At 62.3% G+C, this 453,742-nt stretch carries 434 protein-coding genes, 6 tRNA genes and 5 pseudogenes (2 of these 445 running past the window's edge); 206 read left to right on the top strand and 239 right to left on the bottom strand.

All coding sequences use genetic code 11. The annotated features are described in order from the left end of the window. Positions 1–1,262: the 5' portion of an ATP-binding SpoIIE family protein phosphatase gene (locus B9N93_RS16625; RefSeq protein ID WP_176225298.1), read on the bottom strand. 460 nt of this gene lie to the left of the window's left edge; 1,262 of the gene's 1,722 nt are visible here — the first part of the coding sequence; it begins with the start codon at positions 1,260–1,262; the stop codon falls past the left edge of the window. 106 nt (positions 1,263–1,368) lie between these two features. Here B9N93_RS16625 and B9N93_RS16630 point away from each other — a divergent pair, with 106 nt between their 5' ends. The 6 genes from B9N93_RS16630 (at position 1,369) to B9N93_RS16655 (ending at position 7,091) form a co-directional block, all read left to right on the top strand. Next, a complete protein-coding gene (locus tag B9N93_RS16630) occupies positions 1,369–1,752 on the top strand; it encodes a DUF423 domain-containing protein (protein WP_085216309.1) in 384 nt (127 codons plus the stop codon). A 669-nt stretch (positions 1,753–2,421) separates the two neighbouring features. Next, complete coding sequence (gene casA, locus B9N93_RS16635; RefSeq protein WP_085215371.1) at positions 2,422–4,038, top strand: type I-E CRISPR-associated protein Cse1/CasA; 1,617 nt, start codon at positions 2,422–2,424, stop codon at positions 4,036–4,038. Then, complete coding sequence (gene casB / locus B9N93_RS16640) at positions 3,965–4,477, top strand: type I-E CRISPR-associated protein Cse2/CasB (protein ID WP_085215372.1); 513 nt, start codon at positions 3,965–3,967, stop codon at positions 4,475–4,477. The genes casA and casB overlap by 74 nt, the downstream gene beginning before the upstream one ends. Positions 4,478–4,482: 5 nt before the next feature. Further along, complete coding sequence (gene cas7e, locus B9N93_RS16645; RefSeq protein ID WP_085215373.1) at positions 4,483–5,631, top strand: type I-E CRISPR-associated protein Cas7/Cse4/CasC; 1,149 nt, start codon at positions 4,483–4,485, stop codon at positions 5,629–5,631. Between the two features lie 3 nt (positions 5,632–5,634). Then, on the top strand, positions 5,635–6,363 hold the full coding sequence (gene cas5e, locus B9N93_RS16650; protein ID WP_085215374.1) for a type I-E CRISPR-associated protein Cas5/CasD: 729 nt from the start codon (positions 5,635–5,637) through the stop codon (positions 6,361–6,363). Then, positions 6,360–7,091 (top strand): type I-E CRISPR-associated protein Cas6/Cse3/CasE, encoded by a 732-nt coding sequence (locus B9N93_RS16655; protein ID WP_085215375.1) that lies wholly within the window; start codon positions 6,360–6,362, stop codon positions 7,089–7,091. The genes cas5e and B9N93_RS16655 overlap by 4 nt, the downstream gene beginning before the upstream one ends. 263 nt (positions 7,092–7,354) lie before the next feature. On the opposite strand, the gene B9N93_RS16660 is transcribed toward B9N93_RS16655, so the two are convergent. The 6 genes from B9N93_RS16660 to B9N93_RS16685 all read right to left on the bottom strand — a co-directional run bounded on the left by B9N93_RS16660 (position 7,355) and on the right by B9N93_RS16685 (position 14,265). Further along, a complete protein-coding gene (locus tag B9N93_RS16660; RefSeq protein WP_085216310.1) occupies positions 7,355–7,654 on the bottom strand; it encodes a DUF2288 family protein in 300 nt (99 codons plus the stop codon). Between the two features lie 40 nt (positions 7,655–7,694). Beyond that, on the bottom strand, positions 7,695–9,254 hold the full coding sequence (locus tag B9N93_RS16665) for a cation:proton antiporter family protein (RefSeq protein ID WP_085215376.1): 1,560 nt from the start codon (positions 9,252–9,254) through the stop codon (positions 7,695–7,697). Between the two features lie 181 nt (positions 9,255–9,435). Then, positions 9,436–11,637, bottom strand: coding sequence for a methyl-accepting chemotaxis protein (locus B9N93_RS16670; protein ID WP_125469028.1), 2,202 nt, complete (start codon positions 11,635–11,637; stop codon positions 9,436–9,438). A 144-nt stretch (positions 11,638–11,781) separates the two neighbouring features. Next, a complete protein-coding gene (locus B9N93_RS16675; protein ID WP_085215378.1) occupies positions 11,782–13,071 on the bottom strand; it encodes a cysteine desulfurase-like protein in 1,290 nt (429 codons plus the stop codon). 15 nt (positions 13,072–13,086) lie between these two features. Then, positions 13,087–13,512: a universal stress protein gene (locus tag B9N93_RS16680; RefSeq protein ID WP_085215379.1), complete on the bottom strand. Its 426-nt coding sequence runs from the start codon at positions 13,510–13,512 to the stop codon at positions 13,087–13,089. A gap of 12 nt (positions 13,513–13,524) precedes the next feature. Continuing rightward, the gene (locus tag B9N93_RS16685; RefSeq protein ID WP_254899415.1) at positions 13,525–14,265 is read right to left on the bottom strand and encodes a TerC family protein; all 741 of its coding nucleotides are present in this window, start codon (positions 14,263–14,265) and stop codon (positions 13,525–13,527) included. 192 nt (positions 14,266–14,457) lie between these two features. Here B9N93_RS16685 and B9N93_RS16690 point away from each other — a divergent pair, with 192 nt between their 5' ends. Beyond that, complete coding sequence (locus tag B9N93_RS16690) at positions 14,458–14,835, top strand: YajD family HNH nuclease (RefSeq protein WP_085215380.1); 378 nt, start codon at positions 14,458–14,460, stop codon at positions 14,833–14,835. 375 nt (positions 14,836–15,210) lie between these two features. On the opposite strand, the gene B9N93_RS16695 is transcribed toward B9N93_RS16690, so the two are convergent. Together B9N93_RS16695 and B9N93_RS16700 are read right to left on the bottom strand one after the other, a co-directional pair. Beyond that, on the bottom strand, positions 15,211–16,965 hold the full coding sequence (locus B9N93_RS16695; RefSeq protein ID WP_085215381.1) for a patatin-like phospholipase family protein: 1,755 nt from the start codon (positions 16,963–16,965) through the stop codon (positions 15,211–15,213). A gap of 81 nt (positions 16,966–17,046) precedes the next feature. Next, complete coding sequence (locus B9N93_RS16700) at positions 17,047–17,787, bottom strand: hypothetical protein (RefSeq protein WP_125469029.1); 741 nt, start codon at positions 17,785–17,787, stop codon at positions 17,047–17,049. A 228-nt stretch (positions 17,788–18,015) separates the two neighbouring features. Here B9N93_RS16700 and B9N93_RS16705 point away from each other — a divergent pair, with 228 nt between their 5' ends. After that, positions 18,016–18,558, top strand: coding sequence for a beclin/Apg6 coiled-coil domain-containing protein (locus B9N93_RS16705; protein ID WP_085215383.1), 543 nt, complete (start codon positions 18,016–18,018; stop codon positions 18,556–18,558). A 394-nt stretch (positions 18,559–18,952) separates the two neighbouring features. Here B9N93_RS16705 and B9N93_RS16710 read toward each other — a convergent pair whose 3' ends face one another. The 4 genes from B9N93_RS16710 to asnB form a co-directional block, all read right to left on the bottom strand. After that, the gene (locus B9N93_RS16710) at positions 18,953–19,273 is read right to left on the bottom strand and encodes an H-NS histone family protein (RefSeq protein ID WP_085215384.1); all 321 of its coding nucleotides are present in this window, start codon (positions 19,271–19,273) and stop codon (positions 18,953–18,955) included. Between the two features lie 620 nt (positions 19,274–19,893). Then, positions 19,894–20,778, bottom strand: coding sequence for a CPBP family intramembrane glutamic endopeptidase (locus tag B9N93_RS16715; protein ID WP_085215385.1), 885 nt, complete (start codon positions 20,776–20,778; stop codon positions 19,894–19,896). 30 nt (positions 20,779–20,808) lie between these two features. Continuing rightward, positions 20,809–21,939 (bottom strand): glycosyltransferase, encoded by a 1,131-nt coding sequence (locus B9N93_RS16720; RefSeq protein WP_085215386.1) that lies wholly within the window; start codon positions 21,937–21,939, stop codon positions 20,809–20,811. Positions 21,940–21,958: 19 nt separating this feature from the next. Beyond that, on the bottom strand, positions 21,959–23,776 hold the full coding sequence (gene asnB / locus B9N93_RS16725) for an asparagine synthase (glutamine-hydrolyzing) (RefSeq protein WP_085215387.1): 1,818 nt from the start codon (positions 23,774–23,776) through the stop codon (positions 21,959–21,961). Between the two features lie 191 nt (positions 23,777–23,967). On the opposite strand from asnB, the gene B9N93_RS16730 reads away from it, so the two are divergent. Next, positions 23,968–25,062 carry a YkgJ family cysteine cluster protein gene (locus B9N93_RS16730; RefSeq protein WP_085216312.1) on the top strand — a complete coding sequence of 365 codons (1,095 nt, stop codon included), beginning with the start codon at positions 23,968–23,970 and terminating at the stop codon, positions 25,060–25,062. A gap of 24 nt (positions 25,063–25,086) precedes the next feature. On the opposite strand, the gene B9N93_RS16735 is transcribed toward B9N93_RS16730, so the two are convergent. Both B9N93_RS16735 and B9N93_RS16740 read right to left on the bottom strand, forming a co-directional pair. Further along, complete coding sequence (locus tag B9N93_RS16735; RefSeq protein WP_125469030.1) at positions 25,087–25,455, bottom strand: hypothetical protein; 369 nt, start codon at positions 25,453–25,455, stop codon at positions 25,087–25,089. Between the two features lie 526 nt (positions 25,456–25,981). Then, complete coding sequence (locus B9N93_RS16740; protein WP_085215389.1) at positions 25,982–29,452, bottom strand: hypothetical protein; 3,471 nt, start codon at positions 29,450–29,452, stop codon at positions 25,982–25,984. Between the two features lie 746 nt (positions 29,453–30,198). Between B9N93_RS16740 and B9N93_RS16745 the strand changes: the two genes are divergently transcribed. After that, the gene (locus B9N93_RS16745) at positions 30,199–30,441 is read left to right on the top strand and encodes a hypothetical protein (RefSeq protein ID WP_125469031.1); all 243 of its coding nucleotides are present in this window, start codon (positions 30,199–30,201) and stop codon (positions 30,439–30,441) included. Between the two features lie 211 nt (positions 30,442–30,652). On the opposite strand, the gene B9N93_RS16750 is transcribed toward B9N93_RS16745, so the two are convergent. Together B9N93_RS16750 and B9N93_RS16755 are read right to left on the bottom strand one after the other, a co-directional pair. Beyond that, complete coding sequence (locus B9N93_RS16750; RefSeq protein ID WP_085215391.1) at positions 30,653–33,232, bottom strand: caspase family protein; 2,580 nt, start codon at positions 33,230–33,232, stop codon at positions 30,653–30,655. A gap of 39 nt (positions 33,233–33,271) precedes the next feature. Continuing rightward, on the bottom strand, positions 33,272–34,159 hold the full coding sequence (locus B9N93_RS16755) for an alpha/beta fold hydrolase (RefSeq protein WP_125469032.1): 888 nt from the start codon (positions 34,157–34,159) through the stop codon (positions 33,272–33,274). 88 nt (positions 34,160–34,247) lie between these two features. Between B9N93_RS16755 and B9N93_RS16760 the strand changes: the two genes are divergently transcribed. The 6 genes from B9N93_RS16760 to B9N93_RS16785 all read left to right on the top strand — a co-directional run bounded on the left by B9N93_RS16760 (position 34,248) and on the right by B9N93_RS16785 (position 40,006). Beyond that, positions 34,248–35,108, top strand: coding sequence for a type VI secretion system-associated FHA domain protein (locus B9N93_RS16760; RefSeq protein WP_085215392.1), 861 nt, complete (start codon positions 34,248–34,250; stop codon positions 35,106–35,108). A 175-nt stretch (positions 35,109–35,283) separates the two neighbouring features. Continuing rightward, on the top strand, positions 35,284–36,096 hold the full coding sequence (locus tag B9N93_RS16765; RefSeq protein WP_085215393.1) for a PP2C family protein-serine/threonine phosphatase: 813 nt from the start codon (positions 35,284–35,286) through the stop codon (positions 36,094–36,096). Between the two features lie 42 nt (positions 36,097–36,138). Further along, a complete protein-coding gene (locus tag B9N93_RS16770) occupies positions 36,139–36,612 on the top strand; it encodes a nuclear transport factor 2 family protein (protein ID WP_085215394.1) in 474 nt (157 codons plus the stop codon). A gap of 133 nt (positions 36,613–36,745) precedes the next feature. Then, positions 36,746–37,063, top strand: coding sequence for a hypothetical protein (locus B9N93_RS16775; protein WP_085215395.1), 318 nt, complete (start codon positions 36,746–36,748; stop codon positions 37,061–37,063). A gap of 23 nt (positions 37,064–37,086) precedes the next feature. Beyond that, positions 37,087–37,527, top strand: a complete 441-nt coding sequence (locus B9N93_RS16780) for a hypothetical protein (RefSeq protein ID WP_085215396.1) — start codon at positions 37,087–37,089, stop codon at positions 37,525–37,527. Between the two features lie 112 nt (positions 37,528–37,639). Further along, the gene (locus B9N93_RS16785) at positions 37,640–40,006 is read left to right on the top strand and encodes a hybrid sensor histidine kinase/response regulator (RefSeq protein ID WP_085215397.1); all 2,367 of its coding nucleotides are present in this window, start codon (positions 37,640–37,642) and stop codon (positions 40,004–40,006) included. A gap of 28 nt (positions 40,007–40,034) precedes the next feature. On the opposite strand, the gene B9N93_RS16790 is transcribed toward B9N93_RS16785, so the two are convergent. Next, on the bottom strand, positions 40,035–40,343 hold the full coding sequence (locus B9N93_RS16790; RefSeq protein ID WP_085215398.1) for a hypothetical protein: 309 nt from the start codon (positions 40,341–40,343) through the stop codon (positions 40,035–40,037). 148 nt (positions 40,344–40,491) lie between these two features. Here B9N93_RS16790 and B9N93_RS16795 point away from each other — a divergent pair, with 148 nt between their 5' ends. Next, positions 40,492–42,429: a C13 family peptidase gene (locus B9N93_RS16795; RefSeq protein WP_085215399.1), complete on the top strand. Its 1,938-nt coding sequence runs from the start codon at positions 40,492–40,494 to the stop codon at positions 42,427–42,429. A gap of 14 nt (positions 42,430–42,443) precedes the next feature. Here B9N93_RS16795 and B9N93_RS16800 read toward each other — a convergent pair whose 3' ends face one another. After that, a complete protein-coding gene (locus tag B9N93_RS16800; protein ID WP_085215400.1) occupies positions 42,444–43,310 on the bottom strand; it encodes a GGDEF domain-containing protein in 867 nt (288 codons plus the stop codon). A 434-nt stretch (positions 43,311–43,744) separates the two neighbouring features. Here B9N93_RS16800 and B9N93_RS16805 point away from each other — a divergent pair, with 434 nt between their 5' ends. From B9N93_RS16805 to B9N93_RS24880, 16 genes are all read left to right on the top strand, one after another. Beyond that, the gene (locus B9N93_RS16805; RefSeq protein WP_139826515.1) at positions 43,745–45,718 is read left to right on the top strand and encodes a hypothetical protein; all 1,974 of its coding nucleotides are present in this window, start codon (positions 43,745–43,747) and stop codon (positions 45,716–45,718) included. A gap of 310 nt (positions 45,719–46,028) precedes the next feature. After that, positions 46,029–47,627, top strand: a complete 1,599-nt coding sequence (gene nifL / locus B9N93_RS16810) for a nitrogen fixation negative regulator NifL (protein WP_085215402.1) — start codon at positions 46,029–46,031, stop codon at positions 47,625–47,627. 10 nt (positions 47,628–47,637) lie between these two features. After that, positions 47,638–49,188: a nif-specific transcriptional activator NifA gene (gene nifA / locus B9N93_RS16815; protein WP_085215403.1), complete on the top strand. Its 1,551-nt coding sequence runs from the start codon at positions 47,638–47,640 to the stop codon at positions 49,186–49,188. Positions 49,189–49,508: 320 nt separating this feature from the next. Continuing rightward, positions 49,509–50,777, top strand: coding sequence for a tyrosine-type recombinase/integrase (locus tag B9N93_RS16820; RefSeq protein ID WP_085215404.1), 1,269 nt, complete (start codon positions 49,509–49,511; stop codon positions 50,775–50,777). A 95-nt stretch (positions 50,778–50,872) separates the two neighbouring features. After that, entirely contained in the window at positions 50,873–51,061 is a 189-nt protein-coding gene (locus tag B9N93_RS16825) for a hypothetical protein (protein ID WP_085215405.1), read from the top strand. Further along, a complete protein-coding gene (locus B9N93_RS16830) occupies positions 51,039–51,305 on the top strand; it encodes a type II toxin-antitoxin system RelE family toxin (protein ID WP_125469034.1) in 267 nt (88 codons plus the stop codon). Before B9N93_RS16825 ends, B9N93_RS16830 begins: the two co-directional genes overlap by 23 nt. Before the next feature lie 257 nt (positions 51,306–51,562). Then, positions 51,563–51,769 (top strand): hypothetical protein, encoded by a 207-nt coding sequence (locus B9N93_RS16835; protein ID WP_085215406.1) that lies wholly within the window; start codon positions 51,563–51,565, stop codon positions 51,767–51,769. Continuing rightward, positions 51,748–52,149: a type II toxin-antitoxin system VapC family toxin gene (locus B9N93_RS16840; protein WP_217807314.1), complete on the top strand. Its 402-nt coding sequence runs from the start codon at positions 51,748–51,750 to the stop codon at positions 52,147–52,149. The genes B9N93_RS16835 and B9N93_RS16840 overlap by 22 nt, the downstream gene beginning before the upstream one ends. 232 nt (positions 52,150–52,381) lie before the next feature. Continuing rightward, positions 52,382–53,686 carry a hypothetical protein gene (locus B9N93_RS24875; RefSeq protein ID WP_125469035.1) on the top strand — a complete coding sequence of 435 codons (1,305 nt, stop codon included), beginning with the start codon at positions 52,382–52,384 and terminating at the stop codon, positions 53,684–53,686. 105 nt (positions 53,687–53,791) lie between these two features. Further along, entirely contained in the window at positions 53,792–54,604 is an 813-nt protein-coding gene (locus tag B9N93_RS16845; protein WP_085215407.1) for a hypothetical protein, read from the top strand. 87 nt (positions 54,605–54,691) lie between these two features. Then, positions 54,692–54,940 carry a helix-turn-helix transcriptional regulator gene (locus tag B9N93_RS16850; RefSeq protein WP_085215408.1) on the top strand — a complete coding sequence of 83 codons (249 nt, stop codon included), beginning with the start codon at positions 54,692–54,694 and terminating at the stop codon, positions 54,938–54,940. A 377-nt stretch (positions 54,941–55,317) separates the two neighbouring features. After that, the gene (locus B9N93_RS16855) at positions 55,318–55,626 is read left to right on the top strand and encodes a hypothetical protein (protein WP_085215409.1); all 309 of its coding nucleotides are present in this window, start codon (positions 55,318–55,320) and stop codon (positions 55,624–55,626) included. Continuing rightward, positions 55,619–55,840 carry a hypothetical protein gene (locus tag B9N93_RS25615; protein WP_176225299.1) on the top strand — a complete coding sequence of 74 codons (222 nt, stop codon included), beginning with the start codon at positions 55,619–55,621 and terminating at the stop codon, positions 55,838–55,840. Before B9N93_RS16855 ends, B9N93_RS25615 begins: the two co-directional genes overlap by 8 nt. Continuing rightward, on the top strand, positions 55,837–58,854 hold the full coding sequence (locus B9N93_RS16860) for a DUF927 domain-containing protein (protein ID WP_176225300.1): 3,018 nt from the start codon (positions 55,837–55,839) through the stop codon (positions 58,852–58,854). The genes B9N93_RS25615 and B9N93_RS16860 overlap by 4 nt, the downstream gene beginning before the upstream one ends. A 419-nt stretch (positions 58,855–59,273) precedes the next feature. Further along, on the top strand, positions 59,274–59,948 hold the full coding sequence (locus tag B9N93_RS16865; protein ID WP_085215411.1) for a hypothetical protein: 675 nt from the start codon (positions 59,274–59,276) through the stop codon (positions 59,946–59,948). Between the two features lie 66 nt (positions 59,949–60,014). Further along, the gene (locus B9N93_RS24880; protein ID WP_125469037.1) at positions 60,015–60,320 is read left to right on the top strand and encodes a hypothetical protein; all 306 of its coding nucleotides are present in this window, start codon (positions 60,015–60,017) and stop codon (positions 60,318–60,320) included. Positions 60,321–60,837: 517 nt separating this feature from the next. Here B9N93_RS24880 and B9N93_RS16875 read toward each other — a convergent pair. Beyond that, positions 60,838–61,095 carry an ogr/Delta-like zinc finger family protein gene (locus tag B9N93_RS16875; RefSeq protein ID WP_085215413.1) on the bottom strand — a complete coding sequence of 86 codons (258 nt, stop codon included), beginning with the start codon at positions 61,093–61,095 and terminating at the stop codon, positions 60,838–60,840. Between the two features lie 349 nt (positions 61,096–61,444). After that, positions 61,445–62,419 carry a cation diffusion facilitator family transporter gene (locus B9N93_RS16880; protein ID WP_085215414.1) on the bottom strand — a complete coding sequence of 325 codons (975 nt, stop codon included), beginning with the start codon at positions 62,417–62,419 and terminating at the stop codon, positions 61,445–61,447. 202 nt (positions 62,420–62,621) lie between these two features. Here B9N93_RS16880 and B9N93_RS16885 point away from each other — a divergent pair, with 202 nt between their 5' ends. Next, entirely contained in the window at positions 62,622–63,443 is an 822-nt protein-coding gene (locus tag B9N93_RS16885; RefSeq protein WP_085215415.1) for a hypothetical protein, read from the top strand. 82 nt (positions 63,444–63,525) lie between these two features. Here the strand turns inward: B9N93_RS16885 and B9N93_RS16890 are convergent, their stop codons facing one another. After that, positions 63,526–64,083, bottom strand: coding sequence for a hypothetical protein (locus tag B9N93_RS16890; protein ID WP_085215416.1), 558 nt, complete (start codon positions 64,081–64,083; stop codon positions 63,526–63,528). Next, the gene (locus B9N93_RS16895; protein WP_085215417.1) at positions 64,083–64,622 is read right to left on the bottom strand and encodes an FMN-binding protein; all 540 of its coding nucleotides are present in this window, start codon (positions 64,620–64,622) and stop codon (positions 64,083–64,085) included. Before B9N93_RS16895 ends, B9N93_RS16890 begins: the two co-directional genes overlap by 1 nt. A gap of 354 nt (positions 64,623–64,976) precedes the next feature. On the opposite strand from B9N93_RS16895, the gene B9N93_RS16900 reads away from it, so the two are divergent. After that, a complete protein-coding gene (locus B9N93_RS16900) occupies positions 64,977–65,255 on the top strand; it encodes a hypothetical protein (RefSeq protein WP_085215418.1) in 279 nt (92 codons plus the stop codon). A gap of 41 nt (positions 65,256–65,296) precedes the next feature. Here the strand turns inward: B9N93_RS16900 and B9N93_RS16905 are convergent, their stop codons facing one another. From B9N93_RS16905 to B9N93_RS16915, 3 genes are all read right to left on the bottom strand, one after another. After that, a complete protein-coding gene (locus B9N93_RS16905; RefSeq protein WP_085215419.1) occupies positions 65,297–67,060 on the bottom strand; it encodes an ABC transporter ATP-binding protein/permease in 1,764 nt (587 codons plus the stop codon). Positions 67,061–67,100: 40 nt separating this feature from the next. Further along, positions 67,101–68,729, bottom strand: a complete 1,629-nt coding sequence (locus tag B9N93_RS16910) for an AAA family ATPase (protein ID WP_085215420.1) — start codon at positions 68,727–68,729, stop codon at positions 67,101–67,103. Positions 68,730–69,120: 391 nt separating this feature from the next. Continuing rightward, positions 69,121–70,014, bottom strand: coding sequence for a 1-phosphofructokinase family hexose kinase (locus B9N93_RS16915; protein WP_085215421.1), 894 nt, complete (start codon positions 70,012–70,014; stop codon positions 69,121–69,123). A 279-nt stretch (positions 70,015–70,293) separates the two neighbouring features. Here B9N93_RS16915 and B9N93_RS16920 point away from each other — a divergent pair. From B9N93_RS16920 to B9N93_RS16940, 5 genes are all read left to right on the top strand, one after another. Then, a tRNA-Pro gene (locus B9N93_RS16920) sits at positions 70,294–70,370 on the top strand. 325 nt (positions 70,371–70,695) lie between these two features. After that, positions 70,696–73,161 carry an EcoAI/FtnUII family type I restriction enzme subunit R gene (gene hsdR, locus B9N93_RS16925; RefSeq protein ID WP_085215422.1) on the top strand — a complete coding sequence of 822 codons (2,466 nt, stop codon included), beginning with the start codon at positions 70,696–70,698 and terminating at the stop codon, positions 73,159–73,161. A 95-nt stretch (positions 73,162–73,256) separates the two neighbouring features. Further along, positions 73,257–73,655, top strand: coding sequence for a GxxExxY protein (locus B9N93_RS16930; RefSeq protein WP_085215423.1), 399 nt, complete (start codon positions 73,257–73,259; stop codon positions 73,653–73,655). Between the two features lie 111 nt (positions 73,656–73,766). Next, entirely contained in the window at positions 73,767–75,221 is a 1,455-nt protein-coding gene (locus B9N93_RS16935) for a type I restriction-modification system subunit M (RefSeq protein WP_085215424.1), read from the top strand. Continuing rightward, positions 75,218–76,975 (top strand): restriction endonuclease subunit S, encoded by a 1,758-nt coding sequence (locus B9N93_RS16940; protein ID WP_085215425.1) that lies wholly within the window; start codon positions 75,218–75,220, stop codon positions 76,973–76,975. Before B9N93_RS16935 ends, B9N93_RS16940 begins: the two co-directional genes overlap by 4 nt. Before the next feature lie 351 nt (positions 76,976–77,326). On the opposite strand, the gene B9N93_RS16945 is transcribed toward B9N93_RS16940, so the two are convergent. After that, a complete protein-coding gene (locus B9N93_RS16945) occupies positions 77,327–77,815 on the bottom strand; it encodes a hypothetical protein (protein ID WP_085215426.1) in 489 nt (162 codons plus the stop codon). 391 nt (positions 77,816–78,206) lie between these two features. On the opposite strand from B9N93_RS16945, the gene B9N93_RS16950 reads away from it, so the two are divergent. Further along, entirely contained in the window at positions 78,207–79,433 is a 1,227-nt protein-coding gene (locus B9N93_RS16950; RefSeq protein WP_176225301.1) for a tyrosine-type recombinase/integrase, read from the top strand. 196 nt (positions 79,434–79,629) lie between these two features. Here the strand turns inward: B9N93_RS16950 and B9N93_RS16955 are convergent, their stop codons facing one another. Then, positions 79,630–80,646 carry an IS4 family transposase gene (locus B9N93_RS16955; RefSeq protein ID WP_085213053.1) on the bottom strand — a complete coding sequence of 339 codons (1,017 nt, stop codon included), beginning with the start codon at positions 80,644–80,646 and terminating at the stop codon, positions 79,630–79,632. Positions 80,647–80,675: 29 nt separating this feature from the next. Between B9N93_RS16955 and B9N93_RS24885 the strand changes: the two genes are divergently transcribed. From B9N93_RS24885 to B9N93_RS17050, 19 genes are all read left to right on the top strand, one after another. Continuing rightward, positions 80,676–81,857: a hypothetical protein gene (locus B9N93_RS24885; RefSeq protein ID WP_125469038.1), complete on the top strand. Its 1,182-nt coding sequence runs from the start codon at positions 80,676–80,678 to the stop codon at positions 81,855–81,857. A gap of 169 nt (positions 81,858–82,026) precedes the next feature. Next, positions 82,027–82,353 carry a hypothetical protein gene (locus tag B9N93_RS16965; protein ID WP_085215429.1) on the top strand — a complete coding sequence of 109 codons (327 nt, stop codon included), beginning with the start codon at positions 82,027–82,029 and terminating at the stop codon, positions 82,351–82,353. Positions 82,354–82,369: 16 nt separating this feature from the next. Then, a complete protein-coding gene (locus B9N93_RS16970; protein ID WP_085215430.1) occupies positions 82,370–82,735 on the top strand; it encodes a hypothetical protein in 366 nt (121 codons plus the stop codon). 1,030 nt (positions 82,736–83,765) lie between these two features. After that, positions 83,766–84,089, top strand: a complete 324-nt coding sequence (locus B9N93_RS16980; protein ID WP_085215432.1) for a hypothetical protein — start codon at positions 83,766–83,768, stop codon at positions 84,087–84,089. Beyond that, positions 84,082–84,750, top strand: coding sequence for a KilA-N domain-containing protein (locus B9N93_RS16985; protein WP_085215433.1), 669 nt, complete (start codon positions 84,082–84,084; stop codon positions 84,748–84,750). Before B9N93_RS16980 ends, B9N93_RS16985 begins: the two co-directional genes overlap by 8 nt. A gap of 337 nt (positions 84,751–85,087) precedes the next feature. Beyond that, a complete protein-coding gene (locus B9N93_RS16990) occupies positions 85,088–85,378 on the top strand; it encodes a hypothetical protein (RefSeq protein WP_085215434.1) in 291 nt (96 codons plus the stop codon). Beyond that, the gene (locus tag B9N93_RS24890) at positions 85,371–85,622 is read left to right on the top strand and encodes a hypothetical protein (RefSeq protein WP_125469039.1); all 252 of its coding nucleotides are present in this window, start codon (positions 85,371–85,373) and stop codon (positions 85,620–85,622) included. Before B9N93_RS16990 ends, B9N93_RS24890 begins: the two co-directional genes overlap by 8 nt. Then, the gene (locus B9N93_RS16995; RefSeq protein WP_085215435.1) at positions 85,619–88,516 is read left to right on the top strand and encodes a DUF927 domain-containing protein; all 2,898 of its coding nucleotides are present in this window, start codon (positions 85,619–85,621) and stop codon (positions 88,514–88,516) included. The genes B9N93_RS24890 and B9N93_RS16995 overlap by 4 nt, the downstream gene beginning before the upstream one ends. A gap of 118 nt (positions 88,517–88,634) precedes the next feature. Next, the gene (locus tag B9N93_RS17000; RefSeq protein ID WP_085215436.1) at positions 88,635–89,222 is read left to right on the top strand and encodes a hypothetical protein; all 588 of its coding nucleotides are present in this window, start codon (positions 88,635–88,637) and stop codon (positions 89,220–89,222) included. 257 nt (positions 89,223–89,479) lie between these two features. Beyond that, the gene (locus B9N93_RS17005) at positions 89,480–89,746 is read left to right on the top strand and encodes a hypothetical protein (protein ID WP_085215437.1); all 267 of its coding nucleotides are present in this window, start codon (positions 89,480–89,482) and stop codon (positions 89,744–89,746) included. A gap of 1,138 nt (positions 89,747–90,884) precedes the next feature. Beyond that, a complete protein-coding gene (locus tag B9N93_RS17010) occupies positions 90,885–91,454 on the top strand; it encodes a recombinase family protein (protein ID WP_085215438.1) in 570 nt (189 codons plus the stop codon). A 254-nt stretch (positions 91,455–91,708) separates the two neighbouring features. Beyond that, the gene (locus tag B9N93_RS17015) at positions 91,709–93,274 is read left to right on the top strand and encodes a type I restriction-modification system subunit M (RefSeq protein WP_085215439.1); all 1,566 of its coding nucleotides are present in this window, start codon (positions 91,709–91,711) and stop codon (positions 93,272–93,274) included. 21 nt (positions 93,275–93,295) lie between these two features. Next, entirely contained in the window at positions 93,296–93,568 is a 273-nt protein-coding gene (locus B9N93_RS17020) for a hypothetical protein (RefSeq protein WP_085215440.1), read from the top strand. Then, positions 93,555–93,890: a type II toxin-antitoxin system PemK/MazF family toxin gene (locus B9N93_RS17025; RefSeq protein ID WP_085215441.1), complete on the top strand. Its 336-nt coding sequence runs from the start codon at positions 93,555–93,557 to the stop codon at positions 93,888–93,890. The genes B9N93_RS17020 and B9N93_RS17025 overlap by 14 nt, the downstream gene beginning before the upstream one ends. A gap of 58 nt (positions 93,891–93,948) precedes the next feature. Beyond that, entirely contained in the window at positions 93,949–95,235 is a 1,287-nt protein-coding gene (locus tag B9N93_RS17030; RefSeq protein ID WP_085215442.1) for a restriction endonuclease subunit S, read from the top strand. Next, positions 95,232–95,714 carry a type II toxin-antitoxin system VapC family toxin gene (locus B9N93_RS17035; RefSeq protein ID WP_085215443.1) on the top strand — a complete coding sequence of 161 codons (483 nt, stop codon included), beginning with the start codon at positions 95,232–95,234 and terminating at the stop codon, positions 95,712–95,714. The genes B9N93_RS17030 and B9N93_RS17035 overlap by 4 nt, the downstream gene beginning before the upstream one ends. Beyond that, positions 95,704–95,889, top strand: coding sequence for a hypothetical protein (locus B9N93_RS17040; RefSeq protein WP_085215444.1), 186 nt, complete (start codon positions 95,704–95,706; stop codon positions 95,887–95,889). Before B9N93_RS17035 ends, B9N93_RS17040 begins: the two co-directional genes overlap by 11 nt. Before the next feature lie 50 nt (positions 95,890–95,939). Continuing rightward, positions 95,940–97,094, top strand: a complete 1,155-nt coding sequence (locus B9N93_RS17045; protein ID WP_085215445.1) for a hypothetical protein — start codon at positions 95,940–95,942, stop codon at positions 97,092–97,094. Positions 97,095–97,306: 212 nt separating this feature from the next. After that, complete coding sequence (locus tag B9N93_RS17050; protein ID WP_176225303.1) at positions 97,307–100,393, top strand: type I restriction endonuclease subunit R; 3,087 nt, start codon at positions 97,307–97,309, stop codon at positions 100,391–100,393. Between the two features lie 217 nt (positions 100,394–100,610). On the opposite strand, the gene rho is transcribed toward B9N93_RS17050, so the two are convergent. The 4 genes from rho to B9N93_RS17070 all read right to left on the bottom strand — a co-directional run bounded on the left by rho (position 100,611) and on the right by B9N93_RS17070 (position 104,662). Continuing rightward, complete coding sequence (gene rho, locus B9N93_RS17055) at positions 100,611–101,867, bottom strand: transcription termination factor Rho (protein ID WP_085215446.1); 1,257 nt, start codon at positions 101,865–101,867, stop codon at positions 100,611–100,613. A gap of 193 nt (positions 101,868–102,060) precedes the next feature. After that, complete coding sequence (trxA, locus tag B9N93_RS17060; protein WP_085215447.1) at positions 102,061–102,387, bottom strand: thioredoxin TrxA; 327 nt, start codon at positions 102,385–102,387, stop codon at positions 102,061–102,063. Between the two features lie 156 nt (positions 102,388–102,543). Then, positions 102,544–103,755 carry an HD-GYP domain-containing protein gene (locus B9N93_RS17065; RefSeq protein ID WP_176225304.1) on the bottom strand — a complete coding sequence of 404 codons (1,212 nt, stop codon included), beginning with the start codon at positions 103,753–103,755 and terminating at the stop codon, positions 102,544–102,546. Between the two features lie 298 nt (positions 103,756–104,053). Then, positions 104,054–104,662 carry a DUF2062 domain-containing protein gene (locus tag B9N93_RS17070; protein WP_085215449.1) on the bottom strand — a complete coding sequence of 203 codons (609 nt, stop codon included), beginning with the start codon at positions 104,660–104,662 and terminating at the stop codon, positions 104,054–104,056. 64 nt (positions 104,663–104,726) lie between these two features. Here B9N93_RS17070 and B9N93_RS17075 point away from each other — a divergent pair, with 64 nt between their 5' ends. Together B9N93_RS17075 and B9N93_RS17080 are read left to right on the top strand one after the other, a co-directional pair. Then, a complete protein-coding gene (locus tag B9N93_RS17075; protein WP_085215450.1) occupies positions 104,727–107,048 on the top strand; it encodes a DNA internalization-related competence protein ComEC/Rec2 in 2,322 nt (773 codons plus the stop codon). A gap of 176 nt (positions 107,049–107,224) precedes the next feature. Beyond that, positions 107,225–108,067: a hypothetical protein gene (locus B9N93_RS17080; protein ID WP_125469040.1), complete on the top strand. Its 843-nt coding sequence runs from the start codon at positions 107,225–107,227 to the stop codon at positions 108,065–108,067. Positions 108,068–108,160: 93 nt separating this feature from the next. On the opposite strand, the gene cysN is transcribed toward B9N93_RS17080, so the two are convergent. Then, positions 108,161–109,807, bottom strand: a complete 1,647-nt coding sequence (cysN, locus tag B9N93_RS17085; RefSeq protein ID WP_085215452.1) for a sulfate adenylyltransferase subunit CysN — start codon at positions 109,805–109,807, stop codon at positions 108,161–108,163. Beyond that, complete coding sequence (gene cysD / locus B9N93_RS17090) at positions 109,807–110,715, bottom strand: sulfate adenylyltransferase subunit CysD (protein WP_085215453.1); 909 nt, start codon at positions 110,713–110,715, stop codon at positions 109,807–109,809. The genes cysN and cysD overlap by 1 nt, the downstream gene beginning before the upstream one ends. Positions 110,716–111,077: 362 nt before the next feature. On the opposite strand from cysD, the gene B9N93_RS26425 reads away from it, so the two are divergent. Beyond that, complete coding sequence (locus B9N93_RS26425) at positions 111,078–111,206, top strand: hypothetical protein (protein ID WP_254899416.1); 129 nt, start codon at positions 111,078–111,080, stop codon at positions 111,204–111,206. A gap of 20 nt (positions 111,207–111,226) precedes the next feature. Here the strand turns inward: B9N93_RS26425 and B9N93_RS26430 are convergent, their stop codons facing one another. Both B9N93_RS26430 and B9N93_RS17100 read right to left on the bottom strand, forming a co-directional pair. Then, positions 111,227–111,415: a hypothetical protein gene (locus B9N93_RS26430; RefSeq protein ID WP_254899417.1), complete on the bottom strand. Its 189-nt coding sequence runs from the start codon at positions 111,413–111,415 to the stop codon at positions 111,227–111,229. Positions 111,416–111,436: 21 nt separating this feature from the next. After that, a pseudogene (locus B9N93_RS17100) lies at positions 111,437–111,832 on the bottom strand (IS66 family transposase); the annotation flags it as partial. Between the two features lie 84 nt (positions 111,833–111,916). Here B9N93_RS17100 and B9N93_RS17105 point away from each other — a divergent pair. Beyond that, complete coding sequence (locus B9N93_RS17105) at positions 111,917–112,843, top strand: transposase (protein WP_217807315.1); 927 nt, start codon at positions 111,917–111,919, stop codon at positions 112,841–112,843. A gap of 14 nt (positions 112,844–112,857) precedes the next feature. On the opposite strand, the pseudogene tnpC reads toward B9N93_RS17105, so the two are convergent. Continuing rightward, a pseudogene (gene tnpC, locus B9N93_RS17110) lies at positions 112,858–113,722 on the bottom strand (IS66 family transposase); the annotation flags it as partial. 16 nt (positions 113,723–113,738) lie between these two features. Then, positions 113,739–114,023 (bottom strand): annotated as a pseudogene (gene tnpA, locus B9N93_RS27000) (IS66 family insertion sequence element accessory protein TnpA); the annotation flags it as partial. Positions 114,024–114,066: 43 nt separating this feature from the next. On the opposite strand from tnpA, the gene B9N93_RS25620 reads away from it, so the two are divergent. From B9N93_RS25620 to B9N93_RS17130, 3 genes and pseudogenes are all read left to right on the top strand, one after another. Then, positions 114,067–114,447, top strand: coding sequence for a hypothetical protein (locus B9N93_RS25620; protein ID WP_176225305.1), 381 nt, complete (start codon positions 114,067–114,069; stop codon positions 114,445–114,447). A gap of 770 nt (positions 114,448–115,217) precedes the next feature. Beyond that, positions 115,218–115,544: pseudogene (locus tag B9N93_RS24900) on the top strand (transposase); the annotation flags it as partial. Positions 115,545–115,604: 60 nt separating this feature from the next. Next, positions 115,605–116,000 carry a transposase gene (locus B9N93_RS17130; RefSeq protein WP_085215457.1) on the top strand — a complete coding sequence of 132 codons (396 nt, stop codon included), beginning with the start codon at positions 115,605–115,607 and terminating at the stop codon, positions 115,998–116,000. 171 nt (positions 116,001–116,171) lie between these two features. On the opposite strand, the gene B9N93_RS17135 is transcribed toward B9N93_RS17130, so the two are convergent. Both B9N93_RS17135 and B9N93_RS17140 read right to left on the bottom strand, forming a co-directional pair. After that, a tRNA-Arg gene (locus tag B9N93_RS17135) sits at positions 116,172–116,248 on the bottom strand. A 222-nt stretch (positions 116,249–116,470) separates the two neighbouring features. Next, positions 116,471–116,932 (bottom strand): hypothetical protein, encoded by a 462-nt coding sequence (locus B9N93_RS17140; protein WP_085215458.1) that lies wholly within the window; start codon positions 116,930–116,932, stop codon positions 116,471–116,473. 316 nt (positions 116,933–117,248) lie between these two features. On the opposite strand from B9N93_RS17140, the gene B9N93_RS17145 reads away from it, so the two are divergent. The 6 genes from B9N93_RS17145 (at position 117,249) to B9N93_RS17170 (ending at position 121,683) form a co-directional block, all read left to right on the top strand. After that, positions 117,249–118,358: a multicopper oxidase domain-containing protein gene (locus B9N93_RS17145; RefSeq protein ID WP_085215459.1), complete on the top strand. Its 1,110-nt coding sequence runs from the start codon at positions 117,249–117,251 to the stop codon at positions 118,356–118,358. Between the two features lie 79 nt (positions 118,359–118,437). Then, positions 118,438–118,908, top strand: coding sequence for a ferritin family protein (locus B9N93_RS17150; RefSeq protein WP_085215460.1), 471 nt, complete (start codon positions 118,438–118,440; stop codon positions 118,906–118,908). A gap of 37 nt (positions 118,909–118,945) precedes the next feature. Next, positions 118,946–119,257, top strand: coding sequence for a hypothetical protein (locus B9N93_RS17155; protein ID WP_085215461.1), 312 nt, complete (start codon positions 118,946–118,948; stop codon positions 119,255–119,257). A 184-nt stretch (positions 119,258–119,441) separates the two neighbouring features. After that, positions 119,442–120,029, top strand: a complete 588-nt coding sequence (locus B9N93_RS17160) for a Uma2 family endonuclease (protein WP_085215462.1) — start codon at positions 119,442–119,444, stop codon at positions 120,027–120,029. A gap of 4 nt (positions 120,030–120,033) precedes the next feature. Next, complete coding sequence (locus B9N93_RS17165) at positions 120,034–120,555, top strand: HMA2 domain-containing protein (RefSeq protein WP_085215463.1); 522 nt, start codon at positions 120,034–120,036, stop codon at positions 120,553–120,555. A gap of 594 nt (positions 120,556–121,149) precedes the next feature. Continuing rightward, positions 121,150–121,683 carry a J domain-containing protein gene (locus B9N93_RS17170; protein ID WP_085216318.1) on the top strand — a complete coding sequence of 178 codons (534 nt, stop codon included), beginning with the start codon at positions 121,150–121,152 and terminating at the stop codon, positions 121,681–121,683. 105 nt (positions 121,684–121,788) lie between these two features. On the opposite strand, the gene B9N93_RS17175 is transcribed toward B9N93_RS17170, so the two are convergent. Together B9N93_RS17175 and B9N93_RS17180 are read right to left on the bottom strand one after the other, a co-directional pair. Beyond that, entirely contained in the window at positions 121,789–122,028 is a 240-nt protein-coding gene (locus B9N93_RS17175; protein WP_085216319.1) for a GlsB/YeaQ/YmgE family stress response membrane protein, read from the bottom strand. A gap of 211 nt (positions 122,029–122,239) precedes the next feature. Next, positions 122,240–122,332, bottom strand: a tRNA-Ser gene (locus B9N93_RS17180). Positions 122,333–122,517: 185 nt separating this feature from the next. Between B9N93_RS17180 and B9N93_RS17185 the strand changes: the two genes are divergently transcribed. Then, positions 122,518–123,270, top strand: coding sequence for a transglycosylase SLT domain-containing protein (locus B9N93_RS17185; protein ID WP_217807316.1), 753 nt, complete (start codon positions 122,518–122,520; stop codon positions 123,268–123,270). A gap of 2 nt (positions 123,271–123,272) precedes the next feature. Here the strand turns inward: B9N93_RS17185 and tadA are convergent, their stop codons facing one another. From tadA to rimP, 14 genes are all read right to left on the bottom strand, one after another. Next, positions 123,273–123,755, bottom strand: a complete 483-nt coding sequence (gene tadA, locus B9N93_RS17190; protein WP_085215465.1) for a tRNA adenosine(34) deaminase TadA — start codon at positions 123,753–123,755, stop codon at positions 123,273–123,275. After that, positions 123,755–125,329, bottom strand: a complete 1,575-nt coding sequence (gene guaA / locus B9N93_RS17195) for a glutamine-hydrolyzing GMP synthase (RefSeq protein ID WP_085215466.1) — start codon at positions 125,327–125,329, stop codon at positions 123,755–123,757. The genes tadA and guaA overlap by 1 nt, the downstream gene beginning before the upstream one ends. Positions 125,330–125,359: 30 nt before the next feature. After that, the gene (locus B9N93_RS24905; protein ID WP_125469041.1) at positions 125,360–125,920 is read right to left on the bottom strand and encodes a hypothetical protein; all 561 of its coding nucleotides are present in this window, start codon (positions 125,918–125,920) and stop codon (positions 125,360–125,362) included. A gap of 32 nt (positions 125,921–125,952) precedes the next feature. Further along, entirely contained in the window at positions 125,953–126,426 is a 474-nt protein-coding gene (locus tag B9N93_RS17200) for a Uma2 family endonuclease (RefSeq protein WP_085215467.1), read from the bottom strand. Between the two features lie 29 nt (positions 126,427–126,455). Further along, positions 126,456–127,919, bottom strand: coding sequence for an IMP dehydrogenase (guaB, locus tag B9N93_RS17205; RefSeq protein ID WP_085215468.1), 1,464 nt, complete (start codon positions 127,917–127,919; stop codon positions 126,456–126,458). 115 nt (positions 127,920–128,034) lie between these two features. Next, a complete protein-coding gene (locus B9N93_RS17210; RefSeq protein WP_085215469.1) occupies positions 128,035–128,625 on the bottom strand; it encodes a DUF3011 domain-containing protein in 591 nt (196 codons plus the stop codon). Between the two features lie 138 nt (positions 128,626–128,763). Further along, a complete protein-coding gene (locus B9N93_RS17215) occupies positions 128,764–129,723 on the bottom strand; it encodes a hypothetical protein (RefSeq protein WP_085215470.1) in 960 nt (319 codons plus the stop codon). A gap of 242 nt (positions 129,724–129,965) precedes the next feature. Beyond that, positions 129,966–132,044: a polyribonucleotide nucleotidyltransferase gene (pnp, locus tag B9N93_RS17220; protein ID WP_085215471.1), complete on the bottom strand. Its 2,079-nt coding sequence runs from the start codon at positions 132,042–132,044 to the stop codon at positions 129,966–129,968. Between the two features lie 25 nt (positions 132,045–132,069). Continuing rightward, positions 132,070–132,339 carry a 30S ribosomal protein S15 gene (gene rpsO, locus B9N93_RS17225; RefSeq protein WP_085215472.1) on the bottom strand — a complete coding sequence of 90 codons (270 nt, stop codon included), beginning with the start codon at positions 132,337–132,339 and terminating at the stop codon, positions 132,070–132,072. 136 nt (positions 132,340–132,475) lie between these two features. Further along, positions 132,476–133,411, bottom strand: coding sequence for a tRNA pseudouridine(55) synthase TruB (gene truB, locus B9N93_RS17230; protein WP_085215473.1), 936 nt, complete (start codon positions 133,409–133,411; stop codon positions 132,476–132,478). After that, complete coding sequence (rbfA, locus tag B9N93_RS17235; protein WP_085215474.1) at positions 133,408–133,803, bottom strand: 30S ribosome-binding factor RbfA; 396 nt, start codon at positions 133,801–133,803, stop codon at positions 133,408–133,410. Before rbfA ends, truB begins: the two co-directional genes overlap by 4 nt. A gap of 6 nt (positions 133,804–133,809) precedes the next feature. Next, the gene (gene infB, locus B9N93_RS17240) at positions 133,810–136,677 is read right to left on the bottom strand and encodes a translation initiation factor IF-2 (protein WP_085215475.1); all 2,868 of its coding nucleotides are present in this window, start codon (positions 136,675–136,677) and stop codon (positions 133,810–133,812) included. Positions 136,678–136,702: 25 nt separating this feature from the next. Beyond that, complete coding sequence (gene nusA / locus B9N93_RS17245) at positions 136,703–138,193, bottom strand: transcription termination factor NusA (RefSeq protein WP_085216320.1); 1,491 nt, start codon at positions 138,191–138,193, stop codon at positions 136,703–136,705. 23 nt (positions 138,194–138,216) lie between these two features. Continuing rightward, the gene (rimP, locus tag B9N93_RS17250) at positions 138,217–138,663 is read right to left on the bottom strand and encodes a ribosome maturation factor RimP (protein ID WP_085215476.1); all 447 of its coding nucleotides are present in this window, start codon (positions 138,661–138,663) and stop codon (positions 138,217–138,219) included. Positions 138,664–139,121: 458 nt separating this feature from the next. On the opposite strand from rimP, the gene B9N93_RS17255 reads away from it, so the two are divergent. The 4 genes from B9N93_RS17255 (at position 139,122) to xseA (ending at position 143,475) form a co-directional block, all read left to right on the top strand. Further along, positions 139,122–141,134, top strand: a complete 2,013-nt coding sequence (locus B9N93_RS17255) for a serpin family protein (RefSeq protein WP_085215477.1) — start codon at positions 139,122–139,124, stop codon at positions 141,132–141,134. Positions 141,135–141,319: 185 nt separating this feature from the next. Continuing rightward, the gene (locus tag B9N93_RS17260; RefSeq protein WP_085215478.1) at positions 141,320–141,691 is read left to right on the top strand and encodes a rhodanese-like domain-containing protein; all 372 of its coding nucleotides are present in this window, start codon (positions 141,320–141,322) and stop codon (positions 141,689–141,691) included. A gap of 5 nt (positions 141,692–141,696) precedes the next feature. Next, a complete protein-coding gene (locus B9N93_RS17265; RefSeq protein WP_085215479.1) occupies positions 141,697–142,119 on the top strand; it encodes an RNA-binding S4 domain-containing protein in 423 nt (140 codons plus the stop codon). Positions 142,120–142,122: 3 nt separating this feature from the next. Next, positions 142,123–143,475, top strand: coding sequence for an exodeoxyribonuclease VII large subunit (gene xseA, locus B9N93_RS17270; RefSeq protein WP_085215480.1), 1,353 nt, complete (start codon positions 142,123–142,125; stop codon positions 143,473–143,475). 25 nt (positions 143,476–143,500) lie between these two features. On the opposite strand, the gene B9N93_RS17275 is transcribed toward xseA, so the two are convergent. Next, positions 143,501–145,060, bottom strand: a complete 1,560-nt coding sequence (locus B9N93_RS17275; RefSeq protein WP_085215481.1) for a galactose oxidase early set domain-containing protein — start codon at positions 145,058–145,060, stop codon at positions 143,501–143,503. 73 nt (positions 145,061–145,133) lie between these two features. After that, positions 145,134–146,066, bottom strand: a complete 933-nt coding sequence (locus tag B9N93_RS17280) for a transposase family protein (protein ID WP_085212632.1) — start codon at positions 146,064–146,066, stop codon at positions 145,134–145,136. A 503-nt stretch (positions 146,067–146,569) separates the two neighbouring features. Here B9N93_RS17280 and B9N93_RS17285 point away from each other — a divergent pair. The 3 genes from B9N93_RS17285 (at position 146,570) to B9N93_RS17295 (ending at position 148,580) form a co-directional block, all read left to right on the top strand. After that, positions 146,570–146,977 carry a ketosteroid isomerase-related protein gene (locus B9N93_RS17285; protein ID WP_085215482.1) on the top strand — a complete coding sequence of 136 codons (408 nt, stop codon included), beginning with the start codon at positions 146,570–146,572 and terminating at the stop codon, positions 146,975–146,977. A gap of 119 nt (positions 146,978–147,096) precedes the next feature. Then, positions 147,097–147,708 carry a GNAT family N-acetyltransferase gene (locus B9N93_RS17290; protein WP_085215483.1) on the top strand — a complete coding sequence of 204 codons (612 nt, stop codon included), beginning with the start codon at positions 147,097–147,099 and terminating at the stop codon, positions 147,706–147,708. Further along, entirely contained in the window at positions 147,708–148,580 is an 873-nt protein-coding gene (locus B9N93_RS17295) for a carbon-nitrogen hydrolase family protein (protein WP_085215484.1), read from the top strand. Before B9N93_RS17290 ends, B9N93_RS17295 begins: the two co-directional genes overlap by 1 nt. A gap of 120 nt (positions 148,581–148,700) precedes the next feature. On the opposite strand, the gene B9N93_RS17300 is transcribed toward B9N93_RS17295, so the two are convergent. From B9N93_RS17300 to B9N93_RS17310, 3 genes are all read right to left on the bottom strand, one after another. Then, the gene (locus B9N93_RS17300) at positions 148,701–149,225 is read right to left on the bottom strand and encodes a PepSY domain-containing protein (RefSeq protein ID WP_085215485.1); all 525 of its coding nucleotides are present in this window, start codon (positions 149,223–149,225) and stop codon (positions 148,701–148,703) included. A gap of 138 nt (positions 149,226–149,363) precedes the next feature. Continuing rightward, on the bottom strand, positions 149,364–150,011 hold the full coding sequence (locus B9N93_RS17305; protein ID WP_085215486.1) for a response regulator: 648 nt from the start codon (positions 150,009–150,011) through the stop codon (positions 149,364–149,366). Further along, positions 150,008–151,351: an ATP-binding protein gene (locus B9N93_RS17310; RefSeq protein WP_254899418.1), complete on the bottom strand. Its 1,344-nt coding sequence runs from the start codon at positions 151,349–151,351 to the stop codon at positions 150,008–150,010. The genes B9N93_RS17305 and B9N93_RS17310 overlap by 4 nt, the downstream gene beginning before the upstream one ends. 428 nt (positions 151,352–151,779) lie before the next feature. Between B9N93_RS17310 and B9N93_RS17315 the strand changes: the two genes are divergently transcribed. From B9N93_RS17315 to B9N93_RS17390, 16 genes are all read left to right on the top strand, one after another. Beyond that, positions 151,780–153,588, top strand: coding sequence for a methanol/ethanol family PQQ-dependent dehydrogenase (locus tag B9N93_RS17315; RefSeq protein ID WP_085215488.1), 1,809 nt, complete (start codon positions 151,780–151,782; stop codon positions 153,586–153,588). A gap of 53 nt (positions 153,589–153,641) precedes the next feature. Then, a complete protein-coding gene (moxJ, locus tag B9N93_RS17320; RefSeq protein ID WP_085215489.1) occupies positions 153,642–154,499 on the top strand; it encodes a methanol oxidation system protein MoxJ in 858 nt (285 codons plus the stop codon). An 88-nt stretch (positions 154,500–154,587) separates the two neighbouring features. Next, positions 154,588–155,061: a cytochrome c(L), periplasmic gene (gene moxG / locus B9N93_RS17325; RefSeq protein WP_085215490.1), complete on the top strand. Its 474-nt coding sequence runs from the start codon at positions 154,588–154,590 to the stop codon at positions 155,059–155,061. 34 nt (positions 155,062–155,095) lie between these two features. Then, complete coding sequence (locus B9N93_RS17330) at positions 155,096–155,374, top strand: methanol dehydrogenase [cytochrome c] subunit (RefSeq protein ID WP_085215491.1); 279 nt, start codon at positions 155,096–155,098, stop codon at positions 155,372–155,374. Between the two features lie 85 nt (positions 155,375–155,459). Then, positions 155,460–156,482 carry an AAA family ATPase gene (locus B9N93_RS17335; protein WP_085215492.1) on the top strand — a complete coding sequence of 341 codons (1,023 nt, stop codon included), beginning with the start codon at positions 155,460–155,462 and terminating at the stop codon, positions 156,480–156,482. Further along, the gene (locus B9N93_RS17340) at positions 156,479–157,324 is read left to right on the top strand and encodes a DUF58 domain-containing protein (protein ID WP_085215493.1); all 846 of its coding nucleotides are present in this window, start codon (positions 156,479–156,481) and stop codon (positions 157,322–157,324) included. The genes B9N93_RS17335 and B9N93_RS17340 overlap by 4 nt, the downstream gene beginning before the upstream one ends. Further along, positions 157,321–158,229 (top strand): hypothetical protein, encoded by a 909-nt coding sequence (locus B9N93_RS17345; RefSeq protein WP_085215494.1) that lies wholly within the window; start codon positions 157,321–157,323, stop codon positions 158,227–158,229. Before B9N93_RS17340 ends, B9N93_RS17345 begins: the two co-directional genes overlap by 4 nt. After that, the gene (locus tag B9N93_RS17350) at positions 158,226–159,215 is read left to right on the top strand and encodes a vWA domain-containing protein (RefSeq protein WP_085215495.1); all 990 of its coding nucleotides are present in this window, start codon (positions 158,226–158,228) and stop codon (positions 159,213–159,215) included. The genes B9N93_RS17345 and B9N93_RS17350 overlap by 4 nt, the downstream gene beginning before the upstream one ends. Further along, entirely contained in the window at positions 159,200–159,763 is a 564-nt protein-coding gene (locus B9N93_RS17355; protein WP_085215496.1) for a hypothetical protein, read from the top strand. Before B9N93_RS17350 ends, B9N93_RS17355 begins: the two co-directional genes overlap by 16 nt. 1 nt (position 159,764) lies before the next feature. Further along, positions 159,765–160,751, top strand: a complete 987-nt coding sequence (locus tag B9N93_RS17360; protein ID WP_085215497.1) for a vWA domain-containing protein — start codon at positions 159,765–159,767, stop codon at positions 160,749–160,751. A gap of 30 nt (positions 160,752–160,781) precedes the next feature. Next, on the top strand, positions 160,782–161,315 hold the full coding sequence (locus tag B9N93_RS17365; protein WP_085215498.1) for an SRPBCC family protein: 534 nt from the start codon (positions 160,782–160,784) through the stop codon (positions 161,313–161,315). 150 nt (positions 161,316–161,465) lie between these two features. After that, positions 161,466–161,540: a pyrroloquinoline quinone precursor peptide PqqA gene (pqqA, locus tag B9N93_RS17370; protein ID WP_085216321.1), complete on the top strand. Its 75-nt coding sequence runs from the start codon at positions 161,466–161,468 to the stop codon at positions 161,538–161,540. Positions 161,541–161,619: 79 nt separating this feature from the next. Next, positions 161,620–162,471: a hypothetical protein gene (locus tag B9N93_RS17375; RefSeq protein WP_125469042.1), complete on the top strand. Its 852-nt coding sequence runs from the start codon at positions 161,620–161,622 to the stop codon at positions 162,469–162,471. Between the two features lie 283 nt (positions 162,472–162,754). Then, positions 162,755–164,998, top strand: a complete 2,244-nt coding sequence (locus tag B9N93_RS17380; protein WP_176225306.1) for a TonB-dependent receptor — start codon at positions 162,755–162,757, stop codon at positions 164,996–164,998. 182 nt (positions 164,999–165,180) lie between these two features. Continuing rightward, positions 165,181–166,140, top strand: a complete 960-nt coding sequence (locus B9N93_RS17385) for a diacylglycerol/lipid kinase family protein (protein ID WP_176225307.1) — start codon at positions 165,181–165,183, stop codon at positions 166,138–166,140. Beyond that, complete coding sequence (locus tag B9N93_RS17390; RefSeq protein WP_176225308.1) at positions 166,137–166,712, top strand: protein-tyrosine phosphatase family protein; 576 nt, start codon at positions 166,137–166,139, stop codon at positions 166,710–166,712. The genes B9N93_RS17385 and B9N93_RS17390 overlap by 4 nt, the downstream gene beginning before the upstream one ends. 51 nt (positions 166,713–166,763) lie before the next feature. Here the strand turns inward: B9N93_RS17390 and ilvD are convergent, their stop codons facing one another. The 6 genes from ilvD to B9N93_RS17420 all read right to left on the bottom strand — a co-directional run bounded on the left by ilvD (position 166,764) and on the right by B9N93_RS17420 (position 176,931). After that, positions 166,764–168,467, bottom strand: a complete 1,704-nt coding sequence (gene ilvD, locus B9N93_RS17395) for a dihydroxy-acid dehydratase (RefSeq protein ID WP_085215503.1) — start codon at positions 168,465–168,467, stop codon at positions 166,764–166,766. Between the two features lie 44 nt (positions 168,468–168,511). Continuing rightward, positions 168,512–169,195, bottom strand: coding sequence for a TIGR04211 family SH3 domain-containing protein (locus B9N93_RS17400; protein ID WP_085215504.1), 684 nt, complete (start codon positions 169,193–169,195; stop codon positions 168,512–168,514). 101 nt (positions 169,196–169,296) lie between these two features. Beyond that, positions 169,297–172,056, bottom strand: a complete 2,760-nt coding sequence (gene prsT / locus B9N93_RS17405; RefSeq protein ID WP_085215505.1) for an XrtA/PEP-CTERM system TPR-repeat protein PrsT — start codon at positions 172,054–172,056, stop codon at positions 169,297–169,299. 13 nt (positions 172,057–172,069) lie between these two features. Next, on the bottom strand, positions 172,070–173,422 hold the full coding sequence (gene prsR / locus B9N93_RS17410) for a PEP-CTERM-box response regulator transcription factor (protein WP_085215506.1): 1,353 nt from the start codon (positions 173,420–173,422) through the stop codon (positions 172,070–172,072). Beyond that, on the bottom strand, positions 173,419–175,521 hold the full coding sequence (prsK, locus tag B9N93_RS17415; protein WP_085215507.1) for an XrtA/PEP-CTERM system histidine kinase PrsK: 2,103 nt from the start codon (positions 175,519–175,521) through the stop codon (positions 173,419–173,421). Before prsK ends, prsR begins: the two co-directional genes overlap by 4 nt. A 15-nt stretch (positions 175,522–175,536) precedes the next feature. Beyond that, on the bottom strand, positions 175,537–176,931 hold the full coding sequence (locus B9N93_RS17420) for a TIGR03013 family XrtA/PEP-CTERM system glycosyltransferase (protein ID WP_085215508.1): 1,395 nt from the start codon (positions 176,929–176,931) through the stop codon (positions 175,537–175,539). Between the two features lie 357 nt (positions 176,932–177,288). Between B9N93_RS17420 and tviB the strand changes: the two genes are divergently transcribed. The 9 genes from tviB (at position 177,289) to trxC (ending at position 185,633) form a co-directional block, all read left to right on the top strand. Further along, positions 177,289–178,569: a Vi polysaccharide biosynthesis UDP-N-acetylglucosamine C-6 dehydrogenase TviB gene (gene tviB, locus B9N93_RS17425; RefSeq protein ID WP_085215509.1), complete on the top strand. Its 1,281-nt coding sequence runs from the start codon at positions 177,289–177,291 to the stop codon at positions 178,567–178,569. A gap of 16 nt (positions 178,570–178,585) precedes the next feature. Next, positions 178,586–179,596: an NAD-dependent epimerase gene (locus tag B9N93_RS17430; RefSeq protein WP_085215510.1), complete on the top strand. Its 1,011-nt coding sequence runs from the start codon at positions 178,586–178,588 to the stop codon at positions 179,594–179,596. A 69-nt stretch (positions 179,597–179,665) separates the two neighbouring features. After that, positions 179,666–180,202 (top strand): molybdopterin-guanine dinucleotide biosynthesis protein B, encoded by a 537-nt coding sequence (gene mobB / locus B9N93_RS17435; RefSeq protein WP_085215511.1) that lies wholly within the window; start codon positions 179,666–179,668, stop codon positions 180,200–180,202. Then, positions 180,183–181,427: a molybdopterin molybdotransferase MoeA gene (gene moeA / locus B9N93_RS17440; protein ID WP_176225309.1), complete on the top strand. Its 1,245-nt coding sequence runs from the start codon at positions 180,183–180,185 to the stop codon at positions 181,425–181,427. Before mobB ends, moeA begins: the two co-directional genes overlap by 20 nt. A 47-nt stretch (positions 181,428–181,474) precedes the next feature. Then, positions 181,475–182,476, top strand: a complete 1,002-nt coding sequence (galE, locus tag B9N93_RS17445) for a UDP-glucose 4-epimerase GalE (protein ID WP_085215512.1) — start codon at positions 181,475–181,477, stop codon at positions 182,474–182,476. A gap of 142 nt (positions 182,477–182,618) precedes the next feature. Further along, entirely contained in the window at positions 182,619–183,761 is a 1,143-nt protein-coding gene (locus tag B9N93_RS17450) for a cytochrome-c peroxidase (RefSeq protein WP_085215513.1), read from the top strand. A 162-nt stretch (positions 183,762–183,923) separates the two neighbouring features. Next, positions 183,924–184,886: a DnaJ C-terminal domain-containing protein gene (locus B9N93_RS17455; RefSeq protein ID WP_085215514.1), complete on the top strand. Its 963-nt coding sequence runs from the start codon at positions 183,924–183,926 to the stop codon at positions 184,884–184,886. Further along, complete coding sequence (locus tag B9N93_RS17460) at positions 184,879–185,187, top strand: chaperone modulator CbpM (RefSeq protein ID WP_085215515.1); 309 nt, start codon at positions 184,879–184,881, stop codon at positions 185,185–185,187. Before B9N93_RS17455 ends, B9N93_RS17460 begins: the two co-directional genes overlap by 8 nt. An 11-nt stretch (positions 185,188–185,198) precedes the next feature. Next, a complete protein-coding gene (trxC, locus tag B9N93_RS17465; RefSeq protein ID WP_085215516.1) occupies positions 185,199–185,633 on the top strand; it encodes a thioredoxin TrxC in 435 nt (144 codons plus the stop codon). A 32-nt stretch (positions 185,634–185,665) separates the two neighbouring features. On the opposite strand, the gene B9N93_RS17470 is transcribed toward trxC, so the two are convergent. The 8 genes from B9N93_RS17470 to B9N93_RS17505 form a co-directional block, all read right to left on the bottom strand. Next, on the bottom strand, positions 185,666–186,055 hold the full coding sequence (locus B9N93_RS17470; RefSeq protein WP_085216323.1) for a cupin domain-containing protein: 390 nt from the start codon (positions 186,053–186,055) through the stop codon (positions 185,666–185,668). A 238-nt stretch (positions 186,056–186,293) separates the two neighbouring features. After that, on the bottom strand, positions 186,294–186,944 hold the full coding sequence (locus B9N93_RS17475; protein WP_085215517.1) for a LysE family translocator: 651 nt from the start codon (positions 186,942–186,944) through the stop codon (positions 186,294–186,296). 105 nt (positions 186,945–187,049) lie between these two features. After that, positions 187,050–187,778, bottom strand: a complete 729-nt coding sequence (locus tag B9N93_RS17480) for a DUF6946 family protein (RefSeq protein ID WP_085215518.1) — start codon at positions 187,776–187,778, stop codon at positions 187,050–187,052. A gap of 67 nt (positions 187,779–187,845) precedes the next feature. Continuing rightward, positions 187,846–189,039, bottom strand: coding sequence for a nucleotidyltransferase domain-containing protein (locus B9N93_RS17485; RefSeq protein WP_085215519.1), 1,194 nt, complete (start codon positions 189,037–189,039; stop codon positions 187,846–187,848). Then, positions 189,036–191,231 carry a PqqD family peptide modification chaperone gene (locus B9N93_RS17490; protein WP_085215520.1) on the bottom strand — a complete coding sequence of 732 codons (2,196 nt, stop codon included), beginning with the start codon at positions 191,229–191,231 and terminating at the stop codon, positions 189,036–189,038. Before B9N93_RS17490 ends, B9N93_RS17485 begins: the two co-directional genes overlap by 4 nt. Positions 191,232–191,237: 6 nt before the next feature. Further along, positions 191,238–191,876, bottom strand: a complete 639-nt coding sequence (locus B9N93_RS17495) for a hypothetical protein (protein ID WP_085215521.1) — start codon at positions 191,874–191,876, stop codon at positions 191,238–191,240. 184 nt (positions 191,877–192,060) lie between these two features. After that, the gene (locus B9N93_RS17500; RefSeq protein ID WP_125469043.1) at positions 192,061–192,474 is read right to left on the bottom strand and encodes a tail fiber domain-containing protein; all 414 of its coding nucleotides are present in this window, start codon (positions 192,472–192,474) and stop codon (positions 192,061–192,063) included. A 321-nt stretch (positions 192,475–192,795) separates the two neighbouring features. Further along, positions 192,796–193,212, bottom strand: a complete 417-nt coding sequence (locus B9N93_RS17505; RefSeq protein WP_125469044.1) for a tail fiber domain-containing protein — start codon at positions 193,210–193,212, stop codon at positions 192,796–192,798. A 569-nt stretch (positions 193,213–193,781) separates the two neighbouring features. Between B9N93_RS17505 and cydP the strand changes: the two genes are divergently transcribed. The 11 genes from cydP to B9N93_RS17555 all read left to right on the top strand — a co-directional run bounded on the left by cydP (position 193,782) and on the right by B9N93_RS17555 (position 205,798). Continuing rightward, on the top strand, positions 193,782–193,988 hold the full coding sequence (gene cydP / locus B9N93_RS24910) for a cytochrome oxidase putative small subunit CydP (protein ID WP_125469045.1): 207 nt from the start codon (positions 193,782–193,784) through the stop codon (positions 193,986–193,988). After that, positions 193,975–195,558 (top strand): cytochrome ubiquinol oxidase subunit I, encoded by a 1,584-nt coding sequence (locus B9N93_RS17510; protein WP_085215524.1) that lies wholly within the window; start codon positions 193,975–193,977, stop codon positions 195,556–195,558. The genes cydP and B9N93_RS17510 overlap by 14 nt, the downstream gene beginning before the upstream one ends. A gap of 10 nt (positions 195,559–195,568) precedes the next feature. Next, positions 195,569–196,705 carry a cytochrome d ubiquinol oxidase subunit II gene (gene cydB / locus B9N93_RS17515; RefSeq protein WP_085215525.1) on the top strand — a complete coding sequence of 379 codons (1,137 nt, stop codon included), beginning with the start codon at positions 195,569–195,571 and terminating at the stop codon, positions 196,703–196,705. A gap of 12 nt (positions 196,706–196,717) precedes the next feature. Continuing rightward, positions 196,718–196,861, top strand: coding sequence for a cytochrome bd-I oxidase subunit CydX (cydX, locus tag B9N93_RS17520; protein ID WP_085215526.1), 144 nt, complete (start codon positions 196,718–196,720; stop codon positions 196,859–196,861). A gap of 176 nt (positions 196,862–197,037) precedes the next feature. After that, positions 197,038–198,315 (top strand): NAD(P)/FAD-dependent oxidoreductase, encoded by a 1,278-nt coding sequence (locus B9N93_RS17525; protein ID WP_085215527.1) that lies wholly within the window; start codon positions 197,038–197,040, stop codon positions 198,313–198,315. Positions 198,316–198,432: 117 nt separating this feature from the next. Continuing rightward, positions 198,433–199,821: a TolC family protein gene (locus B9N93_RS17530; protein WP_254899419.1), complete on the top strand. Its 1,389-nt coding sequence runs from the start codon at positions 198,433–198,435 to the stop codon at positions 199,819–199,821. A gap of 166 nt (positions 199,822–199,987) precedes the next feature. Next, complete coding sequence (locus B9N93_RS17535) at positions 199,988–200,323, top strand: CZB domain-containing protein (protein WP_085215529.1); 336 nt, start codon at positions 199,988–199,990, stop codon at positions 200,321–200,323. Positions 200,324–200,410: 87 nt separating this feature from the next. Next, on the top strand, positions 200,411–200,785 hold the full coding sequence (locus tag B9N93_RS17540; RefSeq protein WP_085215530.1) for a roadblock/LC7 domain-containing protein: 375 nt from the start codon (positions 200,411–200,413) through the stop codon (positions 200,783–200,785). A 181-nt stretch (positions 200,786–200,966) separates the two neighbouring features. Next, positions 200,967–201,425, top strand: a complete 459-nt coding sequence (locus B9N93_RS17545) for a phosphate-starvation-inducible protein PsiE (protein ID WP_085215531.1) — start codon at positions 200,967–200,969, stop codon at positions 201,423–201,425. Positions 201,426–201,464: 39 nt separating this feature from the next. Then, positions 201,465–202,556, top strand: coding sequence for an efflux RND transporter periplasmic adaptor subunit (locus tag B9N93_RS17550; protein ID WP_085215532.1), 1,092 nt, complete (start codon positions 201,465–201,467; stop codon positions 202,554–202,556). Beyond that, entirely contained in the window at positions 202,553–205,798 is a 3,246-nt protein-coding gene (locus tag B9N93_RS17555) for an efflux RND transporter permease subunit (RefSeq protein WP_085215533.1), read from the top strand. Before B9N93_RS17550 ends, B9N93_RS17555 begins: the two co-directional genes overlap by 4 nt. A 60-nt stretch (positions 205,799–205,858) precedes the next feature. On the opposite strand, the gene B9N93_RS17560 is transcribed toward B9N93_RS17555, so the two are convergent. Then, complete coding sequence (locus B9N93_RS17560) at positions 205,859–206,941, bottom strand: glycosyltransferase family 4 protein (protein ID WP_085215534.1); 1,083 nt, start codon at positions 206,939–206,941, stop codon at positions 205,859–205,861. A gap of 463 nt (positions 206,942–207,404) precedes the next feature. Next, positions 207,405–207,689, bottom strand: coding sequence for a hypothetical protein (locus tag B9N93_RS17565; RefSeq protein ID WP_085215535.1), 285 nt, complete (start codon positions 207,687–207,689; stop codon positions 207,405–207,407). Between the two features lie 211 nt (positions 207,690–207,900). Here B9N93_RS17565 and B9N93_RS17570 point away from each other — a divergent pair, with 211 nt between their 5' ends. Next, positions 207,901–209,493: an OpgD/OpgG family glucan biosynthesis protein gene (locus B9N93_RS17570; RefSeq protein ID WP_085215536.1), complete on the top strand. Its 1,593-nt coding sequence runs from the start codon at positions 207,901–207,903 to the stop codon at positions 209,491–209,493. Positions 209,494–209,541: 48 nt separating this feature from the next. On the opposite strand, the gene B9N93_RS26735 is transcribed toward B9N93_RS17570, so the two are convergent. Together B9N93_RS26735 and B9N93_RS17580 are read right to left on the bottom strand one after the other, a co-directional pair. Beyond that, entirely contained in the window at positions 209,542–211,944 is a 2,403-nt protein-coding gene (locus B9N93_RS26735; protein WP_085215537.1) for a beta-galactosidase, read from the bottom strand. Then, positions 211,941–213,605 (bottom strand): alpha-amylase family glycosyl hydrolase, encoded by a 1,665-nt coding sequence (locus B9N93_RS17580; RefSeq protein WP_085215538.1) that lies wholly within the window; start codon positions 213,603–213,605, stop codon positions 211,941–211,943. Before B9N93_RS17580 ends, B9N93_RS26735 begins: the two co-directional genes overlap by 4 nt. A gap of 459 nt (positions 213,606–214,064) precedes the next feature. Here B9N93_RS17580 and B9N93_RS17585 point away from each other — a divergent pair, with 459 nt between their 5' ends. Next, complete coding sequence (locus tag B9N93_RS17585; protein WP_125469046.1) at positions 214,065–214,865, top strand: hypothetical protein; 801 nt, start codon at positions 214,065–214,067, stop codon at positions 214,863–214,865. A gap of 32 nt (positions 214,866–214,897) precedes the next feature. On the opposite strand, the gene B9N93_RS17590 is transcribed toward B9N93_RS17585, so the two are convergent. The 5 genes from B9N93_RS17590 to B9N93_RS17610 form a co-directional block, all read right to left on the bottom strand. Continuing rightward, on the bottom strand, positions 214,898–215,770 hold the full coding sequence (locus B9N93_RS17590) for an FAD:protein FMN transferase (RefSeq protein WP_085216324.1): 873 nt from the start codon (positions 215,768–215,770) through the stop codon (positions 214,898–214,900). A gap of 173 nt (positions 215,771–215,943) precedes the next feature. Further along, on the bottom strand, positions 215,944–218,631 hold the full coding sequence (locus B9N93_RS17595; protein ID WP_254899421.1) for a DUF3570 domain-containing protein: 2,688 nt from the start codon (positions 218,629–218,631) through the stop codon (positions 215,944–215,946). Next, a complete protein-coding gene (locus B9N93_RS17600; RefSeq protein ID WP_085215541.1) occupies positions 218,618–218,845 on the bottom strand; it encodes a DUF4266 domain-containing protein in 228 nt (75 codons plus the stop codon). The genes B9N93_RS17595 and B9N93_RS17600 overlap by 14 nt, the downstream gene beginning before the upstream one ends. A 47-nt stretch (positions 218,846–218,892) precedes the next feature. Further along, complete coding sequence (locus B9N93_RS17605) at positions 218,893–219,366, bottom strand: hypothetical protein (RefSeq protein WP_085215542.1); 474 nt, start codon at positions 219,364–219,366, stop codon at positions 218,893–218,895. Positions 219,367–219,421: 55 nt separating this feature from the next. After that, on the bottom strand, positions 219,422–220,234 hold the full coding sequence (locus B9N93_RS17610; protein WP_176225310.1) for a HEAT repeat domain-containing protein: 813 nt from the start codon (positions 220,232–220,234) through the stop codon (positions 219,422–219,424). Positions 220,235–220,647: 413 nt separating this feature from the next. Between B9N93_RS17610 and B9N93_RS17615 the strand changes: the two genes are divergently transcribed. From B9N93_RS17615 to B9N93_RS17625, 3 genes are read left to right on the top strand one after another with little or no spacing between them, the layout of a single operon-like run. After that, entirely contained in the window at positions 220,648–221,208 is a 561-nt protein-coding gene (locus B9N93_RS17615) for an EF-hand domain-containing protein (protein ID WP_085215544.1), read from the top strand. A gap of 59 nt (positions 221,209–221,267) precedes the next feature. Beyond that, on the top strand, positions 221,268–222,773 hold the full coding sequence (locus tag B9N93_RS17620) for an ATP-binding protein (RefSeq protein WP_085215545.1): 1,506 nt from the start codon (positions 221,268–221,270) through the stop codon (positions 222,771–222,773). Between the two features lie 15 nt (positions 222,774–222,788). Next, on the top strand, positions 222,789–223,469 hold the full coding sequence (locus B9N93_RS17625; protein WP_085215546.1) for a response regulator: 681 nt from the start codon (positions 222,789–222,791) through the stop codon (positions 223,467–223,469). A 91-nt stretch (positions 223,470–223,560) separates the two neighbouring features. Here the strand turns inward: B9N93_RS17625 and B9N93_RS17630 are convergent, their stop codons facing one another. The 9 genes from B9N93_RS17630 to B9N93_RS17670 all read right to left on the bottom strand — a co-directional run bounded on the left by B9N93_RS17630 (position 223,561) and on the right by B9N93_RS17670 (position 233,750). After that, positions 223,561–224,808, bottom strand: coding sequence for an HD-GYP domain-containing protein (locus tag B9N93_RS17630; RefSeq protein ID WP_176225311.1), 1,248 nt, complete (start codon positions 224,806–224,808; stop codon positions 223,561–223,563). 407 nt (positions 224,809–225,215) lie between these two features. Continuing rightward, a complete protein-coding gene (gene pyk / locus B9N93_RS17635) occupies positions 225,216–226,637 on the bottom strand; it encodes a pyruvate kinase (RefSeq protein ID WP_085215548.1) in 1,422 nt (473 codons plus the stop codon). A 177-nt stretch (positions 226,638–226,814) separates the two neighbouring features. Further along, positions 226,815–228,152 (bottom strand): TolC family protein, encoded by a 1,338-nt coding sequence (locus B9N93_RS17640; protein ID WP_085215549.1) that lies wholly within the window; start codon positions 228,150–228,152, stop codon positions 226,815–226,817. 3 nt (positions 228,153–228,155) lie between these two features. Further along, the gene (locus B9N93_RS17645; protein WP_085215550.1) at positions 228,156–229,484 is read right to left on the bottom strand and encodes an HlyD family type I secretion periplasmic adaptor subunit; all 1,329 of its coding nucleotides are present in this window, start codon (positions 229,482–229,484) and stop codon (positions 228,156–228,158) included. A 21-nt stretch (positions 229,485–229,505) separates the two neighbouring features. Continuing rightward, complete coding sequence (locus tag B9N93_RS17650; RefSeq protein WP_085215551.1) at positions 229,506–231,278, bottom strand: type I secretion system permease/ATPase; 1,773 nt, start codon at positions 231,276–231,278, stop codon at positions 229,506–229,508. A 142-nt stretch (positions 231,279–231,420) separates the two neighbouring features. After that, positions 231,421–232,425: an NAD(P)H-dependent glycerol-3-phosphate dehydrogenase gene (locus tag B9N93_RS17655; RefSeq protein WP_217807367.1), complete on the bottom strand. Its 1,005-nt coding sequence runs from the start codon at positions 232,423–232,425 to the stop codon at positions 231,421–231,423. Positions 232,426–232,443: 18 nt separating this feature from the next. Then, complete coding sequence (gene secB, locus B9N93_RS17660; protein ID WP_085215553.1) at positions 232,444–232,914, bottom strand: protein-export chaperone SecB; 471 nt, start codon at positions 232,912–232,914, stop codon at positions 232,444–232,446. A 47-nt stretch (positions 232,915–232,961) separates the two neighbouring features. Continuing rightward, positions 232,962–233,411, bottom strand: coding sequence for a rhodanese-like domain-containing protein (locus B9N93_RS17665; RefSeq protein WP_085215554.1), 450 nt, complete (start codon positions 233,409–233,411; stop codon positions 232,962–232,964). A 27-nt stretch (positions 233,412–233,438) separates the two neighbouring features. Beyond that, positions 233,439–233,750, bottom strand: a complete 312-nt coding sequence (locus B9N93_RS17670) for an ArsR/SmtB family transcription factor (protein ID WP_085215555.1) — start codon at positions 233,748–233,750, stop codon at positions 233,439–233,441. Between the two features lie 258 nt (positions 233,751–234,008). Here B9N93_RS17670 and B9N93_RS17675 point away from each other — a divergent pair, with 258 nt between their 5' ends. Together B9N93_RS17675 and B9N93_RS17680 are read left to right on the top strand one after the other, a co-directional pair. Beyond that, a complete protein-coding gene (locus B9N93_RS17675) occupies positions 234,009–235,136 on the top strand; it encodes a murein hydrolase activator EnvC family protein (protein WP_085215556.1) in 1,128 nt (375 codons plus the stop codon). Positions 235,137–235,180: 44 nt separating this feature from the next. After that, positions 235,181–236,524, top strand: a complete 1,344-nt coding sequence (locus tag B9N93_RS17680) for a S41 family peptidase (protein WP_085215557.1) — start codon at positions 235,181–235,183, stop codon at positions 236,522–236,524. Positions 236,525–236,558: 34 nt separating this feature from the next. Here B9N93_RS17680 and B9N93_RS17685 read toward each other — a convergent pair whose 3' ends face one another. From B9N93_RS17685 to B9N93_RS17720, 8 genes are all read right to left on the bottom strand, one after another. Further along, positions 236,559–238,361, bottom strand: coding sequence for a hypothetical protein (locus tag B9N93_RS17685; protein ID WP_125469048.1), 1,803 nt, complete (start codon positions 238,359–238,361; stop codon positions 236,559–236,561). A gap of 40 nt (positions 238,362–238,401) precedes the next feature. Continuing rightward, positions 238,402–238,821 carry a putative lipoprotein gene (locus B9N93_RS17690; protein ID WP_085215559.1) on the bottom strand — a complete coding sequence of 140 codons (420 nt, stop codon included), beginning with the start codon at positions 238,819–238,821 and terminating at the stop codon, positions 238,402–238,404. A 41-nt stretch (positions 238,822–238,862) separates the two neighbouring features. Continuing rightward, positions 238,863–239,417 (bottom strand): lipid-binding SYLF domain-containing protein, encoded by a 555-nt coding sequence (locus B9N93_RS17695; protein ID WP_085215560.1) that lies wholly within the window; start codon positions 239,415–239,417, stop codon positions 238,863–238,865. A gap of 150 nt (positions 239,418–239,567) precedes the next feature. Next, positions 239,568–240,047 carry a DUF934 domain-containing protein gene (locus tag B9N93_RS17700; protein WP_085215561.1) on the bottom strand — a complete coding sequence of 160 codons (480 nt, stop codon included), beginning with the start codon at positions 240,045–240,047 and terminating at the stop codon, positions 239,568–239,570. Then, a complete protein-coding gene (locus B9N93_RS17705; protein ID WP_085215562.1) occupies positions 240,034–241,686 on the bottom strand; it encodes a nitrite/sulfite reductase in 1,653 nt (550 codons plus the stop codon). Before B9N93_RS17705 ends, B9N93_RS17700 begins: the two co-directional genes overlap by 14 nt. A gap of 124 nt (positions 241,687–241,810) precedes the next feature. Further along, positions 241,811–242,224, bottom strand: a complete 414-nt coding sequence (locus B9N93_RS17710) for a type II toxin-antitoxin system VapC family toxin (RefSeq protein ID WP_085215563.1) — start codon at positions 242,222–242,224, stop codon at positions 241,811–241,813. Further along, positions 242,221–242,466, bottom strand: coding sequence for a hypothetical protein (locus B9N93_RS17715; RefSeq protein ID WP_085215564.1), 246 nt, complete (start codon positions 242,464–242,466; stop codon positions 242,221–242,223). The genes B9N93_RS17710 and B9N93_RS17715 overlap by 4 nt, the downstream gene beginning before the upstream one ends. A 95-nt stretch (positions 242,467–242,561) precedes the next feature. Further along, the gene (locus B9N93_RS17720) at positions 242,562–244,676 is read right to left on the bottom strand and encodes a tetratricopeptide repeat protein (protein ID WP_176225312.1); all 2,115 of its coding nucleotides are present in this window, start codon (positions 244,674–244,676) and stop codon (positions 242,562–242,564) included. 484 nt (positions 244,677–245,160) lie between these two features. Between B9N93_RS17720 and nhaD the strand changes: the two genes are divergently transcribed. Then, complete coding sequence (gene nhaD, locus B9N93_RS17725) at positions 245,161–246,525, top strand: sodium:proton antiporter NhaD (RefSeq protein ID WP_254899422.1); 1,365 nt, start codon at positions 245,161–245,163, stop codon at positions 246,523–246,525. A 59-nt stretch (positions 246,526–246,584) separates the two neighbouring features. On the opposite strand, the gene B9N93_RS17730 is transcribed toward nhaD, so the two are convergent. Further along, entirely contained in the window at positions 246,585–247,880 is a 1,296-nt protein-coding gene (locus B9N93_RS17730) for an MFS transporter (protein WP_085215567.1), read from the bottom strand. Positions 247,881–248,089: 209 nt separating this feature from the next. On the opposite strand from B9N93_RS17730, the gene B9N93_RS17735 reads away from it, so the two are divergent. Then, positions 248,090–249,493: a nicotinate phosphoribosyltransferase gene (locus tag B9N93_RS17735; protein WP_085215568.1), complete on the top strand. Its 1,404-nt coding sequence runs from the start codon at positions 248,090–248,092 to the stop codon at positions 249,491–249,493. 40 nt (positions 249,494–249,533) lie between these two features. On the opposite strand, the gene B9N93_RS17740 is transcribed toward B9N93_RS17735, so the two are convergent. After that, positions 249,534–250,976 (bottom strand): L,D-transpeptidase, encoded by a 1,443-nt coding sequence (locus B9N93_RS17740; protein WP_217807317.1) that lies wholly within the window; start codon positions 250,974–250,976, stop codon positions 249,534–249,536. A gap of 339 nt (positions 250,977–251,315) precedes the next feature. Between B9N93_RS17740 and rpsT the strand changes: the two genes are divergently transcribed. Further along, positions 251,316–251,597, top strand: coding sequence for a 30S ribosomal protein S20 (rpsT, locus tag B9N93_RS17745; protein WP_085215569.1), 282 nt, complete (start codon positions 251,316–251,318; stop codon positions 251,595–251,597). Positions 251,598–251,650: 53 nt separating this feature from the next. Here rpsT and proB read toward each other — a convergent pair whose 3' ends face one another. The 14 genes from proB to B9N93_RS17810 form a co-directional block, all read right to left on the bottom strand. Then, a complete protein-coding gene (gene proB / locus B9N93_RS17750) occupies positions 251,651–252,775 on the bottom strand; it encodes a glutamate 5-kinase (protein WP_085215570.1) in 1,125 nt (374 codons plus the stop codon). After that, the gene (cgtA, locus tag B9N93_RS17755; protein ID WP_085215571.1) at positions 252,759–253,823 is read right to left on the bottom strand and encodes an Obg family GTPase CgtA; all 1,065 of its coding nucleotides are present in this window, start codon (positions 253,821–253,823) and stop codon (positions 252,759–252,761) included. Before cgtA ends, proB begins: the two co-directional genes overlap by 17 nt. Before the next feature lie 78 nt (positions 253,824–253,901). Further along, positions 253,902–254,174, bottom strand: a complete 273-nt coding sequence (gene rpmA, locus B9N93_RS17760) for a 50S ribosomal protein L27 (RefSeq protein WP_085215572.1) — start codon at positions 254,172–254,174, stop codon at positions 253,902–253,904. 20 nt (positions 254,175–254,194) lie between these two features. After that, positions 254,195–254,506 carry a 50S ribosomal protein L21 gene (gene rplU / locus B9N93_RS17765; protein ID WP_085215573.1) on the bottom strand — a complete coding sequence of 104 codons (312 nt, stop codon included), beginning with the start codon at positions 254,504–254,506 and terminating at the stop codon, positions 254,195–254,197. A 188-nt stretch (positions 254,507–254,694) separates the two neighbouring features. Next, a complete protein-coding gene (locus B9N93_RS17770; RefSeq protein ID WP_085215574.1) occupies positions 254,695–255,510 on the bottom strand; it encodes a formylmethanofuran dehydrogenase subunit C in 816 nt (271 codons plus the stop codon). Continuing rightward, positions 255,507–256,403: a formylmethanofuran--tetrahydromethanopterin N-formyltransferase gene (fhcD, locus tag B9N93_RS17775; RefSeq protein ID WP_085215575.1), complete on the bottom strand. Its 897-nt coding sequence runs from the start codon at positions 256,401–256,403 to the stop codon at positions 255,507–255,509. Before fhcD ends, B9N93_RS17770 begins: the two co-directional genes overlap by 4 nt. A 45-nt stretch (positions 256,404–256,448) precedes the next feature. Continuing rightward, complete coding sequence (locus B9N93_RS17780; protein ID WP_085215576.1) at positions 256,449–258,113, bottom strand: formylmethanofuran dehydrogenase subunit A; 1,665 nt, start codon at positions 258,111–258,113, stop codon at positions 256,449–256,451. A 164-nt stretch (positions 258,114–258,277) separates the two neighbouring features. Further along, complete coding sequence (locus B9N93_RS17785; RefSeq protein ID WP_085215577.1) at positions 258,278–259,348, bottom strand: catalase family protein; 1,071 nt, start codon at positions 259,346–259,348, stop codon at positions 258,278–258,280. A gap of 82 nt (positions 259,349–259,430) precedes the next feature. Continuing rightward, positions 259,431–261,272 carry a di-heme-cytochrome C peroxidase gene (locus B9N93_RS17790; RefSeq protein WP_125469049.1) on the bottom strand — a complete coding sequence of 614 codons (1,842 nt, stop codon included), beginning with the start codon at positions 261,270–261,272 and terminating at the stop codon, positions 259,431–259,433. Between the two features lie 579 nt (positions 261,273–261,851). Beyond that, complete coding sequence (locus B9N93_RS17795) at positions 261,852–263,048, bottom strand: RtcB family protein (RefSeq protein WP_085215579.1); 1,197 nt, start codon at positions 263,046–263,048, stop codon at positions 261,852–261,854. A 2-nt stretch (positions 263,049–263,050) separates the two neighbouring features. Continuing rightward, positions 263,051–263,473 carry a ribosome-binding factor A gene (locus B9N93_RS17800; RefSeq protein WP_085215580.1) on the bottom strand — a complete coding sequence of 141 codons (423 nt, stop codon included), beginning with the start codon at positions 263,471–263,473 and terminating at the stop codon, positions 263,051–263,053. A gap of 118 nt (positions 263,474–263,591) precedes the next feature. Next, on the bottom strand, positions 263,592–263,735 hold the full coding sequence (locus B9N93_RS25625; protein WP_176225313.1) for a hypothetical protein: 144 nt from the start codon (positions 263,733–263,735) through the stop codon (positions 263,592–263,594). Positions 263,736–263,916: 181 nt separating this feature from the next. After that, positions 263,917–264,867 carry a DMT family transporter gene (locus B9N93_RS17805; protein ID WP_254899423.1) on the bottom strand — a complete coding sequence of 317 codons (951 nt, stop codon included), beginning with the start codon at positions 264,865–264,867 and terminating at the stop codon, positions 263,917–263,919. 87 nt (positions 264,868–264,954) lie between these two features. Continuing rightward, positions 264,955–265,611 (bottom strand): MlaD family protein, encoded by a 657-nt coding sequence (locus B9N93_RS17810; protein WP_085215581.1) that lies wholly within the window; start codon positions 265,609–265,611, stop codon positions 264,955–264,957. A gap of 207 nt (positions 265,612–265,818) precedes the next feature. On the opposite strand from B9N93_RS17810, the gene B9N93_RS25630 reads away from it, so the two are divergent. From B9N93_RS25630 to B9N93_RS17830, 5 genes are read left to right on the top strand one after another with little or no spacing between them, the layout of a single operon-like run. Further along, positions 265,819–265,968, top strand: coding sequence for a hypothetical protein (locus B9N93_RS25630; protein WP_176225314.1), 150 nt, complete (start codon positions 265,819–265,821; stop codon positions 265,966–265,968). A gap of 9 nt (positions 265,969–265,977) precedes the next feature. Beyond that, positions 265,978–266,499, top strand: a complete 522-nt coding sequence (locus B9N93_RS17815; RefSeq protein ID WP_085215582.1) for a cupredoxin domain-containing protein — start codon at positions 265,978–265,980, stop codon at positions 266,497–266,499. Between the two features lie 4 nt (positions 266,500–266,503). Further along, positions 266,504–268,126 carry a b(o/a)3-type cytochrome-c oxidase subunit 1 gene (locus B9N93_RS17820; protein ID WP_085215583.1) on the top strand — a complete coding sequence of 541 codons (1,623 nt, stop codon included), beginning with the start codon at positions 266,504–266,506 and terminating at the stop codon, positions 268,124–268,126. 2 nt (positions 268,127–268,128) lie between these two features. Then, positions 268,129–268,773 carry a c-type cytochrome gene (locus B9N93_RS17825; protein WP_085215584.1) on the top strand — a complete coding sequence of 215 codons (645 nt, stop codon included), beginning with the start codon at positions 268,129–268,131 and terminating at the stop codon, positions 268,771–268,773. Positions 268,774–268,825: 52 nt separating this feature from the next. After that, entirely contained in the window at positions 268,826–269,347 is a 522-nt protein-coding gene (locus B9N93_RS17830; RefSeq protein WP_085215585.1) for a tetratricopeptide repeat protein, read from the top strand. 6 nt (positions 269,348–269,353) lie between these two features. Here B9N93_RS17830 and B9N93_RS17835 read toward each other — a convergent pair whose 3' ends face one another. Then, complete coding sequence (locus B9N93_RS17835) at positions 269,354–269,758, bottom strand: hypothetical protein (protein WP_125469050.1); 405 nt, start codon at positions 269,756–269,758, stop codon at positions 269,354–269,356. Between the two features lie 141 nt (positions 269,759–269,899). Between B9N93_RS17835 and B9N93_RS17840 the strand changes: the two genes are divergently transcribed. Then, a complete protein-coding gene (locus B9N93_RS17840) occupies positions 269,900–270,541 on the top strand; it encodes an MBL fold metallo-hydrolase (protein ID WP_085215587.1) in 642 nt (213 codons plus the stop codon). A 12-nt stretch (positions 270,542–270,553) separates the two neighbouring features. Here the strand turns inward: B9N93_RS17840 and B9N93_RS17845 are convergent, their stop codons facing one another. From B9N93_RS17845 to cutA, 8 genes are all read right to left on the bottom strand, one after another. Next, positions 270,554–271,327 carry a zinc-ribbon and DUF3426 domain-containing protein gene (locus B9N93_RS17845; protein ID WP_085215588.1) on the bottom strand — a complete coding sequence of 258 codons (774 nt, stop codon included), beginning with the start codon at positions 271,325–271,327 and terminating at the stop codon, positions 270,554–270,556. Next, positions 271,327–272,205 (bottom strand): 50S ribosomal protein L11 methyltransferase, encoded by an 879-nt coding sequence (gene prmA / locus B9N93_RS17850; RefSeq protein ID WP_085215589.1) that lies wholly within the window; start codon positions 272,203–272,205, stop codon positions 271,327–271,329. Before prmA ends, B9N93_RS17845 begins: the two co-directional genes overlap by 1 nt. Beyond that, a complete protein-coding gene (accC, locus tag B9N93_RS17855) occupies positions 272,205–273,551 on the bottom strand; it encodes an acetyl-CoA carboxylase biotin carboxylase subunit (protein ID WP_085215590.1) in 1,347 nt (448 codons plus the stop codon). The genes prmA and accC overlap by 1 nt, the downstream gene beginning before the upstream one ends. Before the next feature lie 27 nt (positions 273,552–273,578). Further along, positions 273,579–274,049 (bottom strand): acetyl-CoA carboxylase biotin carboxyl carrier protein, encoded by a 471-nt coding sequence (gene accB / locus B9N93_RS17860; protein ID WP_085215591.1) that lies wholly within the window; start codon positions 274,047–274,049, stop codon positions 273,579–273,581. A gap of 4 nt (positions 274,050–274,053) precedes the next feature. Beyond that, complete coding sequence (gene aroQ / locus B9N93_RS17865) at positions 274,054–274,500, bottom strand: type II 3-dehydroquinate dehydratase (protein ID WP_085215592.1); 447 nt, start codon at positions 274,498–274,500, stop codon at positions 274,054–274,056. 141 nt (positions 274,501–274,641) lie between these two features. Continuing rightward, positions 274,642–275,154: a TlpA family protein disulfide reductase gene (locus tag B9N93_RS17870; protein WP_085215593.1), complete on the bottom strand. Its 513-nt coding sequence runs from the start codon at positions 275,152–275,154 to the stop codon at positions 274,642–274,644. Next, positions 275,154–277,505: a protein-disulfide reductase DsbD gene (gene dsbD, locus B9N93_RS17875; protein ID WP_254899424.1), complete on the bottom strand. Its 2,352-nt coding sequence runs from the start codon at positions 277,503–277,505 to the stop codon at positions 275,154–275,156. The genes B9N93_RS17870 and dsbD overlap by 1 nt, the downstream gene beginning before the upstream one ends. Further along, positions 277,484–277,813: a divalent-cation tolerance protein CutA gene (gene cutA, locus B9N93_RS17880; RefSeq protein ID WP_085215595.1), complete on the bottom strand. Its 330-nt coding sequence runs from the start codon at positions 277,811–277,813 to the stop codon at positions 277,484–277,486. Before cutA ends, dsbD begins: the two co-directional genes overlap by 22 nt. Positions 277,814–277,860: 47 nt before the next feature. On the opposite strand from cutA, the gene B9N93_RS17885 reads away from it, so the two are divergent. The 3 genes from B9N93_RS17885 (at position 277,861) to B9N93_RS17895 (ending at position 280,451) form a co-directional block, all read left to right on the top strand. Next, positions 277,861–278,295 (top strand): FxsA family protein, encoded by a 435-nt coding sequence (locus B9N93_RS17885; protein WP_085216327.1) that lies wholly within the window; start codon positions 277,861–277,863, stop codon positions 278,293–278,295. Between the two features lie 70 nt (positions 278,296–278,365). Further along, on the top strand, positions 278,366–279,820 hold the full coding sequence (locus B9N93_RS17890) for an urease accessory protein UreH domain-containing protein (RefSeq protein WP_176225315.1): 1,455 nt from the start codon (positions 278,366–278,368) through the stop codon (positions 279,818–279,820). Next, positions 279,756–280,451, top strand: a complete 696-nt coding sequence (locus B9N93_RS17895; protein WP_085215597.1) for a class I SAM-dependent methyltransferase — start codon at positions 279,756–279,758, stop codon at positions 280,449–280,451. The genes B9N93_RS17890 and B9N93_RS17895 overlap by 65 nt, the downstream gene beginning before the upstream one ends. A gap of 9 nt (positions 280,452–280,460) precedes the next feature. Here B9N93_RS17895 and prsT (B9N93_RS17900) read toward each other — a convergent pair whose 3' ends face one another. The 5 genes from prsT (B9N93_RS17900) to B9N93_RS17920 form a co-directional block, all read right to left on the bottom strand. After that, positions 280,461–283,235, bottom strand: coding sequence for an XrtA/PEP-CTERM system TPR-repeat protein PrsT (prsT, locus tag B9N93_RS17900; protein WP_085215598.1), 2,775 nt, complete (start codon positions 283,233–283,235; stop codon positions 280,461–280,463). A gap of 62 nt (positions 283,236–283,297) precedes the next feature. Beyond that, the gene (locus B9N93_RS17905; protein ID WP_085215599.1) at positions 283,298–284,197 is read right to left on the bottom strand and encodes a DUF72 domain-containing protein; all 900 of its coding nucleotides are present in this window, start codon (positions 284,195–284,197) and stop codon (positions 283,298–283,300) included. A gap of 96 nt (positions 284,198–284,293) precedes the next feature. After that, complete coding sequence (gene zwf, locus B9N93_RS17910; protein ID WP_085215600.1) at positions 284,294–285,823, bottom strand: glucose-6-phosphate dehydrogenase; 1,530 nt, start codon at positions 285,821–285,823, stop codon at positions 284,294–284,296. Then, complete coding sequence (gnd, locus tag B9N93_RS17915; RefSeq protein WP_085215601.1) at positions 285,823–286,830, bottom strand: phosphogluconate dehydrogenase (NAD(+)-dependent, decarboxylating); 1,008 nt, start codon at positions 286,828–286,830, stop codon at positions 285,823–285,825. Before gnd ends, zwf begins: the two co-directional genes overlap by 1 nt. Positions 286,831–287,238: 408 nt before the next feature. Next, a complete protein-coding gene (locus tag B9N93_RS17920; RefSeq protein ID WP_085215602.1) occupies positions 287,239–287,937 on the bottom strand; it encodes a potassium channel family protein in 699 nt (232 codons plus the stop codon). A 185-nt stretch (positions 287,938–288,122) separates the two neighbouring features. Between B9N93_RS17920 and B9N93_RS17925 the strand changes: the two genes are divergently transcribed. The 7 genes from B9N93_RS17925 to B9N93_RS17955 all read left to right on the top strand — a co-directional run bounded on the left by B9N93_RS17925 (position 288,123) and on the right by B9N93_RS17955 (position 299,211). Next, positions 288,123–289,331, top strand: coding sequence for an efflux RND transporter periplasmic adaptor subunit (locus B9N93_RS17925; protein ID WP_085215603.1), 1,209 nt, complete (start codon positions 288,123–288,125; stop codon positions 289,329–289,331). A gap of 6 nt (positions 289,332–289,337) precedes the next feature. Further along, a complete protein-coding gene (locus tag B9N93_RS17930) occupies positions 289,338–292,487 on the top strand; it encodes an efflux RND transporter permease subunit (protein WP_085215604.1) in 3,150 nt (1,049 codons plus the stop codon). Continuing rightward, positions 292,480–293,922 (top strand): efflux transporter outer membrane subunit, encoded by a 1,443-nt coding sequence (locus B9N93_RS17935; RefSeq protein ID WP_085215605.1) that lies wholly within the window; start codon positions 292,480–292,482, stop codon positions 293,920–293,922. Before B9N93_RS17930 ends, B9N93_RS17935 begins: the two co-directional genes overlap by 8 nt. Positions 293,923–294,038: 116 nt before the next feature. After that, the gene (locus B9N93_RS17940; protein WP_085215606.1) at positions 294,039–295,124 is read left to right on the top strand and encodes an AI-2E family transporter; all 1,086 of its coding nucleotides are present in this window, start codon (positions 294,039–294,041) and stop codon (positions 295,122–295,124) included. Between the two features lie 109 nt (positions 295,125–295,233). Beyond that, positions 295,234–295,473, top strand: a complete 240-nt coding sequence (locus tag B9N93_RS17945) for a hypothetical protein (RefSeq protein ID WP_085215607.1) — start codon at positions 295,234–295,236, stop codon at positions 295,471–295,473. A 103-nt stretch (positions 295,474–295,576) separates the two neighbouring features. Beyond that, entirely contained in the window at positions 295,577–297,448 is a 1,872-nt protein-coding gene (locus B9N93_RS17950) for a VWA domain-containing protein (RefSeq protein ID WP_085215608.1), read from the top strand. Beyond that, a complete protein-coding gene (locus B9N93_RS17955; protein WP_176225316.1) occupies positions 297,442–299,211 on the top strand; it encodes a BatD family protein in 1,770 nt (589 codons plus the stop codon). Before B9N93_RS17950 ends, B9N93_RS17955 begins: the two co-directional genes overlap by 7 nt. Positions 299,212–299,457: 246 nt before the next feature. Here the strand turns inward: B9N93_RS17955 and rplQ are convergent, their stop codons facing one another. From rplQ to B9N93_RS18125, 34 genes are all read right to left on the bottom strand, one after another. Further along, a complete protein-coding gene (rplQ, locus tag B9N93_RS17960; RefSeq protein ID WP_085215610.1) occupies positions 299,458–299,823 on the bottom strand; it encodes a 50S ribosomal protein L17 in 366 nt (121 codons plus the stop codon). Between the two features lie 12 nt (positions 299,824–299,835). Continuing rightward, positions 299,836–300,831 (bottom strand): DNA-directed RNA polymerase subunit alpha, encoded by a 996-nt coding sequence (locus B9N93_RS17965; protein WP_085215611.1) that lies wholly within the window; start codon positions 300,829–300,831, stop codon positions 299,836–299,838. A 15-nt stretch (positions 300,832–300,846) separates the two neighbouring features. Beyond that, positions 300,847–301,467 carry a 30S ribosomal protein S4 gene (gene rpsD / locus B9N93_RS17970; protein WP_085215612.1) on the bottom strand — a complete coding sequence of 207 codons (621 nt, stop codon included), beginning with the start codon at positions 301,465–301,467 and terminating at the stop codon, positions 300,847–300,849. Between the two features lie 26 nt (positions 301,468–301,493). Then, positions 301,494–301,880 carry a 30S ribosomal protein S11 gene (rpsK, locus tag B9N93_RS17975; protein ID WP_085215613.1) on the bottom strand — a complete coding sequence of 129 codons (387 nt, stop codon included), beginning with the start codon at positions 301,878–301,880 and terminating at the stop codon, positions 301,494–301,496. A gap of 25 nt (positions 301,881–301,905) precedes the next feature. Further along, on the bottom strand, positions 301,906–302,262 hold the full coding sequence (rpsM, locus tag B9N93_RS17980) for a 30S ribosomal protein S13 (RefSeq protein ID WP_085215614.1): 357 nt from the start codon (positions 302,260–302,262) through the stop codon (positions 301,906–301,908). A 29-nt stretch (positions 302,263–302,291) separates the two neighbouring features. Then, positions 302,292–302,405, bottom strand: a complete 114-nt coding sequence (rpmJ, locus tag B9N93_RS17985; RefSeq protein WP_085215615.1) for a 50S ribosomal protein L36 — start codon at positions 302,403–302,405, stop codon at positions 302,292–302,294. Positions 302,406–302,451: 46 nt separating this feature from the next. Continuing rightward, positions 302,452–303,780, bottom strand: coding sequence for a preprotein translocase subunit SecY (gene secY, locus B9N93_RS17990; RefSeq protein WP_085215616.1), 1,329 nt, complete (start codon positions 303,778–303,780; stop codon positions 302,452–302,454). After that, positions 303,781–304,218, bottom strand: coding sequence for a 50S ribosomal protein L15 (gene rplO / locus B9N93_RS17995; RefSeq protein ID WP_085215617.1), 438 nt, complete (start codon positions 304,216–304,218; stop codon positions 303,781–303,783). Next, complete coding sequence (gene rpmD / locus B9N93_RS18000) at positions 304,218–304,421, bottom strand: 50S ribosomal protein L30 (protein ID WP_368655818.1); 204 nt, start codon at positions 304,419–304,421, stop codon at positions 304,218–304,220. Before rpmD ends, rplO begins: the two co-directional genes overlap by 1 nt. Then, on the bottom strand, positions 304,393–304,923 hold the full coding sequence (gene rpsE / locus B9N93_RS18005; protein ID WP_085215619.1) for a 30S ribosomal protein S5: 531 nt from the start codon (positions 304,921–304,923) through the stop codon (positions 304,393–304,395). Before rpsE ends, rpmD begins: the two co-directional genes overlap by 29 nt. A gap of 8 nt (positions 304,924–304,931) precedes the next feature. Beyond that, a complete protein-coding gene (gene rplR, locus B9N93_RS18010; RefSeq protein ID WP_085215620.1) occupies positions 304,932–305,285 on the bottom strand; it encodes a 50S ribosomal protein L18 in 354 nt (117 codons plus the stop codon). Between the two features lie 8 nt (positions 305,286–305,293). Continuing rightward, a complete protein-coding gene (gene rplF, locus B9N93_RS18015) occupies positions 305,294–305,827 on the bottom strand; it encodes a 50S ribosomal protein L6 (protein ID WP_085215621.1) in 534 nt (177 codons plus the stop codon). Positions 305,828–305,847: 20 nt separating this feature from the next. Continuing rightward, a complete protein-coding gene (rpsH, locus tag B9N93_RS18020; protein ID WP_085215622.1) occupies positions 305,848–306,243 on the bottom strand; it encodes a 30S ribosomal protein S8 in 396 nt (131 codons plus the stop codon). Between the two features lie 57 nt (positions 306,244–306,300). After that, a complete protein-coding gene (rpsN, locus tag B9N93_RS18025; RefSeq protein ID WP_085215623.1) occupies positions 306,301–306,606 on the bottom strand; it encodes a 30S ribosomal protein S14 in 306 nt (101 codons plus the stop codon). Between the two features lie 11 nt (positions 306,607–306,617). Next, the gene (gene rplE / locus B9N93_RS18030; RefSeq protein ID WP_085215624.1) at positions 306,618–307,157 is read right to left on the bottom strand and encodes a 50S ribosomal protein L5; all 540 of its coding nucleotides are present in this window, start codon (positions 307,155–307,157) and stop codon (positions 306,618–306,620) included. Positions 307,158–307,173: 16 nt separating this feature from the next. Beyond that, positions 307,174–307,491, bottom strand: coding sequence for a 50S ribosomal protein L24 (rplX, locus tag B9N93_RS18035; protein WP_085215625.1), 318 nt, complete (start codon positions 307,489–307,491; stop codon positions 307,174–307,176). A 15-nt stretch (positions 307,492–307,506) separates the two neighbouring features. Next, complete coding sequence (rplN, locus tag B9N93_RS18040) at positions 307,507–307,875, bottom strand: 50S ribosomal protein L14 (RefSeq protein WP_085215626.1); 369 nt, start codon at positions 307,873–307,875, stop codon at positions 307,507–307,509. 58 nt (positions 307,876–307,933) lie between these two features. Then, a complete protein-coding gene (gene rpsQ / locus B9N93_RS18045; RefSeq protein WP_085215627.1) occupies positions 307,934–308,194 on the bottom strand; it encodes a 30S ribosomal protein S17 in 261 nt (86 codons plus the stop codon). Then, on the bottom strand, positions 308,194–308,385 hold the full coding sequence (gene rpmC, locus B9N93_RS18050; protein WP_085215628.1) for a 50S ribosomal protein L29: 192 nt from the start codon (positions 308,383–308,385) through the stop codon (positions 308,194–308,196). The genes rpsQ and rpmC overlap by 1 nt, the downstream gene beginning before the upstream one ends. After that, positions 308,385–308,798, bottom strand: a complete 414-nt coding sequence (gene rplP / locus B9N93_RS18055; RefSeq protein WP_085215629.1) for a 50S ribosomal protein L16 — start codon at positions 308,796–308,798, stop codon at positions 308,385–308,387. The genes rpmC and rplP overlap by 1 nt, the downstream gene beginning before the upstream one ends. Positions 308,799–308,819: 21 nt before the next feature. Continuing rightward, a complete protein-coding gene (rpsC, locus tag B9N93_RS18060) occupies positions 308,820–309,491 on the bottom strand; it encodes a 30S ribosomal protein S3 (protein ID WP_085215630.1) in 672 nt (223 codons plus the stop codon). Between the two features lie 13 nt (positions 309,492–309,504). Beyond that, entirely contained in the window at positions 309,505–309,837 is a 333-nt protein-coding gene (gene rplV / locus B9N93_RS18065) for a 50S ribosomal protein L22 (RefSeq protein WP_085215631.1), read from the bottom strand. A gap of 15 nt (positions 309,838–309,852) precedes the next feature. Continuing rightward, complete coding sequence (rpsS, locus tag B9N93_RS18070; RefSeq protein ID WP_085215632.1) at positions 309,853–310,125, bottom strand: 30S ribosomal protein S19; 273 nt, start codon at positions 310,123–310,125, stop codon at positions 309,853–309,855. 21 nt (positions 310,126–310,146) lie between these two features. Beyond that, on the bottom strand, positions 310,147–310,968 hold the full coding sequence (gene rplB / locus B9N93_RS18075) for a 50S ribosomal protein L2 (protein ID WP_085215633.1): 822 nt from the start codon (positions 310,966–310,968) through the stop codon (positions 310,147–310,149). A 52-nt stretch (positions 310,969–311,020) separates the two neighbouring features. Beyond that, complete coding sequence (gene rplW, locus B9N93_RS18080) at positions 311,021–311,314, bottom strand: 50S ribosomal protein L23 (RefSeq protein ID WP_085215634.1); 294 nt, start codon at positions 311,312–311,314, stop codon at positions 311,021–311,023. Then, entirely contained in the window at positions 311,311–311,925 is a 615-nt protein-coding gene (gene rplD / locus B9N93_RS18085) for a 50S ribosomal protein L4 (protein WP_085215635.1), read from the bottom strand. The genes rplW and rplD overlap by 4 nt, the downstream gene beginning before the upstream one ends. Before the next feature lie 13 nt (positions 311,926–311,938). Then, positions 311,939–312,574, bottom strand: coding sequence for a 50S ribosomal protein L3 (gene rplC / locus B9N93_RS18090; protein WP_085215636.1), 636 nt, complete (start codon positions 312,572–312,574; stop codon positions 311,939–311,941). Between the two features lie 24 nt (positions 312,575–312,598). Then, complete coding sequence (gene rpsJ / locus B9N93_RS18095) at positions 312,599–312,910, bottom strand: 30S ribosomal protein S10 (protein WP_085215637.1); 312 nt, start codon at positions 312,908–312,910, stop codon at positions 312,599–312,601. A 4-nt stretch (positions 312,911–312,914) separates the two neighbouring features. After that, a complete protein-coding gene (tuf, locus tag B9N93_RS18100; protein WP_085215638.1) occupies positions 312,915–314,105 on the bottom strand; it encodes an elongation factor Tu in 1,191 nt (396 codons plus the stop codon). A 38-nt stretch (positions 314,106–314,143) separates the two neighbouring features. Continuing rightward, a complete protein-coding gene (fusA, locus tag B9N93_RS18105; protein ID WP_085215639.1) occupies positions 314,144–316,243 on the bottom strand; it encodes an elongation factor G in 2,100 nt (699 codons plus the stop codon). A 42-nt stretch (positions 316,244–316,285) separates the two neighbouring features. Next, positions 316,286–316,759, bottom strand: a complete 474-nt coding sequence (gene rpsG, locus B9N93_RS18110; RefSeq protein ID WP_085215640.1) for a 30S ribosomal protein S7 — start codon at positions 316,757–316,759, stop codon at positions 316,286–316,288. A gap of 17 nt (positions 316,760–316,776) precedes the next feature. Continuing rightward, positions 316,777–317,151, bottom strand: coding sequence for a 30S ribosomal protein S12 (gene rpsL, locus B9N93_RS18115; protein WP_085215641.1), 375 nt, complete (start codon positions 317,149–317,151; stop codon positions 316,777–316,779). 242 nt (positions 317,152–317,393) lie between these two features. After that, positions 317,394–317,469 (bottom strand) — tRNA-Asn (locus B9N93_RS18120). 42 nt (positions 317,470–317,511) lie between these two features. Next, positions 317,512–317,588: transfer RNA gene (locus B9N93_RS18125), tRNA-Arg, on the bottom strand. Positions 317,589–317,824: 236 nt separating this feature from the next. On the opposite strand from B9N93_RS18125, the gene rnd reads away from it, so the two are divergent. Both rnd and B9N93_RS18135 read left to right on the top strand, forming a co-directional pair. Further along, entirely contained in the window at positions 317,825–318,988 is a 1,164-nt protein-coding gene (gene rnd / locus B9N93_RS18130) for a ribonuclease D (protein WP_085215642.1), read from the top strand. Beyond that, positions 318,981–320,546: a bifunctional aminoglycoside phosphotransferase/ATP-binding protein gene (locus tag B9N93_RS18135; RefSeq protein ID WP_085215643.1), complete on the top strand. Its 1,566-nt coding sequence runs from the start codon at positions 318,981–318,983 to the stop codon at positions 320,544–320,546. The genes rnd and B9N93_RS18135 overlap by 8 nt, the downstream gene beginning before the upstream one ends. Before the next feature lie 183 nt (positions 320,547–320,729). On the opposite strand, the gene argA is transcribed toward B9N93_RS18135, so the two are convergent. After that, complete coding sequence (gene argA, locus B9N93_RS18140) at positions 320,730–322,043, bottom strand: amino-acid N-acetyltransferase (protein WP_125469051.1); 1,314 nt, start codon at positions 322,041–322,043, stop codon at positions 320,730–320,732. Further along, on the bottom strand, positions 322,040–323,209 hold the full coding sequence (gene argE, locus B9N93_RS18145; RefSeq protein ID WP_085215644.1) for an acetylornithine deacetylase: 1,170 nt from the start codon (positions 323,207–323,209) through the stop codon (positions 322,040–322,042). The genes argA and argE overlap by 4 nt, the downstream gene beginning before the upstream one ends. 438 nt (positions 323,210–323,647) lie before the next feature. On the opposite strand from argE, the gene B9N93_RS18150 reads away from it, so the two are divergent. Continuing rightward, positions 323,648–324,253, top strand: coding sequence for a fibronectin type III domain-containing protein (locus B9N93_RS18150; protein WP_085215645.1), 606 nt, complete (start codon positions 323,648–323,650; stop codon positions 324,251–324,253). Positions 324,254–324,376: 123 nt separating this feature from the next. Next, positions 324,377–326,737 carry an AAA family ATPase gene (locus B9N93_RS18155; RefSeq protein WP_085215646.1) on the top strand — a complete coding sequence of 787 codons (2,361 nt, stop codon included), beginning with the start codon at positions 324,377–324,379 and terminating at the stop codon, positions 326,735–326,737. 117 nt (positions 326,738–326,854) lie between these two features. Here the strand turns inward: B9N93_RS18155 and B9N93_RS18160 are convergent, their stop codons facing one another. The 5 genes from B9N93_RS18160 to B9N93_RS18180 form a co-directional block, all read right to left on the bottom strand. Beyond that, positions 326,855–327,928, bottom strand: coding sequence for a class I SAM-dependent methyltransferase (locus B9N93_RS18160; protein WP_085215647.1), 1,074 nt, complete (start codon positions 327,926–327,928; stop codon positions 326,855–326,857). Positions 327,929–328,164: 236 nt separating this feature from the next. After that, positions 328,165–329,139 (bottom strand): hypothetical protein, encoded by a 975-nt coding sequence (locus B9N93_RS18165; protein WP_085215648.1) that lies wholly within the window; start codon positions 329,137–329,139, stop codon positions 328,165–328,167. Between the two features lie 39 nt (positions 329,140–329,178). Next, the gene (locus B9N93_RS18170) at positions 329,179–329,757 is read right to left on the bottom strand and encodes a M23 family metallopeptidase (RefSeq protein WP_085215649.1); all 579 of its coding nucleotides are present in this window, start codon (positions 329,755–329,757) and stop codon (positions 329,179–329,181) included. 51 nt (positions 329,758–329,808) lie between these two features. Continuing rightward, on the bottom strand, positions 329,809–332,001 hold the full coding sequence (locus B9N93_RS18175) for a zeta toxin family protein (protein ID WP_085215650.1): 2,193 nt from the start codon (positions 331,999–332,001) through the stop codon (positions 329,809–329,811). Positions 332,002–332,298: 297 nt separating this feature from the next. After that, positions 332,299–333,174: a sterol desaturase family protein gene (locus tag B9N93_RS18180; protein ID WP_085215651.1), complete on the bottom strand. Its 876-nt coding sequence runs from the start codon at positions 333,172–333,174 to the stop codon at positions 332,299–332,301. A gap of 336 nt (positions 333,175–333,510) precedes the next feature. Between B9N93_RS18180 and B9N93_RS18185 the strand changes: the two genes are divergently transcribed. Further along, positions 333,511–334,185, top strand: coding sequence for a protein-methionine-sulfoxide reductase heme-binding subunit MsrQ (locus B9N93_RS18185; protein WP_085215652.1), 675 nt, complete (start codon positions 333,511–333,513; stop codon positions 334,183–334,185). On the opposite strand, the gene B9N93_RS18190 is transcribed toward B9N93_RS18185, so the two are convergent. Both B9N93_RS18190 and B9N93_RS18195 read right to left on the bottom strand, forming a co-directional pair. Further along, a complete protein-coding gene (locus tag B9N93_RS18190) occupies positions 334,113–334,994 on the bottom strand; it encodes a carotenoid biosynthesis protein (RefSeq protein WP_176225317.1) in 882 nt (293 codons plus the stop codon). The two genes, B9N93_RS18185 and B9N93_RS18190, sit on opposite strands and share 73 nt — an antisense overlap. Positions 334,995–335,123: 129 nt before the next feature. Further along, positions 335,124–337,196 (bottom strand): sodium-translocating pyrophosphatase, encoded by a 2,073-nt coding sequence (locus tag B9N93_RS18195; RefSeq protein ID WP_439897120.1) that lies wholly within the window; start codon positions 337,194–337,196, stop codon positions 335,124–335,126. Positions 337,197–337,630: 434 nt separating this feature from the next. Between B9N93_RS18195 and B9N93_RS18200 the strand changes: the two genes are divergently transcribed. Continuing rightward, positions 337,631–338,506: an HDOD domain-containing protein gene (locus tag B9N93_RS18200; RefSeq protein WP_085215655.1), complete on the top strand. Its 876-nt coding sequence runs from the start codon at positions 337,631–337,633 to the stop codon at positions 338,504–338,506. Between the two features lie 129 nt (positions 338,507–338,635). Here the strand turns inward: B9N93_RS18200 and B9N93_RS25635 are convergent, their stop codons facing one another. Continuing rightward, positions 338,636–338,788 carry a hypothetical protein gene (locus tag B9N93_RS25635; RefSeq protein ID WP_176225318.1) on the bottom strand — a complete coding sequence of 51 codons (153 nt, stop codon included), beginning with the start codon at positions 338,786–338,788 and terminating at the stop codon, positions 338,636–338,638. A 50-nt stretch (positions 338,789–338,838) separates the two neighbouring features. On the opposite strand from B9N93_RS25635, the gene fliK reads away from it, so the two are divergent. From fliK to B9N93_RS18225, 8 genes are all read left to right on the top strand, one after another. Beyond that, positions 338,839–339,696 carry a flagellar hook-length control protein FliK gene (gene fliK / locus B9N93_RS18205; protein ID WP_085215656.1) on the top strand — a complete coding sequence of 286 codons (858 nt, stop codon included), beginning with the start codon at positions 338,839–338,841 and terminating at the stop codon, positions 339,694–339,696. Next, positions 339,693–340,007, top strand: coding sequence for an EscU/YscU/HrcU family type III secretion system export apparatus switch protein (locus B9N93_RS18210; RefSeq protein ID WP_085215657.1), 315 nt, complete (start codon positions 339,693–339,695; stop codon positions 340,005–340,007). Before fliK ends, B9N93_RS18210 begins: the two co-directional genes overlap by 4 nt. 1 nt (position 340,008) lies before the next feature. Beyond that, on the top strand, positions 340,009–340,131 hold the full coding sequence (locus B9N93_RS26445) for a hypothetical protein (protein WP_254899425.1): 123 nt from the start codon (positions 340,009–340,011) through the stop codon (positions 340,129–340,131). 164 nt (positions 340,132–340,295) lie between these two features. Further along, a complete protein-coding gene (locus tag B9N93_RS26065) occupies positions 340,296–340,997 on the top strand; it encodes a reverse transcriptase domain-containing protein (protein ID WP_217807318.1) in 702 nt (233 codons plus the stop codon). Further along, positions 340,994–341,749, top strand: coding sequence for an RNA-dependent RNA polymerase family protein (locus B9N93_RS26070; RefSeq protein WP_217807319.1), 756 nt, complete (start codon positions 340,994–340,996; stop codon positions 341,747–341,749). The genes B9N93_RS26065 and B9N93_RS26070 overlap by 4 nt, the downstream gene beginning before the upstream one ends. A 189-nt stretch (positions 341,750–341,938) precedes the next feature. After that, positions 341,939–342,592 carry an SLATT domain-containing protein gene (locus B9N93_RS24915; RefSeq protein WP_125469052.1) on the top strand — a complete coding sequence of 218 codons (654 nt, stop codon included), beginning with the start codon at positions 341,939–341,941 and terminating at the stop codon, positions 342,590–342,592. A 67-nt stretch (positions 342,593–342,659) separates the two neighbouring features. Continuing rightward, positions 342,660–342,914, top strand: a complete 255-nt coding sequence (locus B9N93_RS18220) for a UPF0175 family protein (RefSeq protein ID WP_085215658.1) — start codon at positions 342,660–342,662, stop codon at positions 342,912–342,914. Beyond that, complete coding sequence (locus tag B9N93_RS18225; protein WP_085215659.1) at positions 342,911–343,378, top strand: DUF3368 domain-containing protein; 468 nt, start codon at positions 342,911–342,913, stop codon at positions 343,376–343,378. The genes B9N93_RS18220 and B9N93_RS18225 overlap by 4 nt, the downstream gene beginning before the upstream one ends. 8 nt (positions 343,379–343,386) lie before the next feature. Here the strand turns inward: B9N93_RS18225 and queC are convergent, their stop codons facing one another. The 13 genes from queC to B9N93_RS18290 form a co-directional block, all read right to left on the bottom strand. Further along, positions 343,387–344,064, bottom strand: a complete 678-nt coding sequence (queC, locus tag B9N93_RS18230) for a 7-cyano-7-deazaguanine synthase QueC (RefSeq protein WP_176225319.1) — start codon at positions 344,062–344,064, stop codon at positions 343,387–343,389. A gap of 22 nt (positions 344,065–344,086) precedes the next feature. Beyond that, complete coding sequence (gene queE / locus B9N93_RS18235; RefSeq protein WP_085215661.1) at positions 344,087–344,728, bottom strand: 7-carboxy-7-deazaguanine synthase QueE; 642 nt, start codon at positions 344,726–344,728, stop codon at positions 344,087–344,089. Positions 344,729–344,732: 4 nt separating this feature from the next. After that, positions 344,733–345,623 carry a tol-pal system protein YbgF gene (gene ybgF / locus B9N93_RS18240; protein ID WP_254899426.1) on the bottom strand — a complete coding sequence of 297 codons (891 nt, stop codon included), beginning with the start codon at positions 345,621–345,623 and terminating at the stop codon, positions 344,733–344,735. A gap of 2 nt (positions 345,624–345,625) precedes the next feature. After that, complete coding sequence (gene pal, locus B9N93_RS18245) at positions 345,626–346,267, bottom strand: peptidoglycan-associated lipoprotein Pal (protein WP_085215662.1); 642 nt, start codon at positions 346,265–346,267, stop codon at positions 345,626–345,628. Positions 346,268–346,340: 73 nt separating this feature from the next. After that, positions 346,341–347,624 (bottom strand): Tol-Pal system beta propeller repeat protein TolB, encoded by a 1,284-nt coding sequence (gene tolB / locus B9N93_RS18250; RefSeq protein WP_085215663.1) that lies wholly within the window; start codon positions 347,622–347,624, stop codon positions 346,341–346,343. A gap of 18 nt (positions 347,625–347,642) precedes the next feature. Beyond that, positions 347,643–349,658 carry a cell envelope integrity protein TolA gene (tolA, locus tag B9N93_RS18255; RefSeq protein WP_176225320.1) on the bottom strand — a complete coding sequence of 672 codons (2,016 nt, stop codon included), beginning with the start codon at positions 349,656–349,658 and terminating at the stop codon, positions 347,643–347,645. Between the two features lie 2 nt (positions 349,659–349,660). Continuing rightward, the gene (gene tolR, locus B9N93_RS18260) at positions 349,661–350,101 is read right to left on the bottom strand and encodes a protein TolR (RefSeq protein WP_085215665.1); all 441 of its coding nucleotides are present in this window, start codon (positions 350,099–350,101) and stop codon (positions 349,661–349,663) included. A 9-nt stretch (positions 350,102–350,110) separates the two neighbouring features. After that, on the bottom strand, positions 350,111–350,851 hold the full coding sequence (tolQ, locus tag B9N93_RS18265; protein ID WP_085215666.1) for a protein TolQ: 741 nt from the start codon (positions 350,849–350,851) through the stop codon (positions 350,111–350,113). Positions 350,852–350,918: 67 nt separating this feature from the next. Then, the gene (ybgC, locus tag B9N93_RS18270; protein WP_085215667.1) at positions 350,919–351,344 is read right to left on the bottom strand and encodes a tol-pal system-associated acyl-CoA thioesterase; all 426 of its coding nucleotides are present in this window, start codon (positions 351,342–351,344) and stop codon (positions 350,919–350,921) included. A 14-nt stretch (positions 351,345–351,358) separates the two neighbouring features. Then, positions 351,359–352,387 carry a Holliday junction branch migration DNA helicase RuvB gene (gene ruvB / locus B9N93_RS18275; protein ID WP_085215668.1) on the bottom strand — a complete coding sequence of 343 codons (1,029 nt, stop codon included), beginning with the start codon at positions 352,385–352,387 and terminating at the stop codon, positions 351,359–351,361. A gap of 87 nt (positions 352,388–352,474) precedes the next feature. Then, positions 352,475–353,071, bottom strand: a complete 597-nt coding sequence (gene ruvA / locus B9N93_RS18280) for a Holliday junction branch migration protein RuvA (protein ID WP_085215669.1) — start codon at positions 353,069–353,071, stop codon at positions 352,475–352,477. Next, positions 353,068–353,574, bottom strand: a complete 507-nt coding sequence (gene ruvC / locus B9N93_RS18285; protein ID WP_085215670.1) for a crossover junction endodeoxyribonuclease RuvC — start codon at positions 353,572–353,574, stop codon at positions 353,068–353,070. The genes ruvA and ruvC overlap by 4 nt, the downstream gene beginning before the upstream one ends. A 9-nt stretch (positions 353,575–353,583) precedes the next feature. Then, positions 353,584–354,330, bottom strand: coding sequence for a YebC/PmpR family DNA-binding transcriptional regulator (locus B9N93_RS18290; protein ID WP_085215671.1), 747 nt, complete (start codon positions 354,328–354,330; stop codon positions 353,584–353,586). Positions 354,331–354,593: 263 nt separating this feature from the next. On the opposite strand from B9N93_RS18290, the gene B9N93_RS18295 reads away from it, so the two are divergent. After that, positions 354,594–354,845 carry a hypothetical protein gene (locus tag B9N93_RS18295; protein WP_254899427.1) on the top strand — a complete coding sequence of 84 codons (252 nt, stop codon included), beginning with the start codon at positions 354,594–354,596 and terminating at the stop codon, positions 354,843–354,845. A gap of 302 nt (positions 354,846–355,147) precedes the next feature. On the opposite strand, the gene B9N93_RS26450 is transcribed toward B9N93_RS18295, so the two are convergent. The 3 genes from B9N93_RS26450 to B9N93_RS18310 all read right to left on the bottom strand — a co-directional run bounded on the left by B9N93_RS26450 (position 355,148) and on the right by B9N93_RS18310 (position 357,483). Next, positions 355,148–355,612, bottom strand: a complete 465-nt coding sequence (locus B9N93_RS26450; protein ID WP_085216151.1) for a transposase — start codon at positions 355,610–355,612, stop codon at positions 355,148–355,150. Beyond that, the gene (locus B9N93_RS26455; RefSeq protein ID WP_085210740.1) at positions 355,540–355,911 is read right to left on the bottom strand and encodes a transposase; all 372 of its coding nucleotides are present in this window, start codon (positions 355,909–355,911) and stop codon (positions 355,540–355,542) included. Before B9N93_RS26455 ends, B9N93_RS26450 begins: the two co-directional genes overlap by 73 nt. A 708-nt stretch (positions 355,912–356,619) precedes the next feature. Then, positions 356,620–357,483: a transposase gene (locus B9N93_RS18310; RefSeq protein WP_254899428.1), complete on the bottom strand. Its 864-nt coding sequence runs from the start codon at positions 357,481–357,483 to the stop codon at positions 356,620–356,622. A gap of 132 nt (positions 357,484–357,615) precedes the next feature. Here B9N93_RS18310 and B9N93_RS26460 point away from each other — a divergent pair, with 132 nt between their 5' ends. Both B9N93_RS26460 and B9N93_RS26465 read left to right on the top strand, forming a co-directional pair. Continuing rightward, positions 357,616–357,987: a transposase gene (locus B9N93_RS26460; RefSeq protein ID WP_085210740.1), complete on the top strand. Its 372-nt coding sequence runs from the start codon at positions 357,616–357,618 to the stop codon at positions 357,985–357,987. Beyond that, positions 357,966–358,292: pseudogene (locus B9N93_RS26465) on the top strand (transposase); the annotation flags it as partial. The gene B9N93_RS26460 and the pseudogene B9N93_RS26465, both read left to right, overlap by 22 nt. A gap of 40 nt (positions 358,293–358,332) precedes the next feature. Here B9N93_RS26465 and B9N93_RS18325 read toward each other — a convergent pair. The 7 genes from B9N93_RS18325 to B9N93_RS18350 all read right to left on the bottom strand — a co-directional run bounded on the left by B9N93_RS18325 (position 358,333) and on the right by B9N93_RS18350 (position 364,524). After that, a complete protein-coding gene (locus tag B9N93_RS18325) occupies positions 358,333–358,635 on the bottom strand; it encodes a PIN domain-containing protein (RefSeq protein ID WP_085215672.1) in 303 nt (100 codons plus the stop codon). After that, complete coding sequence (locus B9N93_RS18330) at positions 358,635–358,886, bottom strand: AbrB/MazE/SpoVT family DNA-binding domain-containing protein (protein ID WP_085215673.1); 252 nt, start codon at positions 358,884–358,886, stop codon at positions 358,635–358,637. Before B9N93_RS18330 ends, B9N93_RS18325 begins: the two co-directional genes overlap by 1 nt. Positions 358,887–359,084: 198 nt before the next feature. Beyond that, positions 359,085–359,903, bottom strand: coding sequence for a DNA/RNA non-specific endonuclease (locus B9N93_RS18335; RefSeq protein WP_085215674.1), 819 nt, complete (start codon positions 359,901–359,903; stop codon positions 359,085–359,087). Positions 359,904–360,106: 203 nt separating this feature from the next. After that, positions 360,107–361,060 carry a type I glutamate--ammonia ligase gene (locus tag B9N93_RS18340; protein ID WP_176225321.1) on the bottom strand — a complete coding sequence of 318 codons (954 nt, stop codon included), beginning with the start codon at positions 361,058–361,060 and terminating at the stop codon, positions 360,107–360,109. Further along, entirely contained in the window at positions 361,026–362,348 is a 1,323-nt protein-coding gene (locus B9N93_RS25640) for a hypothetical protein (RefSeq protein ID WP_176225322.1), read from the bottom strand. Before B9N93_RS25640 ends, B9N93_RS18340 begins: the two co-directional genes overlap by 35 nt. 19 nt (positions 362,349–362,367) lie before the next feature. Further along, the gene (locus tag B9N93_RS18345) at positions 362,368–363,738 is read right to left on the bottom strand and encodes a type IV secretory system conjugative DNA transfer family protein (protein ID WP_085215676.1); all 1,371 of its coding nucleotides are present in this window, start codon (positions 363,736–363,738) and stop codon (positions 362,368–362,370) included. Positions 363,739–364,083: 345 nt separating this feature from the next. After that, positions 364,084–364,524, bottom strand: a complete 441-nt coding sequence (locus B9N93_RS18350; protein WP_085215677.1) for a helix-turn-helix domain-containing protein — start codon at positions 364,522–364,524, stop codon at positions 364,084–364,086. A gap of 76 nt (positions 364,525–364,600) precedes the next feature. Between B9N93_RS18350 and B9N93_RS18355 the strand changes: the two genes are divergently transcribed. The 7 genes from B9N93_RS18355 (at position 364,601) to B9N93_RS18385 (ending at position 368,940) form a co-directional block, all read left to right on the top strand. Next, a complete protein-coding gene (locus tag B9N93_RS18355; RefSeq protein ID WP_125469053.1) occupies positions 364,601–364,849 on the top strand; it encodes a hypothetical protein in 249 nt (82 codons plus the stop codon). Then, positions 364,846–365,340, top strand: a complete 495-nt coding sequence (locus B9N93_RS18360; protein ID WP_085215679.1) for a phage regulatory CII family protein — start codon at positions 364,846–364,848, stop codon at positions 365,338–365,340. Before B9N93_RS18355 ends, B9N93_RS18360 begins: the two co-directional genes overlap by 4 nt. A 76-nt stretch (positions 365,341–365,416) precedes the next feature. Beyond that, positions 365,417–366,307: a BRO-N domain-containing protein gene (locus B9N93_RS18365; RefSeq protein ID WP_176225323.1), complete on the top strand. Its 891-nt coding sequence runs from the start codon at positions 365,417–365,419 to the stop codon at positions 366,305–366,307. A gap of 108 nt (positions 366,308–366,415) precedes the next feature. After that, positions 366,416–367,135, top strand: a complete 720-nt coding sequence (locus B9N93_RS18370; RefSeq protein WP_085215681.1) for a hypothetical protein — start codon at positions 366,416–366,418, stop codon at positions 367,133–367,135. Between the two features lie 3 nt (positions 367,136–367,138). Further along, the gene (locus B9N93_RS18375; RefSeq protein ID WP_085215682.1) at positions 367,139–367,651 is read left to right on the top strand and encodes a hypothetical protein; all 513 of its coding nucleotides are present in this window, start codon (positions 367,139–367,141) and stop codon (positions 367,649–367,651) included. A gap of 11 nt (positions 367,652–367,662) precedes the next feature. After that, complete coding sequence (locus tag B9N93_RS18380) at positions 367,663–368,181, top strand: hypothetical protein (protein ID WP_085215683.1); 519 nt, start codon at positions 367,663–367,665, stop codon at positions 368,179–368,181. 9 nt (positions 368,182–368,190) lie between these two features. Next, on the top strand, positions 368,191–368,940 hold the full coding sequence (locus B9N93_RS18385; protein WP_085215684.1) for a toprim domain-containing protein: 750 nt from the start codon (positions 368,191–368,193) through the stop codon (positions 368,938–368,940). On the opposite strand, the gene B9N93_RS18390 is transcribed toward B9N93_RS18385, so the two are convergent. Continuing rightward, positions 368,932–370,587: an IS1634 family transposase gene (locus B9N93_RS18390; RefSeq protein ID WP_085214819.1), complete on the bottom strand. Its 1,656-nt coding sequence runs from the start codon at positions 370,585–370,587 to the stop codon at positions 368,932–368,934. The two genes, B9N93_RS18385 and B9N93_RS18390, sit on opposite strands and share 9 nt — an antisense overlap. 52 nt (positions 370,588–370,639) lie before the next feature. Here B9N93_RS18390 and B9N93_RS18395 point away from each other — a divergent pair, with 52 nt between their 5' ends. The 7 genes from B9N93_RS18395 to B9N93_RS18430 all read left to right on the top strand — a co-directional run bounded on the left by B9N93_RS18395 (position 370,640) and on the right by B9N93_RS18430 (position 375,754). Continuing rightward, positions 370,640–372,601 (top strand): hypothetical protein, encoded by a 1,962-nt coding sequence (locus B9N93_RS18395; RefSeq protein WP_085215685.1) that lies wholly within the window; start codon positions 370,640–370,642, stop codon positions 372,599–372,601. A 6-nt stretch (positions 372,602–372,607) separates the two neighbouring features. Then, positions 372,608–372,811 (top strand): hypothetical protein, encoded by a 204-nt coding sequence (locus tag B9N93_RS18400; protein WP_085215686.1) that lies wholly within the window; start codon positions 372,608–372,610, stop codon positions 372,809–372,811. Between the two features lie 375 nt (positions 372,812–373,186). Continuing rightward, positions 373,187–373,759, top strand: a complete 573-nt coding sequence (locus B9N93_RS18410) for a BRO-N domain-containing protein (RefSeq protein ID WP_085214993.1) — start codon at positions 373,187–373,189, stop codon at positions 373,757–373,759. Position 373,760: 1 nt separating this feature from the next. Beyond that, positions 373,761–374,186: a hypothetical protein gene (locus tag B9N93_RS18415; RefSeq protein WP_085215688.1), complete on the top strand. Its 426-nt coding sequence runs from the start codon at positions 373,761–373,763 to the stop codon at positions 374,184–374,186. A gap of 1 nt (position 374,187) precedes the next feature. Continuing rightward, entirely contained in the window at positions 374,188–374,415 is a 228-nt protein-coding gene (locus B9N93_RS18420; RefSeq protein ID WP_085215689.1) for a hypothetical protein, read from the top strand. A gap of 57 nt (positions 374,416–374,472) precedes the next feature. Next, positions 374,473–374,694, top strand: a complete 222-nt coding sequence (locus tag B9N93_RS18425) for a hypothetical protein (RefSeq protein ID WP_085215690.1) — start codon at positions 374,473–374,475, stop codon at positions 374,692–374,694. Positions 374,695–374,704: 10 nt separating this feature from the next. Then, positions 374,705–375,754 carry a site-specific integrase gene (locus B9N93_RS18430; protein ID WP_085215691.1) on the top strand — a complete coding sequence of 350 codons (1,050 nt, stop codon included), beginning with the start codon at positions 374,705–374,707 and terminating at the stop codon, positions 375,752–375,754. A gap of 68 nt (positions 375,755–375,822) precedes the next feature. Here B9N93_RS18430 and B9N93_RS18435 read toward each other — a convergent pair. The 5 genes from B9N93_RS18435 to rpsU all read right to left on the bottom strand — a co-directional run bounded on the left by B9N93_RS18435 (position 375,823) and on the right by rpsU (position 380,301). Continuing rightward, positions 375,823–375,899, bottom strand: a tRNA-Ile gene (locus B9N93_RS18435). A 17-nt stretch (positions 375,900–375,916) separates the two neighbouring features. Next, positions 375,917–377,731, bottom strand: coding sequence for an RNA polymerase sigma factor RpoD (gene rpoD, locus B9N93_RS18440; RefSeq protein WP_085215692.1), 1,815 nt, complete (start codon positions 377,729–377,731; stop codon positions 375,917–375,919). Positions 377,732–377,825: 94 nt separating this feature from the next. Further along, positions 377,826–379,562, bottom strand: a complete 1,737-nt coding sequence (gene dnaG, locus B9N93_RS18445) for a DNA primase (protein ID WP_085215693.1) — start codon at positions 379,560–379,562, stop codon at positions 377,826–377,828. Positions 379,563–379,601: 39 nt separating this feature from the next. Next, complete coding sequence (locus B9N93_RS18450; RefSeq protein WP_085215694.1) at positions 379,602–380,051, bottom strand: GatB/YqeY domain-containing protein; 450 nt, start codon at positions 380,049–380,051, stop codon at positions 379,602–379,604. A 16-nt stretch (positions 380,052–380,067) separates the two neighbouring features. Then, positions 380,068–380,301: a 30S ribosomal protein S21 gene (gene rpsU / locus B9N93_RS18455; RefSeq protein WP_085215695.1), complete on the bottom strand. Its 234-nt coding sequence runs from the start codon at positions 380,299–380,301 to the stop codon at positions 380,068–380,070. Positions 380,302–380,402: 101 nt separating this feature from the next. Between rpsU and tsaD the strand changes: the two genes are divergently transcribed. Continuing rightward, positions 380,403–381,416, top strand: coding sequence for a tRNA (adenosine(37)-N6)-threonylcarbamoyltransferase complex transferase subunit TsaD (tsaD, locus tag B9N93_RS18460; RefSeq protein WP_085215696.1), 1,014 nt, complete (start codon positions 380,403–380,405; stop codon positions 381,414–381,416). On the opposite strand, the gene B9N93_RS24930 is transcribed toward tsaD, so the two are convergent. The 3 genes from B9N93_RS24930 to plsY are packed head-to-tail and all read right to left on the bottom strand — an operon-like array spanning position 381,320 to position 382,860. Then, entirely contained in the window at positions 381,320–381,802 is a 483-nt protein-coding gene (locus B9N93_RS24930) for a hypothetical protein (protein WP_176225324.1), read from the bottom strand. The two genes, tsaD and B9N93_RS24930, sit on opposite strands and share 97 nt — an antisense overlap. Positions 381,803–381,846: 44 nt before the next feature. After that, positions 381,847–382,251 (bottom strand): hypothetical protein, encoded by a 405-nt coding sequence (locus B9N93_RS24935; protein WP_125469054.1) that lies wholly within the window; start codon positions 382,249–382,251, stop codon positions 381,847–381,849. A 12-nt stretch (positions 382,252–382,263) separates the two neighbouring features. Then, positions 382,264–382,860: a glycerol-3-phosphate 1-O-acyltransferase PlsY gene (plsY, locus tag B9N93_RS18465; RefSeq protein WP_085215697.1), complete on the bottom strand. Its 597-nt coding sequence runs from the start codon at positions 382,858–382,860 to the stop codon at positions 382,264–382,266. Positions 382,861–382,937: 77 nt separating this feature from the next. Here plsY and folB point away from each other — a divergent pair, with 77 nt between their 5' ends. Together folB and folK are read left to right on the top strand one after the other, a co-directional pair. Then, positions 382,938–383,300 carry a dihydroneopterin aldolase gene (gene folB, locus B9N93_RS18470; protein ID WP_085215698.1) on the top strand — a complete coding sequence of 121 codons (363 nt, stop codon included), beginning with the start codon at positions 382,938–382,940 and terminating at the stop codon, positions 383,298–383,300. Continuing rightward, the gene (gene folK / locus B9N93_RS18475; protein ID WP_085215699.1) at positions 383,293–383,790 is read left to right on the top strand and encodes a 2-amino-4-hydroxy-6-hydroxymethyldihydropteridine diphosphokinase; all 498 of its coding nucleotides are present in this window, start codon (positions 383,293–383,295) and stop codon (positions 383,788–383,790) included. Before folB ends, folK begins: the two co-directional genes overlap by 8 nt. 6 nt (positions 383,791–383,796) lie before the next feature. Here the strand turns inward: folK and B9N93_RS18480 are convergent, their stop codons facing one another. Further along, positions 383,797–384,639 (bottom strand): RibD family protein, encoded by an 843-nt coding sequence (locus tag B9N93_RS18480; RefSeq protein WP_085215700.1) that lies wholly within the window; start codon positions 384,637–384,639, stop codon positions 383,797–383,799. Positions 384,640–384,845: 206 nt separating this feature from the next. Here B9N93_RS18480 and B9N93_RS18485 point away from each other — a divergent pair, with 206 nt between their 5' ends. Continuing rightward, on the top strand, positions 384,846–386,060 hold the full coding sequence (locus B9N93_RS18485) for an MBL fold metallo-hydrolase (protein ID WP_085215701.1): 1,215 nt from the start codon (positions 384,846–384,848) through the stop codon (positions 386,058–386,060). A gap of 11 nt (positions 386,061–386,071) precedes the next feature. Here the strand turns inward: B9N93_RS18485 and B9N93_RS18490 are convergent, their stop codons facing one another. The 5 genes from B9N93_RS18490 to B9N93_RS18510 all read right to left on the bottom strand — a co-directional run bounded on the left by B9N93_RS18490 (position 386,072) and on the right by B9N93_RS18510 (position 391,547). Next, positions 386,072–386,371 carry a DUF333 domain-containing protein gene (locus tag B9N93_RS18490; protein ID WP_125469055.1) on the bottom strand — a complete coding sequence of 100 codons (300 nt, stop codon included), beginning with the start codon at positions 386,369–386,371 and terminating at the stop codon, positions 386,072–386,074. Positions 386,372–386,395: 24 nt separating this feature from the next. Beyond that, positions 386,396–389,092 carry a CARDB domain-containing protein gene (locus tag B9N93_RS18495; RefSeq protein WP_085215703.1) on the bottom strand — a complete coding sequence of 899 codons (2,697 nt, stop codon included), beginning with the start codon at positions 389,090–389,092 and terminating at the stop codon, positions 386,396–386,398. A 116-nt stretch (positions 389,093–389,208) separates the two neighbouring features. Then, positions 389,209–390,066 carry a DUF58 domain-containing protein gene (locus tag B9N93_RS18500; protein WP_085215704.1) on the bottom strand — a complete coding sequence of 286 codons (858 nt, stop codon included), beginning with the start codon at positions 390,064–390,066 and terminating at the stop codon, positions 389,209–389,211. Further along, entirely contained in the window at positions 390,063–391,115 is a 1,053-nt protein-coding gene (locus B9N93_RS18505; RefSeq protein ID WP_085215705.1) for an AAA family ATPase, read from the bottom strand. Before B9N93_RS18505 ends, B9N93_RS18500 begins: the two co-directional genes overlap by 4 nt. Positions 391,116–391,217: 102 nt before the next feature. After that, positions 391,218–391,547 carry a hypothetical protein gene (locus B9N93_RS18510; protein WP_085215706.1) on the bottom strand — a complete coding sequence of 110 codons (330 nt, stop codon included), beginning with the start codon at positions 391,545–391,547 and terminating at the stop codon, positions 391,218–391,220. A 365-nt stretch (positions 391,548–391,912) separates the two neighbouring features. Between B9N93_RS18510 and B9N93_RS18515 the strand changes: the two genes are divergently transcribed. Beyond that, a complete protein-coding gene (locus tag B9N93_RS18515) occupies positions 391,913–393,844 on the top strand; it encodes a serine/threonine protein kinase (RefSeq protein WP_254899429.1) in 1,932 nt (643 codons plus the stop codon). Between the two features lie 100 nt (positions 393,845–393,944). On the opposite strand, the gene B9N93_RS18520 is transcribed toward B9N93_RS18515, so the two are convergent. Together B9N93_RS18520 and B9N93_RS18525 are read right to left on the bottom strand one after the other, a co-directional pair. Then, positions 393,945–395,399: an alkaline phosphatase PhoX gene (locus B9N93_RS18520; protein WP_085215707.1), complete on the bottom strand. Its 1,455-nt coding sequence runs from the start codon at positions 395,397–395,399 to the stop codon at positions 393,945–393,947. Positions 395,400–395,682: 283 nt separating this feature from the next. Then, entirely contained in the window at positions 395,683–396,177 is a 495-nt protein-coding gene (locus B9N93_RS18525) for a SixA phosphatase family protein (RefSeq protein WP_085215708.1), read from the bottom strand. A gap of 304 nt (positions 396,178–396,481) precedes the next feature. Between B9N93_RS18525 and B9N93_RS18530 the strand changes: the two genes are divergently transcribed. From B9N93_RS18530 to B9N93_RS18570, 9 genes are all read left to right on the top strand, one after another. Beyond that, a complete protein-coding gene (locus B9N93_RS18530; RefSeq protein WP_254899430.1) occupies positions 396,482–398,077 on the top strand; it encodes an OpgD/OpgG family glucan biosynthesis protein in 1,596 nt (531 codons plus the stop codon). Further along, on the top strand, positions 398,074–398,550 hold the full coding sequence (locus B9N93_RS18535) for a hypothetical protein (RefSeq protein ID WP_085215710.1): 477 nt from the start codon (positions 398,074–398,076) through the stop codon (positions 398,548–398,550). The genes B9N93_RS18530 and B9N93_RS18535 overlap by 4 nt, the downstream gene beginning before the upstream one ends. A gap of 117 nt (positions 398,551–398,667) precedes the next feature. Beyond that, complete coding sequence (gene mdoH / locus B9N93_RS18540; protein WP_085215711.1) at positions 398,668–400,737, top strand: glucans biosynthesis glucosyltransferase MdoH; 2,070 nt, start codon at positions 398,668–398,670, stop codon at positions 400,735–400,737. An 8-nt stretch (positions 400,738–400,745) separates the two neighbouring features. Then, the gene (locus B9N93_RS18545) at positions 400,746–401,363 is read left to right on the top strand and encodes a uracil-DNA glycosylase family protein (RefSeq protein ID WP_439897117.1); all 618 of its coding nucleotides are present in this window, start codon (positions 400,746–400,748) and stop codon (positions 401,361–401,363) included. A gap of 403 nt (positions 401,364–401,766) precedes the next feature. After that, entirely contained in the window at positions 401,767–403,512 is a 1,746-nt protein-coding gene (locus B9N93_RS18550; protein ID WP_085215712.1) for a fatty acyl-AMP ligase, read from the top strand. Positions 403,513–403,576: 64 nt separating this feature from the next. Beyond that, positions 403,577–404,791: a cytochrome P450 gene (locus B9N93_RS18555; protein WP_085215713.1), complete on the top strand. Its 1,215-nt coding sequence runs from the start codon at positions 403,577–403,579 to the stop codon at positions 404,789–404,791. A gap of 39 nt (positions 404,792–404,830) precedes the next feature. Then, positions 404,831–405,079 (top strand): acyl carrier protein, encoded by a 249-nt coding sequence (locus tag B9N93_RS18560; RefSeq protein ID WP_085215714.1) that lies wholly within the window; start codon positions 404,831–404,833, stop codon positions 405,077–405,079. 55 nt (positions 405,080–405,134) lie between these two features. Further along, positions 405,135–406,910, top strand: coding sequence for a TylF/MycF/NovP-related O-methyltransferase (locus tag B9N93_RS18565; RefSeq protein WP_176225325.1), 1,776 nt, complete (start codon positions 405,135–405,137; stop codon positions 406,908–406,910). Positions 406,911–406,935: 25 nt separating this feature from the next. After that, a complete protein-coding gene (locus B9N93_RS18570; protein WP_085215716.1) occupies positions 406,936–408,399 on the top strand; it encodes a CmcI family methyltransferase in 1,464 nt (487 codons plus the stop codon). A 94-nt stretch (positions 408,400–408,493) separates the two neighbouring features. Here B9N93_RS18570 and B9N93_RS18575 read toward each other — a convergent pair whose 3' ends face one another. From B9N93_RS18575 to smbP, 3 genes are all read right to left on the bottom strand, one after another. After that, positions 408,494–409,420 (bottom strand): radical SAM/SPASM domain-containing protein, encoded by a 927-nt coding sequence (locus B9N93_RS18575; protein WP_176225326.1) that lies wholly within the window; start codon positions 409,418–409,420, stop codon positions 408,494–408,496. A gap of 65 nt (positions 409,421–409,485) precedes the next feature. Further along, positions 409,486–411,891, bottom strand: coding sequence for a tetratricopeptide repeat protein (locus B9N93_RS18580; protein WP_085215718.1), 2,406 nt, complete (start codon positions 411,889–411,891; stop codon positions 409,486–409,488). Between the two features lie 184 nt (positions 411,892–412,075). Next, on the bottom strand, positions 412,076–412,423 hold the full coding sequence (gene smbP, locus B9N93_RS25645; protein WP_176225327.1) for a small metal-binding protein SmbP: 348 nt from the start codon (positions 412,421–412,423) through the stop codon (positions 412,076–412,078). A gap of 332 nt (positions 412,424–412,755) precedes the next feature. Here smbP and B9N93_RS18590 point away from each other — a divergent pair, with 332 nt between their 5' ends. Further along, positions 412,756–414,354: a hybrid sensor histidine kinase/response regulator gene (locus tag B9N93_RS18590; protein ID WP_085215720.1), complete on the top strand. Its 1,599-nt coding sequence runs from the start codon at positions 412,756–412,758 to the stop codon at positions 414,352–414,354. Between the two features lie 85 nt (positions 414,355–414,439). Then, positions 414,440–414,748 (top strand): hypothetical protein, encoded by a 309-nt coding sequence (locus B9N93_RS18595; protein WP_085215721.1) that lies wholly within the window; start codon positions 414,440–414,442, stop codon positions 414,746–414,748. Here the strand turns inward: B9N93_RS18595 and B9N93_RS18600 are convergent. From B9N93_RS18600 to B9N93_RS18640, 9 genes are all read right to left on the bottom strand, one after another. Further along, positions 414,745–415,803 (bottom strand): NAD(P)-dependent alcohol dehydrogenase, encoded by a 1,059-nt coding sequence (locus B9N93_RS18600; protein ID WP_085215722.1) that lies wholly within the window; start codon positions 415,801–415,803, stop codon positions 414,745–414,747. The two genes, B9N93_RS18595 and B9N93_RS18600, sit on opposite strands and share 4 nt — an antisense overlap. Before the next feature lie 70 nt (positions 415,804–415,873). Continuing rightward, positions 415,874–417,034 (bottom strand): transporter, encoded by a 1,161-nt coding sequence (locus B9N93_RS18605; RefSeq protein ID WP_217807320.1) that lies wholly within the window; start codon positions 417,032–417,034, stop codon positions 415,874–415,876. A 24-nt stretch (positions 417,035–417,058) separates the two neighbouring features. Then, positions 417,059–417,508 carry a hypothetical protein gene (locus tag B9N93_RS18610; RefSeq protein ID WP_125469056.1) on the bottom strand — a complete coding sequence of 150 codons (450 nt, stop codon included), beginning with the start codon at positions 417,506–417,508 and terminating at the stop codon, positions 417,059–417,061. A gap of 37 nt (positions 417,509–417,545) precedes the next feature. Next, positions 417,546–418,361 (bottom strand): bifunctional DNA-formamidopyrimidine glycosylase/DNA-(apurinic or apyrimidinic site) lyase, encoded by an 816-nt coding sequence (mutM, locus tag B9N93_RS18615; protein ID WP_085215724.1) that lies wholly within the window; start codon positions 418,359–418,361, stop codon positions 417,546–417,548. 2 nt (positions 418,362–418,363) lie between these two features. Next, entirely contained in the window at positions 418,364–419,383 is a 1,020-nt protein-coding gene (locus B9N93_RS18620) for a DUF4340 domain-containing protein (RefSeq protein ID WP_085215725.1), read from the bottom strand. Position 419,384: 1 nt separating this feature from the next. Further along, positions 419,385–420,923, bottom strand: coding sequence for a GldG family protein (locus B9N93_RS18625; protein ID WP_085215726.1), 1,539 nt, complete (start codon positions 420,921–420,923; stop codon positions 419,385–419,387). Beyond that, the gene (locus B9N93_RS18630; protein WP_085215727.1) at positions 420,920–421,666 is read right to left on the bottom strand and encodes an ABC transporter permease; all 747 of its coding nucleotides are present in this window, start codon (positions 421,664–421,666) and stop codon (positions 420,920–420,922) included. The genes B9N93_RS18625 and B9N93_RS18630 overlap by 4 nt, the downstream gene beginning before the upstream one ends. Continuing rightward, positions 421,663–422,619, bottom strand: a complete 957-nt coding sequence (locus B9N93_RS18635) for an ABC transporter ATP-binding protein (RefSeq protein ID WP_085215728.1) — start codon at positions 422,617–422,619, stop codon at positions 421,663–421,665. The genes B9N93_RS18630 and B9N93_RS18635 overlap by 4 nt, the downstream gene beginning before the upstream one ends. Positions 422,620–422,754: 135 nt before the next feature. Then, a complete protein-coding gene (locus B9N93_RS18640) occupies positions 422,755–423,504 on the bottom strand; it encodes an MgtC/SapB family protein (RefSeq protein ID WP_254899431.1) in 750 nt (249 codons plus the stop codon). A 402-nt stretch (positions 423,505–423,906) separates the two neighbouring features. Here B9N93_RS18640 and B9N93_RS18645 point away from each other — a divergent pair, with 402 nt between their 5' ends. The 11 genes from B9N93_RS18645 to mutS all read left to right on the top strand — a co-directional run bounded on the left by B9N93_RS18645 (position 423,907) and on the right by mutS (position 435,742). Continuing rightward, on the top strand, positions 423,907–425,454 hold the full coding sequence (locus B9N93_RS18645) for a Re/Si-specific NAD(P)(+) transhydrogenase subunit alpha (protein ID WP_085215729.1): 1,548 nt from the start codon (positions 423,907–423,909) through the stop codon (positions 425,452–425,454). A gap of 15 nt (positions 425,455–425,469) precedes the next feature. Further along, positions 425,470–426,867 carry a Re/Si-specific NAD(P)(+) transhydrogenase subunit beta gene (pntB, locus tag B9N93_RS18650; protein WP_085215730.1) on the top strand — a complete coding sequence of 466 codons (1,398 nt, stop codon included), beginning with the start codon at positions 425,470–425,472 and terminating at the stop codon, positions 426,865–426,867. A 70-nt stretch (positions 426,868–426,937) separates the two neighbouring features. Then, on the top strand, positions 426,938–427,816 hold the full coding sequence (locus B9N93_RS24940) for a hypothetical protein (RefSeq protein ID WP_125469057.1): 879 nt from the start codon (positions 426,938–426,940) through the stop codon (positions 427,814–427,816). Between the two features lie 120 nt (positions 427,817–427,936). Then, positions 427,937–428,188, top strand: coding sequence for a DUF433 domain-containing protein (locus B9N93_RS18660; protein ID WP_254899432.1), 252 nt, complete (start codon positions 427,937–427,939; stop codon positions 428,186–428,188). A gap of 105 nt (positions 428,189–428,293) precedes the next feature. Continuing rightward, the gene (locus B9N93_RS18665) at positions 428,294–428,530 is read left to right on the top strand and encodes a CopG family transcriptional regulator (RefSeq protein WP_085215732.1); all 237 of its coding nucleotides are present in this window, start codon (positions 428,294–428,296) and stop codon (positions 428,528–428,530) included. 42 nt (positions 428,531–428,572) lie between these two features. After that, a complete protein-coding gene (locus B9N93_RS18670; RefSeq protein ID WP_085215733.1) occupies positions 428,573–428,827 on the top strand; it encodes a type II toxin-antitoxin system Phd/YefM family antitoxin in 255 nt (84 codons plus the stop codon). Further along, positions 428,824–429,084 (top strand): Txe/YoeB family addiction module toxin, encoded by a 261-nt coding sequence (locus B9N93_RS18675; RefSeq protein ID WP_085215734.1) that lies wholly within the window; start codon positions 428,824–428,826, stop codon positions 429,082–429,084. The genes B9N93_RS18670 and B9N93_RS18675 overlap by 4 nt, the downstream gene beginning before the upstream one ends. 131 nt (positions 429,085–429,215) lie before the next feature. Beyond that, the gene (locus B9N93_RS18680; protein WP_085215735.1) at positions 429,216–429,860 is read left to right on the top strand and encodes a hypothetical protein; all 645 of its coding nucleotides are present in this window, start codon (positions 429,216–429,218) and stop codon (positions 429,858–429,860) included. Positions 429,861–429,937: 77 nt separating this feature from the next. Next, on the top strand, positions 429,938–431,680 hold the full coding sequence (gene recJ / locus B9N93_RS18685; RefSeq protein WP_085215736.1) for a single-stranded-DNA-specific exonuclease RecJ: 1,743 nt from the start codon (positions 429,938–429,940) through the stop codon (positions 431,678–431,680). A gap of 140 nt (positions 431,681–431,820) precedes the next feature. Then, the gene (locus tag B9N93_RS18690; RefSeq protein ID WP_085215737.1) at positions 431,821–433,023 is read left to right on the top strand and encodes an autotransporter outer membrane beta-barrel domain-containing protein; all 1,203 of its coding nucleotides are present in this window, start codon (positions 431,821–431,823) and stop codon (positions 433,021–433,023) included. A 139-nt stretch (positions 433,024–433,162) separates the two neighbouring features. Further along, positions 433,163–435,742, top strand: a complete 2,580-nt coding sequence (mutS, locus tag B9N93_RS18695) for a DNA mismatch repair protein MutS (RefSeq protein WP_254899433.1) — start codon at positions 433,163–433,165, stop codon at positions 435,740–435,742. A gap of 1 nt (position 435,743) precedes the next feature. On the opposite strand, the gene B9N93_RS18700 is transcribed toward mutS, so the two are convergent. Then, positions 435,744–436,037, bottom strand: a complete 294-nt coding sequence (locus tag B9N93_RS18700) for a hypothetical protein (protein WP_085215738.1) — start codon at positions 436,035–436,037, stop codon at positions 435,744–435,746. Then, positions 436,034–436,336, bottom strand: a complete 303-nt coding sequence (locus B9N93_RS18705; RefSeq protein ID WP_176225328.1) for a hypothetical protein — start codon at positions 436,334–436,336, stop codon at positions 436,034–436,036. The genes B9N93_RS18700 and B9N93_RS18705 overlap by 4 nt, the downstream gene beginning before the upstream one ends. Before the next feature lie 214 nt (positions 436,337–436,550). Here B9N93_RS18705 and B9N93_RS18710 point away from each other — a divergent pair, with 214 nt between their 5' ends. Together B9N93_RS18710 and B9N93_RS18715 are read left to right on the top strand one after the other, a co-directional pair. After that, positions 436,551–439,463 carry a caspase family protein gene (locus B9N93_RS18710; protein WP_176225329.1) on the top strand — a complete coding sequence of 971 codons (2,913 nt, stop codon included), beginning with the start codon at positions 436,551–436,553 and terminating at the stop codon, positions 439,461–439,463. Beyond that, positions 439,463–440,797: a toll/interleukin-1 receptor domain-containing protein gene (locus B9N93_RS18715; protein WP_254899488.1), complete on the top strand. Its 1,335-nt coding sequence runs from the start codon at positions 439,463–439,465 to the stop codon at positions 440,795–440,797. Before B9N93_RS18710 ends, B9N93_RS18715 begins: the two co-directional genes overlap by 1 nt. A 79-nt stretch (positions 440,798–440,876) precedes the next feature. Here B9N93_RS18715 and B9N93_RS18720 read toward each other — a convergent pair whose 3' ends face one another. The 9 genes from B9N93_RS18720 to rpsB all read right to left on the bottom strand — a co-directional run bounded on the left by B9N93_RS18720 (position 440,877) and on the right by rpsB (position 449,392). Then, entirely contained in the window at positions 440,877–441,626 is a 750-nt protein-coding gene (locus B9N93_RS18720) for a DsbC family protein (RefSeq protein ID WP_085215742.1), read from the bottom strand. A gap of 30 nt (positions 441,627–441,656) precedes the next feature. Beyond that, positions 441,657–443,018, bottom strand: a complete 1,362-nt coding sequence (gene rseP, locus B9N93_RS18725) for an RIP metalloprotease RseP (RefSeq protein WP_085215743.1) — start codon at positions 443,016–443,018, stop codon at positions 441,657–441,659. Positions 443,019–443,030: 12 nt separating this feature from the next. Then, a complete protein-coding gene (ispC, locus tag B9N93_RS18730) occupies positions 443,031–444,209 on the bottom strand; it encodes a 1-deoxy-D-xylulose-5-phosphate reductoisomerase (RefSeq protein WP_085215744.1) in 1,179 nt (392 codons plus the stop codon). A 12-nt stretch (positions 444,210–444,221) separates the two neighbouring features. After that, positions 444,222–445,265 (bottom strand): phosphatidate cytidylyltransferase, encoded by a 1,044-nt coding sequence (locus tag B9N93_RS18735; protein WP_085215745.1) that lies wholly within the window; start codon positions 445,263–445,265, stop codon positions 444,222–444,224. A 54-nt stretch (positions 445,266–445,319) separates the two neighbouring features. Beyond that, entirely contained in the window at positions 445,320–446,078 is a 759-nt protein-coding gene (gene uppS, locus B9N93_RS18740; protein ID WP_085215746.1) for a polyprenyl diphosphate synthase, read from the bottom strand. A 167-nt stretch (positions 446,079–446,245) separates the two neighbouring features. Next, positions 446,246–446,803, bottom strand: a complete 558-nt coding sequence (gene frr, locus B9N93_RS18745; protein ID WP_085215747.1) for a ribosome recycling factor — start codon at positions 446,801–446,803, stop codon at positions 446,246–446,248. After that, positions 446,800–447,528, bottom strand: a complete 729-nt coding sequence (gene pyrH / locus B9N93_RS18750; RefSeq protein WP_085215748.1) for a UMP kinase — start codon at positions 447,526–447,528, stop codon at positions 446,800–446,802. Before pyrH ends, frr begins: the two co-directional genes overlap by 4 nt. A gap of 90 nt (positions 447,529–447,618) precedes the next feature. Beyond that, complete coding sequence (gene tsf / locus B9N93_RS18755; protein WP_085215749.1) at positions 447,619–448,506, bottom strand: translation elongation factor Ts; 888 nt, start codon at positions 448,504–448,506, stop codon at positions 447,619–447,621. A gap of 115 nt (positions 448,507–448,621) precedes the next feature. Then, the gene (gene rpsB, locus B9N93_RS18760; RefSeq protein WP_085215750.1) at positions 448,622–449,392 is read right to left on the bottom strand and encodes a 30S ribosomal protein S2; all 771 of its coding nucleotides are present in this window, start codon (positions 449,390–449,392) and stop codon (positions 448,622–448,624) included. Between the two features lie 236 nt (positions 449,393–449,628). On the opposite strand from rpsB, the gene map reads away from it, so the two are divergent. The 3 genes from map (at position 449,629) to B9N93_RS18775 (ending at position 453,446) form a co-directional block, all read left to right on the top strand. Continuing rightward, positions 449,629–450,432 (top strand): type I methionyl aminopeptidase, encoded by an 804-nt coding sequence (map, locus tag B9N93_RS18765; protein ID WP_085215751.1) that lies wholly within the window; start codon positions 449,629–449,631, stop codon positions 450,430–450,432. After that, positions 450,398–453,046, top strand: a complete 2,649-nt coding sequence (gene glnD / locus B9N93_RS18770) for a [protein-PII] uridylyltransferase (RefSeq protein WP_085215752.1) — start codon at positions 450,398–450,400, stop codon at positions 453,044–453,046. Before map ends, glnD begins: the two co-directional genes overlap by 35 nt. 91 nt (positions 453,047–453,137) lie before the next feature. After that, the gene (locus tag B9N93_RS18775; protein WP_085215753.1) at positions 453,138–453,446 is read left to right on the top strand and encodes a DUF6763 family protein; all 309 of its coding nucleotides are present in this window, start codon (positions 453,138–453,140) and stop codon (positions 453,444–453,446) included. A 76-nt stretch (positions 453,447–453,522) separates the two neighbouring features. On the opposite strand, the gene glk is transcribed toward B9N93_RS18775, so the two are convergent. Next, positions 453,523–453,742, bottom strand: the final stretch of a protein-coding gene (glk, locus tag B9N93_RS18780) for a glucokinase (RefSeq protein WP_085215754.1). 767 nt of this gene lie beyond the right edge of the window; 220 of the gene's 987 nt are visible here — the last part of the coding sequence; its start codon lies off the right edge, out of view; it ends in the stop codon at positions 453,523–453,525.

The following is a 453,742-nucleotide window of genomic DNA, read 5'->3' on the forward strand; positions in this document are numbered from 1 at the left end:
TCCAATTCCCAATGCCAATCGACCACCGGGACCACCGTCGGGCCGAGCGCGGACGGGACCGCGTCCCTGCGGGCCGTGCCGGCGACGGGCGGGTCCAGCGCGGACCGGCCACAGGGAATCAGCGCCAAGGTGAGATCGTCCTCCTGCGGCGCATCGGCGGTAAAGCGGTCCAACCCGTCCACCAAGCGTCCGAACGCACCCACGCTCCCGCCCCCCATCAAACAGGACCAGACCCGCTGCTCGCCGAAGCATTCCCCCTGGGCGTCGCGGGCCTCGACGATACCATCGGTCATGACCACGATCTGGTCGCCCGGATCGACCGCGACCCAGCGCAATTCGCACGGCCCGATTTCGTCCAATATCCCCAGGGGGATCGAGGACGAAGGCACGCGCTCCTTGAGGCTCCCCGCCGCCCCGCCCAGCACCAGCACATCGGGCAGGCCGCTGTTGCGGATACCGGCCCAACGGCCCTCCCCATCCAGGCAGACCAGCGCCGCCGCCAGGAACATGCCGGTGGGCAGGGTACGCCGCAGCTTGCGGTTGATCTCGACCAGGATTTCGGCGGGCGCGAAGCCCTTGGCGGTCATACCGCGGAACACATCCGCCGCCGGCAAAGCCCCGATGGCCGCCGCCAGCCCATGTCCGGTGAAATCCCCCACCAACACATGCAAGGCACCGGAAGGGCTGCGCTCGACCAAGAGGATATCGCCGCTGAAAACCGAGGCCGGGCGCTGTAGGCCGTGGATCGCGGCGAGTTGGGCGGGATCGGCCAGGGCAGTCTTGGCGTAGACCTGCCGGGCCAGTTCCTGTTTGAAGATCAATTCTTCCTGCTGGGCGCGGGCGGTACGACACAGCCGCGCCACCCGCCCGAACACGGCGAGCTTGGCCCGGAGTTGCACTGGATCGACCGGCTTGGCGAGGAAATCGTCCACGTCCGCGCCCTCGTCCCGGTCCACCTCCATCCGGCCAACCAGTTCGTGCGCCTCGACCGGGGTGGCGAGGACAATCACCGGCACGAAGCACCCGCCCGCCGCCGCCTTAATGCGCCGGGCCACCGCATAGCAATCCCGGCCCAGGGGGGCGGCATCCATGAAGACGATATTGGGGACGGACCACCGCAACGCTTCGAGAGCGGCTTCGCCGGAACACGCCTCGACCACCACGAAACCCCGCGCCGCCAAGCCGGCCACCAACGGACGGACACCGGACGGGTCGTCATGCAACACCAGCGCCTTGCCACCGTCTGCCATCCGGGGGTTCATCGGAACGGATCGTGTCATGGATCGCCTCGCATTTTCTTGTTCATCCCAGCCCGGCCCCGCCGTCAAAGGTTACAATCCCCAGGACTTCGCTTCCGGATTCCACATCATGCATCGATCCTTCCTATTCTACGCGGCGGCGGCGGCCGGGCTGGGCGTGGCCCTGGGCGCGTTCGGGGCACACGGACTCAAATCCACGCTGACCGAGGCCCAGATGGCCACCTACCGCACCGCCGTGGATTACCAAATGTGGCACGCCCTGGGATTGGGCCTCGTCGGCCTATGGGCGGAGCGCCATCCCGGACTCAAATTATTGCGCTGGGCCGGTGGCCTGATGCTGGCCGGGATACTGTTGTTCTCGGGTAGCCTGTACCTGCTTAGCCTGGGCGGAGGGCACTGGCTGGGCCTGATCACGCCCTTCGGCGGCACGGCCTTCCTCGCGGCTTGGCTGGTGCTGGCCATCGCCGCGCTGCGCCGGTCCGGCAACCCTTGAAACGCAGGCCCGGCCCGTTTCCCGGAGCCACCGGGACGACCGCCCCGGCAGTTCTCCGCCCACGGCGGCGGCAGCCCATCGGCGAGCGCCGCCCTGCCAAAAGCGATAGCTTGGTTTTCAGCCACTGGCTGGCAGGCCCGGCTATCGCTCCACCCCGGCCATTCCATGGCGTGGGGGCGTACACCCTTGGTTTCATATGGCACAAAACCTGCCTCAGACCACCCGAAGCCGGGCTTGATAACCGCCCGGCGAAATCGCTCAAATCGTTATAAGCCTTTGAGTAACTTATAAAAAAAGTTATTATTGACTTTATAGGGCGGCATAAGTAGCAGTGGATGCACAAAAGAAAAATAAGACCAGCAGCCAATCCCCCATGCAGCAGCCTTTGCCAGAAAAAGCCCGGCGTAAAACGAGCCTGGGGAAACCAGCCCAAACGCCGAAACCCACCCGTCGCCGCTATCCGCCCCGGCCACAATATCCCGCTCGCCCCGCCATGGAGACCGCTTGCCATGCGGGGAAGCCGACTGATCGTGCCACCTGGGAACCGATGCGGATCGCGCAGCGGCCCGCCCCTCCCCGCACGACCCCATACCGGGCCCGCCCCCAAACGACGGCGGGACACCGATCTGATCCGCCCAGGCCCGTCCGCATTTTTGGAGAGAACCCAGCATGAACCTTTTAACCGACCCCATATTCAGGGTCCAGGCCGCGGGTGGCAACGACGCCACGACCCTGCCCGGCCTGCTGGCGCTGCTCGGGCAGGACCGGGTGGAATCCCTGCCCGGCCTACAGCGGCACCAGGAAGATGCGTTCCACATGTTCCTGTGCTATCTGGCCGGGGCGGCGCTGGTGGGCACCGGGGCGGACGACCCACGGCAAACGGCGGATTTCTGGCGGGCAGCGCTCAGGACCCTGGCCGGGCGCGGCAACGATAGCGCCTGGTCGCTGCTGGTGGCCGACCCCACCCAGCCGGGTTTCATGCAGCCCCCGCTGGCCTCCCCGGAGGAATTCGAGCGCGAATTCAAAACCGAGCGCCAGACGCCGGACGCTATCGACGTGCTGCTCACCGCCAAGAACCACGATATCAAAGCCACCAAATCGCTCTCGCCCAACCCGGACGAATGGGCCTACGCCTTGGTCAGCCTGCAAACCATGTCCGGCTACATCCTCAAGCACCAAGGCATCGCCCGCATGAACAGCGGCCTCGGCAGCCGGGCCTGCGTCTCGGTGGTCTACGGCGAAACCCTGGGCCACCGCTGGGAACGCGATACCCGCAAGCTCCTGGCCCTGCGCCCCGACCTGCTCCGCGCCCCTTGGCCCTACCGCGCCGACGGCTTGGTGCTGACCTGGCTGCACGCCTGGAACCGCAAGACCAGCCTCGACCTCGACCAGCTCGACCCCTTCTTCATCGAAGTCTCGCGCGGGGTGCGGCTGGTCTGGCAGGAAGGCCGCATCGTCGCCCGCACCGCCACCGAGCAAGCCCCGCGCATCAACGCCAAGGCCCATCACGGCGTGCTGGGCGATCCTTGGATTCCCATCAACCGCAACGACCCCAAGAAGGGCGAATCGGCCCTGACCGTGGGCGCGTCCGGTTTCACGCCGGAGCTCTTGCGCAACCTCTTGTTCGAGGACGGCTTCGAACTCGCCCCCATGCAGCGCCCCGACCAGGGCCGCGACCACCAGCCGGTGCAATTCACCGCTTCGGTCTTGGTCCGGGGCCAGGGCACCACCGATGGCTTCCGCACCGCCCATATCCCCATCCCCGCCCCCGCCGCCCGGCGGGTGTTCCAGCAAGGCCCGGAGCGCGAACGGCTGGCCCGCCTCAGCAAGACCGCCCTGACCGACGCCGCCGAACTCCAGAACCGCGCCCTGAAACCGGCGGTATTGTCCCTGTTGCAGGCGGGCTCCGACCGCATCGATTTCGAGAAGCGCGAAATCACCGCCTGGTGGCAGCAAAGCGCCCGCCGTTACGCCAACGCCTGGGGCGCGGTATTCTTCGCCTGGCTGTGGGAAGCGGGCGAATCGGACTCCGACGCCGAAGTCCTGCGCAATTGGCATCTCAGGCTCAAGGACTGCGCCTGGAACGCGCTGCTCGAAGGCATCACCAGCTATCCCGGCCGCGAAGGCCGCCGCTACCGGGCGCGGATCCGCTCGGAAACCATCTTCCAGCGCAATCTGCTCAAACTATTCCCCGAATTGAAGGAGCTTCCGCATGACCCCGACCCCGCCGCAGCCGTTTCCGCCCGCCACCACGGTGGATGCGCTGGGCCGAATCTTAGCCTCTAACCAACTGCCGCCGGGCGACCGGGCCGCGCTCCGGCGCATGACCCCGGCCCGGCGCCCGCCCCTGGCCTTCTTCCGGCTGGCCTGCCGCGCCCTGCCTCCCGATTGGGAAACCCACCACCACGAATGGGCCACCGTGGTGGCGGGCATGGCCCTGATGTGCCCGGAACCGCACCGTCCGGGCCGTTCCGTGGGCGTGGCGCTGGCCGAGGCCGGGCTGTCCGAATCACGGCTGGAACGCCTCCTGGTCGCCGAGGGCGAATTCCTCGGCACCACCCTGCTCCGCACCGCCTATTTCCTCGGCACCAAACAACTGCCCCTCGATTGGATCGAATTCGCCCGCCTGCTATTCGTCACCGACCGGGACGAGCGGGAAGCGGTCCGCCTCGCCATCGCCCGGGATTTCTACCGCCCGCCGGAAGCCCGGCCCAGAAGGAATTGACACGCATGTTCGTACAGATCCATACCCTGACCTCCTATCACGCGGCCCTGTTGAACCGCGACGATGTCGGCCTCGCCAAGCGGATTCCGTTCGGGGACGCGCCGAGGCTCCGGGTTTCCTCCCAATGCCTCAAACGCCATTGGCGGGCCGCCCTGGCCCAGGACACCGGGCTGCCCGGCGCGATCCGCTCGCGGCAGTTCTTCGCCCGCGAAATCCTGCCCCGGTTGATCGCCGCCGACCTGCCCGAGGATTTGGCCCGGCGCTTGACCCGGCGGCTGATGGAGAAGCTGATCGACGGCGGCACCGAGGACGGCGAATCCCTGGCGCTGAAACAAGCGGTGCTGTTCGGCAAGCCGGAGGCGGATTATCTGGTGGCGCTGCTGGAGAAATGCGCGGCGGCGGGGGACGGGGACGCGGCCCTCGGCGCTTTGGACGCCCATTTCAAGGTCGAGAAAAAGAACCTCAAGGCCATGCTGCGCCAGGCCGGTTACGGCAATCTGTTCGCGGGGATCGAGGGGGCCTTGTTCGGTCGCTTCGTGACTTCCGATGTGCTGGCCCGTTCCGACGCTCCGGTACATGTGGCCCACGCCTTCACCGTGCATCCCCTGGATACCGAGGTGGATTATTTCACCGCCGTGGACGAACTCAACCACATCAACGAGCCGGGCGCGGCCCACGCCGGGGATATGGAACTCGGCAGCGGCCTGTTCTACGGCTATGTCGTGGTGGATATCCCGCTGTTGGTCTCCAATTTCTGCGGCTGCGATATCCGCGATTGGCGCAACCAGGACACGGCTACGCCCCGCGCCGTGCTGCGGCATTTGATCCGGGCCATCGCCACGGTGTCGCCGGGGGCCAAGCTCGGGGCCACCGCGCCCTATGCCTACAGCGAATTCGTACTGCTGGAAGCCGGGCCGCAACAACCCCGCAGCCTCGCCAACGCCTATCTGCAAGCCCTCGACCACCGGGGCGACCTGATGCAGAACGCCATCGACCGCCTCGACGGCCACCTCGACAGCCTGGAGGCGATGTACGGCCCCACCAGCGAAGCCCGCGCCCTCAGCACCAACCGCGATTGGCCCGGACCCGGCCCGGCCCGGCAGCCCTTGGACGCCACCATCGCGCACATCCTGGACGCCGCCTTCGGAGCCTAGCCCATGGATATCCTGCTGCTGCGGTTCGACGCCCCCTTGATGAGCTTCGGCGCGGTCATGGTGGACCAGCACGGCCCCACCGACCGCTTTCCGGGGCTGTCGATGCTGGCGGGCTTGTTCGGCAACGCGCTGGGGCTGCGCCATGGCGACGCCCACGCCCTGGAAGCCCTGCAAAACCGCATCGAATACGCCGCCCGCTGGGATATCGAACCCAAGGAATTGCTGGACTACCACACGGTGGACCTGGGCCAGGCCAAGATGTCCGAGCCGGGCTGGACCACCCGCGGCGAACCCGAACACCGCACCGGCGGCGCGGCGGCGGCGCAAGGCATCCACCAGCGCTACCGGCACTATTGGGCCAACGGGGTGATGACCCTGGCGGTGGAACTGCGGGAGGAAGGGGCCGAACCCTCGGCGGCGACCCTGGCGGAACGGCTGCGCCAGCCGGTGCGCCCTTTGTTCCTAGGGCGCAAGACCTGTTTGCCCAGCGTCCCTTTGCTGCTGGGACGGGTCGATGCCCCCGACGTGGTCGCCGCGCTACGGGAAGCCGCGGTGGCGCGGCGGCCAGGCCATCTCCCCGCGCCCCGGATGGCGGCCTGCTGGCCGCTGAGTCTCGGCGAAATCGGGCCGGGCCGCCGCGTCCCGGTCTACGACCGGCGCGATTGGCGCAACCAGGTCCACGCCGGACGGCGGCAACGCTACGAAGGCTGGTTGGAGGTCGGCACCCCATGAACCCGCGCCTCTACATGCTGAACCTGGACCTCGATACCGAGGCCTTGATCCGGTTCGCGCAGGATCAAGGACTCAACCACGGCCACGACGAAGACCTGGGCTACGCGGCCCATGCCTGGCTCGCGGCCTGCTTCGGCGCATTCGCGCCCAAGCCCTTCCGCCTGCTCAACCATCACGGGCCGCAGTTGCGGCTGCTGGCCTACAGCGAACACGACAGCCAAGCCCTGCTGGACCACGCCACCACCGCGCCGGAAGTCCGGCAGGCGCTGCACCCCCCTGGCCCCGTCCACGCCGCCCTGGCCGGGAATTGGCGGGTCGGTGACCGGCTGGACTTCGAATTGCTGGCCTGTCCCGTCACCCGCCGCGACCAGAGCGAAAAGGACGTGTATCTCCGGCGCTTGGAAAACCCGCCACAGGGCCAGCCCCCGCCGGAACGCGGCGCGGTCTACCGCGAGTGGCTGGCCGCGCAACTGGCCGGGGCGGCGGATTTGGAAAGCTTCCGGCTGGAAGGCTTCCATCTGGTCCGCATCCTGCGGCGGACCCAGGCCACGGCGGCGGCGAAAATACGCACCGCCCCCGCCATCACCCGGCCCAGGGCGCTGTGCCGGGGTGGGCTGCGCATCGCCGACCCCGGACTCTTCCAAAGCCTGCTGCAACGCGGCATCGGACGGCACCGGGCCTTCGGCTATGGCATGTTGCTCTTGCGGCCCGGCGCGGGTATAAGTTGACCTTTCCCTCCCCCGCCACCGCGGGGATCGACCGGTAGCGGCCAAAACGGACGCTAACACGACCCACTTCCCCGCCCACGCGGGGATCGACCGATATTGCTGTGGACGACGAAGCTGCAAGACCGCTTCCCCCGCGCCGGCGGGGATAGACCTTACTAGGGCTTATTGCAAACGCCACGGTAAACCCTTCCCCGCCCACGCGGGGAGCCGCTGCCCGCCCCCGCCAAGGGAGCCATCCTCCGGGGGCGGGCCATCATCGGGATTCAATGCCTGCCAGCCTCCTGCGCCAACACCCAGGGCGCGACCACCACCGCCCTCAGCGTCTGCCCCGCGGCCTCCCAGCGCCGGGCGTGTTCGTCGGTGGCGCGGACCACCCGGCCCGCCTCCATCCAACCCCGCAGCACCCCGGCATCGTCCGCCGCAACCCGAGCCGCCACCTCGACCAAGTCCAGGCCGGGGGCCACGGCGACCAGGACGCCCCTGGCGAAATGCCGCTGCAACTCGCGCCAAGGGATCAGGTCGGCCTCGACCGCCAGTTTGTTTTGCAATTCGGTATAGTCCATCGCGTCCATCCCAAAAGCCGCCAGTATAGGACAAGCCGGTTCAAGCCGGGCCGGCGCTGCCCCGCGCCTCGGGTTCGACCGCCAACACCCGCTCCGCCAAGCGCTCGCCCGCCTCGGACAGCGGGTGGAACACCACGTCCGCGCCCGCCCGGTACAATTCCGGGTCTTCGTGGGAATGGAAGGCGGTGGTGCCGATGGAGCCCTGGAACCCCAAGGCCCGCAGGCGCTCCACCGTGGTCCGCCGGGCCTCGAATTCCGGCAAGGTCAGGATCACGCCCTTGATCCGGCCCCAGGAGAACGCCTCCCACAACTCGGGGTCTTCGGCGTCGCCGTAATGCACGCGCAAACCCTGGTCGCGGTATTTGTTCACCCGCGTCGGGTCGGCGTCCAGACCCATCACCCGCGCCCGGTGGCGATCCAGCGCCAGATAGGCGGCGGTGCCGGTGCGGCCCATGCCGACCACCAGCCATTCCGCCGCGCCGGTGCTGACCGGCAGGCGGTCGGGATGCTTGCCCTTGCGCTCGTAGCGCACCAGCCAGGGTTCCAGCCAGGAGAACAAGCGGTGCGACACCCGGTTCAAGGGCGCCGCCAAGGCCAGCGATCCCGCCACCGCGCAGCCCAGTACCGGACCCCATTCCGCCGCCAGCAAGCCGCCTTCGATCACCACGGCGGACACGATCAAGGTGAATTCGCTGTAGGTCGCCAAGGCCAGCGAAGACACGAAAGCCGTGCGGGCGCGCAGCCCCACCACCAGCAGCAAGGCGAAGAACAACACCCCCTGCAAGGGCAGCAAGGCCAGGAGTTGCAAGGCCCGCAGCGCATCCGCCTGGGTGGGGAGGCCCGCCAGGCCGATTTGCAGGAAGAACGCGACCAGGAACACTTCCTTCAAGCTCCAGAGCTTCTTGGCGAGGTCGCCCGCGTCGCGGTGGCCCGCCAGTAGCAGCCCCATCAGCAAAGCCCCCAAATCGCCCGCCACGCCCACGGTCTCCGCCAATTTGCCGCCGGCGAAGGCCAGCAGTATCCCCAGCAGCAATTGCAATTCGTCGCCCCGACCCGCCTCGAACAGGCGCGCGACCAAAGGCCGCAACAAGGGCAAGGCCAACAAGCCCAGCGCCCAGGTCGAAGGCCGCTGCCCGCCCGCCACCGCCAACAAGGCCACGGCGACGATATCCTGCAAGATGAGGATGCCCAGCACCGTCCGGCCATGGAAGGTGCCGAGCTCGCGGTTGTCCTCCAAGACCTTCACCGCCAGGACCGTGCTGGAAAACCCCAGGCTCGCGCCCAGCACCAGGCCCCCGGTCAAGTGCTGGTCCTGCATCAGGAAGGCCAGCCCCGACACCCCGGCCACGATGAGCAAATGCAAGCCCCCGACCCCCAGCACCTCGCGTTTGACCAGGGTGGAAAAATTGAGCTTCAGCCCGACCGTGAACAACAACAGCAGGATGCCGTTCTCGGCCAGATGGGACAGCACCGCCTCGGAGCGTATGCCGAGCAGATAAAGCCCGTAACCGGCGGCGAGATAACCGACCAAGGGTGGCAAGAACAATCGGCAGGCCAAGAGGCCCGCGAGATAGGCGGCGCTGATCCAGAGCAATTCCATGGTGGGTGGGTTCCGGCGGAAGGGAGGGTGGGCGGGATTTTGCCCCATTTCGGAGCTATCTTCGCCGATTGCCGCCGCCGGGAAAAGCCGCGCTCCGCCAAGCGGAGGGCCGGAAGGCGGGCATCCCGGCCCGGAACTCCGCAAGCCGCGCCCAAAACGCCACCCAGCGTCCGGGCCGCGATCAGGCCAACTTGAACCCCCCCACCATCACGATCAATTCCCGCGACTGGTCCTCCAGACTGGCGGCGGCGGCGGCGGCTTGCTCGACCAGGGCGGCGTTGCGCTGGGTCGCCTCGTCCATATTGGCCACCGCCAGGGCCATTTGCTCGATACCCTTGGATTGCTCGCGGCTGGCCCCGCTGATATGGGTGACCAACCCCGCCACCCGGTGGAACGATTCCACCACCTCGCCCACCGTGGCCCCGGCCTGATGCACCAACTGCCCCCCGGCCTCGACCTGGGCCGTGGTCGCGGCGATCAAGGCCTTGATTTCACGGGCGGCCTGGGCGCTGCGCTGGGCCAAGGCCCGGACCTCGGTCGCCACCACCGCGAAACCCCGGCCCTGCTCGCCCGCCCGCGCCGCCTCGACCGCCGCGTTCAGCGCCAGGATATTGGTTTGGAAAGCGATGCCGTCGATCACCCCGATGATATCGGCGATGCGCTTGGAACCTTCCTGGATATCCTCCATGGTCGCGACCACCCGCCGCATCAGCTCGCCACCACGGGTGGCGGTGGCGTTGGCCGTTTCCGCCAGGGCATTGGCCTGCTTGGCGTTCTCGGCGTTCTGCTGCACCGTGGCGCTGAGTTGGCCCATCGACGAGGCCGCCTCATCCAGGCTGGCGGCTTCCTCCTCGGTACGCCGCGACAAATCCACATTACCGGCCGCGATCTCGCTAGCCGCCGTGTGGATGGCCTCGCTGGATTGTTTGATGCCCCCGACCACCGACCGCAACCGGGCCACGGTGGCATTGGTGTCGTCCTTCAAGCGGCCCAGCGTGCCTGCGTAGGCGGCCTCGACCTGGCGGGTCAGGTCGCCGGTGGCAACGGCGTGCAGCACCCGTGTCACCTCGGCCAAGCCCTCGGCGCTGGTCTCCAGGAAACGATTGATGTCCCGCGCCAAATCGGCGAAAAAGCCCCGCTTGTCCCCCAGCGCCAAGCGGCGACCGAAATCGCCCTGGGCGGCGGCGGCGACGATCTCCCCGATTTCGCGCTCGACCGCCACCTCGGCGGTGCGGTCGCGGAACTCCGCCACCATGCCCAAGCGTTCGCCCTGTCCACCCAGCACCGGGTTGAACGCCGCCGCCAAGCGTCGCCCGCCGAAATCCAGCTCCGCCAATCCGGTGCCGCCCAATCCGGCCCAGCGCCGGGCCTCGGAATGCAGACGGTCGATCCTGCCGCCGACCATATTGCCGGCGTCGAATTCCGGCCAATCGCGGCGGATGGCGGCCTCGGCCTCCTGGAAGATGCGCCGCGCCGCCGGGTTGGCGTAGATGATCGCCTGCCCGGGGTCGGCGATCATGACGCCGGTGCTGACGTTGTCCAGGGCAATCTTGATCCGGGCCATGGATTCGGCGGCGCGGTGTTCGCCGTCGAGGCGGTCCAGCAATTGCCGCCGCATCCGCTCGATGGCGGCCATCAGGCTGTCGCGGTCGCCGCTAAGCAAGGCGATTTGGGCGGATAGATCGCCGTCGGCGATACGGTGGGCGATGGTGGCGGCGGTGTCCGGCTCCCCGCCCAATTGGCGCATGACCGCGCGGGTGATGACGAAGCCCAGGCTCCCCACCAGGCCCGAGACCAGCAGGACGCCGATCCAGGTTTGCCACACGGCCTCGGCCTGGAACTCCACGGCCTGGGCGGCGGCTTGCTTGGCCAAACCGGCGTTGTATTTGGCGTGTTCTTCGAGCAGGGTTTGCAGGGTCCGGCCTATCGGAGTCAGGCGGTCGATGGCGTCGCGGATCGGCCTTTTGTCCGTTTTGCCGCCCAGGGCCAGCACCTCGGCGATCCCGGCCTGGTATTGGGACCAATGCTGTCGCTCGGTGTCCAGGAAATGCCGGTCCTTTTCGTCCGACACCCGCGTCTCGTAGGCCCGGAGCGCCCCGGACAGGCCGCTACGGGACTCCTGTAATTCCTGCTCCAGCTTGGCGGTCTTGGCCGGGTCTTCGTTCAATACATAGCGCAACATCCGTACCCGGACCTGCCCGAAGTACTTCACCGCCTCGTTCACCCCGACCAGGGAAGGCACGCTGCTGGCATTGGCGAAATTGGCGGCGGCGAACACCTGCTTGATCTGATAATTCGCCAAGACCGCGACACCCGCCAAGCCGAACAGGCCCAGACCGACGAGCAGCAGGATTTTCCTGGCGACGGTCATTCTGATTTTCATGATGGAATCCCCCTTGCTTTGGAACACCGGCGGTCCGCCAGAGGGTGGGCGGTGCCGTGTTCCCCGGCAAGTATGGCATGGGGTTCCGGGAGCGGAAGGTGGGGAAAAACCGGGGAACGGGAAGCCCGGAGCGGCGGGCGGGAATCAAATGGCGGGCGGCGGGGTGGCGGCGATCCAGCGCAGGGCGTCCAGCAAGCGGTCGATTTCCTGGACCGTGTTATAGGCCAAGAGGCCGACCCGCAGCCAACCGCCATCCGATTCCACCCCCAGCCGCTGGCACAGGCCCAGGGCGTAGAAATGGCCATGCCAGGCGAAAATACCTTGTTCGCCCAAGACCCGCGCCAACTGGGCGGGTGTCCAACCGGCCAAGCGGAGCGCCACCGTGGGCGTGCGGTTCGCGGTCCGGGCGGGATCGGCCTCGCCATAGACCCGCAGGCCCGGAATCCCGGCCAGCCCCGCCAGCAAATGGCGGGACAGCCCGCGTTCATAATCGCGGCTGGCGGTCATGGCGGCGACCAGGGCCGCGCGGCGGTCCCCGGCCCCAGGGGCGACCTCGCGGCCCAGCGCTTCCAGATATTGCAAAGTCGCCAGCACCCCGGCCAGGGCTTCATGGTTCTGGGTGCCGGTTTCCCAGCGCTCCGGCACGCTGTCCGGGGCCGGGGCCAGTTTGTCGGGACGCAACCGGGCCAGATGCGCGTGCTTGCCATACAACACCCCGAGATGCGGCCCGTAGAATTTATAGGCGGAACAGGCCAGGAAATCGCAATCCAGCGCCCCGACATCGATGGGACCGTGCGGGGCGTAATGCACCGCGTCCACGAACGCCCACGCCCCCGCCGCATGGGCCAGCCGCACCACCTCCGCCACCGGATTGACCGTGCCGACCGCGTTGGAGGCATAGCCCACCGCCACCAGCCGGGTGCGGGGATTGAGCTGGCGGGCGAGATCGTCCAGGTCCAGGCGACAATCCTCGGGATGAATATCGGCCACGCGCACCACCACGCCCCGCTCTTCCAAGCTCCGCCACGGGCAGACATTGGCGTGATGGTCGAGTCGGGTGACGACGATCTCGTCCCCCGCCACCAGTTCGCGGCCCAGGGCGCGGGCCAGATGGAAGGCCAGCGTGGTCATATTCGCCCCCAGCACAATCTCGTCGGCGGCGCAGCCCAGGAAATCTGCCAGCGCGGCGCGGGCCGCGCCGATCAAGGCGTCGGTCTCGCGGCTGGTGACGAAGGCGCCGTGGGTGTTGGCGTTGGACGTGACCAGATAGCGGGCCATCGCCTCCACCATCGTGCCCGGCACCTGCGCCCCGCCCGGTCCATCGAAGAACACCGGCACCCGGCCCTCGATCTCCTCGGCCAGGGCCGGGAACCAAGCGCGGACCCACGCGGGGTCCAAAGGCTGCGGCCCCTGTCCTGCCACCGGTTTGTCCATGGCGACCGCCCCGGCCTATTTGATGAGGGACACCGGCAGGTCGGCGATGTGCAAGACCCTGGCCGGTACCGAGCCCGTGAAGAAAGCGGCGAACGGGCTGCGGCCACTGGCCCCCATCACGATCTCGTCGCAGTCCTTTTCCCTGGCGTATTGGACGATCACCTCGGCGGGATCGCCCACGCCGATATGGATTTGATAGGGGATGCTATCGGCGTCCAGGCGCTCGCGGATCGGGGCCAAGACCTTGAGCCCCTCTTCCTGGTGGAATTGGCGGATTTGTTCGCTATCGATGAACATCCCCACATCGCCGTGCAAAGCCGGGCGCACGGTGAGCAGATGCACCTCGACCGGCGGTTTGTACCAAGCCAGCCGGGCGTACAAATGCTCGGCCAAGCGTAGGGAACTCGGGGAATCGTCCACGGGGATCAGCAATTTAAGCATAGGGATTCTCCATCAATCGGGCTTGGCGGAAGGGTCGGGGTCTTCGGCCAGGAGGTCCACCAAGGCCGGCGGCTTGGCGGCGGCGGCGCGGCGGGCCAGGGTTTTGCCCACTCCGACCACGGTGGCGGCGGTGGCGAGCGGGATCAGGATATGCAGGGCTTCGTGGGTCTCGAACCAAGCCAACAACACCGGATCGGTGACCAGCATCTCGCCCGACACATAGCCCAGCAAGGCCGCGCCCACGGTGATGATGACCGGGAAGCGGTCCATCAGCTTGAGGATCAGGGTGCTGCCGAACACCACCAGCGGGATGCTGACGCCGAGGCCGATGACCAGCAAGGGCAGGCTGCCCTTGGCCGCCGCCGCCACCGCGATCACATTGTCGAGGCTCATCACCAAATCGGCCAGCAGGATGGTGCGGATGGTGCCGATCAAGCCCTGGGGTTTGTCGCCGCCATGGCCGCCTTCCCTCTCGGGCAGCAGCAATTGCACCGCGATCCAGAACAACAAGCCGCTGCCGATCAGTTTGAGATAGGGGAGTCTCAGCATTTGCACCGCCACCAGGGTCAACACCACCCGCATAAAGATGGCGGCGAACGAACCCCAGAGGATGGCCTTGCGGCGTTGCGCTTCCGGCAGCGAGCGGGCCGCGAGGGCGATCACCACCGCGTTGTCGCCGGACAGGATGATGTTGACGAGGATGATCTGGCCCAGGCCGATCCAGAATTGGGGGTCCATCAGTAGGTCGGGCATCCGATTGTCTCCAGGACTGTGTTGGGTTCCGGGTTGGGGGATGGGCGGCGGACACGGCGGGACCGCGCAAAGGGCCGCGATTGTAGCAGGCGGCGGCGGATATCGCCCGGCCATGGCGGCATTGTAGGCGAGCGGCACCGGACTTACACTCCGGTTCCACAACCCCATCCCCACGATATAAGGAACGACACCATGCCCATCAAACGCCCCCAACCCAACCGCGCCAAGCTCGACAAGGTCGTCGCCGACGCCCGCCGCGACAAGGAAGACCGGGAAAAAGGCTACCGCGAACAAGCCCTAAAGCTGTATCCCTGGGTCTGTGGCCGCTGCGCCCGCGAGTTCGACCTGAAGAATCTGCACGAACTCACGGTGCACCACCGCAACCACAACCACGACGACAACCCGGCGGACGGCAGCAATTGGGAACTCTTATGCCTGTACTGCCACGACGACGAGCATCAACGCCATATGAACGCCGCCCTCTACGGCAAGGGCGCAACGGAAAAACCCAAGGAAACCGGGAGCTTCAAAGCCTTCGCCGGGCTGGGGAGCTTGCTGAAAAAAGAGTGATGATCGGCTGGGCCCGACCGCTCGCGGAATTTGGGGGGAAGGTTCCCAGGCGGAGCTTGGGAACCAGCGCCAACCCGGATTCCGCAGTTTGTCCGCGAAGCTGTTTTGGAGTCCAAGACCAGCCCTTTCAAAGTGTAAAAATAGCCCTTCTAAATCAATGGGTTGAAAAGGCCGTTTTTCTGTGTCGAAGCGTAGGACGCCACCAACGGCGACATGGGCCACAGCAAAATCAGGGACTTACATAACCCGATTTCGCCAACCGGGTAAACCACTTTGAAAGGGCTGGAGTCCAAGACTTGGACTCCAGAGGTTCACCCTAAACGGCTTTGCAATGACGCTTACGCCGTATCCGAGCTACGATCCCATAAGCCGCTGTCAAGCTGGAGGGGTCGGGGTACCGGGCACGCCCCGGCGCTCCAGCGCCTCGAAACTGCCGCGCTTGAGGAACAGGGGATTGATGAAGACCAGATAAAGCTTGATGAACAAGGTGCCGACCAAGGCCAGTCCGGCATTCAACACCCAGCGTTTGAGCGCGGCCCAGGGCGCGACCAAGTCATGGAAAACCCGGAACAGCTTCGCCAACTTCGGCAGCAGTTGATCGACCAGCCAGCCCAGCAGCAGGGCCGCGATCCACAGCACCGGGATACAGCTTTGCAAGAACGCCTGGATTTGCGGGGCCAATACCACCAGCAGCGCCGCGACCGCAACCAGGGCCAGGACCGACAGCCAGGGAATCAGGTACAAAGCCTTGCCGAAGGTTTGCCCGGCCACCCGCAGTTGCTTGAGATAATCGGCGGTCGGCAGCCCCAGCCAAGGCTTGATCTTGAGGAATTCCCAGGCTTCTTCTCCCGCCGCCAGCAAGGGCACGTTCCCCAAGCCCTGTTCCCCGATCAGATAGCCATCCAGCATCAGCGAATAAGCCTCCACCTCGCTGAAGGCGTCGAGGTCGGTGCGCACCGCGGACAGCAGTTCCTGCACTGTGGGATCGACCCCAAACCGCTCCGTGGTGGGGAGTTGCACTTCCGGCTGTTTGTACGGTTGGCCATCGGGACCGTTCCAATACAGTTCGCGGTAGCCCAAGCCCTGGCGCAGGCTCATGAAGGCCACCGAACCCGGCCTATTGAACAGGTTTTCCAGCACCGCCGTCCGCACCCGATCCTGTAGGATCGAACTGACCCGCGACAATACCGCCACCAGATCGGTGCCGGGCCGGGGTTGCTCGCCCATCTGCCCGCAGGCGTCGCTGACCACGAATTCGACGCAACCATTGTCGATCAAGCCGGTGACGCCCTGGTTGTCATGCACGCCGCCATCGACCAACTGGACCTGGATCGCCTCTTCGCCATCCTGGTACAGCCCGGTGATGGACAGGGGCGGGAACAAGCCCGGCACGCAGGCCGAAGCCGCCACCGCGTGGCCGAGCGGGAAATCCTGTTGGTGGACCACGATATCGTCGTAGGACCTGGGGCGCTTGAGCCGGATCGGCTTCTTGTCGATGGCGTTGTTATTGGAGGGCGGTTCGCCCATGTCCTGGGCGGTGAAGCGCCAATTGTTGCCGCTGTTCAAGGTGGTGGCGTTGACGACCAGGATGGGCACCTTGGCCTTGCGGTCGCCGTTGTGGAGGTTGGGATGGAAATCGGGCTGGCCGGGCGGGAATATCTTGAGCTTCCGCATCTCGACCGGGTCGCCGACCTGGGCCTTGTCCAGCACCGATTGATACAGCAATTGGTTATAGAGTTCGGCGAGGCGGTCGCTGGTGGAATAATCGCCGCGGTGCCGCTTCCAGTTGGCCGCGAAATCGGCGAAGGCCAGCATTCGGATATTGCGCTGGGTGGCCGCCAGGAAATCACCCGCCAGCGCCGCCACGATCTCCACATAGTCCCGGTCGGTGATTGCGGCGTCGGGCTTGCGCTCCAGCAGTTTCTTGACGTGGAGATAATACAGCGCCCCCAGGATGGAGCCGCCGGACACCGTGGAAATCACCTCGACCCGGCGCAACAGGCCGCGCTGGGCCATTTGCGCCAACACGCCGATATGGAAGAACGAAGCCCGCAAACCGCCTCCGGAAAAGGCGAGCCCCAACCGGCCCGCGGTGGCGGTGGCTTGGGATTCTGGTGTGGGATCGGACATGGCAGCCTCCTCTAAGATGGTGGTTATGGTTGTTAGCGGGGGCGGCGGGCCGCGCCGCCCCAAGGCCGGGACCGCCGACGGTCAGCGATATTGCCCGACCACTTCGTAGATCACCGTGGCGTTCTTGCGGTCGGTCATGAACTTACGCCCGCCGATCCCCAAGTGGTCGGGGTCGGCCTCGTAGGAGGCCACGCCGTAGAAAATCTGCTCGTCCTTTTGCTCGGCCAGGATGCCGGTCACCAAGGACAACAAAGCGGTCCCGGCGTTCACAATCACGCCCGCCGCCGGGTTGGCCGCCGTGGCGGCGGTACCGAGGGTATTCGCCAAGCTTTTGCCGGTGTCGGATGCGAGGGCGTCGTGGATGGCTTGGTTGATATCCCGGCTTTTCTCGTTGCTTTTCATCAGCACCACATGGATATCCAGGAAGCGGGGGGGTTTATCCGCGGCGGTGACGATCCTGGCGACATCCAGCCCGCTGTCGTCGTCGTTGGGATCGTTGATGGGCAGGGTATCCATATCCTTAATATCGTTGAATACCCGGCTGGTTTGGAATTGATAGGGCAGTTCGGCGGCGTCGCTGGTCACCAAGATGATGGGATAGACATCGGCGGACGCGTCCACCCCGAGGATGGCGTTATGGTTATCCATCACCCGGATTTGGTTGAAACGCAGGAACAAGCCTTTGAGGCCGGTGAGCGGGGAATGCTCCGACGGCGTCCGCAGCACCGCCATGAAGTCGTTGCCACTCTCGGTCGGCAATCTGGCCATCGCCGCGTGGCGGGCTTGACGGGGATCATCCACGAAATTCGGCATAAGTACCATGGCTGGACTCCTTCGATAAGGAATTGACGAGGGGTTAAAACAGGCAACCGCAGGAAGAGCGTATCATAAATACTTCACCTGCCGCTTTCCAATCTATCCCACCACGGCAAGCCCCACCACCCCGTCCACCCGGACCCCGGCCACCGATGCCAACCCTCCCCGCCGATACCCGGCAGGCGGGATGGGGTAAAATCCCCACCCCGACCCTTCTATGGAATCCGAACCACCATGAATCCCCACCCCGCCCCACACGTCCGGACCGGCTGGAACGTCCTATGCGCGGCCCTCCTGCTCGCGGGCTGCGCCAGCGAACCCAAACCGCTGGCCCCCTTGTCGCCCAACGATCCCGAAGCGAAGACGCTGGAAGCCGACCGGGCACAGTTCCGCGCCAAAAAGGAAGCCCTGATCGACGAGGCGATGGACCTCGACGCCGCCGAACACGACGCCTTTTGGAGCGAATACCACCAATACGAGGCCGAACTCCGCAAAATCCAGGACGAGCGCTACCAGATCATCCATGACTTCGCGACCTACTACGACAACATGACCAACGCCATCGCCGACAACCTGGCGGAACGCATGTTGAAAATGAAACAGCGGCGCAATGAATTGGCCGCGAAATACTACCGCCGCATCAAAGCGGCCACCTCCGCCATCACCGCCGCGCGGTTCCTGCAAGTCGAGAACGAAATCACCCTGCTGTCGGACCTCAAGGTCAGCAGCGAAGCGCCTTTGTTCCCCAAGGGCACGAATCCCGCCGACATGAGATAACCCGCCCGCCGCGTGGGCACGACTCCCGTCCCACGCGCCACCCCGCCTTATCTCCCGGAAGGCGGCCCCTTTGGGGAAAACACACCGCATTATTGAAAATCAAGCGTTTGACCGGCCACGTCCTGGATTACCAGCGGATGCTGTGGAAACCCATGGGGAACGCTGCCGGGGGGTTTCCCGGCCCTGGGGCTGGATGGAAAATACCTGGGAATCCCAAAGGCTTCCCGTCCGCGGGGACCGCCTAGGTGCTTAACCGGGTCTGGGAAGCGGATATCGGCGATATCCGGAGGGGAAGAGCGGAAGAATCACGGAAACCGTGGCGGATTCGCCCGGAACCGCGGAGCGGCGTCAATTCCGGGCAATATCCAGGGTAGCGGGGAAAAGCGGCTGGACGCTATACCCGGAATTCCTCCTGGGAGCGGCCTTGTTCGAGGTAGGCGGTTAACCAGCGGGGTTTCATACCACGGCCGGTCCAGGCGTTCTTGGCATTATTAGGATCGCGATATTTGACCGGAACCGAGGTTCCCTTACGGGTGGTGGGTTTCTTATCGCCTTCGCTAATCTCCACGTGCATACCGATGGAGGAGGCCAACTCCTTGATTTTAAGGATAGTTTCCCGCTTCTTACCATGCCTTTTGGCTTCCAACTCCTTGGAAGCGTTCGCGATGAGTTCCGCCAATTCGACTTCGGACAGGGTGGCTATATTGTCAGACATAGGGGTTTACCTTTACATGAAAACCTTATTATAGCCAGCGCCCGCTTTTATAAGCAATAGTCCGGCACTATTCTCCGCCCCGTCCCCGGTTTTGGAAAAACACCTAGAACCCCACCACGCCACGCCGCCCCTGGCAAAGTAAGCGGATGATTTTTGATTCAAGGCCGACGACCTGGGAAATCCACTTTAACTGCGGACCGGGCCGAACGGGAATCCTCCGGCGCGGAAATGGGGGGAAGGCTATTGGATTAGCCCGGCCCAAATCCAGACCGGCCTTCCCATCCACCGCACGCAATGTCTAGTCGGCGACCCACACCGAAATACTCCACCGCGCCCCGATACATTATTCCGGGGCGGAACCAGGGATGGCGGATAAACCGGGGAATCCGGCGGGGAAAGCGCGCTTACCGGACGATAATTATCCAGTTTCAACCGCTTAAAGAAAGATAGCGCAAAAGGACCAAAAGCACCACATCATAGGCTTCCCAATCCAGAGCCGGTTTAAATAAACCAGATGCCGCGCGAGCGGTTTCCAGTGAATTCTCCGGGATAACCCTAAGGGATGGAGATAGGAAAGCGCTCAAACCGCTCGATAGCCCGGATATAACCCGGCCCCGGAATCAAAATGCGGCGCGGCGGTTCCACCACCCTAACCCCAGGATCAACACCGCCATCCAAGCAGCGGCCAGATAACCGATCACGCCATCATAGCCGCCGACCAGGAAACCGAGTTCGGCATTGGGATTGCCCTTGGTAAGGGCGCGGGCGAATTTGATGACGAAGACCCAACCGGCGTGCAAGCCGATGCAATAGCCCAACCTGTCCCGCCCCGACAACCGCAGCAAGGCCAACAATATCCCGGCGATGAACAAAGCCAGGAACGAATCGGGCTGGATACGCCCCGGCAACTGGACGAAGGCGTCGAGGGCCACGGGCAGGCCGGTATACCAATGGATATCGGCGAATTCCGGCCTGATGCCGGTCTTGAGGAAATGTAGCAAGGCGAAATAAAACCCACAGATCGCGATGGCGGCCAGTTTGGGCACGGCCTTATTCAAAGCGCCCAGGAAAAAACCCCGGAACAGCGGTTCCTCGGCCAGGGCCACGGCGCAGGCGGTCAACAGCGCGTTGAGGGCGGCTTGTTGGATTTGCGCCGCCGTGGCGATCTTGGCGGGATTGGGGACGCGGATATCCAACAGCACCAGCGCCACGGCGTGCAGGCCCAGCATGGCGAGACCCAGCCCGAAACCCACGGCGACCTGTTTCAGGAATAGTCCGGGCCGGGCCGGAAACCCGAAGTCCGCCCAGCGCAAACCCAAGCCCCGCATCACGGGCGGAATACCGACGAACAACAATCCCTGGGACAAGCGTCCGATCACCACATGCAAGGGCACGGCCCCGTGCAAAGCCAGCGCCAAGGGATAAGCGGCCAAGGCCCCGACGCAAGCGCAGAGCAATAAATAAGCGGCGGGCGCGAGCGCCGCCAGCAGGATGGGGCGGAACATGGGGAAAATGGCTTGGATTTAGGAAGAGAATTAATCCGGCGATCCGGGGCCATGGGGCGGCAAGCCCAAAACCTCCAGATAAGCCGTGGTGCTATGTTCGATGCCGTAGGGGCGGGCCGCTTCGCGCAAGCGTTCGGGAGGCAAGGGATCGCGCAAGGTGTCCCGCATGGCCTGGGCCAGGGCCGCGTCGTCGCCGACCGGGACCAAACGCCCGTAGCGGCCATCGCCCAGGATTTCCCTGGGACCGCTGGGACATTGGGTCGATACCGCGGGCGTGCCCAGGGCCAGGGCTTCGATCAAGGCGAAACCCAAGCCCTCCCAGCGCGAGGTGAAGGCGAACAAGGCGGCATGGGCCAGGAAGCCATAGGGATTGGGCTGGAACCCCGGCAGGTTCACTTCCCCGGCCACGCCCAGTTCGCGGGCCAAGGCTTCCAAGGCCCGTTGCTGCTTGCCGCGCCCCAGGATGATGAGCCGGCACGGCAGTTCCCGCCTTAGCCGGGCGAAGGCCCGCAGCAAGGTCGGGAAATCCTTGCGCGCCCCGAGTTCGCCCATCCCGAGGATCACCGGCGGCTCGCCGGGCGCGAACCAGGGGTGATCGGGCCGGGGCTGGACTTCGGTGAACAGGCGCTCCGGGACCACCGGGCTGGGCACCGCCCGGATCAAAGGGCGCGGCAAGCCGGTATAGGCGCTCATATCGTCGGCCACGTCCTCGCAGGTGACGATGACCTGGTCGGCGAAACGGTAGAGCTTGCCCATGGAATTGCGCTGCAACCAGCGCTCGAACCCGCCGCGGTGGGCCAGATCGACCGAGATCGTGGTGCCGGAACTCAGCACCAGCCGGGTATCGACCCCGGCCAGCCAGCGGGCCAGCAGCGCCGTGCGGTTGACCCGGTCCTTGTCGGCCAGCAAGGCGGCGGGACGCTCGGCGCGGAGATAGCGCACCACCGCGCCCAGGCTGCCATAGGTGTGGCGGCTGCCGAGATCGACCACGCGGACGCCCTCGGGCACCGGGCCGAGTTCGGGGCCGTGGTCCTGGACCTTCAACAGGTCCACCCGGTAGCCGCGCCGGGCCAGGGCGGGCACGAGGTGCTTCATGGCGCGGTCCACGCCGCTATGGCCGGAGGTGGCGACGAAGATGGCGATTTTCGGGGTCGGGGTCATGGTCGGAGCCGGGTTGGGATTATCCGATCCATTCTAAAGGATTCTCGGCGGCGGAAGGCTGGACGCCCGGTTGTTCGACCAATAAGCGGTGCCAGAGCGCGAATTGCAGCAGGCTGAAGATTTCGCGGGAAACCCCGCCCGTCGCCCGTTGCGCCGCGAACAAGGCCGGCAGGGCTGTCACGTCGAACCACGCCCCCAGCGCCGGATTGGCGATGAGCCGCCGTTCCAGTTGATCGAGGAACTCCCCCCGCAGCCATTCGCCCACCGGCACATGGAAACCGCGCTTCTTGCGGTGGATATGTTCGGGTGGCAACAACCGCCCGGCCCAGCGCCTCAGGAAATGCTTGCCGATGCCGCCCTCGACCTTGAGCCGGTCGGGCAGCGAAAGGCCGAACTCCACCACCCGGTGATCCAGGAACGGCACCCGGCCCTCGACCCCGAAGCCCATCAACATGCGGTCGGCCTTGACCAGGAGGTTATCCGGCAGGGCCGTGACCATATCGGTATATTGGGCGCGTTGGAGATAGCTCCAGGATTGGGGCGTCTCCCGCCAAGCGGCGATGACGGGGGCGCGGACCTGGCGGTCGGCCTGGGCCAGCGCGGGACCGAACAGTTTCCGGGTCCAGCGGGGCTGCAATTGAGGGCGGGTTTTGAAGCCCTCCGAACCCGGCGACCGCAGGTTTTTCCAAAACCGCCCCAGGTTGGGCCGGTAGCGTCCATAACCTGCGAACGCCTCGTCGCCGCCCTCGCCGCTGAATACCACCTTGAGCCCCGCCCCCGCCCGCTGGGCCAGGACGGCGGTGGGCAGGCAGGCGTAATCGCGCATCAGATCGTCGGCGGCCCAGACCGACCGCACCAACTGGCCGAACACTTCGTCCCGGTCCAGCCGCAAAGCCGTGTGTTCGGTGCGGAAGCGCCCGGCGATCCACTCGGCGTCGGAGAGTTCGTCGCGCATCTCCACGTCGCGATAGCCCACCGAATAAGTGCGGATGGGTCCATCGCAGAGTTTGTCGAGCATTCCCAGCAGGATGGCCGAATCCAGCCCGCCCGACAGGAACAGGCCATAGGGCACGTCCGAACGGATATGCTCGCGCATGACTTGGTGGAACAGCGCGTCGAATTCCTCGGCGGCTTCCGCGTAGCCGATAGCGCGGGTCTGGACCTGGAGCGGGGTCCAATAGCGGCGGCGGGTCAGGCGCAGGCTGTCGGTGTCGATCTCGATGATTTCGCCTGGAAGCACCCGCCGCACGCCCTGGAGAATCGTCTCCGCGCCGGTGCTGAACTGGTTTTGCAGGAATTGGGCGAAGGCCAGCGGATTGATTTCCGGGGTCCGGCCCAACAAGGGCAACAACGCCTTGAGTTCGGAGGCGAATACCACCTGGTCGGGCAATTCGGCGTAATACAGCGGTTTGATGCCCAGCCGGTCGCGGGCGATGACCACCCGCCCGCGCTCCCGGTCGTAGAGGGCGAAGGCGAACATGCCGTGCAGCGATTCGACGAAGCCCGCCGGGTCCAGGGCGTAGCCGTGGAGAATGGTTTCGCAGTCGGAATGGGTGGCGAACCCCCGGCCTTCGGCTTCCATCGCCTGGCGCAGTTCCACGAAGTTGTAGATTTCGCCGTTGGCGACCAGGGCGAGCCGACCCCCGCCGTCCAGGAGGGGCTGGCGACCGCCGCCCAGGTCGATGATCGACAGCCGGGTATGCACCAAGCCCACGCCATCCTCGGTGAAAACGCCGTGGCCGTCCGGCCCCCGGTGGCTCAACCGTTCCGCCGCCCGTTCCAACACCTGGGGTTCGACCCGCCCCGCCCGGCTAACGATGCCCGCGATACCGCACATGTGATTCCTTGGTAAATCCGATGGATGCAACCGGCGCGGCAGGGACGGAGTCCCGCCCGCCGGCTATGGAAAACCGCATAAACTACCCGCCGGGCGACGGTACCGCAACGGAGATTGATCGCGGTGGCTGGTTTCGCCACCGCCGCCCGCCTAAAATCCCGCCCCTGGCCACCCTACCCGCCCAGCCCCCCATGACTACCCATGCGCCCCCCGCTCCAACCGGCGGCTTCATCCGCCGCCCCGCCCACCGCTACGACGATCCGCTGTCCCGCCTCTGGATCGCCTGCGCCGAGGCCATCGGCTTCCGCATCGAGCGCTCGCCCGCCGCCTACGCCTCGACCGACGGTCGCGGCGCTATCCTCATCGGCACCGACGACTTGTTCGATCCCGACGACTCGCTGGCCCAGATGATTTTCCACGAACTCTGCCACGCCCTGGTCGAAGGCGAGACCGGGGAAAAGCGGGAGGATTGGGGGCTGGACAACACCCGGCAAGGCAGCCCGTGGCGGGAACATGCTTGTTTGCGGCTGCAAGCCTATCTGGCCGGGGGGGTGGGACTCCGGCGGTTTTTCGCGCCGACCACCGATTACCGGGTGACGTTCTGGGACGGCCTGCCCGCCGATCCCTTCGCGGCCCCGGCGGAAGCGGGCGGACGCCGCGAGCGTTCCTGCGTGGCGGCGCGGATCGCCGCGTGGCGGGCCTCGGGTCCGCGCTGGGCACCCTTGCGCGAGACGCTCCAGGCCAGCGCCGATCTCGCCGCGCTGGTGCCCAGGCATCTGCGCGGCGAAACCACGCCCTCGCTCTGGACCACGGTGGACCCGCCGCCCGATCCGCATCCCGCCGGGCATTCGACGGTGGCGGCCTACCACGCGGGTTCGGGCTGCGCCGATTGCGCTTGGGGGCATAGTTCACGGGGACATTTGCGCTGCCGCCACGCCCCGCAGGTCCGCCTCGCCCCGAACGCGCCCGCCTGTGCCCGTTACGAACCCGCCCGCGAATTGGATTGCCAAACCTGCGGGGCGTGTTGCCGCGAGGCTTACCATTCAGTGGAGATTTCGCGGCGGGAACCCTTGATCCAGCGGCATCCCGATATGGTGGTGGACGCCACGACCCATCTCAAGCTGCGGCGGGACGGGGAACGCTGCGCGGCGCTCCAAGGCGGCAACACCGCTTGCGAAGCCTACGCCTGCGCCATCTACGCGGACCGGCCCAAGACCTGCCGCGAATTCACCCTAGGGAGCGGACATTGCCTGGATGCACGGCGGCGGGTGGGTTTGTCGCTATGAGGGCGGGATCGCACCGGGATTTGCTCAGCCCGCCCCCAACAGCCGCTTGAACAGCGCGGTCCACTGGGAATCGCTCCCTTCCCAGCTACTGGTATCCGGCTCGAATATAACCAAGCCGTCGTCCGCCGCGGGCGGATTGACGATCCTGTCCGGGCGCGTCGTCACGACGAACTCTATATCCCTATCGAAGAACCTCGCGACCTCCTGTTTCAGCGCCATCAAGACCCCATAATCGACCGGATCGAGGCAAACCTCGGGTATATAGCCGTTATGGATATTGTTCTGGAGATTGGACCATAGGACGATCAGCTTTTTAGCCCGCCCGGCCAGGTCGAAGTTTTTGCGGACATGGGCGCGTTTGCTGATGAAGTTTTCATAGTTTTCGCGGATCATCTCCAAGCTGCCTTCCTGCCTGGGGAAATCATGCCAAAAATGGAATCCATACCGGTCCCACCTGGGGCGGCCGCCATGGATATATAACTCTTCGAGCGGCGGGATGGCCGGCCCCCCCTCCCTCAACCATTCGATCACGCACCCAGGCTGGGTGATGATGTAATCCAAATAAGTACCCCGTTTGGTCAAGTGTTCTATCCCGGTTATCCCGGCAATCAGCTCGATATTCTTATGGGCTTGCCATTCCGCCTGGCATGAAGTCCCAACGCTCAATATACATAGCTCTCTCGAATACAGCATAAAAAAACACTCGCACGACACGGATACAAAACAAAAAAACCCTTCCCACCGGCCCATACGCCTTCCATAGCCATCGATCCCGAGCGGGAAAGTATATACCCCGGCCCGGCGTCGGCACCGCCGGGGCATCGATTGCCGCAGCCCATGAAAAAGCGGCGGGGGCATGACGCCACCGCCGCTCGCGGGGAGGAAGCGGAACCCGCCGCCTCCAAGCCGGGAAACCGCCTCAAGCCGTAGGATAGGCCGCCAGCAAATCCGCCCCGATAGTGCCCTTGAGGCTATCGAGATAGGCGGGCGACCGGGCTTGTTCCAGCATGGACTCGGCCTGTTTCAAACGGCCCGGGATATCCAGTTCCTGGGCCACGTCGCGGTGGCTTTCCAAGGCGAGGAAAGCCCGCAAATCCTGGCAATGGCGTTCCCAGCGGGCGATATCGCGCTGCTGCTTGACCCCCAACCGCCGCCGGTACCAATCCGAACCCAGCAGGGATTCACGGGTGAACAGGGCGCGGATTTCCGGGTCGTGGGCGTCTTTCCCCTCGTATTTGCCGGTCGCCATGATGTGGAGCAGGGCTTTCAGCGGCGGGCAGGCGTCCTCGATGCTGCCGTCGTCCAGGTAGTGTTGGGCGGCTTGCTGCTGGGCCTCGACGATGTTGTTCACGCCATCGACGAACACCGCCATATCCTGGGTTTCCGGCTTCAAAATGGCCTCGTCCATCGCCACGCTGGGATTATCGAAAATCTTGCCCATGAAGCGCGACACGAAGCGGTCGGTGATGCGGTAGCCCAGGCGGCTGGCCTGCACCCAACGGCCCTGGTACTCGAAATCCTTCAGCGGTTCCAGATAGCCCTTGCGGATGAGGAATTCGGGGTCGCGCTCCTGTTCTTCCAGCCGCGCCCAGATTTCCGGGATAAGCAGGCTGATATCGTGATCGACCCGGAGGTTCGGGCCGATATAGCCCGCCGCGCTGGAAAACCCGGCGTAGCCGGTCACGATGAAGGAGACCAGGGCGTTGTTGAGGTCGGCGGTGGCCCGTAGCGCGTTGAACGGCCCCTTGGTCAAAGCGCCCTCGCTGCCCGCCCCGGTGGTCGAAGGCGATTTGCCGGTCACGCTACAGATGAAATCCATGAACAGTTCCGGCAGTTCCTGGTAATGGATCGGGTTGAACACCGCCAAGGGCCGGATGCCTTTTTCCGGCGGGTTGTTGCGGCGGCCGGTCAGCACCGCGTTGACCGGGTTCACCAAGGGTTGACCCAAAGGCACCTGACGGCGCAACCGGGTGCCGATCTCGGCGGTGTAGGTGCGCAAGGGCTTTTGGATATCCGGGCGCACTTGCAAATAACGCGGGTTCTTGCTGGGTTTGCCGTTGATGATGCGGGGATTGGCCGAGGACACCACATATTGCCCGCCTTCGGTGTAGGCCGCCTGCAACAGGTTGCGCATGGGATCGGTGTACTTCTGGAATTCCACCACGTCCTCGACGATGCCCTCCAACTGTTCGCCGATCAAAGGCTCGAAGTTGGCGATGAAATTGCCGGGCTGGGCCATGTCGAATTCGGTCTGCTTGTCGAAGCCGCGGTGGATGGCCTCGTCCGGGCGCTGGAATAAGCGGTATTCGCAGTTCTTCACCAGCTTGACACTGGCATTGGAGGATTTGGGCGAGCAATTCGGCAGCACGGTACGGCTGACCACCACGGAGGCGCTGATATCGTCCTCCATCTGCACCTTTTCGGCGGCGATGAAATCCTGCCGCACTTTATAGGTGCGCCAGTTGCCGGATTTTCCGAGGCCGATACGGAGATAGGAAGCTTCCAACTCGCGCCCGTCCAACTTCAAGGCGTGGCCCGGCATCCCGTTGATGACATCGACCGAGAAATGCGCGCGCCAATCCTCGCCCCATTCCGGCTTATAGAAGCGCTTGATGATGAACACCTGCGACAGGATGCGCGAAGGGATCGAGGCCAGCCATGCGGCGTAGTCCTCGGTGTTACTGGCGGTCGGGGTCAGCAATTTGATGACCGAGCCCAGGCTGCGCTCGGGACTCAGCACCTTGCGGCCGGGATCGCGGTCCTCGTGGGCGAATTCGAGCTTCAAGCGGTGGGTGTAATCGCGCTCGAAGATGGAGGCGACCAGGGCCATATCCTCCTCGAAATCCTGCACGAACACCGGACCGTAAATCACCGCGTCGTCGATGGATTTGGAGATTTCCGACTTGCCGCCGCCCGACACGGTGCAGGGTTTATGGCAGAACACGCCCTCAGCATCGGTGCCGATCAAGCGCCAGGACGGGGCGGAAGGATGTTTCCGCATCTCGACCCGGTAGCCGTGCGGCTGCATGTAAATCTTGCCGGGGCGCAGTTTGATGGACTGTTCGCCCTGGGCATTCTTCCAGCGGATGGTTTGCGAGCGCAAATCCATCCGCAAATCCAAGGGCACATAGACCAAATCCGGGTGGGTGCGGTCGATGGCGTAACCTTCGGGCTGCACGTCCATGATATCGCCGTAGCGCTCGACCATCTTTTCGAAAGAATAAAGGTCCGGCTGTAGGCGGGTGCGGCTGTCGGCCCCATATTCCTCGCCGTGGTTGCGGCACTGGAAAGCCAGGGCACCGCCAGCGTGTTCCTCCTCGGCCAGGCCGAACAGGTTGGCGGCGTAGCTGATCTGGGTTTTGACCTCTTTCTTGCCGTATCCGTAATAGTTGTCGGCCAGGATCGTGACCATGACGCCGCGCAGGTCGCGGGCGGTGATCTTGAAGGCGTTGCCATCGTTGTAGCGCTCGGCTTCGTCCTGCCAGCACATGCCGTCGGCGCGTTGGCGCGGAGTGGCGTCGTCGTAATGAGGGAGGCCGAGTTCCTTTTTAGTGAGCCGGGTCAGGTGCGGGGCGAGGAGGATGCAGCCGGTGTGGCCGGTCCAATGCTCGACATCGAGGGCGGCGTCGTTCTCGGGCAGGTTCGGGTTGCCGGCGTTGCCGAAAATGCTTTCCAGGAAATCCAGGTTGCTGACCAGGTTGCCGGGCGCGAAGCAGCGGATTTCCATGGTCTTCTCGGGCTGCACGCTGGGAATCTCCGGGCACACCACCGGGCGCAGCAGCAAGGACAGGAACAGCCTGGCCTTTTCCGGCTGGCTGGCGGTGAAGGGCAATTCCAGAAGTTCGTCGGGTGGATTCAGGGCGCTTTGCAGCAGGCGGGCGAAAGCCAGCTTGGGCACGGCTTTCTTATCGCCGGGGATCGGCAAGCCGCCCTCGGCGATATGGAACGAACCTTGCGTGGTACGGCGGTCGTTGGCCGGATTGTGCAAGATGCCCTGGCGCACCCGGTAGCTAGACACGATATCGGACTTGAAGCTAGCGCCATCCGAAGGCAGGGATAATTCCCGCGCCACGCCATAGCGGTCCAGGACCAAGGTGCTGGTGGGCAAATGGGCCTGGCCCTCCTCGCCCAGGTCTTCCAGATAAGCCGCCAGGAAATCCTGGATGCGCCGGTCCACCGGACAGAGGTGGTGGGTCAACAGGCGGTTCTTTTCCCGGTAGCTCTTCAACAAATCGTGGGCGATGGACATGAATTCGTCATCGCCGGCCTGGCTGGCGACGGGTTGCCCGGTGGAGGAGAGTTTGAGGTTGATATAAAGCTGCAAACGCCGACGTTCGGCTTCGGGGTCGTGGGATTGGGTGCCCAGACCTAGTGATTGTTCGATATTCATGGATTTAAACCTTGTTTAGGATGGACCGGGGCGCGCAGTTTACAGGCTCCTGCCGCACGCCGCACACCGCCCTCATGCAAGAAGCCAGCCGCCAGGCGGAACATCCCGCCATCCGGGCGGTTCCGGCGGGTCGGAGCCACCCGCAAGACCCGCTTCCGGGCGGGTTGTGGCGGAACGGCACGATCTTGGTGCTTGGCTCCGCCCATCCACCTTCCGCCCTCCGGCCCTTGCGACCGATTTAGGATCATTGTCATATTGGGTCGATATAATATAATAAATAAACCATCGCCAATACACAAAAATACCCACATAAAACATTTAATAAAATCTGTCTCAAAAAGCAAAAACACCAATATATACTCGATGCCATATCCTGGTGGATTTACCCAGGGTCCGCACCGCCACCTTCCATCGTTCTAAGCCTAGGCCATCTTGTTATCAGCTAAAGCACCCGCGTTCATCGACGGATATGCGTGATATAAAGCAAAAACGTCGCGTTATATCACCGCGACATTTTGACATATCCCCAACCTCCGATAATGGGCTATTATTTAATTTTCCCCGGCATCGGTTTGGGGCGGAAATAGCGAACCCCCGGCGAATCCCACCATGGCCACCCTACCCGCCCGTATGGATTTGTCACCCGATTTATTGCAAACGCAAGAAACTGTTTCCCCGTTGTGATGTCACAACAATATCCGGTTCAATCCCAACCGGAATCACCCGCAGCAGAAGGAGAGAGAGAAGTGTCAGGAAATCATCTACCCACCGCCCGCGAAGGGCGGCCATCGATCATGGCCCCGGATCGCCTCGCCCCCAATCCATTCCAGCTTTATTTCCGGCTCGACGGCGAAACCGGCCGCAAGGACTGGTTCTTCACCGCGGGTTCCCAGGTTTTCGGCCCGTTCCGCTCCTTCGCGGAGGCGGACGAGGAACTCGCCGAATGCCGCGCCATCAGCCAGCGCCCGGTGCCGGCCTGGAATCGCTAGGGCATCATATTTTCCGTAGGGTGGGTGCGCATTCCGTGCCCACCGCGACGGCCTGGAAAGGGTGGACATGAGTACATACCCACCCTACGCCGAGGACCGTGCACCCAAACCGGAAATGCTCTAGGCAAGCCGGACACGACAAGGCCCGGCCCATCCGCCCGTTGTTCACGGGTGGACGGGCCGGGCCTTCGGCGTTTTCCCGGCGGGCGGATCAGGCGCTTTCGGGCACGAAGAAGAACGGGCTGCCCTCGTGTCCGGCATGCTGGAGCGGGGCGTATTGCGGCGATTGGCGGAACCCGGCCTTGGACGCCGCGCCCTGGACCTGCCCCGCCACCGAGCGGAACACATCGTAATCCTCCAGCACCCGCTGGTTGCTGCGCAGCACCCCCAGGAAGGCGTTGGCGAATACCGAATGCCCGCCGCCGCCCTGGTCCAAGACCGGCTGCACCCCGCCCGAGGTCAGCACGGTACGCGCCTTGCGGCCCGCCATCACCTTCAGCCATTTGGCCCGCTTGTCGGGGTCCATGCCATCGGGGAGCCTGGCCACCGCCGAGCCGGTCATCGCCCCGGAATAGCAGGAATCCGCCACCACCATCACATGGCGGGCCGGCAGGATGCCGATGAAATCGGTGATACTCTGGCTGGAAATCCAGTTGGCGGGATTGCCCACCTCGGCATCGGTGGGCAGCCAATAGGCTTGCTGGGTGGTCTTGTCGATCTCGCCGTGGCCGGCGTAATAGATCAGCAGGTTGTCTTCGGGGGTCAGCTTTTTGTGGATTTCGTTGAGCGCGGTCATGATCTGGTGGCGGTTGGCGTTCAACAGCAGCTTGGTGTTGAAGCCATAGCGCTCCCTGAGCACCACGTCCAGGCTCTGGGCATCGTTGGCCGGGGTTTGCAGGGCCGGATAGGCGGTGTAACTCTGGTTGCCGATGATGAGGGCGTAGAACTTGCCGAATTTCACATCGCCCGGTCGGTCGATGCCGCCCGGATTGGCCTGGACCAGCGCCGGGGTGGTGGCGGGCGTCCCGGCGGCGACCAAGCTCAGGTCGAGGTGGGAAGTCTGGTTCCGCTGGTCGGTGGCGGTGATCTTGACCGTGGTCTCGGCCCCGTTCAGCGTGGCGGGGAAACGGAACAGGCCGGCGGCGTCGGGCGTGACCGGCTGGTCGTTGACCCGCAGGGACTTGAGTTGATCCGGGGCTTGCACCTTGCCGACGATATCCTTGGCACCGGCCCCGACCTGGACCACCTTCATGCCGCGGGTCAGGGTCGCGGGCGGCTCGATGATCTCGATACCGGGACCGGCCTCGGCCAGTTGAATGGGCGGTTCCTGGGCCTGTAGCGCCAGCCGTTGCGCCGCGTCCTTCAAGCCGGTGATGGCCTGGGCCTGGGCCTGGAGTTCGGTTTTGCGGCGGTCGATCTCGGCCCGGCCCGCGTCGCCCTGGGCGGGGCGGGTCAGGAGCGCGGTCAGTTCGGCGGAGCTTTTGCGGTATTGCTCCAGCTTGGCATTCAGGGCGTTCTCGGTGGAGGCGAGTTGTTCGCGGGCCGGATGGGCCGGAGCGGCGGCTTGGACAGTGGTCGCGGCCTTGGCGGTGGCCTGCGCCGCCGCCAATTCCTTGCGCATCTTGCCGCGTTCCTTGTCGAAGGATGCCGCCATCTTGTTGACGCTGGCCTGTTGGGCCTTGAGCTGGGTTTCCTTGCGCTTCAACTCGGCTTCGAGTTCGCGGACCTTGGCATCGTCCCCGGCGGGCGCGGAGGTTTTTTGCTGGGCCAGATGCTCGCGGAGTTGTTCCAGTTCATCCTGGGATTTGCGCAGTTGCTCCTGTTGGTCCAGCAAATCCTGGCGGGTGGCGTCGAGTTGGGCACGGAGCCGCTCGGCCTCGCGGCGGCTTTGCTCGGCGGCGAACTTGTAGGTTTCCAGTTCGCGCCGTTGCTCGGCCCCGAGTTGCCCGGCTTGGTCGGCGCTTTGGCGCTGGGCGGCGTCGAGTTGCGCCCGCAATTGCTCGGCTTCCTGCTGGCTGCGCTCGGCGGATTGGCGCAGGGCTTCGATTTCCCGCTGTTTCTGGACCGCGCCCGCGCCCTTTTGCTGCTCGACCGCGGCGAGCTTGGCCCGGAGTTGCTGGGCTTCGCGTTGGCTGCGCTCGGCGCTCAGACGGAGTTGGTCGAGTTCCTCGCGGGACACTCCGGCCACTTGGGGCTGGCTTTGCTGCTGCAAGGTCGCGGGCGCGGTGGGCGCGGCGGCGAATTGGAGCCCGGCCCCGTCCAGCCCCGACGCCTTGCCATACCATTGGGCGGCGGCGGCGGCGTCCTTGGGCACGCCCAAGCCCTTTTCGTACAACGCGCCCAGGTTGACCTGGGCCTGGGCGTTGCCCTGGGCGGCGGCTTTGCGGTACCAATCGGCGGCGGCCCGGTAATCGGGGGCCTGGCCCAAACCCTTCTCGTAAATCTGGCCCACGTAGAGTTGGGCCGTGGCGTCGCCCTCCTCGGCCTTGGATCGCCAGACCTGGAGGGCGCTGGCGTAATCGGCGCGGTCGTAAGCCACGTATTCGCCGCCCCGGACCTCGCAATCGGCCTCGGTGGTGCGGATCGGGCGGCGACCGCTGAGATAGGTCATCTGCGAACCCAGCTTGCGCAACTGGCCGGGCAGGAGGCAATCGACCACGTTGAGCTTGTTCACATCCTCGATATAACCCTCCACGGCCCTGGCGGCGGATGCCTCCGGGGCGGGGGTTTGGGTGGCGCAGCCGGCCAGCAAGACGGTGGCGACGGCGAAAGCCAAAGTGGTTTTATTCATGTGGCGAAGTCTCCGCTGGGGATAGGCAAACGCGCTGATTCAGGGTGGGGCGGGACCGGACCCAGGAAGATGCGGTCCCGGAGCCGGGCCAGGGTCCAGCCGCTTTAGGATAAGCTCCCATTCCGCCTCCCAACAACAACCGTGGCCCATTTTCGGCACGATCACCCGGTTTCCCGGTGAACGCTTTTGGGCGATGGGCGCGAATACCTGGGGCGGGATCACCGGGTCGTCCGCGCCGAGATAATGGTATTCCGCCACCACGGGGGCTATATCGGCGGGATTGAGGGAACCGGCCAAGGGGCTGTAGCCGTGATAGGCGGTCCAGGCGGCGCTATCCAGGTTGGCGGCCAACGTGACCAAGGCCAGGGTGCCGGGCAAGCGCGGGGCCAACAAGACCGCCAAGGCTCCGCCGCCGCTGTGGCCGAACAAGCGGAGCCGCCGGAACCCCCGTTCCCGGACGAAGCCGCGCACAGCCGCCGCGAGCGCCTCCACCACCTCCGGCCCATAGCGGCGGTCGGTCCACAGCGCCGGGGCACAGCCCGCGTCCTGGGCATGGCCGTAATAGCAAGGCCGTCCCAGGTACAAGGCCGGGGCCGGGTCCAAGGCCATCAGGCGCAGCATCAAGGGATGGCGCGGCGTGGGGTCTTGGGCGATGCGCCAGCGCGATTCCCAAGGCGTGCCATCGCCTTCCAGATAGACATGCAGGACCGGATTCGGGCTGGTGGCGGGCTTGTAGAACGCCGCCAGCCGGAACCCGCCGCCTTCCAGGGACAAGGCTTGGAAACCCGCCGCCGCCGCCAGGGCGTAAACCCGCGCGGCCGGGGAGGCGCAACCCGCCAGCACGGCGCACAGCGCCGACAGCGTCCAGGCCCGGACCCATCTCCAACGCGATTTCCGCGCAACCCAAACGGGGCGGACCTGTGTCATAGCGGGTTTGTGGATTCGGTTTAAACTTGTAGCCTACCCAGGCGGACCCGCCTTCCCCACCACAAGCAGTCATTCAATCAGAACAACCATGCCGATGCTGCTGCTCCTGAACGTCCTCACCTGGCGGGGCGGGCCACCCCAGAGCGGCCTTTCCCATTTATTCGACACGGCGGGCGGCTCCGTCGGACGCTCGTCCAGCAACCAACTGCGGCTCCCGGACCCCGAGGGCTTCATTTCCCGCAAGCACGGCAGCATCGCCTACCAGGACGGAGACTACCGCTATACCGACACCAGCAGCGGCGGCACCTATTTCGCGACCCGCAACCTCCTGTTGGAACAAGATACCCTGGTCCTGCGCCCAGGCGATATCCTTTGCATCGGCGATTATGAAATCGCCGTCTCGCTGCTGCCCGATGCGGCAGCCAGCCCCACCCCGGACCTGTTCCAAGCGTTCCTGGAAGGCGCGGGGCTGGACCTCCGCCACCGCTTCAAACCGGAAGACCTGCCCGGACTCATGCGTGCCTTGGGCACCCTGTTCCGTCCCCTGGCCGAAGCCGCCCTGGCCCCCTCCCCCCTCCATCCCGGCCCGGCGGCGGACACCGCCCAATCCACCCGCTTGGACGCCGCGCTCGAACACCTGTTGCTGCCCGGTCCCGACGCGGCCACCGACGCGCTCGACGCCCTGCTCGACCACCTGGAGGACGCCGCCCACCAAAAGCTGGCCCTGCACACGGCCCTACAAGCGGAACTGGCCGTGGCCCTCCGGCGCTTCGATCCCGACGGACTCGCCCGGATCGGCGGCAACCCGGACCCGGCACGGTGCTGGCAAGCCTTTCGCACCGCCTATCCGGGCCTGGTCCAGGATATCGCGCAAAACTTCCTGGGCGCGGAATTCATCAAGACCTACCAGCGGCAATTACGCCTACTACGCACGGTCAAAGGACGCTAACCCCCGCGCGGCGGCGACCCGGCCCGCCTACTGGCGCGGCACAATGTCCGCTATAGTTAGCGCAGATGGCGGACGCGGCCTCAGGGGACATCGCTGTCCGGTGGACAGCCGTTTGCAGTGGGAATGGCCGGGTTGCCGCCAACCAGGGCCGGGAGCCGAGCAAAGAGGATAGCCTATGAAAATCAAACACCTGTTCGGTTTCACCAATCAAGCCAAGGCGGGCAAATCCCCGGCGGCGGACGCGGCCATCCCGCCCCGGCCGGTATGCTGGCATTCCCATGGGCTCACCGATGTGGGGCACCGCCGCAAGATCAACGAAGACGCCTTCCTGGACCGCCCGGACATCGGCCTGTGGATGGTGGCGGACGGCATGGGCGGACACCAAGCCGGGGATGTCGCCAGCAACGCCCTGGTCCAATCCTTGGCCGCCATCGAAGCCGCCGCCGAATTGGACGCCCAAACCTTGCGGGTCAAACAAGGCATCGAAGCGGTCAACCGCCACCTGCACCGGCTGGCGGGCGAATCCAGTTCCGGGCAGATCATCGGCAGCACGGTGGTGGCCCTGGTGGCGAAGGGACTGCGCTGCGAAGCCCTCTGGGCCGGCGACAGCCGCCTCTACCGCTACCGCGACGGGCGGCTCGAACAACTCAGCACCGACCATTCGCTGATGGACGAACTGGTACGGGCCGGACTCATGACCCCCGAGGAAGCCTCCGCCGAAGGCGGGGCCAACATCATCACCCGCGCCGTCGGCGCCGAATCCCGGCTGGAATTGGACAGCCTCCGCTTCGAGGCCGCGCCGGGCGATCTCTACCTCCTGTGCAGCGACGGCCTGGCGAAGGAACTCAGCGACGGCGAGATCGCCCGCCACCTCGTCCCCGCCGACCTCGCCGCCAGCGCCCAAGCCCTGATCGCCGCCGCCCTGACCCATGGCGGGCGCGACAATGTCACGGTGGTGCTGATCCGCCCCGAGGCCAGCCCCGCTTGATTCCACCCCGCGGCCCTGCCGCCCTTTCCCCGAGGCCATCCGATGCATCCAGAAGCCCGCCCCCCTTTGCCGCCCTTCACCCGCGAAACCGCCGTCCAAAAGGTCCGCATGGCCGAGGACGCCTGGAACAGCCGCGACCCGGCGCGGGTGGTCCTGGCCTACACGGTCGATAGCCAATGGCGCAACCGCGCCGAATTCCCGCGGGGACGCGAGCAAATCGCCCGGTTCCTGGCCCGCAAATGGGCGCGGGAACTGGATTACCGGCTCATCAAGGAATTGTGGGCCTTCGAGGGCCACCGCATCGCGGTGCGCTTCGCCTACGAATGGCACGACGACGCCGGGAATTGGTACCGCTCCTACGGCAACGAAAACTGGGAATTCGACCCACACGGCCTCATGGCCCGGCGCTACGCCAGCATCAACGACCTGCCCATCCCGGAATCCGAGCGCAAATTCCATTGGCCCCAGGGCCGCCGCCCGGACGACCATCCCGGCCTGGGCGAACTCGGACTCTGACGCGCTCCACGACGGAATCCCCCGCCCGTTATCATCCGGTAAACAATCCACTCCCGGAATGCGCCCCCATCGGCCCGGCACGCGGGGCATAATGGGGCTATCGGTCCCATCCATAGCCCCGGCACCCATCCCGATGAACCACGTCAATTCCTTGATCCGCCTGATCGACCAGGGCCTCTCGACCCAGGTCATGTTGAACGACGGCAGTATGCTCCCGCGCTTCCGCCCGCACGACCTCATCGCCCGCGGCAGCCCGCAAACCGGGGTGGTCGTGGTGCGCGGGACGGTCTGCCCCGACGACGGCGCGCCGGAAGACCGGGTCATCCCGCTCTGCGATATCTGCGGGGTGTTCAGCGAACGGCCCCGGCAGGCCCATCCCGCCGACCCGGCCTTCCTGGGCCGCAATCCGGTCCCCAGGGGCTGGACCACGCTCCGCGCCCGCCAGGGCTGAGCGCCCCCAGCCCGGAACCCGCCATGAGCCTCGCGCCCCACGCCGAACCCCGCTTCCTGCTCTACCATTTGCAGCCCATCAGCGCCCGGCTGCTGTTCATGCGCCACGCCTCGGGCAGCGTGCTGGCCCCGCGGCCGCTGCCATTCCTGACCAACCCCATCGAGGACGACCCGCCCCAGTCCAAGCTCGACCTCATCCAGCAAGTGACTCTGGGGATGCGGCTCAACGCCAGCCTGGGCTTCGAGCCGGGGATGCTGGTGGTGGAGCCGGACTTCCTGCGCCGGGCCGAAATCCCCAGGGCGGTGGTCGATCTGCACCTGGCCCGCTTCACCAGCCACGACCCGCCGCACGAGGCGGCCCGGCTCAAGGGGGCGGTGTTCCAGCCCATCACCGAACTGCGCGGCGGCCATCCGGTGGAGATGGCCATGTTGCGCTGGGCCTACGAATATCTGCTGGCGGGCTGAGCGCGGACAGCCGGCGCGGGTCCAAGCGTCCTTCCCCTGTATTAAACAAGTCTGGATTCGGGAGTACAGTAGGGCTTTTCCCCCCGCCCGACGCCATCCGCGCCCCCTGCCCATGACATCCGACCGCCCCGACCCGCCCGGCTCCCCGCTCCCGGCGGATTCCGCCGAGCGCCCATCCGAACCCGCCGCCTTCCACGAGCGGGCTTTGCTGGACAGCCTGTTGGCGGCATCTCCGGCGGGGTTCGCCTATATCGACAGCGATTTCCGCCTGGTCCGCGTCAACCCGGCCCTGGCCGGATTCGTCGGCATGACGGTGGAACACATGCTGGGTCGCCAGGTGGCCGAGGTGGTGCCGACCCTCTGGCCGCAACTCGAACCGCTCTGCCACGCCGTCCTCGCCGGAGGACACGCCCCCGCGAGCCTCGAAATCGCCGGGCGAACCCCCGCACAACCCGGCACGCTCCGCCATTGGCTGACCCACGTCTACCCGGTGTGGCCGGACGGGTCCGCCGCCAGCGCCGGAATCGGCATCGTGGCCCTGGAAATCACCGCGCAGAAACACATCGAAGCCGCCCTGCGCACCAGCGAGGAACGGCTGCGCCTGGCCCACGGGCGCTTCGTCGCCGCCCTGGAAGGCTCGCCGGTGGTGGTGTCCGCGCAGGACCGCGACCTCCGCTATACCTGGGTCCACAATTCCACCCTGGGCTTCCGCGACGAACAAGCGCTGGGCGCGACCGATGCCGAGTTGTTCGAGCAGCCCGCCGACGCCGCCCGCCTGACCGCGCTCAAACGCCGGGTGCTGGACACCGGGCAGCCCGCCCGCGAAGAGGTGTCGATCCTCGGCCAGGGCGGGCCGCACTGGTACGATCTGGCGGTGCGCCCCCAATACGCGGCGGGCGCGGTGGCCGGCCTGGTCTGCGCGGCGATCGACATCACCGACCGCAAGAACGCCGAGGAACGCGCCCGCAACAACGAGCTGCGGCTGCGGCTGGCCCTGGACGCGGCCCGGCTAACCTCCTTCGAATGGGATATCCAACGCGACCGGGTCCGCCGCTTCATCGCCCCCGATGCCCCGTCCACCAGCCCGGAAGACGCCCCCAACCATTTCGGCGCGGTCTGCCGGGCCGTGCATCCCGAAGACCGCCTGCGCTTCATCGCCCAAATCCACGCCGCGCTGACCAGCGCGGACGGCGGCTACGAGAACGAATTCCGCATCCTCCATCCCGATGGCGGCAGCGCCTGGGTCTACGAGCGGGGCCGGGTGGAACGCGACGCCGCGGGCCGCCCGGTCCGGTTGCTCGGCTTGTCGCAGGACATCACCGAGCGCAAATGTTCCGAACACGCCCTGCGCGAAGCCGACCGCCGCAAAGACGAATTCCTCGCCATGCTGGCCCACGAACTGCGCAATCCCCTGGCCCCGATCCGCAACGCCGTGGAAATCCTCAAGCGGCGCGGCGAACTGTCCGAGGTCCAAATCGGCGGTTGCCATTCGATCATCCAGCGCCAAACCGAGCATCTGGCGCGGCTGGTGGACGATCTATTGGACGTATCGCGGATTTCCCGCGGCCAGATCGAACTGCGCAAAGGCATGTTCACGCTCACCGATATCCTGCAACGGGCCTTGGAAACCAGCCTGCCCCTGATCGAATCCCGCCGCCACGAACTCAGCCTGCACCTGCCCGAGGCACCGCTGTGGGTCGAGGGCGATCTGGTACGGCTGGCGCAAGTGGTCTCGAACCTGCTCAACAACGCCGCCAAATACACCGATATCGGCGGCAGCATCCGGCTCGGGGTCGAATGCGCCGACGGCCACGCCCTGATCCGGGTGGAGGACAATGGCCGCGGCATCGACCCCGCCGTCCTGCCGCACCTGTTCGACCTGTTCTACCAAGTGGACCGCACCCTGGACCGTTCCGAGGGCGGGCTGGGCATCGGCCTGTCCTTGGTGGAAAAGCTGGTGGGGATGCATGGCGGACAGGTCGAGGCCCATAGCGCGGGCCGGGGCCGGGGCAGCGAGTTCGTCGTCCGCCTGCCCTGTCTGCACGAACTGCTGGGCGTGGACATGGACGCGGCCACCCAGCCCGGCCCGATCCGCAAAACCGGCGAGCGGCTGCGCATCCTGGTCGTGGACGATAATTTCGACGCGGCGGACAGCATGGCGCTGCTGCTGCTGGGCGAAGGCCACGAGGTGTTGACCGCCTACGACGGCGAAACCGCCCTCGACCTCGCCCTGAACCACCAACCCGCCGTGGTGTTACTGGATATCGGCCTGCCGGGAATGGATGGCTACAGCGTGGCGCGGGAACTGCGGCGGCGCGGCGCGGCACCGGCGACCCAGTTGGTCGCCCTGACCGGCTACGGACAGACGGAAGACCGCGAGAAATCGCAATTGGCCGGATTCGACCGGCATCTGGTCAAACCGGTGGATTTCGACGCCTTGCAAGCGGTGTTGGCGGAATGTTCGGACCGCCCCGCCTAGGGACGGCCCGGAATGGGGACGGGACGGGCTATTCCGCCGCCCCATCCTTCACGGTGGTTTTCAGCAGGAAGAACCTATAGGCCACCCAGGCGCAGAGGATTCCCACCACCACCCAGGAGTGGCTCATCAGGCTGGCGGACAGCGTGGTCTTGGCGGCCACGCCCCGGATGCCCGCCATATACGGCCTCGATACCAACATCATCCAGGCCCAGGCGGGCACTTGGTAGGCGATGGCACCGGCCACGCCCCAATGCATGGCTTTCGAGCCCAGCCGCTCCGCCGTGCGATAAAACCAGAACGCGATCCCCGCGGTCAGCAACATTGAAATCAACACCATGGCATGGCCTCCTCTGTAAGAATTATCGGATTGTGCGCCGACCTGTGCCGGCCGGTCGGGTGCAGATTAACCGATAGCCCACCCGCAAGAAAGCCAAGCCGCTTCCACACCCCCCGGCCCGGAATCGCCCACCGACATAAAACCGCGCATGGAAATCCGCTACGAACCCACCCCCGCCGACACCGCGGCCCATCTCGGCTACCTACACCAGCAAGGCCACTCCCCGGACCCGCCGTTATGGACCGTCCTCCTGGGGTTAGGGCTGGGCCTCGCCGTCGCGGCCCGGGCCGACGCGCCCGATTGGCGCGATGTGCTGCTGTTCGGCACCGCCGCCTTGTTCGGGCTGTCCGGCCTGGCGCTGGCCTTGTGGCGGCGCTGCTATCCCGATACCGCCGACACCGCGCCGCCCACGGGCGTGTGCCGGCTCGTGGTCACGCCCGCCGGGCTGGTGCGGGCTGCGGGGCCGAACGCCGAATTCCTGGCTTGGCCCGACCTCGCGGCGTTGGTGGAAGGGCCGGAGCATTTCCACCTGCACGCGGTATCCGGCCCGGTCTGGACCTTGCCCAAACGCGCCCTGCCCGAACCGGACGGTCCTCAAACCTTGGTCGATCTCGTCCACCGCTATTGGCAAGCCCAGCCCGGCCACCAGCGCCGGCGCTTGCCGAACCGGCCTGAACGCCTGGGCCGCCGCGTACTGGCGGGATTCGCGGAAGCACTGCGCGGCGGCTTCCGGCTCGCGCTGTTCAGGCCGCTGGCGGGCGGCGCGGTCCGCACCCTGGGCGGTGGCGTGCTGGCCGGGCTGCTGGCTGTACGACTGGGAGTGTCGGCGTTGGGGGATTACGCCGCCGCGCTGCCGCGGCCGCGCTTCGACGCCTACGGCTTGATCGACCACGGGGCCGGGATGCTGCTGTTCCTGCTGAGCGGGCTGGCGCTGGGCGGCCTGGCCCGCGATACCAAGCCTCTGCTGGGCTTGCTGGGCTTGATCGCGGCGGCGGAAGGGCTGACCTCGATCCTGTACCGGCTGGCCTATGCCGCGCTGCCGGGCGGTTGGGAAACCACCGCGCCCTGGATCGGTTGGGCCTTGTTCCTGGCGTGGTTCCTGTGGAACTTCGCCATCGTGTTCCGCGCCGTGGGCGGGGTTTACCGGCAACCGGCCCCGGCGGCGCTCTTCCTCGCCAGCGCCTTCGCCCTGCTGGATTGGGGCGTGGGCTTCCAACTGCCGGGCCAGGAGATTTTCTATCCGGCGGAGGACGAAGCCACCGCCGCCCCGGCTCCCCGGATCGACGCCGAGGAAGTCCTCTACCGCCAGCACCGGCTCCTGCGCGAAACCACCGACGCGCTCGCCCCACAACGCCCCGGCATCGCCGACCTGTATTTCGTGGGGTTCGCGGGGGAAGCCGACGAGCAGGTCTTCGCCCACGAAGTCGAGTACGCGCTGGGCTTGTTCGACCAGCGCTTCGACACCCAGGGCCGCTCCGTCGCCCTGGTCAATAGCCCCGACACCCTGGCCCGCTGGCCCATCGCCAACCGCCACGCCCTCGACACCGTCCTGGAAGCCGTGGCCCGCCGCATGGACCCCAAGGAGGACGTGCTGTTCTTGTTCCTGACCTCGCATGGCTCGAAGGACCACAAGCTCTCGGTACGTTTCGAGCCCTTGCCCCTGGACGACCTGCCCGCCGCCGCGCTCAAGGCCGCGCTCGACCGCGCCGGAATCCACCAGCGGGTCGTGGTGGTGTCGGCCTGCTATTCCGGGGGGTTCCTGGACGCGCTCAAGGACGACGATTCCCTGATCCTCACCGCCGCCCGCCGCGACCGGGCCTCGTTCGGCTGCGGGGTGGATTCCGAGTTCACCTATTTCGGGCAGGCTTATTTCGTGGAGGCGTTGGCGCAAACCCGTTCCTTCGTCGCGGCCTTCGACATGGCGCGGCAAACGATAGAACGGCGCGAACAGGCCGAAGGCAACGAACCTTCCTTGCCGCAAATCCATGTCGGGAAGCGCATCGCGCCCAAGTTGCTGGCGCTGGAACAGCGGCTGGCGGCACCCGTGGCCCAACCCAGGCCAAGAAACCGCCCGCCGAGACCGTAGGCTAACTACAAACCTCAAATCTCAAGTCCCAAACCTCCCCCGGCCACCACCACCTGGTTCCGCCCGCCGTCCTTGGCCCGGTAGAGCGCGACGTCGGCGGCATCGACCAGGGCTTTGGGATTGACGTCCGCCATGGGCAGGGCCGTGGCGACCCCCAGACTGACAGTCACCACCCCGCCCGCACTGGAGGCGTGGGGGATGTTCAAGCGCTCCACGCCCTCGCGGATGCGCTCCGCCAACCGGGCCGCCAATTCCGGCGGGGTGTGGGCGTGGATGATGAGGAATTCCTCGCCGCCGTAGCGGGTGGGAATATCCCCGGCGCGGCGGGCCAGCCTGCGGATCACCCGTCCCACCTGCCGCAGCACGTTATCGCCCTGGGTGTGCCCATAGGCGTCGTTGTAGGCTTTGAAATGGTCCACATCGACCATGATGATCGACAAGGGATGCAGGTCGCGGGCACCGCGCCGCCATTCATATTCCAACAAAATGTCGAGGGCGCGGCGGTTGGGAAGTTGGGTCAGGGCATCGACGCTGGCCAGGGCCGTCAGCATCTTGAGATGGTGGCGGTCGCTCTTGAGCAGCGGATAGAACCACCACAGGCCCACCCACATGGCGACCGACACGAACAAGCCCAATGCCTCCGACAGCAGATCGATGGGCAAAACCCCCACCACCACCAGCCTGTACCAGCCCAAGGCGCGGCGCAGGGCCATCGCCAGCAGCCCCAAGGTCATCAGCAGCGCGGGCACATACCAGCCGGAAATGCGGGTCAACCGGAAGGCCATGGCGGCCGCGGCGAGCTGGGCGAGCAGGGACAACCCCAAAATCCAATGGATCAGCGGGGAATGCAACAAGGCTTCGAGCAGGTCCGGGGCGGGCATGGCGGGCTGTTCCTGGGCGAGGACGGACCGGACGCCGAGATGGGACCGTCCGCTTCATTGCCATAAGTATCGGCGGAAATCGGGAAATCCGCAGTCTGTTCCAATCCCGCCGTTCCCGCGCCATCCAATAAGCCCAACATCCTTGTCCGCGATTCCGGGATATGGGGAATCACGCCACGCTTCGAATCCAACCGAATGGGCATAACCGTCCGCTCACGATTGCCCTGCCCTATAAAACGCTGGAATCAGCCGTCCGGGTCCGGGCCTAAACGCCCGCCTATCCAAGCCAAGGAATAGGCCAAGCCAATCAGATACACCATAAACCATACCAACCCACACAAGGAAGTCTCAAATCATTTGATGGCGTCCAATAATAACTCTATAATTGTATTGTATTGAATCAATACCGCTCTTACTATCACTTCGAGGTGGCTATGGCCAAAACAATAACGTCCCATACAAAAAACTCCCTTCTATTAGCGATAGGCACCGTCCTGGGCTTAACCCCCCTCCTAGCCCGCTCCGCCACTCCGCCCACCGTACAACTCGTCAGTCCCAGCTTCGTGGTAGCCGGTCAACCGACCCCGTTCGAGTACAAAATCACCATCGGCAATGACGGCATCCCAGTGAAGGGTAGCCTCATGCTGGGTTTCCACCATTCCTCGCAATGGAAAGGGACGCAGATATCAAAACCCCAAGCACCGGGCTACGTATCGGTCGTGGGCAAAGTCCCCAATAACTTCAAGATCAAATTCAAGAAACTCCCCGCCAGCGCCTTCACCGCGAAAGGGGACACGCTGTACAACCGCGGCATCGTGGCGGAAGTCGCCCAGCAACCCCTACAACCCGGCGAAGTCATCACCATCGCCATCGGCAGCGACCAATATGGCGGGATACAACAAAAGCTATCGGACGACCACCATGAACTCAGGGTCATGGCGGACCTCAACGCCGATGGCAAGTTCGATTGGAGCGCCTCGCCCCAATTCGATGTGATCCCGGCCCCCACTCATCATTTCCTGCTGGTCGCGCCCTCGAAGGTGGTCGCGAACCAACCGTTCGACCTCCAGATACATGCCGAGGACGCCTTCAACAACTTCGTCAACAACAGTTATTTCACCACCCCCGTGCCCGCCTATAACGGCAAGGTCACCATCACCGACGAAAAAGGCAACATCCTGGCGAAAGATATCAAGCTCGACGATGGATGGGCGCTGACCCAGGTGCGGGTTTCGACCCCCGGCCCCCATTGGCTCACCGCCAGCGACGGCACGCTGAAGGGCGGCAGCAACCCCTTCAAGGCTTTCAACCAGGAACCCAGCTACAAGATTTATTGGGGCGATATCCACGGCCACACCAAATTCTCCGACGGCCTGGGGGAAAACGCGGAAGAATATTTCTGGTACGCCCAGACAGGGCAGCACCTGGACGTGTGCGCGCTCAGCGACCACTCCCAGAAACACTGGCCGGAAACCATAGCCGCGGTCAAATCCTTCTATAAGCCGGGGGAATTCGTGACCCTCCTCGGCTTCGAGGCCAGCCTGCCGGGTGGCCATATCAACCTGTATTTCCGTGGCGATACCGCCCCGCTCGTGGACGACTGGGCCAAACAGACCTATCAGGGCTTGACGAACAGTCTGGCCCAACAGTTCGGGACCGACCTCATCACCGGTCCCCACGCCTTCGGCCACGACTCGAACGAACCCTACGCCTTCGGTGCCTGGAACGACACCGTGGAGCGCTTCGTCGAAGTCTATTCCAAGCACGGGGCCAGCGAATATCCCGGCAACCCCACCCCGCTGCTCAACGCCAGCAAGGATATGTCCCACTACCTACAGGGCGGGCTGGCCGCCGGGCGGCGTTTCGGGGTCATCGGCTCCGGGGACGGGCACGATTCCCACCCAGGCCGGGCCTTCGGCGGGGCTTATCCCGGTGGATTGGTGGCCTTCCGCGCCAAGGAACTGACCCGGGAAGCCATCTTCAATGCCTGGCAGAACTTCCAGGTCTACGCCACCAGCGCGGACCGTATCTACCTGGACTTCACCATCAACGATTCGTGGATGGGGGCGCAACTCACCACCGGCGATCCCGTGCGGGTGCATTACGAAGTGATCGCCCAGACCCCACAGGTCAAAGCCGAACTGATCCGCAACAACACGGTGATCCGGAGCGACTCGTCGAAGCTGGGGCATATCAATATCGATTTCACCGACACCCCCACCGCCCCTAAAAACTTCTACTATCTGAGGGTCACCCAGAGCAATTCGGAACGCGCCTGGTCCACGCCGATTTGGATCGACAAACCCGGTGCGGCCGGCAAGGCGTCGGCACCGCCCGCGGTGGCCAACCCCCCGGCGGCACCCGCACGCCGGGCACCGGCCAGCGCCTCCGACGACGACATGGACTGATCGTATCCCCACCGGGGAGCGCGGCGCGATCCCGGCTCCCCGGCGGACAAGCACGGCACCCAGGCACCCGGTCAATCGGCGGCTTGGGAACCCGGCCCGCCGGACCCCGCACCAAGCCGGCCCAACCCCGCCCCAAATCGCCCTCGTCGCGCTGTCATAAAGCCCACATAATCCACAGCGTCATCCGGGCCTTGTCGCGAACCCAACAAAATCAAGCCCCTAGGCCGCGTGACGGTAGCAATCCCGACATTGGCGGGTTTTTTGCTTTATGCCAGCCTAAAAACCCACGCCCCAAGGAGACTCCACGCCGATGCGATATGAGCAAGCGTTACGCACGCTGAACCCCGACACCGGCAAGGCACTGGCCGGGTTGCCCGAACCCTCCACCGAGAATCCCCAGATGACCCCCCTGCGACTCTTCATGGAAACCATGGACCAATCGCCCGTCGCGATCTCCATCACCGACCAACGCGCCAACATCATCTACGTCAACCAAGCCTTCACCCGCATCACCGGCTACAGCCCCGAGGAAGCCATCGGCCGCAACGAGTCCATGCTCTCCGACAAGATCACGCCGAAACGGGTCTACCAAGACCTATGGGCCACGTTGGGCCAGAAGAAGGTCTGGCAGGGCGTCCTGGTCAACCGCCACAAGACCCAGGGCAAATACCTGGCCGACCTCACCATCGCCCCCATGCTGGACGAGCGCGGCGAACTCACCCATTACATCGGCATCCACCGCGACGTGACCGAGTTCTACGGCCTGGAGCAAAAGGTCAAGAACCAGAAGAAGCTGATCGAGACCGTGGTCGATTCCATCCCGGTCGCCACCGTCCTGCTCGACGCCGGGGACCGGGTGGTGTTCGACAACCTGGTCTACAAGGGCTTGACCAGCGAACTGGGCGTGGCCGAACCCGTCCAGTTGTTCCTGAAAATGCTGCGCGAAGAAATCGGCGACCGCTGGCACGACCTCGAACGCCGCGGCAAAAGCTTCCGCAACCACGAAATCCGGGTCGATCTCGGCGGCTACCGGCCCCCGCGCTGGTTTTCCTGCGCCGGTACCTGGTTCTCGGAGAACGATATCGGCGTGGAGGCTTATTTCCAGCAGCGCCAGCAAACCTACCTGCTGCTGACCCTGACCGATATCACCCAGCAAAAGCGCCAACAAGAGGAAATCCGCATCAATGCGCTCAAAGCCATCATGGCCGACGAGGAACGCATCCAGAGCCTTCGGGAAACCCTGTCCGGGGTGATCCACCAGGTCCAAGCCCCGGTCAACATGCTCTCCGCCGCCCTGAACATGCTGGAACGCCGCCGCCGCAACGGCGACGACAACGCCGCGCTGGCGGGGCTATTGAAACAAGCCTTGGATTCGGGCCAGGACACCGTCGCCACCCTGCAAGGCTGCATGCCCGACCCCGACCCAGCCAAGGTCGCCCCGGTCAACATCAACCAAGTCCTGCACGAGGTGCTGATCCTCTTGACGCCGAGGCTGCTGGCCGACGGCATCATCATCGAATGGCAACCGACGCCGGTCCTTCCCACCATCATGGCGCTGGAAAACCGCCTCCGCGCCATGTTCAAGCAACTCTTGGAGAACGCCATCGACGCCATGCGCCAAAATGGTGCGAAGCCACGCGAACTCAGGATCGCCACCCGGCCCGAAGCCGACCTGATCCACATCGTGATCGAGGATTCCGGTCCCGGCATCCCGGTGGAACTCAGGACCAAGGTGTTCGAGCCGTTCTTCTCCACCAAGGGCGGGGCCGGCCGGCAAGCGGGCATGGGCCTCGCCATGGTGCAGGACGTGGTGAACAGCCACGCTGGAATGATTATGATCGACCCGGAGTACCAAGATGGCTGCCGTATCCGCCTGCAATTCGACATACACCATTCCGCCGCGAATTAAGGGGATTTCCATGGTTGAACGCACTGAACTCGTCGAGCATGAGTTGGACGCGTTATATCAAGTCAGCCGGGTTTTGAACGGCACCCTGAGCTTGCAGGACAAACTCCGGCAGGTGTTGGAGGTGCTGCACCAGCGGGCCGGCATGAGGGCCGGACTCATCACCCTCCGGGAACTGGACAGCGACGCGCTGTCGGTGTGCGCGGTACACCGCGAAGGCGGCGAACCCCTGGACGACAAGGTGAGCTACCAACCGGGCGAAGGCCTGGTCGGGGCCATCCTGGACAAGGGCGACACCCTCATCGTCGAGCGCCTCGCCGAGGAACCCCGCTTCCTGGGGAAGCTCAAGCTCTACGACCCGGAACTGCCCTTCATCGGCTCGCCCATCCATGTCGGCGACAACGAGATGGTCGGCGTCCTGGCCGCCCAGCCGGTGGCCAACGATTGGCTCAGGGACCGCGCCCGCTTCATGGAGATGGTCGCCAACCTCATTGCCCAGAGCGCGGGGCTGTTGCGCAGCATGGAGCAGAAGCAGCGCGATTTGGCGATGGAGCGCGACCAGCTCAAGCAGACCCTGCGCAAGAACTACCGCTTCGAGAACATCATCGGCCACGCCCAGCCCATGATGCGGGTATTGGAACTGGTGCGGCAGGTGTCGAAATGGAACACCACGGTGCTGATCCGGGGCGAATCCGGCACGGGTAAAGAGGTCATCGCCAACGCCATCCATTACAACTCGGCCTGCGCCAACGGACCGTTCCTCCGGCTGAACTGCGCGGCCCTGCCCGACAACCTGCTGGAATCCGAATTGTTCGGCCACGAGAAGGGCGCGTTCAGCGGCGCGGTGACGCTACGCAAGGGGCGCTTCGAGCTGGCCCACAACGGCACCTTGTTCCTGGACGAAATCGGCGAGATTTCCCCGGCGTTCCAGGCCAAACTGCTACGGGTGATCCAGGAGGGCGAATTCGAGCGGGTCGGCGGCAGCCAGACCCTCAAGGTCAACGTCCGCATCATCGCCGCCACCAACCGCGACCTGGAATACGAGGTGGACGAGGGCCGGTTCCGCGAGGATTTGTATTACCGCCTCAACGTCATGCCCATCCATCTGCCACCCTTGCGCGAGCGTTTGGAGGACATCCCGGAACTCGCCCGCTTCCTGCTGGGGCGGATTTCCAAGCAACAGGGCGGGCGGCCCTTGGAACTCAAGGAGAGCGCCATCCGCCTGTTGATGCGTTATAGCTGGCCGGGCAACGTGCGCGAACTGGAAAACCGCATCGAACGCGCCGCCATCATGAGCCCCGATGGGGTGATCGACCGCGATGTGCTGGCCCTGAGCGGCTTCGAGGACGATTTGAACACGCCCGCGCCCAAGCCTTCCTCCGCCAGCAGCAAGGAAGCCACCATCGACTTCACCGACGAGAGCCTAGACGAACGCGAACGGGTCATCGCGGCCCTGGAGCAATCGGGCTGGGTACAGGCCAAGGCTGCGCGTTTGCTCAACATGACGCCGCGGCAGATCGCTTACCGGGTGCAGACTTTGAATATCAAGATGAAAAGAATCTGAGCGCATTTCACCCCGTGTCACCCCGTCGCATTTTTCATCTAAAGCCCTGATTCTCAGGGCTTTTTTTATGTCACCCCGTCGCATCCCATCGCACCGAATCGCATTGTTTGGGTGTACCCAAGGGTGTACCCTTTTTTTGGGTACACCCCGGCCCCTTCTGAATCTTCCCCAAAAACACGCACCAACATGGTGCTTTAACGGGTAAAAAGCCAGTAACCACGCGGGTTTGAGGCCGAAAAAATGGGTACACCCTTGGGTACACCCCCCTTTGAATAGGTCGGCTTACTACCCCCCACTTTGAATATGACGAAGGCGCGAGCATGGGCAAACTCACGGACCTGGAAATCAAGCGCAGGATCGAGGCCGGACAGGCTTTCGAGGGGCTGAGCGATGGCGACGGGCTTTACCTGCGCTGGCCCAAAGGACCGGACGGCAAGCCGTCCTACAAGAAGCCGATATGGCGGTTCCGCTACAAGATCGACGGCAAGACCCGCGTCATGAATATCGGCGCTTATGGAGCGCTGGGACTTGCTGACGCCCGGAAGCTGATTCGGGAACTGCGGGCGCGGGTGGCGCTGGGCTTCGATCCGGCCATGGAGAAGCGCCAGCGCAAGGCAGAGAACCGCGCCCAGGCGGAAATTCAAAGCCTTGTCCGCACGGTGTCCCAACTGGCCGATGAATTCTTCGCCCGCTACGTGGACGGGAAGTTGAAGCGCCCCGAGACGATCCGGCAACGGTTGGACCTGTACGTCAAGCGGTCCCTCATCGGCGGTTTGCCCGTGGATCAAGTCAAGCCGCTGCACATCGACCAGGTGCTTACCGGCATCGTCGATACCGGCAAGCTGCGCACGGCGAACGACATACTTCGGTGGCTCAAGCGGATATTCGATTTCGGGGTGACCCGGCATTATCTGGAGACCAACCCGGCGGCGGCTTTCGGTGTGCGGGACGCGGGCGGTTCGGAGAAGTCGCGGGAGCGGGCGCTGTCCTTGGGCGAGGTGGCGGCGCTGTTCGAGGCCATGAAGGCATCGGCCACTTTCAGCCCCCAGAACGCCCTGGCCGTCCGGCTGTTGTTGGCGCTGGGCGTCCGCAAGATGGAACTCTTGGGAGCGCCTTGGGAGGAATTCGACCTGGATTCCGGCGTCTGGTACCTTCCGGCGATGCGGGCCAAGAACGAAAAGGACATCCGCATTCCCTTGCCGCCGCTGGCGGTCGATATGCTGCGCGAGCTGCACGTCCTGGCCTGTGGGAGCGCCTTCGTCTTTCCGCGCCGGGGCGGGGTGGGCCGGATCGATAAGCCCATGGCCGAATCGACCTTGAATACCGCCCTTCATTCCCTGCCGCATGGCTTGGAGCCGTTCACGGTCCATGACTTCCGGCGCACCGTCCGTACCCAACTGGCGGCGCTGAACATCCCGCCGCATATCTGCGAACGGTGCTTGAACCATGCGATTCCGGGGATTGCCGGGGTTTACGACCGCTTCGACTATTTCGAGGAACGCAAGGCGGCGCTGGGCGCTTGGGCCGCTGTGCTGGCCGGGCTGGAATCGGGTTCCAAGGTGGTGCCGATCCGGGGGCGGAAGGATTGAACCCGCGTTCCACTTCGCCCCGTTGCATGGCGTATCATTCCAAGCGGACCGCGACCGTTGGAGCGGCGCATCGACACCACCGGGAGAATCCCCCCATGTGTGAATCAGCCACTTTGGAACGCATCACCCAAGCCGTGCGCGGCTTGCCGGAACCTTTGGCGGAAAAGGTTTTGGAATATATCGAAGACTTAGCCGACATTGCCGAGGCGAACGCCCGGCTTGCCGATCCGCAACCCGCCATCCCCTTGGAAGACATCATCCGTGAATTCGATTTGGAAGGTTGACTTCGATCCTAGGGCGCGGGCCGACTTCGCCAAACTGGACAAGCCCGTTCAACAGCGCATCGTCAAGTTCCTAGGCCGCTTGACGGTCGATCCAAGGCAACACGGCGCGGCGCTGCAAGGGGAAACCTTGGGCAACTATTGGAAATACCGTGTCGGGGATTACCGGCTTATCGCCGATATTCAAGACGGCAAGTTGACCGTGCTGGTTGTCGCCATCGGGCATCGTTCCAGAATCTACCGATAACCCCCACACCAAGGCGCGGTCATCAGCCTCCGAAGCATCGGCGAACTTCCCGTTCCGACCATGAGCAACTCGCCGCGCTGGTGTATCATGCCCGACAGCCGCGCCTAGCCTTTGGCCGGGCGAACCATGGACCCCCTTTCACCCATGTTGGCGCGGCTCCCCACCTGAAAGGCCAGCCCGAAAGGGGGCTATCTCCATTCCCGTTTCCCAAGGCCGGGGGAAACCCTCATATCCATCCCACCCCATGGGGAATAGCTATGCCATCCGTAGCGGAAAGGGTCTATGAAATCACGCGGAATCTGCCGGAATCGAAGGCGGCGGAAGTATTGAGGTTCGCCGAAGCCCTACAGGCCGAACCCGAGGCCGGGGAAGGCGATTTCTTCGCCCTGGCGGGTTTGTGGCAAGGCCGCGATATTGGCGCGGCGGCACTGCGGCGGAAGGCGTGGCCGGAGCGGTCCCGGTGATTCTCTGCGATACGAACATCCTGATCGAGTTCTACAAGAACAATCCGGCCATTGTCCAAGCGCTTCGGGCCATCGGGCCTAGCGCCCTGGCCGTGAGTGTCGTCACCCAAGCCGAGTTGTATTTCGGGGCGTTGAACAAACGGGAGCTATCGAGTATCCGCCGACATTTGGCGTTGATCCGGTGTATTCCCTTGGATGGGGCTATCTCGGGGCGGTTCGTCGAATTGATGGAAACCTATTCCCTGAGCCATGGCTTGGCGATCCCGGACGCGCTCATCGCGGCGACGGCCTTGGTTCATTCCCTGGAACTCTACACGCTGAACACCAAAGATTTCCGGTTCATCGCGGGCTTGGGCCTGTATATGCCCAATACCCACTGACCGGACAGAAAACAGCCGCGCCTAGCCTTTGGCCGGGCGAACCATGGGCACCCTTTCACCCATGTTGGCGCGACTCCCCACCTGAAAGGCCAGCTCAAAAGTGGCTGCACTTATTATTTTTCTAAGCCAAAGATAATCCCCGCATTGTCCATTTCTTGCTTTTAATCCACGAGGGAAATCCCCCGGCTTTATCGGGAGATTGTTACTTAACAAATAGCTTTTTAGGTGCGTTATGGCGGAATACAAAATAACAATAATAAAGCTGCAAGACAAAAAGATAATTGATTGTTTTATTAAAATATCAAAAAATCTGGGGTTTACTGATTCAAAGTGCAATATACAATTGCCAGTTGGCATTAATTATGATATTAACCTAAGTGATGACAATCAATTAAAAAAAATTCAACATATTATTGATAGCGCCGCAATACTTACGGATGAAATTAGGCTTTCGCTCAATAACGGTAGTTTTAATATATCGGTTTTTAGAGGGGGGGCCAGGAATCAACAGAAGTCGCCAATATATGACGAATTGGCTTTTAATTTTTCAGATCAGAATCAGAATAAAATATTAAATGATACAAAACTATTTATATTAAAAACTATTAATGACGATCTTAATCCATTTAACCCGGACCGGCAACTTTCTGGAGCACTAACCCCAGAGCAAGAGGCGCTTCAAGCGATACATCAAGAAACACTTAACCGCCTAGAACAGTTAAATGAAAAACTAATACAAGAAACACAGAATTTTCGGGAACGCCTAGATAAAGAATATGCGGATAAATCATCAAAACTTAATGAAGCGCACGATAAGCAACGCACCAATCTAGAAAATGAATATGCTGATAAGAAACAGGAATTAGAAGCAGAAAAGAACAGCTTGGAAGAGCTTAGAAAAAGCCTGGACGATAGAAGCAACACTCATGCAAGGCGAAAAATACGTACAGACATATTAGAAGAAGTAAAAAATAGGACCGAAAAATTTAGTTTAACGGACGGCACCGTAAAGCTTAGAACCCCAATAACGGTATCAATGATTATCCTAATCAGCATATTAGGACTAGGTGCCATTCAAGCCTCATATGAGTTCTACCAGAAATTAGGCCAAGCCGAATCATATATTATTTATATAATATCCGCTAGATTATTTGCTTTTACATTTGGTGCTGTAGGCTCACTGATTTATTTCATTCGCTGGCTAAATCGATGGTTCGAGCAACATGCACAAGCCGAATTCCAGCTCCGCCAGTTTCGGCTTGATATTGAGCGAGCAAGTTGGATAGTCGAAACCACTTTAGAATGGAATGATGCAAAGGGAACAACTATCCCAGACAAACTACTTGAAAGCTTGAGTAAAAACTTGTTTAACGATAGCTCCCAACCTCCTGAGCCTATTGCACACCCAGCCGACCAACTAGCTTCCGCACTATTGGGAAGCGCAGCATCTATCAAGCTGAAAGCTGGTGAATCCGAAATTGACATAAATCCGAATAAGCTAAATAAGCCAGTAGATAATAAAAAACCCAATTCTTAGCCAATAAAACCACCGCGCCTAGCCCTGGCCGGGCGAACCACGGGCACCCTTTCACCCGTCCGGCGCGACTTCCCTCCTGAAAGGCCAGCCCGGAAAGGGGGCTTCATGTTCGACGATCTTCTGTTTCTCTTGGATATACCGAAGAATAAGGTTCCCGTATGGGAATGGGCGAAACGCGGATGGATCAAAGACGTTGAGGAACTTTCCCCTTATTTTATCGCCTTGCTACGCTATCCATATCTGGGCATAAAGGAAGACGACAAAAGCCAATATGAAAACTTGAGAAAAAACTTCATCATGTTTTCGGGCTTAATAAAATCGGCGATCAATACTGGGGAATTACCGGCAAAACCCATAGATTTCTACGATCATCATTGGCCCTTTTCCACTCTGGGAACGCCCGGATTGAATCCACTCGCAGAGATTGCGCGGAAGCAAGGAAAGCCCAAAGCACATATCCAGCTTCCCACCTACTTAATCCACCGCGACGACTTTCGAGAATGGCTGATAAAAAAAGGCGCATGGCAAACCTTGCAAGAGGCTTGCTTGCTCAAAAAATGGCTTGAGGAAGATAAAACACCCTCCCCCATGATATTTAGCACCCCCCAAGTCGCTAATTCCAAGGCATTGCCCTTCAAGCCACCGCAACGAAGCGACGAATGGCGCGAAATGATCCTTGCCATGGTCAAGCGCTACCAAGCCGAGCATGGAGCCTATCCCACTTGGGCCAAGTTTTGGGGCTACCTATGCGATAACCCGCCAGCCGAGTACGGGGTAAATGTCGTCGGGGGCAAGCGTGGCGTACCAGGGAAGGAAACGCACATCACCATGGGAGAGTCCGAGCGCATCACGAAGCTGAACTTGAAGCAACGCTTCTACCGGCTCAGGTCCAAAAGCGGTATCGATAAGGATCAATAGCAGTCATTAAGCTTCAATAACCCACCCGGCTAATTCCTCCGCCTATCGTGTCTCCCCATCGCACCAACGCACAGGGGAACACACACCATGCCACGCACCGCCACCCGGCCCAAAGCCGAACCACGGACCCAGCCCGCCCAACTCCCGGCGACCGGCTATGTCCGCATTGCCCAATTGATACCCGGCATCCTGCCGTTTTCCCAGGCCACACTGTGGCGGATGGTCAAGCGGAAAACCTTCCCGGCCCCCGTCAAGCTGTCCGAGAACATCACGGCCTGGGACGTGGCGAAAGTCCGGGCATGGCTGGAAAGCCGGGCCGAAGGCCAAGCCGCATGATCCGCTTGACCACCCCGCGCAGTCGGACCTATCCTTTTTTCCGTACCCCCAGCGCACTGGGGGCCGGGTGTGACAACCCGGAATCCACTGACGCACAGCCCACCAATCTTGCGTCTCGGGCTTTTTTTACGCCCGAGTTACGCCTACCGAGTGACGACGGGCGGTGTGCGGGCACGCGCAAGCGTGGCCGGTTTCCAGTGGGCCGGTTTGTCACCCCGCATACCGTCCGTCTCCCAACCGCCGTGACAAGCGGTCGAGACGGCTCTTCATCCACCACTGGAGTCCGTCATGTCCCCTAAGCCCACCCGCGCCCAAGTTGCGCCCGAAGCCTTCCCCCGTCCCGTCCACCCGGCGCTGTCATCGAGGGAGGAACGGGCATGAAACCGAACCCCATCAACGCGATCCACGTCCCGGAAAACCTCCTAATCCAATTCGCCAAAATCACCTTTGGCAAAACCACCCCGACCTATGTGGATTTCATCGCCGTTTCGTTGGGCCGCGCCAAGTCGCTTTCCCGGCTACTCGCCGACGCGGGCGAAGCGGCCAAGGCCAGCGGCTATACCCAACTCCAACCCGACCATATCCAGGAAGCGGCCAGCGTCATCGCCGAGGAAATCGAGAAGGCCGAAACCCTGATAGACGCCCTGTTCGACAGCGTGCGGGAGCAGGGGGGCGGACATGGCTAAAGTCACCAGACTGCCCACGAAAAGGCCGCTCCCGCCCGGCGCGTTGAATCGGGACGAAATCCACGCCTTGACGGAAGCCGCGAACATCATCAAGTGGGCGCGGAACAAATGCCGCGAGGGAACCGCCCTACATGCCGAATTGGCCATCGCCTACAAGACCCTGCAATCCGCGATTTGCAGCTGGCTGGATATGATCGAAGGGGGCGGACCATGAGCGCCCCGAACACGCAAAAAAAAGCCCCGGAGTCGAGGAAGACCGGGGCGATTCAGCAAAAACAGCCAATAGGCGAAACTGGCCGTGGTGGTGATGGTATCACATCCACGCACGCAAGGAAGGCGGCGCGGAAAGGGGAAATCCCCCCCACCCGCGAGAACGTCCGGGCCGCGCTGTCCCACCTGTCCCCCGACCTGGACCGCGCAACCTGGGCGCGGACGCTGACCGCCATCAAGAGCGCCCTGGGCGAGGATGGCCGGGACATCGCCCAAGCGTGGAGCGAACCGGGCGCGAGCTACAGCGCCGCCGACTTCCGCGACACCTGGAAATCCATCCAGGCCAGCGGCAAAACCACCATCGCCACCCTATGGCGCATGGCCTTGGATGCCGGATGGAAACCGGACGGCGAAGCGCACCAGGAAACCGAAGCCGAGCGCCTGGAACGCGAACGCAAGCGGGCCGAGCGTGAGAAGAAGGAAGCCGACAAAGCGGCGCGGAAGGCACGGGTGGCCGAAACCACCGCCCACGCCCTCAAGATCGAAGCGAAGCCCGCCGGGACCGACCATCCCTACCTGATCCGCAAGGGCATCCAACCGACCCCGAACCTGTTCGAGGCCACGGCGGAACGGCTGGCGGAAATCACCGGCTACACCCCCAAGAGCGACGGCGAACCCCTGGCGGGCCGGGTGTTGCTGGCCTTCGTGGAAAAGGGCGACCAACGGCCCACGGTCGAATTCATCGACGAGGCCGGGCGCAAGTCGGCGCTGGCCGGCGGGCCGAAGTCCGGCGGCTACTGGCCGGCCCAAGCCTTGCCCGAAGGCGACGGGGCCGGTTCAACCCTCGCCATCGGGGAAGGCATGGCGACCACGATCACCGGGCAGGAAGCGACCGGCGACCACGGCGTAGCGGCGCTGTCCGCCTCGAACCTGCCCAAGGTCGCAAAGGCCATGCACGAGCGCTGCCCGGCGGCGCGGCTCTTGATCCTGGGCGACCTGGGCAACGGCCAGGAATACGCCGAACGGGCGGCGCGGGAAAATGCCGCGGCCCTGGCCCTGCCCAAGTTCACGCCCGAGCAAGTGGCGGCGCACCAGGAACGGCACGGCCAGCCGCCCACCGACTTCAACGATCTGGCCGCGCTGGCGGGCTTGGAGGAAGTCCGGCGGCAAATCGCCCAAGCCCTGCGCGGCGAACCCCCGGAAACCCCGGAACCGGCCACCGCCCCCACGGCCAGCGCTCCCAAGCCGCCGCCGACCGCCCTCCCGAATGGCTACAAGCTCACCGCCAGGGCGCTCTGGTACATCCCCGAGTCCACGGCGGAAGGCGGCGAAGCCGAGAGCGCCAACCCCGGCGACGAATCGAAAATCTTCGTTTCCAGCCCCCTGCATGTCACCGCCGAAACCCGGAGCAAGGACCAAACCGGGTGGGGCCGCTTGCTCGAATGGCAGGACCGCGACGGCCACCCCCACGCCTGGACCATCCCCATGTCCATGCTCGAAGGCGAGCCGTCCGCCGTGTGCGCGATCCTGGCTGACCGGGGCTTGATCACCGGCATCGGTTCCAAGTCACGGAACCTGTTGATCCGCTACGTCAAGGAATGCGCCCCCGGCGTCAAGGTCCGTTCGACCGATAGCACCGGCTGGCACGGCCAAGCCTACGTGATGACCGGCCAGACCATCGGCGACAACGCGGGCGAGCGCGTGCTGTACCAGGGCGGCGGGGCCGGGATGGGCGACTTCCGCCAGAAAGGCACCGCCGCCGACTGGCGGGCGCACGTCGCCCCCCTCTGCGCCGGGAACTCCCGCGCCCTGTTCGCGGTGGGCATGGCCTTCGCCGCGCCCCTGCTCAGGTTCGCCCAAGGGGAAGAATCCGGCGGGGCGCACCTGCGCGGCGATTCCAGTTCCGGCAAGTCCACCCTGCTGTGGCTGGCGGCTTCGATCTACGGCCCGCCCACCGGACAGGATTCCTTCCGCAAGGAATGGCGGGCCACCGGCAACGCCATGGAAGGCACGGCGACCTCCCGCAACGATTCCCTGTTGATCCTCGACGAAATGGGGCAGGTGGACGGCAAGGAAGCCGGGGCCATCGCCTACATGCTGGCGAACGGCCAGCCCAAGCTCAGGATGACGGAAAACATCGCCCTGCGGAAAACCTCGACTTGGCGGCTGCTGTTCCTCTCGACCGGCGAAGTCTCCCTGGCCGAACACATGGCCGCCGCCGGAAAGACCATCAAGGCCGGGCAGGAAAACCGGCTGGCCGACATCCCCGCCGCCCCGTTCACCGGGTTCGGCGTATTCGACACCCTCAACGGCTACCCGAGCGGCGCGGCGCTGTCCGTCGCGATCCGGGAGGCCACCGCCCAATACCACGGCGCGGTGGGCGTGGCCTTCATCGAACGGCTTATCCAGGTTCAAGACAGCCTTCCCGACCGCATCAAGGCCACCACCGCCCGCTTCGTTGCCGACGCCGTGCCCAAGGGCGCGAGCGGGCAGGTGGACCGGGTGGCGAAGCGGTTTGGCTTGGTGGCGACCGCCCTGGAACTGGCGGGCGAATTCGGCCTGACCGGCTGGGACGCCGACGAATGCACCGGGGCCGTCAAGCAATGCTTCGCGGGCTGGCTGAACCAGAGGGGCGGCGCGGGCGACCACGAGGTTTCCGCGATCCTGTCCCAGGTCCGGGCCTTTTTCGAGGCCAACGGCGAAAGCCGCTTTTCCGACTGGGACGCCGCCGAGCGCGTGGAGAACGGCGCGGACCTCGAAAGCCGGGCCGTCGCGGGCCGGGTGGGCTTCAAGCGCCGGGACCGGAACCAGGGCTATGCCTTCTACGTGCTGCCCGAAGCCTTCAAGCGCGAAATCTGCGCCGGACTCGACCCCGAGCGGGCCGCGCAGGTGTTGAAGGCCCACGGCTGGATCGAACCCGACAGCCAAGGAAAAACCCAGCAAAAACCGAGGCTTCCGGGTTTCGGCAAGCCGACCCGCTGTTATGTGTTCACCCCGAAGATGTGGGAATCGCCATGACCCTATTCCACCCAGGCCAAAAAAGCGGTGGGACGGGTGGGACAGGTGGGACAAACCACCAAGAACCCAATGGAATCAATGGGTTCCAGGAATGGGGGTTTGTCCCACCCAAGCAAAAGAGGGTGGGACACGGTGGGACAAATGGAACCGGGCTTCCCGGCCTGTTTGTCCCACCCGTCCCACCTAAAGAAAGAGTGGGTGGGACATTTCCCCAGCCCCAAGAATCCAGCAACGGCGCGGGTTTCCGGGGTTTGTCCCACCTGTCCCACCTGTCCCACCGGAAAAAACGCCTTCCCGGAAAATTTCCCCGCCCCGGCCCCAAAAACCGGGCGGCGATGGCACCGGCCCATCCGGTGCCCCCTGGCACCCCCGCCCCGGCGGAATGCCCCAACCCCCTGTCAAATGAAGGACTTACGCACATGAACCACCCCAACCCCACCGTCCAAGCCGCCCTGGCGGACCTCGAAACCGCCGCCGCGCAATTCGAGAAAGTCCGGGGCCAATATCAAGACCTCACCGACAAAGCCGCCGCGCAGAACGCCCTGGCGGACGAAGCGGAAGCGGATGCCACCCGCCACGCCGAAGCCATCCATGCCGGCATCCGGGACGGTTCCTTGAACAAAGGCCAAGTCCAAGAATTGGCGCTTGCCCAGACGACCGCCGCCACCTTGGGCCAGCAGTACCGGGGATTCGCGGCGGAATTGCTGGCCGAGGCCGAGCTAATCAAGCCCAAGGCCAACGGAGCATCATTAACGGCAAAGGAGACATGGAACAAAGCCATCGAGGTTTACGCGGATGCCGAATTCCAAACCATTTTGGATGAAATCGGATATAAGCTAGAAATGGCGATCCGGCTTCAAATCTGGAAATATCAAGCCCACCCCGACAAGCGGAATCTTGAAATATCTTATAGCAATGATTCCCCGGCAAAACCCGGCCTGTTTTGCGCGATGAAATACCTTGAAAAGCACATCGCCAAAAAATTGGACCAACCACGGCTTAACGAATACAGCGAATTGACGGCGGCTTTGATGAACAAACCCACCTTCCGATTCTCCAAGCCTTTCGTCCTTTTCACCAGAAAGGACGGATAACCCCAGAACGCCGCGCCATATCAAGGCGCGGCGGTTTCACCAAACGACCATAGAGGAATCAATATCATGGCTACATGGCTAGCGCTGAAAGTCGAGGACGATATTTCAGCCGAATCCTTCAATACCAATCCGTTATTCAATCAAAAGCTAGCGCACTTATTGAATATCACGAAGAATATTGGTATTGAAGCCAGCATTTTCACCGAAGAATCCAAGGTCGGCGCTATCCGCAGCGGATTGGCCAAGCTTGGGCACCATAACATCCAATTCGGCCAGTTTCCCGGCGGGGCATCACCTCAAGGTGGAAAGGCCCACGCCCCATCCGCCCCCGCTTCGTCGGCGCAATACTCAAAGACGAAGGCTTTCGGATAATCCCATCCCGCTGAAATCCGGGGCCGGTTGTTGCCAGCCGGTCCCGGCCATCGCTGGCACCAAGGCGGCGCTTGGCCATCCTTGGCGGTCGCCGCCATCCCACCGCACGCACCAGGGCGCACGATCCCGCCGCCCATCGCCCTCCCGGCCCTGGAACCCCACCGCATCGACCGATCCGGCCCGTTCCGGCACCGCCGGAAGCCCAGCCGGGCCGCGCCCATCCATCCCCGCACCGCCATCCATTGGCAAAATCCGGCAACCCGAAAAGCTGGAAATCCCTTGATTCCCAAGGGATGCAGCCCAAAAACCCGCTTGGCGGGAATGGCAGAAGATGGCAGTGGATGACAGTTTTTGGCAGTGCCCCACGCCGGAAAAGCCTTGCGGCGCGGGGCTTGTGGCGGAATCCCGATGGCGGCGGGCCGGGGATTCGGCAAAGCCCGCAGGCGCGGGGGGAGGTGCGCTGTAGGGGGTGAAAAGGGCCGAACGCCGCCATCCGGCGGCGGCGCGGACCACGGCATTAAGGGAGACACAGAAGGCCGGGATTGTCCTGGAACAGCTTGCGCCGCTCCTCTTCCGGCAACAGGCCAAGCAATGCCGCCGCGATGCTAGCGGCGCTGGCCTGTCCGGGTTCGACGTATTGCTTGAAGGCGAGATTGAAGACCGACCGGGCACCGCAGTGCTTGCAGGTGCAATAAAGGTCGGCGATGGAGTCCGTCAACGGGACACGGTGGGTGATGGTGGTGGGCTTACGGCAATCCGGGCAGGTAATTCGCATGGTTCCCCCTGTTTGCTGCTATTGATGAGCCTTGGCTTCCTGGGGCCGCGCCACGGAAGCCCCAACAGCCCCAAGCGCACAATCAGGGTGTACCTAAGGGTGTACCCATTTTCTCAAAAGGCCATTGTAAGCCGCGCAAATCAAGGCTTTCAATTTGCAGATGAAAAGAATCTGAGCGCATTTCACCCCGTGTCACCCCGTCGCATTTTTCATCTAAAGCCCTGATTCTCAGGGCTTTTTTATTTCACCTCATTGCATCCCATCGCACCGAATCGCATTGTTTGGGTGTACCTTTTTTTGAGGCACATCCTCCCTTTTGAATATGACGAAGGCACGTGCGCCACGCCGGTCAGTGGTGGTGCTGGCAAGCGCTGGCGAGGCCCTGTCCCCCGTGTCCCGCCCGGCGAGGGCTGCCGAGACTGATATCGCAGTAGAGCGCGTCCGGGTCGCAGCCCTCGCATTCCAATTGCAAGGTGCAATGGCCGATGCCGTAATTCTCGTGGAGGGCGTCGCCGATCTGGCGCTGGATCAAGGCCGCTTGGCTGACCGTCATATCGTCCACCACGATATGGGCCGACAACACCTTGAGGCTTTGCGACAAGCTCCACACATGCAAATCATGCACACCGCGCACTCCCTCGATCTGCATCAGATCGCGCACCATGGTGCTCATCTCGACATCGGCAGGCGTGCTTTCCAACAGGATCGCCACGGTCTCGCGCAGGATCAGCCAAGCGTTCCACAGGATCAACCCGCCGATCAACACGCTGGCCAGGGGATCGAGCCAATCCAGCCCGGTCAGCCAAATGCCCACCCCGGCCAGGATCGCCCCCAAGGTCGAAAACACATCGCCCAGCAAATGCAGGAAGGCGCTGCGCAGGTTCAAATCGTGTTCGGCCCCGTGGCTGACCAGCCAAGCCGTGACCAGGTTCACCACGAAAGCTGCGGTCCCGACCGTCATCAGCACGTCGGACGCCACCGGGACCGGATTCAAGAAGCGCTGGTAAGCCTCGAAAAAGATGAAGGCCGCGATCAACACCAAGGTGCTGGAATTGACCAAGGCGGCGAGGATGCCGACGCGGTGGTAGCCGAAGGTCTTGCCGGCATGGGCCGGTTGCTCGGCCAGCCGGTGCGCGTACCAAGCCAGGGCCAGCGCGGCCACGTCGGTGATATTGTGGGCGGCGTCGGTAAGCAAGGCCAGGCTATGGGCATACCAGCCCGCCAGCGCCTCGAACACTACGAAACCAAGGGTAAGCAACAGCGAAACCACCAGCCGGAACCGGGTTTGCCCGCCATGCGCGTGAACGTGAGTATGCCCTGCCACGAGTCGAACCTATAATGAGTGGAACCAATCCATCCGGGGGAACCGGACCAGGCTTGCGCATGGTCCGGTTCGACGGTGCCGAGTGTAGAACAGCTTACTCCCGCCGCCCGCCCGGCTGCCATGCCCCGCCGCCAAAACGCCGCGTCCCTGCCCGATGCGCCGGAGCGCCAACCCGCGCCCATCCCTACTAATGGAGTCCGCCATGTCGTCCCGTTATTTCACCACCGCGCTATTCGCCGCCCTCCTGCCACTCTGGACCGCCCCGGCGGGGGCCGACACCGTCATCGAATATCGGGTGGAACAAGGTAAGCATAGCGTCCTACAGCCGGTCATCATCAAGGCCGGGACCGTCTTGGTGAAAGGGGCGGGCGGCGATGGCAACCTGGACGTGTTATACGAACGCGAAGCCGAACGCCTGGTCCTGATCGACCACAAGAAACAGCGCTATACCCCCATTACCGACGAACGGGTCGGGCGCATCGCCCAGCAGGCCGAGGATTTGCAGCCGGTGTTGCGCGGCATCGGCGAGCAACTGCGGAAGTTGTCCCCCAAGCAGCGCGAGAAATGGGAACAAATGCTGGGCGGGGTGTCGCTGGACCAATTCGACGCCACCCGCAAAGCCGCCGCCTCGACCCGCTTGCTGAAAACCGGGGTGGGCAAGCAATTCGCGGGGGTGAACTGCCAGGAAATGAACGTGGTCAAGGGCGGGGCCAAGGCTTTGGAATTCTGCCTCGCCGACCCGGCCGCGCTGAAGCTGGGGCGGGAGGACGCGGAAACCTTGCGGGCCTTGATCGGTTTCACCCAGAAGCTGGCCGAGAAGGCGCAAGGCTTGACCAGCCAGTTGGGGATGGACTTGCCGATGGGCGGCTTGGCGGGTTTGGCGGGGGTGCCCATCGAACTGCGCGACCTGGACGGCAAGCATCCGCTGGCGATGCGTTTGAACCGGGTCGATGGCGAGACCGTCGCCGCCGCGCCCAAGGTGCCGGAAGGCTATCGGGAGAAGTCGCTGGAACTTTGGCGCTGAGCCTGGGCAGTCGGTTTGGGTCTACGGGTAATCCTTGGCGTCCAAAGCTGGCGTTGGACTCCGCGCTCCGACCGGAACCGCCTTAACCGCGCATCATCCGCTCGCCCGCGGGCACGCCCACCGGCGCTTGCGCCTGCGTTTCCTCGGCCTTCTGCTTGAACTGCCCGCGCTGCGCCAGCAAAGACGCCCCCACGCACACCAGGATGGCCCCGAGGCTGGTTTCCAGGGTCAGGAACGCCCCGATCTTGAAATAGGCGAAAGCCGGATGGGCGAAGCGCACCAGCCAACCGGCCAGTTCGTCGGCCAGGGCGGACGCGAAGGTCAGCCCGCTCAGCCAGATTTTCAGCCCCATCGACAGGTTGGCGAACAACAGGAGGTGGGTCAGCGTCACCGCCAGCATCCCCATCGCGAACAAATGGAAATGGGTGACTTCCAATAGGCTCTGATAACTCTTGGGCTGGGTGAATTTCTCCTCCGAACCCAGGTAATACTCGACCACCGAATCGTAGCCCAGGCCCATCTTATGGAAATACATCATGCCGTTGCTGATCCATAGCAGGGCGATATAGCCCAGGAACATCAGCACGATGGTGTTGAGCAGGGTTTGGCGGCGCTGTTCGCCGGTGACGAAAAAACGCATTATCGAACCTCTTCGCGCAAGGCGATTTTGTGGATGGCCATGACTTTGCGGAGACTGTCGAGGGCGGCGCGGGAACTCAAGGTCGCCCCGCTGATGCCATCGACGCCTTGATTCAGCTTCAATTCTTGCAGGGGGCGCTTATAGAGCCGCTCGAACCACCGCGCCGGCGGTTGGTATTCGGGCGGTTCGTGGAAGGCCAGGATTTCGGCGCGGACCAATTCGCCGCCGGGGGATAGCACCACCAGCAGCATTTCCGGCTGGGTACGCACGGTGTGGGATTCTAGCGCGGCGTAACCCAGGATTTGCCCGCCTTTCTTGCCCACGTAGAAGGTGAACAAATGGCCGTCCAGTTTGGCTTGGGCGGTCTTCTCGACCTCCGCCGCTTGTTCTTCGCTCAGGAACACCGGCTGCGCTTCGATTTCGGCCTCCTTGCCGAACGCCAGCTCGAAGGCTTCCTCCTTGCTGTAATACACCATGCCCAGGGCGGTCGGGGCCGCGAGGGCCAGGGAAAGGAAAACCGCCGTCAAATAATTGCGCATGTCCGCTGGTTCCCGTGCCCGGTTCCGGGCGATGTTGGTGGTGATACCGAAGCTTGGATTGGCGCGGGTCGCCGCCCGGTGGTCCGGGCGACCCGCTGCCAGCCGTCCGCCCCGTCATGGAACGGACACTTTGCCCAGCACTGTAGTTGACAATGAATCTCGTTTCAAGCGGCGCGGCCAGCGATGGGGCCACCGCAGGAATCAGGCTTGCTTCCCGATCCGAAACAACGCGCGGGGGCGGTCCCCGCTCCGGGCTGGACCCGCCTCAAATTCCGCGTTGCCCGCCGATAGTCCTGGTGTAAGCTTTTGCCGGATTTGGACCCGGTTCCCACTATTCAGGAGGAGAAATCATCGATGCGGAACATTTTAGGAGCGCTCGCCCTCGCGGCCTGGTTGGCCGCTTGCCAAACAGCCCCGGACAAGACCGCCGCCCATGGTCACGGGACGGCCAATGTCGATCCCGACCTCGACGAGGCGAGCAATGATTTGGAAGAGTCGAAGAGCGATTACGATGCCTGTTTACGCGAGCAGGAGGACGATGCCGAACTGGATTGCGAAGCCTCGAAAGAAATGTACGAGGAAGACCAGGCGGCCTACGACGCCCTCCTGAAGAAGAAAAAAACCCAGCACTGAAACCACCGGCGTGGGCCGGTATCCCGGCCTGCCCGATGTCTTCATGGCGGCGGCGCTTGGGGCGTCAACGGCCTGTCCCCCGGACCCAGTAACCGGCGCCCATTGTCCTTCCAGGACCAGCGGCCCTGGGGTTTTAATTCCAGCACGGCGTCGTAGCGCTCGATGGGTTCGTCGCCGTCGCGCTGTCCATGGCGACCGAAAGTCAGGTAAGTGGTGCCGCGCCCGGTCAACATCCGCAGCAATTCCCCGGCTTTGTCGGGGTCGAGGTCGTTGCCGGGATTCTCGATCAGCACGAAGCGCGGTTGGGCCAATAGCACGCGGGCGAAGGACATGAGTTGTTGTTCATCGACCGACAGCGCGGCGTCCCAATCCTGCTCGGCCTCCAGGCCACCGACGCGGGCCAGCACCGGCTCCAGTCCCAAGGCGTGCAAGGTTTCCAACAAGGCCGTGTCGGTGATGGCGATCCCCGGCGCGTCCGGGTTCAAGGCTTCGCGCAGGCTACCAGGCGGCAGGTAGGGCCGTTCCGGCAAGAACTGGATGCGCCCGGCACGGGGCCGGATCAAACGCCCGGTGCCGGTGTCGAGGATACCCGCCGTGGCTTTGAACAGCGCGTCCTTGGCCGTGCCATCGGCCCCCGCCACCAGCACCCGCGTCCCGTGCGGGATCGATAGCGTGAGATCGTCCACCAGGACGGTATGGTCGATGGGCGAGCGCAGGGTCAGGTGTTCGTAGCCGATGCGGTCGTCGTCCTCGCCGAAATCCATGCCGCATACGGTTTCGGTCTGGGTCAGTTCGATGGCGTACCACAGGTTGATGAGCCGCTCGATCACGGCGGCGAACGAGGACAACGATTGGAACTGGGTGATGATGAGCGAGAACGCCCCGATCAACATCACGAAGGCCGCCGCCGATTGGGTGATGACGCCGAACTCGGCCTGCCCGTCGATGAACAAGGGCGCGACCAGCAGGATCGGGATCACCTGTACCAGATAGTTGTAGCCGGTGGTGAAGAAACCCAGGCGGCGGTTCACCAGGATGATCTGGTGGAAATTCTCCACCACCGCGTCGAATTGCCGGTGCAGCCGCCGCGACATGCGTTCCTCCCGGTTCAAGAGGGCGATGGATTCGGCGCGTTCCCCCACATGCAACAGGCCGGAGCGGAAACTGGCTTCCTTGTCCAACTGGGTGTAATTCAGGTCGATCAAGCGATGGCCCAGGCGGAAAGTGAGGTAGGAACCGAACGCCGCGTAGACCACCGCGACCAGGAACAAACGCGGGCTGATCGACCACAGCACCCCCGAGAACGCCAGCGCGGTGAACGTCCCGTTCAGCAGCATCAGCGCGAAGGACAGCGTGGTGGTGGTGAAGACCCGGACATCCTCGGCGATGCGCTGGTCGGCGTGTTCCATGCCGGTGCTTTTGATGAGGCTGTCGTTCATCCGGTAGTAGCTGGGATAGCGCAGATACAAATCCAGGAATTGCCGGGTCATCCATTCTCGCCACAGGAGCCCCAGCCGTTCCTCGGCATAGCGCAGGAACACCGCGACCACGGTCAGGCAGGCGAACACGGCGGTATAGATGACCGCCTGCCGCAGATAGGCCGGTACATCGCGCCCGGCCAGGGCGGACATGAAATCGCGCCCCACATAGCTGTTGAGGATGTTGAGTCCGTTCAGCCCGAACAACAGGGCGATGAGCAAGCCGAATAGGGCGATGGCCCTGGGACCGGACGGCGAGCGGACGAAATGGCGGATGAGTTGGAAAAACAAGCCCGAGCCTTGCTCGTTGATGGGGATGCGGAGCATGGTGGTTCTCCTAATTGGGGTTGGCGTGGGAGCGCCGCCGTTATTCTTGTTGTTGGCCGAGGGTTCCGCCGTTTCCCGCCCCCGCTTTGCCGGGATCGTCCCCGCCATAGGCCAGGGCCATCCGCTCGCCCATGCGTTTGCGGAGCTTGGCCCGCCGCGAAGGCGTGACCCGTTCATGCAGCGCCCGGTGGTGGAGCGCGTGGACGAAGCCATATTGCGCGGCCACGGTGCCGTCCGGCCATTCGTCCACGCCTTGGCGCTCGATGAACTGCCTGCGCCTGGCCAGGGCTTGGCAACGGGCTTCGATGGACTCGATATCCTGGTCCAAAGCCGCCGCCACGCTTGCCGCCGAGAAGCTCCGGCCCGCGACGCTGGCGGTTTCGAGCAAGCCCTGGTCCGCTGCGTCCAGTCGTTCCAATTGCTGTTCGACCCATTCCAGCAAGCTGTCGGGCACCGCAGGTTCCATCCCGTCCAGATCGACCGCCAGCCGCCAGCCCCCGTCCTCCCGCACCAGCCAATCCCGCGCCAGCGCGTGTTCCACCAGGCGGACCATGAGCAGGGGATGGCCTCCGGCGTGGCGCTGGACGAACGCCCCGAACCCGGCGGGCAGGCCGGGGCAGCGGGTTTCCAGGTAGTCCGCCACCGCCGCCGGTTGCAAGGGCGGGAGCGCTAGTTCGGTGTAATGGCCGCGCTTGCGTAGCTCGTCGCGCAGCCGCCGGAGGGGATGGCCGTCGCCCTGCGTTTCCACCGGCTGCTGGGTGCCCAGCACGAGGAGCCGCGCCGCCTGCCGCCGCAAAGCCAGATAGGCCAGCAGGTTGAGGGTGGAAGCGTCGGCCCAGTGCAAATCCTCGAACCACAGCACCAAGGTCCGGTCGCCGCTGGCGCTTTCCAGGAATTGGGCCAGTTCCCGCACCAATCGTTCGCGGGTGGGGCGGGCCGCGCCGTCGCCGCCGAGTTGGCAGGTGGCGGCGCAGGGCAGCAGCGAACACCAGCCCGGCGCGTAGCTGCGCAGCCGTTCCGCCCAGGGTCCGCTTTCCTGCCCGCCGCAGAGTTCCTCGATGGCTTCTTGGATCGGCATGAAGGGTTCCAGGGTGCCGAGCAATTCCGAGCATTGCCCCCGCGCCACGCGGATATCGGGACGCCCGTCCAGGCTTTCCAGGAAGGCCGAGACCAAGGCGGTCTTTCCCAGGCCCGGCCCGCCGGAGACGAAGCCGAATTTGCGCTCGCCGCCCATGGCCTGGGCCAGCCAGGCGCGGAGTTCCCCGAGTTCCCGCTCCCGCCCGGTCAAAGGGCCGGAGGCTGGGGTTTTGAACGGGGTCGGGGCCGGGATGGCGGCGGGTTCGGCCAGCATCGGCGGCAAGGGCGGCGGCACGGCCAGCGCCACCTCGCCGATGAAGCGGTAGCCCAGGCCATGCACGGTCTCGATGAAACGGGGCGATTTGGGCGGATCGTCGAAGGCTTTGCGCAGTTCAAGGATGTAATGGCGGATGCCGTCTTCGGTGATCAGCACATTGGGCCAGACCGCCTCGAACAGCGCTTCCTTGGTGACCAAGCGGCGGCGGTGTTCGATGAGATAGCGCAGCATGGCGAAGGCCTTGAGGCTCAGGGGAATATCCTGGCCGTCCCGCGACAGCTTTTGATTGACCGGATCGAGTCGGTAATCGGGCATTTCTTATTCTTCCTCTGGGTTGAGGGGGCGGGTGTGTGAATTCGCGCACATCATAACGCCCAGGCCGGGCGGCGAAGTAGGGCGGGCACGGCCTGACGGTCTTTGGGCCGGCCAGCGGCGGCTTGCGGGTGGCCGCAGCGGTGGATTTATTGCGGGCCGAGGAATTGGCGCATTTTCGCGTTATTTGCAGGATGGGCACGTATGCCATACCCACCGGGATGGCCCCAACAGGGTGGGCATGAGTACCTGTCCACCCGCCTGGGTGTGAACCCATATCGAAACGGGGAGAGGTGACGCAGACGCGGGCCGGGGGGCTTGGCCTGTGGCCCAGATTCCGGGCTAGGCGGGAAGGCCGGTTTAAACGCTTGGGTCAGGGGGTCGGGAGACCGGCTCAAAGCCGTTCCAAGCGCACCCCATCCAGCAGCGGCGGGATTTCCTCCGGCGCGATCATCGCCACGTCCGGGCGCAGGGCGTTGGCCGCGCCCGCCGCCACGGCGTAGCGCAAGCGTGCTTCCCAGGACAACCCCGCCAGCCAGCCATGGGCCAAACCGGCCAGATAGCAATCCCCGGACCCGACCGGATTGACCTGCCGCAGGGCGGGCGGCCACACCCGCCAACGCGCCCGCCCGGATTCGACGATTTCGATGGCGGCGGCACCGTCGGTGATGTGCAGTTCTTCGACGCGCTCCCAGCCGGGGCTTTGCGCCCATTCCTGCCGGTTGGGCTTGGACAGGCCGGGAGCCACAGGACCGGCCAGCGCCCGGCCCATCGCGGGACCGTAGGCATCCAACCAGCAACGCACGCCCCGGCGCTCGCACAACGCCAGCAAATCGGCGTACAAGCCATCCGCCACCGGAGCCGGCACCGAGCCGCTGGCGATCACCAGGCGTACCGAGTCCAGCCAGCTTTCCACCCGGTTCAACAAGGCTTGGCACTCGGCCTGCGTCACCTCGAAGCCACCCGGAAACACCGTGGTCGGATGTTCGTCCTGGGGATCGGAAGCCATGAAACCCACCCGGAGCGGGGCCAGGGTTTCGACAAAGGCGTCGTGTACGCCCTCGGCCCGGACCAGTTCGCGCAGCCAAGCCCCGCTATGGCCGCCCGCGAAGCCGGTCAAGGCCACCCGGTGCCCATGCCGGGCCAGGACGCGGGCCACGTTCACGCCCTTGCCCTCGGCGACCATAGCCAGCGCGGCCACGCGGTTGACCGCTCCCGGCGTATACGGACCCGGATGGACGAGGTTGAGGAGCGGATTGGCATTGATAACCAGGGCGTCGAACAGCATGGGGCGCGGACTCGGCAAGAGGAGGGACCGGCGATTATCGCACCGCGGCGGGTGAGATTTCTTGATTCATGTCGCGCCGCGATGGTCATCGCCTCTACTCGGATTGCCGGTCCAGCCGGGCGCTGAGCGCGTAGCGCCGGACCTCGATACGGTCTTGTACGTCGGCAACGCGCCCTTCGCCGCCCCCGTGTCCAACCACAGGCGGATGTCTTCGCGCAAGGCCGTCGGCGCACTCTTGGCTTTGCCTTCCGGCGAAAATCGTGTAATATGGCGGGCCTTCGGGGTGTAGCGCAGCCTGGTAGCGCACCTGTATGGGGTGCAGGTGGTCGGAGGTTCAAATCCTCTCACCCCGACCAAACAAATCCCAAAGAATCAAAGGCTTGCTGATTTAGTCAGCGAGCCTTTTTCTTTATCGGCGGTTTTGCGCCCAATATGCGCCCAACTTTGTGAGCGCTAGGGGCAAATCCAGCCTATAGCCTCTTGGCAGCGAGTCAGAGATTCGCCTTCCATCGTGCTCGTGGGCATGTCCTTAGCGATACGGATTCGCCCTTAGCCATGAAACCCACCCGAAACACAATCGCTTGGCGCGACCGCCAAAGCCGCAGCCTGGGTTGTGGTGTGGATCGAAGGACTGGTCGCAACATATAGTTGTTTCCGCCTTGTAGCGTGTGGTGGTGCTGCATGAATAAGAAAAACCTCAGCGAACGCGATATTTGCACCAAGTTCATCACCCCGGCGCTGGACCGGGCGGGGTGGGACATTCAGAGCCAGGTGCGGGAGGAAGTCTCCTTCACCAAGGGCCGGATTATCGTCCGGGGCAAGCTGGTCACACGCGGCAAGGCCAAACGGGCCGACTACATCCTCTATCACCAACCCAACCTGCCCATCGCCCTGATCGAGGCCAAGGACAACAGCCACGCGGTCGGCCATGGGATGCAGCAGGCTTTGGCCTATGCCGAAGTCCTCGACATCCCCTTCGTGTTCTCATCCAACGGGGATGGCTTCGTGTTCCACGACCGCACCGGGCTAGCCACCGAGGTTGAAACCGAACTCGGCCTCGAACAGTTCCCCTCCCCCGCCCAGCTTTGGGAACGCTACCGCGCTTGGAAAGGGCTGGAACCGGCCCAGGAACAGGTTTTCCTCCAGGACTATCACGAGGACAGCGGCGGCAAGGAACCCCGCTACTACCAGCGCGTCGCTATCAACAAGACCGTCGAAGCCATCGCCAGGGGTCAGGACCGCATCCTGCTGGTGATGGCGACCGGCACCGGCAAGACCTACACCGCCTTCCAAATCATCTGGCGGCTCTGGAAAGCCGGGGCCAGGAAACGCATCCTGTTCCTGGCCGACCGCAACGTGTTGGTCGATCAGACCATGGTCAACGATTTCCGCCCGTTCGGTTCGGCCATGGCGAAGCTCAGCACCGCCGCCAAGACCATAGAACGCGAGGATGGCGTCGAGGTCCGCCTGCCCAGCGCCGTGGACAAGAAACACCGGCGCATCGATACCTCCTACGAAATCTATCTGGCGCTGTACCAAGCCATCACCGGCCCCGAGGAGCGCCAAAAGCTGTTCCGCGAACTTTCGCCCGGCTTCTTCGACCTCATCGTCATCGACGAATGCCACCGGGGCAGCGCCGCCGAGGATTCGGCTTGGCGGGAAATCCTCGAACACTTTTCCGGGGCCACCCAGATCGGCCTCACCGCCACGCCGAAGGAAACCGAGTACGTTTCCAACAGCCATTACTTCGGCCCGCCCGTGTATAGCTACTCGCTCAAGCAGGGCATCCACGATGGCTTCCTGGCCCCGTACAAGGTGGTCAAGGTGCATCTGGATGTCGATGTCGAGGGCTACCGGCCCGCGCCCGGCGAGACCGACCTCAACGGCTATGAGATCGAGGACCGCCACTACAACCAGAAGGATTTCGACCGGGTATTGGTCATCGACGAGCGCACCCGGCGCGTGGCGCATTGGGTTTCGGAATACTTGAAGCAGAGCGGCGACCGCTTCCAGAAGACCATCGTGTTCTGCGTGGATACCGAACACGCCGCCCGGATGCGGCAAGCACTGGTCAACGAGAACGCCGACCTGGCGGGCCAGAACAGCCGCTATGTCATGCGGATTACCGGCGATGATGCCGAAGGCCAAATGCAACTCGGCAACTTCATCGACCCGGAAGCCAAGTATCCGGTCATCGTCACCACGTCGCGGTTGCTCTCGACCGGGGTCGATGCCCAGACCTGCCGCCTGATTGTGCTGGACCGCCCGGTGGGCTCCATGACCGAGTTCAAGCAAATCGTCGGGCGCGGCACCCGCGTCCACGAGGACAGCCGGAAGTTCTACTTCACCTTGGTGGATTTCCGGGGCGCGGCCAATCACTTTGCCGATCCGGCTTTCGATGGCGAGCCGGTGCAGATTTACGAGCCGGGCGAGGACGACCCGGTGACGCCGCCCGAGGATGTGCCGCCGCCCGCCGATGACGACGACGAGCCGCTGCCGCCAGAACCGGGCGAGGATGAAACCGTCATCGACGGCGAACCGCCCATCATTCACCTGCCCCCGGAGGTCGGGGAAGCGCCGGGCAAGTATTACATCAAGGGCCAGCCGGTTACGGTCTTGACCGAACGGGTGGAATACCTGGACGAGAACGGCAAGCTGGTCACGGAATCCTTGCGGGACTATTCCCGGCGCACCATCCGTCAGCAATACACCAGCCTGGACCAATTCCTGGCCCGCTGGAAATCCGCCGAGCGCAAGGAGGCCATCATCGAGGAATTGGCCGAGGAAGGCTTATTGCTCGACCCCTTGTTGGAGGAAGTCGGCAAGGACCTCGATCCCTTCGACTTGATCTGCCATATCGCCTTCGACCAGCCACCGCTGACCCGCAGTGAACGCGCCGCCAATGTCAAAAAACGCGACGTGTTCACCCAATACGGCCCGCAGGCCCGCGCCGTGCTGGACGCCCTGCTCGCCAAGTACCAGGACGAAGGGATGCTCGACGGTCTCGATAATGTCGAGATACTCCGCAACCGGCCCTTCGACACCATGGGCATGCCTTTTCAACTCATCAAACAATTCGGCACCAAGGCCAGTTTCGAGGACGCCGTTCACGAACTGCAAGCCGCGCTCTATCAGGACGTTGCGTGAACCCAAGGCATTCTCACGCCAAGGCGCAAAGCTCGCCAAGGAATCCAAATGCTTTTTTCTTTGCGCCTTAGCGCCTTGGCGTGAGACAAAGAATTATGAACAACGAACCCACCCCCGAAGAAAACCGGACAGCCTCGATCATTGTCGATGCCTGTGTGCAATTGCATATGTCACTGGGGCCAGGACTTTTAGAAAGCGTGTACGAGCGGATTCTGGCTCATGAACTCACCCGGCGGGGATGTCGGGTGGCAAGGCAAGTCTCCGTACCGATTACCTATGGCGGTGTTAGCTTCGAGGAAGGATTTCGCGCCGACTTGATCGTCGATGACCGCTTGATCGTCGAACTCAAATCGGTGGAAAAACTCGCGCCGGTGCATAAGAAACAACTTTTAACCTACCTCAGATTGACCGGGATGCGGCTTGGCCTGCTGGTCAATTTCGGGGAAGAGCTGATGAAAACCGGCATACACCGGATTATCAATAACGGGCCATGATGGCTTAGCCAAAGATTGCTCACGCCAAGGCGCAAAGCTCGCCAAGGAATCCAAATGCTTTTTTCTTTGCGCCTTAGCGCCTTGGCGTGAGCCTTTTTTAGCCGGAATACCATGTCAGCAAGAACCATCGTTAAATCCATCCAGGACATCATGCGCCAGGATGTCGGCGTCGATGGCGACGCCCAGCGCCTGTCCCAGTTGTGCTGGATGTTCTTCCTCAAAATCATCGACGACCAGGACCAGGAGTTGGAGGTCATGCGCGAGAACTACCGCTCGCCGATCCCGGAACGCTTCCAATGGCGGGCCTGGGCCGCCGACCCGGAAGGCATGACCGGCGACGAGTTGCTGGCCTTCGTCAATGACGACTTGTTCCCTCACCTCAAGGAATTGCCGGGCACCGCCCATGACGGGCGCAAGCGCATCGTGCGCGAGGTGTTCGAGGACGCCTACAACTACATGAAGTCCGGGCAGTTGATGCGGCAGGTCATCAACAAGATTAGCGGCGTGGATTTCAACGATTTGGCCGAGCGCAAGCACTTCGGCGACATCTACGAGCAATTGCTGAACGACCTGCAAAGCGCGGGCAACGCGGGCGAGTACTACACGCCCCGCGCCGTCACCGCCTTCATGGTGGACCGCATCGACCCCAAGCCCGGCGAGACCCTGTTTGATCCCAGTTGCGGCACGGGCGGCTTCCTGACCTGCGCGATCCGGCACATGCGCGAGCGCTACGTGAAGAAGCCGGAGGACGAGCAAGCCCTACAGGCCGGTCTCCGCGCCGTCGAGAAGAAGCCGCTGCCGCATATGCTGTGCGTGACCAATATGCTGCTGCACAACATCGAAGACCCCAGCTTCGTGCGCCACGACAACACCCTGGCGCGGCCCTATGTGAGCTACGGGGCCGACGACCGGGTGGACATCATCCTGACCAATCCGCCCTTTGGCGGGCGCGAGGAGGACGGCATCGAGTCCAACTTTCCCGCCCATTTCCGCACCAAGGAAACCGCCGATTTGTTTCTGGCCCTGTTCATCCGGCTGTTGAGGGCGAAGGGCCGCGCCGCCGTGGTGCTGCCCGATGGCACGCTGTTCGGCGAGGGCGTGAAGACCCGGCTGAAGGAGCATCTGTTGGAGGAGTGCAACCTGCACACGGTCGTCCGCTTGCCCAATAGCGTGTTCAAGCCCTACGCCAGCATCGGCACGAACCTATTGTTCTTCGAGAAGGGCGAGCCGACGCGGGAGGTTTGGTTCTACGAACATCGCGTGCCGGAGGGACAGAAAGCCTATTCCATGACCAAGCCGATCCGGGTGGAGCATTTCCAGGGCTGCGTCGAGTGGTGGGGCGGGCCGGAGCGGGAGAACCGGCAGGAAACCGAACAGGCGTGGCGGGTGGGCCTCGACGATATCAAGGCGCGGAATTACAACCTGGATTTCAAGAACCCGCACACCGTGGCCGACGACCACGGCGACCCGGAGGAATTGTTGGCCGGGTTGGAACAGGCCGAGGCCCACGTCGCCGAATTGCGCGAGCAGTTGAAGGGTATTTTGGCGGAGGCTCTGCTGCGATGAATGCCGAGATTCTTTTGCGACACTTCGACCGCATCGCCGAAGCGCCCGACGCCATTCCCCGCTTGCGGCGGTTTATTTTGGATTTGGCGGTGCGGGGGAAATTGGTGGCGCAGGATTCGGAGGATGAACCGGCGGGGGAGTTGTTGAAGCGGATTCAGGCTGAGAAAGCGCGATTGGCCAAGGAAGGGAAAATAAAGAAAGAAAAGCCGGTATCAATCATCAAAAAAGAAGAAACGCCATTTTTGGTGCCAACATCATGGAAGTGGGTTCACCTTCAAGAAGTCGCATCATATATTCAGCGCGGTAAATCTCCGGTTTATGCGGTTAACGACGGCTTCCCGGTTATTTCTCAAAAATGTGTTCAATGGAAAGGGCTTGATCTCAGTGTTGCCCGAACAATCACCAAAGAATCCATGGAGAAATATGAAGAAGCGCGCTTTTTACGCGAAGATGATTTGCTTTGGAATTCCACGGGGACAGGCACAATAGGCCGTGTTGTAAGAGTTATTTCACCCCCTGAAAAGCTTGTCTGTGATAGCCATGTGACCGTGGTTAGATGTGTGCTTGCTGAAGCCGAATATATTCGCCTATGGCTTTGCTCCGATCATGTTTACCGACTGATTGAGGATCGCGCGGCGGGTTCAACAAACCAAGTTGAACTTACGGCTCAAATGGCAATATCCCAGATCGTTCCTATTCCCCCCCTCGCCGAACAACACCGCATCGTCGCCAAGGTCGATGAACTCATGGCCCTGTGCGACCAGTTGGAAGCGGCCCGCAACGAGCGCGAAACCCAGCGCAACCGGCTGGTCACGGCCAGCCTTAACCAACTCAGTCTCACGCAAAGGCGCGAAGGCGCAAAGAAAGAAGAAAACCAACTTAGCGCCTTTGCGCCTTTGCGTGAGCCTATTTTCCTAGCCAATATCGCCCGCCTTGCCACCCGGCCCGAGCATATCAAGCAGCTTCGGCAGACGATTTTGGATTTGGCCGTGCGGGGGCGGTTGGTTCCGCAAGACTCGGAGGATGAACCGGCGGCGGAGTTGTTGAGGCGGATTCAGCAAGCAAAATCAGCGGGATATAAGAGGGGAGATATACAAAAGCCACAGGCCGCTTCACCGACAGAGGCGCAAATATTTGATATACCAAATTCTTGGTGCTGGGTTTCAAACGAATTGCTATGTGAAACAATCGTAGACTGTCCGCATTCCACACCAAAATTCGTCCAAGAAGGGATAGTTTGCTTAGATACAAACTCATTTAAATCTGGCGCTTTAATATCTAATAAAATTCGATATGTTTCTGAGGAAACTTATAAAGACAGAACTAAGCGCCTTACCCCAAAAGCTAAAGATATAATTTTTGCAAGAGAAGGAATTGTCGGAGAATCAGTCATAATTCCTGATGGCATGAAGTGCTGCCTTGGTCAGAGAGTTATGCTATTTCGTCTTATGTCTGACATTTCACCAAACTTCTTTCAGTTGGCATTATCCAGCCCTTCTTCTCTAAGGCGGTTGCTTGAGCTTCATAAGGGTATCGGAGCGAAACATGTAAATGTCGCTGATATGCGGAATGCGCTTATCGCACTCCCGCCCCTCGCCGAACAACACCGCATCGTCGCCAAGGTCGATGAACTCATGAATCTGTGCGACCAATTGGAAGCCCAACTCGCCACCACCGCGACCAACAGCCGCCGCCTGCTCGAAGCCGTGCTGCGCGATGCCCTGGCCCCGGCGCAGGAATCCGCCGCCGCATAAGCCCACGCTTCGACAGAAGCCCGCCATGTACAGGAAGTCCCGCATGGAAAAGGACCGGAAAACGTGGCCTATCTGTTTGTCCATTTCTTCCGCCATCTTATTTCCACCTCCAAAGGTTCATCCATTCCAAACAATCCCACCGCTCCACCCCCGCCAGTCCATCGCCCATCCCACAAGACGCAACCGCCCTACCCAAAAGGTTCACTCCCGAACCTTCACAGGTCGATTGCTCATCCAATCCAGCCCAACCGCCATAGCTCAACGGTCCATCCCTCGACCTTGGCGGGTCCGCGCCCCAACTTCACAACACCGAAGCGCGAACCCGCTCACCTCAACGCCGAACCTTCCGGCCTACACCGCCGAAACTCCCCCATTCCCCGCCGATCCTGCGGACTTGGAACGCCGGGCAAACCGCCGTCCCAAATCATCCAGCGCATCCTCTAGGGCACCCGTCGCCACATTGGCCGCCTTGGCGTACTGATAAACCAACAAGGCCGCCGCATAAGCCTCGCTCCCGGCGGCGAAATAGGTGTTCTCCAACTTCCCCAACACCTCCTGCACGCTATGCAGTAGCGGATACAAATCCTCCACTAGCCTCACATCCGCCTTCATCTCGTCCACATTGAAACCCCGCGGCAAAATGTCGGGATTCTGCTCCGCCACCGCCATGGCCTTGGCCACGAAGGAACGGTTCTTCTCCCCGAATTTCAACATGCCCTGGCGCTCGTCCGGCGTCAGGTCGATCAGGAACGGCAGGTTCTCCCGCAATGCGGCCAGCGCGGCACGGATGGCCTCGGCTTGCGACGGCGAGATTTCGGCATTGACGCGGTTAATAGGCATGGCCTCCTCCTGAAAAAGACGATATGGGTAAAAACGCGGGAATTTGTGCCATATTTCCAATGCCGCATCAATAGTATGTAAAAATCCGACTAAGTTTTGATTCACCCCACCGCACCCGTGTCCAACACCACCGGAACGGCGGGCACAAAAAAGCCGGGCATAAAACCCGGCTTTTCCATAAGAAGATAAGGATGGATCGAAGCGGCGTCAGCGCTTCATCATGTCGAATAATGAATGATGGGTTTTCCGGGGTTTTCCGGGGCTTTCCGGTACTTACAAATCATTGATTTTTCACGAAACTACCTTTCCCGAGCTTTCCCGTCCTTGCCCAAGTTTCCGCCACCGTGCTTACATAGTGGTTACATGGCATGTAAGCAGGAGGGCGGAAAAAGTGAGGATTATCAAGTCCGAAGTCAGGCGGCTACGGCCCCCGGAACCCGGCACGCCTGCTTACAAGACCGGCTTCGCTCTCTATTGGGACGACGAGCTACCCGGCTTCGGGGTGCGTATCACCAACGCCGGGGTGGTTTCGTTCGTGGTGCAGAAGCGCATCAAGGGGCGTAGCCACCGCATCACCCTGGGCAAGTTCGGCGTCCTGAGTCCCGAACTGGCGCGGCGGGAAGCCTATAAGTTCCTGCAAGCTATCGCGACCGGGGGTGATCCGATAGCGGCGCGGCAACAAGCCAAGTTGGAAGGCTTCACGCTCAAGGAAGCCGTGGACCTCTACCGACAGAGCAAGGCGCTACGCCCGGCCACCGTGGCGAACCTCGACAAGATTCCGATGTACCTGGACGACTGGATGCCGCGGCCTTTGGCTCGGGTCACGGGGGAGATGGTGCGGCAACGGCATCGCCGCATCGGGGAGGAACGCGGCGAGGCGACCGCGAACGTGGTTTTCCGGTATTTCCGGGCCGTCTGGAACTACGCACGGGCCACACAGAAGGGCGCGACGGACGCGCCGGTCCTAGGGGATTGCCCCACCCTCCGGCTATCGGAGACGGACCAATGGTTCAGCGACAAACGGCGGCAACGGTCGATCCGCCCGCACCAACTACCGGCCTGGACGGCGGCGGTGGAAGCCCTGCCCAACCCCTTGGCGCGGGATTACCTGTGGTTCCTGCTGCTGACCGGGTGTCGGGCGAAGGAAGCCAACAGCCTGACCTGGGCGGACGTGGACCTTGAGGACGCTTCCGTGTTGCTGCGCGACACTAAGAACCACACCGACCACCGCCTACCCTTACCCCCTCAACTGCTGGAACGGCTCAGGGCGCGGAAGGCCGAGCGCGTGGGGAATGTGGTGTTCCCTACCCGTTCGGGCAACTCGCCACTGCGGACGGGATACCAACCCTCGATCAAGCTGGTTGCCGAGCAATCGGGCGTGCCGTTCAGTCCGCACGATCTGCGCCGAACCTTCGCCTCCGCTGCCGAAACCCTGGCGATTCCCGCCATCACGCTCAAAAAACTGCTGAACCATTCGAGCAAGGCGGATGTGACCGCCGGTTATGTCGTGCTGAACGTGGAAGCGCTGCGGGAACCTATGCGGCGCATCGCCGATTACATCGAAGCGGCCAGTAAGGCGGGCGGGACCGTCGCACCGTTCCAGCGGAAGGCCGGGTAACGAGCGAAACCTATCGAATTCCACCGAATAAACCACGCCTAGCGAGTCGCGACGCGAAAACCGGATTCCCCCTTTCCGGCCCGGCGTGGTTCCCTTTCAAGGGGGATGGGCGCACAAGGGGGCGCTATGTTGGTTTCCTATGTACAGGACAAAACCCGCAATGCCCAGGCGAACTCATCGGACTTCTCGGTTGGGTTCAGGACGGTGTTGCGAAGGAAGTCGAGTCCGTGGCGGAAGAGGGACTTGAGGGGGCGCGACAGCGTTTTTTTTGACGGACGGGGCTGGGGCCGTCGTGGAGCAGTTCGCCGGTGCGGTAGGGCCAGGCGAAGGCCAGGGCAAGCAGGCCCATGAGCTTGGCGAGGCGCTTGGGGTCGGTGAGGTGGGTATCCTCCAAGTTGAAGCCCCTGGATTTCAAAGCGCCGAACAGGGTTTCCACTTGCCAGCGGTCGGCGTAGGCGTCGATGGCCCCGGCCTGTGGGGTGCCGGAGGAGGCGATGAACAGGAAGCCGCCGTCGTCGAGGCGCAGGGCGGAGAGGTGGACGAAGCAGCCCCACACCGGACGGCGCCCGACCAGGCGGTGGGTCTCGCCGGGCCGGAGCGAGCCGAACAATTGGTCCAAGCGCATCATCCGGTTCCAACTGTTGGGAACGCGGGTGTCGCGCTTGAGGCGCTGGTGGAAGGGAATGCCCTTCTGTTGCAGCCAGCGGAACCAGTCCTCGCCGATGAACTCGCGGTCGGCCAGCAGGGCGGCGATCCGGGCGGTGCCGAAGACCTTCAGGAAGCGCTCCATCAACGCGATGCGCTCGGCGGTGTCGGAGTTCCCCGCTTTGCCGAGGACGCTCCAGAACACCGGCACGGCCATCCCCCGGTGGGCGATCCCCAGGACCAGGAAGTTGATCTCGGCCAGGCCGAACTTCCAGTTCGTGCGGTCCAGGGTCAGCCGCCAGGGGCCGTCGCCGACCGGGACCAGCCGCACCAACAGGCGGGCGAGGACGTCCTGGTCCAACTCGAACGCGCGGAAGAAGCGCTGGAGCCGCTTGTAGTGGGACTCCACCTTGGCCGGACCGCCGAAGCCGGTGGCGAGTTCCGCCAGGTTGACGCTGCGCACCTTGAGCAGGGCCAGCAGGAAATGCGCGAGGAAGCCGATCCGGGCCCCGTGCCACGGCAGGTGCTCGGACAGGACGGCCTTGAGGTCTTGATGAGGGTCAGCCATCGGAGGTAAAAGCCGGATAGTTTACGCCTTTGGCAATCAAGCAGTTAGGTTTTTGTCCTGTACTTAGGTTGGTTTCACTTTCCGAAGCCGTCCGGCGGATTGTTCCGCTGATAGACGGCCTATCCGATTTGGCTGGATTGAGGGTTTTAGAGGGGGTTTTTGATTGGCAGGAGGCCGAAAAAAGGGGCAGGCGTTTATTGGTACGGCTGATCCATGAAAGGATTCTGCTTGCCGTCGATAACCAAGGAAAGCCGCTGGCTATATGGTTCGGTGGAGATGCGCGGTGGGCGTGCCGCCTGTACGATCTAAAAACCAAAAACAACAATTATGGGAGTTGGAGGGCCAAGGAATACGAAATTGACGAAATTTTCCTTGAGAGTGAACCGCTTGCCTGGCTATTGGATTTGCTTGGCCCGAAACCAACCTTATTTTTGGATTGGCAGCTTGCTTACGCTTGGGCAGGGAAGGAAATGCCTTCGGCAAGGCGATCTATAATCTCGCAACAAGACCCACCAGATATCCCACCCAACATAGGCGCACGTCTTACAGTAATAAGAAGGTTTATTCCAAGTCCTACCGATACTCCCACGCATGGGTTTCCTTTGTTCGAGGATGGTTCACTAGGCCGGGGGAGGCTATATTCCTGGGATGGGTTTATTGCTTTCATTCAAGACAATTTTCCCCGCGACTTTGCCAAGGTGGAAAGCTTTGGGATTGAATGGTCAATAACCGTGCCTCACTCAATACCCATCCCCGAATCTACCCCGCAAGCCGTTTGTGAAGGCTACCAGGATGGGCAACCGGCCCGACAGGAATCCGAAGGCACCAAGCCCGGCGAAGTGATGGACACCGAAGAAACTCCAAGCTCTCAATGGGCCGAACCTGCGACCATGGCGGGTAGCTGTGCCATCCTGCCGAAGTTTCCATGCTATGAGCTTACGGCCCGCGACTATTGGGCAGACATCATCATTCCGCTAGCAGAGATGCTTTATCGGGAAGACAGCCAAAGGTTCAATAAGCAAAACCTATGGCTCAAGCTGAATTCGTATCCTCCCCAAGAGGGGGGAACTTCGTTATCTGAGCGGGATAAAGGAGAATCAAAAGATAGGGAAACCATTAATCACAAATGGAGCAATGGGAAAGTTGAGGCAATCACATACGGCTCATTCCGCATGAGATGCAAAAAGTATTTTGGAGACTATATAGGGTAAAAAACGATCCATCCCGAAGAATGGCGAAGGATCGAGAAACATCACGAAGCATCTCGATTAACACCAATTAAACCCAGCCAATCCCCCTTATGATCCCCGGCAAGCGCCACCCGGCGCGAACCGTCCGGGGATTACCCGGACACCCGAACCCCCTTCAAAAGGTGTCCATATGCCGAGAACCAATACCCGCAAAAAGCCGACTTCCGCCGCGCCTGTGGCGTGCGAAGTGGTATCCCACCAACCCGCGAAAGCCCCGCGCAAGGTGCTTGACCCGGTTGCCGCCTTCAACATCTTCAACGCTGCGGCGGATGAAATCCCCCTCCCCTCCGAAGTCGCCGCGCCGATCATTGGGAAAACCAGCATCGCCGCGATGGAAAAACTCCGCTGCATCGGTGGTGGTCCCGAGTTCATCAAGATTGGGCGCAACGTGTTTTATAAAGCCGGGGCACTGCGGCAATACCTGCGCAGTCTCGAATCCCACACGGTCACCCAGTGATTGGGATAGCGAATGTATGAACGCGAAATTCTACGAAATACCCACCGATCCACAGCCGGGCGACGTGCCATGGTACGGCGCGAACCTGCTTGAGGCTGTGGTTTTCCTGCAAGCCAAGTTGATTGGCGACGGTGCGCCCATCTTCCAAAGAAATAACCGCTTGGTTTACCGGCGGCTGGTCGATGGCAAGCCGGTTTACGCCAAGCTGAAGACCAGCCTCCTCAGGCATTTATTCTGCAAGGATATAACCTTCCGAAAATTCAACGGAAAATCCTGGGAAACCTGCGAGTGCCCGTATGAATTGGCGCACGGGCTGTTGTTTTCCCCGGAGGTTTGGAGATTCCGGGATTTGGGCGGTAAGCCAGGAGATGGGAATGGCTAGAAAACCCATGATGCTCACCCCGAGAGCGGGGACAATCGCCTATATCGACCAGGGCCAGCCGTGGACAATATCGGTGATCGTCGCTGTGCGTGTGCGCTGGATTTTGCTTTTTCGCGAGGGAACCGGGGGAACCAAGGGAACCGCCTTGATTGGCGCGGCTTCCGGCGGTTCCCTCCATTTTTCGGGTGAGGGAACCCAGGGAACCACGGGCGGAACCTGGACGGCGGGGACGGGCTTGGTGTCGGTGCCGAGCAGGAGGCCAACGGCCAGGGCCGGGTACTCTGCCTTGGTCATGGCTCGGACCGAAGCGCAGGACGGGCCGGTGCCCTGGTGCTGTGCCAGGAAGCCAGCCTTGCCGGAAAAGCCGATGAAGGTTCCCTTGGTTCCCTGGAATGGAAGGATTCGATACCTCCCCATTTTGACTTTCCATCCCCGAACGCCGTCCGCCCGGCTACCGGCTTGCGTGTTTTTGCTTCGCGGCTGGATTTTGCTTTTTCGCGAGGGAACCAAGGGAACCGAGGGAACCGCCTTGATTGGCGCGGCCTCTGGCGGTTCCCTCTGTTTTTCAGGAGAGGGAACCGAGGGAACCACGGGTCGGGCTTGCGGGCGCTGGTTTCCCTTCCTGGGACAGCACCAGGGCGCGGGCCACGGCACCTGCATAACACTTACCGCGATCTCGAACGGGCGGAAATGGTTTGCGAAAACCGGATACGCGAGGCCACCCGCGCCTACCTGGAAATGGGCGGCGGCGATGCGTAGCTTGACAGCCCAGTTCCCGGCACGGCAACCTATCCGCGCTTCGGACGCATCCGGGGCCGGGCGTAGGAAACCCGAGTTTGAAAAGGCGCACAAGCGCCACAGCCGGGCGCTTTTCTTTTGCCCGGCGTTCACCTATGGCGGCTGGTGCGGGGCAGGCTTCGGCCTGGCCGGTTCCTTTTCGCCGGTATTTCCTACCCCCGAACCAGTCGCCACCAATTCCGCCGTAGGAAAGCGGCTTGGTGGCTCCATAAATCAGAAAAGGAGCCTTCCCATGTCTTCCACGCCCCCCCGCGCCCCAGTTGCGCCCGAATTTTCCCTTTTCCTGGCCGACGTTCAATCCAACATCAACAACACCCTGGGCGAAGTTTTCGCCGTCGTGGGCTTGCTGCGCGTTGCCGGTTGCGCCCTGAGCGATCTTGTAAACGGCAGGACCACGAACAACATCGGGGCCGCTGACTTGGCCCATGTGAACGACCTTGCGATCAACCGGCTTGAGGACATCGCCGACCGCCTGGACCGGCTGGAAATGGCCGTGGGTAAGTTCGGGACGGAAGGGCGGCAAACCGAAGTCAACGCGGGTGGCGACCATGGCTAGATCGTTAGTTGAGGCCGAGTACCAGGGTGTCCCGGTGGGCTTCACGGAGGACGGTTGGTTCAACGCCACCAAGGAGGCGGAACGGTTCGGCAAGTCTCCGCATGAATGGCTGAGGCTTCCGGCCACCAGGGAATACCTCGAAGCCATCGAGCGTAGATACGGGAAAATCCCTTATGTACGGACCAGCAAAGCCCGGTTGGACCGGGGCGGCGGTACGTGGCTCCATCCCCGGTTGGCCGTCCGCTTCGCCCAATGGCTGAACGTGGATTTCGCCGTCTGGTGCGATGAACAGATCGACGCCATTCTCCGGGGTGAACACGCCCATTTCGATTGGAAACGGACGAGGAGCGAGACGACCTCCACCACCAAAGTGATGCGTGAAGTTTTGAGGCTGGTCCGGTTGGATGAAGGCAAGACCACCGGGCCGCACCATTACATGAAGGAAGCCAAGCTCGTGAACTGGGCGGTGTCCGGGGAATTCAAGGGATTGGACCGGGGTTCCCTGGCACTCGACGAACTGGCCTTGTTGGCGAGTCTGGAGGAGCGCAACGCGGTGTTGCTGGGCCGGGGGATCGGCTACGACGACCGGAAAAAGATGCTCGAACAGCACGCCCTGGATTGGCGGGCCGGGCATCAAGCCAAAATCGGGAGGGCCGCATGACCGGCTTCACGCCTTGGGGATTGACACGCCCGTCCCTCTTCGCCCATGCTGGAAAAACTACTACATACAACGGGAACACCGGACCCCGCGAGCATTCCGGTATTTTTGTGCCTCGCGTCCAGCGTTCCGGGCTACTAACCCGGCACCAGGACCAGGGCACCACGCCAGTTTTCGGAATTGGCAGACTTCGGCCTACATCGGGAGATAAGGCGGCGGTTTCGACCGCCTGCGCGAATAACCGGGGCCGTTTGTATGCGGTAGTTGCCGCCGGAGTCTGCCTCCCATCCCCACGGGTGGCGGCTTCGGGTTCGATCCATTCGACCTTGGAGCAACTGCTATGAAATCCACCCCCGACCTGGGCATCCCGCCCAACCCCGCCACCCCGACCGAAATCCAGGCCAGCGTCGGCCAGATGATTTCCGAACTGTTCGATGTCCAGGCCCTGCTGCGCCTCAGCCATTTCAGCCTCGAAACCATCGCCGCCCGCGATCCCGACCGGATCGGGGTGGACGCCGACGACCTGGCCCGCGTGAGTGCGCTCGCGCTGGAAAAGCTGGAAGCCATCACCCTCCGCCTGGACGGCGTATGGCCGGTGATCGGCAGGCTCGGGGGCGGCGGCCATGGCTAGGAAATCCACGACGCCCGGCCCGGAAGCGGGCGGAATCGTCCATATCGACCACGGCCAGCCCTGGACAGCATCGATGATCGTCGCGGCGGGGTCCGGGCGGCGGCACGGCAAGGCGCTTCGCCCTTTGGATGATTTGGCGAAGAAAGGCCCCCCCAATCCCCCCGGTACCGGGGGGATTGGATACCGGGACGGGCGGGCTTCCCCCATCGCGATGCCGCGCATCGGCGGCGGGGGTGCCCCATGAAGCGGCGAATCCCCCCGACAGAAAGCAACATCCGGTCGGCGCTTTCCCATGTTTCGCCAAGCTGCGACCGCGATACCTGGGTGCGCGTGCTGGCCGCGATCAAGGACGCCCTGGGCGAGGATGGCCGGGCCATCGCCGACGAATGGAGCCAACAGGGCGACAGCTACGGCAAGACGGATTTCCGGGACGCTTGGAAAAGCGTCAAGCCCGGCGGGAAAGTCGCTGTCGGAACCCTTTGGAGATTGGCCCTCGACAACGGATGGCGACCGGACGGCGGAGAGCGCCAGGAAACCGAAGCGGAACGCCTGGAGCGCGAACGGAAACAGCGGGCGCGGGCCGGACAGGCGGCGGAACAACAGGCGGAGGCCGCGAGAAAAGCCGCGGCCAAAGCCTCCGCCTTGTGGAAGGCATCGGCCCCAGCGGCATTCGACCACCCCTACCTCGAACGCAAGCGCGTCCACCCGGTGCCCACCGTACGGGAAACCACGGCGGAACAGGCCGCTTCGATCCTGGGCTACCCGCCCCGGAGCGACGGGGAACCACTGGCCGGGCGCGTGCTGGTGGTGCCGGTCAAGATCGACGGCAAGCCCACCACGGCGGAACTCATCGACGAGGCGGGCCGGAAGACCGCCATCGCGGGCGGGTCGAAGTCGGGCGGCTTTTGGGCCGCCCAATCCGCGCCCAAGGGCGATGGCGACGGGTTGGCCCTGGCCCTGGGGGAAGGCGTGGCCACCGTCCTATCGTGCCGGGAGGCGATGAAATGGCCGGTGTTCGCCGCATTGATGGCGGGCAATTTACCCGCCATCGCCCAGACCCTACACGGGCGCTACCCGAAGGCGCGGCTTGTGGTCTTGGGAGACATCGGCGGCGGGCTGAAATATGCCGGGCAGGCGGCGCGGGCCGTGGGCGGCATCTTGGCCGTACCCGTGTTCACGCCCGAGCAAATCCAGGCATTCCAGGACCGGCAAGGCAAACCGCCGACCGATTGGAACGATCTGCACCACTTGGCCGGGCTGGACGCGGTGCGGGACCAACTCGGGAAGCTGCTGGCCGCTGGACCTGGGCCAGGAGCATCGACAGCGGTGGCGGGGGCCAAGCCGAACACCGTCGTTCCCTTCCCTGGCACTCCCAAGCAACCCCCCAAGGGCAAACCGCCCACCCCGCCGGGCGGTGGCGACGATGAAGACGAACCGGCCCGGCCCTCCTACGTGGTCCGCGAGGATTGGGGCCGCTACGGCCCGCCGGGTGTCTGGTATCACGGCTATCGGAATGCCCGCAAGGGCGAACCCGAACCACTCAACCTGTGGCTGTGTTCGCCCCTGCGGGTCGAGGCCGTGACCTGCACCGACGATGGCCGCTATTTCGGGCGCTTCCTGCGGTTCCGGGACACGTTCGGGCGCTGGCGGGAATGGGCCATGCCCATGGAGATGCTGCGCGGCTCCTGCGAGGAACTACGGGGCGAACTGCTGGCCGCTGGCGTCATGATCGACTACAACGAACGGGCGCGGCTGGCCGACTACCTGCAATGGCGCGTGCCCAAGCGCCGCATCACGGCGGCGATCCGCACCGGATGGACCCGCGACGGGCGGGCCTTCGTCCTGCCGGAGGAAGTCATCGGCTCGGAGGATGTCTTTTTCCAGGCCGAGCAGATGCACCAGGACGGCACGGCGGAACGGGGCGGCGACTTCGAGACCTGGAAAACCGAAGTCGCGGCGCGGTGCGTCGGGAATCCGGTCCTGGGGCTGTCCCTCTGCGTGGCCCTGGCCGGGCCGTTGCTCGCCAAGGTCCACCGCGATTCCGGCGGGGTCCACTGGGTGGGCGATTCCAGCACCGGCAAGACCACGGCCCTGAACGTGGGCTGTTCCGTGTGGGGCGGCGACACCTTCCGCCGGACCTGGCGGGCCACCTCGAACGGCCTGGAAAGCGCGGCGGCGGCGCTCAACGACACCTGCCTGTGCCTGGACGAAATCAACGAGGCCGACCCCCGCGAGATCGGCAGCATCATCTATGCGCTGGGCAACGGCACCGGCAAGAGCCGGGCGAGCCGGACGGGCGCGGCCCGGCATGTGTTCCGCTGGCGTCTGACCCTGCTATCGACCGGGGAACGCACCCTGGCGGCGCAGATGGCGGAAGGCGGCAAGCAGCCCAAGGCCGGGCAGTTGGTCCGCCTGCTGAACCTGCCAGCGGGCCGGAAGCACGGGGCGTTCGACGAATTGCACGGGTTCGCCGATGGCCGGGCGCTGGCCGACCACATCAAGACCCAATCCGGGCGGCACCATGGCCATGCGGGACCGGCCTTCATCGCGGCCATGCTCAAGGACGGGCGCGACTTCGGCGCGGCCCTGGCCGTGGTGGAAGCGCTGGAACATTTCCAGGCCGGGAACAGCCAGGAGGCGCGGGGCGCGTCCCGGTTCGCGCTGTACGGGCTGGCGGGCGAATTGGCCGTCGAATGGGGCATCCTGCCCTGGCCGGTGGGCGAAGGGCTCAAGGCGGCGGCGGAGGGGTTCCGCCTGTGGAAGGAGGCGCGGGGCGGCGGCTCCACCGAGGACCGCCAGATTCTACAGGCCGTCGCGGACTTCGTGTCGAAGCACGGGGACGCCCGGTTCAGCGAGAAGTCCGCCGATCCATTGGACCAGAAGCAGCCGGTTGTCATGCAGCGGGCGGGCTGGTGGATCGACTTGGAAGACGCGGGCCGGGTGTTCTTGTTCACCGCCCAAGGGCTGCACGAGGCCACGCAAGGCCACGATTTCAACCGGGCGCTGGCCGCGCTGGACGCGGCGGGCTGGATTCAGGGCCGCGACCGCAACAAGGAAGGCAAGCGGTCCAAGAAAACCGCCATCGGCAAACGCAAGCTGTGGCTGTACTGGATTCTGCCCGGAGACCTGGACGAATGAACGGCCCGACCGTGGTTCCCTGGATGCCCTTGGAGGAATGGCAAGCCCGGAATGCGCGGGCGGGGCGGGTGCGCCAGGGCGGAAATTCCGCGCAAAAAAATCCAAGGGGGGCCGACCCGTGAGCCTGTCCGAAGCGATCCAAGCCCTACGCAAGGCGGTTCCGGTTCCCTGGGTTCCCTCAGCCGAAAATCGGAGGGAACCGCCGGAAGCCTTGCCAGCCGTGGCGGTTCCCTGGGTTCCCCCGGTTCCCTCGGAAAAAAGCGGAATCCAGCCACGAAACGAAAACGCCCAACCGCTGACCGTCGAAGCCCTGGCCGCGCTCGTCGCCAAGGCGGCACGGCATCATGGGCTGGACCCCGCCGACCTGTGGGCCTTCCTGAGCCTGGACGACATCGCGGCCCTACAGGCGGGGGCACCGGACCTGCCGGGGGCGCTGTGGGCCTTCGCCGAATCCCGCAGCCTCACGGGCGACCGCACGGGCGGCGGGCACGATGCTCCCTTTCCTGGGACTGGAACCGTGGAACCCACCGGGGGCTTGCAGCCGGTACGCTGTGGCGACTGCGCGGCTTTCCAGCCCGATACCATCGGCGACGGCACCGGCATCGGGCGCTGTGGCCGGGGCATCGAACCCGGCGGCGGACCGCTGTTCCCGAGGGTGGAAAGGTATTGCCGGGGGTTCCAGGGGAATCCGTGGATGCCGGAATAGGTGGAGGTTATCGCGGAGTTCGTTCCCGGTTTGCAAACCAGGCTTGGCCGGGCTTAAACGGTGGGCAAAATCCGGCCAGAATCAAGGCTTCACCATGCATAAGTTTTTGATATAAAAAGGATTTATGGTAAAATGAACCTAAGATAGGCGGACTCTAAAACCGCCTTTTTGTTTTTTCCGATCCCGCCCAGGTGGAAAGCCGGGGCCGAAGCCCGATAGCAGGGCGGAACCGTGGTTTTTTCCTCGCCAAAACTCCGATGATCCCCGACACCGAGGCTCCAGACATCGAGGCGACGGCCTTCCTCGACCGGGAAGCCGTCGCCGATCTCGTCCAAGTCCTGCGCGATCCCCACCCTTGCGACGGTTGCGCCCACCTGCCCGACTGTGGGACCGGGAAAGCCTGCCGGGATTTCGCGGTGTTCGTGCTGACGGGCCGGGTGGAGGCCACCGCCAGGACGCCCACCACGGCGCAATACCGGCGGCTATTCCCCGAATCCCGTCCGAAAGATCGGCCTGAGTCCTAGCCAATCTCCTCAGCGCCAAGGAGATTGACAACGAGACCGGCCCGCCCGGCGCTAGCCATTGGCCTCCTGACCGGCATCGACACCAAGCCCGCCCCGCCGTCCAGGTTCCGCCGCGTGGTTCCCTGGGTTCCCTCACTCGAAAATCAGAGGGAACCGCCGGAAGCCGCGCCAATCAAGGCGGTTCCCTGGGTTCCCCCGGTTCCCTCCGAAAAAAGCGAAATCCAGCCGCGAAGCAAAAACACGCAAGCCGATAGCCGGGTGGACAGCGTTCGGAGGTGGAAAGTCAAAATGGGGAAGTATCGAATTCTTCCATTCCAGGGAACCAAGGGAACCTTCATCGGCTACTTCCGGCAAGGCTTACTTCCTGGCACCGCACCAGGGCACCGGCCCACGGTTCACCCGGCCAGAGCTTCATCGGCCAGCACCAGGAGCAAACCCGCCCGCCTTCCACCTCGACCCGCGCTTACAACCACGGCGGAACGCCCGGCGCTGGGCCGCTGGTTTCCAGCCCGGCACCAAGCCCGCCCCGTCGTCCAGGTTCCGCTGCGTGGTTCCCTGGGTTCCCTCACTCGAAAATCAGAGGGAACCGCCGGAAGCCGCGCCAATCAAGGCGGTTCCCTGGGTTCCCCCGGTTCCCTCCGAAAAAAGCAGAATCCAGCCACGAAGCAAAAACACGCAAGCCGATAGCCGGGCGGACAGCGCTCTGGGGCGGAAAGTCAAAATGGGGAAGTATCGAATTCTTCCATTCCAGGGAACCAAGGGAACCTTCATCGGCTACTTCCGGTAAGGCTTACTTCCTGGCACCGCACCAGGGCACCGGCCCGCCCTTCGCTTCGATCCGTGCCCGGTCCTGGTCGATGGCTTCCTGGGACCGTTCCGATCCGTGCGCCGAAATATGCCCCGCGCCCGCGTCCCTCCCGCCGCTTCCGACCTGATTACCACCGGCCCAAGCTTTCCCGGCCAGCACCGGCACACCGGCCTTGACCGGGGGTGTTAGAAATGTTTGGGGCTGTTAGAAAAGGATCGTTTTCCAACAGTCTGAAAATGGCCGTTTTTCGGTGTTAGAAATCTAGGGTTTTTAATTTATAACGGACAAATTAAACTAACATCGTTTTCTAACACCCTTGAGGCTTCCGACATGACCACCTTTGCCTATGGCCGCGTTTCCACCGCCGAACAGACCACCGAAAACCAGCGCCTGGAACTCGAACAGGCCGGGTACACCGTGGACTATTGGTTTCAGGATGTTGGGGTGTCGGGGAAATGCCCGGCTTCCGAACGGGCGGGCTTCCAAGAATTGATGGCGAGGATTCGCAAGGGTGAAACCTTGGTGGTGACCAAGTTGGACCGCCTGGGCAGGGATGCCGTGGACGTGCTGTCCACCGTTCACAGGCTGGCCGGTATGGGCGTCAAGGTGGTGGTCTTGCAGCTTGGCGACACCGACCTTACTTCGCCCGCCGGAAAGCTCATGCTCACCATGCTGTCGGCTGTGGCCGAAATGGAGCGGGGCTCGCTAATCGAACGCACGCAGGCGGGGCTTGAACGGGCCAAGGCGGAAGGGAAACGGCTGGGCCGGAAACCCAAGACCACGGAGGAACAGCGGGAACAGATCAAGGCGCGGGCCAGGGCTGGCGAATCCCCTTCCGTGCTGTCGCGTGAGTTCGGGGTGTCCCGCGCAACCATCATCGGATTGCGCGACGGGGTTTAGTACCCTACCCGCACCAGAACCCGCCCATTTATCTTTACCTTCTAGGGAATAGCCCGACACCGCCAATTTTTCAGAATGGATCGAGGCCAACAACGGCCAATGTTTGTGAAGGAACTCCAATTTTCCGATGGTTATCCGTAGAATTCACGTGACGCAAATCGGGCCATCATATAGACGAAAAAGCCGCATTTGCGGACAAGTCCAGGCCGGTAGCCGCTCGGACTCCAAACCCATCGTTTTGAATGACACCTAGAATGACCGACCCGAACCTCCACAAAACCCTCTGGGAAACCGCCGACAAGCTGCGCTCCAACATGGACGCCGCCGAGTACAAGCACCTCGTCCTCGGCCTAATTTTCATCAAGTACGTATCGGACGCCTTCGAGGCGCGGCGGGCGGAACTGGCCCGGCAGTTCGCCGATGTCGAGTCGGACCTGTTCTTCAGCGACGACCCGGAGGACCAGGAAACCGCCTTGGAGGACCGGGACTACTACACCTCGGAGAATGTGTTCTGGGTGCCGCCGGAATCGCGCTGGGAGACTCTGCGCGACCAAGCCAAGCAGGCGAACATAGGCCGCATCGTGGACGACGCCCTGGTCGCCATCGAGGAGGAAAACCCCAGCCTCAAGAACATCCTGGACAAGCGTTTCGCCCGCGCCCAGTTGGAGCCTTCCCGCCTGGGCGAACTGATCGACCTGATTTCCAAAATCGGCTTCGGGGCCAAGGACAAGGCCAAGGATGTGCTGGGCGAGGTCTACGAATACTTCCTGGGCCAGTTCGCCAGCGCCGAGGGCAAGAAGGGCGGACAGTTCTACACGCCCGCGTCGGTGGTGAAGACGCTGGTGGAGGTGCTATCGCCGCACCGGGGCAAGGTTTACGACCCGTGCTGTGGGTCGGGCGGGATGTTCGTGCAGTCCGAGAAGTTCGTGGAGAGCCACGGCGGGCGGTTCGGCGATATTTCCATCTATGGGCAGGAATCGAACCCGACCACTTGGCGGCTGGTCGCGATGAACCTCGCCATCCGGGGCATGGATTTCAACCTGGGCAAGGAGCCGAAGGACACCTTCGCGGGCGACCAGCACCCGGACCTGAAGGCCGATTTCATCCTGGCGAATCCGCCGTTCAACGTGTCGGACTGGGGCGGCGAGAAGTACAGCGAGGACAAGCGCTGGGTCTACGGCACGCCGCCCGCTGGGAACGCCAACTTCGCGTGGTTGCAGCACATCCTGTGGCATTTGAAGCCGGACGGTCAGGCCGGGGTGGTGCTGGCGAACGGTTCGATGTCGTCCAACCAGAACAGCGAGGGCAGCATCCGCCAAGCGATGGTTGAGGGCGACGTGGTGGAGTGCATGGTAGCCCTGCCGCCGCAGTTGTTCTTCAACACCCAGATTCCCGCCTGCCTGTGGTTCCTGACCCAGGACAAGAGCGCCCATGGCCGGGATCGGCGCGGCGAGGTGCTGTTCATCGACGCTCGCAAGTTGGGGCGGATGGCGAACCGGACGCTGCGGGTTTTCGACGGCGCGGACATCGCCCGGATTGCCGGGACCGTGCATCGCTGGCGGCAGGATGGCGAGGTCGAGGGCGAATATCAGGACGTGCCGGGCTTCTGCCGGGCGGTGAAGCTGGACGAAATCCAGGAGCATGGTTTCGTGCTGACGCCGGGGCGGTATGTGGGCGCGGAGGAAGTCGAAGACGACGACGAGGCTTTCGCCGAGAAGATGGAGCGGTTGACGGCGAAGCTGGCCGAGCAGATGGCGAAGGGCGCGGAATTGGACGGGGTGATTCGCGGGAAGCTGGCGGGATTGGGGTATTTTGTGTGAGGCACGAAGGAGGCAAACACCATGTTGCAGACGATTGAAGTGGAAATCGACGCCAGCGGCCATATCCATCCGTTAGAGCCATTGGCGTTCCCGTTGGCCGGGCGGGCGCTGTTGACGCTGTTGGATAGGCCGATGGTTGAGACGGCTTTGTTGGCGGAAGCCGCCTTGGCCGAGGATTGGCTGAAACCGGAAGAGGACGAACTAATCGAAGCGGCCTATCGCAAGGCTAGCGCGGAAGTCGATCCGGTTTGGGAATGTGCTGCTGGGGATGGATTAAGTGATGAAGCGTGGTGAGATTTACTATGCCAATCTTGATCCCGTGGTTGGGTCCGAGGTTGCCAAGCGCCGTCCTGTGTTAATTGTGAGCAATGACCGCAATAACCGGGCGGCCAGTACGGTAACGGCGGTGCCGATCACTTCGAGTATCGAGCATGTTTATCCATTCGAGGTATTCCTTGCGGCGGGCGATACTGGCTTGCCCAAGCCTTCCAAGGCGCAGGCGCAGCAAATCCGCACGTTATCCAAGCAGCGGCTAGATCATCAACCCTGTGGCCGGATCGGCCTTGAGCTTATGCGGTTGATTGACGCGGCCATCCGTTTGCATTTGGACCTGTGATAATTGGTGGGGGCGGAATTGGACGGGGTGATTCGAGAAAAGCTGGGGGCGCTCGGATATGCAGTTTAATCTAAGCAAACTCGATGACGTGGCGGAAATCATTGATTCGCTACATAAAACACCTCAATACTCAGAATCTGGCTATCCAATGGTTAGATGTACGGATGTTAAATATGGTCGATTAAATCTTGAAGGAACATTACGGGTTAGTGAAGATGTATTTCTAGAGTTTTCCAGGCGCTATAAGCCAAAAAAAGATGACATAATAATAACAAGGGTTGGTAGTTATGGAATTACCTCTCGCGTTTATGATGCTTGCTTTTGCTTGGGGCAGAACACAGCGGCAATTGTTCCAAAAAAGATAAATCCCGAGTTTCTTTATTTTGCGCTTAACTCCCCTTTTATTAAGAGACAAATTGAGTCTGCTGTTGTTGGAAGTACGCAGAAAACCCTAAGCTTAAAAGCCATTAAAGAGTTGGATATTCCAAGATTTAATGATGACTTAGAAGAAGAAATTGCGGCAACTCTTGGCGCTCTCGACGACCGCATTATCTCTCTCCGCGAAACCAACGCCACCCTAGAATCCATCGCCCAAGCTCTGTTCAAATCCTGGTTCATCGACTTCGACCCAGTGAAAGCCAAGGCCGAAGGCCGGGAACCCGAAGGCATGGACGCGGACACGGCGGCGCTGTTTCCGAGCGAGTTTGAGGCTTCGGAGTTAGGGTTGATTCCGAAAGGGTGGCAGGCAGGCATAATTCAAGAATTGTGCAGCCGTATTGAATCTGGTGGAACTCCAAAGCGTAATGAGCCATCATTTTGGGACGGCGGTATTCCTTGGCTCACCTCGTCAGAAGTAAGGTCTGTTATTCCCTTGCAAACCAATGAGTTCATAACACAATCAGGATTAGAGAGTAGTAGCGCAAAACTATGGCCTACATGGACCACGGTAATTGCAATGTATGGTGCTACTGCGGGAGAGGTATGCCTATTGTCATCGGAGATGACGGCAAATCAGGCTTGTTGTGGGTTGATCCCTAAAGTAGCTTATCGAACTTATGTATTTTTAATAGCTCGTCGCCATTCAAGAGTATTGGCAGAGAAAGCTTCTGGGTCCGCTCAGCAGAATCTCAATAAAGGTTTGATTTCCAATCATCCTGTGCTTGTACCACCCGCTAGTGTAGCAATAAGATTTGACGATGTTATATCTCCATTAGTCAAGCATTGGGTAACTAATGCTAGGCACGCTGAAACCCTAGCCGAACTCCGCGACACCCTCCTCCCCAAACTCATGTCCGGCCAACTCCGTCTACCGGAAGCCGAAACCCTGGTGGAACAAGCCGCATGAAACCCAAGGTCTACGTCGAAACTTCGGTTATCAGCTACCTCGCCGCTCGGGTGAGCCGGGATTTGATCGTTGCCGGTCATCAGCAAATCAGCCAAGAATGGTGGGATACCCGGCAGGACTGGGATTTGTCGATTTCGGCCTTGGTTGTATCGGAAGCCCGCTCCGGGGATGCCTCCGCCGCCGAGCGCCGTTTGGCCTTGTTGGAAGGGCTGCCATTGCTGAGCCTGAACGACCCGGCCATCGAATTGGCCGAACGCTTGCTCAAGGGCGCGGCCCTGCCGGAAAAGGCGAAGGAAGACGCCCTGCACATCGCCATAGCTGCCGTGCATGGCATTGATTACCTGCTGACCTGGAATTGCAAGCATATCGCCAACGCCGTCAAGCGCCCGCTGATCGAAACACTTTGCGAGATGGCGGGTTATCGTCCCCCAGTGATCTGCACACCGGAAGAACTTCTAGGAGACCGCCATGTGGAATGACCCCATCGTCGAGGAACTACACCGGGTCCGCGAGGACCACGCCGCCCGCTTCAATGGCGACCTGCGGGCGATTGCCGAAGACTTGCGCCGCGTGGAGGAAACATGGCCCGCTCCCATCATCGACCCACCCCCAAAACCGCCGATCCCGCACCGCCGGTTGCCTACCGCAGCCTAGCGATAGCAGGCCCGCCTGATGGCCGCTATCGACTCAACGGGAACGTTGCCATGAACGTGCGGATTAGGGACAAGGCGCTTTTCCAACAGCTTTCGCACTTGGATGTCCGCGCTTACCTTTCCAGCCAACGCTGGCGCGAGGAAGGACGCCTGGGCGACAAGGCCAGCATCCACGCCAAGGAGGACGCCGCCGGGCGTACCTGGGAAATCTTGCTGCCCAGCCGCGAAAACCTGGGCGATTACCCCGAGCGCATGGCCGAAGCCCTAAAGACCCTGGCCGAAGTCGAAAACCGCTCCGAACTCGCCGTTTACCGCGACTTGCAGACCTCCGGCTTCGACGCGATCCGTGCCCGCGCTCCCAGCGGCGATGCGGGAGGCACGATTGTCCTGGCCGATGGCGTCATCCTGCACGCGGAAGCGCAAAACATGCTGATGGCGGCGGCTTGTTCGGTACGCCGTCCCCAACCTGCCTACCATGTCGGCAAGAGCCTGGAGACCGTGGATTACATCCAGACGGTGCGCCTGGGCCAAACCGAACCGGGAAGCTACATCATCACCCTGCTATCCCCGGTGACGCCCACCCTCAAGCGCAACGGCCAGCAATCCCTCTTCGACGACGAGCCGTTTTCCCGGCAAGTGACCCTCCGCTTGGCCCAAGCCTGGGAAGCCTTGGCCGACGCCGCCAGCGAAGCCGCCGCCTCGGATGACTTCGCCGCCTTCCAGCAACGGGTGGACCAAGGCGTCAACGCCAACCTCTGCGAATCCATCGCCAAGCTCACCCAAACCTGTGGCGGGATCGAACTCGGCCTAAGCTGGGCGCGGGTCAGGCTCTCGCCCAAGCCCAATGTCCGCCGCCAGTTTTCCAAGGAAACCGGACGCCTCATCGAAGAAGCCGCCCGCGAATTCCGCCGCAACGAACCCCGGCTGGATTGCCCCATCGTCGGCTTGGTGCTGGGCCTGGACAGAAGGCCGGATGAATTCGATGGCAAGGCAACCTTGCAAGTCCTGGTAGATGACAAGCCGCGCCGTGTCCGGGCAGTATTCGAGCCTTCCGAATACGAAAAGGTTATCCGGGCTTTCCGGGAAAGGGCCGCGCTGGTTCTCGATGGCGACCTGTACCCGGTGGGGCAGCGCTATGAACTGAGAAACCCCAGGAACATGGCGCTCTTGGTGGATACCGACGAACCGGACAACCTGGGGCGTTGAACCAACTTCCAGCGGATTTCATTTAGGCGCAAGCCGCAAAGAGCGGACTTCCCGCCCCAAAGCGCCCCGTCATTGAGGCGCAAACACACACGCCAACAACCCAGCCACTTGGAACGATGCACAGGCATCGGCACAGGGACCAATGTGTCGATTTCGCGGTGCTTTTCGGCTTGTCAGGGCGATAGGCCGAGGGCGTAATAACCACAAATCCCATGAGCATCCTGGAAAACGACGTGGAACAAGCCCTGCTCGGCTGGTTCGAGGAATTGGGCTATCAAGCCGTATTCGGTCCCGACATCGCCCACGATGGCAAGCAGCCGGAGCGGGTTTCCTACAAACAGGTCATCCTGGCGGAACGGCTGCGGGCCGTGCTACGCAAGCTCAATCCCAAATTGCCCGCCGCCGCTCTCGACGACGCCCTGTCGCAGGTACTTTCCCCGAACGTGCCGGGCTTGGTATCCACCAACCGCCAATGCCACCGCTGGCTGGTGGGCGGTGTGCCGGTGCAGTATCAACAGGACGGCGAAACCCGTGGCGACCGCGTGCGCTTGATCGATTACGCCAACCCCGCCGCCAACGACTGGTGGGCGGTCAACCAGTTCACCGTGGAAGGCCCGAAGCACACCCGCCGCCCGGACGTGGTGGTGTTCGTCAACGGCATCCCCATCGCCGTGATCGAACTCAAGAACCCCGCCGACGAGAACGCCGACGTGTGGGCCGCGTTCCGCCAGTTGCAAACCTACAAGGACGACATCCCCGACCTGTTCCGCACCAACGAAATCCTCGTCGCCTCCGACCTCATCAACGCCCGCATGGGGTCACTCACCGCCGACGCCGAACGCTTCTCCGCATGGCGCACCATCGATGGCAAGGCGACCGACCCGCTCGGCCCCATGCGCGAATTGGAAACCCTGGTCCGGGGCGTGTTCGATAAAGCCTTGCTGTTGGAATACCTGCGCCACTTCATCCTGTTCGAGGATGACGGGGAAGTCGCCAAGAAAATCGCCGCCTACCACCAGTTCCACGCCGTGCGGGCCGTGGTGCGGCAGGTATTGGAGGCCAGCCAGCCCGGCGGCAACCGCAAGGGCGGTGTGGTCTGGCACACCCAAGGCGCGGGCAAGAGCATCGAAATGAGCTGCCTCGCCGGGAAAATCATGGTGGACCCGGCCATGAAAAACCCCACCCTGGTGGTCATCACCGACCGCAACGACCTGGACGGGCAGTTGTTCGGGGTGTTCGCCAATGCCCCGGAACTGTTGGGCGAGACCCCGATCCAGGCCACCTCCCGCCCGGACCTCCGCGCCAAACTCAACAACCGGCCTTCTGGCGGGATCGTCTTCACCACCATCCAGAAGTTCGTGCCCGGCGAGGACGAGGACAGCTTCCCGGTCCTGACCGAACGCGGGAACGTGGTGGTCATTTGCGACGAGGCCCACCGCAGCCAATACGGCCTCAAGGCCCGCCTCAACAAGGAGACCGGCGCGGTCCAGTACGGCTTCGCCAAATACCTGCGGGATGCCCTGCCCAACGCCACTTTCGTCGCCTTCACCGGCACGCCCATTTCGACTGAGGACAAGGACACCCGCGCCGTGTTCGGCGATTACGTCCACGTCTACGACATCGAACAGGCGGTCAAGGACGGGGCCACCGTGCCCATCTACTACGAATCCCGCCTCGCCAAGCTGGAACTCAACCCCGAGGAAACCCCGAACATCGACGAGGAGGTCGAGGAACTGACCGAGGACGAAGAAGCCTCCGACCAAGCCCGCTTGAAAAGCCGCTGGGCCGCGCTGGAAAAGCTGGCCGGGGCCGAACCCCGCATCAAGCGCATCGCCGCCGACCTCGTGGCCCACTTCGAGCAACGCCTGACGGTGATGGACGGCAAGGCCATGGTCGTGGGCATGAGCCGGGAAATCTGCGTCCACCTGTACGATGCCCTGGTCGCCCTGCGTCCCGAGTGGCACGACGAAGACCCCGAGAAGGGAGCCATCAAAATCGTGATGACCGGCTCGGCGGCGGACAAAGCCTTGCTCAAGCCGCATGTTTATAAACCCCAGGTCAAGAAGCGGCTGGAAAAGCGTTTCAAAGACCCGAACGACCCGCTGAAAATCGTCATCGTGCGCGATATGTGGCTGACCGGCTTCGACGCGCCCTGCCTGCACACGATGTACGTGGACAAGCCGATGCGGGAACACAACCTCATGCAGGCCATCGCCAGGGTCAACCGGGTGTTCAAGGACAAGCCCGGCGGCTTGGTGGTGGACTACATCGGCATCGCCCAGGAGTTGAAGCGGGCGCTCAAGACCTACACCACCAGCCAGGGCCGGGGCCGTCCCACGGTGGACGTGGCGGAAGCCCTGTCCCTGGTCATCGAGAAAATCGACGTGGCGCGGGGAATGCTGCACGGCATCGACTACAGCGCCTTCCTCACCGAGGCGCTGAAATTGTTGCCCATCGCGGTCAACCATGTGCTGGGTTTAAAGGATGGCAAGAAGCGTTTCTCCGACTGCGTGCTGGCCCTCAGCAAAGCCTTCGCCCTGTGCGCCTCGCTGGACGAGGCCGCTGAATACCGGGAGGAAATCGCCTTCTTCCAAGCCATCCGGGCCGTGCTGTCCAAGGGCGACCCTGCCAAGAAGCTGGACGACGACGCCAAGGAACATGCCCTGCGGCAAATCATCTCCAAGGCCGTGGTATCGGACGAGGTGATCGACATCTTCGCCGCCGCTGGCCTGAACAAGCCCGACGTGGGAATACTCTCGGAAACCTTCCTGGAGGATGTGCGGCGCATGAAGGAAAGGAATCTGGCCGTCGAACTGCTGGAGCGCCTGCTGAAGGACGAAATCAAAAGCCGCTTCGCCACCAACGTGGTCCAGAACAAGAAGTTCTCGGAACTGCTGAAGGATTCCCTGACCCGTTACCGGAACCGGGCCATCGAGACCGCCCAGGTCATCGAGGAACTGATCCAGATGGCGAAGGAATTCAACGCCGCCGCCAGCCGGGGGGAGAAGCTGGGACTGAACGCCGACGAACTGGCCTTCTACGATGCCCTGGAAACTAACGAGTCTTCGGTGCGGGAACTCGGGGATGACATCCTGCGGACCATCGCCAGGGAATTGACCGACAAGCTGCGAAAGAACCTGAGCGTGGATTGGTCGGTGCGCGATGCCGTGCGGGCGCGGCTCCGAATCATGGTGAAGACCATCTTGAAGAAGTACAAATACCCGCCCGACAAGCAGGAGGCCGCGACGGAGACGGTGCTGAGGCAGGCGGAAACGCTATCGGCTGCGTGGGTGGAATAGCTTTTCGATTGGAGGGGATAAAACGCAAAAAGCCGGTGTGAACCGGCTTTTACTTTTTTCAAAGCTTGAATCTATTGGTCGGGGAGGCCGCTTGGGCAGTCAAAGCCGATGCCAATTCAGAATCATCAGTATTCAAAAACCGGCTTCAGACTGCTTACATCGTGGTTACACGAAATCAAGACAACATAAAAAATCGATATATTTCAATAGCTTAAAGCTATCTCTTCATCATGTCGAAGAATTCCTGGTTGGTCTTGGTGTCCTTCAGCTTGCCCAGCAGGAATTCGCTGGCCGCCATCTCGTCCATGGGCTGGAGGATTTTGCGGAGGATCCAGCACTTTTGCAGCTCATCCGGCGGCACCAGATATTCCTCGCGGCGGGTGCCGGAACGGTTGATATTGATGGCGGGATAGACACGCTTCTCGGCGATCTTCCGTTCCAGGTGCAATTCGTTGTTGCCGGTGCCCTTGAATTCCTCGTAGATCACCTCGTCCATACGCGAGCCGGTATCGACCAGGGCGGTGGCGATGATGGTGAGGCTGCCGCCTTCCTCGATATTGCGGGCCGCGCCGAAAAAGCGCTTCGGGCGTTCCAGCGCGTTGGCGTCCACGCCGCCGGTCAGCACCTTGCCGGACGACGGAATCACGGTGTTGTAGGCGCGGGCCAGACGGGTGATGGAATCCAGCAAGATCACCACGTCGCGTTTATGCTCGACCAGCCGCTTGGCTTTTTCCAGCACCATTTCCGCCACCTGCACATGCCGCGCCGGGGGTTCGTCGAAGGTGCTGGACACCACCTCGCCCTTGACGCTGCGCTGCATCTCGGTCACTTCCTCCGGGCGCTCGTCGATCAATAGCACGATCAGATAGCACTCGGGGTTCTTCTCGGCGACGGAATGGGCGATGTTCTGCAAGATCATGGTCTTGCCGGCCTTGGGCGGCGACACGATCAAGCCGCGCTGGCCCTTGCCGATGGGGGCCACCAGGTCGATCACGCGGGCGGTGAGGTCTTCGGTGGTGCCGTTGCCGAGTTCGAGTTCCAGGCGTTCCTTGGGGAACAGCGGGGTCAGGTTGGTGAACAGGATTTTGTGCTTGGCGTTCTCCGGCGGCTCGTAGTTGATCTGCTCCACCTTGAGCATGGCGAAATAGCGCTCGTTGTCCTTGGGTGGGCGGATCTTGCCGGAGATGGTGTCGCCGGTGCGGAGGCTGAACCTGCGGATTTGGCTGGGGGAAACATAAATATCGTCCGGCCCCGCCAGGAACGAACTATCCGCCGACCTCAGGAAACCGAAACCATCGGTGAGGATTTCCAGCACGCCGTCGCCGTAAATATCCTCCCCACTCTTGGCCTGTTTCTTCAGGATGGAGAAGATCAAATCCTGTTTGCGGGTCCGGGCCACGCCTTCGATATCGAGGGTCTCGGCGATTTCGATCAGCTCGGAAACAGGCTTACGTTTGAGGTCGGTCAGGTTCATAAATTGAGTTGGGGGTCAAGGGGGTGGAACAAGGGCAAACCCATCGTCTGCGGGAGTGTTCTCGACCGGGGTGTCGAGCCGGAGGAAGCGTGCCGGGGGGCGGCGCGGGCTGGGGGCGGCGAGAGGATGCGGTTCAGGTTAGCATGGTCTGGAAAAACCCGCCCGGCGGGGCCGGTGCGGGTGGATGGAATCCTCAGAGGTTGTCGTGGATGAACTTGGACAGTTGGGACTTGGCCAGGGCGCCGACCTTGGTGGCTTCCACTTCGCCGTTCTTGAACAGGATCAGGGTCGGGATGCCGCGCACGTTGTAGCGCTGCGGGACGAGGTTGTTCTCGTCGACGTTGAGCTTGGCGACGATCAACCGGTCCGCGAAATCCTCGGCGATCTCCTCCAGGATCGGCGCGATCATCTTGCAGGGACCGCACCATTCCGCCCAGAAATCGACCAGGACGGGGGTTTCGGATTTCAATACCTTGTCCTCGAACTCGGCATCGCTCACATAAAGGATGTTATCGCTCACAATGATCTCCACATTGTCGGATGGAAGGGGATGGATTGGGATGGTATCGGGGGCGGCCGCAGGGGGCGGCGCTGGACGGGCTGGCATTTCCTTGCGAGTGGGGCCATTTCAGCCTAAACCCGCCCTAAATGCAAGCCCCGTGTTTCCAGGGGGTTTTTAGTTGAAGAGCTTGATCAGGGTATCGCGGTATTGGCGCGGATCGATATCCAAATACCCCGGCGGACGCACCAGCTTCACTTTATACGGCTGGCCGCGTCCGTCCACCTGTTGCTCCGCCATATCCACCAACCTTTCGACCGGGTTGTGGTCGGGATCGCGCACCACCAGGATACGGGGACGCAGGCGCTGGCCCGGATTGGTTTCCAGCACCAAGGCCACATCCCCGTTGCTCAGCTCGACGATGCTGCCGGGCGGATAGGTGCCGAGGCAGGCCAGGAAGCGCTCGACCAGCTTGGCGTCGAACTTGTTCGACTTCGCCTTCTTATTCAGCAGCATGATGGCGTCGAGGTGGGTGCGGGCCGGGCGGTAGGGACGCTCGCTGGTGACATCGTCGTAGGTCTCGACGATGCTGACGATCTTGGTGTGGAGATTCAATTGCACATCGTGCAGGCCGCGGGGATAGCCGGAACCATCGACATGCTCGTGATGGCAATAAGCCACATCGACCGCGCCAGCATAGACATTGCGGGCCGACATCAGGATATCCCGGCCCAGCTTGGGATGTTGGCGTAGGATCGCCTGCTCTTCGGCGTTGAGCCGGCCGGGTTTGTTCAGGAGGCTGTCGGCGATGGAAATCTTGCCAACATCGTGCAGAAGGCCGCAGGTGCCGAGTCCTTCCAGCGCTTTCGGCGACAAACCGAGATAGCGGCCCAGGAGGATGGAGAACACGCAGACATTGAAGGCGTGCTGGCTGGACTGCTCACCCTTGTTGCGGATCTGGGCCATATAGAGCATGGCGTCGGGGTTGCGGAGGATGCTGGCGACGCACTCCGACACCGCCGATTGTCCCAATTGCACATCCACGCTCTGGCCGAAGCGGATATCGTCGATGAAGGATTTGAGGAGGCTGGAGGTCTGTTCACGGGTGGATTCGGCGGCTTGGATTTCCTGGTCGAAGCTGGCCGATTTGCCGGCCCTGGAAAACGGCTCCCGGATTTCGTCCAGCACCATATGGACCACATGGGTGCGGTGCATGTCGATATAGACATACTCGCAATATTGCGTGACCGCCTGGATATCGGCGGGACTGGCCAGCTCGAAACCCTCGAACAAGAACGGGGTTTCGCTCCAAGGTCGGTCCAGTTCGCAAACATACATGCCAAGACGCAAGTCTTTGGCGCGGATTTTGACTCGTTCGGTATTGCTCATCGTTCCATCCGAAGGGCCGGACGGTACCCGGGCCTGGATTTGTTTGGCTTTGGCAGGATCGCAACCCTGCGGATTGGGTGGACCATCCTGGGGAGATACCCGGACATATATCATTTACTATACATACTTCGGGATTCCACCGCCCAGCACTTTCAATGCCAAGCTAGGATGACCTTCCGCCGTATAGTAACCTACCCTGGCCCTGGCAGGAACGTGGATGTCAATGCCTCAAAAAAATACACCCGTTAAATTTTTAACCAGTATCCCCGGTCCGATCCCGATCCTCCAAGGCGGCATCCTACTCCCCACCTTTTTTACGGCTGTTATAGCGATGTTCCAAGAACTTCAGGTAAGTGGCGTAGGATTCGCTCACCATGATGCGGGTGTTCAATTCGGCATCGCGGAATTTCCGCAGCTCCAACTGATGCCGCACCGAGCGCCGCCATAGGCATTGAACGCCGAAATAACCCAGCACCCCGCCGAGGTTCATCAAGATGAAGCAGCCCAGCAAGAACGGGGCACCCAATTCCAAAACCTTCTCGATGCTGAACAGCTCGGAGAATTGATCGAAGCCGAAGGAATCCATCCCCATGGCCAGCGTCCCTACCTTATAGGCCAAATAATACATGGGCAACCAGGTCAGGGGATTGGTGATCCAGACCAGGGCCACGGCGATGGGCAGATTGGCATTGAAATAGATGGCCAGCACGGCGGCGATGACCTGCTGCCAGGGCAAAGGCGGGGTATACATCGCCCAAAAACCGATGGCGAAGGCGCGGGCCACGGAATGACGGTTCAAATGCCAGAGGTTGGGCGAATGCAGCTTATCCCCCAGGAACTCCAAGGCCTTGATTTCTTTTATTTTTTTAGGGTCCGGCAAATAGCGTTTCAAAAGCTTCTTGGGCATCGGGGGCCGCCTGTGTGTAGGTTGTGTGAAAAGTCGCAAGGCGGGCCATTTTACGGATTAGAAATTGAAAGTTGAACGATCTTTTACCTTGCCCGCGCCCGCCACGGTCCGGCTCGCCACCGGATTCGCGCTGGGCGTGGCGGCGGTGCAATGCCTGCCGGAACTACCCGCCGCCTGGACGTTATGGCTTCCCGCCGCATTGTTGGCGCTGGGCTGGCGGCGGGGCCGGCCCTTTTGGGGGGCGCTGGCCCTGGGCTTGATCTGGGCTTATGGCCATGGCGCGGCCCGCCTCGCCGAACACCTCCCTCCGGCCACGGAGCGCCAGACCGCCATCATCGAAGGCGTGATCCTGGATATCCCCAGCCCGCAGGAACGTGGTGTGCGCTTCGATTTCGCCGTGGACCGCCTCCTCGAACCCGGTGCCACCGACGGCTGGCCCCGCCGCCTGCGGCTGAGCTGGTACGACGCCCCCGCCGCCGCACCCCAGGCCGGGGAACGCTGGCGCTTCCGGGTCAAACTGCGCCCGCCGCGTGGACTCGCCAATCCCGGCGGCTTCGATTACGAGCTATGGCTGTTCGAGCAAGGCATCCGCGCCATCGGCTATGTCCGCAAATCCGCCGACAACCGGCGGCTGGACGATGGCGGCGGGCGCTGGCTGTCGCCACGGGCCTGGCGCGGGGCGATCCACGAACGGATCGCGGCCAGCCTCGCCGGGAGTCCGGTGCTGGGTCTGGTAGAAGCCCTGGCCCTGGGCGTGGACGACGCCATTACCCAGCCGCAATGGCGGGTCTTGCGCCGCACCGGCACCTTGCACCTTATCGCCGTGTCCGGTTCCCATATCGGCGGGATCGCGGGCCTGGTCTTCTTCGTCACACAAAGGCTGTGCGCCCGGCCCGGCCTCGTCCGCTGGCCGCCGCCTAGCGTCGCCGCCGTGGCCGGCATGGCGAGCGCCCTGCTCTATTCCGCCCTGGCCGGATTCTCCATCCCCACCCAACGCGCCTTGATCATGGTCGCCATCGCCATGGGCGCGGTGTTGGCCCGCCGCCATCCGAACCCGGTCCATATCCTGGCCCTGGCCTTGCTGGCGGTGCTGCTCCACGACCCGATGGCGGTGCTGGCGGCGGGATTCTGGCTGTCTTTCGGAGCGGTGGCGCTGATCGCCTACGGGGTTTCCGGGCGGATCGCGGCACCGCGCCGGTTTTGGGCGACAATGCTCACAATCAACCTTTATACCGCACTGGGGTTGGCTCCGTTATTGTTGCTGTTCTTCGGGCAAATCTCGCTGGTGTCGCCGCTCGCCAACCTGCTGGCGGTGCCGGTCCTGGGCGCCTTGTTGGTGCCGCTGTGCCTCGTGGGCGCGGGGCTGGCACTGGTGTTCCCCCTGGCGGGAACGGCCGCGCTCAAGCTGGCCGCGACGGTGCTGACCCTGTTCTGGCCGGTGCTGGATGGGCTGTCTGAAGTCCCATGGGCGCAATGGAGCCGGGCCGAACCGCCGCCCTGGACCTTGTTCCCGGCCCTGTTGGGCGCGGTCTGGCTGTTGGTGCCGCGCGGCCTCCCGGCCCGCTGGCTGGGCCTCGTGCTATGGCTGCCCGCCTTGACCGCCCGCATCGAACGCCCCGCGCCGGGGGAATTCCTGCTGACCCTGCTGGACGTAGGCCAGGGCTTGGCGGCGGTGGTGGAAACCCGCCATAAAACCCTGGTCTTCGACACCGGACCCCGCCTCGGCCCGGAATTCGATATGGGCGCGGCGGTAGTCGAACCCTATCTGCGCTGGCGCGGCATCGATACCGTGGACACCCTGGTCGTGAGCCATGGCGACAACGACCATATCGGCGGGGCGCATTCCGTGCTGGCCTTGCTCAAGGTCCGCGCCGCTTACAGCAGCGTGCCGGAACGCCTGCCTGAATTCCCGGCGATCCCGTGCCGGGCGGGCCAGTCCTGGTCCTGGGACGGCGTGGAATTCGCGATGCTCGGCCCCCTGGCCCGCAGTCCCAAGGACAACGACAATTCCTGCGTGCTACGGGTCGGCGGCGCCCATGGCAGCGTCCTTTTGACCGGGGATATCGAACGCGCCGCCGAAACCCTCCTGGTCGAACGCCACGGCGCGGCGCTGGGCAGCGACATCCTGGTCGCCCCGCACCATGGCAGCAAAACCTCGTCCAGCCCCGGTTTCCTGGCGGCGGTGCGGCCCCGGTGGGTGCTGATCCCGGCGGGCTATCTCAACCCTTTCGGCCATCCCCATCCCACGGTGCTGGCCCGCTACTCAGGACTCGGGGCGGAAATATCGAACACCGCCGCCACCGGGGCCCTCCTGTTCTGGACCGGCGGCGAACCCCGGCTCGCAAGCCAGCGTCGGACGCATCGGCATTATTGGCACGAACCCTAGCTAGAATGTACCGGGCTGTTAGGGTACGCTGACCGCCTACACCGATGCGCGAATAACGCGGGACCAGCGGCAACGATGGCCGGGCGCGGCAACCCGGCCTGGAACCGCATGGAAAACCCCGCCGGGATTCCGATCCAACACCACCACGCAACAGCAACTTCTCTCGATAGGCAGCCATGAACTCATTGTCGTTATTGCTGCAAGGCGGAATGCAGCTTTCCCTGATTTCCGTGACGTTCGCCGCCAAGATCGTACAGGTGCTTTGGGTGAAACCCGCCGAATTCGTCGATACCCTGGCCGATTGCCTCCCCAATCCACCCCACGCCGCCGACGCCGCCCTGACCCTCGCGGTCGCCAAGGCCGCGGCCGCGGTCGATGATTGGGAGGTCCGCAAAGCCGCGCAACGCGCCATCCAAATCGTGGTGCAAAAGCGTCCCGCCCTGGCCGACGGCGTGCTGGACACGGCGAAAACCGCCGTCATGGACAAGCATGGGGAAGTGCGCGAAGCGGCGCGGATCGCGCTGGAAACCATCATCAAGCAGCGCCCCGACCTGGCCGACAGCGGCATGGCCAAGGCCGTCGCCAGGGTCGCCGCCACCCACGGGCAATGGGACACCCGCAAAGCCGCTCAGCAAACCCTGGGGCTGATCCTCGACAAGAATCCCGAACTGGCCGAGACCGTGCTGGCCGTCACCAAGACCGCCGCCCAGGAAGGCCAGGACGAAATCCGCGAGGCGGCGCAACAGACCTTGGAATTGATCGTCAAGAAACGCCCGGAACTGGCCGACGACAGCCTCGCCCTGGTCGCGGCCCAAGCCGCCGGACAGGAGGACGAGTGGTACATCCGCAAAGCCGCCTTGCAGACCCTGGCGACGATCCTGGACAAGCGGCCCGATCTGGCCGGGGTGGTCCTGGGGACGGCGCGGAAGCTGGAAAAGGAAGGTTCGGGCCATGCGCGGGCGGTGCAGCAAATGTTGGAACTCATCTTCGCCAAACGGCCCGACCTGCAGGCCTCGTAGCCCGGAGGAATCCGGGAAGACATATCCCGCCCACCGCCCATAAAAAAACGCCGGTCGAACCGGCGTTTTCCATATCGGGGAAGGCGGGTGGCGCTAATCCAACAACACCCCGCCCGCCTTGAGCAGGGCCAGCACGGCCTCGGCATCGTCGGTCGCGGCCACGATCTGTTCCGGCGTGGCGGCTGCGGGCGCGGCTTCCACCGCGCAAATACAAACCACACCGGCCCGGTTGACCTGCCCGGCGATGAACGCCGCCTGCCCGGCCAAGCCTTCGTCGTCCAATACCACCGCCGCATGGCCGGTATCGAACAACTTGCGCTCAATGGCATAGGCGGTTTCGACCCGCCGCGGGCCGGTCAGCCACAAGGTCGCGGCCTTCTGGCCGAAACGGGCGGCGCGTTCCTCCGCCGTGACGCGGCGGGCCGTATCGGACTCGTCGGCCCGGCCCACGATCATGCCCGCGCCGATGGTGACATTACTCAACCGGTCGATGACGATGAAGGCGCCGGTGCCCTTCGCCAGCGCATAGGGATCGAAAGCGACGGGAGCGCTCAGAGCCACTTCGCACAAGGCGATTTCATTCAGGTTGAGTTGGTCCGCCGGGTGCTGTTCCAAGGTGTTGACATCGATCCGGTGCAGGATTTGCGGGATCGAACCCGTCACGGTGCGGGTGGTCTGCTTCAAGGTGTATTGCTTGCCCGGCACCATCGGCGCTTCGGTCATCCACACGATATGGGCCTTGAAGCGGGTATCCAGGGCTGGTAGGTCGTCGGGCCGGACCAGCATATCGCCCCGGCTCACGTCGATCTCGTCGGCCAAGGTGAGGGTCACGGCCTGGGGCGGGAACGCCTGTTCCAACTCGCCGTCGTAGGTGACGATGGACGTGATGCGGCTGGTCTTGCGCGAAGGCAGGGCCATGACCTCGTCGCCCTTCTTGAACACGCCCGCCGCCACCGTGCCGCTATAGCCACGGAAATCCAGATGGGGACGGTTGACGTATTGCACGGGGAAACGCGCGTTCCGGTAGTTCTGGTCCTTGGCGATCTCGATGGAATCCAGCAGGTCCATCAAGCCCTCGCCCTGGTACCACGGCATCTTCTCGCTGCGATGCACCACGTTGTCGCCCTTGAGCGCGGACAGCGGGATGCAGCGCACATCGTGGATATTCAAACTCTCGACGAAGGCCAGATAATCGGCCCGGATTCGTTCGAACACCGCCTCGGAATAATCCACCAAGTCCATCTTGTTGATGGCGACCACCACATGCTTGATGCCCAGCAAGGACACGATGAAGCTATGGCGCTTGGTCTGGGTCTGCACGCCGTTGCGGGCGTCCACCAGGATGATGGCGAGGTCGCAGGTCGAAGCCCCGGTCGCCATGTTGCGGGTGTACTGCTCGTGGCCGGGGGTGTCGGCGATGATGAACTTGCGCTTGGCGGTGGAGAAATAGCGGTAGGCCACGTCGATGGTGATGCCCTGCTCGCGCTCGGCCTGGAGCCCGTCCATCAGGAGGGCAGGGTCGAAATCGTCGCCGGTGGTGCCGTACTTGGCGCTGTCCTTCTGGATGGCGGCGATCTGGTCCACGTAGATCATCTTGGAATCGTACAACAGCCGCCCGATCAGGGTGCTTTTGCCGTCGTCCACATTGCCGCAGGTCAAAAAGCGCAGCAGTTCCTTGCGCTCGTGCTGGGCCAGGTACTCGAAAATATCGGTGGCGATCAAATCGGATTGGTGCGACATCAGAAATAGCCCTCTTTCTTCTTCTTCTCCATGGAAGCGGACTGGTCGTGGTCGATGACCCGGCCCTGGCGCTCGGACGTGGTGGTGAGCAGCATTTCCTGGATGATGTCTGGGAGGGTCGCCGCCGTGGATTCCACCGCGCCGGTCAAGGGGTAACAGCCCAAAGTGCGGAACCGCACCCTCTTCATTTCCGGCTCTTCGCCGGGCTCCAAGGGCATACGCTCGTCGTCCACCATGATGAGGACGCCGTTGCGCTCCACTACCGGGCGCTCCGCCGCGTAGTACAAGGGCACGATGGGGATGTTTTCCAGATAGATGTATTGCCAGATATCCAGTTCGGTCCAGTTGGAGAGCGGGAACACCCGGATGCTCTCGCCCTTGTTGACCTTGCCGTTGAAGATATTCCACAGTTCCGGGCGCTGGTTCTTGGGGTCCCAGCGGTGGTTCTGGTCGCGGAACGAATAGACCCGCTCCTTGGCGCGGGATTTTTCCTCGTCGCGGCGGGCACCGCCGAAGGCCGCGTCGAACTGGTATTGGTTCAAGGCTTGTTTCAAGCCTTCGGTTTTCATGATATCGGTGTGCTTCTCGCTGCCGTGGGTGAAGGGACCGATGCCCTGGGCGATGCCGTCGGGGTTGATATGGACGATCAAATCCAGGCCCAGATCATGCGCCATGCGGTCGCGGAAGGTGATCATGTCCTTGAATTTCCAGGTGGTATCGACGTGCAGCAAGGGGAACGGCGGCTTGCCTGGATAGAAAGCCTTCATGGCCAAATGCAGCATGACCGCCGAATCCTTGCCGATGGAATACAGCATGACGGGTCGGTCGAATTCGGCCGCGACTTCGCGGATGATGTGGATGCTCTCGGCTTCCAACTGCTTCAGATGGGTGAGGGTGTATTCGTTCATCGAGAATTGGGAGGTATGCGGATGCGGTGACTATATTGGAGGCGGGAACGGGGTCCAATGGTAACACAAAGCGCGTGCCTTGCAGTTTGAGGCCCGCCCCCGCCAAGCCGGATTCCAGTATGGCTTGGACCGGCCCAATCCAGGCCCGGCCTAACGCAACCGATGGCTATAGACACCCACCCCTCCGCTATCGTGGACAACCCTGCCCCGCCCGGCAGGCTTGCGCCCACTTCCCCCGCGCCACGAAACTTCCGCGACTCCCCGGAAGTCCCAGCACTCAAGGCACCCGCGGCCCTGTCCGTGCGGACCGCCCAAGGACATTCCGGGCGATACGCCCGCCCCCGCGCCAGGAGGCCACCCCTATGAATCCCCTGCTGAAATTGATCGCGCATGGTCTGGTCCATGCTCAACAGTATGGTTTGGCCGTTCCGCGCGGCCTTGGCCAGTTCGGCCCGCGCAAACGGCTCCATCACCACCGCCGTCTCCAGTAACGGATTCTTCAACAAGCGCCTCAGCCATTGCTCGCGCATGTCCTGCCGGTCCGTTCCACCGTGTTCGGCGTCCGCCCCTCGATCATCGCTCCCACCACCAGCGCCAGTTTCCGGACCACCGTTTTGCGTAATCCAGGAAGAACCTGTTCCAGTCCACGCCGCACTTCCTCGGCCAGTTTCTTTACCGTTCCCATCGCTTCATTGGTCAAAATTTGTTCCGGCCCTCAAGACTACCCGAAAACTGATAGGTGATGAGGGAACGGCAGTAACTCGTCGATACGGCTGTTGGGCCAGGCGGGAAGTTTTGCGAGGGTGTCCCGCAGCCAGGCGGCGGGGTCGAGCCCGTTGAGTTTGGCGGTGCCGAGCAGGGTCTGGATGGCGGCGGCGCGTTGGCCGGCCCGTTCGGAACCGGAGAACAACCAATTCTTTTTCCCGACGGCGATGGGGCGGATGGCGTTCTCCACTGGATTGTTATCCACGGGCAAATCGCCGGTCTCGGCATAGCGGACGAGGGCGGGCCAGCGTTTCAGGGTGTAGTCCAGCGCCTTGGCGGCCCCGGTGCCCGGGGCAGTGCGGGCGCGGGTCTCGGCCAGCCAGGCGCGCAGGGACTCCAACGCTTGGTGTGAATTGATTTGGCCGAATCCAACGCCCGGACGGAGAGTACGGGGGCGCGGAAGACTCTGAATCCCATCTGGATTCGGAGCACGGCGATGATCGATTTCGAGACCTTCCTGACCGCCCTGTACGTCTTCGTCGAAGACTTCTGCAAAAGCCGGTGGGCACCGGAAAGATCGCGGGGCGCACCGGCGGGGTTGACGCGGAGCGAGGTGGTGACCCTGGCCATCGCGGGTCAGTGGGAATGCTTTGGGAGCGAACGCGGCTTCTACCGCTACGCGCAGCGGCACCTGCGAGGGGCTTTTCCCCGGCTGCCCGACCGCAGCCAGTTCAACCGGCTGATCCGCCTGGCCCAGGACGACATCGCCGCCAGTTTCCGCTGCCTGGCGGAGGTTTTGCGCGAACCCGCCGACCTGTTCGAGGCCCTGGACGGCACGGCGGCACCGACCCGCGACGCCAAGCGCCGGGGGTTGGGATGGCTTCCCGGCCTGGCGGACATCGGCTGGAGCAACCGCCTGGGGTGGTTCGAGGGCTTCCACTTGCTGCTGGCGGTCGGCCCGGCCGGCGTCGTCACCGGTTTCGGATTCGCCCCGGCCAGCGCCAAGGACCAGCCCATGGCGGAAACCTTCTTCGCGGCGCGCCACCGGGCCGACGCCCGCCTGCCGACGGTGGGCCTGTCCGCCGACGTCCCCTACGTGACCGACAAGGGGTTCGAGGGCGAGGATTGGCACGCGCACTGGCGCGAGGACTATGGGGCGGAGGTAATCACCCCGCCCAAGCGGAACAGCCGCAAACCCTGGTCCCGCGCTTGGCGCCGTTGGTTGGCCGGTATTCGCCAGGTGGTCGAGACCGTGAATGGCAGTTTGCATCACATGTTCCGCCTGGACCGGGAACAGCCCCACGAGCTCGGCGGGTTCGCCGCCCGGATCACCGCCAAGATGGCGCTCCATAATTTCTGCATCTGGCTGAACCGGAAACTTGGAAGGCCTTCTTTGGCGTTCGTCGAATTGATCAGTTGGTGAAATTGAAATCACACCAAGCGTTCCAGTTCCGGCAGGGCGCGTTCGGCCCGCAGCCGCTGGCGGGCCGGGATGTCCAGCGACCGGGCCTCGGCTTCGACGGCGTAGAGCTGGCCGATGCGCCGCAACGCCTCCCCGGCCATGGGGCTTTGGTTGGCTTGGTGGAGTTCGAAGAACTTGCGCCGCGCATGGGCCCAGCAGCCCAGTTCGACGCAGGGCGGGGCCGCTTCCCGTTCCGGGGCGAACAGCGCCTTGTACCCGGCATAGTCGTCGACCCGCAGGTGGCCTTGCCAGGTGCCGAGGAACGCCCGCGCGTGCTCGCCGCCCCGGCCCGGCCGGTAGTCGAACACGACGATCCGGGGCCCCGGTTCCAGGTCGTTGCTGCGGTAGGCCCAGAGGTAGGCCTTCTTGGTCTTGCCGCTGCCGGGGTCGAGTTGCGCCACCGGGGTTTCGTCGGCGTGGAGCATGCCGCCCCGGCGCAGGTGCCAGGCGAGCCGGTCCGCCAGGGGTTGCAGGGCCACGCCGAGGCGGCCCACCCAGTCGGCCAGGGTCGAGCGCGACAGGACCACCCCGTCGCGGGCGGCGATCTGTTCCAGGCGGTACAGGGGGAGGTGGTCGACGTGCTTGCCGATCAGCACCCAGGCCAGCAAGCCCACCGCCGCCAGGCCGCCGTCGATGACGGCGGGCGGCACCGGGGCGGCGGCGACGGTTTCGCAGGGGCGGCAGGCGTATTGGGGCCGGATGTGGCGGTGGACGAAGAACCGGGCCGGTTCGACGTCCAGTTGCTCGGTGACGTCCTCGCCGATAGCGGGGACATTGGCAGGCCTCCGGTTCGTGGCGGTGCTCGATCCTCGGCCACCCAGCGCGCCGATACCGTCGCGGGAATATCCAACCGGACATCCCGGGCCACCCGCAGGACCAGGGCCGGCATTTCCACGGCGCTGGCGGCCGGGGCCACCCGGACGGGAATCAATCCAAGGCCGGACGGCTCCCCGGCGGGGGCTTCCCGCTTCACCCAGCCCGAGAAGGTCTTGGGGTTCACGCCCCGTTGACGGCAATACTCGGCCTGGCTCAACCCGCTCTTCCTCCACGCCTCGACGTGGACCTCCGGCAAATCCCGCTTCTTCATCCCGCTCCTCCAACAAAAGGCCCAAGGGTGTCGCGGTTTAACCAGGGCGTCCATGTGGGAGGGTTGGAGGCTTACGACCTTGCAGGTCCGGCGCTGCGTGAACCCGGATTGCGCGCTTTACCACCAAGCTTACCGTCCCGAGGAGGAAGGCCGGCTGGCGCTGCCGCACCACGAGTTCGGGCTGGACGTGATCGCGTGGATCGGCGCGTGCCGGTACCGGGAATCCCGCAGCCTGCCGGAGATCCACCGGGGGTTGGTGGAGCGCGGGGTCCAGGTGGCGGCGCGCACGGTCGATGGACTGCTCCATCGCTACAAGGAACTGGTGAGTGTGGCGCTCGGGGAGCCGGCCCGGCGGCGGTTGCGCGGACAAGGGCGGTTGATCCTGGCGTTGGACGGCTTGCAGCCGGACAAGGGCCATGAGGCAGCCCTTTCAAAGTGGTTTACCCGGTTGGCGAAATCGGGTTATGTAAGTCCCTGATTTTGCTGTGGCCCATGTCGCCGTTGGTGGCGTCCTACGCTTCGACACAGAAAAACGGCCTTTTCAACCCATTGATTTAGAAGGGCTATTTTTTCACTTTGAAAGGGCTGGGGCCATGAGGTGCTATGGGTGGTGCGGGAGGTTTTGTCGGGTGAAATCCTGGCGGCGCGCAGCCTGCTGAGCTCTTGCCGGGAGGAACTGGCCGGCCTGCTCCGCGAATCCCTGGCGGGGGTGCCGCACCAACCCTGCCAGTTCCACTATCTGCGGGAGGCGGGCCGTCCGATCTGGGAGGCCGACCGCCACGCCCGGAAGGAACTGGGCAAGCGGGTGCGGGACGGGTGCGGGACGTGCGCGCCATCGAGCGCCAGGCCGAGGACCGCGCCGATCCCGAAGCCGACATCGTCCTGGGTTATTGCGCGGCGGTTCGCGGCGCGCTCGGCGACGGTGGCCAGCCGCCGCTGCGGCCCGGCGGCCTGCTGTTGCGGGAGCGCCTCGGCGCCATCGAGGCCAGCCTGGACCGGGCGGCCCCAAAAGTCGCCCAAGGCTGGCTGGAAGAGGCGGCGGCCATCCTGGCCAACCCCGACGGTACCGACAGCGCCGGGGTGCGGACCCGGTACGACCGGTTGTTGACCGATATCCGGGACGAGGCCTCGCCCACGCTCCCCCCTGCGGCAGATGGCCGCGCAATTCATCAAGGTCACGGCCAGCTACGGCGCGCAGATCTTCGCCTGCTACGACGTGCCGGGCTTGCCCCGCACCGGCAACGACCTCATGGGCAACCGGACATCGTCAACACCGACCAAGGCTCCCAGTTCACCAGCGGGGAGTTCATCAAGGCGCTGACCGACCGGAACATCCGCATCAGCATGGGCGGCAAGGGTTCCTGGCGCGACAACGCCTTCGTCGAGCGCCTCTGGCGGACGGTGAAGTACGAGGAGGTTTACCTCAAGGCCTACGACTCGGTCCGGGAAGCCCGCGAATCCATCGGGCGATACCTGGATTTCTACAATACCCGGCGACCCCATTCGAGCCTGGACAGCCAAACCCCGGATGAGGTCTACTTTAAATCCCGACCGGCCCTTCCCAGGGCCGCTTAACCCAGCAGGGCATCCACTTATCCCGGCTTAAATTCTGTTCAAACAACCGGGGCCACCTCTATGCCCTTTGCCGTCGTGCAAGCCGGGGCCAACGTACACGACAGCCGCTTGGTGACTGTCACGGTCGAGGCGGCCGTGATCGCGGCACCCGCCGGCACCCAGCAAGGACCCCGGCATCTTTGCCTGGACAAGGGTTATGGGTACGAGCGGGTTGAGCGGGAGGTTGCGGGATTGGGCTACGTTCCCCACATTCGCAAGATCGGCGAGGAAAAACGCCCCGGCTCCGCGGAAACACACCCCGCTCGGCGGTGGGTGGTGGAGCGGACATTCGCTTGGCTCAAGGGCTTCCGGGCCATCCGAACCCGCTACACCTGCCGTGGAGCCAATTATTTGGCCCTTCTTCAATTCGCCTGCGCCCTAATCCTTGAAAGACGGATCAAGGCCAACTCCGCGTAAGCAGCTTATGTGCCGGATATCCTCTAATGGGCCGACCCTAGACGCCGAACCGGCCCGACCGCCTTCCCGCCTCACCCTCCTTCAAGCCAAATGAGGGTAAGCCAGAGGGTGAGAACACCCCGCAAACGAAAAAGGCCCACCCCCGAGAAGGGGATAAGCCTTTGATAAATATGGTGCCCCGAATACGATTCGAACGTACGACCTTCCCCTTAGGAGGGGGACGCTCTATCCTACTGAGCTACCGGGGCGGAGGAAAAGAGGCGGCTATTCTAGCACCTCAGTCGCCGGATTGCTCCCCCTGGCCACCTTTCCAACGCCCACCCCACCGCGCTCCACCCGAACGGAGGCACTCCATGATCCGGAAGCTCCTCATCGCCAACCGCAGTGAAATCTTAAACGCTTGGTGTGATTTCAATTTCACCAACTGATCAATTCGACGAACGCCAAAGAAGGCCTTCCAAGTTTCCGGTTCAGCCAGATGCAGAAATTATGGAGCGCCATCTTGGCGGTGATCCGGGCGGCGAACCCGCCGAGTTATAGTGGACCCCGTTTTCCGGACAGTCATTTAAGATGGTGACGGTGGAGAAACCGGAGTCAAAAGTGAGCGAGAAGAAACGCAAGCTGAGCTGGTTGTATTGCAGCGAGCCGAGCGCCTGCTGGGTCTGGGGATAGAAGCCGCCGATGGCGACACCAAGCTGCGCCCGCGCTTCCAAGACCCGCACCCCGGCCACCTGGAGCGGCAGGTTTTGCCGGTAGGCGGCTTCGACCAAACGATCCAAGACCGGGTCTTTGAACACCCGCCACCACAGCTTGGAAGGGTCGGCCTGGGCAGCAAGGCGCGGATCGGCGGCCAGGGACCAATTGGGAGCGACCGCCACCGCCGGACGCTGGTAATCGGGACCGAGCTTGGCGCAGCCGCCCAGCGCCAGCATAACCGCCAGCGTCCATCGGCATAAGCACCGCCCGCCGTGGCTTTCCATCCCCACCTCCGATAGCGCAATGCTCCATTCACACTTGGGACCGCCCGGCCCGAGTTTACACCCATGGCGGACGCGGGCGCGAACCGCATAAACCCCCATCCTCGCGGCGGAATCCGCCAATCCACCGGCCCGGACCCAGGCTTTTTCCGCCACCGCCCGCCCTCTCGGCCCGGCCCGATCCGTGTTGTCCGCCTAAATGAAAGCCAATATCATTTGAAACCCATTCCACATCCGTGATAAGCCTTTCTCCCCAATCCGATTCATCCTTATGAGATCAAACCTTCCGGCCCGCCTCGTCCTCCTGCTGTTGAGCCTCGCCATCGGCCCCGCCACAGCCGCCACCCGCCACTATTACCTCGCCGCCGAGGAAATCCTCTGGGACTACGCCCCGTCCTACCCGGTCAATCCCATGCACAACGGCCCCTTCACCGACGCCGAGAAAACCTTCGTCGAGGGCAACAAGACCGACCGCATCGGTAGGCAGTACTACAAAGCCCATTACGTGGAATACACCGACGCCAGTTTCACCCAGGTCAAGCCGCGCCCGCCGGAATGGCAACACCTGGGGATACTCGGCCCCGTGATCCGCGCCAATGTCGGCGACACCCTCAAGGTCACGCTGAAGAACCACACCGCCAGCCTGCCCATCTCCCTGCATCCCCATGGCGTGTTCTACCTCAAAAACAGCGAGGGCACCCATTACGAGGATGGCACTTCCGGCCAGGACAAGCTCGACGACGAAATCCAACCCGGCGCCAGCCACACCTATACCTGGGAAGTCCCGGAACGCTCCGGTCCCGGCCCGCACGATCCCAGTTCCATCGTCTGGCTCTACCATTCCCATGTGAACGAGGTGGCCGACACCAATACCGGCTTGATCGGACCCATCATCATTTCGCGGCGCGGCGAATTGCAGCCCAATGGCCGCTTGAAGGGCATCGACCGCGAGTTCGTGGTGTTGTTCACCGTGTTCGACGAGAACAAGAGCCTGCTGCTGGACAAGAACATCCAAAGCTTCGCCCCCGCCGCCGCCGACAAGCAAGAGGACGAGGCATTCGTCGAGAGCAACCTGATGCACAGCATGAACGGCTATGTCTATACCAACCTGGCCGGCATCAGCATGACCGTGGGCGAAAACGTCCGCTGGTATCAACTCGCCCTCGGTACCGAGGTCGATCTCCACACCCCCCATTGGCATGGCAACACCCTGATGGAAACCGGCCGCCGGGTGGATGTCTTGAACCTTTTGCCCGGCACCCATATCACTGTGGATATGCGGCCCGATAATCCGGGGATTTGGATGTACCACTGCCATGTGAACGACCACATCGACGCCGGCATGATGGCGAATTACGAGGTGAAACCCCGGCGCAAATAACGCCCAAGGCAGGCGGCATCCAACCGCAGCGCACCGCGCGGTGGGCGGATCACCGCGCCCCAACCCCAGGAGTAGCGCCATGAAAAAGCACCTGCGCAATTTCGAGCAAGCCAAGGATGTGTTGGATTACGGGATCGACCTGCACGGCCAGCTGGGCGCTTTGTACCACGCGCTGGGCCGGCACAGCGACCAGGACCGGGCCAAGCTGGTACTGGACTATCTCGGCCACCACGAGCGCGAGCGCGGCCAAGCCCTGCGGCGTTTCGAGCAGATTCCCGATGTCAACGGCCTGGACGTTTGGCTACAATTCGCGCCCAACCCGGACATCGAGCGCCTATTGGCGGATTGCGCGGTCCGGCCCGATGCGTCGGTGGACGATATCGTGGACATCGCCATGCGCTTCGACGCGGCTTTGATCGAGATTTACCAGGAAGCGTCCCGGCAAGCAGAGAGCACCCCGGCCAAGGGTTTGTTCGACCATCTGGTGGACATGGCAACCCAGGAACGGCAACGCTTCGTCCGCGATGTCGAATGGGTCCAGGATATTTGAGCGACGCCCCCACCCACCCGATAGGAGATTTGCAACGATGCCCCAACCGCGTTTGCCCGGAACGCCATCCGTCCTGCTGGGCGCCGCCCTCCTGGCCGCCTGCGCCACGCCGCCCCCACCCGCCCCCAGCGCCCCGCCCAAACCGCTATCCGCCGAACAAATCTTCCGCGAAAGCCAAGGCATGGCCCAACTCGGCCAGCGCCACAAAGAGGGCGAGGAAATGGTACGGCAAGGCCAGCAAATGGTGCGCGACGCCCAGACCCAGGAAGCGGAAGGCCAGCGCCTGATCGACGCGGGCCGGAAGATCATCCAGGAAAGCGAACAGGGCTACGACGCGCTGAGGAAATAAGCCTCGGTGGCCTGGAAGCTTGCCATCCTTGGACGCCGGGTTGTGGCATCCCTGCCGAAACGACGGCCTTTCCCGCCAAAATCGCCGTTCGCGACCGGGTCGGGTCCGGGTCCGCCCCCCGCATGATAGCTCCCGCCCGGTTGTGCTAGCCTGTGTTCCATCCCCAATCCAAAGGAGTACCCCGATGGCCATACCGCAACCTATCGCGAAACTGGATTTCGAGGACTATCTGGCCTGGGAAACGGCCCAAGCCGAAAAACATGAATTCGTACGCGGCGAAATCTTCGCCATGACCGGGGCGCGACGATCCCATGTCGCCGTATCGCTCAATATCGCGGCGGCGCTCAAGCGCCATCTACGCGGCGGTTCCTGCCGGGTGTACATGGCCGATATGAAATTGCGGGTCGAAGCGGCGGACACCGCGTTCTATCCCGATGTGCTGGTCACTTGCGACCGCCGCGACCATGCCGCCGAGTTGTTCATGCGCCATCCCTCGTTGGTGGTCGAGGTGCTGTCGGAATCGACCGCCGCCTACGACCGGGGCGGCAAATTCGCCGCCTACCGCCAACTCGACAGCCTCAAGGAATACGTGGTGGTCGATATCGAAGCGCGGCGGGTGGAATGCTTCCGGCGCGACGCCGAGCGGCGCTGGGTGCTGTACGACTACAGCGGGGTGGATGCGGCTTGCGAATTCGCCAGCCTCGATTGCTGGCTACCCCTGGCCGAAGTCTTCGAGGATGTGGACGCCGCCGATGAGGCCGCCCCGGAGTAGCCCCATGCCCGCCAAAGCCCCCCACCACGCCCGCATCGCCAGCCACACTCCAGGCCGCCTGCGGGTGAAACTCGCCCGCAACCGCTCCGATAGCGCCACCTTGGACCGGATCAAAACCGACCTCGAAGCCTGTCCGGGCGTGGCCGGGGTGGGCGTCAATCCGGCCAGCGGCAGCCTCACCGTCCGCTACGACCCCAAGCGCCATTCCACCGCCGGGATATTGGGCGTGTTGGAGGATGTCGATGTGCTGATCGATAGCCTGACCGATATTCCCGGCCTCGCCACCCACACCCCCAGCGTCGGTGTGGCTATCGACGATTTGAGCGCCCGACTATCGCGGCGGCTGGGATTTCCCATCGATCTCCGGGTAGTGTTGCCGCTGTTGTTCGTGGGGGCGGGAACCTGGTCGATCCTGCGCCACGGGCTCATGCTGAACAAGGTGCCGGGCTGGATGTTGCTATGGCTGGGCTTCGATTTGTTCGTGAAAGCCCATCCGTCCGACCGGGCCAGGAGCGGCGAACCCTGAATCCCCGGTGACGGCGCAGGACCGGACAATGATCCTGGGAACCCGGCTGGGGGTAGGCGTCCCAATCCAGCCCTTTCAAAGTGTAAAAATAGCCCTTCTAAATCAATGGGTTGAAAAGGCCGTTTTTCTGTGTCGAAGCGTAGGACGCCACCAACGGCGACATGGGCCACAGCAAAATCAGGGACTTACATAACCCGATTTCGCCAACCGGGTAAACCACTTTGAAAGGGCTGGCGTCCCAATCGCACCAAATGAAAGCGCGACGTACCGCTTGTGTGCAGACTGGGCATCGGGATCGCTCGACAGGGGCGGGGCGGGCACCCAACCCAACCCACCGGCTTGCCGCGCCAAGCCCGATCCGGCGCTGGATGGGGCGGTGGAGATGGCCGGATATCAGAATATCCATATCGCTGGTGCGCGATTTGCTTATCGACTGGAATCTTTTTTTCCAACCCCCTTCCAGAGGGACCATTCCAGTGCGGTTCGCTTCGATCCTTCCCATGAGCGCCGCGGCTTCCAGGTCGGCATCGACCGATGAAGCCGCCGTGGCATCAACCCGCGGCCCCAGGGCCGCGCAGCGCCCAGAGCCCCCCCATGCCTGAGACCCCCCGGCCAGCGGATAAAGAGCAATGGGTCGTCTGGAACGGCTTTTTCGGCATTCCCGCCATGGCCACGATTGGCCGGGTCGAGGTCGGCACGGACGGCAGAAACGCCTGGCTGGACCCGCCCTTCGACATGGTGGGCCCGTTCAACCTCGACGAACTCGAAACACGTGGCCGGATCGCCTTCGCCGCTTGCATCGTCATGTCGCGCCAGCGATGGCAGGACGACCAAGTGGAACTGCGCCGGGAGTCCCGCGAAAGACGCCGTGCGGCGCAGGAGCGGCTATACGGAGAACACGGGCAGTTCAACGGAGGCCGGAGGCGGCACCGGCCCCACCGCCAGCCACACGACGATAGGCAACACCGGGAGACATTGAACCTGCCGGTCGATGGAAAACTGACACCCACCCAGATCAAAACGGCTTATCGGCGACTCGCCCAAAAGGCACATCCCGATGTCGGCGGCAGCCACGAGCAATTCCTCCGTATCACGGAAGCACGTAACGCGCTGCTCGACCACATCTAGTGGCCGATGGCATTCATAGCTGGATACGGGCCACCGCACGCCATAAAGCCCAATTTTTGCGTCACCCGGCCGGATAGCCCATCGGCGCTACGGCATGGCCTCCTTTCACCGCTTGAGCAAGCGCAGCACATAGATCAGCGCCACCGCCCCACAGGTGGCGACGATGATGCGCCCCACCAAGCCGCTAGCGTGCAGGCCCAGCACGCGGAACAGGAACCCCCCGATGAACGCGCCCAGCACCCCCACCGCGATATCGCCCGCCACCCCGTAGCCGCCGCCCTTCACCAGCCTACCGGCCAGCCAACCCGCGATCAGGCCCACCAAAACCAGTGTAATCAAACCCATGGCATCCATCCTCCCGTGGTGTTCGCCGTGGAAAATCCGCATGCACACCGGAAACCCTTCCGTCCGCATCCGCCCCGAGCGAAGGGGTACATGCCCCGGAATGGCCCGGCTGTAGCCGGATTCTATCGGTTTTCTTCGGGCAACAAAAAACCCGCGTGCCAGGAAGCACGCGGGTTTTTCGGTTTTCGGCGGGCCTTATCAGCCTTGTGATTGGCGGAGAGGAAGGGATTCGAACCCTTGTGGGGAGGTTAGTCCCCCATCCGATTTCGAGTCGGCGCCGTTATGACCGCTTCGGTACCTCTCCTTTTTGAAAGGGCTGTTATTATAAACGACTTTCCTATAAAAAGTGTGATGCGTGTCATGAATTCAACAAGACTCATGGACCGCGCCCCGGAATCCGGCCCCGCAGCCGGGCCTGTGACCAACGAAACGAAAAGCGTAGGACCGACGCAACTTGAGTCGCTCCGCAATCTTGCGCTTCTCCTTTTATTGATCCCTTTTCCGGGGGGCGATCCAAAGCCGCGCGAGCCTGTCGCCTCGCCCGAACCCGCTCCGTCCATTCCCGAGCCACAGACCACCGGCGGCCCTGGGAACGGGCCGGAATCCTCCACACAGAGCGAGTCCGCCCCCGACCTGGACCCCGCCCTCGAAGACGCCCTGCGCCGCGATTATCAGAAACACCTGCCCCGGCTCCAGCCCTTGTTCGCGGAGGCGGGGCGGCGGCATGGCCTCGATTGGCGGCTGCTGGCGGCGGTCGGCTATCAGGAATCCAAATGGAACCACCGGGCGGTCTCGGCGGAAGGCGTGCGCGGCCTGATGATGCTGACCGGCCCCACGGCGCGGGAACTCAACATCCGCGACCGCTTCGATCCCGCCCAGAGCATCACGGGCGGGGCCGCCTATCTCAGCCGGACCCTGACCGCCCTCCCCGCCCAAATCCCAGACCCCGACCGGGTCTGGTACGCGCTGGCGGCCTATAACCTGGGACCGGGCCATGTCGAGGACGCCCGCGTCCTGATCCAGGCCAGGGGCGGCGACCCGGACCGTTGGGACGAACTCAAGCGGGTGCTGCCCTTGCTGGCCCATCGCGCTTGGCACCGGCACACCCGCCATGGCCGGGCGCGGGGCGGCGTGGCGGTGCGCTATGTGAACAGCGTGCGCCGCTATTACGAGCTATTGGTCTGGCTGACGGACGAGGAGGAAAGCCGCAAGCCCCTGCTGGCGCGGGCGGACGGGACCTAGGCTCAGCGCTTGGCGCGGAAGAATTCCCGGAGCATGGCCCCGCATTCATCGCCCAGCACCCCGCCCGTGGTTTCGAGGCGGTGGTTGAGGAATTCGGCTTCCGCCAGATGCAGGGCGCTTTCCACCGCGCCGCGCTTGGGGTCGGTGGCAGCGTAGACCAGCCGTTTCACCCGCGCGTGGGAGATGGCGCCCAGGCACATGACGCAGGGTTCCAGGGTGACGTAGAGGGTGGTATCGACCAGCCGGTAATTGCCGATCCTGGCGCCAGCTTCGCGCAAGGCGACGATTTCGGCGTGGGCGGTGGGATCGTGGGTGGAAATGGGGCGGTTCCAGCCTTGGGCGAGGATGGCCCCGTCCTTGACCAGCACCGCGCCCACCGGCACTTCGCCCAGCGCCCGCGCTTGTGCGGCCAGGGCCAGGGCGTGGCGCATCCAATATCCATCGTCGGAAGAGGCCGCGCCGTCCACGGCGGGCGGGAGCGGCATCACTCCCATTCGATGGTGGCGGGCGGCTTGCCGGAAATATCGTAGGTCACGCGGGAAATCCCCGGCACCTCGTTGATGATCCGGCGCGACACCCGGTCGAGGAAGTCATACGGCAAATGCGCCCAATGCGCCGTCATGAAATCGATGGTCTCGACCGCCCTGAGCGCCACCACATAATCGTAGCGGCGGCCATCGCCCATTACGCCCACCGATTTCACCGGCAGGAACACCGCGAACGCCTGACTGGTTTTTTCGTACAGCCCGTGCCGGTAGAGTTCCTCGATGAAGATGGCGTCGGCCCGGCGCAGCAAATCGGCGTATTCCTTCTTCACCTCGCCCAGAATGCGGACCCCAAGGCCGGGACCGGGGAAGGGATGGCGGTGGATCATCTCGGAAGGCAGGCCGAGTTCCAGGCCGATCTGCCGCACCTCGTCCTTGAACAACTCGCGCAGGGGTTCCACCAATTTCAGCTTCATATGCGCGGGCAAACCGCCGACATTGTGATGCGACTTGATGACGTGGGCCTTGCCGGTCTTGGAACCCGCCGATTCGATCACGTCCGGGTAGATGGTGCCCTGGGCCAGCCAACGGGCGTCGGTGAGCTTGGCCGCTTCCTCGTCGAAAATCTCCACGAACACCCGCCCGATGATCTTGCGCTTTTGCTCGGGATCGGCGACGCCCGCCAGTTCAGACAGAAACCGCTGTTCCGCATCGACCCGGATCACCTGGACGCCCATGTGCTTGGCGAAGGTCGCCATCACCTGATCGCCCTCGCCCAGCCGCAGCAGCCCGGTATCCACGAACACGCAGGTCAGCCGCTCGCCGATGGCTTGGTGCAACAGGGCCGCGACCACGCTGGAATCCACCCCGCCCGACAAACCCAAAATCACTTGTTCGTCGCCCAGCTTGGCGCGGAGGTTGGCAAGGCTGTCCTCGATGATGTTGCGGGCGGTCCACAGGGCGTCGCAGCCGCAAATCTCTTTCAGGAAGCGTTCCAGGATGCGCCCGCCCTGGCGGGTGTGGGTGACTTCGGGATGGAATTGCAGGGCGTAGAAGCGCCTATCTTCGTCGGCCATGCCGGCGATGGGGGCGCTGTCGGTGGAGGCGATCAGCTTGAAGCCGGGCGGCAATTCGGTCACTTGGTCGCCGTGGCTCATCCAGACATCCAAAAGGCCGAAGCCTTCCGGGCTGGCGTGGTCCTCGATATCGCGCAGCAAGCGGGAATGGCCCCGCGCCCGCACCTGGGCATAGCCGAATTCGCTATGGGTACACGCTTCGACCTTGCCGCCCAATTGCGCGGCCATCGTTTGCATCCCGTAGCAAATGCCCAGCACCGGCACGCCCAGCGCGAATACCCGCTCCGGTGCCCGTGGGGTATCGGCCTCGGTGACGGTTTCGGGACCGCCCGAAAGGATCACGCCCTTGGGCGCGTAGTCCTGGATATATTGCTCGTCGCAATCGTAGGGATGGATTTCGCAATAGACGCCGATCTCGCGCACGCGGCGGGCGATCAACTGGGTGTATTGGGAACCGAAATCGAGGATGAGGATTTTGTGGGAATGGATGTTTTGCATGGGATAACTTTATTAGGACTAAAAAATAATTTAAGGCGAAAAATGCAAAAAAAAGTTATATGCCATACAAGTTCCTGCCATAAATATTAGATAGGAAATTAATCCTAACGAGATTGCTAGTTTGTTTAGAATTAAACCAACTTTTCGATGCGCGCTATAAAATTTTAGCTCGCTGAGATAGACCGCACCAGTCGCTAAAGCAGCGATGAATATACCGAAAACAAAAGTGGTCAAACTATTCGCCAGCAAAGGTATTTTTATGGATACTTTCTCTGATGTGGAAAGATGCCCAATGAAGGTAAGCAAAGCTACAGTGGCACCACCGTTCATGAGGAACGCTGTTCTTAATGAAGCCTGCCCAGAATTGATTACGGATTTAAATAATTCTATACGCTCAGAATAGGCAAATTTATGCTCCTCGACCCATTTTTGCAGATTCGCTTTCTGAAGTTCTATATCCGCATCGGCACTACTCTCTATGTATTCCGCAAGATATATGATCAAATTATCTGTACCAATAGATTCAATGCCATCGTTTTTTAAAACTTCGATCTGCTGCTTTAATTTTTGTGCGAACTCTTTCGCGTTCATTTGTTTTGCCGAAATACTTTTTGATTTTATATTTAAAGGCTTTTCAGCATTGCAGATATCAACCGGCTCCCGGATAGCCTTTCATTCCCCGGCCCGAAAAAGGCGATATGCCCATCGGTATCGACCACCCAAACCTCCAGCGCCCCGACCCCGAAATACAGCGGCATCTTATCCAGCATTTCCTGCCAGCTATTCGAGGGCGACATCACTTCGACGCAGATTTCGGGGGCTTCGGTGACATAGCCGGGTAGTCCGCAATGGCGGTGATGATAGTCCGGGCTGGCGAGAACCATATCCGGCGCTTTCACGCCGTCGGCGGTGTGGATACCGAGTTCGGTCCCGCTTTCCCACTCGGGCGCGATCCTCGCCAAAGCCCGGATGAGCCGGGCCACATGGTTGCTATGTCCATAATTCACCGGCGTCATGATGATCTGTCCCCTCGCGTTGGTTTCCCAGGGAAACGGCAAATCCAGCTTTTCGATAGCCTTGAGCAGGTCGGCATCCATAACGGCGAACCTCCGCGAAGGGGATGGATTCAATCCAGGGAATAATTCGGTGCTTCCTTGGTGATGGTGACATCGTGGACATGGCTTTCGCGCATCCCCGCCGAGGTGACGCGCACGAAGCGGGCCTGGGTGCGCAGTTGTTCGATAGTGCCGCAGCCGGTATAACCCATGGCCGAGCGCACCCCGCCCACCAATTGATGGAGGATGGACACCAAGCTGCCCTTGTAGGGCACGCGGCCTTCGATGCCTTCCGGGACCAGCTTCTCGGCCTCGCTGCTGTCCTGGAAATAGCGGTCGCTGGAACCCTGCTGCTGGGCCATCGCGCCCAGGGAACCCATGCCACGGTAGCTCTTATAGGAACGGCCCTGGTAAAGCTCGACCTCGCCTGGCGCTTCCTCGGTGCCGGCGAACAAGCCCCCCAGCATGACCGCGTGCGCCCCCGCCGCCAGGGCTTTGGCCACGTCGCCGGAATAGCGGATGCCGCCATCGGCGATCAAGGGAATATCGGTGCCTTTCAAGGCATCGGCCACATTGGCGACCGCCGTGACCTGGGGAATGCCGACCCCAGCCACGATGCGGGTGGTGCAGATCGAACCGGGACCGATGCCCACCTTGACCGCGTCGGCCCCGGCCTCGACCAGGGCGCGGGCGGCCTCGCCGGTGGCGATGTTGCCGCCGATCACCTGGACCTCGGGGAAGTTGCGCTTGACCCAATGCACCCGATCCAGAACCCCCTGGGAATGACCATGGGCGGTATCCACCACGATCACGTCCACACCCGCCGCCACCAGGGCCGCGACCCGCTCCTCGGTCCCTGGGCCGGTGCCGACCGCCGCGCCGACCCGCAGCCGTTCCTGCTCGTCCTTGCAGGCTTGCGGGTAGTCCTTGGATTTCTGGATGTCCTTGACCGTGATGAGGCCGCGCAATTGGAAGTGGTGGTTGACCACCAGGATTTTCTCGATGCGGTGCTTGTGCAGGAGGCTGACGATCTCGTCCTTGCCCGCGCCTTCCAGCACTGTGACCAGCTTGTCCTTGGGGGTCATGACCTTGCTGACCGGCTCGTCGTAGCGGGTCTCGAACCTCAAGTCGCGGCTGGTGACGATGCCGACCAGTTCGCCCCGGTCCACCACCGGCACGCCGGAAATGCGCTTGGCGCGGGTCAGTTCCATGACCTCGCGGATGGTGATATGGGGGGAAACGGTGATGGGTTCCTTGATGACGCCGCTCTCGTATTTCTTGACGCAATCCACCTCGTAGGCCTGGCGCTCGGCGGTCATGTTCTTGTGGACGATGCCGATGCCGCCTTCCTGGGCCATGGTGATGGCGAGGCGCGATTCGGTGACCGTATCCATGGCGGCGGACAACAGTGGGATGTTCAACCGGATGTTGCGCGTGAGCTGGGTTCCCAGGTCGGCTTCGCGCGGCAGCAGGGTGGAATGGGCAGGAATGAGGAGGACATCGTCGAAAGTGAGGGCTTCTTGAACGACACGCATGATTTGCTCCCGCCAGCTAAAAAATCGGACAAATATAGGTGAAAGCGCGCGTATAGGCAAGGTTTGGTGGGCTTGTCAATGGTGGAGTGCGACATGATGCCCTTCCCCGCTCGGTTCAATTCCGATAAACCCGGAAATCGGCCTGGCAACCGCGCTCCACCCAGATACCCCAGTTATCGTTGCCCCAGTTATCCTTGTATTTGCAGGGCTTGCCGGAAAGGCGCTGGGCGACCTCGACCCGGCCGATCTTGAACGGGCTGTTGCAGCGCTTCCAACCGCCGTTGATGCTCTCGCAGCGGATGGTTACGACATTTTTATTGTTATTGCCACCGCCATTCCACGGCCAGTTGCCGCCTCCATTCCCATTACCGCCGCCCTGGGCATAGACCCGGAACCGCGCCCGGCATCCTTGATCGACCCAAACCCGGTCGTTGTTATAGCCCCAGGTCCGCCCGAAATCGCAGGGCGATTTGGACAGGCGCTGCTCGATCTTGACCTGGGCTATCGGGAAACCCGCCCGGCAGGCACGGTTGCCGCCATCGTTGCTTTCGCAAGTGAGCGTTTGCGAAACATTGTTGGACCCGCCGTTGTTGGGCCATCCCCCCTGGTTCGGCCAATAGCCACGGTTGCCGCCGCAACCGGCGATGGAGAAGGCGAGCGTGGTGGTGACGAACGCGGCACAGAAAGCCCGTGCTTTGAAGATCATGGGATTTACCTCGGCTGGACTGGACGGATCGGGTATCCAGCCAGGATAGCACGCCCAGGAAAACCCGGATTTCGCCACCCCGGTGGGCGATACGCCGGGCGGCGGGAACCCTCCCGCGCTCCGGCGCAAAAAGCCCGCTCAGGGGGTTCCGGCGGCGGACTGGGCCTCGATCAAACGGCCCTGCCCGGCGCGGTCCAAGATTTCCCGGAACACCGCCGAGCGCCGGGCCAGGGCGGTTTCCTGCTCGGGGGTGACGCCCTGTTCCGCCAGCGGGAAGAACACGCCCAACAGGGCCGCCTCGGCGATAGGCTCGAAGAACGCCGCCTTCAAGGCCCAGGAAAACACCGCCGCGAACACATAAATCCAAACCCCGAGCGGCACCGGGAACCCTTCGGTCAGCATTTGGAAACCCACCGCCAGCAGCGGGAAGGCGGCGGCGAAGCCCAGCCACTCGAACAGGGTGGCATAGGTCCGGTATCGCAGCAGGGAGCCGAAATGGCGGTCGTGGACGGCCAGGGCGGTGGCGGCGGTGCGCCAGGGATTGCCGTGGCCGGAATGGAAATGCCCGGCCAGGAGGGTTTGATGATCAAGCGCGGCGAAGCGGCCCAGCGCGATGCGGGCGTATTTGCCCACCTGCGGATGGTCCAGCAGCGGCGCGAGCCAGGCGGGCGGGGCCGGAATATCGGCCAAAGCGCGGCGGATATGCCGGTCGAGGTCGAACAAGCCGGAAGTGCTGGGAAAGCTGGCATGAACCTGCTGCTTGGCGTAATCGAGCTGGGCCTTGCCGCCGGGAATGGGTTTGCCCAGGGCTTGTTCGGCCAGCAACAGCAATTGCGGCACCTTGATATAGTGCAGCCAGTAAGGGCGCAGCTTGTACATCAAGCAGGCAAAGGCCGCAAAACCCAGCACTGCGCCGAAGGGGGCCATGGAATTGGGGTTCTTGCCCCAAGCATCGGCGGCGATGGCGATTCCGGCACCCGAGAGCGTGGCGAACAGATAGCCCAGGCCGGTGCCCAGGCAAATCGAGAACCGGTACAGCGCGAAGGGCATCGATTGCTCGATGTTGCGCGTGCCGGCCAGGAGGCTGAAATGGGACATGGGGATTCCTCTGGTTGGGATGGAGTTGGAGGCGCTATTTTAAAGCGGGGCGGGAGGGAATGCCGCGACCGTAGGCCCGCCCGCGAGTTGGGCAGGGCGCGGTAAAACCCATCACCATGGATATCCTCCCGCAACGATAGGTTTCGCGGCCCCATACCGTCGGCCAATAAAAAGCCCCGCCAAGCGGGGCTTTCAAAGGAGATGCCGGGCGGAACCCGCAGGTTCCGCGGTCGGGAACCGGCTTATTTCTCGACGGCCTTCATGCTCAAGCGCACCCGGCCTTGGCGGTCGATTTCCAGCACTTTGACGCGGACCACATCGCCTTCGGACAACTTGTCGCTGACCTTCTCGACATGTTCGTCGGAGATTTGCGAAATGTGGACCAGGCCGTCCTTGCCGGGCAGGATGGTCACGAACGCGCCGAAGTCCATCAGGCGGACCACCTTGCCTTCGTAGATTTTGCCGACCTCGACCTCGGCGGTGATGGCCTCGATCCGGCGGCGGGCTTCGTCACCGGCCTCGCGGTCCACAGAGGCGATTTTCACGATGCCGTCATCGGTGATATCGATGCTGGCCCCGGTTTCCTCGGTGATGGCGCGGATGGTGGCCCCGCCCTTGCCGATGACATCGCGGATTTTGCTGGGGTCGATGGTCATGCTCATGATGCGCGGCGCGTAATCGGACATTTCCTTGCGCGGCGTGGCCAGGACTTGGTTCATCTTGCCCAGGATATGCAGACGCCCGGCCTTGGCCTGATCCAGCGCCTTGCTCATGATCTCGGCGGTGATGCCGTCGATCTTGATATCCATCTGCAAGGCGGTCACGCCGTCGCGGGTGCCCGCGACCTTGAAATCCATATCGCCCAGATGGTCCTCGTCGCCCATGATATCGGACAGCACCGCGAAGCGGTCGCCCTCCTTGATCAAGCCCATGGCGATACCCGCCACCGGGGCTTCGATGGGCACACCGGCGTCCATCAGCGCCAAGCTGGTGCCGCACACGGAAGCCATGGAACTGGAGCCATTGGACTCGGTGATTTCCGACACCACGCGGATGACGTAGGGGAAGCTATCCGGGTCCGGCATCACCGCCTGCACGCCGCGCTTGGCCAGACGGCCATGGCCGATCTCGCGGCGCTTGGGGGAGCCGATGTTGCCGGTCTCGCCCACGCAATAGGGCGGGAAGTTGTAATGCAACATGAAGGGGTCTTTGTATTCGCCCTCGATGGCGTCGATCACCTGGGCATCGCGGCCCGTACCCAGGGTGGCAACCACCAAGGCCTGGGTTTCGCCACGGGTGAACAAGGCGGAACCATGGGTGCGCGGCAGGACGCCGGTGCGGATGGTGATGGGGCGGACGGTAACGAGGTCGCGGCCATCGATACGCTGGGCCTCGTCGAGGATACGGGCACGCACGGTGTCGTATTCCAGCCTCTCGAACACACCGCGCACGGCGGTGGTGGAATAGCGGCCTTCGGCGGTCAGCGCCTCGATCACGGCTTTACGGGCTTCCTTCACGGTCTGGCCACGGAGCTGCTTGTCGGCGATGCGGTAGGCGGCATCGACGGCGGCACCGGCCTGGGCCTTGACGGCCTCCTCCAGGGCGGTATCCGGGACCGGCGGCGTCCAATTCCAAGACTTCACGCCGACCATTTCGGCCAGTTCCAAAATCGCATCGATGGCGACCTGCATCTGCTCATGGCCGAAGATGACCGCGCCCAACATCACCTCTTCGGGCAACATGGCGGCTTCGGATTCGACCATCAGCACGGCCTTGGAGGTACCGGCCACCACCAAATCCAACATGGAATCGTCCAGGTCGGACGCCAGCGGATTCAGCACATATTGGTCGTCGATATAGGCCACACGGGCCGCAGCTATCGGACCTTGGAACGGCATTCCGGACAAGGTCAGCGCCGCCGACGCGCCCAGCATGGACGGCACATCGGGATCGATCTCGGGATTGAGGGAAAGGACGGTGGCGACCACCTGCACTTCGTGGGTGAATCCGTCCGGGAAAAGCGGGCGTATCGGACGGTCGATCAACCGGGCGGTGAGCGTTTCCTTCTCGGTGGGGCGTCCTTCGCGCTTGAAAAACCCGCCGGGAATCCGCCCCGCGGCATAAGCCTTCTCCTGATAATTCACCGTCAGGGGGAAAAAATCGGTTTCGGGAGAAGCTTCCTTCTTGCCCACCACGGTCACGAGGACCACCGTTCCCTCCATATCGACCATAACCGCGGCGTCGGCTTGACGCGCGATTTCGCCGGTCTCGAAGGTCACCAAATGTTCGCCGTACTTGAACTGTTTCCGAATCGGATTCACATCGATACCTACTAAGTGTCGAATACTATTTACGCAGGCCGAGCTTTTCGATCAAGGTCTTGTAACGTTCGGAATCTTTGCTCTTGAGGTAGTCCAGCAGTTTGCGGCGTTGGTTGACCAAGCGCAGCAGGCCACGACGGCTGTGGTGGTCTTTCTTGTGTTGGACGAAATGGGGGGTCAGGTGGTTGATGCGGGCGGTGAGCAGGGCGACCTGGACTTCCGGGGAGCCGGTATCTTGGGTGCCGCGCTGGTATTCCTGCACGACGGCGCTTTTTTCAACTGCGGTGAAAGGCATGAATCTACTCCTAGGGGAAAACTCGGCTTAAATAAACCCGTAATTTTAGCGTTATGCGCCTATGCGTTCAACGCGAAAGGCTTTGGGCCGGTTCCCGCACGGGACCACGCGAACCGGCTGTTCCAATTCGATCCGGTCAGGGACTCGCGGCTCCGTCCGATGGTTCGCGCTTGAGCTTGACCAGGCGGCGCGGCGCGATCCGGCCATCGTCCAACACCTCGCCCATGCCCATGAACAGGGCATGGCGGCCATAGAGCCGGACCCAGCCTTCGGTAGGCGCTTTCGGCACCAACACCGCCTCGCCCTTGCGGAGATAAAAGCTCAATTGATCGTTGAGATGCACGGCGGGCAAACCGGACACGATGGTATCCAAAGGCAAGAGCAAGCCCGGGCGCTCGGCTTCGGCCAGGGCTTCCAAGTGGTCCAGGGTGTGGGCATCGGCCACTTTAAGATCGCCGACGGCGGTGCGGCGCAGGATTTCCACATGGCCGCCGCAACCCATGGCCCGGCCCAAGTCCTCGGCCAGGGTGCGGATATAGGTGCCCTTGGAGCAATGCACGTCCAAATCCATGCTGGTCGCGTCGAAGCCTTCGAGTCGGAGTTCGTAAATGGTGACGGCGCGGGCCTCGCGCTCGACCTCGATGCCCTTGCGGGCCAGATCGTACAAGCGTTGGCCCTGGTGCTTGAGGGCGGAATACATCGGCGGCACCTGGAGGATTTCGCCCCGGAACGGAGCCAAATAGCCTTCGATGAATTCGGCGCTCAAGGGCGGCACGGGTTGGGTTTCGATCACCGCGCCTTCGGTGTCTCCGGTCTCGGTCGCGACGCCTAGGCGCACCCGCACTTGGTAGCGCTTGTCGGTATTCAGCAGGAAACCGGAGAGCTTGGTGCCCTCGCCCAGGCACAGCGGCAGCAAACCGCTGGCGATGGGGTCGAGACTGCCGGTATGGCCCGCCTTCTTGGCCCGGAATAGCCATTTCGACCGCTGCAAAGCTCCGTTGGACGTGATGCCGGTCGGCTTGTCCAGCAGGAAGATGCCGTTCAGATCGAGGGCGTTGGCCTTGCGGCTCATGGGTTTTCCTCCTCCCCGCCCGTTTCCCCGCCACGCTCCGGCGTTGCCTGTGAAATCTTGTGCAGCAGGGCATCCATCCGCAGCCCGCGCTCGATGGAATCGTCGAAGGCGAAACGGATTTCCGGCAACACCCGCACCCGTAGCCGCTTGCCCAATTCCCGGCGCAGGGCCGGTACATACTCGGCCAAAGCCTTCACGCAGTCCTTGGGCGGCTTCTGGTTGCCGAGGAAGGTCACGAAAATCTTCGCCACCGCCAAATCGCGGCTCAACTCGACCTCGCTGATGGTGACCATCCCCAGCCCCGGCTCCTTGACGTGGGTTCCGAGCAACTCGGCCATTTCCCTTTGGATTTGCGACGCGACCCGGTCGCTACGGGTGAATTCCCTGGGCATTCGTGATTACCGCTGCACCAACACCTTTTCGAACACTTCGATCTGGTCGCCGACCTTGACCTCGTTGTAGTTCTTGATGCCCATGCCGCATTCCATTCCGGCCTTGACCTCGGACACATCGTCCTTGAAGCGGCGCAAGGAATCCAACTGGCCCTCGAAGATCACCACGTTTTCGCGCAGCACGCGGATCGGCAAATTGCGCTTGACATAGCCATCCGTGACCATACAACCGGCGATGGCCCCGAACTTGGGATGGCGGAACACATCGCGCACCTGGGCATTGCCGACGATCTGCTCTTTGTATTCCGGCTCCAGCATCCCATTGATGGATTTTTTGATCTCGTCGATGGCTTCGTAAATGATGCTGTAGTAGTGCAGGTCGATCCCGCGCTCCTCGATCAGCTTGCGGGCGCCGGCATCGGCGCGGACGTTGAAGCCAATGATGATGGCGCTGGACGCCAAGGCCAGGTTGGCGTCGGTTTCGCTGATGCCGCCGACGCCGCCGCCGATGACCTTGACCTTAACCTTATCGGTGGACAACTGGGTCAGGGAGCCGCGCAAGGCTTCCAAACTGCCCTGCACGTCGGCCTTGATGACCACGTTGAGATCGACACTGCCTTCGCCGGATTCCATGCGCGAGAACACATCTTCCAGCTTGGTGGCTTGTTGCGCCGCCAGCTTGGTGGAGCGCAGGCGCTCCTCGCGGTTCAAGGCGATTTCGCGGGCTTTGCGCTCGTCGGACACCACGATGAACTCGTCGCCCGCGTTGGGCACCGCCGACAAGCCCAGCACTTCCACCGGGCAGGACGGCCCGGCTTCCTTCACCGGCTTGCCGTTCTCGTTGAACATGGCGCGGACGCGGCCAAATTCCATGCCGCAGAGGATGAAGTCGCCTTTCTTCAAGCGCCCGGCCTGGACCAGGATGTCGGCCACCGGACCCCGGCCCTTTTCCAGCTTGGATTCGATCACCACGCCGGTGGCGGGGATGTCGTAGGGGGCGCGGAGTTCCAACACTTCGGCCTGGACCAGGATGGCGTCGAGCAGGGCGTCGATGCCTTCGCCGGTTTTGGCGGACACGGGCACGAACTGGGTATCGCCGCCCCATTCTTCCGGCACCACGCTCAGCGCCACCAATTCCTGCTTGACGCGCTCGGGATCGGCCTGGGGTTTGTCGATCTTGTTGACCGCGACGACCAAGGGCACGCCGGCGGCGCGGGAATGATCGACCGCCTCGCGGGTCTGCGGCATCACGCCGTCGTCGGCGGCCACCACCAGCACCACGATATCAGTGACTTTGGCGCCGCGGGCGCGCATCGCGGTGAAAGCGGCATGGCCGGGGGTGTCGAGGAAGGTCACGGCCCCGCCCTGGTTGGTCTTTACCTGATAGGCACCGATGTGCTGGGTGATGCCACCGGCCTCGCCCGCCGCCACCCGGCTCTTGCGGATGTAATCGAGCAGCGAGGTCTTGCCGTGGTCGACATGGCCCATGATGGTGACGACCGGGGCGCGGTGCGATTGCTCGGCTTCGGCGGCAAGGCTCATGGTGGCCTGGATTTCGGCCTCCAGCACGTTCTCAACCTGCAAGATGGCGGTATGACCCATTTCCTCGACCACCAAGGTCGCGGTGTCCTGGTCCAGCATCTGGTTGATGGTGGCCATGGTGCCCATGCCCATCAAGGTCTTGATGACTTCGGTGGCCTTGACCGACATGCGCTGGGCGAGGTCGGACACGCTGATGTTTTGGGGGATGGCGACTTCGCGCACGATGGGTCCGGTGGGTTTTTCGAAGCCATGTTTGACTTCGGGGGTGGGGGGAGCCGCTTTGCCCAGTTTCAGTTTTTTCTTCCTGGGCTGCTTACTGCCGCGGATATCATCCAAATCCCGTACATCGTCGTCCTGGCTGCGACCGCCGCGTTCGCCGCCGCCTTTTTTCTTGTTGTTATTATTGCCACGGTCGGCGGGCGTGTTGGAACGCACCGCGGCGGGTGGCGGGGGCGTGGCGGGCTTGGCGCGGCGGGAGGCATCGGGAGCCGCCGCCGGGGCGGGCCGACCGACACCGGAACGGGGCGGCTGGGCAGATCGCGGTTCCTGGCCGGGACGGGAGTCTGGACGGCGCGGGTCCTGGCCAGGACGCGGGGCGTGTGGCGGGCGGGAAGCGGGCTGCGGGGCACGGGCTTCCTGCGGGCGGGAAGCGGGCTGCGAGGCGCGGGTTTCCTGCGGGCGGGACGGTTGGGCGGGACGGGCTTCGCGGGGCGGCGGTTGCGGCGGCCTGCGCTGGTCTTCCGTGCGGCGCTGGACATCGCCTTGTTCGCGTTGCTTGCGCTGTTCCTCTTCCTGCCGCTGGGCCGCTTCCTGCCGCTGGGTCTCTTCAAGGCGGCGCTGCTCCTCGGCGGCACGCTCGGCCTCTTCGCGGCCGCGGCGCTCCTCCTCCTCGGCCAGGCGGCGGGCTTCCTCCTGTTGCAGACGCAAAACCTCCTGGACTTCGAGTTCGCGCCGCTGCTCTTCCTGGGCCAGCCGGGCCTTCTCGGGCTCGGGGCGGCGGTCGCCGGTTTCGGGCAACTCGCTACGCTTCACGTAGGTGGTCTTCTTGCGGACCTCCACGCTGATGGTCTTGGTGCCCTTGCCGGGAATCTTGCCCTGCTTGAGTTCGCTCTGGACCCGGCGTTGCAGGGTCAACCGCTTGGGCTCGCCCAGATCGGCCTGGTCCTTGCCGTGGCTCTGGCGGAGGAATCCCAGGAAGCTGCGCTTCTCGGCATCACTCAGCACATCGTCCGCGCCGCTCTTTTTTATGCCCGCGTCGCCCAGCTGCGTCAGCAGCCGCTCCAGCGGTGTTTTGACCATTTCGGCGAGTTGCCGTACCGTCATATCGCTCATTCTGTAAGCCCCTGCTAATTTCCCCTTAACTTTCCGCGAACCACGGCAGACGTGCCGTCATGATGAGTTGGGCCGCCCGCTCCTGGCTCAGCCCCACGCTGTCCATCAGTTCGTCGACCGATTGTTCCGCCAAATCCTCGACCGTGCGGACGCCGTTGCCCGCCAGCCGGTAGGCCAAATCCCGGTCCATGCCTTCCATGTCCAAAAGGTCTGGGGCGGGTTCCGCCGATTCGAGTTTCTCTTCGCTGGCGATGGCTTTGATCAGCAAGGAATCGCGGGCCCGGTTGCGCAGTTCCTCGACGATGTCCTCGTCGAACTCCTCGACTTCCAGCAGTTCCTTGGCCGGCACATAGGCCAGTTCCTCGACCGTGGAGAAACCCTCGCGCACCAGGATGGCGGCCACGTCGTTCTCCACGTCCAATTGGTCCATGAACGAGCGGACCAGCCGTTCGTTTTCCAGTTCGTTCTTGGCCTCGGCCTGGCTGGCGCTCATGACGTTCAGGGTCCAGCCGCTGAGGTCGGAGGCCAGCCGGACGTTCTGGCCACCCCGGCCTATGGCCTGGGACAGGTTCTCGTCGGCGACAGCGATGTCCATGGAATGCTTGTCCTCGTCCACCACGATGGAGACGATCTCGGCGGGGGACATGCAATTGACCACGTATTGGGCTTCGTTCTCGTTCCAGAGGATGATATCGACCCGCTCGCCCGCCAGCTCGTTCGACACCGCCTGCACCCTGGAACCGCGCATCCCGACGCAGGCACCGACCGGATCGAGCCTGGGATCATTGCTCTTCACCGCGACCTTGGCCCTGACGCCCGGATCGCGGGCCGCGCCCTTGATGTCGATCACGCCCTCACTGACTTCCGGCACTTCCAGGCGGAACAGGGCGATCAGGAGTTCCGGCGCGGTGCGGCTGACGAACAATTGCGGGCCGCGGGCTTCGGGCCGGACGGCCTTCAAATAACCGCGCAAACGGTCGCCGGAGCGCACGGCCTCGCGGGGGATCATTTCATCGCGGGGAATGAAGGCTTCGATATTGCCGCCCAAATCCAGATAGACATTTCCGCGCTCGATGCGCTTGACCACGCCGGTGATCAGTTCGCCGACCTTGCCCTTATAGGCATCGACGATCTTGCGGCGTTCGGCCTCGCGCACCTTCTGCACGATGACCTGCTTGGCGGTCTGGGCGGCGATGCGGCCGAACTCGATGGATTCAATGGGTTTTTCGACCGTGTCGCCGACCTGGGCCTGGGGGTCGAACTCGCGGGCTTGTTCCAGGGTCGTTTCCAGTTCGGGGTTTTCCAGCACCTCGGGTTCGACCACCTGCCAGCGCCGGAAGGTCTCGTAGCCCCCGGTCCTCCGGTCGATGGCGACCCGCACATCGAACCGGTTGTCGTGGCGCTTGATGGTGGCCGTGCGCAGCGCATCCTCGATGGCCGCGAAGATGACTTCTTTCTCGATGTCCTTCTCGTTGGAAACGACATCCACCACCAGCAAGATTTCTTTGTTCGCCATGGCACCTTCCATACGTGTTTTATTCAAAATTCGGGCGCCAAACGCGCCTTGTCGATGGCCTCGAAGGGTATCCGCAGCGTCGCCTCGCCGTCCTGCAACAGGACGGTATCCCCTTCCACCCCGGCGATCCGGGCTTTGAACCGGCGGCGGCCTTCGATGGCCCGCGCCAGTTGCAGCCGCGCCATTTCGCCCTGGAACCTTGCGAAATGGGCCAGGGTGAACAAGGGCCGGTCCATGCCGGGGGAAGAGATTTCCAGTTGGTAGCGGCCTGGAATGGGGTCTTCCACATCCAGGGTGCCGCTGAGCTGGTAGCTGACCTTGGAGCAATCGTCCAGGGTGATGCCGGCCTCGTGGTCGATGAACACGCGCAATATCCGCTGGCGGGCGTCGAATTCGACCCCGACCAGTTCGTAACCCAGTCCCGCGACGACCGGATCGATCAAATTCACCAAGCGCTCCTGCGCTCTCATGGATTACCTCGTTGGCTAGCATCCGCGTGAAACAAAAAATGGGCTCGAATGGCCCATTGTTGTTTTAATTCCGTTAAAAACTAAAAAAGCCCCAAGGGGCCAACTTCAGGAAGCGGGATTGCGCTGCGGCCATCCAGGATCAGCGCCGACCCCGCCAATTAGCCACGAATGATAGCAGGGTCGGAAGGCGATGGGAACCGCCGGATCGATGGGATGCGGCGCGCCCGCCGGATGGACCCGATAGGCAAGGTCCAGACGGCCCAGCCCAGGTTCGGCCCACTGACGGCATTTCGCACAAACCCCCCAGGTATTCGGCCAGGCCCACCTCCCTTTTTTATGACATAGTCATCCAATTGGGATAGCTACCCTCCAAATTCAAACCGTTGGCAAAACATTGCCAGACCACTTTGGACCACATAAACTGCGGATAATATAAAAATCCATTAGGAGCGCACCAAATGCCACCTTTAACTAACAAGTCTTGCTTCATCCCCTTGTGCCTATCTCTCCTGGCATCCAGTCCGACCACGCTAGCGTCCAACCGCGACCTTTCCTTGGCCCTGGCCGCGTCGCCCGCCACGGCGGCGGCTGGCGAAACCGTCACCTATACCCTGACCGTCACCAACAACGGCTCGAAACCGGCCAAGAAAGTCATCGCGGCCACGCCTTTGCCCGCCGATACCGAGTTAGTCTCCGTCCCATCCAATTGCCGCGCCGTCCAAACCGACCATCGCTTGATCTGCAAGGCCAAGCGCCTGGCTCCGGGACAAAGCCTCTCCTGGACCTTCGTGGCGCAAATCGGCGCATCAGGCACCCAACCGACCACGGCTACGGTGAAATCCAACAAGCGTGACGCCAACCCCACCGATAATAGGGCGGAGCTTGCCAGGGAGGATCGCGGCTCCGACAGCCTCGCCACGAAGGACGACACTTCGTCCACCTCCACGACCGACACTACCGCGCAAAGCTCCGGCAACGGCACCACGAAGGACGATTCCTCGTCCACTTCCTCGACCGACACCACCGCGCAAAGCTCCGGCAACGGCACCGCGAAGGACGACTCTTCGTCCACTTCCTCGACCGATACCAGCTCAAAAAATCAGGATAGCCACGAACAGGAACCCGCCGCCGATAAAATCGCCATGCCCGATATGGGGGCCAATAGCGCACGGGAATACCATCCCGATGCCCAAGCGGACGAAATACACGCCGTCGCCACCGCCAACATCGCCCTGGCTTTCGATCTATATACGGCGTACCAACAAGGCAACAGCGGGAATTTCGCCTACTCGGTCCCCGATCTAGCGCAAGCCCTGGCGATGTTGGCGGCCGGGGCCGACGGCGACACTTTGTCCACCCTGCTCGGTGCCCTACACGTCGATCTCCAAGAATCCCGCCTGCATCCGGCATTCAACGGCAGCGCCCTGGATTTGTCGAACCGCAATTCAACCGCTCACTTGGAACTGAACACCGCGCTGTGGGGACAGGGCCAAAGCCAAAACCAAGCCTATTATCTTTTCGAGTCCGGGTTCCTGGACACATTGGAAAAAAACTACGGTCCCGGATTGGAAGCGGTGGACTTCACCGCCGCAGCCAAGGCCCCGATCATCGCCAACGCCATCGATCCCTGGCTCGCCGCGCATAGCCAAAACACCCTCACCGGCCTCGTCACCAGCCTGACGCCACGGACCCGCCTCGTGACGGGCAGCAGCCTTTCCCTGGACGGCGCTTGGCAAACGCCTCCCGACGCCAACCCGGCGGCCGAAGGACGCTTCGAGTTGTCCAGCAACGACCAAGTGCTGGTACCGATGTTGAGTTTCACCGGCTCCTTCGCCTATGCCGAGGGGAACGGTTATCGTGCCTTCGAACTGCCATTGGCCGACAGCGACCTGGCGCTGTGGGTGCTGATGCCGGATCATGGCCGCTTCGCCGAATTCCAGTCGGCGTTCGGCCCCGATCAGTTGCATGACATCCTCGCGGCCATGACGCCCACCCAGAAAACCTTGTACCTCCCCAAGATCGCGATCACCAGCGATCTGCCCAGCGGAGCCCCCGCGTCCTTGGCTTTGAGCGGCCTGCTCAGCGAGGGACAGGCGGATTTCTCGCGGGTCAACGGCGAGGGCTATCTGTTCCTGGGTGCCTTGTCGCAGCGGAGCGCCGTAAGCCTGTCGGAAAATGCCGCGCAGGCCGATGGCGCTACGATCACCACCCATCTGGCCAACCTGGACGAACCCGACAGTGTATGGAGTGGTTCCGGTTCTTCCGGCAACACGACGACATGGGTGGATGTCTGCGCCCCGGTGCCGCAATACGACCCCAGCCTGGCCTTGGCCCGGCCCTTCCTGTTCGCGCTCCGCGACCGGACTACCGGCTCGATCCTGTCCATGGGCCAAGTGAGCAATCCGGGCGGCACCCCCGCCGCGCCCGATTCGACCACCTACCCCTGTGGAGTCCCCCTGAGCGGCGGATAAGGCCGGACTTGAAACCCAAAACCGCGGCGGGTCCGGTCACCGGACCCGCGCCCTTCCAGCCCACCGCCTCCCCCGATGGCTCCCGTGGCCACCGCCATTCCACGGCGCGCCCATCCCGCTATTCCCGTATCCCCAAACCCCCGCTACCCTATCCCCCCTTTCGACCTTACCCGAGGAGAACCCCCATGCCCCTGACCGCAATGGACCTGGTGGCCCAGGCCAAACAACACATCCAGGAAGTCAACCAGTCCGAAGCCCTGGCCCTGCTTGGCCAAGTCCCGGTGCTGGACGTGCGCGAACCCGGCGAATACGCCCAAGGTTGCCTTCCGGGCGCGGTGAACATCCCGCGTGGCGTACTCGAATTCCAGATCGGCAACCATCCCAAATTCCAGGGCGGCCAGGGCGCGGAAATCCTGGTCTACTGCCTCTCGGGCGGGCGCTCGGCCCTGGCGGTCGAAGCCTTGAAAAAACTCGGCTACGACAAAGCCGTGAGCCTCGCGGGCGGTTACAAAGCTTGGCAGGAAGCTGGCCAGCCCGTGGCCCAACCGGGAAGCTGACCGCCATGCCGCGCCGCTCCGACGCCCCGGAAGACAAGGCTCCCGCCGCCCAGATGCGGCTGGACAAATGGCTATGGGCGGCGCGGTTCTTCAAGACCCGGCAACTCGCCATCGACGCCATCAACGGCGGCAAAGTCCACCTCAACGGCCAGCGGGTCAAACCCGGCAAGGACATCGGCGTCGGTGCCCGGCTGGAAATCAGCAAGGACCGCTATGTCTGGGAGATTACCGTCGAAGGGCTGGGTTCCCAGCGCCGCCCCGCACCCGAAGCCGCCCTGCTCTACCGCGAAACCCCGGAAAGCCTGGCCAAGCGCCAAGCCGAAATCCAACGCCAGCGCGATGAAAAAGGGCCGGACTGGCAACCGGCGCACAAGCCCGACAAGAAAGACCGCCGCTTGATCCACCGCTTCAAGCGCGGCGACGAATAGGCCGTGGACCTCTCCGCGCCCACCCGCACCGTCTACAGCGTCTCCCGCCTCAACCGGGAAACCCGCTTCCTGCTGCAAGAATGCTTCGGCAGCCTGTGGATCGAGGGCGAAATCTCCAATCTCTCCGCGCCCGCTTCCGGCCATCTCTATTTCACCCTCAAGGACGCCGAGGCCCAGGTGCGCTGCGCCCTATTCCGCCCGCAGGCCCGTTCGCTGCGTTACAAACCCCGGAACGGGGCGCAAGTCCTGGTCAAGGCGCAAGTGGGTTTGTACGAACCGCGCGGGGATTTCCAACTGGTGGTCGAGACGATCGAGGCGGCGGGGGATGGCGCTTTGCTGCGGGCGTTCGAGGCGCTCAAGCACCAGCTGGCGGCGGAAGGCTTGTTCGACGCCGCGCATAAAAAACCGATTCCCGCCTTGCCGCGCGGCATCGGCGTGGTCACTTCCCCGACCGGGGCGGCGCTGCGCGATGTGTTGACGGTGCTGCAACGCCGCTTTCCCGCCATCCCCGTGATCGTGTTCCCCACCCAGGTCCAAGGTGCCGAAGCCCAGCACGCCATCGCCGGGGCGCTGGCGCGGGCCGACCGCCTGAAGCTGTGCGATGTGCTGATCCTGGCGCGGGGCGGCGGTGCCCTGGAAGATTTGTGGGCCTTCAACGAAGAAACCGTGGCGCGGGCCATCCACGCCTGCGCCACGCCCATCATCGCCGGGATCGGCCACGAGACCGATTTCACCATCGCCGATTTCGTGGCCGACCACAGGGCACCGACGCCCTCGGCGGCGGCGGAAGCGGCTAGCCCCGACCGCGCCGATTGGCTGGAGCGGTTCCAGCGCCTGGAAGCGCGGCTGCGGCGGGGCGGTGGGATCGTCCTGGAACGGCGGGAACGGACGCGGGCTTTCCTGGCCGCACGGCTGGCACGGGTCCATCCCGAACAGCGCCTACGCACCCAAAGCCAGCGGCTGGACGCGCTCGCGGCCCGGCTGCAACGCGCTCTTTCCCGACATTTGGCACAGGCCCGGCACCGCCTGGACCGCCAAACCGCCCGCCTCCTCCGGCACGACCCCACGGCCCGGCTGGACCACTTCGCCGCCGCATACCCAAGGCTGGAAACCCGCCTCGCCACCGCCCTGCGCCGCATCCTGGAAAATCGGCAGCAACGCTGCGCCGCCGCCGCCCAGCGCCTCGGGACACTTAGTCCGCTCGCCACCCTAGCGCGGGGCTATGCCATCGCCTACCGGCCCGCGACCGGGTATCTCCTGCGCTCGGCGGCGGAAGCCCGACCCGGCGAAAAGCTGGATCTGCGCCTGGGGGAAGGCGTGCTGGAGGTCCGGGTCGAAGCCCTCCGCGAGGCTTGAAACACCGGACCCGTCCCGCCCGGACTCACGGCCCGATCTTCACCACCCGACCGACCGAGGGTACGCCGAACGGGTTGAAAACGAACAGCAGGTAATAGCCCGGCGGGGCGATATGGGCGTTGGCCGGCGTGAATACCCGCAGCTTTTCATCGGTCCCGTTCCAGTGGAACGCCAAATCGAAGAAGCGCTGCTCGTTGTTCCAATTATGGGTATCGGCCCCGGCCCGCACCAAAGTAACCCGTTTCACTCCCCTGGCGGCCTTGAAATTTGCCATCCTCAGCGGATAGCCATGGTTCCAAACCATGGTGGATGGGCCGCCCAGGACCAAGGGCCGACGGGCCAGCTCCCCCGAGCCGTCTGTCGCGAACAAGTAGGGCGGATAATAAATCTCCGCGTTCAGATTGGTCAGGGGACCGGGTGCCCCGCCCCCGCCCACCAAGACAGTGGCGTCCGGCAACAGCAAGGCCGTGGAGTGATAGAGGCGGGCCTTGGCCGCGACCGCGCCCAAGGTCCATAGTCCCGTGGCCGGGTTCCAGGTCTCCACGGCGTAGGCGGCTCCGCTCAGGGAATTCGGCACCGACGAACCGCCCGTGACCACCACCTGGCCATCGGCCAGCAGGGTGGCGTTGCCGTGGTAGCGCATTTGGCTGAGCTTGCCGCTGGCGGAGGCCACAGGGACCGCGCCGTTGATATCGAGCATGGCCGAGGCTTGCTTCTCCTGCAAGAACAAAATCTTGCCCGGCGCGAACATGGCGCTGGGCAAGGTGGATGCCAAATCCGCCAGCCCGGACTTGGGCAGCTTGGTCACAGTTCCCGTGCCGGTGGGGTCCAGGTCATACGCCGCGCCAAAGTTGGTTTGGATGAATACCTTGCCGTTGGGGGCCTGCCATGCCCTGGGATAGTACCAATTCCGCGCCCCGTAGGCTTCCACGCTGGCGGCGGTGGACAACACGCGCCAACCCTTGCCGGCTTCGTACACTTCGGGAATCTCGCCATAAATGGTCGTATCCGCCGTGTCCATCTTCCCGCCCATCACGATCAGTCCGCCACCGGCCAGGGACACCAGGCTCGGGTACCAGCGCTTCAAAGCCATCGGCGGCTCCTTGACCATCTGGTTGCTGCGGTAATCGAACAGGTTGGTATCGGCGGAAGGAATTCCCTTGGTGACGGCGCTCATATTCACCGTCCCCGCCGCGACCAGGGTCTGGCCGGTGATGGGGACGAGCGCCTGCCCCGCGCAGAAGACATTGGTCGCCGCCGGGGTTTTGGAATCCAAGGTGAGATGGGCCGTCGATCCCGTGCCCAAGGCGGGTTCCCAGACATCGTAGGCCAATTCGGGTTGATGCGTGCCGTTGAGATCGGTGCCGAAACTCAATACCCGCCCATCCGGCTGCAACACCACATGGATGGGGATGAGCGGCCAATCCATCAGCGGCCCGAAAGCACCCTTGCGATAGGCGTCCGGCCCCCCGTTGAAAGGTAGTACCGCCGACGACGCGGCCCGGACCTCCGCGCCACCGCCCAGGACGCCCACCGACGCCAAGGCGGCGGCAAGCACGGTACGGCTTTGTTTTTTGATCTGCATCTTATGACTTCATTCATCGAAAAACCCATGTCTCCGTGAACCCCCCCGGATATTCAAAAGACATGTTCCCAAGCTAACCTATTGTTTTTAATGATAATTTAAAATTCCAGAGGCCAGCACCAATATAAATGAAGGTATCTAATAAATGTGCCAGATGGTTTCTTGAGCGATGTACTAAACTATGCAGACATTTCATCCCGCCGATGGCATGCTCAACAGCCACGCGGGTTTTAGCAAGCTTCCGATTATGTTTCTTCTGTGTTGGTGTTAATTTCGGATCAGGATTCGCTTTGGACTTCTTTGGCTTTTTATGGGGGATTTGAATGGCCCGTGCGTGGGGATAATCATTTTTAATGCCTTGGAATCCGAGATCAACCTCGATAAGTTGCTTTTGAAACCATGGCAAGGCGGGCGGAAATTCCGTCTTAAACAGGGCATAGTCGTGGACGCTTCCCGGCACGGTGGAGCTAAGGAATAGGATTTTCTTGGCGGGGTTGGCAATCACTAGGTTATTAACGCCGTGATGTTTTTTTTTACCGCTGTAGCGTTGCTCTTGTTGGGATTTATCCTGGGGCCTGAGGGTCGCCCGCTCCGTGCCATCAATGATGATAGTAGGTTGTTTTTCAAGGAGTCTATCCAGCGCCTCAACCGTCTTGACCGAACGTTCGGGAAGTGTTTTCAGATGGGCTAGGCTCGCTTGAAGGATGGGCAGCAGTGTTTCTAAATGATCGAAAGCATGGCCTCCACTGAAACCAAAGAGATAGCCCAGTACGTCGTAACTGGGATAGTTTTTCAAGTAATAAAGGACAAAAAACAGCCGGTGTCCAAAGCTAGATAGATAGCCTGGGAAAGCGGGGCTAGGCGCGTCGAGCGAAGGGCCACCGTACTGGTCACGATAAGTTGATTCAAAAGACAGAAGTAAATGCTTGAACTGATCTTTGGTAAGTCCGGTCAAGGCTTTGCAAACACGATCATTGCCGATGTCGTCAAGGCTGCTAAAGATCATTGTGGAAGCACCATTAAAAAGGATTCGTGGGGAATTGCGATTGATCTTACTCTGCGGACCTTGCAGTAACAATTATGAACAGAATATTTATGATGCCTTGGGAACATCTCTAAAGCCGACCCTTGGCCCGGCACCCCAAGGTCCACGCCCCCAATCTCGTATAAAAAACAGGGTTATCAAGACACCGCCCCACCGCTCCCGGCCCGCGGATTCCCGGTGGCCGACCGCGCCTCCCGCCCCAACTCCCGAACATGGAAGACATTATATAAGGCTCGGCTATTCCGCTATGCGCTTTCGCATATTAGCCGGATTACCGCCCACCCTCATCGGCCTAACTAACAAAGCGGCACCGCCCGGAAACCACACCCACACGCCGCCGACCGGCCCCCATGGATGAAACCCATCGACATTCCCGCCCCGGCCCATTACACTGCGCGGCTGTTTTCCGCCGGGCCGCCCGACCGGCCCCGCGCGTCCACGCCACACCTACCAGGGGAACCGCCATGAATCCAGCCAGCCAAGCCCTCATCGAGAACTACTACGCCGCCTTCAACGCGGGCGATATGGATACCTTCCTGGGACTCCTGACCGACGATGTGGTCCACGATATCAACCAGGGCGAACGCCAAGTGGGCCGCGCGGCGTTCCGCGAATTCATGAACCGGATGAACCGCAATTACAAGGAACAACTGGTCGATATGGTCATCATGTCCAGCGAGGACGGCAGCCGCGCCGCCGCCGAGTTCGTGGTACTGGGCGAATACCTCGTCACCGACGAAGGCTTGCCGGAAGCCAACGGCCAGAAATACCGCCTGCCCGCCGGTGCCTTCTTCGACATCCGCGACGGCAAGGTGGCCCGCATCACCAACTATTACAACCTCAACGATTGGATCGCCCAGGTCGGCGGCTAATCCCCCACGGGACGCGCCCCGGCGCGTCCCGCCCGCGGCGGAATCAGGCCCGGCCTGATCCGATTCCTTCACGCTCCCCTCTCCCCGAGGGAGAAGGGACCCACCGGACCCCCGCCCCCATGAGCGAAATCACCATCAAGCGTTTCACCGGCCACCACCCGGACCTGCCCGCCTATCTGCCCGACCTCGCCCGCCTGCGCATCCAGGTGTTCCGGGATTTCCCCTACCTCTACGACGGCACGGTCGAATACGAGGAAAAATACCTCAAGACCTACACCGACTGCGCCGAAAGCGTGATCGTGCTGGTGCTGGACGGCGATCAGGTCGTGGGCGCGACCACCGGCCTGCCGATGGACGCCGAAACCCCGGAATTCCAACAGCCCTTCGTCGCCCAGGGCTACGACCCCGCCAAGATTTTCTACTGCGCCGAATCGGTGCTGCTGTCCGAATACCGGGGCCGGGGCGTCTATCCCAAATTCTTCGCCGAGCGCGAAGGCCACGCCCGTGCCCTGGGCCGGTTCGACCTCGTGACCTTCTGCTGCGTGCAGCGGCCCGAGGACCATCCGCTCCGGCCCGCCGACTACGTGCCGCTGGACCGCATCTGGACCCGGTTTGGCTACGTCAAACATCCCGAACTCCACACCACCTACAGCTGGAAAGACGTGGACACGGCGGAAGAAACCGCCAAGCCCATGGTGTTCTGGCTCAAATCCTTGCAGGAAACCCCCTGATGGCCGCCCAAGCGTTCCGCCTCGCCACCGCGCAATACGACATCGGCTTCTTGAAGAATTGGGACGCCTATGCGGTCAAGATCGCCCGTTGGGTCGAGGACGCCGCCGCCCACGGCGCAAAGCTGCTGGTGTTCCCGGAATACTTCAGCATGGAGCTGGCCTCGCTGTTCCCGGAAGAGGTGTACAAGTCGCTATCGAAGCAACTCGCCGAAATGCAATCGGTGTTGCCGGATTTCATGATGCTGTTCACCGACCTGGCCGAGCAGCATGGGGTGTATATCGTGGCGGGTTCGTTCCCGGTGCTACAGGCGGACGGCGGCTACCGCAACCGCGCCTTCCTGTTCCGCCCGGACGGCGGCGTGGAATTCCAGGACAAACTGCAAATGACCCGCTTCGAGAACGAGCAATGGCTGATCGCCGCCGGGGAAAGCATCAAGACCTTCGAGACCGAGTTCGGGCGGGTGGGTATCAACATCTGCTACGACTCAGAATTCCCGATGATCGCCCGTAAGCAAGTGGAAGCCGGGGCCGATTTGATCCTGGTGCCGAGTTGCACCGATACCACCGCCGGTTATTGGCGGGTGCGGATCGGTTGCCAGGCGCGGGCGCTGGAAAACCAGTGCTATGTGGTGCAATCGCCGACGGTGGGCCTTGCGCCTTGGTCGGAAGCGGTGGATGTGAATATCGGGGCGGCGGGCGTGTATACGCCGGTGGATTATGGTTTCCCCGATAACGGGGTTTTGGCTATCGGCGAAATCAATCAGGCACAGTGGGTTTATGCCGAGATCGATTTGGGGTCCATCGCCAAGATTCGGCAGACGGGACAGGTGTTTAATTATCGGGATTGGGAGGGACAGTTCCGGTGCGTTTGATTCCGCTATCCGCCACTGTCGGCTGAAAGCATGAAACCGCCACACCGGGACGCCTGGGGATAAAGATAGGCTTGGGCAATAGCCCGCCCCCGAACCGGCCAGGAGCGGGCCGGTTCGCCACTATTCCTTGCCGATCTGATAAAGCTCTTTCTCGTTGTCCTCGACGATCTTGCCGGTGGCGGCGTCCACTTCCAGCTTGATCTCGCCCTGGTCGGTTTGGATATCGAACTCGTAGGAGGCGCTGCCATCGGCCTCGATCTCGTATTCGACCTCGACCACTTCGCCCGGATGGGCTTTCAAGGCGATTGCCTTGGCTTGTTCCAAGGTGATTTTGGCCTTCGCCTTGAACAGGGCGGCCTCGGCGTTATCGACTTCCTGTTCCTCCTCGGTGATCTTGCCCTCGTTGGCATCGCATTCCAGTTCCCAGCTCTTGCCATCCTTGCCGAGAATCTCGAATTCATAGGTGGGAACGCCGCGCTCGTCCTTGAACTCCAGCTTGACCACCTCGCCTTCACGCTGGGCGAGGGCCGCTTTCAGGCAGGCTTCCATACCGGCCCGGGTCTTGGGCAAATCGAGGGCCGCCAGGGCCGGGGCGGAAGCGGCGAATGCCAGGAAAGCCCACAGGATGCGTTGCGGATTGCTCATGGTTGTTCTCCTTCTAAAGTGGGTGAATCCCCCAACCCGGATCGGGTTGGCTGGGATAACCGATTATAGGCCGCGCCGGATCAATAGCCGCGCCCGCTTTGAACCACCCTGGTGTCGCACCCGGTTCCAAACCGCGGCTTAATTCCTGAACAAGCCATATTCATAGGCGATATGCGCCATCTCCGCCGTGGTGCGGGCGTTCAACTTGCTTTTGACCAGGGTGGTGTAGTTCGCCACGGTCTTGTAGCCCAGTTGCAGTTCGTCCGCCACCTCGCGGGTGGTCAGCCCCTTCGCCAGCAGGCAGAAAATATCGAACTCGCGCGGCGACAATTCGTTGAGCGCCGTCGGCCCGGTGTTCTTGATGAAGGTCTGCACCGCCAATTTCTGCGCCAGTTCCGGCTCCACATAGCATTCGCCCTGGGCCACCTTCATCACCGCCTCGACCAGGGTCTCGGGGGCGCAACTCTTGGTGATATAACCCCTGGCCCCGGCTTCCAGGGCGCGGGTGACATAGGCGTGCTCGTCGTGGATGCTGAACATCAGGATGCGGGCGGCGGGATCGCGGGCGATGATGCGGCGCAAGGCCGCCAAGCCGCCGATCCCAGGCAGGTTCAAATCCATGACCGTGACCATGGGCCGGTAGTCCTGGTAATACTGGCAGGCTTCCTCGCTGCGTCCGGCCTCGCACACGACTTCCATGCTCCCGCTCTGGGACAGCAGCAGGCGGTAGCCCGCCCGTACCACGGCATGGTCATCCACCAGCATGACGGTAATCTTGGGATTCATCGGTTGGTTTCTCCGTAGGGAATGCGAATATCGAGGATGGCCCCGCGCCCTGGGCCGGTATCCAATTGGAACTGTCCGCCCAGGCCCGCCACCCGTTCCTTCATGCCGGCCAAGCCGAAGCCGCGGCGGGGTTGCCCCGGATCGAAGCCGCGGCCATCGTCGCGGAACGCCAGCTCGATCCAGTCCCGCCCTTCGGCCTCGGCCAACCCCAAACGGATGGACACCTGCCGGGCCTCGGCATGGCGGGCCACATTGGTCAGGCATTCCTGGACGATGCGGTATAGATGGATGCTGGCTTCCCCGGCGTGCTCGTCCAGCCCGTCCTCGCAGACACAGTCGATGGCGAGGCCGGGCTGGGCGACCCGCCAGTTCTCCACCAAATCCTCCAGGGAAGCGGTCAAGCCCAATTCGTCGAGGATGCTGGGCCGGAGGCGGCGCATCATGGCGCGAACCACGCCGAACAAGCGGTCGCAAGTCGCCATGATATGGTCGGTGGCCTCGCGGTTGGCCTCGGCGTGATTGCGGAGGGCGGCGGCCATGGCCTTGATCGCGGTCACGGATTGGCCGAATTCGTCGTGGAGTTCGCGCGCCAGATGGCGGCGCTCTTCCTCCTGGATGGACATGGATTGGCGGATCAGGGCGCGGTTTTCGTCGCGGGATTTTTCCAGGGCGGTGGCCATGTGGTTGAACGCGCCCGAGATGCGCTGGAATTCCGGCAGGGAGAAACCGGGCAGGCGCTTGCCGTATTCGCCTTTCTCGATGCCTTCGAGGCCGTCCATGATCTGTCCCACGGCGCGGAAGGCGCGGCCCACGGTGATATGCACCAAGCCATACACCGCCAGGGCCAGGGCCAGCAATAGATAAAGGAAACCTTCGGTTTCGCGCCAAGCCTCGGCGATTTCGTCGCCGCTTTCGGCCTCGATGCGGAGGGCCGCCCGCCCGCCCGCGCCATCGGACAGCAGCCTTTCCTCCACCACGGGTTCCGGCATGACCGCCCAACGGAACCAGCCCGGCGCTTCCGCCTCGACCGCGGCGGGCGGCAGGTTGAGGACCGTGGCGGCTTGACCGGCGAAATGGATGCGCAGGTGGCGGGTGCGCTCCAAATGCCCCAACTGGGACAGCCAAACCGAATACGGGGTGCCGCTGTGGCTGGCTTCCTTGGCCACGGCGGTTTGGCCGGCCTCGATCAATTGCAGGGCCAGGTTCACCGTGGAACGGGTCTCCTCCTCGACCGAGCGGCTGGCGCTGTGGATGGCGAACACGAAGCCGAGGCCGACAATCAACAGCATCGCCGTCGCGATCATCACATTCAAACGAAAGCGCAAACTGAATCCGGTCATGGTGTGGGAGTGGCTCAAAGGATTGGCGGCGCCAGGGCGTTTTCATATTTTCTGTAGGGTGGGCAGGCATTCCGTACCCACCGGGATGGCTGTACGGGCATGGCCCAGGGGCGGCAGCCGTTCATCCCCATGATCCGGCGGACGCGCTAGCCTAACCCATCGCGACCGCCAAGCCATCGGGAGATATTCCCGAATATATCCGGGAAAAAATCCGAACATCACACCATCCCCCGCAAGCCGCCCCACCCCGACGGCAGCCGCCACCGGGAAGATTTTTCATGGTTTTGATGATTTTTTCCCGCCTGTATTGAGTCTGGATTCCGTATTTCTTCCCCGGTCCCGGCGGGCACAATGCGCTCCGGCAAACCCTGGGCTGTCCTGCTTCCGGGTAGCCCCTACAAGAACGACCGGACCTTAGGAGGAATCCCATGCAAATGCGTAAGCTGGCGGCGGCCGTCGGAGCCGTGCTGTTCACGACCGGCCTCGTCGCCGTGTCCGGCGCGGCCTCGGCCAACGCCGACCTCGACCGGCTGTCCCACGATGACCGCAACTGGGCCATGCAGACCAAGGACTATTCCGCGACTCATTTCTCGAAAATGACCCAGATCAACGCGGATAACGTCAAATACCTGAAGCCGGCCTGGACCTTTTCCACCGGCACCTTGCACGGCCACGAAGGCGCGCCGCTGGTGGTGGACGGCATCATGTACGTCCACACCCCGTTCCCGAACAATGTCTACGCCATCGATCTCAACGATCCCGGCAAAATCCTCTGGCAGTACAAGCCCAAACAGAACCCCGCCGCCCGCGCCGTGGCTTGCTGCGACGTGGTGAACCGCGGCGTGGCCTACGTCCCGGCGGGCGACCATGGCCCGGCCAAGATTTTCCTGGCCCAGTTGGACGGCAACGTCGTCGCGCTGAACGCCAAGACCGGCGAAGAAATCTGGAAGGTGGAGAACTCCGATATCACCATGGGCTCGACCCTGACCGGCGCGCCCTTCGTTGCCAAAGACAAGGTGTTGATCGGTTCCGCTGGGGCCGAGTTGGGCGTCCGGGGCTATGTCACCGCCTACAACATCAAGGACGGCAAGCAGGAATGGCGGGCCTACGCCACCGGGCCGGACTCCGACTTGCTGCTCGACGACAAATTCAACGAACACAACCCGCATTACGGCCAGTTCGGCCTAGGGCTCCAGACCTGGGAAGGCGACGCATGGAAGATCGGCGGCGGCACCAACTGGGGTTGGTATGCCTACGATCCCAAGCTGGACATGGTTTATTACGGTTCCGGCAACCCCGCGCCGTGGAACGAAACCATGCGTCCCGGCGACAACAAATGGACCATGACCATCTGGGGCCGCGACCTGGAGACCGGCAAGGCCAAGTTCGGCTACCAGAAGACGCCGCACGACGAATGGGATTACGCCGGCATCAACTACATGGGCCTGTCCGAGCAGGAAGTGGATGGCAAAATCCAGCCCTTGCTGACCCACCCCGACCGCAACGGCCTGGTCTACACCCTCAACCGCGAAACCGGCACCCTGGTCAATGCCTTCAAGATCGACGACACCGTCAACTGGGTGAAGAAGGTCGATCTGAAGACCGGCCTCCCCATCCGCGACCCGGAATACGCCACCTACATGGACCACGAAGGCAAGGGCATCTGTCCTTCCGCCATGGGCTACCACAACCAGGGGCTAGAGTCCTACGACCCGGACAAGAAGCTGTTCTTCATGGGCGTGAACCATATCTGCATGGACTGGGAACCGTTCATGCTGCCCTACCGCGCCGGCCAGTTCTTCGTGGGCGCGACCCTCAACATGTACCCCGGCCCGAAAGGCACCCTGGGCCAGGTCAAGGCCATGAACTCCGTCACCGGCAAGATGGAATGGGAAGTGCCGGAGAAGTTCTCGGTCTGGGGCGGCACGCTCGCCACCGCCGGCAACCTGGTGTTCTACGGCACCCTGGATGGCTACATCAAGGCCCGCGACTCCCGCACCGGCGACCTGTTGTGGAAGTTCAAGCTGCCCTCCGGCGTCATCGGCCATCCGATCACCTACATGCACAACGGCAAGCAGTACGTCGCCATCTACTCCGGCGTGGGTGGCTGGCCGGGCGTCGGCTTGGTGTTCGACCTGAAGGACCCGACCGCCGGTCTCGGCGCGGTGGGCGCGTTCAAGGAACTGGCCCATTACACCCAGATGGGCGGTTCGGTGTTCGTGTTCGCGCTCAACTAAGCCAACGCACGGTGGGCATGGGGACATGCCCACCCTACATAGGAACCCGATCTATGCGTTTCAAGCGCCTAGCGCTGCTGGCCCTGCTGTTCCCGATGCTCGGGAGCGGCGCGGCCCAAGCCGCCGAGCCGCTCAAGGTCTGCGCGGCGGAAAACGAACTGCCCTACTCCAACCAGGAAGGTAAAGGCTTCGAGAATAAGCTGGCCGAACTCATCGCCGACGGCTTGGGCCGGACCGTGGAAAACGTCTGGTGGCAAGACCCGCGCTATTTCATCCGCGACCAGTTGGAGCAAGATCTGTGCGAGGTGGTGATCGGCGTGGACGCCGAAGACCCGCGCCTCTTGACCTCGACGCCGTATTACCGTTCCGGCTATGTGTTCGTCTACCGCAAGGAAAAAGGCTTGAAGGTCGAGGACTTCGACAGCCCCTACCTGATGAAGGCCAAGCAGATCGCCTTCATGCCCGACACCCCGGCGGAATTGCTGCTGAAGAAGATCAACCGCTATTACGACCAGTTCAACTACCTGCAATCCCTGGTGGGCTTCAAGGCCCGGCGCAACCAATACGTGCGCTACGACCCGGAAAAACTGGTGAAGGAAGTCGAATCCGGCAATGCCGACCTCGCCATCCTCTGGGGTCCGCAAGCGGCCCGCACCGTGAAGGCGGCGGAAGGCAAGCTGGAGATGCGGATGATTCCCGATCACCAAACCCGGGCCGATGGCGAGAAGGTGCCGTTCCACTATTCCACCGCGGTCGGCGTCAAGAAGGACAACACCGCCCTGATGGACGGAATCAACCGGGTGCTTAGGGAAAAGGCCAAGGACGTCCAAGCCCTGTTGAAGGCGGAAGGGATTCCGCTGCTGCCCTTGGACGAAACCGACGGCCCAACGACCCGGAAACATAAAAAGTAGGGTGGGCATGTCCCCATGCCCACCGGACGGCTGCGATGGTGGGCGCGGAATACGCGCCCACCCTATTACGAAGAGGAATAACCCCCCGATGAAACCCAAGACCCATCAAGCCGCGTTCGCCTTCGGGCTGGCGCTGGCCTCGCTTTCGGCCCAGGCCGAGATCACCTTCCGCCACGCCGTCACCGGCGAAACCCTGAGCTTCGAGTACGGCAAGCCGGGCGGCGACACCGAGGCGTTCAAGCAATTCAAGCAGACCGGCAAGAATCCCTACAACGGCAACGCCGACGCCGTCGAGAAAGGCCATAGCCTCTACCTCACCGGCTGTTCCGGCTGCCACGGCCACGAAGCCGAGGGCAAGCTCGGGCCGGGCCTCGCCGACGATTACTGGACCTATCCGCGCGGCCTGACCGACGTGGGCCTGTTCGAGATTCTTTGGGGCGGCGCCCAGGGCATGATGGGACCGCAAAGCACCAACATGAACGCCGACGAGATGCTCAAGGTCATGGCCTGGCTCCGCAGCCTGTACAAGGGCGATCCGGCCAAGGCCGAATGGCTGAAATGATTCCCCCCACCCCGACCGACAGGAGAAAAGACCCATGATGTTCAAACACCTGTTCCCCGCCGTCCTGCTGGTGGCCGCATCCAGCGCCCAGGCCTACGACGGCACCCATTGCAAAGCCCCCGGCAACTGCTGGGAACCCAAGCCCGGCTATCCCGACAAGGTGGCCGACAGCAAATACGATCCCAAGCACGATCCCAACGAACTGAACAAGCAAGCGGAATCGATCAAGGCCATGGAGGAACGCAACCGCAAGCGCGTGGAGAACTACGCCAAGACCGGCAAGTTCGTCTACAAGGTGGAAGACATCAAGTAAGCGCGGGTAGGAGCGGGCTTCGGCCCGCGACCGGAATTCCATCGCGGGCCGAAGCCCGCTCCTACAATCGTATCGCAGCGAATCGATGAACCATAACGACAACCTCCTCGCCGATCATTGGCCCCGGGCCTTGGCTTTCGAGGCACAAATCAAGCACGCCATCGTCGGCCAGGACCAGGCCGTGCGCCTGGTCGCCATCGCGGTGTTCGCCCGCGGCCACGTCCTGTTGGAGGGCGGGGTCGGGGTCGGCAAGACCACCTTGCTGCGGGCGGTGGCGCGGGCCATCGGCGGCGAGTGCGAACGCATCGAGGGCACCATCGACCTGATGCCCTCCGACCTGATCTATTACACCTACCTCGACGACCACGGCAAACCCGGCGTCGCCCCCGGCCCTTTGCTGCGCCGAGGCGGGGGGCTTTCGACCTTCTTCTTCAACGAGATCAACCGCGCCCGGCCCCAGGTGCATTCCCTGCTGCTCAGGGTGATGGCCGAACGCGCCGTGACCGCCTTCAACCGCGAATACAGCTTCCCCCATCTGCAAGTGTTCGCCGACCGCAACCGGGTCGAAAAGGAAGAAACCTTCGAGTTGCCCGCCGCCGCCCGCGACCGCTTCATGCTGGAGATCGGCGTGCCGACGCCGACCCAGGCCGAAATCCTAGACCTTTTGGCCTTCGAGCCGCGCTTCCACGATCCCGACGCCTTGCTGGCCGCGGTGGAACCCGGCGTCCTGGCCTTCGAGACGCTGAACGAACTGGCCGCCGCCATCCAGTCCGGCATCACCGCCACGCCCGCGCTCAAGACCTATGTGCGTGAATTATGGCGGGCGGCTTCCGAACCGGAAGCCTTCGGACTGCGCCTGCCGGATGCCGATAGCGGCGATTTGATCGAGGCCGGACCCAGCCCGCGCGGCATGAGCCACCTGATCCGGGCGGCGCGGGTCCGGGCTTGGCTGGCCCAGCGCGGCCATGTGCTGCCCGAGGATGTGCAGGCGGTGTTTCCCGCCGCGATGGGACATCGCATTTTCCTCAAGCCGGTCTACGAATACCGCCGCGCCGAACTGGTGCCCGAACTGGTGGGGCGCATCCTGCGCTCGGTGGCCGCGCCGTGAAACCCGCCGAATTCACCTACCGCGTGCCGGGCCGGGCCACCCATCCCCGTCCCGGTGCCCACCGCAGTCGGCGGGATGGCGAAGGCCAGGCGTTCCGCCATCTCGCGCCCTTGTTGAGCCATCCCGACCCACGCCGCCTGGACCTCCGGGCCAGCCTCACCGATCCTTTCGGCCAATTCCGGGTGCGGCTGTACGAACAACGCTCCGCCGTCCAGGTGTTCGCCCTCCTCGACCTGTCCGGCTCCATGGGCCACCGGGGCATTCATCCGAAAATGGCGGTACTGGCCGATTTCGTCGCGGGCTTGGCGGCATCGGTCTACCGCCAGGGCGATACCTTGGGCCTTTGGGGCGCGGCGGAAAAAATCCACCCCGAATTCTGCCTGCCGCCGACCCGCCAACCCGGCCCGGCCTTCCGCTTGGCCGGGCGCTTGCGCCGCTACGCGCCGCATGGCAGCCATTGCCGGGGCTTGGGGCTGGCCGGGCGGATGTTGCCGCGCCGCCGCAGCTTGGTGTTCCTGGTGTCGGATTGCCACGCGCCCCTGGCCGCGCTGCGCGACATCCTGGCCGGGTTGGCCCAGCACGATCTGGTGCCGGTGGTGATCTGGGATGAGGCCGAAATCCTGCCGCAAGGCCGCGGCTTGATCCGGCTGGCCGACCTCGAAGGCGGCGGCGACCAACTCCTGGCCCTGCGCCCGGCCTTGAGGGCGCGTCTGGAAGACCATTTCCGCCAGCGCCGCGCCCGGCTGGGCACCCTGTTCCGCCAAGCCGGGCGGGAACCTTTGTTCCTGACCGGTGGTTTCGATGCCGACCGCATCAGCCGTTATTTCCTGGAGGCGGCATGAGGCTCCCGCCCTGGCCCTTCCGCAAGCTGGCCCTGGTCTTCGCCCTGGCGGTCGCGACCGGCTGGGCGGATGCCGCCCCCACGGTCCGCCTCGAAGCGCCGCACGCCTATGGCTACACCGTCGGTGACACCATCCGCCATGTCTTGACCGTGGACCCGGAACCCGGCGACCGGCTGGACGAAACCTCTCTGCCCCGGCCCGGCCCCTTGAACCGCTGGCTGGAACTGCGGCGGGTCGCGGTCGAACCGGGACCGGGCGGTCGGCTGAACATCGCGCTGGAATACCAGACCTTCTACGTCCCGCTCACGGTCAAGACCCTGGCGATCCCCGGTTTCAGCTTGCGCTTCACCGGAACCACCGGGACCACCACCGCCGCTATCCCCGCCTGGCCGTTCAGCCTATCGCCGGTCCATGGCCTCGCGGTGCTGTCCGAGGGCGGCTTGGACGCCGTGCAAGCCGACGCCCCCCCGGAACCGCCCGATACCGCCACGCCGTTGCGCCGAGCCGGTAGTTTCGCGCTGACCGGGCTGCTGGCCCTGGCCTATCTCGGCCATTTACGCGGATTTTGGGGATTGGGTCAGCGCGGACGGCATTTCCGCGAGGCCCGGCTGGCCCTGCGGCGCTTGGCAGTCAATGGTAACGAAGCGGCGGTATTGCGGGCGGGTTTCGCCGTGGTGCATCGCGCCTTCGACCGCACCTTGGAAGAACCCTTGTTCGCCGAACGGCTACCGGAATTCTTCACCGACCACACGGCCTATGCCGGGGTGCGCGGCGAGATCGAAGCTTTCTTCCAAGCGTCCTACACCCTGTTCTTCGGCGATGGCACGGTCCGCGATTACAGCCTGGACCGGCTCGCCAACCTGTGCCGCGCCTGCGTCCATATCGAACGGAACCGGCCCGCATGAGCCTCGGTTTCACCCAACCCCTTTGGCTGTGGCTGGTTCCCCTGGCCACGCTGCCATTATGTAGCTCGCTGTTCGTGCCAGTCGGCTACCCTTGGAACGCGCTGCTACCGGGCGATACCGGCTCGCGGGCGCTGGATTATGGCTTGCGCCTGTTGGGCGTATTGGCCTTCGTCGGCTTGATCCTGGGGCTGGCCGGTCCTTACCTGCGGGAATCTAGCGTCGAGCGGGTCGGCCAGGGGGCCAACCTCGTCTTGCTGCTGGACCGTAGCCGTAGCATGGACGACAGCTTCGCCGGACGGACACCGGGCGGCGGCGAAGAAGCCAAATCGGCGGCGGCGGTGCGCCTGTTGGACCAGTTCATCGACAGCCGTCCGCACGACCGCATCGGCGTCGCCGCCTTCAGTACCGGACCCTTGTTCGTGCTGCCATTCACCGACAACCGCGAGGCGGTGGCCGCCGCTGTGCGGGCGGCGGGATTGCCCGGTCTGGCCCAGACCCATGTTGCCAAGGGTTTGGCCCTGGCCTTGTCCTATTTCGAAGGCGGCGGTTCCCCCGGCTCGCGGGCGGTGCTGCTGGTTTCGGACGGCGCGGCGGTGATCGACCGCCAGAGCGAAGCCTTGCTGCGCCGTGCCTTCGTCGAGCGCGGCGTTCGGCTGTATTGGATTTTCCTGCGCACGGCGGGCAATCCCGGCTTGTTCGAGTTGCCGGAGGCCGTGGACGACACCCCGGAAGCCCGCCCGGAACGCCACCTGCATTTATTCTTCGAAAGCCTCGGCATCCCCTACCGTGCCTATGAAGCGGAAAACCCGGAAGCCTTGGGCCGGGCCATGGCCGATATCGACCGCCTGGAAAACCTGCCCCTGCGTTATACCGAAACCCATCCACGCCAGCCTTTGGACGTTTATGCCTATGCGCTGGCAGTGGTGGCGCTGGCCGGGCTGGCCGTCGCCAAATGCAGCGAGGTCGAACCATGTCCTGCGCGTTGAAACAGCGTTTGCTCCTAGGGCTGGCGCTGCTGACACTGGCCGGTGCGGCCTGGGAACTCGGGCGATGGCGGGCGGCGCGGGACATCGCCGCAGCCCTGGCCGAATTCGCCGCCGGTCGGGATATCGGCCCGGAACGGCGCTTCGACGCGGCGTTGCCGGTGCGCTTGGCTTATGCGCTTTATTTGGGACGGCAGGACCGCCACGCCGACGCCCAGGCGGAATTGGCCGAATTGGCGGGCGAAGGCGATGCGTCTTTCCGCACCCGCGCCCTCTACGACCTGGGCAATGTCTACCTGCGGCAAGCCTTGGCAACGGTCGAGCGCGGCGAGCCGGGACGCGCCGCGCCCCTGGCGGAATTGGCGAAGGATGCCTACCGCCGCGCCCTGCGGATCGATCCCGGCTTCCGCGACGCCAAGTACAACCTGGAGACCGCCTCGCGCCTATTGCCGGATTTCGACCCGGTGGACAACGGCAGCGAAATCCCGGACGAGGAAGCGGCCCGCAAGCTCTGGACGCGGGTGCCGGGTTTCCCGCGCGGGTTGCCCTGAGATGGTGACGCGGCTGTGGCGCGACGCGGCGGGCCGACGCTTGGCGGCGGCGCTGCTGCTGGCCGGGCTGGCCTGCCTGCCTTGGAGCGCGGAGCGGGAACAGCCGGTATTCAGCTATATCGCCGTGGTGGATATCACCCGCAGCATGACGGTCGAGGATTACCGAATCGACGCCGTGCCGGTCAGCCGCCTGGACTTCGTGAAGCGGGCTTTGCGCGAGGCGGTGGCCGGCCTGCCCTGCGGCTCGCGCTTCGGCCTCGGCGTCTTCACCGAGCGCAACACCGCCCTGCTGTTCGAGCCTATCGAAACCTGCGCGGGCTTCCCGGCCATCGCCGCCGCCCTCGACCGGCTGGATTGGCGCATGGCCTGGGCCGCCGATAGCCGTATCGCCGCCGGGCTGCTGAATACCCTGGAAACCCTGGCCCGCTACGACGCCGACCTGGTGTTCGTCACCGACGGCCAGGAAGCCCCGCCGCTCAATCCGCGTTACCGGCCCCGCCTCGACGCGGTGCGCGGCAAGATGCGCGGGCTGGTGCTGGGCGCGGGGGGCTTGGTGCCCATGCCCATCCCCAAATTCGACGAGGCGGGCCGCCAGACCGGGTTCGTAGCCCCGGACGAGGTGCCGCATCGTTCCACTTTCGGCCTGTCGGAAATGGCCCCGGAGGAGATCGAAGGCTACCACGCCCGCAACGCGCCCTTCGGTAACGCCACCGGTCCAGCAACCGAGCATCTTTCGGCCCTGCGGGAAGATTACCTGCGCCAGCTCGCCGCCGAAAGCGGGCTGGACTATCAGCGCCTCCTGGGCGGGGAAGGTTTGGGCCATGCCCTATCGCGCCCGGAGTTCGCCAAGACGGCGCGGGTCCGGGCCGGGCTTTCCGACTGGCCCGCGGGGCTGGCCTTGGCCGCGCTGGTGGCGGCGTATGGAGTGGGTTGGAAGGCGAAGGCTTTCCGTCCGCGGACCCGATTGCCGGCGCGGCCCGATCCGTAGCTGTTTTTCACGAAGAGGAGCGATAAACCCATGTTGAAACTTGTACGCCCGGTCCTGGCCGGTGTCGCTTATCTGGCCGCGTTCGGTGCCGCCGCCCATGGCCCGACCCCGCAAAAAGTGGTCGAAACGGTCGAGATCGCCGCACCCATCGACCGGGTGTGGCAGGCGGTGGCGGACTTCGGCGGCATCGCGGTCTGGAATCCCGCGCTCAAGGCCAGCGAGGGCAACGGCAACCAGCCCGGTGCCAAGCGCGTCCTGACCTTCGCCAACGGCGAGAAGCTGGAGGAGGATTTGGACACCTACGATCCCGCCACCCATGAATACGACTACCGGATGAGCCGGGCCAACACCGCCGCGCTGCCAGCCAGTTCCTATTCGGTGGTGTTCCGGCTCATACCGAAGGACCAGGGCACCCAAGTCGAATGGAAAAGCCGATTGTACCGGGGCGACACCGGCAACGAGCCGCCGCCGAATTTGACCGACGAGGCGGCGGTCGAAGCGATGCGCCATTTCTTCCAGGCCGGGCTGAATAACCTCAAGGCCCGGTTGGAAAAGGCGAATTGATCGCCCGGCGCGGAAGCTTATTCCGCGACCGGGCCAGGATTTCCGGCAGGACACCGGAAAGACGCGCCGCCCCAGGGCGGGCGATGGCGCGGCCCGTGGGCAGGGAACGCCCAAAGGCCGCAGTGTGAACCCACTTCGACGAGGTAGCCCATGATCTGGGAAACACCGACCTACACCGATCTGCGTTTCGGTTTCGAGGTCACGATGTACATCTACAATCGCTGATCCCCGAGCCGCCAGCGACAGGCCGCGGACGCCGGGGTCCGGCGTCCGCCCCCTATTCCCCAACCCGCGGAGCCACGCCGTGACACCGAACCGACCTATTCCCACCTTGCTCGCCGGACTGCTGCTGGCCGTCCCCCTGGCCCATGCCCAGGAATACCGCCATCCTTCGGGCTTCGAGCCCAAGCCGGTGTTCGAGGACGACGCCCCGGCCCGCAAGCCCTACCTAGCCCAGCCGCCGACGCCCGCCATCGCGCCGCCGGCCCCGGCCGTTCCGCCGCCGGTAGCCAAGGAAGCCGCCCCACGCCCGCCCGCCGCCGGGGCCGGACCCCAGGCGTTGCCCCCGACCGAAATCATCCGCGAACCGGGCCGGGATCACCACGACCCGGCCCACGCCCGGCCTGGTCCGCTGGTCGAGGACGAAGCCCCGGCCCGCAAGCCTTATCCGCCCCAATCAACGCCGAAGGCAGTGGCTCCGCCTGCCCTATCCCCGCCACAAGCGCCCGCCACCCAAACCCAGGCCGCTTCCGCCCAACCGGAACCGGCACACAGGCGGTATAAAGCGGCTTCCGCCAGGCCGGACGAACCCCCCAAACGCTACCCGGTGGCTGCCACCCAACCGGAGGCATCACAGGTGCCGGTGTCGGCCCCGCCCCCCGCGCCTCCCACCCCATCGACAAACCCGCTGGTGGAGAACTACCCCCTCGGCTTGATCGCCCTCGCCCTGGTGGGTTTCGTCGTCTGGAATATCCGTGGTAACGCCCGTACAGACAAGGCTGCTCCGACGGCGGCGACACCGGCGCGTCCCACCGGTCCGACCGGGGTGGCGCGTTATTTGACTCAACTGGAAGCCAAGGCGAAAGCGGAACAAGGTACCGGAGTGGCCCGTTATCTGAACCGTTTGGCGGCGGAAACGAAACCGGCGGATTCCTGAGCCGGGAATTCCAGACGGAAGGCGGGTCGTGACCCAAGACGGAACGGGCCGCGATTCAGAGGAAAAATTCCCAGTCATAAAAAGGAATTTCTCCTATAGGGCACAGGGCGCTTATCTCTTACCCTTGGGCGCGGGGCGCGGTTTGAACCGCACCCTGCTTCCCTTATTAGAAATACAGTGCCCCACACAGCCCATGATTCAAAACACTTTCAAAACAAGCCCTTACCCGGAGGCGGCGGGAATGCCGGAGGTTTGGCTTCCGGTCTGGGCCTTTGGCCTCCTCATGGCTTCCTCCGCCTTGGCCGGGGAGCCGGAGCCGGGCATGGAAGACCCGGCCAAAGTCCTGGAACTGCCCGATGTCGAGGTGGTGGGCATCACCCCCTTGCCGACCCTGGGATTGCCGGCCAGCGAGGTGCCCGGCAATGTGCAATCGGTGGAAGATGAACAGATGGATCGGCAGGAATCCTTGAACCTGCCCCGGTTCATGAACCGCAACCTCAACAGCGTCAACATCAACGACGTACAGAACAACCCCTACCAACCCGATGTCACCTACCGCGGTTTCAGCGCCTCGCCCCTGATCGGCACGCCCATCGGCCTCGCGGTCTACCAGGACGGCGTCCGGGTCAACGAACCTTTCGGCGACACGGTGAACTGGGACTTGATCCCGCAAGCCGCCATCGCCAACCTCGACCTGATTCCGGGTTCCAATCCCCTGTTCGGGCTGAACGCCCTGGGCGGCTCGCTGTCGATCCGTACCAAGAGTGGCCGCACCCATGCCGGCACCCAGGCCGAATTCAATGGCGGCTCGTTCGGCAGGAAAACCTTCGAGTTCGAGCATGGCGGCTCCAAGGACGAGTTCGATTGGTTCATCACCAGCAACATCTCCGAGAACGACGGCTGGCGCGACCATTCCCACAGCAATGTGCATCAGTTGTTCGTGAAGCTGGGCTGGGAAAACGAGACCACCGACGTGGACCTCAGCTACACCTTCGCCAACAACAAGCTGACCGGCAACGGCCCCTTGCCCTACAGCCTGTTGCAGGCCAACCGCAACTCGGTCTACACCTACCCCGACACCACCAAGCCCGATCTCAGTTTCCTCAACCTCAAGGCCAGCCACGAGTTCTCCAAGGATTGGCTGCTGGCGGGCAACGCCTATTACCGCAGCAATATCATCGACACCTTCAACGGCGACGTGGCCGAGGATTGCGAGCAGTTCGCGACCTATGCCGAGTGTTTGAACGAGGACGGCGAACTATCGCCCTCCGCCGTCAACCGCCGCTCGCGCAGCAACGAGGACGGCACCGGGGCGCAGATGCAGCTGAGCTATCTGGGCGATGTGTTCGCGCTCAAGAACAACTTCACCTTCGGCACCAGCTACGACTACGGCCACACCGATTTCACCCAGTCCGAACAGGCGGCGGCCTTCACTTCGAGCCGGGGCACGGTGGGCCTGGGAACGGCGGAGCAGACCACCCACGCCAAGGCCACCAACCAGTATGTCGGCGTGTTCGCCACCGACACCCTATCGCCCACGCCCTGGCTGCACTTCAACGCCGCCGGCCGCTGGAACCAAGCCGAGATCGAGCTATCGGGCTATGGCACCGACGAGGAAGGCGGACGCACCTCCCTGGCCGGCCACCACACCTTCAACCGCCTGAACCCCTCGGCGGGTTTCACCCTGCAACCCTTGGACGCCTTCGCCGCCGACGGCGGGCCGGTCAAGGAGATGACCTTCTATGGCAATTACAACGAAGGTTTCCGCGTCCCGACCCCGGTGGAACTGACTTGCGCCGACCCCGAAGCGCCTTGTTCGCTACCCAACAGCTTCATCGCCGACCCGCCCTTGAAGCCGGTGGTATCGAACACCTTCGAGGTGGGTTTGCGGGGCAAGCTGGGCGATGACATCCGCTGGACCACGGCGCTGTACCGCACCGAATTGAGCAACGACATCCTATTCATCAATGTCGGCGGCAGCGGCTTGACGCGGGGCTATTTCCAGAACGTCGGCAACACCCTGCGGCAGGGCGCGGAAGTGGGCTTGCAGGGCAGCCATGGCAGCTTCAACTGGTACATCAACTACAGCTTCATCGACGCCACCTACCAGACCCACGCCACCTTGCAAAACGCCTTGGGACCGGAAACCGTCAGCCCCGGCGACCGGATTCCCGGCATTCCGCAACAATTGGTCAAGCTGGGCGCGGAATATGAAATCCTGACCGGCTGGTTCTTCGGCGGCGACCTGCAATACGCCTCCAGCCAATATATGCGCGGCGACGATGCCAACCAGCTGGCCCAGGTGCCGGAGTACGCGGTGGTCAACCTACATACCCGCTACAAGGTCGAGGAGCATGTGGAACTCTTCGCCATGGCCAACAACGTATTCAACACCGATTACTCCAATTTCGGCGTGGTGAACCGCAATTTCTTCACCGGGGCCCCGGATGGCGGCACGCCGGAACGGTTCCTGGGACCGGGCGCGCCCATCGGCGCCTGGGCGGGGGTACGGGTACATTTCGATTAGCCCCCGCCACCCGAGAAGTTTCCGCCACACCGAGAATGGCGGACCGAAAAAACCGTCCAAGCCAGCACCGGACTCCGAATCCAATCCCGGCCCCCAACGGGCCGGGGTCGATTCGGAACCGCCCGGCACCACATCCCGCGGACGGGATGACCCCACACAAACCCACGGCGAGGAATGGACCCATGCCGATACCCGCTCCCGAATCCAATCCACCCAATCCCGCACCGGCCCGCATCCGTGCGATCCTCAACCCGGCCGCAGGCACCCGCCAGGACGTGCGGGACGCCCTGGAACAAGCGTTCGCCGCGCGGCCCGACCTTCGCTGGGAAATCCTGGAAACCCAGGCCGGGGACGACGCCCGCCGGTTCGCGGCGGAGGCGGCGGCGCTGGGCCATGATCTGGTCATCGCCTGCGGTGGCGACGGTACCGTGATGGAAGTGGCCGCGGGTTTGAAAGACAGCCCGGCGGCCCTGGCGATCATTCCCTGCGGGACGGCCAACGTCCTGGCCAAGGAATTGGGCCTCCCCGACACCGTGGAGGCGGCGCTGGCCCTGGCCCTGGACCCGGCGGCGGCGATCCGGTCGGTCGATATGGGCTGCGTCGATGGCCGCTTGTTCTTATTGCGGGCGGGCATCGGCTACGAAGCCTTGTATAACCTCGAAACCTCCCGCGAAGAGAAAACGCGCCTGGGACGCTGGGCCTATCTGCTGGCGGCACGGCGCGCCCTGGCCCGGTTGCGCGAAGCCCGCTACGTCATCACCGCCAACGGCGAAACCCGCGCCATCCGCGGCATCACCTGCATGATCTGCAATTCCGCCGGGGTGGGCATTGCCTCGTTGCGGATGGCCGGCTGCGCCAACGTCGGTGACGGCCTGCTGGACGTGATCGTGCTGCGCAGTTTCGAAATGACCCAGATCGCACGCTTCCTCGCCAGCTTGGTCCACAGCCTGCTGCCCTTCCTGCGCCACAATCCGCCGCCGCTGGAAGATTATTGGCAAGCCCAAACCATCACCGTGGAATGCAGCCGCCGCCAATGGATGACCCTCGACGGCGAGCCGTTCAAGCAAGCCAAGCACTTCACGGCCAGCGTCGTGCCCCAGGCCGTGCGGGTGCGGGTACCCCGCGCGGAGCCGGTCCCATGAAACCGGAAGGCTCGATCCAAACCGAGTTACGGCGGCTCGGCAATATGCTCGGCACCCATGGGCCTTGTCTGACCCTTTTGGCCGGGCTCGACAAAGCCTGGCGCTGGCTGACCGGAGCGCCGATCTGGCATTTCAGCGGGGTCGCGCCGGGCGTCCTCTTGGGCGGACAGCCCGCCCGCCGCATCGTGGACCAGATGTACCGGCGCGGCGTGACCGGCGTGGTAAACCTCCGCGCCGAATACGACTATGTCGAGGAAGTGGGCGGCACCGGACTGGATTATCTATTCTTGCCGGTGGCGGACAACCATGCGCCCAGCCTCGACCAATTACGGCAAGGGGTGGCTTTCATCCGGCGGGCGGTCGCGCAGGGGGGAAAGGTCTATATCCACTGCTGGGAGGGATTGGGCCGCGGCCCCACCTTGGCGGCGGCCTGGCTGGTCAGCGCGGGGGATGCGCCGACGGTGGCCTGGGATCGGGTGCGGAAAGTCCGGCCCTTCATCCGGCCCACGGCGGGGCAGGTCCGGCGGATCGAGGAATTCGCGGCCGGGTTGCGGGTGGTCTCGCAAGCTTAGGGTCCGGGGCGGATCGGCCCGATCCGCCCCGGACCCGAGAATAGACGCGGCCTACAAATCCCCCAAATCCTTATCCGTCACCGCCCCTTCCGAAGCCGAGGACACCAGCTTAGCGTATTTCGCCAGCACGCCCTTGGTATAGCGCGGCGCGGGCCGTTGCCAGCGGCTGAGGCGCTCGGCGATGGCTTCGTCGGACAAGTGCAAGGTCAACTCGGCCTGCTCAGCATCGATGGTGATGCCGTCGCCATCCTCGACGATGGCCAAGGGTCCGCCGACATAGGCTTCCGGGGTGATATGCCCGACCACGAAGCCATGGGTGCCGCCGGAAAAGCGCCCGTCGGTGATGAGCGCCACGTCCTTGGCCAAGCCCTTGCCCATCACGGCGGAAGTCGGCGACAGCATCTCACGCATGCCGGGACCGCCCTTCGGCCCTTCGTAGCGGATCACGATCACATCGCCCTTTTGCACGGTGCCGTCGAGGATGGCTTTCAACGCCAGTTCCTCGCATTCGAATACCCGCGCCTGGCCGGTGAAGCTCAAGCCTTCCTTGCCGGTGATCTTCGCCACCGCGCCTTCCGCCGCCAGGTTGCCCTTGAGGATGACCAAATGGCTGTCTTTTTTGATCGGGTTGGACAGCGGGCGGATCATGTCCTGGCCCGCCGGATAATCCGGGGCTTCGGCCAGGTTTTCGGCCAGGGTCTGGCCGGTCACGGTCAGGCAATCGCCGTGCAGCAAGCCTTCCGCCAACAACACTTTCATCAAAGGCTGGATGCCGCCGATTTCGACCAGTTCGGCCATGGCGTAGCGGCCACTGGGTTTCAAGTCGGCCAGCATCGGGACGTTTTTACCGATGCGGGTGAAATCGTCCAGGCTCAAATCCACACCGCAGGCATCGGCCATCGCCAAGAGGTGCAACACGGCATTGGTGGAACCGCCCAGCGCGATGACCACGGTGATGGCGTTCTCGAACGCCGGTTTGGTCATGATGTCCAGCGGACGGATGCCCGCCTCCAACAGCTTCAACACCTGCGCCCCGGCCCGCTCGCAATCGCGCTGCTTGTCGGCGGAAATGGCGGCCTGGGCCGAACTGCCAGGGAGGCTCATCCCCAAGGCTTCGATGGCCGAGGCCATGGTGTTGGCGGTGTACATACCGCCGCAGGAACCGGGACCGGGAATGGCTTTGGCTTCGATGGCCTTGAGTTCGGCGTCGTCGATGCGGTCGTTGGCGCGGGCGCCGACCGCCTCGAACACCGAGACGATATCCAGCTTCTTATCGCCATGGCAGCCGGTGAGGATGGTGCCGCCGTAGACGAACACCGCCGGGCGGTTCAGCCGGGCGATGCCGATCAGGCAGCCGGGCATGTTCTTGTCGCAGCCGCCGATGGCGACCAGCCCATCGAAGCCCTGGCAGCCCACCACGGTCTCGATGGAATCGGCGATCACCTCGCGCGACACCAGCGAATATTTCATGCCCTCGGTGCCCATGGAAATCCCGTCGGAAATGGTGATGGTGTTGAAGACCACCGCCTTGCCGCCGTGGCCGTCCACGCCCTGGGCGGCATCATCCGCCAGCTTATTGATATGCATATTGCACGGCGTCACCATGCTCCAGGTCGAGGCGATGCCGATCTGGGGCTTCTTAAAGTCGGCGTCGGTAAAACCCACCGCGTGCAGCATGGCGCGGCTGGGAGCGCGCTCCATGCCGTCCACCACCTGGGCGGAAAAGGCGCGGGGATCGTTGTCGGTGCTACTCATCTCTCATCTCCGAAGGTAAGGGCCACCGGGCGGAAGCCCGGATATCAAAAGGAATCCCAACTGGCTTTCTTGCGCCAACTGAGCTTGGGCAGGATCACACCGAGCAGCATCCCAGCGAACAGGACGCCCGCCCCGGTCATGAACCACCCCTGGCGGTAGTCGCTTTCCAAGGCGGTTTTCTCGCGGCGCAGGGTTTCCACATCGCGCTCCAACTCGATCACATATTGCTGGAGGCGGTCGCGCTCGTCCTGGATTTGGACGGCGTTGGCGGAGGCTTGGCGGATAGCGATCAACTCGGTGTTGAGACGCTCGATCTCGGCCCGGTGCTGGCGGCTGATATGGTCCAAGCCTTCCTTGCCGGATTGGATGGCGACCAGTTCCTCCTTGAGGCGGCGGTTGTCGTCCTGCGCCGCCATCAGCTTGCGGCGGGCCTCGTCCAACTGGGAGCGGACCAGGGGTTCGGTGGTGAGATAACGGGTCAGCACCCAGCCATCCTCGCCGTTCTCCAACTTCACCAGGGAATAGCCGGTGTCGTAGTTGTCGCCCATGATGGTCACCGGCGTGCCGGAAGGGATCATCTTCAGCACCTTGTGCTGTAGGGTCTGCCCGGCCCGCATTTGCACTTCCAGCTTGTCGGTGATGTAGCCTTTCTTGGGCGCGGGAGCGGGCGCGGCCTGCGCGGTCAGGGCGACCCCCAACACCAGCGCGAACGGGATTATTTTATTCATGGAATTGGGACGACTGCCGGAAAATCCATTTTAGCAACAAAGCCTCCGGCGCTTCATGGACGGACCGGGGCGTCCACCGGGAAGGCCCGGTGGACCACCGCTCAGAGGGATTGGAGCAAAGCCTGGGCCTGGGCCCGTTCGGGGAAGTCCTTGTTCTCCGTCAAAAGGCGTTGTAGCTGCTGGCGGGCTTCGTCCTTGCGGCCCTGCTTGGCCATGGCCTCGGCCAGGTGGATACGGATCAAGGGGTGCTGCGGAGCGTGGACGGCGGCGTCCTGCAACAGGGCGATGGCCTTGTCGAGCTTGCCGTTCCGCATATAGACCCAACCCACCGTATCCATGATCTCGGGATTGTTCTCGGTCGCGGCCAGGAGCTTTTCCGACAGCGGCAGCGCCCTGGGATCGCCCATCTCCTGGTACAGCCAGATCAGGTTGTTGAGGATGACCGGGTTGTCCGAACGCAGCTCGTAGGATTTTTCATAGGCGGCGACGGCCTCTTTGGCCTTGCCCGCCTCCTGATAACCCATCCCCAGCAGCATCCAGGTTTCCACATCCTTGGGATTGGCTTGCAACCACTGGTTCAATACCTCGAACCCGGCGGGCTGTTCGCCCAGCAGGGTGTGGGCCTGGTACATGCGCCGGACCACGGCGGCGTTGGGCGTGGTCCGGTAGGCCACCTCGTAGCCTTCCAACGCCTTGCGGTATTGCTTGCGGGCGAATTCGATATCGGCTTCCAATTGCACGCCGGTCGTGGCCTTGGGCTGCTTGGTTTTGAGTTCGGCGGCAAGCTTCAGGGCGTCGTCGAATTTGCCTTCCTGGATATAGTAATCGGCCAGGGAGATATAGGCCGGGACGAAATCGGGGGTGTCGGTGGTCATGCCGCGCCATTCCTGGATCGCGGAGGACTTGTCGCCGGCCCGGTAGAGGGCTTGGGCGAGTTCGTGGCGGAATTGCGGCCGGTCGGGCACCCTGGCCACCAGCTTCCTGAAGCTGCCCACCGCGGTGGCGGCTTGGTCGTTGGCCAACTGGACCATCCCGAGATTATGGATGACATCGATATCGTCGGGATTGTTGGAAACACCGTCGCGGGCGGTATCCAGCGCCCGCAAGGGCTTGCCCTGCTGCAAATACAAGCGCGAAAGCAGCACCGCGACCTGGGGCGACTTGGGATTCTTCTCCTTGGCGTCGTCCAGGTATTTTTCCATCTTGTCGTAGTTCTTGCGGCCCTCCTCGATCTGGGCCAGCCCGACCAGGATCGAAACGCTCTTGGGGTCGTGTTCCAGCAGGGTTTGGTAGACCTTGACCGCGCCCTCGGTGTTGTTATGGCCGAGTTCCACCTTGGCGAGGTTGAGCGCCGCCGGGGCATAGTCGGGCTTGAGCTTGAGCGCGGTGCGCCAAGCCTCGACCGCCTTGGCCTCGTCGCCCTTGGAATAATACGCCGCGCCGACGAGATTGAACGGCAGGGGATCGTCCTTCATCTTCGCGTGCAACTGGTTGGCGGAAGCGACGGCCTCGTCGTATTTCTTCTGCTGGATCAAGGCCAGCACTAGCATCACATCGGCCTGCAATAGGTTCTGGTCCAGGTTTACCGCGGCCTTCAGGTCGGTGACGGCCTCGTCGAGCTTGCCAGCCGCCAACTGGCCCAGGGCGATCTGGGCCTTGATCGCGCCCGCCTTGGGGTCCAGCGCGGCGGCACGGCCCAGGTATTCGTTGCTTTGCTCGTAATCCTTGGCCTGGAGATAGGCGCTGCCCAGCAGCGAGAGGAACTGGGCGTCGTCCTTGGCTTTGGCCTCGACCGGCTTGAGCACCTGGATGGCCTCCTGCGGTCGGCCGCGTTTCATGCGGGTGGCGGCCAGGAGCTTGACGGCGGGCAGGTTGTCGGGAAGTTTGGCGACGAATTGCCCGAGTTGGTTCTCCGCCGTTTCGTAATTGCCCTGCTGGAAGGCGATGGTGCCGAGCAAGAGCTTGGTGGGCAGGTGTTCCGGCATGAGGTTGGCGGCCTTGCCCAGCAATTCGTTGGCCTCTTGCAGCTTGCCGTCCTGGAAAGCGACCACCGCCGCCAGATACATCCCCATGGGATGGTTGGGCGCGAGCTTGCGGACCTCGGCGATATCCTTGCCGGCCTCGGCGATCTTGTTGAGGCTCAGATAGGCCGTGGCCCGCCCGAGCCGGGCGCGGAGATCGTTGGGCAGGCTGTCCAAGCCCTGGCTGAAGGCATCGACGGCGCCCTGGTTATCGCCCTGCAAGCGCTTGGCCTCGCCGATGATGATATGGGCGTTGCCGTTCTTGGGATCGCCGACCAAAACCCGCTCGGCATATTCGAGGGTCTTCTTGTAATCCCCGTGCTGGGCGACCAGCAGGGCGAGGCCGAGCAAGGCTTCGCTGGAACTGGGCTCCAGCTTGAGGGCGGCGTCGAAGCTGGCCTGGGCCTTGTCCATATTGCCCTGGGAAAGATAGGCCACGCCGTGCAGGCCGTAGACCTGGGCGCGGACGCCATTCGGCAAATCCTCGTCGGGCTTGACCCGCTCCATCAGCAGCTTGAGGTCGTTGTTCATCAGGTAGGACCGGCCCAGCAGCACGATCCAACGTTCCTTGGGCACCTTCAATTCACGGGCTTTCTCGAAGGACTGGGCGGCGGCGGAACCATCGCCCAGCTTCATATAAACCTCGCCCACTATCATCCGGGCCTCGGCGTCGTTCGGGTTCTCTTGCAAGTAGTTCTTCAGTTCGATGACGGCGGCTTTGTATTCATGCTTCTGGATATAGCTACGGGCGGCGTCGATCAAAGGGCCGCTGGCGGCGAAGGCCGGGCCGGGACCGCCGAGGACGGCGACCAGGGCCAAGAGGCGTAGGCTGTGCTTCATAGGTGGTTTCCCCCTAAACCTTGAGGTTGAATTTGGTTAAGAGCGCATACAGCGTGGGGCGGGCCACTTCGAGCAATTCGGCGGCCTTGGTGACGTTCTCGCCGGCCTCGCTGAGCGCCATGCCGATGGCTTGGCGCTCGGCCATTTCCCGCGCTTCGCGCAGGGTCAACAGCCGCCGCTTGGCGCTGGTCGGCAAGAGTTCCAAATCCTTGGCGTCGATCAAGGGGCCCTGCGCCATCACCACGGCGCGTTTGATCTTGTGTTCCAATTCCCGGACATTGCCGGGCCAATGATAGGCTTCCAAGGCCGCTAAGCCTTCGTCGGTGAAGCCGAGGAGCTGGGCGCGGCGCATCTGCTTGGCGAATTTTTCCAGGAAGGCCCGCGCCAACACCGCGACATCCCCGGTGCGCTCGCGGACCGGCGGAATATTAATGATCATTTCGTTGATGCGGAAGTACAGGTCTTCCCGGAACCGCCCGGTCTCGATCAGCTTGGCCAGATTCTGGTGGGTGGCGCAGACCACCCGCACATCGACCTTGAACGGTTGGCGTCCGCCCACCCGTTCCACCACCCGTTCCTGTAACACCCTGAGCAGCTTGGGTTGCAAGGACAAGGGAATATCGCCGATCTCGTCCAGGAAGAAAGTGCCGCCATCGGCCAGTTCAAACTTGCCCTTGGTCTGCTGGGTGGCCCCGGTATAGGCGCCGCGCTCGAAACCGAACAACTCGCTTTCCAGCAGGTTCTCCGGGATGGCGGCGGCGTTGACGGCGATGAAGGGCTTTTTGGCGCGGGGACCGAGGGCGTGCAGGGCGCGGGCCAGGACTTCCTTGCCGGTGCCGCTCTCGCCCAGCAGCAGCACGGTGATATCGGTGGGGGCCAAGCGCTCGACCGTGCGGCAGACCTCGTGCATTTCCGGGCTGGCGGCGACGATGCCTTCCAGCGGGTTGGTGATGTGCATCCGTTGCAAGCGGCGGTTCTCCTCCTCCAGGGCGTGGAGCCGGAACGCCCGGCTCACCACGAACGCCAGCAAGGTGGGATCGATGGGCTTCTGGAAGAAATCATAAGCGCCGAACCCGATGCACTTGACCGGGTTGAACTGGTCGTCATTGCCGGTGATGACGATGACCTTGGTCTGCGGAGCCATCGACAGGATGTCGTTGAGGGTGGCGAACCCCTCGCTGACGCCGCCGGGGTCGGGCGGCAACCCCAAGTCCAGGGTCACCACCTCGGGCTGGTGGCGTTTGACCGCGGCCAGGGCGGATTCCCGGTCGTCGGCGGTCCAGACCTTGTATTGATCGAAACTCCAACGCAACTGGCTTTGCAGGCCGGGATCGTCCTCGACGATGAGCAGGGTTTGGTCGGTCAAGCGGGTTTAACCTCTGTGGCGGATGGTTCGGCCAGATCGGCGGCGGGGAGGCTGCAACTGAACCGGGCGCCCTGGCCGGGTTGGCTGCGGACGGTCAATTCGCCCCCCAGGGAGCGGATATATTCGCGGCTCTCGTAGGCACCGATGCCCATGCCGGTCAGCCCCTTGGTGGTATCGAACGGTTTGAACAAACGGACCCGGATGAATTCCTCGTCCATCCCGTGCCCATTATCCTCGATATCGACCCGGACATCGCCTTGTCCCGGACTTCCGAGCCGGACCTCCACCCGGCCATACTTGCCGGCGGCATCCTGGGCATTGTGGATGAGATGTTCGAGGGCGGAGGCCAGCCGGTCGCGGTTGGCCCGCACCCAGAGCGGCGCAGCGACCCCCTGGTAGTCCGGCTTGGGCAATTGCACGCCGCGGGCCGCGACCACCTCGCGCAGCAAAGCCCCCATCTCGATGACCGTTGCCGCCTGGCCCGAGCCGAAATTCTTCAACTGCGACATTAGGCGGCTCATCTTGCCGACGGCATGGTCCACGGTGCGGATGGCATCGGCCATGAACTCGGGGTTGTGGCTATGGCGCTCGGCGTTGCGGACCACGAGGCTGAGCTGGGCGATCACGTTCTTGAGATCGTGGATCACGAAGGCCGACAGGCGGTTGAAGCCCTCGAACTGGCGGGCTTCGGTCAAGGCCCGCCCGGCGTCCTCCAGGGCCAAATAGCTGGCGGCGAGGCGGCTGCCGGTCTTGAGGAAATCCAGGGTTTCCCAGTCCCAGCGGATGGCGGTCCGGGGCGTGGTCAGCAACAACAGCCCGTAGACCGGCCCGTCCTTGTGGAACAAGGGCACCAGCAACCAGGCGTTGCCATAGGGCTCCAGCCAGGCGGGCCGGTTCAGCCCTTCGTAAAGCTCGGGAAAGACCCGCATCTCGTCGAGGTTGAGGATCCATTCCAGCCTCTGCATATAAAGCAGGGTGGGATCGTCGGCCTCGATGCGGGGAATGTCGATGCCCGGTTCGCCGAAACTGGCCCGCTGCGCCAACCAACCCTGCGGCTCGCGGGTCCAGAGGACGCCGCTCGGGCTTTCCACCGCCTCGCCCAAGGCGATGATGATGCGCTGTTCCAAGGACAGGCTGGAGCGGGTATCCGACAAGGTGTTGATAATGCGCAGCCATTCGCGCCGGTAATCATAGGCCGAATTGAAAAAGTTCTTGACCAGGAACACCCGCACCCGCGCCCGCATCTGCCCCGAGAACAACAGCAAGGCCAGCAGTAAAAACGCGCCCGCCAGGAACACGATCTGCGCCACCGCGCCCCATTCCCCGCCATAGGTCTTGATGTAGTAGCCGACGGTCGCCATCAACAGCAGATAAACCCCCGCCCCCAGCAAAGCGGCGGAATGGAACACCACCTGCCGCGACACGAAGATATCGACCGTCCATTCCGGGTTGCGCGCCGCCGACACCGCCAACAACGGCGTCAACAAGGCCGACACCGCGCCCCGCGCCGCCCATAAATCCGGGCTGATGCGATGGAACAGCAGCGCGTCGGAATAAAGGTAGAAATCGTAGGCGAACATCCCGCCCAGGCCGAAACAGACGAATTTGATGCGCCATCTCAGGTCGGTGCGGGTATTGCGGAAATATTGCTCGACCAGCACCAGCCCGATCAAAGCCAGGCCGATCTGGCCCAGCAATTGGTAGGCAGGGCGGAAAACATCCGGGTAGTGGGTTTCCAGCCAGGGGGCGATCCATAGATAACCGAGCTGGCAGGCCACGGCGATACGGAGGCCGCGCCGGATCGCGGCCCCATCGCCCGTCTCGGTGTCGCCGCCATCGTCGCAGCGGGGACTCAGCAGTTTGCCGAGGAACTCCAGCCAGACATAGGTGCGGACCAGCTCCACGATCCAGATCAAACGGGCGGGCGACAGGTGATAGCCCTCTTGCAGCCCCAGCGCCAAACACCACACCGCCGTGGCGCTGGAAGCCAGGATCAGCCAGCGCCCCCGCGCATTGCCGCGCCAACTGGCGAACAGCAGCACATCGAGGACCACATAGGCGATCAAGCCGGACAGGTAGCTGAGGACACCGATACTCACGCCAAGACTCCGGGCCTAGCGGGCGCCCTTGCCCCAGATCACCACTTCGATGGTTTGCAACATGATGAGGAAATCCAGGAACAGGCTGTAGTTCTTGACGTAGTAGAGGTCATACTGCAATTTCTCGATGGCGTCCTGGTAGCCGGAACCATAGGGATAGCACAGTTGCGCCCAGCCGGTGATGCCCGGCTTGATCCGGTGGCGCTCGGCGTAATAAGGGATGGTCTCGGCGAATTTCTCGACGAATTCGGGGCGCTCGGGCCGCGGTCCCACGAAGCTCATCTCTCCTTTCAGCACATTGAACAACTGCGGCAATTCGTCGATGCGGGTCTTGCGCATGAAGCGGCCCACGCGGGTCACGCGGTCATCGTTCTGGGTGGCCCACCGCGCCTTGCCGTCCTGTTCGGCGTCGGTGCGCATACTGCGGAACTTGACGACCCGGAACGGCTGCGACTGCTTGCCGACACGGGTTTGGCGGTAGAACACCGGGGCGTCGAAGCCGCTCTCCAACAGGATGGCGAGGCTGGCCAGCAGCATGATCGGCCAAGCCACCAACAGCAAGCCGAGACTGGCCAGGATATCGAAAGCCCGCTTGCCGAGTTCTTGCACCCCGCTGTACTGGAACCCATCGGAAAACACCAGCCAGCTCGGATGCAGGCAATCCACCCGGATCAAACTGGCCTCGCGCTCGAAGAAGCTCAAGAGGTCCACCACCTGCATCCCGCTCATCTTGCAATCGAGGATTTCATCCACCACCAAGCCGCCGCGGCGGTCGTCCGGGGCCACCACGATCTCGTCGATATCCTCTTTGAGGGCGAATTCGTGCAAGGGGGTTTTGAGTTCGCACAGCTTCAAGGGATTGACCCGGCACGGCTCGTTGCCCATCTGCACGAAGCCGACCACCCAGAAGTTGAGGTTGGCGGCGCGTTGCTCGAAGTCGTGGATCATATTGGCGTTGTAGCCCGCCCCCAACACCAGCACCCGCCGCCGCAAGGCCCGCCGGTCCACGAACCTCAAGAACACGAAGCGCGATATCAGCATCAAAGTGAGCGCGGCCAGCAAGGCGTAGCCGAACACCCCACGCCCCACGAATACCTCGGGGAAGCCATAGAACACCAGGCCCATGACGATGGTACCGGCCATGAAAGCCCCCAGGATGCGCAGCAACAGCCCGGCATCGCCGCCGCTTTGTACCCGCTCGTACAACCCCATGCCGGTGGTGCTGACCAGCATGATCACAGTGAAGATGACCGAGGCCACGGCGCGATCCCCGAACAGCGCCATCTCCATGCCTTGCGGGAAATAGCGGAGGACGCCCCCCCAATAGAACGCGGAAAAAAAAGTACCGGAATCCAGCAAAAACACGAGCAAATAGACGCTGGAGACATAATGTCTGAATATGCGAATCATGGGATTGTGTGATATGGGTCTTCGTGATGGTCAAATTCGACCGGCTCCCTCTTGGGCATGCCCCGCGGGCGGAAAGTCCAGGGTTTCGCGCTCCGGCGGGATGCCGCGCCCCCCGGCGCGATTTCCGGGAAGCCCGGATAAGGATACGGCGGCGGGCCACTCATCCAAAGGCGGGAAGCCCGCCCCGCCCGGCATCGACTGTTGGCACCAATCCTCCCTGCCTCTACACTATTGGCCGCATCTACGCTGCGGGGCTTGGGACATCCCCGCAAATCCGCTTAATGTAAAGCAGAATCCGCGATACATCGATACCTAAATCCGGCCTTCGTTGAATTTGAAAACCCAAGGGATTTGACTATGAACCGTTCGCTCGCAGAGGCAAAAATCGGAGTTATCGGACTCGGCTATGTGGGGTTGCCGCTCGCTGTGGAATTCGGCAAACAGTTCCCCACCGTGGGCCTCGATATTCACCCACAAAGGATCGCCGAACTCAAAGAAGGCATCGACCGCTCCCTGGAAGTGGAGGCCGGCGAACTCGCCGCCGCCACCCGGTTGAGCTATACCACCCAGCCCGGCGATCTGGCCGACTGCAATCTCTATATCGTTACCGTACCCACCCCCATCGACGACCATAAGCGCCCCGACCTCACCCCCTTGGTGAAAGCCAGCGAGACCGTGGGTTCGGTCTTGCGCGAGGGCGATATCGTGGTCTACGAATCGACGGTTTATCCCGGCGCCACCGAGGAAGTCTGCGTCCCCATCCTCGAAGCCCGCTCGGGCCTCAAATTCAACCGCGACTTCTTCTGCGGCTACAGCCCGGAACGCATCAACCCCGGCGACAAGGAACACCGGGTCACCACCATCAAGAAGGTCACGGCGGGCTCCACCCCGGAAGCCGCCGATTATGTGGACGCCCTCTACGGCAGCATCATCCGGGCCGGCACCCATAAGGCCAGCAGCATCAAGGTGGCCGAGGCCGCCAAGGTCATCGAGAACACCCAGCGCGATGTCAATATCGCCCTCATCAACGAACTGGCGATCCTGTTCCACAAACTCGGACTCAACACCCTGGAAGTGCTGGAAGCCGCCGGCAGCAAATGGAACTTCCTGCCGTTCCGGCCAGGTTTGGTCGGCGGGCATTGCATCGGCGTCGATCCCTATTACCTGACCCACAAGGCCCAGGAAATCGGCCACCATCCCGAAATCATCCTGGCCGGCCGCCGTATCAACGACGGCATGGGCGAATATGTCTCCAACCGGGTGGTCAAGCTGATGACCCGCAAGCGCATCCCGGTTTCCCAAGCCAATATCCTGATCCTGGGGCTGACCTTCAAGGAAAACTGCCCCGATATCCGCAACACCCGCGTCACCGATATCGTCAAGGAACTCCGGGGTTACGACGCCCAGGTCGATCTCTACGACCCCTGGGCCAGCCCGGACGAGGTCCGCCACGAATACGGCCTGGAACTGCTGCCGGAACCCCGGCCCGGCCATTACGACGCCATCATCATCGCCGTGGCCCACCGCGAATTCACCGCGCTCGGGGCCGAGGGCATCCGCGCCCTGGCCAAGCCGGGTGGCATCCTGTTCGATGTCAAATACGCGCTCCCGCCGGAAGCCGTGGACGAATACCTCTGAACCCCGGAAACACCCCATGAAAGTATTGGTTACCGGCACGGCGGGCTTCATCGGCTCGGCCCTGTCCCACGTCCTGTTGGCCCGCGGCGACGAAGTCATCGGCGTCGATAACGTCAACGACTATTACGACGTGAACCTCAAGGAAGCCCGGCTGGCCCGGCTCAAGGTCCAGCCCGGCTTCACCGAGGCCCGGATATCCCTGGAAGACCGCGACAACCTGTTCCGGGTGTTCGCCGAACACCGGCCCGAGCGGGTGGTGAACCTCGCCGCCCAGGCCGGGGTGCGCTATTCGCTGACCCACCCCCACGCCTATATCGACGCCAACCTGGTGGGCTTCTGCAATATCCTGGAAGCCTGCCGCCACCAGGGCGTGGAGCATCTGGTCTACGCCTCGTCCAGTTCGGTCTACGGGGCCAATACCGCCATGCCGTTCTCGGTCCACCACAATGTGGACCATCCGGTCAGCCTGTACGCCGCCAGCAAGAAGGCCAACGAACTGATGGCCCACACCTACAGCCATCTGTTCGGCCTGCCGACCACGGGACTGCGGTTCTTCACGGTCTACGGGCCTTGGGGACGCCCGGACATGGCTTTGTTCCTGTTCACCCGCAACATCCTGGCGGGCCGCCCCATCGATGTGTTCAACCACGGCAAGCACAGCCGCGACTTCACCTATATCGACGATATCGTCGAAGGCGTGGTGCGCACCCTGGACCGGGTCGCCAGCCCCAACCCGGACTGGAACGGCGACCGGCCCGACCCCGGCACCAGCCGCGCCCCCTACCGCCTCTACAACATCGGCAACAACCAGCCGGTGGAATTGATGCGCTTCATCGAGGTGTTGGAGGATTGCCTAGGCATCAAGGCCGAGAAGAACTTCCTGCCCATGCAAGATGGGGACGTCCCGGCCACCTACGCCGATGTGGACGATTTGGCGCGGGATGTGGGCTACGCGCCCGCCACGCCCATCGAAACCGGCATCGCCCGCTTCGTGGCTTGGTACAAGGATTATTACGGGCATCACTGAATTGTAGGGTGGGCACGTATTCCGTACCCACCGCGATCCCCACCCTCTCGCCACCCGCCATCCAACCCAATGCGCTTCCCCAACGCCCTGGTGCCCCTGCTCGGCTTCGCCGCCCCCAGCGGCACCGGCAAAACCACCCTCCTGAAACAACTGATCCCGCTGCTCAAGGCGCATGGCCTGCGCGTCGGGCTCATCAAGCACAGCCACCACGCTTTCGAGATCGACCATCCCGGCAAGGACAGCCACACGCTCAGGATGGCCGGGGCCAGTCCGGTCATGCTCAGCGCCTCGCACCGCCGGGCCATCATCACCGAACACCCGGAACCCCAGGAACCCCGCCTGGACGGCGAATTGGCCTATTTCGACCAGGCCGGACTGGACCTGATCCTAGTGGAAGGCTTCAAATGGGAAGCCTTCCCCAAGATCGAACTGCACCGGCCCGCCCTAGGCCAGCCGCCGCTGTTCCCGCACGACGGCCACATCATCGCCGTGGCGACCGACGCCGAACCCCACCCCAAGCCCACGGTCCCCTGCTTGGATATCAACGATCCCGGACAGATACTCCGCTTCATCCTGGAAGACTTCCTTGGCCACCGACACCCCTGATTTTTGCGCCGAACCCAGGACGCTGACCCTGGAATCCGCCCTGGAACACCTCATCGCCCGTATCGATCCCATCACGGAATCCGAAACGGTCGCGCTGAAACCCGCCAGGGGCCGCATCCTCGCCCTGGCCCCGGCCTCGCCGCTGGACCTGCCGCCCTTCGCCAATTCGGCCATGGACGGCTACGCCCTGCGGGCGGAGGACAGCGGCCCCCAGGCCGCGCTCGCCGTCATCGGCACCGCCTGGGCGGGCCAGCCGTTCACGGGCGCGGTCGGGCCAGGCCAATGCGTCCGCATCTTCACCGGCGCGGTCCTGCCGGAAGGGGCCGACGCCGTGGTCATGCAGGAATATGTCATCCGCGTGGACGAAACCATCCGCCTCGCCGCCGCCATGAAACCGGGCGCGAATATCCGCCCCCAGGGCGGCGAAATCCAAGCCGGGCAAGCCTTGCTGCCCCAGGGCAAACGCCTGGAAGCCGCCGACCTGGGCTTGCTGGCCGCCGCCGGACTGGCCGAAGTCCCGGTGCTACGGCGGATCAAGGTCGCCATCCTCTCGACCGGCGACGAACTGCGCCCGGTCGGGGAAACCCTGGCCCCCGGCCAAATCCACGACAGCAACCGCTACCTGCTCGACGCCTTGCTGGCCGAACTCGGCGCGGACATCCTGGATTTCGGCACCGTCGCGGACGACCCGGAAGCACTGCGGCGGGTTTTGCTGGCGGCCGCCGCCCAGGCCGACGCCATCGTCAGCACCGGCGGGGCATCGGTGGGCGAGGCCGATTTCGTGGTCGAGGTCTTGCGCGACATCGGCCAGTTCGAATTCTGGAAAGTCGCCATCAAACCCGGCAAGCCCTTCGCCTATGGCCGTATCGGCGCGGCACATTGCTTCGGCCTGCCCGGCAACCCGGTGGCGGTCGCGGTGACATTCCGGCAATTGGTGCGACCGGCGCTAACACGGCTGCAGGGCGAACCGCCCCGCCCGCCCCTACGCCTCCCCGCCCGCTGCGAAACCCGCTTGCGCAAAAAACCGGGCCGCATGGAATTCCAGCGCGGCCGCTACCGGCGCGGGCCGGACGGGACATTCATCGTGGCGGCGGGCGCGGGCCAGGGCAGCGACCGGCTGTCTTCCCTCAGCCTGGCCAATTGCTATATCGTCCTGCCCGCCGACAATACCGGAGTCGAACCGGGCGGCGGCGTCGAAATCGAACCCTTCGACGCCTTCCTCTAAAGCCAAGGAAGCTGACACCAGAGAACCTCAACACCAAGGAGCCATCCATGCAAGCACATCAAGGCGTATTAGTCACCGGCGGGGCCGGCTATATCGGCAGCCATGTCGTCAAGCAACTGGGGGAAAGGGGCGAGCGCATCGTCGTCCTCGACAATCTTTCGACCGGCTTCCGCCAAGCCGTGCTGTACGGCGAGTTGATCGAAGGCGACACCGGCGACACTGAACTGGTCCGCCGCATCCTCAAGGACTACCAAATCGGGGCGATCCTGCATTTCGCCGCCCACACCATCGTGCCGGAATCGGTCGCCGACCCTTTGAAATATTACGGCAACAACACCTGTAAGACCCGCAACCTGCTGCAATGCGCCGCCGAGGCCGGGGTCGCGCATTTCATCTTTTCCTCGACCGCCGCCACCTACGGCATTCCCGACACCGCGGTTTGTGCCGAAACCGCGCCCACCGCCCCCATCAACCCCTATGGCGGCTCCAAGCTGATGAGCGAGACGATGCTGCGCGACCTGTCCGCCGCCACTCCGCTCAAGCATGTGATCCTGCGCTATTTCAATGTGGCGGGCTCCGACCCCGAGGGCCGCATCGGCCAATCCACCCGCAACGCCACCCTGCTCATCAAGGTCGCGGCGGAAGTGGCGGTGGGCAAGCGCGACAAACTCCGGGTGTTCGGCACCGACTATCCGACCCCGGACGGGACCGGCGTGCGCGACTATATCCATGTCAGCGACCTGGCCGATGCCCATATCCGCGCCCTGGACCATCTCAGGGGCGGCGGGGCTTCGGCTACGCTGAACTGCGGCTACGGCCACGGCTACAGCGTGCGGGAAGTGATCGACGCCGTGAACCGGGTCCACGGCAGCCCCATCGCAGTGGAAGAACAACCACGGCGGGCGGGCGATCCGCCGCAACTGGTGGCGGCGGTGAATAAAATCCACGCCACCTTCGCTTGGCGTCCGCGCTACGACGACCTCGATTTCATCGTCAAGACTTCGCTGGATTGGGAAAAGAAGCTGCTGACGCAGCCTTGGGGGGAATGAAGTCCGTTCCATAGCCGACGGAATCCGGGAACCCCCGGATTCCGCGCAACGCCCAGGACCACGCCGCTGCCGCCACGCTTGAGCTTGCCCGGAGGGTTTTCCATAATCGGACCCGATTGCAACCCTCACGCAAGGCAGCGCCATGAACCCCGCCTCCGTACCCGTCCTTTGCCTAGCGCTCGGCGCGGCCCTGTCCCCCGCCGTCCATTCCCTGCCGTCCAAGGCCGAACTCGGCAGGCAACTCTTCTTCGACGCCAACCTCTCGGAACCCGCCGGGCAAGCCTGCGCCGATTGCCACGACCCGTTCCGTGGCTTCAGCGACCAGGACCGCGGTTCGCCCACTTCCGCCGGGGCTGTACCGGGCCGGGCCGGCCCGCGCAACGCTTTGACCGCGATGTATGCCGATTACAGTCCGGCGTTCCATTTCGACGCCAGGGCGGGCCTGTATTACGGCGGACTGTTCTGGGATGGCCGGGCCGCCAGCCTGGAAGCACAAACCAAGGGTCCGCTCCTGAACCCCCTGGAAATGAACAACCCCGACATCGCCACGTTGATCGGCAAGGTCCGCGCGGCCCCCTACGCGCCCTTGTTCGCCCAGGTGTTCGGCCCCGACGCACTGGACGACCCGGCCACGGCCTACGACCATCTGGCGGCGGCCATCGCCGAATTCGAGCGCGGCCCCAAGCTCAACCGCTTTGCCTCGAAATACGACGCCTATCTGGCCGGGCGGGTCAAACTGACCCGGCAGGAGGCCCAGGGCTTGGCCTTGTTCGAGGCACCGGAAAAAGGCGGCTGCGCTTCCTGCCATCTGAGCCGGTCCGCTCCCGACGCTGCGCCGCCCTTGTTCACCGACTTCAGCTACCACAACATCGGCGTGCCCAAGAACCCCAACAACCCGTTCTACGCCCTGCCCCCGGAATTCAATCCAGAGGGTGCGGCGTTCGTGGACCTGGGGCTGGGTGGAGTGCTGGACCAGCCGACGGAATACGGTAAATTCAAGGTGCCCACCCTGCGCAATCTCGCCCGGACCGCGCCCTATATGCACAACGGTTATTTCAGGACTTTGCGCGGCGTGGTGGATTTCTACAACAGCCGGGACCGCAAGCCCGCCTGCCCCAAGCCCCTGCTCGGGGAAAGCGCCGCCCTGCGCCGGGGTTGCTGGCCGGTCCCGGAAACCAGCGCCAACCTGAACACCGCCCAAGTCGGCCACCTGGGGCTGCGCGACACCGAAATCGACGCCATCGTCGCCTTCCTGCTGACCCTGACCGACGGCTACCAGCCCTGACCCGTCCGGTTTGGGTCCGTGGAAAGCTCCCGGAGTCCGAAGCTAGCTTTGGACTCCGGCCACAACCCCGGATCGCCTCCCAGGCCGGGTCCAGCTTGATATTCCCACCAACCACCACCATTTTCAGGGCTATCTATTCCAACCTCCCAACGGCAGGCAGCCATGCAGTTCAAGGATTATTACCAGACCCTCGGGGTGGCGCGGACGGCCACGGCAGCCGACATCAAAAAAGCCTTCCGCAAGCTGGCCCGCAAATACCACCCGGACGTTTCCAAGGAAAAGGACGCCGAACAGCGCATGCAGGAACTGAACGAAGCCTACACGGTGCTATCCGATCCCGAAAAACGCGCCGCCTACGACCAAGTCGGGCGCGGCTACCAACCGGGCCAGGATTTCCGGCCGCCGCCGGACTGGGACGCCGGTTTCGAATTCGCGGGCCAGGGGTCCGGGCCGGGCGAGGCGGCGGATTTCAGCGACTTCTTCTCCGAATTATTCGGGCGCAGGAGCCGTAGCGGCGGCGGTTTCGGCAAACGCGGCGACGGCTTCCGGGCGGCGGGCGCGGACCATCACTCCAAGGTGATGCTGGACCTGGAAGACGCCTTCCGCGGCGCGACCCGGCGGGTTTCTCTGCGGGCGCCGCGCTTGGACGGCCAGGGCCATCTGGTCATGGATAACCGCGACCTGACCGTGAAGATTCCCAAGGGCATCCGCGCCGGACAAACCATCCGCCTGGCGGGCCAGGGCGCGCCCGGCAGCGGCGGCGCGGCGGCGGGGGATTTGCTGTTGGAAGTGCATTTCCAGCCCCATCCCCGGTTCCGGGTGGCGGGCGGGGATTTGCACCTCGATTTGCCGGTCGCGCCCTGGGAAGCGGCGCTGGGCGCGGTGATCGCGGTGGAGATGCCGGACGGTCCCTTGAAAGTCCGCATCCCGGCGGGGGCGCAGAGCGGCCAAGTCCTGCGCGTGCGCGGCAAGGGCATTCCCAGCCAGCCGCCGGGCGATTTGCTGATCGCCATCCGGGTGGTGCTACCGCCCGCCGACAGCCCCAAGGCGCGGGAGCTTTACGAGCGGATGGCCCGCGAACTCGCCTTCGATCCACGCCAGCACGGGAGCCACGACCATGCGTGAGAACGACATCCTGATCGGCAGCCTGATGGAGGAAACCTGGCTGACCCTGGAACAAGTGGCGGCCGCCTGCCGGGTCGAACCGGACTGGCTGGTGCGCCATATCGAGGAAGGTTTATTTCCCGGTAGCCGGGGCACGGCGGGGATTTGGCGGTTTTCCAGCGCCCAGTTGCGCCGGGCGCGGCGGATGCGGCAAGTGGAGCGCGATTTCGACGCCGTGCCGGAACTGGCGGCCCTGGTCGCCGATATGCTGGAAGAATTGGATGAACTCCGGGCGCGGCTGGACCGCGCCCGCCCACGTTGAGGGGAAAACCGATGAACGACAAACTGCATTTGGTCTGCCCGCACTGCCACGCGGTGAACCGGGTTCCCGCCGAGAAACTCGGGCACGGACCCAACTGCGGGCACTGCCACCGGCCCTTGTTCACCGGCCATCCGGTGGAACTAAACGCCGCCACCTTCGCCCAGCATATCGGGCGCAACGATATTCCGGTGCTGGTGGATTTCTGGGCACCCTGGTGCGGACCCTGCAAGATGATGGCCCCTTATTTCGTCCAGGCGGCGGGGCTGTTGGAACCCCAGGTCCGGCTCGCCAAGCTCGACACCCAGGCGGAACCGGGTTTGGGGTCCGAGCATGGCATCCTCAGCATTCCCACCCTGGCCTTATTCCAGGGCGGGCGGGAAGTGGCCCGGCAAGCGGGGGCGATGGGTACCCGCGATATCGTGGCCTGGGTGCGCTCGCATCTTTGAAACGGGGCGGGCCACGACCCGCCCCGCTTTCCTCAATCGCGGGGGGCCATCTCGAAGAAAATCATCTGCGACTCATCGCCCGCGACGTTCTCGACGGTCATCTCGTGGCCGCTTTCCCAGAACACATCGCCCGCCGAGTAAATCTTGGTCTCGCCGCCGTCCACCACCTTGAGCTTGCCCTTGATGACATAGCGCGGCCCCGGCCCCGGATGGGTGTGGGTGGGCGATTTGGCCCCGGCGGGGAAAGTCACCCGGACCACATGGGTTTGAATCTGGGCCGAGGGCAGATCGACATCCCGGTTGAACAGGGCTTGGCGCGAGGGCTTGGGCGCCCCGCCTTCCGCCCCGTCCGCGAGCGCCGGACCCACCAGCCACACCGCCATCCCGGCCAGGGTGGATAATCCCACAATAAGCTTGTTCATCTTCATCTTGGTTCACCTCGCATAGCTTCTCGCTTGAAAAAATCACCGACAACGCGGCACGGCCTCGCGGCCCGGAGGCAGGTTAGCGCAATGCGGGGTGGGCGGGAACAGCCTGGGCGGCTTTAGGCGACGGAACGGCATCCCATGGCGGGCAGGAAACCGGGGGTATTTCCGATCAAGCGTCGCGGATGGGCGGCAGCGATAACCCGGCCAGAAGGACGGGCTTGACTGTTTCCATTTACTCCACGGCCTTGCGCGGCCCCGTCAATAACGCGGTGAATATGCCAAGACCGATGAACATCCCGCCGCCAAACTTGCGCCCAGCGTGGCGAAGAACACCACCGCGCAATACAGGCGCGACCGCGCTGGCTGCCAAGGCGTAGCCACTGTCGGTTATCGCGGCGATCATCACGAAGAGGGAACCCAACGTCACGCACTGAAGCGGAATCGATATGCCAGGGTCCAGGAACTGTGGCAGGAATGCGGCGAAAAATACCGTGGTTTTCGGGTTAAGCAACGCGACCACGAAGCCATCCCGGAAAATACGCCAGAATGGCAGCGCGGCAGGCATAGCCGCCAGATTATCGACCGGGGAAGAGCGGAGCATCTGTAGACCAAGATATACAAGGTATAACGCGCCCGCATACTTGACCACGGAAAACGCTAGCGCAGACACCGCGAATAAAGCGGCAAGCCCCACCGCAGCGGCCAGCACATTGCCAAGGTTGCCGAGGGCAACCCCCGCGACCGACGCCAACCCGGAAAGACGCCCTTGCACAAGGCTGCGCGTCACGATGTACAACACTCCGGGTCCAGGCGTGATGGCGAGGACCAAGCCCGCGAGCAGGAATGTGGAGAACAAAGGCCAAGGTGGAATGAGATCGGTCATCGCAGAAACCCCGGATGATTGGAGATAAAGCCATAAATCCGTAGCCCACCCTTCCGGGTATCGCGGTGGGTATGGGCACATGCCCACAAGCCGTTTGAAAATGGCCTAACCACGCAGATCGAAATGCTCATGCAAGCACACCAATTCCTTGCCGCCCAAGAGGAGCTTATGTCCCTGCGCTTCCTTGCTGGACAGCTTGAGCGGACTGGCCCCGGCCTTGGCCATGAAATCGACATAATCCCGGTAATTCTCGGCGCTGATGATTTCGCTGTACAACGGGGTTTTGAACACGACGATGTATAGCACGGAAATATCCGTGCCCGCAGCCAAGGTGCCGGCGGTGGCATAGAGGAGTTGATAACGGACCTCGAATACCGATGGGTCGGGGGCCGGGAAATGGAGCTTGAGCAGTTGTTCTATTCTCTCGGGAGCATTGGTCGATTCACCGGCGATTTGTCGGGCTTTCGCGGTAAGGTATGCTTCCCGGACCAACGCACCAAAGGGTTCATCGACCTTGGCCTCCACCCCCACGAAGAGGGATTTCCCCGATCCCGTCCGCCCGTAAATCCCCAGATCGTGCATCCGACCCCGCCCGAACGCGTCGAAACGGATTTCCCGCTCGGGGATGGCTTTGTCAAACTCCACCGCTTCCCCCAACGCATCGGCAATCCTGGCCCGCAGGGTGCTGGCCCCATCCCGATGGAGGATGAATTCCGCCATCGAGTAGGCGCTGCGGTGTTCTTTCCATTGCTGCGCCGAGCGTGGGGATTGGTAGAGCTTGGCCCAAGCGGCCAATGAATCGATCCGTTTGCCTTGGTTATCGACGATGTCCATAGTTGATTTCTAAAGTCCGGTGGCGGGAACGGGCCGCCCCCCTCGATTCCTGCACGCGACAACCTGCCTATGGACAATCCACCCGCCTTATCCGCTTCCAAATACGCCAGATAGGCAGGATGATCACATCTATAACGATACGGGCGACGGGATAAAGAAAAGCTAGCCGATCAGGCAGGGCCAGCATGCGGAAATGCGGCACACGCGGGGTCAATAGCGTACGTAGGCCGTAGCGTATACGGTCGGCGACGCGCTCGCGCACGCGCCAGCGGAAACGGGTTAGCCGGAACACGTCGCGGGTTTCGCCTTGGGAAAGCGGCAGGTTGCGCTCGACGTGCGCCGCCAGGCCGGGGATCGCCGGGTCGGCCAGCGCTTGCTCGACGAGGTGGATAGGCACCTCGGCACCGACCAGCCTCTGGGCCAGCAGCACCGCCAGCAGCAGCATGCGTCGGCAACCGCAGGCGGTCGCACGTTCCAGCGCCAACCGCGCATCGAGCATCGGCCAAGCGGCAAAAATAGCCGCGATGTCGCTCAGCCAGATCAGCCGCGACCACTCCTCCTTCGAGCCATGCACCGCGGCCACGAGCAGCGTGTCCTCGGGCGACAGCCCCCGTACCCGGCCCAGCCCCGGCGCTTCGAATTCGACCGTCCGGGCGAACAACGCATCCACATCGATCCCGGCGCAAAAGGTCCAGGGTGCCAAGGCCCAGTGGGGTTCAAGCGGGGTGCGGTCGGGGGCGAACAAAATGTCCTGGCCGTTGTACTCATGGTAATCGCGCAGGCGGCTGGGCGGCAGGTCTTCCAGGGTGCCGCGATACCCGAGCGCCGCGAGCACGGTCAAGGCGGCGTCCCGGTGCGCGGGGCGGATCAACAGGTCGAGATCGCGGAAACGGCGTAACTCAGGATTGGCATAGACCCGGCAGGCGAGCCCCGGCCCTTTGATCGGCATCGCATCGACACCGGCCACTTCAAGCTTGTCGAGCAATTCGCGTAATTCCCCCAAGCCGGAGGCGAACGAGGCCGCGCAGGTTTCGAGATAGGTTTGGCAAGCCGCAGCCATGTCCCCGGAGGCCGCCCCGAGCGCCGCCATATGGTGGCATAAGAGACCGGCGGTGCCGTGATCAAGGGCTTGGCGTATCAGCCAAGCCCAGTCGGATTCCGAATAGCCCGAACCCGCCCCGGACAACAAGCGCTCCCCGTGGCCGGACAGTTGCGGGCGGGCGGTTTCGAGCAGGAGCGAGAAGTCGGGCTGGGTATTCAAAGGAACGGGGCCGGGGCAATGGTGCCGGGGCTTTCAGCGACAGCCGCACCGCCGCCGATATCGCGGCACAGGTTCAGCACGGTTTCGGCCTCTTGGTCGAGATCGCTGCCGGTCAGTTCATAACAGTCGAGGCGCTTGATCAATCCCACCAGAGCCATCGCATCCAGCAGTTCGAGCGGCTGCGGGATCGCGACACAGTTCTGCATGAGCAAGCCGAACGCCTCGGCGGACGACAGCTTGCGCAACGATTGCGGAGCGCCGGCCACATAACGCCGGAACACCAACAATCTGGCCTCCGCGCTGTGGCCCGGCGGCGGCAGGCTCGCGGGCGGCGGTGGCAGATACCGCACTTCAAGGCCATCTTCGCGGATATGCACGGGCAATTCGGCCAAACCCGGAAAATACGGTTCAAGCAGGGCGAGTCCCTTGGATTTGACGCACAAACTGGTCGGCAGCGGCCTGATTGCACGGCGACCACGTTCGAACAGGACGACTTCGTCGGAGAAATAAGTGCCGCCAGCCGCCACCAGTCGCGCGGTCAGCATCGTCTTGCCATTGCCTGCCTGGCCCGGCAGCAGCACTAGGCAAGCGTGGCACTCGACCGCGCCCGCGTGGATTTGCACCCTGAAGTCCTGCCGTCCGATGGCGCGGTCGAACAATTGGAATTTCAGCGGGGGCGCGAGCGCGGCGGGGTTCTCGCCGCAATGCAGCATTTTCTCGCCATGGAAAAGATACACGTGATCGAGGATGCGGGCCACGGTGTAGGTCTCCATGGCCGATCCGGTGGCCTCCACCCGCAGATGTGCCAGTACCGGGTGGATGCGTTGTTCGAGTTCGCGGTCGCCGTAGCGGACCCGCATCCGCAATCCGAGCAGTTCGTAGGTATGCGAGACGAAGTCGAAATGATCGCCATCGAAGCAGGGTCCGCGGCGGCGCGACCCCGGCACGGGGGCCGGGTTTTCACCGGCCCGGCGGAGCAAGCCCTGGCCCAGCCAGTGCGCGGCCAGGTCCGCGATCTCCCGGATCGCGGTTTCCGGCGGCACCTGACGCGCGGCGGCTTGCTCGTCGGCGATGCGCGACCAGGAATACCCTTCCTGCCGGGCACACCAGACAAACGCGGCGGAGTCGTTGAGCTGATAGAACTCGCCAGCCCGCTCATAGAACAACAGCCCATCGTCGCCAAGCACGAAGAAATGGGTGTGCGCTACCGGCATCAGGTCTTCGGCGGGCAAGGTGGCCGACGGGTTGTCCGCCGCCCGGCGGACGAAGGGAAACACCCGCGCATAATCGGCGATGGTGCGCCCGGCGAAGTCAACACCGCTGAAGGCTTGGTAATCGGCCAAGCTGCGGCGTGAGCCGAGACCGTATCGTCCGAGCGCCGCCACTTCCCCAGGCGTACTCGCCGCGGGATGGCACAAGGCCCGCATACGCCGCAGCGTGTGTCGATGGCGCTCGCTCCACGCGGCCGCGTCGTTCCAATGGCGCGCGCTCTCTTTGCGTCCGTAATAGTGGTAAATGAGCGTGCGCGAAGGCGAAAACAGGTCGAAGCCCGCGGTCCAGAGCCGGACGGCCAGATTCTGCTCCTCACCGTTGAAATAGATTTCCGGGTCGGCCGGCACGTCCCACAAGATGCGCGAAGGCCCGAAAATGAAACCGCCGGCGCAGGCCGCCGTCGGCATGGGCCGTTCGACCACCACGTCGGGCGGCGGCTCGGCACAGGACAATTCGAGCAGGCCGTTGGGCATGAAACCCTTGATGTATTGGACCGTGGCCCGCTCGCGCTCGATCAGCCGGTCGGGCGGAATATAGCCCGGCGGATAGCCGGTCAATACCGGCTCATCCGAGTCACAGGCCGCGAGCATATCCACCATCGCCTGATCCCAATCCTGGACGAAGCGCATATGGCTATCGATCTGTAGGCAATACGGCTCACCCCGCCACAGGCTCTGCGCTTGCTGGCGGGCCCACCCCAGTCCCTCCGCCTCGTCGACATGGAAATGAACCGTACGCACTTGCGAGGGATTGCTCTCTATACTGAAGCAGTCCGCGTCGAGTTCGGGAATCGTTTGCCAGCAGATGCCGACGAATATCCGTTCCGGGTGCTTGGCCTTGAGGAATAGGTCGCGCACGGTCCATTGGCATTCGCGGTCGCGGTAACTGGTGATATTAACGAAGAGGTGTGGATACGACATTGCAAGTCAGGGCTTGAAGTGGGTCTGGACCGAAGCGTCTTCGAAGGGCAGCAGGGCCGGCACCGTCGTGACCACTGGCCGCACGACAAACGACCGCTCGATCCGGGCCAAGTAACGGTCGATATCGCCATTGCGGGCTAGCCACTCCTCGGCATCGCCCACATCGGCGGGCCAATCACCGAGGATGCTGGAATATACGTCGCGGCTGTAGGCCAGGGCGTGCGGGTTGGTGATGTCCCTGGCCCGGTCCAGGTGGCGGCAGCCTGGCTCCGGTGGTGGTACGATGGGCCACCATCCACCGAGATAGCATAGGTTCCAGGGACGTTGTCCCAGTTCGGCGGTGGCCTGGGCCAAGATATCGTGCGTGCGGTCGAGGAAATGCACATCGCCGCTCAACACCAACACACAACGCGCCCCGCGGTCGTGGGCCGCCTGTACCGCTTGGCGATGCGATAGCAAGACGCCGATGCGGGGATCGCCCGGCGTCGACAGGGCCGGTATTGGCTCCACCCGCCCGGCGATGCCCAAGCGCTCCAATCGCGCCCATACCTTGGCCGCTATCTGTGCTTGCGCGTTGGGATGGACATAATAAACGACATCGAAGAATCCAAAGCCGTCCATCTGGACCCGGTCTGGCTGGTTCATGAAAAAATAAGCGATGCAATGAATGGATGATACAGGCTGCTGGAGGCGAAGGGCGCGACCCGCGCGTAACCTTACCAACAAGCGGAAGCGATTATAAGGTGCTTTCGGAAGATGACCGACCGACCGTGGCTGTCGGGCCGCGGTCGGTCGGTTTCGAGCGGGGACGAGAGCTTGGATGGGCTGCTCAGTTGAGCACAGCCGAATAGTCGACCATCTTGTAGCCGGTCCGATGGATCGACACGGCCTGGGGCTTGACGGCCTCGATCTCGTCCGCCATCACGCCCACGAAGCGCTGCTGGCTCCAGGTATAGCGGAACGAGTAGAGCGCCACGCCGTTCGGCAACGTGCCTTCGCGCACGATGTCGGCCTTCAGGCGGCGGTCGCTCGGTACATTGAGGGTCGTCGACACGGGCGGGCCGTAGGCATCGGCCCTGGCAGGGATGCTCGCGGCTTGGAGCAGCAATACGGCTGCCGGTGCGCCCACCGCATAGCGGCCAGCACGCTTGAGGAAGTCACGCCGATCCTCCGCACTGAGGGGGGCTGGATGGTCAGCGAGAGCCGATTCATTCGGATGTATATCTGATACGTTCTGGTTCATGGTTCTACAAACCTTATGTTGCGGTTACTGGGGAAAAAGAGGTTAAGGAAGCGCTGATTTAATCGCTTTTCCGTATCCCGGCAAAGTGTGCCTATTAAATCGATTAAATTCAACGTTCTCTTATAAAACCAAGACATGGGCTCGGCAGCTTGTCAAGTTACGGCGTGGGGTCTTGCAATTTTTTTGTAAAGAGATGACCTCGGAAATCTGAACAACCAATGGGTAGCAATCATAACCTGTCGTCGGAAGATAACCGCCGACCCACAGCCAAACAGCCATGGGCGGGCGGTTTCGAACAGGGACAAGTGCTGGATTGACTGCTCAGTTGAGTGCAGCCGAATAGTCGACCATCTTGTAGCCGGTCCGATGGATCGACACGGCCTGGGGCTTGACGGCCTCGACTTCATCCGCCATCACACCAACGAAGCGCTGCTGGCTCCAGGTATAGCGGAACGAATAGAGCGCCAGACCGTTCGGCAATGTGCCTTCGCGCACGATGTCGGTCTTCAGGCGGCGGTCGCTCGGCCCTGGAATGAGGGTCGTCGACACGGGCGGGCCGTAGGCATCGGCCCTGGCAGGGATGCTCGCGGCTTGGAGCAGCAATACGGCTGCCGGTGCGCCCACCGCGTAGCGGCCAGCACGCTTGAGGAAGTCACGCCGATCCTCCGCACTGAGGGGGGCGGGATGATCAGCGAGAGCCGATTCATTCGGATGTATATCTGATACGCTCTTGCTCATAGATTCTACAAATATTATGTTACGGTTACTGGGAGAAAAAACCTTAATAAAACCATGGTTTAATCGTTTTTCCAGAATATCCTAAATTCAAGGGTGCCTATTAAATCGATTAAATTCAGCGTTTTTTAGAAATCTTAGGCATGGGCTCGGTGGTATGTCAAGTTACAGCGGGTAGTCTTGCAACTTTTTTGTATGCACGCCCTCAACCGGAATAGGTATAGCGTGGTCGACCCCCTCGGCCACGTATGGCGCCCGAACCGGATGCGCCACCGCCCAGCCCCGTTTCACGAAACACACTAACGTTTCACAGGATTTCATTAGAAACACCATGAAACACCGCTTATCCCGCCCACCACTCCAGCGTTTCATCCCTATCCCCAAGCCCCATACGGCTTCCAGTGATTTGGCACAGTGCTTGGTAATATTAGAAGGTGCTGATAACAAAACTTATCGGCGCGCCTGTTCGCGGCACGAAGCCGCGATGATTCCCCTCTCAGCCAGGGATGGCTTTTTCAGGGGACCACGGCAGCCACAAGACCCGCGATCCGTCATCCCCAAGAGATAGCGCCATGCCGAACCCATACAAAAAAACGATGCGGCCCCGCCTGGGACGGGAAATCGCCTACGCTCTAGGCGTCAAGGTCTTGCTGCTCATGGCCCTGTGGTGGGCGGTATTCAGGCCGCAGCCAGGAGCGGCCAAGCCCGATGTGGCGGACCTATTCCAACCCGGTCCCCTTTCCCCCCCACACCAGGAGAACCCCCATGATTTCCGGTGAAGAAATCGTCAATCTGTCGAGGCTGCAATTCGGCCTCACCGCCATGTATCACTTCTTGTTCGTGCCCCTCACGTTGGGGCTGAGCTTTTTGCTCGCCATCATGGAATCGGTCTACGTCATGACCGGCAAGCCGGTCTACAAGGACATGACCAAGTTTTGGGGCAAACTGTTCGCCATCAATTTCGCGATGGGCGTCACCACCGGCATCACCCTGGAATTCCAGTTCGGCACCAACTGGGCTTATTACTCGCATTATGTCGGCGATATTTTCGGGCCGATCCTGGCCGCGGAAGGCTGGATGGCCTTCTTCCTGGAATCCACCCTGGTCGGCTTGTTCTTCTTCGGCTGGGATCGCTTGAGCAAGGTGCAGCATCTGGCCGTGACTTGGCTGGTGGCGTTCGGCACCAGCCTCTCGGCGCTGTGGATCCTGATCGCCAATGGCTGGATGCAGTATCCGGTGGGTTCGACCTTCAACTACGAAACCCTGCGGATGGAAATGGCCTCGTTCGCCGAGGTGTTCTTCAACCCAGTGGCCCAGGTGAAATTCGTCCACACCGTGGCGGCGGGTTATGTGACCGGCTCCATGTTCGTGCTGGGGATTAGCTCCTGGTATTTGCTGCAACGGCGGGATTTGGGTTTCGCCCGCCGTTCTTTTTCCATCGCGGCGGGATTCGGGCTGGCGTCGGTATTGTCGGTGATCGTGCTGGGCGACGAGAGCGGCTATACCGAAGGTGAAACCCAGAAGATCAAGCTGGCCGCCATCGAGGCCGAATGGGACACCCACCAACCGCCCGCCAGTTTCACCGTGATCGGCTTCCCGGACCAGGCGCAGGAACAAACCCATTTCGCTATCAAAATTCCCTTCGTGCTGGGCTTGATCGCGACCCGTTCCATCGACGAGGAAGTGAAAGGGTTGAAGGATTTGCGCTCCGACAGCGCCACCCGCATCCGTAGCGGCATGATCGCCTATGGCGAATTGCAGAAACTGCGCGGTGGCGATCAGAGCGCAGCCGTGAAAGCCACATTCGACCAGCACAAGGCGGACCTGGGTTATGGCCTGTTGCTCAAGCGCTATACCGACAACCCGGCCCAGGCCACGGAAGACATGATCCAAAAAGCCGCCAACGACACGATTCCCAGGGTGGCACCGCTGTTCTGGACCTTCCGCATCATGGTGGCGGCGGGCTTCACGATGTTGTTCATCTTCGGCGCGGCCTTCTATTACTGCGCGACGCGGGTGGCGGATCAAAAACGCTGGTTGTTGAAGATGGCGCTGTGGGGCATTCCCCTGCCCTGGATCGCCGCCGAAACCGGCTGGTTCGTGGCGGAATATGGCCGCCAGCCCTGGACCATCTCCGGCGTGCTACCGACCCATCTCTCGGCCTCGAATATCGGCACGGATCAACTCTGGTTCGGCATCGCGGGCTTCCTGTTCTTCTATACCACCCTGCTGGTGATCGAGTTGTACCTGATGTTCAAGTACGCCCGGCTGGGACCGAGCAGCCTGCATACCGGCAAATATCATTTCGAGGCGCAGGCTCCGGCCAACGCCGCGCCCCTGGCCCACTGAGGATTCCGCCATGTTCGACTATGAAACCTTGCGCTTCATCTGGTGGCTGTTCACCGGCGTCGTCATCATCGCCTTCGTGCTGACTTCGGGCTTCGATTTCGGCATCTGCGCCTTGCTGCCCTTCCTGGGCAAGACCGACCCGGAACGCCGCGCCATCATCAACACCGTGGGCGGCACCTGGGAAGGCAACCAGGTTTGGCTGGTCCTTCTGGGCGGCGCTTTGTTCGCGGTGTGGCCGACGGTGTATGCCACCCTGTTTTCGGGGCTGTATGTGGCGATGCTGCTGGTGTTGTTCGCCTTGTTCTTCCGGCCCGCCGGTTTCGATTACCGCAGCAAGCTGGAAAACCCGGTCTGGCGCAATGCCTGGGATTGGGGCTTGTTCATCGGCGGGGCGGTGCCGCCGATCCTCCTGGGCGTGTTGGTCGGGAATCTGGTGCAGGGCTTGCCCTTCCATTTCGACCCGGATTTGCGGCCCTACTACGACGGCAGTTTCTTCGCCTTGCTGAATCCGTTCGCCTTGCTGTGCGGCGTGGCCTCGCTGTTGATCTGCCTGTTCCATGGCGCGATCTATCTCAAGTGGCGCACCGAGGGCGTGCTGTATCTCCGCGCCTTGGCGGTGGTAAAGGTGCTGGGTCCGGTGGTGTTGGGCGTGGTCGGCTTGATCACCGTATGGACCGCGCTGGGCATGAGCCTGCCGGAAATCACCCAGTTCGCCGGGACCGCCGGGCCGTCCAATCCGCTGAATAAAACCGTGGTCATGAATTCGGGCTGGATGGGCCAGTTCTTCACCCATCCCTGGATGTTGCTGGCCCCGATGTTGGGCTTCGGTGCCTTGTTCGCGGCGTGGCGCTTGGCGCTGGAACACACTTCCGCCGCCGCCTTCCTGTTCAGCGGGCTGGGCATCGCCGGGATTTTGCTGTCGCTGGGCTGCGGGTTGTTCCCGTTCCTGCTGATCTCGACCACCCACCCCAGCCACAGCTTGACCATTTGGGACGCGAGTTCCAGCCAGTTCACCCTGGCCCTGGCGTTCTGGATCACGGTGGTGTTTTTACCCATCGTGCTGGCCTATACCCGCTGGGTCTACAAGGTGCTGTGGGGCAGCGTGACCCCGGAAACCGTGCTGAAAGACCAGCACACCCTTTATTGAGAGGACACCGGCATGTGGTACTTCACTTGGATTCTGGGCGTCGGTCTCGCCTGCGCCTTCGGCATCATCAACGCCATGTGGCTGGAAGCGGAATGCGATATGGACCATTGCGGCGGCGAGGGCGAGCCGGAATGCGTGCCGCGCCGCCGGACATGACCCACCGACAACGGCTATCCTGAACGATAACCACAGGGTTTTCAGGGATTTTCCGAACAAACAGGATGAAGCGCCCCCACCTACCGTGCGACCCACGGCGGTTGCGGCGCGGCGCGTCGGCCCAGGGATGAATCGGCGACACCTTTCCTTACCGACAACCACGACAGAGGTAGATTATGGCTCGCATCGTAGTACTCGGCGCCGGTATTGGCGGCGTCCCCATGGCCTTGGAAATGAAGGAACTGGTGGGCAAAAACCACCAAGTCACGGTGATTTCCGACAGCCCCACCTTCCATTTCGTACCTTCCAATCCGTGGGTCGGGGTCAAGTGGCGCACCCCGGACCAGATCAAGATTCCGCTGGCCCCGGTCTTCAAGAAACGCGATATCGAATTCATCCAGCAGAAAGCCACCCGCGTCCATCCCAGCGAAAACCGGGTGGAACTGGCCGACGGCGCTGCGGTGAATTACGACTATCTCATCATCGCCACCGGCCCCAAACTGGATTTCGAGGCGGTGCCCGGCTTCGGCCCGGAAGGCTATACCCAATCGGTCTGCCATGTGGACCACGCCGAAGAAGCCGGTCATTTCTGGGACGGCTTCGTCAAAGACCCCGGTCCCATCATCGTCGGTTCCATGCAGGGCGCGTCCTGTTTCGGCCCGGCCTATGAATACCTGTTCATCGCCAATTCCGACCTCAGGAAGCGCCAAATCCGCGACAAGGTGCAAATCACCTTTGTGACCTCCGAGCCCTATATCGGCCATTTAGGGCTAGGCGGCGTCGGCGACACCAAGGGCATGTTGGAAAGCGAGCTGCGCCAGCACCACATCAAATGGATCACCAACGCCAAGGTGGACAAGATCGAACCCGGCAAGATGTTCGTCACCGAAGTCGATGACAACGGCCAGGAGAAAAAGAAACACGAACTGCCGTTCAAGCACACCATGATGATTCCGGCGTTCAAGGGCATCGACGCGGTGTTCGGGGTGGAGGGATTGGTGAATCCGCGCGGTTTCGTGCTGATCGACGAATACCAGCGCAACCCCACTTTCAAGAACATCTATTCGGTGGGCGTATGCGTGGCGATTCCGCCGGTGGAAGCCACCCCGGTCCCGACTGGCGCGCCCAAGACCGGCTATATGATCGAGTCCATGGTGACGGCGACCGCCCATAACATCTATGACGAACTGCAAGGCAAAGCCCCCAGCCACAAAGGCACCTGGAACGCGCTCTGCCTGGCCGACCTCGGCGATAGCGGCGTGGCCTTCCTGGCCAAGCCGCAGATTCCGCCGCGCAACGTGACCTGGGCCGGCAAAGGCAAGTGGGTCCACTGGATGAAGATCGCCTTTGAGTTCTATTTCATGCGCAAGATCAAGAAAGGCATCAGCGAACCATTCTACGAGCGGATCATGCTCAAGTTCATCGGCATCATGCGCCTGAAGTCGCCGCACTGAACCCTACGAACGGATGCGCCCATAGGGTGGGCTGGCGCCCATGCCCGCCCTTGCGGCAATTCCGGTGGGTGCGGAAGACGTGCCCACCCTACCCTGGCTAAACAAGCAAACACCGCTATGGCTGGCAATCACAATAAGCACAGGGATATCGCGATGACCTGGCGGGTATTCCTGTTGATTCCGTGGCTGGTGTCCGCGCTGCCGGCCCTGGCGGGAACGGAAGCCCCGCAGCGGCCTCCCCGGACCGGTCACGCCCGCGCCCTGACGCTGGACGAAGCCATTGATCTCGCCTTCGCCCAAAACCCCGACCTCGCCGCCGCCGCCGCCAGGATCGGCCAAGCCGAGGCGCATGTGCTGGAAGCCGAAGCCGCCTTCTACCCCAAGGTCACGGCGCGGATGGAATATTCATACTCCAATAATCCGGCCCTGGCCTTTTCCAGCATCGTGGCCCAGCGCCGGTTCAATTTCGGCATGAATATCAACCAACCGGGCTGGGTCTCGAACTTCCGCCCGGAAGTGGTCGGTGCCATGAACCTGTACCGCGGCGGCCAGGACACCGCGCTCAAGAAGGCCGCCGAACTGGGCGTGGAAGCCGCCGAACTGGAACGCTCGGCCCTACGCAACCGGCTGGCGGCGGCGGTGACGGCGGCCTATTACGCCGTGCTGTCCGCGCCCAAACAGGCGGAAGTGGCGCATCGCTCGGTCGAGACCGTCGCCAAGGCGCTCGAACACACCCGCGCCCGCGTGGCCGAGGGCATGGCGCTCAAGGCCGATGTGCTATCGCTGGAAGTCAGGGCCACCGAGGCTTACGAATCCGAACTCAAGGCCAAGAACGCCATGGAACTCTCGCGCTCGGCCCTGAAAACCCTGTTGGGCGCGGGCGAGATACCGGAATTCCGCGAAATCGATCCAGGCTTGCCCAAGCCCGAAGCCGATTTCGGCAAACTGCTGGACGAAGCCCTGAACCAACGCCCCGAAATGCAAGCGGCGGCGCGGCAGGTGCAAATGCGCGAACAGGAATTGGAAGCCGCCCAGGGCGCCCACCGGCCCCGCGTCGATGCCTACGCCTCCTACGGCCAAAACAGCCGTTCCCCCGGCGATTTCAGCTTCAACAACGACAACGGCAGCATCGGCCTGAGCGCCGAAGTGGACGTGTTCTCGGGCGGGGCGGTGTCGGCGCGGATACAGGCGGCGGAGCGGCGGATCGTGGAAGCCCAGGCGATACAGGAACGCACCCGCCTGGAAATCGAGGACGAAGTGCGCCAAGCCCACCTGACCCTGAACGAAACCCTGCAACGCCTGAAAGTGGCCGAAGCCGGGACCGATTCCGCCGAGGAAGCCCTGCGCCTGGTGCATGAGCAATACCGGGGCGGCACCGCCACCGTGACCCGTTATCTGGAAGCCGAAACCGACCACGCCAACGCGGCTTTGCGGGCCATCCTGGCCCGCTATGAAACGCGGGTGGCGGAGGCGCAATTGCGGAAGGCGTTGGGACACTGGCGCTAATCGCGGGCGGCGGCGGCACCGGGAAAGGCGATGAAACCCCTATAACAACAACCTAAGGGCATTTTCACGTTATTCGTAGGGTGGGCACGCATTCCGTGTCCACCGGGATAGCCGGGCGCGAATCCACAGCGAAAATGCCCTGGAAAAACCCACGTGAAGCACAATCATGGCTAATTTTTCCGACTATATGATCCAGCACATCCTGTATATCAAAAGCGTGGAGAAGAGCATCAAGCACAACACCGTATTCACCCATAAAAAACCCACGGAATGCGCTTTCGGAAAAATGTTTTACCACGATATAAAACCCAACATAGACAGGTACTCGGAAGCCAAGCGCAGTTTGATAGAGGAAATGGAGAAAATCCATACCAAATTCCACGAATCCGCCCAGCACATCCATCCCGAAGACCCCAATATGGAACAATCCCAACAGGATGCTTGGTATTACTCGTCCCGCCTCATCAATATGCTGGACAAACTGGAAAAAATGAAGGATTGAAACCATAGCCACAGGATTGGAGCGGACCACGCCGCCCGCCGCGCAAAGCCAATACGCGCCTTTTCATGCCACCTAGGAGCAAGCCCCATGCATACCCAGCCGCTTTCGGACATCCTGTCCCAGCTCAATACCGCCTCGTCCGATATCGCCGCCTCGGCGATAGTCTCGGAGGATGGCTTGGCGATCACCCTGGCCGGCACCCCACCCCTGGATTTCGACCAGGACGAAATCAGTGCCTTCAGCGCGGCTTTGTTCCACCTGGGGCACCGGGCGATGGAGCGCTTCGTCGGGGGTGACTTCGAGCGGATCATGGTGAAAAGCCGGTCGGGCTACCTCTTGGCCGTTCCTGCCGCCCAGGATTTGATCCTCACCGCGCTGGCCAAGCCCGAGGCCGCGCTGGAACCGGTGTTCGCCGAGATGGGCCGGGCGGTCCACCGGATACACGCGGCCGACACCGCCTGAACCCGGACCGCGCCCCAAGCGCCGCCTAGCACATTCGGGAGTTGGGTATAGGCGGGTGGGCATATACCCATGCCCACTGCTTCCGGGCCATCCCGGCGGGCACGGGATACGCGCCCCTCCTACGGCAAGGTGAAAATGCCCTGGCGCGACATGGAAAGCCGCACAAAACGAGAATGACCGGATGAAAGGCAAATTCCAACTGATCGAGCGCACCGGGGATATCCTGGTCGATTTATTCCATTACACGGCGCTATTCGGCATCGGTGCGACCGTCGTTTGGTCCGGCGTGCATGATTACCTCAAGATGATGGCTGCCGGGCACGCCACCTTGGAAGATATCCTCCTGCTGTTCATCTATCTGGAATTGGGCGCGATGATCGGCATTTATTTCAAAACCCGCCGCCTGCCCGTGCAATTCCTGATCTATATCGCCATCACCGCGCTGTCGCGACACTTGGTGATAGACGTGCGCATGGTTTCCAACGAATTCCACCTTTACCTATTGCTCGGCATCACCGGGGCCATCGCCATGCTCAGCGTGGCGGTATTCGTGCTGTCGTATACCGGCAAGAAATACGGCTGCCCGGAAGACGAACCCGTACCGCACCCGAACCCCAGGCTCCCGGATTGCCAACACTGACCGCCCGACGACCATAGATAACATCGACTAGGCATCGCCATGACCCACGCCACTTCCGAATCCCCTGGATTGAAACCCTTGTACGCCGGGCTCTCCGTGGCCGGTCTCGTCTTCCTGCTGATGTGGATGCAGGGCGGATTCGAGGACAAGGTGCCGCCCGGCCTCGGCCAAGCGGTGGCGGCGGAACCCAAACCCGCCACGCCGGTCCCGGTCGCCCAGGTCACGCGCCGGGTCGAGAACGAGGTGTTCGCCTGGCCCGGCACGGTCAGCGCCAAGACCGTGGCCCAGGTCGCGCCCAAATTACCGGGCCGCATCCTCGACATCACGGTCAGGACCGGCGATAAAGTGAAGCGCGGCCAAGTGCTGGCCCGGCTCGACGATAGTGAAATCCAAGCCCGTTTGGGACAGGCCCGCGCCGCCCTCGCCGCCGCCGAGGCCGAAGCCATCCGCGCCCGCACCGATGCCCAGCGCCTGCAAAGCCTGTACGCCAAGGAAGCCGCGACCCGGCAGGATTTGGACGCGGCCCAGGCGGCGGCGAAATCCGGGGAAGCACGGGTGGTCGCGGCCCGCGACGCCATCCGCGAAACCGAATCGCGCCTGGGGGAAACCGTGTTGAAAGCGCCGTTCGATGGCGCGGTGGTCAAGCGCGACCAGGAACCCGGCGACATGGCCCTGCCCGGCGGTGCGGTGCTGACCTTGCAGCAATCCCGGCAACTCCGCATCGAAAGCGCCATCCCGGCCCACTGCGCCGGGTTGGTGAAGATCGGCGACGAACTCAAGGCCAAGATCGCCAACCCGGAAAGCGAACTCCGCGCCGTGGTCGATGAAATCCAACCCGCCACCGATCCCAAGACCCGCACCGTGCTGGTCAAGGCGCGACTGCCGGAGGATTCCGGCGTGCAACCGGGCGCGTTCGGCTGGCTCTACCAAACCTGCGGCCAGAACGAGGTGCTGCTGGTGCCGGATAGCGCCGTGAGCCGCATCGGCCAGTTGGAAAGCGTGCGGCTCAGGGTGGACGGCCAACCACGGTTGCGCCATGTCCGCACCGGCAAGCATTACGACGGCCAGGTCGAAATCCTGTCGGGGCTCAAGGAAGGCGACGCGGTGCAACTCACGGGAGGACAGCCATGAGCCGGGCGCACAGCGGCGAACGCAGCCTGACCACCCGCATCGTCGAACTCTTCATCACCTCCAAGCTGTCGTCCTTGCTGTTGATCGCCTCCTTCATCGCCGGGGCCGCCGCCCTCATGTTGACGCCGCGCGAGGAGGAACCGCAAATCGTGGTGCCGGTGGCCGATGTGATGATCGCAGTGCCGGGCGCGTCCGCCGAGGAGGTGGAAAAGCTGGTCTCGACCCCGCTGGAATCGATGTTGCGGGAAGTCGATGGCGTGGAATACGTCTACTCCGCCTCGCGCGAGAACGAGGCGCTGGTCACGGTGCGCTTCTACGTGGGCGAGGACCGTGAGGACAGCCTGGTCAAGGTTTGGAACAAGCTGATGTCCAACCAGGACCGCATCCCGCCCGTGGTGGCGAACTGGACCGTGAAGCCGGTGGAAATCGACGATGTGCCCATCGTCACGCTGACGCTGTCGTCGCCGGAAACGGCCTATGACGGCGCGGCCCTCCGGCGCTTGGCCGACGAGATGAAGGACAAATTGGCGCGGGTGGACGACACCGGGAAAATCACCGTGGTCGGCGGCGAACCGCGCCAAGTGCTGGTTTATCCCGACACCGCCAAGCTGGCCGCACACGACATGGCCCTGTTGGACCTGATACGGGCCTTGAAAGCCGCCAATGTGAACCTCGCGGCGGGACGCTTCGAGCAAGGCAACCACTCGGTGCGTTTGGAAGCCGGTCCCTTGTTCGTCAGCGCGGAAGAAGTGGCCGCGACCCCCATCGCCGGGCAGGAGGGCAAGCTGGTGTACTTACGCGACGTGGCCCGGATCGAGGATGGCCCCGCCGAGGCCGAGAACTACACCCGCATCGGCTTCGGCCCGGCGGCGGCGGAAAGCCGCGCCATCGCCCCGGAATCCGGCGCGGAACCCAGCGCCAAACCCGGCGCAGAACGCCCAGCCGTCACCCTCGCCATCGCCAAGCGCAAAGGCGCGAATGCCGTCGCCGTCGCCGAACAAACAGTGGCAACCGCCCGCGGCCTCTACGGCAGCCTCATCCCGGATGATGTGACCGTCACCATCACCCGCAACCAGGGCGAAACCTCCAACCACAAGGTCAACGAACTGGTGAAGCACCTGTTCATCGCCATCGTCACCATCATCGTGCTATTGGCCTTCGCGCTCGGCCCGAAGGAAGCCTTCATCGTCGCCCTGGCCGTGCCGATGACTTTGGGCCTGACTTTGCTGTGCGATTTGATCTTCGGCTACACCATCAACCGCGTGACCCTGTTCGCCTTGATCCTGTCACTGGGGCTGTTGGTCGATGATCCCATCGTGGACGTGGAAAACATCTTCCGCCATTTCAAACTCAAGAGCGGCCCCAACGCCCTCGAAGCCACCCTCATGGCCGTGGACGAAGTGCGGCCCCCGACCATTTTCGCCACCTTCACCGTGATCGTGTCGTTCCTGCCGATGTTCTTCATCACCGGCATGATGGGACCGTACATGGGACCGATGGCGTTCAACGTGCCGGTGGCGATGCTGGTGTCGCTGCTAGTGGCGTTTACGGTGACGCCCTGGGCCAGCTATTACCTGCTGAAAAGCGAATACGGCACCGGGGAACACGTCTTCGACCTGAAAAGCACCGGGCTCTACCGCTTCTACGACCGCACGCTGGGCGCGATGCTGAACGCGCCCGGCAAGGCCAAGCTGTTCCTATGGGTGGTGTTCATCGCCTTCGTGGCTTCGGCCCTGCTGGCGGTGGTGCGGATCGTGCCCTTGAAGCTCTTGCCCTTCGACAATAAGAATGAGCTACAAATCGTCATCGACCTACCGCGTGGCTCGACCTTGGAAGACACCGACGCCACCGCCCGCGACCTCGGCGCATATCTCGCCCGCGTCAACGAAGTCACCGATTTCGAAACCTATGTCGGCGAAGCCTCGCCCATGGATTTCAACGGCATGGTGCGGCACTACTACCTGCGGCAAGAACCGCATCAAGGCGAAATCCGCATCAACCTGCTGCCGCAACACCGCCGCGAACAGCAATCCCACGAAATCGCCCTGCGCATCCGCCCGGATATCGAGCGCATCGGCAAGGCCCACGGCGCACGCCTGAAAATCGTCGAAACCCCGCCCGGTCCGCCGGTGCTTTCGACCTTCGTGGCCGAGGTCTACGGCCCCTTGGACCGCGACTACGCCGAACTGGCGCAAGTCACCGAGCGGGTGCGGGAAGACGTGGCCGGGCTGTCCGGCATTGTCGATGCCGATGACTACGTGGACGAGCCGCAAACCGTCGTGCATTACCGGCTGGACCGCGCACAAGCCGCGCTGCACGGCGTCACCGTGGCCGAAGTCGCGGAAACCCTCCGTGCCGCGCTGGAAGGCGTTGCCATCGGCACCGTACATGCCCCGAGCGAACGCCAATCCCTGGAAATCACCCTGCGCCTACCCCGCTCCGAGCGCTCCCGCATCGCCGACCTGGGCACGCTGCGGGTCAAGGGCATGGATGGCTCGCTGATTCCTTTGGGCGAAATCGGCACGGCGGTCGAAGAACCCGCCGATCTCACGATCTACCACAAGAACCTCAAGCGCCTGAACTACGTCACCGCCGAACTGGCCGGGAACGAGCCGGTGGAAGCGGTGCTGGACTGGGGCAAGGTGCTGGAGCAAAAACCGCTACCGCCAGGCTACACGGTGGATTTGGCGGGCGAAGGCGAATGGAAAATCACGGTCGATGTGTTCCGCGATTTGGGGCTGGCGTTCGGCGGGGCGTTGCTGATGATCTATGTGTTGCTGGTGGCGCAGACGGGTTCGCTCGGGCTGCCGCTGATCATCATGGTGGCGATTCCCTTGACCGTCATCGGCATCATGCCGGGCTTCACCCTGCTGAATATGTTGTTCGCGGAGCCCGTGGCCGGGTTCGGGAACCCCATCCTGTTCACCGCCACCGCCATGATCGGCATGATCGCCCTGGCCGGGATCGTGGTGCGGAATTCGATCATCCTGATCGACTTCATCGGCAAACTGCGGGAGGCGGGCGCGACTTTGAGCGAAGCCCTGATCGAAGCCGGGGCCACCCGGATGCGGCCCATCTTCCTGACCGCCGGGGCGGCGATGTTCGGTTCCTTCGTCATCACCCTCGACCCCATCTTCTCGGGGCTGGCCTGGAGCTTCATCTTCGGCATCTTCGCATCCACGGCGTTTTCGCTGTATGTGGTGCCGGTGGTGTATTTCCTCATCAACCGGAAGGCGGATTAAGGCTTGCACCCGGTTCCCAAGGCCCTCTTGGAAGCCGGACGCGGCCCGCCCCGCCGGGGTTCAAACCACCGAACCGATGGCCTGGACCGGGCGCACCGCGCGATAAACCCGCAGGGTCGATTGGATCATCCGCCCCATTTCGAAACGCCTTAGGAAGGTCGATCGGGCCCGGCGGCCCAGGGCCTCCCACTGTTCGGGGTGGGCGATCAAGCGCCGCAAGGCTTGGCCCAGGGCTTCGGCGTCATCGCTGGCGACCAGCAAGCCATTTTCGCCATCGGTGATGATCTCGGGGATGCCACCCACCCGTGCCGCGACGATGGGTAATTGAACCGCGCAAGCCTCCAGGATGGACAGCGACAATGCCTCGCGCCGGGAGGGCGCCAAAAATATATCCATGCCGACCAGCAATTCCGCGACATCCTCCCGCTGACCCAGGCAAACCACCTGCCGTTCCAGTCCGGCGGCGGTGATCTGGCTTTGTATGTGGGCGAACCAAGCGCCTTCCGCCTTGCCAATCAGGAACAACCGCAAGTCGGCCCGCCCCTGCCGCGCCACAGCCTTGATGGCCAGGTCCTGTCCCTTGTCGGGAATGAAACGCGCCACCATGCACAGGCCGATTTGCCCCCCGGACAAGCCCAAACGGGAACGGACCGCCTGCCGATCGACGCCCGCGCTATCCGGCATGGCGACACCACTATGGACGACCTCGATGGATTCGGCCGGATAGCCTTTGCTTTGCAAAAACTCCCGCACGGCGCTGGATACGGCGATGATTCTGCCCACCCTATGGAAATGCTTGTGCGAATTGGTCGCGTGGGCCGTGGCGATGGAGGGTATGCCGGTCAGTTTCGAGGCCCAACCCGCATAATGCGAACCCCGCGCCATATGCCCATGCAGAATATCCGCTTGGATGGCCTTCGCGGCTTGCAGGATCAAATATAAGGAGTAAGGATCGAAAAACCCATGCATGGGCACATGGAAACAAGGAATGCCCAACGCTTGCAGATGGTTTCCCAACCAGGAATCCAAAGGTCCGGCGAAAGCGGGTTGGTACCCTTCGGCCTTTAAACCTTGCATGAGCGAAAGCGCGTGTTTCTCGGCACCGCCACATTCATGGCTGTGCAATATTATTAGGATATTCATGGGATATTACGCTCAGGGGTATTTGATCATCATCTTTTCCCATGGCGTGGCCTTCGTTTGAACCGGGTACGGTCAATATTCATGGGGTTGCTTGACCCATAGCCCCCGGTTTTGCACAAGCATGATGGAAGGCCGTTGCGCCGCTGAGGCATTGTTGCCAATAACCAAGCCAGCGACCGCGAACAAAGTGGATGGATGCTTTTACATCGAGCATTTCTTGGCTTTATCGCGCCGGCTTTAATTGGTATTCCAACCTGCCGACGCCCACAGCAGCAAGGGATATGCCGTGCGCTGGGATTGGCTAAGCCGTTCTATTTAAAAGAATTACTTTCGCAATCCCAGCGTGGTCTTGCTTGGAAAGGTGGCTATCCACAATCCGTTTAGTTTTTTTGAACCCTCCTAGGGGCGATGGCCTCGAAAGACAGGCACGGTATCCCGCGGATGCCGCCCCTGGTGCCAGGATTCAATTACAGCCCTGGTTATACCGCCCCTTCACACACGTCTTGCCGCTGGGCGCGCGGTAGACGCCCATCCCGTTCTTAGTCTTGGCCTCGGCCCCGGTGCTGCTTTCGTAGGTCCGCACGCCGTTGGAATTGACCTCCGATTTGCGGGCGACGCCGGTATTGGGGTTGTAGCTGGCGGATTCGTCGCCGTTGCCGCACACGACCTTGCCCGTCGCGGTGCGGGCGCAGCCGGCGTGGGCGGTGGAAGCGATCAAGGCCAGGGCGAAGATGAATAGGGCTTTCATAGCAGAACTCCTTGCTTGTTGAAATCGTGGGCGACCCGGTGCGGACCGGACCGGGGCGTAGAATCGACGTCCGCACCGCCCATCGTAAGCAATGTCCGGGTCCTCCGCCACGGCCACGCCATCCACCGAACCGGACCCCGCATGGAACCCCCACCATTTTTCCAGGTACCATACCGCCTCCCTGCCCCACTGATGACGCTCCGAAACATCCATGAAAGCCCCCATCAGCCGCCGCGCCTTCCTCCGCGACACCACTCTTTTGACCTTGGCCGGACTCGTGCCCGGCCCGATGCGTAACGCCCTCGCGGCCCCGAGCGCCGCCTTGCGCCTAGGCCCGGCCCTGGTTTTTTCCTACGAAACCCTGACCGAACGCGCCAAGGCGCTGGCGAAAAAACCCCACACCCCACCACCCCGGCCCCTGCCCCAGGTGGTCCAGCGCATCGACTACGAAGCCTGGGGCCAAATCCGCTACCGCACCGAATCCGCCCTGTTCGCCGAGGGGCCGGGACTGTATCCCGCCACCTTTTTCCATGTCGGCCAGTTCTTCCAGAAGTCGGTGAAAATCCACGTCCTGGAAAACGGCCAGGCGCGGGAAATCCTCTACAACAACGATTATTTCGTCATGCCCAAGGACAGCATCGCCCACAAGCTGTCCGACAAGACCGGCTTCGCCGGCTTCCGCCTGCAAGAATCCCGCAACCGCGAGGACTGGCGCACCCAGGATTGGATCGCCTTCCTGGGCGCGTCCTATTTCCGGGCGATAGGCGCTTTGAACCAATATGGCCTCTCGGCCCGTGGCATCATCGTCGATGCCGCCGAGCCCAAGCCGGAGGAATTCCCCGATTTCACCGAGTTCTTCATCGAGGAAACCGACAACGAAGGCGATCCGGTCCATGTCTACGCCCTGCTCGACGGTCCCAGCCTGACCGGGGCTTATCACTTCGCGATCAAGCGCACCGAAGGCGTGGTGCAGGATATCGAGGCCCAGTTGTTCCTACGGAAAGATGTGGGGCGGCTCGGCTTCGCCCCCTTGACCTCGATGTATTGGTTCAGCGAGACCGAGAAGCGCCGCCTGGAGGACTGGCGGCCCGAGGTCCACGATTCCGACGGCCTCGCCATCTGGACCGGCGGCGGCGAACGGCTGTGGCGGCCCTTGGTCAACCCATCCTATCCGGTTACATCGAGCTTCGTGGACAAAAGTCCCAAGGGCTTCGGCCTGCTGCAACGCGACCGGGTGTTCGAGGATTATCTGGATGGGGTGAACTACGAGCGGCGGCCCAGCCTGTGGGTGGAACCGTTGGAGGATTGGGGCGCGGGCGCGGTGCAATTGGTGGAACTGCCCACCGACGACGAAATCCACGACAACATCGTGGCCTATTGGCGTCCCGCCGAACCGGCCAAGGTGGGCAACACCTACCGGCTGCGCTACCGGCTGCATTGGCTGGCGGACGAACCCTATCCGGCGGCGGTGGCGCGGTGCGTGGCGACCCGGATCGGCCGCGGCGGACAACCCGGCAAACCCCGGCCCAAGGGCGTGTACAAATTCAGCGTGGAATTCGCGGGCGCGGCGCTCGATCCGCTATGGGGCGATACGGTGAAAGCCGAACCCGTCATCACCACATCCAGCGGTACCGTCGGCGGTGCCTTCATGGAACCGATCCCCGGCACCAAACGCTGGCGGGCCATCTTCGACCTGACCCCGCAGGGCGGCGAACCCGTGGAACTCCGGCTGTATATCCGGGGCAATGGCGACGCCCTGACCGAGACTTGGCTGTACCAATTCCGCCCGCCCGCCGGAGGCTGAGCCGGACGATGTGGAACCGGCGCGGGTTCCCTCCCGCGCCCCCTGCCTTCATAGCCATTCCACCCGCAACCGCTCCACCCCGGCCCAGACCTGCACGCGCACGGACCGCCCCCGGCGGTGCAGCGTGTAACCCTCGCCCAGCGGAAATTCCCGCGTGGTTTCCAACAGGATCACCGCGTCGGGCTGTAGGCAGCGGAATTCGATGGCCTTGTCCTCCCAGCCCACCACTTCGGCGGTGGCGTAGCGGATGCGGACTTCGCCCAGGTCCAGGTTCACCGGCAGCATCAGCCCTTCCCGGCCCGGCAGGCGCAATTCGCGGCCCCCGAGCAAACGGCGACCGTCGCGGAACAAGCGGAACCCCTGCTCATGGCCATCGAGGTTGAGGACGTGGACGAAGGCTTCGCCCGCTGCGTTCGCCATCGAGGTCATGAACACACCGCCGGGCGGGCCGTCATGACGCAGGCCGGCGGTCGCCCCCAACCGTTCCAACGCGGTTTGGAACAAGCCGACATCGCAAGGATAAGCCGTGGCGATCACCACCGCCCGGCCCAGCCCGACCTGGGCCTCGAACGCCGCCACCTCGCCCCCGCCATAGAGGCGCAGCAAAGGTTCCGCCGCCCCCGGCGCGAACACCTGGGCGAAATGGGTACGGACCTCGGGGCGCGGCGCGGCCCAACCTTCGGCGCAGAGCGAGAGATAGTGGCGCTCGCTGGAATGCCGCGTGCCCAAGGCTTCCACACCCAGCGCCCCGGCCAGGACCGCGCAGGGCCGGCCCTCCATATCGTATAGCGGCACCTCGCCATACAGCAGCAAGCCGCCGCCCGCCTCCAGCCAAGCGACCAACTTGCCCTGCACCGCCCCGTCCATATAGCGGGCGGAAGGCAGGGCCAACACCGGCACGGTCACGGGGTCGAGGGGCCGGTTCTGCACATCGACCGCCCCGAACCGATAGCCCGCCAACAACATCCCCCGCGCCAGGCTTTCCCAAGCGCCATAGGCGCGGTTGGCCTGCACATTGGCGGCGATCTCGCGCATGATGGCGCTCTTGGGATATTGGGCCTCGGTCATAAAGTAATCCGGGATGAAGCCATAGGCCAAGCCGTCGCGCTCCTCGTCCATATCGGCCAGTTTGTCGGCCAGGGTCGCCATCGTGCGGATGATGCGGGCCATGCGCGGATAGGTGTAGCTCAGGCTGCCGTCGGCCTTGACCGGCGCGGCCACGCCATGGCGCTCGCCGGTGATGGCGATGCGGTCGTCGCCGTCGCCGGGCGGCGGGTCCAGCCGGTAATTGGTGCCGCCCGCGAACAGGTAGTAATTCAACAGCCGGTTGCCCTGGGCGATGCACATGCGGGTTTTCAAATCCACGGCGGAAGGATCGTAGCGGTTGCCCTGCATCTGGCCGTAATCGCCGTCGCCGCACTCGAACTCCAGCGAACACAGGGGCTGGTCGCGGGTCTGGCTAGCTTCCTGGAGGGCGTTGCAGAGATATAAATCCTGGAAGTTGTCCGGCGTGAGGTTGCCGAGATAAAGATCGGTGCCGGGCAGATAGCCCGGTGCCTGGGTATAGGCTTCATACAACTGGCTGATGCCGATGGGATAGGTGAAACCGCGCCCGCCGCCGGTGCCGTGGACATTGACCAGGAACGGAATCCCCTTGACGCCCTCGGCCTCGGCGTAAGCCCGCAGGGTGGCGAGATAGCGGGCATAGCGCCCGCGCTGGTAATGGCCCAGGTCGCGCATGAACTGGGCGGCGTAGGCTTCGCCGGGGGAACGGAGGGCAGCGGCGCGGGTCGCGGGATCGTCCAGGTCGAAGGGATAGCGCCCGCGCAAGGTTTCCGGCGCATAGCGCCGGGCCAGCCAGGCGGCGAAATCGGCCAGGGTATGTTCGGTCAACTCGGGGACGTTGCTGCACCAGGACAGCATCCCCACTTCGTTATCCAATTGCAGGGCGATGACATTGCCGCCCCTGGACCGTAGCCGCGGCACCAGCGCCACCATCACCGCCGCGTACCAATCCCGCACCGCCGCCAGGAAATGGGGGGCCAGCACATCAACCGTGCGGGTGGTGGCGGGCTGGCCGTCCCAGCCCACGGGGACGATCTCGGGATGCTTGTCATACAGCCAATAGGGCAGCCCCTCGTTCTTCATCTCGGCCATGACGAAAGGACCGGGCCGGGCGATGAAATAGAGGCCGTTGTCGCGGCACAGGTCGATATAAGCCATCAGATCGAGTTCGGGCCGGGTCCAGCCGGAAAGATCGATCCGGCCCTCGACCGGCTCATGGCAGAGCCAGGGGATATAGGACGCCACGGTATCGCACCCGGCCCGCTTGAGCTGGTCGAGCCGGTCCTGCCAAGCCGTGCGCGGCAGGCGGAAGTAATGGATTTCCCCGCACAGCAGGATGCGCGGACGGCCAGCGATGAAGATGCGGCGATGGCGGAGGTCGATCATGGAACACCTCTGGGGGAGGAGGGATGGGGCGGGATACGCAACACCAGACCTTGATTCGGGGCCAGCACCAGCGGCGTCAACAACGCCGCGCCCTGGAGGTCCAGACCAGTGGCGAGCAATATACACCCCTCCCCGGCCAGGAAACCGAGATCGAGGTGGCGGCTTGCGCTCCCCAGGTTGAGCGCGATCAACAGCCGGTCGCCGTCCAATGCGCGGGTATAGACCAAAACCTCCGCCACCCCGACCGGCACTTCCCGGTAATCGCCCAACAGCAAGGCCGGGGTGGCTTGGCGCAGCGCGGTCAAGGCCCGGAAGAAATTGAGGTCGGAAGCGGGATCGCCATCCTGGGTCCGCACATTGCGGACGGCGCAATCATCGCCCAGCGGCAGCCAAGGCTCGGCGGCGGCGGGCGCGAAACCGGCGTTGGGTCCGGCGTCCCAGGGTAGCGGCGTGCGCTGCGGGTCGCGGCCCATGAGCGCGGCGACCTCGGGTTGGTTGATGGCCTGGGGGTCGCGGATTTTTTCCGGCGGGATGCGGCCATTCTCCATGCCGATCTCGTCGCCGTAATAACAGGTCGGCGTGCCGCGCAGGGTCAGCAACAGCATCTGCGCCACCCGCGCCTGCGCCCGGCCCACCCGGTTCACCAAGCGGGGCTGGTCGTGGTTGCCCAAGACCCAGTTGGGCCACGCGCCGGGCGGCAGCAAAGCCTCGTACTCGGCGATGGCCCGCCGCAATATCTCGGCCCGCCACGGTAGATAGATCAGGCGGAAATTCACCGGCAAATGGCATTCGTCCAGGTTCCGCCCGTAATAGGGCATGAGTTCGGGCGGGGCGAGGCTGATTTCGCCGACTAACACCCGTTCGCCGTAGCGGTCGAACAGCGCCCGGAACTCGCGGATGATGGCGTGGACTTCGGGCTGGTCGGCGGTGTGGATATGGCGCAAGCGGCCATGGGGATTGACGCCGTCCCAATCGGGATTGACGGGTTCGTCGCGCAGCAGCGCATCTTTGATCAGCAGCCAGATCACATCGACCCGGAAGCCATCGACCCCGCGTTCCAACCAGAACGCCGCGCAACTGAGCATAGCCCGCAACACCTCGGGATGGCGGTAATTCAACTCGGGTTGGCTGCGATCGAACTGGTGCAGGTAATACTGGCCGGTGGCGGGATCGAAGGTCCAGGCCGGGCCGCCGAAGAAGCTGATCCAATTATTGGGCGGCCCGCCATCCGGGGCCGGATCGCGCCAGACATACCAATCGCGCTTGGGGTCGTCGCGACCCGACCGGCTGGCCAAGAACCACGGATGCTCGTTCGAGGTGTGGTTGGGCACCAGGTCCAGGATCAATTTCAAGCCGCGGGCGTGGACCCCGGCCAGTAGCGCATCGAAATCGGCCAGGGTGCCGAACAAGGGATCGATGCCGGTGTAATCGGCCACGTCGTAGCCAAAATCGCGCATCGGCGAGGGGAAGATCGGCGACAGCCACAGACCACCGACCTTGAGGCTTTCGAGATAATCCAAGCCTTGCAAGATGCCGCGCAAATCGCCCACCCCGTCGCCATCGCCGTCCCGGAACGAGCGGGGGTAAATATGGTAGAGGATGCTGGTCTGCCACCAGGGCGGCGCGGACCTGGTCTGGGAAGGTTGCGGGGAAACCGCCATGGGAATGCTCCGGCAAAATGAACGAAACCCCGCCGGAGCGGCCCGCCCCGACGCGGAGGATTACGGGAAGCCCAGCGTCCAACCACCCCGTTATGCGCACAATCCGGCGTTACAGCGTCACCCAACCCCATATTTCGATTATCCTTTTGAAAACAAAAGGATACATCTCAACCCTGGCGCTGACACCGTGTGATTTCCCGAACAACAAGGCCATATAACGCATAACATTGCGTTATTTCACACAATCTACAAATATCGGTGCCATCCCCGCCTAGGAAAAGCCAACAAGCGCCGTGCCCATAGAAAATGGCACCAATCATGCTTGTCAGTGGATTGGATCGCCCGCCCCGGCAGGCATAGACCCGGCAAAAACCCTATAAAAACAAACCCATTGCCCGAACCCCATGGATTTTGGGGATTCCGGCAGTGACTAGGCGCAAGACCCTCAAGAGAGGCTACATGATGAATTCGAAATCGCTCAAGACCCTGGCCATCGGCTCGCTGACCACCGTGCTGGGCCTCGCGGCGCACCCCGCCGCCGCCCACACCACGATCCGCGACGCCGCCACCGAAGGCGTCACGGCGTATAACGCCCTGCAAATCGGGCATACCTGCGAACTCGAGAGCGGCAAAAAAATCCCGGTCATCGCCCAAAGCGTGGTGTTCCCCACCGCCAGCCCCACCGTGACCCAGGTGCTGGTGACCGATGCCACCACCACCCCGGTCACGACCCAAACCACCGCGACCACGCTGGACGCCGAGATCACCGACTCCCTGGGATTGGCCGCCAAGGCCAGCCTGGTCCAGGACCGCAACATCTTCAAGAAGCAGAACCTGACCCTCGACAGTAACGGTAATGTGATCGGCTTCTACGCCACCAACGGCAACCTGCAAACCGATCTGCGCGGCCTGGTGCCGTTCCGCTTCACGCCCATCAGCTTCAAATCCACTTCCTGCGCCAAGCGGATGCTGGTCAAGATCGCGGTGGCGGATATCTGCAAGAAGACCTTCCCGCCCAAGGCCGGCACGGCCAACCTGTGGATTCCCGCCACCACCTCTAAATTCACGGACGCCAACATCGACGGCATCGGCTCCCCGGCCACCCTGACCATCAACCGCGATTTGACCAAGAACCCCCTGCCTGCGGATTGCCCGGTGAACGCCAACGCCGACGGCAGCACCACCCCCGGCTATGATGTCGTGGTCACGCCCAGCACCCAGGACGTGGACGACCACCTGCCGTTCAAGGGCTGGCGTTGATCCAGGGCCGGGGCGCGTCCCGGCTTCCGCCCTCACGGGGGGAAACGCAGGCTGCCGCCGGTTTCCCCCCGCGCATCCATCCAAACATGCGGCAAGCCCAGGCGGTCCAGCCAGGCGGGGCCGTCCTCCTCCTTGAGCATGGCGATGGTCGAGGCGCTGCCCGCCACCACGCACAAATCGCCGACCACGCTCACCGCCGCCAGATGCCGCACCGGCCAGCCGGTCTTGGGATTCAGCACATGGCCGTAGCGGACGCCATCCACCACCAGACAGCGCTCGTAATCGCCGCTGCTGGCCAAGCCCCCCCGGTATAGCGGCAAACTGCCGAGCAAAGCGCCGGGCACGTGGGGATGGCGGATGCCGATCCGCCAGGGCGCGCCATCGGGATGCGGGCCGACCACCCGGATATCGCCGCCCAGGTTCACCAAGCCCTGGCGGAAACCCGCCTCCGCCAGCAAAGCCGCCACCCGGTCCGCCGCGTATTCCTTGACCACGCCGCCGAAATCCAGCTCCAGCCCGGCCTCGGGGAATTCCAGCCAGGGCGCGGCCCAGCGCAGCCGGTGCCAGCCGATGCGTGCGAGCAAGGATTCGATCAGGGCGGGATCGGGCAGGCCGCCCGGCCCGAAGCGCCAGGCTTGCCGCAACAGGCCGGAGGTGATATCGAACAGCCCGTCGCTCTGGCGGTGGCAGGCTTCGGCGTAATCCAGAAGCCCGGCGGTTTCCGCGTCCACGGCGATGCGCCCGCCCTCGGCGGCGGCACGATTGATCCGGGATAGGAGGCTATCGGGACGGTAGCGGGAATAGCGGGCTTCGAGGCGCAGCGCCTCGGCGCTGGCGAGATCGATGGCGCGACGGGCCTCGGCGGCGTCCACGGCGTAGCACTGGACCTCGCAGGGCGACCCCATGGCCTTGAAGGAATGGCGGAACAATCGCCGCACAGCCGCCTCCGCGTGTTTGGAAGGAAGCAGGGTACGCACCGCGCACACTACCCTGGCTAGAGAATTTTCATGTTCCCTGTAGGGTGGGCATGTACTCATGCCCACCCTACGGCTGAGCGTAACCCCAAACCGAAAATGCGCTAGAACATCAGGTGCCAAGTCGCCGACAAGGAACCGGTGCGCTGCAACTGATAGCCATGGGCATCGTCCTCCAGGGGTTGCAGCCATTCCACGGCGAATTGATTGCCCTGGAACGTCCCCTCCGGCACCATCGCCGCGAGGCCGAACCCCAAATCCCAATAATGCCCGCCGTAATTGGCCGGGATATCGAAGGTCGCGGTTTCGCTATGCGGCCCGTTGTATTGGCCCTGGATGGCCCCTTGCGCGGTATAAACCCCGCGCAACGAAGCCGACAGCCAATCCAGGAGGTTATAGCCGCCCCACAGGCTGGATTGGAACAGATCGCCCAGCGCGTAGCCGAATTCGTTGCGCGATTCCAGCCGGGCGATGGCGTTCAACTGCCCGCCCCAGGACCACGCCCCGTCCTGGCCGGTATAGGTCAGGCTGGGCCGGAAATCCCAAGTGCCGCTGCCGAGTTGCATCCCATAGTCGTAGAAGGTCTGGCTGCTGGGCATCTTCAGCCCGGCATTCCCGCTGGGCGCGGTGAAGCCCAGGGCGGTATGCACATGGTGCCCCGGCATCTCGAACAGCTTGAACAAGGCGTACATGCCGATATCGCCGACGCCGCCGGTGGCGTGGCGCGGTGCGCCGCCGTGGTTGTGGCTTTCGCCCGAAGGCGGCGGAGCGCCGTCGAGTTGGCGGAAATCCATGTCCATATCCATGAACTGCGGCATCAGCATCAGGTTCAGCCAATCCGTGGGCGCGTACATGAGGTCGAGCATGTGCATGTTCATGGCCATGCGGCTGGGCGCGTAGGAACAGCGGTTCTTGCCGCCGCAGCCCTGGGCCACCACCACCGCGTCGCCCACGGAGGCCGTGCCGTTCAACATGGCGCCGCTGCCGCCGCTCTGTAGGCTGTACATATAGCGGTAGCCGACCATGGTCTCGCCCGCCCGTTCCAGCATATGGCCGAACATCACCCCCGCCGGGGCGTGGGCCATCGCGTGCCCTTTATGGGAGTGGTGGGCGTGGTCGTCGCCATCGCCGATATCCAGGGACAAGGGCGCGGACAGGTCCAGCCGCAAACCGGCGTTGAACTGGTAATAATCGAAGTTGGCGTAGGAAGCTTCCCCGCCCCCGCCCAGCTTGAGGTCGCCCGCATGGGTGTAATACTCGAAACCGCCCTCCAGGGTCAGCGCCTTGCCCACCTTCTTCTGGACGGTCACCCCGCCGCTCAGCGCCCCGAAACCCGACAGCCGGTAATCGCTGGAATATGCCTTGAGCGGCACCTGGGCGAGGTTGAACTGGCCGCCCGACTTGGGCTCGGCCTGCTGGAACAGGAAATAGGGCTGGTAGAAATCGGCGGCGCTCTGCGAGTAATAGCGAAACCGGGGCGTGACGGTCCAACCCCAGCCCAAGGGCTGCGCCCAATCCAGATGGAAGGTATGGGCGTCGATGCCCCAATCGTCGTGGTAGAAGCGGTAATCGAAATGCAAAGCCGCGTCCAGCGGCTCGACATATTGCACATAGCGGGCGTCCCAGGTCACTTGGTCGCGGGCATCGGGCCGCCGTTCCAACACCGCCTGCACCTCGGGGGTCAACAAGGCCGGCAAGCCTGGGATGCCGGTATCGACCGGGGTTTGGTCGGGGTCCACGAACACGAAATCGACCACCTTGTAGGGATTGGCCAGATAGCCGGTGCTGCGGGTATAGCCGACGCCGCTCTCGACCAGGGCGTCCTTGGTCAAGACCTGGGCGACGCTGAAATGGGTGTTCCAGTCCTGGCGCACGGCCCTGAGGGTCTTGATCTCGACGCCGAACGGCCCCGGCTGCACCTGGACCTGGTTGGCGTAATTGGAATAGTCATAATAGGGGCTGGCGTTGGGGTCGAGATGGGCCGCGATATCGCTGTTGGTGTAATCCAGCCCCAGGTTCAAGGCGGTGAGTTTTTGGTTGAGGTCCAAACGCCCCCCCAGCCCGGCGAAGGCCGAATGATAATCCGGCTCCTCCGACACGCCGCCGTTGACGCTGGCCTCGGCCTCGTCCCATTGGTAGGCCAGCCGGAAATCGCCCTGCTGCCGGGTTTCCGGGGAAGCGGTGGCGATGGTCTGCACCAGCCGGGCGTCCTTGACATAATCGCCGGAGTCCAAATCCAGCCGGTACGGGTTGAACTGGCGGTCGTACATCAAGGTGTTATTGCCCAGGATCAAGGGGGTCGCGCCGGAGATGGCGGCGTTGTTGCTGGGATAGTTGTTGCCGCCCAGGGCCAGGGGCGCGGAAGTGATCGGGGTCGCCCCGGACCAAGTGTCCTGGGCGTAATGGAAAGCCAGTTTCCAGCGATCCATCAGGGTGAACTTGCCACCGCCGGAAAGGTTATCGACCTGGATCGGGTTATAGGCGCTGCGCTCGCCCAGATAAAGCTCGCGGGCGGTTTCCTTGTAATGCCCGTATTGGAAAGTCGCCTCGTCGCCCTCCGCCGCGTGCAGCGGCTGGGCCAAACCCGGCAGGGCCAGGGCCGCCGCCGTCAAGGCCCGCAAGGCCGGGCTTTCCGGCGCGGCCACGGGTCCGGGAACGCCCGGACCGTCCGCCCACAGCGGCGGCGGACGGTAATCCCGTCCCTGGCAAAGCGCCCGGCACAACACCCCACAACCCCGCGCCCAGCGGACAATCCACGCCAGCGCCCCGCCCTCCCCGTCAATAGCACCCACAACCACCCCCACTGGCCGAAGTGCCGCCGGAGGCCGCCTCCCGTCCGCCATGGACATGTTCGAGGAAGCCGTTTTGTTCGGGATGGGGTTCCAAGGCCATTTGGGGCTTGGCGAGATGGCCGCGCTCCCAGGGCGCGACCTGGACGCAGCCCGAGAGCCAGAGCGCCAAGGTCAAACCCGCCACCCGGCGGAGGATTGTTCGCGATTGCTTCATAGGGATTCGGGAGGTCGTGGTCCACGGTGCCCGGTGGGGCGGCGGGATCATTGGTCCTGGAGGGTCTCGATGGTGGTTTCGGTGTGCTGGGTGCCGTAGCAATGGAATTGCAACGTATATGACACCAAGGCTTTCAATTTCTTGGACTTTTTGCCGGACTTGGGGGTCTTGGCGACCGTGACCGTGTAATCGCCCGGCCCGGCATAGAGGCTGACCGTGGCGCTGAAGCGCTTATCCCCGCTTTTGGGGTCGGTGGTGGAGGTGCTTTGGGCGTCCCGCTGGACTTGGGCGGTGAGCAGGAACGGCACCGCCTTGGCGGTCCTGATGGCGATATCCAAGCGGTCGGGCGTGCCCGCCGCCGGATCGACCGGGCAGCCCACCCGGTAGATATCGGTGGCCGTGGCCTTCTTGCGGAGGAAGCCGACCTGATCATGTGCCGATACGAGCTGCGGCAGTCCCGCCAAAATGAGCAGGGCCGCCATCGTGCCTATCGTCTGGCTTGGGAGTTTGGCTTTCATCATCTGGGTTTTCCTCTGAATCGTGTGAATTTAGGTGTGCTTCATCCGGGGTGGCCCGCTATCGCCCCGCGCCCCCGGACAGCGAATCCAGCTTGAGCGCGGCGAACTCCCGGACATCGGCGGCACGGTCGGCCAGCGCCTGCCGGAGCAAGGCGAGACCTTGGGCATCTTCCCCCGCCCCTTCCAGCGCGGTCATCCGTACCGACTCGTCGGGGTCTTCGAACGCCCGCCACAGCACCTCCGACGTGGTGTCGCCGCCCTGCCGGGTCAAGCCAAAGACCGCCTGCGCCCGGACTTCGGGGTCGGGATCGCCCAGCGCGGTTTCCAGCGCCCCGCGCAATTCCGCCGGGTCCACCCGGCCATCGACGATCAAGCGCCCCAGGGCCGTGGCCCGTTGTTCGGCGTCGCCAGCCGTGGCCTGGGCCAGCAGTTGCCCGACGGCGGGGGATTCGGCGGCAAGCCCAGGGTCCGGGAGCGGGATGGCGTCCGTTGCCGTCGGGCGCGTGCCCGCCGCCAGCACCCAGATTTCCACGGGCCGTCCTTGTTCGTAGCGGAACATGAGATTGGCATCCGGCCCCAGCAGGCAAGCCAGCAGCGGCTTGATGGCGGCGGCGGCGCAGGTGGCGGTGAGTTCGGTATCGAGTCCGGCAGGGATGTGGATGGGGATGTGGGTCTCGGCGGCGAGGGCGGTGAGCATCCGACCGATGGGGGCTTGCCGCGCTTGCGCACGGAACCCCTGGACCGCGTCCACCGCGATGGTGGTGCGGGATTCGGCCACGCCGACAACGGACGCCGGGTCCGCGCCAGCGGGCGGTGCGCCCACGAACCAGAACCCAAGCAGCCAGCGCAAGGCCCAAGCGGGGAATGGCACGGAAGAGTCTTGCGGGACGGGGATCATCGTCGTTCAACACATGCAGGGGCCAAGCCGGAACGTAAAGCTTTAGCAGTTATCGTGCCTTGTCACCCGCCCCCCCGGACCCAGTCCACCCTTGGCCCCAGCGGCTCCAAACCCAAGGGCCGGGCGGTCCCTTCCAGGCCATATCTGCGTCATATAACCCAATAAGATGCGCTATATAACACAGGCAAATGTGCCATATGCCACAGCTTCCCCGCTTGGACCCCAGCGCCCGCCGGGGTTCGCGGCGGAATTCATTTTTCCTCCATATTTGCCTCACACTCCGGGGCGAAGCTTGTTCCGTGTCCGGGAGGCCGGTCGCCATCGCGGCGGGCCTCCGCCTCGAAGCCGAGTCCATTCCAGCCTGAATCCCCCACGGAGTAAACGCCATGACCCTACGCCGACCCCTAACCATCGCCCTCTTGCTCGCCGCGTCCGGTGGCTCCGCCCTCGCCAAGTCCAACAACCAATGGCCCGCCAGCTATGACACCGACGGCAACGGCAAAGTCAGCAAGGCGGAAATCGAAGCCGCCCGCACCGCCGAGTTCACCGCCATCGACACCGACGGCGACGGCTACGCCACCCTGGCCGAATTGCAAACCTGGCTGGTGGCGCAACAAACCAGCAAGTACGACACGCTGAACACCGACGGCGGCACCCTGAGCCAGGCCGAATTCGTCGGCGACCTCACCGGGCAAGCCTTGTCCGCCGCCACCGAGACCTTCACCCTGGCCGACACCGACGGCGATAGCGGCTTGTCCGCGGACGAATTCAAAGCCCTGCGCCCGGTCTTCCCCCAGTCCATACAGACCTTCGTCATGCTGGATACCGACCGCGACACCAAAATCTCCCAGGATGAATACCTGACCCCGCCCAAACCGGGCAAAGGCGGTAAAGGCGGTCCCGGTGGTCCCGGCGGCGCGGGCGGTCCCGGCGGTCCCGGCTTCTAAAGCGGCCCTTCCCGCGACCGGAGCCCGGCCCGTCGCCAGAGCTGACGCGGCCCGCGATAATGGCGATCCCGCGCCATATCCTGGGCCACGCCATGAGACTCACGATTTTCACCAAGCTGCTGCTCGCCATCTTCCTGGGGATGCTGGTCATCCTGGGCGCGATGTTGGGTTCGGTGCAATGGAGCTTCCAACGGGGCTTCGACGATTATCTGCGCAAGGTCGAAGCCCGGCGCATGGACGCGCTGGCCGGACTGCTGGAAGCGGGATACGCCCGGCATGGCGCTTGGGATTTCCTGAGGGACAACCCATACGCTTGGTTCGACCTGCTCGGACAGGTCGCCGCCGCGGACAAGGTCCGGGACGGACCCGAACCCCCGCCCGCGCCGCCGTTCGAGGCTGCCGGGGGCTTCCCCGGCCCCCCGCCCGGACATCCCCATCATTTCGGCCACGCCGGCCCGCCGTACCCCCCGCTGTTCAAACACGGCCATCTCAGGGTCGTCGATCTCGATAAGGTCCAGGTCGTCGGCCCCCCCGAAGGCCGGGAGCCGGGCGCCATGGAGACGCTGCGCCCGCTGCTCCACGCCGGGCGGACGGTGGGTTGGTTGGGCTTCCTGCCCGACCGCCACGCGACCGACCGGCTGCAAGCCGCCTTTGTCGAGCAATACGCCCGCGCCAACACCCTGATCGCCGTCGTGGCCCTGGCGGTGTCGTTCCTGCTGTCCCTGGCGCTGGCGCGGCAATTCCTCGCCCCGATCCGCCGCCTCGCCGCCGGGGCTAACGCCCTGGTCGCGGGCGATTACGCCACCCGCATCCCGGTCGGAAGCCGCGACGAACTGGGCCGCTTGGCCGGGGATTTCAACCGGCTGGCCCAAACCCTGGAACGCAACGAGCAAGCCCGCCGCCAATGGGTGGCCGACACCTCCCACGAATTGCGGACGCCCCTGGCGGTGCTGCGCTCGGAGGTGGAAGCCCTGATCGACGGGGTGCGCGAACCCAGCCCGGACCGGCTGCGCTCGCTGCATTGCGAAATCCTGGCCCTGGGCAAGCTGGTGGACGATCTGCGCGAATTGTCGAGCCACGACCTGGGCAGCCTGGATTACCGCATGGCCGGACTCGACCTGGCCGGGCTGGTGCTGGACTGCGCCGAGGGCTTCCGGTCCCGTTTCGAGGCCAAGGGCATCGGCCTGAAACTGCCGGAACCCATCCCGTTGCCCATCCTGGGCGACGCCGGGCGCTTGCGGCAATTGTTCCTGAACCTCCTGGAAAATAGCCTGCGCTACACCGACGCCGGGGGCGTGTGCCGGATCGCGCTGGGCCGGGAGGGAAACACGGCCTGGGCCGCCCTTGAGGATTCCGCGCCGGGCGTGCCGGAAACGGCGTTGCCGCGCCTGTTCGAGCGCTTCTTCCGGCTGGACCCCTCTCGCAGCCGCGCCCTGGGCGGCACCGGGCTGGGGCTTGCGATCTGCCGGGGCATCGCCGAAGCCCATGGCGGCGGATTGAGCGCCGCCGCCTCGCCCCTGGGTGGACTCCGGCTGCGCTTGGACCTACCCTTGGCGCCTCCGTGAACCGCCGGGACTGCCATGAACACGACCAAACGCATCCTGATCGTCGAGGACGAACCGAAACTGGCCGGGGTCTTGATGGACTATCTGGCGCGGGCGGGCTACGCCACCGATTGGCTGGCCGATGGCCTGGGGGTCGCGGCCCGGATCGCCGCCGCCCCGCCCGACCTGGTCCTGCTCGACCTGATGCTGCCGGGGCGGGACGGCATGGATGTGTGCCGGGATATCCGCAAAACCTCCAACGTGCCGATCTTCATGGTGACGGCGCGGATCGAGGAGATCGACCGTTTGCTGGGGCTGGAACTCGGGGCCGATGATTACATCTGCAAGCCCTACAGCCCACGCGAGGTGGTGGCGCGGGTGCGGGCCTTGTTCCGGCGGCTGGAAACCCTTGGCGCGGCCACCCCGCCGCCGGCCTACCGGGTGGACCGGGAAAAGATGCTGATCGCCTTCCACGGCGCGGCCCTGGAGCTGACCACGGTGGAATTCCGCCTGCTCGCCATCCTGATGGAAACGCCGGGGCGCATCTATTCCCGCGAGCAACTGCTGAACCGGCTGTACGAAGACCGCCGCGTCGTCACCGACCGCACCATCGACACCCACATCAAGAACATCCGCCGCAAGCTGGCGCAGGCCATCGGGGAGCGCGAGGCGCTAGTGTCGGTGTACGGGGTGGGCTACAAATTCGAGTGGTCCTAGCGCATTTCCGGTTGGGGTTTACGCTCAGCCGGGTGGGCGCGGAATATATGCCCACCCACAGATAACGTGAAAATGCCCTGGCACCGGGCCGCTACCAAACCCGCTTCTCCATCAGGTCCTGGAATTGCCTGAGGTCGATGCCGAAGGCGTCCGGTGGATGCAGGGTGCGGATCGCGAACAACCGGCCCTGGTCGTCGTGTTCCCGTTCGCTCAGATCGAGGAAACGGACCGGCACCCGGTTCTTGCCGGCGTCGCGGCAGATCACGATGCGGGGCCGCAGGCGCGACCGCGGATTCTGTTCGATCACCACACCCACCTCGCCAGTGGTGAGTTCCACCACGCTGCCCGCCGGATATACCCCCAGACAGGAGATGAAGCCCACCGCCAGCTGCGGGTCGATCTTGTCCTTGGCGAGGTCGTTCAATATCTTGATGGCCTCGATGTGGCTACGGCCCCGTTGGTAGCTGCGGTTGCTGGTGATGGCGTCGTATTTATCGACGATGGAGACGATCTTGGTGTAGAGGTTGAGTTGGGAGCCATCGAGGCTGCGGGGATAGCCGGTGCCGTCGAGGTTCTCGTGGTGGCCGAAGGCGACATCCACGGTGCCGCTATAGATATTGCGTCCCGACATCAGGATATCCCGGCCATGGCGGGCATGCGTCTTCATGATGGCGAATTCCTCGGGGGTGAGCTTGCCTTCCTTGTTGAGAACCTCCAGGGGTATCCGCACCTTGCCCATGTCGTGCAGCAAGCCGCACAGTCCGATGTTCTCCAGTTCGCGGGGTTGCAAACCGGCCTGCCGCCCCAGGGTGATGGCATAGACGCAGACGTTGAAGGAGTGCTGGCTGGTGTACTCGTCCCTGGTCTTGATCTGGGTCAGGAACATCATCGCCTCGGAATTCCTGAGGATGCTGGACACGCATTCCGAGACCGCCGCCCTGGCGACCTGGATGTCCACGCTGTGGCCGAGCCGGATGTCGTCGATGAAGCGCTTGACGAGGCCGCTGGTCTCCCGCTGGGCGGCACCGGCCTTCCCCAGTTCGCGCTCGAAGCCCCCCTCCGGCTTGGCGCGGTGGCCGGGGGACGACTGGCCGGCCTTGATTCCCGGAAGGCCGTAGCTCACGATGCGGGAGCGCACGGTGTCGATATAGACATACTCGCAAACTGCCTGGACCGCCAGGATATCCTGCTCGGTCTTCAGTTCGAAGCCTTGCAGGAGGAAAGGCGTTTCCAGCCAGGGCCGGTCCAATTCGGAAACGAACATGCCAACGCGCAACTCGCCGACGGGAATCTTGACGGTCTCGCGTTCGTCGATTTTATGTTGTTGCAGTGTATTCATAGGCCGGTACCCGCAAGCCAAGGCCGTAAGAATGGAAAACGACGGCGGCGCGGGCCACCTGTCACGACCGCACCGAACCAAGGCCTTTCCCGGCCACGACCGACCGGAACCGCTACTGTTTTCCCCGTTCTTTATTTTTGTGGACATGGCACCTTTCCTTGGCGCAAGGCTTAAAGACTAGCGTCCATCGCGCAAAAAATCACCTACTGCCGGATGGGTTGCCCACCCCTCGGCCAAGCTTCCGCACCCAGTGGCCGTACCCATTCACAACCCCGTCCCCTAGCCGCCCTAAACTGGGACACCGATGTTCCCCAATCCAGGGCGGCATACGCCCGGACAGCCTGGGCAATCCACCCCCCCGGACGCCACCACGTCCCATCCGCGCTACGGGGTTTGTCAAGCCCCCCTCAGACCGGGGGCGGGCCGCCCTCGACACAATGCCCGGCGATATTGACCGCCAGGAAATTGGTCGAACCGCTCAATCCCGGCGTGCCGCCGACCACGACCACCACGTCTTCCGGGGCGATGGAGCCATCGGCCAGCAGCGAACTCACCGAACTATAGACGAGCTGGTCGGTATTGGGCTGGGGCGCCTGGAGCTGGGCATAGACGCCGTAGCGCAAGGCCAGCTCCCGCACCGTGCGCAGCCTCGGGCTTTTCACATAGATGGGGATGCCGGGCCGGTAGGCCGACACCAGCCGGGCGATGCGGCCGGTTTCCGAGTCGGCGATGATGGCGCGGGCCGGGACTTCGCGGCAAGCATGGGCCGCCGCGTGGGCGAAATAGGCCCGCACCGGGCTGGAGGTGGCGTCGGCCTCGATATCCCAGCCCCTAGGGCGCTGCTTCTCGGCCTCGCGGGCGATGCGGGCCATGGTCGCGACCGCCTCCAGTGGATATTTGCCGTTGGCGGTCTCGCCCGAGAGCATCACCGCGTCGGTGCCGTCGAACACCGCGTTGGCGACATCGGACACCTCGGCGCGGGTCGGGCGCGGATTTTCGATCATCGAATGCAACATCTGGGTCGCGGTGATGACCAGCTTGGCCTTGCGGGCGGCGGCCTGGATGATGCGCTTCTGCAAGGTCGGCAATTGCTCGAACGGCACCTCCACGCCCAGATCGCCCCTGGCGATCATCACCCCGGCGCAGGCTTCCAAAATCTCGTCGAGATGGTCGATGCCCTCCTTGTTCTCGATCTTGGCGACGATTTGGACCGGGCTTGGGTGGGCGTCGAGGATATCCTGCACCGCTTTGATATCGGCGGCCCCGCGCACGAAGGAATGGGCGATATAGTCCACCGCGTTCTCCGCCGCGAAATGGATGAATTCGGCGTCACGGCCCGAGAGCGCGGGCAGGTCCAGCCGCACCGAGGGCACGTTGACATTCTTGCGGGCGGCGATGCGGCCCGGATTCACCGCTTGGCAGACCAGGGCGTCGGACGCCTTGGCGACCACGGCCAATTCCAAGCTGCCATCCTCGATCAGGATGGCCGCGCCGACCGGCACCTCGTCGATGAAACCGGGATAGGACACACCAAACGCCTTGCCCACCGGGTCGGCGCGGACGATGCGGACGGTCTCGCCCGCCGCGAGCGGGATCGGCGCGGCGATGTCGCGGGTGCGGACTTCCGGCCCCTTGGTGTCGATCAGGATGGCGATACGGTCGGACACGGCGCGGATATTGCCGACCACGCCCAGGGCGTCGTCGGGTGTGATATGGGCGGTGTTGAGCCTCACGGCGTCCATGCCGACCGCGTGCAGCGCGGCCAGGAATCCGGGTTGGCAATGATGGTGCGACAGGGTCGCGAGGATTTTGGTGAGTTTGGGATTCATGGCGGTGGGCGCTCGATAGAAAGCAAGGGAAGGATTCTATCCAGCGTCACGTGACACCCATAGTGTATGGCGGGTGAATCCGCTCTTTCCTCGCACGACCTCCCCAACGGCGGATCCACGGCCCGCGCCCGAGGAGGCCCACCCTCAGGCTGGGCGTACCCCCAAACCGAAAATGCGCTAGCGCTTGGGCTTGGCCCCGGCCAGCCAGCCGTTGATGTCCTCGATATCGCGCAGGGACAGGGAGCCGCTCCACAGCCGCAAAGCCACCAAGGACCGGATATAGTCGTACCGCGCCCCGGCATATTCGAACCGGGCCTTGAGCAGGTTCTTCTTGGATTCAAGCAAGGCCACGATGGTGGCGACCCCGAGTTCGTAGCTCTTTTCCTGGGCCACGCGGGCCTTTTCGCGGAACTCGATCTCCTTGGCGGTGGAATCCACCTTGGCCCGGCCAGTGCGGGCGTTGAGGTAGGCGGTGCGGACTTCCTTGTCGATTTCGCGCTGGCGTTCCACCCGCTTTTCCTGGGTGGTCTGATAACGCGCCACCGCCTCCTTCGCCGCGGCCTCGATCTCCCCGCCGGAATAGATCGGCACGTTGAGCTGCACCCCGACGCTGGCCGAGTTGTAGCGCCCAATCGGACGGTTGTCGTAGCCCTGGTTGTCGGAATAGATTTCGGACAGTTGCAAGGACAATTGCGGCAAATGCTGGGCGCGGGCGCTGCCTATCGCGGTCTCGGCGGCATCGAGGGCGTATTGCAAAGCCTTGAGGGCGGGATGGTTGGTGTTGGCCTCACGCACCCATTCGTCCACCTGCCCCGGCACCTCCGGCAGGCGGTCACGGGCGAGGGGGGCCAAGTCGGGCACCGGCATCCCGGTGGTTTCGCGCAGCTTTTCCAAGGCCACGGCCTTGGCGTTGCCGACCTCGATCTCGCGGGTCAGGAGGGTCTGGTAATAGGCTTCGACCTCGTAGAGATCGGTCACCATCGCCATCTGCCGCTCGTACATCCTGCGGATGCGCTGCATCTCGCTGGTGGTCAGCGCCTTCTCGCCCTCGACATAGCTCATCTCGTCCACCGCCTCCAGCACCATGAAATAGCGGTCGATCAGATCGGCAGTGGTCGCCATCCGCACCGCCTCCAATTCCTGCTCGGTCTGTTGGATCGAGGCACCGGCGCTTTGATAGCCCAGGTAGGACGGCAGATCGAACAACGCCTGCCGGGCCTGGATCACCCCGCGCATACCCGCGTAGCCGTCCACGGTGTAGCCGGGGAAGCGGCTGCCGCGGTCCTGGCGGAACTCGTTCCAACTGTAATTGCCGACCGCCATCACCTGCGGCAACAGCTTGCTCAGGGCTTGGTCGCGCTGGGCATGGGCCTGGTCGATGGTGTATTCCTTGCCCTTCAGCACCGGGTTGGTGGCGAGGGTCTGTTCGTACAATTGCAGCAGGTCCACCGGCCCCGCGGCCTGGGCCAGCCCCGCCCACAACGCCAGGACCAAACTCGGGTAAAGGCTACGCAAGGCTCAATCCTCGATGAAGGAACGGGCGAAGGTGTCGGTGAGCGGGCGGGTGAGGTATTCCAACAAGGTCCGCGCCCCGGTGTTGATGAGGACCTCGGCGGGCATCCCCGGCACCAGTTCCAGATGCTGGCCGGCCAAATCCTTCAACCCCTCCGGCGACACCTCGACCCGTGCCAGATAGTAGGGCATGGCCTCCGGCTGGCGCTCGTCGACCAAGCGGTCGGCGGACAGGCTGGCGAGCTTGCCGTCGATCTTGGGAGTTTCCCTGGATTTGAAGGCGGTGAAGCGGATTTCGGCCTGTTGCCCCACCTTGACCCGGTCGATATCGTTGGGGGAGACGCGGGCCTCGACGATCAGCTTTTCGTTCTGCGGCACGATGTCGAGGATATGGCCGCCGGGCGGGATCACCGCGCCCAGGGTATGCACCGCCAGCCCCATGACCATCCCGGCTTCGGGCGCCTTGATGACGGTGCGCTGCACGGTGGCCTCCACCGATTGGATTTTCTCGCGTAGCTCGAAGCTCTGGGCCTGGACCTCGACCAGTTCCTTGGCGACCTCGCGCTGCAATTCCTTTTTCAATTGCAGGATTTTGAGTTCGGTCTCGCTGATCTGGAGTTCGGTGGCGGCGACATCGGCCACCAATTCGCCCAATTGGCCCTCGCTCTGGGCCAGGCTGCGCTCCAATTCGCGGACCTTCTGCTTCTCGGTGAAGCCTTCTTCCAACAGGCTGGCATAATCCTTCAATTCGCCACGATAGGACTCGACCAAGCGCTCGCGGCTCTGGCGCTGGGAGTTCAGGCCGTTGGCCTTGGCCTTCAATTGCTCGACTTGGCGACGATAGACGGCGATCTCGCCCTCGTGGGCGGTTTTCCGCACCGCGAAGGTCTGGCTCTGCACCCGGATGGCGTCCTGCACCCTGGGATCGTCGCGGTGGACCAGCAAATCCTGGGGATAGGCCACCCCGGCCAGCCCATCGCGCTGGGCCACCAAACGGGCCTCGCGGGCGGCGGCGATATAGTATTCGCCGCGCAGCACTTCGAGCTGGGCCTTGGGCTGGGTGTTGTCGAGGGTCACGAGGACCTGGTCCTTCTTCACCGTTTCGCCGTCGCGGACCTGGAGGGTCTCGATGATGCCGCCTTCGAGGTGCTGGACGGTCTTGCGGTAGCTTTCCACCGTGATGACGCCGGGGGCCAGGGCGGCGCTGTCCAGGGGGGCCAGGGCCGCCCAGCCGCCGAACACGCCGAACACCAGCAGCACGGTGGCGAGACCGATACGGCGGGCGGGACGGTCGTCGTCGGGCAAGGCCGGGGTCGTATTAAGTACGGATGACATGGGCTGGGGTTCGCTGCGGGATTAGGAGGAAGCGGCCTGCCCGATGCGGGCGGGCTGGACCGGGCGCGGTTGGGCTGTTGGCTGGGGCTGTTGGGCTTGGTTCAATTTGGCGAGCACCTCGTCCCTGGGACCGCACAGGGCCACCTGCCCATCGACCAGCATCAGCACATTGTCCACCTGGGCCAGCATATTGGTGCGGTGGGTGATGATGATCACGGTCTTGCCCTGGCGCTTGAGTTCGGCCAGGGTGGCGATCAAAGCCATGTCGCCGGCTTGGTCGAGGTTGGAATTGGGTTCGTCCAAAATGACGACGCGGGGATCGCCGTGCAGGGCGCGGGCCAGCCCCAAGCGCTGCTGTTGCCCCGCCGACAACACGCCGCCGTTACCGAGCAGCCGGGTATCGTAGCCCTGCGGCAGGCGCAGGATCATGTCGTGGATACCGGCGGCCCTGGCGGCGGCGACCACTTTTTCCGGATCGATCTCGCCGAAGCGGGCGATGTTCTCGCTGACCGTGCCGTCCAGCAATTCCACATCCTGCGGCAGATAACCGATGTATTGGCCGAGTTGCCGACGGTCCCAGTGCAGGATATCGGCCCCGTCCAGCCGCACACAGCCCTTGGCCGGACGGTATAGCCCCAGGATGCCGCGCACCAGGGTCGATTTGCCGGCGGCGCTGGGTCCGATGATGGCGAGTTGGGTGCCGGGTTCCAGCACCAGGTTGATCCCCTTGATGACCGCCTCCTGGGCACCGGGCGGGACGATGACCAGTTGTTCCAGGGCGATGCGGCCTCGCGGGGCGGGCAAGGGCATGGGGGGTTCGCGCTCCGGCACTGCCGCCAGCAAACGGTCGAGCCGGTGATAGGCTTCGCGGGCGGTGAGGAAGCCGCGCCAATTGCTGATCATCAGGTCCAAAGGCGCCAAGGCCCGGCCCAGCAGGATCGAACCGCCGATCATCAGGCCCGGCGTGATTTCCTTGTGCAAGGCCAGATACGCGCCCAAACCCAAGGCCAGCGATTGGATGGTGAGGCGGTAGGTTTTCCCCAGCATGCTAATCAAGCCGGCCTTGGCGCTGGCCTGGCCTTGCAGGGACAGCATCTTCATCTGTTTCTGTTGCCAGCGGGCGCGCAGCGGCTCGTGCATGCCCATGGCCTCGATCACCTCGGCGTTGCGGAGGTTGCGCTGGGTGAATTGGCTAGCCTCCGCCGCTTCGCGGTTGGCCTGTTCCAGATGGGAGCGGGTGGCGAGTTCGTTCCACACCGCCAGCACGCCCAGGACGATGGCGGACACCACCGCCAGCACGCCGAAGGCCCAATGGAACAGGAACATCAACACCAGATAGATCGGCATCCACGGCGCGTCGAAAAAAGCGAACAAGCCCGGCCCGGTCAGGAATTGGCGCAGTTGCAGCAAATCGCCCAAAGGCTGGGCGGTCGCCATCCGCCCGCCGGTCGCCAGCGCCTGGGCGAACACCGAATCGAACACCCGGTTGCCCAGCAATTGATCCAGCCGGGTACTGGTGGAAATCAGGATTTGCGAGCGCACCCATTCCAACCCGCCCATCACCAGGAACAGGAACACGGTAATCAAGGTGAGCATGTAGAGGGTGGATTCGCTGCCGCTGCTGATGACCTTGTCGTAGACCGCCATCATGTAGAACGACGGCACCAGCAACAGCAAGTTGACGAACAGGCTGAAGAAGCCGGCGAACAGGAACGAGCCTTTGCAGGCCGCGAACGCCTTGCCCAGGTCGGATTCCGCGAAACTGGACCGACCGCTGCCTTGGGATGGGGTCATGGATGCCGGAACTCCGTGCTTTATATCGATGGATCAACCAGGTTCGGGAAGGCCGTGGCCGGAGCGCGGCGGCCTTGGCCGGGGGGGACATCCTTGTCGATCCTCCTGGAAAGCATAGCGGGGATTGCGGGGCTGCCCCCGGTCAAGCCCAGGCTTCGGACTTGGGTTCCCGGATCAGGAGGTTCCGTACCGCTTCCAAGGGGGCGAGTCCTTCGTAAAGAATCCTGTAGGTCTGTTCGGTGATCGGCATCTCGATGCCATGGCTCCGGGCTAGGCCATGGAGAATCTTGGCCGTGGGAATGCCTTCGATCTCCTGGCCGATGCGGGCGGCGACCTCCGCCCTCGATTCACCCCAGCCCAGGCCCAGGCCAAACCGGCGGTTGCGCGATTGGTTGTCGGTGCAGGTCAGGAGCAAATCGCCGACCCCGGCCAGGCCCATGAAGGTCTCGGGCTTACCGCCCAGGGCCAGGCCCAGCCGGGTCATTTCCGCCAAGCCGCGGGTGATGAGGGCGGCGCGGGCATTGGACCCGAAACCCAGGCCATCCGCCACCCCGGCGGCGATGGCCAGGACGTTCTTGGTGGCCCCGCCCAATTGCACGCCGACGATATCGTCGCTGCTATAGGCGCGGAACCGCTCGTTGTGGAGGAGATTGACCAGGGCCGCCGCGAATTCGGGATTTTTCGAGGCCACGGTCATGGCGGTGGGTTGGTTGGCGGCGACCTCGGCCGCGAAGGTGGGACCGGACAATACCGCCGTCGCCGCTTCCGGCCCGAACACCGCCGCCGCCACCTCGTGCAGCAAACGCCCGCTTTCCAATTCCAAACCCTTGGTGGCCCAGGCGACGCGGGGCCGCGGCGGCAAATGGGGGCGGACCTCGGCCAGCAAAGCCCCGAAGGCATGGCTGGGCACGGAAACGATGAGGAATTCGGACTCCGCCACCGCCTCGGGCAGGGCCGCGACGGGGTGGAGGGACGCGGGGAAGCGGGCTTCAGGCAGATAGCGCCGGTTCAGACGCTCGGCCTGGAGGGCCGCGACGTGGGCGGGATGATGGCCCCAAAGTTTGACCCTGTGGCCGTTTCGCGCCAGCAAGATCGCCAGCGCGGTACCCCAGGAACCCGCCCCCAATACCGATACCTTAGCCATGATGGCGCGACAATCCCGGCCTTAATGATTGGTCGGGGCTTCCGCCTGTTGCTGCAATTGCTGGAGATGCTGCATGTAGAGCGCGTCGAAATTGACCGGGGCCAGCAGCATCGGAGGGAACCCGCCCTTGATGACCAGATCGGACACCGCCTCGCGGGCGTAGGGAAACAGCACGGTGGGGCAATAGCTGCCGAGCAAATGGCCGTATTCCTGTTCTTGGAAACCCAGGATCGAAAAAATCCCGGCTTGGCAGATTTCGATCAGATAGGCGGTTTTGTCGACGACCTTCACGGTCAAGGTCACGGTCAGACCGACCTCGAACAGACCTTCCTGAAGCTGCTGGGCATTGCTCGCCAGGTTGAACTCGACCTTAGGCTCCCAGTTGAGGGTGAACACCTCGGGGGAATGCGGGGTCTCGAACGAAACATCCTTGATGTAAATCTTTTGCAGGGCGAACTGGCGTTCCGGCTGCTGCGCGTTTGCTTCGGCCATGGGGTTTGTTTTCCTATGTCGGGGTTAAAAGATGGGTTTCAGCGGGATTATTTCTTGCCGCCGCGTTTCCGGGTCACGGGAAGCTTCTGGTCTTCCCAGGCCAACATACCGCCGCTCAACTCGAACACCTGGGTGAACCCTTGGGCCAGCAATTGCTTACAGGCCGGCTGGGAACGGGTGCCCGACTGGCAGGTCACGATCACCGGGTTTTGCTTATGGGGTTCAAGTTCCAAGGCGCTTTCGAGCTTCGCCAGGGGGACGTTGCGGGCACCTTCGATATGGCCCTGGTCGAACTCGTTCGGCTCGCGGACATCCAGCACCAAGGTGTGGTCGTCGTTCATCAATGCCACGGCCTCGATGGGTGAAACGGTCTTGTGCTTGCGGGTCAGGCTCTCGATAAAATCCTGGATCAGCAGGATGATAACAATAAACAGCCCGCTGCTCATGATCCAATGATTGCCGATAAATTCAACGAGCCGATCAAAAGTAACGTTCATAGGGTGGATTCTCGATACGGGATGGAATCAGCGGTGACAAAACAATTCCCTCATCAGTTCGATCAACTGTAGGGTGCGTTGGTCATCGACATAGTAGTAAACACGGTTGGCATCTTTCTTACAGGCGAGGATGCCCTTGTTCCGCAGTATCCCCAGATGTTGGGAAATGTTGCTCTGGGTGGTGCCGACCTGTTCGACGATCTCCTGGACGCTGACCTTGTCCTTGCCCAGGACGCACAGGATTTTGAGCCGCAAGGGGTGGGACATGGCTTTCAGGCAGTTCGCCGCTTGCTCGATATCCGACTCCTCCGTGATCAACCTTTCCTGTGTTTCGGTCATGTATGCCCCCCCATCGTGTAAGCGGTGGACGCTGCGGACCACCTTCACGGCAGACGACGAGCGTGCGAAAAAAGGTTAGAATCGCCCTTGGTATTTGCCGTGTCCGGCGGGTTTCCGGGATCACCGGGCTTGAACCAAGCGAGGGATTATACTTTGAAGTCGCAGCCGCCTAAACCCGCCATCCCGGCCGGCCATGGCGACAACAACTCCCGCCTGACCGCGTCCTCCCCTCCCCAACCGCTTTGAGGCGGACCCGTTTTGTTGCTCCTGCCCATCCTCGCCTTGCTTTGCCTCGCGCTGTCCGCCAAACCCGGTGCCGGCGCGGAACCCCAGCAGGCATTGGAAGCGGTCCAGGAACGCCTCGATTCGGCCCGGAAATCCCGCGACGAGATGGAAACCCAAAAAACCGCGCTCGACGAACAACTGGCCGATATCGAGCGCAAGCACGGCCAAACCTTCAAAGCCGTCAAGGCGCTGGAAGCCGAAGCCCGCAAACAAACCCAGCGCCTGGAAGACCTCAAGCGCCAACGCCTCGCCCTCTTGGCCGCGGTGGAACGCCAGCACCGCGCCCTGGCGGGACAAGCCCGCGCCGCTTACGGATTGGGCCAGCGCGATTGGCTCAAACTCCTCTTGAACCAAGAAGAACCCGCCCGGCTCGCGCGTGTGTTAGCCTATTATCGATATTTGAATTTGGCCCGGGCCGCGCTGCTGCAAGAAATCGACCGCGCACTGGCCGCCGCCCAACGCCTGGGCGATGAACTTTCGCGGGAAACGCAACGTCTCAACGAGACCCGCCAGCACATCCTCGAAGAACGCCACGCGCTGGAAGATTCGAGGCGGCAACGGCGCGGCCTCCTGGCCCAGTTGGAACACCAACTCCGCGACAAGGACGCCGAACTCCGGCGGCTCCAGGAAGACGAACAACACCTGCGGGACTTACTGACCACGCTGGAAGCCGCGCCCCCGGCCGGGAATGACGACCTCCACCCGCCCTCCCCCACCCCCGACGCCCGTCCGACCTGCCCGGTGCAGGGCCGCCTGGTCGGACACTTCGGCAGCCCCCGGATGAACGGTCGCTGGGACGGCCTGTTGATCGCCGCCGAGGAAGGCACCCCGGTGCGGGCCGTCGCCAATGGACAGGTGGTCTATTCCGACTGGCTGCGCGGTTATGGCCTGCTCACCATCGTCGATCATGGCGACGGGGTGATGAGTCTTTATGCTTACAATCAAAGTTTGAACAAAGAAGTAGGGGAACGGGTGGCGGCGGGCGAGGTGATCGCCACGGTCGGCACCAGCGGCGGCCGGGCGGAACCCGCCCTTTATTTCGGAATTCGGGAACAGGGCCGGGCGGTCAACCCCCTGCCGTGGTGCGACCGCACCCATTGACGGCCCCTGTGAAATTCGTGGCGTTTTTGTTGACGAGAAAACCTATGTTGCGACAGAGAAATCTTCTAACCCTTACCCTAGGCGTCGCGCTCGGCGCTACGATCAGCCTCGGCGGCAGCGCGTTGGCCGAGAAAGAAGCCGGGGGCGATGTCAACTCGATTCCTTTCGAGGGATTGAAGACCTTCTCGGAGGTTTACGGGCGTATCCGCCAGGATTACGTCGAGCCCGTCACCGACGACAAACTGCTCGAAGACGCCATCCGCGGCATGTTGACCGGGCTGGACCCGCATTCGGCCTATCTCGACAAGGAGCAATACAACGAACTCAAGGTCGGCACCACCGGCCAGTTCGGGGGCTTGGGGATCGAGGTCGGCATGGAGAACGGTTTCGTCAAGGTGATCTCGCCCATCGACGACACCCCGGCCCAGAAGGCCGGCGTCAAGGCCGGCGATCTCATCATCCGCCTCGACGACAAGCCGGTGAAGGGCATGAGCCTCAACGACGCGGTCAAGCTCATGCGCGGCGAACCCGGCAGCCCCATCGTGCTGACCATCGTGCGCGAAGGCGTGGAACAGCCGATCAAGATCAAGCTGGTGCGCGACATCATCAAGGTGAAAAGCGTCAAGAGCCGCTTGCTGGAAGACGGCTACGGCTATGTCCGCATCACCAGCTTCCAATCCAAAACCGGCGACAACGTCCTCGAAGCCCTCGGCGACCTCCGCAAGAACGGCGAATTGAAAGGGCTGGTGCTGGACCTCCGCAACAATCCCGGCGGCGTCCTCAACGCGGCGGTCGCGGTCAGCGACGCCTTCCTGGACGATGGCCTGATCGTCTATACCGATGGCCGGGTCGAGGATTCCAAGATGCGGTTCAGCGCCACGCCCAGCGACGTACTGAACGGCGCCCCCATCGTGGTCCTCATCAATTCCGGTTCGGCCTCGGCCTCGGAGATCGTGGCCGGTGCCCTGCAAGACCATAAACGCGCCATCATCATGGGCGAAAAAACCTTCGGCAAAGGCTCGGTGCAGACCATCCTGCCGACCAGCAACGGCGGCGCGGTCAAGCTGACCACGGCCCGCTACTACACGCCATCGGGCCGCTCGATCCAGGCCGAGGGCATCGCGCCCGACGTGCCGATCTCCAAGGTGAAGCTGGAAGCGGTGGCGCAATCCGAATTCGCCCCGATCAAGGAAGCCGATTTGGTCAACCACCTCGACAACAAGACCAAGAAGGAAGAACCCAAGAAGGACGACGCCAAGAGCGCCGAGGACAAGGAAGAAGCCCTGGCCTTGCAGGATTATCCCTTGAACGAGGCGCTGAACCTGCTCAAGGGCATCAACATCGTCCGCCATCGCGGCGGCAGCACCGCCGTGACCAAGAAAAACTGAGGCACGACAGGCGCGGGCGGACTTCCGCCCGCGCCTACGGGTTCCCGCCGTCCGGCCCGGCCTGATCCCGGACGCCCTCGAAACTCCCCTTCCTGATATTCGCGAACGCCAGTTCCGGCAGGCTGAACAACGCCCCGCGCAAACCTTCCCGCAATAATCCCCCCCGGTCGAACGGCCCCGCCACCAGCCCCAAGGCCGCCCCGCCCAGGCCATAGGCCAGATTGACCGCCCCGTACAAGGGCCGCGCCCAGAACACGTCCTCGGTGAACAACAAGAACAAGCCGTCCCCCGGCTTGATCCGGTAGAAGCTGGAAGTCAGGGTGGTGGATTCCGCCGCGAAGACCGGCCAACCCGCGCCGAGCGCCGCGAATTGGCCCAGCTTGCGATTGCGATAGGACGGCAAAACCGCGACCGGTCCGGCCCGGAACCGCTGCCGGACCAGATCGAACCACCGGAACGGCACGAAACCCCAGTCCTCGCCCGGTGCCAGATAACCGCCCAGCGCCGCCCGCGCCTGTGGCTCCGAAGCGAACGCCGAATCCACCGCCCGCACCAACTCGGTCACGCAATTGCGCCGGACCAGATCATAGGGATAGAGCGCTTCCAACTGTTCCCGGAAACGCCCGGCCCGCGCCCGCGCCGCCCGTTCCGCCCGCGCCAGGACGCCGGATTCCCAGCGGGGCCGGGGCGCATCGACCCCACCCCAGCCGGAAGGCGGCTCCACCCGGCGGGCATAGCGGACGGGTTGGCGTTCGGCCAGGCCGCGCTGGATTGCGGCGATCTGGGAAGCCTGGTGTTCGAGTTGGTTGTAAGCCTGCTCGTCCGGTTCTTCCAGGGCAAACACCGCCCGGCGCAAACCCGGCCATCCGTCCCGCAAGCGCCCCAAGAGCGCACCCAGCGGCCCGGCTTGGCCCTCGACCGGGGTGGACATTTCGGCCCGACCGGGCGGCGGCAAGACATCCAACAACAACAGCTGGTCGCGGGCCAGGGATTCGGCCACCGCCAGATACCGCGCCAAGGCCAGCAACAACGGGAAACCCCGCTCGGGCGTTCCGCCACCGATATCGGCCACGATGGCTTCCGCCAGGCGTTCCCGGTAAGCCACCAGCCACGCCCGTTCCGCGCCAGACAAGGGTTGGCCCGGTGCCGCGTCGATCAATGCTCCTGCCCGCAAACCCCAGGATTCCAGCACCACCCGCCACGCCAGCCAGCGCGAACAGTCGTCTTCCCAACGCCGCGCCGCGCTCGGCGGATACAGCGGATAACGATCCGGGGCGGGTGCGTCGAGCAACGGCGGCGACGGGCGATAGGCCACGTCCATGAGCGCCCGGACCAGCCGTTCCCGTTCCCGCAGGACGAAATCCGGGCCGTAGCGCCGTTCCAGCGCGGCCCGCAATCCGGCCAAAGCAGCCCGCGCCCCCAACCCCGGTGCGAAAAACCCCACGCCCCGCATCTCGAACCGCCGCCCTTCCCGGAGCGCGGCCAGCCATTCCGTGTCGCGTTCCAAGGCGGCGAGTTGCTCGACATGGCGGTTTTGCACCAGCAACAACAAACCCAGCCGGTCGGCCACCCGCTCAAGGTCGGCGGGGGCTAGCGGCACTTCGACCCGATGGAGATTGCGGTTTTCAAGGTCGTTGTAGACGAAGCGGAAACGGTCCCACGCTTCGCGCACCAGCCGGGTATAGCCTTGGTCGTTCTCGAAGTGGTAGACCTCCGGCCCGATCCCGAGCGCGGCATGGCCACCGCTGGAACCGCCGACATTGGCATCGATGTAGATGAAACCGAGGGAGGACGGGCTGGCCAAGACGGGCGGGACCAGCCCAAAGAGACAGGACACCAGCGGCGCGAACCAGCGCCGCCGGTGCGGGACACCCGGTTTAATACTTATAGCCGTCCTGGATATAGCGCTGGGCATTCTTATCGCTCAGCAGCACTTCCTGGAGGAAAGGCTGCTTGTCGATATCGGTCTGCGGCACGCCGGCCTTCTTCAAGCCCTTGCCGATGCCGTAATAGGTCGCCTTCTCGTGCCGCCAATCGCTGATATTGTGCTGCATGGCGATCCGGCCCACGGCGGTAGGGAATTCCTGCGCTCCCAGCGAAGACCCGGCGATGGAATAGGTCAGGTTGGCGATATCGTCGCGGTAGGGGACTTTGTCCTTGCCGATCCCGTCCTTGGGGCTGGACGAGCCGGAAATGGACCCCACCGAATCCGAAATCGACCCGATGGAATGCGAAATGGAACAACCTGCCGCCAGCGCGGCCAGGCAGGCAAGCAAGAAAACCAATGTCTTCGGCATGGTGAACCCCGAATATGGAAACGGACGCGGCGACCGCGGTCTTATGGATTGATACGGGTGATTTTGGAACCCTGCAAGCCCAGCCCGGCCATCAGACCTTTCTGGTCGAACACGAAACCGTAGATATCATGCTGCAAGGTGGTGGTGGTCAGCGATTTCGCCATCCCGGCATCGACGATCACGATGCTGGGGCCGACCCCGATTTCCCAGCCGTTGGATTGGTCCAGATAACCCAGCGCCCCGTCGCTCATGAAGAACAGCGCGTAGCCGAACGATTGCACCCCGGCCTGCAAGCCATAGGAAAACGCCGAGTTGTTGTAATAGCCCACGGTACGGCCATGCTTGCGTAGCACGCCATCGCCGTAGTAGGCCCCGAACAGGAATCCCCCCTTCACGATATCGGGAAACACCAAAATCCCCTTGGCCCGCGCCGCCAATTTGCGGGCTTCGGGCGAACTGTCGTACAGCTTCCTCAGGGCGAAATCGGCGTCGCGGTCGAGTTGGGCGGCCCGACTGATCCCACCGCCGGTTTGGCAGCCGGTCAGGGTGAACAGCAGCGCCAGCAATAATCCAGCCCACAGGGCGATAGGTTTCATGGCAATTCTCCTTTGGTTGAAATCCGGGCGGGGCGAATGGCGATTCTACCGGATTCAAGCGCGGGCTTAACGCAGCCCCGGTGATTTTCCCGCGCCCACGAAAAAGCCCCCGCTCCTCGCGGAACGGGGGCTTTTCTCAAACGGCGGGCATCACGCCCGGCGCCGGTACAAGGGCAGGGGATTATCCACCGCCGCCTGATAGGTCACGCTGAACTCGGTCAGCGCGGGCAGCCACTTGGCGGGATCGACGCCCTCGGCCAGTTCGAAGGCATCGATCCCGACCCGTGCCAGATAAAACATCTGGTCGCGCAGGAAATCGCCCCTGGCCCGCAATTCCCCGGCATAGCCGAACCGCTCGCGCAGTAACCGCGCTTGGCTGAACACCCGCCCGTCGGCGAAATGGGCCAGCTCCAACACGATGAGATCGAAGCGGGCGAGGTCGGCGGCGATATCCTCCGGCGCGTCCGCCGCTTCCAGACGGACGCCCAAACCGGCGTGGCCGCTCAATTCGCTCTTTTCCGCCTGCCAGCGCTTGAGGGAAACGCTGGCCTTGCCTGGGGGCAGGGCTTCGTCGTCGGCGATATGCCGCCAATCGTCCGGGATGATCCCGCCATGCTTAATGATCGCCATAGACGCGCTCCTGGAAAGGTTCGATACCGACGCGGCGGACGGTTTCGAGGAAAGCCTCGTCGTCCAGGCGCTGTTCGCGGTAGGTCTGGAAAATCGCCTCCATGGCGTGGATCACATCCTCCTTGGCGATAGCGGGGCCGAGCCGTTCGCCCAGGGATGCCTGGTTGGCCGAGGAACCGCCCAGGGTGATCTGGTACCACTCCTCGCCCTTCTTATCGACGCCCAGGATGCCGATATGGCCCACGGTATGGTGGCCGCAGCCGTTCATGCAGCCCGAGATATTGATGCGGAGGTCGCCCAGGTCGTAGAGATAATCCAGGCTGTCGAAAATCTGCTGGATGCCGTTGGCGATGGGGATGGACGTGGCGTTGGCCAGCGAGCAGAAATCGAGGCCGGGGCAGCTGATGATATCGCTGGCGGTGCCGATATTCGGGGTCGCGAGGTCCAGCGCCGTGAGTGCCTGCCATAGCTCGTACAAATCGGACTGGCGCACATCGGCCAGCACCAGGTTCTGGGTATGGGTGACGCGGATTTCGCCGAAGCTGTAGCGCTCGGCCAAGTCGGCCACGGCGTCCATCTGGCGGTCGGTCATATCGCCGGGCGCGATGCCCAGGGGTTTCAGCGACACGAAGGCCACGCGGTAGCCCGGCACCTTATGGGCCACGCTGTTGTGGCGGAACCACGCGGCGAAAGCTGCGTCGCATTGCTTGTGCGCGGCCAGGATGGCGTCCTCGGCGGGCAGTTCGGCGTAGGGATGGGGCTGGAAGAACGCCTGCACCCGGTTGATTTCGGCCTGATCCAACAAGAGTTGATCGCGGATCATGGCCCATTCGGCCTCGACCCGTTCGGCGAATTGGTCCTGGCCCAGTTCCTTGACCAGGATTTTGATGCGGGCCTTGTATTTGTTATCGCGGCGACCATAGCGGTTATAAACCCGGAGGATGGCTTCGAGATAGGACAAAAGATGCCGCTTTTCCAGGAACGGGCGGATCATCACACCGATGATGGGAGTGCGGCCCAAACCGCCACCGACCAAGACCTCGAAGCCGGTTTCGCCGTCGTCGCCCTTGACCAATTGCAGGCCGATGTCATGGACCTGGGTGGCGGCGCGGTCTTTTTGCGCCCCGCTGACCGCGATCTTGAATTTGCGCGGCAGGAAGGCGAATTCGGGATGCAGGGTGGACCATTGCCGGATGATTTCGCAATAAGGCCGCGGGTCTTCCAGTTCGTCCTGGGCCACGCCGGCCAAATGGTCGCTGGTGGTGTTGCGGATGCAATTGCCGCTGGTCTGGATGGCGTGCATCTCGACCGTGGCGAGTTGTTCCAGGATTTCCGGGACTTCCTCCAGCTTGGGCCAGTTGTACTGGATGTTCTGGCGGGTGGTGAAATGGCCGTAGCCCTGGTCGTAGCGGCGGGCGATCTGGGCCAGCATCCGCAGTTGGCGCGAGGACAGGAGGCCGTAGGGGATGGCGACCCGCAGCATGGGCGCGTGGCGCTGGATATAGAGTCCGTTCATGAGGCGGAGCGGGCGGAATTGCTCTTCGGTCAATTCCCCCGCCAGGAAACGCTCGGTCTGGCCCTTGAACTGGGCCACCCGTTCGTCCACCAGGGTTTGGTCGTAGTTGTCGTAGTGGTACATAAGCCTTCGCAGGTTCCGGCCGGGAAAGACCGATCATTTTACTTGGAAAGAAGGCTAAGCGTCCCGGTAAAAAATGGGAAATAACGATGGGTGCTAGGCTTATGTGGGTTCGGGCTACACGATGTCAGAACAACAGGTTCACAAAGGGCCGGGTATTCTTCCAGCGATAGCTGTGGAAGTCGCGCCGGTCGGTGCTGAGAATCCGTCCGTGGTCCAGCGCTTCCGCCAGCAAGACCAAGGACGCATCCGCCAAGTCCATGGGCAAATCCGCATACTGCCGCATGAGTTGCGATAACCTGGGGGCGTGGGCATGTTCCAGCGGGAACGCTTGAAACCCGCCTTGCCGGTAAAGGTCGAGGAATTTCAACTGGGCTTCCACGCCTTGGCGCTTCAGCAGCAAATGACAGGTTTCGGTCATCACCGGCCAGGTCGAAATCAGCGATTCGTCCAAGCCCGCGAAGGTGCGTTTTGCCGACGCGTGGTGCTGGTCTTTGGGGCTGGCGAGGGCCACCCAGAATCCGGTGTCGGCAATAATCATGTTTTGTCCGACCAATCCAGATGCGCCTTGTAGGTTTCGGAGAGTTCGGGTTCGGCGTCCAAGCAGCCGACGAAGCCCAGTTTTTCGGCGAGGCGCAGGGCTTCCGGGCCGATCAAGGTTGTCCGGGGTTCGGCGGGCAACGGGTGGCGGGCGCGGAGACCGCGCAACAGGTCCAGGGCTTCCTGGGCCAGGGGCACGGGAAGTTGGTCGATTTCGCGGTGGAGTTGTTCGATGGGGTTCATGGAAGCGGCTCCGGTGGTTTGGGGTTGGGCGATTATAGCCAGGGGCGGGTTTGGGCGGCATGGGTTGGAGTACGGACAGGGTTCCGGCCCAAGCCTTATTTCCAAGCAGCCTGCACCGTTGCCCATTCCGCCGCGCCGTAGCCCGCCGCCGTGGCGGCTTCGGCGAGGCGGGTTTGGATTTGGGGTGCGGGCAGGTGTTGGGCTAGCAGGAGTTGGCGGTAATTGCCGAAAACTTTCCGCAAGCCAGGGTGTTCGTGGCCGGTTGCACGGGTAAATAGCAGGAAAATCACCAGAGCCCGGCGCATGAGCGGCTCGGCCTCCGCCAGCCGGTTCGTGGCCTTCAACAACAGCGCGAGGTTGTTGAGGCGGATGGCGACGTTCGGATGCTCCGGCCCGTAGCTCTTCTCGTCGATGGCGAGCGCCCTACGCATGAGCGGCTCGGCCTCCGCCAGCCGGTTCGTATCCTGCAACAACAGCGCGAGGTTGTTGAGGTCGGTAGCCACGTTGGGATGCTCCGGCCCGTAGCTCTGCTCGTCGATGGCGAGCGCCCGACGCATGAGCGGCTCGGCCTCCGCCAACCGGTTCGTGGCCTGCAACAGCTGCGCGAGGTTGTTGAGGGCGGCGGCGACTTTGGGATGCTCCGGCCCGTAGCTGTTCTCGTCGATGGCGAGCGCCCGGCGCATGAGCGGCTCGACCTCCGCCAGCCGGTTCGTGTCCTGCAACAACGAAGCGAGGTTGTTGAGGGCGGTGGCGACGTTCGGATGTTCCGGCCCGTAGCTTTTCTCGAAGATTTTCACCACCCGGCGCATGAGCGGCTCGGCCTCCGCCAACCGGTTCGTGGCCTGCAACAGCTGCGCGAGGTTGTTGAGGTCGCGGGCCACGTCGGGATGCTCCGGCCCGTAGCTCTGCTCGTCGATGGCGAGCGCCCGGCGCATGAGCGGCTCGGCCTCCACCAGCCGGTTCGTGGCCTTTAACAACTGCGCGAGGTCGTTGCTCGCCACCGCCCGATCCTTCTCGTCCATCGCCAAAGCCAGGGCGGCGCGAAGGTGTGGTTCGGCTTCAGCATAAAGGGCCATGAAATAAAGCGAATCGCCCAACCGCAGCCGCGCCTCCCACCAACCCGGTGCCTTGTCCGCCACCGTCCGCAACAAGGCCAAAGCCCCTGCCCGGTCCTGCTTGGTTTCCAGCAAATCGGCTTGTAGCAGCAAGGGCTGCAATTTCTTCTTGAGATTGTTCAGCGCCGATTCTTCCTGGGTCGCGGCGCGGTCGATACCGGCGAGGGCTTCGGCCTTGTGGCTCTCCAAATACTGGAGCGCCGATTCGCCGCCCTCCTTTTCCAAAATCCGGCTGGCTTCCTTGAATATGGGATCGGGATTGCCCGCCAAGCCTTCGCGGATCGTCGCCACCACATCGTCCACCCGCGCCAGGGCGGCATCGCGGCCTTTTTCCAGTTCGCGGAGGGCTCCCCAGTGCTTGCCTTCGCTGCGGGCGGCTTCGGCATCGCGCTCGAACCGCGCCCGGATTTCCGTGCGTAGCCGTTCGCCGATCATCGCCGGGTCGATGGTTTCCGCAACGGTTCGCTCGACATGGCGCGGCAAGTACCAATACACCCCGCCGCCTATCCCCGCCAAAGCCAGCACAATCGCCAAACCCACCGCCAACATCGTCCCCCGATGCCGCTCATGCTCCACCCGCAAGCGCCGCGCCTCCTCCCGCAAGACATGGATTCGCGCCTCCAACCCGGCGGGGTCCGCCGGAGTCTCGTACAGGATTTCCCCGCCCAGAATCGCCCGCCGGTGCGCCGATTGCAGACCGCGCTTCTCGTCGTCCTCGGCCTCCGGCTCGGCATCGAACGGGAAACCCTCCGGGCAGACGAAGGTATACACCCGGAACCGCCCATCCCCGCGCTTCCGCTGCAACTCGCGGCCCAGGTCGTATTCCAGCTGGGTATAGGAGCGGCGCTCGGCCCCTTGCGGCAAGCGGGCCGGATCGGGCTCCGCGCCATAGCGGAAACCGACGATATGGATGAGCGCCTGACATTCGGCGATGCGGTCCCCCAACATCTTGCGGACCTCGCGGTAATCCGGCCCGAAATGGCTTTGCTCGACCGGATGGCAACCGATGGTCAACAAGGCTTGGCTCACCAACTTGCGCACGCTGCGCAAATCGCCGCTGGTGGCGGACACGAACACCAGGGGCGGCGCGTTCACAGGAACGGCCTCGCGGCTGGGACCACGGACAAGAGGTATAGCGGCATGACACACTCCCGACGGACCAAATCTGTCCGCCATTGTGCCAAGCCCCGCAACCAGCCGCCAGCCCGTGACGCCTGGACGATGAAACCGTAGCCCTGGCCGGATAAATGCCAAGCGTGGGCTACGGCATTCCAACCGTAGCCGGATCAATCCCAAACTGGGATGAAATCCATCCAAGCCTGGAACCCGCCCGTCCAAAGCTGGCTTTGGCCAGGCCAAACATCTCCAAAGCCAGCGTTGGACTCCCAACGGCACAGCCAACACCGTCCCGGTAGCAATCCATTTCCCAACTTTCCAGCCCGCCATCCGCACCGGAACGGCGCGGATCGGTTCATCCCAAAAGCCTTCCTTCTATATAATGGCCCGTTGTTTTCCGGGGGCCGCGTTGCCATTGGCAACCGCGTCAAATTCTTCCAATAATCATCAAGAGGGCTTTGCTTTGATACGCGCTTTCCTTTTACTGTCCTTGCTATCGCTGGTTCCAGAGCTGGCCTCCGCCGAAGAGTCGGACGTCCTGGGCCTGACCGGCACCCACCGCGGCCTTTACTGCGTCATGGTGTTCATCGTCTCCTACGCCTTCGTGATGACGGAGGAATTCACCCACCTCCGCAAATCCAAACCCGTCATCCTGGCGGCGGGCATCATCTGGGCGCATGTGGCCTATCTCGCCTCCAGCAATGGCGTGTCCGCCGAAAAAGTCCACGTGGCCTTTGAACACGACCTCAAGGAATACGCTGAATTGTTCCTGTTCCTCTTGGTCGCCATGACCTATATCAACGCCATGGCCGAGCGCAATGTGTTCGAGGCGCTGCGCTCCTGGCTGGTGCGCCGCCAGTTCGGCTATCGCTCGCTGTTCTGGATCACCGGCATCATCACCTTCTTCCTGTCCTCGGTGGCCGACAACCTGACCTCGGCCCTCCTGGTCGGCGCGGTGGTAATGGCCGTGGGCGTCAATAGCCCCAAATTCGTGGCCCTGGGCTTCGTCAACCTGGTCAGCGCGGCCAATGCCGGTGGCGCGTTCAGCCCCTTCGGCGACATCACCACCTTGATGGTGTGGCAGGCGGGCAAGGCCGAGTTCTTCGATTTCTTCCATTTGTTCATTCCGTCCGTGGTCAACTTCGTGGTCCCGGCGGCGATCATGCACTTCGCCATCCCCAACGAAGCGCCCACCGCCACCGATGAAGAGCAAGTCCAGATGAAGGATGGTGCCTTGGCGATCTGCGGCTTGTTCGGCCTGACCATCATGACCGCCGTGAGTTTCAAGCAGTTCCTGCACCTGCCGCCGTTCATGGGCATGATGGTGGGCCTCTCGTTCCTGATGCTGTACGGCTACCGCCTGAAAACCGTGTTCTACGGTCCCGGCAAGGATAAGTTCGACGTGTTCAACAATGTCCGCGACGCGGAGTGGGATACCTTGCTGTTCTTCTTCGGCGTGGTGTTCGCGGTGGGTGGCCTGGGCTATATCGGCTATCTGGAACTGGCGTCCGAAGCCATGTACGACGGCCTCGGCCCGACCACGGCCAACATCCTGATCGGCGTGCTGTCGGCCATCGTCGATAACATCCCGGTGATGTTCGCGGTGCTGAGCATGGACCCGGAGATGGACCTGTACCAGTGGAACCTCGTCACCCTGACGGCGGGCGTGGGCGGCACCATGCTGTCCATCGGCTCGGCGGCGGGCGTAGCTTTGATGGGCACTTCCCGCGGCATGTACACCTTCTTCAGCCATCTGAAGTGGACCCCGGCCATCGTCGCCGGTTATGCCGCCGCCATCTTCACGCACTATCTGCTGAATAGCCCCTGATCCCTGAGGATCGCTGTCCTACGCAAAAAGGCGTTGCCGCAGGGCAACGTCTTTTTTGATTACCGCCCCCGTCGCCGGCGTCCGCCCTTGGCCTGCCGGGGTTTCTTCCGGCCCGCGGGCAGCTCCCGGACCGCGTGCGGAAATGCGTCCATCCCACGCAACACCGGAAAACCCCACATCCACGCCCCCACCACCCCCAAGGTCGCGCAACCGCCGAGCAGGATGGCGGGCACCAGCCCGAACCATTCGGCGGTCAGCCCCGACTCGAATTCGCCGAGTTCGTTGGACGCGCCGATGAACATCGAATTCACCGCGCTGACCCGGCCCCGGATGGCGTCGGGCGTTTCCAATTGCACCAGCATATGGCGGATATAGACACTGACCATATCGCCCGCCCCCATCAAGGCCAGCGCGGCCAGGGCCACGGCGTAATCCTGCGACCGGCCCAGTACCAGGGTGGCCGCGCCGAACAGCCCGACGCCGCCGAACATCCACCAGCCGACATGGCGCCGGATCGGCCAGCACGCCAAGGCCAGCGCCGTACACGCGGCCCCCAAGCCCGGTGCCGTCCGCAACCAGCCCAACCCGGTCGGTCCCGCATGCAGCACATCGCGGGCATAGGCCGGTAGCAAGGCGGTCGCCCCGCCGAACAACACGGCGAACAAATCCAGCGAAATCGCCCCCAACATCACGGGCCGCGACCGCACGAAGCGCAGCCCTTCCAGCACCGAATCCAGGCTCATGGGCGGATTGCCGCCCGGCTTTTTCGGCTCGCCGTGGACACAGCCCATCAACAAGGCGGCGATGGCCAAGCCGCCGGTCACGCTGGCGTAGACCGTCTCCGGCCCGGCCAGATACAGGAAACCGCCCAAGGCCGGTCCCGCGATCACCGCCACCTGGAACACCGAGGAATTCAGCGCCACGGCCTTGCCGAACACCGCGGCGGGCACGAGGTTGACCACCACCGCCTGGCTGGCGGGCATCATGAAAGCACGGACCGAACCATACAGCACCATCACCGCGAACACCGGCCACACCACCGTCAAGCCGACCCAGGTGAACGCGAGCAAAGCCGCCCCGCACAGCATCTCCACCAGGAAACACAGCGCGACGATGCGCCGCCGGTCGAAGCGGTCGGCCACCTGCCCCGCCACCAGGGCCAGCGGCACGAAAGGCGCGAACTGGGCCAGGCCGACCCACCCGAGATCGAGGGCGTCCGAGGTCAGGGCGTAAACTTGCCAGCCCACCGCCACGCTTTGCATCTGGATCGCCACGGTGGCGAGGAAGCGGGCGCTGAGGAACAAAGCGAAGTCGCGATGGCGCAAAACACCGAATTTACCGGAAAAAGAACTCAACGGGGATACCTATAGTGGAAGATTCGAACAGGACGCCACCTGGGGTCCAAAGCTGGCTTTGGACGCTATCAATATTGCCAAAGCCAGCTTTGGACTCCAACGGCACCACCCGATTCGGCGGCGTTGCGCTTGGGCCGACGGGAACGGATGGCTAGACTGTCGCCTTGAAAAGCACCGCTGGGCCGCTTCCCACTCCCGGAGATCACCCGATGAACCTGCTCGACAATCTGTTGCTCAACACCGATTCCTATAAATCCAGCCATTTCCTGCAATATCCGCCCGACGCCAGCGGGATGTTTTCCTATTTCGAATCGCGGGGCGGGGCGTTCGCGGCCACGGTATTCTTCGGGCTGCAAATCATCCTCAAGGACTATCTCTCCAAGCCCATCACGGCGGCGCAGATCGACGCCGCCGCCGAATTCTGGCGGGCGCATGGCGAGCCCTTCGACGAGGCCGGTTGGCGCTACATATTGGCCGAACACGGCGGCCATCCGCCGGTCACGATCCGGGCCGTCCCCGAAGGCACGCGGGTACCCGGCCACAACGCCCTGTTCACGGTGGAATGCACCGATCCCCGCGTGTATTGGATCATTTCCCATCTGGAAACCCTGCTGGTGCGGGTGTGGTATCCGATCACGGTCGCGACCCAATCCTGGGAAATCAAGCGCCTGATCCGGGAATATCTCATTGCCACCTCCGACGACCCCGAGGGCCAATTGCCGTTCAAGCTCCACGATTTCGGGGCGCGGGGCGTGTCCAGTGGCGAATCGGCGGCCATCGGCGGTTGCGCCCATCTGGTCAATTTCCGGGGCACGGACACGGTGTCCGGCATCCTGGCGGCCCGCGAATATTACGGCGAACCCATGGCCGGTTTTTCCATCCCCGCCGCCGAACACAGCACCATCACCGCCTGGGGCCGCGAGGACGAGGCCGCGGCCTACCGCAACATGTTGCGCCATTTCGCCCAGCCGGGTGCCCTGCTCTCGGTGGTCTCGGACAGCTACGATGTGTTCAACGCCGTCGAGAACCTCTGGGGCGGGGCTTTGCGCGAGGAGGTGGTCCAATCCGGCGCGACCCTGGTGATCCGGCCCGATTCCGGCGATCCGGTGGCGGTGGTGGGGAAAGTGGCGGAAATCCTGGACCGGCGCTTCGGCTCCAGCGTGAACGGCAAGGGCTACAAGGTCTTGCGCCAGGTCCGCATCCTCCAGGGCGACGGGGTCAACGCCCACAGCATCACCGCCATCCTGGAGCGGCTACAAGCGCTGGGTTTCGCCGCCGACAATATCGCCTTCGGCATGGGCGGGGCGCTGTTGCAACGGCTGGACCGCGACACCCTCAAATTCGCCCTGAAATGCTCGGCGATCCGGCGCGGCACGGCCTGGCTCCCGGTGTCCAAAGACCCGGTCACCGATCCCGGCAAGCGCTCCAAGGCCGGGCGCTTGTCCCTGTTCCGCTCGGAGACCACCGGGGAATACGCGACCTTGCCGCTGGTGGACGGCCAGCCGCCCGGTCCCGAATGGCGCGACGCCATGGAAACCGTGTGGGAACGGGGACGCTTGCTGAGGGATTGGAGTTTCGCGGAGGTGCGGGCGCGGGCCGGGCGGTTCGTGTAGCCGTAGGGTGGGCACGTGCCCACCCAATAACCACGGGTAGCTATTGGCTACGGGCGGCGGGCTTGGCCGCGGGGGTCGGCGCGGGCGTCTCGTTGGCCGCGACCTGGGTCTGGGCCGGAGCGTGTGGCATGACCGAAACCGGCACGCCCAACGCGGCCCATTGGTACAACCAACCGGCGTCCTCGGAAGAGTTGGGCCAACGCTTATTATTCCTGCGGGTCGCCATATTGACGCAGCCATGGCTGGCGGGATGGCCGAAACCGTTATGCCACCATGCGCCATGGAAGGCGTAATCCTCGTAGAAATATTGGGCGTAGGGCACGTCCTCCACCACGTAATAGCCTTTCTCGCCGGGCTTGGCGCGGCTACGCATGGTCTTGGTCGGGAAGCGGGCGTAGATGTAGAACGAGCCGGTCACGGTGGGGGTATTGGGCTTGCCGGTACTGACAGCGAAGGTTTTCACCACCTGGCCGTTCTCGATGGCCAGGGCGCGTTGGGTGTCGAGATAGACCAGGATTTTCTTGTCGGACCCGGTGGTGAAATGGGACACCAGCGGTTTTTCCAGGATACCGCCCAGCACCGATTTCGGCCCTTTGGGATCGACGCTGGCCTCGATGGCGGAAGACGCGGGCCAGCCGCCGTTCGGACTGAATTGCAGCTTGTGCTTGTTGAGCCACTGCCATTTGCCGGGGATGGCTTTGCCGTCCTTGGTATGGACCGAGACGAATTTGCCCACCTCGTCCTTGTTCGCCAGCAACTCGCCGAAGGTGATCCGCAAGGGGATCGCCAGCCCCAGATTGGACTGGCCGTGGTTGCTGATCTCGGCGGTCAAGGGCGGCGGGGTGCTGATTTGCAGATGGACCGGCGGCACGGGCACGCCGGTCGCGGTCTTGAACCGCAATTCCACCGCGTAAGTTTTGTTCTGGGCGTAGCGTTGGGCGGTCAGCCGGAAATCGCGGTGGTTGGCGGCGGGTTCGATGGTGAACGGCAAATCGCCCTGGGTTTCGAGTTGGCCCACGGGCCGGTCGAAGCTCAACGCCAAGGAGGCATCCGGGGCCAGCGCCCGCTGTTCGGGGCCATCGAGCCTGGGGATGGCGACCGTGGCGAAACTGATTTGCCGGGTTTCCCGCTGGCCGAGCCAGGGCCGCTCCACGCTAGCCTTGAGGGTATAGCGAGTACCGAAGGCCAGGGGCGTGTCATGCTGGAATTCGGAATCGCTCAGCTTGCCCTTGAGCAGTTTGCCGGATTCGTCGCGCAGTTCGACCTCGAACAGGCGCGTGCCCAAACCCACCCCCTCGACTTCGATGGGCGTGCGCGGATCGGTGGCGGTATTGCCGTCGAGTGCCGGCATCTCGATCCCGAACGGCGCCAATTCCTGCCAACCGGCATAGCCACCATAGGCCATGACCGCCACGGTCAAACCGGCCCCGAGCCACCGGCCCCAGCCAGAGAATGCTTTTGAGAATGTCGTGGATACCTTCACGATTGACCTCGTCATGCTTAATACGGGCCTTGCCCGTCCATCCCGGTCCAAGGCACGCTGGGCAGGGAACCAGCCTCAGTAGGGCGGGCACGTATCCGTGCCCGCCGCAATACCCCGCAGGTGGGCACGGGTACATGCCCACCCTACGCCAAAACCCAGACGCCTGCCCGCAGCCCATTGTACGTCGCGGCGCGGGAATGCCAATCCTTTCCGACTTCGATCCCGACCGCCCCAAGGTGTTCACGGCGCGGGCGGCCCGGCTTCGATGAGGTTGACGCACCTGGCCTTTGCGGAGAGAATACCCAATTTTCCCAAACCCACCGGAATGAGGTTCCAGCCTTGGCTAATATTGCTTCCGCGAAAAAACGCGCCATCCAATCCGAAAAGCATCGCACCCATAACGCCGCCCTGCGTAGCCGCCTGCGCACCTTCATCAAGAAGGTGATCCTGGCCGTGGACGCCGGCGACCTGGCAGAAGCCCAGGCCGCTTTCCGCGCGGCGGTGCCGATCATCGATTCTTCCGTGAACAAGGGCTTGATCCACAGGAACAAAGCCGCCCGCAGCAAGAGCCGCCTCAACGCCCGCGTCAAGGCCCTGGCCCTCAAAGCGGTCGCCGCCTAAGTCACAGGATGGCGCGAGGCAGGCCATGCCGACCCTGCCTCACGGGCCATCGTTCAAGCCAATACCAAATTATCGCGGTGGATGAGTTCGGGCTCGTCCACATAGCCCAATAGCTTCTCGATCTGCGAACTGGGCTGGCGCAGGATCAAGCGCGTTTCCTCCGCGCCATAATTCACCAGGCCACGCGCCACCTCAACGCCTTCCCCGTCCACGCAGGCCACCAAATCCCCCCGGCTGAACTCCCCCTCCACCGCCGTCACCCCGATGGGCAGCAGGCTTTTGCCCGAGTCCTTGAGCATCCGCACCGCGCCCGCGTCCAGGGTCACGCGGCCTTTCAATTTGAGCTGTCCGGCCAGCCAGCGCTTGCGGGCCAGGAGCGGCGATTCGTCCGGGATCAGGAAAGTCCCGATTTCCGCGCCCCGCATCAGCTTGGGCAGGACTTCCGGCTCGCGCCCGCAGGCGATGACCGTGGCCGCGCCGGAACGCGAGGCCAGCCGCGCCGCCCGCAGTTTGGTGATCATGCCGCCCTTGCCCAGGCCGCTGCGGCTCTCGCCCACCATATCGCCCAGCGCCGGATTGCTGATGCTGGATTGGTGGATCAGTTGGGCGGCGGGGTCCAGGGTCGGATCGCGCTCGTACAGGCCGTTCTGGTCGGTCAGGATGACGAGGAGGTCGGCTTCCAGCAGGTTCGCCGCCAAGGCACCCAGGGTGTCGTTGTCGCCGAAACGGATTTCCTCGGTGGCGACCGTGTCGTTCTCGTTGATGACCGGCACCACGCCCAATGCCAACAGGGTCAGCAAGGTGCCGCGGGCGTTGAGATAGCGCTGGCGATTGGACAAATCGTCATGGGTCAGCAGGATTTGCGCCGTATGCAGACCGTGTTGTTGGAACATCGATTCGTAGGTCTGCACCAAGCCCATCTGGCCCACGGAGGCGGCGGCTTGCAATTCGTGCAGGGCGTGCGGGCGGGTTTTCCAACCCAGGCGGCTCATGCCCTCGGCCACCGAGCCGGACGATACCAGCACCACTTCGGTGCCGCCGTGGCGGATCGCGGCGATTTGCGCCACCCATTGGCCGATGGCGGCAAGGTCCAGCCCGCGCCCGCCGCCGGTCAGGAGGGCGCTGCCGATTTTGACCACGATGCGCCGGGCCTGGGCGAAATCAGTCCTGTTCCGCATCGTCCCCGTCCTCCTCCGCCGCTTCGGTAGCTTCCGCCTTGGCCTGCTCCAGGAAATCCATCACGCGGTACATCAAATCCTGGAGCCCATCGCCTTGCAGGGCCGAGATATGGAACACCGGCCCGTCCCAGTCCAGCGCCTCGACGATGGCCGCGCAATGGGCCTCGGCCTCGTCCGCCGGGATCACGTCCATCTTGTTGAGGACCAGCCAGCGGGGTTTCTCGTCGATGCCCTCGCCCCATTTCTCCAGTTCGCCGATAACCTTGAGCGCCGATTCCACCGGGCCTTCCTCGCTCTCATACGGTCCGGCATCGACCAAATGCAGCAACAAACGGGTGCGGGACAGGTGCTTGAGGAACTGGATGCCCAGCCCCGCGCCTTCCGCCGCGCCCTCGATCAAGCCCGGCACATCGGCCATGACGAAGCTGCGTTGCTCGTCCACCCGCACTACGCCGAGATTGGGATGCAAGGTGGTGAAGGGATAATCGGCGACCTTGGGCCGGGCGGCGGACACGGCACGGATCAGGCTGGATTTGCCCGCGTTGGGCATCCCCAAGAGGCCCACGTCGGCGATGAGCTTGAGTTCGAGCCGGAGGTCACGCTTCTCGCCGGGCTTGCCGGGGGTGGACTGGCGCGGGGCGCGGTTGATGCTGCTCTTGAAACGGGTGTTGCCGAGGCCATGCCAGCCGCCCTTGGCGACCAAAAGCTGTTGGCCCGCCGCCACCAAATCGCCCAGTAGTTCGTCGGTCTCGGCGTCGAACACCATGGTCCCAGTCGGCACCTGGACAAAAAAGTCGGCCCCGGCCTTGCCGGTGCAATTGCCACCCATGCCGTTCTGGCCACGCTCCGCCCGGAACACCGAGTGGAAGCGGAAATCGACCAGGGTATTGAGGTTCTCGGTGGCGACCAGATAGACGCCGCCGCCGTCGCCGCCATCGCCGCCGTCGGGACCGCCGAACGGGACGGATTTTTCACGCCGGAATCCGACGCAACCATTGCCGCCGTCGCCGGCTTCCACGCGGATTTCCGCTTCGTCAACGAATTTCATAGGGGTATACCGACAAAAAAGCCCCGTCGGTGACGAGGCTTTTCATTCTCCGCCGGGCAGGGTGGAGCCAGAAGGCGCTTAGCCTTCCGACGCCGGCACCGGGACGATGCTGACGAAACGGCGGTTCAAAGGACCCTTGGTCTTGAACTCGACGCGGCCTTCGGTCAGCGCGAACAAGGTATGGTCGCGGCCCAAACCGACGTTCTCGCCGGGATGGAAATGGGTGCCGCGCTGGCGGACGATGATGCTGCCGGCCGGGACCAGTTGGCCACCGAAGCGCTTGACGCCGAGGCGTTGGGCATTGGAGTCGCGACCGTTGCGGGAACTGCCGCCTGCTTTCTTATGAGCCATTGTCGAGGCCTCGCTTGGGATTAACCGGAGATGCCGGTGATCAGGATTTCGGTGTAGTTCTGGCGGTGGCCGTTGCGCCGCATGTAGTGCTTGCGGCGGCGGAACTTGATGATCATGACCTTGTCGTGGCGGCCATGGGCTTTGACGGTGGCGGTGACCTTGCCGCCGTCGATGTAGGGGCGACCGACCTTGATGCCGTCGTCGGTCTGGATCATCAGGACTTTGTCGAATTCGAATTCTTGGCCGGCTTCGGCGGTCAGGGTCTCGACCTTGAGGAAGTCGCCTTCCTTGACCCGATATTGCTTGCCGCCTGTTTGTATTACCGCGTACATGGGGTGTGGCTCCAACGGAGGGGAAATCTGTAAAACGCGGAATGATAGCGGCGGGGCGGGGGGATGGTCAAGGCATTGATTTGTCGGATCATCCGCGCATCGCAGGGGGAACGGCCCCATTCCGCCAAGAACGAAAAAGGCACCGGGCGCGGACCCGATGCTTTTTGTGATTCCGGGCTTGGAATCGGTCACAGCGCGACCAGGATTTCCCCCTTGCCCAGCCCGCACATATCCCCGGCATAGCGCCGCACCCGCTTGAGTTGTTCGCCCATCGCGGCAAACGGCGTATCCAGCCCGGCGAAACCCTTCAACAGCAACGGGATGAAGCCCAAGGTATGGCTACCGCAGTCGTTGAAGGTGGCGGGCAAAGCCTCCGGCGTTTGCAGCAACAGCAACGTACCCCGGCCCATGGCGTAGCCGATATGCTCGCCGACCTTGCCCCGCACGATGATGGTGCCCGCCGTCATGCGCGAGCCGAGATAGCCGCCGGCATCGCCCTCGATGAGGATCGCGCCGCGCCGCATATGGTCGCCGACCCGGTCGCCCGCCTTGCCCTTGACGATGACCACGCCCCCGGCCATGCCCTTCTTGTTGCCCGGCAGGCACGCGCCCAGGAAATCCCCGGCATCGCCCCGGACCAGGATTTCGCCATTCCGCATCTCGCAGGCGGCGTAGGCGGCGACGCTCCCACCGACGGTGATTTTCCCGCCCTTGAGCCCCATGCCGAGATAACTGCCCGCGTCGCCCTCGACCCGGATTGCGCCCTGGGCCATGCCCTTGCCGATGAAATCCAGCTTGCCGGTCACGCCCCGGAACACGATCAGGTCCGCGTCGCCCGCCCCGATGGCGAATAGCTCATCCGTCCGCAATTGGCGGTTGCCGGTTTGCAGCGGGATCGCGCCGATCTCGTCCAAGGTTTTCCCGGCCAGGCGGTCGGGCGTCAGCGGCGCGACATCGATGCGCTGTTGCGGTTCGGTCTTGAGCGTGAAGATGAGCGCCGTCATGCCATGATCTCCTGGAGTTGGAAGAGGAAAGGACCGAGCTTGCCGCCGTAGTTGCCCGCGCTGATGCGGCGGATGCCGTTGGCCGCGCCCAGGCCGCACACGGCTTGGATGCCGACCCGCATCGCTTGGTTGATATCAGCCTCGGTCAGGCCGTCGATCACGATTTCCATCACCGATTCGATTTCCGGGCTGAGTTCGCTCTGGGTCTGGCCCTTCAAAGTGGGACAGAAAGCGTCGTTGGTGGAGGCCGACAGCGCCTTGTACTTGGAGCCGACCTTGGACCCGGAGCGTACCACTCCGCCGGGGAAAGGCATGATGACATTCGGCACTTTCCGCATGGCCTCGATGGCGGCTTCGCAGGCGGCGAGCGCTTGCGGCTGGGATTCGGCCAGGATCAGGAAATTACCGCCGCCGATGGCTTTCACCATGCCGGTGGTTTCTTCGCAGAGGAATTCGCCGTCCATCACCGGCACCCGCCAATAGCGTTTCCCGGCGATGCGCTTGGAGATTTGGAAACCGTCGCCGAAGAAGCGCAGGTTCTTGCCCAAAGGAATCGGGTCGCCCTCGTGGATACCGGCGAACAGGGCCGAGGTCGGCGCGGTCAGCACGCATTGCCCGGCGCGGGTTTCCAATTGCTTGGCCAGCCCTTTACCGCCCATGGCGAAGATCATGGCGGAGATGCCGGGGCGTCCGTCCGGGGTTTCTTCGGGGGAGAGTTCACGTTCGATGCCCGCTTCGCAGCCGCAGGCGATGACCGAGGTGGCGAACCCGGTCATGGCCTCAGCGGCGATCCTGGCCCATTTGGCGTTCTGGGCGGTGATGACGACCCGCGTGGCCCTCATGGGGAAGGCTTCGGCGAAAGTGGCGTCGATTTGTACGCCGTTAATAATCATTCATGGCTCCACGGCTGGTTAATATAGGTATTCCGAGCGGTCGGGTTATGCCTGCCCCCGGCAAGGATGCACCAAAATCTTGCTCCGCCCGTCGCCCTCGATTTCCCAATCGCGGATCATGAAATTGTCCATCTTCATCGTCATATAACGCTCGAAATAGGGTTTGAGGCGGGTTTCTATCGCCGCCCGGTCGAAATCGGGTTTCACGGTGTGGACGTTGCCCCACACCACGTTGACCACCTCGCCGTGTTTCACCACCAAGGCGCCATCCTTGAACACGTAATCGGGCCGGGTGAACATCGCTTCCTTGTCGTCCTGCTGGGTATAGACCGTGATGTCGGCGGCGGCCCCCGCGCCCAGATGGCCCCGGTCGCGTAGCCCCAAGATGCGGGCGGCCCCGGCGCGGGTCATGATGGCAATTTCGTACAGGCTGTATTCGCGGTCGATGGAACCCAAGGTGCTGTACGCCGCCGCATCCGGGTTGATGCGGGCCAACATGTCGTTGCGGAAACCCTTGTCCATCAACAGCCGGATCAAATGCGGATAGGTGGTGAAAGGCGCACCGTTGGGATGGTCGGTGGTGAGGAAAATCCGCCACGGGTCTTCGGCCAGCAGGAAAATTTCCAGGCCGATACACCATTGCAGGGCGTTGACGAAATTCTTGTCCCGATACTTGAACGGCACCACACCGCAACCGGCATCGCACTCGATGTCCATGCACACCCATTTGTTGGGCGAGGCGTGGTGTGAATTAGCGAACTGGCGCATGGAATCGCCCGAGGCGGTCACGGTCTGGCCGAACAAGATTTGGCCCACATCGACGGTGATATTGGGATTCTTGTTCAGGGCTTCGGCGATTTGGGCCGCGCCGGAGGAAAACTTGCGGTCACCCTCCAACCCATAACTATGGAACTGGATGTGGGTCAGGTGCATGGGCAAGCCTTCGATCCCGGCGATGGTGTTCAGCGTGGTGTCGAGATTGCCGGGAACGCCCAGGTTGCAGCCATGCACATGCAAGGGATGCGGCACGCCCAGGTCGGTCAGGGCGCGGGACAGGCTTTGCAGGATGCGGCGTGGGGTGACGTGGTAATGGCGGTGTTCCTCGTCCAGGTCGAGTTGGCGCTGGTTGAACTTGAAGGCGCTGATGCCGCCCGGATTCACCACCTTCACGCCGATGGCCTGCGAAGAGTGGAGAGTCCAGGCCACGTAATCGTTGATGACCGATTGTTCCGCGCCGGAGGACAACAGGCGCAAAAAGAAATCATCGCTGCCCAGCATCACATAACCGCCCACATCCATCAGCGGCACATCGGCCATTTCCATATGGGCCTGGCGGGCGTTGATCGGCAGCACGGCGGGCTCGAACCCGGCGGTATAGCCCATCTCGGCATAGCGGTAGCCGGTGGTCAGGGTCGAGGGCACGGCATGGCCGCAACCGGCCCGCTTCAAGCCCTCGTGCGCCACCGGGTCGCGGCGGTGGTCTTCCGGCAAGAGGTTACGGGCGATGGTGACTTTGCCACCGCCGATATGGGTGTGCATATCGATGGCTCCGGCCATGACGACCTTGCCCCGGCAATCGTATTCCTGGTCGGGCGGGACGCCCCCGGCATCGGCGACGATGCGGCCATCACGGATGTAAATATCCCGGATTTGGCCGTCGATGTGATGTGCGGGGTCGTAGACGGTGCCACCCGTGAGTTTGGTCAGCATGAGGGGAAGTCTCCAATGTTGTTGCGCCGTGACGCCTGGGGTCCGGTGGATCGGGGAAGGATAGGGAAGCGGGGGCGAGTTTTCAACACGGAGGCCATGGGAATGGCGCGAAACCGGATGGGGAAGCGGGAGCGTCCCCACCCGGTTCGGAGTCGGCAGAGCGCTTATCCGGCGGTCGGCGGCGCGTAGGGGTCTTTCGGGAAGGCGGTGGGCTCCCGCGATTGCAGGCGGTACTTGGACGAGGCGATATAGGCAGCGAGACGCAGGCGGTTGATCCCGCCCAGGGGCCGGTGTTCCCTAAGGCTATGCCAGGGCGTGAACACCAGATGCTCGCACTCGGTGGCCCGCAGGGGGTTGTCGAAATCCTGCGGTTGGATAACCAGGGTGGCGACGGCCTCGAACGGGGCGATATCTTCCGGCCAGACGGCGGTGGCGTCCTCGATGGGGAGGGCGTTGGTGGCGCGACGTTGCACCAGGAAGTCGAACACCACGGCTTGGCCGGTCTTGGGGTCCAAGGTCTTCTTCAAAGCTTCGCGCAGATAGCTGGGCCCGGGATTGGCGGGCACCGGGGTATTGCCCGGATTCCTGGGTTTCACCGAATACTTCACCGCCAGGTTCTCGCCCAACAGGAATGGGGAAGCCGAGAAATATTGGCTTTCCACCGGGTTGCCCATCGGCGTGGCGGCGATCTTGCCAACGATGCCCAAGGTCCGCTTCTTGGCGTCGCTGAACGGCGGGGTGAAGAAGGGTCCGAGATTATCGTTGTTGGCAAATTGGGAACGGGTCAGTTCCAGATATTCGGCCACATCGGCGAAGGCGAACATCGGCAGGTTGATCATCAGGAAGTCCTGGGTCTTGCCGCCGGGTGCGTCGAGCAGGGTCTCGCCCTCGACATTCATCACCTTGAGCGCGATGCCCCGGCTGGACGCCGCGCCCTTGGCATCGACATCGGCCTGCACCAGGGCCGTGGCGTTGGAAAAGCGCACCCAGGTCTTATAGCTCTTCCCCGGCGTGGCGAAGATACCCTGCCGGTAGGCCGACGGAATATCGGCGTTCACGGTCAGGGTGGCCTCGACACAGCCATGGTCCTTGGGATGCACGCCGCGCCGGGCCATGCTGCCGGGATAGCGCTGCTGCAAAAGCTTGCGGGTCAGGTCGGCGATCTCGGCGATCTGGGCGGCTTCGCCGGCAGGGACGGTTTCAAACGGATGCGGGGGTAAAGTGGGGAAATCCATGGTCTGTCCTCCTGCGTGATGGTTTGGGTACGGGCCGTTCCCGCCTGGGGGCGGAAAACGGCCCTTGGGGCCGGGTGGCCGCTTATTTCGGGGCGATCAAGGCCTCGGGGTCTTTGAGATACTCGATCAAGGCCATCTTCTGCTCATGGCTATAGGTCTGGCCCTTGGGATAGACATGGCCACCATTGCCGTTGCCGGGCTGGGTGGTATCGAACTGGAACAGCGGAGCGTTGCCGCACATGGCCGGGCCGCCCAAGGGAGCGGTGGCGACGAAGCCCAGGTGTTTCAAATCCAGTTCGCGGCTGCCGACCCAGAAGGTCTTGGAGCGCTGTTCGGGCGGCGACAGCAATTCGTACAGGTTTGGCACCGAGCCGTTGTGCAGGAAGGGCGCGGTGGCCCAGATGCCCAGCAAGGGACCGGCCTTGAGGCTGATCGCCGCCGTCTCCGGCACTTCCGGGTAGGACTGCGGCGGTTGGCCGGGTTGGAACGGCTTGAAACGGTAGCCGGAATATTCGAGGAATTTCTCGCCGCGCTCCCTGGGATCGGGGAATTGGTCCACGAACGCCTGTTGCAGCGTGCCGCCCACCGCGCCGCTGAAGAATACCGCGGCGGGCACGATGGGACCGGGCATGGGGATGACCGGCTTGCCGTTCATCGGGCCCAGCACCCCTTCCAGGCTGCCGGTCTGGGTCATGCGGGTGATGAGGTTATGGGTATAGAGCGGGTCGGTCCCGACATCCTTCAACAGATCGGCCTTGATCGTGATAAAGCGCAAGCCCTTCATATTGTCCTTGGGGTCGGTCAGTTCGCCGGGACGGTCATAGGGTGGCATGTGATGGCAGGAACGGCAATCCGTGTCGAACAAGGCCTTGCCGACCTGGGCTTTCGCCAAGTCGATCCCGCCGAACAGGTCTTTGCGCCAAGGCGGCGGCCGCAAATCCCGCAGCCAGTTCTCGAACTCCTCCAGTTCCCGCAGCAACACGGTGGAGTGCAGCCGTTCCTTGGGGTCCGCCGCCGTGAAGGTGGTGTCCCCGAACACCCCCAAGACCTCCCCGGCATTGCGCGAAATCGGGCTGCTGGCCACGGGCGCCCATTGCACGAAATCCAGGTCCGGGGCCACCCACAGGAACGGATAGCTGACCGGGGCGCTGGGCGGACGCAGGTTGAACGGCTTCTGGAGATCGAACACCGCCAAGGCGTTGATGATCTGGCCCAGGGCGTCGATCCGGCCCGAACCGGCGTGGTCGGGCGGGGTACGCATCCACATCTCGCCTTCCATCCTGAGCGCGACGGTTTGGTAGCTGCCGACGAAGGCTTTCAGTTCATCCTCGGTGGGCGGATGGCCGTACACGGCGGCCGCCAGCCGCTGGGTCTTGCCGGCATCGAGGCGGGTGGCCTTGACCGCCTCCGCCAACTCCGCGAAGAACGCGCCGACATCGGCGAGGCTGGGCGCGCCGTCGATGCGGACCTGCTTGCCGTGATAGGTGACATCGTTGGTGTGGCAGGCGGCGCAGTTCATACCGACCCAGGGGCCGGTGCCCGGCACATCGACCGGGTCTTTGGCGAAACCGATGGGCAGGCCGTCGTGCTTACCGGCGCTGGCGGCGTCGTAGATCAAGCCGAAGCGGCCGATATGGGCGGGATCGATGAATTTGGCGGTGCTGTTCTTCTGTTCCAGGTTCAAGAACCAGCTATAGGGGAACAAGCGCGAGCCTTGCGGAGTGTAATAGAACAACTCGCGCATGGCTTGGTTCCAGTTTTGGTTATAGCCTTGCAAGGTAGCTTGCTCGGCGGTGGGCGCATAGAGCCCGCCGTAATCGGGGCGTAGGGTGCCATAGCCTTCGGCCTGTGCGCCGGAGGCCGCCCCGGCCAGGGCGAGCCACGCGCCCAAACCAGACAGCCTGGATTTTCTAAGGAAGGACATGATGTTTCTCCTCGTTCTTGTTCTCTGTGGATAGGGAATCGAATACCGGTCTGTATTGCGGGCCGGCTTGCACCGTTAGGGGATGGGCGGCGCGGACAGCGGGTGGTGGACGGGTTTTGGGCCGATCCACGCCGTCGGGGGTCGCGCCTGTTTGCGTCGAATGGCGGAGCCGGGGGTAAAACAGTTGCGCCAGGAAACCCTTGTTTGGCTGGAACCGTCCGCCCGCTAAGCATGGCCGGAACAGCATGGCAGTGCCCGCACCGATTCAACACGTTCGATTTTGAACCAATCCGCTGGCTTTGTGAATCGCCCCCCCACCGCTAATCCTGTCCCTAATGGCTATACGGGTTTATACCTCGCTTTTTTGTGGCGGGCTGATAGCGTTAAATGGCTAGGTTCGGTGGCAAATGAAGCGGCAAGCGGCGACGATCCGGGCAGTCATGGCGGAGGACACCCCGCATTCCGGTATGGATCGCCCCAAAAATCCCGGTTTGAAACCACAACCCCGGCAATCCATGGCCATAAAAAAAGCCGGTCACGTTCATGACCGGCTATGCCAACAGACCACAGGCGGCGCGATTATCCCTTCACGCACAACACCTGCTTCAAGCTGTGGACCACTTCGACCAAATCGCTCTGGTGTTCCATGACCCTGTCGATATCCTTGTAGGCACCCGGCAACTCATCGACGATGCCGCCGTCCTTGCGGCATTCCACACCCAGGGTTTGTTCCTCGGCGTGGCGCTCGTCGAATTGGCGCTTGGCCGCCGAACGGCTCATGCGCCGCCCGGCCCCGTGCGAACACGAGCAAAACGCCTGGGGATTGCCCTTGCCGCGCACGATATAGGATTTGGTGCCCATGCTGCCGGGGATGATGCCCCATTCGCCCTCGCCCGCCCGGATCGCGCCCTTGCGCGTCACCCACACGGTTGCGTCGAAATGGCGCTCGCGGGCCACATAATTATGATGGCAATGGATCACCTCCTTGGTCACGCCGAACCGGGGAAGTTTCTTGCGTAACACCTCGGCGATCAGATACAGCATTTCCCGGCGGTTGGCGGCGGCATAATCCTGCGCCCAACCGATGGCCTCCACATAATCATCGTAATGCTCGGCCCCTTCGGTGAAATAGGCCAGATTCTTATCGGGCAGATTATGTAGATGCCGCCCCATATCCTTACGGGCCAAATTGGTATAGTACTCGCCGATGGCGCTGCCAATGCCCCGGCTACCGGAATGCAGCATCACCCAAACCGCCTGGTTCTCATCCAGGCAAAGCTCGATGAAATGATTGCCGCCGCCCAAGGTGCCGATTTGCCGAATCCAGGTTTGGTAGGGTTTTTTTTGCAAGGAATAAAGTTTCGGATGTTTCTGCAACAGCCGATGCAATCCTTGCGACAAAGCCCGGATGGTGGATTCGCGGGCGCGGTCCTGCTTGTGCATATTGAACCCCACCGGAATGGCGGCTTCGATGGCCAAGCGCAAAGACCGGAGATTATCCGGCAATTGATCGGCCTGGATCGATAACCGCAAGGCGCTCATCCCACAGCCAATATCCACCCCCACCGCCGCCGGGATAATCGCCCCCAGGGTGGGAATTACCGAACCCACCGTCGCGCCGATGCCCGCGTGGACATCGGGCATGACCGCGATATGGCTATGGATGAACGGCAGTTGCGAGAGGTTGTACAACTGCTGCATGGCCTCGGAGTCCACCTCGTCGGTGTAGATTTTCACCGGCACCCGGCCCTTGGTCATAATCCTTTGAATAGGCATGGCTATACCTCTCCCAATAGGCCGATATAACGGTAGCGCAAAGTCGGAACGCGCTTGCGCCCGAGGCTGTGCGCCAGCAAGGTGCGCCAATGCCCCCGCGCCCTTTCGAGCGCGGCCAGGATATCGGCTTCCGTGGCGATGACGGGCTGGGTATGCCCCAGCGTGACGCAGAGTTGGCGGCCCGCATCCTCGACCTCGACGGCGACCACGCCCAGGCCACGCAACAAAGGATCGGCGGTTTCACCCGCCAGGATCAAGGACAATTCCCGGAAAGCTTCCTTGCCAAGCTGGCGGTCTTGGCGCTGGCGCGGTTTGGCTGTTTGCCGGGCACGCGCCAAAACCCGCGGATCGACGCCGTCTTCCGGGCCGGATTCCGCGCACAGGGTGGAGGTTGGCCTCCGCCCACGTAGGGATGATGGATTCATAAAAACTCCCAATCAACCGGAAGGCGCGGGCACGAACAGGCCACGGCGCGATCCCGGCGCTGAAAACACGGTGTTGGTTTTGTTTGGGAGTCCCGGCCCCGGCGGGCCGGAAGGGAAATTACCGGGCGCGGCGGGCGGCGGGACTCGGGCGGATTGCAATATCGTGGTGCATGGCGTACCTCCTGAGCCGGTTGGGGTGGATGATGGCGCGGAATAATAATGGGAAATCGGCGTCCGTCAAGTGGCGGTGTCCGTGTCGCATGATGGCTAAAACCGTAGGGCGATTAGCGGAGCGTCATCACACGGATTCCATGTCTCCGGTTACGCTGCGCCAATCGGAGCGGACGCAAGTTGGTTTGTAGTTTGTAGGGCGGAATAGCGGAGCGTATTCCGCCGGATGTTGACCCCATCCATCCATGCGGCGGAATACGCCGGGGTACCGGCTATTCCGCCCTACGCGGGCTGAGCGTCGTACTCCCACAATAAACCCCGCACAACAACACCAACCCGCACCCCGCCAAAGCCTCGTTCCCCGGCACCTTGCCGAACCACAAAGCCCCCAGCGCCAAGCTCAACACCGGCCCCACATAGCCCACCGCCCCGACCAAGGCGGCGGGAGCCAATTGATAGGCGCGGGTCATGAACCATTGCGCGGCGCTCCCGGCCAACCCCGCCAGCACCGCCCAACCCCAAGCCTGGAAACCACTGGGCAAGGCCACGCCCTCCACCGCGAACCACGCCAGATGGATCAGCGTCGCCACCAGGCAGAAATAGAACACCACGGTCCCCGGCGGATTGCTGCTCCCGGCCCGCGCCACCATCAGATAGGCCAGCGCCGCCAGGAAGCCCGAAGCCAACCCCAGCGCCCGGCCCTGCCAATCGCCCTGCCCCATCCCCGGCTGGAACAGCAGGAACAAGCCCAGCCACGCCCCCCAGATCGCCAGCCACACGCCCCAGGAATTGCGCTGACCCAGCACATAAGGCCCGAGCGCGGCCACGAACACCCCGCTGCTGGCCGACAGGAACGCGCTTTCCCCCGGCCCGATACGCTGGATGGCGGCGAACGACAGGATCAACGACACCCCGCCGAACATCCCCCGCCACCACAAGGAAGGCCGCAGATCGCCGAACAACCCGGCCACCCGGCGCATCAGCACAGCGGGAACCAGCAGGATCGACAGGTTCAAAGCCACCCGCACGAAGCTGACCATGGGCGCGGCCACCGGCGGTTCGGCCAGCGCGGCGGCATACACCGCCGCGCCCATGAACGCGAACAACAGCCCCGCGACCAGCATATAGGCCAGCCCACGGGCGGGACCGTCCCGGCGCGGGACGGCGGCGGGAGGAACCGGAGCGCGGCGGCGGCGGGACTTGCGTTTTTTGGGGCGGGACATGGAACGGCACGGGAAAAACAGTCGGACCCGACTGTACCCGAACCCGCCGACCCGCAAAACCCCGGCGCGGCGTTATTACCGCCGGGTTCAAATCGGCGGCGACTTGGCGGGCGGCTGCGCGTTCAGTGCCTTGAACTTCCGGTCCAGTTCGTCGAGTTCGCGCTGCAAGCGGGGCAGGACGTCCTTCTTCACCGATTCCTCGGTGGATTGCTGGGCCTGCTGCATTTCCTCCTTGAGCCGCGCCCATTCCTCCTGCAAATGGCGGGCTTCCGGCGAATCCGGCAAGCGTTGCATCTCGGAACGGAAGCGCTCCAACTGGCCGCGCAACTGGCCCAGGCCATCGGTGAAACCGCGCAGCAACTCGCCCAGGGGGAACCAAGACCCGGACTCGGCATCGCCCTTGACGATAGCGCCATCGACCAAGGGCGCGGCACCGGGCGGGCCGGGTTGGAATTCGATGCGGCGCAGGTCGGGCGCTTGGGGATCGCGCACCACGGCGAAACGGGAACCCTGGGTCGCCGAACCCCGGAATTCATCGGCGATGTCCAGGGTCGCGACATAGCCGCCCGCGCCGTCCGGGTTGATCGCGGTGACTTGGCCGACCTTGCGGTCGCCCAGGACGACGGGGGTTTGCGGACTGATACCGGCGGCGTTGTCGAGCAATAGGTTGAGATGCAGCCCGCCCGGCCCGCAGGCGGAGAGCGAGAGCGCGAAAAGGACGATCAGCCAGGAACGGATGGACATGGGATTCTCCTCATAAGATGAACCGGAACCGGGCGGACATGATAGGCGAAGCCGCCGCGCTCCGCGCCCAAGAACCCCGTGCCCGCCGCCGGGGTCCGATCCGGCAGACCCGCAACGCGATGGTAACCCGCCCGCGCTTGCTTTTGACCGCGGCAAATCGCACACTGCCCATGCGTTATCAACCACAATTTTCATGAGGGGATAAGCATGTCCGACGAGCAAGACCCAACCGGGGAAATCCCGGATTCCGCGCCGGTCGGCACCTGGGCGCTGTTGTGCCTGGTCGCCGCCGCCATGGTGGCTGCCTGGTTGTTCCTGTACTTCGGGGTGTTCCTGCCCCGCGGTCCCATCCATTAGGAGGGAACCATGGCCTTCCACATCCATCCACTCGAACGCAAATGGCTGTACGCCGCATCCGCCGCCATCGCCATTTTCATAGGTTCCATCCTGCTCACCGCCCTGTTCGGTGGCATCCATCCGCCCGGCCATATGGAAATCATCGATTCGGCCCGCCTGCACCTCGACGGCGAATTCATGGAGGACAAACTGGGCGTCAGGACCGAACCGGACGGCTCGGTACACGTCACCCTGGTCGCCGCCCGCTACGGCTTCTTCCCGCGCCAGATCGAACTGCCCGCCGGCACGCCGATCACCTTCCGCATCGCCAGCGCCGACGTGTTGCACGGGATGCACGCGCCCATGACCAACCTCAGCACCATGATCGTGCCCGGCTATGTGTCCACCGTGACCACGGCCTTCCCCAAGCCGGGCGAATATCCCATGCTCTGCAACGAGTTCTGCGGGATGGGCCACGACCATATGTGGAGCAAAATGACGGTGGTGTCGAAAGAAACCTGGACCGCCGCCCATCCACCCGCCGGGAGATAAATCCATGATCGACAAACCGACCAGACTCCTCGCCCTGTGCCATTTCTGGGTGGCGTTCGGGGCGTTCGCCCTGGCTTGCGTGCTGGGCCTTTACCAGGTTTTGGAACGCAGCGGCTTGGTGCCGGCCATGCAGTCGCCGGGCGTGTATTTCGCCTCGGTCAGTACCCATGGCGTGCTGATGGCCTTCGTGTTGACCACGTTTTTCATCATGGGCTTCGGCTATGTGGTGGCGGTATCCAGCCTGAAAACACCCTTATGGAATCCCAAGCTGGCCTGGGCCGGGTTCGGGATTTCCCTGCTCGGGGTGGTGCTGGCCGCCCTACCCTTGCTGACTGGCAACGCTTCGGTGTTGTACACCTTCTATCCGCCGTTGCAGGCCAGCGTGCTGTTCTATCTGGGCGCGACCTTGCTGGTGGTGGGTTCGTGGCTGTGGTGCGTGGTGATGATCGTCATGCACAGCCAATGGAAAGCCGCCCATCCCGGTGCCACCGTGCCCCTGCCCATGTTCGCCACCACGGGCAATGCCATCTTGTGGCTATGGACCAGCGCGGGCGTGGCGCTGGAAGTCTTGTTCCAGTTGATTCCCTGGGCTTTGGGCTGGACCGAGACCGTGGATGTGGGCTTGGCCCGCACCCTGTTTTCCTGGACCTTGCATCCCATCGTGTATTTCTGGCTGATTCCGGCCTATATCGCCCTCTATACCTTCGTGCCCAAGGCGGCGGGTGGCGTGTTGTTCAGCCATGATTTGAGCCGGGTGGCGTTCATCCTGCTGGTGGTGTTCGGGCTGCCCATCGGTTTCCACCATTTGTACATGGACCCGGAGCAAGGCTCGGGCTTCAAGCTCATGCACGGGGTCGGGACGTTCCTGGTGGCCCTGCCCACCTTGCTGACCGGCTTCACCGTCATCGCCTCGATGGAAATCGCCGGGCGCAGGCGCGGCGGGACCGGCTTGTTCGGCTGGATCGGAGCGCTGCCGTGGCGGGAACCCCTGGTGCTGGCGGCGATCCTGGCCTTTTTGATGTTGATCGCGGGCGGTTTCGGCGGCATCGTCAACGCCAGCTACGCCATGAACGCCATGGTGCATAACACCGCCTGGGTACCGGGGCATTTCCATCTGATCTTCGCCGGGACCACGGTCATCATGTATATGGCGGTGGGCTATTACCTCTGGCCACGGCTGACCGGGAAACCCTTGATTTCCGACAGCCTGCCGGTGATCCAGCTTTGGTCCTGGTTCCTGGGGATGGTGTTGATGACCACGCCTTGGCATATCCTGGGTTTGCTGGGCCAGCCGCGGCGGATTTCCAGCGTGGCCTATAACAGCCTGCTGACCCTGGCTTGGGACCCTTATGAACTGGCGATGATCGTGGGTGGCTTGGTGTTGACCGGCTCGGCCCTGTTGTTCGCCTACATCCTGTGGCAATCCCAGACCGGCCCGGCGGCGGAACAAGCCTTCGAGGTCGAATACACCGGCTACCAACCCGCCGATGGCCCGGTCCACCCTTTGCTGAACGGCTTCAAGGTGTGGAACGTGGCGATCCTGGGCTTGATGGTGCTGAACTTCGGCTACCCGATCCTGCAATTCTTCCTGGCCAAAACCTTCGGTTCGATTCCATGGGGGTACTGACGATGAAACCGCACCATCTCTTCGCCGCCTGCGCGGTTTTCAGCGGCCTCGCCTGGGCCGGACCCTCCTCCCAGGTCGCCTGGACCCTGGATACCCTGCGCCAGGTGGAACACGCCGACCCCAACAAGGGCAAGCAGCTCGCCGCCACCTGCGAAGGCTGCCACGCGCCCACGGCGGGCAACGCCGCCAACCCGTCCTTGCGGGGGCAACTCGCCACCTATCTCTACAAGCAAATCCGCGACTACCAGGACGGCAGCCGCCAAAACCCGATCATGGCGGGCATGGTGGCGGGATTGTCGGAGCAGGACGCGGCGGATATCGCGGCCTATTACAGCCACGAACCGGCCCCCGCATGGCGGAAGCCCATGTTGATCCCGGACAATATCGAGCAATTGGTCGGGCGCGGCGACGGCAAGCGCATCCTGCCACCGTGCCAAGCCTGCCACGAAGCGGACGGACGCGGCCAGAAGATCGATATTCCGGCCTTGGCGGCGCAGCGGGCGGCCTATCTGGAACAAACACTGCTCGCCTATAAGTCCGGCGAGCGCCATAACGACCTCTACAGCCGGATGCGCTCGCTCACCCAACAACTCAGCGACGAGGAAATCAAGCAACTGGCGCGTTATTACGCCGGTGCCAGCGAATAAAACCCACCGGCCAGGGAAGGCCGCACCCGCCCACCAACCCCCACCCACAACCATGCCGATCCGCCGCGCCACCCCGCTCCTCCTCCTGTTGCCCGCGCTGGTCCAGGCCGACGAAGAGCAAATCTTCGCCTGGACCCGGTCGCAAGGCGAATGCGACCAAGCCCTGGACCAAGCCCGCTACCCGGACGCGGAAGCGGCCTGCCGACAAGCGATGCGCCTGGGGGAACAGTTGGAACCGGGCTTGTTCTTCGACACCAGCCTGAACGGGCTGACCATGACCTATCTGAAGCAACAGCGCTACGCCGAGGCGGAAACCGCGATCAAGCGCCTGTTGGAAACCCGGACCGCCGCGTTTGGGGCGGAACATCCCTTGACCGCCAGCGCCATGAACCTGTTGGCGACGGTCTACCGCAAGACCGGGCGGGAAGCGGAGGCCAAACAAGTGGACGCGCAATTCCGCCGCGTCGAGGACGCTTGCGGCGGGGCGCTGGACGAAGCGGCGCGGGAACGGATCGCCCAGGGAGCCAGCCTCAACCCTTGCGACCCCTGGCCGGTGCCGGACTTCCTGCGCTAAGGCGGCTCAGTGCAGGGCGCGCGGCGGCTGCGGCGGCTTGTACACGCAGGAAAACCGCGCCATCACCACCCCCTGCGCGTCCTCGTGCAACAGGGACAGGATGCCCATATCGATATCCCGGAAATAGATGAGGTTGGCGGGCTTGCCATCGATCAGGCAAGCACCGTGCAGGAAATGGTACTCGGCGATTTCGGTCATGGTCAGCCGGACCTCGCTGGGCCGCCGCTTGAGCAGGGCGTTGCCGAGTTCCACCACGATGGGCCGCATGAATTCGCCATCGACCGGCTCGCCCATCCGCATGAACTCGGGCCGCTCGGCGAAATGGCCCAGGAAATAATCGCAAGGCTCCTTGAAGTCCTTGGACTTGATGAGCTTGTCCTTGAGGATCAAGAGTTTTTTCAGGTCTACCATGGCGCTCTCCCGCATGGATGCGCGGCGGTGGGCGGGGTTTCCCAGCCACGCAGTGGAAATAAGCCCCATTCTACGCACACCCTCCGCAAGACCAAACCGGACCCGATCCGCTACCATTCCCCCTTTTGCCGAGCCACCGCCATGAAAGCCCTCATCGTCCCCGTCACCGCGTTCCAACAAAACTGCACCCTGCTCTGGTGCGAGCGCACGCTGGAAGGCGTGGTGATCGATCCGGGCGGGGATTTGGACCTGATCCTCGAAGAAGCCCGGACGGCGGGCGTGAAGCTGGTGAAAATCCTGCTGACCCACGCCCATATCGACCACGCCGGCGGCACGGCGGAACTGGCCGAGCGCCTGGGCCTCCCGGTCGAAGGCCCGCAACGGCTGGACGATTTCTGGATCAAGCTGCTGCCCCAGCAAAGCCGGATGTTCGGTTTCCCGCCGGTGCCGATGTTCACGCCCGACCGCTGGCTGGACCAGGGCGACACGGTGGAATTCGGCGGAGAAACCCTGGAAGTGCTGCATTGTCCGGGGCACACGCCGGGGCATGTGGTGTTCTTCCACCGGGGCGAACGGCTGGCGGTGGTGGGGGATGTGCTATTCCAGGGTTCGATAGGCCGCACCGATTTCCCGCAGGGCGACCATGCCACCTTGTTGAAATCCATCCGCGAGCGGCTGTTCCCCTTGGGCGAGGACGTGGTGTTCATCCCCGGCCATGGCCCCGTGTCCAGCTTCGGCGAGGAGATGCGCCACAATCCCTATGTGGGCGTGGGCATGGAGTGACCGGGCACGGAATTACCGGAATTCGATGGTGAAACCGCCCACCTCCCGGCTGGGCTTGGCGAGGGTCAGGCGGATTTCGTAGGACTTGCCGACCGGCATCTCCGCGCCTTCCTGCCAGTCCGGGAGGTAGTCCATCGGCGCGAACACCCGCTCGGCCAGCGGATGCCCGTCCAGCGCGTTCAGCACCAGCCGCACATCGGGGAAATCCTGCGGCAGGGTCGCTTGGTTGGCGAACACCATGCGGAAATCGAGGATTTCCTTGCTGTCCCGGTTGGCGCTCAAAGCGCGGTCCAAGGTGGCGATATGGGCGGTGTCCTTGAACGGCGCGAGTTCGCAGCCGAAAGTCGCGCACAGGCTATCCAGCACGGGCCGGGCATAGCTGTTCTGGGCCAGGCGCTTGCCCTCGAAGCCGAACACCTGCACGCCCAGCAGCGCCAATAGGCCCAGGGCGGCGGCCCCCCAGCGCAGCGGTTCGGGCAGTTCGGGGAAGCCGGTGGATTGGGGGCGGGGCTTGCGCCCGATGCGGTCAGTGGTGGCGGGCATATCGATTCCCCAAGGCGCTTGGGCCTCGTCCAGTTCTTCCAAACGCCCGTGCCCGAAGCGGGGCGGCGGGGCGGGCGGATTGCGGTCCGGTCCTGCGAGCTGGCTCCGCGCCGCGCCACGGGGCCAAGCATTGAAGGCGGTATGGCAATGCTTGCAGAGGATTTCCCCTTGGCTGGCGCGTAATTCCTGGGTGCCGATGCGGTACTCGGTTTGGCAGGCCGGGCACCGGAACCGCTTCGTCATCACCCGGCCCGCTTGACGCCGGACAGCAAGGCCCAATCCTCCCGCACCAGCGTCGGCGCGAATTCGACCCGGTCGGCGTAGGCGGCGCGTACCGTGTCGGCCTGGGTGGCGAGGATGCCCGACAAGGCCAAGCCGCCGCCGGGCCGCAAAGGCGCCAGGATGGCGGCGGCCAATTCGACCAGGGGACCAGCCAGGATATTCGCCAGCACGATATCGGCTTCCAGCGCGGGCAGCGCCTTGGGCAGATAGAGTTTCAGCCCGGCTTCCACGCTATTTTTGCGGGCATTGTCGGCGCTGGCGGTGAGGGCTTGGGGATCGATATCGACGCCATGGGCCAGGACCGCGCCCAGTTTCAAGGCGGCGATGGCGAGTATCCCGGAGCCGCAACCGTAATCCAGCACGGTCTTGCCGGCCACCTCCTGGCCGTCCAGCCATTCCAGGCACAGCGCGGTGGTGGGATGGGTGCCGGTGCCGAAGGCAAGGCCGGGATCGAGCCAGACATTGACGGCGTCGGGTTCGGGCGGCTCGTAGCTAGTGGGGCAAATCCACAGCCGCTGGCCAAAGGACATGGGCTTGAAATGCTCCAGCCACGCCCGTTCCCACACTTGATCCTCCAGGACGGAGGCTCTCCAGTCGCGCAACCCGCCGCCGAAGCGGGCTTCCACGGCGGCGCGGACCGCCGCTTCGTCCGCGCCCTCCTCGAACAAGGCCACCACCTGGGTACGATTCCACAGCGGCGTCTCGCCCGGCTTCGGCTCGAACAAGGGCTGGTCGCCCGCGTCCTCGAAACCGACCGACACCGCCCCGAGGTCCATGAACAGGTCCGACAGCGGCTCGGCCCTGGATTCATCGACGACGACGGCGAATTGCTGCCACATCAGTGCTTCAGCCCCAGTTTTTGTTCCAGGTAATGGATGTTCTGCCCACCCGCCTCGAACGCCGCGTCGTTGATGATGTCCAGCAGCAAGGGGATATTGCAGCGGATGCCGCCGATGACCATCTCGGCCAGCGCGGTGCGCATCCTGGCGATGGCGCTGGCGCGGTCCTCGCCGTGGGCGATGAGCTTGCCGATCATCGAATCGTAATACGGCGGCACCTTGTAGCCATTGTAGATATGGGTCTCGACCCGGATGCCGGGGCCGCCGGGCATGTGGAATTGCTCGATCAAACCGGGGCTGGGCATGAAGTTCTTGGGGTCTTCGGCGTTGAGGCGGCATTCGATGGCATGGCCGCGCATCACCACATCCTCCTGCCGGATCGACAGGGTTTCGCCCGCCGCGATGCGCAATTGCTCCTTCACGATATCGAAGCCCGTGACCATCTCGGTGACGGGATGCTCGACCTGGACGCGGGTGTTCATCTCGATGAAATAGAATTCGCCGTCCTGGTAGAGGAACTCGAAGGTGCCCGCGCCGAGATAACCGATTTCCTGGCAGGCCTTGACGCAGCGCATCCCCATGGCTTGGCGCTTGGCCTCGTCGATGCCGGGCGCGGGAGCTTCCTCGATCACCTTTTGATGGCGGCGCTGGGTGGAGCAATCGCGCTCGCCCAGATGCACCACGTTGCCATGGCTGTCGGCGATCACCTGGAATTCGATATGGCGCGGATTTTCCAGGAATTTCTCCATGTAGACCATATCGTTGCCGAAGGCGGCGGCGGCTTCGCCGCGGGTCAGGTTGATGGCGCTATGCAGGTTGGCCTCGCTATGCACCACCCGCATCCCACGGCCACCGCCACCGCCCGCCGCCTTGATGATGACCGGGAAGCCGATGCGGCGGGCGATCTTGATATTGGTCTCGTGGTCTTCGCCCAGGGGGCCGTCGGAGCCGGGGATGCAGGGGATGCCGGCCTTCTTCATGGCGGCGATGGCGGCGACCTTGTCGCCCATCATGCGGATGGTGTCGGGCCGGGGGCCGATGAAGATGAAGCCGCTTTGAATCACCTTCTCGGCGAAATCGGCGTTTTCCGAGAGGAAGCCGTAGCCGGGATGGATGGCGACCGAATCCGTCACCTCGGCGGCGCTGATGATAGCGGGGACGTTGAGATAACTTTCTTTCGAGGCCGCGGGGCCGATGCACACCGATTCGTCGGCCAGGCGTACATGCTTGAGGTCGCGGTCGGCCTCGGAATGCACGGCCACGGCCTTGATGCCGAGTTCGCGGCAAGCCCTGAGGATGCGCAGGGCGATCTCGCCCCGGTTGGCGATGAGGATTTTACCGAGCATGGAGATAACCTAAAGGTGGGGGCCGCGTTATTCGATGATGAACAGCGGCTGGTTATATTCCACGGGCTGGGCGTTTTCCACCAACACCTTGGTGATCTTGCCGGATTTGTCGGCCTCGATCTGGTTGAGGATTTTCATCGCCTCGATGATGCACAGGGTTTCCCCGGTCTCCACTAATTGGCCCACTTCCACGAAGGACTTGGCCCCTGGGGTCGGCGAACGGTAGAAGGTACCGACCATCGGCGAACGGACGATATGGCCGGTGATGCGGTCGCCCTCGCCCGTCGCCGGGGCTTCCGGGGCCACAGCGGGTGCTGGCGGTGGCTGGTAGGCGATGGGCATCCCCGGTTGCATCATCGACACGAATTGTGGCGGGGCGGCCACTTGGGAGCCTTGCCGACTGATGCGGACGGATTCTTCTCCCTCGCGGATTTCGATTTCCGCGATATCGGACTCGCCGATCATCTCGATCAGCTTTTTTATTTTTCTAATATCCATGGTGTTATCGACCTTGCTCTAGGAATTGAAAGGCGGCCTCAAGGGCCAAGCCATAACCGGAAGCCCCCAGCCCGCAAATCACACCCTTGGCGATATCGGACAGGTAGGAATGATGGCGGAACGGCTCACGCGCATGGATGTTGGAGAGGTGGACCTCGATGAACGGGATGCGGGTGGCCTGGAAGGCATCGCGCAGGGCGATGCTGGTATGGGTGTAGGCGGCGGGATTGACGAGGATGAAATCCACCTGCTCATGGTAGGCGCGGTGGATGCGCTCGATCAATTCATGCTCGGCGTTGCTCTGGAAGGCTTCCAGGCGATGGCCGCGGGTTTCCGCACTCCGGGCGAGGCCCTCCACGATGTCCTGCAAGGTTTGCCGACCATAGACCTCGGGTTCGCGGACCCCCAGCATGTTCAGGTTCGGGCCGTTCAGGACCAAGATGCTCGCCACGGGAGAACCTCCGGTTAAGGGCGTTGTAAGGGAAACAAGCGCGGGTATTGTGCCGAAACCGGCAAATCTTGTCCATGAAGCTAGATTTTCCACGATGATCGCGGCAGTTGGTGCAAATACCCCAGGATTTCGCTACGGAACTCAAGGCCGGGTTTCCAGTAAAGGCCGGACGATATCGAGGACTTGCTGGCGCTCGAAGCCGCCGGTATGGGTGGCGACCGGCTGGCCCGTGCGGTCGAACACCACCGAGAACGGCAGCACCGACAGGTGGTTGCCGAGTTGGTCGGCCCAATGCGGCACGCGCTCGTCGCCGAGCAGGATGGGGTAGTTGATGGGATTGTCCTTGAGGAAGGTGCGGACCTCTTCCGGGTCGTCGATAGCAGCCCCGACGAACTGCAAGCCTTGCCCGCCGAGTTCCTGCTGCAAGCGCGAGAATTCCGGCATTTCCTCCCGGCACGGCGGGCACCAAGTGGCCCAGAAGTTGAGGACCACCACCTTGCCACGCCATTCGGCCAGGGAATGCGGCGTGCCCGCGAGGTCGTGCAGCGGCGGTTCGGGGACGGGTTCCGTGGGAGACGCCCACCAGTGCTGGGTGGCGATACCGGCCAGCAAGGCGGCGACCGCGACCAGTGGATACAACACTTTGCCGGTCATCAGCGCACCACCTTCCGCACATGTGCCACGAAGTTTTCGGCGTCCATATAGCCCACCACCCGGAACGCCTTGCGCTCCGCTTGGTCCGGCCCGAAGAACAAGGTGGCGGGCGGTCCCACCAGACTGAACCGCTTGAGCAGGGCCGCGTCGTCCTCGGTGTTGTCGGTGACATCGGCTTGCAACAGGACCACATCGGCCAGCGCGGTCCGCACCTTGGCATCGGTGAAGGTATAGCGCTCCATCTCTTTGCAGGACACGCACCAATCGGCGTAATAATCCAGCATCGTCCAGCGCCCGGCGGCCTGGGCCTTCTGGATTTCGCGGTCAAGTTCGGCCACCGATTTGACCCGCCGGAATTCCAGGGATTGCGGGGCCGCCGCCCCGGTACCGCCCGCCGCGACCGCCTGCAAGCCGCGCAAGGGTTGCAAGGGATCGCCCGTGTTGGCGGCCACGCCGATCAAAAGCAGGACGCCATAGGCCAGCATCACGATACCGACGCCCTTCCACAGCCTGCGCCAGCCCGAAGCGGGCTGCGGCAGCGTATCCAGCGCCCCGAGGTACATCGCCGGGATAATCAGCAGCAAAGCCCACAGGAACATCGAAGCCGCGGGCGGCAGGATACGTGCCAACAACCACACGGCGATGCCCAGCAAACCCACGCCGAACACGGCTTTCACCGAATTCATCCAGATACCGGCCTTGGGCAGCAATTTCCCGGCGGAAGCCCCGATGGCCAGTAGCGGCAGCCCCATCCCCAGTCCCAGCGCGAACAAGGCGCAAAAACCCAGCACCCAATCGCCGGACTGGCCGATATAGATCAAGGCACCGGCCAGCGGGGCCGCGACGCACGGCCCGACGATCAAGGCCGAGAGCGCCCCCATCACCGCCGCGCCCGCCAGCGTGCCGCCATGCTGGCGGTTGCTCCAACCGACCACACGGTCCTGGATGAAACCGGGCATTTGCAGGGTGAACAAGCCGAACATCGACAAGGCCAGCACCACGAACACCGCGCTGAAGGCGATGATGACCCTGGGCTCCTGGAACAAGGCTTGCAGATTGCCGCCGAACAGCCCCGCCAACACCCCGAACACCGCATAGGCCAAGGCCGAAGCCAGCACATAACTCAGCGACAGGAAGAAAGCGCGGCGGGTGGTCAGATGATGGCCGTGGCCGACCACGATGCCGGACAGGATGGGAATCATCGGGAACACGCACGGCGTGAACGCCAGCAGCAAGCCCATGCCCAGGAAGCTCGCCACCGTCAGCCACAGCGAATCGTTTTGCAACGAAGAGAAAATCTGGCATTGCTCAGATTGCGGCGCGTCCTCGACGAAGCCTGCGGCGGATTTCATCTCGCATTCGCCGGCGGGGGCGGCGGCGGGTGCGGGCGTGGTGTCCACACTGGCCTGGACCGTACCGGCGGCGGGCAATAGCAACTCGACCGTCTGGTTCATTGGTGGATAACATACGCCGCGGTCGGCACAGCCCTGGAACCCGGCCTTCAAGGCCAGTTTGAGCGGTTGGGCCGCATCGCGCACCAGCGGCAGCGCGAAAGCCACCGTTTCGTGGAACACCTCGACATCGCCGAATTCCTCGTCGTGCTTGGCTTCGCCATGGGGGATCGAGTAATCGCCCAACGCCACGCCCGGCGCCTCGGCCAGGGCGAGCTTGAATTTCTCGCGGTAGAGGTAATAGCCCTTGGCGATCTGCCAATGCAGCCACAGGGTATGATCGTCCTTCACCTCGGCGAAAAACCGGAACGCCTGCTCGGCGGGCAATAGTTCATCCTGGCCGGACCCCGTTTTCAGCCCCAAGGCATGGAGCGCCCCGCCCAGCATCGAATTCGACGCCGCCGCGACATTCAACGGTGGCGGCGCGGGCCAGTCCAGCCGCAGCGTCTGTTTGAGCGGCGGATAGCATACCCCGGCATCGGCGCAGCCCTGCACGCTCATCTCCAAAGCCAAGGTTTGCATCCCGCCGTCCTGGCGCGCCACCGGCAAGCGGATTTGGGCATGGTTCCGGTAGACCTCCATCTCGCCGAAAATCTCGTCGTGCTTCAGCTTGCCCTCGGGCAACACCGGCTCGCCCAATTGGACCCCTGGGGTTTGGGTGGCGAATTTGAATTTCTTGCGGTAGAGGTGATAACCCTCGGCAATATCCCAATCCAATACCACCGTGTCGCCCTCGATCCGGGCCGCGCTCCGAAACGCCTGTTCCGCCGGCAACAGGTCTTCGCCCTCCAGCGCCCAGGCCACGCCCGCGCACCACAGGCACAGCATAAAAAAGCCGCCCCAGGCTCCAAGGCGGCGGCTGAAAAACAGGACGGGAGTCAGGGTTGGGGATGTAGACATGCGCTGATCCAGTGCAGATAAGGGGCCGAACCGCGCGCCACGGGCAGGGCGACGATTTCGGGGACATCGTAGGGATGGCGGGATTGGATGAAAGTTTCCAAGGCCGGATAGAGAGCGGCTTCGGTCTTGATGAGCAACAGGTGTTCGGAAGCCCGCTCGGTCTTGCCCTCCCAGGTGTAGACCGAAACCAGGCCGGGCAGGAGATTGACACAGGCCGCGAGCCGCGCTTCGACCAAGGCTTCGGCCAGCGCCCCGGCGCTGTCGGCGTCGGGGCAGGTGCATAGAACTAGACAGTATTCGGTGGACATGGCAAAAAGCCCCTGGGTTTTCCCGAATTTTACCGTATGAGGATGGGATGGACATTAGACAATGGTTATTGGCCGCCGTGGTGGCCCTGCCGCTCCTGGAGCTTTACCTTCTAATCAAGCTGTTCGGGGCGCTGGGCTTCGTCACGACGGTGGCCTTGCTGCTGGGCGCGGCCAGCCTGGGGATGTCGCTATTGCGCTCGCAGGGCTTATCGACCTGGATGAACGTGCAACGCGCCCTGGCGCGGGGCGAAACCCCGGCCCTGGAAATGCTGGAAAGCGGATTGGTGGCCCTGGGCGGCTTGCTCTTGGTGATCCCGGGATTCCTCAGCGATATCCTGGGCTTGGCCTGTTTGATCCCGGCGAGCCGGAAAAAGTTGGCGGGCTATCTGCTGCAAAAATTCGTGGTGCTGCCGGATGGTGGGACGGAACCACCGCAAGGCCCGCGGGTCATTGAGGGGGAATTCAAGCGGGAGAAGGAATGACCGGCGCGGACCCACCTCCAAGGTTCCGCGACGCCACCGACAGAACACTAGCGCCCCACCAGACACCGCCATGCCCACCCAGCGTCTCACCATCGAAGGGATGCACTGTCCAGGCTGCGCCGACATCGTAGAGCAAGCGGCCCTGAAAGTCGTCGGCGTGTGGCTGGCCCAGGCCGACTACGACACGGGCACGCTCGAAGTCCTGTTCGACGCCGCCCGCACCAGCCCGGCCCTCATCGCCGCCGCCGTCGAACAAGCGGGCTACGGCTGTTCGCCGCGGCAGCGGTCGCGCCCGGTCTGGCGCAACCTGGGACGCCTCGCAAGCGTGGCGCTGGCCCTGGCCGGCATCGGCGGGCTGACGACCGTGGGGATCGACCTGGCCGACCGTTTCCGCCTGCCGCAATTCGAGCATGGCATGGGCTATGGCCTGTTGTTCCTGGTGGGCTTGTTCACCGGCTTCCATTGCGTCGGCATGTGCGGCGGCTTCGTGGTAGGCTATACCGCCCGCGCCGCGCAGCAACCCGGACGCGCCCGCTGGCTGGGACATGCCGCCTACGGCCTGGGCAAGACCCTATCCTATACCCTGATCGGCGGGCTGTTCGGGCTGTTGGGTTCGTTCATCGCCTTCACCCCCACGATCCGGGGCTATGCCGCCCTGACGGCCGGCCTGTTCCTGATCCTGTTCGGGATCAACATGCTGGATTGGTTCCCCAGCCTGCACCGGATCGGTCTCAGGATGCCCCGGTTCCTGGCCCGTTTCCTCAGCATCGAAAGCAAAAAACACCCCAGCCCCTTCGCCATCGGCCTGCTCAACGGCCTGATGATCGCCTGCGGCCCGCTGCAAGCCATGTACGTCATGGCCGCCGGGACCGGGGATTTCCTGGAAGGGGCCAAGCTGCTACTGGCCTTCGGGCTGGGCACGCTGCCGGTGATGCTGGGCTTCGGACTGCTGGCGGGGGTGGTGTCGGGGCGGGTCACGCAAGGCGTGTTGAAGGCGTCGGCCTTCCTGGTGGTGGCCCTGGGCGTGATGATGTTGAACCGGGGCTTGCTGATGACCGGCAGCGGCTACGATTTCCGCAGCCTCGCCCTCCGCGCCGAGCAACGGTTCGATGCCTTACCAGCCCCGGCGGCGGAAACCCACCCCGAAGGCTACCAAGCCATCCGCATGGAAGTGGACGCCCAGGGCTACCACCCCAACCGCTTCGTATTGAAACAAGGCGTCCCGGTGCGCTGGACCGTGGTCGGCCAGCACATCACCGAATGCAACCGCAGGATCATGGTGCCCGCACTGGGCTTGGAATTCGAGGTCCGGCCCGGCGACAATCTAATCGAATTCACGCCGGAGCGCAGCGGCGTCATCGCCTGGAGCTGCTGGATGGGCATGATCCACGGCTCTTTCGTGGTCATCCCGGCGGACGCCCCGGCTCCAACTTCCACCCCACCCCCCCCAGAAAATCCGTATGAACACGCCCGAAGCCTTCTTCGTCAACTCCTGGAACGTCTACAACAAGCTGGTCGCCCATAACTACATGTTCCACCGCGAAATCTACGCCGCCGTGGAACGCAGCCTGGGCGACGGCCCGGCCCGTCCGTTCGCGCTGCTGGACCTGGGTTGCGGCGATGCCTCCCGCCTCGCGCCGATCTTGAAGCGCCTGGATTTGGCCGCGTACCGGGGGGTCGATCTGGCGGGCCCGGCCCTGGCTTTGGCGGCGGAGAACCTGCGGGGATTGGCCTGTCCGGTCGATTTGCGCCAGGGCGATATGCTCGAATGGCTGGCGGACGACGGCGAACGCTACGACGCCGTGTTTTCCAGCTTCGCCCTGCACCATCTGACGGCGGCAAAGAAACAGGATTTCTTCCGGCGTTGCGCCGAGCGGCTACGGCCCGGCGGGCGTTTGCTGTTGATCGATGTGGCGCGGGACGAGGGCCAGGATTTGCCCGCGTATCTGGACGCCTATTGCGGGACCATGGCGCGGGATTGGACCGCGCTGGAGGCCGGGGAACTGGACTTCGCCATCGGCCATGTCAGGAGCTACGACCTGCCCGAGACGCTGGACGGCTTGCTGGGCATGGCGGAACAAGCGGGCTTTACGGAAGCGCGGCGCTTGGGGCAATACACTTGGCATCATGCGTTGAGTTTTGGGAAGCCGGCTTGATCCGCCCTATCACCGCGCCGCCAACCGCGCCAACAACCCCTCCGCATCCTTGCGCTCGGCGAACGCCCCAGGATGGCTGGCCAGCAATTCCCGCAAGGTCTTGATCGCCTGCGCCGTGCTGCCGACCTTGTCCTGGGCCACGGCCAGCCGGTACAAAATCATGGTGTTGTCCGGCCAGCGCTTCTTGGCTTGCAGCAACAAGCCCAAGGCCCGCTCGAACTCGGTCTGTTCGATCAACACCGCCACCTGGGTATCGAACACCGGCACCGAATCCGGGGCCAGCTTCACCGCCCGGTCCGCGTATTGCAGCGCCCGCGCCGGATTTTCCGCCTTCAACTCCCAAGCCAGTTCGTTGAGCGCCAGCGTGTCGTCGGGATCGATGGCCAGGGCTTTTTCATACGCCGCGAGTTGTTCGGCCCGTCGGCCCATTTCCCCGTAGAAACCGGCCAGCACATGGTGGACGGCCACATCCTGGGGATGCCGGGCGCTCCAATCGCTCAGGGTCTTCAAACCGCCTTCGCGGTCGTTGCCGAACCACTGGCCGCGGGCCAATTCGACCGCGATGTCGGAGTTGTTGGGGTCTTGGTCCAGGGCTTGGCGATAGGCCGCCGTCGCCGCGCTCCACTGCTTCTGCCGCAGGGCGAGCCAGCCCTTGAGCGCCAGAACCCCGCCATCGCCGGGATATTCGCTCGCCAATTGCTTTAACTCGCGTTCGGCCTCGGGCAGTTGGTTTTCCCCGGCCAGCGCCCGCACCAGGGCTTCGCGGGTGGGCCGGAATTTGGGGTTGTGGTGGAGCGAGCGCTGCAAAGCCGCCCGCATGGCCGCGGCGTGGCCGTTCGCGCCCTCGGCCAGCGCCAGGAGATACTCGGCCCGCGCCGATTGGGGTTCCAGCTTGAGCAATTGGCCGGCGGTTTCCAAAGCCTGTCCGGGCTGTCCGGTCTCGATCTGGGCCTCGACCAGCCGGGCCACGAACTCGGGATTGTCCCCGAACCGGGCGCGGGCGGTTTCCAGTAGCGCCAAACCGCGCCGGGGTTGGCCCATCCGCGCATAGAGCCGGGACAAGGTCAGTGGCGGCAACAAGGCTTCGGGATGATCCTGGATGGCTGTTTGCAGTTCCTTCGCCACCCCGGCCTGATCGCCCGCCCGCTCGTACAATTCGACCAGGCACAGGCGGCTGGCCAAATCCTTGGGCTGGAGACCCAGCGCGGTCTGGCAATATTGGCGGGCTTGGTCGTCGTGCCGGTTCTTGATGGCGAGCCGGGCCAGGGATTGCAGCGTGCCCACATCGTCCGGCACTTGGCGCAACCCTTCCTTCAGCACCGCCTCGGCTTTGGCGTCGTCGCCCTGACGGACATAAACCTCGGCCAGCAGGTTGAACGGCAGGGCGCTGCCGGGCATCCGCTTTTTCATGGCTTCGACGGACTCGATGGCCTTGGCGTAGGCCTTGTCTTGCAAATGGATCAAGACGATCTGCACTTCGGTCCGCGCCAGGGCGGGATCGGTCGCCAGGGCGGTTTCCATTTCGCCCAACCCCGGATCGGCCTTGCCCGTGGCCCTGGACCGTCCGGCGCTGCCCGCCACCACCGCCCGGTTCAGGTATTCCAAAGCCTTGGCGCTATTGCCGCGGCTCAGTTCGATATTGCCCATCAATTGCAGCGTCTGGACATTGTCGGGATATTGCTCCAATACCGGCAGCAGCCATTTCGCGGCCTCGGGCAGATCGTTCAGCTTTATCTTGACCAAGCCCATCATGATCGAACCACGCACGGTGTTGGGCACCAAGGCGTTGAAACGGGCCAGGAGTTCCTGGGCGTTGGGCAGATGGTTCATCAGCAATTGGGTGACGCCCTGGAAATACAGCGCCTCGGCATAGCCTTCGTTGAGCTTCGAGGTCGCCTCGAACTCGGTCAGGGCTTCGGGCAGCTTGTGCTGCTTGAACAACAGCAGGCCGCGGCTGAAATGGGTCAGAAAATGATTGGCGAATTGCCGTTCCAAAGCCGTCACGTCCTCCTGGGCGGCCTGCGTCTTGCCCTGGGACAGCCGCACCCAAACCCGCCGCGAACGGTCGAAGGCGCTGCGTTGGCGCAGGTCGATGGCCTGGGTATAGCTGGCCTCGGCCTGGGCGGGATCGCCCTGGGCTTCGTAGAGCTGGCCCTGGAAGCTCCATAGCTCGGCGTTGCGGGGTTCGCGCTGCATGGCCTCCCGGACCCAGGCCAGCGCCTGGGGCACCTCGCCCCCGCCCAGCGCGAGGCGGGCCAGGCCGAGCTTGCCGGTGGGCGCGGTGGCGTCCAGCATCAAGGCCGCCTCGTAATCGGCCCGGGCCTTGTCGGGTTTGCCCACCCCCAGCCAAGCATCGCCGCGCAAGGCCATCAAGCGGGCGCCGTCCTGGGGATTCATCTGGGCGGGGAGATCGATCCGGTCCAGCACATCCTGATACTTGCCCTGCAATAGCAAAGCCTTGGCCAGGATCGGCAAAGCCACCTCTCGCACGATCCCGAGATCGGTGGCGCGTTTCAGCTCGATTTCCGCCGCCTCGCCGTTGCCCAGTTCCAGGTTGATGAGGCTCAACAAACGGTGGGCCTCGGCGTTGTTGGGATTTTTCTGGGCGGCGTTGTGGGCATTGATGGCACCGCCCCGGAGGTCGCCCTGGTCGAGCGCGGTCTGGGCCTGGGCGACATCCTGGGTGTCGGTGGTTTTTTTGGCCCGCTCGCAGGCGGTCAAGGCCAGCGGCAACAACAGGCTGGCGGCGAGCTTGCGGAACGGGGCGGCGGACGGCTTGGGCATGGGGCTTCCTGGGGGCTGTAGTCTGTAGGCTAACTACAGCCTATCGCCTCAACCCTACAGCCTCAAGCCGCAAGCCCCAATAAGCCCATCAATTCCGCCGCGTTGCGCTGGGCGTAATGGCTCATGTTGTTGTTGAACACCACATGGACCTGGGCCGTGGCGTCGGACAGGGCGCGGATCGGCTCGGCCAGGTCCGCCAATTCTTCGATGGAATAAAGATAATTGAAACGCTCGGCGGAGGAATCGGCCCCTTTGATATTCCAGGTGGCGGCGTTGCGGCCATGCAGGCGCACCACCGCCACCTCGGGCGAAGTCGCTTCCCATACCGCCGGGACGCTGTTGGAAAACCCCTGCGGCTCGTCCACCACCACATGGCCGATTCCGTGCGTCCTGAGGAAATCCAAGGTGCCGGCGACCTGTTCGGGGTTCAGCCAGGAACGGTGACGGAACTCCACCGCCAAGCGGTGCCCGGCCAGGAGGTCGGCGCAGCGGGCGATATGCTCGAAACCCTCGCGCCCATGCACGAACCAGGGCGGGAACTGGAACAACACCGCGCCCAGCTTGCCCGCCTCCCGCAAAGGCCGGAGCGCGCCCTGGAACCTCGACCAAAGCTCCAGACACAACTCCTCCGGCACATCCCGGTAATACACATTGCGCTTGGACACCGGCCCCAAGGCGGCGCGGATATCGGCGGGCAGGACGTGGGGCGGGGTCTGGTGGCCGGTGAACAGGCGGAAGCTTTTGACATTGAACGTAAAGCCTTCCGGGGTACGCTCTGCCCAGTTCAAGGCGTTCTTTTGGGAAGGCAGGGCGTAGTAGCTGCTATCGACCTCGACCAGCGGGAACCTCGTGGCGTAGAACCGGAGCCGCTGTTCGGGCGACTTGGCCTCGGGCGGATAGAACTGCTTAGACTCGATCAGGCTGGGGTCGGTCCAGGAAGCGGTGCCGATCAGGATGGGCATGGCTGGATTCCTTGGGTGGGCGCGGGCGGAACCGCGCTGGATTCCGCCTTAGAGCCGCGCCAGGGGGAACCGTTGCGGTTCCGCCCGCGGACTGCATCAACCGCCGTTATTCCACTGCCGACCATCGCGCTCCAACAACTCGTCGGCTTCCCGCGGCCCCCAGGAACCGGCGGCGTAGTTGGGGAACTGCCGCGGCGGCAGCGCCTTCCATACATCCAGCACCGGCTGGATCAAGTTCCAACCCGCCTCCACCATATCGGCCCGCTGGAACAGCGTGGCGTCACCGGTCATGCAATCCAGCAACAGCCGTTCATAGCCGGTGTTCGGCGTGCAATGGAAATAATCGGCGTAGTCGAAATCCATCTTCACCGGCCCGAGTTGCATCACCGGGCCGGGCACCTTGGCCCCGAATTGCAGGGAAATCCCCTCGTTCGGCTGCAAGCGCAAGACCAAGCGGTTGGTTTGCAAATTCTCGATATCGGTGTTGCGGAACAGCACCAAGGGCGCGCGCCGGAACTGGATCGAAATCTCGGTGGTCCGCGCCGCCATGCGCTTGCCGGTACGCAGATAGAACGGCACATCGGCCCAACGCCAGTTGTCGATCATCAGCTTCATAGCGACGAAGGTCTCGGTCCTGGAATCGCGGGCCACGCCGGGTTCCTCGCGGTAGCCGGGCACCGGCTCGCCTTCGAGCTGGCCTTCGCAATACTGGCCACGGGCGGTCTTGCTTAGGACATCCTCGGGGCTGAGCATCTGCAAGGAACGCAGCGCCTTGGTCTGCTCGTCGCGCACCGCGTCGGCCTCGAACGAGACCGGCGGCTCCATGGTGGTCAGCGACAGCAATTGGAACAGGTGGTTCGGCACCATGTCGCGCATGGCTCCGGCGGTCTCGTAATAACCGCCGCGCCGCTCCACTCCCACGGTTTCGGCGGCGGTGATCTGCACATGGTCGATGTAGCGGCGGTTCCAGATCGGTTCGAAAATGCTGTTGGCGAAGCGGAACACCATGATGTTCTGCACGGTTTCCTTGCCCAGATAATGATCGATGCGATAAATCTGCCGCTCCCGCAACACCTTCTTGATGTCGTTGTTGAGTTCCTTGGCCGATTCCAGATCGTGCCCGAACGGCTTCTCGATGATGACCCGCCGCCAGTTGTCGCACTCCTCCGCCGTCATCCCGGCATGGCCGAGCTGACGGACGATCTCGCCGAAGAAAATCGGTGCCGTCGCGAGATAGTAGAAATAGTTCTCGTCGATGGCGTTCTTGCCGCAAACCTCGGTGCAAAGCTCCTTCAGCCGCCAATAGAACTCGGGATCGCGGAAATCGCCTTGCACATAGAAAATCCGCTTCTCGAACCAGGCCAGGACTTCCGCGTCGAGTTCGTCAGTGGCGTAGGTCTTGATGGCGTCGAGCATCTGGTCGCGGAAGGCTTCCGCGGTGAAGGGATCGAAGGCCGCGCCGACCAGGGCGAATTTACGCGACAGCAACTTGGCCTTTGCCAGGTTGTAGAGCGCCGGGATGAGCTTGCGCTTGGTCAGGTCGCCGGTGGCCCCGAAGATGATCATCACACAGGAATCCCCGGCCCGGCCCTGCATGAAGCCGCCGTTCGTGCCATTGAGGTTCATTATTTTTTCTCCCGGTGTCCGCCGAATTGGTAGCGCAGGGCCGACAGCAGCTTGCAGGCGAATTCATCCTCGCCGCGCGAGGCGAAGCGCTGGAAGGCGGAAGCGCTCAGGACCGGCGCAGGGGTGCCTTGGTCGATGGCGGCATGGATAGTCCAGCGGCCTTCGCCGGAATCCGACACCTTGCCGGAAAATTCCTCCAGGGCCGGGCTTTCGGTCAGGGCGTTGGCGGTCAGGTCCAACAGCCAGGACGCCACCACGCTACCGCGCCGCCACAGTTCGGCGATATCGGCCAGGGGCAGGTCGTATTGGTAATGCTCGGGATGGCGCAGCGGGGTGGTTTCGGCGTCGTGGCTGTGGTCGTTCTTGCCGATGTTGGCCCGCTTCATGATATTGAAGCCTTCGGCGAAGGCCGCCATCATGCCGTATTCGATGCCGTTGTGGATCATCTTCACGAAATGGCCCGCGCCCGCCGGACCGCAATGCAGATAGCCTTGCTCGGCGGTGCCGCCCGCCGCCCGGCCCGGCGCGGGCGGGATATCGCCTTGGCCCGGCGCCAGGGTCTTGAAGATGGGATCGAGCGATTGCACCGCCGCGGTGTCGCCGCCGATCATGAGGCAATAACCGCGCTCCAAACCCCACACGCCGCCGCTGGTGCCCACGTCCAGGTAGCGCAAGCCATCCCGCGCCAATTCCTCGGCCCGGCGGATATCGTCGATGTAATAGGAATTGCCGCCGTCGATGAGGATATCGCCGGGTTCCAGCAGCGCCTTGACCTCGGCGACCATGCCATCCACCACCCCGGCCGGCACCATCACCCACACGGCGCGGGGCGGCTGCAAGGCGGCGACGAACGCCTGGAGCGAATCCGCGCCGGTCGCGCCTTCCGCCGCCAGGGCTTGGACGGCGTCCGGGCTGGCATCGAACACCACACAGTCGTGGCCGCCCTTCATCAAGCGCCGGACCATATTGGCCCCCATTCTGCCCAGACCGATCATACCTAGCTGCATAAACTTACCCTCTGCTGTCTTGTGATGGTGGTTGTCGTGTGGCGCGGCGCGGACTCGGCGCGGGCCGTCCTTGGGGCGCATTATCCACAGGAGCCACGGCGCATATTGGAAATTCAGCAAACACCGGGCCATGCGCCCCGCCCCGGCAACCCGCCACCGATCCTGGACCGGCTCCGCTGTACGGGATGGAAATACGGGGGAAATTCAGGATTCAAGCGGTTTCCGCGGTGGAAATCCACCCATAACCGCATCTCCGGCCCCCAGCCGGATCAACCGCCAGGGAAAAGCTGCATTTACCGTGGCAAGCCGCAACAACACAGGCTCCCGCAGTTTTTACGCCCACGCGGCGCGGGTCCCCGCAAACCCAGGCGGTCGTTGCTGTAGGGAATCCGACATTGCCAGGCCGGCCTATTTTTCTCCGCGGGGTTCGCCCACATAGGCGCCGACCAGGCGTCCGATCAGGATGGCGATATACAACTGGCCCGTGACCGCCTCCAAAATCGCCAGCGAGCGGGCCTGCTTGGTGACCGGGAGGATATCGCCATAGCCCATCGTGGTCAGGGTCACGAAGCTGTAATAGGTGAATTCCGAAATATCGTCGCCCACCGCGGGTTCCAGCCCCTTGAGCGAACCCGGCTGTAGCCATTCCAGGAAATAATAGGCGTGCGCCCAGGCCATGCCGAGCAAGAGGTAACTGCAACAGGCCGCGAAAATCAGGTCCATCGTCACCCGTTCCTCGGCCTGGATTTGGCGGTAGATGTTGTGGAGGGCCAGCAGCAAGAACAGCAATACCAGGGCTTTCTCGAACGGTCCCACCCGCGCCAGCCAACCGGACAGATCGAGGACCCTGAGCGCCGCGAAGGCCAAGGCCAAGGCCCAGCCCAGCCGGTAAGCGCCCCGCTCCCCCTTCACCGCGTAAACCCCGGAGAAAAACACCAGTAAGAACAAAACGTCGGTCACCAGGCTCAGCGTGAAGAACCCCTCCAAGAAAGGCCGCAGCGCGATCATGGCGACCATGACCACGGTGAGGAAGCGGAACCGGCCTATCCGGCCATGGAGATGGCGGATGTGGTGGATATCGGGAAGGGGCAGCGGCTTTTTCAGCATAGGGGATTTTCCAACAGTGGTCGGGCGGGACGGACGGCCCCTGTTTTTAGCATGGATCGCGGTGGAGGATGGCACCCCCACTCAAGTCCGCCGGATTGAGATACCCTATATCGCAACGCCGGGTTCCAAGGCCCTGGCTGATTTGTCACTCGCGGCCCACGCCGTATCTCATCCTGGAAGGCGATATGAACCATAAGCATACCCAGCATCTTTTCCGCCCGGGGGGACCGGGATTCACAATCCGCCCGGCCTTGCTCCTTATCAGCCTGATCGTCGGTGCCGCCCTCACCGGCTGCGACAAAGACGGACCCGCCCCGGCAGCGGCGACACCCCCGCCACCGCCCACGGTCGAAGTCACCGAGGTCAAGCAACAAGATGTGCCCATCCACCAGGAATGGGTCGGCAGCCTGGACGGCATGGTGAACGCGCAAATCCTGGCCCAGGTCACGGGCTACCTCGTCAAGCAGAATTACCAGGAAGGCCAGCCGGTCAAGAAGGGCCAGTTGCTCTATGAGATCGACCCCCGCACCTTCCAATCCAACCTCGACCAAGCCCGCGCCAACCTCGTCCGCCAGGAAGCCTTGCTGAAAACCGCCCGCCTGGACATGGACCGGGTCGAGCGCTTGTTGCCACAGAACGCCGTCAGCGTGCGCGACCGCGACAACGCGGTAGGCAAGGAAGCCTCCTACGAAGCCGAAGTGCTGGCTGCCAAAGCCGCTGTGGAAAGCTCCCAGCTTTCCCTGGGATTCACCCGCATCACCTCGCCCATCGACGGCATCGCGGGACTGTCCCAAGCCCAGTTGGGCAACCTGGTCGGCCCCGGCAGCGCCAACGCCGTGTTGACCACCGTGTCCCAGGTCGATCCGATCAAAGCCTACATCCCCCTGAGCGAGCAGCAGTATTTGAAGTTCGAGCGGCAAAGGCCCAATGACAGCGAAGCGCCCCCGCCGGTGCCCTTGGAACTGACCCTCGCCGACGGCTCGGTCTATCCCCATCCCGGCAAGCTCTACTTCGCCGACCGCCAGGTGGATATCAAGACCGGCACCATCAAGGTCGCCACTCTGTTCCCCAACCCCCGCAACCTGCTGCGCCCCGGCCAATACGCCAAAATCCGCGCCGTGGTGCAGACCAAACCCAACGCGCTATTGGTACCGCAACGGGCGGTGGCCGACCTCCAAGGCAAATCCATGGTCGCCGTGGTCAACCCCGACAACACCGTCGCCATCCGCATGGTGAAACCGGGAGAGACCATCGGCACCGAATGGGTGATCGACGAAGGGCTGAAACCGGGCGACAAGGTCATCGTCGAGGGCATCCAGAAGGTGAAGAACGGGATCAAGGTCGATCCCAAGCCCTGGAAGGAAACCGCCACCACCGCGCAAGCGGAGAGGTAGGCCACCATGTCGAAATTCTTCATCAACCGCCCCATCGTCGCCATCGTCATCGCCATCCTGATGGTCATGGTGGGGCTGGTCTCCATGGCGCAATTGCCCATCGCCCAGTTCCCCAACATCGCCCCGCCCGAAGTCCAGGTCCAGACCACCTATACCGGCGCGGACTCCCTGACCGTCGAGCAGTCCGTGGCCACGCCCATCGAACAGCAAATGTCGGGGGTGGACAACATGAACTACATGTACTCCATCAACGCCAACAACGGCCAGACCACCATCCGGGTCAACTTCGATGTGAAGACCGACCCCAACACCGACCAAATCCTGGCCCAGATGCGCGAGTCGCAGGCGGAATCGCAACTGCCCTCCGACGTGCGCAACTACGGCGTGACCGTGAAAAAGTCCACGGCCTCGCCCTTGATCATGTTCGCGCTATATTCGCCCAAGGGCACGTTCGATCAAATCTTCTTGGCGAACTACGCCTATATCAACATCAACGACCAGATGACCCGGGTGGCGGGGATCGCCAGCGTCACAGTGTTCGGCGCGGGGCAATACGCCATGCGGGTGTGGGTGAAGCCGGACCAATTGGCCAAGCTCAACATCACCATCCCCGAGATCATCAGCGCCATCCAGGCCCAGAACACGGTGAACCCGGCGGGCAAGATCGGCGGCGAACCGGTACCCAAGGGCCAGGAATTCACCTACGCCGTCCGCGCCCAGGGCCGTTTGGAGACCGAGGAACAATTCGGCAATATCGTGCTGCGGGCCGACCCTTCCGGTTCCATCGTCCGCATCAAGGACGTGGGCCGCATCGAACTCGGTGCCCAGTCCTACGACATCGTGGGACGGCTCAACGGCAAACCGGCGGCCCTGGTCGCGCTCTACCAATTGCCCGGCTCCAATGCCATCGAGGCGGCGGAAGGGGCCAAGAAAACCATGGAGGAACTCAAGACCCGCTTCCCCGAGGATTTGGACTATGTCGTCGCGCTGGACACCACCTTGGCAGTGACGGCAGGCATCGATGAAATCATCGACACCTTGTTCGAGGCGCTGCTCCTAGTCATCGCGGTGGTGTTCCTGTTCCTGCAAGGCTGGCGACCCACCTTGATTCCGCTGCTGGCGGTGCCGGTTTCCTTGATCGGTACGTTCCTGCTGTTCCCGATGCTGGGCTTCTCGATCAACACCTTGTCGCTGTTCGGCCTGGTGCTGGCGATTGGCTTGGTGGTGGACGACCCCATCGTGGTGGTGGAAGCGGTTGAGCACCATATCGAAAAAGGCTTATCGCCCAAGGAAGCCACGCTCCGCACCATGCAGGAAGTGACCGGCCCCATCATCGGCACTTCGTTGGCCTTGATCGCGGTGTTCATGCCGACGGTGTTCATCCCCGGCATCACGGGACAGCTCTACCAACAGTTCGCCGTGACCGTGGGCGTGTCGGTGATGATCTCCACCTTCAATTCGCTCTCCTTGAGCCCCGCGCTCGCGGCCTTGATCCTGAAGCCCAGGAAGCGCGGCACCGGGCCGGTGCAGAAGTTCTACGACGGCTTCAACAAGGCGTTCGGCAAGGCCAACGACGGCTATGTGGGCTTTTGTTCGGTCTTGATCCGCAAGAGCGCCATGAGCCTGTTGTTCCTGGTGGGCATCGTGTTCCTGACCGGTAGCCTGGGCAAACACCTGCACCCCGGCTTCCTGCCGGACGAGGACCAGGGCTATTTCTTCGCCACCATCCAGCTCCCCAACGTGGCCTCGCTGCAACGCACCGACGAGGTGACCAAGAAGGTCGAGGATATCCTCGCCAAGACGCCGGGCGTCGAGTATTACTCCTCGGTCATCGGCTACAGCATGCTGAGCCAGGCCAACACCACCTACAACACCTTTTTCTTCATCGCCCTCAAGCCTTGGGAAGAGCGCAAAGCCCCGGAGGAGCAATACCACGCCATCCGCGACCACATCAGCAAGGAGTTGCAGAAGCTGCCCGAAGCCGTCGGGCTGGCCTTTCCGCCGCCCGCCATCCCTGGCGTCGGCACCTCGGGCGGCCTGACCATGGTGTTGGAAGACCGCGCTGGCCGCGATGTGGCCTTCCTGGAGGAGAACACCGAGAAATTCCTGGCCGCCGCCCGCAAGCGCCCGGAAATCGCCGGGGTCTTCACCACCGCCCTGTCCGCCGTGCCGCAGCGGTACGTGGACGTGGACCGCGACAAGGTGCTGAAGCAAGGCGTGAAGCTGTCGGATGTGTACCAAGCCCTGCAAGCCTATATGGGCTCGGGCTTCGTCAACTACTTCAACCGCTTCGGACGGCAATGGCAGGTCTACGTGCAAGCCGAGGGCGAATACCGCGACACCGCCGACCACCTGGGCCAGTTCTACGTCCGCAACGCCGACGGCGACACCGTGCCCCTGGCCGCCTTGACCAGCGTGCGCGAGGTGATCGGGCCGGAATTCACCATGCGCTACAACCTCTACCGCAGCGCCCAGATCATGGCGATCCCCAAGCCGGGCTATACCGGCAACCAGTTGATGCAGGTCATGGAGGAAGTGTTCGCCGAAACCATGCCCACCGAAATGGGCTACGACTACATCGGCATGAGCTACCAGGTGAAGAAGGCCCAGGAAGGCGTGTCGACCAGCACGGTGTTCGGCTTCGCGATCTTCTGCGTGTTCCTGATCCTCGCGGCCCTGTACGAAAGCTGGAGCCTGCCGTTCAGCGTGTTGCTCGGGACGCCCATCGCGGTGTTCGGCGCGTTCGCGGGGCTGATGATCGGGCAGTACGAAATCAACGTCTACGCCCAGATCGGCCTCATCATGCTGATCGGTCTCGCCGCCAAAAACGCCATCCTCATCGTGGAATTCGCCAAGATGGGCGTGGAGGAAGGCAAATCGGCCTATGACGCCGCCATCGAAGCGGCCCGCTTACGGCTCCGGCCCATCCTGATGACGGCCTTGTCGTTCATCCTGGGTTGCGTGCCGCTCGCCACCGCCAGCGGGGCCGGCGCCCTATCGCGCAAAGTGATGGGCTACGCCGTGATCGGCGGCATGACCGCCGCGACCTGCATCGCCATCTTCCTGATCCCGGTGACTTTCTACGTGGTCGAGAAATTTTCCCATCGCAAGCAAGAAGCCACGCTGCCGCCGAAGGAGGGCGAGGAACATGCGTAAACCCATCGTGATCGCGGTCGCCGCCGCCCTGGCCGGTTGCTGGCAGGTCGGCCCGGACTACGTCAAACCCAAAATCGACACGCCCAAGCAATGGCGTTTCGCCGACAAGGAAGCCCGCGATACCACCAACCTCAAATGGTGGGAACAACTGGGCGACCCGGAATTGAACCGCTTGGTCGATCAAGCCCTGCGCGGCAATCTCGACCTCAAGGTCGCCGTGGCCAACGTCGATCAATTCATGGGGCAATACGGCGCGACCCGCGCCAACCTGTTCCCGCAGATTTCGGGCTTCGGCGATTATCTCCGGCGCAAGAGCAGCACCCAGAGCCTGAGCCTGCCAAAAGGCATCGATCTGAGCGGCAAGGATGTCGATTACGCCCGACTGGGCGGGCAGTTGAGTTGGGAAATCGATGTCTGGGGCGCTTTGCGCCGCGCCAACGAGGCGGCGTTCGCCCAGATGCTGGCCCAGGAAGGCGTGAAACGGGGAGTGTTGCTGACGCTCGCCAGCCAGGTTGCCCAGACCTATATCCAACTCCGCACCCTGGATAAGAACCTGGATATCACCCGCTTCGTGGTGAAAACCCTGGAAGAGCAATTGCAGATCGAAAACGCCCGGTTCAAGGAAGGCTATGGTTCCGAGTTGGAAGTACGGCAGGTGGAATCGGAATACCAGCGCAGGCTGGCCCTGATTCCCGCCGCCGAGGAGAACATCGCCCAGACCGAACACGCGCTCAAGCTGCTGCTGGGCCAAAACCCCGGCGCGATCCGCCGCGGCAAAAGCCTGGACGACCTCAAGCTCCCGGCGGTCCCGGCGGGATTGCCCGCCGATGTGCTGGTGCGCCGTCCCGATATCCAACAGGCGGAACAGCAACTCATCGCCGCCAACGCCCAGATCGGTGTGGCGCGGGGTTTGTATTTCCCGAAAATCTCCATCACCAGCGATGTGGGCCAACTCAGCACCCAGGCCGCGACGATGTTCACGCCGGGCGCGAATTTCTGGAGCGTGGGAACCAGCATGCTGGGTCCGATTTTCACCGCCGGTAAGATCGCCGGGCAGGTGCAGGCCGCCGAAGCCACGCAGCGGGCGGCACTGGCGAATTACCAGCAGTCGATCCTCACGGCCTTCCGGGAGTTCGAAGACGCCCTGGTCGCTTCCCAAAAGACCCAGGAACAACGCGACAAGCAAGGGGCGCGGGTCACGGCGGTGGGCGATTATTACCGGCTGTCGAAGTTGCGCTACGACGAGGGTTTGGTCGATTACATCACCGTCCTCGACTCCTTGCGGCAGTTGTACGAGGCCCAGATCGACCTGCTGTCGGCGCAGAGTTCGACCTTCACCGCCTCGATCCAGCTCTACCGGGCGATGGGCGGCGGCTGGGTGGTGGCGGAGGCGGAGAAACTGCCCAAGCCGCAGGAGCCTTCGGTGTTTCCGTAGCCGGGTCGGCTGGAAATGGCAAGCGCATCGGTTTCGGACGGTGCGCTTCGCTGTGTTCGGCAACCCCACCAAGCCAAAGTAATCTCATATCGGCCCCAAACCCAGAGGCTCGTTGCATGATCACCCCCGCCCCCACCCCCGGCCACGGCATCCTGATCGAGCGCGCACTGATCCTGCTGCTCATCGGCGCTTTGGGCTATGCCTGCGTCGAGATCATCCTGCCCTTCCTGGTGCCCTTCATCTGGGCCTTGATCCTGGCGGTTTCGACCTGGCCCTACTACCTCAAGGTCGCGGACTGGCTGGGCGGCCGCCGCGGCCTCGCGGCGGTGGCGCTGACCCTGGGGATGCTGTTGTTGTTCGTGATGCCCGCCTTCGACGCCTTCGATTCCGTCACCCACTACCTGCCCTACCTGAGCAAGACGGTCGCCCAGTTGTCCGCGCTCGACCCCAACCAACCGCCGGATTGGGTGGCCCAATTGCCCCTGGTCGGCACCAAGCTGGACGAAACCCTACGGACGGGCAAGCTGAACTCGTTCCTCTCGCCCGAGAAGGTCAGGCCGATCCTGACCGCGGGCGCGGGCTGGCTACTGCAACAAGGCGCGGGCTTGGCCCTGGCCGCGCTGCATATCGTCCTGGCCGTGATCCTGGCCGGGCTGCTCTATGCCAATGGCGAAACCGCCAGCGCGACGGCGGAACGGGTCGCCCTGCGCATCGGCGGACCCAGCGGCATCCAAGCTTTGCGCGTGGCCGGGCTGACCGTGCGCGGGGTCTCGCTGGGCGTGATCGGGACGGCCTTGCTCCAGGCCGTGCTGTCCGGGGTGGGTTTCGCCCTGGCCGGAGTGCCGGGCGCGGGCATCCTGGGACTGCTGTGCTTCCTCGCCGCCACCTTGCAAATCGGCACCGGCATCATCTGGATTCCGACGGCGATCTGGCTGGCCCATCAAGACAGCGAAGGCTGGGCCGCGTTCACCGTGGCCTGGGGCATCTTCATCAACGTCATCGACAACTTCATCAAGCCCTATCTGATCGGCAAAACCAGCCCCTTGCCCTTCCTGTTGATCCTGGTGGGCGTGATCGGCGGCTTGTTGGCCTGGGGCTTCGTCGGGATTTTCCTGGGGACCACCTTGCTGGCCGTGGCCTACACCGTGTTCCTGGCTTGGCTGGAACCGCCCGGATCAGGCAACGCGGTATCCTCCAGATGAGGCCGTCTGGGCGGGGAATATCGCCGTTGCCGCCCCGTCTAAAAACTTGCCGACGTGCCCAAGCGGCCCGTCGGCGACGCAGACCCTGCCCTTTCAAAGGAGATCACCCATGAAACCAGGCGATATTGTGAATGCCACGTTCAACGGCTGCCATTGCTTTGTCAAGCTCGTCGATAGCGGCGAAAAGTACGGGGCGACTTTTTTCGACGTGGAATTGCTGTCCGCGTGCGAGATGGACACCGGCACCCTCCCCAAAGGCACCAAAACCTGGGTCTGGCCCGAAATGCTGACCCCGGTCGGCCAAGGCGTCATCGCCCTGCGGCCCCGCAAGGAAATCCACCCCACCTGAACCTCCTCCAGCGGGCAGGACGCCCGCCCCGCGCTTTCCGGGCTTGAACACCCCGCGTCCACACGCCAAGATAGCGGGCCATGATTCCAAGCCCGTTCCCGCGATGACCGATTTCCATTTTCTGAGACCCGGCTGGCTGCTCGCGCTGCCCGTCCTGGCCGCTTTGCTCTGGACGCTGCGGCGGCGGCAGCGGGGTGGCGAAGACTGGCGGGCCTACTGCGATCCCGCCCTGTTGCCCCATATCCTGATCGGAACCCCCGGCAAGCAAGGTCGGCACCGGCTGTGGCTGACCACCCTGGCCGGGTTCCTGGCCGTGCTGGCCCTGGCCGGTCCCGTGTGGGAACGCCTGCCCGCGCCGGTATTCCGCAACCTCTCCGCCCTAGTGTTGGTGCTGGACCTCACCCCAGCCATGAACGCCGCCGACCTCAAGCCCAGCCGCTTGGAACGCGCCCGCTTCAAGATCGAGGACATCCTCCGCGCCCGCAAAGACGGCCAGACCGCCTTGGTGGTCTATGCCGGGGATGCCTTCGCCGTCACCCCCATCACCGACGATTCGGCCACCATCGCCGCCCAACTCTCCGCCTTGAGTCCCAGACTCATGCCCGGCCAGGGCGAGCGCATCGATGCGGGGCTGCGCACGGCGGAGCGCCTGCTGAAACAGGCCGGTCTCAAATCCGGGGACGTGCTGCTCATCACCAGCGGCGAAGGCGCGGCGGAAGCCGGGCAAACCGCATCCGCGCTGCGTGCCGAAGGCTACCGGGTTTCGGTGCTGGGTGTCGGCACCCCGGACGGCGCCCCCATTCCCCTGCCCGAAGGCGGCTTCCTCAAGGACGCGGCGGGCAATATCCAAGTGCCGCGGCTCGACGCCGCCGCCCTGGCCGGTTTGGCGGAAGCCGGGGGCGGGCTGTCCCGCGCCTTGCGGCCCGATTCCGCCGACCTCGACGCTTTGCTCGGCTTTTTCGACCACCGCGCCCAATCCGGCGAACCCACCGGCGAGCAGGTCCATATCGACCAATGGCGCGAAGACGGGGTGTTCCTATTGCCGGTCCTGTTGCCGTTGGCGGCGCTGGCCTTCCGACGCGGCTGGCTGGGAATCTGGCTGCTCTTGGCCCTCGCGCCGGTCCCGGATTCCGCGCAAGCCCTGGAATGGCAAGACCTTTGGCTCACCCCCGACCAGCGGGCGCAAAAGGAACTCCAGGCGGGCCAATACGACCAAGCCGTCCAGCATTTCCAAAACCCCGAATGGAAAGCCGCCGCCGAATACAAAGCCGGCCAATATCCGCAAGCCGCCCAGGCGTTGGAAAAACTCCCCGCCGCCGACAGCCAATACAACCGCGGCAACGCCCTGGCCCAGCAAGGCCAATATCCCGCCGCGATCCAGGCCTATGAACAAGCCTTGAAACTCGACCCCAACAACCAGGACGCCGTCTATAACAAGCAATTGGTCGAGGAAGCCCTGCGCAAACAACAGCAACAAGACAAGCAGGACAAGCAGGACAAGCAGGACAAGCAGGACAAGCAGGACAAAAAAGATCAAAAGGAAAAAGACCCGTCAGGGCAAGGCGGGGAATCCCCCAAAGATCAGGACCAGCAACCCGGCCAAGAAGGGAAGGAACAAAACCCGGAGCAAAGCCAGGAGGCGGATGGCAAGCCCGAAGAATCCGGCCAAAAACCCGAAGACCGGCCCCAAGCCGACGGCAAGGATCAAGCGCCGAGCAAAGGCGACAAACCGGACCCGGCCCGGCCCGGACCCCAGGAACCCCAAGCCGCCCCACCGGAGCAGCAGGAACGCCCCGGCGACGCCGACCCCAAGGCACAGCCCGCCGAATCCCCGGCCAAGGGCGAAATCCAGCAAGCCGAGGAACAATGGCTCCGGCGCATCCCGGACGATCCCGGCGGCTTGCTCAAACGCAAGTTCTATTACCAATACCGGCAACGCCAACAACAGCAGAATCTGGAGCGGGAACCATGGTGAATCCAATGGCTAAGGGCAAACGCGCCACGGTGCGGCGCTGGTTATGGCTGGGCCTGCTATTGGCCCTATACGCGGGACTCGGCCTAGCCGCCCGGATCGAGGTCAGCCTAGACCGCAATCCAGTCCCGCTGGGGGAATCCTTCACCCTGATTTTTTCCGCCGACGCCTCTCCCGACGACGACCCCGATTTCAGCACCCTGGAACAAGACTTCGAGGTGCTGGGCCAATCGCAGAGCAACCAATATTCCCTGAACAACGGCCACGCCAGCCACCGCATCGAATGGCAGGTCAGCGTGATGGCGAAACACGCGGGCAACTTGGCGATCCCGCCCATCGCCTTCGGCAAAGACCGCTCCGAACCCTTCTCGGTCACCGTCGTGCCCGGCCCGGCCAAGCGCCGGAACAACGGCGACGGGGAAGTCTTCATGGAAGTCGAGGCCGAACCGAAAAATCCCTACGTGCAAGCCCAGGTCATCTATAGCGTGCGGGTCTTGAGCCGGATCGCCTTCGGCGATGCCCGTCTCAGCACCCCCGAAGCGGCGGACACCTTGGTCGAGCGCCTGGGTGACGGGCAAAACCCCAGCAGCATCGTCATCCGCAACGGCGTCCAATACAAAATGACGGAAATCCGCTACGCCCTGTTCCCGCAAAAAAGCGGCCCCTTGCGGATCGAACCCATGCAGTTGGAAATGCAAGTGGCGGGCGGGGCACGGTCCCTGTTCAATGCCTTCCTCAACCCACAGACCCGGACCCAACGTATCGTTTCGGAAGCGCTCACCCTCGAAGTCCGCCCGGTACCCGCGGAATTCAAAGGCAAGCATTGGCTACCCGCCAGGTATTTGGAACTGGAAGATTCATGGGCCAAAAACCCCCCCAAAACCACGGCGGGAGACCCCTTGACCCGTACCCTCACGCTCAAGGCGCAAGGTGCGACAGTCGGGCTCCTACCCGAGATCAATACTACCGCTACCGCTTTGCCGGATGCGATCAAACAGTATCCCGACCAACCCATCCAGAACGAGGAGAAACCCACTTCCGGCCTGATCGGTATGCGCCAAGAAAAAACCGCGATGATGGCTACCAACCCCGGCACCTATACTATCCCTGCCTTGGAAATCCCCTGGTGGAATACTTTGGCGAACCGGATGGAAACCGCCCGGATACCGGAACGAACCTTGACGGTACAAGCTACGGCGGCAACACGGCAAATCCCGGAAACACCCACCCTAATAGCTGAGGCATCCAAGCCACCCAAGACTACAGAAACCCCAAACGCGGCCCTACCCACCACGGTTTCCCAAACAAACGGGCCATGGTTTTGGCTGGTATTGCTGTTTGGTTTTGGCTGGATAAGTACGGGCCTAGCGTGGTACTTGAGCAAGCGTTCCAACCATAAATCATCCATACCGGTCAATTCAGATAGTGAAACTTCAGTCCACAAGCTTGTTCTAGCAATAGAGCATGCTTGCAAAGCTAGCGATGCAGTAGCGGCGCGCAAAGCGCTCTCGAATTGGGTCAATAACCAGCGTTTTCGCTCAGAAGCACAACCCTACGGAAGCCGTTTAGCCAAGGAGATCAAATTATTAGATCAATGCCTTTATGGCCGTAGGCAATCGGCATGGGAAGGGCAAGGACTATGGCAAAGCTTCCGCGACCACATCGAAAACATGGCAAGGGGTACCCCGAGCAAACCAGCGTTGGAATCGCTATACCTTAGCTCAAATAGTCCATCAAATATCCAATGCAAAGAGCCTAGGTATTGATGCCATCTGATGGTTAAAAACTCAAAAGCGTGGAGCAAAAACCGCGCTTGAAATCAGAGCAGAAAAACTTTAGGCGACGCGGAACGGAAAGAGATGTTCAGCTGAATATGCTTAATCTAGAGAAGATTTCAGCATGATACGGAATGGCGGGTGGTGGTAAGGACGGTTCGTTTACCAAAATAAGCTTTACACGAGCTTTACCTACAACGTCCTTCCACCATTAAAGCAAGCGGGAGAATAAAACTATTACATATCCGGTCTATCCAATAGCTCAACATAAGCCATTGGAGCAGAATCTCCTCTTCTAAAACCGCACTTTAAAATCCTTAAATACCCACCGGCCCTATCCTTAAAACGTGGGCCTAACTCATCAAATAGCTTTACTACTGCTTCCCTATCTCTAAGACGGGAAAAAGCTATACGGCGTGCCGCTAGGGTATTGGTCTTGGACAGGGTAATCAACGGCTCAGCGTATCTGCGTAGCTCTTTCGCTTTAGGCAGAGTGGTGCTAATCACTTCGTGATGGATCAAAGAAGCCGTCAAATTCCTAAACAAAGCGACCCGATGACCGCTTTTAATATTAAATTTTTTACCAACATTACCATGACGCATATCGTTATACCTTTATCCTTCTTGCTGCTCTCTTTTAAGGCTTTCTGGGGGCCAATTCTCAAGCCGCATCCCTAAGGAGAGACCTTTGGTAGCTAATACATCTTTAATCTCTGTAAGAGATTTTTTGCCAAGATTAGGGGTTTTCAACAAATCAACCTCGGTTCTCTGTATCAAGTCCCCAATATAAAAGATATTTTCGGCTTTTAAACAGTTAGCTGAACGAACAGTGAGTTCAAGATCATCAACAGGCCTTAATAACATTGGATCGAACTGAGGCCTTTCATCCGAAGAACCCGGCGTATCCTCCCCTTTAAAGAAGATAAATACAGACAGATGCTCATTCAATATAGAAGCCGCTTGACGAACAGCTTCTTCTGGATCAAGAGTGCCATTCGTCTCAATCTCAAGGATCAGCTTATCCAAATCGGTACGTTGTTCAACCCGAGCGCTTTCCACTAAATAGGAAACCCGTTTAATCGGACTAAATGATGCATCGACATATAGCACACCAACCACAGCATCAGTTTGGGTAAGATTTCTTACACTAACAGGCTGGTAGCCTCTTCCTTTTTCAACTTTTAAAGTTGCACTCAATTTTCCAGAATGCGTTAAGTTGGCGATCACCATATCTGGATTCACCACTTCAGCATCATGGGTCAATTGTATATCCGCAGCAGTAACTGGACCAGCACCGCTTTTATTGATTTTAAGCGTGGCTTCGTTACCTTCATGTATGCGGATAGCTAAATTCTTCAAATTTAGCAAAATATCAATGATATCTTCCCGCACTCCATCGATGGTCGTATATTCATGTTCTACACCATCAATAGAGACTTCAGTCACCGCACAACCAGGTATAGAAGACAACAACACCCGCCTTAAAGCATTTCCGAGAGTATGCCCGAAACCGCGTTCTAAAGGCTCGATTACTATCCTAGCGCTGTTTTTATCTATCTGATTTACGTCGACTAATCGAGGTTTAATCAAGTTAGCAAAATGGCTTTGCATTGAAATCCGCTAATTTTATTTAGAGTACAACTCTACTACTAATTGCTCGTTAATATCAGACCCTAAGTCATTACGTTCGGGCACTGATTTAAACAATCCTTGCATTTTTTTGGCATCCACTTCCAACCACACAGGAAATCCATATTGCTCAGCAACACCTAAAGCATCTTTTATCCTAAGCTGAGATTGAGATTTCTCGCGGACGCTAACTATATCTCCAGCTTGGACTTGATAAGATGGTATGTTAAGAACGCTACCATTTACTTTGATGGCTTTATGGCTAACCAATTGACGAGCTTCGGACCTTGTGGCAGCAAACCCCATTCTATATACAACATTATCCAAACGAGACTCCAACATATTCAAAAGATTTTGACCGGTTGAGCCTTTCTTTTGAGCTGCTGCCTTATAATAATTGCGAAATTGGCGCTCTAAAACACCATAAATCCTTCTTAACTTCTGCTTCTCACGAAGCTGAGTCGCATAATCAGACATCCGGGTCCGTTTTTGACCGTGCTGTCCTGGCTGCTGATCTATTTTGCATTTTGAATCTATCGATTTACCTCTCGCTTTGAGAAATAAATCGGTACCTTCTCTTCTACTTAACTTACACTTTGGACCTAGATATCTAGCCATAACCAAAAAACCCTTAAATCCTTACATTAAACTCGGCGACGTTTAGGCGGACGGCATCCATTATGCGGAATTGGCGTATCGTCAAGTATGTTAACAATTTTAAAGCCAAGATTATTCAAAGACCTCACCGCTGATTCTCGGCCTGGACCAGGGCCTTTAATCTTGACGTCTAAATTTTTTACACCAAATTCTTTAACTATATTGCCAACTTTCTCTGCTGCGACTTGAGCAGCAAATGGAGTACTTTTGCGCGAACCCCGAAATCCAGATGCGCCTGCCGTTGCCCACGCCAACGTGTTGCCTTTTCGATCAGTGATAGTAATAATTGTATTATTAAAAGAAGCACTAATATGAACTATTCCATCAGATATATCGCGCTTTATTTTCTTTACTGGACGGCTAGAAACTGCCATATCCGAACCTCTTATAAACTAAATTTTATTTACGAATTGGACGACGCGGGCCTTTTCTTGTGCGAGCATTGGTACGAGTTCTTTGTCCATTTACTGGCAACCCCCTCCTATGGCGCAATCCACGATAGCAGCCTAAATCCATCAATCTTTTAATACTCATAGCTGTTTCGCGGCGCAAATCACCCTCAACGGTAAATTTAGCGACTTGTTCGCGAATACGCTCTATATCTGCTTCTTCTAGGGTTTTTACTTTAATTGAAGGATTCAACCCTAAACTCTCGCAAATGAGCGACGCTCTTGTTTTCCCTATACCATAAATCGCGGTAAGAGAAATACCCAAATGCTTGTGATCTGGAATATTTACTCCAGCTATACGAGCCATCTATATAACCTCCAAAATCAAAACTAAAATCAACCCTGTCTTTGCTTATGCCTGGCATCTTTGCAGATTATTCGCACAATTCCTTTTCGTTTTAACACCTTGCAATTTCGACAAATTCTTTTTACAGATGCGCGAACTTTCATACTTTATTCCTCATCATAAAATACCATACAAATCCACTCAAACCCTCTAATCAGCTTTTGCCATATTTGTTTTCTTTAAAAGCCCTTCGTACTGGTGAGAAATTATATAGGTTTGGATTTGAGACATAAAATCCATAACCACAACAACAATAATCAGCAACGAAGTTCCTCCAAAATAAAAAGGCACATTCCAATATAATATTAAAAATTCAGGCAATAAACACACTGAAGTAATATATATTGCGCCAACCAGAGTTAACCTAGTCATAACGCCATCAATGTAGTTCGCGGTATGTTGCCCAGGTCTGACACCAGGTATAAATGCACCAGACTTTTTTAAGTTCTCTGCTGTTTCGTTTGAATTAAAAACCAGAGCGGCATAGAAAAAACAGAAAAAAACTATGGCCGTTGCGTAGAAAAACACATACAACGGTTGGCCGGGAGAAAGGGTAGCCGCTATATCCTGAAGCCAAACCAAACTTTCATTATTCCCAAACCATCCTGCTAGGGTTGCGGGAAATAATATTATACTGGAAGCAAATATGGGAGGAATAACCCCTGACATATTAAGCTTAAGAGGCAAAAAACTTTTGTGAGCAGCATACATCCTACGACCATCCTGCCTTTTAGCATAGTTGATAGTAATCCGACGCTGACCTCGCTCTACAAATACCACTAAAGTTGTCACCCCCAACGCGATAGAGAACAAAACGATAATGCTAAAAGGGTTAAGCTCGCCGGTCCTAGCCAACTCCAATGTACCTCCTATCGCAGTAGGTAACCCCGCAACTATACCAGAGAATATAATTATAGATATGCCGTTTCCTATTCCTCTTTCAGTGACTTGCTCGCCTAGCCACATTAAAAAAATAGTACCGCATACCAAGGAAGTAGCAGTAACAAATACAAACTGGATACCTGGGTGAATTACCACCGGAAATCCAGCTGCGGACTGATTTTGTAAGGCAAAAGCTATCCCTATAGACTGGAATGTAGCTAAAAACACAGTCCCATAACGGGTGTATTGATTTAGCTTTTTTCTCCCGGACTCACCTTCCTTTTTAATTTGCTCCAACTTCGGCACCACACCAGTCATTAACTGAACAATAATTGATGCGGAAATATAAGGCATAATCCCAAGAGCAAAAATACTTAGTCTTTTTAAAGCTCCTCCAGAGAACATATTCACCATATCAAGGATAGAGCTTCCTTGGTTGGCAAACATTGCGGCTAAAGCTCTTGGGTCTATACCGGGTATTGGAATATGAGACCCTACCCGATAAACGATAAGGGCCCCCAATACAAACAAAAGTCTTTGCCTCAGTTCGGTAAGCCTCCCGAAGCGATTAGATAAGGAGGAGCTGATATTACTCACTTAAACCTCAACTTTTCCACCAGCTGCTTCAATTTTTACTTTAGCGCCTTTAGTCACACGAATGTCACTAGCTACTGTAATTTGGGCATTGATATTTCCAGAGTCTATGATACTTACCACTTTAACTTGGAGAGGAATCAAATTAGCCTGTTTAAGCACTGCTATACTTATAGGTTGCCCAGCAAATTTAGCTAATTCCGCTATTGTAACCTCCGCACGCAACGCTTTTTTATGCGTATTGAATCCGATTTTAGGCAATCGGCGTTGCAAAGGCATCTGTCCACCTTCAAAGCCTACTTTATGAAATCCACCTGCTCTCGCTTTTTGTCCTTTATGCCCTTTGCCACAGGTTTTCCCAAGAGTGCACCCAATGCCCCGACCAAGACGTCGTGGCTGCTTTTTGCTTCCTTCCGCTGGTTTAAGATTATTTAAACGCATCAAACTTCCTCTACTTTCAACATATAAGCGATCTTATTTATCATACCTAAATTGGCTGACGTAGCCAAGATACGAACAGCTTGATGCATTTTACGAATCCCAAGCCCTTTCAAGCAGGCTTTATGGGACCGTAGCCTACCTATGTCACTTCTAATCTGCTTTATTATGAGGATTTTATCGCTCATTCGATTTGCCCTCAGCATATATTTTCTCCACGCTTTTGCCTCTTTTCGCGGCAATTGCTTTTGGATCTTTAATATCTGTCAACCCTTTAATCGTAGCGCGTACAACATTTATAGGATTATTAGTACCAATACATTTAGCTAGCACGTTATGAATGCCTACCACCTCAAACACCGCTCTCATCGCACCTCCAGCAATGATACCGGTACCTTGCGATGCTGGCTGCATAAAAACTTTAGCCGCACCAGTACACGCAGTGGTCGCATAATGCAAAGTATCACCATCCAAGCTAACCTTACGCATATTTTTACGCGCTTGTTCCATAGACTTCTGTATTGCGACAGGAACTTCCCTCGCCTTGCACAGACCGTATCCAACGCGCCCATTGCCATCGCCTACCACTGTAAGTGCAGTAAACCCGAACTGACGACCACCTTTTACAACCTTGGCAACACGCCGAACAGCTACTAACTTTTCTTGAAGCCCTTCAATTGCATTGCTTTGAATATTGATATTTGCCATAACCGCTCCTAAAAGACCAATCCCGCTTCACGGGCGGCGTCAGCCAATGCCTTGACTCGACCATGATATTTAAAACCAGAACGGTCAAATGCCACAATGGTTATACCTGTAGAAAGCGCACGCTCTGCAATACTTCTTCCAATGAGCTTAGCTGCTTCGATGTTTCCAGTATTCCTGATATCTGATTTTAAAGAAGACTCAAGGGTTGACGAACTCGCCAAAACCACCGAACCATCTGAACTCGTTATTTGAGCATATATATGCCGAGGAGTACGATGAACTGACAACCTATTAACCCCCAAACTTCTAATAATTTGTCGGGATTTATTCGCACGTTTCAACCTTGCTGCTTTTTTATCCATAACCAAGCCTACTTCTTTTTAGCCTCTTTCTTTATAATTTGCTCATCCGAGTATCTGACCCCTTTACCTTTATAAGGCTCTGGCGGTCTATAGGATCGGATGTTTGCGGCAACTTGCCCTACTTTTTGCTTATCGCAACCTTTAATTACAATTTCAGTTTGCGTAGGGGTTTCTACCGTTATATCCTCTGGGACGGGGAACTCAACTGGATGAGAATATCCTAAACTTAGACTAACAATATTACCTTTTGCCTGGGCTCTATATCCAACACCCACCATGTTGAGTTTCCGTTCGTATCCGGAATTAACTCCAGATACCATATTGGCTATATTAGCTCGGGTTGTCCCAGCCAAAATGTTTTGGACCTTGTTTATACGCTCATAAGATATAGTAATCTGCCCATCCGCCATTGCTACCGTTATGATAGGATTGAACTCCATAGATAAGACACCTTTACCGCCTTTCACAGTAATTCGATTGTCTTCTAATATGGCTTCCACCCCTTTCGGGATTGGGATAGGATTTTTCGCTATTCTGGACATTTACAAATCCCTAAAATGAATTATGACACTATGCAGATTACTTCGCCGCCATGGCCCTGCTTTTTAGCGTCGGTACCAGTCATCAAACCCTTGGATGTTGAAATCACAGCCACTCCCAACCCTCCCAAAACGTTTGGCAAGTGTGCTTTTGTTTTATATACCCTACACCCAGGCTTGCTAACCCTTTGAATATTTTCAATAACAGGCAATCCCTTGTAATATTTAAGCCTTATGGTTAGCTCACTTTTTCCTAAGCTTTCTTTGATATTAAAAGACTCTATATATCCTTCATTTTCTAAAACCCTGCAAAGCGCGACTTTGAGATTGGAAGAATGCATCCTGACCTCCTCCTTACTCGCTGCTTGGCCATTACGAATTCTCGTAATCATATCCGACAATGGATCAGTCATACCCATTATTATATGTCCTATTTTATAATTAGCGATTTATATACAAGCCATTTTTAAGATATACTACCAACTCGCTTTTGTGACCCCTGGCACATCCCCTCTCATAACAGACTCACGTAGTTTGTTCCTTGCCAAACCAAACTTTCTATAATATCCATGAGGACGGCCAGTTAAATTACAGCGGTTACGCACTCTCGAAGAGGAAGAATCACGAGGCAACTTCTGAAGCTTTAGCTCGGCCTGATTTTTTTCAGCTTCACTCGCAGTAAGGCTACTAATTATAAGCTTTAACTCTTCTCGCTTATTCTTATATTTTTCAATTAGTTGTAAGCGCTTGCTTTCGCGTGCAATCATAGACTTTTTCGCCATTTTAGATCACCTTATATACGGAATGGAAACTTAAAATGCTCAAGCAATGCACGAGCCTCTTGATCAGAAAAAGCGCTAGTTGTAATAGTTATATCTAGACCTCTAACAGCATCTATCTTATCGTAATCAATTTCTGGAAAAATAATCTGCTCACGCACACCCATACTATAATTGCCGCGCCCATCAAAAGATTTCGAGCTCAACCCTCTAAAATCTCTAATTCTTGGAATCGCAACAGTAATCAATCTATCCAGAAATTCATACATTTTTTCACGGCGTAAAGTAACTTTACATCCAATAGGCATTCCTTCCCTTATCTTAAACCCTGCAATCGATTTTCTTGCTAAAGTTATAACCGGTTTTTGGCCGGAAATTTTCTGTAAGTCATCAATAGCACTCTGAAGCACTTTTTTATCAGCTACCGCTTCTCCCACCCCCATATTCAAGGTTATCTTTTCGAGTTTAGGAACCTGCATAATAGACTGGTAATTAAACTGTTTACCTAATTCCGCAACGATCCGCTGCTTATATATTTCGCTTAGCCTAGCCATAACTTTATTCCATTTATCAAACATCTACGGTTTCATTGGTAGATTTAAAGTATCTAACTTTTCTACCATCCGCCAACAACCGAAAACCAATTTTATCTGCTTTATGAGTACTGGGATTATATAAAGCAATGTTTGAGATATGTATGGGCATAGTTTTTTCAACAATCCCGCCATTAATCCCTTTCATTGGAAGGGGTTTCTGATGCTTACGTACCGTATTTATTCCCTCAACTAATGCATAGCTATCAGTTGGAAGAGAAAGTACGTTTCCACGTTTACCTTTATCTTTTCCAGTTAAAACTACAACTTGATCGCCCTTACGAATTTTTTGCATTTTACCATCCCCGTGCTAAATTACTTCTGGTGCTAAAGAAATAATTTTCATAAATTTTTCTGAGCGCAGCTCTCGAGTAACAGGACCAAAAATCCGGGTACCAATTGGTTGATGCTGGTTATTTAATATAACAGCGGCATTTCCATCAAACCGAATCACTGATCCGTCACCACGACGGACACCTTTGCGAGTTCTAACCACTACGGCATTGTATACTTCGCCCTTTTTTACGCGGCCCCTAGGTATCGCTTCCTTAACACTGACTTTTATAATATCGCCAACATTAGCGTATCTGCGATGCGACCCCCCTAAGACTTTGATGCACATCACTTTACGAGCACCGCTGTTATCTGCCACATCAAGGCAGCTTTGCATTTGGATCATTTAAACCACCTTAAATCAAATTTGCTGAATTTAAAAAACTTCCCTATATTTTATTCACTCAGCTATCACGTCCTTCAATCTTTACAAGTTTCCATACTTTCCTTTTTGAAATAGGACGGCATGATACGACAAGAACCTTATCCCCTTCACGAGATTCGTTTCTTTCATCATGCGCCAAAAGGGTACTAGACTTCCGAATATATTTCTTATAAGTTGGATGAGGAACCAACCTTTCAATCTGTACACAAATGGTTTTATCCATTTTTATACTAACTACTGTGCCAAGCAGCGTACTCGACGTTTTTTGCTCGCTATTCATTACACACCCTCTTTTTGTCCTAACATGGTATAGATTCTAGCGATATCACGTCTTACTAGTTTAATGCGATCAGGCTTGCTAATCTGACCAGTTGCTTTTTGCATTTTAAGGTTGAACTGCTCTTTGCGAAGATCAAGTAGTAAACCATTAAGATCAGCAATTGATTTATCTTTTAAATCGTTCACTTTCATCACATTACCGTCCTAACAGAAAATACAGTTTTGACAGGCAATTTAGCGGCCGCCAAGCTAAAAGCTTCCCTGGCTAATTCCTCATTCACACCTTGCAATTCGTAAAGCATAGTGCCTGGCTTAACTTCGGCTACCCAATATTCAACGCTACCTTTGCCGCTCCCCATGCGGACCTCCAAAGGCTTTTTAGAAATCGGTTTATCGGGAAATATTCGGATCCATATCTTTCCACCACGTTTGACGTGCCTAGTGATTGCCCGACGAGCCGCTTCAACTTGCCTAGCGGTCAGACGACCTCGCTCAATCGACTTTAAACCATATTCGCCAAAACTTACTCGATTGCCTTTTTGGGCTAGACCGCAATTACGTCCTTTATGCTGTTTGCGGAACTTCGTTCTTTTTGGTTGCAACATACTTACTAAACTCTTATCTTATTAAGCTTCCGAAACAAGAGCTAATTTCCCTTCGTTGGAAGGATGGGAAAAGACTTCGCCTTTGAAAATCCAAACTTTCACACCTATCACACCATAGGTAGTCTTAGCTTCGGCGAAACCATAATCAATATCGGCCCGAAAAGTATGAAGCGGAACCCTACCTTCCCGGTACCACTCACTTCGGGCGATCTCAGCTCCATTCAAACGCCCGCTTACATTGATTTTTATACCTTCAGCCCCCAAGCGCAAGGTATTAGTAACGGCCCTTTTCATAGCCCGCCTAAACATTATGCGTTTTTCTAATTGCTGAGCCACACCTTCAGCGACTAGCTGTGCATCCAATTCAGGTTTTCTTATCTCTTCAACACTAACCTGAACAGGAATACCCATCATCGCAGATATCTCTTTCCTTAAGATATCTATATCTTCACCTTTTTTCCCGATGACTAATCCAGGACGAGCAGTATGAATTGTGATATGGGCATTATTGGCAGGGCGATTAATCTGAATTCTGCTTACCGACGCATGTCCCAAGCGCTTTTTCAAAAACTCCCTAACTTTAATATCCTTATGTAAGTAGTTCGCATAATCCTTACTGCTGGCATACCAACGTGAAGTCCAATCTTTAATATAACCGAGCCTGATGCCCGTGGGATGAACTTTCTGTCCCATTTTTAACCCCTTATCAATGCTCGGAAACTTGAATTGTGATATGACAAGTGCGCTTCGTAATTCGGTTAGCTCGACCCTTTGCGCGCGGCGACATTCTTTTTAAACTTGCACCTTCACTAACCTCAATCGAGCTAATCCGCAGTTCATCAATATCGGCACCATCATTATGCTCCGCATTAGCGATAGCAGACTCCAAGATTTTCTTGACTATTTTTGCGGATTTTTTAGGGCTAAATGCCAGCAAGTTAATAGCTTTATCTACTTTCAACCCCCTAACCTGATCGGCTACCAACCGGCATTTTTGGGCTGATACCCTGGCGTGGCTTAGCTTAGCAATAGTACCCATAACTCTTTCCCTCAATTATTTGGACTTTTTATCGGCTTGATGGCCTTTATAAGTCCGCGTTGGGGCGAACTCTCCCAGTTTATGACCAACCATATTATCGGTAACGAGTACAGGCACATGCTGGCGACCATTATGTACCGCCAATGTGATCCCGATCATTTCCGGTATAATCATCGACCGCCGAGACCAGGTTTTTACTGGCTTTTTGGAGCCTCCTTGACCAATCTCCAATACTTTTTTAAGTAAGTGATGATCGACAAAGGGTCCTTTTTTAATCGAGCGTGGCACGATTCTTACCTCTACAATTTTTTATTTCCGACCCCGAACAATCATTTTGTCGGTTCGTTTGTTATTACGCGTCTTATAGCCCTTAGTAGGCACACCCCAAGGCGATACCGGATGCCTTCCCCCAGAAGTGCGACCTTCACCACCACCATGGGGATGATCCACTGGATTCATCGCTACACCGCGAACAGTAGGACGAATGCCACGCCAACGCGATGCGCCCGCCTTACCCAGCGAAGCTAGGTTATGCTCATTATTGGAGACCTCACCAATAACGCCTTTACAATCGATCAGAATTTTGCGCATTTCTCCAGAGCGCAGTCTAATCGTCGCATAAGCGCCATCCTTAGCGACCAATTGCACGGAAGCCCCGCCAGCACGCGCTATCTGGGCTCCTTTACCGGGCTTAAGTTCGACGCAATGAATCACGGAACCTACCGGCATATTCCGCACAGGCAGCGAATTACCCACTTTAATAGGGGCAAACTCGGACGATATGATTTCTTGTCCGACAAGCAAGCCTTTAGGAGCGATCATATACCTACGCTCGCCATCGCTATACACAACCAAAGCGATATGGGCGGTCCGATTAGGATCATACTCAATTCTTTCCACCCTCCCCGGAATGTCGAGTTTATCCCGCTTAAAGTCAATCAACCGGTAAAACTGTTTATGCCCACCCCCTTTATGGCGGGTAGTCACATGTCCTTGATTATTTCTTCCCGAACTTCTAGTCTTTTTTTCCAACAACGGAGCATGGGGACGCCCCTTATATAATCCATCGGTTTTCACCCGAACTACGAATCGCGACCCCGCCGATGTCGGCTTAGATTTTACAAGCGCCATTTGAAAATCCTATCTCAATGCTAATTATACTAACCGCTTATAAGTTAGCTTTTCATGCCGCAGAAAAATCTATCTCGGACCCCGGTTTAAGCTTTACATAAGCTTTTTTCCAGTCTGAGCGAGTTCCAAGAAAACGCCCAAAGCGTTTGACTTTTCCTTGCACGTTTAATACGTTCACCGATTCGACTTGGACTTTGAATAGGAACTCCACCGCACGCTTGATTTGATTTTTCGTGGCGGTCTTCTTCACCCGGAATACCACTTGCCGATTTTTTTCACCTGCCAAAGTAGTCTTTTCCGAAATGATCGGCGCATCCAGAATGCTCATCAAATCCGTCTGCTTCATGATAATCCAGCCTCAATTTTTTTAGCCGCTTCGGCAGTAATAACAACTTTTTCGCTGTGGACCAAAGCTACCGGACTGAGCGAGTTCACATCACAGATACCGATATGAGGGATATTCCTAGCCGCTAAATACAAGTTATTATCGATGCTATCAGCGATTAATAATCCTTTATCAACACCTAGACCTTTCAACTTATCCAATAAAACCTTGGTTTTTGGTTCGGATGGGCTAAGATCGGTAGCGACCACCAACCGTCCTTGCCGCAGCAATTCCGAAAATATCGAGCGCATTGCCGCACGATACATTTTCTTATTGAGTTTCTGCGAAAAATCACGATTTCTAGCGGCGAAAGTCACGCCACCCGTACGCCACAAAGGACTCCGGCTTGTACCTGCCCTAGCGCGACCACTGCCTTTTTGCCGCCACGGCTTAGCGCCGCCACCGCTGACATCGGAACGGGTTTTCTGGCCTTTAGTGCCCGAACGCCCACCCGCCATATAAGCGACCACCAGCTGATGGACCAGAGCTTCGTTATATTGAACACCAAAAACGGCATCCGAAACCGCCAAAGCGGATTCAGAATTACTTGCCGATGGAATCTGAAGAGTCATTTAAAAGATCCCCTTATTTTTTCACGGCGGGTTTGATAACCACATCTCCGCCTTTCGGGCCAGGAATTGCGCCTTTTATCAATAGCAAAGATTTTTCGGGATTAATCGCGCAAATCTTAAGACTTTGGACCGTCACATTCTCATGTCCCATGTGACCGGCCATTTTCTTGCCTTTGAAAACACGGCCTGGGGTTTGGTTTTGGCCGATAGAGCCGGGCGCACGGTGCGAAAGCGAGTTGCCGTGGGTGGCATCCTGGGTCCTGAAATTATGGCGCTTCACCACGCCGGCAAACCCTTTACCGATACTGACACCACGCACATCGACGAATTGGCCTTCTTGGAAAAGATCGACGCCGAATTCCTGACCTACACTATAAGGCCCGGTATCGCCATCCAATCTAAACTCCCACAAACCCCGACCTGCTTCCACACTGGCTTTGGCATAATGGCCCGCCATAGGTTTGGAAAGACATGAACGCTTCTTGCTACCGGTGGTTATTTGTATCGCACGATATCCATCCGTGTCTTCGTTTTTGACCTGGACTACACGATTGGGCTCCACATGCACCACCGAAACAGGAACCGCAGCTCCATCTTCGGTATAGATGCGGGTCATACCACATTTCCGTCCAATCAACCCTAGCGTCATTGATGACTCCTGGAATACGCTTTTTTAATTCAACTTAATCTGGACATCGACGCCAGCAGCCAAATCTAGCTTCATTAGGGCGTCCACCGTTTTATCAGTGGGCTCGATGATGTCCATGAGACGCTTATGGGTCCGAAGCTCATATTGATCACGCGCATCTTTATTGACGTGCGGGGAGATCAGAACCGTATAACGCTCTATCTTGGTTGGCAAAGGAATCGGACCCAAAACCTGGGCACCGGTCCGCTTGGCGGTTTCCACGATTTCGTTGGCCGATTGGTCGATTAAACGATGGTCAAAGGCTTTCAATCGAATGCGGATTCTTTGTTTCTGCACGAGTTTACTCCAGAACCTTGGAAACGACGCCCGCGCCGACGGTCCTGCCGCCCTCGCGCACCGCGAAGCGCAGACCCTCTTCCATGGCGATGGGCGCGATCAGCTTGACGGTGATCTTGACGTTGTCGCCCGGCATCACCATCTCCACGCCCGACGGCAACTCGACCGAGCCGGTCACGTCGGTGGTGCGGAAGTAGAACTGCGGACGGTAGCCATTGAAGAACGGCGTGTGGCGCCCACCCTCGTCCTTCGACAGCACGTAAATCTCGGCCTCGAAGTGGGTGTGTGGGGTGATGGTGCCGGGGGCCGCCAACACTTGGCCGCGCTCCACGTCCTCGCGCTTGGTGCCACGCAGCAGCACGCCCACGTTGTCGCCCGCCACGCCCTCGTCCAGCAGTTTGCGGAACATTTCCACGCCGGTGCAGGTGGTCTTGGTGGTGTTGCGGATGCCGACGATCTCGACTTCGTTGCCCACCTTGACGATCCCGCGCTCCACACGCCCGGTCACCACGGTGCCGCGACCGGAAATCGAGAACACATCCTCGATCGGCATCAGGAACGGCTTCTCGATGTCGCGCTTCGGCTCGGGGATGTAGCTGTCGAGCGCGTCCACCAGCTTGATGATGGCAGGCACGCCGATGTCGCTCTGGTCGCCTTCCAGCGCCTTCAGCGCGGAGCCGATCACGATGGGGGTGTCGTCGCCGGGGAAGTCGTACTTGGACAGCAGTTCGCGCAACTCCATATCGACCAGTTCGATCAATTCGGCGTCGTCGACCATATCGGCCTTGTTCAGGAACACCACGATGTAGGGCACACCGACCTGGCGGGCCAACAGGATATGCTCGCGGGTCTGCGGCATCGGGCCGTCGGCGGCGGAGCAGACCAGGATCGCGCCGTCCATCTGCGCCGCGCCGGTGATCATGTTCTTCACGTAGTCGGCGTGGCCGGGGCAGTCCACATGGGCGTAGTGGCGGGTCGGGGATTCGTATTCGACGTGCGCGGTGGCGATGGTGATGCCGCGGGCGCGTTCCTCGGGAGCCGCGTCGATCTGGTCATAGGCCTTGAATACCCCACCGAAGCGCTCGGCACCAATCTTGGTGAGCGCTGCCGTCAGGGTCGTCTTGCCATGGTCCACATGGCCGATCGTTCCCACATTCACATGCGGCTTGCTACGTGTAAATTTCTCTTTGGACACGACTAAATACCTCTTAACTTCAATTTTTTCTCGAGTTCTTAACCTACAGACGCTCTTTTTATAACGGCTTCCGCGATATTTGGTGGAGCTTCCTGATATTTCTTAAATTCCATGGAATAGGTGGCGCGCCCCTGGCTCAAGGAACGCAAAGTCGTGGAGTAACCGAACATTTCCGCCAGAGGAACTTCGGCTTTCAACACTTTCACACCCGCATTGTCGTCCATACCCAATATTATTCCGCGTCGCCGGTTCAAATCACCGACGACATCCCCCATGTAATCCTCGGGAGTTTCGACTTCGACACTCATCATAGGCTCTAGCAAGACCGGATTGGCTTTGCGAGCGCCGTCCTTGAAACACATCGATCCCGCGATTTTGAATGCCATTTCGTTGGAATCCACATCGTGATACGAGCCATCGAATAAAGTGACTTTCACATCCACGACGGGGAAGCCAGCCAATATACCATTTTTCAATTGCTCTTGCACACCTTTATCCACAGCGGGAATATATTCCCTCGGTACCACACCACCTACGATACCATTCACAAATTGGTAACCGCCCGACTCCAAAGGCTCGATGCGCAACCACACATGGCCATATTGGCCACGCCCGCCGGTCTGCCGAATGTACTTGCCTTCCTGCTCGACTTGCTTGCGGATGGTTTCGCGGTAAGCCACTTGGGGAGCGCCGACATTGGCGTCCACCTTGAACTCCCGCTTCATACGATCCACGATGATTTCCAGATGCAATTCACCCATGCCGGAAATGATCGTCTGGCCCGACTCCTCGTCGGTGCGCACCCGGAACGAGGGGTCTTCCTGGACGAGGCGTTGCAAAGCCAAGCCCATCTTTTCCTGGTCGCTCTTGGTCTTGGGTTCGACGGCGACCGAAATCACCGGCTCGGGGAACTCCATGCGCTCCAGCACCACGGGCTTGTCGAGGGAAGATAGCGTGGTCCCGGTAACGATATCCTTGAGGCCGACACAACACGCGATATCGCCCGCCCGGATTTCCTTGATATCCACACGGTCGTTGGCGTGCATCCGCAACAAACGTCCGATGCGTTCTTTATTGCCGGTCTGGGAATTGATGACGCTATCGCCGGAATTCAGTACGCCCGAATAGACACGGACAAAGGTCAAGGAACCGACAAAGGGGTCGGTCATGATCTTGAAGGCCAGGGCGGAGAAGGGTTCGTCGTCGCTGGAATGGCGCTCGATGGGATTGCCCTTATTGGCATCCACACCTTTGATCGCGGGGATATCGACCGGGGAAGGCAGGAAATCGATCACGGCATCCAGCATGGCCTGCACGCCTTTGTTCTTGAAAGCCGAACCGCAGAGCATCGGCACGATTTCCAAGGCGATGGTGCGCTTGCGTAACGCGGCTTTGATGTCTTCCTCACCCAATTCACCGCCTTCGAGATACTTTTCCATGAGTTCTTCGGAAGACTCGGCGGCGACCTCGACCATCTTTTCGCGCCATTCGGCGGCGAGTCCGGCAAGTTCGGCAGGAATATCGGAATAGGTGAAGGTCGCGCCGTTGTCGGCTTCGCTCCAGATGATCGATTTCATCTTGATCAAATCGACCACGCCCTTGAAGCCCTCTTCGGCTCCTATGGGGAGTTGGATCGGAACGGGATTGGCATGGAGGCGCTCCCGCATCTGGTGGTAAACCTTGAAGAAATCCGCGCCGGAACGATCCATCTTGTTCACGAACGCGATGCGCGGAACCCCGTATTTGGTGGCTTGCCGCCATACCGTTTCCGATTGGGGTTGCACGCCGCCCACCGCGCAATACAGCATGCAAGCCCCGTCGAGTACGCGCATGGAACGCTCCACCTCAATGGTGAAATCGACGTGGCCGGGGGTATCGATGATATTGATCTGGTGCTCGGGGTAGTTCAACCCCATCCCACGCCAATGGGTCGTGGTCGCGGCGGAGGTGATGGTGATGCCACGCTCCTGCTCTTGCTCCATCCAGTCCATGGTCGCGGCACCATCATGGACTTCGCCGATTTTGTGATTGATGCCGGTGTAGAACAGAACCCGCTCGGTGGTCGTGGTCTTACCGGCATCGATATGTGCGGATATCCCAATATTGCGATATCGTTCGATGGGAGTTGTACGTGCCACTGCCGGGTCCTCGATTGGATTGCTTGTCTACACCGGCCTATATCACCAGCGATAATGGGAAAATGCCTTATTGGCTTCGGCCATTCTATGCGTATCTTCACGCTTCTTGACCGCCGATCCCCGGTTATCGTGGGCGTCGAGCAACTCGCCGGCCAGTTTGGCGACCATGCCTTTTTCACTGCGCTTGCGGGCGGAATCGATCAGCCAGCGCATCGCCAAAGCCACGCGGCGGGAAGGGCGCACTTCGACCGGCACCTGATAGGTGGCACCACCGACGCGGCGGGATTTCACTTCCACCAAGGGTTGAACGTTGTCCAAGGCCCTTTGCAGGACGTCGAGCGAGGAAGCTTGGCTGTTCTTGGCCTGGATTTGATCGAGAGCGCCGTAGACGACCTGCTCGGCCACCGATTTCTTGCCGCTCACCATCAGCATGTTTACGAACCTAGCGAGGGTTTCGCTGCCGAAACGTGGGTCGGGGATCAATTCTCTTTTCTGGGAAACTCTTCTTCTTGACATGACTTATCCAGCCTTAATTAACTTTTCGGTCTCTTCGCGCCGTACTTGGAACGGCCTTGACGACGCTTCTGCACACCGGCGGTATCGAGGCTGCCGCGCACAACGTGGTAACGCACACCCGGCAAGTCCTTGACACGGCCGCCGCGGATCAATACCACGGAGTGTTCTTGCAGATTGTGGCCTTCGCCACCGATATAACTACTGACTTCGGCACCGTTGGTCAGCCGCACGCGGGCCACTTTCCTCAACGCCGAATTGGGCTTTTTCGGAGTCGTCGTATAGACACGAGTACAAACCCCACGCCGCTGCGGGCAACCCTCAAGCGCAGGCACGTTGCTTTTCTCTTTCTTGCGTACTCGCGGCTTACGAACCAACTGATTAATCGTGGTCATTTCCAAAAAACTCCGATATTGCTCAACCCCTGGAATCCCAACCCAGCCAAGCGGCGGCTTTTTCTTTCACGTTGCGCCGCAAAAGCCCCACCTGGACCCGCTGGTAAAGCGGGCAAATTTAAGCGAAGGACGCTTGGCTGTCAATAGAAGGCCGCTTCATCGACCGGCATCGATCGGCACGGCGCGTTCGCGGCTTGCGAAAACAAAAAAGGCTTGCGTTTTCGCAAGCCTTTTTATTGATTTGGCTCCCCCGGACGGGCTCGAACCGCCGACCCGGTGATTAACAGTCACCTGCTCTACCGACTGAGCTACAGGGGATTGGTATCTGGATTTTCCACAGCATCCACTTTGGGGAAAAAGTGGCGCGCCCGGAGAGATTCGAACTCCCGACCACCTAGTTCGTAGCCAGGTACTCTATCCAACTGAGCTACGGGCGCGCTGTGGAAGCAGGAATTATCTATGGATGACCGAGCCATGTCAACTATTCGGCAAAAAATTTCATATCCCGGCGCTTGGGTCTCCCTACCCACCGGCCCGGCCATCCGCGTTCACAGTATTCGAACCTACGAGCATCCAAGGCACCAGCGTATAAGCCAATCAGTCCAAACAATGCGCGGCCAGGCCTTGGCCCTATAATAGCCCGCAAGATTCAAAGCCCAGCCGATCCACACCTATGAATGCCCAGCCCCACACCGTTTTCATCGACTCCACCGCCCACCTGCGGGAATTCTGCGCCGCCCTGCAAGATGCCGACTGGCTGGCCGTGGACACCGAATTCCTGCGCGAAAAGACCTACTATCCCAAGTTCTGCCTGTTGCAGATCGCCTGCGGTCCGCAGGTGGCCTGCATCGACCCGCTGTCCATCGACGATCTGGAACCACTCGCCGCCCTCTTGTTCGATCCCGCCATCACCAAGGTCTTCCATGCCGGGCGGCAGGATTTGGAAATCTTCTACCAGATATGGAACAAACTGCCCGCCCCCATTTTCGACACCCAAATCGCCGCACCCCTGATCGGCCTGGCCGAGCAAATCAGCTACGCGGGGTTGGTGGCCGAAATCCTCGGCGTTTCCCTGGGCAAGAGCCACACCCGCACCGATTGGTCCTTGCGGCCCTTGTCGGAAGCGCAACTGCGCTATGCGGCGGACGATGTGATTTATCTGGGCGCGGCCTATCAGGCGCTGCGGGGAAAACTGGAAGCCCTGGGGCGGCTGGACTGGCTGGAGGACGATTTCACGGCATTGCTGAACCCGGAACTCTATGACAATCCGCCCGAACTGGCCTGGCAGCGCATCGGCGGGGTACAGACCCTGAAAAGCCGGCAACTCGCCGCGCTGCGGGCCTTGGCGGCTTGGCGCGAAACCACCGCCCGCGAACAGGATATTCCCCGCAACTGGGTGGTCCGCGACGAGGCACTGCTCGACCTGGCCCGGCTTTCCCCCACCACGCCGGAAGAACTCAAACGCATCCGGGGCTTGGAGGAACGCGCCCTCAAGCGCTACGGCACCGCCCTGTGCAAAACCATCCTGGCGGGGCGCGACCAAACCCCGCCCACCCTGGAATGGAAAGCCCGTTCCGCCCGCCGCCCGCCCGAACAGGAAGCCTTGCTGGACCTCCTGAACGCAGTGGTCCGGCTACGGGCGGCGCAGCACACGCTGAATCCCGCCATCTTGGCGGGCCGCAAGGATTTGGAGCAGCTCTTGGACGAACCCCAGGAATCCCGGCTGCTGAAAGGCTGGCGCAAAACCATGGCCGGGGAAGAATTGGCTGCCCTGCTCCAGGGCGAATGCCAAATCAACGTGAGCGACGGCCAGCTCCACATCCAACACTATGCCTGAACCCTCCCGCCCACCCTGGATCGAGGGCTTGTTGCAGCCCGCAGCCTACGGCCATCCCGCCGACGCGGTCCAACTCGCCGAAACCCATATTTCCTGGATACTGCTGGCCGGGGAATTCGCCTACAAGATTAAAAAGCCAGTCGATTTCGGCTTCCTCGATTTCTCCACCCTGGAACGGCGGCAAGCCGCTTGCCAAGCCGAATTACGGCTGAACCGCCGCCACGCCCCCGATCTTTATCTCGCCGTCGTGCCCATCGTCGGCGATGCCCGGCAGCCACATATGGGCGGTCCCGGCGTCCCCATCGAATACGCCGTGCAAATGCGCCGCTTCGATGCCGACGCGCTGTTCGAGACCCTAGCGCAAAGCGGGAAGCTACGCCCTGAACACATCGACGCCCTGGCCGCCCACCTCGCCGCCTTCCACGGCAGCGTCGGGCGGGCCACCGCCGATGACGGCCACGGACTCCCCGCACAGCACCGGCTCGCCGCCGAATTCAACTTCACCCAACTGCGCCCGCTGCTAGACCACCCCACCGCCAGCGCCGACCTCGACGCCCTGCACACCTGGACCTCGACCACCTACGCCCGGCTGGAACCCCGGCTCGCCCAACGCAAGCGCGATGGTTTCATCCGCGAATGCCATGGCGATTTGCACCTCGGCAACATCGCCCTGATCGACGGACGCCCGATCCTGTTCGACGCCATCGAGTTCAACGAAGAACTGCGCTGGATCGATATCCTGGACGAACTGGCCTTCGTGGTCATGGATTTGGAAGCGCGGGGCTGTCCCGCCCTGGCCTATCGGCTACTCAACCAATATCTGGAAATCACCGGCGATTATGCCGGGATGGCGCTGTTCGACTATTACCGGCTGTATCGCGCCCTGGTACGCGCCAAGATCGCCGCGCTGTCGTGGCAGCCAACCGGCGACCCGGCACAACGCGCCGCGCTCCACGCCCGCTGCCGCCGCTATCTGGATTACGGATTGCGGCTGATCCGGCCCCAACCGCCCAGGCTTTACATCACCCACGGCCTTTCCGGCAGCGGCAAGTCCCAACTCGCCGCCCGGCTGGCCGAAACCCTGCCCGCCATCCGCCTGCGCTCCGATGTGGAACGCAAACGGCTGGCGGGCCTATCCGCCACGGCCCGCAGCGATGGGGCGCTGGGCGCGGAACTTTATGGTCCCGCCATGACGGCGCGGACCTACGGACGGCTGGCGCAACTGGGCGGAACCTTGCTGGAGGCCGGGCACTCGGTGGTGATGGACGCCACCTTCCTGCAACGCGAACACCGGGAAGCCCAGCGCCAACTGGCCGAGCGCCACGGTACCCGGTTCCTGATCCTCGATTGCCAAGCGCCGCCGGAAACCTTGCGCGGCCGCGTCCGCGCCCGCCACCAGGCCGGGACCGACGCCTCGGAAGCCGACCTGGCCGTCTTGGACCGGCAAGCGGCGCAACGGGAACCCCTGGGCGGGGACGAGCGCGAAAACGCGCTCGCGGTGGATATGGGCGGGAAAGTGTCGGTGGAGACCTGGGCCTCGGCGATTGCCGCCGGGTGAGCGGACAGGCGGGGGAACACGCCCTTGGGATGGGCCGTTTTTCCCCACCTGGAAGCGGGTAGACCTTCCTTGGTCAGTCTGGGCGCAAAACTTGATATGCAGCCGGTTTCCCAGTGCGGATTATCCCGCCAGGATTTTGCGGTTCGATGTCGGTCGCACAACGAAGCGATGACATCCTCCCCGTCACAGGCTTTTAATCAACACCTTGGAATTGCGCCGGGGGTTGTAGGCGGCCCGCCGGGTTTCCGGCAAATCCGCCACCTCGGCGGGCTCGAAACCGCGCTCGCGGAACCAATGGGCGGTCTGGGTCGTCAGCACGAACAAGCGCTCGAATCCCATACCGACCGCCTTCCCCTCGATATGCGCCAACAAGCGCTCGCCCCGGTTCTCGCCGCGATAGTCGCCGTGCAGCGCCAGACAGGCCAATTCGCCCATCCGCGCCTCGGGAAAACGGTGCAAGGCCGCACAACCGACGATCATCCCGTCGCGCTCGATCACAGTGTAATCGCCGATATCCGATTCCAACCGCTCGCGCGAACGGGTGACGAGGACACCTTTTTGCTCCAAGGGCCGCAATAAATCCAAAATCCCCGCCACATCCTGCACCAGGGCCGCCCGTAAGGTCTCGAACGGAGCGCGGCTGACCAAGGTGCCCACACCATCGCGGGTGAACAATTCCAGCAGGAGAGCCCCGTCGATATGGCGGTCCAGCAAATGCGCCCGCCCCACACCCGCCTCGCAAGCTTGGACCGCCGCCTTCAGATGCGGGGCCACCTCGGGTGCCAAGGCAGCGGCCTCGCCTAACAAGGCGCGGGCCTCGGCGGTGGTGATCTGGCGCAGCAAGCGGTCTTCGCGCAAGGACAGGCATTCCTCCTCGGTCAGCAACAGCAGCTTGTCGGCCTTGAGCGCGATGGCGGCGGCGGTGGCGACCTGCTCGGAACGCAGATTGAAGATTTCCCCGGTTGGTGAATAACCCACGGCGGACAGCAAAGCCACATCGCCCCGCGCCAACACGGCGTTCAAGCCCTCGGCATCGACCCGGCGCACCTCGCCGGTATGCTGGAAATCCACCCCGTCGCGCACTCCCACCGGCTTGGCGGCCACGAAATTGCCGGACGCCACCCGTACCCGCGCCCCGGCCATGGGCGAATTGGCCAGCCCGGTCGAAAACAAGGCTTCGATCTCCACCCGCACCGTGCCCGCCGCTTCCTTGACGCATTCCAACGCGACCCGGTCGGTGATGCGTAGGCCGTTCTGGTACTGGGCTTGGCAGCCTTGGCGGGCGAGGCGGCTATCGATCTGCGGGCGGATGCCATGCACCAGCACCAGCCGTACCCCCAGGCTGTTGAGCAAGGCGAAATCGTGGACCAGATCGGCGAAACCGGGATCGCCGACCGCCTCACCGCCGAAATAAATCACGAAGGTCTTGCCGCGATGGGCGTGGATATAAGGCGAAGAACCGCGGAACCAGCGGACGAAATCGGACGGCTTCATCATGCAGCGGGATTCAGGCAGAAACGTTCGATCAAACGGCCCAGCATCTCGACTCCAGGGGCGATGTGGTCCAGCGGCAGGTATTCGTCGGGCTGGTGGGCTTGGTCGATAGAGCCCGGTCCCATGACCACGGTGTCCATCCCGAGTTGGCTGAGGAACGGCGCTTCGGTGCCGAACGCCACCGACCCGGCCCCTTGCCCGGTGAATGCCTCGCAGGCGCGGACAATCCCGGCCCCGGCGGGTGTCTCGAACGGCGGTAGCCCCGCGAACAAACGGCGCAGTTCCAACGACAGGCCGGGATAGCCCGCCAACACCGGAGCCAGCCGGTTTGCCAAGACTTGGTGCAATTCCTCCAAATCCATACCGGGCAAGGGCCGGATATCGATCTGGGTTTCGCAGCAGCCGCAGATGCGGTTGGGATTGTCGCCGCCATGGATGGAACCGAGGTTCAAGGTCGGGTAATCGACCTTGAAGGCCGGATGGCGGTGCTTGGCCTTGAGTTCGGCGCGGAAAGCCAGGAGTTCGCTTATCACGGCGTGCATCCCGTCGAGGGCGTTCGCGCCTAGCGCCGGGTCGCTGGAATGGCCGGCCCGGCCCTTCACGGTGATGGCTTCCATCATCACGCCCTTGTGCAAACGGATGGGCTTGAGTCCGGTGGGTTCGCCGATGACGGCCTGCCGCCCCAAGCGCCGGTTTTCGGCCAGGAGGGCGCGGGCACCGGACATGGAGCTTTCCTCGTCGGCGGTGGCGAGGATGACCAAGGGCCGTTGGTAAGCCTTGGCCTCATAGCGCAACGCGGCCTCAATGGCGAGCGAGAAGAAGCCTTTCATATCGCAACTGCCGAGGCCGTAGATACGCCCGTCGCGCTCGGTGGCCCGGAATGGGTCGGAGGTCCACAGTTCGGGATTGCAAGGCACGGTGTCGGTATGGCCGGACAGCACCAAGCCGCCGGGCTGGTCGGCGGGACCGCCGAGGCTCGCGACCAGATTGGCCTTGCCGTCCCCGACCGGCATGATTTCGGCGCGGAAACCCACGGCTTCCAGCCATTCGGCCAGGAGGTGGATGACCGGCAAATTGCTCTGGTCGTAACGGGGATCGGTGCAACTGACCGTGGGCAGGGCGACCAAGGCGCGGATGCGGGCGAGGAGGTCGGGGATGGGGCGGGACATGGCGGGCCTTCCTTTGGGAAATCGGGGCGAGATTATAGGCGGAAAGAGGGGCACGGTATGCGGCGCAGGCTTCGCGCTCTTGGATCAAGCTTTTCCTATCGCTAATCCCACGCATCGAACGTCCGATTCGACGCTTCGTATCGAAAAGGTCACGCATCATTTCCTATTTTTGGCGTATGGAATCGATCATTCAAGGCATCGAATCGAACATCCCACACCCCAAGTTGACGATATTACGCTTTGAATCAATGATTTTACGCGTGATATCGTGGGTTCCACGCGCTGAATCGACGACTCGAAACGCGGTTTTCAGCAAAAATTTTTTGCCTTTTCATATACTTATTCACATTAGTCCAGATCGGCCCGATTGTGGGTTGATTCACTTCTGGCTTGTGATATATTCGCGACTAGCCAGCAATCACATAAGGGACACAGACCATGGCCCGTTTTCCCACCCGTGAATCCGATCTTATCGCCCTGGCCCAGCAAATCATCACCGGATTGCTCAAGCATACCGATCTCTTCGCCAATCCGCCTTTCCCCATCAACCAATTGCAGAAACGGCTCGCGGCCTTTCTGTCCGATGCCCAGGACGCCACTACGGCGGACACCCAAGCCGCCGCCGCCCACGCCAAAAAAGACGCCTCGCGGGAAGCCCTAGCCGAAGACATGACCACCCTGCTGCGCTATGCCGAACGCGCCGTCACCAAGCCCGAGCAACTGGCCTTGATCGGCTGGGCCGCGCCCCGCGCCAATACCAGCTTGGAACCGCCAGGACAGCCCAGGGCGTTGGAAGCCCAGCGCAAGGCGGTGGGAGTGGTATTCCTGGATTGGAAAGACCCCGCCGAGGGCGGCAAGGTGGCGGCGTATCAGATTCAGCGCCGCGAGTTGCCGGACGGGGCTTGGGTGTTGGCGGGCCATGCGGTGGTATCGGAAGCGACGCTGGCGGACCAGCCTACGGGCAAGAACCTGGAATACCGCGTCTATGGGGTGAACCGGGCGGGGGATGGGGCGGTGGGGAATGTGGTGGAGGTGGTGTTATGAGCGAAAGGCATGTTAGTGAAGCATGAAGTGCTTTCGCCGCGATGGATGGTTTTCTTCGCGGCTCAAATTATGACAACTCTGAAATGTTTTTGTGGATTATTCCGTATTGATAAGAGGCAATAAATGCTTAAAAGAATTACAAGGATTGCGAACATTGGCCGCTTTGTTGACTCATCCTGCGGAGGAACTGAATTCTCAGAGTTATCTGTGATTTTTGGAAGGAATACTTATGGTAAGTCAACACTATCCGAGCTTCTTGCAAGTCTTGCCACAAATGATATTACACCTATTACTGCAAGGCGAACCATTCCAAATAATAATAAACCGCAAGAAGCAAAGCTGGCTTTCAAATTCCCTGGCGACACGAAAGAAACTGTTGTCTCCCTACAAAACTCAAGCTGGAATTATAATGGAGCATCTAACATCAAAATAGCGGTATTTGATGATGGCTTTTACCATAACAATATATTTTCAGCCCGTCAGTTCACAAGGCCCACAAAAGAAGGTCTCAGCGCATTCATCTTGGGTGCGGAAGGAGTTAAAACCGCCAAAATAATAGCGGATAAGAAAAAACAGAAGGGGGATAAAACACGAGAGCGCAACCAGCTTAGACAGAATGCTTTTCCTGAGATTGAGGACCAACACCTACCAAACTTTCTTAACCTCACAATTACAGAGACCACCGATGAATTACAAAAACGCACAGATGATCTTAGAAGCAATTACTCAGAAATCAAAAAACAAATTCAAAATACAGACAAAATAAAATCACGCGAAACCTGTCATTTAATCGGCTTCAATTATAATTTTGATAGCTTCCTTGATGAAATAAATAATACTCTATTACTTTCCATTGAATCGCACCACAAAGAGGCGCAGCAACAAGTGCTAGAACACATTGAAAAGCACTTCACCAAACAAGGTAATGCAGATACATGGATTAGACAGGGGCTTCAACAAAATAACGGGGAATCTTGTCAATTTTGCGGCCAGCCACTAGGGGAATGCGCTAAAGAGCTTATTTCTAAATATCGCGAAAGTTTTGATGATGCCTATACACAACATGAAGATAAGGTAATCAAAGCAATTGACAACGGGCTTGAAAAGCTAAGCGCTTTTCCCGCCTCGGAAATCCGCCTTACTTTAGAATCCAATCGGCGTATTTGTGCGACCTATCATGAACTCACCTCAGACATAAGCTATTCAGTGGTTTTAGAGAAACTTGATCAGCATGCAATAAACATCGCGAGATTAATTGATCTTTGGGAAGCAAGCAAAAATAACTCCTTTAAAATACTAGAAGATGCTTGCCGAGTTAAGAAGCAATCCCCTCACAAACAGATCACAGTTGTTTCAGCAAATCCCATCTCAAACATCATCCAGCAACTTGCTACAGAAATAGATTCTTACAATGATTCCGCGCAATGCACCAATATATTTCTAGCCAGATTTAAACTAGGGGCAGATACGGAAAAGCTTCGCTCACAACTACAAGAATTAGAGGGGCTAGGAAAAGATGCGCGAACCATGCTTGACCGTGCCCAGAAAGATACACAAGTTAAGCGTTTAAAATTGCTGGATGAAGAAATTGAGCGATTAGGCAACGAAGCATCAAGACTTGAAAAGGAGCTTAAAACCCAGCAAAGTGAATATCTAAAAAAGTTTTTCGTTTCGCTAAATAAATGGTTTTCCGAGTTTGGAAGCAAACACTTTAGCTTGGAAATGGCCACCAACTCATCCGGGCATACCCCTATATACTTCTTAAAAGTCTTGTTTAAAGGCCAAGTTATACCAGAAAAAGATTTGGCCAGCATTTTTAGCGAATCAGATCGTAGAGCCTTAGCATTAGCTGTATTTTGGTCTTATCTATCAAATCTAGATCGCCAAATAAAAGAATCCCTTATCGTTGTATTGGATGACCCCGTAACATCTTTTGATAGCGACCGGATTACCGCAGTTCACCAAGAAATCATCAAGCTTTACCGGCAAGTTCGACAGGTGATTATATTAAGCCATTATGATGTCAATGTGGCGCGATTGTTATCAGACTATCGAAATCATCCAATATGCCTTTTAACCATTGAGCATAGCAATAATACATCTTTAATTAGCCCTGAAGATAAAGAGGAATTTATAAAAAGTGAACACGAGAGAAAAACACGCGAGCTTATGAAATTTGCAGATGGTCAGAACAACCTTCACAACCCAGGTGATCTTAGAATCTTTCTTGAGGCAGAAATTTCTTTCCGATATTCAAGACAATTACAAACGATTAATGCAGGAAAATTACAGCTTGGCGAAAAAATTGATGGCCTTTTTGATAAAGGTTTTATTTCCCGCCTCCTAGCCGATGAGGCGCATAATTGGCGAGAATGTTTAAACCCTTCCCATCATACTTGGACAACCAATGACATCGAAGACCAAAGGCGAACTGTAGGTCGTTTCATGGATTTTATATATACAAGCCTCTGCCCACATCCTTAAGTCCATCAATGCGGTAGCGAAACAACAAAAACCGCATCTCTTGCAATTGATACGATCCGCATCTAACCCATATCAACAAGCCGCGCCCACCCCCTAGGCCAAGCGCGGATGCACAGTTTAAACCCTCGCCTCCAACACCAAATTGGTCGGCGTCACCGCCGCCCGCCGCACCCGGCTGAAGTCCCCCGCGTTCAACACCTCGGCCAGCCGCTTCTGCCCGGCCTGCGCCCCCAAACCCAAGCCGACCTCCTGCGACTTGGACGCGGGCACGCACACCAGGGTCGAGAACGAATAATAAATCTGCCCCAAGGGATGCAGGTTGTCCTCCAGGCGATCACCCGCGAACGGCTCGACCAGCATGAACGTCCCGCCCTCGGCCAAGGTCGAGGCGACATGCCGGACCGCGCCCACCGGATCGCCCATATCGTGCAGGGCGTCGAAGATCGTCACCAGATCGTAGCCATGGCCGGGATAGTCCTTCGCCGTCACCACCTCGAAAATGGTGTTGGCCGCAACGCCCGCCGCCCTGGCCCGTTCGCGGGCATGTTCGATGGATGGCCCGTGGAAATCAAAGCCATGGAAGGTCGAATTCGGAAACGCCCGCGCCATGAGGATAGTGGAGGAACCATGGCCGCAACCGATATCGGCGACCTTAGCCCCGGCTTCGAGCTTGGCCTTGACCCCATCGAGCGCGGGCAACCAAGCGTCGATCAAGTTCATCGCGTACATGGGCCGGAAAAAGCGCTCGGTGCCGCAGAATAGGCAGGGGCTATGATCGCTCCAAGGCAAGCCCTGCCCGCTGCGGAATACCTCGCGCACCTTGGCCTCGTCGAAATAGACCGACATGACCGCCTCGAAAAAACCCTGCATACAGGCCGGATGGCCCTCGGCGGCGAATACGACCGCCTGCTCCGGCGTCAGCGCGAACCGGCCCTCGGCGGCGTCGTACTCCACATAACCCGCCGCCGCGTTGGCGGATAGCCATTCCCGGAGATAGCGCTCGTCCATGCCGGTGCTTTCGGCCAGTTCCAAGCTGGTGGCGGGGCTGATCTCGGCCAGGGCGCTGTAAAGGTCGAGCTTGTCGCCGATATAGGCCATCAGCAAGCCCATCGATCCGGCGACATCGCCGATCACCTTGCCCTGCAATTGCTCCAATTTGCCTGAGTCGATCTCGCTCAAACGTAGTGTCATGGCTCATTCCACGGGGTGGGCCGGACCTCCCGTTCGGGGCGGCCCGGAGAAAAACTCAAACGGCGCGGCGGAACACGCCGCGCCGATCACCTGGGGCCGGAAAAACGGACCCGATAAACCCGGCTCTTATACGACCAGTCGTCTTGAATTGCAATTCCCCAAGACAGTCGCCCCCTGCCATCACGCCGAAAAGCCGGAAGCTTTTTGTAGAACCCACCGGGTCCAACCCCGCCCCATCAAGTACCGAGATAGGCCCGACCGAGTTTCAGCATATCCTTCGGCTCCGGCAACTGGCGGCGGGGAATCCGGCCAAACAACACGATCCGCCGGGTACCGTCCAACGCGGCGGCTTCGCTCATCTCCAAGACCTCGGACACCGTGGTCTGGACATTGCGGTAATCCAGGCTCATCCGAAACGGCTGGACGGTGAGCCAGCGTTCAGCCTCGCCCAGCAGGCTTTCGACATGGCGCAGGCTGTCTTCGAGGCCCAGTTCGATACCGCTGAAACAGCCCAGTTCCTCGTCGATGGCCGCGATATCCGCTTCCAGGCCCGCGACCGCGGCGGGATCGGCGTCCGGGGACAGCAAGCGCCGCCGCAGCCGTTGGCGCTGCCGGGTCAGTTCGCCGCGCCGGGTTTTATGCGCCGCGATGGCTTGGCGGGCTTGCAGCAGCAGGAAATCGAACGCCAGGGTGGTGAGCGCGGCGCGGGCGGCGGCTTCGCTGTCGCTGGGCGCGAAGTATTGATGGTCCTCGAAACTGATGGCGGTTTGCAGCACATCCCGCCGCACGAGGCCGTCTTCCAAGGCCATGCCCAAGATCTGTTTCTCCCGCTTGGCGGTGGCCAGGAGTCCGTAGATATCGTCCGGGGCCGGACCGGGCCGCTGCGCCAAGTACTCCCGCACGCCCTGGAACCGGCCCAGCACCTCGCCCAGGTGTTCCGCCGAGGCGAACAGCGTTTTGAGCCGGGGATCGTGGCCGTACTGGCCGGGACTGATCTCGACCGGGGCGGGCAGCCGGTCGACCAGGCCGATGACATGGGACAAGGCCCGCGCCACGGGTGTGTGCAGACGTTCGCGGTAATGGTCCAGCGCCCTGAGGCGGGGATCGGTCTTATCGACCGCCCGTTCGATGGCGGCGGCGCGGACTTGTTCCAGCAGGATTGCGTCGGGGCTTTGGGCCGGGTCGAACCAGGCACCGAGGAAATGCGGCATGGTTGGAACTTCCTGTGGGGTTGGATGGGCGCCCGCCGCTCAGCCTTTCCTGGCCCCGGTCTGGAGCGGGCGCGGACCCTGGGCTTGTGCGGACCGAGGATTGTCGGTCAGCCGGGGATAGGGATTGACCGCCCCGCCCGCATGGTAGATGCCGTAATGCAGATGGCTGGGCGTGCCCTTGGCGTTGCCCGAGTCGCCGACATAGCCGAGCAAGGTTCCCGCCGGAATCCATAGGCCGGGCCGGACCGGGCCGAAGGCGTCCAGATGGGCGTAATAATGCCATTCGGCCCCCGGTCCCAACACCCGCACGACGTTCCCGCCCAGGCGGTTATGCCCGACCGCGACCACCAGTCCCGGCGTGGTGCTGAGGATGGCCCGTCCCCTGGGCGCGAAGATATCGATGCCCTGATGGCGGCGTCCACCGGGCCGGGGCGCACCCCAGCTATCGCGGATGTCCACCGCCCGCACGCCCGCGACCGGCATGGGCAGATGGGCCGGGGCCGGAGTGGCGAACAGGCGCAAAGTGCCCAGGGCCTCGCGGAATCCGCCCGCGCTCCAGGATAGAACCCCGGACAGCGCCAAGAAGCCCAGGATAAAGCATGGTTTGCCGAAGCGCATGGGAAGTTCCTCGTGGGGTTATGGAAACCGTGGGAACGATGGCCGGAAAGCTCACGCCGTAGCGGGCGGCGGCTCCGGCGGCGGGCAGTTCTGCAAGCGCGTTTTCCAAGGTTCGGCGGTGCTGGGATCGATATGGAAAGCCATCGCCACCGGCTTGTGCAGCAAACCCTGTTCGCCCGAGGCGTTGGGGTTCAACTGCCGCTTCTCCACGAAATCCACCATGCGCCGGACGTTATAAACCAACAGCACCCGGTGCCCATTCTTGTTGCTGTAGACCTGATAGGCGACGTTGTTCTCGTTGAACACCGGATTGCGGGCCATCAGGGTTTCGATGGACTCCGGGTCGCCCTTGGCCAGGATGTGGAGGACGGAGTCGCTCCGGGTGCGGACCAGGGTCTTGAGGTGTTGGGCCAGGCTGCCCGTCCGCTGGTGGTCCTGCAACTCCTCGACCTCGTAGTCCGAGAAATCGAAGCTTTCCGCCACCAGATAATGCTCGTTGGCCCCGGCGTCGTTGGCGAACAGCGACAGTTTCTGCAAAGCCAGATGCTCCAGCGCGTCCAGGAACGAGCCCGGTGCCCGGATATGCTTGTCCACTGTGATGACCCAGGGCAGGGCGCGTCCGGTGCGGTCGAAGCGCTGCTTCACCGTGCCCGCCACCGAGGACCGGGTCAGTTCGGTCTCGCGCCCTTCCGGCTTGACGATGAAGGCGTCCACCGCCGTCATCTGCACCTCGAAATCAGCGGCGCGGAAAATCTCGACGATGGTCGAATAGCGCGGCTTGTAAGGAATGCCGGTGCCGTCGTAGAGCAGGTTGAAGCGCTCCTCCTGGGCGTAGTTCGCCACCATGTCGCGCAGGCGGTTGGCGAAGGGCTCGACGAACACATAGTCGTCGGAATGGTGGTTGGCGGCGGTCAGCACGGTGTAGAGGTCGCTTTCCTTGCGGAATTCGTCCAGCGAGGTGGTGACGAAATTGTCGCCGCATTGCGCCCTGGCGATTTCCTCCACCGCGCTCTTGCCGGACCCCGCCCCGCCCAGGCACATGAACAGCTTGGGATTGGCGACGGGATGTTTATGCTCGTAAATCTTGTCCAGGCAGGCATCGAGCTTGCGGCTGATCTTGCCCAACCGTTCGTAGGCGATTTCGATGGTGCGTTCCAGGCGGGAATCGCCGCTGGCGGCGGCCAGCAGTTTGTTCTTGAGCCGCTTGTTATTGGCGAGGCTGAACACCGAGGCATGATCGCCCTCGCATTCCTTCAGCACTTCCAGCAACTCGGTATGGCTGGGCGAACGCAGCCCGGTCAGCATATTGATATCCAGGCAGAACAAAGGCGCGACGCCGTTCTCGCCGACCTGGATGCCGTCGATCTCGGTCTTGCCCGCCACCCGCAAATGCTCGGTGCCGGGCAGATAGCCGATGATGTTCTCCGACAGGCTCAAAGGATAATCGGCGATTTGCTTGCCTGGGATCGACAGCCGGTCCTTGACGCTGTCCAAGGGCACCAAGCCGCCGTTCACCGTCACCAGGCAATCGATACCATCGGGGGTGCGATGCGAGAGGAAGGGAATCGCCGTCACGAATTTCTTGTTCTCCGGCCAGCGCCCATAGCCGTTGGGCATGTTTTCCAGGCTCTTGGTGCGGGTCGGGTCCAGGGCGTGTTCGAAGGCTACGGTGATGACCTCGATGCCGGTGCCGGGATCGTGCAAGGCGGTGGCATCGGCGGCTTCCAGCCGCCGGAAATCGATGCCCTGCTCGTACACCGCCTTGAACGCGGGCAAATTTCCCAGCGCCGACATGAAGAAATCCAGGGTGATGCGGTTGCCGTAGGCGAAGGGCCGGACACTGCGCATCTTGTGGTAGAACGCGGCCAGGCGCTCGGCGATGTTGTCGGTCTTGATGACGAAGCCGTTGTTATCGAAGAACGCGGTGTCGCGGTTGGCCTCGCCGTCCAAGACCAAGCGCTCGATGGTGGCGCGGAATTCGCGGCGCTTGTCGGCGTCGGTCATGCTGCCGGGTCGGTGCGGGGCGGAGGCTTGTTCCTTCCAATCGTGGAACAGGTCGCGGTGGATGCGCGAAAACAGCGCGGTCAGATAAGTCACCCGTTTGGATTGATCGTGGGAAACCGTGCCCTCGGATTCTTGTTGGAGCTTGGACAGCAGTTTCGTGGCTTGGTAAACCGCCAGGGCTATCCGCAGTTTCTTGAGTTGCGGATAGCCGGAAATATAGGGGATGTTGGCATTGATCATGGTGGCGAGTTTTCGATCAGGGTGTGGGCAGGGGACAAGGCTCCGGCATGCCAGCCCTGGGGCGCGCTGGCAACGGAAGACTTGCGATGGCTAAGCCGGTGGGCGCGACTTGGGGGTCGGCCTTGATTTTGCTGCAATTATAAAACCGGATACGGCGGCGTCCATGTCCACCACGGTTCGGAAACACCGCGATGGGCGTGCGGAAAGCAAGCCTGGCACCGGAACGGGGCGGGAAAAGCGGCCCGGATGCGGCGATAGCGGAATCCGGGCTACGGCATGACGGGCGGCGGACGGAACTTACAGGTACGAAGCTTTTTTCACCGCGTCCCGCAGCGCATGGCCGAACACCGGCCCATGTTTGAACTGGATGCGGCGGGTCAACCCATATTTGAGCAAGTCGAAGAAACGCAACTCGCCGACCCCGTCCAGACCGATGGCGGCGGGTTCCTGCTCGGCCAGGGTGCCGAACATCCGGTCCCAGATCGAGAAGATCGCCCCGTAATTGCTATCGTGCTGCCAGCGCAGGGTGGAATGGTGCAATCTGTGGAGCCTCGGCACGATGAACAGCTTGGACAGGACGCGCTCGGCGGGAAAGCTGACATTGGTGTGGTGGAACAGCACGAACAAGGTGATGATGGTCTGCCCGACCCAGACCGCGTTCGCCGCCACCCCGATCAAGCCGATGAACGCCACCCGCACCAACACTTCCAGGAATAGCTCCCCCATATGGAAACGCAAGCCGGTGGTGACATTCAAGGTGCGGTCGCTATGGTGGACCTTGTGAAAAATCCACAAAGCGTCGCAATGATGGGTCGCGTAATGCCAGACATACATCGCGAAATCCAACAGAACCAAGGTCAAGACATACTTGGCCACCCCCTCCTCCATACCGCTCAACCAACCCAGGCCGTCAAGCCGTTGCGCCACGAAATACAGGGTCGGGATCGACAGCAGGGACAGGGTGATATCGTTGAATAGGAAAAGACAGACATTGGTGCAATAGGAGGTCTTGAGCGCCCGGATTCCGGGCCGCAGGAAAGGCCGCCGGTGTTCGGCTAGGGCGAGCCCGAACAAAGACAGGATGACCAGCAAGGCGAGGAGATCGTCATTCACTCCGGCGGTGACGGCACGGACGAAGGGGTCGGCGATGAGGTTTAATGAGGAATCCGACATGGTGGCACTCCTTATCGATAACCGCTTTGCGCCAGTAAGACCGCGCCGGATGGTTTTGGTTCGGAACCAAATAGCCGGGTTTCCGCTCCAAGCTATCGCAACCAGCTTGGAGCGGAGCCTATAGCGGGCGGTATCAGCGGGCGCAATAGAATACCTGGGATTTTATATATGCCGCATGATAGGGATTTCTTGCCCCTGTGAAATCCTATCGTTGATTCATGAAACCCAAAATAGGCTGGAGTACAAGCTTGAGTTTGTACGGACCCATCCAAGCCCGCGCTCCAGACCCGCCGCATGGCCGGGTCGCCAAGAATAACGGATCAAGGCGGAATTTCCATGCGACACCCTTCGCCAACCCAAATCGCCCATCTCAAGCTCGCCCTGTTCATAGCCTGCCTGATTCCCGGTGCCCGCTTGCTCGCCGCCGCCGTCCTCGCTGTGTTCGGCCCGGACCCGGTGGCGGACATCACCCATACCACCGGGATTTGGTCCCTCAACCTGCTGATGGCGACGCTGGCCGTGACGCCTTTGCGGCGGCTACTGGGCTGGAATTGGCTGATGCGCCTGCGTAGGACGTTGGCTTTATATGCTTTCTTCTATGCCTGTCTGCACGTCCTGGCCTATTTGATATTCGACCAGTTTTTCGACTGGCGGGAAATCCTCAAGGATATCGCTTTCCGTCCTTATATCGCGGCGGGCTGCCTGGCCTTCGTGTTGATGATTCCCCTGGCGCTAACCTCCACCCATACCATGATGAAACGGATGGGCGGGCGCAATTGGAAGCTCTTGCACCGCCTGACCTATGGAATCGCGATAGCGGCGGTATTCCATTATCTGTGGCTGGTCAAACGCGATATTACCGTGCCCGCCTATTATATTTTGGCATTGCTCGGCCTATTCTGGGCCAGATGGACCGGAACCTCTCTGAATCCCGCCAGTTATCCAGTCGACCCCGGACCGGGATTGGCCAGCCGCGCCGCCGCCAGGACCAAAACCGGGGCCAGGATATAGCTGCCGGTCACCGCCTGGAGTTGGACGCGGGCCGCGTCCAAACCGGGCTGGCCGCTATACGCCACCCACCACGTCACCCCCAGTTGGAACAGCACGATCCCGGCCCAGAAGCAGGGCGCGAACCCGCCGAGGCCGGGCCACGCCGTGGCATCGGGCGGGGGATGGCCGCGCCGGGCCAGCGCCGCATCGAGCCGTTGGTTGATGGCGATGGTGGTGGCGGCCACCACGAACCAGCCGCAATAGTTGGCGAAGGTCACGCCGAAATGGATGCCGGGGTCGGGGTAATGGTAGATGTCGCCAAGGAACCAATATTTGCCCAGGTTGGCGATGGGATCGACGACCAAGTCCACCACAGTCATCAGGAACGAACCCAGCAGCAGCGCGGCCCAGGAGCCCCGGACCTGGGGCGGGGTGGCGCGGCGCACATCCAGCCCGCGCACCGACAAGGGCGAGAGGAAGAACTGCGCGAACGAGAAGCTGACATAGCTCAGGAAGGAAAACGACAGCGTGTCGAAGAATGGCACGCCCAAGACCACCAGATCGTTCTGGAGCGCGTCGTAGTGGTAGACGTAGACCCCGAAAGGAATACCGTGGTTGATGCTGCCCCATTCGGCGGCGAGGGCCACGAGGTAGCTGGTGACGACCCAGAACGCGGTGCGCCGCCCGCCCTGTTCCAGCCAGGACAGGGCCAGGAAGAAGACCAGGAAGGCGGTGACATAGGGACGGTGGACGAAGGACCAAAGGAGTTGTTCGGCGGGCAAGGGAGGTTCCTGTGGGTTGATGGCGCAGAAGCGGCAGAGTATCGCCAAAACCCAGGCATCCTGGGAATCCTCCGCAGCGCACGAGCAGCGCCGGACCAACCCGCCCGCCGCCCAAACAAAAAGCCCGCCCCCCGTGAGGGGGACGGGCTTTGTTATCGGCCCGGAAGGACGGTCGGTTTAGAAGCTCAACCAGCCCGAACCGAAGGCACTGGCGAATACCAAGCTCACGATGCTCATCAGCTTGATGAGGATGTTGAGCGAGGGACCGGAGGTGTCCTTGAAGGGATCGCCCACGGTGTCGCCCACCACGGCGGCCTTATGGGCGTCGGAGCCCTTGCCACCGTACTGCCCGGTTTCGATCCACTTCTTGGCGTTGTCCCAAGCGCCGCCGGCGTTCGCCATCATCACAGCCAGCAGGAAGCCGGACGCGGTGGTGCCGATCAACAGGCCGGCCAAGGCTTCCTTGCCCAGCACGAAACCGACAATCAAAGGCACCACCACAGCCATGGTGCCGGGGATCATCATTTCCTTCAGGGCGCCTTCGGTGGAGATGCCCACGCAAGCGGCGTAGTCGGGCTTGCCGGTGCCTTCCATCAGGCCGGGGATTTCCTGGAACTGGCGGCGCACTTCCAACACGATGTTATAAGCGGCCTTGCCCACCGCGCTCATGGTCATGGCGGAGAACAAGAACGGCAGCATCGCGCCGATCAGGATACCGGGCAGCATGGTCGGGGCCAGGATGCTCAGGGAATCGATCTTGGCGGCGGTGATGTAAGCGCCCAACAAGGCCAGCGCGGTCAGCACGGCGGAACCGATGGCGAAACCCTTGCCGGTGGCGGCGGTGGTGTTGCCCAGGCTGTCCAGGGCGTCGGTGCGCTGACGGACCTCTTCCGGCAGATGGCTCATCTCGGCGATGCCACCGGCGTTGTCGGCGACCGGGCCATAGGCGTCGGTGGCCAGGGTCACGCCCAGGGTGCTGAGCATGCCCACGCCGGCCAAGGCCACGGCGTAGAGACCCGCGGTGATCGACCCATCGGCCTTATGGCCCAGCCAGATGCTGACCAGGATCGCCACGGCGGTGATGAGGACCGGGAACACGGTGCTCATCATGCCCACGGCGGTGCCCTGGATGATGGTGGTGGCCGGGCCGGTCTGGCAGGCTTCGGCAATCGACTTGACCGGCTTCTCGGTGTACGAGGTGTAATACTCGGTCACGTAAGCGATGCCGTTGCCCGCGACCAGGCCGACCAGGATCACGAACCAATAGTTGAGGCTCACGCCGGTCAGCAACACGGCAAGCAGCGAAAACACAACGATCAAGGCCGAAGCACCCCACACCGAACGGCGCAGCGCGTCCAACAAGGCTTGCAGGGAAGCGGTTTCGTCGATCTGGGTGACGAACTTATTAAAGAGGACCAGGACCGGGTTGGTGCTTTGGCGGATTTTCCAATTATCCTCGGCGGTCACCATGTAGATACCGTAGAGGGAAGCCAACACGCCCACCGCGCCGATCAAGAACGGCAAGCCGATGAAGGCCAGCGAATTCGCGCCCAAGGAAGCGCCCAAGGCCGCGGCGGCGATGATGGAGGAGCTATAGGACTCAAACAAATCCGCGCCCATACCGGCCACGTCACCCACGTTGTCGCCCACGTTGTCGGCGATCACGGCGGGGTTGCGGGGGTCATCCTCGGGGATGCCCTTCTCGACCTTGCCCACCAAATCCGCGCCCACGTCGGCGGCCTTAGTGTAGATGCCGCCGCCGACACGGGCGAACAGCGCGATAGAACTGGCGCCGAAGCCGAAGCCGGTGACATAGGTCAGCTGCTCGGGGCTGCCGCTGAAGATGAGGAAAAGGATGGTCATGCCCAGCAGCGAGAAACTCACCACCGACATGCCCATGATCGCGCCCGAACCGAAAGCGACGCGCAAACCTTGGTGCAAGCCATGGCTGGCGGCGGCGGCGGTACGCACATTGGAGCGGACGGCCACGTACATGCCGAGATAGCCAGCCCCGGCGGAAGCGACCGCGCCCACCACGAAGCACACGGCGGTCTGCCACGCCAGGAAAGCGGCGATGATGGCGGCGACGATGGCGACGAAGATGGCCAACACACGGTATTCGCGGCTCAGGAACGCGGACGCGCCTTCCTGGATAGCGGCGGCGATACTCCGCATGGTCTCATTGCCCTCATCACAGGACAGTACCCGCTTGAGCTGCCATTTGACATAGACGATACCGGCGATACCCATCAATAATGCGATGATTACCGACGCATTTGCTTGTAACACGATAATTTCCTCCTCTCTCTTCTCTGTCAGTGGGTTTCCAAATTTCTTATTGCTTGCTTGGCTTGGTATGCCGGCTTTTTCCGATGAACCGGCGGATTGGCGGGGATGTTTCCCTGTTCGGCTGCCCGGTTCCTATGCGTCGCTTTGTCAAGAGCGGCTGCACGCGGATTGGATTGATTGTCCGTTTCCATGGCGGCGCAAACCGCGGTGCAGGGTACTGAAAATTCGGTGCAACCACAATAAAAATCGGCGTTGTCGTCGGCCAAGCCCGCGCTCAAGGCCGGAACCGGGCCGGTGCCATCCCCGCCCCATGAAACGGGCATACAACAACTCCCCGGAATGCCGCTAACCTAGTATCGGAAGCCCACCACCGCCCCGCCTAACCGGAGACCCCCGTGTCCGCCATACCCGCCGCCTTCAAAGAGGACGCGCATAACCCACTGCTCCGCCAGTGCTACCAAGACTTGCGGGCGGAAAAGCTGGTCCTGCCGACCTTGCCGGAAATCTCGCTCAAAATCCGCAAAGCCATCAACGACGAGAAGGCCAACAACGCCCGCATCGCCCGCGTGGTGCAACTCGACCCCGCCATCACGGCGCGGTTGATCCATATCGCCAACAGCCCGCTCTACCCCGGCCGCAAGAAGATCGAGAGCTGCCCCGAAGCCCTGACCCGCATCGGTCTCAAAGCCGCCCAGCACCTCATCACCAGCTTCGCGCTCAAATCCGTGTTCACGGCGCAATCCCCGCAAATCCGCAAACGCATGAACGCCCTGTGGGCGCACAGCGGCTATGTCGCCGCCATCTGCGCGGTGCTGGCCCATAAGCTGCGCGGCTTCGATCCCGACCGCGCCATGCTGGCCGGTTTGGTCCACGATATCGGCTGCGTGCCGGTTTTGACCCTGGCCGACCGCCACCCCGGCTTGCTGGACGATCCGGCCCAACTCGACACGGCCTTGCAAGCGCTCAGGACGCCGGTGGGCGTCTTGATCCTGCGGCAATGGGATTTCCCCAAGGATTTCGAGGAAACCGTCCGCCACGCCGAGGATTGGCTGCTGGAGCGTCCCGGCCCCGCCGATTACACCGACCTGGTGATCCTGGCGCAATTGCATAGCTTCGTCGGCAGCCTGGAGGTCCACAAGCATCCGCACCTGGACCAAACCCCCGCCTACCGCAAGCTATTGGCGGGCCAGTCCGCGACCGAACTGAGCCAGGACGTGCTGGACCGGGCCAAGGACGACATCTGGCAGGTCCAGCACCTGCTGCTGGCCTGAACCATGGAAATCACCCGCACGCCGCTTCCGATAGGTCCGGCTCCCGCGCCGGGACCGGGCGGGGCGGGACTGAAACTGGGCGATGTGGTGACCGCCGTGGTCCGGGCCAAGCTCTCGGACACCAACCTCCTACTGCAAATCGGCGGCAAAACCCTGGTGGCCGCCACCACCGCCGACCTCCCGCCCGGCACCCGGCTCCAGTTGCAAGTCACCCACCTCGGCGGGACGCCGGAACTGCGTCCGCTCGCCATCGCCCCGCCCGGCCCCCCCCCGGCGGCGCATCGCCGTCCCCGCCCTCCCCCGCCGATACCCCGGAAACCCAAGCCCTGCGCTTGTTCCTGCCCAAGCAAATCCCGCTGGCCGAATTCGCGGCGGCGCTGCCCAAGCTGGCGGACCCGGCCCACCCCTTGCCCGTCCCGGTCAAGCAAGCCCTGGCCGGACTCTTGGCGGCACTGCCCAATCCGGGACGGCTGGCCACGGCGGAGGGCTTGACCCGTGCGCTGGGGGATGCGGGGATATGGTTCGAGGCGCGGCTGGCGCGGGCATTGGACCGGGGTGGGGATTTTCCCGCCGGGGACTTCAAAGGCTTGCTGTTGACCGTGCTGGACCGGCTGGACGCCGCCCAGCCCGCTACCGGCGCATCCGCGCCCCCGACGGAGACCGCCGGACGGCCCGCCAACACGCCGGAAACCGCGCCGACCACCGGCGGCACCGATCCTTCCCCGCTCGACGCCCTGGCACGGAAGGTCGAGGGCGCTTTGGCCCGCATCGGCCTGGACCAACTGGCCGCCCTACCCCAACCGGACGGCACCCAATCCTGGTCCGTGGCGATCCCCTATGCCCAAGGCGAGCAAAGCGACACCTTGCGGATACGCATCGACGCCGAGGCGCAGCACGATGGCGCGGACACCGCCGCCACCCCACATTGGTCGGTGAACCTGGAACTCAAGCCGCCAGGGTTGGGAACGGTCTCGGCCCGCTTGGTGCTGGCGGGCGGCAAGATCGATACCTATCTCTGGAGCGACACGGCCAATACCGCCGGGCTGTTGCGGGACCACGGCGATTGGCTGCGGGCGCGGCTGGAAGGCGCGGGCTTGGCCGTGGGCCATCTGGATACGCTGGAACAAGCCCCCGCCGCCCCCGCCCGGAGTCCGGTTCCCGCCGCGCCCTTGCTGGATATCAAGGCGTGAACCGCGTCGTCAACCCGCCCGACCTCGCCATCGCCCTCAACTACGACGGGCAGAACGCCCCCCGCGTCACCGCCAGCGGCAAGGGCGATCTGGCCGCGCAAATCATCGCGCTGGCGGAGGCACACGGGGTACCGTTGCGCACCGATCCGGGGCTGGCGAAGGTGTTGGCCGAAGTGCCCCTGGGCGAGGAAATCCCCCGCGAGCTTTATCTGGCCGTGGCGGAGGTGATCGCGTTCGCGTATTACTTGAGTGGGAAGGTGCCGGAGGGGTGTCGGGCGGATGGGGAGGATGCGAATCCAGGGGAGATTTAGATTGAGCCTGTTCGATGAGGTGCCTGGGAAATACAGCTTTCTGGCCTGCGATATGGTCGCGACTTATGTGGATAATCGTGCTTCAAGCGATCCGGGCAAGCCGGAGATGTGGCAGTGTATGTGATCGGCGACAAAGTAGTGATAAATTATGCGCATTGGGATAGATAGGAATGGGATCAGGGATTGACCATTTTTAATGCAAATACAATTAATGGCGAAGCAAATTTAGCTTTATTCGTCTAATAAACATTTCATTAATCGCTATAAATATTAATACCGTAATATTATATGCCAAAAACTATAACAATAAAACCATTTACCAACACACAAACCGATGATTTAGAATTGTTTTCAACGCTCTTCTCACCAACTGAGCTTGAAGCTGTATTCAACGCTAAATTTCAGAAAACCATAGGAAAAGGGACGGATCGGCTAAATGGTCATCAATTTGCTAAGCGAGCCCCTCAAGAGCTAGCCATTGCTTCAGTAAAATGTATAAATGGTAAATATCGCTTTGCGCCTTATTTAGAAACTTTAAGAACAAAAGGACGCGATAAACCGCCGCGCCTCATCGGCATCCCTACAATTCGGGACCGAGTTATACTTCACCAGCTAAATAAATATTTAGCGGCCATATATCCATATTGCGTACCAAAAAATATCGCGAACTCCTATATAAAAAACATCACCTCTGATTTACAAGAAATAACCACAACCACCCCCAACAATAATATCTGGATATGCAAAACAGATATAAAAACTTTTTATGATTCTATAAACCAAACAAGATTATTATCTATTTTAAGGCAAACTATAAAATCTAACGCGGCCTTGCGCTTAATTGAACGAGCGCTTATCACGCCTACTGTTCCCAAAAATACCCGACAAAAAAATCATAGTGAATTCCGCCCATCAAAAGGGGTTCCACAAGGCCTAGCCATATCCAATATTCTTGCATCCATTATTTGCAAAACGTCGATATCGCGATGAAATCGTTCAAAATAACGTATTATCGCTATGTAGATGATGTGCTTATGTATGGAGACCAAAGCAACGTGGAGTCCGCCTATAAATCCTTGGGTGCTAGATTGCGGTATCGTGGTTTATCACTGCATCGATTAGCGCCAGACTCCGACAAAAGCCATATTACCCCCGTCACGACTCCCTTCACATATCTTGGGTATTATTTTTGTTTACCAAAAATTTTGGTTCGGACTTCAACAGTGGAACATTTTCTCCAATCGCTAGCAGCCAAATTTAGCGATTACATTCATAACAAAGCAAAACGACTAGAGCAAAAAAAATATCTTTCAGAAACCAGACTATCTGAAATTTTTTTATCAGAACTAAATGAGAGGATCACCGGCGCAATAAGTGAAAAAAAGCGCTATGGATGGATTGCATATTACAATCAAATAACTGACATACCATTACTACATTGGATAGATCGCGCTATTGCGGGCATGTTCCGTCGCTTAATTGATTTTGAACACAAAGCCCCCGCTAATTTGAAAAAGCTGAGCAGAGCTTATTTTGAAATGAAGTTCAACATACGCGGAGGATACGTACACAACTATGACGCGCTTATCACCATAAGCCAAAAGCTACAATTTCTTGAAAAGCGCGGACAACTCGGACCGGAGGAATTGCTAACTGATGCCCAGATCAACGAAAGATATGAAACATATCGGCATCGGATTTTATCGGAAATGCATGCCGACGAGGGCATCATTTATGGCTAATTGGGTTATCATACTGTGGTGGGTGGTGCCTCATCGCACAAGCGATACCTCTTCAATCTCCAGCATTGAGAGCGGAAGTGCTCCACACCATGCGAAAGCAAGGGTATAACCTTTTTATGGACCAGTTCTTATGGCCGCATAAAAAGAGGACACACTGATTAATTTTAGGCATCACCCACCCCCATAATCATGAGTAACCTAAAAACATTCTTGAGAGAGTTACGCATAACTGCATGGAGAACAGAAGGAGCAAGGTTCAATGCCGCTCGACGCTTCAAACGCCGCGATTGGTTTGCAACACTCAGTATTGCCATATTCTCATCAGCGGGAATTGGGGTAACTCTTATTCAAAAAATCTACGGAATTCAAACAGAAACGCCTCTAGATAAATATCTAACTGCTCTTTCAGTTTGCTTGGGCCTGTTTGTAATTGTAACCAGCCTTATAGAATGGGGCGGAAATGGGGCTGTAAAGGCTGAAGCATTATTTCAAAATGCCCAAGAATTAAGTTCCTTCCAGAGAAAACTAGGACAGAGGCTTGCTGAAACCGAGGATAACAACTCTCTTAGCACTGAGGAAGTAACTAACTATCGAGAAGAGTATGAACAAATAAAACTTCGCTGCGCTTACAATCATGAACCTATTGATGATAGCCTATTTTTATCTCAACATAGATTCGCGCCAGAATTCATTTCAACCCATAGCAAATGCCGGCTATTCAACTGGTTTAAAGCCAAACGGAACGAGCTACAAAGCTATGTAAGTGTAATTTGGTATTATGGCCTATTCTGGCTAATCATCGCCTCGCTTATTTGGAAATCATCAACGCTTGCAACTTGCTGATTACAGGGGCTAATGTTGCAATAGCGGGTTCGCTTATTAACCTAACCCCACTTACGTAAATCCAACCATGCGCCTATACCTGAAACCCGAATTCGACGAAGTGCTGGGACCTTTCGGCGACGAAGCGGCAAGCTTTTTCCTCGCCGCCAGCCTATACCACGCACACCGCATCAGCTTCTCGGCGGCGGCGGCTTTGGCCGATTTGAGCTTCGAGGCTTTCCTATACCGCTTGCAGGAGCATTTCGGCGATGGTTTCCGCTTGGCCGATGAAAGCGTATGGGAAGATTTGGCAACCGTGGATAGCCTCATGGGCCAGCCATGAAAGTGGTTTCCAATACCAGCCCCATCATCTTCCTGTCGAAATTGCGGAAGCTCGAACTACTGTCCGAATGCTTTGGCGAGGTGGCTATTCCGCAAGCCGTGGGGCACGAATTAGGAAACGGGATATCCCTACCCGGAATAAACGTCCTGCCGGTTTCCACGGGTGGTCAACAATTCGTCGAGGGCGCTTTGGGCCGCCTACACCGGGGAGAACTGGAAGCGATGATCCTGGCCAGGGAAACGCGGGCGGATTATGTTTTGCTGGATGATCTTTTGGCGCGCCGGAAAGCGCAACGCCTCGGCTTACAAACCATGGGCACGATTGGAATCATCATCCTGGCCCATCGGCAAGGGCGGGTTACGGGCGAAGCCGCTATGGCTTGGCTGGATGAATTGATTCATCGCCATGGTTTGTATTTGTCGGATGAAATCTTGAACCAAGTCAAAGCGGCGCTCGCCAAATAACCCAAAACCTACCGCGCCACATACCGCGTCGGATCGACCACCCCCGCCTCCCGGAACCCCGCCGCCCGCAGCCTGCACGCATCGCACACCCCACAAGCCCGGCCTTCCGGGTCGGCGGCATAACAGGACACCGTCAGCGCATAATCGACCCCGAGCGCCACGCCCTGCTGGATGATCTCAGCCTTGGACAGTTGGATCAAAGGAGTATGGATGTGAATATCCGCGCCCTCGACCCCGGCCTTGGTGGCGAGTTTGGCGAGATTGCGGAAGGCTTCGATATATTCGGGGCGGCAATCGGGATAACCGGAATAATCCACCGCGTTCACCCCGATGAAAATATCGGCATTGCCCAGCACCTCGGCCCAGCCCAGCGCGAACGACAGGAACACGGTGTTCCGCGCCGGGACGTAGGTGACCGGAATCCCCGCCTGCGGATGGTCGGGCACGGCGATATTGGCGTCGGTCAGGGCCGAGCCGCCGATGGCGTCTAGGCCGATGCGGATCAGCTTGCGGTCGGCCACCCCAAAATGATCGGCCACCCGCACCGCCGCCGCCAGCTCCGCCCCGTGGCGCTGGCCGTAGTCGAAGCTCAAGGCGTGGCATTCGTAACCCTGGGCCTGGGCGATGGCCAGGACCGTGGCGGAATCCAAGCCGCCGGAAAGCAATATCACCGCTGGTTTCATCATCGCATCGTCCGTAAGAGAGGGCTTAGACGCCCGGTTGATCGCCCCAAAGCAGCTTGTGCAATTGCAGTTGGAAGCGCACGTCCAGCCGGTCGCGGAGGATTTTCCCGGCCAATTCGGTGGGGTTTTGCACGCCCGCCACCGGCGAGAACAACACCTCGCAACGCTCCGGCAAGCGGTATTCCGCCAGCTTGGCCTTGGCCCAGGCGTAATCGGCCTCGTCGGCGATCACGAACTTCACTTGATCCTTGGCGTCCAGGTGGTCCAGATTGGCGTAGAGGTTCCGCGCTGCCTCGCCCGAGCCTGGGGTTTTCAGGTCCAAAACCTTCACCACCTTCGGGTTGACCTGGGCCACATCCAAGGCACCGCTGGTCTCCAACGACACTTCGTAGCCCACCGCCACCAAGGCATCCAGCAATTCCAAACAAGCGGGCTGGGCCAGCGGTTCGCCGCCGGTCACGCAGACATGGCGCACGCCGTAACCGGCCACCCGTTCCAGGATATCGGCCAGTTCCAGCCGCTCGCCGCCGCTGAAGGCATAGGCCGTGTCGCAATAGACGCAGCGCAAGGGACAGCCGGTCAGCCGCACGAACACGGTGGGCCAGCCCACGGAGCGCGATTCGCCTTGCAGCGAGCGGAAGATTTCGGTGATGCGCAGCGCGGCCATGGCCTCAGTGCTTCTCCTGGCGCATCCGTTCCAGGCGCTTTTCCGCCATCTTGGCGGCGCTGGAATCGGGGTAGCTCTTGACCACGCTATTCAGCAACTCCCTGGCCGCGCCGTACTGGCCGTTCTCGTACTCGATGAAACCGAGCTTCAAATGGGCGTCCGGCACCTTGGCGCTCTTGGGGAAATCGCGGATCAGCTTGCGGAAGGTGTCCCTGGCCGAGTTGAAATCGCGGTTCACATAATAGGCTTCCGCCAGCCAGTAATAGGCGCTGTCGGTGTTGTCGCCGCTGGGATAATTCGCCACATAGCCTTTGAAGTCGCGGATGGCCTCGGTGTACTTGCCTTCCTTGAGGGTGTTGAAGGCTTTTTGGTAAGCGGCTTGGCGCACCGCCGGATCGACCACGGGAGCCGGGGGCGGTGGGGGCGGCGGCGCGGCGGCGGGTGCCGATGGCGCGGCCACGGGAGGCGGGACAGTGGCGGCACCGGGATCGGTGACGGGCGGCGTCCCGGTGGCATCGGTGGGTGCGGCAGCCACGGGTGGCACGGTCATCATCGGCGGCGGCGTGGCGGCGGCTTTCAAACGCTGGTCGAGGTCGCCGTACATCTCGCGCTGCTGGCGCTTGGCCTTGTCGAGTTCGTGGCTCAGTTCCTCCACCGTGCCGCGCAACCTCAACACCTCGCCTTGTAGTTTCTCGATGCGGTTGGCCATCTCCATCAGGGTTTCGCCCGACAGGCGTTTTTCCAGCCGGGCCACCCGCTCGTCCAAGGTGGACGCGCCATAGCCCGCTTGATCGTAGGGCTGGTCGTAGGGCCGGTCGTAAGTTTCGGCACCGGCCAGGACGGCATAGGCCAAGCCCGCCGCCATCCATCCCGCGAATTTGGTTTTAGTCATCATGCTCAGCGACCCGGATAAGCGATTTCCACGCGGCGGTTTTGCTGCCAGGACGATTCGTCGTGGCCGACATCCGCCGGTTTCTCCTCGCCGTAGCTCACCACCTGGATTTGACCATTGGCGGCCCCTTGCAATTGCATCATCCGCGCCACCGCCTGGGCGCGGCGCTCGGATAGGCCGACGTTGTACTCGGGTGAACCGCGTTCGTCGGCATGGCCTTCCAGGACCACGGTGCGGTCGGGATGGGCGGCGAGATAGGCGGCATGGGCGCTGACCACGGATCGATATTCCGGCTGCACCTCGTCGCTGTCGTACATGAAATACACCACGCGTTTGGCGAGCGGGCCGCTGGCGTTGTCGAGTTCGGGATCGCCGGTCAGGGCCGAACCCGAACTCCCGCCCCCGACCCGGCTATACCGGCCCGAACCCTCGCCCTCGCCATAGCCGCCGGAACCCTCGCCATACCCAGCCCCCGCGCCACCGTCGCCGTAACCGCCCTGGCCGTAACGGTTGATTTTCGGCCCGCCCGCGCCTTCGGTGGCGGCGGCATCGGCACCCTCGCCTCCGCCTTGCACGCCGCCCTTGGAGCTACAGCCCGCCAAGGCCAAGCCCAGCGCGGCGGCCACGATGATCGTTTTCCACTGCATAGTTTTCCCCACAAAATTTGGATGGGCCGCGGTCGCGCCCGCCGGCCCCGGAATTGCCGATGTAGATTGCGCCTCAAGGCGACCAAGCCGGCTCGCGTACCTGTCCGCCCTGGACATTGAGGGCTTGGTGGTTCTTGCCGTCCAGCGACACCGCCGCCAGCCGGTCCACACCGCCTTCCTTGTGGGTGTAGAGGATCATGCTGCCGTTGGGCGCGAATCCTGGCGATTCGTCGAAACGGCCCTGGGTCAGCACCTTGAGCGTATGGCCGCGCAGGTCCATCAAGGCGATGCGGTAATCGCCGCCCTTGCCATGCACCATGGCGATAGAGCGGCCATCGGGCGAGAACACGCCGCGGGCGTTGTAATCGCCCTCGTAGGTCAGGCGCTGGGCCGCGCCGCCGCTGGCCGGGACCGTGTACAACTGCGGCTTGCCGCCCCGGTCGGAGGTGAACACCAAGGTCCGCCCATCCGGCGACCAATTCGGCTCGGTGTCGATGGAGACTTCGTTGGTGATTTGTTGCAGCGAGCGCGAGCCGACATCCATGACGTAAATATCGGGGCTGCCACCCTTGGACAGGGTCAGGGCGAGGCGCGAACCATCGGGCGACCAGGCCGGGGCACCGTTGATGCCGCGGGCGTCCGAGACCTTCTGCCGCGAGCCGGTGGCGAGGTCTTGGACGAAGATGGCGGACGCCTTGTTCTCGAAGGACACATAGGCGATACGCTTGCCATCGGGCGACCAGGCCGGGGACATGATGGGTTCCGGCGAACTGATAACCGGCTGCGGGTCTTGGCCATCGGTGTCGGCGACCAGGAGATGGTAAACCCGCCCGGTGGGTCCGCCATACACCGCCACATAGGCCACGCGGGTATTGAACGCGCCGCGCTGCCCGGTCAGTTGTTGATAGATCAGGTCGGCGATACGGTGGGCGGTATGGCGGGCCTCCGGAGCGTCGAAGGGCAGCTTCTGGCTCAACAGCACCGTGCCCTTGATGGCATCGAACAGGTAGAACTCGGCCTCGTAACGGCTGCCGACCGGGTTGACCCGGCCTATGACCAGATAATCCTGGCCCAGCGCCTGCCACGTATGGAAGTTCACGGACTGGGGCGGGACGGGCCGCTCGGTCATGCTGCTTTCGGGCAAGGGCGAGAAATGCCCCGAACGGCCCAGGTCCGCCGCGACGATGCCGCCGAGGTTGGCGGACAGGCCGGATTGGGCGAAAGGCACGACGGCGATGGGTGTGGCGCCATGCACACCCTTGGTGATATCGACATCCAGGTCGGCGCGGGCCATTCCGCCGAACAGCCCCGCGCACAGGCTCCATGACAGCAAAGCGAATCGGATTGGGCTTAGCATCGAATACCCTGGGGAAAATCAATCGGGATTGAACTTGAACCGCACCGCCTGCCCTAGGAGCTGCTTCGCCACCAAGGGATCGGGCGGCATGGGGAAAGGCGCGGCCTTGTAGACCGCGGCTTCCGCCGAGCGCTCGAAAGCCGCGTCGCCGCCGGAGCAGGAAGCCTCCGCACTGGTGACGCCGCCCGCCGGGGTCAAACGGACCCGAATTGTACAAGACCCGCCGCCCTGGGCAGAAGGCGCAAGCACCCAGCGGTTTTCCACCCTGGGCCGGAAATGGCTGTTCACCCAGGATTGGGCCGCGCTTTCCGCGGCTTTCTGGGCTTTTTCCTCCTTCTCTTTTTGCTGGCGCTCTTCTTCCAGAGCTTCTTTGAGCGCCAATTCCCGTTCTTCCTTCTGGCGGCGGGCTTCTTCGGCCTTGCGCTTGGTTTCGGCTTCGGCCTTCATCTCGGCTTCGAGTTCGGCCTTGCGGTGGGCTTCTTCCGCCGCCTTCTTCTTGGCTTCCGCTTCGGCCTCGGCCTTGCGTTTAGCTTCGGCGGCGGCTTTGTCCTTGGCTGCTTCCGCCGCTTTTTCTTTCGCGGCAGCGGCGGCGGCTGCGCGCTTGGCTTCCGCTTCGGCCTCGGCCTTGCGTTTGGCTTCGGCGGCGGCTTTTTCCTTGGCTGCTTCCGCCGCTTTTTCTTTCGCGGCAGCGGCGGCGGCTGCGCGCTTGGCTTCCGCTTCGGCCTCGGCCTTGCGTTTGGCTTCGGCGGCGGCTTTTTCCTTGGCCGCTTCCGCCGCTTTTTCTTTCGCGGCGGCAGCGGCGGCTGCGCGCTTGGCTTCCGCTTCGGCCTCGGCCTTGCGTTTGGCTTCGGCGGCGGCTTTTTCCTTGGCCGCTTCCGCCGCTTTTTCTTTCGCGGCGGCGGCGGCTGCGCGCTTGGCTTCCGCTTCGGCCTCGGCCTTGCGTTTGGCTTCGGCGGCGGCTTTGTCCTTGGCTGCTTCCGCCGCTTTTTCTTTCGCGGCGGCGGCGGCTTCGCGCTTGGCTTCCTCTTCGGCTTTTTGCTTGGCTTCTTGTTCGGCCTTGCGCCGCTCCTCAGCTTCGGCTTTGCGGCGGGCCTCTTCCTCGGCGTGACGCTGCGCCGCTAGGTCGGCTTTGCGCTGGGCTTCGAGTTCGGCCTTATGGTGGCTTTCTTGCGCCGCTTTCCGCTTGGCTTCGGCTTCGGCGGCTTGTTCCTTGGCCACTTCCGCCGCTTTTTCTTTCGCAGCGGCGGCGGCTTCACGCTTGGCTTCCGCTTCGGCCTCGGCCTTGCGCTTGGCCTCGGCAGCGGCTTTGTCCTTGGCCGCTTCCGCCGCTTTTTCTTTCGCAGCGGCGGCGGCTTCACGCTTGGCTTCCGCTTCGGCCTCGGCCTTGCGCTTGGCCTCGGCAGCGGCTTTGTCCTTGGCCGCTTCCGCCGCTTCCCGCTTGGCTATGGCTTCCGCTTCGGCTTTGCGCTTGGCTTCCGCCGCCTCATGCTTGGCGGCTTCTTCCGCCCGGTGCTTGGCTTCGGCTTCGTCTTGGCGCTTTTCTTCCTCGCGGTGCTTCTGGTCGGCAAGCTTTTTCATCGTCTGCTGGCGCTGGCGCTCTTCCGACTCGGCGCGATGCTTGGCTTCTTCTTCCAGCTTGCGGCGGGCTTCGAGCGCGGCCTGCCGCTCCAGTTCCTCGGCTTGGCGGACCTTGAACTCCTCCGCCTTGCGGGCGGCTTCGGCGGTGGCTTGCTGGCGCTCGGCCTCTTGCCGCAAGCGCTGGGCTTCGGCTTGCTGGCGCTCCTGCTCGGCCTGGGCTTCGGCGGCGCGCTGCTGCTCGATGCGTTGCTGGCGCTGTAGCTCGGCTTGCTGTCGGGCTTGGAGGGCGGCTTCGATCTGGGCAGCGTCCACCGTGACGGCCTGGATGATCTCGGGTTGCGGCGGTTCCTTCACTTCCCGCATCGCATCGAATTGGAACGCGAACAGCAGCACCAAAACGATATGCAACGCCAGCGAAAGCGCCAGCGGCAGGCCCAGCCGCTTGTGTTGGGGCACGGTCATTCTTCGGCGGGCGCGGTCATGAGGCCGACGTTGGGAACGCCGGCGTTCTTGAGGTTCGCCATGACGGTGACGACGCGGCCATAATCGACCGCCTTGTCGCCCCGGATCAAAACCGCCAGCCCCGGTTTGGCGGCGAGGGCTTCGGCCACCTTGCCGCCGAGTTCGGCGTCGGCGACTTCGGTGTCGCCCTGGTTGCCGACATCGAGATACAGGCTGCCGTCCGACTTGATGGAGATGATGATGGGCAAATCCTGGGTGGGATCGACCGCCTTGGCCTCGGCCTGGGGCAGGTCCACATCCACGCCGGTTTGCAGCATGGGGGCCGTGACCATGAAGATGATCAACAGCACCAGGGACACGTCGATATAGGGCACGACGTTGATTTCGGCCATGGGCTTGCGGCGGTTGTTACGGCTTTTTCCGGCGGACACGTTCATCGTCGCCCCCTAGGCGGATTCGCCTCCCGCCCAAGCCGTCCGATCTTGCGGCGGATGGGTGCGGGAGTGGATTGAAAAGGCGTGGGCCTGGCGATGGAGGAGGCTGAGGAATTCTTCGGTGAAGGCTTCGTAGCGGTTGGCGAGGCGGCCGATTTCGGTGGAATAGCGGTTATAGGCCATGACCGCCGGGATCGCCGCGAACAAGCCCATGGCGGTGGCGACCAGGGCTTCGGAAATGCCGGGGGCCACCATCGCCAGCGTGGCTTGCTTGACACTGCCGAGCGAACGGAACGAATTCATGATGCCCCAGACCGTGCCGAACAAACCGACATAGGGGCTGGTGGAACCGACCGTGGCGAGGAAGGGCAGGCGTTCGTCGAGGGCGTCGAGTTCACGGTTGAGGGCGACCCGCATCACCCGCGCCGCGCCTTCCATCACTGCGTCGGCGGCGATGTTGGGCTGTTGGCGCAAGCGGGCGAATTCCTTGAAACCGGCCATGAAGATGTTTTCCAGACCTTCGGTGCCGTATTCGTCCTTGGCCAGTTCGCGGTACAAATCGGCCAGGTCGATCCCGGACCAGAAGCGTTCCTCGAAGGCGTCGGTGGTTTGCTGGGCGCGGGTGATCTCCCGCCATTTCGAGAAGATGAAGGTCCAAGAAACCACGGAAGCCAGGATCAAAAGCCCCATCACGACCTGCACCACCGGGCTGGCTTCTTGGATGAGGGTGAATATCGAAAGGTCGGATGTCATCGAAACTCCAGATCGGTTTAAACATGCCCCGGTCGCGGGGACGCCAAAGCTCGGAAAAAACCAGGATTCAATCCCCGCGCAAACACCTGAGCAAGGAATCCGGCAAAGGCTTGGGCCGGAACGCCGCCGCCGCGAGGCAAGCCACTTTCACCTTGGCCCGGCACAGCGCCTCATCCCCACGCCATACCGTTTGCTTGAATACCAAACTGGCGGCTTTGGCCTGCTCGATTGCCGTGGTCACGCACAGCAACTCGTTGAATTTGGCGGGCCGCAAAAAATCCATCTCCACGGCGCGGACCACGAACAACAGGTCTTCCCGCTCCCGCAATTTGTCCAACTCGAAACCCCAAGCCCTGAGCATCTCGCAGCGGGCGCGCTCGAAAAATTTCAGGTAATTAGCGTGGTAAACCACGCCACCCGCGTCGGTGTCTTCGTAATAAACGCGGATGGGCCAGCGGAACACCGCTTCCCCACCGTCATGATCCCTGCTCATCGCTTTAATTCCGCTTAAAACAAGTCTTCATGGGTCGGCGGCGTCTTCGGTGGCTTCAAGCCTAGATGCAAATAGGCGCTGCGGGTCGCCACCCGGCCCCGCGGGGTCCGCATGATGAACCCTTGCTGGATCAAATACGGTTCCAGCACATCCTCGATGGTACCGCGTTCCTCGCCGATGGCGGCGGCGATATTATCGAGGCCCACCGGCCCGCCCTCGAATTTGTCGATGAGGGTGTTGAGCAACCTGCGGTCGAGTTCGTCGAAACCATGCTTGTCCACCTTGAGCATGTCCAGGGCTTGGTCGGCGACTTCCGCCGTGACCTTGCCATCGGCGCGGACCTCGGCGAAATCGCGCACCCGCCGCAGCAGGCGGTTGGCGATGCGCGGCGTGCCCCGCGAACGGCGGGCGATCTCGAAAGCGCCCTCGGGACTCATGTCCATCCCCAAAATCCGCGCCGAGCGCCCGACGATCAGGGCCAGTTCGTCATGGGTGTAGAACTCCAGCCGGTGGACGATGCCGAAACGGTCGCGCAGGGGCGAGGTCAGCAGTCCGGCCCGCGTGGTCGCCCCGACCAGGGTGAACGGCGGAATATCCAGCTTGATCGAGCGCGCCGCCGGTCCTTCGCCGATCATGATATCGATTTGGTAATCCTCCATGGCGGGATACAGCGTTTCCTCGACCACGGCGCTGAGGCGGTGGATTTCGTCGATGAAGAGGATATCGCGGGGTTCCAGATTGGTCAGGAGCGCCGCCACATCGCCAGCCTTTTCCAGCACCGGGCCGGAAGTTTGGCGGAGGCTCACGCCCATTTCGTTGGCGACGATGTTGGCCAGGGTAGTTTTGCCCAAACCCGGCGGGCCGAAGATCAACACATGGTCGAGCGCCTCGCCCCGGCCCCGCGCGGCCTGGATGAAGATGGCGAGTTGCTCGCGCATGGCTTTCTGGCCGATGTAGTCGTCGAGGCGCTTGGGGCGGATGGCGCGGTCGATGGCGTCTTCTTCGCGGGCAGCCTTGGGGCTGATGAGTCTTGGGGTGGGCATGGCGATATTAGGCAAGCAACCGGGAATCCAATCGAATTAGCCGATGAAACATGAAAGGGAGGCGATTCACTCAAGTGTCGAAATACCCTACCGCGCCGCCGACTGCAACGCCAGCCGGATAATCTCCTCGCTGCGCTTCCCTTCCACATCGAGCTTACGCACCAAGCCCGCTGCCTCCTGCGGCTTGAAACCCAAGGCGACAAGCGCGCTGAGCGCGTCGTCCACCGGGCTGGCTTCCGGGGCCGGGAGCCGTCCCGCGCCCGGCAATGCCACCGTGGTCAAGGTCGGCATCCGGTCGCGCAATTCGATCAGGAGCCGCTCGGCGGTCTTCTTGCCGACACCGGGCAGGCGCACCAAACGGGCCGCGTCCTGGTTATCCACGCAGCGGTGGAACTCCTCCACACTCAGCCCGGACAACACACCGAGCGCCAATCTCGCGCCCACGCCGTTGACCTTGATCAGCGTGCGGAACAAGCTCCGTTCGGCCTCGGAAATGAAGCCGAACAGGCTATGGGCATCCTCGCGCACCGCCAGATGGGTGTAGAGCATCACTTCCCCGCCCAGGTCCGGCAGTTTGTAGAAGGTGGACATCGGCGCATCGACCTCGTAGCCCACGCCGCGCACATCCAGCAACAAGGACGGCGGCTGCTTCGCCACCAACACCCCGCGCAGGAAGCCGATCATCGCCTTACCCCCGGCGGCAGGGCCATGCGCTTTTGGGTTTGGCGGGTGTGGATATGGCACATCGCCACGCCCAGCGCGTCGCTGGCGTCGGCGGGCAGGACTTCGGTCAGGCCCAGCATGGCGCGAACCATGTGCTGGACCTGGGATTTCTCGGCGCTGCCCTTGCCCACCAGGGCCAGTTTGACGGCGCGGGCGGCGTATTCATAGACCGGCAGGCCCGCCGACAAGCCGCCGCAAATCGCGGCGCCGCGGGCCTGCCCCAGTTTCAGGGCCGAATCGGCGTTCTTGGACATGAAAACCTGCTCGATGGCGAATTCCTGGGGGCGGAATTCCTTGGCGACCCGGTAAATCCCGTCGTAAATCTGCTTGAGACGCTCGGGGAAATTATCGGATTCGGTGCGGATGGTGCCATAGGTCACCAACACCGGGCCTTTCGGGCCGTCATGGATGATGCCGTAGCCGGTACAACGCGAACCAGGGTCCACGCCCAGGACGCTGGTCATAACCGCGCCTCAGGCCAGTTTGGCGAGGATGTCCTCGCTGATATCGGCGTTGGAATAGACATTCTGCACATCGTCCAAATCCTCCAGCCGCTCCAAAAGGCGGATCATCTTCTCGGCGTCTTCCTGGCCCAGGGCCACGCTGGTGCTGGCCCGCATCGTGACTTCGGCGGTGTCGGGCTTGAACCCGGCGGCGACCAAGGCATCGCGCACGGCCTCGAACGAGTCGGGGCGGGTCAGCACGTCCACCGACCGGTCCTCGTTGGGGACGACATCGTCCGCACCCGCTTCGAGGGCGGCTTCCATCAAGCGGTCCTCGTCCACCCCCGGCGCGAAGCCGATGACGCCGACCTTGCTGAACAGATAGGCCACCGAGCCATCGGTGCCCAGGTTGCCGCCGATCTTGGTGAAGGCATGGCGCACTTCGCCCACGGTGCGGTTGCGGTTGTCGGTGAGGCAATCGACCATGACCGCGATGCCGCCGGGACCGTAGCCCTCGTAGCGCACCTCGTCGTAATTGTCGGTGCCGCCCGCGCCGGTGCCCTTCTTGATGGCACGTTCGATGGTGTCCTTGGACATATTGGCGGTGAGCGCCTTGTCCATCACGGCACGGAGCCTGGGATTATTGCCCGGATCGCCACCGCCGGTACGGGCCGCGACGGTGATTTCGCGGATCAGCTTGGTGAACAATTTGCCGCGGCGGGCGTCCTGCGCCCCTTTGCGATGCTGGATATTGGCCCATTTGCTATGACCTGCCATGGTGGCGGATAACCTCTCTCGGTGTTTGATTTGGCTTGGAAAAGTGGCGAATCTTAGCATTTCGGGGGGGGTATTTTCGACCGCGGCGGCGGGCGCGGCAAATCACGCAGCCGGTTCGGACCTTTGCCCCGCTCCGCCGTCCGCCGGGGTTTGCCGAATATCAAACAATGTTGAATTTCCAGGGAGCGACGGTCCGCCCCGGCCTTGGCATGGTATCGGCATTAGCCTACGCTAATATCCGCACCCCACCAGAGGTTTTCGCCATGACCACCGCCACCGCCGCCCCCCTTCCCCGCCTGGACCGCAACGGTGCCCTCCTGCTCGGCACCGGCCTCGCCTTCGCCTCCTTGATCTTGGTGCCCGCCCTCGCCACCCAGATGGGGCTCGGCACCGCGCTGACCGGGGCGCTACGCATCGCCCTGATGCGGGCATCGAGCCGGGTCGCGGCCCAAAGCGTGGATGGCAAAACCCAAGGCGAAGACGAAACCGCGCCAGTATGTTTCGCCTGCCATTGAATCCGGCCACGCCCATGAATGGGCGGACCGGATGCCCGCCACAGAGGTGAATAACCTGCTTTTGGGCTTCGATCCGTTATTGTGGCTGTGCCAAAGATCGTGCGGCGCTACGTTAGCCAGGAACCTGCTTGTGTTAGCTGTACCCAACTTTTGTTTTTCTGGGTCCGCTCAGCGGGCCTCGATCTGCTATCGTGGGCTGTGCCAAAGGCTTTGCCATTCTGTGCCAAAGACCTCGCCGCTCTACAAAAGGTGGTGCCGATGGACGATGCGCTGGCCTACCTGAGAAGCTGTCTGGCAAAAGCTCAGACACATTTTGCAAGGGTGGTCCTCAGCATGGCGATGCGGATAACGTTCTCGGCGGTGGCGGTAAGGGTTTCGAAATCCTTGCTCAACCGGCGGAACGAGCCGAACCAGGCGAACGTCCGCTCGACGATCCAGCGTTTCGGCAGGACGGCGAAGCCGTCCACGATCCTTTGCGAGATGTGCAGGACCAAGCCCAGCTTTTCCTCCACGTATTCGACCGCCGTGCCGCGATAGCCCGCGTCGCCGGAGAATGCCTCGATGCCGGGATGCTTCTCCGCCGCCCGGCGCATGACTTCGCAGCCGCGTACGGTGTCGCTCAGGTTGGCGGCGTGGACCTCGACATGCAGCAGGTGGCCCAGGACGTCCACGACGATGTGCCGCTTGTGCCCCTTCACGCGCTTGCCGCCGTCGATCCCCCGCTCCTCGCTGGCGTACTGGGTCTTGACGCTCTGCGAGTCGATGATGGCGTAGCTCGGGGAACCGGCCCGATGCTTTTTTTTCGATGCCGCGCGTTGATCTCGTCCAGGGCCGTTTCCCAGACCCCGGCCTTGTTCCAACGGCTGAAATGGTCGTACACGGTCTGCCAGGGCGGGAAGTCCTTCGGCAGCATCCGCCATTTGATGCCGCCCTCCACCACGTACAGGATGGCGTCCACCACCCGCTTGCGCGGGTGCTTGCTGGCATTGCCACGCCGGTCCTTCGGGCGGAAGTGGTGTTCGATCAACGACCATTCTTCGTCGCTCAGGTCGCTCGGATAGCTCATGTCGGGGAACCTTGGAAAATCAACGGGGGCTTGACTCTACATGAATTCCTTTTTGCCAGACAGTTTCTGAATATCGGGAGATGGCGGAGGGCGGATGCGGGAATCCACCGCAAACGGCCTGGCAACGGATCATGCCGGGGCTGGCCGCTAACGGCGAGTTGGAGCGGTTCACCCTCACGACCTGAAGGCCAAGGGCATATCGGATACTGCGGAAGGGGAGCGCCGGGCCGGCGCCGGACACATGGACGGGCGGATCACCGAGCGGGTTTATAACCGGAAGTTTGTGGAGCGACAGATAGCTTGATAAAGCCGGGATTGGCCGGTGTTGCGCGGGATTAAGTGGGATCAACAACTTAGCGGGCTGGGCCGCGCGGCTTGCGACACATAGATTCCCGCCTAGGGGATCCGCTGCGCCACATAATTTGATAACGCCGCCGAGGGGCATTGGCGGCATTGGAAGGGCATGTAAGGCCGCTTAATACCACACTTCGCGACCCGCTGTCTGTGAACTATTTCCGGTGCCTCATCACCTATCAATTTCGCATGGCCTCGCCAAAATTGGGCAAAGGCATGTCGTTTTGTAGGCACCGTCTTAGGTAGCGCAAGCCCCGGGTGAACCAGGAAACCAAGCTGCGGCGGAGCTTCCTGAAGCTCCAGTGTCCGGCTTCGGTTTGCAACCACGCTTTTTTTCGAGCGGCGTCGGGCGGTTCAAGGCGTCGTCCCGCCCCACCGGACGCACCACCCCATGGCCAGCGACATGACGAGGATCAGGCGCTCCAAACGGTCGGCGTGTTCCAGTTGCGAATCCTCCAACTCGAAGCCCCGGCCCTTGAAGTCCGAGAACATCGGTTCTATGGACCAGCGCGCGGCGTAGTCCAATACCGCCGCCCGCGTCGGGGCGCAGTCCATCGCGATGATCCAGGGCTCGGGATGGCCGGGTTCGTGAAGGATGCCCAGGTGGGTCATCACGCCGCAGGCGAACAGCCGCACTCCGGGCAAGTAGCGTTCCGCCACGTCCTGTGCCAGATCGCCGGTGGTGGTTTCCTCCCCTTCGCCGGTGTCCGCCAGCACATTGCGTTTCAGCCGTAGCCGGTAGCCCCATCCCTGGGCACCCAGCCAGCCGAACAAGGCCGCCGAGGGATAGAACCGGTCCGCCGAAAGCATTACGTTCGCCCCCAACGGCAACCAAGCCAGAACCCGTTCCAACACCCGCCGCTGCCCCTCGAAGCCGATGTTGGCCGACCCTTCTTCCGCCAGCCACGCCAAGGGCAGCGCCCGGTCGCCGACCCGCACGCTCACCATCAGCACCGCCATCCGCTCCCCAAGGTCGGTCTGGTCCATGCTCAACAGTATGGTTTGGCCGTTCCGCGCGGCCTTGGCCAGTTCGGCCCGCGCAAACGGCTCCATCACCACCGCCGTCTCCAGTAACGGATTCTTCAACAAGCGCCTCAGCCATTGCTCGCGCATGTCCTGCCGGTCCGTCGACAAGGGCAGCAGATTCGCCAACTCCACCGTGTTCGGCGTCCGCCCCTCGATCATCGCTCCCACCACCAGCGCCAGTTTCCGGACCACCGTTTTGCGTAATCCAGGAAGAACCTGTTCCAGTCCACGCCGCACTTCCTCGGCCAGTTTCTTTAGAAACTGTCTGGCAAAAAGGAATTCATGTAGAGTCAAGCCCCCGTTGATTTTCCAAGGTTCCCCGACATGAGCTATCCGAGCGACCTGAGCGACGAAGAATGGTCGTTGATCGAACACCACTTCCGCCCGAAGGACCGGCGTGGCAATGCCAGCAAGCACCCGCGCAAGCGGGTGGTGGACGCCATCCTGTACGTGGTGGAGGGCGGCATCAAATGGCGGATGCTGCCGAAGGACTTCCCGCCCTGGCAGACCGTGTACGACCATTTCAGCCGTTGGAACAAGGCCGGGGTCTGGGAAACGGCCCTGGACGAGATCAACGCGCGGCATCGAAAAAAAAGCATCGGGCCGGTTCCCCGAGCTACGCCATCATCGACTCGCAGAGCGTCAAGACCCAGTACGCCAGCGAGGAGCGGGGGATCGACGGCGGCAAGCGCGTGAAGGGGCACAAGCGGCACATCGTCGTGGACGTCCTGGGCCACCTGCTGCATGTCGAGGTCCACGCCGCCAACCTGAGCGACACCGTACGCGGCTGCGAAGTCATGCGCCGGGCGGCGGAGAAGCATCCCGGCATCGAGGCATTCTCCGGCGACACGGGCTATCGCGGCACGGCGGTCGAATACGTGGAGGAAAAGCTGGGCTTGGTCCTGCACATCTCGCAAAGGATCGTGGACGGCTTCGCCGTCCTGCCGAAACGCTGGATCGTCGAGCGGACGTTCGCCTGGTTCGGCTCGTTCCGCCGGTTGAGCAAGGATTTCGAAACCCTTACCGCCACCGCCGAGAACGTTATCCGCATCGCCATGCTGAACCGATCAATTCGCCGCGCCGTTCCAAGTCGGCGCGGATCGATCCGTACAGTTCGGCGGCGGGTTCATCGAAGGGCAAGACCGGCACTTGTTGCCGCAAGGCCCGGAGCCGCGCCAGGTTCGCCGCCACGGCTTGGCTTTTGGCGGCACCGTGCATCAACTCGGCGAAGGTGATGGCCGACATGCACAGGCTGTCCGGCGCGGCTTGTCGGAAGCGGGCCAGGACTTCGGGCGGTTGGGTTTTGCGGATATAGATGCAGATGTTGGTGTCCAGCATGTACATCAGAAGCTATCCCGTTCCTGTAGCGGTGGCTGTTCCCGGCCTTCGGCCATGAAATCGTCCGACAGGCCCGCCAGCAGGAAGAAGGCTTCTTCGTAGCCCGCGTTGGTAGTCGGCGTGGCGGTGGTGGGTTTGGGCTGGGCTTCGAGGTCGTCTTGCAGGAGCAGGATGACTTCCAGGCGCTTGTGCTGGAATGGGGCGGGCACCGGGATGGCGACCGGGGCGTCTTCGTAGGTTTGCCGGATGGCTTGCATGGGGGGAACTCCTAAAAGCCAGGGGTGGCTGGTGGAGTTTTCGCCGATTCCGGGGCGCTTGGCAATGGGGCCGGGAAGTGAACCAGGGCGGGCGGGCAATCTTAGCTGGGTTATTGGCCCGTTCAGCGCCGATGAATGCGGCGTAATCAGCGGCATGGAATCCATGCGATTAGCCGCGCTCATCGCACCGGCCACGGCCTATCCCTTGTCGCATCCCACCGGCACGACCCATGACCCTTTCGGCTTCGTGGTCCTGGCGTCGCCGGTGACGGGCAGTTTCTCCCCCGTGCGCCGCTCGATATCCGCCACGGTCACGAGGTAGCCGTCGAGCTTGGCCTTCGTCGCGTCCTGGGTGTTCGGCACGATCCAGGCGATGGCGTTGCCGTTGCCGCGCACCACCACTTTCCAGAAGGCGTCCGGCGTGCGCACGCCATGGCTTTTGACGAACAGGTCGTTCGCGGCGTTGTTCCCCCAGATCACCCCGCCCAGGACCAGCAACTCGTCGATATCCCGGTAGCATTCGATGATTTCCTCGGTCAGCAGCCACGCGCCCCGGTTCATGTTCGAGGCTTGCGGGAGGATGTTGGTCATGTAGTTGGATTGCTTGATCGAGACCCGGGAGGCGTCCAGGTGGTTCGCGGGGACTTGGTGGCCCCGGTCGTAGCCCTGGCCGTAGGCGGCAGCGCTGGTCTGTTGGCATTCCTTCGGCACGCTGGGATCGAGCTTGAATTCTTCGGCGCGGGGTTCGTGTCCGGTATCGCGCTGGGCGTTGTAGCGGAACTTCACCGCCGCGCGTTCCTTGCAGTCCAGCCAGACGGTGAATCCCTCATAGTTGAGCCGCAGCAGGCCGCCCTCGCGCACGGTCTCGGTCGGTGGCAGTCCGGCCTTGCCGGGCGTGGCCTGGGCGGGTGGTTGCGGCGTGGCCGGGGTGGGGATGGGACGCTGGGTGTGGTGTCCCCCGCCACAGGCGGAGAGGACGGCGGCAAGGAGCAGGGGTAGGCAGCGGATGGGGCGCATGGCGTGGACTCGACGGCAAAAGCCGGGGAGTCTAGCTGAAAATGGAGGCCGGGTAGTTCCGATAAGCGCCGCGTTATTTAGCGGGAACCCTCGTGCTGGTGGACGCCATCGAAAGCAACCACTGGCGGGGCGGCGGCGCTTGATTAAACTTGCATAGGGACATGAAATCCGTGCGATTACGCTGCGCTAATCGTACCTATAAGCTACAATTCCTTCCACAGGCATATTCCTTTTTTCATAAAACTATTTAGCGCGAGATCGAAGCAATTAGGTAGTTTTGGTAGCCCCAAGATTGGGTTACTTGGAAGCCCATAGGTTTTAGAAAATTGAGGAAAACAAGCACGTTTAAGACCATAATAAGTGCCAATAAGTATAGCCGAAATAATATATTTGATACTGGCACTGCCACCTGCAACGCGGTGTTCTATCCGCCGAGCTTCAGGCTGAACCGTACTTGGGGGAATACGGATTGCAGCGGATCGATTATCTGCCCCCCAGGAAATCCGAGTTGGTGAAAAAAACATGTTTGGAAATGGTGGCTCAATATAGCGTTGATAACACATGGAGGTAGGTGCAAAGGCTACCATTAAATCGGGCAGGGTGTGTAGGAGTCCTGCGACCACATGAAGCATCAACAAGGATTCTGACCTTTCAGTTCCACTGTCTTTCTTAAGCACATTACACCCTTCATCATTGTTTAGGGTTAAATGCACATGAATACCATTCCCTGGTTGCTCAGATATTGGTTTAGATCGCCCATCAATATGTAATTTACTATACGATACAAATTGATCCAATATGTACATTATGCGAAAAACAGTTTCCATCAAGCCAATAACATCAGATGTTGGATTGGTAGATATCTCAAACTGACCCTCCCCTGATTCTGGTGTAATTCTTTCAAACAGAGTTTCGCGAGCAAGGATTTCTGAGACTGCCTTTAAGTCTATGGAATTTTTTTCCACTAAAATCCCTTCTCTTTTAATATAAAACTCCTTTTCAATTGCAATTATTGGAGTGAGATTAAACTCCGCAATAATGCGTAACGCCACATCTGTTGGATGAGGTAAGTGAGCGAGAGCATCCGCAACTACTGGCGAAATGTAATCAACTTCCACCATCTTATCGATGCCTTTCAGTTTCAGGCTTTTTGTCAAGGCTGTCCGCCTCATGGCTAGTATGACTATATGAAGGTTCCTGTTTCTGTTCGGGTTTGTCAGACTTGCCTTCTGCCTGTGGAGGGACCTCAGTTCCTTCATTCGGTACGTGAGGTGCACGACCATCTTCAGCCATCCTACCGTCATCGCCGAAAGCTAGAATCCGCATGTCTGTTATACGTTTTCTAATCAAATTTGCCTTTTCGTAAGCACCAAGCTTTTCGAGAAGTAAAACGAGATCACGCAAGTCAAAAACGGAGGTCGTTGGCCCTTCTACTGCCTCTAGTATTTTGAAAGCCTTATTAAATTGACCTAAATGTATCAAATGTTCGGCGTTAAAAAGCATTTGCTGGGTTTTAAAAAGGCGAGCATAAGCGCTTTCTCGCGCAACGGTAGCATATTTGTCCGAGCGTTTATAATCCCTAATAATGGCATACGCTAACGATAATATGTTAGCCGCATGCCATCGATAACGCTCTGAAATTGGATTAGGATTTTTAATAAAAGGCCATGCCTGATACAGTTTCTCACGCGCAAGTATTTTAGTTAAAATATACATCTGTTTCTGCGCTGTCTGCAATGCACCAATCCGCAAGAGAATATGAATATAATCAGGGTACATTACATACGCATTAACTCCCATTTGCTCAATATAGCGCGTCAAGAATTCAGCTCCAAGCGCATAATCCTCAAGCCACACCTCACAGAACGATGCAATTTCAAGGAAATCTTCAGCCGTACCCCGGAGTGCAAATTTGTCATCCCTAGCATCTTTTTTCGTACCTTTACGTGAGCAATATTCAAGATATTCATACAGATGAAGGTACTTTCCTTCCCTTAATAAGCTATAGCTGGTACGCAGTATACCCCGCACGCTTTCAGTTTCGACGATAATATCGCGCTCGGAAATAACATCAAGCCAAGGGTGGCGCTCGGAAATACTTGAGAGTTTCGCGCTCACTTTCTCTGCTTTGTCGATGGTCTGGCCTATCTTGAGTTCAGTTTGCTCATTTGCAAATTTCTGGATTTTATCTAGGTGCTCCTGCTGATGCGTCGATAAGCTATCTACTTTACTTTCCAAAGATCGCCATCGATCAACAAATAGCACACTTAAAATCAGGCCAATTGCTACGGAAATGATTTCTGGATCCTGTAGAAAGTTAGCTTTATTGGTGACACTGTCACCACTAGCTATTTGGTACAAGCTAACAATTAACGTGACAACAATTAATATTATAACTATAGTAATTCCAGCATTAATTATAAACCGGCTTTGATCTTTAAACATTTTGCCCCCTCTTGTGACATTACACATGCATACGCAAGGAATTTGATGGAAAGCCATCGTTAACTAGCTTTTTTTGGCGCTGCTTTGCAAACAATGGATTCTCGTCAAACCGCCCAATGAAAAAACCATCCTCCAAATAATTCATAAGCCGCAAAAGCTTTGGTGCTTCGTTAGAAAGAGACAAAACCTGTTGTGTTTTGTCGAGTTGAACCAAGTCCATTGGTTCGTACCTCCCTATAGTTTCAGCTATGCGTACTGAATCAAGGTTACGCGATACGCCAAACGCCTGAAATACCCCACAATTATTTATGATTGTAGGGTAATCGAGTGAGTAAAGAGATTGGAGTTGAGAGAAGTCCTGAAAAAACATCCATACTTGGAGACCATAACCACGAAGTAGCGTTATAGCTTTTTTCAACGCGTCGAGTCGCCCTAACTGTGCGCATTCGTCGAGAAGAAACAAAGTTCGTTTTAATGGCTTTTCTTCGCGTTCCATGATTTCATTGAGTAACGTTGCCACCCATAGGCGCAAAAGGATTGCATGCGAAATCAACTTTGATGGTGGTATTACAATATACAATGTATAATTATTGTTATTAGATATATTAGGAGATCTAGATGATGTACTTAGGTGTTTATTTAATTCAGTTGATATAAAAGGCGTCAAAAAACTATGTGCTGTCGATAGAATGCCAGAGCGCTCCTTATCCGCCCTTTGCAGGAATGCGGCAATTGCTTTGTATGGAAAAGTATTTTTTAGAGAAGTAATAGTATCTAGCGCAACTGCAAGATTGTAGACAACATCATCGCAGTATAGGTAGTCCATAAACTTTTGAAATGACGCTGATTCTTTCTTCTCTTTCGCTTGAAAAATAATTATACCAAGTACGCCTGCAATTAGAATTTGTGCATTTTGACTCCAGAAGTCGTCAACACCGTTACTACCATCGCCAGCAAATATTGACGCTAACATGGTTAGCTGTGTTTCTATATATCCACGATTATTAGCTATCAGATCAAGTGGATTGAGGGTGGCTCTATCGACCCCTACCCGCTCAAGAGTGGCGTTTGATATTACTTCAAATGGGTCGAGGACATAAATACTTTGCCCTAAAACCTGCCTGCGATATCGTGCCGTAACAGCAAAATTCTCACCTTTTGGGTCAATCGTAATAACTGGTCCTGCATAATGTAATAGATTGGGAATTATTACTCTTACCCCTTTACCCGAGCCGGTCGGCGCAAACGTGATGAGATGGCCATCTTTCGGATAACGTTCAGCGGTACTTATATCGGTGAACCGGTGCGAATTGCGAGATGCAGAAAATGGACGATTTTTATTGCTAGACATCCCTAAAGGCCAGCCCAACAAGAGATTTAAATTTTGCATAAGTTTGATTTCACACCAAGCAATATAGATTTATATATAGGTAATAATTAAAAATCACTTATACCGAAGCCGCGCTCTCCTTCTCATCTCATCTCGCCTTAACTCATCCAGATACTGCTTGAAACGCTTCCCTCGTTGACCATCTTCAACACTATAGGTCGCTTGCAGATGTCTTCTATTTGATGCGCCAGCATCATCGAGCTAACGGGGCTTTCCTCAGCCGACTACGGGAGTAGCCTTCATCCACTCCATGCTTGACCCTCTAAAATTAGATACATCATACAAGTACACTGTTCCCCATCCCGTCAACGTAACTATTTCCCTTCCCAGCCCGCTACGAATTCGCTATCTTTGGCGCATTTTGTCATCACCTGTCTTGCGCCGAAGCTCGGCTATTTCCCGCTCCATCTCCTGCGCCCGTTTAATTTTTTGTAGGTCCACCTGGATCTCGTCGAGCCCTCGGTCGTCGTCGATCCGCTCCACGATCTGCTCCACCATCGTCATCACCAGCGCCTTGCGCCGGGCCAGCGGATCTTCGGGCGTGGGTTCATGGGTATTCTTTCCATCATCCCTCAACATTGACCCATTCCCTGTGAGCAACCAATCGGTATTTATGTCGCCATAGCGACCAGCAATCCCACTAAGCATCTCGATAGATGGCTTGCTCTTTCCATTCTCGACTTCAGACAGGAAGCTTCTCGACACGCCAATAGCATCGGAAAATTGCTTTTGATTCAATGTTTTGTATTCGCGTACAGCGGCTATCCTGTCCCCAAATGTCGTCATACAGTCAAAACCTCTTACTTGTTGTCGATATGGCGACTATTCTCTTGCCCATATGAACACTGAGCCTACCCAACCCATGCACCCCATACAAGCCCTGAAACCGCTCCTGGATCAGCGCGAGGATTTCAGCCTGTACGCCTTCGCCAAGTCCGAGCAATTCAACTACCGCACGGTCAAGCAAACCGTCCAGCGCTGGGGCCACCGCACCGACAAGGAACCCCACGGCGGCACGGCCAAGCAGATCATGGCCCGCCTCCGGGCGCGGCTATTGGACGACGCCCAGGCCGGAGCGGCCACGGCAATATCCCCGGAGGATTGCCAGTGACCTGCGCCTACACCCACATGAACCCGCTGGACGCCCTCTACGTCACCGCCTGCGAATACCCAGGCGGCATCGAAGCCCTATCCCAGCGCATGGGCAAAACCCCGAACGTCCTCCGCAACAAGCTCAGGCCCGCTATCGACACCCACCACGTCAACCTGGAAGAACTCTCCCAGCTGCTCGACTTCCTCGCCGAGGCGCGGATGCCGAACGCCGCCCTGCCGCTACAAGCCCTGTGCTGGCGGCATGGCTACGCCCTGGTGGAACTGCCGGAAATCGAAGCGGACGGCGACGGCATCTACCGCCAGATGTTGGCGAAGCTGCGGGAGGATGGGGAATTGGCGGCGGACATCGAGCGGGCCATGGGCGACGACAAGATCGACGCCAAGGAACTCGACCGCATCGAGCGGTCGGCGATGGAAAGCTTGGTGGCCCACCTCGTCCTGTTGGAACAGATCAGGGCCAAGGCGCGGGCCGATGCGGCCCATGCGTGAATGACAAGGATGTCCAGTTCGCTCCATGAGTCCCCGGCGGCACGCCGCGCCGGGGTTTTTTAAAGAGGAACCGGATATGCAACAGCAAGAACTACTGCCTTTTGAATTCCAGGGTTCCATCCTGCGGGTGGAGCGTGACGAGGACGGCGAGCCGGTGTTCCACGCTGGCGACCTCTGCGCGATGCTGGGTTATGCCAACCCCCGCGATGCCGTTGCCCAACACGTCGAGCCATGTGATGTCGTAAAACGCGACGTCACATACCCCGACGCAACGGGCAAGCAGCGGAAGACCCAGCTTGAAAACTGGGTCCGGGAACCCGGCCTGTGGTGCCTGATCCTGGGCAGCCATGCGGCGAACGCCCTGCCCATCCGGCGCTGGGTCACTGCCGAGGTGCTTCCAGCCATCCGCAAGACTGGCGGCTACCGGGTCAAGGACTCCGCCGCCCGGCCCAAGACGCCGAGCATCGCCCAGCAACTGGCCGCCCATCCGTTACGGCTGCGCCTGCTGAACGAACTCGAACGCGAGCGCAACCCCGAGAAGCGCGAGGCGATTCATCAGCAACTCGCCCACGCTTCCGGCCTGCTGGGGCTGCCCACGCCGGACAAGGACAAAATCGGCTTCGACCATGTGCCCGAGCCGGTGCCGTCCATCGTCCAAGAATTCTGGGAGGTCTACGACTTCCTGGGCGGCTCGGCCAAGCTGAACCACGCCATCAACGCCCAATTCATCGCCATCAACTTGACCCATTTCCAGCGGGTCGCCGCTGCCGCCAAAGTCAAGATTCCCCCACTGTCCGATCTGCGCCGCGCCTTGGTCGATTCCCTCGATCCGCGCTACGTCGGGAACAAGCCGGTCCAAAGCCGCCTGCACCGAGACCACAACAGGACCGCCCAGGCCGGGCAATGCCTGCCGGAGTCGATCCGGTGCTGGCTGTTCGAGCCGGTCCAGCCCCCGCCGCCCTCCTAAGCCAAACAACGCGCTCCCCGGCGCGGACCTAACGGACCCCCTGTAAACGATACCCGGCACCGGGCATCCCGGTGCCGTTCGATCCCCCTTTGCCCCAAGGAAACCACCATGAGCAAAAAGACCCAAGACTCCCCCGACGACACCAGCCGCCCGGAAATCATCCTGGGCATCCTGGCGAACGCGGCTATGCCCCTGACCCGCACCGAAATCTGGGAACGCGCTCCCAAATCCGCGTTCGACACCGAGCGGTCCTATGGCAGCGGCCAAGTGTCCGCCGTATTGAGCCGGCTGCAAGCCGGAGGCCGGGTGGTCGGCGAGACCGAACCCGGCGACGGCATCAAGCGCTGGCGGCTGGCCGAATCCGCGCCGTCCGTGGCCGAGCCGGAGGCGACACCGTTCGACGAACCCGCCACCGAGTCCGAAACCTTCCTGGAACAACAACCCGCCGCCGCCGTGGACCATGACGAGGCCGAAGCGTCGCCGACCCACTTCCCCAGCCACCTCATCGAGGAAGACGAGGACATCGGCGCGTTCGTCGATGTGCCGGACGCGACGGCTCCGCAACCCGCTGGCTGCCTTGCCGAATTCAGCCCGGCCCCTATCGCTGCCCCCGCCAACCCCGATCCCTTGGGCGACTCGGATTGGCTTTCCCCCGTGCGCCGCCTCCGCCTCCGGCTGAACCCCATGCCGGTCACGGACCTGGCGCGGAAAGGGGAACTCCTGCTGGAACTAGCCGACGTGTTGGAAGGCGTGTTGCCGTCCGGGCACATCGACCTGCTGGCGTCCATCCGCGCCGACCTCCACCGCTTCGCCAACCTGGGAGCCTGAACCATGGATATCGAAACCCTGATCGCCTTGATCCTGGCGGACATCGCCGCCGACGCCGCCCTCAATATCGAGGAACCCATCCGCACCCCCGCCGAAGCCTGGGCGGTGATCCAGGAACGGCTGGATATTTTTTGGGCCGCGGTGAAGAACCCCCAGCCCGGCCCCACTCCCTACCGCCACTTGGTAGGTGTGGGCGTGGCCTGTGTCGAGAGCGCCCTGGGCTTGTACGGCTGGGGCGAACTGCCCGATGCGGCCCAAACCGCCCTATCCCAGGTTACGAGCCGCTTCGCGCCCAAGGTCGCCACCCTCCACGATGGCTATGGGCGGCTTGTGGCCATGCAGACCGATCTACAGGGCCGCGTCGGCCTCTCGATGCTGGGAGGCGATAAGGAAGCGTTCCGTACCGGCCTCCGGGCCTTGCTGGCCTGTGTGTTCGTAATCGCCGCCGACCTCGACCTCCGCGCCGAAGAATTCCCCGCAACCGGCGACGGCGAAACCGTCGCCCAGGCCGCTTGAGGAGGTACGCCATGTCAGCAACAGCCCACACCATCGAACGCGCTGCCGCCTTGCTGCCGCTCCCGAAGATCGAAATCGGAATGCGCGTCCGCATCGACTACAGCCATCCCGAGGCGCGGCAATACAAGCAACAGCGTCATACCGGACGGATTGGCACCGTGAACCGGGAAAACCCGTTTGGACGTGGCGGACTCATCGCCCAGCCCGACCGCGACAATTGCGCCGGCGGACTGTGGTACGTCCTCTTGGACGCCACCGACCGCCGCGAAGCCATCGAGGTTTGCATCTTGGGCGCGGCCCTGGTGCCGGTCGATCCGGCCCCGGAACCCGAATCCCAACTCAGCTTCGACCTCGTGATGGAAGTCGGCACGCCGGTCGAGTGGCGCGGCGATAGGGTCCTGTACTACGTGGGCACGGACGATCCCGTCTGGGTGAACATCGCCGAGGAGCGGCTGTGCGAGCCGGGCGAGGAGGATGGTGAAACCGGCGATCCTGGGTTCTACGAGCGCAACGAAGCGGAAGGGGAATAAGGCGCGGCCATGAACCCAGAACTCCACAACGCCATCCGCCGGCGGTTGGACCGCGATTTCCACTTCAAGGAACACGGGAAATGGTTGCAGGACGGCGAATGCCCGGAGTGCGGCAAGAAAACCCTGTACACCCCTGCGGATGGCCCGTGGGTGATCCGGTGCAACCGCATCAACCATTGCGGCTACGAACGGCACATCAAGGAGCTTTACGACGATCTCTTCAACACCTGGAGCGAACGCCACCCGAAAACCCCGGAGAACCCGAACGCCGCCGCCGACGCCTACCTCCGGGACGCCCGCGGCCTCGACCTCGCCAAGATCGCGGGCTGGTACACCCAAGAATCCTACTGGGATTCCACCCTCAAAATCGGAAGCGCCACCGTGCGCTTCCCCCTCCTCGGCATCGGCTACTTCGAGCGGATCATCGACCAGCCGCACCGCTTCGGCCACAGGAAGGCCACGATCCACGGAAGCTATAAGGGGCAATGGTGGGTGCCACCCGGCTTGGTGCTACACAGCGCCGAACGGATTTTCATCACCGAGGGCATCTTCGACGCGATGGCCCTGGTGCAGGCCGGGTATGCCGCCGTGTCGGCCCTGTCCTCGAATCACTACCCGGATCAGGCGCTCCAAGCCCTGGCCGCGCAATGCGCCGGGACGGGTCGCCCGGAACTGGTATGGGCGCTGGACTCGGACAAGGCCGGGAAGAAGTACACCCTGGAATGGGTGAAGCCGTCTTTCCGCACCCCTTCACGCTGAATTGGCATATAGCTCGGCGTAGCGGTTGCCGAGCAGGTCGAGGATTGTCCTGTGGTGGAGGTTGAGGCCAAGAACGAGGGTTTGGGAGTCCATGACTTTGAGCAGGCGGATGCCGGAAAAGTACTGGAAGACCCAGCGTGCGGTGGGGCACTGAGTGGCCTGGCCCTTCTGGTCGGGGAAGGATCGCTGGCTGATTTGCAGGGTCTGGCGGATCCGCCATTCGATGGCGGCGTAGATCAGCAAGCACAGGGTCATCACCATGAGCAAAGCCATCAGGCGGCGGGGCGATTTCAGGAACAGCGTGGAGGCAAGAAAGAGTGGGTCCTTCAAAAAACGGAATCCACGCTCGACCTTCTGTTGGCCCTTTTTGTAGAGGTCGATGACCCGGCCGTCGGGGAGCGCCTGGCCGTCCAGTTCGTTGGTGGCGACGATGAAGCAGCTTTTGCGGTCCAGCGCCTGGCGGTGGAGATCGATCCGGGAAGCCAGGCCCCCTTGGACGAAGTATTGGTGGGCGTCCGGTGGCTGGCCCTGGGCGGGACGCCCCTGCTTGGCGTAGCGGGGACGGGCGAGGACCTGGGCGTCGTGGACCGAGGTGAGCTTGTGCTGCTTGCGGAAGGCGCACAAAGCGGCTTCGGCGTCCGCCGCGCAGGCGAAGGGGGTCCTTTGGAGCCGGTCGAAGGCTTTCCACTCGGCCTCGCCCTGGGCCAGGTGCCGTTTGCCCAAGGCCTTCCCCGCGCGGTGGCGGGCGGCCTGGGTATGCACGACCAGCCAACGCTGCCGGATGCCGCCATGCGTAACGCACAGGCTCCGGAAGGCCAGTTCCTCCGGGCTCCGCGCCAGGTCGCCCGCCACCGCCAGGGTCAACTCGCGCGCCAGGCCGACGGTCTCCGGCACCCGGCTGATCCAGCCGAAGCCGTCCAATTCCCGCAGGGTTTCCCCGGTGTAGAGCGCGCTGTCGGCCACCAGATATTCCAGCCCCACGTCGGTCCGCAATTGCCCAACATGGGCCGACACCGTCTGGCGGAAGTCGGCCTGGTCGCTGCTGTTCCCGCCGAGCGCCTTCATGAGCAAGGGAATCCCGGCTTCGTTCTCGCAGATGAACTGCGCCACCACCTGGTTCAAATCCGGCCGGTGGTCGCGGCTGTACCCCTGGGTGACGCGGACGACTTCCGGCTCCTCCCCACCCTTGGGCTGGCCGTCGGTGTGCAGGCTGGTCGCGTCCAGGTGCCCCGTCCGGCACGCCAAGCCCAGCCGCTTCACCGCCTGCGCCGCCAGCGCGGCGAACAGTTCCGTGGGGCCGTACCGGTGGATGGCGTCCAGGGCGCGGCCCAACGCGTCGTCGTTCAGGTGCTCCGCGAGGACGCCCGGCCCCAGCAGCCGTTCCACCGGCTTGTCCTGGAAAAACCGGGGCATCAGGTACAGCGTCCTCTGCACGAACCCCAGGCCGTTCAGGATCATCGCCTTCACCAACACGCCCACCGACAGCTTGCGCTGTCCATGGTCCTGCGGAACCAGGCGGTCGATCAGTTCCACCAACCCCAGTTCATCGACCATCCCCGCCACCAAGCCCAGGTGATCGAGGTCCTGGACGGCATAGTCGGCGGCACCTCCTTCACCCGCCGCCGGGATCGAAACCGTCGAAGTCATGCTCCCTCACTCAGAAAAGGCCAAAGTGTAGGGCATGGGTGCGGAATGACGGGTGAAGCGTTCCCGCGCCGAAGGCTGGCCCACCCTCGCCGCGCAAATCCCGACCAAGGACGGCAAGAAGCTGGATTGGAACGACCTCCTACAGCGCGGCAAGCTGACCGCCGAACACATGGAGGAATACCTCTATCACGGCGCGTTGCTCATCGCCGCCAGCGCCGCCGACAAGGCCCGGCTGGTCTACGCCAAAAAGGGCTGGAATAGCTTCCACCTGGATTTCAATTTCCGCCTGTACTGGTTTTCGGCGGACCTGGAAAAGCTCAACAAGACCACCGAGGAGCTACGCAAAACCCACACCGATTGGGACGATGACAAGCTGAAGGACGAGGCCATCAAGGCCGCTGGCACGATAGAGGAAATCTGCGATTGCCTGCCCCAGGTCCTCTATTACATGGCCAGCGAAATCACGGACGACTACTGGTACTACGTCCGGGTGGAGTTCGACCACGGTGGCCCGCCGGTCAAGAGCGCCTTCACCGCCACCCAACTGCGCGAGAACACCGAGTTCCGCAAGCGCCTGTTCGCGGTCGCCGCCGGCGGAATCTGGACGGGCAAGCCAAACCAGCTTGAGCGCTGGCTGAAGCAGCAAACGCACGGCGTCCGCGTGGTGAAAACCATCGACTACGTGGGCTACGCCAAGGAATTCGGTGCCTGGATTTTCGCCGATGTCGCCATCCAAAACGGCAAGGTCTACCGGGCCAACGCCGAAGACTATTTCGAATTGGGCCGGGTCTCGGTCAAGAGCCTGTCCAAGTCGGTGGAACTCGACCTGAACACCGACCTGGCCGGGTTCTCGACCGATTGGCTCCCGCTGTTCTGGACCTGCTTCGGCGCCCACGGGTTGGCGGTCCTGTCCTTCTACTTCCTGTCCCTGTTCGCCGAACAGATATCCGCCAAGCTGAAGTTTTTCCCCTTCCTGGAAGTCATCGGCGAACCCGGTTCCGGCAAGTCCACCTGCATCGAATTCGCGTGGAAGTTGTTCGGGCGAATCTGGGAGGGATTCGACCCCACCACCTCCAACGCCGCCGCCGTCGCCCGCTATTTCAATCAGGTTTCCGGCCTCCCCGTCGCCTTGATCGAAGGCGATAGGACCGTAGACCAGGCCACGGGCCGTCCGCAGAAGTCTTTCGAGTGGGACTCGACCAAGAAGCTCTACAACCGCCGGGGTTTCAAGGCGCGCGGCGTCAAGAACGGCGGGAACGATGTGTACGACCCGCCCTTCCGCGGCACTTTGGCCGTGGTCCAGAACCATCCGATCCAAGCCGACAAGGCGACGTTGGAGCGCTTCATTCAAATCCCGTTCGACAAGAAAGGCCACACCGATACCACGCGGAACGCCGTCCGCAAGCTGGAAACCCTGGGCATGTCGGCCCTGTCCGGCTTCCTGGTGAAAGCCTGTTGCGCCGAAAAGGAGGTGCTGGAAACCTTCTTTGCCACCTTGCCCGAAATGGAAAAGCTGCTCGCGAAAGAACCCCTGCTGAAAACCTACCGGATCGTCATGCACCACGCCCTGTTGATCGCCGGTGTGCGGACCTTGCAGCGGGTTCTACCCATCACCGACGAACAATTCAGCGAAACCCTGTCGGTGCTGTTCTCCCTGGCCGTGAAGCGCCAGCGGGATATTTCCTCCGACCATCCGATCCTTGAAGCCTTCTGGGCATTGTTCCATGACATCGAGGACGCCGCGCCGGAAGACCAGCCCGCCCTGAACCACAGCCTGAACCCCAAGCTCATCGCCATCAACCTGACGGACTATGCCCAGTACGTCGGCAAGCATGGCTTGCAGTTCCAAGCTCCGAATATCTCCGATCTACGGCGGCTGTTCCCTGGTTCCACCACCCATAAATTCGTCGGCAACAAGGTGGTCGATTCCGCTGTCCGCAAGGCACACAACGCGAAATGCATGAATAGCCAGCGGATGAGCGAGTCGGTGCGTTGCTGGGTATTCGAGAGGTAGGCCGCCATGACCGTGAGCGTGTTTTTCGAGCTGTCCGACCGCTACGGCGATCCGCCGGTTTCCGGCGGCGGCTACAGGGTGGGTGCCCCCGGCGACACCACGGCGGACCTTGCCGCCGATCTGCGGCGGCGCTACGGCCCGCGCCTGGTGCGCATGGTCGATGACCAGACGGGGCGGGAGATTTCAACAACGGGAGAACAACAACGATGAGAAAACAACTCCGATTGAACCTGTCCAGCGAGCTGATGGTGGACCTGTTCGCGGGCGGCGGCGGCGCGTCGTCCGGCATCGAGCGGGCCACGGGCTTGACGATGCCTTCCATCCGGGCCTATGCTTTCCGCGCCGTCGCATTGCTGGCGGTCGGGTGTGGAAACCCGGATTGCATAGGCGCACAGCCCCCCATTCAGCGCCTCGGGCTTTTTTTATGCCCGAGCTGCGTCCTTCGAGTGTTGACGGGCGGTGCGTGGGCACGCTTCGGCGTGGCCGGGAACCTATGCCCCGGTTTTCCACCCCATGCACCGTCCGTCGCCCATTCTCCGTGGAAAGAGAACGCGACGGCTCCAACCATCTGCATAGGAGTCCGTTATGTCTAGTCACGCCCAAGTTGCGCCTATTCAGGGCGCGTCCGCACTTTCCGTTCTTGCCAATCCATTCCGCTTTCATGCCTTCGATGTTCGCACCGCCATTGGCCCCGATGGGGAACCGTGGTTTTGCGCGAAAGATGTTTGCGAAGCCCTCGATATCGTTTGGTCTGGAGGTTCCAAAACAATTGGAAACCTTCCTGATCGCTGGAAAGGGGTCGTAAATCTCCCGACCCCTGGAGGCGTGCAAGATACCTTGCTTATTTCTTTGGCGGGCTGTTATCGCCTGATTTTTAGGAGCAACAAGCCTATCGCCGAGGAGTTTGCGGAATGGGTCTGCGAGGAAGTCCTGCCCGCCATTCATAAATATGGCTTCTACGGCAAGCTCGACTTCAAAGACATGGACAAGAACGTCCGTCGCATCACCGAGTTGTGCGAGTTGCTTCCCAACACCAAGCACCCCTTCGACCGTACCCAGAAAATCGCCGAGTTGCGTTACCGCAGCAACATGATGGGATGGCCGATGCCGGACCTGAATCTGTTGGAAAACGGCCAAACCACGTTGGAGGGCTTCTGACATGGGTAGCCCGATAGACCAACTGTTTCCCCAGGAAACCCTCGCCGCGCTCCGCAACGCGCCGATGCCGCCCTACAAAGGCAGGGAACCCAGCGAGATCGAGCTTAAGCGCATCGAAAAGGCCATGGAGCAAGGCCGGTTCGACGAACTTCCCGAAGACCTGCTCGACTGGGTTTGCTTGCGGTTGATGCCCAGCCTTTTCCGTTATGGCTGCTATCCGCCACCCACGAAGGACGTGGACACGATCATCAGGGAAAGCCAGGCAATGCTCGCGATGATCGATGAATTGGAAGCCGCGCCGGACGAAGCGGCTCGGCGTCCGATTTTCGATCGGATCAAGGCGTTTTGCGAGGCGACGGGCCGGGAATATCCCGACGAGTCCCTGTTCGGCAAAACGATAGACGACCTCGCGCAGGAGGGTTTCTGATATGGAAGGCTCGCCCTACTACCGCCTGTCGGAAGAGCAGGAAGCCCGCATCGATAAGGTCCGCGGCTCCATGGCATTCATCGCGATGATGATCGACACCATACCGCCCGGCCATTCACCGCATATCGACGCGGATGGCCTCGCCTGCCTGCTTTCCATCCTCCTGGAACAGTTACCTACCGGGGCCGACCTGACCTATTCGTCCCGTCCTCCCGAAAACCAACCATAACCCATCCGGCCACAGGGACGTGGCGCTTTACCGCGAAATCGAAATGGAGCGTGTGGCGTGAACGCCGAAGCCAAGAATCCCAACCTGCTGACCGAACCCGAACTAATGGCCTGGCTCGGCTACAAGCGCCGCCTCGACCTCCTGGTGGCGCTGCGCGACCTGCGCATTCCCTACGCGCTGGGCAAAGGCGGCATCGTGGTATCCACAGTGCAGGCGGTCAACGCCGGGCTGTTGGGCACGGACGGGGTTAGAATGGAATCCGATCCCGTCGAATTCTGAGGCGCTCCCCATGGGCCGCAACCGCAAATCCAAAACCGACCAACGGCTCCCGCCTTATGTCTACCTCGCCAAGGGCCGGTATGTCTGGCGCGAATACAAAGACGGCAAGCTCGGGCGCGAGGTCGTGCTATGCCCTGGCGATACCCCTATTGCGAAAGTATGGGCCGCACATTCGGCTTTGATCGCCGAGGGCATCCCCCACCGCACATTGCGATGGCTATTCGAGCAATACCAGGCCAGCCCCGTGTTCCAGCGCTTGGCCGTATCCACCCGCGCCGATTATGCGAAATACGCCCGCCGGATTGCCGATTTCCCCTTGCGCAATGGCGACCCCTTCGGGTCCGTGGAACTCGACAAAATCACCCCCGGCACTTTGCGTAAATGGATGGACAAGCGCCTCGAAACCAGCGGCACGACCGTCAACCGGGAACTGGCGTTTATGGGCACCGCGTTCGGATGGGCGCTTGAACGGGATATTGTGAAAAGCAACCCGGCCAAGGGCGTGCGCAAAGAACCCGAGAAACCCCGCGACCGCTATGTCACTGACCACGATTACCAGATCGCCTATGCCGCTGCGGCGAAATATCCCTACTTGCAACCCATTATGGAACTGGCCTACCTGTGCCGGATGCGATTGTGCGAGGTGCTGGACTTGACGCGGGCCAACCTTGACGCCGAGGGCGTGCGGGTGGTGCGGCGCAAAGGCTCCAAGGCCAACTTGACGCTCTGGACGCCGAGGCTACGCGCCGCCGTGGACGCTGCCCAGGCGCTGTCCAGAAAGGTGGTGCCGATAGACGATGCGCTGGCCTACCTGATACCGGGGGATGGCGGAGGGCGGATGCGGGAATCCACCGTGCAAACGGCCTGGCAACGGATCATACCGGGGCTGGCCGCCAATGGGGAGCTAGAACGGTTCACCCTGCATGATTTGAAAGCGAAAGGTATCAGCGATACCGAGGAAGGGGAGCGCCGGGCCGGCGCCGGACACATGGACGGGCGGATCACCGAGCGGGTTTATAACCGGAAGTTGGTACCGGTGAAGCCGAGCGGAAAAGAGTAATTTTTCGGAAAGATTTTCGGAAAGAAAAAAGGCTTGCCCGGAAAAACCGCGCAAGCCTTTGATTTGCTTGGTGGGCCCTCAAGGACTTGAACCTTGGACCAAGGGATTATGAGTCCCCTGCTCTAACCAACTGAGCTAAGGGCCCTGAATGAAGCGCGTATTCTAATCCATATCGAGAAAACTGCGAAGCTGTTCCGAACGCGAAGGATGTCTGAGCTTACGCAAAGCCTTGGCCTCGATCTGGCGGATGCGCTCGCGGGTCACATCGAACTGCTTGCCGACCTCCTCCAGGGTATGGTCGGTATTCATATCGATGCCGAAACGCATCCTGAGCACCTTGGCCTCGCGGGCGGTCAAACCGGCCAATACCTGCTGGGTGGTTTCCCTAAGGCCCGCCACCGTGGCGTGATCGACCGGCGATAACACCCGCGAATCCTCGATGAAATCCCCCAGATGCGAATCCTCGTCGTCGCCGATGGGGGTTTCCATGGAAATCGGCTCTTTGGCGATCTTCATCACCTTGCGGACCTTGTCCTCCGGCATCTCCATCTTGGACGCCAGTTCCTCCGGCGAAGGTTCGCGCCCCATCTCCTGCAACATCTGCCGGGAAATCCGGTTCAGCTTATTGATGGTCTCAATCATATGGACCGGAATACGGATGGTGCGGGCCTGGTCGGCGATGGAGCGGGTGATGGCCTGGCGGATCCACCAGGTGGCGTAGGTCGAGAATTTATAGCCCCGGCGATACTCGAACTTGTCCACCGCTTTCATCAAACCGATATTACCCTCCTGGATCAAGTCCAGGAATTGCAAACCGCGGTTGGTATATTTCTTGGCGATGGAAATGACCAGCCGCAGATTGGCCTCGATCATTTCCTTCTTGGCGGTACGGGCCTGGGTTTCGCCGGCGGCAACGCGCCGGTTGATTTCGCGGATATCGCGGATCGACAGCCGATATTCCCGCTCGACCCCGACCAAACGGGCCTGCGCCGCCTGGATATCCTCGGCATAACCGGCAAGGGCGGCGGCATAGGGCTTGCCGGAATCCAACCATTGCCGGACCAGATCGGGGTCGGTTTCATGGCCGACGAAGCTGGCGAGGAATTCCGGCCTCGGCATCCGCGCCTTCTGCACGCAGCACTCCTGGATGATGCGTTCCTGCCCCCGGACCTTGTCGAAAGCGCCATGCAGGACGTCGGTCAATTCCTTGAAGAACTGCGGGGTCTTCTTGAACTCCAGGAAGTTCTCGGCCAAGGCGTCGCACGCCTTTTGGGTCTTGTCGTGGTGGGGGCCGTATTTTTGATGGGCGGCGAGAGCGGCTTTATGGCGCTTGGCGAATTGCTCCAGCTTTTGTTTCACCAACTCGGGGTCGGGTCCGGTCTCGGCATCATCGTCGGCGAGGATGCCGGGATCGGCTTCGGTATCGGCGTCCTCCTCCAAGGGCGGTTCACCGGCGGCGGCAGGATCGAAGAAATCGGAAATCAGGTCGGACAGGCGGATTTCGCCGGCTTCGACGGCCTCGAACGCGGCCAGGAAACGCTCCATCGCCGCCGGGAACCGCACCAGTTCGTGGGCGGCGAGGTTGATGCCTTCCTCGATACGCTTGGCGATACTCAATTCGCCCTCGCGAGTCAGCAGTTCGACCGTGCCCATTTCGCGCATGTACATCCGTACCGGGTCGGTGGTGCGCCCAAGTTCGGCGTCCACCGATGAGGCCAGGGTGGCCGCGACTTCCGCCGCCTCCTCCTCGTCGTCCTCGCTGAGGACCGTACCATCGGCGATCAGGTCGGCGTCGGGCACGTCTTCGTGGACCTCGATGCCCATGTCGTTGATCATGCAGATGATATCTTCCATCTGCTCGGGATCGACCAGATCGCCCGGTAAATGGTCGTTCACCTCGGAAAAGGTGAGATACCCCTGTGCTTTGCCCTTGGCGATCAATTCTTTGATCTGAGATTGTTGCTGTTCCAGACTCATCAACCCAACCCGCTCGGCTATTTATGGTGAGACTTTCCTATACCCAAATTCCCCATGAGTTCCCAAATCGCACAAACCTATCGCTTGCCTCCCGTTATTTGATTTCCCCCAACAAAGTCAATAATTCTTCCCGCTCCTCGGAGCTTAAGACCGTCAATGGCTTGCTTTGCAGTTCATCGTACCTCTGGGCTTTGAGTTGCTTTTCGAGCTTCAACAGGGTATCGGCAAAGACTTCCGGTATTTTCTCGGGCGACACCTGAGTATCGAAGCCCAGCAGCGCCGCGACGGTCCTGGCGTCCTGGGAATCCCGGAAATACTCCAGGATCGCGCCCGGCGTGAGGCCGGGGTGTTGGTCCAGCAGGCCGAGAATTTGGGCGGCGAGTCGGCCCCCTTTCCCGGTTTGGATCAGGTGCTGGCGGGTTGGTGCGGCGATGGCGGCGGCGAGCTGCGGATTTTGCAGGAGCAAAGCCAAACACAACCTTAACAAGGAAGGTGGGCCGCGCTTGCCGCCGCCACGCCGGGTTCCGACAAGCTTAGCCGAATTACGGGGCGATTCTAACGGCGTCTGGCCGGCCAGTTCCATCAGTCGTTTCTGCATCATTTCGCGCAGTTCGCCGGAAGGCATTTGCTTGATCAAGGGTTTGGCCTGATTGATGAGGCCCGCCTGGTCCCCGGTATTGCCGGCCATGGCCGTGAGGTTCAGCCCTTGCGTCAGCCGCTCGAAGAAATAATGCGAGAACGGCTTGGCGTTCTTGATCCGCGCCAGGAAAGCCTCGGTGCCTTCTTCCCGCACCAGCGAATCGGGATCGTGCTGCTCGGGCAGGATCAGGAAGCGCAATTGCCGCCCATCGCGCAGGGCGGGCAGGCTGGCTTCCAGGGCTTTCCAGGCCGCGTTGCGCCCCGCCGTGTCGCCGTCGAAGCAAAACACCAATTCGCCAGCGTAGCGGAATAACAGGTTGATGTGGTCGCCGGAAGTGGCGGTGCCGAGCGTGGCGACGGCGTTGGGGATGCCGAACTGCGCCAACGCGATCACGTCCATATAGCCCTCGACCACCAGGACGAATTCGGGTTTCCTGACCGCGTTCAGCAACTCATAGAGTCCATAGACTTCGTGGCTTTTTTTAAATGTGGCGGTTTCGGGGGAATTCAAGTATTTGGGCACCCCATCGCCCAGCACCCGCCCGCCGAAGCCCACCACCCGCCCGCGGCGGTCGCGGATGGGAAAGACCACGCGGTCACGGAACCAATCGTAGGCGGTGCCACCCTCCTTGACGGTGACGAGGCCCGCCGCCTTCAGCGTGTCCAGCGGGAAATCCTGGGGCAGGACGCGGTAGCCGGGTGGGGCGTAACCCAAGCGATAGCGTTGGGCGATCTCGCCAGTGACGCCGCGGCCTTTCAGGTATTCGACGGCGCGGGCGGCTTCGGGATGGGTTTTGAGCTGGGTTTGGTAGCAGCGGGCGGCCCAATCCAGCACGGCGTATAAATCGGCGGTCGGTTCCGGGCGCGGCGTGTCGGGTTTACCGGGGCGCGGTTCCTCGGGGATTTTGAGTCCGGCCGTATCGGCCAGGGTTTCCATGGCCTCGCGGAAACTCAGGCGGTCGTATTCCATCAGGAAGCCAATGGCGTTGCCGCTGGCCCCGCAGCCGAAGCAATGATAGAACTGCTTGTCGCGACTGACCGAGAAGCTGGGGGATTTCTCGTTGTGGAAGGGGCAGCGGGCTATGAAGTTGCCGCCCGAGCGCTTGAGGGGAACCCGCGCGTCGATCAGTTCGACCAGATCGACGCGGGCGAGGACTTCTTGGATGAAGTGTTCGGGAATCTTGCCGGCCATCGTTCATGATCCGGCGGGAGGCACGGTGCCCTGCGGCAGTCAGGCACCGAGCAGGCTTTTGACCCTGGCGCTGACCACGGTCATATCGGCCCGGCCCTGCATCTGGGGTTTCAGCACGGCCATCACCTTGCCCATGCCGCCGACGCCGGTGGCGCCGGTTGCGGCCAGCGCGGCCTGGATCAAGGCGTCGATCTCGGCTTCGGTGAGGGCTTCTGGGAGATAGGCTTGGATCACCGCGATCTCGGCGCTTTCAATCGCCGCCAAATCTTCGCGGCTACCCGCTTGGTATTGGACGATGGATTCACGCCGTTGCTTGATCATCTTGTCGAGCAGGGCGACGACCTGGGCATCGTCCAGGCTGATGCGCTCGTCCACTTCGCGCTGCTTGATCGCCGCCATGATCAAACGGATCACGCCCAGGCGATCCTTGTCGCCGCCTTTCATGGCGGTTTTCATGTCGGCTTGCAGGCTTTCTTTGAGGGAACTCATGGCGGGGAATCCAGGATCAGACTTGCGGACGGCCTTTGCGGAGGTTCTGCAGGGCGAAGCGTTCGCGGGAGAGCTTCTTCAGGTGGCGCTTGACGGCGGCGGCGGCTTTGCGCTTGCGCTCTTCGGTGGGCTTCTCGTAGAACTCGCGGCGACGGACTTCCGACAGGACGCCGGCTTTTTCGCAGGCCCGTTTGAAACGGCGGATGGCGATTTCAAACGGCTCGTTTTCTCTGATCTTGATCGAAGGCATGTAGCTCCCCAAAGGGTTGATAGGAAATTGACAGCCGGATATCCCGGCCCCGAATTAAAAGGGGATAATTATACGCTCTCGGCTCACGAAGGCAAAAACCAATGTTCGTACTCGGCATCGAAACCTCCTGCGACGAAACCGGCGTGGCGGTCTACCACCCGGAACAAGGGCTGCTCGCCCATGCGCTCTATAGCCAAGTGAAGACCCATGCGGAATATGGCGGCGTGGTGCCTGAATTGGCCTCCCGCGACCACGTCAAGAAGCTGATTCCCTTGATCCGCCGGGTCTTGGGCGAGGCGGGGCTGACTCAGCGGGATTTGGGCGGCATCGCCTATACGCGGGGGCCGGGGCTGGTGGGCGCTTTGTTGGTGGGGGCCGCCGTGGCCCGGAGTCTGGCCTGGACCCTGAATATCCCTTGCGTCGGCGTCCACCACATGGAAGGCCATTTGCTCGCGCCGTTATTGGAACCCGACGCGCCGGAATTCCCGTTCATCGCGCTGTTGGTGTCGGGCGGACATACCCAGTTGGTGGAAGTGGAAGGCATAGGCGGCTATCGCATCCTGGGCGAATCGTTGGACGACGCCGCCGGGGAGGCTTTCGACAAGACCGCCAAGATGCTGGGCCTTGGGTATCCGGGCGGCCCGGAAATCGCCAAGCTGGCCGATGAAGGCCGGGCGGACCGCTTCGATTTCCCGCGCCCGATGACCGACCGGCCCGGCTTGGATTTCAGCTTCAGCGGACTCAAGACCCACACTTTGACCACGCTCGCCACGACTGAAGGCACCCGCCAGGATAAGGCCGATATCGCGGCGGCGTTCCAGGCGGCGGTGGTGGATACTTTGTTGATCAAATCGCGGCGGGCCTTGCGGGAAACCGGGTTGAAGCGCTTGGTGGTGGCGGGCGGGGTCAGCGCCAACCGTCTGATGCGGGAAAAGCTGGATGATATGGCGCGGAAGGAAGGTTATCGGGTGTATTTCCCGCGCTTGGCTTTCTGCGGGGATAACGGGGCGATGATCGCCTATGCGGGTTGCCAACGCTTGTTGGCGGGCCATGTGGAACCGGCGGAAATCCGGGCGCAGCCGCGTTGGCCGTTGACCGAGTTGACGCCGCCGTAGCTCATCCAGGTTTTACCGGGTTGGACGGAAAGGCCCAATAGGGCCGTGACTTCGCATGCGGCGACCTTGCGCGACCCTTCCATGAAAAAGCCCCGGGTGCCGACGGCAATGCGCTGCCTATGCTGGGAAACCCAGTCTGGATTGACGATGAACATCAAGGCATCGCCTTCCATTGGAACTTCCCCTTCCGGCCAGACCGAACCCGCCGGATCGATGAATTCGGGCCAGATCATGTAGAGGCGATCACGCCGGGGATCGTCATCCGCATATAGGAAATCCCAACGGGTATGCTGGCGTGGCGGGGTACTCCGCCCCCCTTCGGCAGGACTGAAAAAACGATAGCGGACATGGAAATCGGGTTGCCGGTGTCCGCTATAGGTTCGCATGAACGCCGCCCCCTATCGCAGAGTTAGGCCGAGCCAGCTTGGCTTTACCAGCGGTTGGGCTGACCACTTAGCCACCTCATGCGATTGTAGTACTGCGCCTCATTGATTTCCCAGCGCATAGTTCTTGTACCAGAAATGCGTTGTGTGTATCCCTCAACGCCACTGCATGCTGGGCCAGTTTCAGCCACAACAGCCTTGTTGCCCATGACAAGCTTCCATGCAGGACAAACGCGCTGAGCGATATGCAACACATCAACAATGAGTTCGGGCCAAGTTCTTGCGCGGTGTTCGACTAGAAAGCTAGTGTGTTCGACCCTTTCTTCCCACATGATGAAACGTTCACGCTCCAACTCCAGAGCGGTAAAACCCGCGAGCCGCTCTAACTTTTTCAAGAACACTCCATGATGTGGGCCGACATACATCACCGACCAATATGATTGAAGTGCCATAGCGAGCACGTCCTAACCCTTCTTATTGCCGATCTTGCTCTCTTCGCCCTTGAGCAAGCGTTCGATATTGCCCTTATGCCGCCAGAACAACAGGGCGCTCATCACCACGGCGACGGCGGTCAGCGCGGGCGACTGCCCCGCCCACAGCCAGACATAGACCGGGGCCAAAGCCGCCGCCACCAAGGCCGACAGCGAGGAATAGCGGAAGGCGAAGGCCACACCGATCCAGGTCGCCAGCGCCGCCGCGCCGACCCCCCAAGCGAACCCGCTCAAAATCCCCAAGGCCGTGGCGACGCCCTTCCCGCCCTTGAAGCCGAAGAACACCGGGAACAAATGGCCGATGAACGCGGCCAGCCCCACCAATCCCACAACCATGGGTTCCGCGCCCAATCCCTTGGCGATCAACACCGGGATCAAGCCTTTCAGCGCATCGCCCAGCAGGGTGATGATGGCGGCTTTCTTGCCGCCGAGGCGCAGCACATTGGTCGCGCCGGGATTCTTGGAGCCCTCCTCGCGGGGGTCGGGCAGATCGAACAGGCGGCTGACCAGCACCGCGCTGGACAAGGAACCCAACCCATAGGCCAAAGGAATCAAAATCCATTCCAACATCGCAGCACCACCCCGGTTGTAAAATTCGATCTTTTTATGCTACCAATTCCGCACACTCAACACAGGACGGATTGGCGATGGACATTATATTTCTCCGGGGTTTGCGGATCGAGACGGTGATCGGCCTCTACGATTGGGAGCGCAAAACCAAGCAGGCCGTGATCCTGGACTTGGAAATGGCCACGGATATCCGGCCCGCCGCCGCGTCCGACGATATCGCCCATACCGTCGATTACAAGGCGGTGTCGCGGCGGCTGATCAGCTTCGTCGAAACCAGCGGCTGCCTCCTGGTCGAAACCCTGGCCGAGCGCATCGCCGGGATCGTGATCGAGGAATTCGGCGTGCCCTGGCTGCGGCTGACCTTGAATAAGCGGGGCGCGATCCAGGGCTGCGACGTGGGCCTCGTGATCGAGCGCGGACACAAGCCGGGACATGCCTGAGGTTTTCCTAGGGCTGGGCAGCGCCCGCGACCGGGAACGCCACCTCCCCGCCGCGCTGGCCGAATTGGCGCGGCTGTTCGGCCCCTTGCGGGTGTCCAGCCTCTACGAAACAGCGGCGGTCGGTTTCGAGGGACCGGCTTTTCATAACCTCGTGGTCGGTTGCGAGACCGCGCTGTCCCCCGCCGAACTCCTCCCCTTGCTCAAAGCCATCGAAGACCGGCAGGGCCGGGTCCGACAAGCCGACCCGCCCGTGCCGCCGACCCTGGATATCGATTTGCTGCTCTACGGCGATGTGGTGATGGAAGAAGGCAAGTTGAAGCTACCCCGCGGGGATATCCTGCGCCATGCCTTCGTGCTGGAACCCTTGGCGGAAATCGCCCCGGACCACCGGCATCCGGTCGATGGCCGCCGCTATGCCGAACTGTGGGCGGCGTTCGACAAGGCCGGATTGGTTCGGACCCGGCTCCCGGCCCCCTGGTGCAAGGAATAGCGGGCGTTATAGGACCGCGCCGGGCGCGAACTGCGCGAACCACTGGCCCGCGCCCGCAGGCGTTTCGGCATCGTAATACAAAGACATCAGCCGAAGCCGCCCAGCCTTCCCCAATTCCGGTCCCGGCAACAAGCCATGGAAGCCCAGACCGCCCAGCAGTTGATGGGTGGTGGTGAGGAACAAGCGCGACAGGCAACCATCCCGCACCATGGTTTCCAACATCCGCGGCCCGGCGACGAGATACGGGGTACGATAGCCCAGACCGCCCAATTGGCGGGTCAGGGCACCGCCTTCCACCGTCTTCCCCGCGCCCGCGACCAGCACTTCGTAGCCTCGATCCCGCCAATACGCGACCTTGCCCGGATCGGCCTGGGTGCCGGTGGCGATATAACAGGTCTGGCCGTGGGCGCGGAGCGATGGCGGCAGCGGGAAATCCAGGCTGGCGCTGGCGACCACCACGGCGGGCTGCGGCGGCAAGCCCTGGGCCTCGCGCCAAGCGGGCAGATCGTGCCCGGCTTCGTGCGCCCCGACTTGCAGGATGTTTCCCAGCCGCCCCGCCGCCAGCGCCCGCAAATAGCCGCCATGGGTGACAAGGCAATCGGCCTGGGCGTGCAATTCCAGGAACAGCCGGAAATCGTTGGGCGAGGTCAGGCGCTTGGGCAGATAGGTCTTGCCCCCGGCGTCTTCCAGGGCGATGCGGCCATCCAGGCTGCTGACGAAATTGGCGTAGACGAAGGGAGCCGCCGGACTGCCCAGCCGGTGCAGGCCGAGACCGAGATACAACCCTTCCAAGCCGACGGTGGCGGAACGCGGCGGGAAAAGACCTAGCAGTTGGGGAAACCGGGGCATGGGGAAATCTCCGGGACCGGGGTGGTTCAATGTCCCCCTCCCTCGCGGATGACGTGATAAAACCGGACTTGTCGCAAAACTCGATCCTTAGCTTGAGGTTATCATTGATTGGCCCCGGACGGCTTCGATCCGGGGAAAACCGCCGAGCGGACAGGCACCAGCGGGCATGGAATCCCAATCTTCCCACGAACGCCCCGGATTAGCCCATGCCATTGGCGGACCCGCCCGAACCCCTGTACCTGCTCGCAGCCTGCCCGGACTGGAACCCACCCCATCCGCCCGGCTTCAAATGCCTGGACCGGACCCTGGGAACCCACCCCTTGGCATGGATACTCGCCACCCGGCCCGCCGGGCTGGTGCTGGACGGCGACGCGCCGGAATCCGAGGGGCTGGAACTGCTGGCCGCGATCCGGCACCGCCCGGAACTCGACGCGACCCGCTTGTTCCTGCTGTCACGCTCCCCCGCGACCCGCGCCACGGCCTACGCTCTCGGGGCCGACGAATGCTTGCCAAAGCCCTGTACGCCGGAACAACTGACCGAAGCGTTCCACCAACACGGGCGTTTCGAGTTGACCTTCTGGGGAGTGCGCGGCACCCTGCCCATCCCCGGTCCCAAGACCCTGAAATATGGCGGCAACACCTCCTGCGTCGGCCTCCGCATCGGCGGGCACCGCCGCTTCGTATTCGACGCCGGCACGGGACTGCGGATGTTGTCCAACCACCTGATGGGCACCGACGGGGGCCGCTTCGACGGGCGGATTTTCATTTCCCACCCGCATTGGGACCATTTCAACAGCCTGCCGTTTTTCCAGCCGCTGTATTTTCCCGGCAACCATATCGTCCTGCACGGCCCGCCCCAGGGCGAGCGCAGCCTCCGGGATTTGATCGACGACCAGATGGACGGGATTTTCTTCCCGATCACGGTCGGGGCGTTCCAGGCCGAGGTGGAATACCTGGACCTGTGGGAAGGGGTGCATCGCTTCGACGGAGTGCGGGTCGAGGCCAAACGCCTATGCCATCCGGGGCATTGCCTCGCCTATCGGGTCGATTATCAAGGCCGCTCGGTCGCCTATGTGACCGACAACGAGTTGGGCGCGCGTGGCCCGGACGATACCTCGCTACGGGAATTGATCGGCTTCCTGGACGGCGTCGATGTGCTGATCCACGATTGCACCTATTTCGACGACGAATACCCCAAGCGGGTGAATTGGGGCCATTCCAGCATCGGACAGGCCAGCCGCTTGGCCCACGCGGCCGGTGTCCGCTATTTCTACCTGTTCCACCACGACCCCGACCACAGCGACGCCGATATCGAGCGGAAGCTGGCGCTGGCCGAGCGGCACCTACACGGCCTGGGCTCCAGCACCCGCTGCCGCATCGCGGGCGAGGGCGATAGCCTGCGGATCGACCGCTTGGCCTGAAGCTTGGGGCGCTAATGCCCGCGGACCGGCTCCGGCGTCGCGGGCGGGGACCGCTCCGCCGCCGCCGGACACTCGCCCCGGAAATAAGCCCAGGCCTCGCAACGCCGTCCGCTGTCCGGCTCGACGCAGATCGTGCCGGTCGGGACGCCGTGGGTCAGGATGGGTTCGGTACGCCAACCGTCGGCGGCGCATTTGACATCGGCGGGATTGGCCAATCGCGCCCTCGCGGGCGGCTCCTGGGAAACCGCCGTTCCTCCACAGGCGCTCAGCAGCAAAGCCAGCAGCGCGCCCCATCGCATTCCCCGTCGCATAGGAACCTCCTCGATGGCCCACGCCTAGGGCATGGGCTTGGCCTGGGTGATCGGGAAAATGGCCGCGTTCGCGGCCCGTATCCGTTTGCTGTAGGTCTTTTCAGCCTTGGGAACGGACGCGGTGCCGATGTTCAAGCCCTCGTCGATGAATTCCATGGTCCGTTGCCCGCCCGAGGTCTGGCCGATACGCACTTTGCGTAGCTGCGCGACCTGGCCCGGTAGCCGCTTGCCGTTATAGGCGGCTTGCCCATTCTGGAAAGCCTGGGTGGCCGTCCCCGTGGACGCAGTGGCGGACAGGGCACCGCTGGCGGCCTGCGCCTGGGTTGCCGGTTTCGCGCTGGCGAACCAATCGGTGGGCAGATAGGCATAATCCCAATAATAGGAAAGATTATCCTCGTCCGATTCCTGCACCACGTTCTCCTCGTCCACCGACAAAGCCACGTAATAAATCCCCGCCTGAATCTTGTTGGAATTCTCGTCGTAGTTCACATTGAACGGCAAGGGCGGCGGGTTGGAAAAATCATCGCGGGAAACCGCCTGGTTCGGAGCCAAGTCCTGGCCAATCGTATCGCTCGCCACCACCCAATAACCGCCGGAGAAATCGATCAACTCCAGCTTGACCGTCCAACCGCCCGGCGCGGTCTGGGCACCGTAGTTGTAGATATCGTAGCTCAGGTAAGCCTCACCGGCGCTATCCCAATAGGTATACCAGTTATCGATATAAAGATCGGGCAAACCATTAGTCAGAGGGACGGCACTTTCACCGACGGAAACATTATTATCCTCGTTGGTTTCCGGTATCTCGTTGAGATCGTCCACCAAGAGGGCCAGATAATAATCGCCGGGTTCGATACGGGTGGGAAGCTGGAATTCGATACCATTGCCCTCGGCGATTTTGCGGTAGGCGCTTTCGCCGGTTTTGAGATCGAAGGGGATGGGCTCGTAGACCAGATAGAGATCGCTGGCGTTGATGACGCGGTCCTTGGACAGCATCAGGCTGACATTGGCCGCGCCTTCCGCCACCGTGGCCTGGCCGCCGTTCGAGACCTCCCATTCCAGTTGGCCGCTGCCGCCCAGGGTATAGCCCGTCACCTGCACATTCCAGCCATTGATCTGCAAATCGGCCAGCTCGCTGGCGGGCAGGGGCGGCACCGGATCGGGTGTCGGGGTAATATCGCCGTCGGGCGCGTCGTCCATCACCCACATTTGGAAAATGATGCCCTTATCGCGGATGAAGTCGTAAGGCATCCAGAAAAAGCCCTGATCACCCCAGCCCGTGCCCCAGGAATTGATGACTTTGATGGCCCCGCCATAGCGGTTGTTGTCGTAACCCACGGCGGTCACGGCGTGCAAGCCGTGCGGCCCGTTGTTGCTGCCGGCGTCGGAGTTGTAGACCGAATCCGTCCCTTGCAGATGGTAGAACTGGTCGTAGACCTTGATCCCCAACACCACCGGGCGGCGCTGGGCCAGCGCGGCTTTCAGACCTTGCAGGTCTTCCACCCGCTTGTAATCCAAACCCTTGAATTTCGGCCCTTCCTCCAACGCCGCCAGATCGGGCTGGGTCCAGTAATCCCGATCCGAATAAGGCATGGTGGCCAGCGTGGCCGCGCCCTTGCCCGCCGCCGGTCCCTGGCCGATCACCACATCCAGCGCGTCGTAAATCTGCGAGCCGTTGTCCTCGCCGCCGTTGATCTGGTTGTAGAGATAGGCCGGGCTGAACAAATGCGCGACCGTATCGAGCGACCAGCCCAATTCCACTTCTTCCTGATAGCTCTTCAAGGCATAGGCCACGGCCCAGGCCACGCAACTGCCTTGCTGACCCTGGTCGCCGGGCAGCGGGAAGCTGGGGCTGAGGTCCACCGAAGGCGGTTCGGTGGGCGCGGTACCGGTCGAGCCGTAGACATTGGTGGAAAGATGGGAGCTGTCGTAGCCGGAATAGGTCTTGCCGTCGAGGGTCTGCCCGCCGGTGCCCTTGTCGCCGTTGTCGGGCTGGACCAGGATTTGCACTTCGGCCTCGGGGCTGAACAACCGGCCATCGCTGACCCGGTAGGGCAATGTGAGGGTGCCTTGGAATCCGGCGGCGAAAGCGACATAGAGCAACCCGGTTTTGGAATCGACGTAGGCGCTGGTATAGCCGGTGCCCTGGGCGGGCGCGGTCAATTCATAGCTCAGGGTGTCGTTGTCGGGATCACTGCCCGAGAGTTGCAATTGCAGATAGGGCACCGCCGAGTCGGCGGTCTGGCTCAGGGCGTGGGCGGTGGGGGCGCGGTTGGCGGTGGCCACGACGACGCTGATATTGGCGCTGTTGTTGGCGGGGTTGGAATCGCGTTTGGCCGATTTCACGCTGGCGCTACTGTCCAGCCCGCCCTCGGCCTGCGGCGTCACCAGGATCGACCAGGCCGCGCTGGTGCCGGGCCGCAGCCGCTTGAGCTTGCAGGTGATACGGTGTTGGCGGCGGGCCTTGGGGCTGGCGAAGCGGCAACCGGGCGAAGCCGATCTGAACACCGCCCCGGCAGGCAAGGTATCGGTCAGCACCACGCCCAGGGCGGCTTTGGGACCGGGATTGGCGACGGTCAGCGCATAGGTCAGGTTTTCACCCACCGCGACCGGATTGGGGGTGGCCTCCAGGGTCAAGGCGAGGTCGGCACCCGTGGCCCCGCCGGGCAGCCAAGGCAGGGTCAACAGGGCCAGCAGCAAACGTGGGTTCATCGCTTTGTTCATCCTATCCTCCTTGGTTGTAAAAGCTTGATCCTAGCGATGCGCCCGGCCCTGGCGGACCGGGAAGGCGGAAACCCAAGCCGGTGGCGGGGCTTGCGGCAACCGGGTCGCGTTATCGTCTAGGACGGCGGCGCGACCCCGGAGACGAAATAGCGCGTCATGGCGTCGGCGTCGAACTGGTCGGCCAGGAAAAACGGCTCGCGCCCCCGATAGGCGCATAACCGGATCAACGCCTCGCGGCGGGCCGCGAACGCGGCCCGGAACCGCTCCCGGAGCGCCGGACGCATCAACAAACGCCGCCGCGCTCCGGTTTCCGGGTCTTCGATAGCCACCAGCCCGAATTGTGGCAGCCGCTGGTATTCGGCGCTATCCCACACCACCACCGGCACCACATCGTGCCGCACCAGCGCATCCAGCAGCCCTTCGGCCCAAGCCAGCGGGAAATGGAAATCCGAGACCAAAAACACCAGCGCCCGCCGTTTGCCCAGGTGCGGCGCGGCTTCCAACAATCCCCCGGCGGAACGACCCGTCGGCGTGAAATCCTTCAGCCGGGCTTCGAGTTCCGGCCCCGCGCCCTTGTGGAAGCGGCAGGGCAGGCACAGTTCCCAGCGGATACCCTCGTCGCAACCGATGAACCCGAACCCATCGCCGCTCCGGTAGGCGGAATAGGCGCAAGCGGCAGCGAACCGGGCGAGCAGATCGAGCTTGGCGGCGCTACCCCGGAACCCCATCGAGGCGGAAAGATCGGCCAGTACATAAACCGGAATGGAACAGCGCTGACGGAAAGTGCGGGTCAATAATTGCCCGAACGGATCGCGCAGGCTGGCGCGGAAATCGAGATGGCGCGGATCGGGATGGGCCAGGAACGGCGCATGGCCCGCGAATTCGTGGCCGCCGCCGAAACGGGCACCGACATGGCCGCCCGGATGCAAGCCCGCCGTGCGCCAACCGACGGCATAATGGAATTCCGGGATCACGGCGCGGCCACCCGGCCCAGGATGCCCGCCATCAATTCGCCGATCACGGCCTCGCGGCGCAGTTCGTAGACCGGGGCGAGGAACACCCGGTGCGCCGTGGTCTCGACGAACACCCGCTGGATATCCTCCGGCAGCAGATAATCGCGCCCGTCCAGCCAAGCCGCCACCCGCGCCGCCCGCATCATCATGCTCATGCCGCGGGGACTGGCCCCGGCCAGGATCAATTGGTCCATCTGCACACCGTCCAGCCTCACGCCGTAATCCTGGGGCTTGCGGGTGGCCTGCCAGAGATCGAGCGCGTAGCGTTGCAGGGTCGGGCTGGCCTGGATGCCGTTCTGGATGGCGCGGGCGATATCGGGAATCTCGCGGTGGGCCAGGACGCCGGGCCGGACGTTCTCGATCAGCCGGTCCACATCGTGGAACCGCGGCTCGAACATCAGGGCCAGCCGCAGATCGGGATCGTCCGGCGTCTCGATATGCAGTTCCATCATGAAGCGGTCGCGGGCCGCCGAGGGCATCTCGAAGGTTTCCTCCTTCTCCACCCGGTTGCGGTCGGCGAACACCTGGAGATAGGGAAACACCTGCTCGCGGTTGAAAGCCGTGACGCTACGCTCCGCCATCACCCGCAACAACAGCGAATGCACCTGGGGCCGGGCGCGGTTGACCTCGTTGAAGAAGAACACCGACAGGCTTTCCCCGTGCTTGAGGATGGGGCCGGGATCGACCCTGGGCTTGCCTTGCTCGTCGATATAGGTGTGGTAGACCAGATCGTTGGGCATCAGGTCGATGGTGCCCTCGATGCGCTCGTAAACCCCGCCCAAACCCCGCGCCACCGCCCGCAGCAAGGTGGTCTTCCCCACCCCGACATCGCCTTCCAGCATCACATGGCCGCGGGCGAAGACCGCGACGGTGATCTGGCGCACGGCGTGGTCGAGTCCCACCACGGCCTTATGGATTTCGCGCTCGAACGCCAGGGCGCGGTCGCGCCATTCGGCGAGCAGGCGGTCTTTGTCGAAGCTGGGATTCGGATTCGGTTCGGCGGCTGGCATGGAGGCTATCGGCGGGTGGCGGTCGGGACGGATAGTTTAGCGCCCAACAACAAAAACCCCGCATCAGCGGGGTTTCGCGGGGTCCGGGCCGGAAGGCGGGCTTCAGGCTTTGGAGGCCGGGCTGGGAATCAGATCGTCGAAGCGCTTGACTTGGTCCTGGCCGAAGTAGATCAATTGCAGGCCGATATCGAGCAGCAATTGGTGCAGCTTGGTGAACTTGTAGATGCTGTACACCAGATAGCCCAGGGCCGCGATGCCAATCCCCCCGGCGACCGCCACCGGCAGGCCCAGTCCCTGGAACAGATGGATGATCTGGAACATGACATCCAAAGGCAGGACCAACAGCACGCCGAAATAGACCAGCATCATGAAGGTGAACATCACAAAAACGATGAACTTGAAGACCTTCGCCAGAATCGCTTCTGTTTTCATGGATAGATTTTCCTCTTATGGGTTCAATGCGATGGAGTCGGGAATTCTGGAATAGCGGCCAGCGGCGGGCGGAAACCTGTCCCCCGGAAAAACAAAAAGCCGTGGCGTTCCCGGCTTCCTGGATTGGGGCTATTCAAAACCGGGGCATTCTAGCACAAGGCATGTCCCCGGATGCCCGGAAGCCCCTGGGAAAAGACCGTTTCCCGCGATGAGCGATACGGGGGCCGGGGTGTTGCCGGACCTGAACGCCGACCCTGGGCCGGGACGGCGGAAGCCTGGGGATTTTGACCTAAAATGGCCGTTTCCCCGGACCCCAACCGACCTGGGTCCGCCGTGTCTCCCAACATCCAACACCCCCTCCTCCCATGACCGACCTTCAACGCATATTCGAACAATACCAACAGGGCACGCTCGATCTCGACGGTTTGCGGCGGGCCGTGGGCCTTTACGCGGAGCGCGGGGCGGAAGCCCGGAGCGCACTGGCCATCCGGTTGCACGCCGAATATTCGGCGGGGCGCTTGACGGCGTCCGCCTACTTCGCCTTGGAACCCTGGGCGCGCGGCGGCGCGGACCCGGCGGCACCGACGGTGGTGGTGGGCGACGCGCTGGACGAAGACCGCACCTTCGCGCTGGGTTTGGCCGAAGCCACCCTGGTGGTCGGCGGCCCGCCAGACGATGCGCCGACCCTGGTGGTCGGCGCTCCGGGAAACGATGACGCGACCCTGTTGGTTGCCGCCGCGGAACCGACCGTGGTGGTTGGTACCCGTCTGGACGACATGCCCTCCCCGGCCCACGCCGAGGCGGATAGCCCCCGGATCGCGCCCGATCCGGCGGGCGACGATCCAACCTGGGCGCTGCCCCTGGCCGAGGCCACGCTGGCGGTGGGGAACCCCGACGACGCCACGGCGGTGGCGGGTCATTCCGCCAGTCCCACGCCACCGCCAGCCCTCCCCAAGCACCGCACCGAAGCCACCTACGGCACCCAGGCCGCCACCCGCGCCCAACCCCACCCCACACCCCGCGCCGACCGGCCCTTGCAAATCGGCATGATGCTGAAAGAGCGCTTCGTGCTGGAAGAAGTGATCGGCGGCGGCGGCATGGGCACGGTGTTCAAGGCGCTGGATATGCGCAAAAGCGAAGCCCGCGACCGCGAACCCTATGTGGCGCTCAAGGTGCTGAACCCCGAATTCCGCGACAACCCCATCGCCTTGATCGCCTTGCAACGCGAGACCAAACGGGCGCAGACGCTATCCCATCCCAACATCATCAATGTGTTCGACTTCGACCGCGACGGCGGCCATGTCTTCATGTCGATGGAATATCTCGATGGCCGCCCACTCAACCAGATGATCCGGGAAACACCCGGCGGGATGCCGTTCAAACAGGCTTGGCCACTGATCCGGGCCATGGCCGACGCGCTGGGTTACGCCCATAGCAAGGACGTAGTGCATTCCGATTTCAAACCGGGCAATGTGTTCCTGGACAGCCATGGCGAGGTGCGGGTGTTGGATTTCGGCATCGCCTGCGCGGCGGGCCGGGTAGAGAAGGCGGGCGCGGACGCCACCATCTTCAACGCCCGCGACCTGGGGGCGCTGACCCCGGCCTATGCCAGTTTGGAGATGATCCAGCGCCAAGACCCCGATCCCCGCGACGATTTGTACGCCCTGGGCTGCGTCGCCTACGAATTGCTGACCGGGAAACATCCCTACGGCAAGCTGGCCGCCGACAAGGCCTTGGAATTGAACATACAGGCCAAGCCGGTGCCGGGGCTGAACCGCAAGCAATGGCGCGGCTTGCAGCGGGCCATCGCCTTGAAGCGGGAAGACCGGGTGGCTTCCGCCGCCGAGTTCATCAAGGATTTACAGGTACGCACGCCCGCGTTCTACGCCTTGTGGACGCTGGCCCTGGTGGCGGCGGGCAGCAGTGGGGCCAGTGTTTATTTCAGCCTGTTCGCGCCCCAGGAAACGCCCAAGGTGGCGGTCCAGCTCAGCGAGGACCAGCGCCAGCAAATCGCCGACCTGCTGGAATTGGCCGCCATCCATTACGAGGTCGGCTATCTGACCGCGCCGACCGGGAGCAATGCCCTCTGGGCCTATCAGGAGGTGTTGAAGATCGACCCCTACAACGGCGACGCCGTCAAGGGCTTGAGGAAGATCGCCGACGCCCAGGAACAGGCGGCGTGGCAGGCGTTCGAGCAGGGCAATAGCGCCGAGAGCTTGAAGAAGGTGGTGGATGGCCTGGAGGCGGTGCCGGACCATCCGGGGTTGGTGGCTTTGCGGAAGAAGTTGGAGCGGTGAGGGTCCGGTTGGAGACCATAGCGGGCGGCAAGGCCGGCGTTCCGGCCCCCGCCCGGACGGAGCCGCCTCCGGCGGGACAGGCCGGACGCGGCTTTGGGGTTTACCTCAAGCCCGGAACCTTGAAGCCGGTGATCTTGATCAGGTCGTCGGTCCCGAAACCGTCATATGCCGGCATATTGGTGTCGTCCGAGTGCTGGATGGACACGAAGGCGGTGGAGCCATCGCCGATGAAGATGAAGCCGGTGGGTTCGGCCTTGGTATCCTTCACGGACAGGATTTTGGCGCAACCATCGGTCTTGATGTCGCGGTCGGCACCGTCCGGCAAACAGGCGAAGATGTCGCCGTTGTCATGGTCTTCCACCACGTATAGGTTGCCGGTGCGCGGCTGGAAGTCCAGGTTGTCGAAGGAATTGAAATCGGTGTCGCCTTCGACGAAGCGGTTGACGACAGTGGTGCGGCCCGTGGTGTTGAGCGGGTTGCTGTCCACGGCGCAAACGACCTCGGAGTAGTTCTTGCCGCCTTCGTTGCCGGTATCGGTCCAACAAACGCGGACCGCGGCGGGCACGCTGGGATTGCTGTAACGGATATCCTGGTGCAGGTCTTCCGGGCGGTAATAGCCGGTGGCGCCCTTGGTATCGGCTTCGCCGCGGGCGTTGGCGGCGGCGACCTCGATCCAGCCGGCATTGCCGATTTCGCAACCCTGGCCGAACTGCGTCCCGGTGGTGCAGGAAACCTGCATGGCGTAGACCTTGCCATCGACCAGCGGGGAATCGTTCAGGTCGGCGATGTTGCCGACCACGCCACGCGGGGCGGTGGGGATGAACTTGAAGATCGCGCCGCCATCGACATCGGGGGCGGCGGTGCCCGGACGCAGTTCGTCGCCCGCGATGATCACGCCGGTCGGCAGCACAGCCAGGCCTTCCCAGGCCATGGTCGGCAGGGCGGTGCGTTTGACGATATTGCCGGCGGTCGGACCGGAGATGGTGCCAGCGGCGCGGTTGGTCACGGTGTTTTCGGTCGTGGCCAGCGGCTTGATGATTTCGTAGGCGCCGCCATCGTCGGTTTCCTCGGTGGCGAGGATGGTGCCCCACGGGGTGCGGCGGATACCGTCGCAGCCATCCATGCCGCGCAGCAGGGTATCGACCTGGCCGGTGATCAGGTTGATGCGTTGCACGGACGGGTTCATCTTGCCATTGGGCAGGGTTTCCAGATCGCTCTCGACACAGGTGATGAGGTGGCTCGGGGCCTTGTCGTTCGGCCAGAACGCCATCATGTCGGTATGGTTGGCGGCGTTGCGGGTGACATATTCGACGGTCAGGCCATCGGCCGCGGCGATCTGGTCGGCGGCGGACTGGCTTGGATTGCGGTAGCCCGTGCTAGGCGTGACCGGAGCGGTGGACGCCAGCGGCGCGTTGACACCGAACAGGGCCGGCGCACGGTTGGCCATCTGGGTCTCGACGTATTTGCCGAAATCGAAGGCGGAGGCCAGGTTGGGAAGCGCGACGCCCGAGGCCAGCGCGGCGGCGATGGCCACGCGAATGGTGATAGCTTTCATGAGGCAGCCTTTATTCTTTCAAAAATTAACGGACTAGAAGGAACGCCCTCCGTAGGGAAGGTCCAGCCCATGCTATTGCCCTGTCTTTACAGGCGGGCTGCGGTTTCGTTAAGAATCGGCAGCGGCGGTGTGCGCCGGGATGCCTTTGTGGCTTCGACCCCGCCCAGCCATGGAGACCGGGAACCGGCTTAATCGGGCGCGCCCCACCTGTCGCCCTGGCATGTCCCCGCTCCCCGGATTCAGCCCCCATTCATCCCAACCGGCGACAATGCCGCCCCAGACCTCACACATGCCGCTTGGGATAATCCAGCCAAGCCAACCGCCCCGCACCCGCCATCACATGCGCCCAGGACTCCACCCCGAATTCCACCGCCGCCATCCCGCAAGTGGGCAACTCGCCGATATCGCTCTGCGCGAGTTTGTCCACCAGCCGGGTGAATCCAGGGTTGTGGCCGATCAGGTAGACGCATTCCCAGGCATCGTCCAAGCCCCGGATGAGTTCCATCACCATCGCGGGTTCCGGCAAATACAGGCTGGGCCGGAAATCGATGGCTCCGGGATCGTAGCCCACCTGGGCGGCGATGAGTCGGGCGGTTTCGGTGGCGCGGACGGCGGGGCTGCTGACGATGCGGTCGGGCAAGGCGTCGCGGAATTTCAAGACGCCGCCCATGAACGGCGCGTCGCGCAGGCCGCGCTGGTTCAAGGGACGGTTGAAATCGGCCAGTCCTGGATGGTCCCAACTGGATTTGGCGTGGCGGATGACGATGAGGTGTTTCATGGCGCGGGACTCCGGTGGTCTGAGGATGTCCCGCATTGTAACCCCAGCATCGGCACCCGCACGGGACAGGGCCAAACCCGGCCACGGGCGATGCCCCAAACCGGGGCGGATACTGTGCCAAGCCCCGTAGGGTTATAATGTATTTTTATGTAGCGAGCGCCGACACCGCCGGGAAAATCCCCGTCCCCTGGCGGCGCGGGCCAGCGCCAGACTCGTGGTAACGACCGAAGGCCATGCCGGAAGTCGTCGTTTCGACCCGCCTCCCCCCGAAACAGTGATCGAGTTCCCGAAGGACAGAACAACAGTGAAAGCACGAAGAAACCGGATTGCCTTGTTATGCGCCTTGCTAATACCGGTTGCGGTCCACGCCGATCCCGGCAAGCCCACGCCCCCGCCCAACGCGGCCCCGGCCGTCCCGGCCCCCGACGCCAAACCGCCCGCCAAGCCCTTCGAGTTCGCCGACGTGGAACTCAAGGCCCGCGAACTGGCCGGTAAACCCTATGCGCGGGACGACGCCGGGATGCCGGAATTCCTGGGGCAACTCGATTACGATCAATACCGCGATATCCGCTACAAGGCCGACAAGGCGCTGTGGAAAGACGAAGGCTTGCCGTTCCAAATCCAAGCCTTCCACCGCGGTTTCATCTTCAAGGACCGGGTGAGCATCAATATCGTGGACCACGGCTCCGCGACCCGGCTGGCCTATTCGCCGGAGTTGTTCGATTACGGCAAGAACCAATTCCCCGCCCCGCTACCGCCCGATCTGGGATTCGCCGGGCTGCGGTTCCATTACCCCTTGCGCCGCGACGAGGTCTACGACGAGGTGGCGGTGTTCCTGGGCGCGAGCTATTTCCGCGCCGTGGGTTTGGGCCAGACCTACGGGCTGTCGGCCCGTGGGCTGGCGCTGGACACCGGCCTGGCCAAGGCCGAGGAATTCCCCATTTTCCGCGAATTCTGGGTCCAAAAACCCGGTCAGAACGCGGGCGAATTGGTGGTCTATGCCTTGCTGGACAGCCCGAGCGTGACCGGGGCTTACCGCTTCACCCTGCGGCCCGGCCTCGACCTCACCCTGGACGTGGCCAGCCGCCTGTATTTCCGCAAAGCCGTGGAGCGGGTCGGCATCGCGCCCTTGACCAGCATGTTCTTCCATGGCGAGAACACCGACCGCTTCATGGACGATTTCCGGCCCGAGGTCCACGATTCCGATGGGCTACTCCTGGGCCGCAGTACCGGCGAATGGGTTTGGCGTCCGCTCAACAATCCGCGCCAGCTCCGCATCAGCGTGTTCAAGGACACCAAGCCCTCCGGTTTCGGCCTGATGCAGCGCGACCGCGAGTTCGACCATTACCAAGACCTGGAAGCCCAATACCACCGCCGTCCCGGTGCCTGGGTCGAAGCCTTGGGCGATTGGGGACCGGGCGCGGTGTACCTGATCGAAATTCCCAGCGACGCCGAGAAATACGACAACATCGTCGCCTTCTGGGTGCCGGACCAGCCCGCCACCGAAGGCAAGGAGTTCCGTTTCGACTACCGCCTGCATTTCGCCCAGGAAGAATACACGGCGGTCAGCGGCGGCAAGGTGGTCGCCACCCGCATCGGTGCCGCCGAACCCGGCGACAACCAGAACCGCAAGATCGTGGTCGATTTCGGCAGCCCCAGCCTCAAGATGCTCAGCCCCAAGGCCAAGGTCGGCGCGGAGGTCAGCGCCTCGTCCGGCAAGATCGGCAATCTGGTGGTTCACAAGAACGAGGAGAACGGCACTTGGCGCTTGAGCTTCGACCTGGAACCCGTGCCCGCCGAGAAGGACAAGGACAAGGTGCCGGTGGAATTGCGGGCCATGCTGAAATCGGGCCAGGATGTCCTGACCGAAACCTGGGTTTACCAGTGGAACGCCCGATGAACCAAGCGCATCAGGCCGAACCGGCCCACGGGTCTTTGTCGCACGCGGCTTCGATGCGGGTCCAGGCCCAGGCCGGGGAATATTGGCGGCGGCTGTGGTTGTCGGACCCGGCCTTGATCGCGCATTTGACGGAGGAATGCCTGCACCGGGCGCGTAAACGCCTGGGACAGCAAGGCTCGGAGCAAGAATGGCTGATGCGCACGCTGGAAGAAATCCAGCGCCGGTTCGACCACGCCCTGGCCCGCGCCCTGCGCTGGCCGCCCACGGTCGATGGCCACGCCCTCGCCGCCGCCCGCGCGGCCTTCCTGTTGGGCGGCACGCCGAGCGAGGGCGATGCCTTGTTCCGGACGGGCGAGCCCGCGCCGGAGTTCCAAGCCCGGTTGCAAGCCCTCCTGCCCCGTTCCACGCCGCCGGAAGCGCCGCTTTCCATGCCCCCGGCCCCGTTGCGCTTCTGGCTATTCAAGTCGCCGTAGGACGGGTTAGCGTAACCCGCCGTTCCGGGTGCGAATCCACGAACGGCGGGCCGCAGCCCACCCAGCCCAGGATAACGAACCCTAGCTCCTCCAACCCAAGGTTCCCCGGAAATCCCCATGGTCCCGTTCCCCCCCGTGCTGCCCCGCTACGTCATCCTGATCCGGCGCACCCTGTTCCTGATCCTGGTGGCATTCACCACTATCGTGGCGCTCGCCATGATCACCAGCGCCTTCCAGCCCAATGGCATCACCCCGCAGGAACTGGTGCTGCTGTTACTCTATACGCTGTTGATCCTGTGGATCAGCACCTCGTTCTGGACCGCGACCCTGGGGTTCTGGTGCCTCTTATGGGGCGGGGACCAGCGCGGCATCGGACGGGTGCCGCCCACCGCCACCGGCCAGCCCGACCCCAGCCCCCAACGCACCGCCCTGGTGATGCCGATCTACAACGAAGAACCGACCCGGGTATTCGCAGGACTCCGGGCCATTTATCAAACGCTGGTCGAGACCGGGCGTTCCGACGAGTTCGAGCTGTTCATCCTCAGCGATACCCGCGATCCCGACACCTGGATGCGCGAGGAAGTGAACTGGTACCGCATGTGCCACGACTTCGACGCCCACGGCAAGATTTTCTACCGCAACCGCGAGAAGAACATCGCCCGCAAGAGCGGCAACCTGGAGGATTTTTGCCACCGCTGGGGCGGGCGCTACCGCTATATGATCGTGCTGGACGCCGATAGCATCATGACCGGCGCAACCCTGGTGAAGATGGTGGACCGCATGGAAGCCCATCCCCGCGTGGCCTTGATCCAATCGCCGCCGATCCCGGTCAACCAGACTTCGCTGTTCGCCCGCATCCTGCAATTCGCCAGCAGCTTCTACAGCGATGTATTCATCGCCGGGATCAACTACTGGCAATTGTCCGGCAGCGGCTATTGGGGCCATAACGCCATCATCCGCCTAGCCCCGTTCACCCAATATTGCGGCCTGCCCAAACTGCCGGGCCGCGAGCCCTTCGGCGGCGAAATCTTCAGCCACGACTTCGTGGAAGCGGCCTTGCTGCGGGAAGCGGGCTGGGAAGTCTGGCTCGACCCCGAGTTGAAAGGCAGCTACGAGGAATTGCCGCCCACCCTGATCGACTACGCCAAGCGCGACCGCCGCTGGTGCCAGGGCAATTTGCAACATTTGCGGATGGTGTTCGCGCGGGGCTTTTCCGGGCTGAGCCGCCTCTATTTCCTGATGGGCATCATGTCCTACCTGTCCTCGCCCTTGTGGCTGATGTTCCTGATCCTGACCGGGCTGGAGGCTTACATCAAAAGCCAGACCATGCCGGTCTATTTCTTCGGCGACAACATCTTCCCGGTGTGGCCCGAATCCTATGCGGTGGAAATGACCACGGTCCTGCTGGTCACGCTGGCCATGCTGTTCCTGCCCAAGCTGTGGAGCCTCCTGCTCCTGCTCACCCATCCCAAGGATTCCAAAAGCTTCGGCGGTTTCTTCCGGGCCACGCTCAGCGTGTTCCTGGAAAGCGTGTTTTCGATGCTGACCGCGCCGGTGTTGATGCTGTACCAGAGCAAGTTCGTGTTCGCCATCCTGATGCGGCGCAGCGTGGGCTGGCCCGCGCAGAACCGCGACGAGCATCGTTTGAGCCTCAAGGAAGCCGCCGCCGCCCACGGCGGGCAAACCCTGGTCGGGCTGGCGGCGGGCTGGGTCAGCTATGAATATGTGCCGGATTTCTTCCTGTGGCTGATCCCGGTGCTGGCCGGGCTGGTGCTGGCGATTCCGGTGTCGATGCTGTCGAGCAGCGCCGCCGTGGGCCGCTGGGCGCGGAAACTGGGTATCTTCCTGATCCCCGAGGAATACCAAACGCCCCGCGTCCTCCAACTGCTGCACGAAAACCTCGCCCGCGGCGAGGCCGAAGCCGCCGCCCATGCCGCCGAAGGCGAAGCCCGCAACGTGGCCGATCCCGGCGCCTATGCCCTGCATCTGGCCTTGCTGCCCCAGCGCCCGGTGAAGAAGCGCCAACGCCATGAACTCAAGGCGCTGGTCTACCGTTTGGTGGAGGAAGGACCGGACAAGCTGTCCGGCCCCGAAAAGCGCAACCTCATCGCCGACCCGGAAACCCTGGCCCGCCTGCATACCCTGGCCTGGGCCGGGAAGGCGGGGAAAACCGCGCCTTCCGCCTGAGTTCCCCCATGGAGCAACGCCAAATTTTGCTGGAGCGCCATCAGGCGGCGCTCCGCGCCTGTGCCCGCTGTCCCGAGATGATCGGGCCGGTGATCGTGGGCCAGCCGGTGCTATCACCGGTTTTGCTGATCGGCCAAGCGCCGGGCGGCAAGGAAGGCGTCCTCGGCAAGCCCTTCGCCTGGACGGCGGGCAAGACCTTGTTCCGCTGGTTCGCCAGCATCGGCGTCGCGGAAGAGGACTTCCGCCGCCGCGTCTACATGGCGGCGGTGTGCCGCTGCTTCCCCGGCAAGAACCCCAAGGGCGGCGACCGCGTGCCCGCCCCCGCCGAAATCGCCCGCTGCTCGGCTTGGCTGGACGCCGAACTGGAACTGCTGCGACCCCGCCTCGTTATCCCGGTCGGCAAACTGGCGATCCGGCAACTCCTCGCGGCCGACAAGCTCGACCAGGTCGTGGGCCTCGGCCACCGGCTGGAACGGCCCGGCTTGGCCGCCGATATCATCCCCCTGCCCCACCCTTCCGGCGCGTCCACCTGGCACCGCCGCGATCCCGGCAAAACCCTGCTCGAAACCGCCTTGGGCCTGATCGCGGAGCATCCGGCTTGGCTGGCTATACGGCATCCGCCTTGAATCCCGCCCGAGTTATGCACAAACGGGCCTGTCAAGCCCCTTGCGCCGCCTGGCCCTACCGGAAAACTACGGTCCCAGGCCATCCCATTGATTTATATAGAAATTATAGATGGGCGAAAATCTCGCCAACCCAAGGAAAAGCCAAGCGGGACAAGCACTTGGGCCGATTCCACGGATTTATTCCACAGACTTATCCACAGGTCCTGTGGATGGTTCGTGGCGGGCCAGGATGATCTGGCCGGAGTCCCGAACGGCAGCACGCGCTCCCAAGGCAAGCCGGGGCAACCGCTCCGTTCGCGGCCGTTGAGCGCCCCGGATAGGAAAGAGATAATGGCGAACCACCCGCCGGGTTGTCACGACCCGGACCGCGCAAATCCACGCCCCATCCCGCAGCCATCCGCCTATGCATCCCCCCCATGATCGCCACCGCCCATCCCGGCCCGAAACCTTCGTCGAAGTGTTACGGGGGCACGCGCTGGAACGCCCGGACCAGCCCGCGCTGACCTTTTTGGAGCATGGCGAACGGGAAGCGGCGGTATGGAGCTATGCCGAACTGGACCAGCGGGCGCGGGCGTTGGCCGCCCGCCTGCAAGCCCTGGGAGCGGCAGGCCAACCGATCTTGCTGGCCTATCCACCAGGCTTGGAATTCATCGCCGCGTTTTGCGCCTGCCTCTATGCCGGAGCCGTCGCGGTGCCGGTACCGTCGCCCCTGCCAGGCCGGATATCCCCCAGGACGGCGGCGATTGCTGCCGAAATCCGACCACGATGGGTATTGACCACCTCGCCGTTGCTGGACAACCCGGCGTCGTGGCCAGGACTTCCGCCCGGACTGGCCGAGGCCGCTTGGCTCGCGACCGACACCCTCCCCGCCCACGGGGCGGAACACTGGTCGCCCCCGGTCCTCGATGGCCAATCCTTGGCTTTCGTCCAATTCACCTCGGGATCGATCCAAGCGCCCAAGGGCGTCGCCATCGGCCATGCCAACCTGCTCGCCAACCTGGACATGATCCGCGCGGCCTTCGGCCACGACACCGAAACCCGCGTGGTGAACTGGCTCCCGCTGTCCCATGACATGGGGCTGGTCGGGGGCGTATTGCAACCCTTGTTCGTGGGCGGGCGGACCGTGCTGATGTCGCCGCTCGACTTCATGCAGAAACCGGCCCGCTGGCTGTCGGCGATTTCCCGCTACCGCGCCACCAGCAGCGGCGGGCCGAATTTCGCCTATGAATTGAGCGCGAACCGGATACACCCGGACCCAGCCGGGGCATTCGACCTGAGCGGTTGGCGCGTGGCTTTTTGCGGGGCGGAGCCGGTCCGCGCCGACACCCTGGCCCGCTTCGCCGCGAAGTTCGCCCCGGCCGGATTCCAAGCCCGTGCCTTGTTTCCCTGCTACGGCTTGGCGGAAGCAACCTTGTTCGTGAGCGGCGGACCCAAGGACCGCGGGGTGCGCACCATCGATGTATCGACGGACACCCCCCCAGGCGCAACCCGCAGCGCGGTGGGTTGCGGCCTGGGCGGCGGGCCGGGCCAGCGCATCGCGATTGTCGATCCGGGAACCGGAATCCCGGTGCCACCGGGACAAACCGGCGAAATCTGGGTGGCCGGTCCGCATGTGGGGCGCGGTTATTGGAACAGACCCGAGGAAACCCAGGCGGTCTTCAACGCCCGGACCGCAGACGCGGACGGACCTTATCTCCGCACCGGCGATCTGGGGTTCATCGTGGACGGCGAATTATTCATCGCCGGACGGCTCAAGGAGATCATGATCGTGCGGGGGATCAAGCACCATCCCGAAGATATAGAAGCGACGGTGGCCCGGAGCCACCCCGCCCTGGCCTGCGGGGGCGGGGCCGCTTTCGCGGTGGCCACTGGCGAGGGCGAGCAGATGGTGGTGTTGCAGGAAGTGCCACGGCCCGTCCCGGCCCATGCGGATTTGGCGGCCTTGGCCCAAGCGGCTTTCAAGGCCGTGTGCGAAGCGCACGGGGTGCGGCCTTACGAGCTGAGGCTGTTGCGCCCCGGTGCCTTGCCCAGGACGCCCAGCCATAAAGTCCAGCGGCACCTGTGCCGGATCGAATACCAGGCGGACAGGCTCCAGGCTTTATGGACGCTGTCCGGCCAGCGCCGCGCCGACGCTTTGAGCAGGCCATAATTACCCTCGCGGCCGGGCGTTTCTGCTACTTTTTAATAGCCCCAACCATCCTGTAGCCCCGCCCATGCCGACCCTGGACCCCCGCCAGTTCAACACCCTGCTGCCGGAATTCCGCGCCGATCCCTATCCGCTGTATCGGCAGGCGCGGGAGCGGTTTCCGATCTTCTGGAGCGAGGCCGAAAGCGCCTGGGTGCTGACGCGCCATGCCGACGTGCAGGCGGTGCTGGGCGACCCCCGCTTCCTCAACGTGGAGCTAGGGCGGATCGTCGAGCGGATGGCGGATGCCTTGGGCCAGGATTTGCCCGAGTTGTTCGCCCTGTTCGACGCCCTGCCGTTCTTCCACAACCCACCGGCCCACAAGTCCGGTCGCCACTTCCTGGCGCGGGTGCTGGCCTTGCGGCCATTGGCCGCTTACAAAGAGGAAATCACCGCCATCGTCCAGCGGCTACTCGCGCCGCTGGACCGCGACGGCGGCATGGACCTCGCCATCGATTACGCCGAACGCCTGCCGCCCTTGTTCATGGGCGGATTGTTCGGCCTGGGCGAAAACGACTCCCTGTTCCTGGCACGCACCCTGAGCGGAGTTCCCGCCGCGCTCGACCGCGGCCAACCCATGCGGTTTTATCGGCAACTGAACCCGCGACTCGTAGAAGCCTACGAATTATTGCGGGAAGCATTCGCCCAGCGGCGGCGGGTGCCACGGGATGATGGCCTATCCTTGATGCTCGCCCTCGGCGAGGCCGAAGATTCCCTGGGGGAAAACCAACTCGCCGCCCGGGCGGTGGCCCTGTTCCTGGTCGGATTCGAAACCACGGCGGCCCTGATCGGCAATGGCTTGAACCTGCTGTTGGCGCATCCCGGACAACGCCAACAGATCGCCGCCGCGCCCGCCCTGCTCGACGCGGCGGTGGAAGAAACCGCGCGCCTCGAACCGCCCATCCAGCAGACCTCCCGCTATGCGTCCGAGGCTTGCCCGCTGGCCGGGCGGGAAGTCGAAGCGGGGCAGCGGGTGCTGCTGTTGATCGGCTCGGCCAACCGGGACCCCGCGGCCTATCCCGAACCCGACCGCTTCCGGCTGGACCGGCAAGGACCGCCCAACCTGAGCTTCGGCAGCGGCCGCCATGCCTGCCTAGGCACCCAAATCGCCAAGCTCGAAGCCAAACTGGCCTACGCCGGGATACTCGACCGGCCCGGCCTCCGCGTCCAGGGCGGGCCGCCGGAATGGTGGCCTTGCCAGAACCAGCGCCGCTTGAAAAGCCTCCCCGTGGCGCTGGCCTAAGCGCCTGATTTCACCCACCCTTTGCCTCAGGAGTTATTTATGCCGCAAGCGTCCCAAGTCCATCAATGGATGATCAGCTATCTTGGCGAACTGCTAGACCTGCCGGAAGCGGACATCGACCCCGAAGCCCATCTCGCCAATTACGGGCTGGATTCCACCGATGTCATGGTGATCGCGGGCGCGCTGGAAGAACAATTCAGCTTGGAGGTGGACCCCATCTTCTTCCTCCGCAACGCGACGGTTAAGGACATCGTGGACGATCTTAAGAACAGCGGCATCGTCGGTTAGGCGCGGGAGCGTTTCCCGCATGGACCCGCCCAGCCCAACCCACGGAGTTTCGGAGATGAACGCCCCCTACGATATCAGCCTCGTGGTCATCAGTTTCAACATGGCGCGTGAACTGCCACGGACGCTGCATTCCCTCAGCCCGCGCTACCAACGGGACATCCGGGCCGAAGACTACGAGGTCATCGTCATCGACAACGGCTCCCGCGAGCCGCCATCGACCCAGGATTTCGCCGAACTCGGGATGAACCTGAGGGTTCTGAGCTATGCCGAACCCACCCCGTCGCCGGTCAACGCCATCAATTTCGGCCTCTCGCTGTGTTCGGCCCCCTTGGTCGGCGTGATGATCGACGGTGCCCGGCTGGCGTCCCCAGGGCTGTTGGCGGCGTGCCGGCAAGCGGCCCGGCTCCATCCCCGGTCGGTGGTAACGACCTTGTCCTTCCATCTCGGGCCGGACCTGCAATGGATCACCATGCAAAGCGGATACGACCAAACCTGGGAGGATCGCTTGCTCGCCAGCATCGACTGGCCCGATGACGGCTACCGGCTGTTCAAAATCGCCCCGGCCTCGGAAAACGCCCCCAAAGGCTGGTTCGGGCCGCTCAACGAAACCAACGCCTTGTTCATGCCGCCCAGCCTCTGGCAAGCACTCGGAGGATACGATCCGGCCTTCACCGACCCCGGCGGCGGCTATGCCAACCCCGACCTCCTGTGGCGGGCTTTGGACTTGCCGGACACCCGCCAGGTGGTGGTGCTGGGCGAGGGCACCTTCCATCAATACCACGGCGGTATCGCCACCAATTCGGGCGGGGAAGGCCAACGCCGCGTGAAGGAAATGAGCCGGACCTACTACCGCCTCCGCCGCAAGCCCATCAAGGTGCCGGATGGCGAACGGACCTATTTCGGGCCGGTGTCGAAAGCGGCGACGGTGGCCTATCGGCGGGCGTTGGGCGGCGGCGCGGCCTCGGCGACGCCCTACCCTTCGACCGCTGCCGGTCCGGTCCAAACCAGCAGCCGCTATGTGGATTTGCTTAAAAAAACCCTGCTGAACGAAACCGGGATCGAGATGGAGGCCGCGCTGCGCGTGGCGCAGGAGATGCGGCAAATCCCGCCGGACTTTTGGCGGGAGGTGCTATGCGACCCGCCCGGAAAACTCAGGCTTCCCCTGGGCGACCTCAAAAACAAGCGGATGCAAGGGCAGGATACCGATGCCTTCAAAGCGGTGGTCCCGCTCGCCTACACCATGATCGGCCGCAGGCGCTTGGATCATTTGGAGGCCTGCGTCGGCACCGTCCTCGACGAGGAAGTGCCGGGCGATTTCATGGAATGCGGGGTTTGGCGGGGCGGGGCCTGCATCCTCATCAAGGGGATACTGGCCGAACGGGGCATCACGAACCGTTTGGTGTGGCTGGCCGATTCCTTCGACGGCCTCCCCCCGCCCCGCCCCGGTGTGGACGACGCGCTCGATCTTTCCAAGGCCCGCTATCCCCTGCTCGCGGTGTCCCTGGACCGGGTGCGGGCCAATTTCGAGACCTTCGGACTGCTGGACAGCGGCGTCCGCTTCCTGCCCGGCTGGTTCGAGGACAGCTTGCCGACGGCCCCGGTCGAACGGCTGGCCCTGTTGCGCATCGACGGGGATTTATATAGTTCGACCCTGGATGCGTTGAGCCATCTGTATGGGCGCGTCGCCCCCGGCGGCTTCGTCATCATCGACGACTACGGTGCCTTGCCCCAATGCGCCAGGGCCGTCGATGAATTCCGGGCCGGACTCGGCATCGACGAACCGTTGCGCATGATCGACTGCTATGGCGCCTTCTGGCGCAAATCCCGATAACCCCCCACCCTAGGAACGCGGCACCATGCATCATTTTTGGCCGACCCTCATCAAGCCACTGTTGGACCTCCTCAGCCCCCGCCGCCTGATCGAAATCGGCGCGGGCGATGGCCGGAACAGCCGCCAAATCGCCCGCTGGGCTTCCAACTGCCAAGCCCATTGCGACTTGGTCGATCCAGCCCCGTCCTTCGACCTGGAAGGCTTGGCCGCGCGCCACCCAGGGCGGGTCGTGGCCCATCGCCGCCGCAGCCTGGACGTCCTGGACCGGCTGCTCCCGGCCGATGTGGTTCTGATCGACGGCGACCACAACTGGTACACGGTCTACCACGAACTGATGACGATCTATGGCGATGCGGCGTCCTTGCCGGAGCAGGCCCCGGTCGTGCTGTGCCATGACGTGGGCTGGCCCTATGGCCGCCGCGATTTGTATTACGATCCCGCCAGTATTCCCGAAGCCCACCGCCAGCCTTGCCGGGTCGGGGCGGTCAGGCCGGACGCCACCGGAATCGCCAGGGTGGGACTGAACCCCGGCTTTTGCCACGCGGAACAGGAAGGCGGTCCACGCAACGGGGTCCGCACCGCCATCGAAGACGCCCTGCAAGACCGGACCGAAGCATTCAGGACCGTGTGGATTCCGGTTTTCCATGGATTGGCGATCCTGGTGCCCAAGCCCAGGTTGGAGCGCCATCGGGAGCTCGGCGCATGGCTGGACCGCCTGGAACCCGGCCCGGCCTTGCGGGGACTGTGCCAGCGCGCGGAATACGAGCGCTGCCTGGGCAACATCGACCGCTTGTTCCTCCAGGGTTTGCGGAGCGATGCCCAGCCCACCGGCGATAACACAGCCGGGCGGCCGTTCACGACCAGCTTGCCGGACGGGTTGGTGAAGACGATCCAGCAGGGCACACTGGAATATCGCTATAAGGGGTTGAAGATGGTGCTGAATCCCTTCGATCTGGCGAATTATTTGGCCTTGCTGGGCAAGCTCAGACCCGCGACGATATTCGAGATCGGCGTATACGAAGGGGGCCGGAGCCTTTGGCTGGCCGATAACCTGGCCGCCCTGGGGATTGATGCCCAAATCATCGCGGTCGATCTGGCACCGCCCGCCGATCTCGGTAACGACCGGGTCCGCTGCTTGACCGGCAACGCCAGGCACCTGGCCGATGTGCTGACGGCGGCGGAATTGGAAGCCTTGCCGCATCCCTTCCTGGTGATCGAGGATTCGGCGCACGATTTGGAAACCTGCGCCCTGGTGCTGGACTTCTTCCATGGATACCTCCGATCCGGGGATTACATCGTGGTGGAGGATGGCATCCTGCAAAGTTTGATGGAACCCGATACCGCCAAACCGTCGCTTGCGCCGCCTTCGCTGGCGGTCGCGGGGTTCCTGGCAACCCATGGCTCCGATTATGAAATCGACACGGAAAGCTGCGACCGGTTCGGGTTCAACACGACCTTCCAACCCAACGGCTGGTTGCGGCGGCGCTAACGCATTTCCGGTTGGGGTATACGGCTCATCCGTAGGGCGGGCATGTTCCCCGCCCACGCCGGCCGCAACCGGGACCGGATGGAAAACCTCCCGATCAAAGACGGATCGGGAAAATATCGACCGGGCGGGTGGTTTGGTCATCCCCGCCGAAAAAATCCACCATGAATTCCCGGTCCAGGGGACAGGCGGAGCAGACCGGTATCCGGCCACGGTCCGTCACCAAAGCGTCCATCAGCTTCCGGCGGGCGGCTCCCATGACGATTTGGCTGTAGCGCTGTTCCTTGAGGTTGCCGATCACGGGAGCGCCGGGGTGTACGCAGCAGGGCACCACGCTGCCGTCCCAATCGACCCCGAGGAAGGAACGGTTCGCGAGGAAGAAGCACAGGCCTTGCCCAGGCTGTGGGGGACTCTCCGCCAAGCGCACCGCATCGGGGAGGGGCAGCCAGGGGCGGAACTGCGGGGTCCAGCCCAAGGGGCCGAGAACCTCCCGCCACCGCGCCTGCCCGGCCGGGTCCGTACAGATCGTGCGCGTGATGAGCGCCACGCCGGGGTCGAGCCGGTCACAGATTTCCCGCGCCTTGGACAGGAAATCCATGAGCCTGGACCAACGGCCCGGTGGTCTCAGGCGTTCATAGTCCTCCGCCGTACCATCGCCGTCGCAGCTCACCACCAGCCGCGTCAATATCCTGGCGCGGATCGCGGCCTCGAAGGCGTCCCAATCCACGGTCTGGGCGTTGGTCGATATTTCGACCTGCCGCGCCTGCCAGGATTGCTCCGGTATCCGCGCCAACAGGCCCGCCAAGTCGGGATGCAACAACGGCTCGCCAAACTTGAAGAGGCGGAACAGGCCGATCTTCTTCACATCCAGGTTGCGCAGGCAAAGGTCGAAATCGGCTACCGATATCCGGTCCACCTTCGGTTTCAACAGGGAATTCGGACAGCCCACGCACCGTAATTGGCAACCATGGACGACATCGAAAGAAATGACTGGAATGCTCAAGGGAACGGCTGGAATCATCATAGCGATATCCGGTTTCGGCGATATGGTTGGCCACCCAGGCCGCATCGGGGCGGGGTGCGGCCCCGCTAGCGCGATGCCTCACCGGGCTCCCTCGTCTGGAGCAGCAGGGCGTCCAGATGGGCGCGGTAGCCGGGTTGGGCGGGGTCCAGTTCGGTGGCCCGCTTGGCGGAGGCGGTCGCCTCCGCCAAGCGGGCCTGGCGGGCCAGCGCCCGGCTCAGGTCATGGTGGGCGCTGGCGAGGCTGGGATCGAGTTCGACGGCCCGGCGCAGGCAGGCTTCGGCATCCGCCCAGCGGTCCGCCCGCGCCGACAGGTTGCCCAGATGGACATGATAGCCGGGCTTCCGGGGGTCCAATTCGATGGCCCGCCGGGCGGAAGCGGCCGCCTCGGCCAGCTTGCCCTGGCGCGCCAGCACCCGGCTCAGGTCGTGGTGGGCGTTGGCGAGGCCCGGATCGAGTTCGATGGCCCGGCGCAGGCGGTCTTCGGCGTCCGTCAAGCGGTCCTCCCGCGCCGATAGGTTGCCCAGATGGACATGGTAGCCGGGCTTCCGGGGAGCCAGCTCGATAGCCTGCCGGGCGGAGGCGACCGCCTCGGCCAGCCTACCCTGGCGGGCCAGCACCCGGCCCAGGTTGTGGTGGGCGTTGGCGAAACCGGGGTCCAGTTCGATGGCCCGGCGCAGGCAGCCTTCGGCGTCCTGTAGCTGGCCTTGCCGGGCCAGCACATCGCCGAGCTTGACCAGGGCACCGGGATGGTCCGGGAAGCACCGCCGGTATTTGCGGCACAGCGCGTGGGCCGTGTCCAAATCGCCTCTATCGACGTGGATGTCCACTTCCAGCATCAGGAAGCCATTATCATCGGGTGCTATCTCGAAACCCCTCCGCACATAGCCCAAAGCTTCTTCATAGGCTGTGAGGGCGCGGCTGGCCCGGATCGCGCCCCGTAGCGCGTCGAGCAGGGTAGGTGACAACGCCAAGGCTTGGTCATAAGCCGCTTTGGCACGCTCAAAATCCCCGGTTTTTTCCCGGAGCTCGCCCAGGCTCGCATAAGCGGGGGCCGAGGGCCAGGGCCGGTGGGCCAGCGCTTGGTCGAAGTAATGGATCGCCGTGTGCCAATCTCCGCTTTGCTTGGCCAATTCGCCCAGGGCGGCGTTGATGTCTGGATTCCCAGGGCTGAGGGCCAAGGCCTTGAGGTATTGGGTCTTGGCCTCGTCCCAGCGCTTCCGATGCAGCAAAGCCTCTCCCAGGCGCTGATAAGCGACGGGGATTCCGTCCAGGGCTTTGTAATAGCCGGGAATAGCCCGCTCGAAATCCCCCTTGCCAAAGGCCCGATGGGCCGACTCCAATTCGTCGGCGATGACCGGCTCATCGGCGGCGGGCTGCGTTGGCAGCGAGGGCGGGGCAACCCGGTCGGCGGTAGGCGCTGCGGCGGATTCGTCCGGCTCCGCATCGGATTGGACGGAAACCACGCATTGACCGGTTTTTTCCCCCAAGTCGCCAAACCAGAACGATCCTTCCTTCACCAAATCGACTTCCAGACAATACTGCCCCGGTTGTTCCGGGACTTGGACCACGAGTTCCAGTTCAAGGGCGGTGGCGGTCGGAATATCGCTGTCCAGGGCCGTGCGTCCATCCAGCCAGTGCAGCAGACCACCCTGCGGGTCGCGCCAATGATTGGCGACCCAGATTTGGCTGAACCGGGTGGCCGGGCAGGGGAAGGGACTTCGGTTGCTCAGTGTGACCGGGAGCCGCAAGCGCGTCCCCGGACGCGCTTCCAGGTGTTCGGGTACGCTGATATCGATCCGGCAGGCAGGGGGCGCGAAATCGCCGGAGCGGCGCAGGGCGTCCGGCAAAATTGCTTCGAGCCGTTCCACCAAGCTCGACACGGCGGGTTCCTCGAAAGCCTTGCCATGGCCACCGGGGATGGAATCGACGGTATAGCCCAGGTAGCAATCCTCCCACGCCGATGCGGGGTCGTGGAAACGCTTGTAGGGGTTTTGCGCCTCGTCGTGTTGGCTGACGATGAGCGCGACCCGGCCCGCGTAAGGCAGGGGCGGCAGCGGGTTCAATAGGATCAGCGCCGCCACCCGTAGGTCCAGCCGCATGAGGTTCTCGGCGATGCGCTGCGCGATATAGCTGGCTTGGCAGTTACCGGCGACGAGGTAAGGCCCGGGCAGGTCCAGCGCCAGGATTTCCTCGGTGTAGCAATCGGCGATATGGCGGATATTGGCCTCCGAGTATTGGAACACCATATGCCCGGAGCGCATCCCGTAGAGCGGCTGATCCGGCCCGAGGCGGGCGGCCAGTTGGCTGAACTCCCGATAGCCCTGGAAACACCACAACAAGGGGTGGCGGCGTCCCTGGGTGTTCAAACCGAAGACCAGCCCGCCCGGGCTGATCCGTTCCCCCCGCCACCAGGGCGCGACGACCGAAACCAATCTTTGGCGTATTTCAAGCTGGGTGGCGGATGGATGCATGGCTTCGCGATGAGGATGGACCCGGAAAATGCCGGGCGGTCCATAGACTCCCGGGTCGGGCGACCCGGTCTAGCTAGATAGCGTAGCCTAGCAAGCAAACCGTGCAATCGGGTCCGCCGCAGCCAGGACATCGCATGGGTGGCCGTCTTGGGCAGCCGCGCCACGCCTGGAACCGGTACGCGCCTTATTTCCCAATCACCTTCTCCAAATCCGCCTTGGCGTCGTTGGCCTGCTCGATGGCGGACCGGGTATTGTGGGAATGGGCGCTCTTATCGGCGGCTTGCAAATCTTCCAGCGCGTCGATGACCGCATGGGCTTTTTCCTTGGGGATTTCCTTTTCCGCCACGGCGGCCTTGATTTCGCGGAGGGCGCTTTCCGTATGTTGGACTACGGTGTCGGAGTCCTGCGCGTCGGCGGCCGCTTCGGTATGTTTAAGGGCCGCGTCCATATGATCGCCCGCCCAGGCCGGCTGGACTCCCCATCCCAAGGCGACGCAAAGGACGGCGAGGTATCGCGTTGTTCGGGTCCGCATCGTGCTATCTCCATGGGCGAATGAAAAAACCCGCGTACCGGGGGCTTGGGCGGTGGCGATCCAGGACGCTCCGAACCAAGGCGGCGGGCGCTTGTCAATCGCTAGTCTAGCTCCCCGCGCACAGGCGTGTAACCCCGTTCCCAAATCCCAAGTCCATCCCGTGCTATGTTTTCTACACTTTGGCTTCACAGTCCCCGTCAGCGATTCCGATCCATCGCCAAGCCTTGCGGCTCCCTCCCGCCCGGTCCACATCCCGCCGCCACCCGCGCAGACCCGATATAATCAAAATGCAATAAAAGCGCCGCCCCCAGACACTACACGAAATACACATCATGCAACACATCATAGACAATACGCTCCTCATCAAAGGGCACCCCCCACCCGACCCCGAGGGTGGCGAACCGGCACAAGCCGTGCCGTTCGACGGGGAAACCCTCGGCCCGCAGATCATCGCCCACCTCCAGGCCGGTGTGGCCGTCCTCGACCCTGGCCTGCGCTACCGGGTCTGGAACCGCTATATGGAAACCCTGAGCGGCCTGCCCGCCAGCGCGGTGTTGGGCCGCCATCCGGGCGAGGTGTTCCCATGGATGCGCGATGCGGGCATCGTCGCCGGGCTGGAACGCTGCCTGGCCGGCCAATGGATCCGCCAACCCGACACCCGGTTCGCTCCCATGGCCCAGGGCCGGGAAACCTGGGTGGCGGGCTGGTCGGTGCCGCTGCGCGACGGACAGGGCCGGGTCGTCGGCGTCCTGAACTGCGTCCAGGACGTGACCGAGCGCCGGCGGATCGAAACCCGCCTGAACGAGCAAGCCGGGCAATTGCACACCGCCGACCGCCGCAAGCATGAATTCCTGGCGATGCTGGCCCATGAACTCAGGAATCCGCTGGCCCCGATCCGCCACGCCGTCGATATCCTCAGGCGGACGGAGGCCAACCCGACCCTGGCGGCGCGCTACCGGGAGGTGATCGGCCACCAAGTCGAGCATCTGGCGCGGCTGGTGGATGATTTGCTGGAGGTGTCGCGGCTCAGCCTGGGCAAGATCGGGCTACGCAAGGCGCGGGTGACGGTGGCGGAGATCGTGGCGCAGGCCATGGAAACCAGCGCCCCGCTGATCGAAGCCCGAGGCCACGCCCTGTCGCTGGAACTGCCCGCCGAACCGCTGTGGATCGAGGGCGATCCCCTGCGCCTGGCCCAGGCGGTCGCGAACCTGCTGGACAACGCCGCCAAATACACCGATGCGGGCGGACATCTCGGGCTGGGCGTCGAAGCCCTGGGCGACCAAATTATCATCCGGGTCCGCGATAGCGGGCGTGGCATCGACCCCGCCCTCCTGCCGGAATTGTTCGAGCTGTTCTTCCAGGCCGGACGCGGCCTGGACCGCGCCGAGGGCGGGCTGGGCCTGGGCCTGTCGCTGGCCCGGCGCTTGGTGGAAATGCATGGTGGCCAGCTGCGGGCTTTCAGCGCGGGTCCGGGCCAGGGCAGCGAATTCGTCATCAGTCTGCCCCGGCGAACCGCCCCGGCGGTCCCGGTCACCACGCCGCCCCGGCCCGGAGCAACACCGCGCCGCCTGCGCCTGCTGGTGGTGGACGACAACCACGACGCGGCGGAAAGCCTGGCTTTGCTACTGCGGCTCGACGGCCATGAAGTGCTGCTCGCCCACGACGGGGCGCAGGCCGTGCCCCTGGCCCTGGCCGAAAATCCCGAAGCCGTGCTGCTCGATATCGGCCTGCCCGGACTCGACGGCTACGAAGCCTGCCGCCGGATGCGGGCGGGCGGGCTCAAGGACACGCTGATCGTCGCGGTCACCGGCTATGGCCAGGAAGAAGACCGCCGCCGTTCGCGGGAGGCGGGTTTCGACGCGCATCTGGTCAAGCCGGTGGATCAAGCGGCGATCCAACCCTTGCTCGCGGCCAGGCGGGCCTTGGGCTAGCCCATTGCGGGACCGGGCGCGGGGCGGAACCCGGCTTGGTGTAAAATCGGGCCACCCGCTTCCCGGCCCGCCACAGGACACGCCCATGCCGAAATCCGCCCTCCCCGCCCTACTCGCGCTCTTCCTCGCCGCCTGCGCCGAGAATCCCCTGCGGGCGGATTCCTCCCCCGCCTTCCTGGCCGGCTACAACGATGGCTGCGCCACCGGCAGCGCCCGGCTCGACCCCAAAGCACCGCCCCAAACCACCGTCCTCAACAAAACCCGCTACAACTCGGAACCCGACTACGCCAGCGGCTGGCAGAACGGCCTGCGCGAATGCGACGGGTCCAATCTGGCGAACAATCCCAACAACCCCAACGAGCAGGTCGATATCTTCGGGCAGGATTGGTACTAAACCGCCGCTTCCCGCCCCAGGCTGGCGATATCGATCACGAAGCGGTAGCGCACATCGCTACGCAACATGCGCTCGTAGGCCGCGTTGATATCCTGGATATCGATCAGTTCGACATCCGCCGCCACGCCCGTCCCGGCGCAGAAATCCAGCATCTCCTGGGTTTCGCGGATGCCGCCGATCAAGGAACCGGCCAAGCGCTTGCGCTTCATGATCAAGGCCGGGGCGGCCAGCAAGGTGGGTTCCGGCACGCCGACCAGGACCATGGTGCCATCGCGGCGCAAGAGGTTGAGATAGGCGTTGTAATCGTGCGCCGCCGACACCGTGTCGAGGATGAAATCGAAGCGCCCGGCGTGCTGGACGAAGGCCGCCGGATCGTGGGTCGCGACGAAAGCGTCCGCCCCCAGCCGCTCGGCATCGCCAAGCTTATTGGGCGAATGGCTCAACACGGTCACATGCGCCCCCAGGGCCTTGCCGAATTTCACGCCCATATGGCCGAGGCCGCCCAGGCCCAGCACCGCCAGCCGGGTTCCCGCCACCACCCCGAACCGCCGCAGCGGCGAATAGGTGGTGATCCCCGCGCACAGCAAGGGCGCAGCCCGCTCCAAGGGAATCGCATCCGGGATGCGCAGCACATAATCCTGGTCCACGGTGATGCGGGTGGAATAGCCGCCATAAGTCGGCGTTTTACCGTCGCGCTCATGGCTGTTGTAGGTGAAGGCGATGCCGCCCTCGCAGAATTGCTCCTCGCCCGCCGCGCAGGCTTCGCAGACTCGGCAGGAATCGACGAAACAGCCGACGCCGACGCTGTCGCCGACCCGCCACCTCTGGACTTCGGACCCGATGGCGGCGACCCGCCCGACGATTTCATGGCCCGGCACCATCGGGAAGACCGCCCCGCCCCATTCGTCGCGGGCCTGGTGGATATCGGAATGGCAGACCCCGCAATAGAGGATATCGATCAAGACATCGCGCGGCCCCGGCTCGCGGCGGTCGATGGCGAACGGAGCCAACGGAGCGTTGGCCCGGACGGCGGCATAAGCGGGTGTTTTCAGCATGATGGCGACCTCGACAGGTTGAAAAACTCAAGGACACGGACGGCGGGGCACCCAGGCCCGCACCCCAAACTCAAAATGCCAGCGCCAAGCCCAGCATTCCCAGCACCGAGGGCGTGAACCGGGTGGTGCCGCCGCTGGCCTGGCCGTAGACCGAAAGCCGCCGATTCACCGTCCAGACGAACCCGCCACCCACGGCGTTCTGGCGGAACTGGTTGTTGCCGGTGCCAAACACGACCTGGGCATTGGGCAGGCGCGGCAGGGTCATGGCGTTGTAGAACCCATGCACGAACACGGCGAAATCCTTGTTGAACAAATCGCGCTGCAAGCCCCATTGGAAACTGAATTCCCAATCGTTGTTGCCGGCGGCATCCTGCACGCGGGTCGCGCCCAGGTTGTATTCCAGGTCGATTTCCCAGGGCAGGGATTGGTCGAAGTTGAAGGTGAACGAAGGCTGGGTGCCGCCATTGAACTCGGCGCTGCCGAGCCACTGGGTCTGGATATAGGCCTCGAAACCGGCGGCGGGCAGGAAATAATCCTGCTTCTCCGTCCACATTTGGATTTTGGTATCGAAGGCGATGGGTGAAAAACCCCAGCTGGACGCGGAACCCCCGATCCAACTCACGCCATTGCCGAACAGGCGCAGTTCGATATCGTCGGTCGCGCCGTAGCGCAGCAGGAATTCGGCGTTGTACTGGGCCGGGCTGGCCTTGCCCGCCGAGCCATAGTAGGTGAAGGGCGAGAATTCCACATAGGCCCGCCCTTGCGGCAAGGTGAAGGCGCTGTTGGGGAAATTGGCGAGGTCCGGGCCGGGGTTGGCGATATCGGGTTCCGAGCGCCAGCGCTCGATGTTCTCGGGCAAACGGGCGCGGGAACGGTTGTAGCGCCCTTTGAAGAACTCCTCCTTGGCCTGGTCGGCGCGGCTATCGGCGTAGGCGTCGAACTGCTGGTAGCCGTCGAAGCCGGTCCGGTCCGCCGAGCGGGGCTCGGTGCCGACCTGGGCGTGCTTCCAGAACAAGCGCCGCGCCAAGAACCGGCCATATTCGCGGAATTTCTCGTAGGGCAGGTTGGCCTGGGGCAAGGGCGGGAGGGCCGGTTGCGGAACCGCCACCGCTGGGGCGACCTGGGGTCGCCATTGGGCACATCCCGGCAAGGCGGCCAACACAGACGCCAGCAATGCCCAGCGCACGGGGACGGCGACGACCGGAACGGTGGCGGGGAACGGATGGCGCATGGCGGCCTCGCGGCGGTTGTTGGGCTATTTGACCAGGGGTATCTCTTCCGCGATACCGGCCTCGACGGAAAAATAGATTTTGCTCTCGATTTGATAATAGCGGGCCAGCTTCTTGACCGGCAGGGCGTGCTCGAACTCCAGGTAATACTGCTTCATCAGGCGGAAACGCTGCTCGGTCAGCTCGATGCGGTCGCGTATGAATTTCTTCGCCTCGGCCTCCGACATCTCGTCGTAGTTCTCGCCGAACTCGGCGATGCTGGCGCGGCGGCGCTCGATCAAAACCCCCACCGCCCGTTGGTAGCGTTCATACAGCGGCCAGAACCGCGTCGCCTCGTCCGGGGTGAGTTGGAGATTGCTTGCGATCAGATCGCGGCGCTCCTGGTTGAAGCGGGCGGCGGCCTGGGCCAATTCGGGATCGGCCACGCCTTCTTCCGCCCCGGCGGAAACGGCCAGGGCCAAGCAACCTGCGCTCAAGATAATACGCCCGGCATGTTTCATCGACACCACCTTCTCAATGTTGGCAAGTGGGACACCAATAGGTCGCCCGCTGCCCCAGCCGTTCCAACCGGACCGGGGCGGCGCAGGCCCGGCAGGGTTCGCCCGCCCGGCCATAGACCCGCAAAGTCTGCTGGAAATAACCGGGATGGCCGGCCTCGTTCACGAAATCGCGCAACGTCGTCCCGCCCTGCGCTATCGAAGCCGCCAGCACCTCGCGAACGGCAGCGGCCAGCCGCTCATAACCCGCCAAGGATACCCGTCCGGCGGCGCGGGTGGGCAGGAGGCCGGCCATGAACAAGGCTTCGTTGGCGTAGATGTTCCCGACCCCGACCACCACATGGCTGTCCATCAGGAAAGCCTTGACCGCCGTATTGCGCCCTTCCGCCCGCCGGTGGAGGTAGGCTCCGCTGAAATCCGCCTCCAAGGGTTCCGGTCCCAGCGCGGCCAGCAAGGGATGGGCGCGAGGATCGGCCTCGGTCCACAGCAAACAACCGAAGCGGCGCGGATCGTGGAAGCGCAGGCATAGGCCGTTGCCAAGGACCAGATCGAAATGGTCGTGCTTGCGGGGCGGCAGGGCGGGATCGCAGACCCTGAGGCTGCCGGACATGCCGAGATGCAGGATCAAGCATCCCGCCGCCGTGTCCAGCAGGAGATATTTGCCGCGCCGCCTGACCGCCACCACCGCCAAGCCGGGCAGCTTATCCGGCAAATCCGGTGGAATCGGCCAGCGCAGCCGGGATTCCCTGACCACCAGGGCCACGATGCCCTGCCCCAGCGCGTGCGGCTCGATGCCGCGGCGGGTGGTTTCGACTTCGGGTAATTCCGGCATGGTTATTCTTCGCCCGAGGAATCCATAGGTTCCTCGTCGGCTTCGCCCTGGCCCTGGCCATGGTCATGGCCTTCGGCCCCGCCATCGTCCTCGCCCGCCGCGCCCTCCTCGTCCATATCGGGATAGCCGGGGTCGGATTCCTCGTCCCCGTTGGCGTCCTTGCCATCGGCGGCGGGCTGGCCCGCCGCCGGGGCCGGTTTCGGCAGGTTCAGCAATTGGCGGGCGGTCTCGCCGGTCAGTTCGTATTGCAGGCCCAGTTCGGGCCGGGCCAGGACCGGATCGGGTTCGCGGCGGATGATGACGAACTCGACCGGATTGCCCTCCGCCAAGCCGATCCGCACCGGATCGCCCTGGGCTGGCGGTTCCAGGCGGCGCACATCGATGGCCCGCGCCGTGGCCCACAGGGTCGCCAGCTCCGGGAGGTCCGAGCGGTTGTTGGGCGCGGCGGCCTCCTGGGTCCATTTGCCGTCCGGTCCCAGCGTGGCCTTGAGCCCCGGCACCACGATCTCGCGGACCTTGGCGTTCTCGGGCAAGAGTTTCTTGTCCACGTAATCGGTGGCGGCGGCCTGCAAGTGATGGAAGAAATTATCGTTGACCAGGTGCAAGGTCTCGCCCACCCGCACATAGCGCCGCATATCGATGGGATCGGAACCGCCGAACACCAGGGTGGTCCCGCCCAGGATCAAGCTGGCCTTGGGCTTGTCCAGCTCGAATTTTTGGAGTTCCTCCGGCTTGAGGGGATAGGCGGCCTCGCTGTTGGACCGGGCGATATCGATGAGCTGGCGCACCCGGATTTCATTGGCCGGGGCTTGGATGGGCGCGGTCAACCGCCAATGGCCGTCCTTTTTCTCGAAGACGATGGTTTCCTTGTTCTGGAGCGTGATCTTGTCCAGGGCGGCCTCGTCCACCGGGGCCAGCGCCTGGTTTTCCGCTTCTTCCTTGCCGGGTTCGAGGATCGCCAACGCGCCCAGGACGACGACGATCACCAACAACGCCAGGTTCAGGAACAGTCTCGATTTCATATCAACGTCTCCGGCGCTTGAACCAGATGGTCGCCCCCGTCCCGATCAGGATCAGCGGCAGGATGAACAGGAAACCCACGGCGATGGCACCGGACGCGAGGGGGGCGAGGTCCAGCTTGCTATCCGGGGCGACCTTGGCCGGGATGTTGATGAGGTTATCGCTGCGACCCAACCATTGCACGAGGTTCAAGCCCAAGTCGAGGTTGCCGCCATTGCCCAGATAAGCATTGGACAGGAAATCGCCGTCGCCTACCACCACGATACGCTGGTTGATGGGCGGCGCGGGCGGTGCCTTGGGGGCTTCGGCGGGTTTGGCGGCTTCCCGTGGTTGGGCCGCTTCCGGCTTGGCGGCGGGTTTGGGCGCGGTTTCTGGTTTGACCGGTTTTTTGCTAGTGGCCGGGGTCGGCGCTTCGGCCTTGGCCGGAGGCTCGGACTGGGCCGGGGATTCCGGCTTGGGCGGCGCGGGCGGCTGCACTTGCCGGGTCAGGGTATAGCCGATATCCAGGGGACCGGAGCGCTCGCCCTTGGCCGGTTCGAACACCACCTTGCCCTTGACCTCGCCGCTTTCGGTCCAGGAGCGCGGCAAGGTGCTGAGGAAGGCTTCCTTCTCGAATTCGCCGTCCTCCTTGGCGACGAGGGCGGTGGCGATGGGGAACACCGTCATTTCCTCGAAGCCCTGGGTGATGGGGCTGGGCGGATATTCGGCCACCAGGGCGAAGGTGGGGTCGTCGATCCCCAAGACCTGGGTGGAGGCATCGACCACCACGCCGGGCAGGAACGACAGCCCCAGTTGCGCGGCCAAGCCTTGCAAGCCGTGCTGCTCGCCGGGATCGACCAGCCACAACAGGTTGCCGCCCTTTTGGACATAGGCTTCGAGTTGCTTGAGTTCGCCGGGCAGCAAATCGACACGGGGACCGGCCAGCACCAGCACATCGGTGTTGTCGGGAATATCCGGCGTGATCGCCAGATTCAGCAGGGACACCACCAAGCCCTTGCGCCTGAGTTCGTCGCCGAACTGGCCGAGGTCGTGGTTGGCCTCGCCTTGGGGTGAGCGCTCGCCATGGCCTTCCAGGAACACCACATGGCGTTCCTCGGGTGTCGCCAAGCGTTGTAAGGCATTGGTCAGGCTGGTTTCGGCGGGTTCCTGGATTTTCTCGGTGCGGCCCTGGTATTCGACGATCAGTTCGCCATCCATGCTAATGCCGAGTTCGCGCACCTTGTCGGGCTGGGTGTCGGGGTTGACGAAATCCAGGGTCAAATCCGGCTTGAAGCGGCGGTAGCGCCCCACCTGGTCGGCGATGCGCTCGCGGAGTTGGGGGGTTTCGCGGGCATAGGCGGTGATCGTGACCGGGCCTGGCAGCAGGTCCAGTACCTTGCGGCTGCCTTCCGACAAGGTGTGGCGATGGCTGGCGGTCCAATCGAACTGGGCCGTATAGCGGGTGCTCAACCAGCCCACCAAGCCCACCACGGCCAGGAACAACAAGGTGAACAACAAATTCTGTAGGCGCAGTTCAAGATGGGTTTTGCGGTTGATCTTCATTTTTGCAGGCGGTCGTTATCCAGGGTGTGGACGCTCAACACCAGGAAGGTGAGGATGAACAGCAGGAAATACACGAGGTCGGTGGTGGAGACCAAGCCTTTCAACAGGGCTTCGTAATGGCGCAACAGCGACAGGTATTCCAACACCCCGCCCGCGCCGCGCTCGCTCCAATTGATGATCCACAGCAACAGGGATACGCCGAAAGTCACGACACCGGCCACGGTCGGCTGGCTGGCGAGGGCCGAGATATATAGCCCCACCGCCGCCAAGGACGCCAGCAACAATAGCAAGGCCAGGACGCAAGCCGCCAATTTACCGGGGTCCAAGGTGCCGCCCAGGAACAAGGACAAAGGCATCAGCACCAGCAAGCCCACCACGCTGAACAACAAGCCCAACACGCCCAGATATTTGCCCAGCACGATCTCGGCGATGGACACCGGCGCGGTGAACAGGAGGCTCAAGGTGCGGTTGCGGCGCTCCTCGCTGATGAGGCGCATGGTGAGGAGCGGGGTCACGAACAACAGGATCACCCCGGCGTTGCCGAACAAGGGCGCGACCACCAGGTCGGTGACGCCGGGCGCGTCGGGCATCCCGGCGATACGGGCCTGGAGGTCGAGGTAATAATCCAATTGGACCAGGAACATGAAGGCCAGGATGATCTGGATCACGCCCAGGATCGACCAGGCCAGGGGCGACAGGAATAAGCTGCGGAACTCGCGCTCCGCGATGGTGAAGGCCATCATAGGTCGGATTCCTCCGGGTGCGGCTCGGTCAGGACGGCGTGTTGGGTGATATCGATGAAGATTTCTTCCATGCTCAAACGTTCGGGGCTGATGGAAATCAAACCCGCGCCCTGTCCGACCACGATCTCCGTGACCCGCTCGGCGGGGTTCTTATCCTTGTCGTGATAGATGCGGTAGCGTCCGCCGCCCAGGTCGTCGATGCGCTGCACGCCATCGACGAAGCGCAGGCGTTCCAAATCGGGCGCGCCGCGGGTTTCCATGATGAGGCTGGACGCCCGCATCCTTTGGGTCAGGCCGTCGATGCTGTCGTTCATCACCAATTGGCCCTGGTGGATGATCTGCACTCGGGTACAGGATTCCTGCACCTCGGGCAGGATGTGGGTGGAGAGGATGATGCCGTGGTCCTGGCCCAGTTCGCGGATGAGTCCCCGGATTTCGCGGATTTGGATGGGGTCGAGGCCGACCGTGGGTTCGTCGAGGATGATGACGGCGGGATTGTGCAAGATGGCCTGGGCGATGCCCACCCGCTGCTGGTAGCCCTTGGACAGGTTGCCGATCAAGCGCCCGCCGACATCGATCAGGCCACAGCGCTCCTTGGCCTGGGCCACCGCCGCCTTGAGCTTGACGCCCACGAGGCTGTGGAGCTTGCCGCAATATTCGAGGAATTCATCGACGGTGAGGTCGCGGTAGACCGGCGGCACTTCCGGCAAATACCCCAGTTCGCGCTTGGCTTCCTTGGGGTGGTCGAGGATATCGACGCCATTGATGAGGATCAGGCCGGAAGTCGGGGCGAGGTTGCCGCAGATCATCTGCATGGTGGAGGACTTGCCCGCGCCGTTCGGCCCGAGGAAGCCCAGGATTTCGCCCTTTTCCAGGGTGAAACTGACATTGTTCACGGCGCAATGCTCGCCGTAATAGCGGTAAAGCTGTTCGACTTGGATGAGATGGGTCATCGTGGCTGGATATTCGCGGTCATGTAAAACGTGGAATCCGGGCGTCGGTTAAGCGCCGGGTAAGATACAAAAATTCTTCCGGCAGGTACAAATGACGGGGCGGGATGGGGGATTGCCCGCGCCACCCGGCGTTTTTCATTCCGTCACGCTGGAACTCCAAAAAGCCTGGTTCACGCCTTCCACCGCCGCGAGCCGCTCGACCACCCGGTCCAGTTCGTCGACATCGACCGAAATCGGCAACAGGGTAGCGAAGATTTGCACATCGTTCCCCGCGAACGGATGGATATCGAAACCGCCCACCGGATACTGGGCCGCTTCCAGCAAAACCTCCAAATGCCCACGGATGCGCCGTTGGTCCTGGCGGTTGCAGATGACGCAGACGGAATAGCTCGCCTCGCTGGACTTCCCATCGATGGGGGCGCGTTCGACGAGGTTGACCAAGGGCCGGAGCCAAGTATTCCCGCCCAGCACAAACAAAGTGGCGCACACCGCCTCCAGCAAAAGATCGGCCCCGGCGCACGCACCGACCGCCGCCGAACCCCACAGGGTCGCCGCCGTGTTCAAGCCCCGGATACTGGCATCCCCCTTCATGATGGCCCCGGCCCCGAGGAACCCCACCCCCGACACCACATAGGCGGTGATATGCACCGCCCCTTCGTGCCCGGTCAGGCGGTTCGCCATATCGACGAAGGCCGCGGCCCCGACCGCCACCAGCACATGGGTCCTGAGCCCGGCGGTACGTTGGCGGTATTGGCGCTCCACACCGATCAAGGTGCCCAGCACGAACGCCGCGGCCAGGCTGATGAGAGTATCGAGCAAGGAATTCAAGTTGATGTTGTGAATGGCCTCCAAGGAACGCCAATCGAAGTCGCGGATGAAGCCCATGGTCGAGGTTGCCTCCTGGGTTGGAACAAGGCCGATGTGAATGCCCCGCCTATACCAAGGCGTCGGCGATTCTCATTTTGGCGGGAAAGGCCGTCATTTCGATGGATGCCGGAACGACGGTGACGGGATAGTGCTTGGATTTAAACCGAAAATCGCTGCCAGGGTGTGGGCTATTCCCATAACTGCGGAGGATAGCTTTGCCGCCCGCCGATGGGTCCACCCCGCGGCAATTATAAATTTGACCGCCCCCCACAATTACTTTACATAAGCCGGGGGATTGGCGACGGACCCGGTGTATGGGTCGAGACAGCCCGGCCCGGCCCCAGCCTTTCCCAGCCTGACTCTGTTTACGCACGGTTTGCCGTGCATCCAAATCAATAATCGATAAGGAGGAGAGTTTTCATGCGAATTGGGGTACCCAAAGAAATACACGCCGGGGAAAAGCGTGTGGCGACCGTGCCGGAAGTGGCCGAGAAACTCATCAAGCTCGGATTCTCCATCACGGTGGAATCCGGGGCCGGTGTCGGGGCCAATTTCTCCGACGAGTGCTACCGGGAAGCCGGGTGCGAGATCGCCGACAGCGCCGACGCGGTGTGGGGCGGGTCCGACATCGTGCTGAAGGTGCGCGGCCCGCAACCTTCGGAAGTCGAAAAGCTCAAGGAGGGCAGTCACCTCGTCAGCTTCCTCTGGCCCGCGCAGAACCCGGAACTGCTGGACAGCCTCGCCGCCAAAAACGCCACTGTGTTGGCGATGGACGCGGTGCCGCGCATCTCCCGCGCCCAGAAGCTCGACGCCCTGAGTTCCATGGCGAACATCGCGGGCTACCGCGCCGTGGTCGAGGCCGCCCACCAATTCGGGCGCTTCTTCACCGGCCAAATCACCGCCGCGGGCAAGGTGCCACCGGCCAAGGTGTTCGTGATCGGCGTGGGCGTGGCGGGGCTCGCCGCCATCGGTGCCGCCAATGGCTTGGGCGCTATCGTCCGCGCCTGCGATACCCGCCCGGAAGTGAAGGACCAGGTGAAATCGATGGGCGCGGAATGGGTGGAGCCGGACTATCAGGAAGACGCCAGCGCTTCCACTACCGGCTACGCCAAAATCATGAGCGAAGCCTACCAAAAGGCCCAGCGCGAAATGATCGCCCGCCAGTGCATGGACGTGGACATCGTCATCACCACCGCGCTGATTCCCGGCAAACCCGCGCCCAAGCTCATCACCGCCGGGATGGTCGAATCGATGAAGCCCGGCAGCGTCATCGTGGACCTCGCGGCGGAACAGGGCGGCAACTGCGAGTTGTGCGAACCGGGGCAAATCGCGGTCAAGCACGGCGTCAGCATCATCGGCTACACCGACCTGCCCAGCCGTCTGGCCCGCCAATCCTCCACCCTCTACGCGACTAACCTGCTGCGCCTGTTGGAAGAACTCTGCAAGGAGAAGGACGGCAACGTCAGCGTCAACATGGACGACGAGATGATCCGGGGCGCGACCGTGGTCAAGGATGGCTCCATCACCTGGCCGCCACCGCCCATCGCCGTCTCCGCCGCGCCCAAGGTCGGGGCCACCGCCGCGCCACCCACGCCGGTCAAGGTGGAAAAGCCACCGCTACTCCCGGCCTGGGCCTCGACCACCATCAATGTCGCGGTCGCCGCCCTGGTGTTCTGGTGGGTCGGTGCCAACGCCCCGGCCAGCTTCCTCGCCCATTTCACCGTGTTCGCGCTGGCCTGCTTCGTCGGCTACATGGTGATTTGGAACGTCACCCCGGCTCTGCACACTCCGCTGATGAGCGTCACCAACGCCATTTCCAGCATCATCGCCATCGGTGCCTTGATCCAGGTGTCCTCGCCCGGCGCGTTCATCCTGATCCTGGCGGGGCTGGCCATCGTGCTGACCTCGATCAATATGGCGGGCGGCTTCTGGGTCACCCAGCGCATGCTCAGCATGTTCAGAAAATAAGCGGAGTCCCCCACAATGTCTGAAGGTTTGGTAACAGTCTCCTATATCGCCGCGACCATCCTGTTCATCCTGAGCCTGGGCGGTCTTTCCAACCCGGAAACCGCCCGGCGCGGCAACCTCTACGGCATCCTCGGCATGGCCATCGCCATCCTGGCGACGGTCACGGGGCCGAAAGTCACCAGCTACGTGCCCATCGTCATCGCCATGGCCATCGGCGGCGGCATCGGCATCTACGCCGCCCGCAAGGTCAAGATGACCGAAATGCCGGAACTGGTGGCGCTCATGCACAGCTTGGTGGGTTTGGCCGCCGTGCTGGTGGGTTACGCCAACTACATCGACCCGACCGCCGCCCTTTCGGGTGCCGAGAAGACCATCCACGAGGTGGAAATCTATGTCGGTGTCCTGATCGGTGCCGTGACCTTCTCCGGCTCGGTCATCGCCTTCGGCAAGCTCTCGGGCAAAATCGGCGGCAAGCCGGTGTTGCTTCCGGCCCGCCATTGGCTGAACCTGGGTTTGCTGGTGCTGGCGATCTTGTTGGGCAAATGGTTCTTAGGCTTCGAGAACCACGCCGGCCTGTTCCCGCTACTGTTGATGACCGTCGTCGCACTGGCGTTCGGCGTGCATATGGTGATGGCCATCGGCGGCGCGGACATGCCGGTGGTGGTGTCGATGCTGAACAGCTATTCGGGCTGGGCGGCTTCGGCCACGGGCTTCATGCTGTCAAACGACTTGTTGATCGTGGTCGGTGCCTTGGTGGGTTCTTCCGGCGCGATCCTGTCCTACATCATGTGCCGGGCCATGAACCGGCATTTCCTGTCGGTCATCGCGGGCGGCTTCGGTACCGGCGGCGGCACGGCTCCGGCGGCGGGCGCACAGCCGCAAGGCGAAGTGCAGCCCATCGCCGCAGAGGAAACCGCCGAATTGCTGCGCAATGCGTCCAACGTGGTGTTGGTCCCAGGCTACGGCATGGCGGTGGCGCAGGCCCAGCACACGGTGTACGAAATCACCAAGCTGCTGCGCGAGAAGGGCGTGAACGTGCGGTTCGCCATCCATCCGGTGGCGGGGCGGATGCCGGGGCATATGAACGTGCTGCTGGCCGAGGCGCGGGTGCCCTATGACATCGTGCTGGAAATGGACGAGATCAACGAGGATTTCCCGGAAACGGACGTGGCGATGGTCATCGGTGCCAACGACATCGTGAACCCCGGCGCGCAGGAAGACCCGAACAGCCCCATCGCCGGGATGCCGGTGTTGGAGGTGTGGAAGGCCAAGACTTCCATCGTGATGAAGCGCTCGATGGCTTCGGGGTATGCGGGGGTGGACAACCCGCTGTTCTATAAGGAGAACAATAGGATGTTGTTCGGGGATGCTAAGAAGATGTTGGATGAGGTTTTGAAGCATCTTCAGGGTTGATTATTAGCCGCCGTGGGATATGCTAAAAGACGAAGCACATCCCACGGTTTATATTTCTCAGTAAATTAGAATGGGCAATATTCCAGGTTTTTTGCTCTCACTTCTTGAGGTAGCTGGGGTCAGCGCTATTATTTCTAGCGCTATTGTTTGGCTAACAAGCAATTGGATAGGAGAGCGGCTTAAGAACGCCATTAAGCATGAATATGACTTAAAGCTTTCTAAACTAAATCACGAACTAAAATCAAGGTCTGACACTCAAGCGATGGAGTTAAAATCTACCATTGAGAAGGAGGCCGAAGCATTAAAATTTGCAATGTCATTCGTGGGAGAAGCAAAGAAAGTTGTGATCTCACGAAAACTAGATGGGGTGGATGTTATTTGGGCTAGCGTATTAAATGCAAGGAAATTCGCACCTCTTATTATGAGCTTTATAGAGGTAACCACAGAGGAGCAATATCGCGAGATGAGAAGGAACCCAAATACCGAAGCCATGTTCGGAAACATAGCGCCTGAAAATATCAAGGAACTTATTGAAGATAAAAATGGCGCTATTGAGCGAGTCCGGCCTTATGTTGGAGAGTATTTATGGGCCATTTACTCCACATACATAAGCTTGACAACCATTATAATACTAATGATCAATAATCGCGATAAAAATCCGACTTCCATCATAAATTGGCACCAAGATTCTAGCATTCAAGAAATACTTAAGTCCTCGCTTTCAGCGGAAGAAACCATTGATTTTAGCTCTGTGAGAATTGGCAAACTAGGATGGTTAAAATCTCTTTATGAGTCAAAGATTCTTCAAGCAATACAAATGGTTATGGCTGGGCAAGAGTTTGGCGCTGAAGCCTTAAAGCAGGCTCAAGCAATGGAAGAAACAATTCAAAGGCTCAAACATCAAAACTGGCAATTTAATAATAAAGAGCCGCGATCTGAGGCTGCATAGCTCGCGTAGAGCGGAATAACCTGTACTCCGGCGTATTCCGCCGCATGGGTTGAATCTCCACATCCGGCGCAATACGCGGGTACGCTATTGCGCCCGACTAACTTATCGCAGGTAAATCACGTGCCCCAACCTTCCCCTCTGACTTTCCTCGAAGGCCGCATCACCATCGACCCCGCGCTTTGCAACGGCAAACCCACCCTGCGCGGCAAGCGGATCGCTGTGCAAACCATCTTGGATTTCCTCGCGGCGGGCGATTCCGAGCAGGAGATACTAGAGCAATACCCCAGCTTGGAACACGATGATATACAGGCATGCCTGCGTTTCGCCGCTTTGTTGATGAGCCAACATTATTCGCTATCGAAGGTCGCATGATGGCGAGATTCCTGATCGACGCGAACCTGCCTTATCGATTTTCACTGTGGCATGGACCAGATTAATAACGCCCAAAGATTTTTTACAGCAATATGGATTAATCCCATGACCACACTCAGCTTGGAACTGCCAGAATCCCTACACCGGAAAATGCTGGAACTTGCCCACAGCGATGGAATATCCATGCATCAATTCGCCGCCACCGCCATCGCGGAGAAAATCTCGGCCTTGACCACCCAGTCTTACCTGGAAGAACGGGCCAAGCGCGGTAGCAAGGAAAAGTTCTTACAGGCGTTATCCAAAGTGCCCAATACCGAACCGGAGGAGTTCGACAGGCTATAACCGCAACCTATCCCATTCCACTTCGACAGCTCAAAAAATCCCATGGACGCCATCACCACCCACCAAGCCAGCCAAAACCTCGACGGCCTGATCGCGAAGGTCATCGCCGATATCGAACCCACCATCGTTTGCGGCGACAACGGCCAGAAAGCCGTGCTGATGTCGCTGGACGAATTCAACTCCTGGCAGGAAACCCTATATCTGCTTTCCAATCCCGCCAATGCCGAACATTTACGCAAATCCATTGCGGAAGCCCAGGCCGGGCGGGTTGCCGAAAGATCATTGATCGAGCCATGAAACTGACATTCACGGAAAGTGCATGGTCCGACTATCTCTGGCTACAAGAACACGACAAGGATTTACTCAAACGGACCAACGCGCTCATCAAAGATGTCTTGCGAAGCCCATTCGAGGGCATCGGCAAACCGGAACCTTTGAAAGCCAACCTATCCGGTTATTGGTCGCGGCGGATCAATTCGGAACATCGCTTGGTTTACGAAGTTTCCGAAGGCGCGATACTTATCGTTTCCTGTCGATTCCATTACCGGAAATAGGACCGTAGGGCGAAATAGCCGGTACTCCGGCGTATTCCGCCGCATGGATGGAATCTCCACATCCGGCGCGATACGCTGGTACGCTACTGCGACCTACGGCTCTGAAAACCACCCCCATCGCGAGGCCCGCCATGCTTTATTTCCACCGGAAAACCCTACGGCCAGCCTTATCCCTGTCTTTATTATTGATCGCGGGCTGCGGCAGTCCGGGCCACAACGACAACCCCTCCCAGCAAATCACCACGGGCCGGGTCGGCTGCTTGGCGAGCGCCGAATTCTTCTCGGTCTATTTCAGCACGCATCTGAAACCCGCCGGGGAAACCCCCGGCTCCAATATCACCCGGACCCGGTTCCGCCCGTATTGCGGGGATTTACCGCAGCCGGGCGAGGTGTTTTTCACCGCCGACATCATCGACCCCGAAATCAGGAAAACCCCGATTGCGATCCAAGTGGTGGCCATGGACGCGATGGAAAATCCTGGAAATCCGCGCACATTGTTCGATGCCCCCGCCCGGAGTTTCGGAAAAGGCACCCTCGAAGCGACTTTCGCCATCGATAAACCCGGCCCCTACGCCATCCATTTGATCCGGCAAGATTCCAATACTGGCGGGGAAAGGGATCGGCTGACAATTCCGCTCAATATTGGATTGACCGCCGACAGGGGAATATTACAAAGGTTTCTGTCCCCGCAATTCCTCTTGCTCGTCGGCTTGGGTGTCGTGGGACTCGTGGTTTTCCTCAAAGCCTATCGATTCGATCCCATGAAAAAACCCTGACGCCCCACCCAAAACCCCAAAACCCGTGGGCTAGAAAACCCGGCCCCGATTTTCCCGCTCCCAATCTTGAATCCACCATGCCCCACCATCCCGTCAAAAAGACAATCATTCGCCGTCCCACTGCGCATACCTCCACGCCGCTCGCCGACCTGCCGCCCTTGCTCGGGCGCATTTATAGCGCCCGGAAGCTGGACGATCCCAAGCAACTCGACCGCTCCCTGAACCAACTCCCCCCGCCCTGGCTGCTGACCGGGATGGAAGCCATGGCCGAGCGCCTGGCCCGCGCCATCGCCCGGCAGGAAAGCCTGCTGGTGGTCGCCGACTACGACGCCGACGGCGCGACCGCCTGCGCCGTGGCGGTGCGCGGACTCAAGGCGCTGGGCCTGGAACGGGTGTCGTACTTGGTGCCCAACCGTTTCGAGTACGGCTATGGCCTCACGCCCGAAATCGTCGCCCTGGCCGCGCCGCGCCGCCCGGATATCCTGCTCACGGTCGATAACGGCATTTCCGCGCTGGAAGGGGCGGAAGCCGCCCAGGCCCAGGGCATGGAATTACTCATCACCGACCACCACACCCCCGGCGCGGAACTGCCCGCCGCCGCCGCCATCGTCAATCCCAACCTGCCGGGCGATGCCTTTCCCAGCCGCTGCCTGGCCGGGGTGGGCGTGATGTTCTATGTGTTGATGGCCTTGCGCCAACGCCTGCGCGAGACCGGCCATTTCACCCGCAGCGGGCGGCCGGAACCCAATCTCGCCCAGTTACTCGATCTGGTGGCACTGGGCACGGTGGCCGACGTGGTGCCGCTGGACCATGTGAACCGCATCCTGATCCACCAGGGTTTGCGCCGCATCGGCTCGGGACAGGCCAGCCCCGGCATCCTGGCCCTATTGGAAGTGGCCGGGCGCAAGCCCAAGCAAATCACCGCCGCCGACCTGGGCTTTTCGGTGGGACCACGGCTGAACGCGGCGGGGCGCTTGGACGATATGAGCCTGGGGATCGAATGCCTCCTGACCGACCACCCCACGACCGCGCTGGACATGGCGGCGCGGCTGGACCGGATGAACAAGGAGCGGCGTGAACTCGAAGACCAGATGAAGCAGGAAGCCCTGGCCTATCTCGACGCGCTCGATGTGCCCCTCGGCGACAAGGCGGCGATTTGCCTGTACGACGCGGCTTGGCACCAGGGCGTCATCGGCTTGGTGGCGTCGCGGGTCAAGGATTTGGCGAACCGCCCGGTGGTGGTGTTCGCTTCCGCCGGGGACGATCTGGCGAAGGGTTCGGTGCGGTCGATTCCGGGCATCCATATCCGCGACCTGCTGAGCGATATCAACACCCAGAATCCCGGTTTGATCCGCCAGTTCGGGGGCCATGCCATGGCGGCGGGTTTGAGCCTGGGGCTTGAGGATTTGCCGCGCTTCATGGCGCTGTTCGAGCAAGAGGCCGGGCGGCGCCTGGACCGCGCCGACCTGGAACACGCGGTCCACAGCGATGGCAGCCTGGAACCCCATGAACTCGACCTCGCCATGGCCGAGCAGTTGCGGCAGGCGGGACCGTGGGGCCATGGCTTCCCGGAACCGCTGTTCGATGGGGAATTCGAGATCGCGCAACGGCGGGTGTTGGGCGACAAACACCTGAAACTGGTGCTGCGGCCCGTAGGCGGCGGGCGGGAAATCGACGCCATCGCCTTCGGTCTGGCCGACCCCGGCGCTTGGCTGGATTGCCGGACCCTCCGCGCCGCCTACCGGCTGGACGTGAATGAGTTCCGCGATCACCGCATCGCGCAATTGCGGATCGAATATATGGAAAGCGGGGACGATTGACGCCCCACAGCGGGCCGCATCGCCGGGAAAGGGCGCGTGCGCCTGTCCAAACCGATTTGCGGCTTGCCCGGAGGTTTGGCTATTTTGGATGGCTTCCGCAAGCCATCCGCATTCCTCCTTTTCCCAAGCAGGCTCTTACCATGCGCCCTCCCCGCCGAATATCCCCGGCCCTTTGGCTCTTGGCCGCGACCCTGGCTCCGTTATCCGCCCAGGCCCAATCCGACCCACAGAGCCTCGCCGCCGCCCTGGCCCAAGCCTGCCCGTCCGCCGGAGGCGATCTAGCCGCCCGCTGCGCCGAACTCGACGCGCTCGGCCCACAGGCGCTCTCGCAAGCCCTGGTCGCGCTTTCGCCCTACCAATTCCTGCCGCAAATCGCCGTGCCGCTGAAAATCTGGCCCAAGCAGATATCGATCCGCCAGCCGCCGGGTTTGGACGATAGCGCCCAAGGCGAATGGTCGTCGCGGCGGAAAGGTTCGGGCGCGGGAGACGCGGCGGGCGGCGACGAGGCTTGGGGCTGGTTCGCCCAGGCCAAATATCAGGGCGGGGCTTATCATCAGGCACCTGCCCAATTCAAGGCCGATGCCTATACCTTGACCTTGGGCGGGGATTACCGTTTCTCCGGGAATCTGGTATCCGGGCTGGCCTTCATCTATACCCGTCAGGAAACCCCGATGCGGCAGAATCCCGGCCATATGCAGACCGACGCCTACCGGGCGGCTTGGTTCGGGAATTATGATTTGCCGGAAGGGTTTTATCTGGATTGGCTGGCGACCTATAGCCGCCACGACAACCAAATCAGCCGGAACTACAGTTTCCCCGGTTTCTCGGGCAAGGCGGAGAGCGCTCCGGGGAACGATCTTTATACCTTCGCCCTGAGCGTGGGGCGGGATTGGGCGTGGGGGGCGTGGTCGCTCGCCAGTTATGTCCGCACCGAATCTATGAACCTGCATATCGGGCCGTATGCGGAGCGGGACGGACAGGGTTTGGCTTATCAGGTGGGCGGGCAATCCGATCAATCCTTGACCGTGACGCCGGGTTTGCAATTGAGCCATGCGTTGGGTTTTGCCTGGGGCGTGCTGACCCCGGCCTTGCGCTTCGAGTACGAGCATCAGTTCGAGAACGACAACCAGGCGATTGCGCTACGCCTCGCCGAGGCCGCGCCGGGTAAGGGGTATTTCACGCTGCATACCGGCGAGCCCGACCGCGATTATTTCAACCTCGGCGGCAGCCTCGCCGCCACCTTGCCCGGCGGGAACGTGGCATTCCTGCGCTATGAGGCGCGGTTGGGGCAGGCGCATATTTCCAATGATATTGTGGAGGTGGGGATTAGGGGGGTGTTCTAAAAATTCAAACCTTATGCAGCCAAACGTGGGGCGGGATACTGTAGCCCAGCCAATCGCCCGGATGGAACGCACCCCGCCCCGATCTGCATTAAAATCCCCGCCTCCCAAACCCCAGCGCCCCACCCTACCCCGAATTTCCATGAGCCGCGACCCCAACGACCTCTCCCGCCACACCCCCCTGATGCAGCAATACTTCCGCATCAAGGCCGAACACCCCGAACGCCTGCTGTTCTTCCGCATGGGCGACTTCTACGAGCTGTTCTACGACGACGCCCGCAAGGCCGCCCGGCTGCTCAACATCACCCTCACCACCCGCGGCGAATCGGCGGGCGAGCGCATCCCCATGGCGGGCATTCCGCACCACGCGGTCGATGGCTATCTCGCCAAGCTCATCAAGCTGGGCGAATCGGTCGCCCTCTGCGAACAAATCGGCGACCCCGCCACCGCCAAGGGTCCGGTCGAACGCAAAGTGGTGCGGGTGGTCACGCCCGGCACCGTCACCGAGGAAGCCCTGCTGGAAGAACGCCGCGACAATCTTCTGGTCGCCATCGCCCAGGTCGGCCCGCGCCTGGGGCTGGCCGCGCTGGACCTCGCGGGCGGGCGTTTTGTGGTGCAGGAGGTCGAGGACGCCGCCGCCCTGCTCGGCGAAGTGGAACGCCTCAGCCCCGCCGAAATCCTCATCGGCGAGGATTGGACCCCGCCCCCGGCGCTGGCGTCCCGGCGCGGCATCACCAAGCGCCCGCCCTGGCATTTCGATACCGAAAGCGCCCGCCATCTGCTGCTGCGCCAATTCGGCACCCAAGACCTCGCGGCCTTCGGTTGCGAACGCCTGCCCGCTGCCATCGCCGCCGCCGGGGGTTTGTTGCAATACGTGCGCGATACCCAGCACAGCGCCCTGCCCCATATCCAAAGCCTGCGCGTCGAAACCAGCGCCGAAACCATCGTCTTGGACGCCGCCAGCCGCCGCAACCTGGAAATCGATTTCCACCCGTCGGGCCGGGCCGAATTGACCCTGTACGGCGTGTTGGACCGCACCACGACCGCGATGGGTGGGCGGTTGCTGCGGCGTTGGCTGCATTGGCCGTTGCGCGACCGGACGACCCTGGCCGAACGCCATGCCGCCATCGAAGCCTTATCGGAAGCCGGGGATTTCCGGCCCCTCCGCGAGATTTTGCGGGCGGTGGGCGATGTCGAGCGCATCGTCTCCCGCATCGCCCTGAAATCGGCCCGGCCCCGCGATTTGACCGTGCTGCGCCTCGCCCTGGCGGTGTTGCCGGAACTTAGGGACGCGCTGACCTATCTCGACAGCCCTTTGCTGGTCCGGCTGCGGGCGGCGCTCCGGGAACAGCCGGAAATCCACGCCCTCCTGGTCCGCGCCATCGTCGAAAACCCGCCGATGTTGATCCGCGACGGCGGCGTCATCGCCCAGGGCTATCACGAGGAACTGGACGCCTTGCGCGATCTTAGCCAGAACTCCGAGCGCTTCCTGCTGGAACTGGAACAGCGCGAACGCCAACGCACCGGGCTGGCGAACCTCAAGGTCGGCTATAACCGGGTGCAGGGTTTCTATATCGAACTGACCCGCGCCCAGGCCGACAAGGTGCCGGTCGAATATGTGCGGCGGCAGACTCTGAAGGGCGTGGAGCGCTACATCACCCCGGAGCTGAAGGCGTTCGAGGACCAGGTGTTGAGCGCCCGCGAACGCGCCCTGGCCTTCGAGAAAGCCCTGTACGACGAACTGTTGGAACAACTCGGCACCCGCTTGGATGCGTTGCGGGAATGCGCGGCGGGCTTGGCGGAATTGGACGTGCTGGCGAACCTGGCGGAGCGGGCCGACGCTTTGGGCTTCTGCAAGCCGGTGATGAGCGCGGAACCGGGCCTGCGGGTGGTGGCGGGACGCCATCCGGTGGTGGAAAGCGTGTTGGATGCGCCGTTCGTGCCGAACGATCTGGAGTTATCGCCCGAGCGGCGGATGTTGATTATTACCGGCCCAAATATGGGGGGGAAAAGCACTTTTATGAGACAGTCCGCGCTGATCGTGCTGATGGCCCATATCGGCAGTTACGTCCCGGCGGAAAGCGCCCGTATCGGCCCGGTGGACCGCATCTTCACCCGCATCGGCGCCTCCGACGACCTCGCCAGCGGGCGTTCGACCTTCATGGTGGAAATGACCGAAACCGCCCACATCCTCCACCACGCCACGCCCGCCAGTTTGGTGCTGATGGACGAGATCGGCCGCGGCACCAGCACCTTCGACGGGCTGTCGCTGGCCTGGGCCGCCGCCGAACATCTGGCGCGGGAAATCAAGGCGTTCACCTTGTTCGCCACCCATTATTTCGAGTTGATCGCCCTGCCCGACGAATGTCCGGCGGTCTATAACATCCATCTCGACGCGGTGGAGCATAAGGACGGCGTGGTGTTCCTGCACGCGGTCAAGGACGGCCCGGCCAACCAGAGCTATGGGCTGCAAGTGGCGGCGCTGGCCGGGGTGCCGAAGACGGTGGTGAAAAAGGCGCGGGAAAAACTGGCCGCGCTGGAACAACACGCCCAGGCCGAAAAACCCAAGGCCAAGGGCCGCGCATCCCGGCAAATCGATTTGTTCGCCGAGGCCGCGCCGCATCCGGCACTGGAAAAACTGAAGGCCATCGAACCGGACGAACTCAGCCCCAAGCAGGCTTTGGAAGTGTTGTTTGAGTTGAAGCAGTTGGCGGACGGGTGAGTTATTTCTTGCCGTAAGCGGCGTCGTGGTCGGCATGGATGGCGATGAAGCGCATGACATCGCCATCCCGGCCCGCCAAGGCCCGGCTTCCCCGCGATAGCCGGAGCGAATACACACCGGGATGGCCCTTCACCGCTTCCCATTTCAAACCATGGTCCCGGCACACCTCGTCCCAGGTCATGGTCCTGATTTTCCTGAGGGTCTTGGCGACTTGGCGGTATTCGTTCGCGTCGAGATTGAAAAGATCGTCCTGCAAGGCGGGTAGGTTGAGGTCGAGCGATACCCGTCCGCTCACGTTTGATCCTTGACTTGCCGCCGGGCGTCGATATCCCCCAGGAAAGCCTCGATATCGGTCTCGGCGGGCGGATGCTCCTTCATCCACCGCGCCGCTTCGAGCAGGCGTTCCCGCATTTCCGGGGTGTGTAGCCAAGCCTCTGACTCGGGGACGACCCGCATCGGCACCATCACGATGGCCCCGTCCTCCCGCTCCGTCACCTCGAAATATCGGCCCGCGTATTTCTTGCCCAGCGAAAGTTGGCCGCTGGTACCCACCATTTTGAGCATCGCCCCGTCCTCCGATATGTTTTGGATCATGCGGCATGATAGCAGGATTCAACGCCGTCCTGGCCCTATCGGCACCTGGCGCCCAAAAAGCCTGCTGGCTGCGCAAGCGGCCCTTCCAGCGTTCGGAAAGCTCCGCGAACCCAACCGTTTCCGCCTGTCCTGCGACATTCCGCGCCTTGCCTTTGGTTCGCCGCCGCCCTTGGGTTACGCTAAGCACCCACAGGCAAGCAACGGGGGAAGAACCATGGCGATGCGCATGTTCTGGTTTTGGGTCATATTAGGTCTGGGCGGCTGCGCGGTGACGCCTCCGCCGGTCAAGCTTCCGGCGACCACGCCATCCCGGCCTGCGATTTCCCTGTCCGGCCCGCCCGCCACGCCCTTCCTGCGGCTCGAAACCGGGGGACATACGGCGATGATAAAGCGCATCGGTGTCGATGCCGCCGGGCGCTATCTGGTCACGGGTTCCGAGGACAAGACGGCACGGGTCTGGAATCTGGCCGACGGCGGTTTGCTACAAACGCTACGCCCGCCGCTGGGCGAGGGTAACGAGGGCAAGGTCTACGCCGTGGCAATTGCGCCGGAGGGCGGCACGGTGGCGGTGGCGGGGTGGACCGGCTGGGATTGGGAGGGAAAGGCTTCCATCTATCTGTTCGACCGCGCCACGGGCCAACTCGTCCGCCGCCTGGACGGATTGCCGAATGTCATCCTTGACCTTGCTTATTCCCGCGATGGCCGTTATCTGGCGGCGGCGCTTTGGGGGGCAAATGGAATCCGTGTCTACCGCGCCAACGACTGGCAGGAAGCCGCCCGTGATACGGAATATGGGGCCGACAGCTATTCCGTGGATTTCGACCGCGCCGGGCGCTTGGTGACCACCAGTTACGACGGCTTCATCCGCCTATACGATTCGGCCTTTCGGCGCATCGCCCAGCAACAAGCACCGGGCGGTAAACAGCCCTACTCCGCCCACTTCTCGCCGGATGGGCAAACCATCGCGGTGGGTTTCAACGATTCCACGGCGGTCAACCTGCTGTCGGGGCGGGACTTGAGCTTGCTCTACATCCCAGATACCCGCTCGGTTGATAACCGCAGCTTAAACGCGGTAGCTTGGTCCGAGGACGGCCACCGGCTGTATGCGGGCGGGAGATACGACGACGGCTCGGGCTGGAAGCCGCTATTGCGCTGGAACGACGCCGGACACGGAGCCGCCGAGCGTTTCCGGGTATCCACCAATACCCTGATGGACCTGCGTCCGCTGGCGGATGGCCGACTGGCTTTCGGCGCACAAGACCCTGTATTTGGCGTGCTGGACCGCGACGGCGGCAAGCGCTGGGAACACTGGGGCGATATCCTCGATTTCCGGGGAGATAACGAGGGACATCTACTCCTTTCACATAATGGCAGTATGGTCGAATTTGGTTTCTATACCATGAGACCAGATGGCGGTTGGCTAGGGCATACAGCCCATTTCGATTTCTCCCAGCGTCAGCTTGTGCCCGGTCCAGGCAATTCCGCTGTTCTCGTCGCGCCAAATACTGACGGTGAGCCGAAAATCAATTGGCGGAACACCGAACACCCGAAGGTGCTAGGCCAAGCGCTGCCACTGGAACCCTACGAAGCATCCCGTAGGCTCGCCCTGGCATCCAAGTCGCCGGGCTTCCTGCTCGGCACCGAATGGCGTCTGCGCTACTACGACCGCCCGGATCGCCAACGCTGGCAAACCCCGATTCCCGGCACCGCCTGGGCCGTGAACCTCTCCGCCGATGGCCGCTACGCCGTGGCGGCGTTCGGCGACGGCACCCTCCGTTGGTACACCACCACGGCGGGCCGGGAAATCCTGGCCCTATACGTCCACCCGGATGGCCAGCGCTGGATCGCCTGGACCCCGGAAGGTTTCTACGACGCCGCGCCGGGGGCGGAAGACCTGATCGGCTACCACCTCAACCAGGGCAAGGACCGCGCAGGCCAATTCGTCGCCGCCCGCCAATTGCAGGAACGCTACTACCGTCCCAGTCTCATCGCCCGCCGCCTGTCCCCGGACGGCGACCGTTTGCTGGCCGAGGCGGTGCGCGAACTCGGCGACGTGCGGGAAGTGCTGGCCCAGGGCTTGCCGCCCAAGCTGGAACTGCTATCCCCGGCGGAAGCCCGCACCGGCGGCGAATACCGGCTCGAACTGCGCCTCCGCGACCAGGGCGGCGGCATCGGCCCGCTCAAAATCCGCATCGATGGCTCGGAAATCGAGGGCCGCCCCGCCGACATCCCCGGCGGCGGCGATACCGTCAGCCGCCTATTCACCCTCGCCCCCGGACGCCATGAATTCGAAATCGCCGCCCGCAACCGCCAGGGCGTCGAATCGGCCCCGACCCGAGTGGTGGTCACCTCCACCGCCCCGGAAACCCGCCCGGCCCTGCACCTGCTGGCCGTGGGCGTCAGCCAATACCGCGACCACACCCTGACCGAAGGCGTCCGCTTCGCCGCCCAGGACGCCGAGGCCGTGCGCGGACGCTTCCAGGCGCAAGCCGCCGACCTCTACCGCGACACCCCCGATATCCGCTACCTGCGGGACGGCGACGCCACCCGCGCCAACATCGAACGGGAAATGCGCGGCTTCGCCGAACGGGTCGGCCCCGAGGATGTATTCGTGCTGTACCTGGCCGGACACGGCGCGGGCTTCGAGCAGAACTACCATTTCATCCCCGCCGAGGCCCGCTATCTCAACCAAACCGCGCTGCGCAGCGCCAGCCTGGATGAAACCCTGCTGCAAAAACTCCTGGCCGGCATCTCCGCGAAAAAAACCCTGGTGCTGCTCGACACCTGTAGCGCCGGGTCTTTCGGCGAACCACGGGGCCGCGCCCTGGGCGACAAATTCGCCATCGACCGCTTCAGCCGCATCACCGGACGCGCCATCATCGCCGCCACCGCCGACGGCCAAATGGCCCTGGAAGGCGAAGGCGGACACGGCGCGTTCACCTATGTGCTGCTGAATGGGCTGCAAGGACTCGCCGACGGCAATCGCGACGGGCGCATCGACCTCTACGAACTGGGCCAGTACATCGGCGAGCAACTACCGGCGCTGACCCTACGCAAATGGAAGTACGAGCAAACCCCGTTCATCGAGATGCAGGGCTTGTCGTTCCCGCTGGTGAACCAGCCGTGATGCGTCCGCTCAAGCTGTTCATTTCCTATGCCCACGAAGACGATGCGCGGCGGGAAGAGCTATGCAAACATCTGACGCAAATGAAACGGGAAGGCTTGATCGACCCCTGGCACGACCGGGATATCACCGGCGGGAAAGCCTGGGCCGGGGAAATCGACGCCAACCTGGAAGCCGCCGACTTGGTGCTATTGCTCATCAGCGTGGACTTCCTCAACTCCGACTATTGCATCGACGTGGAACTGAAGCGGGCGTTGGAACGCCATGCCGAGCGGCAAGCGCGGGTGGTCCCCATCATCCTCCGGCGCTGCGATTGGCAATCGGCCAGCTTCGCGAAATTGCACGCGCTGCCCAAAGACGGCGAACCCTTGGAAAGATGGCCGACCGCCGATACTTTCTTCACCGAAGTCGCCAGGGAATTGCGCCGGATTGTCGGGGAATTGCGAAGCTGTCGGATACAAGTCGATGACACGGGATTTGCCGGTCCCAACGAAAACAGGAAGCCAGGGTTTCCAAGGCCGGGCTCCCAAGCGGGAACCTGGGAACAAGCGCGACAGTGGCTGAAATCGCATCCGCTCAAGATTGCGGCGGCATTCGTATTCGCTTTGGCGGTTTGGGGATGGCTGGCGGGCACGGACTGGCTGCTACGGGAAGGCGACCGGCTCTACCACGACCCGCTGCCGGAACAACGGGCGAGGGCAACGGACTACTACGAAGGGGCGCTAAGACTCAATCCCTTCCTGGCCGAAGCCCATTTCCGCCTTGGCGTCCTGTCCGACCAAGCGGGAAACCCGGAATCTGCCCTGACACATTACCGGCGGGCGGTCGAACTGGAAACACCGGCCCCGCCTGAGTATTACAGCAATCTGGCCTACGAATATCTGGCGCTGGGCGAATATGGGAAAGCCATCGAGATTTATGGTCGAATCGAAGGTTATCCCCTCGCCGCCTTGGAATCGGCCAAAGCCCATTGGGCTTTGGGCCAGCCACGCCCCGCCCGCGATGATCAAGCCCAGGCGATCCGCTGGCTAAAAGCCGACAACGCCGACCACTACCGAGACCCTTGGTATTTCACCACCGCCGACGGAGGCAAAGGCATCCGGCTCATCAAGGCCGAAGACAAGCGTTGTTATGCCCGGCTCGCCTTCGCCGCCAGCCTGTTCCTGGATGGCCAGGAAGCCGACGCCGCGCAGGCCATGCTGCAAACGGGCTGCCCGGACGATGCCGCCGACATGAAAGACGTGGTGGCCGACGACCTCCAACGCTACGCCGAAACCGTTCCCGATTTACGCGAAAGAAGCCGGGCATTCCGGCAACGCTATCTCGCCCACTCATGAACCCGCCGCCCGTAAACGCAAACGGGGCGGGTATGCCCGGCATACCCGCCCCGTCCGCTGTCCAGGAAACCGCTATCGGCTATTTCTTGGCGGCGGCTTGCGGTTCCGGCTGGTCCGCCGCCTGCTGCTCCATGATCTTGACCAACTGCGCCGCCGGCACATACCCTGGGAGGATATCGCCCTTCTCGGTGATGATCATCGGCGTGCCATTGGCCCCGAAGGCATTGCCCAGCGCCAATTGCTCGTCCACCGGGTTGTCGCAGTCCTTGCGGTCGGGAGTGTCGCCCTTCTTGGCCTTGGTGAAAGCGGCATTGCGGTCCTTGGCGCACCATACCGACACCGCCTTGAAATAGGATTCGGTGTTGGGGCCGCTGCGCGGGAAGAACAGGTAGCGGATTTCGATGCCCTGGGCGAGGTATTGGTCGATCTCGGAATGCAGCTTCCGGCAATAGCCGCAGTCGATATCGGTGAAGACATAGGCCACATGCTTGGTGGCCTTGGGCTTGAACACGATCATCTGGCCCACGCCCATCTTGTCCAGCGACGTGAGCCGCGCCCCGGCCAACTTGGCCTCGGTCAAATCCTTGCGGTCCTTGACATCGACCATCGAACCCTGGATCAGGTAGCGCCCATCCTCCGACACATAGAACAGCTTCGCCCCCATCATCACTTCGTACAGCCCCGGTATCGGCGAAGGCTGGACCGAATCCGGCTTGAGCGTGGGCAAGTTCTGTTTCAATGCCTCCTCGACCGCCTTGGCATCGGCCTGGACCGCGCCGGACAGCATCCATCCCAGCCCCAGCAGGGCGGCGCTTACGATTCTCTTCATGGCAACTCCAAAATAGTTGGGAAAACCCGGTCAGTTAAACAGGCGCTCAATATCGAGGAAGAACGCCAATACCATCAAGCACAGCAAGATGAACATCCCGACCTGCTGGCAATACGCCAAGGTCCGGTCGGATACCGGGCTGCCCTTGACCCCTTCGATCAGATAGAACAGGAGGTGCCCGCCGTCCAGCACCGGGATCGGCAACAGGTTCAACACCCCGAGGCTGATGCTGACGATGGCGAGGAATTTCAGGAACTGGCCGAAGCCGACGCTGGCCGATTGTCCGGCGTACTGGGCGATGCTGATGGGGCCGCTGAGGTTATCGACCTTGGCCTTGCCGATCACCATGCGCCCGATCATTTTCAAGGTCAAGGCGGCGTAGCCGTAGGTCTTGTCGATGGCCGCGCCCAGGGCCGGGAACAGGCCGAGCCGGTATTCGGCCCGCATCGATTGCTCCATGTCCTCCGGCATCCTGACCGCCGCGCCGATCCGGCCCACCCGGCCTTCGGCGGAATCCACGCCTTTCGGCTTGATGTCGAGATCGCGGCGGGCACCCTCGCGTTCGACGACGGTGCGGATCGCCACGTCCGGGTGGGTGCGGACGAATTCGACCCATTCCTTCCAGGTCTTGATCGCCGTGCCGTCGGCGCTGACGATCAAATCACCGGGCTTGAGTTGGGCGGCTGCGGCGGCGCTGCCGGGTTCGACCCGGTCGATCACCGGCGGCAAGGCGGGTTCGTAGGGGCGAAAGCCGAGTTTTTGGTAAAGCTGCTCGGGTTCCTGCGCCACCTCCTGGGGAATCGTCAACACCAGGACGCGGGCGGCCCCGTCCGCGCCCTTGACCTCGACCTGGATCGGTTCCTCCTCGACGGCGGTCTCGACCACGGCGGCGAGGGCGGCATTCCAGGTCGGGGTGGGATCGCCCTTCACCGCGACGATTTCATCGCCTTCGCGGAAACCGGCCTGCCCGGCCAGGGTTTCGGCCGCCACCGGACCCAGCACCGGCCTGAGTCCGGTTTCGCCCAGCATGAACACGGCCCAATAGATCAAAACCGCCAGCAGCAGGTTGAACACCGGACCCGCCGCCACGACGCAAACCCGTTTCCACAAGGCTTGGCGGTTGAAGGCGAAGGGCAGGTCTTCGGGAGCGACCGCGCCCTCGCGCTCGTCGATCATCTTGACGTATCCGCCCAAAGGCAGGGCGCAGACCACGAATTCGGTGTCGTCCGGGGATTTTTGATAGGCCCACAGCGGTTTGCCGAAGCCCAGCGAAAACCGGGTGACCTTGACGCCGAGGCGGCGGGCTGCCCAGAAATGGCCGAACTCATGGAAGGCGATCAAAACCGCCAAGGCCAGGACGAAGAAGAACAGCGTATGGAGCAGCGAAAACATGGGATTTTGGGGCTACAGCCGGGCTATGTAATCGTGGGCCACCGCGCGGGCCGTGCGATCCGCTTCCAGCACGGCCTCGATGGAATCTGCCGCGCCCGCCGGGATGGCGTCCATGCAGTGCGCGATGGTGTCGGGGATGGCCGGGAAACGGAGGCGTCCCTCCAGGAAGGCGGCGACGGCGATCTCGTTGGCGGCGTTGAGGATGGCCGGTTCGGTACCGCCGCCGCGCACGGCCTCGTAGGCCAACCGCAAACAGGGGAAGCGCTCGAAATCCGGCGGTTCGAAATCAAGCTGTCTGACCCCGAACAAATCCAAAGGTTCGGCCCCCGAGTCGAAACGCCCCGGCCAGGCCAGGGCGTGGGCGATGGGAATCCGCATATCGGGATTGCCCATCTGGGCCAACACCGTGCCGTCCACGTAATCGACCATGGAATGGATCACGCTCTGGCGATGCACCACCACCTGCACCTTTTCGGGCGGCATCCCGAACAGCAGGCAGGCTTCGATCACTTCCAAGCCCTTGTTCATCATGGTGGCCGAATCCACCGAAATCTTGCGGCCCATCACCCAATTGGGATGGGCGACCGCCTGTTCCGGGGTGACTGCGTACAGTTCTTCCAAAGGCTTGCGCAGGAACGGCCCGCCCGAGGCGGTCAGGAGGATGCGCCGCACCTCGGGCGCGGGCCGTCCGGCGTGGTAGTGGGCGGGCATGCACTGGAAGATGGCGTTATGCTCGCTGTCGATGGGCAACAGGTCCGCGCCCGATTTGACTACCTCGGCCATGAACAAGGGACCGGACATCACCAGCGCCTCTTTGTTCGCCAGCAACACGGTCTTACCCGCCTTGGCGGCGGCCAGGGTCGGCGGCAAACCGGCGGCCCCGACGATGGCGGCCATCACCGAATCGACTTCGGGCAGGACCGCCACATCTTCCAGGGCTTTTTTGCCGCTCAACACCTGGGTGCTGTTCTGCCCGGCCCTGGCCAGTCGCTCGCGCAATTCGGCGGCGGGCCGCTCGTCGATCATCACCGCGTAATCCGGCTCGAAGCGCAGGCATTGCTCCAACAAGCGCTGCACATTGTGATTGGCGGTGAGCGCCACCACCCGGTAGCTGCCGGGATGCCGCCCGACCACGTCGAGGGTGCTGACGCCGATGGAGCCGGTCGAACCGAGTACGCAGATGCCTTTCATGTTGGGGTCTCGCTAGGGATGGGTGGATTCGGCGGGTTGGGCCGGGGGCTGTTCCGGCGCGGGTTCGGCGGCGGGCGGTTCGGCGCTCTCGGGGCCGGGCGACTCGAAACCGCCTTGATCCATGGGTACGGCCCGTTCCGCCGGACCCTCGCCTTCTTCGGATTGGCTGGGGACTTCCTGTTCGATGTGGATGGGCGATTCCAACACGACATTGCTGTCGGGCGGCTGGATGAAGATGTTGAGCATCATCGAACCGGCGTAGAACACCGAGGTCGCAGCGATCAGGCTATCGACCCGGTCCAGCACGCCGCCATGGCCGGGGAGGATGTTGCTGCTGTCCTTCACACCGCGGATGCGCTTGACCAGGCTCTCGAACAAATCGCCGATCACCGACACGATCACCGTGGCCAAGGACAAGGCCACGAAATCGGTCAGGGTCACGCTGGACAAATCGCTCCAGAACCCCACCGCCACCGCGAACGGCACCGCCGCCAGCAAAGCGCCATAGACGCCCTCCACAGTCTTGCCGGGGCTGATGGCCTCGCACAGTTTGGTGTTGCCCCAGCGCTTGCCGACGAAATAAGCACCGATATCGGCGACCCAAATCAGGGCCGATACGTACAACACCTGATATTGGCTGAAATTGACCCGCAGCCAGGTCAGCGAGGCCCAGGCCGTCAGCAGGATGAAAATGCCCAGGCCGAGTTTGAGGCCCAGGGGATATTCGATCTGGAGCAGCCGTTCGGGAATCTTGCGGAAAGCCATGCCGCACACGAACCACCATGCCACCACCGGCCAGTAGAACCAGCCCGGCAGTTCGATGGGTGCCCAATCGGCGGCGGTCAGGCGCAATATCACCATGAAGGCCAGCACCACCAGGCTATAGCCGATGCGGTGGGCGTTGCTGGGCAGCCCAGCCAAACCGGCCCATTCCCAGGCCGAAACCAACATGAAGCTTCCCCAGAACACGGCGAAACCGTCCGGGGGCAGGTACAAAATGGCCAGGACCGCCAAGGGGGTCAATGCCAAGGCCGTGAGGATGCGATTCTTGAGCATGGGAGTTTTGTGTGAAGGTTGCTGGGGGCGTTGGGGCGGGCGGTGCGCCGCCCTTCAAGCCTGGGAGAATTGTTCGACCTGCTCGCCGGTATAGCCGAAACGGCGCTGGCGTCCGGCGTAATCCTCCAAGGCGAGATCGAGGACTTTCTCGTCGAAATCCGGCCATAGCACCGGGGTGAAATACAGTTCGGTGTAGGCCAATTGCCAGAGCAGGAAATTGCTGATGCGCCGCTCGCCGCCGGTACGGATGAACAGGTCGGGTTCCGGCAATTCCGCCAAGGCCAAATGGGCGGCGAACGCGGTCTCGTCGATCTCCGCCGCCCGCATCGCGCCGCGCCCGGCCAATTCCGCCAGCCGCCGGGCGGCCTGGACGATGTCCCAGCGTCCGCCGTAATTGGCGGCGATGTTGAGGTTTAAGCGCTGGTTGCCCTGGGTCAGCGCCTCGGAGGCGGCGATCTTGTCCTGCAAGGCCGGGGCGAACGCCTCGCGCTCGCCGATCACCCGCAGCCGGACGCCGTTCTCGTGGAGCTTTTGCGCCTCGCGCTCCAAGGTTGCGATGAACAATTCCATCAACAGCGACACTTCCTGGACCGGACGCCGCCAATTCTCGCTGCTGAAGGCGAACAGGGTCAGCGCTTCGATGCCCTTGGCCAAGCAATATTCCACGGTCTTGCGGACGGCGCCGACCCCGGCCCGGTGGCCGGCGGTACGGGGCAGGAAACGTTGTTTGGCCCAGCGGCCATTACCATCCATGATGATCGCCACATGCCGGGGCAGCCGGTTGTCAATGCTTGGAACGGCGGACACATCCATCTCGATCTTACGAACCCTTGGTTGGGATTGCTCCGGCCAGCCGGGCCGGAACCGGAACCCGCCAGCCGGACCCGACCCGGATCGAACCCACCTTGGCATCCGGGGAGCACCCTAGGCTAGGGGCGTGCGTGTCGGAACCCACCCGGACCTTGCGAAGGTCCGGCGGTTCACATGGACATCAAATCGGCTTCTTTATCTTGCAGGACTTTTTCCACATCCTTGACGTACTGGTCGGTCAGCTTCTGGATTTGGTCCTGGCTGCGGCGCTCCTGGTCCTCGGAGATTTGCTTGTCCTTGAGCGCGGCCTTGAGTTCGTTGTTGGCGTCGCGGCGGATATTGCGGATGGCGACGCGGGCGTTCTCGGCCTCGTGGCGCACCACCTTCACCAAATCCTTGCGGCGCTGTTCGGTCAAGGGCGGCATCGGCACCCGGATCACCGTGCCCATGCTGGACGGGTTCAGCCCCAGGTCGGAGGAGAGAATGGCCTTTTCGATGGCCTGCACCATGGTCCGTTCCCAGGGGGTCACGGTCAGGGTGCGGGCGTCCTCGGCGGTGATATTGGCGGTCTGGCTCAGCGGCACGTCGTTGCCGTAGTAGGAGACCGTGATATGGTCGAGCAGGCTGGGATGGGCGCGGCCCGTCCTGATTTTCGCCAGTTCGTGCTTGAGCGCTTCGATGCTCTTGCCCATGCGCTCGGCGGCGCGTTTTTGGATATCTTCGATCATGTGGGTTCACCCGTTTCAATCAAGGAGCCGATTTCTTCGCCCCGCATCAGCCGCATCACCGCGCCGGATTCGAAGATGTTCATCACCCGCAGCGGCATCCGGTGGTCGCGGCACAGCACCAGGGCGGTGGCATCCATCACGTTCAGGCGCTGGTCCAGCGCTTGGTCGTAGGTCAGCCGGGAATAAAATTGGGCGTCGGGGTGCTTGATGGGATCGGCGGAATAGACGCCATCGACCTTGGTGGCCTTGATGAGCAGGTCGGCATTGATTTCGATGGCGCGGAGGCTGGCCGCCGAATCGGTGGTGAAGAACGGATTGCCGGTGCCCGCCGCGAAGATCGCCACCCGGCCTTTTTCAAGGTGCCGGATGGCCCGGCGGCGGATGTAGTCCTCGCAGACCTGGTTGATCTTGAGGGCGGACATGACCCGGACGGGCCGTCCCAAATGCTCCACCGCGTCCTGCATCGCCAAGGCGTTCAGCACGGTCGCCAGCATCCCCATATGGTCGCCGGTCACGCGGTCCAAGCCTTCGGAAGCGGTTTCCGCGCCGCGCACGAAATTACCGCCGCCGATCACCAGCCCGACCTCCACGCCGAACTCGCACAGATCGACCACCTCCCGCGCCAGTCGGTGCAGGGTCTGGGGGTCGATGCCGCCACCCTGGCTTCCCATCAGCGCTTCCCCGCTCAGCTTGAGCAAGATGCGCTTGTATTTTGGCTCGCTCATCGGATTGGTTCCATCTCCAGTGCTACTCAAGTGCCCATGCAAGAAAGGGCGCGTGCGGCCTGGCCGCAACGCGCCCCGTCCCCAGCCCGATTAGGCCAGGCCGGCCTGGGCCATCACTTCGGCGGCGAAATCGCTTTCGACCTTCTCGATGCCTTCACCGACCTCGAAGCGAACGTAACGGACCACGCTGGCCTTGTGATCGGCCAACAACTTGCCCACGCTCTGTTTGTCGTCCTTCACGAAAGGCTGGCCCAACAGGGTCACTTCGCCCAGGAACTTGCGGACCCGGCCCTCGACCATTTTCTCGATGATGTTGGCGGGCTTGCCTTCGGCCTCGGCCTGGGCCTGGGCGATTTCGCGCTCCTTGGCGATGGTTTCGGCGGGGATGCCGGATTCGTCCAAGCTCAGCGGCCTGCTGGCGGCGATGTGCATGGCGATGTCGCGGCCCAGTTCCACCGTGCCACCGACCAACTCGACCAAAACGCCGATGCGGGTGCCGTGCAGATAGCTGACCACGATGCCGTTATCGGAGACATAGCGCTCGAAGCGGCGGAAGGCCAAGTTCTCGCCGATCTTGGCGACCAGTTCGCGGCGGGTGTCGTCGATGCTGACGCCGGTGGCGGGGATCGCCACGGCCAGCAGTTCTTGCGACGTAGTGGCAGCGGAGTCCAGGGCGCACTGGGCGATATTGTTGGCGAAGGCGATGAAGTCGTCACCCTTGGCGACGAAGTCGGTTTCGCAATTGACTTCGACGATGGCGGCGCTCTTGTTGTCCGCGCCCAGTTTGACGCAGATGCAGCCTTCCGCCGCGGTGCGACCGGATTTCTTGTCCGCCTTGGCGAGCCCGGATTTGCGCATCGCTTCGATGGCGGCTTCCATATCGCCGTCGGCTTCCGTCAGGGCCTTCTTGCATTCCATCATCCCGGAGCCGGTGCGCTCACGGAGTTCCTTAACCATTGCGGCAGTGATAGTGGCCATTTAAACCGAACCTCTCTTGGTTGATTGCGCGACAATCCGCGCATTCATATTCACTTAATGAAAACGCCCCCTGATGGAGGCGTTTGAATCGGAGCTAGGCAAGCCCGGCTGTGGCTCAGTCGGCTTCCTCGACTTCGGCCTCTACGCGGGTTGCGCTTTCGGCCGCCATCTCGACGAATTCGTCTTCGGTGCCGATGTCCGGGGTGTTGACCTTGCCTTGCAAAATCACCGTGGCGGCGGATTGCACATAAAGCTGCACGGCCCGGATGGAGTCGTCGTTGCCGGGGATGATGTAATCGATCCCCAGGGGACTGTTATTGGTATCGACCACACCGACCACCGGGATTCCCAATTTCTGGGCTTCGGCGATGGCGTTCTTTTCGTAGCCGACATCCAGCACGAACAGCACCTCCGGCAGGCGGTCCATATCGCGGATGCCGCCCAGGTTATGCACCAGCTTTTCCAGTTCGCGCATCATGCCCAAACCTTCCTTCTTGCTGAAACGCTGCAAGCGGCCATCGTCGCGCATGGCTTCCAAGTCCTTCATGCGGGACACGGATTGCTTGATGGTCTTGAAGTTGGTCAGCATACCGCCCAGCCAGCGGGCGTTGACATAGGGCATGGCGCAGCGGGAAGCTTCTTCCTCGACCACTTTGCGGGTGGTGCGCTTGGTGCCCACGAACAAAATCTTGCCGCGATTGGCGGCCACCTGTTCCAGGTAACGCATGGCGTCGTTGAACAGGGGCAGGGTTTTTTCCAGATTGATGATATGGATATTGCTCCGCGCACCAAAGATGTACGGGGCCATTTTGGGATTCCAATAGCGCGTCTGATGGCCGAAGTGGACACCGGCCTCCAGCATTTGACGCATGGTAACGTTCGACATCGAGTTCTCCTAAGTTCTCGCGTGGGTTGAGCCTCCACATATCCCGAACCGACAACCCGTTCCCGCGTCTAAAACCGCGAGGCGGGCACCCTGCCGGACGTGACGATATGTGTGTGTTATTGCCAAAAATAGCAGCGCTTTATACCATACTCGTCTTTCTTCAACAATCCGCGCCCCCTTTCCCGGTTCCCAGCCCCATCGGCGTGCGACATTAAAATATCCCCCACACCACCCCCATGAGCATCAGCCTAAAATCCCCGCTTGAGATCGAAAAAATGCGCGACGCCTGCCGCTTGGCCGCCGAAGTGCTGGACATGATCGAACCCTTCATCGTTCCCGGCGTCACCACGGAAGAACTGGATCAAATCTGCCATGACTACATGGTCAATGTGCAGCATGTGATTCCGGCCCCGCTGAATTACCGGGGTTTCCCCAAATCGATCTGCACCTCGGTCAACCACACGGTCTGCCACGGCATCCCCGGTCCCAAGAAGCTGAAGAGCGGCGATATCGTCAATATCGATATCACGGTCATTAAAAGCGGCTACCATGGCGACACCAGCAAAATGTTCGGGGTGGGCGAGGTGCCGCTCCGGGCCAAGCGCTTGATGCGCGTGTGCCAGGAAGCCTTGTACCTGGGCATCCAGCAGGTCCGGCCCGGCGGCCATCTCGGCGATATCGGCCATGCCATCCAGCGCCATGCCGAGTCCCACGGTTATTCGGTGGTGCAGGAATTCTGCGGCCATGGCATCGGCAAGGAATTCCACGAAGAGCCCCAAGTCCTGCATTACGGCAAGCCGGGCACCGGGCTCCAACTGGAACCGGGCATGATCTTCACCATCGAGCCGATGATCAACCTGGGCAAGCGCTACGTGAAAATCCTGCCCGACGGCTGGACCGCCGTGACCAAGGACCACAGCCTATCCGCCCAATGGGAACACACCCTCCTGGTGACAGCCCAAGGCCATGAAATCCTGACCCTACGCCGCGAAGAGGCTGAATCGTTTGAGCAAGAACGTCTCAAATCAACCGGTACCTGACCTCCCCGGCCTGATTAAAACCTACAAAGACCGCCTAGGCCGCAAACACGCGGAACTCGTCGATTGGTTCCGGGCCGGCACCCCCGCCGCCGAATTGATCCGGCTCCGCTCGGACTTCCTGGACGAAATCCTCATCGACGGCTGGCACCATTTCCTCGGCCCCCTGGCCGGACGCTTGGCCTTGATCGCGGTCGGGGGCTATGGCCGCCGCGAACTGCATCCCCATTCCGACATCGACATCCTGGTCCTGTTGGACACGCCGGAACCGCCGGACCCCATCACCCACCGCGATTATCAGCAACCGCTGACCGGCTTCCTCAATTTCCTATGGGATATCGGGCTGAAACCGGCCCAGAGCGTCCGCACGGTGGAGGAATGCCTGGAAGCCGCTGAACGCGACCAGACCATCATCACCAATCTGACCGAAGCCCGGCTGCTCTATGGACGGGAAACGCTGTTCGAGGCGCTGGCCTCGCGGCTCGGTCCCGACCACCTTTGGCCCTCGAAGGAATTCTTCGAGGCCAAGATGGCCGAGCAAGCGGGCCGCTACGCCAAATACCACGACACCGCCTACAACCTCGAACCCAATATCAAGGAAGGGCCGGGTGGACTCCGCGATATCCAGATCATCGGCTGGATCATCAAGCGCCATTACAACAGCCGCAATTTGCAGGATTTGCTGCGCCAAGGTTGGCTGACCGAGGCCGAATACACCGAACTGGCCCAGGCCCAGGATTTCCTATGGCAGGTGCGCTTCGCCCTGCACGTCCTCACCAAGCGCTGCGAAGACCGGCTGTTGTTCGAGTACCAGAAGGAATTGGCCCGCCAATTCGGCTATATGGACCCCGACATCAACCTGGCGGTGGAGCGCTTCATGCAGCGCTATTTCCGCACCGTGATGGGCCTGGAGCGGCTGAACGAAATGCTGCTGCAATTATTCAAGGAAGTTTGCCTCCATCGCGACGAGGATTTCGTCTTCCTGCCGATCAACGAGAATTTCCAGGCGGTCAACAGCTATGTCGAGGTGCTGGACCCCGGCGTGTTCCGCAAGCACCCGCTCGCGCTGCTCCAGATTTTCCTGCTGTTGCAACAGAACACCAGCCTGCAAGGCATCCGCGCCTCCACCATCCGCCTGATCCGCCAGCATCTCTACCTGATCGACGAGGATTTCCGCCGCAACCCGGAAGCCTGCCGTTTGTTCATGACCATCCTGCGGCAAAAAACCGGCATCACCCACCAACTCCGGCGCATGAACCGCTATGGCGTCCTGGCCGCCTACCTGCCGCCGTTCGGGCGGGTGGTCGGGCGGATGCAATACGATTTGTTCCACGTCTATACGGTGGACGAGCATACGCTGTTCGTGATCCGTAACCTGCGGCGGTTTTCCCTGGCTCAATACCGCGCCGACCACCCACTCTGCTCCGAGTTGTTCGAACTGATCCCCAAACCCGAAATCCTCTACATCGCCGCCCTGATGCACGATATCGCCAAGGGCAGCGGCGAGGACCATTCGACCCTGGGCGCGACCATCGCCCAGGAATTCTGCCTGCGCCACGGCATTTCCGCCCGCGACACCGAACTCATCAAATGGCTGGTCCAACACCATCTGATCATGTCGATGACCGCCCAGCGCAAGGATATCAACGATCCCGAGATCATCCACCAATTCGCCACCGCCGTGGGTAGCCAAGCCACGCTGGACCATCTTTATCTCCTGACCGTGGCGGATATCCGGGCGACCAACCCGAACCTGTGGAATTCTTGGAAGGACGCCCTGCTCAAGGAGCTTTACCTCACCACCCGTTGGGTGTTCCGGCGCGGCCTGACCAAACCCCTGGAGCAGGCCGAGAAAATCGCCCAGGTCAAGGCCGAGAGCCGCGTCCTGCTGCACAAGCTGGGCATCCCCGACCCCATCGTCGAGCGGGTGTGGAACACGCTGAACGACGAATATTTCCTGCGCTACCTGCCGGAGGAAGCCGCCTGGCACACGGTCGCCATCAGCTTCTGCGGACCCGAAGACCTGCCCTTGGTGCTGCTGCGCCCCGTGAGCCAACGGGGCAGCGCCGAAATCTTCATCTACGCCCAGGATCAGGACTTCATCTTCGCCCACAGCACGGCGGTCCTGGAGCAACTCGGCCTCACCATCTTCGACGCCAAGATCATCACGGCGGGTGGTGGCCGGGTGATGAACAGCTACCACATCCTGGAACAAACCGGCGAACCGATCCGCGACCAAATGCGCCAGGTGCAGATTTGCGCCAAGCTGCGGGAATGCCTGAAGCGCCCGGGCGACGCGCCGATCCAGGTCCAGCGCCGCGAATCGCGCCAGATCAAACACTTCACCGTGCCCACCCAGTTGTATTTCCACGAAGACCCGCAGGACCGCTACACCATCCTGGAACTGGTCGCCACCGACCGGCCCGGCCTGCTGTCCAAGGTGGGCCGGGCCTTCACCCGCTGCGGCATCCGGCTCTACAACGCCAAGATTTCCACCATCGGCAGCCGGGCCGAGGACATCTTCTACATCACCGACGCCGAGGACCGCCCCTTGCGCCAGGAATCCCAGCGCCAAATCCTCCGGGATTGCATCGTGGCCCTGGTCGGCTCCCATTGACAAGCGCGGGAACAGCGCCAAAGATGCGGGCCAGCCCTCCCCGCGCCCGAGCGGGGCCGGCCTCCAGCCCACCCTACCGGAGGTGTAAACCATGCCCACCGATTTACTCCCCTCGCCCGAACAATGGTTCCAAGACGCCGAGACCGGCCGGACCTTCCGCGTGGTCGCGGTGGACGACGAGAACGAATCCATCGATATCCAACTCGACGGCGGCGATATCGATAGCTTCGATTTCGCGTCCTGGCGCGAATCCACCCTGGTCCCGGTCGAAGCCCCCGAGGACGCGGCGGCGGCTTTCGACGATATGGAAATCGACGACTTGGGCTATTCCGACACCGACCGCCACCAGCCCGAAGGCTTGACCCTCGACGATTGGCTGGACGGCCGGGACGATGACTGAGCTTCCGCCGCAATCGCAAGCAAAACAAAAGGGCGTCCATGGACGCCCTGGGTGTCGATAGCCGCGCCCTCCGCGCCTACAGCAAACACCGCGCCGCGTAGTCCGCCGCCCCCAACAGCCCCGTGCTGGGATTCAACGCCACCCGCACCGGCACCGTCCGCATGAAGCCCGCGAACCGCCCCTTGGCGCAGAAGCCTTCCATGAATTCGCCGTCGGTCAACGCGGCCAGGATTTTGGGGGCGATGCCGCCACCGATCAGCACCCCGCCCCGCGCCAGGCACTTCAACACCAGATTG

Origin of the sequence: Methylomagnum ishizawai, from assembly GCF_900155475.1 — a bacterium.
In the GTDB taxonomy this organism is placed as follows: Bacteria; Pseudomonadota; Gammaproteobacteria; order Methylococcales; family Methylococcaceae; genus Methylomagnum; species Methylomagnum ishizawai_A.

What these genes read in the sequence shown, in the direction of transcription:
- B9N93_RS16630 (WP_085216309.1), top strand. Translation starts at nt 1,369, where the DNA reads ATGCATCGATCCTTCCTATTCTACGCGGCGGCGGCGGCCGGGCTGGGC.
- casA (WP_085215371.1), top strand. Translation starts at nt 2,422, where the DNA reads ATGAACCTTTTAACCGACCCCATATTCAGGGTCCAGGCCGCGGGTGGC.
- casB (WP_085215372.1), top strand. Translation starts at nt 3,965, where the DNA reads ATGACCCCGACCCCGCCGCAGCCGTTTCCGCCCGCCACCACGGTGGAT.
- cas7e (WP_085215373.1), top strand. Translation starts at nt 4,483, where the DNA reads ATGTTCGTACAGATCCATACCCTGACCTCCTATCACGCGGCCCTGTTG.
- cas5e (WP_085215374.1), top strand. Translation starts at nt 5,635, where the DNA reads ATGGATATCCTGCTGCTGCGGTTCGACGCCCCCTTGATGAGCTTCGGC.
- B9N93_RS16655 (WP_085215375.1), top strand. Translation starts at nt 6,360, where the DNA reads ATGAACCCGCGCCTCTACATGCTGAACCTGGACCTCGATACCGAGGCC.
- B9N93_RS16660 (WP_085216310.1), bottom strand. Translation starts at nt 7,654, where the DNA reads ATGGACTATACCGAATTGCAAAACAAACTGGCGGTCGAGGCCGACCTG.
- B9N93_RS16665 (WP_085215376.1), bottom strand. Translation starts at nt 9,254, where the DNA reads ATGGAATTGCTCTGGATCAGCGCCGCCTATCTCGCGGGCCTCTTGGCC.
- B9N93_RS16670 (WP_125469028.1), bottom strand. Translation starts at nt 11,637, where the DNA reads ATGAAAATCAGAATGACCGTCGCCAGGAAAATCCTGCTGCTCGTCGGT.
- B9N93_RS16675 (WP_085215378.1), bottom strand. Translation starts at nt 13,071, where the DNA reads ATGGACAAACCGGTGGCAGGACAGGGGCCGCAGCCTTTGGACCCCGCG.
- B9N93_RS16680 (WP_085215379.1), bottom strand. Translation starts at nt 13,512, where the DNA reads ATGCTTAAATTGCTGATCCCCGTGGACGATTCCCCGAGTTCCCTACGC.
- B9N93_RS16685 (WP_254899415.1), bottom strand. Translation starts at nt 14,265, where the DNA reads ATGCCCGACCTACTGATGGACCCCCAATTCTGGATCGGCCTGGGCCAG.
- B9N93_RS16690 (WP_085215380.1), top strand. Translation starts at nt 14,458, where the DNA reads ATGCCCATCAAACGCCCCCAACCCAACCGCGCCAAGCTCGACAAGGTC.
- B9N93_RS16695 (WP_085215381.1), bottom strand. Translation starts at nt 16,965, where the DNA reads ATGTCCGATCCCACACCAGAATCCCAAGCCACCGCCACCGCGGGCCGG.
- B9N93_RS16700 (WP_125469029.1), bottom strand. Translation starts at nt 17,787, where the DNA reads ATGGTACTTATGCCGAATTTCGTGGATGATCCCCGTCAAGCCCGCCAC.
- B9N93_RS16705 (WP_085215383.1), top strand. Translation starts at nt 18,016, where the DNA reads ATGAATCCCCACCCCGCCCCACACGTCCGGACCGGCTGGAACGTCCTA.
- B9N93_RS16710 (WP_085215384.1), bottom strand. Translation starts at nt 19,273, where the DNA reads ATGTCTGACAATATAGCCACCCTGTCCGAAGTCGAATTGGCGGAACTC.
- B9N93_RS16715 (WP_085215385.1), bottom strand. Translation starts at nt 20,778, where the DNA reads ATGTTCCGCCCCATCCTGCTGGCGGCGCTCGCGCCCGCCGCTTATTTA.
- B9N93_RS16720 (WP_085215386.1), bottom strand. Translation starts at nt 21,939, where the DNA reads ATGACCCCGACCCCGAAAATCGCCATCTTCGTCGCCACCTCCGGCCAT.
- asnB (WP_085215387.1), bottom strand. Translation starts at nt 23,776, where the DNA reads ATGTGCGGTATCGCGGGCATCGTTAGCCGGGCGGGGCGGGTCGAACCC.
- B9N93_RS16730 (WP_085216312.1), top strand. Translation starts at nt 23,968, where the DNA reads ATGACTACCCATGCGCCCCCCGCTCCAACCGGCGGCTTCATCCGCCGC.
- B9N93_RS16735 (WP_125469030.1), bottom strand. Translation starts at nt 25,455, where the DNA reads ATGATCCGCGAAAACTATGAAAACTTCATCAGCAAACGCGCCCATGTC.
- B9N93_RS16740 (WP_085215389.1), bottom strand. Translation starts at nt 29,452, where the DNA reads ATGAATATCGAACAATCACTAGGTCTGGGCACCCAATCCCACGACCCC.
- B9N93_RS16750 (WP_085215391.1), bottom strand. Translation starts at nt 33,232, where the DNA reads ATGAATAAAACCACTTTGGCTTTCGCCGTCGCCACCGTCTTGCTGGCC.
- B9N93_RS16755 (WP_125469032.1), bottom strand. Translation starts at nt 34,159, where the DNA reads ATGACACAGGTCCGCCCCGTTTGGGTTGCGCGGAAATCGCGTTGGAGA.
- B9N93_RS16760 (WP_085215392.1), top strand. Translation starts at nt 34,248, where the DNA reads ATGCCGATGCTGCTGCTCCTGAACGTCCTCACCTGGCGGGGCGGGCCA.
- B9N93_RS16765 (WP_085215393.1), top strand. Translation starts at nt 35,284, where the DNA reads ATGAAAATCAAACACCTGTTCGGTTTCACCAATCAAGCCAAGGCGGGC.
- B9N93_RS16770 (WP_085215394.1), top strand. Translation starts at nt 36,139, where the DNA reads ATGCATCCAGAAGCCCGCCCCCCTTTGCCGCCCTTCACCCGCGAAACC.
- B9N93_RS16775 (WP_085215395.1), top strand. Translation starts at nt 36,746, where the DNA reads ATGAACCACGTCAATTCCTTGATCCGCCTGATCGACCAGGGCCTCTCG.
- B9N93_RS16780 (WP_085215396.1), top strand. Translation starts at nt 37,087, where the DNA reads ATGAGCCTCGCGCCCCACGCCGAACCCCGCTTCCTGCTCTACCATTTG.
- B9N93_RS16785 (WP_085215397.1), top strand. Translation starts at nt 37,640, where the DNA reads ATGACATCCGACCGCCCCGACCCGCCCGGCTCCCCGCTCCCGGCGGAT.
- B9N93_RS16790 (WP_085215398.1), bottom strand. Translation starts at nt 40,343, where the DNA reads ATGGTGTTGATTTCAATGTTGCTGACCGCGGGGATCGCGTTCTGGTTT.
- B9N93_RS16795 (WP_085215399.1), top strand. Translation starts at nt 40,492, where the DNA reads ATGGAAATCCGCTACGAACCCACCCCCGCCGACACCGCGGCCCATCTC.
- B9N93_RS16800 (WP_085215400.1), bottom strand. Translation starts at nt 43,310, where the DNA reads ATGCCCGCCCCGGACCTGCTCGAAGCCTTGTTGCATTCCCCGCTGATC.
- B9N93_RS16805 (WP_139826515.1), top strand. Translation starts at nt 43,745, where the DNA reads ATGGCCAAAACAATAACGTCCCATACAAAAAACTCCCTTCTATTAGCG.
- nifL (WP_085215402.1), top strand. Translation starts at nt 46,029, where the DNA reads ATGCGATATGAGCAAGCGTTACGCACGCTGAACCCCGACACCGGCAAG.
- nifA (WP_085215403.1), top strand. Translation starts at nt 47,638, where the DNA reads ATGGTTGAACGCACTGAACTCGTCGAGCATGAGTTGGACGCGTTATAT.
- B9N93_RS16820 (WP_085215404.1), top strand. Translation starts at nt 49,509, where the DNA reads ATGGGCAAACTCACGGACCTGGAAATCAAGCGCAGGATCGAGGCCGGA.
- B9N93_RS16825 (WP_085215405.1), top strand. Translation starts at nt 50,873, where the DNA reads ATGTGTGAATCAGCCACTTTGGAACGCATCACCCAAGCCGTGCGCGGC.
- B9N93_RS16835 (WP_085215406.1), top strand. Translation starts at nt 51,563, where the DNA reads ATGCCATCCGTAGCGGAAAGGGTCTATGAAATCACGCGGAATCTGCCG.
- B9N93_RS24875 (WP_125469035.1), top strand. Translation starts at nt 52,382, where the DNA reads ATGGCGGAATACAAAATAACAATAATAAAGCTGCAAGACAAAAAGATA.
- B9N93_RS16845 (WP_085215407.1), top strand. Translation starts at nt 53,792, where the DNA reads ATGTTCGACGATCTTCTGTTTCTCTTGGATATACCGAAGAATAAGGTT.
- B9N93_RS16850 (WP_085215408.1), top strand. Translation starts at nt 54,692, where the DNA reads ATGCCACGCACCGCCACCCGGCCCAAAGCCGAACCACGGACCCAGCCC.
- B9N93_RS16855 (WP_085215409.1), top strand. Translation starts at nt 55,318, where the DNA reads ATGAAACCGAACCCCATCAACGCGATCCACGTCCCGGAAAACCTCCTA.
- B9N93_RS25615 (WP_176225299.1), top strand. Translation starts at nt 55,619, where the DNA reads ATGGCTAAAGTCACCAGACTGCCCACGAAAAGGCCGCTCCCGCCCGGC.
- B9N93_RS16860 (WP_176225300.1), top strand. Translation starts at nt 55,837, where the DNA reads ATGAGCGCCCCGAACACGCAAAAAAAAGCCCCGGAGTCGAGGAAGACC.
- B9N93_RS16865 (WP_085215411.1), top strand. Translation starts at nt 59,274, where the DNA reads ATGAACCACCCCAACCCCACCGTCCAAGCCGCCCTGGCGGACCTCGAA.
- B9N93_RS24880 (WP_125469037.1), top strand. Translation starts at nt 60,015, where the DNA reads ATGGCTACATGGCTAGCGCTGAAAGTCGAGGACGATATTTCAGCCGAA.
- B9N93_RS16875 (WP_085215413.1), bottom strand. Translation starts at nt 61,095, where the DNA reads ATGCGAATTACCTGCCCGGATTGCCGTAAGCCCACCACCATCACCCAC.
- B9N93_RS16885 (WP_085215415.1), top strand. Translation starts at nt 62,622, where the DNA reads ATGTCGTCCCGTTATTTCACCACCGCGCTATTCGCCGCCCTCCTGCCA.
- B9N93_RS16890 (WP_085215416.1), bottom strand. Translation starts at nt 64,083, where the DNA reads ATGCGTTTTTTCGTCACCGGCGAACAGCGCCGCCAAACCCTGCTCAAC.
- B9N93_RS16895 (WP_085215417.1), bottom strand. Translation starts at nt 64,622, where the DNA reads ATGCGCAATTATTTGACGGCGGTTTTCCTTTCCCTGGCCCTCGCGGCC.
- B9N93_RS16900 (WP_085215418.1), top strand. Translation starts at nt 64,977, where the DNA reads ATGCGGAACATTTTAGGAGCGCTCGCCCTCGCGGCCTGGTTGGCCGCT.
- B9N93_RS16905 (WP_085215419.1), bottom strand. Translation starts at nt 67,060, where the DNA reads ATGCTCCGCATCCCCATCAACGAGCAAGGCTCGGGCTTGTTTTTCCAA.
- B9N93_RS16910 (WP_085215420.1), bottom strand. Translation starts at nt 68,729, where the DNA reads ATGCCCGATTACCGACTCGATCCGGTCAATCAAAAGCTGTCGCGGGAC.
- B9N93_RS16915 (WP_085215421.1), bottom strand. Translation starts at nt 70,014, where the DNA reads ATGCTGTTCGACGCCCTGGTTATCAATGCCAATCCGCTCCTCAACCTC.
- hsdR (WP_085215422.1), top strand. Translation starts at nt 70,696, where the DNA reads ATGAATAAGAAAAACCTCAGCGAACGCGATATTTGCACCAAGTTCATC.
- B9N93_RS16930 (WP_085215423.1), top strand. Translation starts at nt 73,257, where the DNA reads ATGAACAACGAACCCACCCCCGAAGAAAACCGGACAGCCTCGATCATT.
- B9N93_RS16935 (WP_085215424.1), top strand. Translation starts at nt 73,767, where the DNA reads ATGTCAGCAAGAACCATCGTTAAATCCATCCAGGACATCATGCGCCAG.
- B9N93_RS16940 (WP_085215425.1), top strand. Translation starts at nt 75,218, where the DNA reads ATGAATGCCGAGATTCTTTTGCGACACTTCGACCGCATCGCCGAAGCG.
- B9N93_RS16945 (WP_085215426.1), bottom strand. Translation starts at nt 77,815, where the DNA reads ATGCCTATTAACCGCGTCAATGCCGAAATCTCGCCGTCGCAAGCCGAG.
- B9N93_RS16955 (WP_085213053.1), bottom strand. Translation starts at nt 80,646, where the DNA reads ATGGCTGACCCTCATCAAGACCTCAAGGCCGTCCTGTCCGAGCACCTG.
- B9N93_RS16965 (WP_085215429.1), top strand. Translation starts at nt 82,027, where the DNA reads ATGCCGAGAACCAATACCCGCAAAAAGCCGACTTCCGCCGCGCCTGTG.
- B9N93_RS16970 (WP_085215430.1), top strand. Translation starts at nt 82,370, where the DNA reads ATGAACGCGAAATTCTACGAAATACCCACCGATCCACAGCCGGGCGAC.
- B9N93_RS16980 (WP_085215432.1), top strand. Translation starts at nt 83,766, where the DNA reads ATGTCTTCCACGCCCCCCCGCGCCCCAGTTGCGCCCGAATTTTCCCTT.
- B9N93_RS16985 (WP_085215433.1), top strand. Translation starts at nt 84,082, where the DNA reads ATGGCTAGATCGTTAGTTGAGGCCGAGTACCAGGGTGTCCCGGTGGGC.
- B9N93_RS16990 (WP_085215434.1), top strand. Translation starts at nt 85,088, where the DNA reads ATGAAATCCACCCCCGACCTGGGCATCCCGCCCAACCCCGCCACCCCG.
- B9N93_RS24890 (WP_125469039.1), top strand. Translation starts at nt 85,371, where the DNA reads ATGGCTAGGAAATCCACGACGCCCGGCCCGGAAGCGGGCGGAATCGTC.
- B9N93_RS16995 (WP_085215435.1), top strand. Translation starts at nt 85,619, where the DNA reads ATGAAGCGGCGAATCCCCCCGACAGAAAGCAACATCCGGTCGGCGCTT.
- B9N93_RS17005 (WP_085215437.1), top strand. Translation starts at nt 89,480, where the DNA reads ATGATCCCCGACACCGAGGCTCCAGACATCGAGGCGACGGCCTTCCTC.
- B9N93_RS17010 (WP_085215438.1), top strand. Translation starts at nt 90,885, where the DNA reads ATGACCACCTTTGCCTATGGCCGCGTTTCCACCGCCGAACAGACCACC.
- B9N93_RS17015 (WP_085215439.1), top strand. Translation starts at nt 91,709, where the DNA reads ATGACCGACCCGAACCTCCACAAAACCCTCTGGGAAACCGCCGACAAG.
- B9N93_RS17020 (WP_085215440.1), top strand. Translation starts at nt 93,296, where the DNA reads ATGTTGCAGACGATTGAAGTGGAAATCGACGCCAGCGGCCATATCCAT.
- B9N93_RS17025 (WP_085215441.1), top strand. Translation starts at nt 93,555, where the DNA reads ATGAAGCGTGGTGAGATTTACTATGCCAATCTTGATCCCGTGGTTGGG.
- B9N93_RS17030 (WP_085215442.1), top strand. Translation starts at nt 93,949, where the DNA reads ATGCAGTTTAATCTAAGCAAACTCGATGACGTGGCGGAAATCATTGAT.
- B9N93_RS17035 (WP_085215443.1), top strand. Translation starts at nt 95,232, where the DNA reads ATGAAACCCAAGGTCTACGTCGAAACTTCGGTTATCAGCTACCTCGCC.
- B9N93_RS17040 (WP_085215444.1), top strand. Translation starts at nt 95,704, where the DNA reads ATGTGGAATGACCCCATCGTCGAGGAACTACACCGGGTCCGCGAGGAC.
- B9N93_RS17045 (WP_085215445.1), top strand. Translation starts at nt 95,940, where the DNA reads ATGAACGTGCGGATTAGGGACAAGGCGCTTTTCCAACAGCTTTCGCAC.
- B9N93_RS17050 (WP_176225303.1), top strand. Translation starts at nt 97,307, where the DNA reads ATGAGCATCCTGGAAAACGACGTGGAACAAGCCCTGCTCGGCTGGTTC.
- rho (WP_085215446.1), bottom strand. Translation starts at nt 101,867, where the DNA reads ATGAACCTGACCGACCTCAAACGTAAGCCTGTTTCCGAGCTGATCGAA.
- B9N93_RS17065 (WP_176225304.1), bottom strand. Translation starts at nt 103,755, where the DNA reads ATGAGCAATACCGAACGAGTCAAAATCCGCGCCAAAGACTTGCGTCTT.
- B9N93_RS17070 (WP_085215449.1), bottom strand. Translation starts at nt 104,662, where the DNA reads ATGCCCAAGAAGCTTTTGAAACGCTATTTGCCGGACCCTAAAAAAATA.
- B9N93_RS17080 (WP_125469040.1), top strand. Translation starts at nt 107,225, where the DNA reads ATGAACTCATTGTCGTTATTGCTGCAAGGCGGAATGCAGCTTTCCCTG.
- cysN (WP_085215452.1), bottom strand. Translation starts at nt 109,807, where the DNA reads ATGTCGCACCAATCCGATTTGATCGCCACCGATATTTTCGAGTACCTG.
- cysD (WP_085215453.1), bottom strand. Translation starts at nt 110,715, where the DNA reads ATGAACGAATACACCCTCACCCATCTGAAGCAGTTGGAAGCCGAGAGC.
- B9N93_RS26425 (WP_254899416.1), top strand. Translation starts at nt 111,078, where the DNA reads ATGAATCCCCTGCTGAAATTGATCGCGCATGGTCTGGTCCATGCTCAA.
- B9N93_RS17105 (WP_217807315.1), top strand. Translation starts at nt 111,917, where the DNA reads ATGATCGATTTCGAGACCTTCCTGACCGCCCTGTACGTCTTCGTCGAA.
- B9N93_RS17130 (WP_085215457.1), top strand. Translation starts at nt 115,605, where the DNA reads ATGCCCTTTGCCGTCGTGCAAGCCGGGGCCAACGTACACGACAGCCGC.
- B9N93_RS17140 (WP_085215458.1), bottom strand. Translation starts at nt 116,932, where the DNA reads ATGCTGGCGCTGGGCGGCTGCGCCAAGCTCGGTCCCGATTACCAGCGT.
- B9N93_RS17145 (WP_085215459.1), top strand. Translation starts at nt 117,249, where the DNA reads ATGAGATCAAACCTTCCGGCCCGCCTCGTCCTCCTGCTGTTGAGCCTC.
- B9N93_RS17150 (WP_085215460.1), top strand. Translation starts at nt 118,438, where the DNA reads ATGAAAAAGCACCTGCGCAATTTCGAGCAAGCCAAGGATGTGTTGGAT.
- B9N93_RS17155 (WP_085215461.1), top strand. Translation starts at nt 118,946, where the DNA reads ATGCCCCAACCGCGTTTGCCCGGAACGCCATCCGTCCTGCTGGGCGCC.
- B9N93_RS17160 (WP_085215462.1), top strand. Translation starts at nt 119,442, where the DNA reads ATGGCCATACCGCAACCTATCGCGAAACTGGATTTCGAGGACTATCTG.
- B9N93_RS17165 (WP_085215463.1), top strand. Translation starts at nt 120,034, where the DNA reads ATGCCCGCCAAAGCCCCCCACCACGCCCGCATCGCCAGCCACACTCCA.
- B9N93_RS17170 (WP_085216318.1), top strand. Translation starts at nt 121,150, where the DNA reads ATGCCTGAGACCCCCCGGCCAGCGGATAAAGAGCAATGGGTCGTCTGG.
- B9N93_RS17175 (WP_085216319.1), bottom strand. Translation starts at nt 122,028, where the DNA reads ATGGGTTTGATTACACTGGTTTTGGTGGGCCTGATCGCGGGTTGGCTG.
- tadA (WP_085215465.1), bottom strand. Translation starts at nt 123,755, where the DNA reads ATGCCGCTCCCGCCCGCCGTGGACGGCGCGGCCTCTTCCGACGATGGA.
- guaA (WP_085215466.1), bottom strand. Translation starts at nt 125,329, where the DNA reads ATGCAAAACATCCATTCCCACAAAATCCTCATCCTCGATTTCGGTTCC.
- B9N93_RS24905 (WP_125469041.1), bottom strand. Translation starts at nt 125,920, where the DNA reads ATGAACGCGAAAGAGTTCGCACAAAAATTAAAGCAGCAGATCGAAGTT.
- B9N93_RS17200 (WP_085215467.1), bottom strand. Translation starts at nt 126,426, where the DNA reads ATGGATGCCGACCTGCTCAAGGCTATCGAAAAGCTGGATTTGCCGTTT.
- guaB (WP_085215468.1), bottom strand. Translation starts at nt 127,919, where the DNA reads ATGCGTGTCGTTCAAGAAGCCCTCACTTTCGACGATGTCCTCCTCATT.
- B9N93_RS17210 (WP_085215469.1), bottom strand. Translation starts at nt 128,625, where the DNA reads ATGATCTTCAAAGCACGGGCTTTCTGTGCCGCGTTCGTCACCACCACG.
- B9N93_RS17215 (WP_085215470.1), bottom strand. Translation starts at nt 129,723, where the DNA reads ATGTCCCATTTCAGCCTCCTGGCCGGCACGCGCAACATCGAGCAATCG.
- rpsO (WP_085215472.1), bottom strand. Translation starts at nt 132,339, where the DNA reads ATGCCTTTCACCGCAGTTGAAAAAAGCGCCGTCGTGCAGGAATACCAG.
- truB (WP_085215473.1), bottom strand. Translation starts at nt 133,411, where the DNA reads ATGAGCCGCAAGGCCAACGCCCTCGATCTGAACGGCATCTTCCTGCTG.
- rbfA (WP_085215474.1), bottom strand. Translation starts at nt 133,803, where the DNA reads ATGCCCAGGGAATTCACCCGTAGCGACCGGGTCGCGTCGCAAATCCAA.
- infB (WP_085215475.1), bottom strand. Translation starts at nt 136,677, where the DNA reads ATGAGCGATATGACGGTACGGCAACTCGCCGAAATGGTCAAAACACCG.
- nusA (WP_085216320.1), bottom strand. Translation starts at nt 138,193, where the DNA reads ATGGCGAACAAAGAAATCTTGCTGGTGGTGGATGTCGTTTCCAACGAG.
- rimP (WP_085215476.1), bottom strand. Translation starts at nt 138,663, where the DNA reads ATGAGAGCGCAGGAGCGCTTGGTGAATTTGATCGATCCGGTCGTCGCG.
- B9N93_RS17255 (WP_085215477.1), top strand. Translation starts at nt 139,122, where the DNA reads ATGCCACCTTTAACTAACAAGTCTTGCTTCATCCCCTTGTGCCTATCT.
- B9N93_RS17260 (WP_085215478.1), top strand. Translation starts at nt 141,320, where the DNA reads ATGCCCCTGACCGCAATGGACCTGGTGGCCCAGGCCAAACAACACATC.
- B9N93_RS17265 (WP_085215479.1), top strand. Translation starts at nt 141,697, where the DNA reads ATGCCGCGCCGCTCCGACGCCCCGGAAGACAAGGCTCCCGCCGCCCAG.
- B9N93_RS17275 (WP_085215481.1), bottom strand. Translation starts at nt 145,060, where the DNA reads ATGCAGATCAAAAAACAAAGCCGTACCGTGCTTGCCGCCGCCTTGGCG.
- B9N93_RS17280 (WP_085212632.1), bottom strand. Translation starts at nt 146,066, where the DNA reads ATGATCTTTAGCAGCCTTGACGACATCGGCAATGATCGTGTTTGCAAA.
- B9N93_RS17285 (WP_085215482.1), top strand. Translation starts at nt 146,570, where the DNA reads ATGAATCCAGCCAGCCAAGCCCTCATCGAGAACTACTACGCCGCCTTC.
- B9N93_RS17290 (WP_085215483.1), top strand. Translation starts at nt 147,097, where the DNA reads ATGAGCGAAATCACCATCAAGCGTTTCACCGGCCACCACCCGGACCTG.
- B9N93_RS17295 (WP_085215484.1), top strand. Translation starts at nt 147,708, where the DNA reads ATGGCCGCCCAAGCGTTCCGCCTCGCCACCGCGCAATACGACATCGGC.
- B9N93_RS17300 (WP_085215485.1), bottom strand. Translation starts at nt 149,225, where the DNA reads ATGAGCAATCCGCAACGCATCCTGTGGGCTTTCCTGGCATTCGCCGCT.
- B9N93_RS17305 (WP_085215486.1), bottom strand. Translation starts at nt 150,011, where the DNA reads ATGAATCCCAAGATTACCGTCATGCTGGTGGATGACCATGCCGTGGTA.
- B9N93_RS17310 (WP_254899418.1), bottom strand. Translation starts at nt 151,351, where the DNA reads ATGACCGGATTCAGTTTGCGCTTTCGTTTGAATGTGATGATCGCGACG.
- B9N93_RS17315 (WP_085215488.1), top strand. Translation starts at nt 151,780, where the DNA reads ATGCAAATGCGTAAGCTGGCGGCGGCCGTCGGAGCCGTGCTGTTCACG.
- moxJ (WP_085215489.1), top strand. Translation starts at nt 153,642, where the DNA reads ATGCGTTTCAAGCGCCTAGCGCTGCTGGCCCTGCTGTTCCCGATGCTC.
- moxG (WP_085215490.1), top strand. Translation starts at nt 154,588, where the DNA reads ATGAAACCCAAGACCCATCAAGCCGCGTTCGCCTTCGGGCTGGCGCTG.
- B9N93_RS17330 (WP_085215491.1), top strand. Translation starts at nt 155,096, where the DNA reads ATGATGTTCAAACACCTGTTCCCCGCCGTCCTGCTGGTGGCCGCATCC.
- B9N93_RS17335 (WP_085215492.1), top strand. Translation starts at nt 155,460, where the DNA reads ATGAACCATAACGACAACCTCCTCGCCGATCATTGGCCCCGGGCCTTG.
- B9N93_RS17345 (WP_085215494.1), top strand. Translation starts at nt 157,321, where the DNA reads ATGAGGCTCCCGCCCTGGCCCTTCCGCAAGCTGGCCCTGGTCTTCGCC.
- B9N93_RS17350 (WP_085215495.1), top strand. Translation starts at nt 158,226, where the DNA reads ATGAGCCTCGGTTTCACCCAACCCCTTTGGCTGTGGCTGGTTCCCCTG.
- B9N93_RS17355 (WP_085215496.1), top strand. Translation starts at nt 159,200, where the DNA reads ATGTCCTGCGCGTTGAAACAGCGTTTGCTCCTAGGGCTGGCGCTGCTG.
- B9N93_RS17360 (WP_085215497.1), top strand. Translation starts at nt 159,765, where the DNA reads ATGGTGACGCGGCTGTGGCGCGACGCGGCGGGCCGACGCTTGGCGGCG.
- B9N93_RS17365 (WP_085215498.1), top strand. Translation starts at nt 160,782, where the DNA reads ATGTTGAAACTTGTACGCCCGGTCCTGGCCGGTGTCGCTTATCTGGCC.
- B9N93_RS17380 (WP_176225306.1), top strand. Translation starts at nt 162,755, where the DNA reads ATGGCTTCCTCCGCCTTGGCCGGGGAGCCGGAGCCGGGCATGGAAGAC.
- B9N93_RS17385 (WP_176225307.1), top strand. Translation starts at nt 165,181, where the DNA reads ATGCCGATACCCGCTCCCGAATCCAATCCACCCAATCCCGCACCGGCC.
- B9N93_RS17390 (WP_176225308.1), top strand. Translation starts at nt 166,137, where the DNA reads ATGAAACCGGAAGGCTCGATCCAAACCGAGTTACGGCGGCTCGGCAAT.
- ilvD (WP_085215503.1), bottom strand. Translation starts at nt 168,467, where the DNA reads ATGAGTAGCACCGACAACGATCCCCGCGCCTTTTCCGCCCAGGTGGTG.
- B9N93_RS17400 (WP_085215504.1), bottom strand. Translation starts at nt 169,195, where the DNA reads ATGAATAAAATAATCCCGTTCGCGCTGGTGTTGGGGGTCGCCCTGACC.
- prsT (WP_085215505.1), bottom strand. Translation starts at nt 172,056, where the DNA reads ATGAAGCACAGCCTACGCCTCTTGGCCCTGGTCGCCGTCCTCGGCGGT.
- B9N93_RS17420 (WP_085215508.1), bottom strand. Translation starts at nt 176,931, where the DNA reads ATGATTCGCATATTCAGACATTATGTCTCCAGCGTCTATTTGCTCGTG.
- tviB (WP_085215509.1), top strand. Translation starts at nt 177,289, where the DNA reads ATGAACCGTTCGCTCGCAGAGGCAAAAATCGGAGTTATCGGACTCGGC.
- B9N93_RS17430 (WP_085215510.1), top strand. Translation starts at nt 178,586, where the DNA reads ATGAAAGTATTGGTTACCGGCACGGCGGGCTTCATCGGCTCGGCCCTG.
- mobB (WP_085215511.1), top strand. Translation starts at nt 179,666, where the DNA reads ATGCGCTTCCCCAACGCCCTGGTGCCCCTGCTCGGCTTCGCCGCCCCC.
- galE (WP_085215512.1), top strand. Translation starts at nt 181,475, where the DNA reads ATGCAAGCACATCAAGGCGTATTAGTCACCGGCGGGGCCGGCTATATC.
- B9N93_RS17450 (WP_085215513.1), top strand. Translation starts at nt 182,619, where the DNA reads ATGAACCCCGCCTCCGTACCCGTCCTTTGCCTAGCGCTCGGCGCGGCC.
- B9N93_RS17455 (WP_085215514.1), top strand. Translation starts at nt 183,924, where the DNA reads ATGCAGTTCAAGGATTATTACCAGACCCTCGGGGTGGCGCGGACGGCC.
- B9N93_RS17460 (WP_085215515.1), top strand. Translation starts at nt 184,879, where the DNA reads ATGCGTGAGAACGACATCCTGATCGGCAGCCTGATGGAGGAAACCTGG.
- trxC (WP_085215516.1), top strand. Translation starts at nt 185,199, where the DNA reads ATGAACGACAAACTGCATTTGGTCTGCCCGCACTGCCACGCGGTGAAC.
- B9N93_RS17470 (WP_085216323.1), bottom strand. Translation starts at nt 186,055, where the DNA reads ATGAACAAGCTTATTGTGGGATTATCCACCCTGGCCGGGATGGCGGTG.
- B9N93_RS17475 (WP_085215517.1), bottom strand. Translation starts at nt 186,944, where the DNA reads ATGACCGATCTCATTCCACCTTGGCCTTTGTTCTCCACATTCCTGCTC.
- B9N93_RS17480 (WP_085215518.1), bottom strand. Translation starts at nt 187,778, where the DNA reads ATGGACATCGTCGATAACCAAGGCAAACGGATCGATTCATTGGCCGCT.
- B9N93_RS17490 (WP_085215520.1), bottom strand. Translation starts at nt 191,231, where the DNA reads ATGTCGTATCCACACCTCTTCGTTAATATCACCAGTTACCGCGACCGC.
- B9N93_RS17495 (WP_085215521.1), bottom strand. Translation starts at nt 191,876, where the DNA reads ATGAACCAGCCAGACCGGGTCCAGATGGACGGCTTTGGATTCTTCGAT.
- B9N93_RS17500 (WP_125469043.1), bottom strand. Translation starts at nt 192,474, where the DNA reads ATGAACCAGAACGTATCAGATATACATCCGAATGAATCGGCTCTCGCT.
- B9N93_RS17505 (WP_125469044.1), bottom strand. Translation starts at nt 193,212, where the DNA reads ATGAGCAAGAGCGTATCAGATATACATCCGAATGAATCGGCTCTCGCT.
- cydP (WP_125469045.1), top strand. Translation starts at nt 193,782, where the DNA reads ATGCCGAACCCATACAAAAAAACGATGCGGCCCCGCCTGGGACGGGAA.
- B9N93_RS17510 (WP_085215524.1), top strand. Translation starts at nt 193,975, where the DNA reads ATGATTTCCGGTGAAGAAATCGTCAATCTGTCGAGGCTGCAATTCGGC.
- cydB (WP_085215525.1), top strand. Translation starts at nt 195,569, where the DNA reads ATGTTCGACTATGAAACCTTGCGCTTCATCTGGTGGCTGTTCACCGGC.
- cydX (WP_085215526.1), top strand. Translation starts at nt 196,718, where the DNA reads ATGTGGTACTTCACTTGGATTCTGGGCGTCGGTCTCGCCTGCGCCTTC.
- B9N93_RS17525 (WP_085215527.1), top strand. Translation starts at nt 197,038, where the DNA reads ATGGCTCGCATCGTAGTACTCGGCGCCGGTATTGGCGGCGTCCCCATG.
- B9N93_RS17530 (WP_254899419.1), top strand. Translation starts at nt 198,433, where the DNA reads ATGGCTGGCAATCACAATAAGCACAGGGATATCGCGATGACCTGGCGG.
- B9N93_RS17535 (WP_085215529.1), top strand. Translation starts at nt 199,988, where the DNA reads ATGGCTAATTTTTCCGACTATATGATCCAGCACATCCTGTATATCAAA.
- B9N93_RS17540 (WP_085215530.1), top strand. Translation starts at nt 200,411, where the DNA reads ATGCATACCCAGCCGCTTTCGGACATCCTGTCCCAGCTCAATACCGCC.
- B9N93_RS17545 (WP_085215531.1), top strand. Translation starts at nt 200,967, where the DNA reads ATGAAAGGCAAATTCCAACTGATCGAGCGCACCGGGGATATCCTGGTC.
- B9N93_RS17550 (WP_085215532.1), top strand. Translation starts at nt 201,465, where the DNA reads ATGACCCACGCCACTTCCGAATCCCCTGGATTGAAACCCTTGTACGCC.
- B9N93_RS17555 (WP_085215533.1), top strand. Translation starts at nt 202,553, where the DNA reads ATGAGCCGGGCGCACAGCGGCGAACGCAGCCTGACCACCCGCATCGTC.
- B9N93_RS17560 (WP_085215534.1), bottom strand. Translation starts at nt 206,941, where the DNA reads ATGAATATCCTAATAATATTGCACAGCCATGAATGTGGCGGTGCCGAG.
- B9N93_RS17565 (WP_085215535.1), bottom strand. Translation starts at nt 207,689, where the DNA reads ATGAAAGCCCTATTCATCTTCGCCCTGGCCTTGATCGCTTCCACCGCC.
- B9N93_RS17570 (WP_085215536.1), top strand. Translation starts at nt 207,901, where the DNA reads ATGAAAGCCCCCATCAGCCGCCGCGCCTTCCTCCGCGACACCACTCTT.
- B9N93_RS26735 (WP_085215537.1), bottom strand. Translation starts at nt 211,944, where the DNA reads ATGATCGACCTCCGCCATCGCCGCATCTTCATCGCTGGCCGTCCGCGC.
- B9N93_RS17580 (WP_085215538.1), bottom strand. Translation starts at nt 213,605, where the DNA reads ATGGCGGTTTCCCCGCAACCTTCCCAGACCAGGTCCGCGCCGCCCTGG.
- B9N93_RS17585 (WP_125469046.1), top strand. Translation starts at nt 214,065, where the DNA reads ATGATGAATTCGAAATCGCTCAAGACCCTGGCCATCGGCTCGCTGACC.
- B9N93_RS17590 (WP_085216324.1), bottom strand. Translation starts at nt 215,770, where the DNA reads ATGGGGTCGCCCTGCGAGGTCCAGTGCTACGCCGTGGACGCCGCCGAG.
- B9N93_RS17600 (WP_085215541.1), bottom strand. Translation starts at nt 218,845, where the DNA reads ATGAAGCAATCGCGAACAATCCTCCGCCGGGTGGCGGGTTTGACCTTG.
- B9N93_RS17605 (WP_085215542.1), bottom strand. Translation starts at nt 219,366, where the DNA reads ATGATGAAAGCCAAACTCCCAAGCCAGACGATAGGCACGATGGCGGCC.
- B9N93_RS17615 (WP_085215544.1), top strand. Translation starts at nt 220,648, where the DNA reads ATGACCCTACGCCGACCCCTAACCATCGCCCTCTTGCTCGCCGCGTCC.
- B9N93_RS17620 (WP_085215545.1), top strand. Translation starts at nt 221,268, where the DNA reads ATGGCGATCCCGCGCCATATCCTGGGCCACGCCATGAGACTCACGATT.
- B9N93_RS17625 (WP_085215546.1), top strand. Translation starts at nt 222,789, where the DNA reads ATGAACACGACCAAACGCATCCTGATCGTCGAGGACGAACCGAAACTG.
- B9N93_RS17630 (WP_176225311.1), bottom strand. Translation starts at nt 224,808, where the DNA reads ATGAATACACTGCAACAACATAAAATCGACGAACGCGAGACCGTCAAG.
- pyk (WP_085215548.1), bottom strand. Translation starts at nt 226,637, where the DNA reads ATGAATCCCAAACTCACCAAAATCCTCGCGACCCTGTCGCACCATCAT.
- B9N93_RS17645 (WP_085215550.1), bottom strand. Translation starts at nt 229,484, where the DNA reads ATGTCATCCGTACTTAATACGACCCCGGCCTTGCCCGACGACGACCGT.
- B9N93_RS17650 (WP_085215551.1), bottom strand. Translation starts at nt 231,278, where the DNA reads ATGACCCCATCCCAAGGCAGCGGTCGGTCCAGTTTCGCGGAATCCGAC.
- secB (WP_085215553.1), bottom strand. Translation starts at nt 232,914, where the DNA reads ATGGCCGAAGCAAACGCGCAGCAGCCGGAACGCCAGTTCGCCCTGCAA.
- B9N93_RS17665 (WP_085215554.1), bottom strand. Translation starts at nt 233,411, where the DNA reads ATGAACGTTACTTTTGATCGGCTCGTTGAATTTATCGGCAATCATTGG.
- B9N93_RS17670 (WP_085215555.1), bottom strand. Translation starts at nt 233,750, where the DNA reads ATGACCGAAACACAGGAAAGGTTGATCACGGAGGAGTCGGATATCGAG.
- B9N93_RS17680 (WP_085215557.1), top strand. Translation starts at nt 235,181, where the DNA reads ATGTTGCGACAGAGAAATCTTCTAACCCTTACCCTAGGCGTCGCGCTC.
- B9N93_RS17690 (WP_085215559.1), bottom strand. Translation starts at nt 238,821, where the DNA reads ATGCCGAAGACATTGGTTTTCTTGCTTGCCTGCCTGGCCGCGCTGGCG.
- B9N93_RS17695 (WP_085215560.1), bottom strand. Translation starts at nt 239,417, where the DNA reads ATGAAACCTATCGCCCTGTGGGCTGGATTATTGCTGGCGCTGCTGTTC.
- B9N93_RS17700 (WP_085215561.1), bottom strand. Translation starts at nt 240,047, where the DNA reads ATGGCGATCATTAAGCATGGCGGGATCATCCCGGACGATTGGCGGCAT.
- B9N93_RS17705 (WP_085215562.1), bottom strand. Translation starts at nt 241,686, where the DNA reads ATGTACCACTACGACAACTACGACCAAACCCTGGTGGACGAACGGGTG.
- B9N93_RS17710 (WP_085215563.1), bottom strand. Translation starts at nt 242,224, where the DNA reads ATGATTATTGCCGACACCGGATTCTGGGTGGCCCTCGCCAGCCCCAAA.
- B9N93_RS17715 (WP_085215564.1), bottom strand. Translation starts at nt 242,466, where the DNA reads ATGAACCCCATCGAACAACTCCACCGCGAAATCGACCAACTTCCCGTG.
- B9N93_RS17735 (WP_085215568.1), top strand. Translation starts at nt 248,090, where the DNA reads ATGAACCTGCTCGACAATCTGTTGCTCAACACCGATTCCTATAAATCC.
- proB (WP_085215570.1), bottom strand. Translation starts at nt 252,775, where the DNA reads ATGCGGAACAGGACTGATTTCGCCCAGGCCCGGCGCATCGTGGTCAAA.
- cgtA (WP_085215571.1), bottom strand. Translation starts at nt 253,823, where the DNA reads ATGAAATTCGTTGACGAAGCGGAAATCCGCGTGGAAGCCGGCGACGGC.
- rpmA (WP_085215572.1), bottom strand. Translation starts at nt 254,174, where the DNA reads ATGGCTCATAAGAAAGCAGGCGGCAGTTCCCGCAACGGTCGCGACTCC.
- rplU (WP_085215573.1), bottom strand. Translation starts at nt 254,506, where the DNA reads ATGTACGCGGTAATACAAACAGGCGGCAAGCAATATCGGGTCAAGGAA.
- B9N93_RS17770 (WP_085215574.1), bottom strand. Translation starts at nt 255,510, where the DNA reads ATGACGGCGCTCATCTTCACGCTCAAGACCGAACCGCAACAGCGCATC.
- fhcD (WP_085215575.1), bottom strand. Translation starts at nt 256,403, where the DNA reads ATGATTATTAACGGCGTACAAATCGACGCCACTTTCGCCGAAGCCTTC.
- B9N93_RS17780 (WP_085215576.1), bottom strand. Translation starts at nt 258,113, where the DNA reads ATGCTGACCAAACTCACGGGTGGCACCGTCTACGACCCCGCACATCAC.
- B9N93_RS17785 (WP_085215577.1), bottom strand. Translation starts at nt 259,348, where the DNA reads ATGGATTTCCCCACTTTACCCCCGCATCCGTTTGAAACCGTCCCTGCC.
- B9N93_RS17790 (WP_125469049.1), bottom strand. Translation starts at nt 261,272, where the DNA reads ATGTCCTTCCTTAGAAAATCCAGGCTGTCTGGTTTGGGCGCGTGGCTC.
- B9N93_RS17795 (WP_085215579.1), bottom strand. Translation starts at nt 263,048, where the DNA reads ATGCCTATTCAAAGGATTATGACCAAGGGCCGGGTGCCGGTGAAAATC.
- B9N93_RS17800 (WP_085215580.1), bottom strand. Translation starts at nt 263,473, where the DNA reads ATGAATCCATCATCCCTACGTGGGCGGAGGCCAACCTCCACCCTGTGC.
- B9N93_RS25625 (WP_176225313.1), bottom strand. Translation starts at nt 263,735, where the DNA reads ATGCGACACGGACACCGCCACTTGACGGACGCCGATTTCCCATTATTA.
- B9N93_RS17805 (WP_254899423.1), bottom strand. Translation starts at nt 264,867, where the DNA reads ATGTCCCGCCCCAAAAAACGCAAGTCCCGCCGCCGCCGCGCTCCGGTT.
- B9N93_RS17810 (WP_085215581.1), bottom strand. Translation starts at nt 265,611, where the DNA reads ATGTCCATCCGTTCCTGGCTGATCGTCCTTTTCGCGCTCTCGCTCTCC.
- B9N93_RS25630 (WP_176225314.1), top strand. Translation starts at nt 265,819, where the DNA reads ATGTCCGACGAGCAAGACCCAACCGGGGAAATCCCGGATTCCGCGCCG.
- B9N93_RS17815 (WP_085215582.1), top strand. Translation starts at nt 265,978, where the DNA reads ATGGCCTTCCACATCCATCCACTCGAACGCAAATGGCTGTACGCCGCA.
- B9N93_RS17820 (WP_085215583.1), top strand. Translation starts at nt 266,504, where the DNA reads ATGATCGACAAACCGACCAGACTCCTCGCCCTGTGCCATTTCTGGGTG.
- B9N93_RS17825 (WP_085215584.1), top strand. Translation starts at nt 268,129, where the DNA reads ATGAAACCGCACCATCTCTTCGCCGCCTGCGCGGTTTTCAGCGGCCTC.
- B9N93_RS17830 (WP_085215585.1), top strand. Translation starts at nt 268,826, where the DNA reads ATGCCGATCCGCCGCGCCACCCCGCTCCTCCTCCTGTTGCCCGCGCTG.
- B9N93_RS17835 (WP_125469050.1), bottom strand. Translation starts at nt 269,758, where the DNA reads ATGGTAGACCTGAAAAAACTCTTGATCCTCAAGGACAAGCTCATCAAG.
- B9N93_RS17840 (WP_085215587.1), top strand. Translation starts at nt 269,900, where the DNA reads ATGAAAGCCCTCATCGTCCCCGTCACCGCGTTCCAACAAAACTGCACC.
- B9N93_RS17845 (WP_085215588.1), bottom strand. Translation starts at nt 271,327, where the DNA reads ATGACGAAGCGGTTCCGGTGCCCGGCCTGCCAAACCGAGTACCGCATC.
- prmA (WP_085215589.1), bottom strand. Translation starts at nt 272,205, where the DNA reads ATGTGGCAGCAATTCGCCGTCGTCGTCGATGAATCCAGGGCCGAGCCG.
- accC (WP_085215590.1), bottom strand. Translation starts at nt 273,551, where the DNA reads ATGCTCGGTAAAATCCTCATCGCCAACCGGGGCGAGATCGCCCTGCGC.
- accB (WP_085215591.1), bottom strand. Translation starts at nt 274,049, where the DNA reads ATGGATATTAGAAAAATAAAAAAGCTGATCGAGATGATCGGCGAGTCC.
- B9N93_RS17870 (WP_085215593.1), bottom strand. Translation starts at nt 275,154, where the DNA reads ATGACCGGCAAAGTGTTGTATCCACTGGTCGCGGTCGCCGCCTTGCTG.
- dsbD (WP_254899424.1), bottom strand. Translation starts at nt 277,505, where the DNA reads ATGTCTACATCCCCAACCCTGACTCCCGTCCTGTTTTTCAGCCGCCGC.
- cutA (WP_085215595.1), bottom strand. Translation starts at nt 277,813, where the DNA reads ATGTCCACCGAATACTGTCTAGTTCTATGCACCTGCCCCGACGCCGAC.
- B9N93_RS17885 (WP_085216327.1), top strand. Translation starts at nt 277,861, where the DNA reads ATGGACATTAGACAATGGTTATTGGCCGCCGTGGTGGCCCTGCCGCTC.
- B9N93_RS17890 (WP_176225315.1), top strand. Translation starts at nt 278,366, where the DNA reads ATGCCCACCCAGCGTCTCACCATCGAAGGGATGCACTGTCCAGGCTGC.
- B9N93_RS17895 (WP_085215597.1), top strand. Translation starts at nt 279,756, where the DNA reads ATGAACACGCCCGAAGCCTTCTTCGTCAACTCCTGGAACGTCTACAAC.
- prsT (WP_085215598.1), bottom strand. Translation starts at nt 283,235, where the DNA reads ATGCCCAAGCCGTCCGCCGCCCCGTTCCGCAAGCTCGCCGCCAGCCTG.
- B9N93_RS17905 (WP_085215599.1), bottom strand. Translation starts at nt 284,197, where the DNA reads ATGCCCATCCTGATCGGCACCGCTTCCTGGACCGACCCCAGCCTGATC.
- zwf (WP_085215600.1), bottom strand. Translation starts at nt 285,823, where the DNA reads ATGAACCTCAATGGCACGAACGGCGGCTTCATGCAGGGCCGGGCCGGG.
- gnd (WP_085215601.1), bottom strand. Translation starts at nt 286,830, where the DNA reads ATGCAGCTAGGTATGATCGGTCTGGGCAGAATGGGGGCCAATATGGTC.
- B9N93_RS17920 (WP_085215602.1), bottom strand. Translation starts at nt 287,937, where the DNA reads ATGCTGAAAAAGCCGCTGCCCCTTCCCGATATCCACCACATCCGCCAT.
- B9N93_RS17925 (WP_085215603.1), top strand. Translation starts at nt 288,123, where the DNA reads ATGAACCATAAGCATACCCAGCATCTTTTCCGCCCGGGGGGACCGGGA.
- B9N93_RS17930 (WP_085215604.1), top strand. Translation starts at nt 289,338, where the DNA reads ATGTCGAAATTCTTCATCAACCGCCCCATCGTCGCCATCGTCATCGCC.
- B9N93_RS17935 (WP_085215605.1), top strand. Translation starts at nt 292,480, where the DNA reads ATGCGTAAACCCATCGTGATCGCGGTCGCCGCCGCCCTGGCCGGTTGC.
- B9N93_RS17940 (WP_085215606.1), top strand. Translation starts at nt 294,039, where the DNA reads ATGATCACCCCCGCCCCCACCCCCGGCCACGGCATCCTGATCGAGCGC.
- B9N93_RS17945 (WP_085215607.1), top strand. Translation starts at nt 295,234, where the DNA reads ATGAAACCAGGCGATATTGTGAATGCCACGTTCAACGGCTGCCATTGC.
- B9N93_RS17950 (WP_085215608.1), top strand. Translation starts at nt 295,577, where the DNA reads ATGACCGATTTCCATTTTCTGAGACCCGGCTGGCTGCTCGCGCTGCCC.
- B9N93_RS17955 (WP_176225316.1), top strand. Translation starts at nt 297,442, where the DNA reads ATGGTGAATCCAATGGCTAAGGGCAAACGCGCCACGGTGCGGCGCTGG.
- rplQ (WP_085215610.1), bottom strand. Translation starts at nt 299,823, where the DNA reads ATGCGTCATGGTAATGTTGGTAAAAAATTTAATATTAAAAGCGGTCAT.
- B9N93_RS17965 (WP_085215611.1), bottom strand. Translation starts at nt 300,831, where the DNA reads ATGCAAAGCCATTTTGCTAACTTGATTAAACCTCGATTAGTCGACGTA.
- rpsD (WP_085215612.1), bottom strand. Translation starts at nt 301,467, where the DNA reads ATGGCTAGATATCTAGGTCCAAAGTGTAAGTTAAGTAGAAGAGAAGGT.
- rpsK (WP_085215613.1), bottom strand. Translation starts at nt 301,880, where the DNA reads ATGGCAGTTTCTAGCCGTCCAGTAAAGAAAATAAAGCGCGATATATCT.
- rpsM (WP_085215614.1), bottom strand. Translation starts at nt 302,262, where the DNA reads ATGGCTCGTATAGCTGGAGTAAATATTCCAGATCACAAGCATTTGGGT.
- rpmJ (WP_085215615.1), bottom strand. Translation starts at nt 302,405, where the DNA reads ATGAAAGTTCGCGCATCTGTAAAAAGAATTTGTCGAAATTGCAAGGTG.
- rplO (WP_085215617.1), bottom strand. Translation starts at nt 304,218, where the DNA reads ATGCGTTTAAATAATCTTAAACCAGCGGAAGGAAGCAAAAAGCAGCCA.
- rpmD (WP_368655818.1), bottom strand. Translation starts at nt 304,421, where the DNA reads ATGCTGAGGGCAAATCGAATGAGCGATAAAATCCTCATAATAAAGCAG.
- rpsE (WP_085215619.1), bottom strand. Translation starts at nt 304,923, where the DNA reads ATGGCAAATATCAATATTCAAAGCAATGCAATTGAAGGGCTTCAAGAA.
- rplR (WP_085215620.1), bottom strand. Translation starts at nt 305,285, where the DNA reads ATGGATAAAAAAGCAGCAAGGTTGAAACGTGCGAATAAATCCCGACAA.
- rplF (WP_085215621.1), bottom strand. Translation starts at nt 305,827, where the DNA reads ATGTCCAGAATAGCGAAAAATCCTATCCCAATCCCGAAAGGGGTGGAA.
- rpsH (WP_085215622.1), bottom strand. Translation starts at nt 306,243, where the DNA reads ATGGGTATGACTGATCCATTGTCGGATATGATTACGAGAATTCGTAAT.
- rpsN (WP_085215623.1), bottom strand. Translation starts at nt 306,606, where the DNA reads ATGGCGAAAAAGTCTATGATTGCACGCGAAAGCAAGCGCTTACAACTA.
- rplE (WP_085215624.1), bottom strand. Translation starts at nt 307,157, where the DNA reads ATGGCTAGGCTAAGCGAAATATATAAGCAGCGGATCGTTGCGGAATTA.
- rplX (WP_085215625.1), bottom strand. Translation starts at nt 307,491, where the DNA reads ATGCAAAAAATTCGTAAGGGCGATCAAGTTGTAGTTTTAACTGGAAAA.
- rplN (WP_085215626.1), bottom strand. Translation starts at nt 307,875, where the DNA reads ATGATCCAAATGCAAAGCTGCCTTGATGTGGCAGATAACAGCGGTGCT.
- rpsQ (WP_085215627.1), bottom strand. Translation starts at nt 308,194, where the DNA reads ATGAATAGCGAGCAAAAAACGTCGAGTACGCTGCTTGGCACAGTAGTT.
- rpmC (WP_085215628.1), bottom strand. Translation starts at nt 308,385, where the DNA reads ATGAAAGTGAACGATTTAAAAGATAAATCAATTGCTGATCTTAATGGT.
- rplP (WP_085215629.1), bottom strand. Translation starts at nt 308,798, where the DNA reads ATGTTGCAACCAAAAAGAACGAAGTTCCGCAAACAGCATAAAGGACGT.
- rpsC (WP_085215630.1), bottom strand. Translation starts at nt 309,491, where the DNA reads ATGGGACAGAAAGTTCATCCCACGGGCATCAGGCTCGGTTATATTAAA.
- rplV (WP_085215631.1), bottom strand. Translation starts at nt 309,837, where the DNA reads ATGGGTACTATTGCTAAGCTAAGCCACGCCAGGGTATCAGCCCAAAAA.
- rplB (WP_085215633.1), bottom strand. Translation starts at nt 310,968, where the DNA reads ATGGCGCTTGTAAAATCTAAGCCGACATCGGCGGGGTCGCGATTCGTA.
- rplW (WP_085215634.1), bottom strand. Translation starts at nt 311,314, where the DNA reads ATGAAGCAGACGGATTTGATGAGCATTCTGGATGCGCCGATCATTTCG.
- rplD (WP_085215635.1), bottom strand. Translation starts at nt 311,925, where the DNA reads ATGACTCTTCAGATTCCATCGGCAAGTAATTCTGAATCCGCTTTGGCG.
- rplC (WP_085215636.1), bottom strand. Translation starts at nt 312,574, where the DNA reads ATGACGCTAGGGTTGATTGGACGGAAATGTGGTATGACCCGCATCTAT.
- rpsG (WP_085215640.1), bottom strand. Translation starts at nt 316,759, where the DNA reads ATGTCAAGAAGAAGAGTTTCCCAGAAAAGAGAATTGATCCCCGACCCA.
- rpsL (WP_085215641.1), bottom strand. Translation starts at nt 317,151, where the DNA reads ATGACCACGATTAATCAGTTGGTTCGTAAGCCGCGAGTACGCAAGAAA.
- rnd (WP_085215642.1), top strand. Translation starts at nt 317,825, where the DNA reads ATGAATGCCCAGCCCCACACCGTTTTCATCGACTCCACCGCCCACCTG.
- B9N93_RS18135 (WP_085215643.1), top strand. Translation starts at nt 318,981, where the DNA reads ATGCCTGAACCCTCCCGCCCACCCTGGATCGAGGGCTTGTTGCAGCCC.
- argA (WP_125469051.1), bottom strand. Translation starts at nt 322,043, where the DNA reads ATGATGAAGCCGTCCGATTTCGTCCGCTGGTTCCGCGGTTCTTCGCCT.
- argE (WP_085215644.1), bottom strand. Translation starts at nt 323,209, where the DNA reads ATGTCCCGCCCCATCCCCGACCTCCTCGCCCGCATCCGCGCCTTGGTC.
- B9N93_RS18150 (WP_085215645.1), top strand. Translation starts at nt 323,648, where the DNA reads ATGGCCCGTTTTCCCACCCGTGAATCCGATCTTATCGCCCTGGCCCAG.
- B9N93_RS18155 (WP_085215646.1), top strand. Translation starts at nt 324,377, where the DNA reads ATGCTTAAAAGAATTACAAGGATTGCGAACATTGGCCGCTTTGTTGAC.
- B9N93_RS18160 (WP_085215647.1), bottom strand. Translation starts at nt 327,928, where the DNA reads ATGACACTACGTTTGAGCGAGATCGACTCAGGCAAATTGGAGCAATTG.
- B9N93_RS18165 (WP_085215648.1), bottom strand. Translation starts at nt 329,139, where the DNA reads ATGCCGCATTTCCTCGGTGCCTGGTTCGACCCGGCCCAAAGCCCCGAC.
- B9N93_RS18170 (WP_085215649.1), bottom strand. Translation starts at nt 329,757, where the DNA reads ATGCGCTTCGGCAAACCATGCTTTATCCTGGGCTTCTTGGCGCTGTCC.
- B9N93_RS18175 (WP_085215650.1), bottom strand. Translation starts at nt 332,001, where the DNA reads ATGATCAATGCCAACATCCCCTATATTTCCGGCTATCCGCAACTCAAG.
- B9N93_RS18180 (WP_085215651.1), bottom strand. Translation starts at nt 333,174, where the DNA reads ATGTCGGATTCCTCATTAAACCTCATCGCCGACCCCTTCGTCCGTGCC.
- B9N93_RS18185 (WP_085215652.1), top strand. Translation starts at nt 333,511, where the DNA reads ATGCGACACCCTTCGCCAACCCAAATCGCCCATCTCAAGCTCGCCCTG.
- B9N93_RS18195 (WP_439897120.1), bottom strand. Translation starts at nt 337,196, where the DNA reads ATGGGTATCGCCGGTATCGTCTATGTCAAATGGCAGCTCAAGCGGGTA.
- B9N93_RS25635 (WP_176225318.1), bottom strand. Translation starts at nt 338,788, where the DNA reads ATGCGCCGCCGGGGGGGGGCCGGGCGGGGCGATGGCGAGCGGACGCAG.
- B9N93_RS26065 (WP_217807318.1), top strand. Translation starts at nt 340,296, where the DNA reads ATGCCAAAAACTATAACAATAAAACCATTTACCAACACACAAACCGAT.
- B9N93_RS26070 (WP_217807319.1), top strand. Translation starts at nt 340,994, where the DNA reads ATGAAATCGTTCAAAATAACGTATTATCGCTATGTAGATGATGTGCTT.
- B9N93_RS24915 (WP_125469052.1), top strand. Translation starts at nt 341,939, where the DNA reads ATGAGTAACCTAAAAACATTCTTGAGAGAGTTACGCATAACTGCATGG.
- B9N93_RS18220 (WP_085215658.1), top strand. Translation starts at nt 342,660, where the DNA reads ATGCGCCTATACCTGAAACCCGAATTCGACGAAGTGCTGGGACCTTTC.
- B9N93_RS18225 (WP_085215659.1), top strand. Translation starts at nt 342,911, where the DNA reads ATGAAAGTGGTTTCCAATACCAGCCCCATCATCTTCCTGTCGAAATTG.
- queC (WP_176225319.1), bottom strand. Translation starts at nt 344,064, where the DNA reads ATGATGAAACCAGCGGTGATATTGCTTTCCGGCGGCTTGGATTCCGCC.
- queE (WP_085215661.1), bottom strand. Translation starts at nt 344,728, where the DNA reads ATGGCCGCGCTGCGCATCACCGAAATCTTCCGCTCGCTGCAAGGCGAA.
- ybgF (WP_254899426.1), bottom strand. Translation starts at nt 345,623, where the DNA reads ATGATGACTAAAACCAAATTCGCGGGATGGATGGCGGCGGGCTTGGCC.
- pal (WP_085215662.1), bottom strand. Translation starts at nt 346,267, where the DNA reads ATGCAGTGGAAAACGATCATCGTGGCCGCCGCGCTGGGCTTGGCCTTG.
- tolB (WP_085215663.1), bottom strand. Translation starts at nt 347,624, where the DNA reads ATGCTAAGCCCAATCCGATTCGCTTTGCTGTCATGGAGCCTGTGCGCG.
- tolR (WP_085215665.1), bottom strand. Translation starts at nt 350,101, where the DNA reads ATGAACGTGTCCGCCGGAAAAAGCCGTAACAACCGCCGCAAGCCCATG.
- tolQ (WP_085215666.1), bottom strand. Translation starts at nt 350,851, where the DNA reads ATGACATCCGACCTTTCGATATTCACCCTCATCCAAGAAGCCAGCCCG.
- ybgC (WP_085215667.1), bottom strand. Translation starts at nt 351,344, where the DNA reads ATGAGCAGGGATCATGACGGTGGGGAAGCGGTGTTCCGCTGGCCCATC.
- ruvB (WP_085215668.1), bottom strand. Translation starts at nt 352,387, where the DNA reads ATGCCCACCCCAAGACTCATCAGCCCCAAGGCTGCCCGCGAAGAAGAC.
- ruvA (WP_085215669.1), bottom strand. Translation starts at nt 353,071, where the DNA reads ATGATCGGCTTCCTGCGCGGGGTGTTGGTGGCGAAGCAGCCGCCGTCC.
- ruvC (WP_085215670.1), bottom strand. Translation starts at nt 353,574, where the DNA reads ATGACCAGCGTCCTGGGCGTGGACCCTGGTTCGCGTTGTACCGGCTAC.
- B9N93_RS18290 (WP_085215671.1), bottom strand. Translation starts at nt 354,330, where the DNA reads ATGGCAGGTCATAGCAAATGGGCCAATATCCAGCATCGCAAAGGGGCG.
- B9N93_RS18295 (WP_254899427.1), top strand. Translation starts at nt 354,594, where the DNA reads ATGACCACCGCCACCGCCGCCCCCCTTCCCCGCCTGGACCGCAACGGT.
- B9N93_RS26455 (WP_085210740.1), bottom strand. Translation starts at nt 355,911, where the DNA reads ATGAGCTATCCGAGCGACCTGAGCGACGAAGAATGGTCGTTGATCGAA.
- B9N93_RS26460 (WP_085210740.1), top strand. Translation starts at nt 357,616, where the DNA reads ATGAGCTATCCGAGCGACCTGAGCGACGAAGAATGGTCGTTGATCGAA.
- B9N93_RS18325 (WP_085215672.1), bottom strand. Translation starts at nt 358,635, where the DNA reads ATGTACATGCTGGACACCAACATCTGCATCTATATCCGCAAAACCCAA.
- B9N93_RS18330 (WP_085215673.1), bottom strand. Translation starts at nt 358,886, where the DNA reads ATGCAAGCCATCCGGCAAACCTACGAAGACGCCCCGGTCGCCATCCCG.
- B9N93_RS18335 (WP_085215674.1), bottom strand. Translation starts at nt 359,903, where the DNA reads ATGCGCCCCATCCGCTGCCTACCCCTGCTCCTTGCCGCCGTCCTCTCC.
- B9N93_RS25640 (WP_176225322.1), bottom strand. Translation starts at nt 362,348, where the DNA reads ATGTTTAAAGATCAAAGCCGGTTTATAATTAATGCTGGAATTACTATA.
- B9N93_RS18345 (WP_085215676.1), bottom strand. Translation starts at nt 363,738, where the DNA reads ATGCAAAATTTAAATCTCTTGTTGGGCTGGCCTTTAGGGATGTCTAGC.
- B9N93_RS18350 (WP_085215677.1), bottom strand. Translation starts at nt 364,524, where the DNA reads ATGACGACATTTGGGGACAGGATAGCCGCTGTACGCGAATACAAAACA.
- B9N93_RS18355 (WP_125469053.1), top strand. Translation starts at nt 364,601, where the DNA reads ATGCACCCCATACAAGCCCTGAAACCGCTCCTGGATCAGCGCGAGGAT.
- B9N93_RS18365 (WP_176225323.1), top strand. Translation starts at nt 365,417, where the DNA reads ATGCAACAGCAAGAACTACTGCCTTTTGAATTCCAGGGTTCCATCCTG.
- B9N93_RS18370 (WP_085215681.1), top strand. Translation starts at nt 366,416, where the DNA reads ATGAGCAAAAAGACCCAAGACTCCCCCGACGACACCAGCCGCCCGGAA.
- B9N93_RS18375 (WP_085215682.1), top strand. Translation starts at nt 367,139, where the DNA reads ATGGATATCGAAACCCTGATCGCCTTGATCCTGGCGGACATCGCCGCC.
- B9N93_RS18380 (WP_085215683.1), top strand. Translation starts at nt 367,663, where the DNA reads ATGTCAGCAACAGCCCACACCATCGAACGCGCTGCCGCCTTGCTGCCG.
- B9N93_RS18385 (WP_085215684.1), top strand. Translation starts at nt 368,191, where the DNA reads ATGAACCCAGAACTCCACAACGCCATCCGCCGGCGGTTGGACCGCGAT.
- B9N93_RS18390 (WP_085214819.1), bottom strand. Translation starts at nt 370,587, where the DNA reads ATGACTTCGACGGTTTCGATCCCGGCGGCGGGTGAAGGAGGTGCCGCC.
- B9N93_RS18400 (WP_085215686.1), top strand. Translation starts at nt 372,608, where the DNA reads ATGACCGTGAGCGTGTTTTTCGAGCTGTCCGACCGCTACGGCGATCCG.
- B9N93_RS18410 (WP_085214993.1), top strand. Translation starts at nt 373,187, where the DNA reads ATGTCTAGTCACGCCCAAGTTGCGCCTATTCAGGGCGCGTCCGCACTT.
- B9N93_RS18415 (WP_085215688.1), top strand. Translation starts at nt 373,761, where the DNA reads ATGGGTAGCCCGATAGACCAACTGTTTCCCCAGGAAACCCTCGCCGCG.
- B9N93_RS18420 (WP_085215689.1), top strand. Translation starts at nt 374,188, where the DNA reads ATGGAAGGCTCGCCCTACTACCGCCTGTCGGAAGAGCAGGAAGCCCGC.
- B9N93_RS18430 (WP_085215691.1), top strand. Translation starts at nt 374,705, where the DNA reads ATGGGCCGCAACCGCAAATCCAAAACCGACCAACGGCTCCCGCCTTAT.
- rpoD (WP_085215692.1), bottom strand. Translation starts at nt 377,731, where the DNA reads ATGAGTCTGGAACAGCAACAATCTCAGATCAAAGAATTGATCGCCAAG.
- dnaG (WP_085215693.1), bottom strand. Translation starts at nt 379,562, where the DNA reads ATGGCCGGCAAGATTCCCGAACACTTCATCCAAGAAGTCCTCGCCCGC.
- B9N93_RS18450 (WP_085215694.1), bottom strand. Translation starts at nt 380,051, where the DNA reads ATGAGTTCCCTCAAAGAAAGCCTGCAAGCCGACATGAAAACCGCCATG.
- rpsU (WP_085215695.1), bottom strand. Translation starts at nt 380,301, where the DNA reads ATGCCTTCGATCAAGATCAGAGAAAACGAGCCGTTTGAAATCGCCATC.
- tsaD (WP_085215696.1), top strand. Translation starts at nt 380,403, where the DNA reads ATGTTCGTACTCGGCATCGAAACCTCCTGCGACGAAACCGGCGTGGCG.
- B9N93_RS24930 (WP_176225324.1), bottom strand. Translation starts at nt 381,802, where the DNA reads ATGCGAACCTATAGCGGACACCGGCAACCCGATTTCCATGTCCGCTAT.
- B9N93_RS24935 (WP_125469054.1), bottom strand. Translation starts at nt 382,251, where the DNA reads ATGGCACTTCAATCATATTGGTCGGTGATGTATGTCGGCCCACATCAT.
- plsY (WP_085215697.1), bottom strand. Translation starts at nt 382,860, where the DNA reads ATGTTGGAATGGATTTTGATTCCTTTGGCCTATGGGTTGGGTTCCTTG.
- folB (WP_085215698.1), top strand. Translation starts at nt 382,938, where the DNA reads ATGGACATTATATTTCTCCGGGGTTTGCGGATCGAGACGGTGATCGGC.
- folK (WP_085215699.1), top strand. Translation starts at nt 383,293, where the DNA reads ATGCCTGAGGTTTTCCTAGGGCTGGGCAGCGCCCGCGACCGGGAACGC.
- B9N93_RS18480 (WP_085215700.1), bottom strand. Translation starts at nt 384,639, where the DNA reads ATGCCCCGGTTTCCCCAACTGCTAGGTCTTTTCCCGCCGCGTTCCGCC.
- B9N93_RS18485 (WP_085215701.1), top strand. Translation starts at nt 384,846, where the DNA reads ATGCCATTGGCGGACCCGCCCGAACCCCTGTACCTGCTCGCAGCCTGC.
- B9N93_RS18490 (WP_125469055.1), bottom strand. Translation starts at nt 386,371, where the DNA reads ATGCGACGGGGAATGCGATGGGGCGCGCTGCTGGCTTTGCTGCTGAGC.
- B9N93_RS18495 (WP_085215703.1), bottom strand. Translation starts at nt 389,092, where the DNA reads ATGAACAAAGCGATGAACCCACGTTTGCTGCTGGCCCTGTTGACCCTG.
- B9N93_RS18505 (WP_085215705.1), bottom strand. Translation starts at nt 391,115, where the DNA reads ATGCCAGCCGCCGAACCGAATCCGAATCCCAGCTTCGACAAAGACCGC.
- B9N93_RS18510 (WP_085215706.1), bottom strand. Translation starts at nt 391,547, where the DNA reads ATGAAAACAGAAGCGATTCTGGCGAAGGTCTTCAAGTTCATCGTTTTT.
- B9N93_RS18515 (WP_254899429.1), top strand. Translation starts at nt 391,913, where the DNA reads ATGACCGACCTTCAACGCATATTCGAACAATACCAACAGGGCACGCTC.
- B9N93_RS18520 (WP_085215707.1), bottom strand. Translation starts at nt 395,399, where the DNA reads ATGAAAGCTATCACCATTCGCGTGGCCATCGCCGCCGCGCTGGCCTCG.
- B9N93_RS18525 (WP_085215708.1), bottom strand. Translation starts at nt 396,177, where the DNA reads ATGAAACACCTCATCGTCATCCGCCACGCCAAATCCAGTTGGGACCAT.
- B9N93_RS18535 (WP_085215710.1), top strand. Translation starts at nt 398,074, where the DNA reads ATGAACCAAGCGCATCAGGCCGAACCGGCCCACGGGTCTTTGTCGCAC.
- mdoH (WP_085215711.1), top strand. Translation starts at nt 398,668, where the DNA reads ATGGTCCCGTTCCCCCCCGTGCTGCCCCGCTACGTCATCCTGATCCGG.
- B9N93_RS18545 (WP_439897117.1), top strand. Translation starts at nt 400,746, where the DNA reads ATGGAGCAACGCCAAATTTTGCTGGAGCGCCATCAGGCGGCGCTCCGC.
- B9N93_RS18550 (WP_085215712.1), top strand. Translation starts at nt 401,767, where the DNA reads ATGCATCCCCCCCATGATCGCCACCGCCCATCCCGGCCCGAAACCTTC.
- B9N93_RS18555 (WP_085215713.1), top strand. Translation starts at nt 403,577, where the DNA reads ATGCCGACCCTGGACCCCCGCCAGTTCAACACCCTGCTGCCGGAATTC.
- B9N93_RS18560 (WP_085215714.1), top strand. Translation starts at nt 404,831, where the DNA reads ATGCCGCAAGCGTCCCAAGTCCATCAATGGATGATCAGCTATCTTGGC.
- B9N93_RS18565 (WP_176225325.1), top strand. Translation starts at nt 405,135, where the DNA reads ATGAACGCCCCCTACGATATCAGCCTCGTGGTCATCAGTTTCAACATG.
- B9N93_RS18570 (WP_085215716.1), top strand. Translation starts at nt 406,936, where the DNA reads ATGCATCATTTTTGGCCGACCCTCATCAAGCCACTGTTGGACCTCCTC.
- B9N93_RS18575 (WP_176225326.1), bottom strand. Translation starts at nt 409,420, where the DNA reads ATGATGATTCCAGCCGTTCCCTTGAGCATTCCAGTCATTTCTTTCGAT.
- B9N93_RS18580 (WP_085215718.1), bottom strand. Translation starts at nt 411,891, where the DNA reads ATGCATCCATCCGCCACCCAGCTTGAAATACGCCAAAGATTGGTTTCG.
- smbP (WP_176225327.1), bottom strand. Translation starts at nt 412,423, where the DNA reads ATGCGGACCCGAACAACGCGATACCTCGCCGTCCTTTGCGTCGCCTTG.
- B9N93_RS18590 (WP_085215720.1), top strand. Translation starts at nt 412,756, where the DNA reads ATGCAACACATCATAGACAATACGCTCCTCATCAAAGGGCACCCCCCA.
- B9N93_RS18595 (WP_085215721.1), top strand. Translation starts at nt 414,440, where the DNA reads ATGCCGAAATCCGCCCTCCCCGCCCTACTCGCGCTCTTCCTCGCCGCC.
- B9N93_RS18600 (WP_085215722.1), bottom strand. Translation starts at nt 415,803, where the DNA reads ATGCTGAAAACACCCGCTTATGCCGCCGTCCGGGCCAACGCTCCGTTG.
- B9N93_RS18605 (WP_217807320.1), bottom strand. Translation starts at nt 417,034, where the DNA reads ATGCGCCATCCGTTCCCCGCCACCGTTCCGGTCGTCGCCGTCCCCGTG.
- mutM (WP_085215724.1), bottom strand. Translation starts at nt 418,361, where the DNA reads ATGCCGGAATTACCCGAAGTCGAAACCACCCGCCGCGGCATCGAGCCG.
- B9N93_RS18620 (WP_085215725.1), bottom strand. Translation starts at nt 419,383, where the DNA reads ATGAAATCGAGACTGTTCCTGAACCTGGCGTTGTTGGTGATCGTCGTC.
- B9N93_RS18625 (WP_085215726.1), bottom strand. Translation starts at nt 420,923, where the DNA reads ATGAAGATCAACCGCAAAACCCATCTTGAACTGCGCCTACAGAATTTG.
- B9N93_RS18630 (WP_085215727.1), bottom strand. Translation starts at nt 421,666, where the DNA reads ATGATGGCCTTCACCATCGCGGAGCGCGAGTTCCGCAGCTTATTCCTG.
- B9N93_RS18635 (WP_085215728.1), bottom strand. Translation starts at nt 422,619, where the DNA reads ATGACCCATCTCATCCAAGTCGAACAGCTTTACCGCTATTACGGCGAG.
- B9N93_RS18640 (WP_254899431.1), bottom strand. Translation starts at nt 423,504, where the DNA reads ATGGGCTTCATCCGCGACTTCGATTGGCGTTCCTTGGAGGCCATTCAC.
- B9N93_RS18645 (WP_085215729.1), top strand. Translation starts at nt 423,907, where the DNA reads ATGCGAATTGGGGTACCCAAAGAAATACACGCCGGGGAAAAGCGTGTG.
- pntB (WP_085215730.1), top strand. Translation starts at nt 425,470, where the DNA reads ATGTCTGAAGGTTTGGTAACAGTCTCCTATATCGCCGCGACCATCCTG.
- B9N93_RS24940 (WP_125469057.1), top strand. Translation starts at nt 426,938, where the DNA reads ATGGGCAATATTCCAGGTTTTTTGCTCTCACTTCTTGAGGTAGCTGGG.
- B9N93_RS18665 (WP_085215732.1), top strand. Translation starts at nt 428,294, where the DNA reads ATGACCACACTCAGCTTGGAACTGCCAGAATCCCTACACCGGAAAATG.
- B9N93_RS18670 (WP_085215733.1), top strand. Translation starts at nt 428,573, where the DNA reads ATGGACGCCATCACCACCCACCAAGCCAGCCAAAACCTCGACGGCCTG.
- B9N93_RS18675 (WP_085215734.1), top strand. Translation starts at nt 428,824, where the DNA reads ATGAAACTGACATTCACGGAAAGTGCATGGTCCGACTATCTCTGGCTA.
- B9N93_RS18680 (WP_085215735.1), top strand. Translation starts at nt 429,216, where the DNA reads ATGCTTTATTTCCACCGGAAAACCCTACGGCCAGCCTTATCCCTGTCT.
- recJ (WP_085215736.1), top strand. Translation starts at nt 429,938, where the DNA reads ATGCCCCACCATCCCGTCAAAAAGACAATCATTCGCCGTCCCACTGCG.
- B9N93_RS18690 (WP_085215737.1), top strand. Translation starts at nt 431,821, where the DNA reads ATGCGCCCTCCCCGCCGAATATCCCCGGCCCTTTGGCTCTTGGCCGCG.
- mutS (WP_254899433.1), top strand. Translation starts at nt 433,163, where the DNA reads ATGAGCCGCGACCCCAACGACCTCTCCCGCCACACCCCCCTGATGCAG.
- B9N93_RS18705 (WP_176225328.1), bottom strand. Translation starts at nt 436,336, where the DNA reads ATGATCCAAAACATATCGGAGGACGGGGCGATGCTCAAAATGGTGGGT.
- B9N93_RS18710 (WP_176225329.1), top strand. Translation starts at nt 436,551, where the DNA reads ATGGCGATGCGCATGTTCTGGTTTTGGGTCATATTAGGTCTGGGCGGC.
- B9N93_RS18715 (WP_254899488.1), top strand. Translation starts at nt 439,463, where the DNA reads ATGCGTCCGCTCAAGCTGTTCATTTCCTATGCCCACGAAGACGATGCG.
- B9N93_RS18720 (WP_085215742.1), bottom strand. Translation starts at nt 441,626, where the DNA reads ATGAAGAGAATCGTAAGCGCCGCCCTGCTGGGGCTGGGATGGATGCTG.
- rseP (WP_085215743.1), bottom strand. Translation starts at nt 443,018, where the DNA reads ATGTTTTCGCTGCTCCATACGCTGTTCTTCTTCGTCCTGGCCTTGGCG.
- ispC (WP_085215744.1), bottom strand. Translation starts at nt 444,209, where the DNA reads ATGAAAGGCATCTGCGTACTCGGTTCGACCGGCTCCATCGGCGTCAGC.
- B9N93_RS18735 (WP_085215745.1), bottom strand. Translation starts at nt 445,265, where the DNA reads ATGCTCAAGAATCGCATCCTCACGGCCTTGGCATTGACCCCCTTGGCG.
- uppS (WP_085215746.1), bottom strand. Translation starts at nt 446,078, where the DNA reads ATGGATGTGTCCGCCGTTCCAAGCATTGACAACCGGCTGCCCCGGCAT.
- frr (WP_085215747.1), bottom strand. Translation starts at nt 446,803, where the DNA reads ATGATCGAAGATATCCAAAAACGCGCCGCCGAGCGCATGGGCAAGAGC.
- pyrH (WP_085215748.1), bottom strand. Translation starts at nt 447,528, where the DNA reads ATGAGCGAGCCAAAATACAAGCGCATCTTGCTCAAGCTGAGCGGGGAA.
- tsf (WP_085215749.1), bottom strand. Translation starts at nt 448,506, where the DNA reads ATGGCCACTATCACTGCCGCAATGGTTAAGGAACTCCGTGAGCGCACC.
- rpsB (WP_085215750.1), bottom strand. Translation starts at nt 449,392, where the DNA reads ATGTCGAACGTTACCATGCGTCAAATGCTGGAGGCCGGTGTCCACTTC.
- map (WP_085215751.1), top strand. Translation starts at nt 449,629, where the DNA reads ATGAGCATCAGCCTAAAATCCCCGCTTGAGATCGAAAAAATGCGCGAC.
- B9N93_RS18775 (WP_085215753.1), top strand. Translation starts at nt 453,138, where the DNA reads ATGCCCACCGATTTACTCCCCTCGCCCGAACAATGGTTCCAAGACGCC.